A 449,836-nucleotide genomic window follows, 5' to 3' on the forward strand; every position below is an offset into this window, starting at 1 on the left:
ATTTACCGCTTGCATCCGATGGAGCGACCACAGATACTATTCCGCTAACCACCCATCGTGCCCATTCAGCTGGCATCATGTCGCGGCCGTCCCATATCTGGGGTAGTCGTCTCACGGCTCCGAATGTTGTTTGCTCCGCTCCAGGGACGCTGGCCTTCGGCTTAGCCGGCTGGGAAGCCCGCTATTTCTTCGGGAACAGCAGGGTGAAGATCATGCGGATGCCCCATTCGGGGCCGCCGTCGGGCGAGACGGCATAATATTTGCCGCCAAGGCCCACCTGCACCGCCTGATCGCCGACCTTGGTCAGTTGCGTGACGGTGAGATTGACCGGGATCAGCCAGTCCTTGCCCTTCCAGTCATAGGCGGCTTCGGCATTGATGCCATAGGTGGTGGCGTGGGACGTGGTGTGGCTGAAGAAGGGCTGCATGAAGCTGGCGCTGACGTCGGAACGGTCGTCCTTGCCGGCGATCGACCAGATATGATTGCCGAGGAAACCGACCGTGTTCTGGCCCATCTGCTTGAGCAGCACGACGGTCGGGCCGGCGCCCCACTTGTCCCCGCCCAGATAGCGATCGGTTGCCGAGGGATAGAGGATGGCGGGGCCCACGCCCCAGATGATGCCCTTATTCTCCTTGGGCGAGAAGAAGAAGCTCTGGGTGATATCGCCAAGGCCGAAGGCATCCGTGCCCGGTCCCTGATAGCTATTCTGCGCGACGACCGGCACGATGGTGCGCACGATCATGTTCCAGTCCTTGCCGACGCTGATCGGCACCACCGGCTGGATATTCAGCGTCGACTTGATGCCATCATCCCCGGCGCCGAAGTCGAGATTTTCCTGGAACGGCACGCTGATCAGCGAGGCGACCGGGTTGGACAATTGCAGCGCCAGATCCTGGTCGCTGCCGCCCGCCGGCGGTGGGCCGGAGGTGATGGCAGGCGCTGCCGGCGATCCCGCATCCTGCGCGATCGCCGGCAGCGGCGCCATGGCGACCAGGCCTGCGAGCCAGGCGATCTTGCGATGATATCCGGTCTGCATGGCCAAGCGCCTTCCCCTTTCGAACATTCTGCGCGGGGACAGAATGACCCGATCAAGAGCGGGGGCCAATCGCGGGCTTTGCGGAGATCGGCCGGGAATAATCCTTAGGGGCGCTCGTCCCAGCGCAACAGCCGCACCTGGCCCGGCGCATCGACGACCAGTTCGCCAAAGGCCCCGGTGCGCAGCTTGAGCTGGCCATAAGCGAGGCCCAGCGCCAGCACGGCGAAGCGGGCGGCGCCGTTGCTGGTGACCAGCAATTCCGTCCCCTCCCCTTCCGCGGCGAACCAGGTGCGCCAGGCAGCGATGCGTGCGGGGGCGTCGACGGTCCAGCCATCGGGCGCGATCCCGTCCCGGTCCCAGGCGGCGATCGCCGCTTCGCCGAGCCGCGCAACGACGGTCGCCTCGGGCTGCCCCTCGTCCGGGCCATGGTCGATCTCGTCGAGCCAGGGCAGGATGGCGTCGATCGGATGGTCGAGCGCGGCCGCGATCGGCGCCGCAGTCTGGCGCGCGCGCTGCAACGGGCCGCTGTAGAGGCGCACGGCGCCCAACGACCGAGCCGCGAAATAGCTGGCGAGACGCTGGGCCTGGGCCATGCCACTGTCGACCAGCGGAATGTCGGTGCCGGCCCCGACCCGGCGCGCATCGGCGCTGGAGGCGAAGGTGTTGCCGTGGCGGATGACGAAGATGCGCCGGCTCATGACAGGGCCGGCGTCGGGTCTCCATGGGCGGCAATCAGCGCCTCGACCCGCTGGATATCGGCCTCGGTATCGATGCCGCTGCTGTCGAAAACGGGCAGATCGACCGGGACGGTCATGATATCGATGCCCAGTTCCAGCAGCCGCAACTGCTCCAGCCCTTCCAGATTTTCGAGCGCCGTGGGCGGCGATGCCTCGAACCGGGCAAGCGCGTCATAGGCATAGCCATAGAGGCCGACATGACGCCAGACGGGGGATATGGGACCGGCTGCGCGCAGCCTGTTCTCGTCGCGGATGGCGGGAATGATCGTCTTGGAGAACCAGAGCGCCCGGCCATCCGCACCGCGCGCGCAGGTCGTGCCGCTGAAGGGCGAGCGTTGCTTATGCTCGCGCAGCGCATCGAGCGCGGCCCAGTCGAGCCCGATCACCGGGGTCGCGACCTGCGCGCCGGCATCCAGCGCCTCGATCACCGCGCCCAGCGCTCCCTTGGGCTGGAAGGGCGAATCCCCCTGGAGATTGACGACGAAGTCGGGCTGGGTGGCCTGCGCGCGGGCAGCAGCGAGCGCGCGGCCGGAGCCGGTAGCGATCGCGCTGTCGGTCATCACCGCGTCGCAGCCGGCGGCCTGCGCATGGGCTGCAATCTCGTCATCATCGGTGGCGACGACCAGAGCGACGCCGGCGCGCGAACCGATCGCCGCGCGCGCCATGGCGATCGTGCGATGCAGCAGGCTGCGCCCCGCAATGAGGCGCAGCGGCTTGCGCGGCAGGCGGGACGAACCCGCCCGCGCCGGAATGACCACCAATATGGTCAGGCGACCCCGGCGTGCAGCAGATCATGCATGTGAAGCGCGCCGACCAGATCGCCATCCTCGCACACGAACAGCAGGGTGATGTTGCGATCGTGCATGATGCGCAGCGCTTCCGACGCCAGTTCGTCGGGACCGATCGACTGCGGCGTCACGGTCATGAAACGGCCGACCGCATCGGTCAGATTCTGCTTGCCGGTCACGGCCCGGCGCAGATCGCCATCAGTGAAGGCGCCGATCAGTTGGCCACCCTGGTCGACGATGGCCGTGCCGCCAAGGCGCGCACGGGTCATCTCGATCGTGGCGTCGAGCAGCGAGGAATCCTCGCACACCCGCGGCACGTCGCTGCCCGCCGACATCAGTTCGCGCACCTTGACGAGCTGTGCCCCGAGACGGCCATTGGGGTGGAATTTGTAGAAATCGTCGGCCGAAAAGCCGCGCATTTCCATCAGCGACATCGCCAGTGCGTCACCAAAGGCCATCTGCAAGGTGGTCGATGTGGTGGGCGCCAGCATGTTGGGGCAGGCTTCGCGCACCGCCGGCATCAGCATGCAGACATCGGCAGCCTCGGCCACGGTGCTCTGCGCCTGCGCCGTCATCGCCAGCAGCGGGACGCCGAAGCGCTTGCAATAATGGATGATCGGCCCGAGTTCGGTGGATTCACCCGAATGGGACAGCATCAGCACGACATCGTCCGGCGTCACCATGCCCAGATCGCCATGGCCGGCATCGGCCGGATGCAGGAACAGCGCCGGCGTGCCTGTGGAGGTGAGCGTCGCCGTCATCTTGCGCGCGACGATGCCGCTCTTGCCGATGCCGGTGACGATCACCCGTCCCCGGACATTGATGATGATACCGACGAGCCGCAGGAAGGCGGCGGAAAATTCCCGGTCGGAAAATTTGGCTTCGAGTGTATTGAGCCCCCTGGCTGCCAGGGCGAGACTGCTGCACGCCGTCTCCACAATATGCGCACCCGAGCCGAAAGGAACGATCTTCGAAACTGTCGACACGCTTCTTGCCCTTTTTTCCGCGTATCGCCGCCGACATGCTCCGGCTGACGCCCGCGGTGTCGATGCGCCTTGCCAGCGCAGCGTCCATCCCTTGTTCCGCGACCCCAGGCCGATTTCGCAATCAGCACCCTGCAACTGTCTACGCCGTTTCAGGCACTTATGGCAATCCATTTCGCAAGTGCGGCAAGGGGCACTGAAGTCGGAAGGCAGGGGGAATGGGGCAGAAATACAAGATGAAATGAGCCAAATTATCGACAAGCCGAGGAACTTTTCGACAGCTCGACATATGCCGCAACACTCAGAGGCGATGATAGTCGCGATACCAGTTGACGAATCGGGGCACGCCCGACTCGATCCCGGTGGTGGGCGCAAAGCCGATATCCTGGGCAATCGCACTGATGTCGGCGAAGGTCGCCGGCACGTCGCCCGGCTGCATCGGCTGGAAGTCCAGCTGCGCCTTGCGCCCCACAGCCTCCTCCAGCACGGCGATCAGGTGCATCAGTTCCTCGGGCCGATTATTGCCGATATTGTAAAGCCGATGCGGCGCCCGGCTGCCGCCCGCCTTGAGCGCGCCGTCGTCGCCCGGCGGGGAATCAAGGCAGCCGATCACCCCGGCGACGATGTCGTCGATATAGGTGAAGTCGCGCTGCATCCGGCCATGGTTGAAGACCGGTATGGGTTCGCCGGCGAGGATCTTCTGGGTGAAGATCCACATCGCCATGTCGGGCCGGCCCCAGGGACCATAGACGGTGAAGAAGCGCAGTCCCGTCATCGGCACGCGGAACAGATGGGCATAGGTCTCGCTCATCAGCTCGTCCGCCCGCTTGGTCGCGGCATAGAGGGAGACCGGATGATCGGTGCGATCCTCCACCCGGAAGGGCAGCACCTCATTGCCGCCATAGACGGATGAGGAGGAGGCGTAGACCAGATGACGCACCCGCCGTTCCCGCGCCAGTTCGAGCATGTTCACATGGCCGGCAAGGTTGGAGCGGACATAGGCATGGGGGTTGATCAACGAATAGCGCACGCCGGCCTGGGCGCCGAGATGGACGATCGCCTCGATCGGATGATCGGCGAGCAGCGCCTGAAGTGCGGGCATGTCGGCAAAGTCCAGTTCGGCGAAGGTGAACAGCTTGCCATGGCGCTGTTCGAGCGCCGCGATCCGGTCGCGCTTGAGCGAAACCTGATAATAGTCGTTGAGATTGTCGATGCCGATCACGGCACGCCCGTCGGCCAGCAGCCGGTCCGCCACCGCCATGCCGATGAAGCCGGCCGCGCCGGTTACCAGGATCGTCAAAGCGTCATCCTCCTTGATCGGGCCGACAGGCGGGTCGCCGCCAGAGCCATGGCGGTTCACAGACAATCCGACGCGCGATGTAAAGCCCTTTCCCTCATAAGCCGTTCGATACAGGCTTCCATGCGGCGGAATACTTAGGCATTCCCTAATCTTTCCCGGCTAAGGCGAGGCGATGGACATGGCAGCGCACCCATCTCCCCCCTTTGCATCCGACAGCCTGGCGCTGACGGACCCGCGCGCGCGCTGGGCGACCCTCGCCGCAGATGCGGCCGAACCCAATGCCTTCTATGCGCCCGACCTGTTGGCAGCGGCGATCGACCATCTGGCCAGCAATGGTGACGTGCGTCTGATCGAGGCGCAGGCGGATGGCGATCTGATCGGCCTTTTGCCGGTGACGGTGCAGGCGCGCCATGGCCGCTTGCCGATCGGCTGCGTCGCCAACTGGATGCACGACCATTGTTTCTTCGGCGCGCCGCTGATCCGGCGTGGTCAGGAGATGGCGGCGTGGCGCAGCCTGCTGGCGCAACTGGACGAGGCGGAATGGGCGCCCCATTTCCTGCATCTGCGCGCACTGGATGCGGCCGGCGCCAATGCCGCCGCGCTGGAAGCACTGTGCGTCGAACAAGGGCGCGGCCGGCGCGAGGTGCATCGCCATGACCGGGCAATGCTGCGATCCGACCTGTCGGCCGACGCCTATTGGGAAACCCATGTCCGCGCCAAGAAGCGCAAGGAAATCCGCCGCCTGCAGAAGCGACTGGCGGAACTGGGGACGGTCGAGCAGCGATTGTTGGACGATGGCACGGACCTGCCGCGCTGGTGTGGCGACTTTCTGGCGCTGGAGGCGTCCGGATGGAAGGGCCGCGAGGGCAGCGCATTGGCGAGCAGGCCGGATGACATCGCCTTCTTCCGCGCCGCCTGCGCCGCGGCCTTTGCGGCGGGTCGGCTGCATTTCCTGCGCATCGACCTGGATGGCCGGGCGATCGCGATGCTGGTCAATTTCCGCCATGGCGACGGCGCCTTTTCCTTCAAGATCGCCTTTGACGAGGAGATGGGCCGCTTTTCACCCGGCGTGCTGATCGAGATAGCCAATCTGCACGCAGTGCAGGATGATCCGGCGATCGGCTGGATGGACAGTTGCGCCGCCGCCGATCATCCGATGATCGACAGCCTGTGGGCCGAGCGCCGCAGCATCGTCCAATATCGTATCGCCCTGCAGGGCAAGGGCGCGACGCGCCTGCGCCGGGCAGCGGCCTTTGCATTGGCCGGCGGGGTCGAACGGATCGCCAGCCGCATGAAAGGACAGGAATGACCGTGCATAGCCCGATGGCGCCCGCCACCGACGCGCCGCATTTTTCGGACAGCGCGCGCGCCGCCTTTGCCGCCGCCTATCCCGACCAGCCGACCAAGCTGACGCATCAATTGGTCGGGCATGCGCTGCTGACGCTGGATGCGCTGGCGACGCTGGCCGAGCGGATGCCGGCGAGCGCGGTCGAATATAATCTGGGCAAGCTGCCGCTGGGCGTGCGGCCGGAGGATACGCCTTCCAATGGGCTGAGCCTGGCCGAGACGATCCGCACGATCGAGAGCAATGGCAGCTGGGCGGTGCTGAAGAATGTCGAGCGCGACCCGGCCTATGGCGCGTTGCTGGACGCGGCGCTGGCGGAGCTGGAGCCGATCGTCGCGCGCAGCACCGGACCGATGCTCCACCGCGAGGCCTTCATCTTCCTGACCTCCCCCGGCAGCGTCACCCCGTTCCACATGGACCCGGAGCATAATATCCTGCTGCAGATCATGGGGGCCAAGGTGATGACCGTGTTCCCGGCGCGCGACGAGGAACTGGTGCCGGCGCAAAAGAGCGAGGAATTCCACAATGGCGGCCATCGCAACCTGATCTGGCAGGACGGGTTCAAGGCGCGCGGCACCCCCTTTCCGCTCAGCCCCGGCGAGGCCGTGCATGTGCCGGTCAAGGCCCCGCATTTCGTGGAAAATGGCCCGGCCGTATCGATCAGCCTGTCGATCACCTGGCGGTCCGACCGCAGCGTGGCGGAGGGCGAACTGCACAGTTTCAACGCCCTGCTGCGCAAGCGCGGCCTGCCGACCGGCACGGTGAGCGAACGCCCCGAGCAACAGGGCATTCGCCGCTTCGTCTATCGGGTCATGCGGAAGCTGGGCGTTTAAGGATCCTGCGCGCCAGCGCCTCGGCCTCCAGCCGGGGGCTGAAACGCTCGACATGCCACCATTCCAGCGCTTCCTCGCGCGTGGAGAGGCTCTGCTTGTAGCGATCCTTGCCGGCGAGCAGCGAATAGAGCCGGAAATCCTGCGCGGCATAATGGCCGACGGCGGCGGCGTGACAGAGCAGGCCCGGCTTGTCCTTGGCGGTGCGTGGCTGGGCGAAGGCGGACTGATAGTTCATCGCCTGCCCGTCCTGCACGAAATTGACCAGCAGGCCGACCGGGCCGCCGGCATCGGCAAAGCGCAGCAGTTCGACCGCGCCCGATGGCAGGCCGCGGGCCGCGATGGTGGCGACGAACTGGCGAAAGCCCTGATCGTCCCAGGCATTGTCGGCATGGCGCCCCATGTTGAGCGCGGCCATCTCGTCCAGCCAGGGGGCGATGTCATCCAGCGTGCCGACCGTGACGTCGGGCAGCGGCCCGCCATGATCCTTCATCGCGCGGCGAATCTGGCTGCGCGTATTGCTGCTGAGCAGCGAGAGATAGTCGCCATCGGCGGCGCGCACGGCATCGAGATCGACCTGGTAGACGGGCGAGGCATCGACCCGCAATTTGCGGCGAGCAGGCAGGCCCAGCAGCGGCGAATCCGGGGCGATGCCGCTCAGCCGCAATACACGCCAGTCTCGGCGCCGGGCGATGGCGTCGATCGCGGCAGCGACGGCCGCCGCCTCCTGCCCGCGCGCGGCGAGCAGGCCATTATATTCGACATAGGGCCGGTCGATCACCGGATCGCCCGACTGGTTGAGGCTGAGCGTCGCCACCGGGCCGAGCAGGCGCGGGCGCATCGCATGGCCGACCAGCGCCAGCGCGACATCCTGTCCGCTTTCATCGGTGACAGCGAGCAGTTCGGTTCGCACGCCATAGCTGTCGAGCCAGGCCCCCACCCAGGTCCAGCGCAGGAAGAAGGACGCATCGCTGCGCGCCTCCAGCGCCTGCCAGCGGGCGGCCAGCGCCGACCGGTCGGTCGGCAGGGAGAATGTCGCGGTGAGCCCCATCGCGCCCCTCTTGTGACAGAGCGGCGGCGGGAATCAAGCGGGTGTGCTGTGGATCACACTCGAATGCGACGCTGCGGATCGACCGTGCCGTCGGCGCGGATGCCGGCCCGAACCAGATCGCGGCGCATATGGCCGGTCAGGAAGCGCTGGAGCATCACGAAATCGGCGCGCAGCGACCAGAGTGGATAGCGGAAGGTGGCGGGGCGATTGCGCTCGATAAGCATATGGCTGACCCAGGCGAAGCCATAGCCGGCGACCGGCAGCGCAGCGGCCAGCCACCATCGCCCCGTAATGGCCGCAGTGGCCGCGATGCCGACCACCAGGCTGGTCCCGGCATAATGCATGGCGCGCGTCGCGGGCCGGGCATGTTCCTGCAGATAATAGGGCCAGAAGTCCCGGAACCGGGTGATCTGGGTCATAAGGGGCATCCTCTCTGTTATGCCCCATCTTTTATACGTGGACGTTCAACTTGTTAAGCGCCACGCGCCGCTTGGGCGCAAAGAGGAAATAATCATAGGCCGCACGGGCGGCCTGGGCCATGATCTGGTCGCGCGAGACATGGCCCCGGCTGTCCTTCATCACGAACACGGTGATGGCGAAGCGGCGGCCATCGGGTAGGCCGATGATGCCGACATCATTGCCGACGCCGTTGAGCGACCCGGTCTTGTGCGCGACCGGGGTGCCGGGCGGCAACATGCCCGACAGACGCAGCTTGCCGGTCTGGCAATGGCCCATGATGGTGAAGAGCAGTTGCGTGCTGTCCGGCTTCAATGCCTTGCCCGATTCATAGGCGACCAGCAGCTGGTTCATCGCCAGCGGCGTCGCCGTGTCGCGCGGATCGAGCATGAAGTCCATGTTCGGCAGGTCGCGCACGTCGCGCCGCTGGATCATCGGATCGGCGCGGCGGGCGGCGCCGGCATTCTGCTGGAAGGTGCCGGACTGGGGATTGATACCCATGGCGCGGTAGAGAAGATGCGCGGTATCGCTATCGACGCGCAGGCCATGGATGCCGAGGCCGGCGACGAAATCGCTGACCGCCTTCGGCCCGCCGGCGCGGGCGACCAGCACGTCGGTCGCATTATTGTCGCTGCGCGTCAGCATCAGGTCGAGCAACTGGCTGACCGGCAGAGTCGCGCCGGGGCGCGAGAACATCCAGGCGATGCCGCCCTCGCTCGCCAGCGCTGGATCGAGCGCGAGCCGGTCGTCGAGCTTCAGGCTGCCGGCATCGACCAGCGAGAGGATACGGCCCGCGACCGCGACCTTGTAGGCGCTGGCCATGGGGAAGAGGGTGTCGCCATTGCGCGACTGGACCTCGCCGGTCTGCAGATCCTGCACCGCGACACCGACCGTGCCGTCCGACAAAGCGGCAAAGCGATCAAATTCCGCCAGGAGATGCGCCTCCGCCGTCAGCAGCACTTGCGGCCGGGGCGGCGGACCGAAGGCATCGGCGCTCGGCAAGGGCGCAAAGAACAGGCCAAGGGCGGCGCAGCTGGCGCCAATTTGACGGAGAGACGGCATGGCCCGTCTGTCGCCCATCATGGGTCGGGTGGCAAGATATTTGATCGGCTTTTCCCGCGGTTGACGCAGGCATGCCGGGGGTTCATCACGCCGGCCATGAACGACACCATCAAGCTGCACGAAAGCTGGCGCGCGCCGCTGCGCGACCAGTTCGCCAGCCCCCATATGCAGGGCCTGAAACAGTTCATCGAAGCGGAAAAGGCGGCGGGCAAGCGCATCTTCCCCAAGGGGAATGAATATTTCCGGGCGCTGGACCTGACGCCGCTGGACCAAGTGAAGGTGGTGGTGCTGGGGCAAGACCCCTATCATGGCGAGGGCCAGGCGCATGGCCTGTGCTTTTCGGTCCAGCCCGGCGTGCGGACGCCGCCCTCGCTGGTCAATATCTACAAGGAGCTGGAAAGCGACCTCGGCCTGCCGCGCGCGCGGCACGGCTTCCTGGAGCATTGGGCGCGGCAGGGCGTGCTGCTGCTCAACAGCGTGCTGACGGTCGAGATGGGCCGCGCCGCGTCGCACCAGGGCAAGGGCTGGGAGACGTTCACGGACGCGATCGTCCGGCTGGTGGCGCAGAAGGAGGAGCCGGTCGTGTTCCTGCTGTGGGGCGCCTATGCCCAGCGCAAGGCCGGCTTCGTCGATTCCGGGCGCCATCTGGTGCTGAAGGCCGCCCATCCTTCGCCACTGTCGGCGCATAACGGCTTTCTGGGCTGCCGCCATTTCTCGCAGGCCAATGACTTTCTGGAGGCCAAGGGGCGCGGCGCGATCGACTGGCGCCTGCCGGAGGTGGTGGCATGAGCGGGCCGGCGGTCGCCCTGCTCTATCAGGCGCTGCCGCCGCCGGTGATCGACGGGCTGCGCAAGGATGCCAAGCCCGGCGGCTATTCCGACGGTGGGGCCGATATCGGCTTTGCATTGAAGGGGCTGGGCCGCACGGTGGTAACGCCGGTGCCCGCGCCCGATCCGGCGCAGGCGATGCAATGGGTATTCCCCGACACGGCCGACGGGATAGCAGCCGCGATCGCGGCGGGCGCCGACACGATCTGGGCCAATAGCGTGCTGTTCGAGGGGCATCCGATCGAGGCCGTGATGGGCCAGGTCGCGATCGTCGGCCAGACCCCGGCCGCCACGCAGAAATATGACGACAAGTTCGCCACCAACCGGATGCTGGAACAGGCCGGCTTGCCGGTGGCGCGCGGTTTTTTGCTGGCTGATCGGCCGAGCCAAGGCGTGCATGCGCTGGCCGATGTCGGGCAACTCCTGACCGATCTGGCCATTCCCTTCCCGCTGATCGTGAAGCCCGTGCGTGGCCGGGGCAGCCAGGGCGTGACGCTGGTGCGCGATGCCGATGCGCTGAACGCCGCGGCCCGCAGCCTGATCGACGAGGGCAAGTTCGGCACGCTGCTGATGGTCGAGGAATTTCTGGACGGCGAGGAAATGACCATTACTGTCCTGCCGCCGGCCGCGCCGCGCCCGTCAGGCGAAAGGGGCGACCGCCATTTCGCGCTGCGCCCGGTGCTGCGCTTCGACCAGAAGGACGGTGTCGCCCCCTATAATGGCGATGTCGCGGTGACGCAGAACAGCGTCGCGATCGGCCCGGAACGGATGACGGAGGCGCCGGTGCTGGCGATGCTGGATGCCTGTGTGAAGGCGGCCGAGCTGGTGGAATCGCGCGCGGTGATCCGCATCGACTGCCGCGCCGATACCAGCGGCCAGTTTAAGCTGTTCGACCTCAACATGAAGCCGAACATGACCGGTGCGGGCCGGCCGGGGCGCGCAGACCAGGATTGCCTGTCGGCGATCGCCGCGCGGGCCGATGGCTGGTCCTATGCCGACATGCTCGACGCGATGCTGGCGACGGCCTGGAAATAACGCACCAGAATCCGGTGCCCAGAATCATTGAGGCCCGGTCCCGCTTGCGCGGGCCGGACCCCTTCCCTCTCCAAACCGGAAAGTGGAAAAATCAGCCGTCGTAATCGCCGCCGATATTCTGGTTGCGCGGCGGAGCCGCTGCGGTCAGGCGCAGGGCCTCCGCCGACTGGGCGATCGAACCGATTTCATCGGGCGTATCGTCGTCGTCAATCTGGACCTTCTGCAGCGACGCAACGACCGAATCATGCAGGTCGGCGGGCAGAATGGTTTCCTCGGCGATTTCGCGCAGGGCGACGACCGGATTCTTGTCGCGGTCACGCTCAAGCGTCAGCTCGGCGCCACCGGAAATTTCACGCGCGCGCTGGGCGGCGAGCAGGACGAGATCGAAACGGTTGGTAACCTTGTCGACGCAATCTTCGACGGTGACGCGGGCCAATCGGGCCTCCTGAAAAATCAATAGGGAATCTTGAACTTGGCGCCTAGCAGTGGCGGCCTGTCGAGTCAATGAAAAGCCCATAAAGCCATGGCGCGCCGCGGCAAAGCGGCGCATGAAGGGGCCATGGCGTCGCGACAACAGCAAGCCCCGACCAGCCCGATCAGCGTCACGCTGAACGGCAACCGACTGACCGTCATCGAAGAAGGCGCGGCGCTGCGCGATGCGCTGGTCAGACTGATCGACGGCGCGCGCACGAGCCTGAAACTCTATTATTATATCTTCGCCGACGATGGCAGCGGCCGGCTGATCTGCGAGCGGCTGGTGGCGGCGCGGGCACGCGGCGTGGCCGTGACGCTGATGATCGACGGCTTCGGATCGTCCGATACGCCCGACAGCCTGTTCGCCCCGCTGATCGCGGCGGGCGGCCATTTCGGCCGGTTCGGGACGCGCCGGTCGACCCGCTACCTGATCCGCAATCATCAGAAGATCGCCCTGGCCGACGACAAAAGGCTGATGATCGGCGGCTTCAATGTCGAGGATGGCTATTTCGGCATACCCGCCGACGATTGCTGGCGCGACCTGGGGCTGCTGCTGGAAGGGCCGCAGGCCGAGGCGATGGCGCGCTGGTATGGCCAGCTATGGCGCTGGGTCACGAGCAAGGGGCAAAGGTTCCGCACCCTGCGGGCGATGGTGCGGCACTGGCACCCATCGCTGCACCATGATCCGGCCGATCCGTTTCGCTGGCTGATCGGCGGGCCGACCCGGCGGCTGAGCCCCTGGGCGCAGGTGGTGAAGCATGACATGGACCGGGCGCAGCGACTGGACATGGTCGAGGCCTATTTCTCGCCCGGCCGGGGCATGATGAAGCGGATCGCCCGCGCCGCCCGGCGCAAGGGCGCGCGCCTGATCCTGCCGGCCCTGTCGGACAATGGCGCGACGATCGCGGCGGCACGGCTGCTCTATGGTCCGCTGCTGCGACGCGGCGTCGAGATATATGAATATCAGCCCTGCAAGCTGCACATGAAGCTGATCGTGATCGACGATGCGGTCTATATCGGATCGGCCAATTTCGACATGCGCAGCCTGTTCCTCAACCTGGAGCTGATGCTGCGGGTGGAGGATGCCGGCTTTGCCGAGGCGATGCGCAGCTTCATCACCCAGCGGACGGGCGAGAGCCGGCAGATTTCGCTGGAGACCTATCGCACCAGCCGCACCGGCCTGACGCTGATCAAGCAGTGGATCAGCTATCTGCTGGTCGGCGTGCTGGACTATACCGTCACGCGGCGGCTGAATTTTCGCGATCCCGACGCGGACTGAGCGGAATATCGGGCGCGATGTTGCGGCGCAGGCTGGTGAGCGCCAGCAGCGCCAGCCGCCGATCATCGACCGCGCCGTTCCGGCCGATCGTGGCGAGCGCCGTATCGATGGCCCGCACCAGCGCAGGATCGGGATCGGCCTGCCCCCTGGCGCCAAGCCGATCGAAATGCTGGCGCACCCGCCCCAGCACGACATCGAGCAGCCGGTCGTCGCGGGCATGGGCGCGCACCCGGAAGCGGTGGAGATCGTCGAGCGACATGCCCACGCGCGTGTCGCGCAGGATATCGAGCAAGGGCGCGGTGGTGTCGCTGCCCAGTTCGGCAAGGCGCGGGGTCAGCAGGCCGATACGGTCGAGCATGGTGTTGATCCATTTGACTGTATCGGGCTGCTGGCGCGGATCGGTGCGCAGGGCAAGATCGCGCCAGCCCGCCCGGAGCAGGCGCAGCGCGGATTGTTCGGCGCCCACGGTGCGAACCATCTTGAGCGCCCAGACCGCGAGCAACGCGCCCAGCATCTGGGCGATGGCGGCATTGGCGAAACTGTCGAACTGCCCGGTATAATAGCCATCGAGGCCCATCAGGCCGGGCAGCGAGAGGATCATGCCGATCGCCATCGCCGCCAGCCGCCGCCGCACCATCATCGCACCGACCAGCAGGAAGGCCGGCGCCAGCACTGCGACCAGAACCGGAAAGTCGGACACGCGCGGCAGGATGGCAAAGGCATAGGGCGCGGCCACCAGCACCGCGCAGCAGGTGCCCTGCCACACTTTCCAGGCAGCAGGCGCGGGATCGTCCATATTGCTGAACAGGGCACAGATGATGCTGGCGATGACGACCGCCCCTGCCCCGGCCGGCCAGGCCGACAGAATCCAGAGCAGGCAGCCGATCAGCACGGTGAGGCTGGTCGCCAGCGCGCCGCGCAGCGCTAGGCCATAATCGCGATGCAGGACGCGGCGGCGGGCGTTGCGGATCGCTTCCCGCGCGGGCGGTGACAGGGGGATGCGATCGGCGCCCATCGCCGCCTGCAACTCGCGGCAGATGGCATGGACGGCGACCAGTTCGGCCAGCCGGTCGAGCATGCTGAGCTGCAATGCCGCGTGCCAGGCGAAGGGCAAGCGGCAATCGGGTTCGCAGGCACGGGCGCGGGCGCGCAGCGCTTCAGGCGAGGCCCCCTCCCCGTCCGGCGCGCCCAGCCAGGCGACGACATCATCCAGCAGGACATGGACCGCCGGCGGCAAGGCATCGGCCCGCTGCAACTGGCGACAGCGATCCTCGACCGCGCTGGCCAGCGGCAGCAGCAGGCAAAGCTGCGTCTCCAGCGCGCGCAACACCCCGGCCTTCAGCCGCAGCGCGCTGCTTTCGAACGGCAAATGGGTGGCAAGCTGGTGCAGTTCGTGGATATCGGTCGCCAATTGCCGGCGGTCGCGGGTCACGACCGCATCGCCATGGTCGACCCGCAGGGAATCGCGCGACCAGCGTTCCGCGTCGATCATGATCGCATCGATCCGCGCCTGGAGGCGAGCCGACACGGTGCGCGGGAAGACGAGGCTGTGGACCAGCGTGGCCGAGGCGATGCCGATGCCGATTTCCTGGGCGCGCAGGCTAGCGGCGGTGAAGATCGTCGCCTGCGCCTCGACCGCCGGGAAGGCGACGATGCCGGCGGTATAGCCCGCCAGCAGGAAGGTATAGGCGCGCGGGGTCCGGTCGAGCAGCGCGACGAAGGTGCAGAGCCCGAGCCACAGCGCCAGCGCGAGCGAGAGAAGTTCGGGGGCATTGCCGAGCAATGGCACCAGCAGGATCGCCACGCCCGCGCCGATGACGGTGCCGAGCAGGCGGAACATCGCCTTGGACGACACCGCGCCGGCGAGCGGCTGGGCAACGATATAGGCGGTGATGATCGCCCAATAGGGCCGGTCCAGCCCGATCCGCAGCGCGATATAATAGGCCAGCATCGCCGCGATAAAGGCCTTGAGCGTGAACAGCGCGTCATGGCCGCCGTAGCGATCGGCCATCCAGCGCGCTTGTGGCAAGGCAGGCGTCACGCGGCACATCCAGCATCATCGGGCGGGGCCAGGCAGGGCGGCGACGCCGGTCGGGAGAATGAAAGCCGGACGCGTCGGCCCGCCACGCCGGATCGGGCGCGCATTGCTGGAGCTTCAGGCAAACCCTCTATGCGCCTGTCCATGTGGCGAAACAATATGAGCCCAAGGCACAGCCATTGTGCATGATATGCACAACCAAACAGGGCCAGCGGGCATCAATCATCCCCTTGCCGCCGCCCCCGGCTTTCTGCACAGTCGCGCCGCCCAGCCGGGCCAGGGAGACGCATTTCCAAGCGTCGCACAATCAGAACAAGGACATCGCCCCATGCCATCCCGTCGCTTAGTTGCCGCCTTGCCCGCCGCCGCGCTGCTGGCCGCCAGCCTCAGCCCGCTGCACGCCGCTACCGCGGCCGACACGCAGGCCCGCGCCGGCGAAGCCGCCTTCCGCACCCTCTACAAGGAACTGGTGGAGACCGATTCGAGCTGGCCCAATGGCAGCTGCACGCTCGCCGCCGAACAGATTGCGACGCGGCTGAAGGCGGCGGGCTATGCCGATGGCGATATCGCTGTCGTGGTCGATCCGGCCCATCCCAAGGAAGGCAATCTGACCGCCGTGCTGCGCGGTTCGAACGCCAAGCTGCCCGCGCTGCTGCTGCTCGCCCATATCGACGTGGTCGCGGCCAAGCGCGCGGACTGGAGCCGCGATCCCTTCACCCTGATCGAGGAAGGCGGCTATTTCTATGGCCGGGGCACGTCGGACGACAAGGCGATGGCGGCGAGCTTCGCCGACGCCATGATCCGTTTCAAGCAGGAAGGCTACAAGCCCAAGCGCACGATCAAGATGGCGCTGACCTGTGGCGAGGAGACGGAGAAGGCACTGAACGGCGTCGAATATCTGCTGAAGAACAAGCCCGATGCGATGGCGGCCGGATGGGCGCTCAACGAAGGCGGCGGCGGGTCGCTGGACGAAAATGGCAAGCCGGTCAGCCATGGCGTGCAGGCGGGCGAGAAGGTCTATCAGGACTTCACCTTCACCGCGACCGCGCCGGGCGGCCACAGTTCGCGCCAGGAACCGCATTTCAACGCGATCGGCTGGATGGCGCAGGCGCTGGCCAATGTGAACGCCTATGATTTCCCGGTGAACCTGACCCCGGCGGCCAAGGCCTATTTCGGCGCGTCGGCGCCGCTCTATCCCAAGCTGTCGCAGCCGATGGCGGCGGTCGGCGCGGGCAAGGCGACCGAGGCGGACTATGCCGCGATCTCGGCCGCCAATCCGAGCTGGAACGCCACCCTGCGCACCACCTGCATCCCGACGCTGATCAATGGCGGCCATGCCCCCAATGCCCAGCCCCAGTCGGTGACCGCGAACGTCAATTGCCGCATCATTCCGGGCGAGGATGTCGAGGCGGTGCGTGCCAAGCTGGCGCAGGTGGGCGGCGACGAGAAGGTCAAGGTGACGCTGGCCGATCCGCCGCAGCCCAAATCGTCGGCGCCGCAGCTGACGCCGCAGATCATGGCGCCGATCGAGGCGCTGACCAAGGAGATGTGGCCGGGCGTGCCGGTGATCCCGCGGCTTGCGACCGGGGCGACCGACGGGCGCTTCACCAATGCGGCGGGCATCCCCACCTATGGCGTGTCGGGCATGTTCGCCGACCCCGATGGCCAGGGGGTCCATGGCCTCAATGAGCGCATCCGGGTCAAGTCGCTGCTCGACGGCCGCGCCTTCCTCTATCGCCTGACCAAGGCTTACACACAGTAATGCGAAAAGGGCTGGCCCGGATAACCGGACCAGCCCTTTTTACTTGGGCCAGCGCCGCGCGGATCAGCGGCCGCTGCTGCCCAGCACCCGGACTTCGCCGACCGGATAGCCCTTCTCGGCCATTTCCTTGGCATAGTCGCCACGGGCATCGGCCAGTTCGGTGCGATATTCCTCCCAGGCGTCGCGATTATCCTCCGCATCGCTGGAATGGCGCAGATCCTTGGTCAGTTCCTTGCGCGCCTCGGCCAGGTCGGTCTGATAATTGAACCAGTAGTTGTTCTCCACGCCGGCGATCGGCGCTTCATAGACAAGCTGGTCCTCGACCGACGCCAGCTGTTCCTCATAGCTCACCGGGCCTTCACCCGGAGCCGGGCCACGCGCCTGGGGCTGGGCCATGGCGGCGATCGGGGTCATGCCGACCATGGCGATGGCGGTCAGAAGCATCGAACGGTTCATGACGTTTCTCCTCTTTCCTCATCGAACCTGCGGCAATAACGCACCGGGACCGGCATTTTGCGCCTGAACGGATGTGCAGAATGGACGAAGCGAGGCGCGGCGGCGGTGGGCCGCAGCGCCAAAAAGGGCCGAATATCGGGCTTTTCCGCCCTGTTTTCAGGCAATTGGGATCAGATCAGCGGATCACCAGATAGAAGGTCGCCGGCGCGCTGCCGCCATTTTCTATCTCGATCGCATAGCGTTCGGTGAACAGCGGTAGCCAGGCGCAATCGGCCTGCGGCGCGGCGACCGGCTTGGCGCACAGCGTGCCGCCATCGGCATTGCGCACCCGGACCGACAGGGATGCCGCCATGCCGGTGGCGCGCGCCACCGAAATCTGCGCGCGCTGGCCGGCAAGGAACAGCTGGCGCAGCGTCACCCGCCCGCCCGCCGCCAGAGACCCGCGGCGATAGGCGGGGCCGAGCGCGCGACCGCGATAGACTGGCCCTGCATGGACGGCGCCGCCGGCCTGCGCCTGCTGCGACCAGAGGGTGGACAGGTCATCCTGCCCCTCGGCCGGGCGCGCGCCGAGCAGCTTGAGAGTGTCGGCCGCCGCCGCGAGTGCGGCTTGATCGCCGCGCGCCTGCGCCAGATCCCCCTCCGCCAGGGTGCGCATCAGCGCATCGGTCGGCATCGGCTCCTCGACCACCGCGACCGGACCGACGCCCAGCATCAGCAGGGGCAGGAAGAGCCTAATCATCCGCCATCTCCGGCTGCACGACGAAGCGGGCGCCGGGCGCGGCATCCTCGACATGGATGGTCAGGCCATGGCGTTCGGCAATCGCACGGGCCAGCGCCAGCCCCAGACCATGGCCGCTGCCGGGCGACGGATCGAGCCGGACATAGCGGTCGAAGACCAGTTCGCGCGCATCGGCCGGGATGCCCCGGCCATTATCCTGCACGATGATGAGCGGGCCCGGCGCCAGGCTGAGCAGCACGCTGCCGCCGCGCGGCACATATTTGAACGCATTGTCGAGCAGGTTGGACAAGAGCCGGGTGATCTGCATCGGATCGGCGCGGAAAGATATGCCCGGCGCCACCATCGCGTTGAAGGCGATGCCCAGATCCTCCGCGCTGGCGCCATAAAGGTCCGCCAGATTGTCGGCAATCTCGCTGAGGTCGACATCGGCAAGGCCCCGGCGATCGCCGCGCAGCGCCTGGGTGCCGGCAATGTCGAGCAGGGAATCGAGCAAGCGCACGACGCTGCGTATCTCGTCGCGCGACCGCCCCAGGGTGCGCAACAGCCCCTCATCCCCAGTCCGTTCCATCGCTTTCAGGATACGCGTGTCGAGATGCATCAGCGGGGTGCGGATCTCGTGCGCGGTCTGATCCGACACGGAGCGCTGGGCCTCCATCAACCGCTGCACCTGATCCAGCATCGCATTGGTGTTGGCGGCCAGTTCAGCCAGTTCGTCGCTCGCCCCGGTGGCGCGTGCGCGCGCACCGATATCGCCGGCGCGCACCGCGTCGAAGACATGGTTGATCCGTTCGACCCGGCGTCGCAGGCGGCGCGCCGCGAAATGGCCGGCGGCAAGGCTGAGCAGGGCGACGATGGCCCCGGCGATGGCAAAGGCGATGGCGAGCCGGGTCTGCAGCGCCCGCGCCCGAACATTGCTGCGCCCGACGATCAGCCGGGTGTCGGGGCCAAGCAGCGTCGCCCGCGCGAACATGCGGTCGCCGCCCGGCAGGCGAATCAGCCGGGCCTCGGACACTTCGGACGCCAAGGCGGGCCAGTGATCGATATTGCCCGCCACCCGGCGCCCGGCCGCATCGGCGAGCAGATAATAGGCCTTTTCGCTGTCGCCGCGCTCCATCGCCAGCCGATCGGCGATCCGCGCCCTCAATTCCGCCTCGCCGCTGCTGACATAGATGTCGGCCAGGCCCGCCAGATCGGTATCGACCTCTCGCCCCAGCATCACGCGCCCGTCGGTCTCGACGATCCGTTCGACCACCAGGAACAGCACCAGCGTGGACGCCAGGCTGACCAGCAGGGCCGACAGCGTGACCCGGCCGAAGACCGAGCGCAGCAGGCCGAACCTAGCCATGGGCGGCGATCAACCGATAGCCGGTGCCCCAGACCGTCTCCAGCACGACGCTATCGAACCCTTCCTCCAGCTTGCGGCGCAGGCGGCCGACATTGACGTCGACGACGTTGGTCTGGGGATCGAAGCTGAGTTTCCACACATGGCGCAGCAGCATTTCGCGCGTGACCACTTCGCCGGCATGTTCCATGAGGTAGCGGAACAGCGCGAATTCCTTGGGCGACAGCGGCACATGGCGGCCCGCGCGATGGGCGGTGCGCGCCTTAACATGGCATTCCAGGTCGCCGAACAGCAGCACCGAATCCTGCTGCAACCGCCCGGCCCGGCGCCACAAAGCGCGCACGCGGGCGACCAGTTCGTCCGGCTCGAAGGGCTTGGCCATATAGTCATCGACGCCGCTTTCCAGCCCCTCGACCCGATGCTCGCTGCGGCCGAGCGCGGACAGCATCAGCACCGGCGCCTCGATCCCGGCGACGCGCATGCGCGTCACCACGTCGATGCCCGAAAGATGCGGCAGGGTGCGATCGAGGATGATGACATGATAGCGGCCCGATGCGGCGCGCTTGAGCCCTTCGGCGCCATCCTCGGCCAGGTCGACGACCATGCCGGCGCGGGCGAGGATTTCGGCAATATTGGCGCGGGCCGCCGGGTCATCTTCCACCAGCAGCACGGAAATCGGGTCGGTTTGCGCCATCTTCACCGCCTGTCAGATAGCGCGAACGGCCGCCAGTGACAAAGCCTGTTAAGGCGGTCACTGGCGGCCGTTAAGAAATACAGCCGGATTATCAGATCATTATCAGATCTTGAGCCCCGCGCGCAGCATCAGCGCACCGATGATCAGCAGATAGACGCCGAAAATCTTCTTCAGCGGCCCGGCGGGCAGGCTGTGGGCGGCGGCCACGCCCAGCGGCGCGGTCAGCATCGACATCGATGCGATCGCTATCGTCGCGGGGATGTTGATATAGCCCAGCGAACCCCAGGGCAGGCCGCCTTCGCGGAAGCCGATGATGGCAAAGCCGATGGTGGTCGGGATGGCGATCAGCGTGCCGATGCCCGATGCGGTGGCGATGGCGCGGTGGATGGTGCGGCCGCACAGCGTCATCGTCATGATGGCAATGGTGCCGCCGCCGATGCCCAGCAGCGAGGAAAAGGTGCCCAACCCGCCTGCAATGCCGATGCGCGCCAGCCCCGACGGCATCTGGTCGCTGATCACCTTGCCGTTCAGCACCGGGATCAGGAAGTTGAGCGACATCAGGATGACGCCTGCGCCAAAGATCATCTTGAGCGTCCGGCCATCGACATGGCCCGCCAGCACGACGCCCGCGCCGCAGCCCAATATGATCCAGGGCGCCCATGTCTTGAGGACGTCGAACTCCACCGCCCCGCGCTTGGAATGCGCCAGCAGCGATCGGATGGAGGTCAGGATGATCGTCGCAGCCGACGTGCCGATCGCGACATGGGCGATGCCGTCCTTCGTCCCGCCCAGCAGCGGCAGCACGACCAGCAGCGCCGGCACGACGACGAAGCCGCCGCCGATGCCGAAGATGCCGGCGGCAAAGCCGGCGAGCAGGCCGGCGGCCAGCATGGCAACCAGTGGCACGAGCCAGGTCATGATATCACCGGACATCAGCACGCCCCTTTCTGCAGTGCGCGACCGGCGCGCATGATGGAGCGATCGCCTTTTTGGATCAAGGCGGCGAATGTGGGGAAATCGACCATGATGTTAAACCATGCCTCTCTTCGGCGGAACCAGGATGCATGGGGGGCATGTGGTCATGTCCCCCTGCCCGACTAGACGAACGAGGTCTTGGAACCCGCAAGAGAATCCATGGCGTTTATTTGACAATCGGGAAACAAAGCCCGGCGACGCGACGTCGCGCCAGACGAAAAACGGCGCAAAATAAAAGGACGCCAGCCCCGCAAGGGAGGGCTGGCGTCCTTTTGCCCGGCGCCTGTCGGGGACGCCGGGAAACAGGGGCGGCGCGATCAGGCGATCGCGTCTTCCGCCGGGGTGTAGGGCAGGCCCAGATCGTCGGCGACGGCCTTGTAGGTGACCTTGCCGTCCCAGACATTGAGGCCCGCGAGCAGGTGCGGATCGCGGCGCAGCGCGTCCTTCCAGCCCAGTTCGGCGATGCGCAGCGCGTGCGGCAGGGTGACGTTATTGAGCGCATAGGTGCTGGTGCGGGCGACCGCACCGGGCATGTTGGCGACGCAATAATGGACGATGCCGTCGATGATGTAGGTCGGGTCGGCATGGGTCGTGGCATGGCTGGTTTCGAAGCAGCCGCCCTGGTCGATCGCGACGTCGACCAGCACCGCGCCCTTCTTCATGGTCTTGAGCATGTCGGCGCTGACCAGCTTGGGCGCGGCGGCGCCCGGAATCAGCACCGCACCGATCACCAGATCCGCCTCGGCCACGCATTCGGCCAGGTTTGCGCGGTTCGAGAAACGGGTCTTGGCGCGCGCCTCGAAATACATGCCGAGCTTTTCGAGCACTTCGGGATTGCGGTCGAGAATGGTGACGTCGGCGCCAAGGCCGGCCGCCATCTGCGCCGCGTTGAAGCCGACGACGCCGCCGCCGATCACGACGACCTTGGCCGGCAGCACGCCCGGCACGCCGCCCAGCAGCACGCCGCGGCCGCCATGCGCCTTTTCAAGGGCTGTGGCACCGGCCTGGATCGACATGCGGCCAGCGACCTGGCTCATGGGCTTCAGCAGCGGCAGGCCGCCGCTGGCGTCGGTCACGGTTTCATAGGCGATGCAGGTCGCACCTGAGGCGATCAGGTCGCGGGTCTGCTCCGGATCGGGCGCGAGGTGGAGATAGGTGTAGAGGATCTGGCCGGGGCGCAGCATCGCCCGCTCGACAGCCTGGGCCTCCTTCACCTTGACGATCATCTCGGCGCGCGCGAACACTTCGGCGGCCGTCGCGATGATGATGGCGCCGGCCCGCTCATAGAGCGCGTCATGCGCGCCAATGCCCTCACCCGCGCCGGTCTCGACCAGAACCTCATGGCCATGGGCCGTCAGTTCATGGACGCTCTCGGGGGTCAGGCCGACGCGATATTCGTGATTCTTGATTTCCTTGACGGTGCCGACGATCATGAGACGCTCTCCATTTTGCAGCGGGATGGCCCATCCTGAAAGGACAACGCAGCCCCGCCGGTTGTGGCCCCATCATATCGCCAAGCAGGTGGCGATTGTTCCCTGATTTGCGCTTGCGATCGCCCGCATGCAGGACGATATATCGCAAAATCTTATTTCATCGGGATGACATTGCATGGATCGGTTCGACATCGCGTTGCTGGAGGCGCTGCAGAGCGATTCCCGCCGGTCGATGAACGAGCTGGGCGAGCAGATCGGCCTTTCCTCCTCCGCCTGCCATCGCCGCATCCGCGCGCTGGAGGATGCCGGCATGATCGAGGGCTATGCCGCCCGGCTCGATCCGGCGGCGCTCGGCCTGACACTCCAGGCCTTTGTCGAAATTTCGCTGACCAGCCAGAGCCGCGAGGCGATGGAACGGTTCGAAACGGCGGTCGCGGGCTTCCCGGAAATATTGGAATGCCATCTGATGGCGGGCCAGGCCGACTATCTGCTGCGGGTCGCCGCCGCCGACCTCAAGGGCTTCGACGCGGTCCACCGCGATTGCCTCGCCCGCCTGCCCGGCGTGTCGGCGATCCGCACCAGCTTCGCCATCCGCCGCATCCGCGACTGGCGCGGCTATCGGCTGCGCGATCTTCCTATTTAGGGCGCCAATCGCACCGGCACCGGCGCATTGCACAGATCGACGCCACCCGCCGGCCGGTCGTAGAAATCATCCTTGCGGTTGGCGCGCAGCCGCAGATAGTCGGCGAAGCTGGCCGAGCCGGTATCCATCACCTGGACATGTGGCTGCTCCGCCTGCGGCAGATCGCTTGCGAGGCGCACCGAGACGATCGGCAGCTTGCGCTCGGCATCGGTGTAGAAGCCCAGATCACCGCTGCCGCGCGGCAGGCTGGTGAGGGCCGTCATCCCCTCGACGATGCGACCGACGACGGCGATGTTCCGATCGAGCTGGCGCGGCGCCTGGCCGATGACGGTATAGAGTTCCGCGCCCGTGCCGGCGTCGGGCGACATGTTGCGGCCGACGCCGATCATGCCATAGCAGTGCGGCAGCCAGGCCGCGTCCCCGTCGATCGCCACCGGCCAGCCATCGATGAAGCCGGTCGCGCGCGCATAGGGATCAGGATAGGGCAGCGGCGTCAGCTTCGCCTTCATGCCTCCAAGCGACTGGGCATAGTCGGCCGGACTGGTTGGCGCGAGGCCGGCGGGCAGCGGCTTCTTTTCGGTCGCGTCGCCCCATTGGACGACATAATTGTCCTGCACCCGGTTGATGCTCGTGCCGTCCCACCAATGGGCGGTGGCGAGCGCGCGGATATTGGCGACATGGCGCGGACCGAATTGCGGCGCCAGCTGGATCAGCACGCGCTTGCCCCCCTCGATCGTCATCACCAGCAGATCCTGCGCCGGGACGGCACGCCAGGCACTGGCCGGCGCCTGCGCCACGACCGCGCTGGGCGTGGCCGGCGGATCGGCCGCATCGGCAACGGCAAGGGGCAGGATGGCGATGAAGGGCGCGAGCAGCGCGGCACGGCGGGGAAGGGTCATGACCCGATCAAACAATTGCCGCGCAAGAAAGTAAAGCATCCCCTTGCCTAGTGCGTTGTCGCGCGATAGGGAGCCGCCTCCAGTGCGATGGAATATGAACCCGATTCACGCCGCTTACAGCGACGATGGGGTTTCTGCGGAGCGGTGGCCGAGTGGTCGAAGGCGCTCGCCTGGAAAGTGAGTATACGTCAAAAGCGTATCGAGGGTTCGAATCCCTCCCGCTCCGCCAGATACCCCTATTCAACCCATTTCAAATAGCATCAAAGGGGCTGATTTCAGCCACCCTTCCTGTTATGTTCTCTCTCATGTTCTCTCACCTGTCAGCGTCCAAACGCGGGGTATCAGGGGGCATGATCTGGGGTATCAAATTCAGGATCGGGGTATCGATGCTCACCGACGCACAGGCGCGAAAGGCGGCGCCGAAGGAAAAGCCATACAAGATGGCCGATTCTGGCGGCCTCTATCTCTACGTCGCGCCGACAGGCCTGCGGTCGTGGCGCATGAAGTTCCGCTTCCAGGGGCAGGAGAAGCTGCTGACCTTCGGGCCCTACCCTGACGTGTCCCTCTCGGAGGCGCGGCAGAAGCGCGACGACGCACGCCGGCAAATCCGCGAGCATGTCGACCCGTCCGGCGCCAGGGCAAAGGCGAAGGCTGTGAAAGAAGCCGAGCGGCTGGAGCGGGCGGGCAAGCTATCCTTCGAGGAGGTCGCCCGCGCTTGGCATGAACTGCAGGCTCCGCGCTGGGCACCGGTGCATGCCGATGACGTGATCAACAGCCTGGCCCGCGACGTCTTTCCCCACCTTGGCGAACTCGCCCTAGATGAGATCGATGCGCCGACGGTACTAGGGACGCTGCGGAAGGTGGAGGGCCGCGGATCAATCGAGACCGCGCGACGCCTGCGGCAGCGCATATCATCAGTCTTCTGCTACGCCATATCGGAGGGCATCGCCAAGGACGATCCTGCCGCGATCGTGACGAAGGCGCTCAAGCCCCTGCCCAAGAAAGGCAAGCAGCCGGCGCTGACCGAACTCGTGGACCTTCGCGGCGTTCTGGTCGCGGCAGAGGCGTCGGGCGCATCGCCGGTCACGAAACTGGCCTCGCGGCTGCTTGCGCTGACCGCCGTGCGTCCGGCCGTCGTGCGGGGCGTGTCGTGGGATGAGTTCGAGGGGATCGACTGGACCGGCGATGCGGTCGGGCCGGGCTTGCCGATCTGGCGCGTGCCAGCCGCCCGGATGAAGCTGATCCTTGATCGAAAGGATGAGGAAAGCTTCGAGCACATCGTGCCCCTTCCCTGGCAGGCCGTCGACATCCTGCGAGAGGTGCGCCGGCTGACCGGTCGCGGAAGATTGGTATTTCCGGGCCAGCGGCATGCGCATCGCCCATTGAGTGAGAACGCGATCGGCTATCTCTATAACCGGGTCGGGTATCACGGGCGGCATGTGCCGCACGGCTGGCGCGCGGCGTTCTCCACAGTCATGAATGAGCGCGCCGACCGAGTTTGGCGAGCATCCGGGCACCGGGGTGCATCACCTGACCGGGCCATCATCGACCTGATGCTGGCGCACGTCCCCACTAACAAGGTGGAGGCGGCCTATAACCGGGCCGCCTACATGCCGCGACGGCGCGAGCTGGCGCAGGAATGGGCCGACATGCTTATGGAGGGAATGCTACCGGCCGGCAGCCTGCTGGATGGCCCGCGCCGATGATGATATTGTCGTGCCGAAAACTTACGGAGAATCGCCCATGGACACCAACGAGCAGGGCGAGGCTTTCGGAGCTTGGCTACTAAAGCAGGCCGGCCGCGATGACTGGATCGGCACACTGGCGAAGCAGGCCAAGAACGATCCGAAGTTTCAGAAATCTCTCACGCCGGACGATCTAAGGAAGCGCCTTCATGACGCGGGCGCCGAGGGCGACAGCTTTGAAGCGCTTGATGACGCTGAAGCCGAGTGGTTGAATGCATGAACGGGATCGCAAATGCGGTGTGCGTCGATGATACCCCACAGGCCGTGAAACAGCGGTGCCGAGAGGAAGGAATCCATTACACGCTGCTTTCCGAAGGCATGCGATTTGGCACAATAGTGGTTTGTCGGACGGCAGAAGATGCTGCCCGCGTTTTGCAGGTTTATGGCGATCTCGCCCATAAGCGAGTGAAGGGCGACCACTGCTAGACGACTGGGATATCTGTGCCGCCACGAGGCAGGCCATCAAATAGCATCGCGCGAAGGCTCTGGGTTTGTCACGCGGCGCATTGGCAAACTAGCGTCAGAGGGGATTTGCCTGGGTGCGGATGGGGCCACATTCCAACCCCTTCCGCACCTCGACTCCTCGTCAGTGTATCGTCGCCCCCATTTGTTCCAGCCAGATTGAGGATGACTCATCGACTAACGTGTCGAGCAGTGTAAGGCCATCATGCCCGGGAAGATCGTTATCCAGGGATTTCGTGGTGAAGGCATTTGCATACTTTTGCAGCGCCTGATTTCCGAAGCGGCGCCCCTGCTCCTCAATGGCGTTGATCGGCACGTTTCCTTCGATCACCGCCAGCATCAACTCTGCCGCGGCGTCAGCAGCAATGTCAAAAGGCAAGCCGTAACCGACGGCCTTGACAACCCGCTTCTGCAACGAATGGATCTGATCGTGCCTCTGCCTCTCAGTCATCGCCCGTGTGCCGGGGCGAGGTTTCACACTATGGCGCTGACGCCAATCCTTAATCACCGTTGTTGAAACGTTTTGGCTTTTTGCGATCGCTCTCTTACCCCATCCAAGTTCGGTCAGAAGATGGCGCATAGGAGCCAACTGCCTTCCGTTCGAAATTTTAGGCACGTTACTTTTCAATGAGTGACTCTTGCGCCACTGCGCAATTGCGCTCCGAGTAACGTTTTGAATGGCGCTGATTTTGGCATCCGAGAGACCGTTTTTATACAGCTTCCAACGCTCTTCGATCATCGTTTCCATGTTTCAACTCCCGGCCGGCTGAATGCCGGCCCAGCCATCGATGCCGAACCCAACTGACCTGTTCACGAGGTTTGGGACTTTGCGGCTCGTGATGAGGACAAAGCGCGCGCTTCATCTTGAAAAGGTGTTTTTGCGACGACAGGCGGATGCGGCTTGACCGAATCGACCGCTGACGTTGAACATCGATTAAGTGGGCGCGCGAATTTAGCTGTGGATAAGTGGGGGCTAAGCGGTTGACGGCAGAAGAGATTGAGGCGTTCTTTTCCGATCGGGAGAAGCGCTTGCCTGCCGCGCCTGCTTGGCGCGATCATTCGTCTCGCGTGGGTGAGCAGAAGGCTCGCCTCCCAATAGAAGCCAATGGTGCAATCTCTCAAATTGAGTTGGAAATGACCTTGAAGTCATCCGACCGAGAATATTTGGTTGCCGTTCTCATAGCGCCGCCTTGCATCGCAAGAATGTGCATAGGATTGGACGTAGAACACAACAATCGCATCACTGGTGAAGCCATAGAGGGTGCTCATTTTCATGATTGGTCGATGAACAGGCATCTGCCAGCTAGGGTCGCAGCGAGTATGCCGTACTGCGTTCCGCTGCCCGCCGAAATCGAGGGTAGGGACGCGGCATTTACTTGGTTTTTAGATCGGGTTGGCATAGAATCGCCGGGCTGGCTTCCGGTGCGTTGGCCGGACCAAGGAGGACTTTTCTAATGGATTGGCAGGAGATCAGGGAAGCGCTTTGCAAAGCGCGCGCCTTTAAGCCAGTCCATGACGGGTTTAGCGTCAAAGCAGACACCATGATGCCTTCCGGGGCTGTTATACGGGTCCACATCCAGTTGCGCGATGGCAAGCTGTCGATCCACGACAACGGGGCTGCCTTTGATGAATTGGCGCGGCACGGTGGGGAACTGAAATCTAACGGCGGCGTAAAGCGAATGCTGGCTGAAACTGATTTCCAGTTGATGCCGACTGGGGAGATTTTCAGGCATGATATCGACCCATCCCAGGTCGGCGTCGGCGTTGCGCTGGTAGCGGACGCTTCCTTGCGCGCAGCTGCGTTCATGCTCTCACATGCGAAGGTGAAGACTGGCCTGCCGCTAGACGTGAGACTGAAAAACTCGATGCTGACACGCTATCCAACTGGCCGCACCGATTTCAAGGTTGACGGAAAGGCGCGATTGCAAAAGTTTGATTTCGGCCTCCAGACGGAGAACGAAGTCATAGTGTTGGACGCTGTAAGTCCCGACCTGTCGTCTGTGAATGCGGCGATCGTGAAGAGCCTGGACGCGAAGCAGGCGCCTGAAATCCGCGCGCGCCCTATCTTGGTCTACGACGACGACCAAGACCACTGGCCCGCTGACGCAATGAACCTACTTGCTATGGCTGGCGAACGGGTTTCGTTTCGGTCCCTCGATGTAGGTCAATTTCGCTTAGCCGCTTAAGAAATCCCGTGTCCAAACCCCACCCCGCCCGACCACCTCGCGGCGGGGTTTTCATCTCCAATCAATGCCCCTCAAGCATCACGTCGATCATCGCCTGCCAGATCCGATGGACTGAATCACTGGGGTCGGTTCCGCCCTCGAACACTCCCGCCTCGATCATCGCCGGATTCGGGTTCCGGATAGAAGTCAGAACAGCGCGAACCATTGCCGTTGCGCTTAAATGGAAGTCCCCCTCCGGGTCATAAAACGCCTGATGACTGGTGGTCTGCCGTTGCACCTCAGCGACGAGAGCATGGCTGGCTTGTTCGATTTGGGGATGTGTCATTCCGTACTATAGCACGGTCAACCATGCAGGTCGGATTTATCTCTGATTGGACCAGCCTGCGCGACCGCTATGTGCGGCCGGTCGCGCAAGTTTACTCGGGCGATAAGCACCTGGTCTGCGAGCAGCTGCTGCGCGGGTATGCTGTGTATGAGGCCAAATGGGACAACGGCCAGCGGTTGGCGCGTGTGTGCAAGGCGGCCCGATAGGGTTTCCCTTGCCGCCGGGGATCTGGTATAAGCACTTCGCAGGGTGGAGCAGTCCGGTAGCTCGTCAGGCTCATAACCTGAAGGTCGCTGGTTCAAATCCAGCCCCTGCAACCAGATTAGGCCGCCGCCATCGCAAGCGTGGCCGTCATCTAAACCAGCCCTTCATCCACCTTAATCCCTGCCGACCGCAGTTGATGGACGACCCCGTTCAAGCTGGCGGTCGTGCTCGCACTTCGGCCAAGCTCATTCTCGCTTTCGCTGGAGTCGCAGAAGGTGTGCAGCGGCCATTGCTCCCGCATATATGGACGCAGGCAGCGCAAAGCTAAGCGAACGGCATCCGTCTTGATTGCCTGCTGCGAGCCGTCATCGCGAGCACTGGCAAGGATCTGAAGCGACAATTTGATGATGGCGGTGTCGTTCTTGTTTAGCGTCGGCATGCGCGGAACATAATGCGAACAGCGTTGATTCGCATAGACGCCGAATCGTCCGCGCTGGTTGCTATGCCTCGCCGGGGTCGCTATCCCCGCCAGACCCCTGGCGCGGTCCATCGTCATAGCGGCGCGTGTCAGGGGCACGCTTTCCCCGATCCCTGACCACATCTGCGACGATCTGCGGCCCGTACTCGACAGCCGCGGGCCTGATGATCTTCTTCCATCCGAAGCGCGCGATGGAGATCAGGATCTTGCCGACGTTCATACGCCCAGAACCTTCTTCAACTTCGCGAGATAGGCGCGCTGCTCAGCCAGTCCGCCGGTACCGCCCTGGACCAGACGGCACACGGCGACGACATCGTCGCGATCGGCGGTAGCGTTGATCTTGCGAGCATCCCAATAGGCGCAGGCGACCAGCAGGCCGGTGTGAGGCTCGGACACCAGATCCGGCTTCGCGACGACATCGATGCCGGTCAGGTCCTTCGCCTGGCGGTAATTGTCCTCGAACGTCAACTGGGTCGGGCCCCGCCCGCGATGGAGCCAGCCGTCATTGACATTGTCATTGCCATAGCGGCCGCCATAGACCTTGTTCGCCAGCGCCTGCGGCTTTCCGGCATAGGGCTGCGCGTCGGCGATCGTCGGGAAGCGGCTGGGCCAGACCTGGACGATCCGCTTGGCGGAATAGTTCAGATCTTCTTCCATGACGCGGAAGCCGCGCGTCTCGACCGCCCAGCGAGCCAGCGCGTGCGCCAGGCGCAGCGGGGTGACGATAGCATAGCGCGGGAACATCTCAGCCGCCGCCTTGCCCAGATCGCGCGTAAGCGCACTGGCAGCGCCGCCGGTGTAGGAGAAGAGGCCGCCATAGCTCAGCGGCCCGAAGTCGCCATCGATCCGGCCGGAATAATGGCCAGCCGCTTGCAACCGGAGTTGCACCGGTTTCGTGTCCATGAATGCTCCTATTGATTTCAGGATTGATGATCAGCGGGCAGTGCCGGACGGGCCGCCACGGCCTTTGCGCTTTCGACCTTCTGGACTGCCTGCCGCAGTTCGCCGCTGCTCTCGATCACTTCCTTGGCGACGTCGCGCAGCGTGACGGCCTCGACCTGACGCATGAAGCGCTCGGTGTAGAGCTTGATCACCCGGTCGGCGCAAACGGTGACGAAGGCTGTCACCATCGCCGCCGCTTCGCCTTCTGCTCCGGCCTGTCGGCACAGCGAGTAGGAAATGAGCGCCACCAGGGGCAGGATCAGCAGATCGGCGACCACCAGCCGCGCCTGCACTTTAATGCCGCGTTTGATCAGCATCGCATATTTGGCGGCAAAGCCGAACGTCAGGCCTATCCAGATCCAGCTATATTTGGCCACCACGGCCTCAAACACAGGACTCACCGGCACTATACCCCTTTGAAAATTGGAAAGCCCGGCGCAGCATGAAACCCGCCACCTGCGTGGCGTGTTGGCATAGGACGCAAGGAGGATGCTTTGACCCGCGAACGAACACAGGAACTGAGCGACGAGGAATGGAACGCCCTGCTGGAGCGCGATCGCGCCGAGCAGGAGGCCGATCCCAACAATGCGATGAACAGCCCGCTGGGCCTGGACGAAGAAGCGCGCAATAACCTGACATTCGTCATGGTCACCGCGGCCTTCCTCGTCATCAGCCTGCTGGTGGGTGGATGGTATTATCTGTGATGCGAGGCGCGTCGCGCTCAGACGTTGGGCAGGTTGGCCACAACGATGCCCGAACGACGCCCCAGCATCGCCAGCAGCTTGCCGCGATCGGCATCGGACAGGACCGCATTGAAGATCAGCAGATCGCCGATGTCGCCGGTCATCGGCTGGCTGCCGTCACCAAACGCGCCGATGCCAATGCCTGCGGGCGTTGAGTGCCCTGCGCCGAAAAGCACGGTGCCCCCGCTGGTGAAATTGTTGAGGCCAAGGCGCGCGGTCAAGGTGGAGCTATTGAAGTCAGCCCATGCCACGCTTGCCGCCGCCGGTATTACGCCCTGGGCGACGGCCGCGACGGTGCTTCCGGTGTTGAAATTCAACTGAAGATACCCGGATCCCTGAGCCCCGAAGGACATGCGCGGCGAGCTGTTGGCCGGGGCGGCCAGGAGTTGCTGGGAACCCACCGGGTTATCCATCACGAAGGAAGTCGCGACCGTGAAGCTGGCAGGCATGGTCAGCGAGCCGAGCAGTCGCGCAGCCGCACCATTGATCCGGATGGTCGGCCGCGAGCCGAAGGCCATGGACGGCTTGGCGCCGGTTTCAACGGTGCCGGGGGTCCGGTAGCTCAGCGTGTCCTTGGCCAGATCATCCCAGATATTATCCATCTCCCGGATGGCCAGACCGCTGCCGCTGATCCACGCGACAAGGTTCGGGTGATCGACAAAATAGGCTTCATCCGGGTCCGATGGCGTGAACCGCACAAGGCCGTTGGGAAAGGCAGGCGAGCGAAGAGGGCGAGGCATGGGAGATCCTTTCAGCCGAGAACGATGGAGGTGAGCGCCCGGCCGATCATGCCGAGCTCGAATACGCTGTCATGATTGAAGAGGTTGGAGCCGCACATGTCGCGAGGGTCGAGCGGTCCCAGGCGATCGACGCCGAACACCGAAGCTGTATCGATGAAGGGGGCGGCGAGATAATCCGCAGCGGCGGCTATTTGCCGATTTTCTACGACCCATCGATCCAGAATGTCCGCTGAATAGGTCGCATTGGGCCGGGCGGGCGCGATAAACACAGGGTCGATATTTGCTGCCCGGCAGGCTTCCCCGATCGCGATCAGGTTGGCGATCGTGTCGGCCCCGGCAGACCCCAATTCATTCATTCCGAATTCGATCACGGCCAGATGCGCACCGCTGCCGGTCAACCCGGCCAGGCGCGCCGGCACCGTCCCGCCATTGTCGGTGTTGCCGCTGGTGGTCCCGCCGATCCCGAAATTGAGATATTCGACGATATTGGGATAGCGCTGCTCGATCGCCGCCTTCAGCGTCCAGTTCCAGCCTACGCGTGTATGGACCTGTCCAGCGCCGTCACCATGATCGAACAGCGGCAGGGTAGCGATGAACGCGGCATCCTGCGCCGCCATGAAGCCGCTGTCGGCCATGCGATCGCGCTGCTGCCCGTTCGCCGCATAAAGCGATGCCGCCACGCCGCCCAGATTCGTCCGGCTCGTCCCGTAGCCGGCAATCCGAACCGTGCCGCCATCCCGCAATGCGCGATGGAAGTTGCCGAGCACCTTCGCGCGGCCCCGCTGGATGATCGCCGGCGCCTGAACCTGCGACCGTTCCTGATCCTGCCAGCGCCAGATTGTCATGCCGGCGGCGGTGACGCGCACAATCAGCAGCGGATATTTCCCGGCCGATCGCGCCGGCAGATATTCGGCGACATCGCGGTTGCGCGCGGTCCCCTTCTTGACGCTCAGCGCGCCGTTGATGTCCGTCTCGATCAGGTCGTAGCGCACTTCCGAATAATCATAGTCGACTTCGACAGCCAGCGCCGATCCCGCCGCAGCCCGCTGGATCGCACCCTGCTCGGCGTTGAGCAGATAATCGGTGCCCAATACCAGAACGGCATCGGTCGCCGCGTCGCGCACCACGACGGTGGATGCGCGCGCATGGGCGAGGCGCCCCGTTCCGGCAAGCGCGAAGCTAGCCGCCGCCGCGTTCGCCACATAATTGATCGTTACAGCTTCGCCGACAATCGAAGCAGAGGCGATCGGATCAATCGAGACACTGCCGATCGGATAGATTGCCCGGCCGGCGGAGCGCAGCGCAGTGCGCCCGGCCTGCAGCGCGACGACATTGCCGGTGACCGACCAGATCACGTCTTCGATCTCCAGCGCGGTCGCCGGCATGCCTTCACGGCGCACCGAGCGCATGGAGCCGGTCATGTCGATGGACAGGCTCTGCACCGCGCCCGTGCGCTTTCGCATGAGATCCCTTGCCGCGATAGCGCGCAGGTCCGCGCGGCCCTCAAGGCGGCTTTCGGCATTACCAACCATTCGGATAACGAATGCCCGCACAGAGGCGACGATGGCGCCGACATAATCGAACCCGCGATTATCGGCACCCAGGCGCTTTTCACCCTCCGTCGCAAGCTCGGTTTCGGCCTCGTCGATCCTGCCGCCGAGAGCATTATCGCGGGCGACAGACTGCCCATCAACCCCGTTCAGGTTGCTTTGCAGGGTGTTGAGACCGGTGTTCACGTCGCCCGCATTGGCTTTGGTCGCGATCGCGGTTTCGGCGGCGTCGATCCTGCCGCCGAGAGCATTATCGCGGGCGACAGACTGCCCATCAACCCCGTTAAGGTTGCTTTGCAGGGTGTTGAGACCGGTGTTCACGTCGCCCGCATTGGCTTTGGTCGCGATCGCGGTTTCGGCGGCGTCGATCCTGCCGCCGAGAGCATTATCGCGGGCGACAGACTGCCCATCAACCCCGTTAAGGTTGCTTTGCAGGGTGTTGAGACCGGTGTTCACGTCGCCCGCATTGGCCTTGGTCGCAAGCTCGGTTTCGGCGGCATCGATACGCTCGCCATGTTCTTCTACCGTCGGTCCGAGCGCGACGGCGACCGCCACATCCGCAGCCTGTTCGGCGGTCAGCCCGGGACCGCGCAGGCCGCGAACCTGACCGCTGAAATATTGAAAGCTCATGGCAGCGTGACCCCCGGTTCGAGAAGGAAGCGACCGAGCGCGAGCTTGTCCTGCAGCGCGTCGGCATAGGTGATGACGATGTCGTAAGAATAGGCGTCGGCTTCGCCCGGCTCGGGCTCGTTCAAGCCTGTCGGGAAAGCCTCAAGCGCTGCCTGTGCGATCTGAGGCAGAAGGCGCATCGTCACGGCCAGACGCTGGCGATCGGACAGTTCGGTATCGGCTCCAACCATGTCAGCCGGGATTTCCTCGGAGAGCGTATCGGCGGCGTGGAACAGGGCAGCATATCTGCCGTCCGCCCTGATGCGATCCTTCGCCAGATTGGCTGCCAGCCTGAACAGATAGGCCCGCTTGTTCAGGATTGGCGGATCATCCTCGATACGCTGCACCCTGAACCAGAGGCTTTGCGTGACGTCTTCCGCTGCCGGCCGATCGCGCAATATGCTTTCGACAAGTCGCAGGAGCGACGTGCGCTCTTGCAGGAGCAGGCGCGTAAGGGCGGCGGCGTTGTTGAGCATCGCTATCTGCCGACGCATTACGTGCATTGATAATCGTTCGCAACAACTCATGTGCCGCTTGTTCATGACTACTATCGGGGCGGCGCGTTCAATCATATGCCCCGTTGTTCCTTGCTTTTTGGCTGATGGGCAGGGGCAGTGGTTGGTAACGACTCAACGTCCGCGGCGGGATGGATTGCAGCGATCAGGCTCTTCCTCTATGCGCCTTTTTGAGAATCGATCGCAAATGCTCTTCGCCGGACGGGCCTTGCGCATGTTCGCAGGAGCCGCGGGCGTTGAAACAAGCGACTATAGCAGCGCGATTATATGCGGCGCAGCGCCCGGCGCTGGTTGACTATGCCGCCAGCATCCTGGGTGATCGGGCCAGGGCCGAAGATATCGTACAGGATGCCTGGATATCGTTCGCATCGATCGAAGATCAGAATGGGATCCAGAATCCCGATCTCTTCCTGCGGCGGATGATCCGCAACCTGGCGATCGACGCCCTGCGCCGGACAAGGCGCTATGATCGGATCGCAGGCGGCGATATGGAAGAGGCCGAACGCACGGTGCAGGACAATGCGCCAGGAACGGAGCAGGCCCTGATCGCCCGTCAGGAACTGGCTCGGGTGCAGAGGGCTTTGGCGCGCCTCCCCGAACGCCAGCGGCTGGCCATAGAGATGCACCGCATCGGCCGTTACAAGCTGCGGGAGATTGCGGAGCGGCTGGGCGTGTCCATTCCCTTTGTTCATGGCCTGATCGTGAAGGGACTGGCGGCTTGTGACGACTATCGCGATGAGTGAACGGCCCATGCACCTTTTCCTCCGTCCGCTTAAATTCCGCGCAGGCCGATCGTCTGTGGTCCTGTGGAGGAGCGCCATGCCCGGTCGTTCGATTTTTCGGGCGTGCCGGATTGGCGATGGAGGTGGTCTGTGACGGAAGAAAGCTTGCGCCTTGCGGCCGCCGACTGGCTCGTCCGCCTGCAGGAGCGCCCCGACGACGCAGCATTGAAGGATGCCTTCGACGACTGGCTGGATGCCGATGCCGGGCATGTCATCGCCTGGGCCAGGATGGCGGAAACGGCCGATGCCATCGCCGATGGCGAACCGGCGTTTCGGGACAGGTGGGATGCTGCTCCCGGCGTCATTCCGCCATCGCGTCCGGCGCCCGAGGCCCGTCATGCGGGTTGGCGGTTCCATGGCCGGCGCAGATTGACCATCGCGGCTGTGGCGGCAGTCTGCGTGGGCGTCTTGGCTGGGCCATCGTTGCTGCTGCACCTGCGCGCCGATCATCGCACCGGCGCGGGCGAAACCCTGATGGTAGCGATGGACGACGGCAGCCACATCCGCCTGGGTCCGGACAGCGCCATCGCGACATCCTTCGACAAGGGGCATCGCGACATCCGCCTCCTGTCCGGGCAGGCATGGTTTGAGGTCCGACCGGACAAGGCCCGGCCTTTCCGGGTCATGGCGGGCCATGTCACCACTAGCGTGCTGGGCACCGGCTTCGACGTGCGGATGATCGGCACGGCGACGTCGGTGGCGGTGCGTCACGGTCGCGTGCGGGTGGAGGCCCTGGGCACGCCGGCGCGGGAACTGACGGCCGGCCAATGGGCCATGGCCGCCGCCGACACTGCGCTGAAAACCGGGACCGAACAGCCCGACCTTATCGGTGCCTGGCAGAGCGGCGATATTCTGGCGCGCAGACTGACCATAGCCGCCGCGATCGACGAACTGCGCCCATGGTTTGGCGGCCATATCATCGTCACCGACCCCAGTCTTGCAGCCCGCCCGATCAGCGGCATCTATCATGCCAATGATCCGGCGAAGGCGTTGGAAACCATGGTCCATCCCTATGGCGGGCGCGTCACCCGGATCACGCCATGGCTGCTGATCGTTTCCGGCCGCTGACCGCGCGGGAAAGATTTTCGACGGAAAATTACGGTCGCTGGTTAAAAGCTCCATCGCTCAGGCGTCCAGCGAGGGAGAGGAGTTCTTGCGAGGCAATAGCATGTCAGCAACCTCCTCGTGCAGTTGGAGGCAGAATTGACGGACGTTAGCATATTGGGGCAAAATTTCGGGCGCGCGCTGGCCATCGGCCTGCTCGCATCAACGGCGACGGGAACGGCCCTGCTGTCGCCCGCCATGGCGCAAACATCACCCAACAGCGCGCAGCGCCGCATCAATGTGCCCGCGCAGCCATTGACCGATGCCGTCATCCTGTTCGGCCGCCAGTCCGGGGTCGAGGTGACGGCCGGATCCGACCTGTTGAACGGCAAGATCAGCAGCGCAGTTGCCGGCAATTTCGCCCCGGCCGAGGCGCTGAGCCGCCTGCTGAGCGGCACCGGCCTGACCTTTCGCTTCATCGGCCCCAAGTCGGTCGAACTGCACCCCGCTCCGCAGGCTGCCAATGGCACCGTGCAGCTTGGTCCGGTGCGGGTCGAAGGCGCGGATAGCGGCAGCGGTTCGGGCAGCTTCGCCGGCATCACCAGCGATCCGGTCGCGACTGAAGCCAGCGGTTCCTACACCATTCCCGCGATGAGCACGGCCACGAAGCTGTTGCTATCCCCACGTGAAACGCCCCAGTCGCTGACGGTCGTCACCCGCCAGCGGATAGAGGATCAGGGCCTTGCCACGTTGAGCGACGTGGTGCGCGCCACGCCCGGCCTCTATCTCACCAAATGGGGCGGCGAGCGCTATCGCTTCAATGCCCGCATGTTCCAGCTCGAAAACCTGATGATCGATGGCATGCCGGTGCAATATGAGGAGGCGGCGCTCTCCACCGGCATTCTCGACATGTATGACCGGGTGGAGGTCGTGCGCGGCGCGGCGGGACTGATGGAGGGGGCTGGCACACCCGCCGGATCGATCAACCTGGTCCGAAAGCGGCCCACGCGGGAGACGCAGGCGATCTTCACGCTCAGTGCAGGAAGCTGGAACAATTTTCTGGGAACGATGGATGTGGGCGGCGCCGTCAACAGCGCAGGCACGCTGCGCACCCGTGCCGTGGTAACGTATCAGGACAAGGACAGCTTCATCGACGATTACCATAATCAGCGCATGTCGCTTTATGGCATAGTCGAGGCGGATCTGGGTTCTTCTACCCTGCTGACCGTGGGCGCCAGCTACAGCAATGAGGATAATCCCGGCGTCGACTGGAATGGCCTTGGCACGGCCGCAGACGGCAGCTTTCTGGACATAGCCCGCTCCACCCGCATGAGCCCCAGTTGGTCCTATTGGGACAAGAAGAGCGCGACCTATTTCGCCAATCTGGACCATGAATTCGGCAATGGTTGGAAGGCGCGGCTGGCCGCCACCGCAATCCAGAGCGAGATGTCGATGATCGGCACCTTCCTGTCCTATGCCACCTCCACGGCCGGTGAAACGCGCTTCAATCTGGGCGGCGCGGCGCTCGCCTATCATTATGATCGCGACCAGTTGAGCCTCGATGGTTATGCCTCCGGTCCGTTGACCCTGTTCGGCCAGACCCACGAACTGGTCGTCGGCGGCAGCTATCGCAAGGCGACATGGGACGATATCGGCGCACCCACCGATTTTACCGCCGTCAGCTTCGACCCGCTGGACTGGGACCCGCGTTCCGTGCCCACGCCCACCATCACCGGCGACTGGACCATGTATCTGCGTGATCAGAAGCGCGAGCAGATCGGCGTCTACTCCACCGCCCGGTTGAGCGTGGCCGAACCCTTGACGCTGATCCTGGGCGGGCGTTTCGACTGGTTCAAGCAGGAACTGGCCAATGGTTGGGCCGGCGCCATCTACAGCACCGCCGATTACAAGGTGAAGGGCCAGTTCACCCCCTATGTCGGCGTGGTCTATGATTTCCACCGCAACCACTCGCTCTATGCCAGCTGGACGCGGATCTTCAATCCGCAGAACAACCTGACCCGGACTGGCGCGATCATCGCTCCGCAGGAGGGCGCGAATTACGAAGTGGGCGTCAAGGGCAGCTATTGGGACGGCCACCTCAACACCAGCCTGGCGCTGTTCCAGATCGAACTGACCAACCTGCCTATGGCACTGCTCGCCTCGGAATGCGCTGCCGGTCTCACCGCCTGCTACGCCCCCTCCGGCAAGGTCCGCAGCCGCGGCGTGGAGTTTGAAGTGTCGGGCGAACTCGCCAAGGGCTGGCAGCTTTCGGGCGGCTATACCTACAACACTGCAAAACATCTGAGCAGTTCGAGCTATAATCCGACCGGTATCTATACCGATGGTACGCGCTATGGCACGAACCTGCCGCGTGGGCTGTTCAAGCTTTCGACGACCTATAATCTGCCTGGTGCCTTCGACCGCTGGACGCTGGGCGGCACGTTGCAGGCACAGAGCAAGATCTACAGCGCGCCCTATGGGGGCCTCGTCCAACAGGACGGTTACGCGCTGCTCGACCTGTCGATCAAATATGCCGTATCCAGCCGGGCGACGGTGACGGTCAATGTGAACAATGTTTTCGACAAATATTATTACGAGAATGTCGGGGCACCTACCGGCTCCAACTTCATCGGGGCACCACGCAACGTCCTGGCGACGCTGCGCTACAAGATCTGATCGTCGCAGCATGTGGCGCGCTGCTGGCGGCGCGCCACATGCTGCCGGATCATCTGCTTACAATGGCGGCCATCTTTGAAGGAAGGAATATAATGGGGGGAGGCCGGCTACGGTGCGCAGCGATGACGTTATGATGACGATGCCTTCTGCCACTTGCCGAAATCCTAGACCGTCCAGAACATGGGATTGCGCAGCCAGTCGTCGATGGCAGATTCGCGCCCATTGTAGACTTCAGTCCTCATGCCCTTCCTGCGAGGTCCAGACCTCATGCGCGTCGATCTGGATGCGCAGGATGGCGCGCAGCAGGGTGGCGCGGGCATCGATTTCCTGGCGCCGGGTCTCGTTCGCCTGGCGGCGGGCGAGCAGCGTATCGGCGAGGTCGATCTGGCCCAGTTCATAGCCTCTCTTCGTCCGGGTCGCGGCGGCGGCGGCGCTGGCGGCAGCGCTTTCCATACTGCGCCAGACCGCTTCGCGGGCGCGGACATTGCTGAGGTCGGCGGCAGCGGTCGCCTCTATCTCGCGCCGCACGCGGGCGAGTTCCAGTTCGGCAGCACTGGCGTCTGCGGTTGCCTGGTCATGAGCGGCGCGGCGATAGCCACCGCCCAGCGGAATCGAGCCGACCAGACCGACGCCCTTCTCCAGCCCACCCCGTTCGCTGAAGACGCGCACGCCGAATGAAGGATCGGCGATGCGATCGGCCGAGGCGCGGCGGGCGACCATGGCCAGCCGCTGCGCCTCCCGCTCCGACGCGCGAATTTCATGGCTGCGCTCGATCACCAGATTGCGCAGATCCTCCAGCGCCGTGGCGGGCATGGCCGGATCGGCAAGCAAGGGCGCCTCTTCAGGCAGAGCGAGGCCGGGGAAGCCGGCGGCGAGCTTCACCCGCGCCTCATCCCGCGCCGCGCGGGAGGTCGCGGCCTGCGCTTGCGCCTGAGCCAGCGCGGCTTCAGCCTGGTCGACGTCCAGTAGCGACGCGTCACGCAACTGGGCACGGCGGCGCACGGCCGCCATGTCCTGCGTCAGGCTGGCAGCGGAATCGAGGTCGGTGCGATGCTGGGCACTGGCAACCAGCCAGTCATGCCAGAGATCGGAAAAGGCGAGCGCGGTCTGATGCCGCACATCCTCCATCAGGTTATGCGCCACCTCGACGCCGAGTTCGCCGGCCTTGCGATCCAGCGACGCCTTGCCGGGCAGGCGGAACGGGCGGGTGAGGTTGACGTCATATTCGCCATAATCACCCTCCCCCTCGGCCGAGCGGCGGGAGACCGTGCCCTGGAAGGTAAACTCATGGCTGCCCCGGCGGAGCATGGCGGCGCCGGCCTCGGCCGAGCGCACGCGCGCTTGTGCCGCAGCCACGGCGGGATGGCTATCAAGCGCTTCGACCACCAAGGGTTCGGGCGGCAGGTCGGTGCGCTGGGCCCAGGCGGGCGTGGTAATGAGGGCGGTGGCCGACAGGAGAAGCGCACGGATCATGCGATGCGCCCCCGTGCCGCGACCGGGCAGGCGTGCCAGCGGACCGGATGGCCCCGCCGCGCATCGGTGACGGCGGCGACCAGCGGGGCGACATCGTCCGCCGCCACGATCAGGTCGATCGCCGCCCGGCGCAGCGTGCCGCGCACCTGCTCGCCTGCGCCGGCATCGGCGAAATCGCGGCCCAGCACCTGCTCGTCGCGCAGATGGAGCGGCGCCTGGGCGTGGCCGCGCAGCGCGTCGGCCACGCCGTCGCGGTCGATCGCGGCGCAATAGAAGGTCAGCAACATGTCGGTCATGATCGGGCTTCCGTGGCGCCTTCACCGAAGCGCTCGAACAAAATGGGCAGGAGGATGAGGGTCAGCAGGGTCGAACTGACCAGTCCGCCGATCACCACGATGGCGAGCGGCTTCTGGATTTCCGACCCTGGCCCGGTCGCGAACATCAGCGGGACAAGGCCGAAGGCCGTGATGCTGGCGGTCATCAGCACCGGGCGCAGCCGGCGTTCGGCGCCCAGTCGCACGGCCTGGGCCATGCTCTGCCCTTCTTCGCGCAACTGGCGGAAATAGGCGACGAGGACGAGGCCGTTCAGCACCGCGATGCCGAGTAGGGCGATGAAACCGACCGAGGCAGGCACGGAGAGATATTGGCCCGATACCCAGAGCGAGATGATGCCGCCGACCATGGCGAAGGGAATGTTGGCGAGGATCAGCAGCGACGCGCGCATCGAGCGCAGGGTCATGAGCAGCACCAGCAGGATCAGCAGCAGCGCGGCCGGGATGACCAACATCAGCCGGGCGGAGGCGCGCTGCTGATTTTCGAACTGGCCGCCCCAGACCATGCGATAGCCGGCGGGCATCTTGATCTCGCGATCGACGGTGGCGCGCGCCTCATCGACATAGCCGACCAGATCGCGGCCCGAGACGAAGGCCTGGACCAGCGCGTAGCGCGAGCCATTTTCATGGTCGAGCTTGACCGGCCCCTCGGTGCGCTCGACCCGCGCCATGTCGCTGACTCGCGCGACGGTGCCGTCCGGCGTGCGCAGCGGCAGGTCGGCGAAGCGGGTCGCGTCACTGCGGATCGTCTCGTCGCCCTTGACCAGGATCGGTACGCGCTTCTGCCCGTCGGCGACGACGCCGGCATGCACGCCCTCGATCTGGGCACGCAGCGTGTCCTGCATCTGGTCGATCGGCATGCCGAAACGGCCGGCGGCGGCGCGATCGATATCGAGCTGGAGATAGTCGACATGATCGTTGGCGACGGTCATCACCTCCGAAGCGCCGCGCGTCTTCGACAATATCTTCTGCACCTGTCCGGCAAGGTTCGACAGGGTGGCGAGGTCCGGGCCGAAAATCTTGACGGCAAGGTCGCCGCGCGATCCGGTCAGCATTTCCGACACGCGCATCTCGATCGGCTGGGTGAAGGTCGGTTCGATGCCGGGCAGCTTGTCGAGCGACTTGCGGATTTCATCGACGACGAATGCCTTGTCGCCGCGCCATTCTTTCTGCGGCTTCAGCACCACGAAACTGTCGGTCTCGTTCGGGCTCATCGGATCGAGGCCGATCTCGTCCGTGCCGACGCGGGCGATGATTTGCGCTATTTCGGGCACATCCTTCATCAGGGACTGCTGCACCGCCGTGTCGCCCAGCACCGACTGGTCGAGATTGATGGTCGGCAGCTTGGCGGTCTGGACGATCACCGATCCTTCATCCATCGACGGCATGAAGGTCTTGCCCACCGCGCCATAGGCCAGGCCCGCCAGCACCAGGCCGAGCGCAGCCAGGCCATAGACCAGCCGTTTGCGGCCAAAGGCACCGTCGAGCAGCGCCCGATAGCGCGGCGTCAGCTTGCGCATGATCCAGGGTTCGCCATGATGGCCGGGCTTGAGGCCGAGCGAGGCCAGCACCGGGACCAGGGTGAGCGCGATCAGCAGCGATCCCGCCAGCGCGAAGATGATGGTGAGCGCAACCGGGGCGAACAGCTTGCCCTCCAGCCCTTCGAGCGAGAGCAGGGGCAGGAAGACGAGCGCGATGATGACGATGCCGGCCGATACCGGCACCACGACTTCGCTCGTCGCGCGGAATACGGTGTTGAGGCGTGGAGGGCCGTCCTCCTTCGCATGGTTCAGCCGTTCGACGATATTTTCGACCACCACGACCGCGCCGTCGACCAGCATGCCGATGGCGATGGCCAGGCCGCCCAGGCTCATGAGGTTGGCCGACAGGCCCATGCCGCGCATCATCAGGAAGGTGACGAGCGCCGCCATCGGCAGGGTGGCGGCCACGATCGCCGCCGCGCGCCAGTCGCCCAGGAACAGGATCAGCAGGATGATGACCAGGATGGTCGCCTCGATCAGCGCCTTTTCGACCGTGCCGACGGCGCGGCCGATCAGGTCGGATCGGTCATAGAAGACGGCGATCTTGGTGCCCTGTGGCAGGGTCTTTTCCAGTTCGGCGACGCGTGCCTTGACGCCATCGACCACGGCGCGGGCATCGGCACCGCGCAGCGCGATCACCAGCCCCTGCACCGCCTCACCCTTGCCGTTGGCGGTGACCGCGCCATAGCGGGTCAGGCTGCCGGTGCCCACGGTCGCGACATCGCCCATGCGGACGATGCGGCCATTGCGGGTGGCGATCACCATCGACTGGAGGTCCGATTCCGACTGAATCGCGCCGACCGCCCGGACGATCAGCGATTCCTCGCCCTGCGACAGGCGGCCGGCGCCGTCATTGCGATTGCCGCGTTCGATCGCTTCCTGAAGATCGGCGATGCTGAGGCCCGCGCTCGCCAGCGCAATCGGATCGGGCCGCACCTCGAAGGTGCGAACGAAGCCGCCCAGCGCATTGACGTCGGCGACGCCCGGCACGGTGCGCAGCGCCGGCCGGATCGTCCAGTCGAGCAGGGTGCGCTTTTCCTCCAGGCTCATAGGCCCGTCGATCGTGAACATGAAGATGTCGGACAATGGCGTCGAGATCGGTGCCATGCCGCCCGATACCGCCGGCGGCAGATCGCCCATCACGCCCGACAGGCGTTCGGCGACCTGTTGGCGCGCCCAGTAGATGTCGGTGCCATCGACGAAATCGATGGTGATGTCGGCGATCGCATATTTGGCCGAGGAACGCAGGATCGCCTGCCCCGGAATGCCCAGCATCTCCATTTCGATCGGGGTGATGACGCGGCTTTCCACCTCTTCCGGCGTCATGCCGGGGGCCTTGAGGATCACCTTCACCTGGGTCTGGGCGATGTTGGGATAGGCATCGACAGGCAGGTTGACGAAGGCCCAGGCGCCCAGCCCGGCGGTCAGCAAGGCGAGCGCGATGACGATCAGGCGATAGGACAGCGCCCAGGCGGCTAGCGATTTGAGCATCCGGCCTTACTCGCCCATCGCCAGCGGTTTGAGCGCGCTGGTGCCGGCGACGACGACCTGCTCGCCCGGCTTCACGCCGGACAGGATCAGGACATGGTCGCCATCCTTGCCGCCGGTCCTGACCGGACGTGCAACGACGCCGGCGCGGGTGCGCACGAACAATGTGTCGCCGCCGGGCAGCGTCGTGACGGCGGCGGCGGGCACCATGGCGGCACCGGTCGGTGCCGGGCCGAAGATCGACAGGCTGGTGGCGCGGCCGGCCATGGCACCGGGGCCGGCCGGCAGCCTGGCCTTCAATGTTACCGACCGGGTGGCGGGATCGATGGTCGATCCGACGGCGGTCACCGTGCCGCGCAGATCATCGCCCAGCGCCACGGTCATGCCGGGTTTCACCTGCCCCGCCAGCCGCTCGGGCAATTGCGCCTGCGCCTCATATTGGCCGGCCGCATCGATCACATAGGGGGCGGTGGTGCCATCGACGACGCTGCCGGCATGGATCGCGGCGCTGGTCACGCGGCCGGCGATCGGCGCGGTCAGCGTGTAGGTGCCGCTGGCGCCCGATCCGTTCACCATCGTCAGGATGCGGCTCTTTTCCGACACATCGGCGCGGGCCTCGCCCAGCACAGCGCGGGCCTCGTCCGCGCGGGCGCCGGCGATGATGCCTTCGCGCTCCAGTTGCGACAGGCGGCCGGCGCTCGACTGCGCCACGCCCAGCCGTGCGCTCGCGCGATTGAGGTCCGCGCCCATGGACAGGACATCGCGGCTGGAGACGATCGCCAGCGGCTGGCCGCGCCGCACTTCCTCGCCCTCGACCACCAGGATGCGGGTGACGACGCCGGGGAAGGTAGCGGCGACCGCGACACGGGCGTTGGGCGGCGGCGCGATCAGGGCGGGCACGACGGCGATCGGCGCCTCGGTGGCAGCGACGGCCGCGCCGAATTTCAAACCCAGCCGGGCGATATTGTCCGCCGTCAGCGGGATCGATCCGTCCGTCGGTTGCGCCGCAGCGCTGTCATTGGCGGGCGTGGCCTGCTCCCCCGAACAGGCAGCAAGCGACAGGAGAGCGAGGGCGCCGGGCAGGCGCACGAATCGGAATAGCGGGACCATGGCCCTGCCCTATGGGATCAAACTGACGAGACCCTGACGAGGGGTTTTTGGACGATCAACGTGGCGGCGCGAAATCCAGCACCAGTTCCTGTGCATCGGCCACGCTGGAGAGGGTGCCGCCATGCGCGGCCATGATGCGGGCGACGATCGCCAGCCCCAGCCCGGCGCCTTCGCTGCTGGCATGATCCGCGCGGCGATGGCGCTGGACCAGTTCGGCCAGCCGCTCGGGCGTCAACCCAGCGCCGCCGTCCTTCACCCGCAAGCGCGGGCCGGGGCCAGCGATCACCGTGACGGCGCCACCGGGCGGCGTCACCCGCAGCGCATTTTCGACGAGGTTGCGCAGCGCCGCCGCGACCGTCTCGCGCTGTCCCATGATCGGCGCGACATCGCCGACGCGGGTCAGCGACAGGCTCTTGTCGGCCGCAATCGCGCCGGGCGCCATCAGGCTGACGATGTCGGCGCCGACATCCTCCAGCCGGACGCTGTCGCGGATCGACTGGGCCACGCTCTGCGCCTCGACCCGCGCGAGCAGCATCAACTGGTCGATCAGCCGGCGCATCGCGATCACCTCGGCGCGCAGACGGGGCGCGTCGGGATGGTCGAGCCCGTCCAGTTCCAGCGCCAGCACGGCGAGCGGCGTGCGCAGTTCATGTGCGACATCGGCGGCGAACGCTTCATGGTCGCGCGCCGCCTGGTCGAGTTGGCCGAGCAGGCGATTGACCGCCTGGGCGAAGGGCACGGCCTCGGTCGGGAAGGCGGCATGATCGATCAGCACGCCCCGCTGATGACGTTCGGCCACCTGCAACTGAGCGACCGCCTCCCCCAATGGCGCCAGCGCCTTTCGGATCACCATCAGGCTGGCCATGCCCATCGGGATGATCAGCACCAGGATCGGCAGGATCACATGCTCGAACAATTCGCGGAAGGCATGGCGGGCGGCCGCCGGGTCGCCCAGCGCGGTGAAGCTTTGCCGATGTTCGTTGATGATGAAGACCAGCAGCAGCGTGGTGCCGATGAAGCCCACGATCGACAGGCCGATGAAGAGGCGACGGGCGATCGAGCGACGCGGGGTCATGCCGCCGGCTCCCGCAGCATATAGCCGACGCCGCGCACGGTATGGAGCATGCCGCGCGCGCCAGCCTCCTCCAACTTGCGGCGCAGGCGCGATACCGTGGCCTCGACCGCATTGGGGGTGACAGGTTCGGCAAAGGAATAGAGCGCGCTTTCGATGCTTTCCCGGCGGACCACGGCGCCGGCCTGGCGCAGCAGCAGTTCCAGCAAGTCGGTCTCGCGGCGCGACAGATCGATCGCCTGTCCAGCACACAGCGTCATACGCCGCGCCGAATCGACCAGCAGCGGACCGAAGCGCAATTCGGTCTGGGCACGCGGCCCCGGACGGCGCATCAGCGCGCGGATGCGGGCGGCGATCTCGTCCACCTCGGCGGGCTTTACCACATAATCGTCGGCGCCGGCATCGAGGCCGGTGATCCGATCCTCCAGCGCGTCGCGCGCGGTCAGGATCAGCGCCGGCTGCATGAAGCCAGCCCGGCGCATGCCGCGCAGCCAAGTGATGCCATCGCCATCGGGCAGTCCCCGGTCGACAATTAGTACATCATGAACTTCCGCTGCGACGGCCTCTGTCGCAATGATCAGAGTTTCGGCATGGTCGCAATGGAACCCCCGCCGCTCGAGGCCGGCAATCAGCAATCCGGCCAGTCGACTATTGTCCTCAATCAGCAAGAGACGCATGATGAGTCTCATCCCGTTTCATCCATGGTGGATCAACAGATTTCTCTGGAAGTCGCCAAGTTTCTTGGCCCTCGCCGCCTTCTCCTGCTCATCCTTCGGCGTGAAACGGTCGGCATAGCAGACGCTGGTCCCTACCTCGCCCTTGCGGACATTGCCGCCCAGCGCCTGCGCCTGCCGATAGGCGATCCAGCGCTGCGCGCCATAGCCCCGCTCGAACAGACGGTCCAACAGGATCAGGATATTGATGCCTGAATAGCAGCGGCCTGTTGCCGCATTGCGGAGAAGCCCCGTGACAGTGAGGCTCGTGTCCCAAGGCTGCACCCATGGCAGCCGTCCCTCTTCCAGCTGTGCGATGATATGCTGCGTCACATCGTCATAGAGCGATCCATTACCCGTACCCATGTCCTTTCTCCTGCCTCTCCAGCACCGGCCGCCGGAATGGCGGGGATGGGCGGCAAGGAGCCGCACGGCAGGCCCGTGCCCATAGGGCGGGCTGCACCCGCAGGGCCGCAACGCAAGAGAAGGAGCCGGTGCAGCCGCGCTGGCAGCAGCCAGCAGCCCAAAAGGCTGCAATGCGTCAGCGACCGACCTATATGGGACGAGTTAGGCAAAGCCGTCTCGGAGGCGCCAGGGCGCCATAGGGCGTGGTCCGCCAGAGGCGGAGACGCCAAAAATAAAGATCCCATCGACAGAAAAATATGACAGGATTCAAATATTTTCACGAACCTCATGAACATTACAGAAAGATAAATTCAGAGTTTTAAAACATTTTAATTTTATGATTGCCAGAGATGTACGTGTAAATTGTCGTGACCGCAGTTGAATATATTTGAAATAGTATATTTGATTTTAACTGATTTTATCCCGGCTATTAATTCCACCGCCACGCCAATACAATCAGTGAATTGTTGATAAATAAGCAATAATCGCAAAGGACACGGCGACATCAATTGCGCGTGACCAGCCCCAGCGTGAGCATCACCACACTGTGCTCGGGCAATGTCACGGTCAGAGCGCCTTGCGAGAGGGTCGCGCCACTGAACGGGACAGGCCTCACCACATCGGGCGATCCGAAATCATTGTGCGACTGGACACTCGGCGCGGTCAGGATACGCCCCTCGACCATAGAGGCGGTTACCCCCTCCAGTTTCGCGGTCACTGTCATCGGTCGATTGGGGTCGGTGTTGGTAAGGGCGATATGCACAATGCCTGCGCTGTCGCGCACCGCCGCTGCGCTGAGCGCAGGCATCGCCCATTGATCCCTGCTGTACCAGGGGGATGCCAATTCCAAGGGCAGGAAGGTCGCATCCTGGAAGGGCTTGTACATGTCGAACACATGATAGGTGGGCGTCAGCACCATCTTGTCGTCGCGGGTCAGGATCATGGCCTGGAGCACATTCACCATCTGGGCGATGTTGGTCATGCGCACACGGTCGGCATGGCGGGCGAACAGGTTGATGTTGAGCGCGGCGATGATCGCATCGCGCATACTATTCTGCTGATAGAGGAATCCGGGATTGGTGCCGGGTTCAACATCGGTCCAGATGCCCCATTCGTCCACCGCCAGGTTGACGCGCTTTTCGGGATCATATTTGTCCATGATCGCGCCATGCTTTTCCAGCAGTTCCTCCATGACCAGGGTGCTGGCAAGCGTGCGGGCATAGTCCGTTTCGGTGAATTGGGTCGCCGATCCCTTCACCTTGCCGCGCATGGGATGGGTGTAATAATGCAGGCCGATGCCATCGATCGACTTGCCTGCAACGCGCATCATCACATCGGTCCAATCATAGTCGCGGCTGTTTGCCCCGCTGGCGATCTTGAGGATTTTCACGCCATATGGCGCCTTCACGAAAGTTGCGTAACGGCGTGTGATGTCAGCCGCATATTCGGCGCGCATGTTGCCGCCGCACCCCCATAGCTCGTTCCCGATGCCGAACATGGGAAGTTTCCAAGGCTCCTTGCGGCCGTTCTTGGCGCGCTCCTGCGCCAGCGTACCGGCCGGTGCGGTCATATATTCCACCCACTCCGCCATTTCCGCCGGCGATCCATTACCGACATTGCCCGACACATAGGCTTCCGCACCGATCAGTTCGGCGAAATCCATGAACTCGTGCGTGCCAAAGCTGTTGGGTTCAGCAACGCCGCCCCAATGGGTGTTGATCTTGACCGGACGCTTGCCGCGCGGGCCGACCCCCTCGCGCCAATGATATTCGTCGGCAAAGCAGCCTCCCGGCCAGCGGACCAGGGGCACCGACAATGCCTTGAGCGCCGCGACGACATCATTGCGATAGCCGCGCGTGTTCGGGATTTTCGATTCCGGCCCGACCCAGATACCGCCATAAATGCCATAACCCAGATGTTCGGCAAATTGGCTGAAGATCCGACGATCGACCCTCGCTCCAGGCTTGTCTGCATGCAGCGTAACGGTCGCGGCGGGCATCGCGGTTTCCTGCGCCGTCACCTGTCCACCGGACGTCAGGATCGTCGCTGCGAGCAGCGCGATGGACACCAACAAACGCTTCTTCATTACCCCTCTCCCAATCCTGCGCGTCTCACGCCTTTCTGAGCGGCTCCACGATCGCGGCGATGTCGCGGTCACCTTCGCCAACCAGATCCGCGTCGATGAAGCGCTGCCGTGCGGCCTGCGCAATGGCGGAAACAATCCCTACATCAGCCAGCGCCTGCGCCGCATAGCCCAGATCCTTTGCCATCAACGGGACCACGAAATGCGGGGCATAATCGCGATCGAGCATCCGACGGCCCACGCCCTTCACCATCGGACTGGCGGGGGCACCGTCAAAGAGGATGGACATGGCCTGCTCGATGTCCAGTCCATGTTTCTCGAACAGGGCGATGGCTTCGGCCAGGCTGGCCGCCTGCACGCCGCACAGGTAATTATTGGCAAGCTTGACCGTAGCGGCGCTGCCGACAGGTCCGAGATGGACAAGCGCCCCGCCCATGGCATCGAAGGCTGGGCGAGCGAGTTCGATCGCCTCCGCGTCACCGCCGACGAGGAAGCGGAGCGTACCCTGTGCCGCCTGATCCCGGCTGCCGGTCACCGGCGCTTCCAGGAAGCGCACGCCTCGGGCGACCGCTTGGCGGGCAAGGTCGAATACCCAGTCGCCGGTCAGGGTGCTGGATTCGATCGCGATCGCGCCGGCCTTCATGGCGGCAAGTGCGCCATCCTCGCCGGTCCAAACGGTTTTCGACACATCGTCATTGGCCAGCATGGCGATGACGATGTCGGCATGTTGCACCGCATCCGCCGGCGTCGCGGCCACGCGTCCGCCAGCCGCGCGCAACGCCTCGGCCTTGCCTGCGCTGCGGTTCCACATAGTCAGGTCGAAGCCGGCCGCCAGCAACTGGCGCGCCATGCCCCCCCCCATGATGCCCAGCCCCAATATTGCAATCTTCATCATCCGATCACCTTGAAACGCGAGAGTGCAGCTTCGTCGATTTCGAGCCCCAGACCCGGGAGATTATCGTCGAGATCGATATGGCCATCGACCGCCTGGGGCTCGCCCTTGAAGATGTACCAAAAGAGCTCGTTGCCCACCTCCACATCGACCATCGGGAAATATTCGGCGATGGGGCTGTTGAGGCTCGCCATCACCACATGATAATTGTGCATCTGGCCGGCATGGGGCACGACGGGGATGGAATAGGCTTCTGCCAGCGCCTGTATCTTGCGGGCAGCGGTGATGCCGCCGACGCGGTTGGTGTCGAACTGGAAGTAGTCGAGCGATTTCGCCTCGATCATCTGGCGGAAGCCATAGCTGGTAAATTCATGCTCGCCCGCCGCGATCGGCGTCGTGCCGAACCGGCGCAGTTCATGATAGCCGTTGATATCGTCGGGGATGATCGCCTCCTCCAGCCAGCGCAGGTTGAAGGGTTCGATGAGGCGCATCATGCGCTTCGCATAGTCGAGGCTCCAGCCCATATAGGCGTCCGCCATGATGTCGATTTCGTCACCCACCGTTTCGCGCACGGTGCGGATCAGTTCGACATTGCGTGCCATGCCCTCCGCCCCGTCGATCGGCCCCCAGCCGAAACGCAGCTTCATCGCCTTGTAGCCCTGCGCCTTGTAGGCGGCGGCTTCCTGCACCAGTTCGTCGAGCGGGATCGAGTAGAGGCGGCTCGCATAGACAGGAATCTTTGCCTTGGTCCGGCCGCCCAGCAGGCGGAAGACGGGCTGTTTCGCCGCCTTACCCATCAGATCCCAGATCGCGATGTCGAGCGCGGAAATCGCAACCAGCGCCACGCCCTTGCGCCCGAACGCCATGGTCTTGCGATACATATGCTGCCACAGAAACTCGCTGTCCCACGGATCCTGGCCGATCAACAAGGGGGCAAGATACTGGTCGATCAGTTGCTTGGTCACGAACGGCGCGAGCGCGGCATTGCCGATCCCGACCAGCCCCTGGTCGGTGAAGATTTCGACAATCAGCCAGCCATGGAAGGTGAAGGTGCCCATGGTTTCGGGCGACAGCATTGGCGACACCATATCCATGGGATTGGTGCAGAAGTGCGGCGGCAGCGGCACGGTTTCGCCTGCCCACTGGACGACGCGGGTGCGGATTTCGGTGATTTTCAAGGGACGACCTTTCGAGTGAAGCTGAGAGGCGAAATGCGAGGAATCGAGCGGCAGATCAGCGCAAAGGCGATCAGGTGCAGGGTGGCAGCAACGGTCAGCACCGGCGCGTAGCCAAGCCCGGCGTCGAGTGCCCAGCCAGCCGCCTGACCCATGACGATGCCACCAAAGGCGCCACCAAGGCCGACCAGCCCGGCAAGACGTCCCAGGGCGCTGCGCGGCGCAAGGTCGGTCGGCAGGGTCATGACGAGGGTCGACCAGCTTTGCTGCCCGAAGAAGGCGAGGCTGAAGATGCCAATGACCGCTGCGACCGAGGCAGTCGCGGGCGCCAGCATGACCCAGGGCATGCAGGCGGCGCTCAGGCCCAGAGCGATCTTGCGGGCGGCATCGACCGAACGGCCGGCGGAAAGAAGGCGGCTGGAGAGCCAGCCACCGCACAGACTGCCGACACCCGATGCCGCATAGGGAATCCAGCCGATGGTCGCCGCCTGTTTCAGGTCGAAGCCATGCGCCTCGAACAGATATTTGGGCAGCCAAAAGAGGTAGAAATACCAGGCGCCGTCGCTCAGGAACTTGGCGCCGACAAGGCCACGCACTTCACGGCGGGCAAGGAGCATGGCCACGGTCGGCGCCAGTCCGGCGTCCTCGCCTGCGGAGACGACGTCCCCGGCGGGCGTGCGATAGGTCAGGAACCACCAGAGCGCCCAGGCGAGGCCGAACCCGCCGGTGATGAAGAAAACCCACCGCCAGCTCGCCAGATCGAACCAGTGCCCGTAGGCTAGAATGCCCGCGATCAAGGGCGGTGCGACGACGGCGCCCACTGCCGTCCCGGCATTGACGAGGCCCATGGCGGCCGCGCGGCGTTCAGGCGGAAACCATTCGGCAATGGCGCGGGTGGCGGCGGGGAAGCCCCCGCCCTCCCCTATGCCGAGCAGCAGCCGGCTGACCACCAGCGCGGCGATGCCGCCCGCCACGCCATGGCTGGCGCAGGCCAGCGACCAGAAGATCATGATCGCCAGAAAGCCGCGCCGCGTTCCCACTCGATCCAGCAGCCAGCCGCCACCCAGATACATGAGGCCGTAGGTGGCGAGGAAGGCGGAATCGAGAACGGCCTTGGTCTGGTTGCCGATGGGGATGTCGGCTTCGATATATTTGATCGCCCAGGGAAGCGTCTGGCGATCAAGGTAGGAGATGGCGATGGCGACGGTGATCATCGCCGCAATCGCCCAGCGTTCCCGGTACGGCTCCGATGCGGCCACAACGGCCATCCTATTGCGCGTCCAGGATCAGCAGGGCGACACCCTGGCGCGGAAGCGCAAGATCGATGCTGGCCGCGCCACGTGGGCCGGCGACAGCGACCGTCTCCGCCTTCATGACCGACGCGGCCTCCAACTGCGCATATTGATCCTGATCGGGCGACTGGGGCGAGCCCATCTTCTTCCAGGCGGCAAAGGCATTGGCATGATCGCCATCCACTCGCCACAGCGTCGCCGAGGACGGCGCAGCCTTCAGTCCCTTCAAGCCGATCTTCAGCTGCGCATCCGGCCCAGCGACATCATCGTCATGATAATGCCAGAGTAGCAAGGCGACCTTGCCGTCCGCTGTGCGGGTGGCGATCGACCCAATATCGGCATCACCCTGGATGCCCTTCGTCATCGCCTGATCGAGCGGGATCTGCGCGCTGTTGACGGTTGAGAGCTTCGTTTCGCCAAGCTGCGCAAACATGCGGAAGACATTGAGAACCGGCAAGTCGACGCCATTGGTCGAGAGCTGGCGATAACCTGCGAACCAAGGCTGATCCTCGAACTCGAACGACCAGGACAGGACACCTTCCAGATTGACCTTTCTCCGTTCCGCCAATTCCCAGATGCGCGCGAAGCTGGCGGCGGTGTAGCTCGAATACATGGTGCCATTGCGATAGTCGTTTTGCGGTCCCGGACAGGCCGCGCAGCCTTCGGGATCGCTTTCGCCGATCACCACCGGCTTCCCGGCCAGCGACGGGATCGACAGCACTTTGGTAAAGCCGCGATCCGCTTCCCGCAAATGGGTCGCGATCCCCATGCGGACATGGCCATCGACAAATTCCGGCCGGCCCTTGGCATGGAAGGACAGGAAATCGGTGGGCGTCCCGGTCTGGCCGGTCACATAATTCTTGCCGGACGACACATGCCTCAGGAAGCCGTCCATGAAAGCGCCGCCAGCGCCCGCGACGTCCGGACCGCCGACCCGCGCGGTCGGCAGCGCCCGACGCACCGCGCCGATCGCATAGTCATGAAGCTTGTAGAATTCCTCCGGCGAAGCGGTCCAGTAGAAGGGCGAGTTCGGCTCGTTCCAGACCTCGAAATACCATTTCTCGACCTCGGCCTTGCCGTATTTCTCGATATTGTGGAGCGTCCACTGATAGACCAGTTCCGCCCATTTTTCGTAATCCTTGGGGGGATAGGTCCAGCCGGTCGCGATCAGCTTGTAATCGAACCCGGGCCGCCAGCTATGCTGATAGGGTGTGCCGGCCGGCGCAGATGACATGGCTTCGGGCATGAAGCCGATCTGGAGATAAGGTCGGACGCCGCGAGCCAGATAGGTGTCGATGATGCCGTCGACAACTTTCCAGTCATAGACGGGTTTGCCGTCCCTGGTTTCGGTATAGGCGTTGCTGCTGCCCCATTTGAAGGCGGCGGTACCATCGCCGCTGCTCAACAGGTTATGGGCACGGAAATAGACCTCGCCCTTCTTCAGTTCGCCCAGTTCGACCAGCAATTTCCGGCCGTCCTTCATGGTCGCATAATTGGGCTCGTCCGCGCCGAAGAAGCGCCAGACGGGCGGCAGCTTGCCTGCTGGCTTGGCCGCGTCCACGCTGATCGCGACCTGCCGCGCCGGCACTGTCTGGCCATGGGCCAGTTGCGGCAGCGCCAGCAGCACCGACAGGGAGGCGATCACTCGGGAAATGGTCATGGAACATCCTCTCGATATGGGCTTGTTCAAAGCTTTGCCCGGAAACCAAGGGCAAAGGTGCGCGTGTAAAGAACCGTGTCGCGCGGATAGAGACTGGGGTCGTTGAAAGAGGTTTGATAGAGATTTTTCAGAATGTTGGTCGCGTCGAATACGACCGTGAACTGGGGATTGATCTCGTAGGACACAGACAGGTCCAGATTGCTGATCGCACCGTTGGTAATGAAATTGGGATTGACCCCAGTAAAATGCAGGCCAGCATTATATTTGTCGCGCCAGACATAGGAGGCGCGACCGGAAAAGCCGCCCTTCTCATAGATGAGCGTGGCGGTACCGGAATATTTGGACACATTCTGGAAGGGGATGTCCATATAGCCGGTGACGCCGGGCAGCGGCGAGAGCGCCTTGTTGTTGCCATCGATATAGGTGCCGTTGGCGCTGATGCCGATGCCGTCCAGCCACTGGGGCAGTCCCTTGGGGAAGAAGGTGAAGCCGCCCTCAATCCCCTGCAGGCGTCCCGAACCGGAATTTTCCGGGCGGGTGATCTGATAGACGCCATTGTCGGCGCCCAGATAGTCGATATCGAAATTGCTGGTGACCGACTGGATGAAGCCCTTCACGTCGCGACGAAAGATGGTCGCGGTGATCGAGCTGGAGCGGTCGATATACCATTCGAGCGACAGGTCGTAATTGTCGGAACGGATCGGTTTCAGATCAGCGTTGCCGCTCGTTCCCCGGCCGAACGGTTGCTGACCGGGTACCGGTGGCGTCAAAGTGAGCGCCGGATTGAGCTGGGCGAAGCTCGGGCGCGTGATCGTCTTGCTGGCAGCGAAGCGCAAGAAGAGATTGTCCTTCAGCTTGTAGCGCAGCGCCAGGCTGGGCAGCACATCGGTGCTCTTGTTGTGGATCGTGACCGGCGAGGTCGCGCCGCGCAGAACCAAGAAGGCATTGGATGTGATGTCGGTGCGGATCACGCGCACGCCGACCTGCCCGTCCAGTTGTCCGACCTCGATATTGGCCTGGCCATAGCCGGCCTGGTTTTTCTCCTTGATGTCGAAGTGCTGGGTATCCTGGAAAGCCGGATCACCGGGCGCGAGACCGAATAATTGCCGTAGCGATCCGATATTGTTCAGCAGATAGTCGGTGCCCGGCGTTGCCCATTGCTCCACGAACTTGCCGGTTCCCGTATCGAATCCGCCAGGTGTCACCGTCATCAGCCCCGGCAGGCTGGCCGCCTTGACAGCATAGCATTTGACCGCAACCGCCGGACCACAATTCACGGTCTGGGTGAAACTGTCCGACTGCGCATCGCGCTGGCTGAGCCGAAGGCCCGTATCCAGCCCGGAAAAGATCAGGAAAGGCGCGCGGTAGGAGAGATCGCCCCGCCAGGCCCATTCCCTGCCGTCGCCGATCGCGCGCGTGGTGGACAGGCGAGACAGATAATAGCGGTCCGGATCGGCAATGTCGTCATTGGGTAGGGAGAAATAGGGGGTGCCCGATCCATCATTGAAGACGGCATCGGTGCGGGACGCGATGAAGTCGACGTCCAGATTATTGCCGACGTCGGTGGCCTTAGACCTTGTGTAGGACAGTTCCGTCGCGGCCTTCCAGTCGTTGACCTCCCAATCCGCACCGATCGCCCCTTGCCAGCGATCCGCCTTGTTTCGGTAGGCCGTGCCGAAATTGGCGACACGCCCGCCGCTGATGCTGAGCGATTCTACCAGCTTGGTATCGCCCACGAATGCGAGCGGCGAGCGCAATGTGCCATTCATCGACGTGAAATTCTGATTGCCGTTGCCGCGTTCGCGATAGCCGTAGAAAAGGCCGTCGGCATGAATGGTCAGGCGATCATCCGGCGCCCATTGCAGCGTGGCATTGACGGCCGGGCGGGTCCGGGTGCCGATCCGGTCGAAGGCACCGATAACGTCGGTCCGAAACACGGCAGGGTCATTTGCGCCGTTACCGCGCGGGTCGAGCGGGACGCCCGGGGTGTAGGGCGCGCGGCTATTGTCGAGATTATAGCCGAAATATCCGCCGCTATAGACCGTGAAGTCGCGATAGCGGGTCTTGTGGTAGGAGACGCTCACCAATGCGCCAATCTCGCCGATGCCGGTCGACCAGCGATTGCTGATGAGCGCGCTGGCATAGGGATCGATCGTATCGGGCTGCTCGCTATAGACTTCGCGTCCGGCCAGCGCGACTTCCAGCCCCTTGAAGTCGAAGGGCCGGCGGGTGCGCACGTTGATGAGCCCGGCAATGCCGCCTTCCAGTTGATCGGCGGAACGCGATTTGTAGATGTCGACGCCGGCAACCAGGTCTGCCGGCACATCGGCCAGCGACAGGGAACGGCCGGTGGTACTGAAGATGTTGCGGCCGTTGACCAATGTCACGACGTCGGGAAGGCCACGGATCAGCACGGTCGCGGATTCGCCGCGCGCGCGGGGCGAAACCTGGATGCCGGGCACGCGCTGAAGCGCCTCGACCACATTGTTGTCGGGTAGCTTGCCGATATCCTCGGCAACGACAGAATCCACCAACTGCTGCGCATTGCGCTTGATGTTTTGCGCCGACGAAAGGCTGGCTCGCATGCCGGTGACGATGATGTCGACATCGCTCACGCCCGTCCCGCTCGCCTCCGCATCACCCTGTGCCACGGCCTCTTGCGCCGCCAGCAACGCGACCAATGAAATGGACAGCTTCATAGCGCCTTTCATCACAGCAATCCCTCCGAGTCATTTTTATTTCTCATACTAGACTATGCGAATTAAAGGTGGTTTCAAGCGATATTTTGACGGAGTAATAGGGATATGTCGAAAATTCTCCATTTTTCCTCATACCAGTTCTGGCAAATGTCGGATCAGGCTTGACGATCGCAGCCGCAAATCGGACGAGAACCTATGACGCAAGCAGATGAGCACCCACTGTCCCGCCCCGCCAGCCAGCCCCAGCGCGCCGTGCACGACAGGATCGCGCATGACCTGGGCATCGCCATCGTGGGCGGCCGCTATCAGCCGGGAGACATATTGCCAGGCGAGGAGCGTTATAGCGCCGAACAGGGCATCTCGCGGACCGCCTATCGTGAGGCGGTCCGCGTCCTGTCAGCCAAGGGGCTGGTCCATAGCCGGACGAAGAGCGGCACGCGCATCAACGACCGGCTTCGCTGGAACATGCTGGACCTGGACGTTCTTGCATGGATGTTCGAAGCCGGACCCACGCCCGAGTTTCTCCGCGACATCTTCGAATTGCGTATCGTGGTGGAGCCGGCCGCAGCTCAGTTTGCAGCGCTGCGCCGTGATACGCAGGACATTTCACGCATGGGTCATGCGCTCGAGGAAATGCGGCGCTGCGGACTCCAGACGATGGAGGGACGCGCAGCCGACCAGAATTTTCACCGCCAGATCCTGCTCGCAACCCGCAATGAGTCCCTCATCACGCTCGCGACATCGGTCACGGCGGTAGTTGCCTGGACCACGCGCTTTGCGCGCGATGAGCGCCAGGAGTCGCGCGATCCGATGCCCGACCATGACGCCGTTTTCGACGCGATCATGCGAGGAGACGGTGAGGATGCACGTTCGAAAATGCTGCTGCTGATCGGCAATGCATCGAGCGATGCCGGCATGCTGTGAACGAGAAAAACTATTTCTCATACCAGATATTGCAGTATCCGGCAGCAGACCGAACGGAAAAGCCCGCGCCGTTCACCCCACCTGACACAGCGCTTGCGCTTCGAGCGCGCCCAGCCCCTTCTATATCCGGGTGCCCGACATGAGCTGCCCCAGATCGCTTCCCGCGGGCCGCTGGAACAGGCGCAGCCCGAATTCGGGCAGGATCGCGATCAGATGGTCGAAAATATCGGCCTGTATGCCTTCATATTCGGCCCAGACGATGCTGTTGGCGAAGGCGTAGATTTCCAGCGGCAGTCCATGTTCGCTGGGCGCCAGCTGGCGCACCAGCAGGGTCTGGTCGGCGCGAATATTCGGATGCGCGCGCAGATAGGCCAGCACATAGGCGCGAAAGGTGCCGATATTGGTCAGCCGCCGGCCATCCAGCCTGTTGCCCGCTGCATGGTCCCCATTCCAGCGTGACAGGTCATGCTGCTTGTCATGCAGATAGGTTCGGAGCAGGCCGAAGCGTGCGACGGCATCAAACCCTGGCTCATCGAGAAAGCCGACGCTGTTCTGGTCGATCACCAGCGCCCGCATGATCCGGCGGCCGCCCGATTCCTGCATCCCGCGCCAGTTGCGAAAACTCTCGCTGATCAGCCTGTGCGTCGGGATGGTGGTGATGGTGCGATCGAAATTCTGGACCTTCACCGTGTGCAGCGCGATGTCGATCACATCGCCATTGGCGTCGAGCTGCGGCATCTCGATCCAGTCGCCCACCCGGATCATGTCGTTGGAGCCGATCTGGACGGATGCGACCAGCGACAGGATCGTGTCCTTGAACACCAGCATCAGCACGGCCGCCATCGCCCCCAGCCCCGACAATAGCAGCAAGGGCGACTGGTCCATTAGCGCCGCGATCATCAGGATGCTCGCCGCGCCATAGACCAGCAGCTTGGCCACCTGGACATAGCCCTTGATCGGCCGGTTCGCGGCATCGGGGCGGCGCTGATACAGGTCGTTGCCGAGTGTCAGCAGGCCGCTCAAGGAGATGGCCAAGGTCAGGATGATGAAGGCGGCGCACAGGCTGGCGATGAATCCGGCGAGCCTGACCGGCAGATGCGGGACGGCGGCGACGCCCGACTGGATGATGAGCGCCGGCACGATGTTGGACAGGCGCGCGACGACGGCACCAATATGCGCGGCCTCGACCCGGAACGGCAGATGATCGATCAGTCGCAGCAACAGGGTCAGGACGATACGCTTGGCCACCCAGTTGGCCGCCCAGGCGAATGCGCCAAGCAGCAGCAATCCCGTCACGGCCTGCAACCAGACATTCTCGACATAGCCGCGGGTGAGGATCTGGAGGCTGTCCGACGCGATATAGAGCTGGCTGATCATGCGGCGCGCTCCCCTTCGAACGGATCGTCGTGGAGCGACCGGCCTGCCGTTTCCGGCATGAAGCGGAGCGCAATCAGGCCGATGATGCAGGCCGCCATCATGTAGAAGGCCGGCATGAGTTCATTGCCGGTCACGCCGATCAGCGCACTGCCGATCGCCGGCGCGGTGCCGCCGAACAGCGATGTCGACAGATTATAGGCGATCGCGAAGCCCGCGAAGCGCGCGGCGGTGGGAAACAGTGCCGGGAAGGTCGCCGAAATCGTCGCCAGTTGCGGCACGTAGAGCAGGCCGAGCAGGACAAAGCCGATGATCGCGCCGGCCAGGCCCCTCGCCATCAGCATGTAGAGCGGGACCACCGCGACCAACAGGCCAATGAGCGACAGCCGCCACATCGGCCGCCGGCCCACCCGATCGGACATATGGCCGGCGATCGGCAGGAAGAGCATCATGAAGAGCATGCCGATGATTGGCACCACCAGCGCCTCGTCCGGGGACAGGCCGATGCGGCGCTGCAAATAGGTCGGCATGTAGCTGAGCAGCGTATAGTTGACGACGTTGAGCGCCACGACCAGCCCGCCCACGACCAGCATCGGCCGCTTATGGTCGCGCAGCAGCCGGGAAAGGGATGGCGATCCGCGGCCTTCGGCCGCCTGATCGCGGAAGACCGGCGTGTCCTCCATCCTCGACCGCAGATACATGCCGATGAGGCCCATGGGCGCGGCCACCAGGAAGGGAATTCGCCAGCCCCAGGCATGCATGACCGCGTCCCCCAGCAGCAGCGAAAAGCCCAGCATCAGCGCCGCACCGAAGGAGAAGCCGGCAAGCGTGCCGAACTCCAGGAAACTGCCATAGAAGCCGCGTCGGGCGTCGGGCGCATATTCGGCCATGAAGGTCGCGGCCCCGCCATATTCGCCGCCAGTGGAAAAGCCCTGCACCATGCGCAGGATGATGAGCAGCGCGGGCGCAGCCCAGCCAATCTGCGCATAAGCGGGGATGAGGCCGACGGCCAGTGTCGCGCCCGACATCAGCAATATGGTCAGCGCGAGCACCGACTTGCGCCCTAGACGGTCACCCAGCGGTCCCCAGAACAGGCCACCCAATGGCCGGACGAGGAAGGAAATGGCAAAGGTCGCCAGCGCGAACAGAATGGCATCGTCCACCTCGCCGGGAAAGAGCGCGGCGGAAATATAGGTCACGCCATAGGCATAGATGCCATAGTCGAACCATTCGGTGGCATTGCCCAGCGCCGACGCGGCGATGGCCCGGCGCAGGGTGGCCTTGTCGGCCTGCACCGGGACAGCAGGGCTGGCAGGAACGGCGGAAGCGGTCATTCAGTCTGTCCGTCTACGGTATTGGGATCGAGCAGCGAGGCCACCGGCGTGGTGCGCGGCACGATCTGGAAGTCCTGCTGGTCGGGCACCGGCACGGGCGGGGTCGCCGTCTGGCGCCAGAGGCCGAAGGCCAGCGTCGCGCCGGCACACAGGGCAATGAACAGAAAGAGGCCGCTCGTCGGCGCCAGGCTCATCAGCAGCGCAGCGCCGAGCGGACCGATCGCCGCGCCGACCGAATAGAGCAGCACCAGCCGCCCGCTCGCCGCGACCCGCTCGGTCGCCAGCAGCCGGTCGTTGCAGTGGGCGACGCAGAGCGGATAGAGGGCGAAACTGAGGCCGCCGAACAGGGCGCCAAGCGCCAGCAGCAGCGGGCCGCCCGACACCAGCATCGCCAGCGCCGTGCAGACAGCCAGCGTCGCGGCAAAGCAGCCGACGATCACCCGGCGCCGGTCGAGCCGGTCCGACAGGCGCCCCAGCGGCCATTGCAGCGCGACGCCACCCAGGATGACGATCATCATGAAACTGGCGGTCGCGCCAAGATCCAGCCCCAGCCGGCGCACATGCACCGCCGCCATGCCATAGAAGGCGCCCAGCATCAGCCCGGTCGCAACCGAGCCGACCGTGCCGAGCGGCGAGGCGGCATAAAGGGCGCGGATGGTGAAGGCTTGGGCATCGACCGGCGCGGGCGCGCTGCTGCGCGTCAGGCAGAGCGGGATGATGGCCAGGGAAATGAGAATGGAGGCGATCTGGAATGGCACCGCCGGCAACGCACCGCTGGCGCCCAGCAGCAATTGCCCGACCGCCTGCCCTGAATAAAGCGCGACCATATAGGCGGCGAGCACGCTGCCGCGCGTTTCCGCCTCCGCCCGGTCGTTGAGCCAGCTTTCCAGACAGATGAACACGCCCGCCACGCAGATGCCGTCGATCAGGCGCAGGCAGGCCCAGAAGAGCGGATATTGGACGAGTGCATAGGCCAATGTGCTGGCCGACAGCAGCGAGACGAAGGCGGCGAAGGCGCGGATATGCCCCACCTGTCGCACGATCGCCCCGGCGCGCAACGCGCCCACCACAAGTCCGCCGAAATAGGCGGTGGCGACCGCACCGATCGCCATCGTGCCTGCCCCTGCCCGCTCCAGCCGCAGGCCGATCAGCGTGGACAGGAAGCCGCTGCCCGCCATTAGCATGAAGATGGCGAGCAGCAGACTGCGGACGGGGTGGATCGCGGCGAACATGGGGGATGACCGGGGGCGGATCAGGCCGCGCGCCGATCCTCCGCCGGTTCCGCCCCGTCCTCCACCAGGGCCCGGTGCAGCGCGCCCACGGCGGTCTCATAATGATCGACATCGACGATGAACTGCACGTCGACATTGCGGATCTGGTGCTGCATCGCGACGATCGGCACATGGGCATCGGCCAGCGCCCGAAGGGCATCGGGCACCAGCCCCGGCCGCGCGATGTCGCTGCCGATGACCGACACGATCGCCACCGGCTGGGCCGATATGGCGGCGTCGGGATAGCGCGCCTGCAAATCCGCGATCACCCGCTTCACCGTCGCCGCATCGGTGGACAGATAATGGGTGATGGTGTTGGCGTTCGACGCCTTGCTGACGATCCAGGCGCCATGGCGGGCCAGCACGTCCAATATCGCCGCGTCATAGCCCTTCACGCCGACCATATCCTGCTCGAAGAACTGGAGCGCCTGCGCTTGGCGCACGCCAGTGACGATCTCGACGCGCGGCGTGTCGGAGACATAGGCGCCGCAGATCAGCGTGCCGCCATCTTCCCGATCGAACGTGTTGCGCACCCGCAGCGGAATGTCGGTCTGGCGCAGCCCCCTGCCCGCGCCGGGATGGATCGCCTCCATGCCCAGATTGGCAAGCTGGTCCGCCACGTCATAGTTGGTGCGGCCGATCTTGCGCGCCTTGTCCGTGCCGACCAGGCGCGGGTCCGCACTCGACAGGTGGAACTCCTTGTGGATGATCGCCTCGCGCGCCTTCGTCAGCACGGCGATGCGCGAAAAGGTCATTTCTGAATAGCCACGGGCATAAAGGCGCACCATGCCCTCGCTGCATCCGGCATAGCCGGTGACGATCGGCAGGGTGGTCGCCAGATCGATCGGCGCAAAGGCTTGGCCGATCCGGTCGTCCAGTTCGCGCATGTCCTGCTGGTCCCACAGGGTCAGGTCGACAAACTGCGCATTCACGCCCCGGTCGCGCAGCAGCAGCGCGGTCGAATGCGCGCTATGCGCTTCGCCCAGCCCCGCAAGCAGTTCGCGCACCGTCACCAGCTGTTCCTTGACGCAGAAGCGACCATGGCTGCGCAGCCGCGCCAGATCGTCAAGACAGGCGGCGACCGCATCGATCCGCATGTCGACAAAGGCATTGGCCTCCGCCAGCCGGTCGGCGCGGACGAACATCGTCGCATTGCGCTCCTGCATGGCGCGGCGCACCGCCTCCATCGCCTGGCGCCAGCCATCCGCATCCTCGTCCGCCACGAAGCGGGCATAGACACCCGGTTCGCCGCTTTTCTTGTGCTCCAGCAGCAGGTCGGTCATGCCGGCATAGGCCGACACGACGAAGATGCGGTTGTAAAGGTCCGCGCCCTTGCGGCCGGCGATCAGCACATTGTCGAACAATGTCGCGGTCGCGGCCATGGACGTGCCGCCGATCTTCTCGACGCTATGCAGGCTGCTCATGCCAGCGCCTCCTGCATCAGGGGACCGGTGACAGGAGCGATGACCGGCGGCTCGCCGCGCGCGGCGATGAAGGCAGGGCGCGGCCGGTCGACACCAAAGGGCGCCTCCAGCCGGTTGGACACCGCATTATAGACCAGAAAGGCATTGGCGCGCGGGAACGGCGTGATGTTGCCGTTCGACCCGTGCATGATGTTGCAGTCGAAGATCACCACCGATCCGGGCTTGCCGGTCGGCGCGACGATGCCATGATGATGCGCCAGCTCGGCTAGGCTGTCCTCGTCGGGAACGCCATATTCCTGGCGCTTGAGCGACTGGCGATAATGATCTTCCGGCGTCTCGCCGACGCAGGTCAGATACTGGCGATGCGATCCGGGGATCAGCATCAACGGACCGTTATGCGGCGTGTTTTCCGCCAGCAGCACGGACATGGACAGCGCGCGCATGCGCGGCATGCCATCCTCCACATGCCAGGTCTCGAAATCGCTGTGCCAGTAGAATTCCTTGCCCTGGAAACCGGGCTTATAGTTGAGCCGCGACTGGTGGATATAGACATCGTCACCCAGCAGGAAGCGGGCAACGCCGGCCAGGCGGCTGTCCGCCGCCAGCCGCTCGATCACCCGGCTCTGGGCATGGATGCGGAAGATGGAACGGACTTCCTTGCCGCCCGGTTCGGTGATGACCGTTTCGCCTTCCAGCGCATCAGGATCGGCCAGCAGCTTGCGGGCCTCGTGCTGGAGGAAGGCGACTTCCGCGTCTGAGAAAACGTCTTCCAGCACCAGATAGCCGTCGCGCTCGAAGGCATCGGCCTGGTCGCGGCTGATCGGCGCGCCAGCGCTCCAGTCGGCATGGACGACCGGATCGTGGCGCGGCAAGAATTCCGCCATGTCGGCATGGCGGGACGGGTAGAGGTCTTTCATGGGACTCCCCCTTTTTCAAACTAAGGTAATAAGGGCGTGGCCGGCTCGGGCAGCGCCCAAGCCAGAGCTTGATCCGTTCATACTGAATCGGATCAAGCTCCAATTTTCGTTGTTGTCCGCATTTTCCGAGTCAGCAGATGTGGCCATCTGCTTTGAAAATGCCGGAGCGTCACGCATCAGTCGGCCAGCGCAGGCTCGCGCGCGGCGCTGGTATCGGCGGGATAGGCGCCATTCTCGTCATGCACTTCCTTGCCAGTGACCGGCGGATTGAAGGTGCAGGCGCACAATATATCGGTTTCCGGCCGCACGATATGCTGGTCATGGGCGTTGAGCGCATACATGACGCCGGGCGCCAGCTGATGGGTGATGCCGGTGCCCAGATCTTCGATCGTGCCCGTGCCCTTGAGCACCAGCACCGCCTCCAGATGGTTCTGGTAGTGCATGTGCAATTCCTCGCCCGCGTACATGGTGGTGACGTGGAAGGAAAAGCCCATATTGTCGTCCTTCAGCAGAAGGCGGGCACTTTCCCAGCCCTTGGACTTCACATTGCGGTCGGACTTGCGGATGTCCTGAAGCTTGCGAACGATCATGTCTGAAATCTCCTCTTATTCTGCGGCGACGCCATAGATGACGGTCAGCGCGGACCGGATGCTCTCCTCGAGAATGTCGAGGCCGGCCGACAGCACGGCGTCCTCGATCACGAGGGGCGCCAGTATCTTGACGATCTCGTCATGCGCGCCGCTGGTTTCGATGATGAGCCCCTGCGCAAAGCAGGCGGCGGTGATGGCCTGAGCGACTTCGCCCGATCCGACGTCGATGCCGCGCATCATGCCGCGGCCGCGCGCCGACAGGCCATGTTCGGCCGCCATCGCGTCCAGCTGCCGTTCCAGCAGCGCGCCGCGACGGGCGATATCCTGCTCGAACTGCGCATCGCCCCAGAAATGGCGTAGCGCGGCGGTGGCGGTGACGAAGGCATGGTTATTGCCCCGGAAAGTGCCATTATGTTCGCCCGGCGCCCATTGATCCAGTTCCGGACGGAACAGGGTGAGCGCGAAGGGCAGACCCATGCCCGATAGCGACTTCGCCATGGTGACGATGTCGGGCGTGAAGCCCATGCCTTCGAAGCTGAAGAAATGGCCGGTGCGGCCACAACCAGCCTGGATATCGTCGACGATCATCAGCGCGCCATGGCGCCTGGCGATCTCGGCGATCCGACGCAGCCATTGCGGCGAGGCGGCATTGAGGCCGCCTTCCCCCTGCACCGTCTCCACCAAGATGGCGGCCGGCGCGTCGAGGCCGCTCGACGGATCGGACAGGCGCCGTTCCAGCAGGTCGGCAGTATCGACATCGGGACCATGATAGCCGTCATAGGGTTCATGGGCGACATGGCTGAGCGGCACGCCCGCGCCGCCGCGCTTGGCGGCATTTCCGGTGCAGGCGAGCGCGCCCAGCGTCATGCCGTGGAAACCGTTGGTGAAGGCGATCACCAGTTCGCGACCCGTTATCTTGCGCGCCAGCTTGATCGCGGCTTCGACCGCATTGGTGCCGGTCGGCCCGGTGAACATGGCGCGATAATCAAGCCCGCGGGGACGCAGGATCACATCCTCCAGCGTGGCAAGGAAGTCGGCCTTGGCATCGGTGTGCAGGTCGAGGCCATGGGTGATGCCGTCGCCGGCAATATAGTCGACCAGCGCAGCCTTCAGCACCGGGTGGTTGTGGCCATAGTTGAGCGTGGAGCAACCCGACAGGAAGTCGAGATAGCGGCCGCCCTGATTGTCGTGCATCCACACGCCTTCTGCGCGGTTGAACTGGCGCGGCATGGCGCGGGCATAGCTGCGCACGGCGGACTCGCGCCGCTCATAAATGGCCGTGTCGGGCATGGCGCTGGTGGGTTTGGGCTGGGTCGTGACGGTCATGCTTTTCAATCTCTCTCAACTCTGTGCCGGGGTCGGCAACGGGCCGATGCGTGCCTGCCATTCGGTGGCGTGGGCGCCGGCAAAATGGGCCTGTTCTTCAAAGCGGGCGGTCTTTTCGATCCGAACGCCCCACCGCCGCGCCAGCCCCTGGAACAGGGCCCAGGAGGCGCGATTATCGTCGGTGATGGTCGTCGTCAGATGGGCGACGCCGGCCTGTTCGGGCCGAGCCAGCAGCGCCTCGATCATGCGCCCGGCAAGGCGCTGGCCGCGCGCGGCGGAGGAAACCGCGACCTGCCACACGAAGAAATTGTCGGGCGCTGCCGGCGGGCGATAGCCCGATACCCAGCCGACCACCGCACCGCCGCGCTCTGCGACGATGCAACTGTCGGCAAAGTCCGTGCATTGCAGCAGGTTGCAATAGGCCGAATTGGGATCAAGCGGCGGACATGCCGCGATCAATCCGCTGATGGCCGGCCCGTCCGTGGCGACGGGCTTGCGTAAGACGATGTCCTGCCCCTCGCCCGATTGAGAGCGCGCAGAAGCCCGTGGCGGCGAAGCAGCCGCTGTAGCTTGGGAATCGAAGATTGTTCATCTCCCGAATTATATTTTACTCAGAGAAGCAGATTCTCCGGCGAGACGGGCGGTTATATGCCGATCACCGACGCCATCTTCAACCCCAAAGCCGAAATTATATTTCATATGATGAAGTATATGATGAGGAACTTTTGGCCCCGTTGGCGCTTTGCGGGACTTCGCGCTATGCGCCTTCCCATGGATTCCGAAATTGCCTCCCTGACCCTGCGCGCGCTGCGCCGCGTCCTGCGCGCGACCGAAATCGGCAGCCGTCAGCTGGCGACGACGACCGGGCTCACCCCCTCACAATTGCTGGTGCTACGGGAAATCGACACGCGCCTGTCCGTCACCCCCTCCGCCGTGGCGCAGGCGTTGCAATTCAGCCAGGCGACGATCACCGCGATCGTCGACCGGCTGGTCGCGCTCGGCTTCGTCCAGCGCCAGCGCGGCGAGCGCGACAAGCGCCAGATCCACCTGACCCTGCTGCCCGCCGGCCGCGACGCCCTGGCCGACGCCCCCGACCCGCTGCAGAAGCGCTTTACCGATCGCTTCGACGCCCTTCCCACTTGGGAACAGGCCATGATCCTTGCCGCGACGGAAAGGCTGGCGATGCTGATGGACGCAGATTCGATCGACGCCGCACCGCTGCTCGACAGCGGCCGGATCGACCGGTCCGAGCCGCTTTGACGCCCCACTGCGCTCCGCCGTCAGCGTCTCCCCCTTCATGGACTATGCATAGATTCCCTATTCGACGCATCGCCTACCCTTCGGCCGCCAGTCAGGAATCGCTGTCAGTTGCCGCTTCGATCCGTTAGGAGGGCGCGATGAACGGGGTTATTTGCATGTTGCGCCATTCCGGCCGCACCCTCCTGATTGCAGGATCGATGGCCATCGGCACTGCTGCGCCTGCGCAGCAGGCCGCGCATGGCTCGCTGCTGGTCGGCGCGGTGGTCGTGCAGCCCTGCCGCATTTCCAGCGAACAGGCTGCTGGAAATTGCGGACAATATCATTATCGCATGGTGAAATCGTCCAGCGACAACGGAACAGTCGCATCCCTTCGCAGCGGCAATATGGATCACAGCCGACAGGACGACATCCTGTCCTATGAGTTCTGAGGGACCGCCCCCTTTGCCTTGCGACGAAAGCGATTTACGCAAAATATTGGTAAAGCCGCCTTTTGCCCAAAAGCGCGTTATTAACCGACATTGACGATACTCCCTCCATCAAAGCTTGAGGTGTTGGAGGACACATGTTTCGTTTCAAACTGGCCGCATCCCTCGCAGCTACGGCCCTGCTGACGGGTCTTGCAGGCACGGCCCAGGCAGCCACCACCACCACGACCTTCCCGGTTACCGCAACCGTGATCAAGGCCTGCGTCGTGTCGGCCACGGCGCTGGCGTTCGGCAATTATGACCCGACCGCAACCGGGCCGACCGACGCCACCTCCACCCTGTCGGTTCTCTGCACGGTCGGCACCACCTACACGGTCGGCCTGACCGCGGGCACGGCATCGGGGGCAACAGTGACCACGCGCAAGATGTCGAGCGGAAGCAATCTGCTGAGCTATGCGCTGTATCAGGATTCGGCGCTCACGACGAACTGGGGCAACACGCCTGCAACCGACACCGCCGCCGCGACGGCGCCGGTCGGCACCAATGCCCTGACCGTCTATGGCCGGATCACGGCCGGCCAGAATGTCCCGATCGGTTCCTATAGCGACACCATCACCGTCAACGTCGTCTATTGATCGATCCGGAGCGAGGCGGCCATGCCCAAGATGTTCGCACGACGCGCGGCAGCGGCCCTGCTCGCCCTGGCACAGCCAACCACCGCCTGGGCCGCGACGCTGAAAATCTATCCGGTCCTGGTCGCGCTTGACGACAAGACCCCGGTCGAGACGATGACGATCGAAAATAGCGGCGATGCCCCCGCCCGCATGCAGGTGCGGGTCGTGGCATGGCGGCAGGATAATGGGCAGGATCTGTTCGAGGAAACACGCGACATCCTGGCCAATCCGCCGCTGTTCGAAATAGCCGCAGGCGGGCAGCAGATTGCGCGCTTCGGCCTGCGCACGGCCGCCTCACCGACCGAGAAAAGCTATCGCGTCTTCCTGGAGGAGATCCCGACCGATCGCCCGACCGCCGCTGGCGAGATCCGCACATTGCTGCGCGTCAGCATCCCGATCTTCGTGACCGCGCCCGGTGCGCAGGCATCCCTGGCGTGGCAGCTGACCGCCACCAATGACAGGCAGCTCACGCTGACCGCACGCAATGAAGGCAGCGCGCACGTCCACCTCAATCGCCTTGACCTGAAGCGGGCCGACGGCACCGCATTGGCGACAAGGCAGGAATCGATCTACATCCTTCCCGGCGCGACACGCAGCTTCCTGTTCGACATGCAACGACCGGTGGGCGGCGGAGAGAAGCTGACGCTGGAGGCGGCCACCGGCCAGCGCAGCCTGACCGCAGAGCTCGTCCTCTAGTCGGCATCCCATGCCGGTGGGACGCGCTAGCACCCTTCTTGTCCTGCCCTGCGTCGTGGCCAGTTGCGGCATCGCCAGCGCGCAGGACAGCGCGCCGACGACAGGCGCGATTGCGACGACGGCAGACGCGACGGCGACGGCGACAATGATGCTGGCCTCGGTCACGCTCAATGGCCGGCTGTTGCCAGGCGACTATCTGCTTGCGCAGCGCGCCGGCACATTCCTGGTGCGCGTGAAGGATCTGGCCGCCTGGCGGATGCGCCCGCCGACCGGCACTGCAATGATGATCGATGGCGACGCCTTTGTCGCGCTATCCGCGCTCGGCGGCGTCGCGGCCGCCTTCGACGAGCCCAACCAGGCCCTGTTGCTGACGGTGTCGCCCGAAGCCTTCGAAGCGACCAGCGTTGCGCCGGCCAGCGCCGTCGCCGCGCCCAGCGACAATATGCTCGCCGCCTTCCTCAACTATGACATTTCTGCCGAATATGCCGGCAAGGCGCGCCTGGGCGCCTTCGTGGAGGCCGGGCTGTCCGATGACTGGGGCGTGGTGTCGAACAGCATGTTGCTGGGCGACGGCACGGTCTATGGCCGGGCGACCCGGCTGGACAGCTATTATCTGCGTGACGATCCGATCAACCTGACGCGCCTCGTCATCGGCGATGGCGTGACGGACGCGCGCGACTGGACGCGGCAGATCCGCTTTGGCGGCGTGCGCTTCGGCACCGAGTTCGCCCTGCAGCCAAGCCTCCTGACCTTTCCGACCCCGTCCCTTGCCGGCAGCGCTGCCGTGCCGTCGAACGTGGAGCTGCTGGTGAACGGCACCCAACGCTTCCAGACCGACGTCGGCCAGGGGCCCTTCTCCATCAACCAGGTGCCGCTGGTCACGGGCGCCGGCCAGGTGACGCTGGTCATCCGCGATCCGCTGGGCGTGGAGCGGCGCGTCACGTCGAGCTACTATGTGAGTTCCCACCTGCTCCGCGCGGGCCTGGCATCCTGGTCTATGGAGGCAGGAGCCGAACGGCGCGGCTATGGGCTGCGCAGCTTCGGCTATGACAATCCCTTCCTGGCCGGCACCTATCGCCGCGGCCTGACCGACCGGCTGACGATCGAGGGACGGGCCGAAGCCAGCGCCAACGTCACCATGGCCGGCGGCGGCGTCAACATGATCATCGTTCCGATCGGCGAGATCAGCCTAGCGGCAGCGGGATCGACGAGCCAGGTCGGCGAGGGCCTGTTGTATCGAGCGGCCTTCGCCCGCAACGCACCGACCTGGAACGTCGCTCTCAGTTATCAGCGGGCGTCGAACCGCTATCGCGAAATCGGCGTGGAGCGCGACAGCGAGCGGATCGTGGAACAGGTGCAGGGCTCTGCCGGATGGAGCCTGGGCACGATGGGCACGATCGGCGCATCCTATACCAGCCTGACCTATGCCGACAGCCAGTCCGCCCGCGTCCTGTCGGGCAATTACAGCCTGTCCCTGCGCGACAAGGCCTTTGTCAGCGCCTACGCGATCCGCAGCCGCTTTTCGGAAAGCGGCCATGAAAACAGCATCGGCTTCAACCTGACCATCCCCTTCGGCCCGCGCAGCAGCGCCTATCTCCAGGCCGACCGGGGTGGCGTGCGGGCGGAAATGCGCAGCACCCCGCCGCAAAGCGGCGGCTGGGGCTATCGGGCGGCGATTTCGACCGGCAGCAATGCGCAGCAACAGGGCGAGATTCTGTGGCGCGGCAATGCGGCGGAGATGACCGCGCAGGTGGACCGTGCCGGCGGACAAACCGGTTGGCGTGTCACCGGCCAGGGCGGGCTGTTGCTGGCCGATGGCGCGCTGTTCCCGACCCGCCGGGTGGAAAGCGGTTTTGCCGTGGTGCGCGTGCCCGGCCAGGCAGATGTGCGCATCTATCAGGAAAACCGACTGGTCGCGCGGACCGACGCCCGTGGCATGGCCGTCATTCCCGACCTGCGCCCCTATGAAGTCAATCGCCTCAGCATCGCGGCGGCGGACGTGCCGATCGACATCCGGATGCCCAATGACCAGATCAGGGTAGTGCCGCGCTACCGGGGTGCCGTCAGCGCACGTTTCGTCGCGGTCCGGGAGCATCCGGCGACATTGCGCATCGTCCTGCCGGGCGGCGCGCCGGCGGAAATCGGCGCCAGCGTCACCGCGGAAGATGAAAAATCCTTTGTCGGCAATGATGGTGCCGTCTTCATCCGCAGCCTTCATCCCGGCATGATGCTGACCGTCGATACGGGGCACGGCCCCTGCCATGTTCGGGTCGACGCCGTGCCGGACGAAATGCTACCAGTGATCGGGCCGCTGACATGCGTGCCATAAGGAGGATGAGGATGCGCACTGGCCATGCCCTCTACGCCGTTGCGGTCGCGCTGGCGGCCCTGTTCATGGCGACACCCGCGCAGGCAGCGTGTGATCCCCTGGCCCTGTGCACCTGTACCGTATCGGCAAGCGGCCTGAGCTTCGGCAATTACAACCCGGTCGCCAGCGGGGATAATGATTCATCGGGAACGGTGCGCGTGCGCTGCTCGCTGGTGGTCGCACTGGGCGGCAGTTACACGATCCAGCTGAGCAAAGGGACATCGTCCACCTATGCGCCGCGCGTCCTGACCAGTGGCGGCTCGACGCTCGCCTATAATCTCTACACCAGCAATGCGCGCAACCAGGTCTGGGGCGATGGGACCGGCGGATCGCAGACGGTGACCAGCAATTTCATCGCGCTGCTGAACCTGGACCAGACCACGACGGTATATGGCCGTATCCCGGCCGGGCAGAATGTCCCGCCGGGCAGCTATTCGGACACGGTGCTGGTCACGGTCATCTTCTGATCTGGCGTCTCTGAACAGCGCCTATTCATTGGCTGCCAGGGAATAGCCATGGCAGGTCTGCGCGTCGAACTGGCTGGTCGTGATGCAATCGCGGCCGCGCTGCTTGCTGGCGTAAAGCTGGCGATCGGCTTCCGCCATCCACAGCTCGGCGGGCAGGTCGGCATGGCAACGGGCACTGGCGACGCCAATGCTGACGGTGATGAAGGGACTGACCTGCGACTGGGCATGGGGAATGTTGAGCGACTGGATCTGCAGCCGGATTTCCTGCGCAACCAGTTCTGCCCCCTGGGGGTCCGCGCCGGGCAGGATGCAGGCAAATTCCTCGCCGCCATAGCGCGCCGGCAGGTCGGTCGCGCGCTTGACCGCACGGGTCAGCGCGGCGCCGACCATCGCGATGCAGCGATCCCCGGCGGGATGGCCATAGGTGTCGTTGAACTGCTTGAAGAAATCGATGTCGAGCATGATGACCGACATCCATTCCCCGGTCCGGGTCAAGCGCGCGCTTTCCGCCTGCAGCGACCGTTCCATGTGGCGACGATTGCTCAGGCCCGTCAGCGCATCGGTGACGGCCAGCGTCGCGAGCTGATCGCGCAGGCGCTTGAGTTCGACATGGTTGCCGACCCGCGCGCGCAATATCGCCGGCTGGATCGGCTTGGTCACATAGTCGATCGCGCCCAGCGACAGGCCGCGCATCTCATCTTCCGTATCGCCAAGCCCGGTGGTGAAGATGATCGGTATATCGACCAGCATGATGTCCGCCTTGATCTGGCGACAGACTTCGAACCCGTCGATGCCCGGCATCAGCACATCCAGCAGGATCAGGTCGGGCTGCACCGTGCGTGCAATGTCCAGCGCCTGCTGGCCCGACGTGGCGAAGCAGATCTCATAATCATCCTCCAGCACGGCGTTCATGATTTCGATGTTCGAAATCTCGTCATCGACGATCAGGATGGTGGCCTTGCTCATGACGTCGCTCCTGCCCGATCGATCGACCGGCCTGCTGTGCCCGCGCCCGGCGCATCGATCAGCGCGAGGGCGGTTTCATAATCCAGTTGCTCCAGCGCCCGCTGAACCGGATGGCCGGAGCGCTGCTCGGGCGTCAGTCCCATTGCCTGCGCCAGCCGCTCGAACCCGGCGCGGGCGCTGAGGCTCCGACGCGCGAGCAGCCCGCGCAACTCGGTGCGCGCCTGTTCGACCGCGTCATCATCCTGGACGGTGACGATCGCGACGTCCGATGCCTCTGCCCCCGCCGTCAGGCTGCGCGCGGCGGCGATCGCTGGTGCTATCGCCACCTCCAGATCGACGATCGCGGCCAGCGCCGGCCCGGTTTCATCCGCCGCCAACATTCGTTCGATGTCCGACGCGATCTGCTGGACGCCGGGCAGTTCCAGCGATCCGGCCACGCCCTTCAGGCTATGGGCCAGGCGCCGCGCATCGGGCAGCAACCCTGCCGCCAAATGCGCCCGCAAATCCCGGCCGACATGGTCATAGCTGTCACCGAAGGTGACGATCAGCTTGCGCAGCAGCCCGGTCTTGCCATTGACCCTCGCCAGTGCGGCGGGCAGGTCGAAGGGCGGCAGCCGATCGGGCAGCGACGAACCGGCAACCGTCGGCACGACCGGCGACGGCAGCGGCGTGGTCACTCGCCCCGCCTTCAGCCAGCGATCCAGCACCCGGACCAGCACCGGCGGCTCCACCGGCTTGGCGATATGATCGTTCATGCCCGCGGCCTTGCAGCGCTGCTTTTCCTCCTCATAGGCATGGGCCGTCATGGCAATGATCGGCAGATCCTCGGCGCTCCACTGCTCGCGGATGATGCGGGTGGCGCTGATGCCGTCCATTTCGGGCATCTGCACGTCCATCAGCACGGCGGCATAACCCGCCCCCTTATCGCGCACCATGTCGCAGGCGATGCGGCCATTTTCCGCGAAATCCACCTTCAACCCGGCATCGTCCAGCAGTTCGGCCGCAATCTCGCGATTGATCTCATTATCCTCGACCAGCAGCACGCGCAGCCCGCGCAGCGCTTCGGCCACCATCGGCAGGGCGGGCGTGCCCGGCGCGGCGACATGAACGACGGGCGCATGTTCCTCGGCGAAAATCTCGGTGATCGTATCGAGCAATATCTTGGGCACGACCGGCTTGGTCAGGAAGGCGGCAACCTTGTCGGTATCGACACCCTGCAACAGATCGTCGGCGCCATAGGCGGTGATGATGAGCGCCTTGGGCTGGGGATGGCGCAGCGCCCTGCCGCGCAGCGCATCGACCGTCTCCATCCCGTCCAGGCCGGGCATCTTCCAGTCGAGCAGGGCCAGGTCATAGGGCTCGCCCCGTTCGTCGGCATGTTCGATCGCGGCGATCGCCTCGCCACCCGACGCCACCAGATCCACCGCCATGCCCCAGCCGGCAAAGACGTCATGGATGATCTGGCGCGACGCCGGATTGTCGTCGGCGGCCAGTACGCGCAGCCGGCGGACATGCGCCGACATCGGCATTTCCAGTCCCATCGCCCGGTCGTCCGCATCCATCAGCATGTGGCAGATGAAGCTGCTGCCCTGGCCGGGTGCGCTCTCGACCGCAATGTCGCCGCCCATCTGCTCCACGATCTGGCGACAGATGGCGAGGCCAAGGCCGGTGCCACCGAAGCGGCGCGTGGTCGAACTGTCCGCCTGGGTGAAGGAATGGAACAGCGATTTCTGCTGCTCGGGCGTCATGCCGATGCCGGTGTCGCGCACCGCCAGCTTCAGCCGCACCCGGCCATTCTGCTCGGACGCCGAAAGGCCGATGGTGACGGTGCCTTCCTCGGAAAATTTGACGGCGTTGCTCATCAGGTTGAGCACCACCTGGCAGAAACGCATTTCGTCGCCGATCAGCCGCTCGGGCACATCGGCGTCGACCCGCGAGACGACCCTGACCTGCTTCGCCTCGGCATTGGCCGCGACCAGCTGGATCTGGTTCTCGATCGCGCTGCGCAGGGTGAAAGGATGCGCCTCCAACGTCAGCTTGCCCGCTTCATTCTTCGAGAAATCGAGGATGTCGTTGATCAGCCGCAGCAGCGACACGCCAGCCTGATTGATCTTGCCGATATAATCCTGCTGCTTGGGGTCGAGGTCGGTCCGGGCGACCAGATGGCAGAAGCCCAATATGGCATTCATCGGCGTGCGGATTTCATGGCTCATATTGGCCAGGAACAGGCTCTTCGCGCGATTGGCCTCCTCGGCCTCGCGGGTCCGCGCCTCCAACGCCTGATTCTTGGCCAATATCTCCTCGCCCATCTTCTGGTTGCGCTGAAAACTCTCGACCAGCTTGTCGCTCAGCCAGACCAGCACCGCCGTCTGGAAGGCGACGATGCCGGCATGCAGCAGCACCCGTTCCAGATTGCCTTGCCCCGGAAACACCGCATAGGGCAGCAGATAGAGCAGCAGCAGATGATGCAGCGCCGTCGCCGTCGCCGCCGCCAGGATGGCGCGCTTGTCGCACCAGGCGATGGTCAGCGCCAGCATGGCGAAGAAATACATGTGCATGTCCATCTGCCAGGCATGGCCGCGCAGCAGGAACAGCAGGATCGCCGGCTCGCCCATCAGTGCGACGGCGGACAGATAGCGGGTTGCAGGGGCGATCCCCTGCCGCCACCAGGTCAGATGATAGGCCCCCGCCAGCAATGTGCCGCCCAGCGCCGCCGCGATCGGCGAATGGCCTGTGAGCAGGGCCACCGTCGCCAGCAACGGCACATGCGCCCAGAAGAGCGGCACGAGGAAGCGACCGAAATGGAAACGCAGCTTGTCCAGTTCGATAATCATGATGTCTGCCCCCCCGGCAATGGTTCGCCGCATTCGATCCGCGACGGCGTCGCAATCACGCCCCAGGCCCCCGCCCTGCGCAACGCCGCCGCGAAATCCGGCCGGTTCGACCCGGCAATGATGATGTTGGACAGGCGCCCCATGCCGACCAGCCCCCCGTCGGCCGCCCGCACCAGGTTGATCGCCTCGGCCCGCGACGCCCCCCAGGGCGCGATCACCAGATAGCGTCCCGAGCCGCTGCCGCTCATGATCCAGGCGGCCGCCAGCCCGACCAGCCCCGCCAGCAACAGCAAAGCCGCAGGCAAATAGGCGGACATGGCGCAGGACGCGTCCATGCTGCCCGCGCGCGCGGGAGGGTTCAAAACCTTGAGCAACCTTGCCTCATTCATTGCATTATTAGGCCATGGAAGCATTTTACAATGGTTAAGAGGCCTTTGCCTGTTCTGTTCGCAAAATGATCGCCCGCCTTTCTCGACATGGCCAATATTTACATATGAAATTACAGAAAACGGGCTTGGATTGGCGGCATAATTTACAAGTTATACGTCAACCGCGCTCTCTTTTCTGCAATTCCGGCATCGGCTTGCCCGGCTCGCCCGAACATGGCATCTGCGCCGGCCGAACCCATATTTTTGCCGGACGAGCCCCTGTCTATGGTCGAGCGCAACGCTGCGCCCGGCCCTTGGAGGCGCTTCTCCGGCATCGCCGAGGACAATGCGCCAGCCTGCCCGTCATCCGTCTCTGTCCGACCATCAGCGCACCGGCGATGTCTCCATCGCCGCGACCGCACCCGATCGCGCGTCCCGTCCGGCCGCGCATGGTGCGGCCTGATGCTGTTCGGCCAGCTTCATTCCGATATCTTCGCGCTGTTCGCCGGGTCGAACCGCTTTCTCTATGAGCGCGTGCTGATCGGCCTCTATGAAGGCTTCTACCGTTCCGACCTGCATTTCCCGACCCAGGGTGAGGTCGTCCAGCTGATCTACACGCTGCTGGGCGACAATGCGGAGCTGTGGCGCGAGGATGAAAGCCCGGTGGTACTGGACAAGCTGGCCGCGCGACCGGGCCGCCGCGTGCGCCGGCGCAAGCTGGAAGCCGCCGACGCGCAGGCCACCAGCGCGGCGATGATGCGCGCCCGGCATATCTACAACCGGCTTCAGGCTACCGGCTGGATCGAAGAGAGCCGCTATGGCCTGAAGGTCACGGTCGACATGCCCGCTGGCGCCATGCGCCTGGCCGAATTTCTCTGCAGCTTGCGCGAAGGCCTGTCCGACCAGCTTGGCGGCCTTGTCATCCAGGTGAAGAACGAGCTGGAAGCCCTGCAGCGCAATGCGCGGGAAAATGCGCCCGGCCTGCACAAGGCGGCGCGCGACGCCGCCAGCTTCGGCCGCTATCTGCGCAGCGTGCTGAGCGCGCTGCGCGACATCGACAAGCGGGTGGTGGAAAGCGACAGCGTCGGCCGCCGGCTGCGCCATTATTTCGAGGATTTCGTCGAGAAGCTGCTGCTGCAGGATTATGCGGCCATCTCGACCACTTCCCACCCCTATCGCTTCCGCCATCGCATCTTCACCGCGCTGGACGCGATCGAGGATTCGATCGCCGACGTCGCCGCCATCGCCGAAGCCTATAATGAGGCCCGACTGGCGCCCGATCCGTCTGCCGCCCGCGATCTGGTCTATGACGATCTGCACAAGGTGCGGCGCGTGTTCGACCAGATAGAGGAGGCTTTCGAGCGCATCCAGCAGCATCGCAGCCGGCTGGAGACGCGGCTGCGCAACACCGTCCGCTATGCCGGACGGCGCGGCAACAGCTTCCTCCAGCGCAGCGAGCCGATGCTGCTGCAACTCGATCGGCTGCTCGCCCGGACGGATGGACAGGATATGGCGCCGTCCATGTCCGGTCTGCTGGAACCGCGCCGGTCCTACTGGTCCCCCGCCCTGCTTGCTCGGCCGCGCACCTATCGTTCGACGGTTTCGGGCGGCCTGCTGGTCCTGCCGCCGCCCGATCCCCTGCGCGAATGGCGCAAGCGGCTGGACCGGGACTATCTGGCCCGCCTTGCCGTCACGCCCGAACAGGTGAGCCGCTTCCTCGAACGGCGCGTGGCGCCCTTCGGATCGGGCGAGGCCAGCCGCTTCGCGATCGAGACGGTCGATGATTTCCTGACGCTCGAAGCGCTGCGCCTGTCCGTGCTGGCCGCCGATGCCGACGGCCGGGGCAATACCATCGCCAACCATCTGGCGCCCCATTTCCGCTTCTCGGTCGATACCGGATCGACCATCGACAATGACTGGCTGCACTGCGCGGGCTTCACCGTCTCGCGCATCGGCGATGCCGTGACCCCAGAGATACAAGATGCTCAGTGAATTTCAGACCCTGGAGGCGCGCGATCCGCGCCGGATGCACCGCGTGACCCAGGCGATCAGCCAGTTGCTGCGCCATCAGTTCCTGCATGTGCAGGATCGCGGCTCATCGGCGCTGCTCGAAGTCCTGCTCCGCCCCGAGGTCGAGCGGCTGGTGGCGGATTATTTCGAAGTCGCCGGCTACCGGCTGGTGGTGCGCGAAAGCGAGGGCTGGGCCGGCATCCTGCCCGACACCGAACAGATCGGCCATCCGCGCATGCGGATCGACGAGACGCTGGTGCTGCTGCTGTTCCGCCGATTGTGGGAAGAAGGCATCCAGGAAGGCGATGTCGAACGCTATGGCAGCGTGATGGTGACGCTCAACGCCGCCTATGACGCCTATCAGGACATGGTCGCCCGCGCCCGCCGCGCGACGCTGGGCATCAACGAGTTCAAGGCACTGGTCACCGCACTCGACCGCCGGGCGATCGTCCATATGGGCGACATCGACGACGAGATGGAGGACATGCCGATCACCATCCGCGCGCTGATCGCCACCGTCGCGGGCGAGGAGTTCATGGCCCATCTCGAACAATTGCTGGCCGGCGGCGACTATCAGGAAAGCGAGACGGAGGAGCCCGTCATCGATCTGGATGACGCCGACGAGGAGGAGGTCGCATGATGCAGCTTGCCCATATCGCACTGGTGCAATGGCATCTGTTCGGTCGCGAGGACCTGGCCGTCGGCGGCGACACCGCCGTGCTGGGCCAGAACCGCTCCGGCAAGTCGACGCTGATCGACCTCATCCAGGCGGTGATGACCGGCGGTTCGCGGCGCTGGTATCAGTTCAATCGTTCCGCCGGCGAAACCGGCAGCCGCAAGTCGGAACGCACGCTGCGCGGCTATTGCCTCGGCCAGCTCAACGAACATGAATTTTTGCGCCAGGAATCCGTCACCCACATCGTGCTGACGTTCGACGATCCCGATGGCCTGCGTCCGCCGGTGAGTGTGGGCCTGTGCGTCGAGGCATCCGCGATCGAGGATGCGCAGGTGGTCGGCCGCTATATCGCGCCCGGCGTGCGGGTGGATACCGATCTGCTGATCGAGCATCTGGACGGCGGGCAGCAGCGCTCGGCGCCCTGGAGCCTGGTGCGCGAACGGCTGGAGCAGGCCTGCACAGCGGCCGGCACCCAACTCATTCGCCCCGACGGCCCACGCAACCATATCCGCGAATATATGCGCCAGCTGTTCACCGGCCGGCGCCACAGCGATCCGGATCGGTTCATCCGCGCCTTCGTCATGGCCCTGTCGTTCGAGGATATGCGCTCGGTCGAGGGCTTCGTGCATAATTTCCTGCTCGCCCGGAACGACATCGACATCGGCGAGCTGCGCGAGGGCATCCAGCGCTATCGCGACATCCAGAAGGATGTGCATGAGCTGGAACGGCGGCTCGACGCGCTGCGGGCGCTGGCCGAACTTGTGTCCCGCTTCGTCACCTTGCTGGAACGGGAGGATGTCGCCCGTGGCACCGCCCGCCTCGCCGCCATGATCGAGGCGGGCGCCGCGCTGATCGCCAATCTGCGCGAACGGCGCGACACGCTGGCGGAACTGGACGACATCCAGCACGATATCGGCCGCTGCGATGCGGAGATCGCGGCACTGGGCGATCGGCAGGACAGCCTGCTCGCCCAGTCCGTGGCGGAGGGTGCTGCCGGCAAGCGTGCCGTGGTCGCCAGCGAACTCAAGGCCGTGGACCTGGCCCGCACCGGCGTGGTGCAACGGCTCGAAGCCCGCTTCCGTGCGGCCGCGCTCGGCGCCAGCCTGCTCGACCATCGCGAGCGGCTCGCGCCCCTGAAACTCGGCGCCCTGTTCCAGGCGCTGGAGGCGCTGCGGCAGCAGAGCGACGGGCTGGAGCCGCCGACATGGCCACGCGATCCGCTGGCGATGGAGGATCTGATCGCCACCGCCCGCCGCAGCGCCATCGATAGCGTCGCCAAGATCCAGGAACGGCGCGACCAGGCGATCGCCCAGCGGCGTGGCCTGCAGGACGAACTGCCCGATCTGGTCGCGCGCCGCGACAAGGCGCGCGCCGGCCAGGTGAGCCTGGATGATCGCACCATCCGCCTGATGGCCGCGCTGGAGCGGGAGAATATGCGCCCGCGCACGCTCTGCCAGGTGGCCGAAATCGTCGATCCGCAATGGCGCGAAGCGGCCGAGGCACTGCTCGGGCGCGACCGAGAGGCGATCCTGGTCGATCCCGAACATGCGTCCCGCGCGGTCGAGATCGTGCGCGCCAACCGCGACGGCTTCCGCGGATGCCGGGTCATCAACAGCCGGCGCCTCGCCGAACAGCCGCCCGGCTTCGACACCGATTCCCTCGCCACCGTCTTTGCCAGCGACGATCCGCTGGCGATCGCCTTCCTGCGCTTCCGCACGGGTCAGGTGCGCCTCGCCGGCACCCAGGCGGAATTGCTGGCGGGCGGCCGCGCGATCATGCGCGATGGCGCCTATAATAGCGGCATCGTGGTCGAGGTGCTGCGCACCCGCGACCTCAAGATCGGCCGGGCCGCAGCCCCGCTGATGGAGGCCGAACTGCTCGCCCGGATCGAGGATCGGCAGGCGCTGATCGCCGTCCATGCCGAAACCGAGCGGTTCCATGACGATATTCATCGCAAGCTGCTGCCGCTGATGGCCGATGTCGATCCGGCCGACCGGCTCGACCTGCTGGTCGCCGCGATCGACCAGCATGAGGAAAGCCGCACCGAATTGCAGCACCGGCTCGACAAGATCGCGATGACGGTCGATCCGGCGATCCAGCACAATCTGGACAAGGTGAAGCTGCAACTGCGCAGCGCCACCGAGGAAAAGGAAGAACTGATCGGCCGGCGCGGCCAGCTTGGCCAGGCCAGGATCGAAATCCAGCGGCGGCTGGATGCGGGCGATGCCCAGCCCGGCTCCTGGCTCTGCCTGCGCTCGCGGCGCGCCCTGTTCAAGGATCGGGTGCGCTCATCGGCCAGCCTCTCGATCCTGCGCGAGGCCTATCGCCAGCAGCGCGGACGTCCCCTGCCCCGACTGGTGCAGGAGATGATGAAGCGCGCGGACGAGGCCCGCGACGCCTATCAGGCGTTGCAGGGCGAAATTCGCGAGACGCTGGGCCATTACCGCGCCGATTTCGACAATAGCGCGCCCATTGCCCTGCCCGGCGCGATCGCGACCGAGGTGAAGCCCTGGCTCGCCGCCAATATCGCGGCGCTGGAGGAAAATGAGCTGATCCAGTATCGGCGCCAGGCCGACGAAGCCGCCGAGCAGATCGGCCAGCTGTTCCGCACCGCCTTCATCCATGAGCTGAACGCCCGCTTCAACGATCTGCGTTCGGAGTTGGACAACCTCACCCGCGCGCTGCGGATGCGGCCGCTCCACGGCGAGATCTACACGCTCCATGCCCGTCCCAAGGAGGAGTTTGCCGCGCTCCACCGGCTGGCGCGCGAGAGCGAGCATGACGAACTGACCTTCGACGCCCTCTTTGGCCGGGCCGCCCCGCGCGACGCCGAACATGCCCAGGCGCTGGCGGAGGTCGAACGGCTGCTGAGCGACGAGTCCCTCGATTTCTCGGCCTACCAGGATTACCGCAACTATTTCACCTTCGACCTGCGCATGAAGGATGTGAACAAGGGGCGCACCACCAGCTATGACAAGCGCAAGGGCACGGCGAGCGGCGCGGAGCGGCAAGTGCCCTATTATGTGGTGATCGGCGCGGCGCTGGCCAGCATCTATCATGGCGCGCGCCGGCAATATGAGCGGGCGGAGCTGGGTCTGGGCCTTGCCGTGTTCGACGAGGCGTTCAGCAAGATGGACGGCCCCAACCAGCGCACCCTGCTCGAATTTTACGACGATATCGGGCTGCAGGTGGTGATCGCCGCCCCATCGGAAAAGCGCGCGGTCGTCTATGAAAATCTCGACAGCGTGATCGACGTGTTCCGCCATGGCGACAATGCCAGCGCCGAAGCCGTCCGCATCAAGCCCCATGCCCGCACCCAGATGCGCGCCGCCAACCCGCAGCATCTGGACGATGCCGCGCTGGCCGAACGGCTCGACCTCTTCGCGCTCGACAGCGCGGAATAGGACAAGGCGGCTTCAGGGGCGCCGTCCTGCGCCCCTGAAGCCGCCATTCGATCAGGGGCGCGAAGCTGCCACGCGGATCACGCCCACGCCCTTGACCGTTTCGATCTTCGTGCCGAACGGCGTGGACAGGCGCTGCAGCCGTTCCAGGATGCGCGCACCGACCGTGGCATCGGCCAGGTGCGGCACGCCCTTGCCCGCACCCGTCGCGTTGACGCCCAGGTCGACGGGATAGAGGCGGATTTCGCTCAACTGGCCATCCTTGTAATGGCTCACCGCGATTACCGTTTCATAGAGGTTGGGATCGCCAAATTCCTTCGCGCCGCGCGCCTGCAGCAGTTCGGGTGCGGTCACGCTGCCCGGCGTGATGCCGAACTGGTCGTACATGTCGGCCGGCAGGTCATCCAGGCTGTTGTTCATCATCGCGAAGTTGCCGAGCGAATAGAAGATCGGCTTGCCCTTGTAGATTTCGATCCCGCGCAGCTGGTGCGGGCCATGGCCGACATAGGCGTCCGCGCCGGCATCGATCGCCTGATGGGCCAGACCCTGGGCGAAATTGGCGGGCGTCTGGCTGGCATTGCCGGGCTCATGATTATGCAGCGAGAAGACGGCGAAATTGCCATTCTGCTTGGCCTGGCGCACGGCCAGCATGTTGGCGGCGACATCCCTGGCGTTGAGATCATATTCGATCGTCATCGGTGCGGTCGGGGTTGTCGTCGTCCGATATTCGCGGCCCTTCATCTTGACCGGCGCCCCCGCCTTGGTGCCCGCCAGCCGGGCGATCGTCGCCAGGTCGGTATCGGACACCAGGCCGACCTCGACGCTGCGGATGGTGTTGGCGCCGCCACGGCCGGGCACCTGGCCCAGTGGATCGGAGGCCGGCGTCATCGGCGTGAAGCTGGTGGTGGCCGACACCAGCCCGACGCGGCCATGCGGCCCGTCATAATAGGCCGGCGCACGGGCCGCGGTCATCGACCGGCCGGTGCCGGCATGGACGATATGCGCGCCGTCGAGCAGCGCCAGCGTGTCATACAGCCCCTCCACGCCCCAGTCGGTGGCATGGTTGTTGGCATGGCCGACAATGTCGATGCCCATCTTCGCCACATCGGCCGGGACGGCGGGATCGGCCAGCATCCAGGTGCCGCCCGACTCCGCCTGCGGCGAGCCCTTGAAGGTCTTGAGGTCGAGCGCGGTCGTCTCGAAATTGCCGAAGGTCACGTCCGCGCCACGCAGGATGCGCAGCATGTCGGGCGACTGCTGCTCGATCGTCGCCAGCATCGGCCGCAGATAGATGAGGTCGCCGACCGCCGCGAAGCTGAAATCACCGGCGATCGGGCTGGTCGGCACGCGGCGGGTCGACAGCTGGCCGCCGCTTTCCTCTTCCTCGGCATGGGCCGTGATCGGCGCGGTCAGCATCAGCGCGGCGCCGGCCAGCGACAGGCTGCGCACCGCGCGGCGGCGAAGAATCTTGGACAGCATCAACGGACTTCCCCTTTGTAACTTTGTGTCGGGGATAGCCGGTCGGGCTGACATGAACCTGTCGCCGGGACAGGCTTTTCTGTTCGGCGAGCCTATTCGGCGCGAAACGCGATGGTGACGCACAACCCTCGGCCGGTCCGTCCGTCGGCCAGGCTGATCTGCGCGCCCATCCGGTCGGCGAGCGCGCGGGCGATCGGCAGGCCAAGGCCGGTGCCCGGCGTCGCGCTGTTGCCCGGCATGCGGTAGAAACGGTCCCACACCTTCTCGCGCTGAGCCTCGGGAATGCCCGGACCATCATCGTCGATATCGACCATCGCCTGCCCCTCGCGGCGATAGAGATGGACGGTCACCGTGCCGCCCGGCCGATTGTAGCGAATCGCATTGTCGAGCAGATTGCCGATCAGCTCCGCCGCCAGCCCCGGCTGGCCGACTGCCATGGCCGGACCGACCATCGCCTTGTCATAGCCGATCTCGATATCGGCCGGCGCCTGGGCCGCGCGATCGGCGATCACGTCCGCGGCAACTTCGGACAGGTCGAACGGTACCATCCGCATGTCGCCATCCTCCTCGCTGCGGGCGAGCGCGATCAACTGGCGCAGCAATTGTTCGAGGCTGTCGATGGCGTGGGGAATATCCTGCAACGCCGCCTTGCCCTGGGGCGAGGCCGCGCCATAGCGATCAAGCACATCGAGATGGACCCGCGCCACGGCAAGCGGCGTGCGCATCTGGTGCGAGGCGTTGGAGGTGAACTGCCGCAGCGAATTGGTCGCCCGCTCCAGCCGCGCCATCAGCCCGTTGAAGGCCGCGACGAACGGCTTGATCTCGACCGGCGTGGCTTCCGCCATTTCCATGCGGAAAGCCGGCGACGCCTCGCGCCGGGCGGCCTCCACCTGCCCCGTCAGGTCCGACAGCGGTCGCAGTCCCCAGCGGATCGCCCACCAGAAGAGCAGCCCGGTGACCAGCAGCACCGCGACGCCGACCAGCAGCACCTGGCGCAGGAACAGCCGTTCATAGGCGGACCGATCATCCAGATAGTCGGCAATCTGGATCGCGATCAGCTTGTCATCGCCATAGGCACGGCGCATCTCGGTCGCGATCCGCACCGGCTTGCCGTGCAGCGTGCTGCTGCGCAGATAGGCCGCCTGGGTAACATAATGGGCGTCCGCCGGATCGAGATAGCCGCGCACCAGCGGCGTCTTGCGATAGGCATTCTTGAAGGTCGCGGGCGGATGGCGATCGGTCACGCCGTCCCAGTCCGCGCGATAGTCGGCAGGCGGTTTCAGGCTGGGATCGCCGGCGACCAGCGTATCGCCACGATAGACGCTGTAATGGACCACCGGCCGGGCGCGGCGCTGAAGCAGGTGAATGACCAGCGGCACCAGCCGCTTCTGGTCGGCCGGCGGGCTGTTATAGGCAAGGCTGAGCGTCCGGACCGACCCCACCAGCACCCGATCGACCGTGTCCGCCTCCGTATTGTGATTGACCAGTGCGGTGATGACGGAAAAGACCAGCACCAGCGCCGTCAGCGGCATCATCACCGCCCCCGTCAGGCGCAGCCGCAGCGAGGAAGACAATCTGCGCATGTGCGTGGCGGTCGATCAGTCCGGCGCTCAGGCCGCTTCGATCATATAGCCCAGCCCGCGGATCGTGCGGATCGACGGGCCGGACGGCTGCAACTTGCGGCGCAGGCGGCCGACATAGACCTCCAGCGCATTGGGCGTGACGGCATCGTCGAAGTTGAACACTTCGGCCGACAGCCTTTCCTTGGCCACCACCTTGCCCGGCCGGCCCATCAGCGTCTCCAGCACCGCCAGTTCGCGTCGGCGCAGGTCGATCATGCTGCCTTCCAGATAGACAGTGCGGCTGGACCGGTCGAAGGTCAGCGTGCCGATGCGCAGCACCGGATCGAGTGTGCCCTGGCTGCGTCGCACCAGCGCGCGGACCCGCGATTCCAGCTCGCGCGGATCGAACGGCTTGGCCATATAATCGTCGGCCCCGCGATCCAGACCATTGATCCGGTCGTCGATCATGTCACGTGCGGTCAGGATGATGATCGGCGTCCGCGCACCGCGCGCGCGCAGCCGGCTCAGCACTTCCAGGCCGTCCAGATCGGGCAGGCCCAGGTCCAGGATGATCGCGCTATAGGGTTCCTGATCGGCCAGCCGCAGCGCATCCTCGCCGCTGGTCAATATGTCGACGGCAAAGCCCGCGCCTTCCAGCGAGGCCATGATCCCCCGCGCCAGACGCTCATCATCTTCCACCAGCAACAAACGCATTACAGCACTCCTACCGATCCCGGCAGGCACCCTCGATCGACATTAAATTGCGATACGCATCCGCAGCAGGAATGCAAATACCAAATAAAAAGCCCTTATCTTGCCGTTGATTGCAAGATCGGCCGCCCCACCCCTCTCTGTGTCAGGTTCGTGACAGCGACTCCGGTTAGGACTCGCCAGGAAAGACGGACGACGACGGATTTTCCGCCGTACGCGCCGCCAGAAAAAACAGATCGCAGCGCGGCAAGAGCGCTTCGGGCGCACAAGGGGAAAATAGATATGACGACCGTTCGGTCCTCGCTCGCGGGGGCGCTCATCTGCATGGCTGCGGCACTGCCCGCTGCCGCCATGGCGCAATCGGCCAGCCCGGCCCCGGCTGATGCCGCATCGCTCGCCCGTCTCGACGCGCTGTTTGCGCGCTGGAACAGCGAGACCGCCCCCGGCTGCGCCGTCGCCGTCTCGCGCAATGGCCAGGCGATCGCTACCCGCGCCTATGGCATGGCCAGCCTGGAACTGGGCGTCCCCCTCACCCCGGACAGCATCTTCGAGGCCGGATCGGACTCCAAGCAGTTCACCGCCGCCGCGACCCTGATGCTGGCACATGCCGGCAAGCTGTCGCTGGACGATGACATCCGCAAGGTCGTGCCGGAAATGCCCGATTACGGCACCCCGGTCACGATCCGCCACCTGCTGCACCACACCAGCGGCCTGCGCGACTGGGGCTCGGTCGCCGCGATCGAGGGCTGGCCGCGCAACAGCCGCACCGCCGACAATCAGGACATGCTGAACATCGTCGCGCGCCAGAAGGAACTGAACTTCGCGCCCGGCAGCCATTATCTCTACAGCAACAGCAATTATAACCTGCTCGCCATCATCGTCGCGCGGGTCAGCGGCCAGTCGCTCGCCGACTTCACCCAGGACCATATCTTCAAGCCGCTGGGCATGACCCACACACGCTGGCGCGACGATCATGGCGATGTCGTGCCGGGCCGCACCGGTGCCTATGAATTCGACGATGGCGTCTATCGCAACGACCAGGTGATTGAGGACGCCTATGGCAATGGCGGCCTGCTGACCACGGTCGGCGATCTGGTGAAGTGGCAGGCGGCGCTCGACGCCGACACGTTCGGCGCCGGCTTCACCGCGCAGATGCAGACGCCGACCAAGCTCAATGACGGCACGCCGATCGCCTATGCGCTGGCGCTGGTGAACCTCGACCATCATGGCCAGCAGGAAGTCAGCCATAGCGGGTCGACCGGCGGCTACCGCGCCTGGATGGCCCGCTATCCGCAGCACAAGCTGGCCGTGTCGCTGCTCTGCAATACCGGCAATGCCGACACGCCGGTGCTGGGCCGCGATGTCGCCGACATCTTCCTGCCCGCCTACAAGGCCAAGACCTATACCCCCAAGGGGCCGCTGCCCTCGGGCACCTATGCCGACAGCATGACCGGCTTCCCGGTCCGCTTCGACAGCGACGACAAGGGCAATCTGCGCGCAGACGGCCGGGTGCTGACCCCGGTGGGTCCGGGCCGCTGGGCCCAGCGCGAGGATATCTTCGCCTTTGGCAAGACCGGCCTGACGCTGGAACATCGCGAGGGCGAGAAGATCGCCTATCGCAAGGTCGATGCCGTCACCGCCTTCGACGCCAAGCCCTATGTCGGCCGCTTCTGCGGCGTCGACACCTTCGCCTGCCTCAGCTTCAAGCAGCAGGGCGACACGCTGACCTATAGCGGCCCGCGCTGGTACAACACGCCGCTCAGCCCCGCCTATGCCGACGTCTTCACCGGCGAGGCCGCGCCGGGCGCGGGCCGCATCACCGTCAAGTTCGAACGCGACGCATCGGGCGCGGTCACCGCGCTGCGCTTTGGCGAAGGGCGTGCCTACGACGTCGCCTTCCGCCGCGTCGCCGACTGATTTTCAGCCATCACACAAGAGCCGCTCGGGTCGCGGCCACAACAAAGCAAGAGCAAAAGGGGACTATTGGAAATGCGTATTGAAGACACTGGATTTCGCCGCCTGCTGATGGCGGGCAGCGCCGGGGCCGCTCTGGTCCTGTCCCTCGCCTCGGCGCAGCTCGCCATGGCACAGGACAGCACGCCCGCCGCCGACGATGACGCCGGTTCGATCGTCGTCACCGGTTCGCGCATCGACCGCAAGGGCTTCGACGCGCCGACCCCGACCACCGTCGTGGGCGAAAGCGAACTGCGCCAGGGCGCCCGTCCCAGCATCGCGCAGGTGCTGAACGACCTGCCGCAGTTCCGCGCAACCCAGTCGCCGGCCAGCACCGTCGCCAACACCAACTCCTCCTCGTCGGCGATGGACCTTCGCGGCCTGGGCGTCACCCGCACCCTGACCCTGCTCAACAACCGCCGCTTCACCGGCTCGTCGGACCTCAACACCGTGCCGCAGGGCCTGGTGAAGCGGGTCGAGATCGTCACCGGCGGCGCCAGCGCAGCCTGGGGCTCGGGCGCGATCGGCGGCGTCGTCAACATCATGCTCGACGATGATCTGGAAGGCCTGACCATCGGCGCGCAGAACGGCGTGTCGTCGCGCGGCGACGGCTATCGCTACAGCTTCGACGGCACCTTCGGCACCCATTTCGCCGACGGCCGCGGCCACTTCATGATCGGCGCCGAATATCAGAATGACGAGGGCATTCTCGACCGCAACTCGCGCAAGAATGTCGGCAGCGCCAACCTCTTCTCGCCGACCACGGGCGACCATGACTATATCCTGGTGCGCGACGTCAACAGCTCGACCACCAGCCTCGGCGGCCTGATCACCTCGGGCACGCTCAAGGGCCAGACCTTCAATTCGGACGGCACGCTGCGCGCCTTCCAGTACGGCAGCCAGATCAGCGGTTCGACCATGGTCGGCGGCGAAGGCGTGGCCACCAACGACGAATATGCGCTGACCAACCCTTATCAGCGCGTCAACAGCTATGCCCGCGCCAGCTTTGAGGTTGGCGACGCCACCTTCTGGGCGGACGGCAGCTACAGCCGCATCTGGGCCAAATATCCCTTCTATGCGGAAAATGGCACCTACACCCTGTCGGCCAGCAATCCCTATCTGTCGCAGTCGATCCGCGATCAGCTCGCCGCCGCCGGCGAGACCAGCATCAAGGTCGGCCGCTTCTTCGAGGATTATGGCTATCGCACCTTCGGCTATTATCGCCAGAATGTGGAAGGCGCGATCGGCGTCGATGGCAGCTTCGCGGACGGCAAATGGCGCTATTCGGCCTATTACAGCCATGGCGAAAACCGCAACATGCAGAGCTATGACAACCAGATCACCGGCGCGAACCTGACCGCCGCGCTGGATGCCGTGACCGACAGCAGCGGCAATATCGTCTGCCGCACCGCGCTCACCGATCCGACGACCGCCTGCCGCCCGCTCAACATCCTGGGCGAAGGCGCCGCCAGCCAGGACGCGATCGACTATGTGTTCGGCAATGTCGCCCGCGTCGTCTACACCACCAAGCTCGACAGCGCCGGCGCCAGCCTGCGCGGCGATCCCTTCTCCACCTGGGCCGGCCCGGTTTCGGTCGCCTTCGGTGCGGAAGCCCGCTGGGAAGAGCAGGTCACCAACAGCCTCGACGCCACCTCGGCCGCCAAGGGCTTCAGCCGCTTCAACTTCTCGCCGCTCGACGGCGGGTTCAACGTCCAGGAAGCGTTCGGCGAAGTCGCCATCCCGCTGCTCGACCAGCCGTTCAGCAAGCTCGATGTCAACGGTGCGGCCCGCTACAGCCGCTACAGCACCAGCGGTGGCATCTGGTCGTGGAAGCTGGGTGTGACCGATCGCATCTTCGACAATCTGCTGCTGCGCGTGTCGCGTTCGCGTGACATCCGCTCCGGCAGCCTGGCGGAACTCTACACCACCACCACGACCAGCTTCACCACGGTCGCGGAAAATGGCAGCACCTACTCGATCACCCGCTATGGCGGCGGCAATGCGAACCTGAAGCCCGAAATCGGCAGCACGCTGACCGCCGGCGCGGTGTTCACGCCGACCTTCCTGCCGGGCTTCAACCTGTCGGTCGACTATTACAACATCAAGCTCAAGGACGCGATCACCTCGCTGGGTGCGCAGGACGTCATCAGCGGTTGCGCCAACGGCAATACCGACCTGTGCAGCCAGATCGTGCGTGACACTGCCGGTGCCCCGACCACCATCTACACCACCTATATCAACTTGGCCGAATACAAGACCGCCGGCGTGGATATCGAGGCCAGCTACACCCTGCCGCTGAGCAAGGTGAGCGGCGGCCTGGGCGGCACGATGCGCTTCCGCGGCCTTGCCACCTATGTCGACAAGGTGCTGATCAACGACGGCATGACCAGCGTCGACCGCGCCGGTGACGTGGGCGACAATGTCAGCTTCGGCACGCCGCACTGGCGCGCCACCGGGTCGATCAACTACAGCAGCCAGGACGTCTCGGTCGACGCCCGCGTCCGCTATGTCGGCGGCGGCAAGTTCAACCATGCGCTGGATATCGCCAACAACGACATCGCCGCCCGCGTCTATGTCGACCTCGGTGCCCAGGTGAATGTCGACAAGTTTACCCTGTTCGCCAACGTCAACAACCTGTTCGACCGCGATCCGCCGCTGACCACCTATGGCGCGATCCACTATGACACGATCGGCCGTTACATGACGGTCGGCGCCAAGGTTCGCTTCTGATCCCTGGCTGATCGATGTGCGCGGGCAACCCCTTGCCCCCTGCCCGCGCACATTGAAAACCCGCCTTCGAACGACCGGCACGCACGCGGCGGGCTTTCATGCGCCGCCCCGCTGGGCTAGCACGCGCTATCCATCCGGTGCAGGATCATGGACGTTCGATGCTCACGGTTCGACAGATAGAAATTTTCCGCGCCGTCATGATTACCAAGACGGTCAGCGGCGCCGCGCGGATGCTCGGCACGTCCCAGCCCGGCCTCAGCCGGATGCTCGGCCATATGGAGGACAGGCTGCAGTTCCGCCTGTTCGACCGCACCCGCGGCCGGCTGGTGCCGACCCAGGAAGCGGGCGTGCTGTTCGAGGAGATCGAACGCATCTACAAGGGCTTCGACGATCTCGCCCATGTCATCCGCCGGCTGGCCAAGGGGGAGGACAAGACCTTTCGCGTCGGCGCATCGCCCTCGCTCGGCCATTCGATCCTGCCCCAGATGCTGGCCCGCCTCAGCGCCAATTATCCCGGCCTCACCATCCAGTTCGACATTCTCTCGGTCGAACAGGCGATCGATTATCTCGCGCTCCAGCGCGGCGAATATGCGCTGACCGTCTTTCCGATCGATCATCCCAACATCCTGTCCAGCCGGATCGGCGCCGGGCGCATGGTCTGCGCCGTGCCCAGCCATCATCCACTGGCGGATCGCGACCGGATCGGCGTGGCGGACCTTGCCGGCGCGCAACTGCAATCCTTCCGCCCCGACACGCCCCATGGGCGGATCATCACCGACATGTTCGCCCGCGCCGGGCAGGAACCGGACGTTTCCACCTATATCCGCTTCGCCGAAACCGCGGTCGCCTTCGTCGCGAACGGCATGGGCGTGGCGCTGGTCGACAGCTTCACCGCGATGCAGCCCCATGCCGACACCGTCCGCTTCCTGGAATTTGAAGACCCCGGCGTGCTTCCGGTCTATATCAACCGCAATATGGAATCGCCGCGCGCCATCATCGGCGAAACCTTCGAGGAGATTGCCCGCAGTGCGATGCTCGCCCTGCCGCGCCCGCCAAAGCCATAACATAGCGATATAGCGAAGCGCATCTGGAGCGGTGGAAATTACCTATTGAATGGATGAGGCATAGCCATCCGCAGAATAGAAGCCGACAGGCCACCGGACAAGCAAGGCAAGGGCGCAGGGCGCCGCGAGAGGATGAAAGGCATTATTCGAGATGGCCAGCTATTCCGCCACCGGCAGCGTGTCCGTGCGGCCCTATGTGACCGTTGACGGCCAGGCTGCGCCCGTCGCATCGGACAGCCTATGGACCGCGCGCCAGATACTGGTCGTCGCCATCTGCTTCATCCTCAACATGCTTGACGGCATGGACGTGCTGATCCTGTCCTATATCGCCCCCGCCCTGTCGACCGACTGGCAGGTGACGCCCGAACGGCTGGGCGTGGTGTTCAGCGCCGGGCTGGCCGGTATGGCCGCCGGCGGCCTGCTGATCGCGCCGATGGCCGACAGGTTCGGCCGCCGCAAGCTGATCCTCGCCTCGCTGGTGATGATGGCCGGCGCCATGTTCGGCTCGGCCATGGCCGCCAATATCGGCGAACTGATCGTCAGCCGCTTCATCGTCGGCATCGGCATCGGCACGGTGCTGGCCAGCATGGCAGCGCTCACCGCCGAATATGCCCCGCCCCGGCATCGCACCTTCGCGGTCGGTTTCCTCCAGGCCGGCTATCCGGTCGGCGCCACCATCACCGGCTTCATCGTCGCCAACTTGCTGCCCATTTACGGCTGGCAGGCGATGCTGCTGGGCGCGGCGATCCTCTGCACCCTGTCCCTGCCCTTCGTCTGGCTGTTGCTGCCCGAAAGCATCGACTTCCTGCTCAGCCGCCAGCCCAAGGGCGCGCTGGAAAAGGCCAACCGCCTGCTCCGCTCGATGGGCCAGCCGGCGGTCGACACGCTGCCCGCCAGGAAGGTGCATGAAGCCAACAAGGCCGGTGTGCGCGGCCTGCTGACCGATGGCCGCGCGACCGGCACCATCCTGCTGTGGATGGCTACCATCTCCGGCTTCATGACGCTCTATTTCGTCATCAGCTGGATCCCCAAGCTGGCGGTCGAGGCCGGCCTGCCGGCCAAGGACGCCATCTATGCCGGCGCCATCTACAATATCGGTGCCTTTGTCGGCGTGACCCTGATCGGCATAGCCGGCACCCATTTCGACCTGCGCCGTCTGATCCTGGGCTATATGTCGGCCGCCGCCGTCACGCTGGTCCTGTTCGGATCGGTCACCATGCCGCTGATCGCGACGCTCGCCACCGCCTTCCTGATCGGCGTCTTCGTCCAGGGCGGCTTCAACGGCTGCTACCCGCTCGCCGCCAGCCTCTATCCGCCCGAAGCACGCGGCACCGGCATCGGCTGGGCCATGGGCGTCGGCCGGATCGGCGCAGTGATCGGGCCGATGCTGGGCGGCTTCCTGCTCGCGGCGAAAGTCTCACTGCCTGTCATCTTCGGTGTCTTCGCGGTGCCAGCCGTCATCGCGGGCATCTGCGCCGCGATGATCCGCCTGCCCAAGGCCGACTGACCGCCCCTCTTCCAAGGATAATGCCATGTTCCAGTCCCCCGCGCCCGTCGCGGATCGCCCCCGCGCGTCCATTCTCTGCGGCCTGATCGGCCAGGGCATCGCCGGATCGCGCAGCCCGCACATGCACGAGACGGAGGCAAAGGCGCTCGGCCTGACCCTCGTCTACCGCATCCTCGATGCCGATCGGATGGGCTATGACGCGGACGACCTGCCCCGCCTGCTGCCGATGCTGGGCGCGATGGGCTTTGACGGGATCAACGTCACCCATCCCTTCAAGCAGGCGGTCATCCCCTTGCTCGACAGCCTGTCCGACGCGGCGCGGGCATTGGGCGCGGTCAACACCATATTGTTCCGCAACGGCCGGGCGCATGGCGACAATACGGACTGGTCGGGCTATCGCGCCCATTTAGTCGCAGGCCTTGCCGATCGCCCGCGCGGCCGGATCGCGATGATCGGTGCAGGCGGCGCTGCGGCAGCGGTCGGCTATGCCCATCTCGACCTTGGCGCGACGCATCTTGCCATCGTCGATCCGGCACAGGACCGCGCGGCGGCGCTGGCCGATCGGCTTGGCGCGCTCTTCCCGGCGGCGCAGGTGCAGGCCATGGCCCATGCGGCCGATGCCATAGCCGGCGCCGATGGCGTGGTCCAGACCTCCCCGATCGGCATGCTCAGCCATCCCGGCCTGCCCTTCGATCCCGATCTGCTGACGCCCGATCAATGGGTGTCGGACATCATCTATTTCCCGCTGCACACCCCGTTGCTGGTGGCGGCGCAGGCCAAGGGCTGCGCCATACTGACCGGCGGCGGCATGGCGGTGATGCAGGCGGCCCATGCCTTCGCCCTGTTCACAGCGGTCGCACCGGACAGCAACCGCATGCTGGCGGACTTCGCCCGCGCGACCGATGCGGCTGTCGCGCCATGATCGCCGACAGCCCGCCCGCCATCGTCCTGCCCGTCCAGGTCGCCGAAGCGGTGAAGCCCGCGCCGCAATTGCAGGGGCCGCCCGCCGGACCACAGACGCCCCCACCCCCGCCGCCGGCCGCGCCCCAGGCCGGCTGGCGCACACGGCTCAAGGACAGCGGCGTCAACCTCACCTTCTCCTATGTCTCCGAAAGCGCCGCATCGATCAGCGGCGGGCGCGATCAGGGCGCAGCCTATACCCAGCAATTGCTGGCATCGGCGGTCGTCGACACCGGCAAGGCGTTCGGCCTTTCAGGCGGGAAGATCATCGCGACGATCATCCATCGCAAGGGGCAGGATCTGACCGCGACCCGCATCGGCAATCTGTTCGAGGTGCAGGAACTGTTCGGCGGCGGGCAGGATCTGCGCCCGGCGGAACTGAGCTATGAGCAGCAGTTGAACGGCGGCCGGACCGCGCTCAAGATCGGCCTCTATCATACGGGCGACGATTTCGCGACCTTGCCCTCGGGCTGCCAGTTCCAGAATTTCGCCTTCTGCCCGCGCCCGACCACGCTCTTCTACAATAGCGGCTTTTCCGGCTTCCCGATCCCGCGCTGGGGCATCCGCGCCCGGCAGGACATCGGCCATGGGCTGAGCATCAGCGTCGCCGCCTTCGAAGTGAACAGCATCCGCGCCCAGACCGGCAATGGCTGGCAACTGGCGCCGCGTTTCGACAGTGTCGTCCTGCCGGTCGAACTGGGCTGGAAATCGGGCCAGGGCGCGGGGCAATTGCCCGGCCTGGTCCGGGTCGGCGGCCTCATCGACACGACCGACAAGCCCGACGTCTATGCCGACGCCAATGGCGATTCCTACGCCCTGTCCGGCCTCGCCCCGGCCACCCGGCGCGAACGGTGGAGCGCCTGGGCCATGGCGGAAAAGATGATCGTCCGCTTCGGCCCCGGCGAACGCGGCCTGTCGCTGTTCGGCACCATGACCCTGTCCGACCGGGCGACCGCGCGCGTGCCCCTGTTCCTGAGCGGCGGCTTCGTCGCGCGCGGCCTGTGGGACAATCGGCCCAGGGACAATTTCGGCCTCGGCCTCGTCTATGCCAGGGTCAATCCGCGCATCGCCGATCGGCAGCGCGACCAGCAGATGCTGGGACAGGATGTCGATCCGCAGCGCTGGGAAGCAAGCGGCGAAATCTTCTATGGCTGGCAGGCGACCCGCGCATTGCTGCTGCGCCCCAACCTCCAATATATCCACCGCGTCGGGGCGACGAGCCGCTATCCCGATGCGGTGGTGGCCGGCATGACGATCAAGCTGATCCTCTGACCCCGCTCAATCGACCGGGTTCTCGGCGCGGAACCGGTTCTGTGCGGCCAGCCGGACGCCGGCATTGGGTGCGCCATAGCCCGTATAGCCACGATCGCGCTGGACGAACTCGAAGAAGAACAGCTTGTCGAAAGCGCGGCTGTAAAGCTGCCAGAAGCCGTGCCCATCGGCGTCCTCGTCATAGAGGATGCCCAGCGCCTGCATCCGAGCCACCAGCGCATCGTCAAAGCCGAAGCGCGCGGCGATGTCCGCATAATAATTGGCCGGGATGGTCAGCACCGCGGCGCCCTCATCCCGCAATGCCTGCGCCGTCGCGAAGATATCGTCGGTCGCCAGCGCCACATGCTGATAGCCGCCGCCAATCCCCTGGTCGAGGAAGCGGGACGACAGCGTCTCGCGCGCGTCCGACGCATTGAGTGTCACGCGGAAGGCGCCGTCGGGCGCCTGCAAGGCCTGGCTATGCACCAGTCCCGACGGATCGATCACATCCTGCGCCGCCTTGGCCTCCAGCCCGAACAGGGCGCGCCAGTAAAGCTGCCAGGACAGGAATTCGTCATTATGGACGACGGCGGCGAGATGGTCGAAGCCATGGGCATGGACCGGCGCATCGGGCGCTGCCTCGATCGCTTGGAACTCCCGTGCCCACAGCCCTTCGACCTCATTATCGTCGATCAGATAGACCAGGCTGCCGCCGACCCCGCGCAGCGCCGGCATCGCCATCCGGCCGGGGCGGCCTTCCGCGCTATAGGCCTTGATCCCCAGCGCCGCCGCGCGCGCCTGCACCGCCGCCTTGTCCCTCACCCGCACGCCGATCGCGCAGATGGACGATCCATGCGCCGCACGATAGGCGCTGGCAAAGCCCTTGGGTTCGGCATTGATGACCAGGTTGACGCCGTCCTGGCGCCATCTCGTCACCTTCTTCTGGCGATGCTCGCCGGCAAGGCTGAAGCCCAGTGTCGTCAGCGTGCGGCCCAGCCGCGCGGAATCGGCGCTGGCGGTGGTGAATTCCACGAATTCGGCGCCCAGCACCGGCTCCGGCGCGGGCATGGTCGACGGGCGCCCCAACTGCCGCAGCGCCGCATCGCGCACATAGTCGAGCGAACGATGCCCGTCCTCCGCCACCAGCGTCGCCGCATTGGAGCGGAACCGGTCGTTGAAGATTTCCAGCGACAACGGCCCGTCATAGCCAGTGGCCAATATCTCCGCGACGAAGCCGGCGACATCCAGCCCGCCCTGCCCCGGCAGGTTGCGGAAATGGCGGCTCCAATAGAGCAGGTCCATGTCGAGCAGCGGCGCATCGGCGAGCTGAACGAAGACGATCTTGTCGCCACGGATATCGCGGATGCTGTCGCTCGGAATCTTGCGCGACAGCGAATGGAAGCTGTCGAGGATGATGCCGATATGGGGATGGTCGACCTGCTCGACGATCGACCAGACATCGCGATGATCGAACACATGCCGGCCCCAGGCCAGCGCCTCATAGCCCACCAATAGGCCGCGCTTGGCCGCCCGCTCGCCCAGATCCCGGAAATCGTCGACGATCCGCTCCCGTTCGCCCAGAGAGGCAGGCGAGCAGTTGGAGCAGACCAGGATGCGATCGGTGCCCAGTTCGCCCATCAGGTCGAACTTGCGCTCGGCCCGGTCGAAGGCGCGCTGGCGCAGCGCGCCCGGCATCCCCTCGAAATCGCGGAAGGGCTGGTAGAGCATGCAGGCAAGGCCCAGATCGTCCAGCATGCGCCGCACGTCTCGCGGCGCCAATTCCGACCCGATCAGGTCATTCTCGAATATCTCGACCCCGGCAAAGCCGGCCGCGGCAGCGGCACGCAATTTCTCTTCAAGCGTGCCGCGCAGCGAAACGGTGGCGATGGCGTTGGACATGGGGGATCTCCTTGAAGCCCCCTTATCCCACAGCCCGGCACCGCCATTTAACCGCTCAAGACCGACTATCCCATAGCATAGAGTTATAGGATGGCCGCCCGGATCAGGACGGGATCAGTCCCTTGCCCGCCAGACGGCCGCGTTCGGCCGCGACCTGCGCCGCGGTCTGCTTGCCGCCGGCGCGCACCTTGGCGACCTCCGCCGCGGTGAAGGGCGCGGCGGGCTTGGCCGCCTTCTTGAGCGACACCGCATGATTCAGCACATCGGCAATATCCTGATCGGACATGGTGCCCATGCCGGGCATCAGGCCGGTGATCTTCCTGTCGTCCACGGTGATCGGGCCATAGATGCCATAGAGCAGCACCATGGCGAGATAGCGCCGCCCCTCCGGGCTGGTCGCGATCTGCGCGACCCGGCCGTTGAGACGCGGAAACTGGCCCGGCAGGCCCGCGCCCGAGGGCTGATGGCACATGGAGCAGCGGTTGGCGAAGGTCTGCGGACCAGTCGCCTGTGCCGCCCCCGGCAAACCTACCGCCGCAACCGCCAGCAGAGAGAATATGACGCGCTTGATACCCTGAATCATCGCCTGAAATGTCCCCGCACATATGGACGTTTACCCCGGAAGCCGCCCCCGCCAGGGTGCCGCACCGGATTTCACGCCTCTTCCCAAGATTATGTGGATGCGCAAATACTGGACAGTCTTCAAATATTCGTCAAGCCCGCCGTTGCGAGCGATGCGCAAAGGGTGGCGAACCGGGCCGCGCCGTGGTAGGAGGGCCGCCAAGGCAGATGTGATATGATACTCGCTCCCTCACGGCCCGGCATCTATGCCCGCGGGTCCGAAACGGTGGACCAGATCCTCAAGGCAGCACTGGACGTGCTGATCGACGAGGGTGCCGATGCCTTCACCCTGCGCCGCATCGCCGCGCGCTGCGACATGAAGGTCGGCAATGTCAGCTATCATTTCCCGCGCAAGGAAATGCTGATCCAGGTGATGCTGGACGAGATGCTGGAATCCTATGACAAGCTGCTGGAGGAGATGGTGCGCAAGCCCGGCCTCACCGCCGAGGAACGGCTCAAGCTGGTCATCATCCTGTGCCTGGAGGATATCCAGACCAAGCGCACCACCCATTTGTTCACCGAACTCTGGGCGCTCGCCAACCAGAGCGAGTTCGTCGCCGACCGGGTGCGCCTGTTCTACAGCAAGGTGCATGAGGTGATCGGCGAATATGTGGCGCAGATCAATCCGGCCCTGTCCCCGGACGAGGTGCATAGCGTCGCCCTGTTCATCAGCGCGTCGATGGAAGGATCGACGCCTTTCCTGGGGCATCAGAAGCCCTGGGCGGCCAAGATGCCGGTCTTTACCGCGCTGGCGGCAATGTCGTTCGTGCATCTTGCCAAGACGGTGACTTCGCGCGATCTTGCAGGGCTGATGACAGAAGCGGCCTGACGCCGCCCCAAGGGGGAGAGATGGTCTGAACGGCAGGGGCGCCACCGGCGCCTGTTCATGCTGTGGGGGCCATCATGACGCAAAGCCGTATATTGCCCGGATGGGCACCGGACCGGACCATCGCCTGCATCGCCGCCGCCGCGCTCGCGCTGCTGCAACCCGGCATCGATCCCGTCTTCCTCACCCTGCTGACCGCTGCCACCCGGCTTGATCCATCCGACCATGGCTGGATCGTCGGCGCGACCCAGGGTGGCATGGCGATCGGCGCGATCCTCGTCTGGCGCGGCGGCGCGCACCTGCCGGCCGGCGCGCCGGCCTTCGCCGCGCTGATCGCGCTGGCCGCCAGCCTGATAACGCCGGCGCTCGACGAACTGGCAACGCTCATCGCCGCGCGCGGTCTGTTCGGCGTCGGCATGGGCGTCGCCTATACCCACGCGATGAGCGCCGCCGCCTCGCAGCGCCCGACCGGCGCCTATGCCGCCGTCTTCCTGGTCCAGTTGCTGCTGTCCACCCTGGTCGCGCTGGCGCTGCCGGCGATCGGCGACAGCGCCGGGCCGGCCGCTGCGCTGCGCCTGCTGGCGCTCGCACCGATCGGCGTGCTGCTGCTCAGCCTGCTGATGCCGGCCGCCGATCCGGCGCAGACGCCCACCGGCGACGCCAATGAACGCGCGCCCACCCCGGCCCGCGCCTGGGCGCTGGCCGTTGCCCTGTTCTGCTTCATCGCCGCCACCATGATGATCTGGAGCTTTTCCGGCGCGCTGGCGCTGGCCGCCGGCATCGACGACAGCGTGATCGGCGAGGCGGTGGCGATCGGATCGGTGATCGGCGCGCTAACCGCGATCGCGCTGATGCGCGAACAGAGCATCGTGCCGCTGCCGCTGACCGGCCTGCTGTGCGCCTTCTGCCTGCTTGCCCCGCTCGCCCTCACCCGCCCCGGCGCACCGACCCTGTTCATCCTGGCGATCGGCCTGCTCAATATCGGGTCGACCGCCACCATCATCCGCTTTTCCGGCCTTGCCACGGCAGCGGGCGGCGGCAGTCCGCTGTTCCGCCGCTTCGTCGCCTGCGTCCACAGCCTGGGCATGATCGCCGGGCCGGTGGCGGGATCGCTGCTGTCCGACGGGTTGGGGCAACAGGGGCTGGTCGATGGCGCGCTGGTCGCGCTCACCGGCGGCTGTTTCGCGCTGCTGGTCGCTGCTGCCCCCGACAGGCTGCGCCTGCCCCGGATCGAGGGCGTGCACGAGATTATCGCTTAGTTTTGCTGCGGCGCAAAATTATTTTGCGGGGAGCGCCTCCACCCCCTTGACCAATCCTTGACACTTGTCCAGCCTTCATTTCAGCGCCGGAACGCGGACCAGATGAGTCCAGCGCCGCCGCACCGATCAAGGGGGATCACACCAGATGTCGAGCGCCGCCGTCAGGGGATTTTTCGCCACCGCCGCCATGGGTTTCGCCCTGTGCGCAGCCATCACCGTCCATGCCGCGCCCGCCGACACCACGGCCGCGCTGGAGCCGGAAACGTCCGATGTGGTGACGATGGAGCCACCCAAGCCCAACTGGTTCTTCGTCGACGGCGGATGGGACATGCCGGGCACCAGCATCTTCGACGGCGACAGCGGCAAGATGGTGGGCATGGTCGAAACCCGGCGCCTCGCAGACATGGCAATCGATCCGGCCGGCAAATATTATTATGTCGCCGAGACGATCTGGTCGAAGGGCGATCGCGGCACGCGGCAGGACATGGTGTCGGTCTATGACACGCGCGAACTGAAGCTGGTCACCGAAATCACCATTCCCGACCGCATCCTGATCGGATCGCGCAAGAACAATTTCATCATCAGCGATGATGGCAAGACCGGCTTCGTCTATAATCTCAGCCCCGCCTCCTCGGTGAACATCGTCGATCTGGTGAAGCGCAAGTTCGTCGCCAATGTCGAAGTGCCCGGCTGCGCCAGCATGATGCCCAATCCGGGCGTCGGCTTTTCCGCGCTCTGCGCCGACGGATCGCTCGCCACCGTGAAGCTGACTGGCAGCAAGGCCGACATCACCCATAGCGCGCCCTTCTTCTCGGCCACCGACGATCCGATCTTCGACAATTTCACCTATGACCGGAAGAAGAAGGAAACGACGTTCCTCAGCTACACCGGCCAGATCTGGACCGCGAAGCTTGGCCCGGCGCCGACCATCTCCGCGCCCTTCTCGATCCAGGCGGCCGCCGGCATCCGGCCGGGCGAAACCAAGCCGCTGGAACTGAACTGGTATCCCGGCGGGCGCCAGCCGATGGCGCTGCACCGCGCCACCGGCCATCTGTTCGTGCTGATGCACATGGGCGAATATTGGTCGCACAAGGCGTCGGGCACGGAAGTGTGGGAAGTCGATCTCGCCACGCAGAAGGTGGTGAAGCGCCGCCCGCTGGAAGAGCCCATGAACAATATCGAGGTCACCCAGTCGGACAAGCCGCTGCTGATCATGGACGGCGAGAAGGGCACGGCCCTCGTCATCGACCTCGCCACCTGGGAAGAAAAGCACAAGATCGAGAAGGCCGGCGGCAGCACCATCACGGTCGCGGACCCGTCCTGACCATGACACTGGGTCTGGCGATCGCCGCGCTGGCGGCTGCCATCGGGATCGGCCTCATCCTGTTGCAGGCGGGCCTGTCGAAGCTGCGCCACCGTGTCCTGCTGCCCGGCGTGATCGCCAATTACCGGCTGCTGCCGCCGGCGCTGGTCGCGCCCGCCGCGATCCTGCTGCCGCTGGCGGAGATCGCCATCGGCGCCACGCTGATCGCCGGTCTTGCCCCGGTGCCGGTGCTGCTTGCCATGCTGCTGCTTAGCCTCTTTGCCGGCGCGATGGCGATCAACATCGCGCGCGGGCGCAGCCATATCGACTGCGGCTGCGGCCGTTCACAGTTACGCCATCCGATCGGCTGGCCGCTGGTGATCCGCAACCTGCTGCTGGTCGCGCTCGTCGCGCCGCGCCTGCTGCCCGCCCCGCCACTGTCCGTGCTGGACATCGCCACCGCCGCCGCTGGCGGCATCGCTCTGTTCCTCGCCTTCCATCTGCTCGGCGCCATCCTGGCGCTGATCGCCACGCCCGCTGCCGCCTACCGGAGATAGAAGACCTATGCTGACCTCGCTCATCATCGCGCAGATCCTGTCCTGGGTCGCCATTTTCGCGCTCGGCATCGCCCTGCTGGCGGTCGCGCGGCAGGTCGGCGTGCTGCACATCCGCGTCGCGCCCGCCGGCGCGCTCGCCACCAGCGGCGGCCCAGCGGTGGGCGACGCCATCGTCAAGATCGATACCCGCACCATCGACGGCGCGCCCGTCACGATCGGCGGCCATGCCCATGGCACGGCGCTGCGCCTCTTGATGTTCGTCTCCGCCCAATGCCCGCTGTGCAAGAATATCATCCCGATGGCCAAGTCCTTCGCGCGGGACGAGCGGGTCGCGCTGACCTTCGTGGGCGACGATGATGTCGCCGCCCAGCGCGCGATGATCGCCCAGCACGGGCTGGAGGCCTATGCCTTCGTCAACGGGCCGGAAGCGGGCCAGGCCTATGGCGTCGCCAAGCTGCCCTTCGCCGTGCTGCTCGATGCCGAGGGCACCATCCTGTCCAAGGGACTGGTCAACAGCCGCGAGCATCTCGAAAGCCTGGTCGTCGCCCATGAAATGGGGATCGCCACGGTGCAGGATTATATCGGCTCGCTCAAAGCGCAGGCGGCCTGATCGCAAGTTCAAAGGGGGTCCGCGACATGAAGAAGTTCGACGCCGACGCCATGGGGGAAAAGCTGCTGCGACGCCTCGCCGGGGGGACATCCCGCCGCTCGATGCTCTCGCGCCTGGGGGCCGCCCTGGTCGCTGCGCCCGCCTTCCCGCTGCTGCCGGTCAGCCGCGCCGAAGCGGCCAAGCCCGACCGCTCGCCCGAGGCCAAGACCGCCTTCGCCCGCACTGCGCAGAGCAAGGACGAGACCAAGTGCGACTATTGGCGCTATTGCGCGATCGACGGCGCACTCTGCACCTGCTGCGGCGGCGGCATCCATAGCTGCCCGGCGGGTTCGGAGCCCTCGCCCGTCTCCTGGGTCGGCACCTGCATCAACCCGGACGACGGCAAGGCCTATCTGATCGCCTATCGCGACTGTTGCGGCAAGCCCGCCTGCGGCCAGTGCGGCTGCGACAATACCGATCGCGAAACCCAGCTCTACATGCCCCAGCTCAACAATGACGTGATCTGGTGCTTCGGCACCAGCAGCATGGAATATCATTGTTCGACCGCCGTGCTGGTCGGCGCGGCCAGCTGAGGCCGGCAGGACATGCGGCACGCGCTGCTGATCGGATCGCTGGCGCTGCTCGGCGCGGTCGGCATCGGCCGCGCCGCCCTGCCGCCGATGGGCCTGTTGCCCAGCGCGATCACTGACCCGGACCTCGCCCGGTCCGACTATGTCGAAAATTGTGGCGGCTGCCACGGGGTGCAGGGCAGCGCCGCGCCTGCGGCCCTGCCCGAACTGCGCGGCCGGGTCGGCTGGTTCCTCTGCACGCCCCAGACCCGCGCCTATCTCATCCGCCTGCCCAATGTCGCGCTCAGCCGGATCAAGGATAATCAGCAACTGGCCGACATGATGAACTTCGTCGTCTTCGGCCTGGGCGGCGGCAGCGTGCCGCAGGGCAGCCCGCCCTTCACCGCCGAGGAAGTCGCCCATGAACGGCGCTTCGCCCTGTCCGCCGCCTCGCTGACCGCCGAACGCGCCCGCCATGTCGAAACCGCGATCCGCAAATGCCATGCGCCCGCCTCGCTCCGGCAGATGTTTCCGTCTGCAGGGCGATAGCGCTGCCACGGGCATCGATGTCCTACACGCCGCTTTTCTGATCTGTCCCTCGCCATGCGACAGAGGCTGTTCCCCCTCGCCCAACCCGGCCGCCCGGCGCGTGGCAGGCGCCTATGTAGCGCGCGGCTGTCGCGTCATGGGCGCGCGACAGGGGCAAGGGCGACGCGCTTCCATGCCCCTGCCCCCATTACCCCCGGCGCGGCACAGGCGCGTTACCGACGCGTCGCAGGTGCGCGACAGGCGCAAACACCCCCAACAGGCCGTTTACACTGTGAACTTCGGCAGACGCGCGCCCGATCGCGGGCGCCGCCATGCTTCAGAATGTCGCCTTCACCCCGGCATACCAGCGGCGTGGCGCGCCCGCGCCATAGGCCCTCGGGTCGCTCGCCCCCGGCGCCTCGTCCAGTTCGATCTCATCCACCTCGGTAAAGGTGCCGAAGGTCGCATAGTGGCGGTCGAACAGGTTGCGGACCTCGCCGAACAGGGTGACGCCGGGAATGATGTCGATGCCGGCGCGGATATTGGCGATCAGGTAGCCGGGCACTTTGGCATTCCGGTTGGCCTCGTCACCGACCAGATATTGGCCCGACCGGGCGATCAGGTCGCCGCCGACCGACCAATGGCGCTGACCGCCCATGATGCCAACATAATCCAGCGTCAGGGTCGCACTATGGCGAGGGATACCGGTCAGGCGATCGCCCTTGCCGACGTCGATCGTGCCGTCGTCATTGGCCTCGGGATTGGCCGGGCTGCTCAATGTCAGCGCGCTGCGATAGGTGGCATCGGTGAAGGCATAGCTGAGGCCTGCGGTAAATCCGCCCCGCGCCGCCTTGACCGATGCCTCGACACCCTGGCGCCGGGTCTTGCCGATATTCTGGAAATAGGCCCGACCGCGAATGTCCGACGCAATATATTGGATGTCGTCATGATTGCCGGTGCGATAGGCGGAAACCAGCCAGTCGGCGGTCCATCCCCCGACGGCGAAGCGGCCCGAACCGCCCGCCTCCCAGCTTTTCGCCACCACCTGCTTGAGCGGCGGATCGGCGATGAAGAAATTGGTCAGGCTGCACGGCGCATTCTCGTCGGCGCAGGACAGTTCGGCCGGGGTCGGCGCGCGGTTGGTCTCGGCATAGCCGACCCGCAGCGACAGCCCGTCCGAAACCCGATAGTCCAGCTCCGCGCCGGGGTTCAGCCGCTGGAAATTATGCCGCCCGTTCAGTGCCGTGCCGATCTGGTCGACCAGTTCGATCCGCGCATGGTTCCAGCGCAGCCCCAGTTCCGCCGTCAGCCCGGGCGCCAGCGGCAACCGGTCCTGCACGAAGACGCCCCAATAATCGGTGTGCGCGACCAGTCCGACCGGCGCGATCGCACCATCCGGCTGGACGATGATCGACCCCAGCCCCTCGACGCTGCGCTCGTCCGTCATCGCCCCCAATTCGGTCGATGTATCGAACCGGGTGCGGCTCGTGTCGTAACTCATGCCGATCGCAAAATGATTGGTGCCGCCCATCAGCGCGCGATCGTCGATCAACTGCACCAGCGCGCCCATCGCATCGGTCCGCGTCCGCCCCCGATTGAGCACGCCATAGCCCTCGCCGCCCAGGCTGTCGGCAATGGCGTTGCCGTTGGCATCGGTCAGGACCGACTGCACCTCGTCCCCGTCATCATCGCTCCCCACCGTCTCCAGGCAGAGCAGCCCGGCGTCATCCTCATCCTCGCACCCCTCGATATCGGCGGCGTCGCCATTGACCGTGCGCAAGGTCAACCGCTGGGCATAGAGCGTCCCTTCGATCCGGGTCGTGTCGGACAGCGCGCCCCAGGGGTGCAGGCTGATCCGGCCATAGCTGCTGCGGCTATTGTCGGGCCAGGTGAAGACGGCGCGCCGGTCCGCCGCCAGCAGCTCGACCGGCGACACGCCATTGCCGGTCAGGTCGGTCTTGGCCCCGACCAGCTTCATGTGCAGCCCGCCCTTCTCCGTGTCGAAACCCAGGTCGGCATAGCCATTATAGAGATGCGACGGGCTATGATCGCGCCAGCCATCGTCATGGCTATACTGAAACGCGCCGAACGCACTGAAATTGCCGCGCGCAAAGCCGCCGGCGATGCTCGCCTCGGCATAGCCGAAACGGCCGCCGGTCATGCTTGCCTCCAGCCCCGGATCGCTGCGCCCGTCCTTCGTTTCCAGCAGGATCGCCCCGCCCAGCGCATTGAGGCCATAGACCGGGCTGGCGTCGAGCAGGCTCAGCTTACGGATCGCCGCTTCGGGGATCAGGTCGAACTGGACGGTATCGCCGAACGGCTGGTTGAAACGGGCGCCGTCCATATAGACGGCCAGCCCCTGCGCCTGCCCCTGCAGCGGCGAGGCAACGAAGCCGCGATAGAGAAGATTGGGTTGCCAGGGGTTATTCTGCGCGTCCTGCAGCGTGATGCCGGCAATATTGCGGGTGAGAACGCCGAGCAGGTCGGGCGTGCCGCCAATGCCGATATCCCGGCCGGAGATGGACAGCGCATCATCGACGTCGATCGCCCCGCCCGGCGCGGTGACGATGATCGTCTGCGCCGGGCCGGCATCGGGTTCTTCCGCCCATGCCAGCGCCGGTATCAGCGCCACGCCCGCCAGACCCGCGCAAAGCCAGCCCCTGCCCCGCATATTCCTCTCCCATCTCTGTTTATGGAAAGAACGCTAGGGAGGGCTGGCCATCGCCTCCATTATACCTTGGGTCGCGTGCGAAAATCAGGCCGCGACCCCGGCGCGACTGCGCACCAGGTCCGCGACCACGCTGGGATCGGCCAGCGTGCTGACATCGCCCAGCGCCTGTGCCGACACCTCCCCCTCGGCGATCTTGCGCAGGATGCGGCGCATGATCTTGCCCGATCGTGTCTTGGGCAGGCCGGGCGCGAACTGGATCACGTCCGGCGTGGCAATCGGCCCGATCTCGCTGCGCACCCATTGGGTCAGGGTCCGGCGCAAATCCTCGCTCGGTTCCTCACCCACATTCAGCGTGACATAGGCATAGATGCCCTGCCCCTTGATGTCGTGCGGCATGCCGACCACCGCCGCCTCCGCCACGGTCGCATGCAGCACCAGCGCGCTCTCGACCTCGGCCGTGCCCATGCGATGGCCCGATACGTTGATGACATCGTCGACGCGGCCGGTGATCCAATAATAGCCGTCCGCATCCCGCCGTGCGCCGTCGCCGGTGGTATATTTGCCGGGGAAAGTGGTGAAATAGGTCTGGAAGAAGCGCTCATGATCGTTCCAGACGGTGCGCATCTGGCCGGGCCAGGACCGGGCGATCAACAGATTGCCTTCGCTCGCCCCCTCCTGCACCACGCCCTCGCCGTCGACGATCTGCGCCTCGACACCGGGCATGGGGAAGGTCGCACTGCCGGGCTTCAGGTCCGTGGCGCCCGGCATCGGCGCGATCATCGCGCCGCCCGTCTCGGTCTGCCACCAGGTGTCGATGATCGGGCAGCGCCCCTCGCCCGCGACGCCATGATACCAGCGCCAGGCCTCCGGATTGATCGGCTCGCCCACGCTGCCCAGCAATTTGAGCGACGCGCGGCTGGTCTTCGCGACATGATGGTCGCCCTCCTTCATCAGCGCGCGCAGTACGGTCGGCGCGGTGAAGAGGGTGTGGACCTGATGACGGTCGACCACCTCCCAGATGCGGCTGGGCGTCGGCCAGCTCGGTAGCCCTTCATACATCAGCGTCGTCGCGCCATTGGCCAGCGGGCCATAGACGATATAGCTGTGCCCCGTGACCCAGCCGACATCGGCCGCGCACCACCAGACGTCACCGGGCCGATAGTCGAAGCAGAGCGCATGGGTGAGGCTGGCCCAGAGCAGATAACCGCCGCTCGAATGGACCACGCCCTTGGGCTTGCCGGTGGAGCCGGAGGTGTAGAGCAGGAACAGCGGGTCTTCCGCATTCATCACCTCGGCCGGGCAATCGGGCGCGACGCCGGCCATTGCCTCGTCATACCAGCTGTCGCGGCCGGGCTGCATCGCCACCGCCCCGCCGGTCGCGCGCACCACCAATACGCGGCGCACGCTGGTACAATGGTCGAGCGCCAGCGCCGCGTCGACATTCGCCTTGAGCGGCACGCGCTTGCCGCCGCGCCGCCCCTCGTCGGCGGTGACGACGATGCTGGAATCGCAATCGGTGATGCGGCCTGCCAGCGCCTCGGGCGAAAAGCCGCCGAACACGACGCTGTGGATCGCGCCGATCCGGGCGCAGGCGAGCAGCGCCACCGCCGCCTCTGGGATCATCGGCATATAGATGGTGATGCGGTCGCCCCGGCGTGCGCCAGCATCCTTGAGCACATTGGCGAACCGGCAGACCTCGGCATGCAATTCACGATAGGTCAGGCTACGCGGCGCTTCAGACGGATCATCGGGTTCCCAGAGGATCGCGGTAACGTCGCCCCGCTCGGCCAGATGCCGGTCGAGGCAATTGGCCGACACGTTGAGCGTGCCGTCGGCGAACCACTGGATGCCGAAATCCGCTTCGTCGAAGCTGCTTTCCGACGCGCGGGTCGGCGGCGTGATCCAGTCCAGCCGCTGCGCCTGTTCCAGCCAATAGGCGTCGCCCGCGTCGAGCGACCGGCGATAATCGGCGGCGCGCGCCGCCTGGTTCATGCGGGCATGGGCCGCCCAGTCGGCAGGTATCGGAAACAGGTCTTCGGACATGATGGCTCCCTTCATTGGCCGAACCGCACGCCGATCCAGAGCGTCCTGGGGGTGCCCAGGTCGATCGATCCACCGGCATTGCGGGTGACGACATCCTCGTCGAACAGATTTTCTCCGCGCGCGACCAGGCTGATGCCATGGCCGATCGGCAGCCGGGCGAGGGCGTCGAGCGTCAGCGCATCGGGCAGCACATCGCTCTGCAGATCATCCTCATATTGCTTGGCCGTGTAGCGCAGCGTCGCCGAAAGCTCCGGTCCGGCCTTGGGCGCCCAGGCCAGCGTCGCGCTGGCGGAGTGGCGCGGCACCTGCGCCGGCGCGAAGCCGTCGAATGCCATGCCCGGCGCATCGACCTTGCTGTGACTATAGGCATAGGAAGCGAGCAGCGAGAAATTGGCCGGCAGTTGCGCGCTGGCGGTCAGTTCCACGCCCTTGGCCACGATCGCGTTCACATTCTGGCGCTTGCGGGTGACACTATCGATGGTGACATTGGCGATCGCATCGTCGAGCCGGTTGTAGAAAAGCGTGGCGGAGAGCTGCATGCCCGGTGCCGGGGTGAGGTCGATGCCCCCCTCCACGCCCTTGAGCTTCTCTGGCTTGAGTGCCGCATTGGCCTGGGTGGTGATCGGGAAGACGACGAAGGGTCGATACAACTCGTTGAGCGTCGGCAAGCGGAAGCCGCTATAGGCCGCGCCGCGCAGCGCCACCGCATCGCTGATATGGTAGAGCGCGCCGGCCCGACCGGAGAAGGCCCAGTCCGAGCGATTGGCGTAGCTGCTGTCCTGCGTCACCGTCCCAGCCGCACTGACCGCCTTGTAGAAGCCGTTGCGGATCGACCAGCGATCCGCCCGCACCCCGCCGGTCAGGACAAGATTGCCAATCGTCCAGTCATCCTCGGCAAAGATGCCGGATGTGATCTGGTCGCCACCGGCATGGCGGCGCGCTGTCAGCGGGTTGCTGGCGAGGCCCGCATTATAGGCATCCTCATACATGTCGCCGGTGGCAAAGCGGCTATCCACGCCGATACGCAGCACATGATCCGCGCCCACCGGCGGGCGCAGCTCGATCTTGCCGCCGATCCCGGTCGAGGGGGTGTTGCGCTGGTCGAGCGACTTGCGGAAGCTGGTGGAGGAGATGACGATATTGGAGAAGTTGCGCGCCTGGAGATAGGCGAGTGCATCGACCTGCCAGCGGCCGCGGCTGATATAGCGAATGCTGGCATCCTGGCCCTGGCTCATGCTGTCGGCGCCGGCAAAGCGCAGCGTGCGATTATCCTGGAACAGGGTGCCGCGAAACTGGATTTCCGAGGTCGCATTGATCGGCGCGACGGCGCGCAAATTGGTCGACCAGCTGTCATAGGCGGCGGGCACGGTGGCGGCGACGCGCTGGTCCTTCGGCGTGGTCTGGAAACCGTCGCCCCGATCCCAGCGGCCGGACAGCGACACGTAACCGCTGCCCAGATCCGGCGCGATGCTGGCCGACAGCTCGGTCGCATCCCTGCTGCCGTAGAAGGCGCTGGCGCCGAAGTGTGGCATCTGGTCGCGGGTGGCGCTGGCCAGTTCGATCGTGCCGGCAACCGCGCCGGCCCCGAACGCGCCACTGCCCCCGCCGCGCGTCACCCGCACCAGCGCCAGCCGGTCGGGCACCAAAGCCGAGAAGGGGATATAGCCGAAGAAGGGATCAGCCACCGGCACGCCATCAAGCAGCACCAGGGTCCGGCTCGACGCATTGCCACCCAGCGCGCGCAGGGTGGCGCCCTGGTTCGAGGGATTGGACGCTCGGCTGTCAGAGCGGCGGAACTGCTGGAAGCCCGCGACATCGGCCAGCACGCTCTCGATCCGACCCGACGCCGCATCCTCAAGCCGATCCCGGTCGATCACCACAGAGCCATAGGCCGGCGTCCCAGGCGGCAGGGCGAGGCCCGTGCCGGTCACCACGATCGACGCGGCGGCCATCGCCTCGCCAGCGCCATCGGGTGTTTCCGCCTGCGCCGCGAAGGGCGCCATTGCCATGCCGAGCGCGAGCCATTTTGTTCTGCGCATATATCCTCCCCTGCCGCCCCGTCATGCGAAGGGGCGGCATCCCTTCGATAGGATGCCGCCCCTTGCCGGAACATTGGCCTTTGGGCCGATGGCCCTTCCCCCGCTCAGAAGAAGAGGATGGCGCCGGCGGCAATCGTGTCGCCCTGCGCCTCATTGCCATTATGCGCCTTTGAGGTGCTGTGGATATATTCGCCGATCAGCGTCACCCAGCTGGTCAGGCCATAACGGCCCTGCCCCACCCAGCTGCTGTTCTTGCGGATCAACGTCGGGTTGGCGAGCGCGTCCGCGGCATTGGCATAATGGAGATTGCTCTCGCCATAGCTGCCACCGACCGAGAATTTGCCGAAGGTCGCCAGCCCCTGAAGATAGAAGCCGTCGCTGTCGCGCTTGTTGCCGGCGGCATCGGTGTCGAACAGGTTGAGCGCCGTCGTGCCCAGCCCCGAGCCATTATAATAATAGCCGGTCAGGACGATCGGGCCATAGCCGATCTTGGCGCCGGTATCGAAACCGCTGCCGGTATAGGAAATGCCGTCGACGCGATTATGCCGCTGGGCGATGCCCGACAGCCAGGCGCGGGCCGAAAAATCGCCGAACTTGCCGTCATAGACGATCTTGCCTTGGAAGCCGGGCGACTTGTTGCTTTCGCCCGGTCCGGTCAGCGATTCGAGCGGCTGGAAGACGCCGACCGAGACCTGGAAGCCCGACAGGCTGGGCGACGTGTAAGTGATCTGCGGCTGGAAGTCGGTATAGATATAGCCGATGCCGATGCGGCCAAGCGAAGTGTTGGACGGCGCGACATTGCCGCCGCTCGACCCGACCGACAGCAGGGTGATGTCGTTCAATATGCCTTCCGAGCCGAACAGGCCGATGTCGCGACCCAGCTTGAACTCGCCTAGGCCGGAACGGCCGATGGTCATGTAGGTCTGGCGGAAATCGATGCCGGCGGTCTGCAGCGCCACCGGCCGGCCGCCGGCATTGGCGCCGCCGCCGACGGAATAATCCGCGCTGTTGATACCGGGATACATGCCGAAATGAGCGCCGACGTCCCAGCCGCCCTGATTGGTCGTGACGTCGAACTTCAGGTAGCCGGGCAGCAGGCCGTTGCGGATCGCCGAACTATTGCCGCCAACCGGCACCACGCCGCCGACGACATCGGTATTCGGCCCGGCCGCCTGGCCATTTTCATGGGTGTAGAAACCGTTGACCGAGCCGGACATCTTGACCGTGACATCGCCCACCTCAAACCCGACGCCGCTGTCGGCGACGCGCACCACGGGCTTGCCGTCCGATGCGGCGGGCGCAGCGGCAGCGGCCGGCGCCGCAGCGTCTTCCTTTGCCAGCTGGGCATATTCCTCGTCGGTGAGGATCCCCTTTTCATGCAGCCTTTTCAGCAGTTCGCTCGTCGTGCCGGCGCTGGCCGGCGTTGCCCCTGCGACGAACAGCAACGCCATGGCGGCGCTGCCGAGGAATGTTCCCCGTGCCATCTCATCCTCCCTCTTATGCGCCGGTCGTGCCGGCTGTCGGGAAGAGTGGGCGGCGGCGATGGCGGCCGAAATTGGACTTTGGTTCTCGTCCTCCCTCCGCGCACCTCGCTATACTTTTGGTCAGGGCGCGACGGCGATGCCCCACGGCCCGGCGCCGACCGCTACCGTACCGACGACCTTGCCGGCAGCCAGGTCGATCACCGAGACATTGTCCGAAAGGCCATTGACGGCAAAAGCGCGCACGCCGTCCGGGCTGACCGCGACATGCCAGACCCGCTTGCCGACCGGCACATAGGCGCGGACCTTGCGGGTGGCGACATCGACCAGCGCGACATGGTTGGCGCGGCCGAGCGCCACGACCGCCGTCTTGCCGTCCGGCGTGAAGCGTATGCCGCAGGGCAATAGCTGATAATCCTGCACGCCGGAAATGGCGAAATGCAGCGTCTCGACGATCCTGCGCGTGGCCGGATCGGCAATCTGCACCGTGCCGCCCATCTCCGCCGCGATCCACAGCTCCTTGCCATCGGCGGTAAATTCGACATGGCGGGGGCGCTGATCAGTCTCGGTCGCGTCGACCATCGTCTTGTTCGCCAGGTCGATCCAGTTGACGACGCCGTCATCCTCCGATGTCACCACCACCCATTTGCCGTCGGGGCTTTGCGCCACGCCCTCGGGCTCCTTGCCGACATCGACCTGGAAGGCGACCTTGCGGCTGTCGAGGTCGATCGCGGTCAGCGCGGCATTATCCTCATTGGCGACGAACAAGGTCCGGCCATCGCGCGACAGGAAGAATTGCTCGGGATCCTGCCCCGATGGCAGGTCCGCGACGACCTTGCCGGTCGCGCGGTCGATCATCTGCACCGCATGGTCGTTGCTGGCGCAGAGTAGGATATATTTGCCGTCCTTGGTGAGGGTGATGCCGCGCGGCCGTCCGCCCACCGGCCAGGTCGCGACCGTCTGCATTGTGGCGGCATCGATGACGCTGACGCTATTGCCCCGCTCGTTGGAGACATAGAGCGTCTCGGCCCGGACCGACGGGATCGCCACCGTCAGCGCAAGCCCCGCAATCACGCCCTTCATCATGCCCGCATCCTCTCGTTCTTTTGGCCTGATAGCGGATTAGCCCCCGGCCCGTCGCGGCGGGATTGTACCAATGGCCAATGGGGGCCGCCCCCGCCCTCCCCTACAGTCATCAGCGACAGGGACGACATGCGGCCAGCACAGGCACGCGGCACAGACGAGGGTTTGGGATGAGGAATTACGGACGGATCGCATTGTTCGGCGCGGCCTGCCTGGCGGGCGCATCGATCACATCGGCACTGATGGCGCATGGCAATGTCACGCCGCAGGCGGTCGACACATCGGCCCTGCCGGAAATCGGTGCCGACTGGGTTCAGCACAACCCCTATCGCGGCAATGCCACGGCGGCGAAGATCGGCGAATCCGCCTATGGCCAGAATTGCGCACGCTGCCACGGGCTGGACGCGGAAAGCGGCGGCATCGCGCCGGACCTGCGCTATCTGGAAGTCGGCGACAGCGGCGACGAATGGTATATCCAGCGTTTCCAGCATGGCTCCAGCCATGACGGCAAGGTTTATATGCCGCCCTTTGGCGACGTGCTGGGACAGAAGGCCGGATGGGCGATCCGCGCCTGGCTCGAAACCAAGCATCAGGAGTGATCGCGATGGATCGCCGCGCCTTCTTGAGCAGCGCGGCGGCCGCCGCGCTGGTTGGTTATATTTCGGGCGGGCAGGCGGCAAAGGCCGCGCCGCTCGGCAAGGTCAGGGAATTGGGTGTCCTTCGGGTCGCAGTCTATAAGGACAACCGCCCCTGGTCCTGGCGCAAGGACGGCAAGCTGACCGGGATCGACGTCGACCTGGCCCAGGCGCTGGCCAAGGGGCTGGGCGTGCGCGCCGACATTGCCGAACTGGTCGCGGACGAAAGCGCCGACGACGACCTGCGCAACGGCGTGTGGAAGGGCGGCCTTCTGGGCTTCCAGCCGGCCGACATCATGCTGCATGTGCCGTTCGACCGGACTTTCGCCGCACGCAACGATCAGGTCGCGATCATCGCCCCCTATTATCGCGAAAGCTTCCAGTTTGCGGCGGTCAAGGGCGAGATCGACGTCAACGCGCCGCCGACCCAATATCGCGGCAAGCGGCTGGCGGTCGAGATCGACTCCATTCCTGATTTCTACCTGATCGGCACATTCGGCGGCATATTGGCCAGGAATGTCGTCCATTTCCCCGGCGGGACGGAAGCCGTCACCGCGCTGACCGATGGCCGGGCCGATGGCGCGCTCGCCAGCCGGGCGCAGATAGAGGCGGTGCTGCACGACAGCGGCGCCACCAACATCGTCCGCCGCACCAGCCCCCTGCCCGCCTTCACCTCGGCCGGATGGGACATCGGCATGGCGGTGAAGGAGAATAGCCGGAACCTGGGCGATGCGGTCGAGACCATCCTGGCCGACATGACGCAATCGGGCGCGCTCAAGGCGATCTTCGAGCGCCATGGCGTCGCCTATGCGCCGGCCGTCGCGGCCGGCTGAACGGGCGACCCAAGGTCCAATTGGCACGGCCGCCGTGCCCCATAAGGTGCTGCATCGACGGCGTTGATCACGCCGGAAAACAAGGGAGGATGACTATGACGGGACGTTTCACGCGTTCGTTCCTGGGGGCAGCCGCGATCGCGCTGGTGGCCGGGGCCGCGCCACTGCTGGCGGCCGATGCGGCAGGCGGGCCGACCGATGCCGACCTGATGAACGATGCCGCATCGACCGGCGACGTGCTGACCTATGGCATGGGACCGCAGGCGCAGCGTTTCAGCACGCTCAACCAGATCAACACCGACACCGTCAGCAAGCTGGTGCCCGCCTTCGCTTCGTCACTGGGTGGCGAGAAGCAGCGTGGCCAGGAGGCTCAGCCTCTAGTCTATGATGGCACCATCTATGTCACCGGTTCCTATTCGCGGCTCTATGCCTTCGACTCCCGCACCGGCGAGGAGAAATGGGAATATAATGCCCGCCTGCCCGACGACATCATGCCCTGCTGCGACGTCGTCAATCGCGGCGCGGCGATCCATGGCGACAAGATCATCTTCGCCACGCTCGACGCGCGGCTGGTGGCGCTCAATCGCCATACCGGCAAGGTGGTGTGGAACAAGCAGATTGCCGATTACAAGGCCGGCTACAGCGCGACCGCCGCGCCGCTGATCGTCAAGGGCATGGTCATCACCGGCAATTCGGGCGGCGAGTTCGGCATCGTCGGCGCGGTCGAGGCCCGCGACGTGGATACCGGCGAGCTGATCTGGCACCGCCCGGTGATCGAAGGAAACATTGGCACCTTGCGCGGCAAGGATAATGGCATCACCGGCAAGCTCAACGCGACCTGGCAGGGCGATCTCTACAAGACCGGCGGCGGCGCGACCTGGCTGGGTGGCACCTATGATCCGGAAACCAATCTTCTCTATTTCGGCACCGGCAACCCGGCCCCCTGGAACAGCCATTTGCGGCCCGGCGATAATCTCTACACCGCGTCCACGCTGGCGATCGATCCCGAAACCGGCGTGATCAAATGGCATTACCAGACCACCCCGCATGACGGCTGGGATTTCGACGGGGTTAACGAGTTCATCCCGTTCGACGCGACGATCAACGGCAAGCCGATGAAGCTGGGCGCCAAGGCGGACCGCAACGGCTATTTCTTCGTGCTCGACCGGACCAACGGCAAGTTCGTCAGTGCCAACCGCTTCGTCATGCAGACGACCTGGGCCAGCGGCTATGACAAGAATGGCAAGCCGATCGTGATCCCGGCCGGTCGCCCCGGCGCGCCGAGCGCGACCGAGAAGGGCAGCACCGTTTTCTCCTCGCCCAGCTTCTTAGGGGGAAAGAACTGGATGCCGATGGCCTATAGCAAGGACACCGGCCTGTTCTACATCCCGTCCAACGACTGGGGCATGGACATCTGGAACGAGCCGATCGCCTACAAGAAGGGCGCCGCCTATCTGGGCGCGGGCTTCACCATCAAGCCGATCGCCGAGGATCATATCGGTGCGCTGCGGGCGATGGACCCCAGGACCGGCAAGATCGTCTGGGAATATAAGAACAAGGCGCCGCTGTGGGGCGGCGTGCTGTCGACCGCCGGCAACCTGGTCTTCACCGGCACGCCCGAAGGCTATCTGAAGGCCTTCGACGCCAAGACCGGCAAGGAATTGTGGAAGTTCCAGACCGGGTCGGGCGTGGTCGGATCGCCGGTCACCTGGGAACAGGATGGCGAGCAATATGTCGCCGTCATGTCCGGCTGGGGCGGCGCGGTGCCGCTGTGGGGCGGCGAAGTGGCCAAGTCCTTCAAGGATATCAATCAGGGCGGTTCGCTCTGGGTGTTCAAGCTGGCCAAATAAGGAGGCGAGGACGATGATCGTCATGGGGCGCGGACAGCATATGCACGGCGGAAATCGCGGGCAATTTGCCGCGCCCCCGCCTATGATCCATCATCATGGCCAGGGGGCGGACATGCAGGTCGAAGACAGTGATGCGATGATGGAAAGGGTGCTGATCGTCGACGATCACCCGCTGGTGCGCGACGGGCTGCGCAGCGTGATCGCGGTCAGTTTCGACGGCTGCGAGATTTTCGAGGCGGCCAGCCTGGAGGAAGCGCTGGCGACGCTGGAGAAACAGTCCAATTTCGACCTGGTGCTGCTCGATCTCAATATTCCCGACGTGAAGCGGCTCGATGGCCTGAAACTGCTGCGCAGTCGCCATCCGATCCTGCCGGTGGTGATGGTGTCGGGCGCGTTCGACCGGGGAATCGTACGCGAGGCGCTGGGCGCCGGCGCGGCGGGCTTCATCCCCAAGTCGATGAAGCGCAGCGCCATCGTCGATGCACTGCATCGGGTGGTGTCCGGCGAAATCTACATGCCCGACGCGATCGATGAGGCGCCGCAGGAAAGCGCCGAGGAAGCCGATATCCTGACCCGGATCGGCAGCCTGACGCCGCAGCAGCGGATCGTGCTGACTCATCTGGTCCATGGCCGGCTGAACAAGCAGATCGCCCATGACCTGAGCGTGTCGATGACCACGGTGAAGGCGCATGTGTCCGCGATCCTGCAGAAGCTCAACGTCTTCAGCCGGACCCAGGCGGTGATCCTGGCCAACCGGGTCCATTTCGACGGCGACAATTGAGCGCGAAAAATAGGAAATCCCGCGCTTAACTTCGCATATTTCCCGCACATTTCGACATTTTGATGCCGATGTTGGAAATCATGTTGCGCGCCTCATCCCTATCGTCCCCTGTTCCCGACTAGCATGGAACAGGGGCTGTAGGACAGGCAGGGACGGGTCAGAAGCTGGCCTTCAGCCCGTCGATCACGAACTGCGCCGCGAGCGCGGCGAGCAGCACGCCGAGCAGGCGGGTAATCACCGCCTCGATCTTGGTGCCCAGGATCGCCATCAACGGCCCGGCCGCCAGCAAGGCGCCCAGCATCAGCACCAAAGTCACCGCGACGGCGACCAGCACGACCAGCCGGTCGACCATGCCATCGGCGCGCGACATCAACAGCATGACGGTCGCGATCGAGCCCGGTCCGGCGATCATCGGCATCGCCATCGGGAAGACGGAGACATCCTCCACCTCCGGCGTCTCGGCGATCTTCTGCGCCCGGTCCTCGCGCCGCTGGGTGCGCTTTTCGAACACCATGTCCATCGCGATCATGAACAGCATGATGCCGCCGGCAATGCGGAAACTGTCCAGTTCGATGCCGAGCACGCCAAGCAGCTGCTTGCCCCACAGGGCGAAGACCAGCAGGATGGCGGCGGCAATGCCGACCGCGCGGATCGCCATCGACCGACGCTGGGCGATGCTCGCCCCGCTGGTCAGGCTGGCATAGATGGGCGCGCAGCCCGGCGGATCGATCACCACGAACAGGGTGACGAAAGCGGATATGAACAATTCCATCATGACGGCGCCCCCACCTTGTCGTCGATTACCACATCATAGCCGGTCCCGTTCCACATGCGGACGGTGATCCGGCGGCTGCCGTCGGTCGCGACATCGGCGGACCAGATCAGGCTGTCATCCTGCGGCACCGGCGGCGCCTCCCCCTTTGCCGGGGGCGGACCTTCGGGCCGCGCGCCGCGCTTGCAGGTCGCGACCTTGCCGGTCAGAAATTCCGGCACCTCCCGTTCGGTCGCCAGACGATCGCCATGATCGAGGATCCACTGCCAGCGGCCCTTCTTGTCGCGCCTCCACAGGGTGGTGAAATAGCCGACCGATCCGTCCGGCCGTTTCCAGTTGCCGGTGCTGGCGGCAAGCAGGCCGTCGCAGGAGACATAGACGATCGAGGGCGACCAGCTGACCGAGGCCGGCGGGTCCGCCTGCTTCTTCAGCCAGTCCTTCGCCACCACCCGCTGCGGCACGAACATCACGGCGTCATCCGCTGCCGTCTCGCGAAAGGCGGTCCATTGCCCCTTTTGCTGGGCAAGCCGGTTGAAGGCGATTTCGGCCGCGATCACCGAGCTGGGATCGGGCTGGTAACGCATCGGCGGCTTGGCCGCGACCAGCATCACCAGGCTGAGGGCGAGGAGCGCGCCGCGCCCCTTCACAGCCCCTCCGGCTTGGCGAGGCCCGCGCGCGCATGGGCGGCGACCAGCGTGTTGCGCAGCAGCACCGCGATCGTCATCGGGCCGACGCCGCCGGGGACCGGGGTGATGGCGCGGACATGGGACAGCGCTTCGGCCGTGGCGACATCGCCGACGATCCGGCCCTTGCCATCTTCGGTATCGACCACGCGGTTGATGCCGACGTCGATCACCGTCGCGCCCGGCTTGATCCATTCGCCCTTCACCATTTCGGCGCGGCCGACGGCAGCGACCACGATGTCAGCGCGGTGGACGATGCTGGCGATGTCGCGGGTGCGGCTATGGGCAATAGTGACGGTGCAATTTTCCGCGAGCAGCAGCGCCGCCATCGGCTTGCCGACGATGTTGGAACGACCGACCACGACCGCCTCCATGCCCGACAGGTCGCCCAGTTCATCCTTCAGCAGCATGATGCAGCCGAGCGGCGTGCAGGGCACCAGCGCATCCTGTCCGGTGGCCAGACGCCCCGTGTTGACGACATGGAAGCCGTCGACATCCTTGGCCGGGTCGATCGCGGCGATCACCGCCGCTTCATCGATATGCTTGGGCAGCGGCAGCTGGACCAGGATACCATCGACGCGGTCGTCATGGTTCAGTTCCTCGATCAGGTCGAGCAAGTCATCCTCGCCGATGCTGTCGGGGCGCTTGAACTCGAAGCTTTCCATGCCGGCGGCCAGGGTCATCTTGCCCTTGTTGCGGACATAGACGCTGCTCGCGGGATCTTCGCCCACCAGCACCACGGCCAGGCCCGGCTTGCGGCCCGTCTGTTCCACGAAGGCGGCGACGCCATCGGCCACCTTGTCCCGCAGTCCGGCCGCAAAAGCCTTGCCGTCGATAATCTTGCCGATCGTCATGTCGCGTCTATCCATGTCTCGATGATGGCGGTCAGCCGGTCCAACGCCTGCGCCCCGCCCTGTATCCGCAATCGCTTTAGCCGGTTGGTATCACCCGATTCCAGCAAAATCGCGCCCCTGGGCCAATCCAGCCGCTTGGCCAGCAGCGCGATCAGCGCCGCATTGGCCTTTCCCTTTTCCGGCACGGCGCGCACGCGGGCGGACAGCCAGTGCGCATCATGTTCGTCGGTCCAGCGCCCACCGACATCCTCGCGCGTGGCGCCGGGCGTCAGGCGGACCGCCAGAATGAGGTCATCCCCGTCCCGGCGCCACCCGGTCACATCAGGCTGGAGAAGAGCGGCGGCAGGATCGCCTGGCGGATGATGAGAATGCCCAGCAGGACAACCATCGGCGTCAGGTCGAGCGCGCCAAGGTCCGGCATGACCCGGCGGATCGGATTATAGATGGGCGCCGTCATCCGATCGAGCGCGACCATCACGGTGCGCACGAAATCGCTGCCCATGTTGACGACGTTGAAGGCGATCAGCCAGCTCATGACGGCCTGGATGATGATGATCCACCACAGCACGTCGAGCAGGATGACGATGGTCTGATAGAGGGCGTAGGCCATGCGGTCTCCGAAAGAGCGGTTGGCGCTCGCTCTAGCCGAGGCATGGGGCCGGCCACAAGTCGCGACAGTCCCTTATTCCACCAAAGGACGCCATAGTTCTGCAAAAGCCGGTTCGGCAGGAAGGGGTAGCGGGACCAGCCCGTCGCGCTATAGCGGAGCCATGGATTTTCGTGACGCCTCCCCCGCCGATGCCCCGCTGATCGCCGCCATGCATGTGGAAAGCTGGCGCATCGCCTATGCCCATATCATGGACCCGGCCTATCTGGCGGGCGGGATCGAGGCCGAGCGGCTGGCCACATGGACACAGCGGCTCGAACATCCGGCGCCGGGACAGCGCATCATCATCGCCGAACGGGACGGGCAGCCGATGGGCTTCACCTGCATCATCGGCGGGGCCGATGATCGCTGGGGCACGCTGGTCGACAATCTCCACGCCCTGCCCGCCGCGCGCGGCACGGGCCTTGGCACGGCATTGCTGGCGCGCGGGGCGCAATGGGCGATCGAGGGCTGGCCGCAGACCGGCCTGTTCCTGTGGTGCTACAGCGACAATTTGGCCGCGCGCGGCTTCTATGCCTCGCGCGGCGGGGTCGAGGTCGAGGATTGGGACAAGCCCGGCCCGGACGGCCGGACCCTGCCGGAAAAGCGCATATATTGGGCTGATCCGGCAATCCTGCTCCGGTAAATCCGGGCTTATTTGCGGATCAGCGTGCCCGCACCGCGATCGGTGAAGATTTCCAGCAGCATCGCATGCGGCACCCGGCCGTCTAGGATGACGGCGGCATCGACGCCGCTCTCGACCGCCTTGACGCAGGTTTCCAGCTTCGGGATCATGCCGCCGGTGATGGTGCCGTCGACCTGCAACGCATGGATCGCCGCCGGATCGAGATCGGTCAGCAATTCCTTGTCCTTGTTGAGCACGCCCGGCACGTCGGTCAGCAGGAAGAAGCGCGACGCCTGAAGTTCGGCGGCGATCGCGCCGGCCATGGTGTCGGCATTGACATTATAGGTATGGCCATCGGCGCCGATGCCCACGGGCGCGACCACAGGGATGATGCCGTCCTGGGTCAGCGTGTCGAGGATGCGACGATCGACCGAGACCGGATCGCCAACAAAGCCCAGGTCGACATGGCGCTCAATGCCCGAATTGGGATCGGGCGCGCGGCTGTGGCCGACCTTCTCGCACAGGACGAGGCCGCCATCCTTGCCGGAGATGCCTACGGCCCGGCCGCCCGCGCCGCTGATCCAGCCGACGATTTCCTTGTTGATGGAACCGGCCAGCACCATTTCGGCGATCTGGGCGGTTTCCTTGTCGGTGACGCGCAGGCCGTTCACGAACTGCGATTCGACGCCCAGCTTCTTGAGCATCGCGCCGATCTGCGGCCCGCCGCCATGGACGACGACGACATTGATGCCGACCGCCTTCATCAGGACGACGTCCTCGGCGAAGTCGCGTGCAGCCTCCGGATCGCCCATGGCGTGGCCGCCATATTTCACGACGAAGGTCTTGCCCGCATAGCGCTGCATATAGGGCAGCGCCTCGACAAGGGTTTCGGCCTTCGCGAGGAGCGCGGGATCGGGGGCGTAGTTGCTGGTCATGCGCGCGCGCATAAGCCCATATGCGCGCTACGGCAAGTTATCGATCGAGGCGACGGCCCAATGCGACCGCTGCGGAGATGAGCGGCGGCACCAGGATGATCGACAGCAGCACCTTGGTAATCATCTGTCCGACCATCAGGTCCATGATCGGCCGCTCGCCATAGAAGGAGATGGTGATGAACAGCAGGGTGTCGACGATCTGCGACACGACGCTGGCCACCATGCCGCGCAGCCAGACCAGACGGCCCTCGCCCCCGGCCAGGCGCGAGAAGATGAAGACGTTGAGCGTCTGCGACGTGCCATAGGAAATGAGGCCCGCCAGCATCATCCGCGATCCCTGTCCCACGACGATCGGGAAGGCATCGACGGCGGGCGGATACATGCCCGGATCATGCGGCAGGGCGATGACGATATGGATCAGCGCGGCCGACACCAGCAGCGGCACGAAGCCCAGGCGCACCAGCGCGGTCGCCGTCTTCTGGCCGTGCAGTTCCGACACGGCGCTGGAAATGATGACCAGCAGCAGGAAGGCGAAGATGCCGGCCTCCACCGCGAGCGGCCCCAGCGCGACCTGTTTCACCCCCAGCACGCCGGCCATGCAGACCATGCCGCCATAAAGGATGGAAAAGACGAAGAGGGAGCGGGTCAGCGGCGCGGGCGATGAAGTCATCGCCAGCCCTTACCGGGATTCGGCCTGCGGGGGAAGATGGCGCGGCACGCCTTGTCCCGTCCCCTTTCAGGCCAGCATGGTGCGCAGCAGCGCGCGCAACTGGGCGGGCTTTACCGGCTTGTTGAGCAGGGGGATGTTGGCGGCGGCGAGCTGGGTCTTGAGCGGTTCGCCGCGATCGGCCGAGATCATGACGGCGGGGATGCGGACGCCGAAATGATCGTGCAGGCGGGTGATGACCGTGTCGCCGGTCTCCCCGTCCTTGAGATGATAGTCGACCAGGATGATGTCGGGCCGGCGGCCATCGGCGAACAGCGCGGACGCCTGGTCATAGCCGTCGGCGGTGACGACGCTGCACCCCCAGCCGGTGAGCAGGGTGCGCATGCCCGATTGGATCTGCTTTTCATTGTCGACCACCAGCACCGACAGGTCGCGCATCGACCGGTCGCGGGTCGGCTGGCCGGTGTCGCCATCCTCCTCGCGCTGGGGCTGGCCGATGGGGAGGGCGATGGCGAAGGTCGCCCCCTGCCCCGGCTGCGAGCGCAAGGTGATGGGGTGGCCGAGCATGTCGCTGGCCCGCTTGACGATGGCGAGGCCCAGCCCCTTGCCCTGGCTGCGGGTGTCGAGCCGGCGAAACTCCTCGAAGATCAGCGCCTGTTGCTCGGGCGCGATGCCGGGGCCACTGTCGGTCACGCTGATCTCCACCCGGTCGTCATGCTGGATGCAGGCGACCGAAACCGTGCCGCGCGGCGTGTAGCGGATGGCGTTGGAGATGAAATTCTGGAGGATACGGCGCAGCAGGCGCAGGTCGGTCTCGACCCAGAGCGGCTGCGCCTCGATCCGGAAGGCAAGGCCAGCCGATCGGGCCATGGGGGCAAATTCGACATTCAGCGTCTGGAGCAGCCGATCGATGCGGAACGGGCCGATTTCCGGCTGGATCGCACCGGCATCCAGGCGCGAGATTTCCAGCAGCGCCTCCAGCAGATCCTCGACCGAGTCGAGCGCGGTCGAGGTCTGGTTGACCAGCGCGCGGGTCGGCAGCGCCAGCCGCCGGTCGCCCAGCGCCGCGACGAACAGGCGGGCGGCATTGAGCGGCTGGAGCAGATCATGGCTGGCGGCGGCGAGGAAGCGGGTCTTGGACAGGTTCGCCTTTTCCGCGACGATCTTGGCATCGATCAGCGCCGCCTCGATCGCGCGGCGCTCGGCCACTTCGCCTTCCAGCTTGCGGTTGAGGTCGACCAGTTCGCCGGTGCGTTCCGACACGCGCCGTTCCAGCGTTTCAGCCGTTTCCTGAAGGCTGGCCTGGGCGCGCAGCATGTCGGTGACGTCGGTGAAGCCGAACACCTGGCCGCCATCGGCCATGGCGTTGCTGCGCAATTCGAAATGCCGTTCCCCGGCGGTGCAGAGGCAGACCATCGCCTGCTGGTCCGCGCCGCCGCCGCGCCAGTCGAGGCAGCCCTGATCGTCCATCGCCAGCGTCTCGCGGCACCAGCGCTGCAATTCGGCATGACTGCCAAGCGCGCCGGCGAAATTTTCCGGCAAAGCGAGCAGCCGGCGCAGCGCGTCGTTCCAGGCGGCCAGTTGTCCACTGCCGTCGAACACGCAGACCCCCTCCGACAGATTGTCGAGCGTCGACTGCAGCACGACGTTGCGTTCGGCCAGTTCGCGGGCACGGGCGCGGGCATCCTCCGCCTTCGCCTCGGTAATGTCGGTATAGATGCCGACGATGCCGCCTTCGCTGGTGCGCAGTTCGTTGATCTGTATCCAGCGACCATCGGCCAGCCGCTGCACCTGGCCACCATCGGCGATGCCATGCTTTGCCAGGCGATCCGACACCCAGCGATCGGGCGCGACCTGTGCCCCGGCCGGCCCCTGGCTGTGGGCGGCGATGCGGGCGATGTCGTGGAAGGTCAGATTCTGGTCCAGCCGCTCGGCGACCTGCGGCCAGAAGCCGAGATAGGCTTCATTGTACAGGATCAGCCGGTCTTCGGCATCGAACAGCACGAAGCCTTCGTTGATCGATTCGATCGCATCGCGCAGGCGCACCTGCGCGGCGTCCGCATCGGCATGGGCCTCGGCCAGATCGGCATTGGCCTTGGCGAGGCGGCCCAGCGCATCCTCCAGCTGGAGCGTCCGGTCGCGCACCTTGGCTTCAAGCGAGATGGCGGTTTCGAACATGGAAAAGGCGTTGGCCGACATGTCGGTCGAGCGTTCCACCCGGTCCATCAGCGCGCCGTTGATCTTGCGCAGCTTGCGCACCTCCTCGCGCAGGGCATCCAGCTCCGCGTCGGTTTCAAGGGCGGTGCGCAGCTCGCTCATCGGCCGATCGCCAATCCGCTGAAGGTCTGGTTGACGTGCAACGCATGATATTGCTCGCCATAGGTGTTGAAGCCAATGACCCGGTTGCCGGCATAGAGGGCGGAAACATCGCGCGAAATCTGGCGCTGTTCGGCATCGATGCGGTTGAGCACGCAGTCGAAGGCGATGATCCGGTCCACCTCGCCCACGCGGGCGTGCAGGTCGGAGAAGAGCTGGCGCATGCCGGCGATCCGATCCACTGGCTCGCCGATGTTGAGCACGATCCCCTCGTCGATCGCGCAATAGAAGGTCAGGCTGCCGTCCGGGTTGGCGCTCTGGATCGAGCGGACATGATATTCGCCGCCGGCCCGGACCATCGGCGGATGCGCCGCGAAAAATTCCATCCCCAGCTCCTCGCCGGCATGGCCGGCCAGCCGCAGATATTCGGCCGCGGCCGGCTCTGCATTGATCTCGGTCACGATGCGTTCGTGCGGGATCGCGCCGGTAATCACCATCTTGGCGGCGCCAGGCTGATAATGCTGCGCCTTGAAGACGTGCATCGGCCGGGTCGAGGAGAGGATCGCCACCACGGCGGCGCGGGCATGGAAGCGGCCGCCATCGAAGATCGCGGTCTGGCGGAAGGCGAGATCGTCGCCGGATGATCCACCGATCAGCGGAATATCACCCAGCGCATCCTGGATCGTCATGGTCAGCAGTTCCTCCCGGTGCGAGAGGCCGTCGACCAGGAACAGCGCGACATGGTTGACCAGCCCGCCCAGTCGGCGGCTGTCCCGTTCCGCCTGCGCCGCCAGCGTCCGCACGATTTCGCGCGCGGCGACCGGATCGAAATTGTCGATGTCGTCGAAGCAATGGGACGTCATGCAGAAATCGGCAGCGGGAAAGCCGATCACGGTCAGGCTGTCATGATCATAGCCCGCATCGGTCAGTTCGCCCGAGCTGGTGCAGCCGATCACGGTGGTGCATTCGCTATGCAGGTTGATCGCCCGCGCCAGGCTATCCCGGTCATAATGCTGGGAACAGAAGATCACGGCGCCGGCCAGCGGCTCCGTGCCGAGTTGATCCACCAGATCCGCCATCGCCTCGAACGGATCGTCGGCATGGGAGGACGCAAATCCTATCCCTGCCCTTACCCCTGCGCCTGTCGCCATTGTCTCTCCCCATCGCCCATTTTCTTATGCTTTGGGGCATTATCATGTAGCGGGTTCCGCTGGCCTGTCACGCGAAACAAGCCGGCTTCTGGCGCCGTGGATCAGGTGGAAGACCAGCAATGCGACGAATGGCATGGCAAGCCCCAGCAGCAGCGTCGCGGACAGGCGCGGCCAGTGCTTTTCCACGGCCTTGAGCGGATAGGAGAGCAGGCCAAGCGCATAATAGCTGACGGCAGCCGTCGACAGCCCCTCAACCAGTTGCTGAAGCTGGAGCTGCATCCGTGCGCTGCGGTCCATCGAGGCGAGCAGGCGGCCATTCTGGTTCTCGATATGGGTTTCGATCCGGGTGCGCAGCAGGGCGGTGAACTGCGCCGCGCGGCCGTTGAGCAGCGCCAGCCGATCGGTCAGCGCCGCGCAGGTGCGCACGGCAGGCCAGAGCCGCCTTTCGGTGAAGTCGGCGAGCGAGCGATGACCGGCGATCGGCACGACGTCCAGTTCGGCGAGGCGACTGGCGACGATCCGGCCATAGGCGGCGGTCGCGCTCATCCGATAGGCGCAGCCGCTGTCGATCGACAATATGTCGGCGGACAACTGGATCAGTCGGCCCAGCAGCACATCGTCGCGCACCTCGCCGGCGGCCAGCGCCCGGCCGACCTGCTCCAGCGCCTGTTCCAGCCAGTCGAGATCGGCCCAGGCCGTGCGCGCGGGCGGCAGGCCAAGCAGCGCCAGATTGCGATAATTGCCCAGTTCCTGCAGCCGCTGGACGCAGCGGGCAAGATCGCCGGGCAGCAGGCCGTTGGCGGCCACCACCATCCGGCCATAGCCATCATCATGGATGCGGAAATCGGTCCAGATGCGCGCGCCGCCACCGACATGGCAGGTGACGAGCTGGCCCGCCGGGAAACCGGCACTGGCCACCAGCTCAGCGGCGGCGCCTTCATCCGCGACGATCGCCAGCCGCACGGCGCGGATCACCGCACCCGGCAGATATTCGGCCCAGGCGATCGCGGCACGGGCGTCGGCCGCATCGGGAAAATCCCAGCCGACCGGATCGCTGCCGCCGCGCACCAGGGTGACCGTGCTGGCCTCGCTATGCTGCTCCCAGTGAAGATGGATGTCGGCGCCCAGCCGGGTCTCGCGATGGCGGCTGTCATGCCCTGGACGCAGATCGCCCGGCATGGCGGACACGGCCGCCAGTTCGGCCGTGCGCGCGTCCGCATCGAGCAGGCGGACAAGCTGGATCATCCGTGCCGGGACCGTCAGCGCAGGTTCGCGGCGCAATTGCATCTCGCCCACCACCTGCGGGCGCAGCGCATGTTCGGTGAAGCGCCGCTCAGCCACCACGCGCCGGCTCTCCAGCGGCTTCCAGCAGATCCGCCTCCGCATCGGTGAAGACGCGCGAGCGGACGATGAAGCGCTGCCCCTCCGGGCTTTCGAGCGACATGCCGGCGCCACGCCCCGGCACCACGTCGATCGTCACCTGGGTATGGCGCCAATATTCGAACTGGGCCGCGCCGATCCACACCGGCACATCGCCCGCGACATGGCCCAGCAGCACATCCTGCGGGCCGACCCGGAACTCGCCGCGCGGGAAGCACATCGGCGCGGAACCGTCGCAGCAGCCGCCCGACTGGTGGAACATCAGCGGGCCATGCTGGTCGGTCAGGCGCGCGATCAGCGCGTCGGCCGCGGGCGTGGCGAGAATGCGGGCAGGACAATCGGCCATCGATCCGATCCTTCAGAACCAAAACCGCCATTGGCAACATTGGCAGAACCAAAGCTGGCGGGCATCCGGGGGAGGATGCCCGCCAAAGGTGCGGAGCGCCGAGAAAGGAGAGAGAAGGGGCGCTCCGCTGTGGATCCGTCAGAAGAAGCCCAGCGCCTTGGGGCTGTAGCTGACCAGCAGATTCTTGGTCTGCTGATAATGGTCGAGCATCATCTTGTGATTTTCGCGGCCGATGCCCGACTGCTTGTAACCACCGAAGGCCGCATGGGCCGGATAGGCGTGGTAGCAGTTGGTCCAGACGCGACCGGCCTGGATGCCCCGACCCATGCGATAGGCACGGGCGCCGTCGCGGGTCCACACGCCCGCGCCCAGGCCGTAGAGCGTGTCATTGGCGATGGCGAGCGCCTCCGCCTCGTCCTTGAAGGTGGTGACGGCCAGCACCGGGCCGAAAATCTCCTCCTGGAAGATACGCATCCTGTTATGCCCCTTGAGCACGGTGGGCGTCACATAGAAGCCATCGGCCAGTTCGCCGTCATGGGTGGCGCGATCGCCGCCGGTCAGCACTTGTGCGCCCTCTTCCTTGCCGATCGCGATGTAGGAGAGGATCTTTTCGAGCTGGTCGTTCGACGCCTGGGCGCCGATCATCGTCGAAGGATCGAGCGGGCTGCCCTGCTTGATCGCCTTTACCCGCGCGATCGCCCGCTCGATGAACTTTTCGTAGATCGATTCCTGGATCAGCGCGCGGCTGGGACAGGTGCAGACCTCACCCTGGTTGAGCGCGAACATGGCGAAGCCTTCGAGGCATTTGTCGAAATAATCATCGTCCGCATCCATCACATCCTCGAAGAAGATGTTGGGCGACTTGCCGCCCAGTTCCAGCGTGACGGGGATCAGGTTTTCCGAGGCATATTGCATGATCAGGCGGCCGGTCGTGGTCTCGCCGGTGAAGGCGATCTTGGCTATCCGCTTGTTCGACGCCAGCGGCTTGCCCGCTTCCACGCCGAAGCCGTTGACGATGTTGAGCACGCCCGGCGGCAGCAGGTCGCCGATGATCTCGGCCAGGACCAGCACCGACATCGGCGTCTGCTCGGCGGGCTTGAGCACGATGCAGTTGCCGGCGGCCAGCGCCGGCGCCAGCTTCCACACCGCCATCAGGATCGGGAAGTTCCAGGGGATGATCTGGCCGACGACACCCAGCGGCTCGTGGAAATGATAGGCGATGGTGTCATGGTCGATCTCGCTGATCGATCCTTCCTGGGCGCGGGCGCAGCCGGCGAAATAGCGGAAATGATCGATGGCGAGCGGAATGTCGGCATGGGTGGTCTCGCGGATCGGCTTGCCATTGTCGATCGTCTCGGCGAGCGCGATGAGGTCGAGATTGGCCTCCATGCGATCGGCCATCTTGAGCAGGATGTTGGACCGCTGCGTCGACGACATCTTGCCCCAGGCGTCCTTGGCAGCATGGGCGGCGTCGAGCGCGGCCTCGATATCGTCCGCCGTGCCGCGCGCGACCTGGCACACGACCTGGCCGGTGACCGGCGAGATATTGTCGAAATACTGGCCCTTGGCCGGTGCCGTCCACTGCCCGCCGATATAATTGTCGTAGCGGTCGCGGATCAGGGTCTGGCCGGCGAATTTATCCAGCGCCTGTTGCAGCATCATCTTGTCTCCTGGGTCGATTTTGTGATCGTCTTTCAGCCTTCAGAAGATGGCAAAGCAGGCCGCCGGTGCAATTGGACCTTCGGTCGGATCGCCCCGTCTGCGGGACGAGGCGGGCATGAGACGCGACCTGTGCCGCCCCCTCGACAGCGCCCCGACGGGCTGCTCTATCTGGCAGGCCCCTTCCCTGCCCGGAGAGATTTCCCCCATGTTCCAAGTTTCCCACCTGATCATCGTCGGTGGCGGGTTCAGCGGCACGCTGCTGGCGATCAACCTGCTGCGCTACGGGACGATGCGGGTGACATTGGTCGAGCGGCGGCCCGAACGGCTGGGCAAGGGTGTCGCGTTCGGCAGCGCCCTGCCCGATCATATCCTCAACGTCCGCGCCGGCAACATGAGCGCCTTTCCCGACCAGCCGGGCCATTTCGCGCAATGGCTGGCGGAGACGAGTGGCGGATCGGACGCCAGCTTCGCGACGCGGGCGACCTATGGCCGCTATCTTTCCGCGCTGCTGGACAAGACCCGCGCCGAGGCGGGCGACCGGCTGGACGTGATCGATGATGCGGCGGTCGACATCCGCATGACCGGCGATGGCTGTGTCGTCGAACTGGCGTCGGGCAAGGTGCTGACGGCCGACGCGGTGGCGCTGGCACCGGGCAATCTGCCGCCGCATGACCTGCCGCCATTCCGGGACAAGGCGCCCCCGCTCTATGTATCCGAACCCTGGGGCGCGGACATTGCCGAGGGGCTGACGCCGAGCGACAAGATACTGCTGCTGGGCACGGGCCTGACCGCGGTGGATTGCGCGCAGACGCTGGACAGCGCCGGCTTTCGCGGATCGATCCTGGCGCTGTCGCGGCGCGGGCTGGTGCCGCACAGCCATGCGCCGGCCGCGCCCTTCCCTGCCCTGCGCGAACGGCCCGCCGCCCATTGCGCCGGGCTGGTCCGCACCATCCGCCAGCGCGCCGATGCGGTCGGCTGGCGCCGCGCGGTCGATGAACTGCGCCCCTTCACCCAGGATATATGGCGGGCGGCCTCCCCGGTCGAACGGGCGCGCTTCCTGCGTCATGCCCGGCCCTATTGGGACGTGCATCGCCACCGCATCGCGCCGCAGGTGGCTGAACGGATCGCCGCGATGCAGGCGAGCGGGCGGCTGCGGATCGCGGCGGGCCGAATCATCGGCGCGCAGGACGCCGACCAGGGGCTGATCGTGCAATGGCGGCCGCGCGGCGGCGAACAGGTGCAGGATATCCGGGTGGCGCGGGTGGTCAATTGCACCGGGCCGCTGGCCGATCTGGGCCGGACCGACGATGTGCTGCTGCGCCGGCTGGCGGATCGTGGCGCAATCCGGCCCGATGCGCTGGCGATCGGCATCGACACCAACCGGCAGGGCCATGCCATCGCACGCGACGGCAGCGCGCAGGAACGGCTGCTGGTGGTCGGGCCGATGACGCGCGGCGCTCATTGGGAGATCGTCGCCGTGCCCGATATCCGCCGCCATAGCTGGGACATGGCGCGCGCGTTGACCGGCGCGCAATGGGTGGAGGCGGAAGGGCTTTAGAGCAAATTCCGATCCGACTGCGTCAGATCGGTTGCTCTAAGTTTTTGGTTTAACGCGTTTTCCGAGTCATCAGGTGATTCCACCTGATCAGAAAACGCTCTAAACTGGCAGCTCGACCTGCGCGCGCAGCCCACCATCGGGCGTGCGCGCCAGCAGCACCCGCCCCTGATGCGCCTGCGCTGCCGACTGGACGATCGACAGCCCCAGACCCACGCCGCCGGTGCTGCGGTTGCGCGAGGGTTCGCCGCGATAGAAGGGCTCGAAGGCGCGGGCGATATCGGCCTGTTCCATGCCCGGCCCGTCATCCTCGATCGTGACGATCGCCCGCCCCTCGTCGCGCATCACCCGCACCCGCGCGCGATTGCCATATTTGATCGCATTGTCGATCAGGTTGGTGAACAGCCGTTTGAGCAGGATCATGTCACCCGCGATGATGACAGGCTCCGCGCCCAGCAGGGTCACGTCACGGCCCATATCGGAAAAATCGTCGACCAGCCCCTCGACCAGCAGGCCAAGGTCGAGCGGTTCCTTGAGGCGGGGGCGGTTTTCATTGTCGACGAAGTCCAGCGTCGTACCGATCAGCGCCTCCATCTGGCGGATTTCCTCCTCGGCCGCGATCCGCACCGGCGCGGGCGCGGCGGTGAGGTGGAAATGGAGGCGCGACAGCGGCGTGCGCAGATCATGCGCGATCGCGCCGACGACCGAGGTGCGTTCGCGCACATAGCGGGCGATGCGCGCCTGCATCTCGTTGATCGATTGCGCCGCCAGCCGGATCTCGCTCGGCCCGTCGAGCGGGATCGGCTGTTCCTCCTGCCCTGCCCCCATCCGCTCGGCCGAGGCGGCGAAGGCGCGGATCGGGCGGGTCAGCCGCGCGCTGAACCAGAGGCTGAGCGGCACCACCAGCAGGATGCCGACGAGGAAGGCATATTGGCCGAGCAGCCGCCAGAGCGACCGCCCGCCCCGCGCTTCCCGCGTGATCATCCGCCACTGACCGTCGGGCTGGCGGATCGCGGCGGTGAAGGTGCCCAGGATGAAGGGATCGGCGACGCCATCGGGGCCATAAAGCTGCATCTCCGCCACGAACTGGCCGATCCGCTCGCGATCGCCGGGGTCGAGACGGATGCGCACATCGGCCGCCGGCAGGCTGAGGCGCCGGGCCAGCAGCGCGGCGATCAGCCGATCGGCCGGGTCGGTCGATGCCGGCGGCGCGATGGCCTGCCGCACCTCATGCACCACCGGCTCGTCGCGCAGCAGGGGCTGGCCATGGACGATGCGGGCAATCTCATAGACCGACAGCGGCACCCGTTCGGGCGGGATGAAATAGAGCAGCAGGGTCAGGCTGAAGGCGGTCAGCGTCAGGATCACGACCAGGGCCAGCGCCAGCAGATGGGCGTGGATCGAATTGGCCCAGCGCAGGAAGCCCGCCTTCATCCGCGCTGCACCGGCGCCTGGAAGATATAGCCTTCAGACCGGACGGTGTGGATCAATTCGCCGCGCGCGCGGGTGCCGAGCTTGCGGCGCAAGCGGCTGACCTGGGTGTCGATCGCCCGGTCGAACACATCGGCATCCTCGCCGCGCGCCAGTTCGACCAGCGCGTCGCGGTTCAATATCTGCTGGGGATGTTCGATGAAGGCGAGCAGCAGGGCGAACTCCCCCTCCGACAGGCTGATGATGATGCCGGCGGGATCGCGCAGCACCCGGCGCACCGGATCGAGTTGCCACCCTTCGAAATGATAATGGGCTAGCACCGGCTGGCGGGTGTCGGCGACCGGGCGACGGCGGCGCTGCAGCGCACGGATGCGGGCGAGCAACTCGCGCGGCGACAGCGGCTTTGGCAGATAGTCGTCGGCGCCCATTTCCAGGCCGGTGATCCGGTCCCCCTCCGTCCCCAGCGCCGACACCATGATGATGCCGGCATCCTGCTGTCCCGCGAGCGAACGGGCGATCGACAGCCCATCCTCGCCCGGCATCATGACGTCGAGGACGATGATGTCGACCGGCTGATGGGCGAGTATGGCCCGCATCGCCGGGCCATCGGCCGCTTCGCTGACGACATAGCCTTCCTGTATCAGGAAAGCGCGGACCAGCGCGCGCAGCGACGGATCGTCATCGACGATCAGGATATGCGTGTCGCCCGGCGCGCTGTCGCCTGTCAGCTTCGCTGTCACCCTTACCTCTCCTCTTCCCATGCCGCTCCTTCTAGCCGCCGGCCCGCGCCGGATTTTGTCAGGCCCGACACAAAGGGCGGAATAAGCGCCTGCATTCTGCGCCGATTTTGTCGGCGCTGACAAATTAATCCGCCGCCCCCCTGCTAGAAGGATCGCACAAGAGGACCGGAGCAACCGGGCCGGCACGGAAGAGGAGTGGGCCGCATGGCGGCAAGCCATCATCATGTCCGTCACTGGAGCCGCCGATCGGCGCTGGGCCTGATCGCCTGCGTGCCGCTGGGGATTGCGAGCATCGCCAATGCCGCCGAATGCGTCGATCCCGCCAGCCTGTCGGCCGCGCAGAAGAGCATGCGCAAGTCGCTGGGCTTTCGCACGTCGAGCGATGCGACCAAGCGCTGCGGCCTGTGCGCCTTTTTCACCGCCGCCCAGCCCGGTTGCGGCAAATGCGCGCTGCTGAGCGGCGGCATCGTGCCGGCCGAAGGCGTGTGCGACAGCTGGGCGAAGAAGAGCTGATGGCGAACCCAGCCCGCCAATATGTCTGGGACTTGCCCATCCGCCTGTTTCACTGGTCGCTGGTCGGCCTGATCGGCTTTTCCTGGTGGAGCGCGGAAACCTATCACATGGACTGGCATCGCCTGTCGGGTCAGGCCGTGCTGTTCCTGATCGCCTTTCGCCTGATCTGGGGCGTGATCGGATCGGGGCCTGCGCGCTTTGCCCAGTTCCTGCGCGGGCCGCGCGCGATCTTCGCCTATCTGACCGGCCGTGTGCCCGCGGCGCCGGGCCATAATCCGCTGGGCGGCTGGAGCGTGCTGGCGATGCTACTGGCGCTGTCGGTGCAAGTCGGCACCGGCCTGTTCGCGGTCGATATCGACGGCATCGAATCCGGGCCGCTGTCGCATCTGGTCGATTTCGATCAGGGCCGGCTCGCCTCCGAGATTCACGGCATCAGCTTCACCATCCTGCAGATGCTGATCGGCCTGCATGTCCTGGCGGTGCTGTTCTACCTGCTGGTGCGGCGGCGCAACCTGATCGGGCCGATGGTCAGCGGCCGCGCGAAAGTGACCGGCGAGCCGGTGGCGGTGCGGCGCGCGTCGCCTGTCGCCTTCGCCGTCGCCATCCTGCTGGCGGGCAGCCTCGCCTGGTGGGTCTTTGCCGATCCGATGCTGTGACAGACATGAAAGGGACGAGGATGAGGATGCACGATACAGCCCGGATGAAGCGGCCGATCGCGATGCTGGCACTGCTCTGCGCGGCACCGCTGGCGGCCGCGCCCGGCGATATCGTCGCCACCCGGATCGCGGGTTTTCGCGAGGTCGGCGCGGCGTTCAAGAATATCAATGACGAGCTGAAATCGGCCACGCCGCAAACCTATGTGATCCAGATTTCGGCGCGGCAGATCCGCGATTATGCGCGCCAGCAGCAGGGCTGGTTCCCGGCCGGCAGCGGCCTGAAACCCGGCGTCAAGACGGCGGCCAAGCCCGAAATCTGGAGCCAGCCGGCCGCATTCAAGGCGGCGCAGGACGGCTTTACCGCACAGGCCAACAGCTTCGCCACCGTGGCGGCGAGCGGCGACGTGGCGAAGATGCGGGTTGCGGCCAAGACGCTGGGGCAAAGCTGTGGCACCTGCCATCGCAGCTTCCGCGTCGAGGAGAAGCGCTGATGTGGCGCCGGGCGGCCGCGATCCTGTGGCTGGTGCAGCCGGCCGCGCTCTGGGCGCAGGCCGCCGACCTGCCGCCCGAGGCCGCGAGCGGCGAGCCGCTGCCGGCCGGCGTCAGCGTCCGCAAGGTCGGCGAGCAGAGCATCTATGTCGATGCCCATGGCCGCACCCTCTATGGCATGGACATGCGCGCCGTGACCGGGCGGACCGGGCATCAGCCGCTCTGGTGTTCGGGCGATTGCCTGATGCAATGGACGCCGCTGGCCGCGCCGGCCAAGGCGGAGATCGTGCCTGCACCGCCCGAGTTCGGCGGCGATCGCAAGGCGCCCCGGCTGAAGCAGGACGGCGCCGACTGGATCGTGATGCAGGGACCGAGCGGGCCGCAATGGGTCTATAAGCGGGTCAATCTGGTCTTCACCCATGCCGGCGATCGGCCCGGCACGATCGGGCATGAAGGCGAGGACGCTCTGGTCTGGAACAGCCTCAAATATGTGCCGGCCGCGCCCAAGATCGACGCGCCGGCCGATGTGACGGCGCGGCTGGTGGACGGACGCTATCTGCTGGTCGATGGTCAGGGGAATTTGCTGATTACGCATAAGGGCAAGGCCTGTGGCACGGACTGCGCCGACTGGCGCGTCTTCCCGGCGGGCATGGCGCGGCGGGGCATGGGCGCCTGGACCGTGCGGCCCGATGGCGACCGCGCCCAATGGGCCTATCGCGACCGGCCGGTCTTCACCATCGCGGGCGACGACCCGGCGGACATTCCCGCCGAGGCCGAACCGCTGATCCCATGACATTTCGCAAGGAGAGGATGATCGTGCAGTATCATCGCACACTGGTCCTGCTGCTGGGCGCGCTGCCACTCGCGGCGTCGGTGCCGGCATCTGTGTCAGCGCAGGGCGATGCCCCCGCGAAACCCGCAGCGCTGCCCGCGCCGCCGGCCAATGGCGAGATGGGCTTCGTTGTCAGCCATTTCGCGCCCGCCATCTATCAGGGCAAGGAAGATTGCCCGCAGGGCCTGGCCGCCACCCTGCGCGAAAATTATCTCCAGACCCAGCCGGTTGGCGAGCGGGCGCGGCTGCTGGAAAAGGCGAACGAGAAAGAACTGACCGCGCGCTGGACCGGCTATGCCTTTGGTCCCGACAATATCAACATCTGCACCCATCCCGACAAGTTCGATCGGCCGCCCCAGCGCATGGTGCAGGGCAAGGTCGCGCAGGGGCTGAACCTGGACGATGATGCGGACGGCGCGGCGGCGGGCGACACGTGCGGCCATGCCAATTTTACCGGGCCTGCCGGCGAGCCAGGTGTCGACAACCAGATGTGGCGGGCGATGGGCTGCGTGCGCACCTGGCGCGGGGTCGACGGTATGGGCGGCGATATCGTCAAGGGCCTGACCCAGTTTCTGGTCAGCGGCGAACATAGCCAAGTGCTGTTGCTGAGCGGCGTCGACAGTCTGGAGAATGATCCCGACGTGACGGTGATCTACGCCAATACCGAGGATCGGGCGGTGGTGGATTCGCGCCAGAATTTCATCCCCGGCGCCAGCTACAGCGTCACCGCCAATGCCGCCCATCGCAATGTGCTGAAAGGGCGGATCGTCAATGGCGTGCTGACCACCGAGCCGGCCCATATCCGCCTGAAGCAGAATTGGGGCCAGGGATCGGAGCGGGACATTCGCGGCCGGCGCAACGAATATGATTTCACCAAGGCGCGGCTGCGCTTCACCTTCCAGCCGGACGGATCGATCAAGGGCATCGTCGGCGGCTATCAGCCGATCTGGAACGTGATGGCCAGCGCCTCGGTCGGTGGCGAGGGCGCGGCGACCACGGCCGGCTATGACTGCGCCGCCATGTATGCCGCCTTGAAGGCGATGGCCGATGGCGATCGCGATCCGGCGACCGGCCAGTGCCGCCGCATTTCCAGCGGCATGGAGGCCTGGGCCGTGCCCGCCTTCATCACCGACCGCCTGCCCCAGCCCAAGGTGGCGCAGCGATGAGCTGGCCGTTTCGCCGCCGGGCGCGCGGGGCGCTGCTCGCCGGATTGCTGCTGAGCGCCTGCACGGTCGAGAAGGCGCCGCAGACCGCCGCCACGCCCGAGGCCAGCTTCGCGCCCTTGAAGACGCCGCTGGGCCAGGTGGCGGGGATGCGCCGTCTGACCGAAGCGCAATATCGCAACAGCATCGCGGACATTTTCGGTCCCGACATCAAGGTGGCAGGCCGGTTCGAGCCGATCGTGCGGCCGGTGCATGAGTTGATCTCGACCGGCGCCAGCGCATCGACCATCTCACCCGCCGGACTGGAGCAGTTCGACGCGATGGCGCGCAATATCGCCGCGCAGGTCTTCGCGCCGGATCGCCGCGCCCAGTTCATGCCCTGCGCCCCGCGCGATGCAGCCGCACCCGATGCCGATTGCGCTGCGCGGACGCTGATGCCGATCGGCCGCTACCTGTTTCGCCGGCCGATGACGCAGGAAGAGATCGGCGCCTTCGTCATGATGGCCGGCAAGGGCGCTGGCGATGGCCAGGGTTTCTATGACGGGATGCAGCTGGCGCTCGCCGCCATGCTGGTATCGCCACAATTCCTCTACATCATCGAGAGCGCGGAGCCCGACCCGGAAGCGCCCGGCAGCCTGCGGCTCGACAATCATGCCCGCGCCGCGCGGCTGAGCTATCTGCTGTGGAACACGACGCCCAATGAGGCGCTGCTGCGCGCGGCCGACGAGGGCAAGCTGACCGATCCGGCCCAGCTCGCAGCAATCGCGCAGAAGATGGTGCGTTCGCCGCGGCTGGAGGACGGCGTGCGGGCCTTCTTCGCCGACATGCTGCTGTTCGAGAAGTTCGACGAGATGGCCAAGGACCAGATCGTCTATCCCCGCTTCAACCCCGATGTGGCGTCGGCCCTGTCCGAACAGATGCTGCGCATGATCGTCGACCAGCTGGTGACGCGGCAGGGCGATTATCGCGACCTGTTCACCACCCGGCGGACCTTCATCAACCGGGCGCTGGGGCCGCTCTATCAGGCCAAGGTGTCCAGCATGCAGGGCTGGGTGCCCTATGAATTTGCCGATGGCGACGATCGCGCCGGGCTGCTGGGCCAAGCCGGTTTCCTGGCGCTCTATTCCCATTCGGGGCGCAGTTCGCCGACCCTGCGCGGCCGGGCGATCCGCGAACTGCTGCTGTGCCAGCCGGTGCCCAATCCGCCTGGCAACGTCAATTTCACCGCCGTGCAGGATGTCGGCAACAAGGCGATGCCGACCGCGCGCATTCGCCTGAACGCCCATAACAGCGATCCGGTCTGTGCCGCCTGCCACAAGATCACCGACCCGCTGGGCCTGCCGCTGGAACGGTTTGACGGCATCGGCGCCTTCCGCCGGACCGAGAATGACGCGCCGATCGATACCGCCGGCGTGTTCGAGGGGACGGCCTTCCAGGGCAATGTCGGCCTGGGGCAGGCGCTGGCGGCGAGCAAATCGACCACCGAATGCGTTGCGGGGCGCGCTTTCCAATATGCGACCGGGCGCATGCCGGAGGATGAGGAGGCGACCGCCATGGCGCTGGAACAGGGTTTTGCTGCCGATGGCTATCGCATCCAGGCGCTGTTCCTGCGGGTCGCGACCATGGCCGATGCCTATCGCATCAGCACCCCACCGCTGGCCAAGCCGCAGGTCGCGATGATGACCAGCCCGCATATCCGTGAAGGAGACCGTCCATGAGCTTCACCCTCGATCGCCGCACTGCGCTGCGCGGCATGGTCAACGGCATGGCCGTGGCCGTCGGCCTGCCGCTGCTCGACATCTTCCTCGACGGCAACGGCACCGCCATGGCGGCGACCGGCGCGCCGATGCCGATCCGTTTCGGCACCTGGTTCTGGGGGCTGGGCGTCAATCCGCCGCGCTGGTTCCCCAGTGCCGCCGGCAAGGATTATGAGCTGAAGGTCGAGCTGGCCTCGATCGAGGCGCTCAAGCACAAGGTCAATATCCTGGGCGATTTCACCCTGCCGCTCGATGGCAAGCCCAACCTGCCGCACATCAGCGGCGGCATCGGCATCCGCACCGGCATGGCGATCGATTCCGACCGGGGCCTGCCGGGGCCGTCCTTCGACGTGTCGATCGGCGATGTGATCGGCACCCGTACCCGTTTCCGCTCGATCGAACTGTCGGCGACCGGCGATCCGCGCAATTCGCTGTCCGGGCGCGGCAATGGCAATCTCAACCCGGCGGAAGTGTCGCCCGCCGCCCTTTATACAAGGCTGTTCGGCGCGGGCTTCCATGATCCCAACAGCGCGACCTTCACCCCCGATCCGGCGGTCATGGCGCGGCGCAGTGTCCTGTCCGGCGTGTCCGACCAGCGCCAGGCGCTGGAGGCGCGGCTGGGCGCGGCCGACAGGCAGCGGCTCGACCAATATTTCACCTCGCTGCGGCAGCTGGAAAACCAGCTCGACGTGCAGCTGACCAAGCCGGCGCCGATGCAGGCCTGTGTCGTCCCGCCCAAGGTGCCCGACCTGCCGGTCAATGCCGAGATCGAGAATGTGATGCGCAATCACGAGATCATGACCGATCTGCTGGTGATGGCGATGGCCTGCGACAATGTCCGGCTGTTCAACATGAACTTCAACAATGGCGCATCGTCGCTGACGCGGGTGGGCAGCACCATCACCCATCATCAGCTGACCCATGAGGAGGTGCTGGACAACCGGCTGGGCTATCAGCCCGAAGTCACCTTCTATGTCGACAAGTGCATGGAAGCCTGGACCTATTTCATCAAGGCGATGGACGCGGTGAAGGAAGGCGACCGCACCCTGCTGGATAACAGCCTGGTCTTTGCCCATAGCGAGACCGAGTTCGCCAAATTCCACACCATCGACAATATCCCGATGATGACGGCGGGATCGGCCGGCGGGCGCATCCATACCGGCCAATATATCACCGGCGACGGATCGCCGGTCAGCCGGGTCGGCCTGACCCTGCAACAGGCGATGGGCGTGCCGGTCGACCGTTGGGGCACGGGCAGTCTGGAGACGAACAAGATCATCCCCGGACTGATAGTTTGATCCCCTACTCGACCCGCGCTGCGTAAAGGCCGTGGTGCGACAGCATGAACAGGGTCTTGCCGTCCGGGCCGCCGAACAGCAGCTGTAGCGGCCGTTCGGGCACGTCGATCCGGCCGATCGGCTTGCCGTCGGGCGCGTAGACGAAGACCTGGCCATTGGCGACATAGACCCGGCCCTGCGCGTCGCTCACCACGCCCTCGCCACCGCGATCGGCGAAGGGCTTGAGGTCGGTGAGGGTACCGTTGCCGGCGACCAGCGCGCTGTAGGTACGGTTTTCCGATCCGTTGGTGACATAGATGCGCTGGCCCGGCTTGCCCTGGACGAAGCCATAGCTGTCGAGCGTGTGGGAGAAGCGCAGGCCGCGATGGTCGACCGGTCCCTGGGCGAAGACGCGCCAGGCCGGCAGGGCGATGCTGCCATCGGGCGAGACATAGGCCTGCGCATTGGGCTGCGCCGTGTCGCGGGCGAACATCTCGGCAAGCGTGGTGAACGCATAGGTCTTGGGATCGATCTGGTCCCTGAATTCGCCATTCACCCACCAGTTGACCGGGAAGATCGTGGCCGCGCTGCCCTGCCCCGCGGGCGTCACCGGGATAACGCTGACCTGCGTGTCGGGCGCGCCGGGGGTGACGCTGTAGACCGTACCGTTGCGGCCATAGGAGGAGAGCACGAGCAGGTTGCCCGACTTGTCGATGGTCAGGTTCACCGGATCGAGCGCGGCGTCGCGGATCATCTCCAGCCGGCCCGCGTCGGACCAGCGCCAGATGCGCTGGAAGAAACGGTCGATGAAATAGAGCCGGCCCTGTGCGTCCACCGCGCCGCCGCCCAACCCATAGAAGCCGTCAGCGAGCTTCTCCACGCTGGCGCCGCCAAAGGTCGAGGGGGCGACCGGATCGGGTTTCGCCGGCACATCCAACACAGCGAATTCGCGTTCGCGCACTTCCAGGCCGTGGGTGATGTCCTGAATCGCATTCTCGAACGGATATTTGGTGAGGCGCAGGAAGGTGCCGCAGCCATTTTCATCGCAGGTGCCGACCCCGCTTTCCGCGTTCACATGGACGTTGCGGAAGCGGATGTCGTGGGAATTGTAGAGCGACACGGCGGTCGGCGCAGGCTTGCGCGTGCGGGTGACGCGATAGCCGTGGAAATTGGCGACCAGGATGTTACGGGAGTCGCGGATTTCGAGCGCGACGGCATCGCCGCTCTCGCCCGCCTCCCCCTCGGTCTGGGGCGCCAGCAATTCCCAGTTTGCGACGCGGTTGAGGCCGATTTCGGTGCGGACATGATGTTCGACCGAGGCCTGGATCAACCGGCCCGGCGTGTCCGTGTCGGAGATCAATATGCCCGGATGGCCGAAGGTGCTGGGGCTCCAGATATTGGCGAAGGTGCCTCCGCCCCCCTGCGTCACCCAGAGGCTGGCATATTGGCCACCCCAGCGGCGCGATGCGTCGGGATCGGCGGTGGCGTTGTTGTTGTAGGGGGTGCGCCGGCTGCCGTCGAAGGCATCGGTGCCATGGCCGCCCTGGAACTTGACGTCGTTGACCATCGAGTTGGCGCCGGCCTTCCACAACAGGCCGGTCGCGCGCGGATTGGCACCATTGGTGTCGAGTGCCAGGCCGGCGACGATCGCATCGCCGCCCTGCGCGCTTTCAATGAGCGCCTTGGGCGCACCGACCCCCTGGAAGGCAGGCGTGCCGTCGGGCAGGACGATCTGGGTCAGGCTGGGGTGGAGGCCAAGCAGCACCGTGTCGGCGCGCAGCCGCAGCGTGTCGCTGACCTTGTAGAAGCCGGCAGGGAGGTAGACGACACGATGGCTGTCGATCGCCTTCTGCAGCACGGCGGTGTCGTCCGTGCTATTGTCGCCCTTCGCCCCCAAGGTGCGGACATTCACCCATTCGGAGACGGGCGGCAGCGGGCGAATGGCGGGCGCGCCGGGCGCCGGCAGGCTGGCGATCGGCTGCGCCTGCATATCGGTCTTGTAGTCGCCGATCCGGCCAAGCCCCGGCAGGGTCAGGCCATGGGTGAAGGAGGAGACCTTGTAAGCCTTCCCCTGCCCCGCCACCGTCCGGCCGCTTTCGCGGAAGCGGGCGAAGGTGGGCATGTTGGCGGCCAGTACATTCTGGAAGCCGACCTGGGTGTAGACATTCTTCTCGTTGGAGATGATGACGCCGGCCTTCGACACATTTTCGAACCGGACATCCTGACCCCAGAGCCAGTCGCCATAGCCCCGGTCAATCTCGATCCCGACCGGCACATTGCGGAAGGCGACATTGAGCAGGGTCAGGCCCGCTTCATGCTCGCGAATGGCGGCGTCGCGCTGTCCCTCGAAGGTCGCGTCGACCAGGGCGAAAGGCCAGGCCGGCGAGGTCTTTTCCGCGAGGATGCCATAGCGGCCGCCCTTGAAGTGCAGATCCTCCGCCTCGTTGGCGACATGGTAGAGGCCCGCGAGGCCCGAACCGATGTCGAAATCGACATGGCTGACGAAGCTGTGCTGGGCGGAATGGAAGCGGATCGCGGTCGCCGCCGGATTGCCGTCCATGATGCGGAAATCGATATTGCCGAGCGCGGAATAGAAGGTGCCCGGATTGGCGTCGGCAATTGTCTTGTCGAACGGCACGCTGCCGGCCGGCGGGAAGGCGGCGGGCCAGCTGTCCTTGTCGGTCTGACGCTTGCCACCGGTGAAGATCAGCATATGGGCGACGCCGCGCTGGAAACCGGGCGTGTTGGTGCCGAGCAGGATCACCGGACGCTGGGCGCCGATGCCGAAGATGCGCACGCCCGGCCACAGGAACAGGGTGCGGCTGATGCGATAGGTGCCCTGGGGCAGGAAGACGATGCCGCCGCCGGGCGTCGCGGCGGCGGCATCGAGCGCCTGCTGGATCGCGGCGCTGTCATCGGCGCGGCCATCGCCCACGCCCTTCACCGTCACGGCGCGCGCATCGTCGGGCATGGCGGTATAGACGGACGGGGAAGCGGCGGCGGGCTGTGCTGCGGCCAGGCACAGCAGGACGGATGCGCAGGCTCCGCTCAATCCACGATACATCTATCAGGCTCCGTAAAAAGAAGATGTCCCGGCCGTGCAGGACCGGGACAAGTTTGGGGGGAGAGATGTTATGTTTTATCAGAAATTGAAGCGGACACCGGCGCGATAGATGCGGCCCAGCGTGTCGTAGAGCGCCGGGTTGATATCGAGACCGGTGTTGGTCTGGGGCGAGGCGACCGGATCCTTGTCGAACAGATTGTCGACCTTGCCATAAAGGGAGACACGATCGCTGAACTTGAAGGTGGCGCCGATGTCGACATAGAAGGCCCCCTTCATCTTGTTATAGTCGATGGTCGGGTGGTTCGCGGTCGAGGTCGGGCAGGACGACTGGCACACGACATATTGGTTGCCGAAGGTGCCGTCGCTGATCCAGCGTTCCTGCACCGTCAGGCTGAACTTGCCGCTGTCATAGGTCTGCACCGCCAGCCATTTCCAGTCGGGGGTGTTGCCGTTGTTGGCGCCAGCCTGATCGACCGGATCGACACCGGCAATGCCCGCCTCCACAATGAACTTGCGGATATGGGTGCCCAGCGCGCGGACGGTGAAGCTGCCCGGCAGGCCGAGCGGCTGCTGCCACTGATAGCTCGCCTCGATATCGAAGCCGCTGGTCCGCCAGGAGGCAAGGTTGAACGGCTGGACATTGATATAGTTGAGGCTGGGATTGGCATTGTCGAGGCTAAAGCCGCCACAGAAGGCCTGATTGCCGTCATAGCAAAACTGGACGATCTGCTGCGCCGACAGGCTGGAGACGACGCCCTTCAGCTTGATGTCATAATAGTCGAACGACAGGCTGAGGCCCGGCAGCCAGGAGGGACGCGCCAGCACGATGCCGATTTCGGTGTTGCGGGCGATTTCCGGCTTCAGATTGGGATTGCCGATGGTGTTCTGGAATGCCTGAACCGCTGCGCCCTGGAAGGGATCGCTGAAGTTCGGCAGGGTCGTGACGGTCGGCGCGGCGAACAGTTCCGACAGGTTCGGCGCCCGGACGTCGCGCGAGGTGACGGCGCGCAGGCGGATGCCGTCGAGCGGCGTGTCCCAGGTGCCGCCGACCTTCCACGCCCAGACCGTGCCCGACGTGCTGTAATGGGTGCCACGGCCCGCGGCGTTCAAATTGGCGCGGCCGACCGCCTCGCTGTCGAACAGCGGCATGTCGATTTCCACGAAGCCTTCATAGACTTCATATTTGCCGCGACCATTCTTGTAATTGCCGGCTGCCCAGTTGCTGCCCTGCGCACCGTTGAGCAGCGGGTCGGCCGGATAATCGGCGCTGTTGGGGCTGAGGTCGGACACGCCCGCGCCATAGGGGTCGGCGTTCACGCGATAGAATTCGCGGCGATATTCGGCACCGAAGGCGACCGACAGCGGTCCCGCCCACAATTCCACCGGATTGCCCGAGAAGTTGAGGCTGGCGACGTCCTGGGTCAGCTTGGTGTGCTGGAACGGACCATTGTCATGCGGCGCGACATAGGCGAGCGCGGCGGCCGAGGGGGTGAAGCCACCGAAGATGTTGATCGGCTGGCAACCCAGCGCGCGGGCGGCCGGATCGGCGCAGACGATCGCGCCGTTCAGTTCGATCGCATTGGCCGCTGCGGCATAGCGGTTCTGCAGCACGATATCCTTCACCCGGATGTCCGAGATGGTGATGCCATGCTCATAATAGGCGTCATAATTCCAGTCGGTGCCGGCCGCGCCGAACTTGCCCTTGGCGCCGGCGACGAAGCGATATTGCTTGCGATCGGTATAGACCTGCGGATCGGGGAAGGCGGCGTTGGACGAGCCGAAGCCGAAGGAGGTAATGCCGGCCGTGGCGCACTGGTCGCGCACCGACTGAGGCAGATAGGGGTTGGAACATTGGACGGTCAGGTTGGCGCGGCCATAGCCGGGGCTGGGCTGGTTGTTGGTCTTCACCTGCGCGACATTGACCGTGACATAGGCTTCGTTGTTGTCGGCGAAATCATAGCCGATCCGGCCATAGCCGTTGATGCGTTCCAGCGAGGATTTGAGCGAGGCGCCCGAGCCGGGTGCGCCCGACAGGTCGCCGCCCTCGCAGAAGCTGTTGCCGCGATAGCAGTTGGTGACCGCGCCGGTGCCGGTCGGCGTACCGTTCGAGCCATAGTTGAACTGATAGGGATTGCCATTCTGGTCGAAGGCTATGCCCTGCAGCGGGCCATTGTTGATCAGGCCGTAGCGGGCATATTGATAGGGCTGGGCATAGTCGCGGTAATTATATTGCGGCAGGCCATTGTTGGTCTGGCCGGTATTCATCAGCGTGGTGGCGCGATACCAGTTGCGGCTGCCGGCCAGATCGGTGCCGAAGTCGCCGGCGCCCACGCCGCCTTCATGGTCATATTCGCCGCTGACGACGACATGCAGGCGATCATCCATGAAGGATTTGCCGTAGGCGGCCTGGACCAGCGCGGTTTCGTCATCGCCATATTTGGTGATGCTGCCCAGGATATTGCCCTTGAAGCCTTCAAAATGGGTGTCGGTGATGAAGTTGACGACGCCGCCGACCGCATCCGAACCATAGGAGGCCGACGCGCCGCCGGTGACGACATCGACGCGCTTCACCAGCAGCTGCGGAAACATCGAGATGTCGGGCACGCCGGTGACATTGGCGCCGACGACGCGCTGGCCGTCGAGCAGGGTCAGGGTGCGGATCGCGCCCAGGCCACGCAGCGAGAAGGAGCTGAGGCCCTGCTGGCCGCTGGACGTGGAGAAGGTGCCGGTGGCGGCGCCGGTCGAGCCCTGGAGCGAGGGCAGCTGGGCGATGGTGTTGAAGATGTTGGGCTGGGCGTTGTTGGCGATCTGCTCCTCACCGATGACGGTGGTGGGCGTCGGCGCATTGAAGCCGCTGGTGGTGATGCGCGATCCGGTGACGATGATGTCGGCGCTCTGTGCGGCAGGCGCATCGCTCGTCTGGGCCTGCGGCACGGGTTCGGCCGCCGGTTCGGTCTGGGCCTGGGCGGTGCCGGCCAGCGCCATGATGGCGACGGCGGCCAGGCTGACGCCCGCCATATGCCGGTGGATTGCGATCTGCACGTTCATTCCTCTTCCCCTCTTGTCACCAGGCGCCCTCCCGGCGTCGGCGCGCCCATGGCGGGCTATTGTGTGAGTATTAATCCCGAGCGGTCGCCACCGCACTTACGACATAGGTCGTAGGCGGCGGCGAACCGTCGCTTTTTCAGGGCTTTGCGGCGTAGAGCGCGTGATGCGTCAGGATGAAAAGCGTGCGTTTGTCGGGGCCGCCGAACAGGATCTGGAGCGGCCGGTCGGGCACATCGATCCGGCCCGTTTCCTTGCCGTCGGGGCCGTAGACGAATATCTGGCCATTGGCGACGAACACCCTGCCCTGCCCGTCCACCGCGACGCTTTCGCCGCCGCGATTGGCGAAGGGCTTGAGCGCCGTCAGCGTGCCGCCCGGCCCTACCGTGCCGCTATAGGTGATATTCTCCGACCCGTTGGTGACGAACAGGCGATCGCCGATCTTGCCGGAAACGAAGCCATTGGCGTTGAGCCCGTCGGACCAGCGCCAGCCGGTGTGATCGATCGGCCCCTGCTGCCAGACGCGAAAGGCCGGCAAGGACAGGCTGCCGTCGGGTGAGACATATTCCTTGGCCTTGGGCGTGCCGACGTCACGGGCGAACATTTCGGCCAGCGTCGTGAACTCGTAGGTCTTGGGGTCGAGCTGGTCGCGAAACTCGCCATTATTCCACCAGTTGACCGGCAGCAGCGTCTTGCCCGCGCCAGTGCTGCGCACCGGAGTCGGCTGGATCAGCGTCAGCGCGTCCTTGGGGCCAGCCGGGTCGAAAGAATAGGCGCCGCCCTTCGCGCCGAGCGAGGACAGGACCATGACATGACCCGAAGCGTCGATGGCGAGATTGACCGGATCGAGCGCATGGTCGCGGACGATTTCCAGCCCCTTGCCCTCGCTCCAACGGTGGATGCGCTGGAAGCGGCGATCGATGAAATAGAGCGCCCCCTGTGCATCGACTGCCGCGCCGGAGATCGACCAGAAGCCATCCTCCAGCTTCTCGACCTTCGTGCCCGAAGGCGCGACCGCAGGGACCGCGCTGCCGGCCGGGCCGATATCCAGTGCGGCAAACTCACGCTCGCGCACCAGCAGCTTGCGGCTGACATCCTCGATCGCATTGTCGAACGGATATTTGCTGGCGCGCAGGAAGGTGCCGCAGCCTTCATCGTCGCAGGTGGCATAACCGCTCTCGCCATTCACATGGACGTTGCGGAAGCGGATATTGCCGGAGTTGGTGATCTTCACCGCGCTCTTTTCCGGCGCATAGGTGCGGGTCACGCGATAGCCATGATAATTGGCGAACAGCAGGTTGCTGGAGTTGCGGATATCGAGCGAGATGGCGTCGGGGCCATCATCGACCTCCTGCTCGGTCTGGGGTGCCAGAAACTCCCAATTATGGACGTTATCGAGCACGAATTCATTGCGGGCATGATGTTCGACCGACATTTCATAGACATGGCCGGGCGTGTCGGTGTCGGTGATGTAGAAGCCCGCTTGGGCAAAGCTGTTGGGGCTCCAGACATCGGCGAAGGTGCCGCCGCCGCCATCCGTCACCCAGATGCTAGGATATTGGGCGTCGAGCCGGCTGTCGGTGACCGGATCACCGGTGTTGACGCGCAGCGTGCCGAGCATCTTGCCATCGGCGGTGGGCGTGCCGCCGCCACCCATGATCTTGACGTCCTCGACCAGGCTCTGTTCGCCCGATCGCCAGAGCAGAGCGGAGGCGCGCGGGTTCACCCGGCCGGTGAAAAGGCCAAGGCCGGAGAGGATATTGTCGCCGCCCTTGCGGCTTTCGAGGATCGGCAGGACGGCGCCGAGGCCGGCATGTTTGGGGTTATTGTCGGGAATGAAGAGCTGGGTGATGGCCGGGTGCAGGCCGATGAGGATGCTGTCCGGGCGTAGGGTCAGCCTGTCCGTCACCTTGTAGAAGCCGGTCGGGAAATAGAGGATGCGGTTGGCGTCGATCGCCTTTTGCAGGGCGGCGGTGTCGTCCGCCTTGCCGTCGCCGACTGCGCCCAGGGTGCGGACATTGACCCACTGGTCCATCGGCGGCAGGTCGCGGATCGCGGGCGCACGCGGCGCCGGCATGGCGGAGAGCGGCTGAATGTCGGCGGTGGTGGCATAGTCGCCCGTGTGGCCGAGTGCGGGCACGGCGAGGCCATAGGAGAAATTGGCGATCCTATAGGCCTTGCCCTTGCCGTCGATCGTCCTGCCGCTGTCGCGGAAGCGGGCGAAGACCGGGCTGTTGACCGCCAGGGCGTTTTCGAATCCGACCTGGGTGAAGACATTCTTCTCGTTCGAGATGACGACCCCGGCCCTGGACACATTTTCGAACCGGACATCCTTGCCCCAGAGGCTGTCGCTGTAGCCCCGGTCGATCTCGATCCCGACCGGCGTGTTCCTGATCGCGACATTGACGAGGGTAAGGTCGACCTCATGCTCGCGGATCGCCGCGTCGCGCTGGCCGTCGAAGGTCGAATCGAGCAGGGTGAACTGCCAGGCGGGCGAGGTTTTTTCGGTGACGATGCCGTATCGGCCGCCCTGGAAATGGACATTCTCGATCACGTTTCCGGCCTGATAGACGCCGGCAAAGGCGGTGCCGAGGCGGAATTCCATATGGCTCAAGAAAGCATGCTGGGCCATGCGGAAGCGCACGCCGGCGGCGGCCGGATTGCCGGCGCCGATCTCGATATCGACATTGCTCATCGACGAATAGAAGGTGCCCGAATTGGCATCCCGCACGACCTTGTCGCGGGGCACGACGGTCGGCACCGGGACCGGCACCTTGCCGACCTGATATTGATCGCCGCCGGCGAAGATCACCATGGTCGACACGCCCTGCTGGAAGCCCGGCGTGTTGGCGCCGAGCAGGATCACCGGGCGGGTCGGGCCGACGCCATAGACGCGCACGCCCGCCGGCACGATCAGCGAGCGGGTGATACGATAGGTGCCCGATGGCAGGAAGACGATGCCATGGCCGGTCGCGTCGCGGGCCTGGTCGAGCGCCTGCTGGATCGCGGCGCTGTCGTCGGCACGGCCGTCGCCGACGGCCTTCACCGTCACCGCATGGGGCTCGGCCGGCGCGACCGGGAAGACCGAGGTCGTCGCGGCGAAGGCCGGTGCCCCAAGCGTTGTTGCCGCCAGCAAAGCCGCGATCATGCTGCGTCCGATCATGTCCGCCTCCCATCCTCATTTTTATAGATGGTGCATGGCTAGGGGAGCGGTCGCGGCTTGGCACTTGCGACAAAGGTCGTAGTTTTCCTGCGGGGTGGCGCGGCCTTATAGCGGAAAAACCAATCCCCCTGCCCCAGCGACCAAGGACGCCCGCTTGCCGATTTCCGCCGACCCTGCCCCCGTTTCGCCCAAAGCCGTGGGACGCGCCGTCATCGTCATGGGGGTCAGCGGCTGTGGCAAGTCGACGCTGGGCGCGATGCTGGCCCAGGCGCTGGACTGCCCCTTCCTGGAGGGGGACAGCTATCATTCGGCGGCGGCGGTGGAGAAGATGCGCGGCGGGCAGGCGCTGACCGACGATGATCGCTGGCCCTGGCTCGACCGGCTGGGCGCGGCGATCGCCGGGACGGTGGCGGCGCAGGGCGTGGCGGTGGCGGCCTGCTCCGCATTGAAGCGCGCCTATCGCGACCGGCTGCGCGCGGCGATCGGCGTGCCGGTGCATTTCATCCTGCTCGACAATGACCGCGACGAACTGCTGGCGCGGCTGGGCAACCGGCCGGGCCATTATATGCCCGCCAGCCTGCTCGACAGCCAGCTCGCCACGCTGGAACCGCCGCTGCCCGAGGAAGGGGCGATGATCCTGACCACCAATGTCCCGGCGAGCGAACTGCGCGACCGGGCCCTGATCTGGCTGGGATCTGGCCTGGCTGGGATAGGGTCACACCGACGCGACAGTTGAAAGTTCATAGTGTCGATAGCCAGCGCTGGCGGGCCGAAAATGGGCGCAATGCGCCTGTTACGCGCCGACGAAGCGACAGTGGCGCTACACTGACGCTCCTTTGACGCGACAGTCAGGCGACAGTGAAGCGACAGCAAGGCGACAGTCGGACCGGCGCCGGGCGGCGCGCGCGACGCCGAATAGCGAACCGGCAAAAGGCGTGATGTCGGAAGAGCGGCCTGTTTCATCCGGCAGGATAGATCAGAGAAAGACCGAATAGGAAAGCGCCGCCAGACGACCGCAGGCGATCAATGTCGGACATTCCTCCCCGGAACGGGGAGGTGGCAGCGCGAAGCGCTGACGGAGGGGCAGGTGCCTCTTAGTGCTGCGCTATTGGGCCTGTGCCCCTCCACCGCCTGCGGCGGTCTCCCTCCCCAAGCAAGCTTGGGGAGGAATTGGGTCGCGTGCTGCTTAGCGATAGCGGCCCATCGTCACCTTGAGCCAGACCGGCTTGTCGATGATGTTGAGGCCATAATCGGTCTGGTCGCCATTCCAGATGCGATCGAAGACCCAGTTGTCGCCTTCGAAATGGCCTTCCTCGACCTTGACGATCATGCCGTTGGCCGGGGCGCCTTCGCGCGAGCCGAACTGGACGCGGACATGGTCACCGGTGAAGAGAAATTCGTTGGCCGAAAGCTGCGCCACGACCATGCCGCCGACCATCGCCTTGTCCCAGGCCGGGGTGTCGGCATTGGGGAACCATTCGCGCTGGCCGAACTGCCACTGGCCAAAGCTGGCCGTCACCGTCCAGTCGCCCATGGTGGTGCTGAGCGGCGTGCCGTCGTCCGGCCGCGCCGCGCCCCAGGTCGGGTGGGCGAAGGCGATCTTGGCCCAGGGACGCATCGCCGCGCCGAGCACACCGAATTTCGAGGCGAAGGCGTGGATGGTCGCGTCGTCGAAGCTCTTGGCGCCGAGCGGATAGTTGAAATAGTCGGCATCATCCATGCCGAAGGGCGCGAAGCCGATCGCCCCGCGCCCCAGCGCCGACCAGAAATAGCGGGCATATTCGGCGGCATTGCCGATCTCCGGCACCATCAGCGCATTGTCGGGACGGGTGTAGAGATCGAGATGCTTGAAGACGTTGCGGCTGCCCCGGTCATAAATGTCGGGCGCGGCCAAATCGAGCGAGGGTGCCGCCGCCTTCCAGATATCGATCACATCGCCCTGCGGCCCGCCACTCGACACGGTCATCGGGTCGACCGGCTTGTAGGGATCGGTCAGCGAGGCGTTCACATACATGGGCAGCGGCTTGATCGCCTTGCCGGCCTTGGCCAGTTCCTCGATATAGCGGGCGGTGTACCAGGTATTGAAAGTGCGATCGGCGGTGTCGCCGAACACGCTCTTCCAGTTGCCCGCCGGCTTCTTGAGGGCACGGGTCAGTTCGGCCGGGACCGGGCCTTCGAACAGTTTCTGCGCGGCGGCGCTGAAGTCACGGGGATTCTGGTAGCTGCCGACCTCATTTTCGGGCTGCACCATGATGACCGTATTCTGCGCATCATGGTCGCGCACATAGGTTATGAGCTTCAGAAAGGCGCGCTTGTCCGCCGCCAGCGTGGCCGCGCCATGGGGCGAAAGCACGCCATGATCCTTGCCATCGGCGGTCTTCATGCGCGGGAAGCGGCGATTGTCGAGCTTCACCCAGTCGGGGGTATAGGCAAGGCCGGTATTCTTCCAGGCGCCGAACCAGAGGAGGACGATGCGCTTGTCATGGGCGCGCGCCTCGTCAAGCAGGGTCTGGACGAAGCTATAGTCGAACTGGCCTTCCTTGGGCTCAAGCTGCTCCCAGGCGACCGGCACTTCGACCGTATTGGCATGGATGCTGTCGAGCCGGTCCCAGACCTGCTTCAGGGGCGCGGCATAATTGCTGCTGTTATTGACCTGGCCACCCAGCATCAGGAAGGGCGCGCCGTCGACGATCAGGGCATGGCGGCCATTCTTGCTCTCGATATGCGGCACTTGTCCGCCATTCTGGGCGAGCGCGGGGGTTGCGAGCAGCATGGCGCCCGTGAGCAGGGGAAGAAGATTGCGCATCAGATCGGGTCTCTCAGGGCTGTTCGTCTAGGGAAAATATGCGGGTGGCGGCGGTCCATTTGGCGCCGGGGACGGACCAGGGCAACGGCAGCTGGACGCCGTCCATCTGCGCTTCCCAGGCCTGCACCGCCGGATCGGCGGCGTCGGCCGCCGCCTTGGCCGCCGGGTCGAAATCCGGGCCGGTCTCCATCAGCATGACCAGCCGGTTGCCGCTGCGATAGATATCCATCGCCCGGACATCGGCGGCACGGATGCTGGCGCCGATGGCCGGCGGCAGTGCGCCGGACGCATGCCATGCCTCATATTGGGCGATGGCGGCCGCATCGTCGGCCAGGTCGATCAGCAACACATGACGCATCACATCACCCAGCCGCCGTCGATCACATGGACCGCGCCGGTGGTGAAGGCGGCATCGTCGCTGGCGAGATAGAGGACCAGGCCGGCAATCTCCTCCGCCTTGCCGAGGCGTCCCATCGGCTGGCGCGCGACGAAGGCGGTCTGGGCGGCTTCATAATCGCCGGTGTCGTGCAGCCGCTGCTGCAGCGAGGGGGTGTCGACGGTGCCGGGGCAGATGCAGTTGCAGCGAATGCCCTGCCCGACGAAATCGGCGGCGACCGCCTTGGTCAGGCCGATCACGCCCGCCTTGGTCGCGCCATAGGCGAAGCGGTTGGGGATGCCCTTCACCGAGCTGGCGATGGAGGACATGTTGACGATCGCGCCCGCGCCCTTTTCCACCATGCCCGGCAGGAAGGCCGAGATGGTGTGATATTGGGCGGTCATGTTGAGCGCGACGGCAAAGTCCCAGTCGGACTGGCTGCATTCCAGGATATTGCCGGCATGGACCACGCCGGCAATGTTGGCGAGGATGTCGATCGGGCCGATGTCTGCGGCCAGTGCGCGCACGGCAGCGCCGTCGGTGACGTCGAGGGCGAGCCGCTCGCAGCCCTCCAGCCCGTCGAGTGCATCAAGATCGCGGTCGGTGGCGAAGACGCGCGCGCCCTCCGCCACGAAACGCTCGACCGAAGCCCGGCCGATGCCGCGGGCGGCGGCGGTGATGAGCGCGGTCTTGCCGGCGAGGCGGCCGTTCTGCGGGGCGCTCATGCGCGCGCCACCATCGGCAGACATTCGGGACCGATGGGATCGAAAGCCTTGTAGGTCAAAATAAACTCCTGATGGCCCAGTTGTTCGGAAAGGCTGCGCTCGCCCGCCGCGACGGCGAGGATGGCATCATAGATTTCCTGGCCGACCTGATCGAGGGTCGCTTCCCCCTCCAGGATGCGGCCGGCATTGACGTCCATGTCGGCGGCCAGGCGGCGGCCGGTTTCGGGATTGGCGCAGATCTTGATGACCGGCGAGATCGCCGATCCGACCACCGATCCGCGCCCGGTGGTGAACAAGGTGACATGCGCGCCGCAGGCGATCAGCTCGACGATCTCGGCATTGTCGGAGATGTTGGGGAAGCCGAAGCGCGGCTCGCCATCGGGCACGACGTCGAGCAGATAGAGGCCGCCCATCGGGGGGATATCGCCCGGCTTCAAGATGCCGTCGATCCGCGAGCTGCCCGACTTGCTGTAGGCACCCATGGATTTTTCCTCCTGGGTGGTGAGGCCGCCTTCGGCATTGCCCGGCGCGAAGCTGCCAAAGCCCATGACGGTATAATAGGCCTCCGCCTTCTGCACGCAGGCCTCGATCGCCGCGGCGAGTTCGGGCGTGGCGGCGCGGTCGGCCATGATCTTCTCGCAGCCGACCAGTTCGCCGGTCTCCTCGAAGATGCAGGCTGCCCCTTCCGCCACTAGCCGGTCGAAGGCGCGGCCGACCGCCGGATTGGCGGTGATGCCGCTGGTGCCGTCCGACCCGCCACAGATGGTGGCGACGACCAGTTCCTCGACGCCCATCGGCACGCGCTCGACCCCGGCGATCTGCGCCCGCACCCGCTCGACCGCTTCCAGACCGGCGGCGATGGTGGCGGCGGTGCCGCCCTTTTCCTGGATCACCAGCAGCTCGGCCGGACGGCCGCTCGCCTCCACGACGGCGCGGAGCTTTTCGCGGTTGAAGCTTTCGCAGCCGAGCGAGACGATGACGAGGCCGCCGACATTGGGATGGGTGGCGATCGCCTCCATCACCTTGGCCGCATAGGCGTTGGGATAGCAGCCGGGGAAGCCGATCAGCTGGACATCGGGATCATCGGCCTTGTCTACGATGCGGCGCGCGACATGGTGCGCGCATTCGACCAGATAGGCGACGGCGACGACATTGCGGATGCCCTTGCGCCCGTCGGAACGGAGCCAGCCCTGGATCATGCGCCCTGCTCCAGCGCGGTGCGGGTGTGGCTGCTGATATAATCGCTCTTCATATTATGCATATGGACCCATTGGCCGGCGACGACCGGCGCGGTCATCGAGCCGATCGGCGCGCCATATTTGATGACCTTGTCGCCCTGCGCCAGCGCCATACGGGCGATCTTGTGGCCGATCGCGATGCCTTCGCGCGCGGGGATGGTGCCACCGGCGACGGGCAGGATATCGCCCGCCTCGATCGCGCTGACGCAGATCAGCACATTGTCGTTAGGGTGCAGCAGGATGAGGCGGCTGTCATGTTCAAGCATGGCTGTGGGCCTTGGCAAGAGGATGGGCACGGGCGGCGGCGTCGAGCGCCGGCCAGAGCGTGTCTGGAATGGAGGCGCCCAGGCGGGCGATCGTGTCATGGACCTGATCCGCGCCGACCAGGCCGGGGATCACGGCCATGACCTGTGGGTGGCGCAGCGGATATTGCAGCGCGGCGGCGGGCAGCGCAACGCCGGCATCGCGGCAGAGCGCCGCCATGGCATGAGCGCGGGCGAGGATCGCCGGGTCCGGTGCGGCATAATCGAAATGGAGCGGGCCGCTGAGATCACGGGCGAGGATGCCGCTATTATAAGGGCCACCGACGATGACCTGCACATCGGCGCTGGCGCAGCGGTCGAGCAGTTCCTCCGCGCCGCGATCGAGCAAGGTGTAGCGGCCGGCGATCAGGATCGCGTCCAGTTCCACCCGGTCGAGCAATTCGTGGCAGATCGCGACCTCGTTGACGCCGATGCCGATCGCGCCGATCGCGCCGGCGTCCCGCAGGTCACGCATCGCCCGATAGCCGCCGTCGAGGAAGGCGGCGAGATGATCATCATGCGCGTCGCCATGGGTCAGGCGGCCGATATCATGGGCGAGCAGCAGGTCGATCCGGTCGCGGAGCAGGCGCTTCTGGCTGCTTTCGAAGGAGCGCAGCACGGCGTCATGGCCATAGTCGAAATGCGGCTCGAACGGGTCGGCATCGACGAAGCCATGGCGTTCGCCCTGCGCTTCGGTGGGCCGCAGCAGGCGGCCGACCTTGGTCGAGACCCGCGCCTTGTTCTGCGGGTCATGGTCGGCAAGCGCCGCACCCAGCCGCCGTTCGGCGAGGCCAAAGCCATAATGGGGGGCGGTGTCAAAATAGGCGATGCCGGCGGCGAAGGCGGCGTCGAGGGTGGCGCGCGCCTCCGCATCGCTGACGACGCGATAGAGATTGCCGATGGGCGCGGTGCCCATGCCGAGGGTGGGAAAATCGATCATGCGGCGGCTCCCAGCGTGACGCTATAGAGGCGCGCGGCATTGTCGGCGAAGATGGCGCGATGGGCCACGACCGGCAGCGATGTGCGCGCGAGATCGAGCCAGGCGGCATAGTCGGACGCGAGGGTCAGCACCGGCCAGTCGCTGCCCCAGAGCAGGCGATCCGGGCCGAACAGGGCGAGCAGTTCGGCGGTGAAGGGAGCGGCGGCGCCCTCCCCTGCCCCCGGCGCCAGCTCTGTCAGCAGGCCCGACAGCTTGCAGGCGACATTCGGGCAAGCGGCGAGATCGGCCATGGCGGCGCGCCAGTCCGTCGGGATCGCGTCGCCGACCAGCGGCTTGGCGGCGTGATCGACGATTATGCTGAGGTCGGGCTGGCGCCGGGCCAGCCGGGCGAGCGAGGCAAGATGCTGCGGCCGCACCAGCGCGTCGAGCACCAGCCCTTCGCGGGCGAGCGCCGCAAAGCCGGGTACCAGTGCCGGATCGTCGAAACAGTCGGGCGCGCGGCCCTGCATCATCGGACGGATGCCGACCAGCGGCCCGGCGACCTGCATCGCGGCGACGCGAGCGGCGACGTCTCCCGTAAGATCGACCCAGCCGACGACGCCGGCGATGCGATCGGTTTCGGCAGCGAGTGACAGCAGCCAATGGGTGTCGGCATCCGATTCCTGGCTCTGCACCAGGATCGCGGCGTCGACCTTGTTGGCATCTAGCTGCACGAGCAGATCATCCAGCCCATAATCGCGATGGATCGCCGGCAGGTCTTCGCCGGGCCAGCTGCAATCGTTGCAGCCAAGCTGCCAGAGATGGACATGGGCGTCGATCATGCCGCCCCGCCCTTGCCCCGCATGCGATGGGCATAGTCCGCGACCACCAGGAAGCAGAAAGCGGGCACCGCCATCGCGGCGTTGATCGTGCCGGCCAGGTCGGAAATCAGTCCCATCACGGCCGTCAGCACCGCGCCGCCGATGATGGCCATGACGATCATCGATGCGCCCGGCTTGGTCAGCGGGCCGAGGCCGTCGAGCGAGAGGACGAAGATGGTCGGATACATGATCGACATGAAGAAGCTGGCCGCCACCAGCGCGACGACGCCGGGCAGGCCGAGCCAGACCGAACCGACCAGCGCGAGGCCGAGATTGACGAGCGCGAACAGCCGCATCAGCCGCGCGCCATCGAAGCGGGAGAGCAGCGCCGCACCGGCAAAGCGACCGGCCATGAACAGGCCGAGCGACAGGGTCAGCAGCCAGGCGGCATGCTGGGCGGTGATGCCCGGCAGCGCCGCCTGCGCATAGCGGATGAGATAGCTCCAGATGCCGACCTGCGCGCCGACATAGAAGAATTGAGCTGCGACCCCGGCCAGATAGCGCGGACGACGCAGCAACTGGCGATAGCCGGCCAGCGGCGAAGTGGCGCCGGCATGGCCCTCCACCGCCGCCTTCGGGAAGGAGGTGCGCGCGAGCAGAGCCGCCCAGGCCAGCACGACCAGCGCGATCAGCAGATAGGGCAGGCGCACGGCCGCGGCAGCAGCGGCGCCCTGTGCCGGCGCATCGGACAGGATCAGCGTCGCGCCCAGCGCCACGCCGGTGATCGAGCCGAGCGGATTGAACGCCTGGGCGAGATTGAGGCGGCGGGCGGCACCGGCGGCATCGCCCAGCACCGCGACCATCGGATTGGCGGCGGTTTCGAGGAAAGCCAGGCCACTGGCGATCACGAACAGGGCGAACAGGAAGAAGGGATAGCTGACCGCGGCGGAGGCCGGCAGGAACAGCAAGGCGCCAAGCGCGAACAGCAGCAGGCCCAGGATCACCGTCGCCTTGTAGCCGAAACGCTGCGCCGTCAGCGCGGCGGGAATGGCGAAGCAGAAATAGCCCAGATAAAAGGCCGACTGGACCAGGCCCGAGGCGAAGTCCGAAAGGGCGAAGGCGTGCCGGAAATGGGCGATCAGCACGTCGTTGAGATTATTGGCAAGGCCCCAGAGGAAGAAGAGGCCGATCGTCAGCATGACCGCCATCCTTGTGGCGCCGCTATCTTCCTGTCTGTCTACCCTGGCATCTGCCTGCATCACCCATCCTCTCTATTGGCGAACATGGCAGGCCCGTCCCTGTTGGGATCGGGCCTGCGCAGTCGGGGGAGGCTACACGCCTCCCATGCGGATCAGTAGGTGATCCGGGCCGTCAGGCTGATGCGACGGTCATTGACCACCACGTCACGCGGACGGCTGTCGATACCGAAATAGGTCGCACGACGGGTGTTGGTCAGGTTGGTGCCGTCCAGCGCCAGCGCGAACTGCGGCGTCACATTATAGCTGATCGACGCATCGAGCTGACCGAAGGGCTTGTTGAACACCGGCAGGCTGCCGGTGCCGTTGCCCGCCGTGGTCACGACATATTTGCTGCGCCAGTTATAGGCGACGCGGGCCGACAGGCCGCCCTTCTCGTAGATGCCGACGATATTGTAATTATATTTCGACAGCAGTTCGAGCGGAACGTTGGTGACCGGGCCGCTGGTGGCGGGCGACGGTGCCTGCGAGTCCACATAGGTGAAGTTCGCCTGCATGCCGAGGCCGTCGAACGGACCGGGCAGGAAGTCGAAGAACTGCTGATAGGCGAGTTCAAAGCCCTTCACCTTGCCCTTGGCGACATTGTTGTAGGACGTCACTTCATATTCATAGCTGTTGCCATTGTCGAAGGTGACGTCGCGATAGGACACGGCGGTCTGGATGTAGTTCTTGATATTCTTGTAGAAAGCCGCTGCGGTCAGCGAGCCGGTCCGCGAGAAATACCATTCCACCGTCGCGTCCAGATTGTCCGACTTCATCGGCTTCAGATACGGGTTGCCGCCGCTGGCCGTGTGGATCTGATCCTGCTGCGCGGCGCCCGGTTCGCTGATCGTCAGGCTGGGGTTGAGCTGCGTGAAGGTCGGACGCGAGATGTTCTTCGCGGCGGCGAAACGCAGCTGCAGATTGTCGGTCAGGTGGACGCGCAGGTTCAGGCTCGGCAGGACCGAGGTATAATCCTGCGACACGGCGATCGGGTTGAACACGGTCGGGCCGCTGACTTCATTGCCATTTTCGTCCAGCACGATCGGGGTCTGCTGATAATAGCCCGACACGTCGAGATTGGTGCGGACCACGCGGACGCCGATATTGCCGTCGATCGGATCGGCCTTGAAGAAGGCGGTGGCATAGCCGGTGAAGGTCTTCTGCCGCTGCTGGTTGGTGCCGCTCTGGGTATAGGCCGGCGCGCTGGCAATGCCCAGCGTGTCGAGCGTGTTCTGATAGTTGCGGATGATGCCGCGGTTGAAGGCGATGATGTTGCCGAACAGGTCGGCGTCGCCGCGGAAGAAGTCGCCCAGGTCAACCGTTTCCAGTTCGCTGGGGATGCCCGACAGGCCAGTATAGCGATAGCCGGTGTCGATCGTGCGGTTCTTGCGGTCGGCATAGCGGAAGCCGGCCTTGATCGACGACAGGATGCCGGCATCGAAGCGATATTCGGCGTCGAGGCGCGCGGTCTTGTCCGACGCCTTCGATTCATTGAGGTTATCGAGATAGAAGGCGCTGGTGTAGGTCGCCGGGTTGGTGAGGCCGGTTTCCGAACCGATGTTCACGACCGGGATCGAACCCGAAATATCCTGATAGAGCGTGTCGGCAACGCCGTTCAGGCCGAAGATCGAGCGCAGATTCTTGGTCTTGGCATCGACATACTGGCCGTCGGCGGTGATCGTCAGATTGTCGACCGGCTTCCACTTCAGGTTCAGCGAATAGTCCGTCGTCGTCGAATGACGGGTCTGGGCGCTGGTGTTGTTGCCGACCGGCACGTCGATGAAGGTGCCGCTCTCGAAATCGCCATTGTCGGCATAGGTGAAGGCAGCGCCCGGCTGCGGGATGATTGCGCTGCCCGAGCTGTAGGCAAAGAAGCTATAGTCGTCGAAACGGAACTTGTAGTCCGAACGGAAGACTTCGGCAGTCAGCTCCAGCGTGTCGCTGGGGCGCCACTGGAGCGCGACATCGGTGCCGAGGCGACGACGATCGCCATAGACTTCGCCGATACCGGTACCATGCGGCAGGGTCGTGGTCTGGCCGGTGCGGCCCAGGCTCGCCAGCACTTCGGCGTCGGTCGCGTTGGTCGGATCGAGCGTGTAGAAGGGCTCGGTCGAGATCGTGTCCTGACGGAAGGCGGTCTTCTGGAAGGAGACGCTGGCGAGGATACCGATTTCACCGATGCCGGTGTCCCAGCGGTCGCTGACCATCAGCGAGGCCGACGGCTTGAACTTGTCGGTCAGGTCGAAATAGCTCTGGGTCGCGGTGGCGGCGACCTTCAGACCGTCAAAGTCGAACGGCTTGCGGGTGCGGAAGTTGATCGTGCCCGACAGCTGATCCTCGATCAGATCGGCCGACGGATTCTTGTAGACGTCGATGCCCGACAGCAGTTCGGACGGGATGTCTTCCAGGTTCAGCTGGTTGGCGCCCGAGGCGGTGAAGATGTCGCGGCCGTTGAGTTCGGTGCGGACCTGGGTCAGGCCGCGGATCGCGACCGAGCTGCCTTCGCCATATTGACGCTGGACCTGGATGCCGGTGATGCGCTGCAGCGCTTCGGCGACATTCCGGTCGGGCAGCTTGCCAATGTCTTCGGCGACGATCGAGTCGACGATCACGTCGCTGTTGCGCTTGATCGACTGGGCGCTGGAAAGGCTGGCGCGGACACCGGTGACAACGATGCCATCTTCGGACGCAGGAGCATCGCTCGACTGTTCCGCAGCCACATCCTGGGCGTGCGCCTGGACGCTGCACCCCAGCATGACGCTGGCGAGCGAGATACCGGCGAGCAATTCCGCACGCGACGGCACGTTAAAATTCTTGAACATTTGGTCCCTTCCTCTCCCCTGGCCCCTGGTCGGAGCACTGATCGATTCGGCGCCGCGATGCCGCGGCAAAAACATATTCCCCTGCCGTGATATTTCCCTATTGGGAGCGATACCAACGCGGCGCCCTATTACTCTCCGTTTCCAATTTGTGAAATATAAAAATTGATTTCACCTGTAGATGGTGTGTAGGGAAGGACCAACAGATGATGGCGCTACCAAAGGCGAGATAGCGCCCGATTGGTGAGGGGATCGGGATGGAAGGCAAGGCGCGCTACCAAGCGCCGGCCCTGAAGAAAGGGCTGGAAATTCTGGAGCTTCTGGCCGGTTCCAGCGAGCCGCTGATCATGTCCGACATCTCCGCCGCGCTCGGCCGGTCGGTCAGCGAGATTTTCCGCATGCTCCAGGTGCTGGAGGAACATGGCTATATCGCCCGCGCCGAGGATGGCTATCGCCTGACCAACCGGCTGTTCACCCTGGGCATGAGCCAGCCGCCGATTCGCGACCTTGCCTCGACCGCCCTGCCGGTCATGCAGGAACTGGCGCGGCAGGCCGGGCAAAGCTGTCATATGGCGGTGGTGTCGGGCGCGGAAATGGTCGTCATCATCGCGATCGAGGCGCCGGGCCTGTCGGGCTTTGCAGTGCGCGTGGGCTATCGCCGGCCGCTGCACCGCTCCAATTCCGGCCGCATCCTGCTCGCCTTCCAGTCGCCCGAAAATCGCGAGGCGATGCTGAAGGACATCCGGGCGAGTGATCCGCAGTTCGAGGAAGGCGATCTGGTCGCGCGGCTGGACGCCGCCGTCGCGGCGGGCGGCGCGGTGTCTCCCAGCCCGATGCTGACCGGCATCACCGACCTGTCGGCGCCGATCCTGGTCGGCGGGATCGCCCGTGCATCGCTGACCATGCCCTTCGTCGACGGCGCCGCCAACCGGGCGAGCATCGAGCAGTGCAATGACCTGGTGCGCGCCGCCGCGCAGGCGATCGGCGCGGCCATGTCGCCGATCAAGGATGCGCCGTCCCGCGCCAACGCCATGGAGGAAGAGCAATGACCCTGCTGGATCGCCGCACCGCGCTGATCGCCGCCGCCGGCCTTGCCGCCCTGCCCGGCCTTGCCGCCGCGCAGACGACGACGGCCGACGAGGTGATCGAGCTGTGGCCCGGCCCGCCGCCCGGAAACACGGGCGCGCGGATCGTCCGCAAGATCGACGATCAGTCGAAAGACCCGGCCAAGTCCGATCGCTGGGTGACGGGGATCGCCCGCCCAGTGCTGGTGGTGCGCCGTCCTGCCCGCCCCAATGGCGCGGCGATGCTGGTAGTGCCGGGCGGCGGCTATGGCTTCCTGTCCTATGACAATGAAGGCACGAGCCAGGCCGCCTGGCTCAACGAACAGGGCATCACCGCCTTCATCCTGCTCTATCGCCTGCCCGGCGAAGGCTGGGTGCAGCGGCAGGACGTGCCGTTGCAGGATGCCCAGCGCGCGATGCGGCTGATCCGCGCGCGGGCTGTCAATTTCGCTGTCGACAAGGGCCGCGTCGGCGTGCTCGGCTTTTCGGCCGGCGGCCATCTGGCGGGATCGCTGGCGACGCGGCATGGCGAGCGCGTCTATGCCCCGGTCGATGCCGCCGATCGCGAAAGCGCGCGCCCCGATGTCGCTGGCCTCATCTATCCGGTGGTCAGCCTCGACGCACCCTTCACCCATGGCGGGTCGCGCGACATGCTGCTGGGGGAAGGCGCCAGCGCCGATATGCGCCGGGCGCGATCGGTGGAGATGCGGGTGGACGCCGATACGTCGCCCATCTTCCTGGTCCATGCCAGCGACGACGGGCTGGTGCCGCCGGCCAACAGCATCGCCCTGTTCCAGGCGATGGAAGTCGCCAAGCGGCCAGTCGCGCTCCATATCTTCGAGGATGGCGGCCATGGTTTCGGCGTGCGCCTGCCCAGGACGATGCAGGCGTCGGCCTGGCCCGGCCTGTTCATGACATTCGCCGCCAAGCAGGGATTGCTGGCGCAATGAAGACAGCGCTGTCGATAGGCCTGCTCGCGCTTGTCGCCAGCGCTGCGTCCGCGGCACCGGGCTCCTATCAAAGCGCGCCCGAACGCCGCGCCGTCGCGGAAAAGGATTGGGGGCCATGGCTTGGCCCGTTCCGCGCGAAACTGGTGCCCAGCCTGATGCAGGATTTTGGCGAACGCTATCTTTACGCCCCGGCCAATGCCGCGCTGCCCGCGCCGAAACCTGGCGAGCAGCGCGTCGTGTTCCTGGGCGATTCCATCACCGATCGCTGGAACCTGGCGGCAAGCTTCCCCGGCAAGCCCTATGTCAATCGCGGCATCGGCAGCCAGGTGACGGCGCAGATGCTGCTGCGCTTCCATCAGGATGTCGTGGCGCTGCAGCCGAAGGTCGTGGTGATCCTGTCCGGCATCAATGACGTCCAGGGCTTCCTGCAACAGGAAAGGCCCGAGCAGATCGAGGCCAATTGGGAAGCGATGGCCGACATCGCCACCGCCCATCATATCAGGGTCGTGTTCGGATCGATCCTGCCGGTCAACAACTACACGGATGCGGCGAAGGATGTGGTGGCGGAGCGCAAGCCGGCCGAACTGGTCGCGCTCAACCAGTGGCTGCGTGCCTATTGCGCGCAGCATGGCCATGTCTTTGCCGATTATCATGCCGCGATGGTCGACCAGAATGGCCTGATGGCCGCCGCCTTTACCCAGGACGGCGTGCATCCGCTGGACAATGGCTATGCCGTGATGGCGCCGATCGCCGCCAGGGCGATCGCGCAGGCGCTAGGAACAAGGAAATGAGGACGACGATGCTGCGTTTCACCGCCCCCCTTCTCGCCGCTGCCTGCGCGGTGGCGCTGGCCGCGCCCGCCCTCGCCGAAACCAAGGTGCCGGGGGATCCGCATGCCAATGATCCGGTCGGCATCGTCGCCGATCCCTGCCCCCCCCATGAGAAGCCGAGCGACGAGGCCGGCTGGAAGCTGTGGAACCTGCACATGCTGACCCGCGATTTCGGGCAGCTGTGCCGTTATGCCGCCGCCAACAAGGCAATCGAGGGTCAGAAAGTGCGCGTCGTCTTCATGGGCGATTCCATCACCGACAACTGGATCAACCTGGACCCGACCATGTTCCAGAACGGGCTGGTCGATCGCGGCATCAGCGGCCAGACGACGCAGCAGATGCTGGTGCGCTTCCGCAATGACGTGATCGCGCTGAAGCCGAAGGCGGTTCACATCATGGCGATGACCAACGATATCGCCGGCAATACCGGTGCGGCGACGATGGAAACGGTGCTGGGCAATATCCAGACCATGGCCGACCTCGCCCGCGCGCACGGCATCAAGGTCATCATCGCCTCCGTGCCGCCCGCCGCCGCCTTCCCCTGGAGCCCCGGCATGACGCCCGCGCCGCAGGTTGCCGCGATCAACACATGGCTGGCCGACTATGCCCACGCCAACGGCTTCACCTTCGTCGACTATCACAAGGCGATGGCGCAGCCCGATGGCGCGATGAAGCCGGGCCTGTCAAGCGACGGCGTCCATCCGACCAGGGAAGGCTATGCCATCATGCGTCCGCTGGCCGAAGCCGCGATCGCCAAGACATTAGGAGCCAAGTGATGCAGGATTTCGGACGCCGATCCTTCCTGGCGGGCGCGGCTGCGCTGGGCCTGGCCAATGCCGCCCGCGCGGCCAGCCCGATGGGCACCGCCAAGGGTCCGGTGCAGGCGAGTTGGCCCTCGCTGGTCGACAATTACCGCTATCCCGACTGGTTCCGCGACGCGAAGCTGGGCATGTGGTCGCACTGGGGGCCGCAATCGGTGCCGGCGCAGGGCGACTGGTATGGCCGCTTCATGTATATGCAGGGCCACCCGATGTACGAACATCACCTCAAAACCTACGGCCATCCGTCGGTCGCGGGGATGAAGGACATCCAGAATCTCTGGACCGCCGACAAGTGGGATCCCGATGCGCTGATGGCCAAATATCAGAAGGCCGGCGCGAAATATTTCATGGCGCTGGCCTGCCATCACGACAATCTCGATTGCTATGACAGCCGCTATCACGCCTGGAACAGCCTGCGCGTCGGGCCGAAGAAGGACATCGTCGGCATCTGGGAGAAGGCGGCGCGCAAGGCCGGCCTGAAATTCGGCGTGTCGAACCATGCCGCCCATGCCTGGCACTGGTATCAGCCCGCTTATGGCTATGATCCGGTCGGCCCGCAAAAGGGCGTGCGCTATGACGCCTATACGCTGCGAAAGGCCGATGGCGTCGGCCAATGGTGGGATGGCCTCGACCCGCGCGAACTTTATACCGGCGGCCATGCCGTGCTGCCCGACGGCATCGACACGATCGAGGCGATGGACAAGTGGCACGACGTCCATAACGGCCAGTGGATCGAGACCGGGCCGAAGGATGACCCGGCCTATGTCACCCGCTGGCTGCTGCGCCAGACCGACCTGGTCGCGAAATACAAGCCCGACATGGTCTATATGGACGATCATGAACTGCCCTTCGGACCCGTAGGGCTGGAAGCGGCGGCGGACTATTATAACCGGTCGATCGAATGGCACGGCAAGATCGACGTGGTCATGACCGGCAAGCAGCTCAAGCCCTATGCCCGGTTCGGCATCGTCCAGGATGTCGAGCGCGGCTATACTGACCATATCTGGGACGAGCCGTGGCAGACCGACACCTGCATCGGCGACTGGTTCTACAATATCGCTCGCCTGACCGACAAAAGCTACAAGAGCGCCGAGCAGGTGATCCAGCGGCTGGCCGATGTCGTGTCGAAGAACGGCAATCTGATGCTGTCCATCCCACAGCCCGGCGACGGTTCCATCGACAGCGAGGCCGAGAAGATCCTGGACGCGATGGCGGGATGGATGGTGCATGGCAGCGAGGCGATCTTCGGTTCGCGCCCGTGGAAGCGCTATGGCGAAGGGCCGACCCAGGCGATCGTGGGCATGCAGAATGAGGAGAAGGCCAAGCCCTTCACCGCGCAGGACATCCGCTTCACCACCAACAAGGGCGCGCTCTATGCGCTGTTCCTGGGCAAGCCGGCCGGATCTACGACCATCCGCTCACTGGCGCGCAGCCAAGGGACTGGCACAATCGAGCGGGTGACGCTGCTCGGCGGCGGCCAGCTTGCCTTCCATCAGGATGGCGCGGGCCTCCACTTCACCATGCCGCACGGCATCGATTTCGTCCCCGCCGTCCGCATCGACGGCCGGGGTCTGGTTTAATGCAAGTACAGGGAATGACTGGGATGATCGCAAAGGGCTTCAAGGCAAGACTGGCGGGGATCGCATTGGGTGCATCCTGCATCGCCATCGCCGCACCAGCGCTGGCCGCACCGATGGCGCTGCTGGACCGCAATGGCAGCCGGGTCGCGATCGAACCCTATGCCCCCAATATCGTGCGCGTCACCATCGCGATGGACCCGGACCTGGCGCAGGCGGCACCAGGCGAAGGCCCCAATGCCAAGGCCGATGCCAGCGGCTGGACCCATAGCAGCGACGCGACCGGCGACATCTTCACCTCCTCGGCGATCTCGCTGACCATCGATGCCCAGCCCTGGCCCGGCGCGCCGACCCAGATGCAGCGCTATTTCGCCCCGGCCCTGCCGCCGGTCAGCCTGTCGGTGAAGGATGCCAGCGGCACCGTCCTGACCAAGATGACCGGCTGGGAAATGGCGCCGGTGACGGTCAATGGCGAGAAGACCTTCAAGGTCGGCGCCAGCTTCGACGCGCCGCTGGACGAGCATTATTACGGCCTGGGCCAGAACCAGGAAGGCTATATGGATCTGCGCGGCAAGCAGATCGACTGTTCGCACAGCTATGACGCGCCGGCCGGCGAGACCGTCTGCGTTCCCTTCCTGGTCACCAACAAGGGCTATGGCATCGTCTGGGACAATCCGGCGCGCACTTTGGTGTGGCCGGGCCTGCACAATTCGACCCGCTTCCAGAGCCAGGTCGGCGAACGCGTCTCCTTCTTCGTCATCACCGGCAAGACGACCGATGACCTCTATGCCGGCTATGCCAAGCTGACCGGCGCGACGCCGCTGCCGCCCAAGGCCGGTTTCGGCCTGATCCAGAGCAAGGCGCGCTACGAGAGCCAGAAGGAATTGCTCGACGTCGCCAATGGCTATCGCCAGCGCAATCTGCCGCTCGATATCATGGTGCTGGACTGGTTCTACTGGACCCGTATGGGCCAGCTCGACATCGACCGCACCTATTATCCCGACCCCAAGGGGATGAACGACCAGCTCAATGCCATGGGCATGCGGTCGATCATCAGCGTGTGGCCGCGGTTCGAGCGCGAAGGCCGCTATTTCGAGTATCTCAAGTCCAAGGGCTGGTTCCTGAAGGACAAGGACGGCAATCCGGTCGATGGCCTGCCGATGCGGTCCGACCGGGCCGGCGCGCTGATCGACAGCACCAATCCGCAAGCGCGGGAATGGTTCTGGGGCAAGCTGCGCGACAATATTGCGAGCCAGGGCTTCGACTGGTTCTGGCTGGACGAGACCGAGCCCGATCTGGTGCCGGACGGCTATTTCTACTCGATCGGTTCGGGCGACCGCTATCATAATCTGTTCCCGCTGGTGCATACGTCGGGCGTGGCCGAAGGCTCGGAGCGCGACCGTCCCAATTTCCGCAACATGATCCTGGCGCGCGCCGCCTATCTGGGCTCGCAGCGCAATGGCGGCCTGTTCTGGTCGTCGGACATCAAGTCGACCTGGGAAGCGCTCGACCGGCAGGTGCCGGCCGGCCTCAACTTCACCGCGTCGGGCCTGGCTTATTGGGGTAGCGACATTGGCGGCTGGCAGTGGCCGAGCGGCCCCAAGGCGCAGCATCCGGTGCTGCTCGATCCGGCCGGCATGACGGCGGCGGGTGCGGATTATACCGATTATCCCGAACTGTTCGTGCGCTGGTTCCAATATAGCGTGTTCACGCCGACGCTGCGCATCCATGGCCAGCGCCCGGACACGGAATTGTGGACCTATGGCAAGGCGGCCGAGCCGATCCTGGCCGACTGGCTGCGCCTGCGCTACACGTTGATCCCCTATATCTATGCGCTGGGCCGCCACACCTATGACACCGGCGCGCCGTTCATGCGCGGCCTGTTCATGGACTTCCCGAACGATCCCAAGGTGTCGGCCATCGGCGACCAATATATGTTCGGCCCCGCCTTCCTGGTCGCCCCGGTGACCAAGCAGGGCCAGACCAAGCGGTCGGTCTATCTGCCCGCCGGCACCGCCTGGTATGATTATTGGACCAACCAGAAATATGAGGGCGGCCAGACGATCGAGGTGGATGCGCCGATCAACCGCATGCCGCTGTTCGTGAAGGCCGGTTCTATCGTGCCGATGGGCGTGCAGGTGAAGAGCACGGCCGAGAAGCAGGCCTTGGAAAGCATCCGGGTTTATCCGGGTGCCGACGCGCGCTTCACCCTTTATGACGATGACGGCACGACCAATGCCTATCGCAAGGGGGGCATGAAGGCCGAGTTGGTCTGGGACGACAAGGCAAAGACGCTGACGAGCAAGACGAAGCTGCCCACCGGCCAGGCCATCAGCGGCCTGGTGCAGATCGTCGGTCAATAAGGAGACAAAGAAGATGACGGGTATCAATCGCCGCGAACTGGGCCTGGGCCTGGGTGCCGCCGCGCTGGGCGCGGGCCTGGCCGGGTGCAGCTCCGCGAGCACCCAAAATGCGGCCGGGGCCGCGCCGCAAGGCGATCTTGCCTTCCCCGCCGACTTCCTGTGGGGCTGCGCCACCGCCGCCTATCAGATCGAGGGCGCCGTGAACGCCGACGGCCGGGGCCAGACCAACTGGGACGTGTTTTCCCACACGCCCGGCAAGGTCGCCAATGGCGACACCGGCGACATCGCCTGCGACAGCTATAACCGCTATCAGGACGATATCGCCCTGTTGAAGGCGCTGGGCGTCAAGGCCTATCGCTTCTCGATCGCCTGGTCGCGCATCTTTCCCGATGGCCGGGGCCAGCCCAACGCCAAGGGGCTGGACTATTATAATCGTCTGGTCGACGGGCTGCTGGCGGCGGGCATCACCCCGCATGTCACCATGTTCCACTGGGATCTGCCCGCCGCCCTGCCGGGTGGCTGGCAGAATCGCGACACCAGCTACGCCTTTGCCGACTATGCCGGCTATACCGCCGGCAAGCTGGGCGACCGCGTGAAGAATTTCATGACGCTCAACGAACTGCGCTGCTTCACCGATTTGAGCTACATGACCGGCGGCAAGGCGCCGGGCCTGAAGCTGCCGATGAAGGAAGTGAACCAGGTGCGCCATCATGGCGTGCTGGCCCATGGTCTGGGCGTGCAGGCGATCCGCGCCGCGACCAAATCGGGCACGCAGGTCGGCATTGCCGACAATCCCAACATCTATGTCCCCGCGATCGAGACGCCCGAACATATCGAGGCGGTGAAGAAGGCCGTGCGCGAGGAGAACGCCATGTTCCTGACCGCGATCATGGAAGGCCGCTACATCGACAGCTACCTGACCGCGCAGGGCAAGGATGCGCCGGTGGTCAAGGATGGCGACATGAAGCTGATCGGCGCGCCGCTCGATTTCCTGTCGGTCAACGTCTATACCGGCAACACCGTCCGCGCCGACGAGACCGCGCCGTCGGGCTACAAGATCCTGCCCCATCCGGGTCAGGCGCCCCGCATGCCCTCCCCATGGCTCTATGTGACGCCGGAGGTCATCTATTGGGGGATGCGCGCCATAGCCGAGAACTGGAAGCCCAAGGGCCTCTATATCTCCGAAAATGGCTGCTCGGCCGACGACAAGGTGGCCGAAGACGGCAAGGTCTATGACACCGACCGCGTCATGTATCTGCGCAACTATCTGACCCACCTGCAGCGCGCGACCCGCGAAGGCATTCCGGTGAAGGGCTATTTCGTCTGGAGCCTGATGGACAATTTCGAGTGGGAGGATGGCTATACCAAGCTGTTCGGCATCCACCATGTCGACTTCAAGACCCAGAAGCGCACGCCCAAGCTCAGCGCCGACTGGTATCGCGAACTGGTGCGCACCAACAAGCTGGTGTGACCCGAGCGCCGCCGCCGTCCCCTTGCGGATGGCGGCGGCGACCTAAAATTCCACGCCATATCGACATATGGCGTCGCATGGGCATTATCCCCTCGCATTGCCGGCCGCTGACTCGCGCCGCGCAATATTCAAGAGAGATAAGGAGTTACCCATGACGATGTCGCCGCTGTCCCGTGCCTCACGCGCCGCCTGGCGGACGCTGGCCTGTGCCGGGCTGCTGTCCGCTTCCGCCCTGGCCGTGGCGGCCACGACCGCGCCGCAGTTCGACGTCGCGCGCATCGTCAACGACATCAAGATCCTGGCCAGCGACGAGTTTGAAGGCCGTGGCCCGGCGACCCGCGCCGAGACCAAGACGATCGACTATATCGCCAAGCAGATGGCGGCAGCCGGGCTGAAGCCCGCCGGCGACAAGGGCACTTGGTTCCAGGACGTGCCGCTGCGCATGTCGAACATCACCGGCACGCCCAGCCTGTCGATGACCGTGGGCGGCGCGGCCCAGCCGCTGACCCAGGGCACGGAAATCGCCGTGCGCGCGGCCGAGACCGGCCAGTCGGCGGTCAAGTTCGCCAACCTGCCGCTGGTCTTCGTTGGCTATGGCGTGAAGGCGCCGGAACGCGGCTGGGACGATTTCAAGGGCGTGGACCTTAAAGGCAAGATCATGGTCGTGCTGGTCAACGACCCCGATTTCGAGGGCGGCGAAGGCGATTTCGGCGGCAAGCTGATGACCTATTATGGCCGCTGGACCTACAAATATGAAGAAGCCGCGCGCCAGGGCGCGGCCGGCGTGCTGGTGGTGCATGAAAGCGAGCCCGCCTCCTATGGCTGGGCGACGGTCAAGAACAGCAACACCAACACCATGTTCGACATCGTCCGCGCCGATCCCAAGAGCGCGCACACCCAGATGGAAGGCTGGATCCAGAAGGATCTGGCCGCCAAGCTGCTGGCCGCGTCGGGCGTCGATTTCGAGGCGGCCAAGGCGGCCGCGCGCAAGAAGGACTTCAAGCCCATTCCCCTGAAGGCGACGATGAGCGCCGACTATGCGGTGAAGTCGGAAATCATCACCTCGCACAATGTCGCGGGCATCCTGCCGGGCAGCAAATATCCCGACGAGACCATCATCTATTCCGCGCACTGGGACCATCTGGGCATCGGCGCGCCGGACGCGAAGGGCGACACCATCTATAATGGCGCGCGCGACAATGCGTCGGGCACCGCCGCCCTGCTGGAACTGGCCCGCGCCTATGCCAAGGGCCCCAAGCCCGAGCGCAGCGTGCTGTTCCTGGCGGTGACGGCCGAGGAGAAGGGCCTGCTGGGTTCGGAATATTATGCCGACAATCCACTGCGCCCGCTGGCGACCACGGCCGGCGTCATCAACATGGACGGTCCCTTCGCCGCCGAGAAGACAGTGAACTTCTCCATCTCCGGCGCGGCGAAGCTGGACCTCTTGACCCTGCTGACGCAGGAAGGCGAGAAGCTGGGCCGCCATTATACGCCGGACGCACGGCCGGAAGCGGGCAGCTTCTACCGCTCCGACCATTTCCCGATGGCCAAGCGCGGCGTGCCTGCCATCTCGTTCAACCCCGGCCGCGAACTGGTGAATGGCGGCGCGGCGCGCGGCAAGGAACTGGGCGATATCTATACCCGCGATCGCTATCACCAGCCGGCCGACCAGTATGACGACAGCTGGAATACCAGCAGCTGGGAGGGCGACATGACCCTGCTCTACAATGTGGGTCGCCGCGTGGCCGACGGCCATGACTGGCCCAACTGGTCGAACGACAGCGAATTCCGCGCGGCCCGCGACGCCAGCCAGGCGCAGCGCAAGTAAGATGTGAGGCGTGGCGGCCGATGCCTACCGGCCGCCATGTCATATCGGCAGTTCGTGGGTCGACTTGATTTCGGACAGGGCGACGGTCGAATTGATTTCCTGGACGCCGGGCAGCTTGCTCAGCCGTTCGAAGAAGAAGCGTTCATAGGCCTCGATATCCTTGGCCACGATGCGCAGCATGAAATCCATCGTGCCGAGCAGCACGAACGCCTCCAAGACTTCGGGAAAGCCGCCGATCGCGGCGCTGAATTCGTCCAGATTGGCGCGGCCATGGGCGTTGAGCTTTACCTGGGCAAAGACCTGGGCATTGAGGCCGACCTTGCGCCGGTCGAGCAGGGCCACCCGCTTGCGGATCAGCCCTTCCTTTTCCAGCCGGTCGATGCGGCGCCAGCAGGGTGACGGGGTCAGCCCGACCTTGTCCGCGATCTCCGCCGTGGTCTGGCTAGCATCGCGCTGCAATTCGCGGAGAATCTTCCGCTCAAAACGGTCGAGTTCGATCATATTTTCCTACATATCGACGATGACAGGATAATTCATCCTCATATTGGCGATATCGGGCTTCAAATCAGGCAAGATTCTTCTCTGGAGACCGGCGATAAGGCGGCATCATCCCGAGGAGAAGAATATGGTTTCCCGTCCTGCCCGCCTGAACCCGCCGATGCAGTCGGTGCGGCTGCTTGATCCCGCCAGCGGGCTGGACGGCGTGATTGCCATCCACAGCACCGCGATCGGGCCGGGCGCCGGCGGCTGCCGCTTCTGGCATTATGCCGACATCGGCGCGGCGCTGGACGATGCCTGCCGCCTGGCCGAGGGCATGAGCTACAAGAATGCCATGGCCGGCCTGCCCTTCGGCGGCGCCAAGGCGGTGCTGCGCCGGCCCGAAGGCGAGTTCGACCGGGTCGCGCTGTTCCAGGCGTTCGGCCGCGCGGTCGAGGAACTGGGTGGCACCTATGTCACGGCCGAGGATGTCGGCACCAGCGTCGCCGACATGCAGGCGGTGGCCAGCCAGACCCGCCATGTTGCCGGGCTGGACGTAGCCGAGGGCGCTGCCGGCGGCGATCCGTCGCCTTGGACCGCGCTGGGCGTGTTCGAGGCGATGCAGGCGGCCGCCCGCCAGTCGCTGGGTGCCGAACTGTCCGACCTGACGGTCGCGGTGCAGGGCACCGGCAATGTCGGCGCGGCGCTGTGCCGTCGCCTGGCCGATGCCGGCGCCCGCCTGGTGATCGCCGACATCGATCCGCGCCGCCGCAACACCCTGGCCGCCGTGCTGAACGCGAATGTGGTGGACGTGGCCGACATCGCCGCGGTCGAGGCGGACATCTTTGCCCCCTGCGCCCTGGGCGGCGCGCTCGATCCGCAGAGCGTGGCGGCGATGCAGGCGCGCCTGGTCTGCGGCGCGGCCAACAACCAGCTGGCGACGCCCGATGTGGCGGAGCTGCTGCGGGCGCGCGGCATCGTCTATGTGCCCGACTATGTCGCCAATGCCGGTGGCATCATCAGCGTGTCGGCCGAATATCTGGGCGAGGACCGCGCCAGCGTCGCCGCCCGCGTCGACCAGATCGGCGGCCGGGTCGCCCAGATACTTGACCAGGCCAAGCGCGAGGAGCGCTCCCCCGCGCTGGTCGCCGACGAAATGGCCGAAGCCATCATCGGCGAGGCCGAACGCCAGGCGGCGTGATTGCAAGCCGCAATGATGCTGCGCATCAGCGGCTTGCAACGCTCAGACGCCGCGCGGGCTTGATCAAGGCGTGATGTGGAAAACCCATCACGCCTTGATAGTCCCCCTTCCCCTCTGCGCTGTCGGTCAGTCCCGGCAGCGCAGGGTGGCAAGCGCCGCCAGCAGCATGACGGCGCCGGCAAAAGCCATGGTCCAGATCGGTTCGGTCGGGAAGAAATGGCGCATGATCGTGCCCATCACCGTCGCCACCAGCAATTGCGGGATGACAACGAAGGCGTTGAACAGCCCCATATAGATGCCGAGCTTGGTCTGCGGCACGCTGGAGGCGAGCATCGCATAAGGCATGGCAAGGGTCGAGGCCCAGGCGATGCCGATCGCCACTTCCGACAGTAGCAGCGCCTGTGCATCGCGCAGGACCAGGAAGGACAGGAAGCCGAGCGCGCCAAGCGTGAGCGCCAGCGCATGGGTCCGGGCCTGGCCGATGCGGCAGGCGAGCGGCTGGAGCAGGAAGGGCGCGGCGAAGGCGGCCACGCCATTATAGGTGGCGAACAGGATGCCGACCCAATTGCCCCCTTCATTATAGGCGGCGCTGGTCGGGTCGGCCGACCCGAACACATATTGGGCGACCACCGGCGTGGTATAGATCCACATGATGAAGAGCGCCGACCAGGTGAAGAACTGGACCAGCGCCAGCTTCTTCATCATCGCCGGCATGGTCGCGAAATTGCCGACCACATGGCTGAGCAGATTGTCGGTCCGGCCCTGCGCATGGAGGCCCCGCGCGACGATACGGGCGATGCCATAGGCCGCGAGCAGCCCGCCCAGCAGATACAATTCCTTTTCCAGTGCCCAGCCCCAAACGGCGGCGATGATGGCAAGGCCAGCGACGATCCAGAGCGGACCGCCGGCGGGGACCGGCGGCGCCTCCTCTTGCCTTGCCGCTTCGCTGGCCTGGGCAAAGCGGGCCATCTGCTCGGGCGAATATTCGCGGGTGGTGAGCACGGTCCAGAGCACGGCGAGGAACAGCGCGGCGCCGCCGATATAGAAGCTGACGCGCACCGTGTCGGGGATCATGCCGGCGGACGCGACATTGGAGACGCCCATCTGGTCGAGCAGCCAGGGGGTGGAGGAGCCGATCACCGCGCCGGTGCCGATGAAGGCGGTCTGGATCGCATAGCCGGCCATATGCTGTTCCTTCGCCAGCATGTCGCCGACAAAGGCGCGGAACGGCTCCATCGAGACATTGAGCGAGGCGTCGAGAATCCAGAGCATCAGCGCGGCGGCCATCAGGCCGGGCGCATTGGGCATGCCGAACAAGGCGAGCGCCGCGAACAATGCACCGGCGAAGAAATAGGGCCGGCGCCGGCCGAGGCGGCACCAGGTGCGGTCGCTATAATGGCCGATCACCGGCTGCACCAGCAGGCCGGTCAACGGCGCGGCGATCCACAGCAAGGCGAGATTGTCGAGATTTTCGCCCAGCGACTGGAAGATGCGCGACATGTTGGCGTTCTGCAGCGCAAAGCCGATCTGGATGCCGAAGAAGCCGAAGCTGATATTCCACAGCCCCCAGAAGCCCTGGCGCGGCCGGCCATCGGACGTCGTCGCGCCCGGTTCCAGCCCCATCTCATTCATTCCGGCCATCCCCATCCTTCGCCTTAACTTCGCACATTTCCCGCACATTTTGATATTAAGTTGCGAGCACCTGATCCTATCGGAAAGTCTGCGTGCATGCGGTCACGCAGCCTATCAAGCGCTGGCGGAATAGGACAGCCGGGGGCTGTTGATCGCGCCCTTCGATCCTGCGTCATCCTGACGAAAGTCAGGATCCATTCGGCGCGACATCTGCGAGCGAGCGCTGAATGGATCCCGGATCAAGTCCGGGATGACGGTAGGAACAGAAGAGGCGTCAGCCTTCACCGCTTGCGCTTGCCGCCGCTGGCGACGAAGCGGATTGCCTGGCCGCCGCCGGGCGCCAGGTCGAGGCTGAGGACGTCGCCCTTCTTCACCTGCTTCTTTTCGATCACGATCGCGTGGCGTGCCTCGGTGCGATAGTCGGCGCCGGGGCCGTCGCGATAGATTTCGGCGGTATAGCTGCGGCCGGCATCGAGGAAGTCGAGCGTGACCTTGGACGAGCGCGCCTGTTCATCGCCGACCGCGCCCAGATACCAGTCGTCGCTGCCCTTCGCCTTGCGCGCGATGGTGACATAGTCGCCGACCTCGCCATTCAAGGCGCGGGTGTCGGACCAGTCAGTCGGCACATCCTTGATGAACTGGAAGGGGCCGGGATATTTGGCGTAATTTTCCGGCGTGTCGGCCGCCATCACGACCGGGGAATAAAGGACGACATAGAGGGCGAGCTGCTTGGCGATGGTCGAGTGGATCGTGCTGCCTTCCGAACCCGACAGGCTGAGCACGCCCGGCGTGAAGTCCATCGGGCCGCCCAGCAACTGGGTGAAGACCAGGTTCGCCTCATGCTCTGGCGGGTTCTTGCCACCGACCCAGGCATTATATTCCATGCCCCGGCCGCCTTCGCGCGCGACCCAGTTGGGATAGGTGCGGCGCAGGCCGGTATCCTTGACCGGTTCATGGCTGTCGATGCTGACATGATATTTGGCGGCGGCCTGCACGACGCGCAGATAATGGTTCACCATCCACTGGCCTTCATGCCATTCGCGATGCTTCGCGCCATCGGCGTCGACCCGCTCGATCTGGCCGGCATCGGTGACATAGCCGGTCTTCACCACCTGCTCGCCATGGTCGGCCGCCCATTTGAAGGCACTGTCGAGCTGACCGTCATAATGGCTGGCCGATCCGCCCGTTTCATGATGGCCGATCAGGGTGACGCCCTTGGATTTCGCATAGGCGGCAAGGCCATCGGCGTCGAAGTCCTCGGTCGGCTGCGAGAAGTTCATTGCATTGCCGTTGCCGAACCAGTTGCCGTCCCAGCCGACATTCCAGCCCTCGACCAGCACGGCAGGGATGCCGCTGGCGGCGGCGAAATCGATATAGCGGCGGACATTGGCGGTGGTGGCGCCATGTTTGGGACCGCGCGCCCAGCTCCATTCGCCCTTGATCATGTTCCACCAGACGCCGACGAATTTGCCCGGCTTGATCCAGCTTGAAACGTCGCCGAGCTTGTTGGGCTCGTTCAAGTTCAGGATCATGTGATTCATGTAGAGGCCGGCGGCATTGTCGGCGACGGCAATGGTGCGCCAGGGGGTGGAGAAGCCGGCGTCGCGCGACACTTTGGGGGCGCCCGCCCCCGGCGTCAGATCGGCGCGGAAGGTGTTGCCCTCGGCGCGGGCGAGATTCATGCCCGCATAATCGACCAGCGCGGCCTCATGCAGGGCGACATGGGTGCCGTCGGCCAGCTTCACCGTCATCACCGTCTGGGCGGTGCCGACCGCGTCGAGCGGGGTGCGGTTGTAGAGATATTCCTCGCGGTTCCACTCATAGGCGGGCTTCCACCAGGCCGTGCCGCCCTGCGCGAAGGCGAACTGGGTCAGTTCCTCGGCAATGTTGGCGTGATGGAGATTGGCCTGATCGGGCAGGCTGTAGCGGAAGGCGACGCCATCATCGAACAGGCGGAAGGTCACGTCCATCTCGCGCTGGAGATCGCCCTTCTCGCGGAAGACCAGCGTCAACTCATTATGATGGTCGCGGATCCTGGTCCATTCGCCCCAGGGCTGCGTCCAACTGGTGTCGCTGCTCGCCTGCTTGCTATCGGCCAGCGTCAGGTTGCGCTCGATCTTGGGCGCGTCGGTGAACATGAAGCCCAAACGGGAATCGGCGATCAGCGGCTTGCCATTGCGCTGCACGGCATAGCTGGGGCGCCCCTCGCCATCGAGGCTGATGGTGAGGGTGATATGGCCGTCGGGCGAGGCGGCTTTGGCCACCACATCGGCGCGCGCGGCGGTGGGCGCGAGCGCCAGGGCAATGAGCGGGAGAGCGAGCGCGGTCAGTCGCGTCATGGGAACGTCCTTAAACTTGGAAGGCGGCGACGAGGCCGGATGCGGGGGCGAAATTCCAGTCGGCGATGCTGCCGGTCGACAGTTCGACCTGCCAGCGGTCCGCATCGGCCGGGCGCCAGGCGACGGGGCTGGTGCCGAGGTTGAAGACGCAGAGGCGCTGCTGCCCGTCCTGCGTCCGTTCAAAGGCGAGCAGATCGTCCGGCGTATCGAGAAAGGTGATCGTGCCGCTGCGCAGCGCCGGGGTGGCGTTGCGCAGGGCCAGCACCTCGCGCGTCCAGTGGAGCAGCGAGGCGGGGTCGGCTTCCTGCGCGTCGACGGCGAGCGGGCGATGCGCCTCCCCCACCGGCAGCCAGGGCTTGGCATCGGAAAAACCGAGCCACGGGGCCGCGCCGGTCCAGGGCATGGGTGTGCGGGCGCCGTCGCGCGACAGGGTCAGCGGCCAGTTGGCGATCGCTTCGGGATCCTGCAGATCCTCGAACGCGATATCGACCTGCGGCAGGCCCAGTTCCTCGCCATAATAGAGGAAGATATTGCCGCGCAGGCAGGCCAGCAGCAGCATCTTCATCCGGCAATAGGCATGGGCGTCGATGTCGCCGGCCCATCGCGAGACGGCACGCGGCGCGTCATGATTTTCGAACGCCCAGCTCGGCCAGCCAATCCCCTGCTCCGCCGGCCAGCGCGTCAGCGCGTCTTTGAGGAACGGCGCGGTCAATTTGGGCGCGTAGAGGAAGTCGAAGCCATAAGCGGTGTTGAGGCGATGATCGCCCTGGGTGAAGGCCTTCATCTCCGCATCGCTGTCATCCCCGCCGACTTCGGCGACGGTGAAGCGATCGGGATATTCGTCGAACACCGAACGCACCTTTTCCAGGAACAGCGGAATGTCCGGGTGGCTCTGGCTGTAGCGCTTGATCTGGAAATCATAGGGGCGCGTGCGGATGCGACCGTCTTCGGGCGCGGGCGGATTGTCGCGCAGTTGCGGGTCGGGCATCGAATGGTTGATCGCATCGATGCGGAAGCCGTCGACGCCGCGGTCGAGCCAGAAGCGGACAATATCCAGCACCGCCGCCTGCACCTTTCCATTGTGCAGGTTGATCTGTGGCTGCTCCTTCAGGAAATTGTGCATATAATATTGGCCGCGCCGCGCGTCCCAGGTCCAGGCCGGGCCGCCGAACACCGACTGCCAGTTGTTGGGCGGCGTGCCGTCGGGCTTGGCATCGGCCCAGACATACCAGTCGGCGTGGTCGTTCTGGCGGCTGGAGCGGCTTTCGATGAACCAGGGATGTTCGTCGGAGGTATGGGCCCAGACCTGATCGACGATGATGCGCAGGCCGAGGTCATGGGCGCGGGCGATCAGCGCATCGAAATCGGCGAGTGTGCCGAAGATCGGATCGACATCGCAATAATCCGACACGTCATAGCCGAAGTCGCGCATCGGGCTCTTGAAGAAGGGCGAGAGCCAGATGGCGTCGACGCCGAGCGAGGCGACATAGGGAAGATGGGCGGTGATGCCGGCCAGATCGCCGATGCCGTCACCATTGGAGTCGGCGAAGCTGCGCGGGTAGATCTGGTAGATGGTGGCGCCGCGCCACCAGGGGGTCAGTGCGTCGGTCATTGCGGATTAGCGCTCCGTACAGCGCAGACGCTGTAGCCAAGGGGAGGAAGGTCGAGGGAGAGGCTGCCGGGCGCGGACGCGCGCGGGGCACAGGCCGCGCCGGCAAGGGTGTCGAAGGCGGTGGAGGCTATATCCACCTGGACCTGCGCCCTGATCGGCGCGGTCGATGTGTTGAAGGCGATCAGATATTCCGCGCCCGTATCGGGATCGAAGCGGGAGACGGCGAACAGGCCGGGTTCGTCGCCGCGCGCCCGGATCGTTTCGCTGCCCCGGCGCAACGCGGCATGGCCAGTGCGCAGGCGGGCGAGCGCCGCGATCTCGCGATAGAGCGGATGGGCAGGATCGAAGCGCGCGGTGGCGGTGGTGGCAGTGCTGCCGAGCAGGCGATTGTCGTTATAGCTCGCCACCTGGCTGCCGAACATATCCTCGCGCGCGTCCTGATCGCCGCCATCGCCGACGAAACCCTGTTCATCGCCATAATAGATGGTCGGCACGCCGCGCAGCGTCAGCAGCATGGCGTTGGCGAGCATCACCCGGCGCAGCACCTCGTCCTCGCCGGCCTGCGGGAAGGCGCGGCGGACGAAGGTGGCGAAACGGCCGGCATCATGATTGCTGACGAAAGTGGGCAACTGGCGCGCAGTGGCGGCGCCACCCTGATAGAGGGCGTCGCCGGTCAGCATGCGTTCCCAGGTCGCGGTCGCCGCCTTGCCCGCGACGGTTTCCAGCGCGGCCTGGCGGAAGGCGAAGTCGAGCACGGCGGGAAAGCCGCCTTCGCGGGTGTGCCAGGCGAGCGGGCCGGCATCGACCGTCTCGACATAGACTTCGCCGAAGACATGGAAATTGGGGATGCCCCGCGCCTTGGCCCGCGCCTGCATGGCGGGGACGAACTGCTGCCAGAAATGCGGGTCGACATGGCGGGCGGTGTCGATGCGGAAGCCGTCAATGCCGAAGCGGTCGATCCAGCCGCCGAAAATGTCGATCATGCCGGCGATCACGCGCGGATGTTCGGTCATGAGATCGTCGAGCCCGGCAAAGTCGCCCATGGTCGCGCTCTCGCCCGAATAGGTCGTCTCGCCGCGATTATGATAATAGCGCACATCGTTGAGCCAGGCCGGGTTCTTCACCGCCTGCTCGCCCTTCGGCACGAAGGGGGTATAGGCATAGGCCGGGTCGGTGAGCTTGCCGAAATTGGCGGCGCTATGATCGGCGTCGCCGGCAAAGCCCGGATTGATCGCCGGGCCGGCCACGCCGCCGCGGCGCTGATAGGGATAGTCGGCGCGCGAGCGATAGGGACAGGGCCGGTCGGCGCATTCGCGATATTGGATCACGTCGGCCGTATGGTTGGCGATGATGTCCATATAGACTTTCATCCCCCGGCCATGGGCGGCCTTCACCAGCGCAGCGAAATCCGCGTCGGTGCCGAAATGCGGATCGACATGCTCGAAATCGGTGATCCAGTAGCCGTGATAGCCGGCACTTTCCTGGCCCTTGGGGCCCTGCACCGGCTTGTTGCGGAAGATCGGGCCGACCCAGATGGCGGTGGCGCCCAGCTCCTGAATATAGTCGAGCCGGCGGATCAGCCCCTGGATATCGCCGCCATGGTAGAAGCCCTTGGACGCGGGATCATAGCCGGTCTGGAGCCGGTCGCCCTTGAGGCCGCCCTTGTCATTGGCCCGATCGGCATTGTCGAACCGGTCGGGCAGGACGAAATAGATGACTTCATCTTCGGGCAAGCGGGCGCGAAAGCCGTCATCCTGTGCCATCGCCGGAGCGGGAAGCGCGCAGAGCGCAGCCAGCAGCATTGCCGTTCGTCCGCGCATGGCCTTCATCCCTCCCATTGCCGCTTGTGCCCGATTGCCGCGGCTTGGCCCCTTCTTAGTCGGCGGGGACAGGGCGGGCCAAGGGAGCGGCATACGTATTCAGACCGGTTTCAAACCCTTCTATTCCCAATGGAGACTCGCTGGCGTAGGGTCGCGCCATGGCCGCCAACGACAAAGTGACATCCTTCGACATCGCCACGCTGGCCGGCGTGTCCCAGCCGACCGTGTCGCGCGCGCTGCGCGGCGACAAGACGGTGAGCGAGGCGACGCGGCTGCGGGTCGAGGCGATCGCCCGGCAGCTCAATTACACGGTGGACAAGAATGCATCCTCGCTGCGGCGGGGCAAGAGCAATACGCTGGCTCTTTTGTTCTTCGAGGATCTGCTGCCCGACGAAAGCTGGATCAACCCCTTCTTCCTGTCGATGCTGGGGCCGATCCTGCAGACCTGCGCCAAGCGCGGCTATGATCTGCTGACCAGTTTCCAGCAGTTGTCGACCGACTGGCATGTCGATTATGAGGATAGCCGCAAGGCCGACGGCATCATCCTGCTGGGCTATGGCGACTATGAAATCTATCGCACCCGGCTGGAGCAGCTGGTGGCGCAGGGCACGCATTTCGTGCGCTGGGGGTCGGTCGACCAGCATGCGCTGGGGATGACGATCGGCTGCGACAACCGGCGCGGCGGGCGCGATGCGGGCGCGCATCTGATCGCGCGCGGATGCAGCCGGATCGCCTTTCTGGGCGACGCATCGAGCCATTATCCCGAATTTCGCGACCGTTATGCCGGCCTGTCCGACGTGCTGCGCGAGGCCGGCCATGCGGTCGACCCCGGCCTGCATGTCGATGCGCTGTCGACCGAACAGTCGGGTTATGAGGCGGCGAGCCGCCTGATCGCGCGCGGCGTGACGTTCGACGCGATCTTCGCCGGGTCCGACCTGATCGCGATCGGCGCGATGCGGGCGCTGGACGAACATGGGCTGTCAGTGCCGGGCGACGTCGCCCTCATCGGCTTCGACGATATCCCTGCCGCCAGCCTGACGCGGCAGCCGCTGACCACCGTGGCGCAGGATTATCTGCGGGCGGGTGAGGTGCTGGTCGACGCGCTGATCGGCCAGATCGACCGCAAGCCGGTGACGCCGACGCTGCTGGCGCCCCGGCTGATCACGCGGATGACGGCTTAGGGCCTGAGTATCGTGCGATCATCTACCGCATCCTCCATTCGGTCGCTTGCTCTGCTTCCCCTGAGGATGGTCGGTTTCTTCGTCATCGTTCCTGTAGCCTTGGTCCTCAAGCTGGCATTGCTTCCTTTCGAAAAGCCGGCCGAACGATCTCCGCAGGAGGTCGCCACATATCTTCGGGATTTCCTCGAAGGTAAGGGCGGCTCTGGTGATTGGGATTATTTCACATCTACCGAAATAGCTGATCCACGATTGAACGATATCCGCGGGCGTGCCGCAAACCTCAATCTGCCATTTGGCGAGGAAGAGGAGGCCCTTCTGGAAGAACTTATCAGGGAAGTTATGGAAATTGTGGCCGAGGAAGCCGCGTCCTGAAACGGATTCATTCGACTTTTCGTTTTGGGAGTGTCGAATGGACCCCAGATCAATTTTGGGTGACATTGCCTTATAGTAACCACGCGCTTCCCTCCCCTCCCTCTCAGGGAGGGGTTGGGGGTGGGTAGGCGAGCGGAGCGAGCCTTGCTAGCTTGGCCTCATGCGCCGCGTTCCTGAACATATGACGGCCAATGCCCGCGCGCTGCGCAACGGCCAGACCGATGCGGAGCGGTGATCTGGTTGCGCATATCCCGCTATCGCCCGCGCTTCACGAGGCAGTTGGTCATCGGCCCCTATATTGTCGATCTGGCATGCCGTTCGGCGAAACTGGCGATCGAGTTCGATGGGAGCCAGCATCTGGATGCGCAGGCCTATGACGAACGTCGCTCCCTGTTTCTAAGGGGACAGGGCTGGACGATGTTGCGCTTCTGGAATGGCGACGTAATCGAGAATCCGGATGGTGTGGTGGAGGCTATCTTGAACAGGGCCACCGAGTGCCTCGGCGGTACCCACCCCCAACCCCTCCCTGGAAGGGAGGGGAGGAAGAAGAGCGGCTGAGTCCATGCCCTCCTCCCTCCAAAGAAAAACGGACCGCCCTCCCCTCTAAGGGGTGGCGGTCCGGGGAGGGGGATTACCCGCGTGCAGTCGGGCAATCCGGGGAGGAATTTCAGAACTTGCCCGACCGGCGCAAAGGCCGGTCAGAACTTGCCCGATCGGCCGCAGGCCGATCAGAACTTGTAGGTCAGGCCCAGATAATAATCGCGGCCGTAGCGCTGATAGTCGATGACCTGGCGCTTATCGCCATTCTGATACGTGACGAAGGGCTGGTCGGTGAGGTTCTTGCCCTGCAGCAGGATCGACAGGCCGGTGAGCGGCCCCGACTGGAATTCATAGCCGATCTGCGCGTCGAGAATGCCCTCTGCCTTGGCGGTGCGGAAGGTCGGCGCGGCCGAGAGGCCGGCGACTTCGCCCAGGAAGGAGGAGCGATAGCGATAGGAGACGCGCGCCTGGAAACCGCTCTTTTCATAATAAGCGGTGCCGCTGGCGACCCATTTGGACAGGCCCGGCAGGGTGACGACATCGGTCGGGTTGCTGCCATATTTGACTTCGCTGTGGGTGTAGGAACCGCTGGCGAAGATGCCGAAGCCGTCGAGCGTTTCGCTGAATACCTTGAACGGCAGCGAGACGGTGCCTTCCGCCCCCATGATCGTGCCCTTGCCGGTGTTGGCCGGGGCCTTCAGCAGGCCGATATAGCTGCCGTCGGCGATGATCTGGTTGCGGATGTCGGCAGGCAGCGAGGCCAGCACGTCCGAGAAATCATAGGCGATATTGTTGTTGGGATCGACGAAGTCGGTCAGATTCTTGAAATAGCCCGCGAGCGAGACATAGCCGCCGCCCGGAAAATATTTCTCGATCGACAGGTCGATATTGGTCGACTGATAGGGACGCAGCGCGATGTTGCCGCCATTCGAGCTGAACGGGCTATATTGCGGGTCGGAGCCGAGGCCGACATTGGCCAGGTTGAAATTATATTCCTGGTTGATCCGTTCCTGGTCCATACGCGGACGCACCATGGTCTGGGCCGCGCCCATCTTCACGAAGAAGCCGGGTTCCAGCTCGACCGAGAACTGCGCGCTGGGCAGGAAATTGGTGAAGCTTTCCTTGCCCGAGGCCGGGACGACGGTGACGACGCCGTTGGAGAAGTTGGAGATGGTGCCGGTCGATGCCTGGCGGGTGTGGATCACCTGCACGCCGATCGCGCCCTTGAGCGGCTTGCCGCCCAGATCGCCATCCAGCGTCATCTTGGCATAGCCGGTGAAGACATCTTCCTTCACGACATTGTCGCGCACCAGCGACGAGGGGCGATTGTCGAACACGGCGTCGAGCGTGTTGTTGTAGAGATAGAGCGGATCGAGCGTCAGCATCGCCGGCACGCCCAGATAGTCGAGCGAGACATTCTTGCCGAGCAGTGCCTCCTGCGGCACCGGCGCCGAGCCGGGCGTGCCATTGGCGATGGTGCAGTCCGTGCCGCCGGTGGGGCAGAGGAAATAGCTGGTATAGGCGCTGGTCTTCTTGCGCCGGCTGTAATTGCCGCCGACTTCCCAGTTGCTGAAGATGCTGCCCGAAATGTCACCGACCAGGTTGGCGCGGAACGACTTCATGTCGTCGATGAACTTGGGCCGGTTGAGGAAGCCCGCCTGCACGACGGCGGTGGTGCCGTTATAGCCCCAGCCATTGGGGTCGGTCAGGCTGATGACGTTGGTGTCGGTATAGTCGAGCGTCGGCACGATGCTGAACAGGCCGTTAGACTGGCGCTCGACGCGCACCGTGTCGGACACGCCCGACCGCAGATAGCCGGTGCCCGAATAGGTTTCGAGCAGGAAGTCGGTGCGCTTAGCGCGCGACCAGCTGGCGTCGACATTGAGCTTGAGCCGATCGTTCAGGCGGATGTCGTTGTTCCAGCCGAGCGAAATGGTGTCGGCCTTGCGCTTGTTATAGTCGTTGCGCTGAACGCCATAGACGTTGGAGAAGGTGGCGCCGGTGACGAAGCCATTTTCGACCGTCACGTCGCTGACGCCGACGTCCGTGCCCCAGACGAGCGGAAATTCGATGCCGCGCAGCCGCTGTTCTTCCTCGAAATGCGAGGCGAGGACGTCGAAGGTCGAGTGAAAATTATCGCTCGGCTGCCATTCCAGCGTACCGACCATGCCATAGCGCTTGAGCAGGTTCGACTGCACATAGGGCTTGGCGCCGCCGATGATCAGATTGCCGTCGGCATCGGTGGGATAGCCCCAGGCGTTGAAGCGCTCATTCTGCGACGGGGTCTGCGAGGCGGCGAAGCCCAGCGACAGGCCCAGCGTGTCGTCGGCGAACTGATCGACATAGGTGGCCGAGGCGCGATAGCCATAGCGTTCGCCATCGGGATTGAGCTTGTCCATGCCATTCATCTGGCCGCGCAGCGACACGGCGAGGATGCGGTCATTCTTGTCGAGCGGACGCAGCATGCGCAGGTCGACCGTGCCGGAAATGCCGGCGGCGATCAGCGCGGCGTCGGCGCTCTTGTACACATTGACGTTCTGGAAGAATTCCGAGGGATACTGGTCATATTCGACGCCGCGATTGTCGCCGACGGTGACCTGTTCGCGGCCATTGAGCAGGGTGGTCGAGAAGTCCGGGCCAAGGCCGCGGATCGACAGGCGCTGGTCGCGGCCTTCGAGGCGCTGGGCGGTGACGCCGGGCAGACGGGCGAGCGAGTCCGCGATCGACACGTCGGGCAGCTTGCCGACATCTTCGGCCGAGATGGAATCGACGATCAGCACGGAATCGCGCTTCACCTTGGCGGCGGAGGCGAGCGAGGCGCGGATGCCGGTGACGACGATGCCTTCGGATTCGCCGGCGGCGGGTGCGGCGGGCGTCGCGGTTTCGGCGTCGGTCTGCGCATGGGCGACCGCGGCGAACGAGAAGGAAGCCCCTGCCAGCAGCGCAGCGCGCAGGACGGTATGACGGAATTGATGCATGACAGTGATCCTCCCCAGGACGCATCTTGAGCGTTTCTTGCCGACATGTGTCGGTCTGGTTCAAATAGCGCCGCCCCCGACCCTCTGCACAGATTCCAGCATACGTATTCAGCCATATTCACGACATGCCCGGTTACCGTAGGGGAAATGGCCGAAATAGCGGGTTCAGCCGTGCGATAGGGCCGATGGCATGGGCGCGGCCGACGACAAAAATATGCGGCTGATGCTTGAAAGCCACGCGCACTTTCCTAGATTGGTCCTGTCACTCTTCCCCCCTTTGGAGTGACACCTCCCTGAACCTGGCCCCGTCGTCGAGCTTGCTCCGGCGGGGTTTTCTTTTGCCCGCCAGAGCGGGTCAGGACGCGGGCAGGAAGCCGGCGCGTTGCAGCCGGGCGACCGAATCGCGCGCGACGGGGACGCTGAGCCCGCCATCCAGGGTGATGAGCCAGCTGCGCCCGGCGGGATCGCAGCGCAGGATGGCGCGATGGGCGATCCACCAGCTGCGATGCACCTGTGCCCCGGCCACCCCCTCCATCTCCGCAATCGCGTCGCGCAACCGCATCAGCAGCAATTCGCTGCCGCCTGCGCCATGGACGCGGACATAATGATCCTCGCTCTGCAGCGCCAGGATCGGCCCGGCAAATCCGGCCGACAGGCGATGGCGCAGGGCGGGTTCGGCCGGGGATGTGGCGGCGGCGCCTTCGGGGTGCGGGGCATCGGCGGGCGGCGGCAGGATACCTCGCTGGGCCAGCCGCCGGTCGGTCTGTTCGGCCCAGTGGGTGACGACCAGCACGGTGAGCGCGCAGAGGAAGGAAAAGGGCAGCAGGCCGGTAAAGCCGTCCAGGTCGCGAAAGGCGGTGCGGCCGACATTGCGCCAGAGGAAGGCCAGCGGCACGACGCAGAGCGACACGCCGGAAAAGACGGTGATCGACACCGAAAGGTCGATCCGCAGCGCCAGCCGGCGCAGCAGCCAGATCACCGGCCGGACGAGGATATAGGCCCCCATCAGCAGCAGCCACCAATGGCCGATCCGCCCCGGCAGACCGTCGCGCATATAGGTGCCGAACGGCCCCATGAAGCCGATGATGCCGGCCAGCAGCAGCATCGCCCACAGCTCCAGCAAGATGCGTCGGTTGAAAATCGGCTGTTCCCCTCTCCGTCCCGCTTGTCGCCCTGCCCGTTCGCGAAGCGCCGGCTGGAAAATGCCCGGTTTTGCGGGACATTGGCAAGCCCCCTTTCCGCGTAACGGATTGGCGCTTGCCGGCCGGCGGGCTGGTGCCATCAGCAGGGTGGACGGCCGCCCGGTGCCCCTGGGCCAAGGCCGAGACGAGGAGAGAATTTGGTGACCAAGCCCCCTTCCCGCCGGCTGCCCATGTTGGCGATGCTGCCCATCCTGATCGGCGGACTGGCGCTGGATGGCAGGCCGACCCTGGCCCGGCCTGGGGCGCAAGGCGCGCTGTTCGGCCAGCCGGTGATCCGCACCCTGCCATTGCCCGCCGACATGCGGCCGCAAAGCGCCACCTACACGCCGTCGGGCCGGATATTGCTGACCTATGCCCGGCCAGGCGAGAGCGATCCGCGGCAGATCAACCTCGCCATCATGGACGATGATGGCAGCCATATCCGCCCGATCTTCAGCGGGACGATTCCCGCCCGGCCGAAGGATAATGGCATCCGCTACATGGTGTTTGCCGACAATAAGCGCATCTTCCTGGGCGATTTCGTGATCGAATGCCCGACCAGCCTGGACGATTGCACGCAGGCGCAACTGGTGCCCGTCACCTATCCGCCGCAGGTGGCCGATGGCGCGCATATCTGGCATCGCTGGTCGGAAATGGTGGTGGCGCCGGACAATCGCCATATCGCCTGGACGACCCTGCTCGCCAATTATTCCGCCGCCGTGCTGACCGGCGAACTGACGCGCGGCCCGGACGGCTATGTCGTCACCCGGCCGCAGATCATCAGCAGCAGCGATCCCTTTCGCCCCGATCCGGCCCATGCCGATGGCGTCATCCCGGCGCCGATCCGCGGCGGCGAGGTGAAGCAGTTCGTCCATGGCGGCAGCGCCCTGTCGCTGGTCGGCGCGGTGAAGCGCGACCTGCCCGATTCGGTAGTGATGGACCTGATGAGCGGCAAGGTGACGCCGATCACCGACACGCCGGGCTATACCGAAACGACGATCTTCTCGCCGGACGAGCGGTTGGGCATGGTGATGACCACCCGCTTTTCGCAGACCGACCCGGCGATATTGGGGCTGATGCCCCGCCCCTATCCCGACAGCCTGAACATGGGGCTGAGCATGTTCGCCTATACCTATGCCGTCACCGGCGTGCGCACGGCGCGGCCGGGCAATGTCGGGCCGGCGCTGATCGACATCGCCCGGTCGCAGCGCGAGGATGGCTATCTGGGCGCGAACCTCAGCAGCCAGGCCGACTGGGTGTTTCATTCGCCCATGTCCTGGCATCCCGACAGCCGCCGGGCGACCTGGATCGAGGGGCTGCGCGGCAGCGAGACCAAGCGGGTCCAGATCGTCACCCTGCCCGAATACAAGGCCGGGCCGGCGGTCGCCCCGCGCGCCGTGCCCGACAGCCTGCCCTATGGCGATAGCGACCTGTCCACCCTGCCGGCGCTGGCGGGCAAGAGCCAGAATATAGACGTGAAGGTCTATGGCCGGCGGTCGGGCCATATCCTCTATCGGCGCACGAGCGGCGCCATCGAGAAAATCTATGTCAATTTCAGCAACGACGGGAAGCAGGTCTATAGCGGGCGCGAGACGACGCAGATCAACATGCGCGGCCAGTCCAGCTACGAAGCGGATATCCGCCTGACCGGCCCCCGCCCCGGCGTCATGAAGCTGCAGATGACGTTCGGACCGCTGGGCGGCCCCAAGCCCGCCGCGATCGACTTCACGCCCCAAGCCGATGGCCAGCCGCACAGCCGGGGCTTTGCCGAATATGGCGGCCGGCGCCTGAGCGTGGACCGGCTGGCGCCGTGAAGAGCGGCCGGACGATCAGGCCATGGCGCTGATCGTCCGGCGGAAGCGGGTGAGTGCGATCAGGAAGAAGGCGACGCCGATCGCGGCGGTGGCGGCGAATTGCGGCCAGACGACGCCGATGCCGGCGCCCCGGAACAGGATCGCCTGACCCAGTTCGACGAAATGGGTGGTCGGCGCGAACAGCATCACATCCTGCACCAGCTTGGGCATGGATTCGCGCGGGGTGGTGCCGCCCGACAGCATCTGCAGCGGCAGCAGGACAAGGATCATCAGCATGCCGAATTGCGGCATGTTGCGCGCCAGCGTCGCGAGGAAAATGCCCATCGAGGTCGTGGAGAACAGCACCAGCGCAGCGCCCGCGAAGAAGAGCGCCAGCGATCCGGCGACGGGCACGTGCATCAGCCCCTGCACCACCAGGTTGATCGACAGAGACGAGGCGAGCAGCACGACCAGCCCCATCGACCAGACCTTTGACAGCATGATCTCGAACGGGGTGACCGGCATCACCAGCAGATGCTCGATCGTGCCATGTTCCCGCTCGCGGATCAGCGCCGCGCCGGTCAGGATGATCGACAGCATCGCGATCTGGTTGATGATCTGTGCCAGCGCACCGAACCAGGTATGGTTGAGCGTCGGGTTGAAGCGCGCCCGCACCGCCAGGTCGACCTTGGGCACGCTGTTGGCGCGATAGCGGTTGACGAATTCATTCACCTCGGCGGTCGCGATCTGCTGCACATAGCTGCTGCCCGAGAAAGCCTGGCTCATGCGCGTGGCGTCGGTGTTGAGCTGGATTTCCGCCGTCCGGCCGGCCAGCACGTCGCGCTGGAAGCCATGGGGTATGTGGAGGACGAAGGTGAAATCGCCCGCGTCCATGCCCGGATCGATCTGCGCCGGCGCAATCATCCGGGGCAGCGTGAATTGCGGCGGATAAAAAGCGGCGACGATCCGCTGTGACAGCGGCGATTCATCCTCATCGACGATTGCGATGGCTGCATTGTGCAGCGTTTCCGGCTTGGAATTGGCCGAGGTATAGATGGAGACGGTGAAGACGAACAGGATCAGCACCAGCATGATCGGGTCGCGCCACAGGCTCCACAGCTCCTTTACGCCCAGCCGGTAGATGTTGGAAATCGTCGCCAGCATCGACGTCAGGCCTCCTGCTTTTTGAGCAGCATGATCGCGATCCCGACGATCAGCGGCGCGGAAATGGCGAGCGGCAGGAAGGAGCCGGCCAGGTCCGAAAAGCCCAGCGCCTTGGCAAAGACGCCGCGGCTGATGGTGAACATGTGGCTGGCAGGATAGATGTCGCCGATGATCCGCGCGCTGCCCTCCATCGAGGAGACGGGGTCGGTCATGCCGCCATAGGTGGTGGCCGGGATCATCGTGCCGATCATCGCCAGGAACATCGCGGCGATCTGGCTGCGCGTCACGGCCGAGGCGAGCAGGCCCATGCCGGTCGCAGTGACGCAATAGATGGCGGCGGCCAGCAGCAGGGTCGGGAAGCTGCCCTTCACCGGCACGCCGAAGATGAAGATCGCCATCAGCACCATCAGGAGGAAGTTGACAAGCGCCAGCACGACATAGGGAAGCTGCTTGCCGAGCAGGAATTCGCTGCGGCTGACCGGCGTCACATAGAGGTTGATGATCGACCCGATCTCCTTTTCGCGCACCACCGCCAGCGCGGTCAGCATCGCCGGCAGCATGAGCAGCAGCAGCGGGATGACGATCGGCACCATCGCCGGCAGGCTCTGCACATCGGGGTTGTAGCGATAGCGGTTCTCGATCGAGAAGCTGCTGCCGACCGCGCTGCCGCGCGCGGCGGCCTGCTGGCTCAGCCAATGCTGATGCAGCCCCTGGATATAGCCCTGCACGGTTTCGGCGCGCTGCGGATTGGCGCCGTCGAACCAGGCGCCGACCGTGACCTGGCGCCCGGCCGCGATATCCCGGCCAAAGCCCGGCGGAATCTCGATCACCAGCGCCAGTTCGCCATCCTTCATACGCCGGTCGAGATCATCATAATCGCGGATCGGCGCATGTTCGACGAAATAGGAGGAGCCGGAAATGTCGAGCGCATAATTCTGGCTGAGGATGCTGTTGTCGCGATCCAGCACGGCATAGTTCAGCTCGTTGATGTCGGTGGTCATGCCGAAGCCGATCACCAGCATCAGGATCAGCGAACCGATCAGCGCGAGCGTCGCACGGACCGGATCGCGCTGCAGTTCCAGCGTCTCGCGCCAGGCATAGGTGAGCGCGCGTTGCGGGCTGAAGCCGCGCCTTATCGTGCCATGTTCCGCCTGGGCCATGTCCTTGAGCGCGCTTTCCTCGTCGGGCGGGCGGGTGTCGCCGCCGGCATCGACCAGATAGCCGATGAAGGCCTGTTCCAGATCAGGGGCGCCGCGCTTCTCGATCAGGCGCGCGGGCGCATCGCTGTCCAGCACATGGCCGGCATGCATCATCGACATGCGATCGCAGCGCATCGCTTCGTTCATGAAATGGGTGGAGATGAAGATCGTGACCTTGTCGCGGCGCGACAGCTCCGCCAGCAATCGCCAGAAGCCGTCGCGCGCCACCGGATCGACGCCGGAGGTCGGCTCGTCCAGGATCAGCAGTTCCGGCTTGTGGACCATCGCCACCGCAAGGCTGAGGCGCTGGCGGATGCCGAGCGGCAGGCTGTCGGGCAGTTCCTCCATCACCGGGCCAAGATCGAACCGAGCGGCCATTTCCGCGACGCGGGCGGGAATATCCTCGCGCGCGACATGGAAGAGATGAGCGTGAAATTCCAGATTCTGGCGGACGGTGAGTTCGGTGTAGAGCGAGAAGGCCTGGCTCATATAGCCGACCCGCTTGCGCGTGGACATGTCGTCCGGGTCCACTGCATTGCCGAACAGCCAGGCCTTGCCCTCGGTCGCGGGCAAGAGGCCGGTCAGCATCTTCATGGTGGTCGACTTGCCGCAGCCATTGGACCCCAGAAAGCCGAATATCTCGCCCCGGCGAATGCGGAAGCTGACATGATCGACCGCGGTGAAATCGCCAAAGCGCATGGTCAGGCCCTGCGCCTCGATCGCGATGTCATCCTCGCTGGCTTCGAGCGGCGGGATGATGACCGGCTCATGACCGCGCTTCTTCTCCTCGGGCAGCAGCGCGATGAAGGCTTCCTCCAGCGAACTGGTGCGGGTGCGCGCGAAAATCTCGGCCGGGGTGCCGGTGTCGAGGATCTGCCCGTCATCCATCGCCACCAGCCAGTCGAAACGCTGCGCCTCGTCCATGTAAGCGGTGGCTACGATGACGCTCATCTGCGCCTGGGTCTGGCGAATGTCGTTGATGAGATCCCAGAATTGGGCGCGGGCCAGCGGATCGACGCCGGTGGTCGGCTCGTCCAGGATCAACAGGTCGGGATCATGGATCAGCGCACAGCACAGGCCGAGCTTCTGCTTCATGCCGCCCGACAGCTTGCCCGCCGGCCTGGCAAGGAACGGGTCAAGGCCGGTCGCGCGGGTGAGCGCATCGATCCGCCGTCGCCGCTCCGCCCCGTCATGGCCGAACAGGCGGCCGAAAAACTGCAGATTCTCCTCGACCGACAGGGTGGGATAGAGATTCTTGCCCAGCCCCTGCGGCATATAGGCGATGCGCGGGCAGACATCGCTGCGATGGCGCTTGTCGCGCATGTCGCCGCCCAGCACATGGACATCGCCATCCTGGATGACATGGGCACCGGCGACGAGGGAGAGCAGGCTGGACTTGCCCACGCCATCGGGTCCGATCAGGCCGATCATCCGCCCACCCGGTATGTCGAGATCGATGCCGCGCAGCGCCTGCGTCTTGCCATAATGGAGGCGGACGCCGGACAGGCGGACGACCGGATCGACCGTTGGCGCGCCGATGGGGGCGGGCTGGTTCACTGGACCGCCCGCGATCCTTCGGGAAGGGCGCGGACCGCGAGCGAGGCGGGCCAGGCAACGCCCGGATTGATCCGGACATAGGCCATGCCGGGCAGGCCGGTCTTCACCTGGGCGATATGCTTGCGCAGCAGCGCCGGATCGATCCGGGCTTTGACCCGGAACATCATCTTCTCGCGCTCGCTCTGGGTTTCCACCGTCTTGGGTGTGAACTGGGCGACGTCGGCGACGAAGCTGATCCGCGCCGGGATCGGATAGTCGGGGATGGCATCGAGCACGATCCGCGCCTCGCTGCCGATGGCGACACGGCCGGCGGCGGTGGCAGGCAGGAAGAAGCTGATCGTCACGTCGGACAGGTCGACCAGGCTCAGCACCCGGCCACCGGCCGTCACCACCTCGCCGGGCTGGGCGACGCGATACTGGACGCGGCCGTCGCGTGGCGCGCGCAGGCTGCTGTCGTTGATGTCCGCCTCGATCCGCTGGATGGTGGCACGGCCGGCCTCCGCGCGGGATCGCGATCCGATCACCTGGTTGCGGGCATTGGTGATGGCGACCTCTGCCGAGGCAAGCTGGGCACGGGCCGCCTCCACGGCGGCGGCGGCGCCTTCGGTCTGGGCGGCGTCGTCATCGCGTTCCTGCACTGCGGTCGCGCCTTCGCGGGCCAGGGTTTCGGACCGGGCGAGGCGCTTGCGCGAGGCGTTGAGTTCGGCGATGCGCTGGCGCACCACGGCCTGGGCCGCGGCCTTCTCGCTCTCGCGCTGGGCGACCTGGGTCTGAGCGACGAGGACGGCATTCTGCGCCTCTGCCAGTTGCGCAACGGCCTCGGTCCGCTGTGCGTCCAGCACGTCGACATCCATATGGGCAACGATCTCGCCGGCCTTCACCAGCTGCCCCTCATCCGCGACGATATCCTTGATCCGCCCGGCGGATTTGGAGGCGACGTCGATCTCGGTCGCTTCCAGCCGGCCATTGCCGCCGACAATGCCTTCGGGCAGGCCGGCCGGCTTCAGCAACGTCCAGAGCAGGAAGGCGATGCCGGCCACCGCCGCCACGATCAGCCCCCTGACGATCCAGCGCTTGCTCATGCTCATGGTTCCCCCTGGTTCCCGGACGGGGCGGCCGCGATGCCGCGATTGACCACAAAGCCGCCGCCCAGGGCGGCATAAAGGCTGACGATGCTGGAGAGTTCCCCCCGGCGAAGCTGGACCAGCGCCTGTTCCGCATCGAACAGGTCGCGCTGGGCATCCAGTACTTCCAGATAGGTGGAGCGGCCATTGTCGAACCGCAACTGGGCGAGGCGCGCGCGTTCCCGCTGGGCATCGACCAGCTGGCGCGTGGTGCCGATCTGCAGGGCGATCTGGCGCCGCCGGACCAGCGCGTCGGACACGTCGCGAAAGGCCGACTGGATCGTCTTTTCATAAGTAGCGACGGCCTCGTCCCGGCGCGCCTGCGCCACGTCCAAATTGCCCTTCAGCCGGCCGGCGTTGAACAGGGGCAGTCGGATCGTCGGCGAAAAGCTCCACACCTCGCTATTGCCGCCGAACAGGCCGTCGAGGTCCGGGCTGGTCGTGCCATAGGCGCCGGTCAGGCTGATATTGGGGAAGAAGGCGGCGCGGGCAGCGCCGATATTGGCATTGGCGGCGCGCAGCTGATGCTCGGCCGCGACGATGTCGGGCCGGTTGGTGAGCAGTTCGGACGGCAGGCCGGCGGGCACCTGATAATCGCCGCCCGGTCCGGCCAGCCGCAACGATCCGGGCGCGATCTCCACCGGCTGGCCGACCAACAGCGCCAGCGCGTTGCGATTGACCGCGCGGTCGAGGTTCAGCACATGCATGGTGGTATCCGCCTGCGCCAGCAGCACCTGGGACTGGGCCAGGTCCAGCTTCGACCCCGACCCCACCTCATAGCGGCGGCGCATGATCCGCAGCGTTTCCTGCCGGGTGGTGATCGACTGCTGGGTAAGGGCGGCACGCTCCTCATATTCGCGCTCCAGCAGATAGCCGAGCGCCACCTGCGCGATCAGGTCGGTCGCGACCGCCCGGCGCGATTCCTCGGACGCCAGAAACTGTTCGCGGGCGGCCTCCTTCAGATTGCGCAGCCGGCCCCAGAAATCGATTTCCCAGCTGGCGCTGAGTTGGGCGGTGATCGATTTCACGTCGACGATCTGGTCGCCGATCACCGGCAGGCTGTAGAAGGCCTGACCGCGCGTGCCCGTCGCCACCACATCGAGCTGGGGATAGAGCGAGGCACCCTCGATCCGCCAGGCGCCGCGCGCCTGCGCCACGCGGGCGGCGGCGATGCGAATGTCGCGATTATTGGCCAGCGCCTGGGCGACCAAGGCGCGCAATTCGGGATCAGGGAAAACCTGCTCCCAGTCGCGCCCGGCCAGCGAGCCGCCTTCGGGCGTCGCTACGGCATAGCTGTCGGGCACCGGCAGGGATGGCTGGACATAATCGGGTACAAAGGAACAACCGGCCAAGTAAAGAGCCAGAAACATCGCCAAAGCTTCAGGGAAAACCCTCCCCAACGAGCCATGATCTATCGCAAAATCGGAATTGCCAAGCGACACCAAGCACCCCTTTTCGAGCAACATGGACCCGTATTCAATCGATATAGCATCGACCGATTTCATCTATTCTCGATTTTGTGAGACATGATGTTTCAAAACACCACAAAGACTCACGAACAACTTATACCTTTAATATATTTGTGTTTATCGACCACAACCAGTATCGTCAATCGCACCTGACCTGACCGCTCGCGCCGTTGCGAGGGGCGCAACGCGACAAGGGACGCAGGATGATCCACAACCGCCGCGCGCAACCACGACGCTTGCCTGCCCCCTGGTCGAGCCTGGCATGGCTGCTGGTTGGCCTGTCGCCTTCTTTTGCGACAAGCGCCCTGGCCGGGGAACCCGTAGAAACCCTGATAGGGCGGATCGCCCTGCCCGATGACCAGAATATGGCGAGCGTGGAGCTGCGCTTCCTCAACATGGGCGCGGCGCCCGCCACCATGCCGCTGCCCGACCGGGTCGAGGCGCTGGTGGAACAGGATGGCGCCGCGCGCCGGCTGTGGCTGCGCCGGGCGCCGGGCGTGCCGGAGACGGTGGAGATTGCGCCGGGCGGCTTTGCCCAGGCGCGCTATCAACTGGCCGCAAGCGACATGGCCGAGGGGACGTTGCTGTCGATCCCGGCCTGGAATTCGCCGCAGGTTGCGCTGCATGGCGCGGCTGCCTCGCGGATGGCGGCCGCTTCGCCGGTGCCTGTCCCACCGCCGCCGCCGCCGCCCGGAACCCCGGTGCCGCCGCCGGTCGCGCCGCCGGCCGATCGCAGCGCCGGCAATGCCTTCATCGGCAATCTGGCGCCCTATGAGCCGATCTATGCGGTCTATGGCCCCGGCACCAATACCGATGCCCGGTTGCAGTTGAGCTTCGAATATCGACTGTTCGGGTCGCGCGATGCCGCGCACCTGCCCAGTTCCTGGCGGGACGGCCTGCATTTCGCCTATACCCAGCGCATGTTCTGGGATCTGGGCGCCAATTCCATGCCCTTCCGCAACATCGATTATCAGCCAGAGATCATCTATGTGACGCCGACCCGGATGCTGAAGAACGGCATGTCGCTGGCGCTGCAGGGCGGGCTTCGGCACGAATCCAACGGCCGGGACGGCGATGCGTCGCGCAGCATCAACAGCTTCTATGTCGCGCCAATGGCGGCCTTCTCGCTGGGCGAGGAACGGCGGCTGCTGGTGGCACCGCGCCTGACCTTCTATGTCGGCGACAAGTCCGACAATCCCGATATCGTCCGCTATCGCGGCCATGCCGGCCTGTTCCTGCAGGTCGGCGATGATGACGGGCTGCGCCTGTCGACCAACAGCCGATTCAATTTCGGATCGGGCAAGGGCGCGATCAACGCCGACCTGTCCTATCCGCTGCCGCGTCTGCTGGGCGGCGGCCCCGATCTCTATTTGTTCGCTCAGGGATTTGCCGGATATGGCGAGAACCTATTGGACTATAATCGTTCCATAACAAGATTGCGGATCGGCTTCGCGCTGGTGCGCTGACCGCCGGGTGGCTTGCCCCCGGCCGCTCGACGCGACTGAAAGGGAAGCCGATGTCCTCTGCCCCGCCCGTTGCCTGGCATGCGCTGCCGCCCGAAGAGGCGCTGGCAACGCTGTCCGTCGAAGCGACCGGGCTGGACCAGCGCGATGCCGAGGCCCGGCTGCGGCGCTATGGTCCCAATGCCCTGCCCGAAGCGCCGCGCCAGCATCCGCTGCTGCGCTTCCTGGCGCATTTCAACAGCGTGCTGATCTATTTCCTGCTGGGTGCGGCGCTGATCGCGCTGCTGCTGAACCATGGCATCGATGCCGCCGTGATCCTGGCTGTGGTGCTGGTGAATGCGGTCGTCGGTTTCATCCAGGAGGGCAAGGCCGAAGAGGCGCTGGGCGCGATCCAGGACATGATCGCGCCGCATGCCATGGTGCTGCGCAGCGGCGAACGGCGCGTCGTGGCGGTGCCCGATCTGGTGCCGGGTGACATCGTGCTGCTGGAAGCGGGCGACCGGGTGCCGGCCGATATCCGGCTGCTGCGCGCCCGCGGCCTGCTGATCGACGAGGCGGCGCTGACCGGCGAATCGGTCGCGGCGGAAAAGCATCAGACGCTGATTGCCGCCGACGCCGGCATCGCCGACCAGAGCAACATGGCCTTTTCCGGCACGCTGGTCGCCGCCGGCCAGGCGACCGGCCTGGTGGTGGAGACCGGCAGCCACACCCAGATCGGCCGGATCAGCGGCATGCTGAAGGCGGTCGAGGTCGGCAAGACGCCGCTGGTGCGGCAGATCGACGATTTCGCCCGGCTGATGACCTGGTCGGTGCTGGCCGGCGCGGTCGTCCTGTTCCTGTTCGCGGTGCTGGCGCGCGGCTTCCACTGGATCGATGCGTTGATCGCCATCGTCGCGCTGTCGGTCGGCGTCGTGCCGGAAGGACTGCCCGCCGTCATCACCATCACGCTGGCGATCGGCGTGCAGCGCATGGCCGCGCGCCAGGCGGTGATCCGGCGCCTGCCGGCGGTCGAGACGCTGGGCGCCACATCGGTGATCTGCACCGACAAGACCGGCACGCTGACGCGCAACGAGATGACCGTGCGTCACCTGCTGCTGCCCGGCGGCGACCTGCATGTCAGCGGATCGGGCTATGCGCCGACGGGCGCCATCAGTGTCGCTGGCGGCGGCGACGATGCGGAGGGGCTGGCCGATGCCGCGCCAATCCTGCGCTGCGGCCTGTTGTGTAACGATGCCCTGCTGCGCCAAGCGGATGACGGCTGGACCGTGCAGGGCGACCCGATGGAGGGGGCACTGGTCGCGCTGGCGATGAAGGCGGGGCTGAGCGCTGACCATGTGCGCGACGAGTGGCCGCGGATCGACGAAATCCCGTTCGACGCCGCCTATCGCTTCATGGCGACGCTGCATCGCGCGCCCGATGGCAGCAGCGCCATCTTCATCAAGGGTGCGCCCGAAGCAGTGCTGGCGATGGCCGGCGCGGATATCGTCGCCTGGGACGCGCGACTGTCGGCCGCGGCCGACCGGGGCGAACGCCTGCTGGGCTTTGCCGTCAAGCGGATCACAGGGGCGCCCGACCGGATCGGCTTCGACGATCTGAAGAACGGGGTCGAGCTGCTGGGGCTGATGGGCTTCATCGATCCGCCACGCGACGAGGCACGCCAGGCGATCGCCCAGTGCCGGTCGGCCGGCATCGCCGTCAAGATGATCACCGGCGACCATGTCGGCACCGCCATCGCCATCGCCCGCCAACTGGCGCTGGACGATGATCCCCAGGCGATGAGCGGCGCCGAGGTCGAGGCGCTGGACGATGCTGCGCTGGCGGCGCGGGTGCGCGATGTCGATGTGTTCGCCCGCTCCTCCCCCGAGCACAAGCTGCGCATCGTCCGCGCGCTCCAGTCGCACGGGCTGGTCGTCGCCATGACCGGCGACGGCGTCAACGATGCGCCGTCGCTGAAACAGGCCGATGTCGGCACGGCGATGGGGATCAAGGGCACGGAGGCCGCCAAGGAAGCGGCCGAGATGGTGCTGCTGGACGATAATTTCGCGTCGATCGTGGCGGCCGTGCGCGAAGGGCGCACCGTCTATGACAATATCCGCAAGGTCATCAGCTGGACGCTGCCGACCAATGGCGGCGAGACGCTGGCGGTGGTGATCGCGATCATTGCCGGCTTTGCCCTGCCGATGACGGCAACGCAGATATTGTGGATCAACCTGGTGCTGACGGTGACGCTGGGGCTGGTACTGGCGTTCGAGCCGACCGAGCCGGGAACGATGGAGCGGCGGCCGCGTGCCGCCGGCGCGCCGCTGCTTTCCCCCTTCCTGCTGTGGCGCATCATGCTGGTATCGGTGCTGATGGGGGCGATGGCGCTGGGGATATTCTTCTATGCCCAGCATGTCGGCCACGACATCGACACCGCCCGGACCATGGTGGTCAACATGCTGATCGTGGGCGAAATATTCTATCTGTTCAATGTGCGCTTCCTGCACATGCGATCGCTGACGCTGCGCGGCGCGATGGGCACGCCGGTCGTGCTGGCGGCTATCGTGGCGGTGGTGATCGCCCAGTTGCTCTTCACCTATGCGCCGTTCATGCACGATATTTTCGACAGCCGGCCGCTGTCGCTGACCGACGGGCTGATGATCATCGGCCTGGGCGCGGCGATGTTCGCCGTGCTGGAACTCGAAAAGCTGGCCGCCCATCGGCTCGCCTGGTTCGAGGATATCTGACCGCCATTATCCACAGTCCAACAGCCGCAGAAGAAGGAGGAAATGATGCCGACGACCATGCGAGCCGCGATTGCCAGGACGTTCAAGGCGCCGCTGACGATCGAGGAGATAGCGATACCCGAGCCGGGGCCTGGCGAGGTGCTGGTGAAGATCGTCGCCAGTGGCGTATGCCATACCGATCTGCACGCAATCGATGGCGACTGGCCGGTGAAGCCGACCCTGCCGCTGATCCCCGGCCATGAGGGCGTGGGCCATGTCGTGGCACTGGGTGCGGGTGTCACCGACCTGAAGGAAGGCGACGCCGTCGGCATCCCCTGGCTGCACGACGCCTGCCGCGCCTGCGAATATTGCGAGACCGGCTGGGAAACGCTGTGCGAGCGGCAGCATAATACCGGCTACAGCGTCAACGGCACCTATGCCGAATATGCGATTGCCAGCGCGCCCTTTGCCGGCCGCCTGCCCGACAGTGTCGATTTCGTGACGATGGCGCCGATCCTGTGCGCGGGCGTCACCGTCTACAAGGGGCTGAAGGAAACCGAGGCGAAGCCGGGCGAATGGGTGACCATTTCCGGCGTCGGCGGGCTGGGCCATGTCGCCGTGCAATATGCCAAGGCGATGGGCCTGCATGTCGTGGCGCTGGACATTGGCGAGAGCAAGCTGGAGCTGGCCCGGTCGCTGGGCGCCGACCTGGCGCTGGATGCGCGGGCCGACAATGTCGTGGCGGAAGTGCAGAATGCGACCGGCGGTGGCGCCCATGGCGTGCTGGTGACGGCGGTGTCGCCCCCCGCCTTTGCCCAGGCGATCGCCTGCACCCGCCGGCGCGCGACCGTCAGCCTGGTCGGCCTGCCGCCGGGCGATTTCCCGACGCCAATCTTCGACGTGGTGCTCAAGCGCGTGACCGTGCGCGGGTCGATCGTCGGCACGCGGCGCGACCTGGCCGAAGCGATCGCCTTCGCGGTCGAGGGCAAGGTCAAGGCACATGTGACGCCCCGGCCGTTCGACGATGTGAACGCCGTGCTGGACGAATTGCGCGCCGGCAAGGTGGACGGGCGCATCTCGCTCACCCTGTAACGGGCGGGTGACGGCCGGGCGCGGGCGGTGCATGCCGCCCGCGCCGCCGGTCAGCGGCGTGCTTCGAAGATGGAGATGCGGCGCGGCTGGCGCGGCTGCACCGCCTGGCCCAGTTCGCGTTGCAGCATGGCCAGCATCCAGGCGCGGTGCCGGGCCATGAATTCGGGGAAACCCTCTGCCCTGGCCGGGTCGAACACGGGCACCTGCCAGTCGGCCGGCTGATCGAGATAGGGCGGGATCACGTCGCCCGCCGCCTCGGCCGGCAGGTCGACATGGCTGCCCCAGTATCGATTGTCGCGGAAGCGGATAAATTGGGCCGGGGCGAAGCCCGCCTTGATGAGATAATCGGGGCCGGACCGACCGCTTTCGCTGCCATAGCGGGCGGTGCCGGCAACCTTGAAGTCATTTTCGACGATGCGGACATCCTGCGCCCAGCCGTCCCAGTTGGTCGCCACCACCATCTGCACATCCATGCCCTTGCCGACATGGATCACATTCTTCTCCACCAGCACGTCAGAGACATTGCCGGCGAGCTGGAAGATGCGCAGCGCGTCGTTGCGGCTGACATTGTAGCGCGCGACGGTACCGCGATTGCCCAGATTATCCTTGTCGTTGCGGCCGGGCGAGCAGATCAGCAGGAAGCCGCCGGCATTGTCGTGGCTGTAATTGTAGAGCAATGTCGTGCGACGCGAATTGAAGTCGCTGTCAAAGCCCTGCCCGTCATAGCGGGTGCGGGTATAGGCGGCCTCGTTGAGCTGGATCAGACTGTTGTCGGTGCTCCACTGCCAGATGCCGGCATTATAGCCGGGTGCTCGGGCACCGGCATAGCGCACGATATTATGTTCGATCAGGGCGCCGTCGGTGCCGCGCGGGACGATGCCGTCGCCGCCGATATCCTCGACCAGATTGTCGCGGATCACGATCTTTTCGCTGGGGAACCAGTCCTTGGCGCTGATCCGGTCGGCGATGCCGGCAATGCCGGACCGGTCGACCTTCCAGACGATATTGCGTTCGATCACCAGATCCTGAAAGCGGGTCGGCAACTTCTTCCCGGTCGCGCTGAAGACGATGCCGCCATTATCCTTGCGATCATTCACGCCGCGCACGTCGTGAATATACATGTCGCTGATGCGGATACCGCGCGTCACGCCCCGGTCGACCGCGGAGACCAGCACGCCGAAACGCTGGGCCGGGGCGGGATTGTCGTTAGTGACTTCCAGCCCGCTGACGCTGACATATTCGGCGTTGATGACGCCCACGCCATGGGGCGAGACACCGCCGGCGTCGATGCGCGGCCGTGCGCCGGTGCCGAAGGCGGCGACGCTGATCGGCGCGCCGGAGCGGCCCGATCGGGTGATGGTGAGCGGCTCCTGCCAGCGCGATCCGGCCATCAGCAGCACCTGATCGCCCGGCATCAGCGGATAGTCGCGCACCCGCGCCAGGCTGCGCCAGGGTTGGTCGGCGGTGGTGCCGGCGGCGCGATCATTGCCGGTGGCGCTGTTGACATAATAGGTCGTCGCCTGCGCCGCGGATGTCGCACCCGCGGTCAGGACCAGGAAAGGCAGGAAGATTGTCAGCGCCCGGCCATGCCGGCTTTTACCCATGATCATATTGCGCGCCATTCTATCGGTCGCGCGCTGAATGCAAGGTGAAGTCGCCTCAGCCGGGCGTGCGGCAGGCCTGGCGCGGGTCGATTTCCGGTGCCGGGGATGGGGCAGCGGGGAGAGCGATGCCCTGTGCCTGCGCCACCCGTTCGATGATGCCGCCGCCGCCCGGCAGGGCTTCGGCCTGGGCATAGGCCGGGTCGGCCTCCGCCTGTGCCAGCGGAATATAGCGCGCGCCGGCGGCATCGAGCCGGGCCATGACATCGGGCAGGGTGTCCGCGGTCCAGGCGCCGACATGGAGCAGCAGCACATGCGGGATCGGGCGGCCATGGACGCGCTGGGCATTGGCCTTTACCCGCGCGATCGCCTGATCGACCACGGCCAGATAGTGACGCTTCATCGCCGCGATCATGCGATCGTCGCCCTGCGCGCGGCAGCGGGCATAGGCATCGCTATAATCCCAGTCCTCGAAAGCGAGGCTGACGCTGGCGATGCGATAGCCGCGCTGTTTCAGGAAGGCGGCGGCGCCGTCATGGCGGGTCGCATCCTTGCCGCTCGACAGGTTGGGGAAGCGCAGCCAGTGCCAGTCCCCTTTCCCCATATGCTGTTCCAGCGCCGGCTCGCCCGCGATCACATCCGCCTGCCAGGCGTCGAGCGAGGACGCGCCGTCGAGATTCAAATGGCTGTAGCTGTGGTTGGCGAGCGGATAGCCGGCCTGACGCCAGAGCGTCAGCACCGCGTCCGACGCCGGATCCTCCGCCAGCCCACGCGCATTGACGAAGCCATAGGCCTCCGTGACATGATGCGCCTTCAGGGTCGCCAGGAAGCGGCGGGCGATATCGGCGCGGGTGGTGCCGGGCGGCAACTGGCCATGGGCAGGCAGATCATCGACCGTGATCGCGACATCGAACCGGGGCGGATCGCCCGCCTGCGCCGCCGCTGCGCTGCCCAGCAGCAGGCAAAGGGCCATGGCCCGCTTCATCATCTCCGCCTCTCCCGCTGAATGTCCGCAGCGGTCCTAGCCCGGCCGCGCGGATCATTCGAGCAGTTTCAGCACATCCTGTTGCCGGGCATTGGCCTGGGCCAGCATCGCCGTCGCCGCCTGCGACAGGATCTGGCTCTTGGCGAGGGCGGTGGATTCGGTGGAGAAGTCGGCATCCTCGATCCGCGAGCGGGCGTCGGTGAGGTTGACGATATTGGTGTCGAGCTGGCTGGAGATGGATTCCAGCCGGCTCTGCGCCGCGCCCAGATTGACGCGGGCGGTCGATATCTGCGCCAGCGCCGCGTCGATCACCGCCAGCCCCTGCTGCGCGGTCACGCCGATCTGGGCGTAGGATTTATAGTCGGAATCGGTGAAGGCGACATAGCCTTCCGGGTCCATCCAGCCAAATCCGCCAAGATCATTGGTGCGCTCGACGGCGGCCACACCGACATCATAGTCCAAGGTCAAATCGATATTGCTGATTCCCACGAAGCGCATCGTGCCACCAACCCACAGGTCGGTGCCCAGCAGGGTGAAATCGTCGCTGTTGCTGCGCAGGGTCGGCAGGGTGATGGCGACATTGTCCGTCGCATTGGCGCCGGCCTGGACATTGATGACGGTACTGCCGGCGCTGTGCATCAGTTCATCGCGATAATTGTAGGGGCCGTGGATATCGAGCAGATCGCCATCCGCATTATAGTCGCGGGCCGCCGTCCCTTGCGTCGTGTTCGAAAACAGGTTCACGCCGTTGAATTCGCTGTTCTGCAGCAACGCGTTGATCTGGGCGACGGTCTGATCCATTTCGGTCTGGAGCGCGGCGCGATCCTCCGGCCGGTTGACGCCATTGGCCGCCTGGAGCGTCAGTTCGCGCATGCGCTGCAGGCTGTTCTGGACCTCGCCCAATATGCCCTCGGCCGTCTGGGTCAGCGATATGGCGTCGGCCGCGTTGCGCTTGGCCACTTCCATGCCGCGCAGCTGGCTCGTCATGGTCTGGGCGATGGCCATGCCGGCCGCATCATCCTTGGCCGAATTGATCCGCTTGCCGGTCGACAATTTCTCGCTTGCCTGGCCCTGGGCCTTGGTGGCCGCCTCGATCGCCCGCTGCGCGCGCAGCGCCGCGCTGTTGGTTCCGATCACGCTCATGGGATGTCCTCCATCCATGCCAGGCAGGAAGATGCCGGCGTCTGTGGGACCGGGCGACGCGGGTCGCAAAGCGCCGCCCGGCAACCGAAAGGCGTTGCCCCCAAACGGTCGCCCCCGTGATGGCCGCGTCGCAGCGCCCGGCCTATCCGGTTAATTCCCGGATAAGATTGAAACGGCAGGGAATTTCCCGGCTTGGCAGGCGAGTGATCCGGGCTAGGACAGGGCCATGGCCACCCTGTCCCCCATAAGCGCCCGGCCGCGCCCTTTTCGCCTGGAGGCGCACGCCATCGACTGGCGGCTGGTGGCGCTGCTGCTGGCCTATCCCTTCGCGTTCAAGCTGGCGCATATGGCAGCCAGCCCGTGGGGCGGCGCCCATTTCTTCAGCCTCTGGTATCCCGCTGCCGGCGTGCGGCTGGCGCTGCTGTGGCGGATCGGCGCGCGCTTCACGCCGGTCCTGATCGTCGAGGAATGCGTGATCCAGTTGCTGACCGGCACGATCATATGGGGCGGTCCCGAATTTCTCAACCAGCTGGGCGGGGTGGCGCGCGCGCCCGCCGCCTATGGCCTGATGATCGCGCTGGTGCGCTTCATCGAACGGCGCAGCCGGTCGGAACTGGCGATCGCGCCGATGCCCTTCGGCCTGGCCGCAGTGCTGGCGCCGACGCTGGTGTCCTTCACCGCCGGCTTCTGGGAATGGCTGTGGCCCGGCGTGTCCGGCACCCTGCCCAGCCAGCCGGTCGCCACCACCATCGCCGCCTTCCTGGTCGGCGACCTGCTGGGCGTGCTGCTGGTCGCGCCGCCCCTGCTGTGGATCGGCACGCGCAATGAAGAGGCGCGGCGGCTGATGCAGATCGGGCGCGGCCGCGCGGTCGAGGCGGCCGCCGTCTTCGTCTTTGCCTGGCTGCTCGCCTGGGGTCTGGCGCGGGTCGAACCCCAGATCGCGGTCACGCCGGTGCTGATCGGCGCGATCTGGGTGGGGCTGCGCTGTGGCCGGCTGGGCGCCTGGATTGCGATCATCCTGTCGGCCGCGATCATCCTGCCCTGGTCGGCGCCATTGTCGGCCAGCGCCACCCGCTTCGCGCTGCACATGGGTCTCGCTGCGATGGCGATTGCCACCTATCTGGCCGGCAGCTTTGCCGAGGCGCAGATCCGCGCCCGCGAGGATATCGCCCGGCGCGACCGCATCCTGTTCCAGGCCGAGCGGCTGAAGACACTGCGCGCCATGTCGGTGGCAATCATTCACGAGATCAGCCAGCCGCTGTCGACGCTGGCGATCGAGACCCGGCATCTGTCCGCCCTGTCGCGCGATCCGCAGCCCGACCTGGCGGAGATGCGCGAGAGCATCGAGCTGGTCGATCGCAAGGCGGCTTTGCTGGCCGACATGGTGCGACGGCTGCGCAGCTTTGGCGGGCGCGCGGTCGACGAACCATCGCCGATCATCGTCGGCCAGATGCTGCGCGACTGTGCCGGCATGGTCGGCGGCGAGGCGCGCAGCCTGGGCTGCGCCATCAGCCTGCCGCCGATGGATGCGCGCTTGCAGGTCACCGGGCATGAGATCGAACTGACACAGATATTGCTCAACCTGCTGCGCAACGCGATGCTGGCGGCGCCCGGATCGACCATCGAAATCGCCGTGGAAAGCCGGGCCGATCAGGTGACGATCCATGTCGCCAACCCGGTCCCGTCCCCCACCCCCGACTATGGCGGCATGGGCATCGGCCTGCTGGTGGCGCGCGCCATCGCCGACGCCCATGGCGGCACGCTGACCCGCGACATCGCGCAGGGCCGCGCGCGTGCCAGCCTGTCCCTGCCCCGCACGGAGCCCAGCCATGACTGACCCGGCCGATCCCGCCATCATCCATGTGGTCGATGACGACCCTGATCTGGGCCGGGCGGTGGCGCGGCTGCTGGGCCGGCATGGCTATCGCACCCAGGCGTTCGACACGCCCCGCGCGATGCTGCGCGCCCAGGCCGACGAGCCGGCCCATTGCCTGGTCACCGACGTGATGATGGCGGACATGGACGGCTTTGCCTTTGCCGAGCGGATGCGGGCGCAGGATCCGGCGGTGGCGATCATCTTCATGACCGCCTGGCCGACCACCAGCAGCGCGGTGGATTCGGTGCGCCGCTATGGCGGGCTCGACTATCTGGAAAAGCCGATCGACGAGGGCCGGCTGCTGGCGGCCGTGGCTGAGGGCGCGCGCTGGAGCCGGCAGCGACGCGGAGCGCTGGCCCGGCTGGCGCCGCTGACCCCGCGCGAGCGCGAGGTGCTGCACTGCCTGGCCCAGGGGATGAGCAACAAGATGGTCGCCGCCGCCCTGTCGCTGAGCCCCAAGACGATCGAGGATCATCGCGCCGCGATCGTCGCCAAGACCGGCGCCAGCAGCCCCGCCGCCCTGATCGCCCTGGTGCGGGAGGCGAGCGGCACCGAGGGCTAGATTGTCTTGTTGTGCGCGGCGATGGTCGGGCTATCTAGGCCGATGATCGATCCCCGCGCGCTTCGCACCTTCCTCGCCGTCTGCCGTGCCAATTCGATCAGCGGCGGCGCGCGGCTGCTCAACATCTCCCAGCCATCGGTGTCCAATGCGATCGCGCAACTGGAACAGTCGGTCGGCGCGGCCCTGTTCGCCCGGTCGCGCAGCGGCATCAGCCTGACGCCGGAGGGCGAAGTGCTGCTGCGCCGGGCGGAGGCGGTCGACAGCCTGATCAGCGGCGCGGAGGAGGAATTGCGACTGGCGCGCGCGGGCGTGACCGGGCCGCTGCGCGTCGGCGGCACGCCGGGCGCCCTCGTCAGCCTGCTGCCCGACGCGGTGCGCCGGCTGGAGGACAAGATGGGTCATTTCGCGCTGCATGCGGTGGAGCGGCCCGACCATGACCTGGCCGACATGCTGCACCGGGGCGAGATCGAGCTGGCCTTCGTCACCACGGGGCTGGAGGAACCGCCCGAGGGGATCGAGGAAATCACCTTCGCGCAGGATCCGTTCGCGCTGGTCGTGGGGCGCCGCAACGACCATCTGCCGGCCGAGGTGTCGCTGCGCGACATGATGGCCAAGCGCTGGGTGCTGCCGGAGGCGCGGGGCGCCTTTCGCCGGCAGATCGACGCGCTGTTCATGGCGGCGGGCGTGCCGGTGCCGCAGGATGTGATCCGGTGCGATTCGCTGCTGACGACCAAGGCGATGGTGCGGAACAGCAGCCGGCTGACCATATTGCCCATGAAGGTGGCGGCGGCCGAACTGTCGATCGGCGTGCTGCGCGCGATCGCGATCCGCGAAGCGACCTTCCAGCGCAGCATCGGCATCCGCAAGCTGAAGGATGCGCGCCTGTCGCGGCTGGGCGAGGCGCTGCTGGACATCATGATCCATAGCTCCAAGCTATGACGTTCCCAAAAATCATTATTATTCTTGCGTATAAATTCGGCGCATAAGGGCATTCAACAAGAGACCAAGGGAGAGCCCTCGTGCGGCAGCTGATCCGCGATATTGCGATTTTCGACGGGACCGGCAGTGCGCCCTTCCCCGGCGCGGTCATGATCGAGGGCGATCGCATCGCCGCCATCCTGCGCGACGAAGCCGCGATCGACGCGGCGCAGGCCGACATGGTGATCGACGGCCAGGGCGCGACGCTGATGCCCGGCATGATCGACGCCCATACCCATCTGACATGGGGCAGCTCGGTCGAGAAAATCTATCATCAGTTCATCCTGCCGCCCGAGGAGCTGAAGGTCGCCGCCTGGCGCAATGCCCGCGTGCTGCTCGACCATGGCTATACCAGCCTCTATTCGGCCGGCGCGCTGGGCGACCAGATCGAACCGGAACTGGCCCGCGCCATAGCGGCCGGCGAAACCCCCGGCCCGCGCCTGGTGCCCTCCACGCTGGAGCGCAGCCCGGAAGGCGAGGAAGGGGTCGAAACCGGCGATGTCTTCAACGGGCGGGGGCCCGAAGCAATGCGCGCCTTCGTCGCCTATTGCGCGGCGGAGGGCGTCAAGTCGCTCAAGCTGGTGATTTCGGGCGAGGATGCGCTCAAGCCCGGATCGTCGCAGGACATTCTCTATACCGACGAAGAGATGATCGCGGCCGGCGAGGCGGCGAAGGACGCGGGCCTGTGGATCGCCACCCATGCCTATAGCCCGCGCGCCATCAATCTGGCGCTCGAAGCCGGCGCCCGCATCCTCTATCATTGCTCCTTCGCCGACGATGCAGCGGTCGACGCCATGGCGGCGAAGAAGGACGCCATCTTCTACGCCCCCGGCCCCGGCGTATCGGTCGCCGCGCTGGAGGCCAATCCGCCGCCCCATATCAATATGGCGTCGATGAAGGCGAGCGCGGCCGAGCGGCTGGAACTGGAAAAGACATTGGTGCCCAAATTGAAGGCGCGCGGCGTGCGTGTCCTGCCCGGCGGCGACTATGGCTTCCCCTTCAATCCCCATGGCCGCAACGCCCGCGACCTGGAGCATTTCGTCACCTATTATGGCTTCACCCCGGCCGAGGCGCTGCATGCCGCCACCATGCTGGGCGGCGAGCTGATGGACCAGCCCGTGGGCCAGGTGAAGCCGGGCTATCTCGCCGACCTGCTGCTGGTCGAGGGTGATCCGACGACGGACGTCCGCCTGCTGCAGGATGCGGCCAATATCAAGATGATCATGCTGGGCGGGCGGATGCACAAATCCCCCGTGCCCGAGCCCCTGACGGTCTGACCGGAAAGACGCTTTCATGTTCGACGTTGCGATCATCGGCTGCGGGCCGGTGGGGGCCTTTGCGGCCAATTTACTTGGGAAGGCGGGCGTCTCGGTCCTGGTGATCGAGCGCGAGGCCAACCCCTATCCCCTGCCCCGCGCGGTCCATCTGGACCATGAGATGATGCGCCTGTTCCAGTCGGCCGGCGTCATCGACCGGGTCGCCCCGGACATGCGCGATACCGAGGGGCATCTGCATGTCGGCGCCGATCATGGCGTGATCCGCTACATGGGCACGGTCGGCCGCCCCCGCCCCTTTAGCTGGTCCAACGACTATTTCTTCTACCAGCCCGAACTGGAAGACCATCTGCGCGATGCGCTGGACGTCTATCCCAATGTCGAGCTGTCGCTGGGCACCGCGTTCGAGGCGCTGGCGCAGGACGAGGACGGCATCACGCTGACGCTGCGGTCGGACGCTGGCGAGGAACAGGTCCGCGCCCGCTATGTCATCGCCTGCGACGGCGCGCGCAGCGCGGTGCGCAAGGCGCTCGACATCGGCCTGGATGATCTGGATTTCGAGGAACCCTGGCTGGTGGTCGATGCCGAGGTCGATGGCCCGGTCCGCTTCCCCGACCTGTGGGGCGTGCCGCAAGCGGCCGACCTGCAGAAATTGTCGGTGATGATGTGCGATCCCAAACGCCCGGCGACCATAGTGCCGGGGCGCGGCAATCACCGTCGTTGGGAGTTCATGCTGCTGCCCGGCGAAGACGACCAGGCGATGATGCAGCCCGATGCGGTGGCTGCGCTGGTCGCCCCCTATCTTGACGGCGTGCCGCACAGGATCGTGCGCGCGGCTACCTATCGTTTCCATGGACTGATCGCCGAGCGGTGGCGGCAGGGCGGCGTCTTCCTGGCCGGCGATGCCGCGCACCAGACGCCGCCCTTTTTCGGCCAGGGCATGTGCCATGGCCTGCGCGACGCCGCGAACCTGGCGTGGAAGCTGGAACTGGTGCTGGCGGGCAAGGCGCCCGAAAGCCTGCTCGACAGCTATCAGCCCGAGCGCGATCCCCATGTCCGCGCCGTCATCTCCGCCGCCGTGGGCGCGGGCCGCTATATCTGCGTGCTCGATCCCGACGCCGCGGCCGCGCGCGACCATCAGCTGCGCGAAGCCGCCAAGGGCGCCCAGAGCGGCACCGCTGCCGACCTGATCCCCGCCATCGCCACCGGCATCATCGCCACCGGAACGCCGGGTGCGGGCGAACGCTTCATCCAGCCGCGTGTCGGCGACCGGCTGCTGGACGATGTGACCGGCGATGGCTGGCGCCTGTTCACCCGCCAGCCGGTTGTCGGCGGTGACGTGACCGTGATCGATGTCGCGGACCTGGGCGATGACGGCCATATCGCCGACTGGCTCGATGCGCGCGGCGTCGAGGCGGTGCTGGTCCGCCCCGACCATTATGTCTTCGGCACCGGCAAGCCCGCAGAGCTGATCGCCCGGCGCGACGCGCTGATCGCCGGCACCGCCCGGCAGGAGATTGCGGCATGACCCTCTCGCTCGCGCAGGCCCGTGCCATCATCGACGCCGCACTCGCCAAGGCACGCGCCGATGGTGCCCAGCCGCTGGCCGTCATCATACTCGACGCCGGCGCCCATCCGGTCGCCTTTGCCCGCGAAGAGGGCGCCAGCCTGTTCCGTTTCGACATCGCGAAGGCCAAAGCCTCGGGTGCGCTGGGGATGGGCGCGGATACGCGGGTGCTGGCCACCCGCGCCGCGTCCAACCCTGTCTTTTTCCAGAGCATCGCAGCGGCCACCGGCCAGATGGCCTTCTCACCCGGCGGCGTGCTGATCCGCGATGCGGACTGCGCGCTGATCGGCGCGGTCGGCATCAGCGGCGACACCGGCGAGTGCGACGAGGCCTGCGCCATCGCCGGCATTGACGCCGCCGGACTTTTCCACGGAGACAGAAAATGAAGCTGCGCAGCATCGAACTGGCGCTGCCCCATGCGGGTGAGGCCGCTGCCTTCCTGACCGACATCTGGGGCATGGCCCCGGCGGCGATCGAAGGCGAAACCCATTATCTGCGCGGATCGGGCAGCTATCCCTATCTGGTGGCGCTGACGGAATCGGCGGACGCCTATGTGCGCTCGACGACCTTCGTCTGCACCGCCGACCGGCTGGAACAGTTGAAGCGCAGCGTCACCGCCGCCGGCCTGCCCGCGACACCCACCGTGTCGGAAGATTTGGGCGGCGGCCATGGCATCATCGTTGAATTGGCCGAGGGCGAATTGCTGCGCTTCCTGGTCGATGCCGAGGAGGTCGCGCCGATCGCGGGCACCGACCTGCCGGTCAAGCTGACCCATGTCGTCTTCAACAGCGCCGACGCGGAGGCAACCGGCCATCTGGTCGAGCAGGCGCTGGGCTTTCGCGTCTCGGACCGGACCAAGGGCATGGTGTTCGTGCGCTGCAATGACTCGCACCATTCGACCGCCTTTGCCCGCGCCGGCTTTTCCAGCCTCAACCATATCGCCTTCGAAATGGCGGACATGGACGCGGTGATGCGCGGCATCGGCCGGTTGCGCGACCATGGCATGGTGCCCGCCTGGGGGCCGGGCCGCCATGGTCCGGGCGCCAATATCTTTGCTTATTTCATCGCCCCCTTTGGCCCGGTGATCGAATTTTCGACCGCCGTGGAAAAGGTGGCCGAGGATTATCAGCCCGGCGCGCCAGAGGACTGGACCTGGCCCGAGGGCCGGATCGACCAGTGGGGCATGTCCGACAAGGATTTCGCCGGCCTGCGCGCCGCCGAAGAGAAATTCCGCCATCGCCGCGACTGGGATGCCCGGCCGCTGGACCTGATCAACGAGGAACAAGCCTGATGCGCTATGTCAGTTTCCGCCGTCCCGACGGCACCCCCAGCTTCGGCCGGATCGAGGGCGAGACGATCGTCGAGCTGGCGACCGATGTCGCGCCGAGCCTCAAGGCCGCGCTGACCGACGGCAGCCTGTCGGGTCTGGCCGACGGCGCATCCTATGCCGCCGCCGATGTCGTGCTGCTGCCGGTGATCCCCGATCCCGCCAAGATCCTGTGTGTCGGCCTCAACTATGCCGAGCATGTCAAGGAAACCGGCCGCGAGCAGAAGGCGCATCCGGCGATCTTCGTGCGCTATGCCGACAGCCTGATCGCCGATGGCCAGCCGATGGTGAAGCCGGCCGTGACCGAGCGGTTCGACTATGAGGGCGAACTGGCTCTGGTGATCGGCAAGCCCGCGCACAAGGTCGCGGCCGCCGACGCCTGGGACTATGTCGCCGGCTACGCCGCCTTCAACGATGGCAGCGCGCGCGACTGGCAGCGCCACAATATCCAGTTCACGCCGGGCAAGACCTTTCCCGGCACCGGCGGCTTCGGCCCGGCGCTGGTGACGCCCGACGAGATTGACGATCTGGCCGCGCTGCGCGTCCAGACCCGCCTCAATGGCGAACTGGTGCAGGACCAGCCGGTCAGCGACATGATCTGGGATATTCCCACGGTCATCGAATATGTGACCGCCTTCACGCCCTTGAGCCCCGGCGACGTGATCGCCACCGGCACGCCCGGCGGCGTCGGCGATAAGCGCACCCCGCCGCTCTACATGAAGGCCGGCGACAAGGTCGAAGTGACCATCGGCACCATCGGCACGCTCAGCAACCGCATCATCGACGAACAATAACAATCATCAACCCGCATACCGGGGGAGGACAGACCATGCGTAACATCCAAATCACCATTGCGGCCCTCGCCAGCGCGAGCGCCATCGCGATCACCGCGCCGGCCTTCGCACAGGACGCACCCGCGCCCGAACAGGCGGCCCAGCCGGCGGACAATTCCGACATCATCGTCACCGCCCAGCGCAAGGCGGAGAAGGTGACCGAGGTGCCGATCTCCATCACCGTGGCCAATGCCGCCCAGCTGGAACGGCAGCAGGTCAACACGATGAACGACCTCAACCGCATCGCGCCGAGCCTGGAAATCCAGCAGGCGCCCGGCCAGAATACCGGCGGCGGCGGGTCGATCCGCGGCATAGGCACCCAGACCTTCTCGGCCGGTGCCGTCGCCTCGGTCGGCGTGGTTGTCGACCAGGTGAGCCAGGGCAACGCCAATATCTCCGACCTGTTCGACGTCAGCCGGATCGAAGTGCTGAAGGGACCACAGGGCACCTTGTTCGGCCTCACCACATCGGCCGGCGTCATCAACATCACCACCAATGCGCCCGATCCGACCGGCTTTGCCGCTCGCGTCCGTACCGAATTGTCCGACGCCGGCACGCTGGGGTCGAAGTTCGGCAACCAGATCGTGCAGGGCATGGTCAACATCCCGCTGGCGACCAACGCCGCGATCCGCCTGTCGGGCGTCGCCAATTTCCGCCAGGGGCCGAACCGCAATGCCAGCACCGGCGACTATAATGATACCGATCGCTACGGCATTCGCGGCCGCTTCCTGTGGGAGCCGACCGACCGCCTGACCGTCAATGTCATCGGCGACTATACCAAGAGCCGGATCGAGAATGGCGGCGACTTCTTCACCTTCGTCAAGACCAGCGGTCCGGGCACGGCGCTGGGCGGCCTGCTCGCCGACACCACCGGCATCACCGCCCGGCTTGCCAGCTGTGGCGTGACGCCGGGCGAAGGCAATCGCGACTATTGCAGCGATGACAGCTATGTCGGCCATACCGAAAATTATGGCGGATCGCTGCAGGTCGATTATGAGGCCGATCCCTTCACCCTCACCTCCATCACCGCCTATCGCAAGTCGAACGAGACCGGCTATGGCGCGGCGACCAACGTGTTCCGCGGCGATCCGCTGGAATTGCAGGTCGCCAATGGCCCGACCAACCGGCGCCTGAGCCTCTTCACCCAGGAATTGCGCGTCAGCTCGCCTGCCGACCAGTTCCTGGAATATACTGCCGGCGTCTTCTATTCGAACCAGAAGCAGACCCGCGATCCCGAAACGCTGGCGGTGTCGGTCGTGCCCTTCCCCGGCCTCGTCATCCCGATCGTGCGCAACCCCGGCGCCGACATCGACATTCAGGATGAATCGCTCGCCGTGTTCGGCCAGGGCACCTTCCATTTGTCGCCCGCACTGCGGCTGATCGCCGGCGGTCGCTACACCACCGACCGCCTGTCGATGGACCGCTACGACTATTTCACCCCCACCGATCCGTTCAGCCGCACCGTGCTGGACGTCCAGAAATTCTCCTGGCGCCTGGGCGCGCAATATGACCTGGCCAACGACACCATGGTCTATGCGACCGCCTCGCGCGGGTTCAAGGGCGGGCAGATCGCCATCCCCTCGGCGCCGGCCAAGCCCTTCGTCGTGCAGCCGGAAATCCCGACCGCCTATGAACTGGGCCTCAAGAGCACCTTGTTCGGCGGCTGGGTCGCGGACCTCAATGTCTTCTACAGCAAGATCAAGAATTTCCAGGCGCAGCAGTGCACGGTGGACAGCACCGCGGTCATCTCCTGCGTCCAGACCAACATCAATGGCGTGAAGTCGCGCGGCGCGGAAATCAACTTCTTCGGCAAGGTCTTCGATGGCCTGTCGCTCAACACCGGCTTCATCTATGCCAAGGCGACCTATCCGGGCGGCTTCATCGGCACCGATGGCACCAATATCGGCGGCAGCCAGCTTGCCTATGCGCCCAAGTACAAGTTCACTTTGTCGGGCGAATATGAAGCGCCGGTCACGAGCCGCCTGAAGGGCTTCCTGGCGGCGGATACGGTGTGGAAGTCGAAGGTGCGCTACGAAGCCAATTCGAACGACGAAACCACCTTCCGGTCGCACTGGCTGGTCGGCGGCCGCATCGGCCTGCGCACCGATGACGATCGCTACAGCGTCGCGATCTTCGGTCGCAACCTGTTCAACGTGCATGAGCCTTCGCTGATGCAGAGCGACTTCCCCTACACCACCGACCAGGGCGAGCAGAATATCGGCGCCATCTATGGCCCGCAGTCCTTCCGCCAGATCGGCATCAGCCTGGACGCAAAATTCTGATCCTCCTGAGGCGGGGCGCCGCTGGTGGCGTCCCGTCTTTTTTCCTAATCCTTCTGGCCAGAGGGGACATATGAAGCCGATCAGGGACGCCATCACCGCACTGGGCACCGATCTGGGACCGGACATACTCGGCCAGTGCCGGGCGCTGTTCGATGCCGAGCAGATGGCGCTGGCGGCGGCGGTTCCGGTGACGCAGGCCGACATCGCCTATGGCCCGGATGCCCGCCACCGGCTCGACCTCTATGCCCCCAAGGGTGATGCCCCTGCCCCCATTCTGGTCTTCGTCCATGGCGGCGGTTTCCTGAAAGGCGACAAGGGCAGCGCCGACGCCTGGCCCAATGCCAATGTCGGCCGGATGGCGGCGCAGGCCGGGTTCCTGGGCGTCGTCATCAATTATCGCCTTGCCCCCGACCATGGCTGGCCGGCGGGGTCCGAGGATGTCGCGGCGGTCGTCGGCTGGCTCAAGGATCATGCCGCCGAACATGGCGGCGATGCCGATCGCATCGTCCTGATGGGCACATCGGCCGGCGCGGTCCATGTCGCGGGCTATCTGAAACTTGCCGGATCGGACGCCGTGCGCGCCGCCGTGCTGCTGTCGGGTCTTTATGGCTATACCCCGCTCGATCCGCGCGACACGCTCTATTATGGCGATGCTTCATTTTATCCCGACCGCATGCCGCTGGAGGCCGTTGCCGCAACCGATCTGCCGCTGCTGATCGCCTGCGCCGAGTTCGACCCGCCCCGCTTCCAGGCCGAGTTTCTGAGGCTGTTGCAGGACCGGCTCGCCCGCCATGGCGCCATGCCGCGCGCCTTCATCCAGTCGGGCCATAATCATTATAGCATGGCCATGCATCTGGGCACCGCCGACCGGCGGCTGTTGCAAGAAATCTGCGCCTTTGTGCGCGAAACCACTGCCTGACAATTATAATAGGAGAGACGGAACATGCTGGATCGCCGCACCCTTCTGGCTACCGGCGCCGCGCTGATGGCCGCCCCTGCCATCGCCGCGCGCAAGAGCGCCACCCCCAATTTCCCCAAGGGCTTCTACTGGGGCGCGGCCACTGCGCCGCATCAGGTCGAGGGCAATAATATCGCCAGCGACCTGTGGTTCGTGGAGAATCAGCAGCCGACCGTCTTTGCCCAGCCTTCGGGCGACGCCTGCAACAGCTTCGCGCTGTGGGAAACCGACCTCGATCTGGTCAAGGCCATGGGCCTCAACGCCTATCGCTTCGGCATCGAATGGGCACGGATCGAGCCGGAAAAGGGCCTCTTCTCCCAGGCGATGCTCGATCATTACAAGGCGGTGATCGACGGTTGCCATGCCCGCGGCCTGGCCCCCATCGTCACCTTCAGCCATTTCACCGCGCCGCGCTGGTTCAGCGCGCAGGGCGGCTGGACCAACCCGGAAAGCGCGCAGCTTTTCGCCCGCTATTGCGACAAGGCGATGCGCGCGCTGGGCCAGGGCATCGCCAGCGCCATCACCCTCAACGAGCCCAATATCCTGCTGTTGCTCAAGCCCATGCTGCCGCCGCAGGTGTGGGACATCCAGAAACTGACGCTGGAAACCGCCGCCAAGCGGCTGGGCGTGCCCAAATATGTCTGCGCCAATGTCGCCGGCTTCGACGATCTGCCCGCGCTCCAGACCGGGCTGGAAGCCGCGCACAAGGCCGGCAAGGCCGCGATCAAGGCGGTGCGCGGCGACCTGCCGGTCGGCTTCTCGCTGGCGCTGATGGATGATCAGGCGGTCGGCGCCCATTCGGTGCGCGATACCATGCGCAAGCAGCTTTACGGCAACTGGCTGGAGATTGCGAAGGCCGACGATTTCATCGGCGTCCAGAATTACGAGCGCGCCCTGTGGGGCGACAAGGGCCGCCTGCCCGCGCCCAAGGGATCGGCCGTCAACTGGTCCGGCACCGAAGTCTGGGCGCCCTCGCTCGGCGGCGCGGTGCGCTTTGCCCATGAAGCGACCGGCGTGCCGATCCTGGTGTCCGAACATGGCGTGGGCAGCGACGATGATGCGGTCCGCGCGAAGTTCATTCCCGAAGCGCTGGCGGGGCTCAAGGCCGCGATCGACGATGGCGTGCCGGTGCTGGGCTATTGCCACTGGTCGCTGCTCGACAATTTCGAATGGATCTTCGGCTACAAGCCCAAATTCGGCCTGCACAGCGTCGATCCGGTGACCTTCGCCCGCACGGCCAAGCCCAGCGCCGCCGTCTATGGCGCGATCGCCCGCCGCAACGCGCTCTGAAGGGGAGGCCTGCCATGAAGCGCCTTGTCCTCCTGCCGCTGCTGCTGGCCTCGCCCGCCATCGCGCAGATGCCGACGCCCGTGCCGGCGCAGGCTCCGGCCGAGCCCAATGCCATCCCGCTCTATCCTGATCTGAAGGCGCCCAAGGGATCGGCCGAGAATTGGGTGCGTTTCGGCGACGACCTCGCCGTGCGCAACGTCACCGTGCCGACCATTACGCCGGTCCTGCCCGATCCGGCGAAGGCGACCGGCGCGGCGGTGATCGTCGCGCCCGGCGGCGCCTTCATGCTGCTGGCGATGGATCATGAGGGCTGGAATGTCGCGCGCTGGCTGGCCGATCATGGCGTCGCGGCCTTCGTCCTCAAATATCGGCTGAACCAGACCCCGGCCGACACCGCCGAGGCATCCGCCTATATGGGCAAGCGCATGGCGGATTCGCTGCGCGATCCCAACGTCCCGCCAACGATCAGCGAGCCGCGCGCCACACTGGATGCACTAGCCGCACTCAAACTGGTCCGCGCAAACTCGAGCAAATGGGGCGTAGATCCGAACAGGGTCGGCATGATCGGCTTTTCCGCCGGCGCCATGACCGTCATGAACGCCACGCTGGAGGGCAAGGGCGCGGATCGCCCGTCCTTCATCGGCTATGTCTATGGCCCGATGCTGCCGCGCGATGTCCCCGCCGACGCGCCGCCGATGTTCGCGGCGATCGCCAATGACGACAGCCTGTTCCCCAATCCCTCCTATGCGCTGGTGGAAAGCTGGCGCCGGGCGCATGTGCCGGTCGAACTCCACGCCTATGAACGCGGCGATCATGGGTTCGGCATGGGCAAGCCGGGCACGACGACCATGGGCCTGCTGCCGCAATTTCTGAGCTGGATGGACATGCGCGGCCTGCTTACGAAGGCGGGACAATGACCGGCACCGTCTCGATCCGGCGGGAGGCGGCGATCAGCGTCGGCATCAATGGCGCGTTGAGCCTGGCCTTCTTCCTCGCTGTGTTCGGCACTCAGCCGCGCCTGCTGGCCTGGGCGACGCCCGATCGACTGGCGCTGGATTTCGTGCCGCAGAGCATTGCCGTTGCGCTCATGAGCGCGCTCGTCCCGGCGCTGATCGCGCGCAGACGGGTGGGTGGCGCCCTGCGTCCGATCCTGCTGCGCGCCGCCGGCTTTGCGCTGGCCGGCGCCGCGCTGGGCGGGTTGCTTGCACTCGCGACCGGTGGCCTGCCGCCGATCGGCTGGAGCGCCGCGCTGGCCATCAAGATTGCCTATGGCGGCGCGCTCGGTGCGCTGGTCGCCAGTCTGGCGCTGCGGCGGATGCTGTCATCCGCCCCAATCATCTGAATGAGGATCGCCCCGATGACATTCCGTTCCCTGCGTCTCGCCATGCTGCTGGCCGGCACTGTTCTCGCCATGCCGGCTCAGGCCGACGATCTGGCCGACGGCTTCAACAATCCGCCCCAGTCGGCCCGGCCGCGTGTGTGGTGGCACTGGCTGAACGGCAATGTGACCAAGGACGGGATCGACAAGGATCTCGACTGGCTGGCGCGCATCGGCATTGGCGGGGTGCAGAATTTCGACGCCAATCTGCAGACACCGCAGATCGTCAAGGAACGGCTGGTCTATATGACCGACGGCTGGAAGGACGCCTTCCGCCATGCCGTCCAGACCGCCGATGCCAAGGGGCTGGAATTCGCGATCGCGGCGTCGCCGGGCTGGAGCGAGACTGGCGGCCCCTGGGTCAAGCCGCAGGACGCGATGAAGAAGCTGGTCTGGTCTGAAGTCGAGGTCGAGGGCGGCCAGCGGGTCAAGGGCGCCCTGCCCGCCCCGTCCAATGTGACCGGCGCGTTCCAGAGCGCCAAGTTCAGCGATCCGCTGGCGGGCGACGCGGAGATACCGGACCAGCCGCGCGCCTATGGCGAGGCGCGGGTGCTGGCCTATCCGATTGCAGCGGCACCCTTGCCGACGCCCCGCATCCTTGACGCCAATGGCCAGCCGATCGCGGGCGCCGCCGCGCTGGGCGATAGCGATCTGGAAACCGTGGCCCAGATGGCCAAGGGCGATGCGGCGCATCCCGGCACGCTGATCCTCGATTATGGCAAGCCCGTCACGGTGCGATCGGCCAGCCTGTTCGTGCCTCATGCCCGGCCGCCCTTCGGTGATCCCGCCTATCGCCCGACGATCGAGGCGGAAACGGCGCAGGGCTGGCAGCCGCTCGGCCGCTTCTCGCTGACCGAAGTCGCCTCCACCACCAGCTTTGCGCCCGTCACGGCGCAGCGCTTCCGGCTGGTCCTGTCGCCCAATGATGCCGCCAAGTCGCCGGGCCTGGGCGATGGCGCACCCGGCGCGGTGATGATCGACGTGTTCGGCCGCCCGGCCAGCCCGACCCTGGGCATTGGCGACCTGCGCCTGTCGGCCGAGGCGCGGATCGACCAGTTTGAAGCGAAGGCCGGCTATGCCATCGCATCCGATTATAACCGTCTGAGCATGGGTCCGGCCGATGCACCGGCGATCGATCCGGCCAGGGTCATCGACCTGACCGACCGGCTGCGCCCCGACGGCACGCTCGACTGGACCGCGCCCAAGGGCACGCGCTGGCGCATCGTCCGCATGGGCTGGTCGCTGACCGGCAAGACCAACCATCCCGCCACGCCCGAAGCCACCGGGCTGGAGGTCGACAAATATGATGCGGCCGCCGTGCGCCGCTATCTCGAAACCTATCTCGCCATGTATCGCGATGCGGTCGGCGCCGACTGGATCGGCAGGAAGGGCATCAGCGCGCTGCTGACCGACAGTATCGAGGTGGGCGCGTCCAACTGGACACCGCGCATGGTGGAGGAGTTCAAGGCGCGGCGCGGCTATGATCCCGTCCCCTTCCTGCCGACCCTGACCGGCGCAGTCGTGGGATCGCCCGCGTGCAGCGACGCCTTCCTGCATGATTATCGCCAGACCCTGGCCGACCTGCTGGCCGACGCCCATTATGGCACGGTGGCGCGGGTCGCGCATGAAAATGGCCTGACCGTCTATGGCGAAGCGCTGGAAAATGGCCGGCCGGTGCTGGGCGACGACCTTGCCATGCGATCGCATACCGACGTGCCGATGGCGGCGATGTGGACCTTCAATCGCGGCAGCGCGCCGCGCCCGACGCTGATCGGCGACATGAAGGGCGCGGCGTCGGTCGCCCATATCTATGGACAGAATATCGTGTCGGCCGAAAGCATGACCTCGGCCTTCGCGCCCTGGGCCTTTGCCCCGGCGGACCTCAAGCGCGTGATCGACCTGGAATTCGTGTCCGGCGTCAACCGGCCGATCGTCCACACCTCCGTCCACCAGCCGGTGGATGACAAGGTGCCGGGCCTCAGCCTCATGATCTTCGGCCAATATTTCAACCGCCACGAAAGCTGGGCCAATATGGCCAAGCCCTGGGTCGACTATATGGCGCGCACCGGCTTCCTGTTGCAGCAGGGCCGCGACCATGCCGACATCGCCTATTTCTATGGCGAGGATGCGCCGATCACCGCGCTGTTCGAACATGGCGTGCCGGCCGACCTGCCCAGCGATTATGCCTATGACTTCGTCAATGCCGAGATTTTGGCGACCAAAGCGTCGGTGCAGGATGGCGACCTGATCGCCGGCAAGGCGCGCTACAAGGCGCTGTATCTGGGCGGATCGAGCAAGGTGATGACGCTCGCCACGCTGCAGCGCATCGCCGCGCTGGTCGAGGCTGGCGCCACCCTGATCGGCACGGCACCCGAACGCGCGCCCGGCCTGCAGGACGATCCCGCCGCCTTCCGCGCGCTGGTGGCGAAACTGTGGAGCGGCAAGCCGGTCGGCAAGGGCAAGGTAATCGCCAGCGCCGATATCGACGCCGCGCTCGCCGGCACGGGCATCGGCGCCGATTTCCGTGTCACCGGCAGCGGCGATGCCGGTGCCTATCGCTTCCTCCACCGCGCCCTGCCCGATGGTGACCTCTATTATGTGACCAATGGCAAGGCGCAGGCCGAGCATGTCGAAGCGCGTTTCCGCGTCACCGGCCGCCAGCCGGAAATCTGGCGCGCGATCGACGGCAGCGCCGCGCCGCTGTCCTATAGGACCGAGGGCAGCGACACGGTCGTCCCGCTCGATGTCGGGCCGGAGGATGCCTTCTTCATCCTGTTCCGCAAACCGGCGCAGGCCCCCAGCCGGACGATCGCGCCGGTGGCGGTGAAGCCGGTCGCCACCCTGTCGCAGCCCTGGACCGTGCGCTTCCAGCCGGGTCGCGGCGCGCCGGCCGAGATTGCGATGCCCACACTGACGGCGCTCGACAAGAGCAGCGATCCGGGCGTGCGCTATTTCTCGGGCGAGGCGACCTATGCCAGCAGCTTTACGTTGCCCAAGGGCGCCAAAGCCGGCGCACCGCTCTGGCTTGATCTGGGCAGTGTCGGCGATGTCGCGGAGGTGAGGGTCAATGGCCAGGTCGCGGGCACAAGCTGGTTCGCCCCCTATCGCCTCAACGTCGGAAAGCTGGTGAAGCCCGGCCGCAACGCGATCGAAGTGAAGGTCGCGAACCTGTGGGTCAACCGCCTGATCGGCGACCAGCAGCCCGGCGCGGACAAGATCACCTTCACCGCCGCCCCCACCTATCGCCCCAATGCGCCGCTGCGTCCGTCGGGCCTGATCGGGCCGGTCACGCTGTCGGCGGAACAATAAGCAGGGGCCGCGCGGATGCTCGCTTGAACGCGGGAAAGTCGCCGCCTATCAGGCGGTCATCATGACCGACGATCAGCAGAGCATCCGCGCCATCCTCGACCGGCTGCGCGCCCCGGCGGGCAATCCCGTGGCCCGCGCCCGCTGGCTGGTCGAACGGCAGGTGCCCGAAGCGCGGCGCGGCCCCGGCTGGGACCGGCACTGGCGCGAGCTGGAAGCCTATCTGGACAGCCCGGTCAGCTGGTCGGGCAATCGCGACGCGGACGGGATCGAAGGGTGGGACGATGACGTCTGACCGGCTGATCGACATGATGATCGCGCGGCTGGTGATCGCCCATGGCAAGAGCAAGCATCATTGGCGCAAGGCGATCGGCCCGGTCCGAATCTACAGCCGCGCCACCCATCCCCATTGCAACTGGGCCTTCACGCCGAACGGCACGGCGGGCGAGATATCGGTGATCGAGACGCTGCTCGACGACCTGCACCTGCGCCATCCGCTGATCGATCGATAATGCCAAGCCCGCGCGGCGCTTGAGCGTTGCAAGGTGCTGATGCGCCAGCATCACTGCACCTTGTCAAAGACAAAGGGCGCGGACGGCCTGTCGCCATCCACGCCCCCTTGCGACCCCGAAGGGATCGGAATCAGCCGGCGAGCTGCGTTTCCAGTTCGCCCAGCACGCGATAGCAGTCGAACACCTTGGCGACCGAGCTGTTGGGCTCGCGGCCCTCACGGATCGCGCTAATGAACTCGCGGTCCTGCAACTCGATGCCATTGTTCGAGATGGCGACCCCGGCCAGATCGATCGGCTCTTCCTTGCCGTTCACCAGATCGTCGTAGCGGGCGATATAGGTGTCGGTGTCGCCGATATAGCGGAAGAAGGTGCCAAGCGGCCCGTCATTGTTGAAGCTGAGCGACAGGGTGCAGATGGCGCCGGTCTCGCTCTTGAGCTGGATCGACATGTCCATGGCGATGCCCAGTTCCGGATGGATCGGCCCCTGCATCGCATGGGCGGCGACGATCTTGCCGGCCTGATAGGCGAACAGGTCGACCGTATGCGCGGCATGATGCCACAGAAGATGGTCGGTCCACGACCGCGGCTCGCCCTTGGCATTGATGTTCTTGCGGCGGAAGAAATAGGTCTGCACGTCCATCTGCTGGACGTTGAATTCGCCCGCCTGGATGCGGTTGTGGACGAACTGGTGCGACGGGTTGAAGCGGCGGGTATGGCCGACCATGCAGACAAGACCGGTTTCCTGCTGCTTGGCGAGCACCGCCTGCGCATCGGCCCAGCTGTCGGCGAGCGGGATTTCCACCTCGACATGCTTGCCCGCATTCATGCAGGCGATCGCCTGTTCCGCGTGCATCTGGGTCGGCGTACACAGGATCACCGCATCGACATCGTCACGCGCCAGCGTCTCGTTGAGGTCGGTGGTCACATGGCCGATGCCATATTTCTCGGCGACCTTCTTCGTCGCCTCCAGTTCGCGGCCGATGATCGAGGTGACGGTGACGCCGTCGATATTCTTGAGGCCATCAAGATGCTTTTCGCCAAAGGCGCCGGCACCGGCGAGGGCAATACGCATGGAATTTTCTCCATCTAAAGCCCCTCCCTTCCAGGGGGGGGTGAATAGAGACACCTGTCTCTATTCAAGGGTGGGTGCCTCCGAAGGAGGCTCGCTACGCTCGCACCCACCCCCGGCCCCTCCCTGGAAGGGAGGGGAGGCACGAGTGCGAACCGAAATTCAGTCCGTTGGTTCGAGCACCAGGTGCCCGACCGCAGTGTTGGAAGCGGGAACATGATAATGGCGGTGCAGCGGCCGGACCTTGTCGCCCAGCGCGCCGCGCATGATCAGCCACATGACCATCTCGATCCCTTCGGACCCGGTCTCGCGCAGATATTCGATATGCTCGATCGCGCGCAGCGCCTCGCCATCGTCGCTCTGGCTCATCAGGTCGAGGAAACGATTGTCCCACTCGGCATTGATGAGTCCGGCGCGCGGCCCCTGAAGCTGGTGGCTCATGCCGCCCGTGCCCCAGATCTGCACGTTGAGATCCTCGGGGAAGCTCTCAACCGCGCGGGCGATCGCCTCGCCCAGTCGCCAGCAGCGATTGCCCGACGGCGGCGGATAGGTGACGACATTGACCGCGACCGGGATCACCCGGCACGGCCAGGCGTCGGGCTGGCCGAACATCAGGCTCAACGGCACGGTCAGGCCATGGTCGACATCCATCTCGTTGATGATGGTCATATCGAATTCGTCGAGGATCAGGCTCTGGGCGATGTGCCAGGCCAGGTCCGGCTCACCGATCACGTCGGGCACCGGGCGCGGCCCCCAGCCCTCGTCGGCCGGCTTGTAGCGTTCGCCACAGCCGATCGCGAAGGTCGGGATGATCTTCATGTCGAAGGCGGAGGCATGGTCATTATAGACCAGGATCACGACATCGGGCTTTTCCTGCGCGATCCATTGCCGCGACCAGTCATAGCCGGCGAACAAAGGCTGCCAGTAGGGTTCGGCGGTTTTGCCCAGATCCATGGCAGCGCCGATGGCGGGCACATGGCTGGTGGCGACGCCGGCAGTGATGCGGGCCATCAGCGTTTCTCCTTGATGGAGCGGACACCCTGAGGCGAGCGGCCGCCGGCGATCATCATCGCCTGATAGTCTTCCGGGCTCATCCCGGTCATGGTGCCGACCGCCTGCAGGAAGCTGAGGCCGTCGGTCGAGAACACCTTAGCAAGGAAATAGATGTTCCCGCCCAGGTCCAGGCAACGATTATAGTCGCGGTCCAGGATCGCCTGTTTCTGCGCCTCGGTCATCGGCCATTCGTCGATATAGGCGCGCTCGCCGGCCAGCCAGCGCACGCGGTTTTCCGCCTTCATCAGGCTCATCGCGAACTGGTTCATCCAATAGCCCTGACGCGCCCGCGCCGCCGTATAGACGCGGGTGCCGGGGATATCGTCGAACTCGGCGAGATATTCGTGGATATCGATGCTCATCTCATCCTCTCTTGGCATCCATCCCCCGGCCCTTCCTTCCAACAAAGGACCGGGGGATGAACGCGCCCCTCCGCGGGGATAGGGTTACAGGCCGCGCGCCTTCAATTGCGCGTCGAGCCGGGGGAAGACCCGGCGGGCATTGCCCTCGAAGATCGCGGCACGCTCGCCCTCGCTGATGTCCAGCGCATCGACATAGCGCTTGGTATCGTCGAAATAATGGCCGGTGGTGGGATCGATGCCGCGCACCGCGCCGACCATTTCCGACCCGAACAGGATATTCTTGTTGTCGATCACGTCGGCCAGCAGGTCGACGCCGGGCTGATGATAGACGCAGGTGTCGAAGAAGATGTTGTTCATCAGATGGGTCGACAGGTCGGGCTTCTTCAACATGTCGGCCAGGCCGCGATAGCGACCCCAATGATAGGGCACGGCGCCGCCGCCATGCGGGATGATGAACTTGAGGGTCGGGAAGTCCCTGAACAGGTCGCCCTCCAGCAACTGCATGAAGGCGATCGTGTCGGCCGCGATATAATAGCCGCCGGTCGCGTGCATCGCCGGATTGCAGCTGCCCGACACATGGATCATCGCCGGCACGTCCAGCTCGACCATCTTCTCGTAGAAGGGATACCAATATTTGTCGGTCAGCGGCGGATGCTGGAAATGGCCGCCGCCCGGATCGGGATTGAGGTTGCAGCCGATGAAGCCCATGTCGACGCAGCGTTCCAGCTCGGCAATGCTGTTGGCCATGTCCGCCTTGGGCGACTGGGGCAGCATGCACACGCCGACGAAGGTTTCGGGGAACAGGCCGACGACGCGCGCGATCAGGTCGTTGCAGCGCATCGCCCATTCCTTCGCCACCGCCGCGTCGCCGACATGGGGGGCCATGGCCGAAGCGCGCGGCGAGAAGATGGTGAGGTCGGCGCCACGTTCCTTGATCAGGCGCAGCTGGTTCGCCTCGATCGTCTCGCGGATTTCGGCATCGCTGATGTCGGGATAGGCGGGGGCAGGCACGCCCGCCTTGAATGCCGCCTTCTGCTCCTCGCGCCAGGCGTCATGCCCCTTGGGCAGCACGGTATAATGGCCGTGGCAGTCGATAATCATGGTCATGCCGCGTCGGCCTTTCCTGTCTGTTCTGCTTTTGCTTGGATGATGCTGTCGATCTTGGCGCCCAGCCCTTCGGGCGGTGCCTTGAGGCCCAGCGTGCCGATCGCCTGCTGGCGCTCGACCGTGCCGCGCGTCATCGCGGAACCGGTGCCAAGGCCGTCGAGCGTCTTGACCACCTCCTCCATCTCGGCCGCGCGGCGCAGTCCGTGGACCATCATACGGTCGAGATTATAGTCGGCGCGAATGTCCCAGGGACGCGGTTTCTCGCTGGCATCGAGCGATCCGATCACCTCGTCCAGCACGCCCGCCGCATCGGCCGCCAGCATGCACTCGGCGGTCAGCGCCTCCAGCCCCTTGACCATCACCGACCGGATCATCTTGATCGCCGACGCCCGGCCGACGGCCTCGCCGACGACGCGGATATTGGTGAAGCCCAGCCGGGCCAGCCCTGCCCGCGCCGCATCGGCATGGGCACCGCTGACCAGCAGCGGCACGTTCAGCCGGGCCGGATCGACCGGCGCCATGACGGCGACATCGACATAATGGCCACCGGCCGCCTCGATCGCGCGGGCCGCCGCCTGCTTGGTCTGCGGCGCGACGCTGTTGAGATCGCAATAAAGCGCGCCGGGGGCGATATGGGCGGCGGCGGCCTGCGCCACGGCCAGCGCCTGGTCGGCGGTGACGAGCGACAGGATGAAGGTGACGGGCGCAACAGCATCGGCCAGCGTCGGCACGGCCCGGACGCCGGCCCTGGCACAGCGCGCCAACATCGCATCGCGGGTGGCGCCGACATCGGTCTGGATATCATAGACGCGGGCTGCGTCGATCCAGTCCCCCGCCATCGCAAAGGTGGCCCCTGCCTCGCCAAATCCGATCAGACCGATTTCCTGCTCCATGTCGGGTTGGATGACGGATCATGTCAGATGCCGCCAATCGAATCCGCTGGACCAGTATAAGATTTTACGAATTCATATGTGCCGCAGCCTGATCGATCGCGGCCATGAACTGCTGCTGCAACCGGGTCGGGCGCCAGTCGGCCCGCGTCGTGAGGCCGATGGTCCGGCTGATCGCGCCGGGTGCCGGGCCGATATCGATCAGCAGCCCGGCCTCCAGCTCCAGCGCCAGCTGATCGTGCGACAGCAAGGTCAGATACTCGCCGCCGACCAGCAATTGCCGGATCGTCATCACCGATCCGCATTCGATCGGCACCGCCGGCAGATCGCCGCCCAGCGCAGCAAACATCGCCTGCCACAATTGCCGCAGCGGCGTGCCCTCCGGCGGCAATATCCAGGGATAGCGGCGCAGCGCATCGGCGTCCCAGCCCGCCGCCAGCGCATGGCCACGCCGCGCCAGGATGGTCGGCCGATCCTCGAACAGGGGCCGCTGCGCCAGGTCCAGCGCCATGGCGGGATCGCGCAGCGCACCGACCATCATGTCGATCTCGCCATCGCGCAGCGGGCCGACCAGTTCGGCATGCGATCCTTCATGCACGCTGATGTCGACCAGCGGGAAATCGGCGCGGAACCGGGCGATCGCATCCGGGATCAGGCGCGCGCGCGAAAGCGGCATGGCGCCGACCAGGATGCGCCCGCCCTCCTGCCCGCGCAGGTCGGCCAGATCCTCCAGCCCCTGCCGCAATTCCGCCAGCGCCAGCCGCAGCCGCTGCGCCAGCACCGTCCCGGCCCTGGTCAGCATCACGCCACGCCCGCGCCGGTCGACCAGCCTTTGCCCCAGCGCCAGCCCCAGATCGCCGACCGCCCGGTGCAGCGAGGGTTCGGCCACGCCGGTCGCCACCGCCGCCGCGGCATAGCTGCCGCCGCGCGCCAGGGCGACGAAGGCGCGCACCTGCGCCGCCGTCACCCGGTTGCTGCCGATCAGCCGCAGCGCCGCATCGATCCGGGGCTTCAGCCGCTCCGCCGGCTCCAGCGCGACCATGCCGCCGGGCTGGCGCGCGAACAGCGGCAGGCCCAGTTGCGCCTCCAGCTTGGCGATCCCCTGGGTCACCGCCGGCTGGGTCAGGTTCACCGCGCGCGCCGCCAGGCTGACGCTGCCAAGCTCCACCACGGCCGCCATCGCGGCGAGATGACGGATATTGAACTGGTCGGGGTTCATGTCCAACACTTAGCAAAAATTTATGCACTGGTTCCAGTTCGGATTTGAGCATCGCGCTGCACCTGTCCACATCGCTGTCAACTTATGCGCTAGGAGAAGGCTTGATGTCCGGCATTGTCGTCCAGAATATCGAACGGGCGGACCTCGCCGTCATCGACGGCCTCGCCAAGGCGGGCGTCGCCACCGTCCATGAAGCCCAGGGCCGCAAGGGCCTGCTCGCCCCCTATATGCGCCCCATCTATCCGGGCGCCCGCATCGCCGGCAGCGCGGTGACGATCTCCGCCCCGCCGGGCGACAACTGGATGGTCCATGTCGCGATCGAGCAGTTGAAGGAAGGCGACATATTGCTGCTCGCCCCGACCAGCCCCTGCACCGACGGCTATTTCGGCGATCTGCTCGCCACCTCCGCCCAGGCACGCGGCTGCCGTGGCCTCATCATCGACGCGGGCGTGCGCGACGTCCGCGACCTCAAGCAGATGAACTTCCCGGTCTGGTCCAAGGCGGTCCATGCCCAGGGCACGATCAAGGGCACGCTGGGATCGGTCAATATCCCGGTTGTCTGCGCCAATGCGCTGGTCAATCCGGGCGACGTGATCATCGCTGACGATGATGGCGTGTGCATCGTGCCGCGCGCCGACGCCGCCGCCGTGCTGGAAAAGGCGCAGGCCCGCGAGGCCGCCGAGGAAGCCAAGCGCGTCCGCCTGGCCGCCGGGGAACTGGGCCTCGACATATACAATATGCGCCCGCGCCTCCAGGAAATGGGCCTGAAATATGTGTAAGGCTCTCACATATTCCCCGTTCGGTTCGAGCCTGTCGAGAACCCTGCGCCCCGTTCTCGACAGGCTCGAACCGAACGGAGGCAGGGCATGACGTCGGCCAGAGTCATGTGGATGCGCGGCGGCACGTCCAAGGGCGGCTATTTCCTTTCGGAAGACCTGCCCGCCGACAGCGCCGCGCGCGACGCCTTCCTGCTGCGGGCCATGGGATCGCCCGACCCGCGCCAGATCGATGGCATGGGCGGCGCCGATCCGCTGACCAGCAAGGTCGGCGTCGTCAGGAAATCCGATCGGGAGGGCGTCGATGTCGACTATCTCTTCCTCCAGGTCTTCGTCGATCAGGCGATCGTCAGCGACGCGCAGAATTGCGGCAATATCCTCGCTGGCATCGGCCCCTTCGCGATCGAGCGTGCCCTTGTCGCCGGGCAGGACGGCGAGACCCGCGTCGCCATCTTCATGGAGAATACCGGACAGATCGCGATCGCCACGGTGCAGACGCCGGGCGGCACGGTCCGCTATGTTGGCGAGGCCAGGATCGACGGCGTGCCCGGCAGTGCCGCGCCGATCCCGCTGGAGTTTCGCGACACCGCCGGCTCCTCCTGCGGCGCACTGCTGCCGACCGGCAATGCCTTTGACGAGGTCGAGGGCGTGCGCGTCACGCTGATCGACAATGGCATGCCCTGCGTCGTGATGAAGGCGCAGGATGTCGGCATCACCGGCTATGAGGACCGCGACACGCTGGACAAGGACGTGGCGCTCAAAGCCCGGATCGAAGTGATCCGCCTCGCTGTCGGCGAACGCATGAACCTGGGCGACGTCAAGGAAAAGTCAGTGCCCAAGATGATGCTGGTCGCCCCGCCGCGCGATGGCGGCGCGGTCACGGTGCGCAGCTTCATCCCGCATCGCGCCCATGCCTCGATCGGCGTGCTGGGCGCGGTCAGCGTCGCCACCGCCTGCCTGATCGACGGATCGCCGGCGGCCGAAGTTGCCGTTATCCCGGCAGGCAATCGCAAGACGCTGTCGGTCGAGCATCCGACCGGCGAGACGACCTGCGTCATGGAACTGGACGAGAGTGGCGCGGTGATCAGCGCCGCCATGCTGCGCACCGCGCGCAAGTTGATGGATGGAGAGATTTTCGCATGACCGCCCCCGAACCTGGCCGCATCATCAGCTGGCACGGCAAACCGTCCAAACCGCGCTACACCCCGCCGGCCGGCGCGATCGACGCCCATTGCCATGTGTTCGGTCCGATGGCGCAGTTCCCCTTCAGCGCGAAGGCAAAATATCTGCCCGAGGATGCCGGCCCGGACATGCTGTTCGCGCTGCGCGATCATCTGGGGTTCGCCCGCAACGTCATCGTGCAGGCCAGCTGCCATGGCACCGACAATGCCGCAACGCTGGACGCCATCGCCAGGTCGAACGGGAAGGCGCGCGGCGTTGCCGTGGTCGATCCGGCCATTTCCGAAGTCGATCTTGCCGCCCTGCATGAGGGCGGGATGCGCGGTATCCGCTTCAATTTCCTCAAGCGCCTGGTCGATGACGCACCCAAGGACAAGTTCCTGGAAGTGGCCAAGCGCCTGCCCAAGGGCTGGCATGTGGTGATCTATTTCGAGGCCGACATATTGGAGGAACTGCGCCCCTTCATGGACGCGATCCCGGTGCCGCTGGTGATCGACCATATGGGGCGCCCCGACGTGACCCAGGGTCCGGACGGCGCCGACATGAAGGCGTTCCGCGCCTTCCTCGACAGCCGTGACGACATCTGGTTCAAGGCGACCTGCCCGGATCGGCTCGATCCGACAGGTGATCCGTGGAACGCCTTTGCCGAAGCGGTCGCGCCGCTGGTCGCCGACTATCAGGACCGCGTGCTGTGGGGCACCGACTGGCCGCACCCGAACATGCAGGATGCGGTCCCCGATGACGGCCATCTGGTCGACATGATCCCGCGCATCGCCCCGACGGTGGAATTGCAGCGCAAGCTGCTGATCGACAACCCCATGCGGCTCTATTGGCCCGAGGAATTATAAGGGCACAGCCGGTTTCCAATCAGCACGCGGCCGCTCCGTCTGGGGCGGCCGGTTGCATTTGCGCAACATGCCTTTCGCAAATGCAAGTCAACAGAATTGCGAACGAATATCAATATCGCTATGGGCGCCCCATAAACGAGTCACGGGGGATCCCATATGAAGAAGTTCATCGCATTGAGCGGCGCGGCCCTGATCGCGCTGTGCCATGGCACCGCCTGGTCGGCAGAGGCGGCCGCTGCGGACGCCCCCCGCACCGACGAAGACAGCATCGTCGTCACCGCCGCGACCACCGGGTCCAAGACCGACACCGCGCTGGTCGAACTGCCCCAGCCGATCAAGGTCATCACGTCCGAACAATATCTGTCGCAGGGCGCGATCAGCATCAGCGACACGGTGAAATATGCCGCCGGCGTGCTGGCCAACCCCTATGGCCGCGATACCCGCGTCGATGGCTTCAACGTCCGTGGCCTGGACGCGCTGCAGTTCCGCGACGGCATGCGCGACATCTTCAGCTATTATGCGTCGATCACGTCGGACCCCTATAATTTCTCGCGCGTGGAAATCCTGCGCGGCCCGGCATCGGTGCTGTTCGGCCAGGGGTCGATCGGCGGCCTGGTCAACCTGGTCAGCAAGACGCCCGATTTCACCACGCGCGGCGAACTCAACCTTGTCTATGGCAGCTATGACCGCAAGGAGGCGATGGGCGACGTCAATGTCGCGCTGGCCGACAATCTGGCGGTGCGCTTCGTCGGCCGCGTCCGCGACGCCGACACCTATGTCGACCATGTCCCCGACGACCGCGTGATGTTCGCGCCCTCGATCCGCTGGCAGCCGACGCCCGATACCGACATCGTGCTGACCGGCCTCTATCAGGAGGATGATACCGGTTCGACGTCGCAGTTCCTGCCGATCGTCGGCACCTTCATGCCCAACAATGTCGCGGGCGAGCAGCTGGATCGCTACACCTTCGTCGGCAAGGCCGGCTGGGATCGCTATGATGGCCGGTCGCTGCAGGGTGGCGGCTCGATCACCCACCGCTTCTCCGACAATGTGAAGCTCAGCCTCAAGGCGCGCTATATCGACAGCGACCTGGAATATAACACCCATTATGCCGACAGCTATACCAACCCGCAGGATCCCTTCTCGGTCTATGGCACCGACGGGCGCACCATCGCGCTGACGGCCGATGCCAGCGACGCGCGGATGAACGTCTTTTCGACCGACAACAACGTCCAGTTCAATTTCAACACCGGCGCCAATATCGAGCACAAGCTGCTGGTCGGCATCGACTATAGCTGGAACAAGGTGTCCAAGCGTTATGCCGGCGGCTATGAACTGGTCGACCTTTACGACATCGATTATGATGCGCTGGCGACCTATGATCCGACCGGTCCGTTCACCAGCGACAGCCAGAAGCAGCTCGGCGTCTATGTCCAGGACCAGATCCGCTTCTATGACCGGGTATCGGTCGTGCTGGGCGCCCGCCGCGACCGCGTGACCGGTTCTTCGGGCCAGAAGGACAATGCCACCACCTTCCGCGCCGGCATCATCGGCGAAATCGGCGCCGGCATCTCGCCCTTCTTCAGCTACACCGAGAGCTTCCTGCCGGTCGCCGGCCGGATCGACAATGGCGATGGCAGCTATGGCGATGCCTACAAGCCGCAGACCGGCACCCAATATGAAGCCGGCGTGAAGTGGCAGCCCGCCCCCAGCACCCTGGTCACCGCCACCGTGTTCAAGATCAAGGAGCGCAACCGCGTCCTCTATCTCGCGGCCGGCGGCACCGAACAGTCGGGCGTGCTCAACACCAAGGGCTTCGAGATCGAAGCGAGCCATACCCTGCCCGGCAATTTCGAACTGCTGGCCAATTATGGCTATTCGAAGCTGAAGTCGGAAACCAACACCAGCCTCGACTATATGCCGCGCCATACCGCATCGCTCTGGTCCACCAAGACCTTCGGCCTGGCAGACGAGGCGCAGCTGCGCCTGGGCGGCGGCGTCGTCTATAGCGGCAAGAGCGTGTCGACCAGCGCGATCTGGTCAATCGTCACGCCGTCGCGCACCACCGTCGACGCGCTGGCGGAAATCACCTGGCAGGACTGGCGCTTCGCGCTCAATGCGACCAACCTGCTCAACAAGAAATTCTACGCGTCCTGCCTGGCGCGTGGCGACTGCTTCATGGGTGCGCCGCGCAACGTCATGGGCACGGTCGGCTTCCGTTTCTGAGGAGAGAGACTATGCTGAAATGGACTAGTGCGCTGCTGGCGATCGCCTGCCTGCCCGCAATGGCGCAGGCGCATGAAGTGTGGGTCGAGCGTGACGGCGCCGGCCCGGCGCGCATCTATCTGGGCGAGCCGGGCGATCCGCTGCCCGAAGGCGGCGACCCAGAGTTCGAGAAGCTGAAGGCACCCAAGCTGGTGCCCGCATCCTCCGCCGCGCAGGTGCGCAAGGCCGGCTATATCGAGGTCGCTGTGCCCGCCGGCGACGTGCGCGTGATCGACGACAGCGTGTTCGATCCCTGGGGCGAGGAAGGCAAGAAGGAAGGCGTGATCTATTATGCGCGCGCCGGTCGCAGCGAAGCCAAGGCCGGGATGCCGCTGGAAATCGTGCCGACCGCTGCAGGCGCCAACAGCTTCACGCTGGTCCGCGACGGCAAGCCGCTTGCCGGGGTCAAGGTAACCGCGATCTCGCCCGACAAATGGTCGAAGGGCTTCGTCACCGACGCCCAGGGACGCGTGACCCTGCCGATCAGGGAAAAGGGCCGCTATATCCTGACCGCGACGCAGGAGGAAAAGGGCGATCTCAGCCTGCGCGGCGCCAAGGTGGCGACGCTCTACAACATCGCCACGCTGACCTTCGTCAACAACTGAGACCGGGGCGGCGCGGGCCATCGACCCGCGCCGCCGCCTCATGCGGCAAGAGCCGCCAGATCCGCGTCCAGCGCGTCGAGCGCCGCATCGGTGAACTGCGACGGGGCAAAGGGCTGGATCGCGCGGAGCGTCATGCCCCTGGCCATCGCAATGCGCTGGTCATCCGCCACGCCCGGAAAATAGCGATCGAGCAGGCTGCGCGTCTGCGGATCGGCCAGCAGCACGCCGATCTTCGTGCGAGCGGTCGACAGCATTTCATCCTGTGGTTCCACCTGTGCTTGCGGCGCCTGCCCCGCAACGGGGAAGCTGCCCGTCTCACCCCGATCGGCCAATGCGGTGGTCGATGGCGTCAGGGTCAGGTGCAGGTCGGCCAGCCCGCGAATGATGAAACTCGGCTCGAAATGCAGGTCGCGGGCACCGGGCGGGCCATGGCGGGCCGGGTCGAGTTCGATCGCGCTGCTATGCTCCAGAAACTTCTCCAGAATGATCCGCACCTCGACACGGGCGAGCGGCGCGCCGGCGCAGACATGCTTGCCCCGGCCGAAAGCGACATGCTCGCGGATGCGGGGGCGATCCAGTTGCAACTCTGCCGGCCCCTCCCAGCGCGCAGGATCGCGATTGGCCGCCGCCAGCGCCAGCAATATACAGGTGCCCGCCGGCACCGCCCGATCGCCGATCCGGGTATCGCGCCGCGCGACCCGCGCCGTCTGCTTGCTCGATCCCTCGATCCGCAGCACTTCCTCGATCAAGGCCGGAATCAGCGCCGGGTCGGCGCGCAATTGGTCCTGTAGCCCCGGCTGATCGACAATATGGCGCATGGCGTTGCCCAGCAGCTTGGCGCTGGTGTCCTGCCCGGCGCCGAACAGGAAGGTGGCGAGGTTGACGATCTCCGCCACGCTGGGCGTGGTCCCGTCGGCATATTTGGCCAGCGCCAGTTCGGTCAATATATCCTCGCGCGGATGACGCCGCCGATCCTCGACATAGGCGGCGAAATAGGAACCCATGACGATCAGCGGATGCCCCTCCCCCGCATAGTCATTGTCCGCCGTGTCGAGGCTGCCGGGCGGCGGCGCGGCGTCGATCACATCCATGAAGCGCTGGCGATCCTCCGCCGGCACGCCCAGCAGATCGGCGATCACCAGCGTGACGAAGGGGGTGGCGATGTCCCGGATCAGCTCGGTGCGCCCCTGCGCCACCGCCCGGCGCACCAGATGGTCCGAATAGTCGGATATGAAACGCTCATTCGCCTTCAGGCGGGACGGGGTGAACAGCCGGTTGACCAGCCCGCGCAACATTGTGTGGGGCATGTCGTCCAGCCCGACCAGCATCGTGCCGCCGGGAAAATCGGACCGATGCGCTTCAAGCTGCGCGCTGATGTCGCTGCCTTGCGGGGCAAAGGGCAAGGGCGCCGCAGCCCCCTGCAGCGCGTTGACGGCGGAAAAATCCTGGGCATTGGCGAGGACTTCGAGCGTTTCGTCAAAGCCCGTGACGATCAGATAGTCGCGGCCCGGCGGCTGATAGACCGGTCCATGCGCCCGGACCGCCTCGAAAAAGGCATAGGGATCCTGTAATATGCCGCGATCGGTGAAATAGTCGCGCGCCTCCAGTGCCACCATCGTCTCTCTCCCATGCTGCTGTCACGCGCGCAGGAGCGATCGCGCAACCACATATGACACACAGTAGATCATATGTGGTTGCGGTCAAGTCAGGGATGTCAGGCCGCCGCGCCCTTGAGGAAACGGATCATGGACGAGAAATCCTTGGCCCCGGCGCCGGTGTTGACGAGCGCCTGATAGAGCGATTCCGCCGCCGCGCCCATCGGCACGCTGGCGTCGACGCCATGGGCGGCCTCCACCGCGAGCTTCAGATCCTTGAGCATCAGCGCATTGGCAAAGCCGCCCTCATAGTCGCGGTCGGCCGGCGTTTCCGGGCCGACGCCGGGCACCGGGCAATAGCTGGTCATCGACCAGCTCTGCCCCGACGCCTTGGACGAAATGTCGAAGAAGGTCTGGAGATCGAGACCCAGTTTTTCGGCGAGGGCGAAGGCTTCGCAGGTGGCGACCATGGTGGCGCCCAGCAGCATGTTGTTGACGATCTTGGCAGCCTGCCCCGCCCCGGCCGCACCGGCATGGATCACCGCCTTGCCCATCGCCTGCAAGATCGGTTCGGCGCGGGCGAAGGCGGCACCCTCGCCACCGACCATGAAGGTCAGCGTGCCGCCATTGGCCGCGGCGATGCCGCCCGACACCGGCGCATCGACCATGGCAAGACCACGTTCGCTCGCTTGTTCGATGACGGCGCGGGCGGAGGCGACGTCGATGGTCGAGCAGTCGATCAGCAGCGTGTCCGGCGCGACCGCGCCCAGCAATTGCTCGCCATAGACGGCACGGACATGCTTGCCGGCGGGCAGCATGGTGACAACGATGTTGACACCTTTCACCGCTCCCGCGGCAGACGCCGCGCGGGTGCAACCGGCCGCCTCGGCGCGGGCCAGCGCGACTTCGGACAGGTCGAAGGCGGTGACAGCGTGGCCCGCCTTCACCAGATTGGCGGCCATGCCGCCGCCCATATTGCCCAGGCCGATGAAGCCGATGCTGCTCATGTCCATCCTATCCTTTTATTATGTCAGAACTTGTTTGGAAAATGCGCGGTAGAGCGCATTTTCGATGCGGCACCGGCCCGCCCCCCCACCCGACCGCCCAGACATGGTACCCTGATGGGTGGTCGGGTGGGGGTGCGGGCTGGTGCGAATGCGCCAACGGCGCATTTCCAAATACACTCTCAGGCTTCGACCGCTGCTTGCGGCAGCGGGGTCCAGCGCTCGCCGTCCGGCAGAGGCGCGAAGATCGCGTCGACCAGCTGGTCGGTCACCGCCTCCACCGTCGGCGGGTTCCAGCGGGGCTGGTTGTCCTTGTCGACGATCAGCGCGCGCACCCCTTCGACAATGTCGGGCCGGGCGATGACGCGGCAGGCCAGATCATATTCCATCGCCATATTGTCGACGAAGCGGGTCAGGCGGCTGGCCTGCGCCAATTGCCGCAGCGCGACCTTCATCGTCTGGGGCGACTTGGTGTCGAGCGCGGCAAGCTGCGCCTGCGCCCAGTCCGATCTGTCGGCACGCAGCGCGGCATAGATATCCTCCAACCGGTCGCTGGCGAACAGCCGGTCGATATCCGGCAGGCGGGCGGCGAAATCGCTGTCGGGCGGGCTGACGGCAAAGCGCGCCAGTACGGCGCCGATATCGGACGGGTCGGCGATGATCGCGGCCTTCGCCTCCTCCAGCCGATCGCTTGGCAGATAGTCGGTGGCAAGGCCGAGCGCGATCGCGTCCGCGCCGTCGATGCGCGCGCCGGTGACGGCGAGATAGCGGCCCGATCGGCCCGGCAGGCGCGAAAGATACCAGCCGCCGCCGACATCGGGGAACAGGCCGATGCCGGTTTCCGGCATGGCATAGACGGTGCGTTCGGTCGCGACGCGATAGCGCGCCGGCTGGGCGATGCCGACGCCGCCGCCCATGGTGATGCCGTCCATGAAGGCGATCACCGGCTTCCCATAGGTGAAGAGCAGATGATTGAGGCGATATTCGGTCGCGAAGAAATCGCGCGCGGCGAGATTGTCGCCGGCCGCGCTTTCCGCGATCAGGCGAATGTCGCCCCCGGCGCAGAAGCCGCGCCCTTCGGCATGGTCGATCATCACCGCGCGGATCGCCGGATCATCCTGCCAGGCGAGCAGTGCGTCGGTCATGGTCGCACACATGGCGCGGGTCAGGGCATGGATCGCCTTGGGCCGGTTCAGCCGCAGGCGTCCGACGCCGCCCTCCACCGCAATCAGCACATCGTCGGTCATGGTCATCCCTTTCAGGCCTTCAGCAATTCGCGGGCGGTGATCATGCGCATGATCTCGTTCGTGCCCTCCAGGATGCGGTGGACCCGCAGGTCGCGCCAGATGCGCTCGACCGGATAGTCCATCAGATAGCCATAGCCGCCATGCAGCTGCAGCGCGCGGTCTGCCACGGCCGAACCGGTGTCGGTCGCGAAGCGCTTGGCCATGGCGGCGAATTTGGTCTTGTCGGGTGCACCCTCGCTCACCTTGGCGGCGGCGAGATAGAGCAGCGCACGGGCGGCCTGAAGCTCGGTCTCCATGTCGGCCAGGGTGAACTGGGTATTCTGGAAATCGGCGATCGCGCGGTCGAACTGGCGCCGCTCGCGGGTGTAATTGACTGCCTCGTCCAGCGCGCGCTGGGCGCCGCCGAGCGAGCAGGCGCCGATATTGAGCCGGCCACCGTCGAGCCCGGCCATGGCGATGGCGAAGCCCTGCCCCTCCGCGCCCACGCGATTGGCGACCGGCACGCGGACGCCGTCGAAATTGACCTGGGCGGTGGGTTGCGAATGCCAGCCGAGCTTGCGCTCCTGCGCGCCGAAGCTGACGCCTTCCATGTCCTTCTCGATCACCAGGCAACTGATGCCCTTGGGGCCATCTTCGCCGGTACGGACCATGACGACATAAATGTCATTTTCGCCACCGCCCGAAATGAACGCCTTGGAACCGGTGACGACATAATGATCGCCGTCCCGCACCGCGCGGGTGCGCAGCGACGCCGCGTCCGAGCCGGCGGACGGTTCGGTCAGACAGTAGGAGGCGATCGTCTCGCAGGTGACCAGCGAGGGGAGATAGCGCTGCTTAACCGCTTCCTCGCCGAAGCGGTCGATCATCCAGGCGGCCATATTGTGGATCGAGATGAAGGCCGAGGTGGAGGGGCATCCATAGGCCATCGCTTCCATGATGAGGGCGGATTCAAGCCGACCAAGACCGATGCCGCCGCTCTCTTCCGACACATAGATGGCACCGAAACCCAGTTCAGCCGCCTGGCGGATGGTGTCGCGGGGGAAGTGATGCTCCTCGTCCCACTTGGCCGCATGGGGCGTGATCGCATCGGCGGTGAAGCGCTGCGCCAGTTCCTGCACGGCGCGCTGCTCGTCGGTGAGGTCGAACTGGGTCATGGGGCTTGTCTCATTCTTTCAAATTGTCATGCTGACGGATGTCAGCATCCATTTAGCGCGGCGCCGGAATGAACCGTCAACCATGCGTCTATATCCTTGCCAGCGGGCGCCATGGCACAATCTATATCGGCGTCACATCCAACCTGATGGCGCGGCTGCATCAGCATCGCACCGGCGCTGTCCCCGGTTTCACGGCACGTCACGGGGTAAAGCGGCTGGTCCATTATGAAATGGCCGAAACGATGGACGCCGCCATCCTACGGGAAAAGCAATTGGAAGCCTGGCGGCGCGACTGGAAGATCGCGCTGATCGAACAGAATAATCCATTCTGGGAAGATCGTGCCGTCATGCTAGGCTTTCCGCCTCTGGCCTAGAGAGAATGGATGCTGACTTTCGTCAGCATGACGAAGGAGGCATCGCCGCGCCTCCCCGCTCCTCTTCACCCCATGGTCGGGATGACGAAGGCGCTGTCGCCGGTCGCGCCGCCGTCGGGCCAGCGCTGGGTGACGGTCTTCACCTTGGTGAAGAACTTCACCCCTTCCATGCCGTGCTGGTTGGTGTCGCCAAAGGCGCTGCGCTTCCAGCCGCCGAATGTATGATAGGCAACCGGCACCGGGATCGGCACGTTGATGCCGACCATGCCGACATTGACCCGCGCGGCAAATTCGCGGGCAGCATGGCCGTTGCGGGTGAAGATGGCGACGCCGTTGCCATATTGGTGGTCGCTCGGCAGGCGCAGCGCGTCCTCGAAGCTTTCGGCGCGCACCATCTGGAGCACGGGGCCGAAAATCTCCTCCTGATAGCTGCGCATCTGCGGCGTCACCCGGTCGAACAGGGTCGGGCCGACGAAGAAGCCCTGCTCATGGCCCTGCAGCGTGAAGCCGCGGCCGTCGACCACCAGTTCGGCGCCTTCATCGACGCCCATCTGGATATAGGATTCAATCTTCGCCTTGTGCGCGGCGGTGACGACCGGGCCATAATGGGCGTCGGCATCGGTCGAGACGCCGACCCGCAGCGCGTCGATCGCCGGGATCAGCTTCTCGCGCAGGGCGATCGCCGTCGCCTCGCCCACCGGCACCACCACCGGCAGCGCCATGCAGCGCTCGCCGGCCGAGCCGAAGGCCGCGCCGGCGAGGTCATTCACCACCTGGTCGAGATCGGCGTCGGGCATGACGATGCCGTGATTCTTGGCGCCGCCCATCGCCTGGACGCGCTTGCCCGCCTCGACGCCACGGCGATAGACATAATGGGCGATGTCGGACGAGCCGACGAAGCTGACCGCCCGGATCTCCGGATGATCCAGGATCGCATCGACCATTTCCTTGTCGCCATGGACGACCTGAAGCACGCCGTCGGGCAGGCCCGCCTCACGCATCAGTTCGGCGAGGCGCACGGGGACGCTCGGGTCGCGCTCGCTGGGCTTGAGGATGAAGGCATTGCCGCAGGCGATGGCAACGCCGAACATCCACATCGGGATCATCGCCGGGAAATTGAACGGGGTGATGCCGGCGACCACGCCAAGCGGCTGGCGCATCGAGTATACGTCGATGCCGGGGCCGGCGCCCTGGGTATATTCGCCCTTGAGCAGATGGGGGATGCCGCAGGCGAACTCGATCACCTCCAGCCCGCGCTGGATGTCGCCCTTGGAGTCGGCAATCACCTTGCCATGTTCGGAACTGAGCAGATGGGCGAGTTCGTCCATATTCTGTTCGACCAGCGTCTTGAACGCGAACATGACACGGGCGCGGCGTTGCGGGTTGGTCGCGGCCCAGGCCGGCTGGGCGGCCAGTGCGGCGGCCATGGCCGCGTCCAGGTCGGCCTGGGTGCCGAGGCGCAGCTGCGCCTGCACACCGCCATTATTGGGGTCGAAGACGTCGCTGGTGCGGCCGCCGTCACCTGCCGAATGACCGCTGATGACATGATCGATGATACGCATGGCCCATCCTCTCCAATATGCTTTGGAGCGCGCTGCGATCACTCTGACGCAAGTCGCGCGCTCCAACTTCTTTTGTCGCATCGTTTGAAGCGGAAAACCGGTTCCCACTTTTCCGCACGATGCTTTCGCCCCGCCTTGCAGGATATCAGAAATGCAGGCAAGCTGACGGATATGCATATCCATCCTGCAAAAATGCCGCATCCATGAACTGGGACGATCTGCGCCTGTTCCTGGCGGTGGCGCGCACCGAGCGGCTGAGCGCGGCGGCGGCGATGACCAGGATGGACGCCACCACCATCTCGCGGCGGATCAAGCGGCTGGAGCAGGCGCTGGAGCAACGATTGTTCGAGCATACGCCGGCCGGCCATGTGCTGACCGACCATGGCACCCGCCTGCTGGAACAGGCCGAGCGGATGGAGGCGGCGGCGCTCGGCGTGCAGCGGAGCGGCAGCGCGGCGGGCACGCAGATGGCCGGGACGATCCGCCTGAGCGCATCGGAGGGCTTTGGCAGCCGGGTGATCGCGCCGCATCTGCGCAGCTTCACCGCTGACCATCCCCGGATCGAGATCGACCTGGTGGCGTCGAGCGGCTTCCTCAACCCCTCGCGGCGCGAGGCGGATATTGCAGTGATGCTGGCCCGGCCCAAGACCGGCCCGCTGATCACCCGCAAGCTGACCGACTATCATCTGGGGCTTTATGCGACGCCCGCCTATCTGGAGGGTGCGCCGCCGTTGAAGGTCAAGAGCGACCTGCTGCGCCATGTGCTGGTCGGCTATGTCCCCGATCAGATCTATGCGCCCGAACTGCGCTATCTGGCGGAGGTCGACGCCCGGCTGGAACCGGCGATCCGGTCGAGCAGCATCAATGCCCAGGCGGAGATCATCGCCAGCGGTGCGGGCTGCGGCATATTGCCCTGCTTCATCGGCGACGCCACGGCGGGGCTGGTCCGCGTACTGCCCGAGGCGGTCGATATCCAGCGCAGCTTCTGGCTGGTGGTGCCCCGCGACCTGCGCGGCATTGCCCGGATCGACCAGTTTGTCGGCTGGCTGGTGGCGACGAGCGAGCGGTTGCGACCGGTGATGCTGGGCGTGGGTTAGGCCTGCGGGGTCACCGTGCGGCCGATCCGGGACCGCTCGAACCACCAGAGCAGGGCGCTGGCGATCAGCCAGCCGATGAGCCAGGGCCAGGACGGGCCGGGAACGGAGCGCGCGGCAGTGGCAGAATCCGTCTTCTGATCGGCGCCCTGCAACAGGGTCATGGCCTGATGCATCTGCGCGATGCGCAGGGCCGGCAGGGCATTGGCGGGGTAGATGTAGAAGGCTGTGGATGCGCCATCCGTCCGGCGCACCTGATGCCATCCTGCCCGATCGGGCCACCAGGCGGCGCAATCGCCAGTCGTTGGATCGATCGCCAAGGGCGCGCCATCGACTCGGGCACCGGGCTTCAGGCCGCATAGGCTGATCCGCTCGCCGACCCACGCCGGGCCGGTGAAGGCGGCAACAGACCCCGGTGCCGGGCGCACGACCGCGGCCATCATCCGCCCCCACCAGTCGCCATAAAGATCACCCCGGCCGCTCAGCACCAAGCCGAAACTGTCGAGGCCGGTCCAGATCGCGACGCGACCCGCACCCAGCGCGCGCCAGGCGGCGAGTGGCGTGCCCGCCGCGTCCTGCACCAGCGGAACCACGTCGCGGCCGGCCGGGACGTCATCCATGCGGGTCGCTTCGGGCAGGAGATCGTCGCCGATATTGAGATCGGCGGGTATGTCCACGCTGCCGATGCCTGCACGGGTGCGGGCACGATCGGCGGCAAGCGGCGCCGGCAGGGCGATCGGCGCGACACCATTGCCCCCGGACAGATCGAAACCGAGCGCGCGCCATTGGCCGCGCAGCGCGCCGTCGGCCGGGCCGCTGCCGCGTAGCAGCAGGCCCATGCCGCCGCGCACCGCTTCCAGCACCGCGCCGCGTGCGCCGCCAAGGCCGGCCCAGGCGCGGTCATCGGCGACCAGCAGGTCATAGCGGCGCAGGCTGGCGGCGTTGATTGCGACCGGTGCGTCGCCCAGCGCAATGCCGCCGCCCGCGCTCATGTTGACGGTGACGGCATAGCCGGCGTCGGTCGCCCAGCGGCGCAGGTATTTGACTTCCGGCCCCGGCGCCCCGGCCAGGATCAGCAGGCGCGGCATGGCATCGCCCTCGACCAGCAATGGCACCACGGCCTGCTCGACCAACCCGCCATCGGCCCTGCGCAAGCGCAGGGTGAATTCGGCGGTGCCGGCGGCGCGCGCGGTGCCGGTCAGGCTGAAGTGGCCATCGGCATCCACCGGGGCGGTATCGGTGACGCGCGCGGCGGGATCGAGCAGTTCGACCTGCGCCTTGGGCAGGCCGGCAACCTGTCCGCCGACGGCGAAGGTTGCGCCCGGCGCGATCCGGTCAGGCCGGGCTAGCGCGATCAGTCCTGCGGCGGTGGCCGGCGGCGTATAGTCGATCGCAAGCCCCCGTACCGCATCGCGGTCACGGGCAACGAGGCCCTGCCCCAGGATGACGAGACGGCGCGTGTCGGGATAGCGGCGCAGCGCGGTCGCCAGATCGGGCACCGCCTGCGCGCCCGCCACGTCCGGCGCTTCGGGCAGCGCGACCAGATGCGCGCCCTTGCCGGCCGAGGCGAAGCGCGAACTGCCCTGGGTGGCGACGGTCAGCGTGCCGCCTGCCACCGGCAGCGCGGGTGGAAACAGGCCGAAATAGAGGAGCAGCGCGACGACCGGCTGGAGCAGCAACAGTGTCGCGAGGCGCCAGGGCCGGGCGCCCAGATCGCCGGCCGGACGCTGCCACAGCAGCAGCCTTGCCCAGCCGACCAGCACGGCCGCGCCAAGGAGCAGCGCGGTGATGAGTTGTGCGCTCATGGCCGCCCCCCGATCGCGCCGAGATAGCGGGCGCCGGCAGCGTCGGCCGGACGCCGCCGCGCCACGCCGCCCTGCGGCCGCTCCATCGCCATCCACAATTGCGCGCGCAGCTTGTCGCGACAGGAAGCGCAGCCCGGTTCGCGCCGCACGGCGTCGATCGCGCCACTCAATGCCAGCGGATCGGGCAGGCGCGCGGCGTTGGCCCGAGACCAGCCCTCCAGCGCGTCGAGCGGCACCGGTCCCTGCGCCAGCCCGCGCCAGGCGGCGGCGGCCGGGCCATCGTCGCCCTCGACCGCGACCAGCGGCTCGAAATGGCCGGCTATCCCTTCACGCTTGCCGGTCATGCGGCGGGCGGGGTCGATCGGCGGCAGTTCCGGGCCGACGCGCGACAGGAAGATGCGGGTCGCCTGCTGCACTTCCTTGATGAAGCGCAGCGCCTTGTAGGCGAAGGGCAAGGCCAGGTCGGGTCGGCCCTGCTTCAACTGCATTTCCGACTGCCACATCTCGTCCACCGCCTGTTTCAGGATCGCGCGGGTTTCCGGGTCCAGGCTGGAGGCGGGCGATTCATCGTGGGGATGGCCGAACTCGGCGAGCACATCCTCCTTCTCGCCAAAGACATTGGGGGCCGCGACCGGCGGGCCATGATCATGGCCGTCACCCTCGCCATGGCCATCCGCATCGGCGGTCGGCAGGCTGGGTTCGCCTTCGCTCTCGCCCCCCAAGAACTGGCTGTAGCGGCCGCGCAGGATTTTCTGGTCGTTGCCGATGCCGTTGGATTGCGAGAGATATTTGTCGGCCGACAGGCTGCGCTTGCGCTTCAGCAGCGCCTCGGCATCGATGATGATCTGGCGCTGGCTGCGGAAATAGGCCGGCAAGGTGGTGTTGACCATGCCCTGCAGGCCGCCGCTCTCGGGGGCCTTGGCCGCGGGCCAGCGCAAGATGACGCTGGGGCCGCGCACCTCCTGCGGCGATGGCGCGCGATTGTCGCGCACGATGATCTGCACCACCATGTCGCCACCGGCCGAAAAGCCAAGCGCGCCGAAATCGAGGCTCGGGGCAAAGCGCCGGTCGCGCGCCGGGCCGGAGCCGGACACGGCAATCTCGCGTTCGGTGAAGCGGATATTCTCCCCCTCGCCGATCGCCAAAGTGATGCGCAGCCGGGCGGTGGCGGCAACGCCATAATCGTCGGTCGCGGCGAAGACGGGCGTCCAGCTACGCTGGCCCGGCGCCACCATATTGAGGCTGGCGGCGGGCGCGATCAGCTTCACCTGCGGCAGCGCATCGGCGACGCCATCGATCCGGTGCAGCGGCGGCAGCGGGCCGCGCCCGGATGCCGGGTCGACGCGATAGAGGAAGGAGGCATCGAGCGTGCGGCTGGCGATCCAGTGATCGCCATCGCGGCGCAGCGCAATGCCCGCCCCGCCCAGCGGCAGCAGCGCGGGCGCGCTTGCCTGCGGGTCGAAGCGGAAGGTCCATTCGAGCCGTGACCCGAGCGGCGCGCGCGCATCGAGCTTCGCCTCGTCGCGCAGCGGCAGGCCGGTATAAGCGGGCGGGATGATACGCAGATTTTGCGCGACCAGGCGCGGGATGCCGGGCTTTGCGGCTATGCCTTCAGCGGCGGGGGCCAGCACGACCGGACGATCCGCACCGCGTGGCCAGAGCAGGAGGACGGCGCTGCCGAGCAGGGCAATGATCCAGAGGATAGGGATCGCGCGACGCGACCAGTCCGGGGCCAGTTCTTCTGGTATGCCCTGCCCGAGCCGTTGGTCGAGCCGGGCGCGTTGCAGCCGTTGCAACGGCCCCAAGCCCTGCGGATCGGCGAACAGAAGCGCGCTGCTATCCTCCAGATCGGCGCGACTGGCGTCGAGGCGGCGTACCAGCCAGGCCTGATCGAAGCGCCGGGCGCGGCGGACGATGAGGGCGCCAAGCAGGCCAGCGCCGAGCAGCAGCAGGATCGCCGCCGGCACCAGTCCGACGAAGCGCCAGACCAGCGCGCTCGCCAGCAGCAGGACCGGCAGGCCAAGCAGCAGCGTGTCGAGCCGCACGCGCCGACGACTGGGCGTCAGCCAGGTGGAAAGCAGGGCGTCGGCGCTCATGGCGCGATCGCCCGTTTGCGGCTGGTGGCGAACCAGCGCTCGACCAGCAGCAGCGCCGCGATCAGCAGCGCCAGCCAGGGGCGCAAGTCGGCCGGCGGTTGCGGATAGGCGCGTCCACCGGTGAGTGGCGCATAGGCGGCGGCATCGGCGCGCTGCGGCGCGACGCTCGGTGGCTGGATCAGCGCGCGCAGGCGGGCGGGGAAATCCGCCTCCAGCAATTGCGGCATCTGCGCCGGCTGCAATGGGCGGGTGAAGCGGAGCAGGCGGCCCTTGCCGATCGGCACCGCCTCCACCAGCGGCCGGGCAAGATCATCCTGCCACAGGGGCGCGGGCGTCGTGCCTTGGCGCAGCAGCGCATCGGAGGCGACGATCGCCTGCCCGCCCTGCGCGATCCAGCGTTGCAGCGCTTCCGGCAAAGTGCCGGCGCTCATCCAGAACAAAGTCTTGTCCGACGGAGGCAGTGGCGCCGTCAGTGGGCCGCTGTCGACATCCGCCGGCTTGCCTGCCGGCTGCCAACTGCCCGCTGCCGCCAGAATATAGTGCAACCCACCCGTATGGCCGCTATCCGCACGGATCGCGATCGACGGCGGTTGTAGCGCCACCGGCTTGCCCGCCGGCATCGCGCCGGGGACGATGCGCCAGTCGACCTTGCGCGACAGGCGCGGCCGTTCCGCATCGGCGCCCTGGAGGATCTGCGGCACGATAATGGTCAGCGGCGCGCCCTGCGGCAGGTCCGAGTCCAACTGGCGCACTAGGCTGGCGAGCGGGATGGCGTCGGTCGCGAGCGGCTTGCCCGCTTCGACGCGGGGATAGCCGGGCGCCAGCCAGTGCGCCCTGCCCTCGGCCAGCGCCTTGTCATCCACCGCCGCCGGATCGACGCCGGGCGTCAGCGCGACATAGGGCTGCTTGCTCGCCGCGCCGAACAGCACCGGATGGGCGATCCACAGCACGACCAGCGCCAGCAGCGCGAGGCGCAGGGCAAGCAGCAGCCATTCGTCGAACCGTAACCAGGACCGGGGCTTGGGCTTCTGCCGCAGCCAGCGCAGCGCGGCGAAATCGGTCGGCAACTGCTCGCTGCGCCGCGCGATATGGATCGCGAGCGGGATCAGCAGCGCCAGCAGGCCGGCCAGCGCGGCGGAGAGCAGCAAGGCGGGCGTCATGAATATTCGGCCGCGTCATGGGCGCCGAACAGGCGGCGCAGCGGCATATCGATCGGCTCGTCCAGCACATGGGTCGCACGGCGGATGCCGACCGCATCGAGACGCGCATGCAACTCCGCCCGCGCCTCGCCGAAGCGGCGCAGAAATTCGGCGCGCAGCGCGGCGCCATCCCCCAGCAGCTCCTCGCCCGTCTCCGGGTCACGGAAGCGATAGCCGCCGTCGAACGGGAAATCCCGCTCGCCCACGGTCAGCATCTCGATCACCAGAACCTCGCGCCCGGCCGCCGACAGCTTCTCGACCAGATCGATCGCGCCGGGCTCGAAACAGTCGCTGAGCAAAATCACCAGATCATGCGCGCCAATCCGTTCCCAGACCGGCCCCAATTGCGCTTCGGCGGCAAAGCCCCCCTCGGCGCGCAGCGGCAGCATGTCGAGCAGCAGCCGGTCGCGCTGGCGCAGGCCGGTCGCGGGCGGGAGCAACCGCAGCCCGGTATCGGAGAGCGCCATCCAGCCGAAGCGATCGCCCTGCTGCATCGCCAGTTCGGCGATGCTGGCGGCGATCCTCTTGGCCGCGTCGAGCCGGCTATAATCGGGCCGGATCGCATCGGTCTGCGCCATCGAGGCGCTGGCATCCATCAGGATCCAGACTGCGACCGGGCTTTCCAGTTCGGCCTCGCGGACGAAGAATTTGTCCGACCGGGCATAGAGTTTCCAGTCGATCTGGCGCAACTCGTCGCCCGGCTCATAGGCGCGATATTGCGCGAACTCCAGGCCCGCGCCCCGGCTATGGCTGTGATGCAGGCCCAGCCCATGCGATCCCACCGCCCGGCGCGTGAGCAGGCGCAGGCTTTTGAGCCGGCTCCGCACGTCTGGGGGGATGAAATCGGCCATGACGTTGTGTCCGGATCAGCCGAGCGGCACGGCGCGGACGAGCGCGGCGACGACATCATCGGCACTTTTCCCTTCCGCCTCGGCGGCGAAGGACAGCAGCAGGCGATGGCGCATCACCGGGCCGGCCAGCGCGACGATATCCTCGCGCGTGGCCGCCAGACGGCCTTGGAGCAGCGCTCGCGCTTTGGCCGCCAGGATCAGCGACTGACCGGCGCGTGGCCCAGCGCCCCATTTCACATATTTGCGGATATCCTCCGGCGCGCCCTCGCCCGGCCGGCTGGCGCGCACGATCCGCGTCACCCAGCGCAGCAGATCCTCGCCGAAATACACGTCACGCACCAGCTTCTGCAGCGCCAGCACCTCCTCGCCCTGCATCACCGCCGGCACCGCACCCGGCTTGGCGCCGGTGGTCTGGGCCAGAATGTCATGCTCCTCCTGCTCGGTCGGATAATCGACCCGGATATGGAGGAGGAAGCGGTCCAGCTGCGCTTCGGGCAGCGGATAGGTGCCGGCCTGTTCCAGCGGGTTCTGCGTCGCCAGCACGAAGAAGGGCGATGGCAGCTGATAGGTGGTGCCCCCATAGCTGACGGTCCGCTCCTGCATCGCCTCCAGCAGCGCCGCCTGCGTCTTGGGCGGGGTGCGGTTGAGTTCGTCGGCCAGCAGCAGGTTGGTGAAGATCGGTCCCTTCTGGAACCGGAAGCTGCGATGGCCGGTGCCATGATCCTCCTCCAGCAATTCGGTGCCGAGAATATCGCTGGGCATCAGGTCGGGGGTGAACTGTACCCGGCGGAAGTCGAGCTTCAACGCTTCTCCAAGCGAACGGACCAGCAAGGTCTTGCCCAGGCCCGGCACCCCTTCCAGCAGGCAATGGCCGCCGGCGAGCAGGCCAATCAGCAATTGTTCGACCACCGCCCCCTGCCCCACGATCGCCTGGCCGATCGCCGCGCGCAATTCGCCCAGGCGCGCCAGTTTCTGCTGGATTTCCGCTTCGCTGATATCGGTCATGATATTTCCTAGCAAATGCCGTCATCCCCGCGCAGGCGGGGATCCATCTCCGACGCTCTCCACGAGTGCGAGGTTGGGAGGTGGATTCCCGCTTTCGCGGGAATGACGAAAAAAAGACGGCGGACGGCAGGCATTACGACGACAGCGCGTACATCACGATATTGACCGCGAACTTGGTATTATCCTCGGCCAGGAAGCGCTTGTTGCGCCAGTCATAGTCCCACTCGCAGCCATAATCCTTGTTGCTGTAGAGAACGCCCAGGCGGCCATTGACCTCTATGCCCTTGAGATAATCATGGACCAGATCATCGCCCCAGCCATTCAGTTCCAGCCCGGTATTGGGCGGCCCGTCGAACTTGAAGAAGCTGCGATAGACCGGATGGGTCTTTGGCAGCATCTTCAAGCCTTTGGGGCCGAAAATCTTGGCCATCTGCGCCTCGAACGAGCGGGCGAACAGGCCGTCTATGTCATGGTTGCAATCATCCACCAGGACGAAACCCCCATTGCGGACATAGCGCTCGAAATTGCGCCGCTCGGCCTCCGAAAATTCGACCAGCTTGTGCCCCGCCATGTAGCAGAAGGGCGCGGTCAGCATCTTCGGGTCCGAAAGGGCGATGACATGCTCCTTCGGATCGACCCGCAGCGTCGTATAATCGATCAGCGAGGTGATGAGGTTGGACGGCATGCGCTGGTCGACATCCCAGTCGCCCGAGTCATAGCGCAGCCGCGTGAACCAGAAATCATAGCCTCCCGCGGCGGCAAGCGGACGGGCCAGCATTGCGCCAGCCAGACCGCCCGCCATCAACCGAAGAAACTCGCCGCGTGTCATCACATCCAATCACATAGGATTTGCATGATCCTCCCCTGAAAGGGGAGGTGGCTGGCGAAGCCAGACGGAGGGGTGTCCCGCTATCGATGGGGTGACACCCCTCCACCATTGCTTCGCAATGGTCCCCCTCCCCTTCACAGGGGAGGATCATGCACAGCTCAATCCGTCACACCGCGTCCGACAGCGAGGTGAAGGTGAAGTCGCGCAGCTTCATCGGCGGCACGACGATGTTCATCGACACTTCGTCCGGCGGCACGCGGACCGGGCGACCCAGCTCTTCGACATTGTTGAGCATGATCACCGGGCTCTCGTTGAACCGGAAATTCTTGATCGGATATTTGATCTGGCCGTTCTCGACATAGAAGGTGCCGTCGCGGGTCAGGCCGGTCAGCAGCACGGTCTGCGGATCGACCATGCGGATATACCAGGTGCGGGTGACGAGCACGCCGCGCTCGGTCGAGCGAACCAGATCGGCGGTGGTCTTGGTGCCGCCGGTCATCAGGATATTGCCCATCTGGCCGATCGCGGGCTTGCCCTGCTTGCTCGCCCAGTAGCGGCTGTAATTGAGGTTCGTGACCTTGCCGTCCTTGACCATGTCGACGCGTTGGCGGGCAAGGCCATCATCGTCCCAGGGCAGGCAGGGCGCGACCGGATCCCACGGGTCGGTGTAGAAATTGACCTGCGGCCCGAATACCTGTTCGCCCAGCTTGTTGCCGCCGCCCTTCTTCGACAGGAAGCTGCGGCCCTCGTCCGCCTCGCGCGCGCCGAAGAAGTAGAACATGAAGCCGATCAGGCCCGCGGCCGCCATCGGTTCCAGGATCACGGTATATTTGCCCGGCTCCAGCGCCTTGGCCTCGGACGAGGCCGATGCCTTGCGCATGGCGATCTGGATGTCGCTGTCCGCCTTGAAGCGGGTGGCGTCCTGCGTGTCGGTGCCGACCCAGCCGGAACCCCGGCCATCTTCGGTGCGGACGGTGCAGGTATAATCCAGCATGGTCGAGCGCTGATAGCCGAAATTGCCCTTGCTGTTGGCGATCGCGACGAAGCTCTGATTATCCTCCAGATAGCCGGCCGCGATCAGCTTCTGCGACTTGCAGGCAGTGATCGAGGTCGACGCCACCTGGGCGCGATATTCAGGCGTGATGTCGGCGGTCGACTGGGCGAAGGTCGGGCTGGCCTTATAGGCCTGCCTGTCCACCGCCGGCATGAATTCCGGATTGTCCGGGGCCAGATTGGCCAGCGTTTCGGCGCGGCGCACCACCCGTTCGAGCGAGGCGTCGTCAAACTGGTTGATGGTGGCGGTGCCGACCTTCTTGCCATAGGCGACCTGGACCGCCAGCTCGATATCGTCGGTCAGGCCCGCGGTCGACACGTCGTTGCGGGCAAAGCGGATATTGCCCTGGATCTTGCCGGTCAGTTGCGCGGTGCATTCGTCGGCCTTCGACAGGGCGACGACCTTGGTCAGGATGGCCTTGGCCTGCGCTTCGGTAAGGATGCTCATTTTTCTGTCTCCCTAAGCGATCAGCCGAGCGAACGCGCGGTGTTGATGACGTTGATACCGTTGAAGCGCGCGGTCGAAGACCCGTGCGACACGGCGGAGACCTGGGCCGGCTGGCCCTTGCCGTCGAAGAAGGAGCCACCCAGGCGATAATCGCTCTGGTCACAGACGCCGACGCAGGCATTCCAGAATTCCGGGGTGCGGATCTGGTAAGCGACATCCTCGATCTGCTGGGTGATCTTGCCGTTCTTGATCTCGTAGAAGAGCTGGCCGCCAAACTGGGCGTTATAGCGCTGCTGGTCGATCGAGAAGCTGCCATCGCCGATGATGTAGATGCCGTCCTCGACACCTGCGATCATGTCGGCAACGCCCTGCTTGGTCTTGCCCGGCTCCAGGCTGACATTGGCCATGCGCTGGAACTGCACATTGGACCAGCTGTCGGCATAGGCGCAGCCGTCCGATTCCTTCTTGCCTTCGATATGGGCCTGGTCACGGATCGCCTGGTATCCGACCAGCTTGCCGTCGCGGATCAGATCCCACTTCTTGGTCTTCACGCCCTCGTCATCATAGGCGACAGCGCCCAGGCTGCCCGGCTGGACCTTGTCGGCGACGATGTTCACCTTGTCGCTGCCATATTGGAAATGGGCCTGCAGCTTGTCCATCGTGGCAAAGCTGGTGCCGGCATAGTTCGCCTCATAGCCCAGCACGCGGTCCAGTTCGAGCGGGTGGCCGACGGATTCGTGGATGGTCAGCCAGGTGTGCGACGGGTCGAGCACCAGGTCATATTTGCCCGGCTTGACCGACGGCGCCTTGAGCTTCGCGCGCGCCTGCTTGGCGGCGGCGATCGCGTCTTCCTTCATGTCATAGCTGTTGCCATAGACGGTGACGCCATTGGGCAGCACGGTCTTGCCGCTGGCGGCGCCGTCCAGATATTCGAAGCCCAGGCCCATCGGCGAGGACAGGCCCTCACGCGTGCGGAACTTGCCGCTGGTCTTGTCGACCGCGGTAACCGTCATCGGCGCCCAGATGCGGTGGACGTCCTGGTCGATATAGCTGCCATCGGTGCTGGCGAAATATTTCTGCTCATTGACCAGGAACAGGATCGAATTGACAAAGTCGGCGCCCGCCTCCATCGCAGCGGCGTTCACGCCCATCAGCAGCTCGACCTTGTCCTTGATCGGCACGGCCATGCTGTTCTTGACGATCGGCGTCTTCCAGCTGACCTCGCCCGCGCCCTTGACCGGGGCGAGCTGGACCGGGGCGCTCTGCTGCGGCGCATTGGCCTTGGCGATGGCGACCGCCTGCTGCGCCGCCTTGGCGACCGCTTCCTTGCTCAGCTCATTGGTGGCGGCAAAGCCCCAGGCGCCATTGGCCAGAACGCGGATGCCGACACCGGTGGATTCGGTGTTGACGATATTCTCGACATTCTTTTCGCGGGTGATGACGAACTGGCGCAGGTAACGGCCGACGCGCACGTCGCAATAGCTGGCGCCGGCGCTCTTGGCCGCGTTCATCGCGGCGTCGGCCAGCCCCTTCTTGAAGCCGACGTCGAGCGCGCTGTTCAGATCCTCTGCTGCAATGACCTTGCCAAAAAAGGACGGCAGGACGAGCCCGCCGACACCCATGGTGCCAAAGGCCAGGAAGTCGCGTCTATGCAAGATAGCCTCCACTGGAATGCCCGCAGATCGCGGGTCTGTCTTGTCGCGAAGGCCACCCCCTTGGCACCCCCCGCGTGGATGGCGCGGATCATTGCGAGCCGGACAGATGAGGTCAAACGGCTTTTCCGGACGGCAGGGCGTGACATGCGGGCTTTCGACCAAAGGGCAACCAGCGCCGACGAACGACATGTGCGGCGAGCCAGCGTCCGCACGCGCGGCGTGACGGCTATAGATTCGCTATAATTGCCAGTCAGTTAGCTATAGTCAAAACAGGCAGCAGGCTCAGGCGTCGGCCCAGCGGCGCAGCAGATTATGATAGACGCCGGTCAGGCGGATCACCTGCGCATCGTCATGGCCGCGATCGAGCGCCAGTTGCTGGATCGAACTGTCGAGATCGAACAGCATCTGGCGCGCGGCGTCGTCGCGGATCATCGACTGCATCCAGAAGAAGCTGGCGACGCGCCGGCCCTGCGTCACCGGTTCGACCCGATGCAGCGAGGAGGAGGGATAGAGCACCGCCTGCCCCGCCGGCAACTTCACCTGCTGCACGCCGAAATTAGTCTCGATCGTCAGTTCGCCGCCCTCATAGCTTTCCGGCTCCTCCAGGAAGACAGTGATCGACAGGTCGGATCGGACACGAAAGCCGGTGCCGGCCTGGATGCGCACGGCATTGTCGACATGGGTGCCGAACGCCTGCCCGCCGGCATAGCTGTTGAACAAAGGCGGAAAAATCTTGAGCGGCAGCGCAGCGGCGATGAACAGCGGCGATCGCCCAAGCGCATCGAGGATCATCTGCCCCGCCTGGCGGGCTTCCGGCGCGCTTTCGGGCAGTTGCAGGTTGCGCTTGGCCAGCGCCGACTGATGGCCGGAGGTGACATTGCCATCGACCCATTGCGCCGCATCGATCAGCGCGCGGATGTGGGCGACGCCGGCGGCGTCGATCAGGTCGGGAATGACGATCAGCATGAAGGATACTCCGGGGCGGGATGGCCTGGGCCTGCGGTCGAGCGAGGCGCGCCGGTGAGGCGCTGTCTGTCAGGCCCTGTCTGTCAGGCCTTGTCGGTGCGGATGACGAAGGGGATTTCGACCACGCCCTTCACCCGCACGGCCTGACCGTCACGGATGATCGGGCGCCAGCGCCAATGCTTCACCGCATCGCGCGCGGCATCATCCAGTCGTGCAAAACCACTGCTGCGGGCGATGCCGATGCTCTCGACGCCGCCGTCGGTGCCGACCACCAGCGCCAGGACGACCGTGCCCTGCTCGCGCTTACGCCGGCTGTCGATCGGATAGCGGGGCGGCTTGCCCGACACCATCTGCGCGCCGATATCGCCCGCCTGGACGACCGAAGGGGCCGCGGCAGCCATGACCGGCGCGGCCGGTGCCGGCGGCGATGGCGGGGCCGACACCGCGACCGGCGAGGGCGCGGGGACCGGATCGGGCGTGGTGGCGATCTGCACCGGCGGCACCGGTGTCTGGACGATCGGTGGCGGCGCCACGACCTGCGGCTGGGATGGCGGCGGCGGGGGCGCTTCGGCGGCGGGCGGTGGCGGGGGTGGCGACAGGTTCACTACCGTCAGCTTCGCCTCTTCGGCCCGAACGACATGATTGCGCACCTGGATCAGCGCGCCGATCAGCAGCGCATGCACGACCAGAATGGCAGCAATGGCGGGCAGGTTCGGGCCGCGACGCGCGCCATAGCGCTCGGCCGGAACAGCGATGGCATGGCCGCTGGCAACGGGCATCGGACGATCGTCACCGACATCGGCGAAATCGGTCGCATAGACCTCCGCCCTGCCCTGTGCCGCCTGCAGCATTGCCCGTCCTCCGTCCGTCAGCCCCAGTCCGCGATACAGCGGACCATAATGCGAATCAATTTCATTCGCAGCGCCCTAGCCTATTTCGCCCCGGCGCAGAAGTGCGGAAGAAACGCTATAGCAATAAGGGAAAGAGGCGGGAGACGCTCAGCCCTGCGGAAAATCCTGTGTCCGGACGCGGGCGAAGAGCCAGCAGCGGATCGCGCTGGCCAGATTGGGGGGATCGTCGGCCGCCATGCGCGTCACGTCGATCCGGGCGATCAGCGCATTGATCGGCAATTCGGCCTCAGCCGCGGCATCGCGCAGCGCCTGCCAGAAGATCGGCTCCAGGCTGATCGCGGTCTGGTGCCCGGCAATGGTCACGCTGCGCTTGACCGGAGGGGCAAAGGGCGACGCCCCGGACGCGGCTGCGCCATCGGAAGCGTCGCCCTTGGCCATCAATACATGTGCTGGCCGCCGTTGATCGACAGCGTGCTGCCGGTCACGAAGCCGCCCTCGTCGCTGCAGAAGAAGGCAACGCCACGGGCGATCTCATGCGCCTGACCCAGACGGCCGACCGGGATCTTGGCGACGATCTTTTCCAGCACCGGTGCCGGCACGGCGGCGACCATGTCGGTGTCGATATAGCCGGGCGCGATCGCATTGACGGTGACGCCATATTTGGCGCCTTCCTGCGCCAGCGCCTTGGTGAAGCCGTGAATGCCCGACTTGGCGGCGGCATAGTTAACCTGGCCATATTGGCCGGCCTGGCCGTTGATCGAACCGATATTGACGATCCGGCCCCAGCCGCGCTCGCGCATGCCGCCAAAGGTCGCCTTGGCCATGTTGAAGCAACCGCCAAGGTTGATGCGCATGACTTCGTTCCAGTCGTCGAAGCTCATCTTGGCGAGCACGCCGTCACGGGTGATGCCCGCATTGTTGACGACGATGTCGACCGGGCCGAGCGCTTCCGCCACCGCAGCGCAACCGTCCAGGCAGGCCTGATGATCGCCGACATCCCATTTGAAGCTGGCAATGCCGGTGGCGTCGGTGAAGGCCTTGGCCTTTTCCTCGTTGCCGGCATAGTTGGCGGCAACCGTATATCCCATTTCCTTGAGTGCCAGGCTGATGGCTTCCCCGATACCGCGGGTTCCGCCGGTCACGATCGCTACTCTCGACATGCGCCTGTCCTCTCCTGTGCTAGACCCTCTGGTCCACCCATCCTGAAAGCTCGCGGCCGACCAGCCGCTGGTAGAGGGTGATAGCTTCGGGGGATGCGTTTAGACAGGGCAAAAAGGCAAATTTTTCGCCACCTTCCGCTAAAAAAACTTCTTTCGCGCGAAGCCCGATTTCCTCTAGGGTTTCCAGACAATCTGCCGAAAATCCGGGTGTCACGACAGCAATGTTCCGGACACCTTCCTTCACCAATCTGGTGAGCGTCGCTTCGGTCTCCGGCTCCAGCCATTTGGCCCGGCCGAAACGCGACTGGAAGCTCATATGGACGGGCAGGTCCATTGCCGCATCGAGCAGCCGGACCGTCTCCACCGACTGGTGATAATAGGGGTCGCCCAGCTTCAGCGTCCGTTCCGGCATGCCATGGAAACTGGCGAGCAGCGCATCGGGCCTGAAGTCGAGCGGCGCCAGATGGCCGTCGATCGATATTTTCAACGCGGCGATATAGTCGGGATCGGCATAATAAGGCGGCAGGGTGCGGATCGCCGGTTGCAGCCGCATGTCGGCCAGCGCGGCAAAGGCCTTGTCCAGCGCGGTCGCGGTGGTCGCGCCCGAATATTGCGGATAGAGCGGCGCCAGCAGGATGCGCTCGCACCCCTGCGCCATCATCGCCTGGAGCCGGCTGGCGATCGACGGATTGCCATAGCGCATCGCCCAGTCGACGATCAGGTCCGGGCCCATCGCCTGCTGCAACGCCTCCGCCGTCTCGCGGGTATAGACCGCCAGCGGCGATCCGCCGGGCATCCACACCTGCTGATAGGCATGGGCCGACTTTTTCGGCCGCGTCGTCAGCACCGCGCCGCGCAGGATCGGCTGCCAGATGATCTGCGGAATTTCCACCACGCGCGGGTCGGACAGGAATTCCGCCAGATAACGGCGCACCGATGTGGCATCGGGCGCGTCGGGCGTGCCGAGATTGATCAGCAGCACGCCGACGCGCGATGGCGTTCGAGTGTCAACTTCGCTGTCAGGCATCAGCCATTTCCCATGATCGGCAGGCTGCGGAATCGCTGCCCGGTGACGGTGAAGAGCGCATTGGCGATCGCCGGCGCGGCAAGCGGCGCGCCAAGATCGGTGACGCCGGCCGGATCGGCCGTGCTGCGGATCAGTTCCACGCTGATCTCTCCGATGTCGCCCAGCCGCGGCAGGTTCATCCGCCCCAGCATCGCGCGCGTCGGCATGCCGCCGGCATAGGGCACCGACGCCCCCATCGCGAGCGCGAGGCCATGGATCAGCCCGCTTTCTATCTGTTGTCGCGCGATATCGGGATTGACCTGATCGCCGCAATCCACCGCCGCAACCATCCGCCGGACGCTGAGCTTGCTGCCCTCGATCCCCGCCTCGACCATCACGGCGGCATAGGCGCCGTTCATCATATGCGCGGCGATCCCCTGCCCGCTGCCGGCAATGCCCCCCTGCCAGCCGCCCATCGCGGCCGCCGTGGAGAGGCAATGGGCGAGGCGCGGGTTGCTGCCCAGCATCTGGATGCGGAAGGACATCGCCTCGATCCCCGCCAGATGGGCGAGTTCGTCCAGGAAGCATTCGGTGAAGAAGGCGCCATGGAGATGCGCATTGCCGCGCATGAAGCCGAGTGGCAGGCCAACGTCAGCGGGATAATGATCCACCGCCCAGTTCGGAATGGCATAGGGCGGCACCATGCCGGCCACCGCCAGCCGGGTCGCCTTGTCGCCCGCTTCGGCGGCGGCCTCATGCGACAGCTTGCCATGGGCGATGCGCGACCAGGTCTGGGTCATGGCGCAGGGAGCCGCCACCTTGGCCAGCCAGCCTTCGACCATGCCACCACGGCCCAGCTTGGCCGCCATGCGGGCATGGGCCGGCGCGCCGGGCCGATCCTGAATCACATCCTCCAGCCGCGACCAGAGCAGTTGCACCGGGCGGCCAACATCGCGCGCGATCAGCGCGGCCTGCACACCCGCCTCCCAATCCATATGCCGTCCGGTCGCGCCGCCGGCATGGAGCGGGTAGAGCGTCACCGCACTGTCCGACAGGCCGAGCGCATCGGCGATCGCGGCGCGGGCCAGCGCGGGCGCCTGCGTCGCCATCCAGGCCTCGGCGCCCTCCTCCGTCACCCGCGCCGTCGCGCACATCGGCTCCAATGCGAGATGCAGGCCGGGATCGACCTGATATTCGCTGGCCAGGATCGTCGCCTTCTCGAACACCGGCAGCAGGTCGCCCTGCACATAGAGACGCCGGCCGGCATCCTTGGAAAAGGCATCCTCCAGCGCAGCATCGATGCGACCGCTGTCGACCGGCGTGCCGCGCAGGGTGAAGCTGGGATCGATCAGGTCGAGCGCCCGGTTCGCCGCCCACCAGTTGGTGCCGACCGCCGCGATCCAGCGCTCGGTGCGGACCAGTTTCAGGAAGCCGGTGACCTTCTGCGCCTCGGCATCGCGCGCATCCTTCAGCACGGCGTCGCCGATCGGCCCCTGCCGGATCGAGGCGAAGACCATGTCGGGCAGGCGGATGTCGGCGGCGAAATTATGGCTGCCGTCGATCTTGGACGGGGTGTCGAGCCGCGGCAGATCCTGCCCGGTCAGCCGACCGTCATTGCCCTGACGATAGGGCAGGATGTCGGGCAGGGTGAAACCGGCCGCATCCTCCACTACATCGCCCAGCCGCAGCTTGCGCTCCGCCCCGTCGGTGATGATGCCATTCTGGATGTCGCAGCTTTCCCAGGGCACGCCCCAGCGCGCCGCCGCCGCCTTGCACAGCAGCACACGCGCCGCCGCACCAGCCCGGCGATAGGCGTCATGGAACATCGGCACCGACGTGCCCGCCCCGGTCAGCATCAGCGCGCTGCGCGTCGCATATTGGTCGATCGCCCAGGTGCCGGCATCGCCCGCCACGCGGGTCCAGTCGCTCGCCAGCCAGTCACGCGCCAGCAGGCCGTTGGCATAGAGCGGGCTGATCGGCGCGCTCTGCACCGCGACGGTGCGCCAGTCGGCGCCCAGTTCGTCCGCCAAAATCTGCGGCAGGATGGTGGTCACCCCCTGCCCCATTTCGGTTTGCGGCACGATGGCGATCACCTGCCCGGCCCGGTCGATCTTGAGGAAGGCGTCGAAAACCTGTTCGCCCGGCCCGACATTGAGATTGGGCCGATAGCTGCGCGGCCAGGCCGCCCAGGCCAGAACCAGTCCGACTGCCGCACCGCCACCGACCAGCAGCGTGCGACGGCTCACACCTGTGTCGCTCAAACCTCTGTCTTTGCGTCGTTTCAACGGTGCCCGCGCCATGGCCTTGCTGATAGAGGCGCGGGGCCGTGCTGCCTAGGGCTAATCCGCCGCGATCGGCGCAAGGCCAAGCCGCCGGATCTCGATCGCCGGGCAATAGTCCATCACGACCTTGAGCCCCGCCGCTTCGGCCCGCGCCGCGGCATCGGCATCGATCACCCCCAACTGCATCCAGACCGACTTGGCGCCAGCGGCGATCGCCTGGTCCACCACCTCGCCCGCGGCCTCGCTGCGCCGGAAGATATCGACCATGTCGATCCGCACGCCGATGTCCGACAGCCGATCCCAGACGAATTCGCCATGGACATGTTCGCCGGCGATCTGCGGATTGACCGGCAGCACGCGATAGCCATGATACTGCAGCGTCTTCATCACACTATAGCTCGGCCGGTCGGGGCGATCGGAAATACCGACCAGCGCGATCGTCCGGGTTTCGTTGAGCAGATCGGCAATATCCTGCGCGGCGGTGAGCGGCATGGCGGTCCTCCTGTCCTGGTCCCCGATATGGGCAGGGCGAAGGCGCGAACAAGGGGCCTGGCGCGCGCCGGTCCTAACCAATTCCTAAGCAGCGTCCGGCTAGGCCCGGCAATGCGCGATTCGCGCCGGCCGGTGGGGACGGGCCGTATTCAGGGGGTCTGAGATGAAGTCTGTCGTCATTGCCGCGCTTGCCATCATGTCCGCGACTGCCCAGCCGCTGCTGGCACAGGCCGATGCGCCGCTGCCCGTCATGCAGCCGCCCGAGGCCAGTCCGGCCATGGTCCTGCCCGCCAACACCGCCGTCATGCTGCGCATGAACAGTGAATTGTCCAGCAAGACCGCCAAGGAAGGGTCGATGTTCGACCTGTCGGTCGCCGATCCGGTGATGGTCGATGGCTATGTCGTCATCCCGATGAATGCCCGCGCCGTGGGCGAAGTGACCTGGCTGACCGGCAAGGGCGCCTTCGGCAAATCGGGCAAGATGAATATCGAGCTGCGCTATATCGAAGTCGCCGGGCGCCGCATCCCGATCAAGGGCAGCTTCCGCCAGGAGGGCGAAGGCAATACCGCCGCGACCATCGGTGGCGTGATCGCGGCCGGCGTGTTCGCGGGCTTCATCACCGGCAAGACGGCGATCATCCCGGCCGGCCGGGAACTGCAGGCCTTCACCCAGAATGAGATCGCGCTGGCGCCGCCGCGCCGCCCCGCGCCCATGCTGGGCCAGCCGGCACCGATCCCCGCCAGCTACACGCCCGCGCCCCGCGCTGCGCCGCTGCCGGCCGCCCGGCCAGCACCGCGTCGGTCGATGGTCGACCCGTCGCTGGAGATCAACGTCAAATAAGCCGGACTTGGCCGTGGCGCACCGCACGCGCCACGGCTAGACCCTGCCCATGTTCGATATTCGCAAAGACAATCTGAGCGGCGCACCGACCCGCGCGCTATTGGCCATCCATCTGGCCGGCATGCAGGCGGAATCGCCGCCAGAAAGCGTCTTCGCGCTCGACCTGTCAGGATTGCAGCAGCCCGACATTTGCGTCTGGACCGCCTGGGATGGCGACAGCATCGCCGGCGTCGCCGCGCTGCGCGATCTGGGCAGCGGCCAGGGCGAACTCAAATCGATGCGCACCCATCCCGATCATCTGCGCCGGGGCGTGGCTGCAGCGCTGCTGCGCCATATCATCGGGCAGGCACGGCAGCGCGGCATGACCCGGCTCAGCCTGGAAACCGGCAGCGGCCCCGCCTTCGATCCGGCGCTGACGCTCTATCGCCGGAATGGTTTCGGCAATGGCGAGGCGTTCGGCGATTATCGCGCGAGCGCCTTCAACCAGTTCCTGCACCTCGGCCTCTGATCAGGCGGCCTTCGCCAGCCAGGCCGCGACCTTTTCGGCGACGGCGCGGAAGGCATCGGCATGCGGCCCTTCGCCAGCCGCCGGCGGATCGCCCGCGTCGGAGCGCTTGCGAATGTCGATCGCCAGCGGAATGCGGCCGATGAAGGACAGGCCAAGCTCGCCCGCCGCCGCTTCCGCACCACCACAGCCGAACGGATCGGACACTTCGCCACAATGCGGGCAGGCATAGCCGGCCATATTTTCGACCAAGCCGATCATCGGCACCTGCGCCTGTTCGAACAGGCTGATCGCACGGGTCGCATCCATCAGCGCCAGATCCTGCGGCGTCGAGACGATCACGGCGCCGGCCGGCTTGTGCTTCTGGAGCATGGTCAACTGAATGTCGCCGGTGCCCGGCGGCAAGTCGATCACCAACAGGTCGGTGTCGCCCCAGTCGGCGTCGATCAACTGCCCCAGCGCATTGCCGACCATCGGCCCGCGCCAGGCCAGCGCCTTGCCGGGATCGACCAGATGCGCCATCGACAGCATCGGAATGCCGAGCGGGCTTTCGACCGGGAACAGGCGCTTTTCGCGCGCCTGCGGCTTCTGGTCCTCGCTGGCGAGCAGGCGGGCCTGCGACGGGCCATAGATATCGGCATCGACCAGACCGACCTTGTGCCCCAGCCGAGACAAAGCGATGGCGAGATTGGCCGACAGGGTCGACTTGCCCACCCCGCCCTTGCCCGACGCCACGGCGATGATGCGCGGCGCGCGGCGCTCGGCCGTCATGGCGATGCGCACATCGGTGACACCCGGCAGCATCAGGCCGCCCTCGCGGATGGCGGCGGCCACGGCATCGCGCCGTTCGGGCGCCAGACCGCCCACGTCGAGCGCCAAGGTCATGACGCCATCCTTCACCCGCGGCGCGCTGGCACGGCCATCGGTCAACGTCTTCAGGCGGGCGGCAAAATCATCGATATCGGTCATGACTGGGCCCTCTAGGCAATAATCGTCGTTAAGGGCACTGTTTTTCGCGTGCAGCCATTCCTATAGAGATGACATGAGAAGATTATTCGGGTGGATGCCCGGCATCGCGAGCGCCATGGCCCAGGGTCCCTGGGGCGGCAAGGGTGACGGGCCTGAGGGCAATGACGGACCGGGCAAGAACGGGTCCGGCGGGGGCAGTGATGGCCCGCGCAATCCCTGGACCCAGCCCGGCAAGCCGGCCGGCGCAAAATCTCCCTCCGCAATCGAGGAATTGCTGCGCAAGAGCCGCGAAAGCTTTGGCCAGGGCGGCGGCTTCGGTGGTCTGCCGCCGCGCGCGAACGGCCGGGCGCTGTGGCCGATTGCCGTCGGCATTGTCGTCGTCCTGTGGCTGGTGCTGACCAGTTTCCACCGGGTCGGCCCGCAGGAACGCGGCGTCGTCACCCTGCTCGGCAAATATAGCCGCACCCTCTCGCCCGGCATCAGCCTGACCCTGCCCGCCCCGTTCGAGGCGGTGCGCACGGTCGATGTCGAGGAAATCCGCACGATCGACATCGGTTCGGCCAGCGCGGAGAGCGAAAATCTGGTGCTGACCGGCGACCAGAATATCGTCGACCTGGCCTATTCGGTGCGCTGGAACATCCGCAATCCGGAACTCTATCTGTTCCAGCTGGCCGACCCGGATGCATCGATCCGCGAAGTGGCGGAAAGCGCGATGCGCTCGGTGGTCGCCAGCGTCAGCCTGGACGATGCGCTGGGTGCGGGCCGCACCGAGATCGAGCAGCAGGTCGAACAGCGGATGCAGGAGATTCTCGACGGCTACAAGTCGGGCATCCGCGTCCAGGGCGTGGCGATCAAGCAGGCTGATCCGCCGGCCGCCGTCAACGACGCCTTCAAGGAAGTGTCGGCCGCGCAGCAGACCGCCCAGACCTATCTGAACGAGGCCCGTGCCGCCGCACAGCAGGTCACGGCCAAGGCGCAGGGCGAAGCCGCAGCCTTCGACAAGGTCTATGAACAATATCGGCTGGCACCCGACGTGACCCGCCGGCGCATGTATTACGAAACCATGGAGGGCGTCCTGTCCACCGTCGACAAGACGATCGTCGAAAGCGGCAACGTCACCCCCTTCCTGCCCCTTCCCGAACTCAAGCGCCGCGCCCAGGGCACACCCCAGTCGGCTGCCAATGCGACGGAGGAAGGCCAGTGAGCTTGCGCAATCCCATCGCCCTCGCCATCGGCGCGATCATCCTGCTGATCCTGGTCGGCAGCACCGTCACCATCGTGCCGGAAACCCGGCAGGGCGTGATCGTCCGCTTCGGCGAGCCCAAGCAGATCATCAACCGCTATCGCCCGAACGAGGATTTCGGCAAGACCGGCGCCGGCGTCATCCTGCGCGTGCCCTTCTTCGACCAGATCGTCTGGATCGACAAGCGCGTGCTCTCGGTCGAGATGGAGCGCCAGCAGGTGCTTTCGACCGATCAGTTGCGCCTGCAGGTCGATGCCTTTGCCCGCTACCGCATCGTCGATCCGCTGCGGATGTATATTTCGGCCGGCAGCGAGGAGAAGGTGTCGGACGCGCTGCGCCCGATCCTGGGCTCGGCGCTGCGCAACGAACTGGGCAAGCGGCCTTTCGCCGCGCTGCTCAGCCCCGAACGCGGCCAGGTGATGCAGAATATCGAGGCCGGGCTTGACCGGGTCGCGCGCCAATATGGCGCCGAGATCGTCGACGTGCGGATCAAGCGCGCCGACCTGCCCGACGGCACGCCGCTGGAAAGCGCCTTCACCCGCATGCGCACCGCACGCCAGCAGGAAGCGCTGACGATCCGCGCCCAGGGCCTGAAGCAGGCACAGATCATTCGCGCCGAGGCCGACGCCAATGCCGCCCGCATCTATGCGGAAAGCTTTGGCAAGGACGCGAATTTCTATGACTTCTATCGCGCCATGCAGGCCTATCGTTATACCTTCGCCCCGGATCGGGCGGGCGGCACGACGATGGTATTGTCGAAGGACAATGAGTTCCTGAAGCAGTTCCAGGGCCGCTAACAGCAGGTTTCAGGATCATTACGGAACCAGTGTCATTCAATATCGGTTAAGGCAGGGCGGCGCATCGATAAGGCTCCCCGAGAGTCCCGCCCTTCCCGCTCCCGAATTTCTGAAGAGGACCGTCACGAGTGCGTTACGCTTATGCCATCACCGGCGCCCTGCTGCTCGGCGGCACCGCCATCGCCGTCACGACCAGTTCCAATGTCGGCGCGCAGACCGCCCAGAATGAAGGCCTGCAGGCCGCTGCACCCGCCGGCGCGCCGGCGAGCCTGGCCGACATGGTCGAAAAGCTGCAGCCGGCCGTGGTCAACATCTCGACCAAGCAGCGCGTCACCGTGCAGAATCCCTTCGCCGGCACGCCCTTTGGCGACCTGTTCGGCCAGGGTGGCGGCGGCAAGCCGCAGACCCGTCAGGCCCAGTCGCTTGGCTCGGGCTTCCTGATCTCGGCCGATGGCTATATCGTGACCAATAATCACGTCGTGTCGGCCGGTGCCGAAGGCGCTAGCGTCGACAGCATCACGGTCACCATGACCAACAAGGAAGAATATCCCGCCAAGCTGGTCGGCCGCGATCCCGCAACCGACCTTGCCGTGCTGAAGATCGACGCGAAGAAGCCCCTGCCCTTCGTCAAGTTCGGCGACAGCACCAAGGCGCGCGTGGGTGACTGGGTCGTCGCGATCGGTAACCCCTTCGCCCTGTCGGGCACCGTGACCGCCGGCATCATCTCCGCCGTGCATCGCGGCACCGGCGGCACCTATGACAAGTTCATCCAGACCGATGCGTCCATCAATCAGGGCAATAGCGGCGGCCCGATGTTCGACATGCGCGGCAACGTGATCGGCATCAACAGCCAGATCCTGTCGCCTTCTGGTGGCAATGTCGGCATCGGCTTCGCCATCCCCTCGGAACAGGCGGCGCCGATCGTCGACACGCTGCGCCAGGGCCAAAGCATCAAGCGCGGCTATCTGGGCGTGCAGATCAGTCCGCTGGGCGAGGATATGGCGGACTCGCTGGGCCTCGCGAAGAATCGCGGCGAGTTCGTGCAGGGCGTCGAGCCTGGCAAGGGCGCCGAAAAGGCCGGCATCAAGGCAGGCGACGTGATCGTCAGCGTTGCCGGTCAGGAAGTGACGCCGGACCAGAATCTGTCGTCGATCGTCGCCAACAGCAAGATCGGGTCGAGCGTGCCGATCGTGCTGCTGCGCAACGGCCAGCGCATGACCCTGAACGCGGTCGTGGGCGAGCGCCCGAGCGAAGACGAACTCAATAATTTCGCCCAGCAGCAGGATGATGATTTCAGCCAGCAGGGCGACCAGGGCAGCGACACCCAGGCGGCGCAGAAGTCGCTGGGCATCTCTGCCATCCCGCTGACCCCCAGCATCACCCGCCAGTTGGGCGTTGCCGGCGACACGCGCGGCATCGTCATCACCGCCGTTGACGGATCGACCGATGCCGGCGCCAAGGGCCTGCGTCGCGGCGACGTGATCCTGTCGGCCAATAACCGGCCGGTGCTGACCCAGGCAGATCTGGATGCGCAGGTGAAGGCGGTGTCGGCCCAGGGTCGCAACGCCATCCTGCTGCAGGTGCTGCGTCGCGGCCAGGCGCCGTTGTTCCTGCCCATCCGCCTGCGCGACAAGTAAGTCAGCGAAAGCGACAATCGTTACGGGCCGCGCTTGCCGGATTGCCTGCCTCCCTTCTAAGAAGGAGCAGACAGTCCGGCGGGCGCGGCCCGACCCGTTTTTGAGGAGCATAAGCCCATGAGCGACGGCATCTTCCTTGGTCTGGGCGCGCCCGAAAAGGACGGCGGCATCCCCCAATATCTCAACCTGCGCCGGGCCAATCGCCACGGCCTGATCGCCGGCGCAACCGGCACCGGCAAGACGGTGACGTTGCAGGGCATCGCCGAAAGCTTCTCGGCGCTCGGCGTCCCGGTGTTCGTGGCCGATGTGAAGGGCGACCTGTCGGGCATTTCGATGGCCGGTTCGCCGACCGCCAAAAATGCCGACAAGCTGGTGTCGCGCGCCAAGGAAATCGGCATCGCCGATTACAGCTATGCCGACAATCCGGCGATCTTCTGGGATCTCTATGGCGAACAGGGCCATGCGATCCGCACCACGGTCAGCGAGATGGGGCCACTGCTGCTGGCTCGGCTGATGGGCCTCAACGACACGCAGGAAGGCGTGCTCAACATCGCCTTCAAATATGCCGATGAGGAAGGGCTGCTGCTGCTCGACCTGGGCGATCTGCAGGCAATGCTCGCCTATTGCGCGGAAAATGCCGATACGCTCTCGGCCCGCTTCGGCAATGTGACCAAGGCCAGCGTCGGCGCGATCCAGCGCCAGTTGCTCCAGCTCGAAACCCAGGGCGGCGACCATTTCTTCGGCGAGCCCGCGCTCGACATCCACGACTTCCTCAAGGTGGATGACAAGGGGCGCGGTTATGTGAACATCCTCGCCGCCGACAAGCTGATGCAGAGCCCGAAGCTCTACGCCACCTTCCTGCTCTGGCTGCTGAGCGAATTGTTCGAGACGCTGCCCGAAGTGGGCGATCCGGAAAAGCCGGTGCTGGTCTTCTTCTTCGACGAGGCCCATCTGCTGTTCGATGACGCCCCGGCGGCATTGCAGGACAAGATCGAGCAGGTCGTTCGCCTGATCCGTTCCAAAGGTGTCGGCGTCTATTTCGTCACCCAGAACCCGATCGACATTCCCGAAGCCATTGCCGGCCAGCTCGGCAACCGGGTGCAGCATGCGCTGCGCGCCTTCACCCCGCGCGACCAGAAGGCGATCAAGGCCGCAGCGGACACCTTCCGCATCAACCCCGATCTCGACATCGAGACGGCGATCACCGAACTCAAGACCGGTGAGGCGCTGGTGTCGCTGTTGCAGGAGGATGGCGCGCCCGGCGTGGTCCAGCGCACACTGATCGCCCCGCCCCGCTCGCGCCTCGGCCCGGTCGACGCCAAGGAGCGGGCGATCATCCAGTCGATCTCGCCCTGCGAGGGCAAATATGACACCGCCGTCGACCGCGAGTCCGCCGAGGAAATCCTGGCCGCGCGCGGCGAGGCCGCCGCTGCCGCCGCGCAGGCAGCCAAGGCCAAGGCCGAAGCCGACAAGGCCGCCGCCGCCCAGGCCAAGGTCGAGGCCAAGCAGCGCGAACAGGAGTTGAAGGAACAGGCCCGGCGCGATGCCGCCGCGGCGCGCGAGGCGGCCAAGCCCAGCAGCCTCGACAAGGCGGTCCAGTCCGCCACCCGCTCCGCCGCCTCCTCGGTCGGCCGTCAGGTCGCCAATGAACTGGGCCGCGCCGTATTCGGCGGATCGAGCCGCAGATCCTCGGGCGGCGGCATCGCCGGCCAGCTGGTGCGCGGCATATTGGGCAGCCTGTTCAAATAAGGATGGGCCAGTAACATGGACAAGGGGCCGGTCGATTATGTCCGGCCCGTTGCTATCCGCCGCGGGATAAGGCTAGAGCGCGGCCATGTCTTCCTCGGCTGCTGCACCCCACCCGCTCCATTACGGCAATTTCCGCGCCTATCTGGTCGGCCGTTTCTGCGCCACGCTGGCGCAGTACAGCATGATGATCCTGCTCGCCTGGCAGGCCTATAATGTCGCGCGGGAGACGATGAGCACGGGCGAGGCATCGGCGCAGCTTGGCCTCATCGGCCTGGCGCAGTTCCTGCCGCTCTTCTTCCTGACGCCGGTGACCGGCTGGGTGGCCGATCATTTCGACCGGCGGATCATCACCCGGCTGACGCTGGCGCTGTTGATGCTCGCCGCAGCCGTGCTGGCCTTTGCCACCTATGAGGGCTGGGTCAGCCTGCCGCTGATCTTTGGCATCGCAGTCATCGTCGGCATCGCCCGCGCGTTCAACGGGCCGGCCTATGGGGCATTGGCGCCCAATCTGGTGCCGCCCGCCGTGCTGCCGACCGCCATCGCCCTGTCGTCGGTCGCCTGGCAGACCGGCGACATCCTCGGCAAGGCGGTGGGCGGCTATGCCTATGCGATCGAGCCCTGGGCCGCCTATGCGCTGTCGGCGGCCTTGTTCGGCGTCGGCCTGATATCGATGATGATGATCGGGCCGGTGCCCCAGCCGCCGCGCCAGCAGGGCCGCCATCCGATCCGCCAGATGATCGACGGCTTCACCTATCTCAAGAGCAACCGGCTCGTGCTGGCGACGATCACGCTGGACCTGTTCGCGGTATTGCTGGCCGGTGCGACCGCGCTGCTGCCCGTCTATGCCCGCGACATCCTGCATGTCGGGTCGACCGGCTATGGTCATCTGGCGATCGCGCCGGGGATCGGCGCGGCGCTGACAGCGCTCTGGTTCTCCTTCCGGCCGATGAAGACGCAGGTCGGCCTCAAGATGCTGGCGGCGGTCATCCTGTTCGGCCTGGCCACGATCGCCTTCGGCTGCACCGCCTTCCTGCCGCGCGACATCGCGGTGGAGGCCGGCATCGCCGCGCTGATCGTGCTGGGCGGTGCCGACATGGTGTCGGTGTTCGTGCGCCAGTCGCTGGTGCAGTTGCACACGCCCGATGCGATGCGCGGCCGCGTCTCCAGCCTGTCGCAACTGACCATTTCCGCCTCCAATGAACTGGGCGAAGCGGAATCGGGCTTCCTTGCGGCGCTCGTTGGGCCTATCGCTGCGGTCATCGGGGGTGGCGTGGGCGCCATTCTCGTCACGATATTCTGGGCGCGGCTCTTTCCCGAACTGCGCCTTGCACGCACTTTCGACCCACCCGACTTAAGGGAGGCGGACATCAGCCAGGAGACGGCCCAATGAAAGCTGCCACTATTCTCGATACCATCGGCAATACTCCCCATGTCCGGGTCAACCGGCTGTTCGGGGACGCTGAAGTGTGGATCAAGTCGGAACGGTCGAACCCCGGCGGGTCGATCAAGGACCGCATCGCGCTCGCCATGATCGAGGCGGCCGAGGCATCGGGCGACCTGAAGCCGGGCGGCACGATCATCGAGCCGACGTCGGGCAATACCGGCGTAGGCCTCGCCATGGTCGCCGCGGTCAAGGGCTATAAGCTGATCCTGGTCATGCCCGAAAGCATGTCGATCGAACGCCGCCGGCTGATGCTGGCCTACGGCGCCAGTTTCGACCTGACCCCGCGTGAAAAGGGCATGAAGGGCGCGATCGAACGGGCGCTGGAACTGGTGTCGCAGACGCCCGACAGCTGGATGCCGCAGCAGTTCGAGAATCCCGCCAATATCGACGTCCATGTCCGCACCACCGCGCAGGAAATCATCGCCGATTTCGCCGACGCGCCGATCGACGTGCTGATCAGCGGCGTGGGCACGGGCGGCCATATCACCGGCACCGCCGAGGTGCTGAAGAAGCAGTGGCCGAACCTCAAAGTCTATGCGGTCGAGCCGACCTTGTCGCCGGTCATCAGCGGCGGCCAGCCCGGCCCGCACCCGATCCAGGGCATTGGCGCGGGCTTCATCCCGGCGAACCTGCACACCCAGATATTGGACGGCGTGATCCAGGTCGATCCGGCCGATGCGAAGGACTATGCCCGTCGCGCCGCCAGCCAGGAAGGTATGCTGGTCGGCATCTCGTCGGGCGCCACGCTCGCCGCGATCGCGCAGAAGCTGAAGGAACTGCCCGCGGGCAGCCGCGTTCTGGGCTTCAATTATGACACCGGCGAACGCTATCTCTCGGTGCCCGACTTCCTGCCCGAATAAACGGCACAAAGCCTAGGGCATGATCGACGGCACTTTCCCTGACCGGCCACATCGCGCGATGTGGCTGATATGGCTGTTGCTGTTCGTCGGTCTGCCCATGGCGGTCGCCGGCTGGGAAAGCCGGCCGCGCGCTGGCGATGAGGTGGCGCAGGGCCGCCGGCTGGCGGCTGTTGCAGCCGCCCGCCAGCGCCGACCGGCAACGCCGCCGCCCGCCGTCGAACCCGTCGCGATTTTCGCGCTCGGCCCCGAGCAGGCCCGCGACCTCAACGCCCAGATCCCCTTTTCCCGCGATCCCAATCCGCCGGCCCGACCGTTCATGTTCCGCGGATCGGAAACCGATCTGGCCCGAGCCACGGACTGCCTGGCGGCGGCCCAGCTTTACGAAGCGGGCGACGATGCGGTCGGCGAGCAGGCGGTGGCACAGGTCGTGCTCAACCGCGTGCGCCACCCGGCCTTCCCCAAGACTGTCTGCGGCGTGGTGTTCCAGGGGCAGGAACGGACCACCGGTTGCCAGTTCACCTTCACCTGCGACGGCGCACTGGCCCGCACGCCATCCATCGGCGCCTGGGCGCGGGCGCGGGAGATTGCGCGTGGCGCGCTGGCCGGCAAGGTGTTCAAGGCTGTCGGTTATGCCACCCATTATCATACCGACTGGGTTGTGCCCTATTGGAGCGGCAGTCTGGACAAGATCACCGCAGTCGGCACGCATCTGTTCTTTCGCTGGCGCGGCTGGTGGGGCACGCCGCCCGCCTTCCGCCTGGGCGAAGCCGGTGGCGAGCCGCTGATCGCCCGCATCGCCCGCCTGTCCGCCGCGCATCAGGGCCTGCCGGGCAGCGGCCTGCCGGGCATGCCGCTGGTGCTGGCGACCGAAGCGGCCGCCGCGCTGGCCGCCAGGCCGGAACGCGCCATCGGATCGGACTCGCTGGGCAAGACGATCGGTGGCGTCCGACTGATCGCGATCGCACCGGGCGGGCGCAGCTTCCTGGTCGAGCTCAATCGCAGCAGCCCGCCGGAAAGCTGGCCCGCGCTGGCCGAGACCTTCTGTGCCGGACGGCCCGAATGCCGGATCATGGGCTGGCGCGGCGGCGCCGTCCCGACCGGCCTGCCGCTCAACGACGCCCAGCTTGAGGCGATGAGCTTCGCCTATATCCATTATGTCGGCAACGGATTGCAGCGGGCGCTGTGGAACTGCAGCCAGTTCCCCCGCCCGACCAAGGCCGAATGCATGCGGCAGCGCGTGCCAACCGCGACGCCAGCGCCGCCGCCCGCGGCCGCCGTCGCGCCCTCGCTGGATGGCGTGCGGCGCAAGGAGCGGTTCGAGACGGTCAAGATTGCACCGGCCCCACCCGCCACGCCGCCGATCGTGACACCGAAGGTGACACCCGTAACGCCATCCGGCTCCTGATGCGGACGGCGCTGGCGGATTTCGCGCGCGATTACGTTATGGTATAAAATCACGACATTTCGGGGGCAAGATGGTTACGCGGCGGGGCTTTATCGGACGGGCAGGCGGCGCGCTGGGTGTCACTTTCGGTGTCAGCCTGGGGCTGGACGGCGCGGTTGCGGCCACGGCCGGACCGTCGGATGGCTGGCCCGACGAGGCGCCCTTCCGTTTCGCCGGCGACATGACGGATTTCGAGGCGGCACAGCGCGCACTGCTGCCCCTCTATGACGTGGAGCGCGATTTCGCGACTTTCGACGCGGCCTATTATGGGGCGATGACCCGGCCGGTCGCGGCCAGCTATCGCGCCTATTCGCAATGGGTGAACCGCAACAATTCGCTGTTCCTGCGCAATGCCGCACCCGGCCATCCGCGCGACGCCGAGCTGGATCGGTCGCGCACGGCCGTGGCCAAGCTGCTCGGCGCGCAGACCGAGGAGATCGCGCTGTCGGGCGGCGGCACCGAGGCGCTCTATGCGCTGATCGCCAATTATGCGCTGCTCAAGGCCGGCGACGCGGTGATCTATGCCGATGTCGACTATGACGAGATGCAATATGCCTGCGACTATCTGGAGCAGAGCCGGGGCGCCCGCATCGTCCGCTTCAGCCTGCCCGAGCCGCATACGGAAGCGAATATCCTGGCCGCCTATGACAGGATATTGAAGGAAACGCCGCGCGCGAAGCTGCTGCTGCTCACCCATTTGTCCAACCGCAACGGGCTGGTGCCGCCGGTCAAGGCGATCGTCGCCATGGCCAAGGCACGGGGCGTCGACGTGATCCTGGACAGCGCCCAGGCGGTCGGCCACCTGCCCTTTACAGTGGACGACACGGGCGCCGACTTCATCGGCTTCTCGCTGCACAAATGGCTGGCCGCGCCGCTCGGCACCGGCGGCATCTATATTCGCAAGGACCGGCTGCAGGACATCTCCCCCTGGCTCGGCAACCGCATCCATGGGCCGGAGGATATTCGCGCGCGCATCCCGACCGGCACGGTCGACTTCGCCGCCCGCCTGACCATCCCGCGCGCGATCGCGGTGCAGGATGCTATCGGACTGGAGGCGAAATATCGCCATCTCGTCCGGCTGCGCGACTATTGGGTCGAACGGGTTCGCGACATCGCCGGGCTGGAGATATTGGTGCCGCAGGAGGCCGGCCGCTTCGGCGCCGTCACCGGTTTCCGCCTGCCCGGCATGAAGGGCCCGGATGGCGCCAAACAGGCAGCCAAGCTGTTCCTCGACAAATATCGCCTGCTGGTGGTGGCCAAGGCCGGGCTCGCATCCGGGCCAGTGCTTCGCGTGACGCCTGCCCTGTTCAACAGTAGCGCCGAGCTGGACCGGCTGGTCGCCGCGATCAGGGCGGAGCGGAAACTGTTCAGCTAAGACGGTCCGCCGCCTGTGCAAGCAGGCGCCGGGCTTCGTCCGTCACCGCTATTGCGGCGGTGGAGAGCGAGCGACCGGCCCGTCGCACCAGCGCGATCTCGCTCTGTATGGGCGGGCGGTCAACCAGATCGAGCATGACCAGCGCACCGGCCGCGATGTCGGCCTGCGCCGCCGCCGGCGCCCCGACCCAGACCGCGTCCGAGCGCAGCGTCAGATCCCGCAGGATATGGAAATTGTCGCAGATGAAAGCGCCGGTCATGTCCGGCAAGCCGGCGAGAACCAGATCGGACGCGCTGGCAATGGCAAAAGGCCCCAGATCCGCTCGACCAAGCCCGGTGCGCCCGGCCAGCGGATGCCCGCTGCGCACCAGCAATCCGACCTCGATCGCCCCGACCATCTGCACGCTGAGTCCCTGCACATCGGCCAGCGGCCAGCTATTGCCAAAGATCAGTTCGATCTGATCGTCCATCAGTGCCTGGACCAACTGGTCGGGCGTGCGGATCATGGTCCGCAGCAGAAGGCCGGGGCGGGTGCGCTGCACATAGGCGCCAAGATCGGGCAGCAGCAGACTGGCCATCAACGGGCCAAAGCCGATCGCGACCTCTCCCGCCTCACCGCGTGCCAGGAGCCGCAGGTCGCGATCCATACCTGATGCCAGCCCGACGAGATCGCGTGCCTGATCGATGATCTGGCGGCCGATCGCGGTCGGCATCACCCCGCTGCGGCTGCGATCGAACAGCCGCACGCCATAGCGCACCTCGAACGCGGCGATCGAGCGGCTGAGCGCCGGTTGGGTGATGTTGAGCTGCTCGGCGGCTCGCGAAAAGCTGCGGGTCTGCGCGACGGTCAGGATGTGGCGAAGGCGAAGGATATCCATGCATATATGTTATCCTAATCGCATCCAATATGCATTGGACGATATGCATCGCGCACAGCACCCTGAAGCCAACCGTTCCTGAACGGACGACAGGGAGAGACCATGCACGCATTCCTCTATGCCAGCGCCGGCGCCGCTGCGCTGATGATCGCCGCCGCCAGCCCGGCGCAGACGGTGCGCACCACCCTGCCGATTCCCCCCGCGCCCTTCGACGGGGTCATTGCGCCCGATGTCGCCAATTCACGCCCGATGCCGGTGCAGCCGGTTCGCGCGCCAGCCGGCGCGCCCAATGTTTTGCTGTTCATGAGCGACGATGTCGGCTTTGCCATGTCCAGCGCCTTTGGCGGCCCGGTGCCCACACCCAATTTCGAGCGGCTGGCGGCGATGGGCCAGCGGTACAACCGCTTCCATACCACGGGCATCTGCTCGCCCTCCCGCGCGGCGCTGCTGACCGGGCGCAACCATCATGCCGCGGGCAATGGCTATCTGAGCGACCTGCCGACGGGCTTCCCTGGCTATATGGGCCGGATGGGACCGGACACCGCCACGATTGCCCAGATGCTGCGCCTCAACGGCTATAACAGCGCAATGTTCGGCAAGGACCATAATGTGCCCAAGAGCGAGCAGAGCGAGGCGGGGCCATTCGACAACTGGCCCACGGGCCGGGGTTTCGAATATTATTATGGCTTCATCGCCGGGGATAATGATCAATATTCCCCCACCCTGTTCCGGGGGATCAGCCGGGTCGCGCCGGAGGAGAATAAGGCCGACCTGCTCGACAAGCGCCTGGCCGACGAGATCATCCGCTATGTCCATAACCAGAAGGCAGCCGCGCCCGACAAGCCCTTCCTGATCCATTATGCGCCCGGCTCCACCCATGCCCCGCATCAGGCGCCCGCCGACTATATCGCCCGCTTCAAGGGCCGGTTCGACCAGGGGTGGGACCGGATGCGGGAGGAAAGCTATCACCGGCAACTGACCATGGGCATCCTTCCCAAGGGCACGCAATTGACCGCCCGGCCGGCCGAAATTCCCGCCTGGGACAGTCTTGATCCACAACAAAGAGCCTTTGCCGCGCGGACGATGGAGGTCGCTGCGGCGCAATTGGTCTATCAGGACGAACAGTTCGGCCGGGTGCTTGACGAACTGGAGCGCATGGGTCTGCTGGAGACAACGCTGATCAGCGTGATACTGGGCGACAATGGCGCCGCCGCCGAAGCCGGTGTCGAAGGCACCGTCAACGAGATGCAGACGGTCGGGCGCCATAATGAAAGCCCGCAATGGCTGGCATCGAATATCGACCGCATGGGCGGACCGATGACCTATGGCACCTATCCCGCCGGCTGGGCCTGGGCGATGGACACGCCGTTCCGCTGGACCAAGCAGGTGGCGTCGATGCTGGGCGGCATTCGCAACGGCATGATCATGGCCTGGAAGGGGCATGTCGCAAAGCCGGGCAGCATCTGTGCGCAGTTCGGCCATCTCAACGATATCGTGCCCACCGTGCTGGACGCCGCCGGCCTGCCCGCACCGACGAGCGTCAACGGAATCGCGCAGAAGCCTATCGATGGGAAAAGCCTGCTCCCCAGCCTGAGCCAGTGCCAGCCCAAGGCGCCGCGCACCCAATATTTCGAGATCGGGGGCAAGGCTGCCCTCTATCAGGATGGCTGGTTTGCCAGCATGGACGATGGCCGTGCGCCCTGGGTCGCGATGCCACCGGGTGGCGCCAATCCCCCCGTCACCTGGACGCTCTATGACCTGGAGCGCGACTTTTCGCAGTCGACCGACCTGTCGACCTCTCAGCCCGACCGGCTCAAGGCGATGCAGGCCACATGGCAGACTGAGGCCGAACGCAACCAGGTCTTCCCGCTGGACCACCGTTTCGGCGCCGGCCGGGCGGAGGGCATGGCGGCCTTCATCGGCGGCGGCAGGCGCCATTATGAATATTGGGGCAAGGATATCAGCCTGCCAGCCATCGGCCAGCCCTTCCTGGTCGGTCGATCCTTCACCATCACCGCCCAGTTGCACCTCGACAAGCCGGATGCATCGGGCTCCATCATGGCGCTGGGCAGCCATTTCGGCGGCTGGAGCCTCTATCTCGACCATGGTCGCCCCAGCTTCGTCTTCGCCCGGTCGACCAAGCCCGAAGAGGTTGCACGGGTCGCAGCGGCCACCCCTCTTTCCGCCGGCAGCACGTCGATACGGCTGCGCTTTGCCACCAGCGGCTTCGGCAAGCCGGCAGAGGTCACGCTCAGTTCCGGCGAAACACAATTAGCGCAGCTTTCGCTGCCGGTCAGCTTCCTGATGCCGGCCGGCAACGGCGAGACGCTGGACATCGGCCAGGACATTGGCGTGACCGTCACCGACTATGCGACACCCCATGGTCGGCTGGAAGGGGATGTCCGCCATCTGACGATCGACATGGATTGATCCCGCCCCCCTTCACAAAGCCGCCCCCTTTTCCTATATGGGCAGTTCGAAATCGGTCCGTTCCTGTCCTCCCTGGATGGGATGGTCCGTCCCCCTCATCGCTCGGGGTCCGGTTCGCATGGCGCACGAAACCGGCGGAATTGGGCGAGTTTGGCGGGCAACAAGACGCTGACAGTGCGGATCGGACAGTCCCGGCCCGCACTTTTTTGCGTGGAATATGGGGTGCGAATCACCCCGGATTCCAGAGCATCCGGACTGAATTTCCGTTGCAATGCGGAAAAACACGACGAACAGACGACAGGCAGGAACCGCATGGCGACCAAGGCTCTCCCAACGATCAACACCGGCGCTAAGAAGCGCATCCGCAAGGTGTTCGGCGACATCCACGAAGTGGTGCAGATGCCGAACCTGATCGAAGTTCAAAGGGAGAGCTACGAACAGTTCCTCCGTTCCAACCCCGCGATCGGCTATGTGTCGGGCCTGGAAAAGACCCTGCGCAGTGTCTTCCCGATCCGCGACTTCGCCGGCACCGCCGAAATGGACTTCGTCCATTATGAACTGGAAGACCCGAAGTTCGACGTCGAGGAATGCCGCCAGCGTGGCATCACCTATGCCGCGCCGATGCGCGTCACCCTGCGCCTGATCGTGTTCGAGGTCGACGCCGACACCGAAACCCGTTCGGTCCTCGATATCAAGGAGCAGGACGTGTACATGGGCGACATGCCGCTCATGACGCAGAACGGCACCTTCATCGTCAACGGCACCGAGCGCGTCATCGTGTCGCAGATGCACCGTTCGCCGGGCGTCCTGTTCGACCATGACCGTGGCAAGACCCACTCGTCGGGCAAATATCTGTTCGCTGCCCGCGTCATTCCTTATCGTGGCTCGTGGCTCGACTTCGAGTTCGATGCCAAGGACATCGTCAACGTGCGTATCGACCGCAAGCGCAAGCTGCCGGTCACCGCGCTGCTGTACGCGCTCGGCCTCACCGCCGAGGAAATCCTGGGCCAGTTCTACAACAAGGTGACCTTCGTCCGTGGCGAAGGCGGCTGGCAGATCCCCTACACCGCCGAAGCCTGGCGCGGCCTGAAGCCCGCGTTCGACATCGTCGACGCCAAGTCGGGCGAAGTCGTGTTCGCCGCCGGCCACAAGATCAGCCCGCGCGCTGCCAACAAGGCGGAAAAGGATGGCCTGGCCACCCTGCTGATCCCGACCGAGGAAGTCTATGGCCGCTACAGCGCCTATGACCTGATCAACGAGAAGACCGGCGAGATCTACATCGAGGCCGGCGACGAAGTGTCGCCTGAAAACCTCGAAAAGCTCGACAAGGCGGGCATCGACCGCCTGGAACTGCTGGACATCGACCATGTCACCACCGGTCCCTGGATCCGCAATACGCTGAAGGCCGACAAGGCCGAAGAGCGCGACCAGGCCCTGAGCGACATTTATCGCGTCATGCGCCCCGGCGAGCCGCCGACGAAGGAAACCGCCGAAGCGCTGTTCGCCGGCCTGTTCTTCGATCCGGAACGCTATGACCTCTCCGCGGTCGGCCGCGTGAAGATGAACATGCGCCTCGACCTGGATGCCGAGGACACCGTCACCACCCTGCGCGTCGAGGACATCCTGGCGGTCGTCAAGGAACTGGTGAACCTGAAGGACGGCAAGGGCGAGATCGACGATATCGACAATCTCGGTAACCGTCGCGTCCGCTCGGTCGGCGAACTGCTGGAGAACCAGTATCGCGTCGGCCTGCTGCGCATGGAACGTGCGGTCAAGGAACGCATGAGCTCGGTCGACGTGTCGACCGTGATGCCGAACGACCTGATCAACGCGAAGCCCGCCGTGGCCGCGGTGCGTGAATTCTTCGGCAGCTCGCAGCTGTCGCAGTTCATGGACCAGACCAACCCGCTGTCGGAAGTCACCCACAAGCGCCGCGTGTCGGCGCTTGGGCCGGGTGGTCTGACCCGTGAGCGCGCCGGCTTCGAAGTCCGCGACGTTCACCCGACCCATTATGGCCGTATCTGCCCGATTGAAACGCCCGAAGGCCCGAACATCGGTCTGATCAACTCGCTGGCCACCTTCAGCCGCGTCAACAAATATGGCTTCATCGAAACCCCGTACCGCAAGGTGATCGACGGCAAGGTGACCAACGACGTCGTCTATCTGTCGGCGATGGAAGAAGCCAAGCACACGATCGCGCAGGCCAACGCCGAAACCAATGCCGACGGCACGCTGGCGGAAGACCTGATCTCCGCCCGTGAAGCCGGCGAATTCCTGATGGCCCCGCGCGACAACATCACCCTGATGGACGTCAGCCCCAAGCAGCTGGTGTCGGTCGCGGCCTCGCTCATTCCGTTCCTGGAAAATGACGACGCCAACCGCGCGCTCATGGGATCGAACATGCAGCGTCAGGCGGTGCCGCTGGTCCGTGCCGAGGCGCCGTTCGTCGGCACCGGCATGGAAGGCACCGTGGCCCGTGACTCGGGCGCGGCGATCGCCGCCAAGCGCGCCGGCATCATCGACCAGGTCGACGCGACCCGTATCGTGATCCGCGCCACCGGCGATGTCGAACCCGGCCAGTCGGGCGTCGACATCTACACGCTGCAGAAGTTCCAGCGCTCCAACCAGGACACCTGCATCAACCAGCGTCCGCTGGTGAAGGTGGGCGAACTGGTGCAGGCCGGCGACGTCATCGCCGACGGCCCGTCGACCGAGTTCGGCGAGCTGGCGCTGGGCCGCAACGTGCTCGTCGCGTTCATGCCCTGGAACGGCTACAACTACGAAGACTCCATCCTGATCTCCGAGCGGATCGTGAAGGACGACGTCTTCACCTCGATCCATATCGAGGAGTTCGAGGTCATGGCCCGCGACACCAAGCTGGGGCCGGAAGACATCACCCGCGACATTCCGAACGTCGGTGAAGAAGCGCTGCGTAACCTCGACGAGGCTGGCATCGTCTACATCGGCGCCGAAGTGGAGCCGGGCGACATTCTGGTTGGCAAGATCACCCCCAAGGGTGAATCGCCGATGACCCCGGAAGAAAAGCTGCTCCGCGCGATCTTCGGTGAGAAGGCAAGCGACGTGCGCGACACGTCCCTGCGCCTGCCGCCGGGCGTTGCCGGTACCGTCGTCGAAGTCCGCGTGTTCAACCGTCACGGCATCGACAAGGACGAACGCGCCATGGCGATCGAGCGGGAGGAAATCGACCGTCTCGCCAAGGACCGTGAAGACGAACGCGGCATCCTCAACCGTGCGACCTTCAACCGTCTGCAGGAAATGCTGATCGGCCAGACCGCCACTGCCGCGCCCAAGGGCGTCAAGAAGGGCGTTGTGATCGACGAGGCTCTGCTGGGCGAAGTCGAGCGTCACGAATGGTGGAAGTTCGCGGTCGAGGATGATGTCCGTCAGACCGGCATCGAAGCCGTCAAGGCGCAGTATGACGAAGCGGTGAAGCTGATCGTCGAGAAGTTCGAGGATCGCGTCGACAAGCTGCAGCGCGGCGACGAGCTGCCGCCGGGCGTGCTGAAGATGGTCAAGGTGTTCGTCGCGGTGAAGCGCAAGCTGCAGCCGGGCGACAAGATGGCCGGCCGTCACGGTAACAAGGGTATCATCAGCCGCATCCTGCCGGCCGAAGACATGCCCTTCCTGGAAGACGGCACCCCCGTCGACTTCGTGCTGAACCCGCTGGGCGTGCCGTCGCGCATGAACGTCGGTCAGATCTTCGAAACCCATCTGGGCTGGGCCGCACGCGGCCTGGGCGCCCAGATCGGCCAGGCTCTGGACGCATGGCGCGAAGCCAATCCGAACCCCGAGGCGGGCCAGCCCCCCGAGGCGGTGAAGGAACTGCTCAAGACGATCTATGGCGACAATTATGTCGCCGAAATCGAGGCGCGCAGCCCCGAGCAGATCGTCGAGCTGGCGCAGAATGTCCGTGCAGGCGTGCCGATGGCGACGCCGGTGTTCGACGGTGCCGTCGAATCCGACGTGTCGGCGATGCTGAAGCTGGCGGGCCTGGACGAATCCGGCCAGGTTTCGCTGTTCGACGGCCGTACCGGCGACGTGTTCGACCGCAAGGTGACCGTTGGCTACAAATATGTCCTGAAGCTGCATCACCTTGTCGACGACAAGATCCACGCACGTTCCATCGGCCCCTACTCGCTCGTCACCCAGCAGCCGCTGGGCGGTAAGGCGCAGTTCGGTGGCCAGCGCTTCGGTGAAATGGAAGTGTGGGCGCTCCAGGCCTATGGCGCCGCCTACACGCTGCAGGAAATGCTGACGGTGAAGTCAGACGACGTGGTCGGCCGCACCAAGGTCTATGAGGCGATCGTCAAGGGCGACGACACGTTCGAGGCCGGCATTCCCGAAAGCTTCAACGTGCTGGTCAAGGAAATGCGTTCGCTGGGCCTCAACGTCGAACTCGCCGCGATGGACGAGATTGACGACGACGGCATGGCGGCTGCGGCGGAATAAGGGATGCGCGGGCGCTGCTCCGGCAGCGCCCCCTCCCCTGCTTCGCCCGAAAATTACACCCTCTAGAGGGACTTGAGATATGAACGAACTGACGAACTTCGCCAATCCGATCCAGAAGCCGGAAACCTTCGACCAGATCCAGATTGGCCTGGCCTCCCCGGAGCGCATCCGCAGCTGGTCCTTCGGCGAAATCAAGAAGCCGGAAACCATCAACTATCGCACGTTCAAGCCCGAGCGTGACGGCCTGTTCTGCGCCCGCATCTTTGGTCCGATCAAGGACTATGAGTGCCTGTGCGGCAAGTACAAGCGCATGAAGTACAAGGGCATCGTCTGCGAAAAGTGCGGCGTGGAAGTGACCGTGTCGAAGGTCCGCCGCGAGCGCATGGGCCATATCGAACTGGCCGCGCCGGTTGCCCACATCTGGTTCCTGAAGTCGCTGCCCTCGCGCATCGGCCTGCTGCTCGACATGCAGCTCAAGCAGCTTGAGCGCGTCCTCTATTTCGAAAGCTATATCGTCACCGAGCCGGGCCTGACCCCGCTGGAGAAATATCAGCTGCTGACCGAGGACGAACTGCTCGACGCGCAGGACGAATATGGCGAGGACGCCTTCTCGGCCGGCATCGGCGCCGAAGCCGTCAAGCAGATGCTGATGGATCTCGACCTGGAAGGCGAGAAGCAGGCGCTGCTGGACGAACTGGCCGTCACCAAGTCGGAACTGAAGCCCAAGAAGATCATCAAGCGCCTGAAGGTCGTCGAGAGCTTCCTGGAATCGGGCAACCGCCCCGAATGGATGATCCTGGACGTCGTGCCGGTCATCCCGCCGGAACTGCGCCCGCTGGTGCCGCTGGACGGTGGCCGCTTCGCGACCTCGGATCTCAACGATCTGTATCGCCGCGTCATCAACCGCAACAACCGCCTGAAGCGCCTGATGGAGCTGCGTGCGCCGGACATCATCGTCCGCAACGAAAAGCGCATGCTGCAGGAAGCCGTCGACGCCCTGTTCGATAACGGCCGTCGCGGCCGTGTCATCACCGGTGCCAACAAGCGTCCGCTCAAGTCGCTGTCCGACATGCTCAAGGGCAAGCAGGGCCGCTTCCGTCAGAACCTGCTCGGCAAGCGCGTCGACTATTCGGGCCGTTCGGTCATCGTGACCGGTCCGGAACTCAAGCTGCATCAGTGCGGCCTGCCCAAGAAGATGGCGCTCGAACTGTTCAAGCCCTTCATCTACGCCCGCCTCGACGCCAAGGGTCTGTCCATGACCCTGAAGCAGGCCAAGAAGTGGGTCGAAAAGGAGCGCAAGGAAGTCTGGGACATCCTCGACGAAGTCATTCGCGAGCACCCGGTCATGCTGAACCGCGCGCCGACGCTCCACCGCCTCGGCATCCAGGCGTTCGAGCCCGTGCTGATCGAAGGCAAGGCGATCCAGCTGCACCCGCTCGTCTGCTCGGCCTTCAACGCCGACTTCGACGGTGACCAGATGGCCGTCCACGTGCCGCTCTCGCTGGAAGCCCAGCTGGAAGCGCGCGTGCTGATGATGTCGACCAACAACATCCTGTCGCCTGCCAACGGCAAGCCGATCATCGTTCCCTCGCAGGACATGGTCCTGGGTATCTATTACCTGTCGATGGAACGCGAAGGCGAGCCGGGCGAAGGCATGCTGCTGTCCGACATGCAGGAGGTCCATCAGGCCCTCTATGCCAAGGCGGTCACCCTGCACTCGAAGATCATCAGCCGCGTGCCGCAGACCGACGAAAATGGTCAGCAGTATATGAAGCGCTTCGAGACCACGCCGGGTCGCATGCTGCTGGGCGAATGCCTGCCCAAGTCGCACAAGGTGCCCTTCGACGTCGTCAACCGCCTTCTGACCAAGAAGGAAATCGGTGACGTCATCGACCAGGTCTATCGTCACACCGGCCAGAAGGACACGGTGCTGTTCGCCGACGCCATCATGTCGCTGGGCTTCCGCCACGCGTTCCAGGCCGGCATCAGCTTCGGCAAGGACGACATGGTCATCCCCGACAGCAAGGTGACGATGGTCGACGAGACCAAGGCACTGGTGGCGGATTATGAGCAGCAGTATCAGGACGGTCTGATCACGCAGCAGGAAAAGTACAACAAGGTGATCGACGCCTGGAGCCGTTGCGGCGACCAGGTCGCGAACGCCATGATGGACGAGATCCGTGCCCAGCCCAAGGATCCCAAGACCGGCCGTCTGGCGCCGATCAACTCGATCTACATGATGGCGCACTCGGGTGCCCGTGGTTCGCAGGCCCAGATGAAGCAGCTGGCCGGCATGCGCGGCCTGATGGCCAAGCCGTCGGGCGAGATCATCGAAACGCCGATCATCTCGAACTTCAAGGAAGGTCTGACCGTTCTTGAATATTTCAACTCGACCCACGGTGCCCGTAAGGGTCTGGCCGACACCGCGCTCAAGACGGCAAACTCGGGTTACCTGACCCGCCGTCTGGTCGACGTGTCGCAGGACTGCACCATCGTCGAGGATGATTGCGGCACCGAAAAGGCGCTGGAGATGAAGGCCATCGTACAGGGTGGTTCGGTCATCGCCTCGCTGGGCGAGCGCATTCTGGGCCGTACCACGGCGCAGGATATCGTCGACAGCAAGGATGGCACCGTCATCATCCCGATCGGCACCCTGCTGGACGAAGCCATGATCACCCAGATCGAGGCGATCGGCACGCAGGCCGTGAAGATCCGCAGCCCGCTGATCTGCGAAAGCCGGATGGGCGTTTGCGGCAAGTGCTACGGCCGTGACCTCGCCCGTGGTACGCCGGTGAACATCGGTGAGGCGGTCGGCGTCATCGCGGCACAGTCCATCGGTGAACCGGGCACGCAGCTGACCATGCGTACCTTCCACATCGGCGGCGCGGCGAACTTCAACGAAACGTCGAACCTGGAAGCCCTGTCGGACGGCACGATCGAGCTGCGCGACATGCCGACCATCACCGACAAGAATGGCCGTCGCCTGTCGCTGGCCCGTAACGGCGAAGTCGCGATCATCGACAGCGAAGGTCGCGAACGCGAAACGCACCGCCTGCCTTATGGTGCCACCATCCTGTTCGCAGATGGCGATGCCGTGAAGAAGGGCGATCGCTTCGCCGAGTGGGATCCGTTCACCATGCCGGTGATCACGGAAAAGCCGGGTATCGTTAAGTATGTCGACCTGATCGACAACAAGACGCTGACCGAACAGACCGACGAAGCCACCGGCATCGCACAGCGCGTTGTCATCGAGCATCGTGGTGCCGCCCGGACGAAGGAAGATCTGCGTCCGCGTCTGACCCTGATGGACGACAATAGCGGTGAAGCCGCCCGCTACATGCTGGCGGTCGGTGCGACCCTGTCGGTCGACGATGGTGCAGAGGTTCAGGCCGGTGACGTGCTGGCGCGTGTCAGCCGTGAAGCGGCCAAGACCCGCGACATCACCGGTGGTCTGCCGCGCGTTGCCGAGTTGTTCGAAGCCCGCAAGCCCAAGGACAATGCCATCATTGCCAAGGTCTCGGGCCGCGTGCAGTTCCTCAAGGATTACAAGGCGAAGCGCAAGATCGCCATCAATCCCGAGGATGGCGGCGAGCCGGTCGAATATCTGATCCCCAAGAGCAAGGTGATCGACGTTCAGGAAGGCGACTACGTGAAGCGTGGCGACAACCTGATCGGTGGTTCGCCCGATCCGCACGACATTCTGGAAGTGCTCGGCATCGAGCCGCTGGCCGAATATCTGGTCGCCGAAATCCAGGAAGTCTATCGCTTGCAGGGCGTGAAGATCAACGACAAGCACATCGAGACGATCGTTCGTCAGATGCTGCAGAAGGTCGAGATCATCGAGTCCGGCGACACCACCCTGCTGGTGGGCGAGCAGGTCGACCGCGAGGAAATGGACGAGATCAACAGCAAGCTGCAGCCGGGCTTCGCCCCCGCTGCCGGCAAGCCGGTGCTGCTCGGCATCACCAAGGCCTCGCTGCAGACCCGTTCGTTCATCTCGGCGGCGTCCTTCCAGGAAACCACCCGCGTCCTCACGGAAGCGGCGGTCCAGGGCAAGAAGGACACGCTGGTTGGCCTGAAGGAAAACGTCATCGTCGGCCGCCTCATCCCGGCGGGCACCGGTGCCGGCATGAACCGCCTGCGCGTTGCCGCCTCGTCGCGTGACGCGGCGATGCGGGCCGCGCTGCGCGCTTCGGCTCAGGTCGACCTGATCGCGCCGAAGAGCGCGGCCGAGGAACATGCGGCCGAACTGGCCCAGGGTCCGGAAGCCGCGATCGGCGACGATCCGCTGGGTGCCGTGCAGGGTGATGATTTCACCACGCAGGACATGGACTGACTTTGAAAAGGCGGGAGCCGCTTCCTACATGGGGAGCGGCTCCCAGCCCGGTTTTGAGAGAGACCGACATATTGCCCGCCGGATCAGCGATGATCCGGCGGGCTTTTCTTTGTCCGGTAAAGGCAGCCGGTCGGCGATCAGAAGGATCGACAAAAAACTGCGGAAAGGCTGCACAAAGCGCTTGACCGACTCTGAATCCCCGCCTATCTGCGGCCTCCCAAGCGGGGCAAGCCCTGCTGATGATGCCCGATCCTCTAATGGTAAGAGAGCGGACTCTGACTCCGTCAATCAAGGTTCGAATCCTTGTCGGGCATCCAAATATTCCCCCATCAGATAAAAACTGACCAGCGATGATGTTGCACGCCCTATGGACGTAGGCGGCCATCATCCCTATATACCGGTCGGTATGGAAATCACGGCAACACAGAGTGGCAGGGGCCGCCCGCGGGAGTTCGATCCCGAGGAAGCCCTGGCGGCTGCGCTTCAGGTCTTCTGGCGGCGCGGCTATGAAGGCGCATCGCTGGCGGAACTGACCGAGGCGATGGGCATCACCAAGCCCAGCCTCTATGCCTGTTTCGGCAACAAGGAAGCCCTATTCCGCAAGGCCCTCGACCTCTATGAGCGCGACAAGCTCTGCTATGTGAAGTCGTCGCTGGAGGCACCGACCGCCAAGGCCGTGGCCGAGCGCATGCTGCGCGGATCGCTGGCGATCCAGACCGGCAACAAAGATCCCCAGGGGTGCATGGGCGTCATCAGTTCGGTCGGTGGCACCGCCCATTCCGAATGTATCCGCGACGAAGTGCTGGCCCGCCGTGCCTCGTCCGACCGCGCCCTGCTCGACCGGTTCGAACGCGCCCAGGCAGAGGGCGACCTGCCCGCCGGAGTCGAGCCCCAGGCGCTCGCCTGTTATCTCTCGACCGTGATCCAGGGCATGGCCGTTCAGGCCGGTGCCGGTGTTCCGCGCGATCGGCTGGAGCAGCTGATCGACACCACCCTCACCATGTGGCCGAGCAAATAGCGGAATTTATTTCGCTTTTGCAGCGATGCGGGTCTTGAAATTGCCGCACTGCAAATAAAATACCTCCCGGTACAAAAAGACGGTTGACGGGACAGCCCCCGTTAATATATACCATACGGTACACAATGATGCTGGGTGTGTAGCCCAGGGAGGTCATCATGCAGCAATTCCACCATCGGCGCTGTCGACGATAGCGTCACCCAAAGGGGCGGTTTCCCGGTAACGGGTTCCTCCTGATTCATCATCTTTGCGCCCTCTTCGCGACGGTTTGTGCCGTTCGCGCCGCAAGGACGCATGCCCGCATCTTCGGGCGAGTTTTTCGGGACGCGATCCGCGCTTTTCCGCGTGGAGCCGTGCGCCCGCTTCAGATCGCAGGAAGGAACAAGCCTTGGCTTTCCTTGATTTCGCCCAGGCACTTGCCGGTCCGCAGATGGCGGTCGGCGCCACCCGCCCCACTCCCGCCGTACCCGCCATCAGTGTTGAGGCCCAGGCAACCAGCTTTTCCGCCCAGGAATGGCAGATCGTCGACCTTGCCCGCACCGACGGCTTGCGCTCGCTGCGCGGCCCCGGTTCTTTCGCCCGTCTGCGCAAGTGGATCTGGGGCGAGGAACATAGCCCCACCCTGGCCAGCGAACGGCTGGAGGCACTGCGCCGCCTGGCCGTCGAGGCTTGGCACAAGGGCTATGCCGTGTCGCTTTCCGCCCTCGCCGCCTTCCGCGCGGCCGGCTTTTCCACCGCGCAGCTCGAATTGCTGCTCGCCACCATCAGCGCGGGCCGCACCGCCCGCGCCCCCCGGAGCTAATCCATGAACCAGTTCACCAAGATCACAGCCGACGGCAGCGCGTCGGACGTTCACGCGCCACCGGGCAACCGCTGGTCGCGCAAGCATTGCGGCATCGCTGCCATCGCCCTCATCGCCCTGTTCGGCATCGGCTGGAAGCTGGTCGACCGCCCGTCCGCCCAGGCCGCGGCCGCCCCGCTGGCGGCGGTCGGCGTTTCCGCGCCGCTCGCCCGCAGCGTGACGCAGTGGGATGATTATGTCGGCCGCTTCGCCCCCAGCCAGACGGTCGAGATCCGCCCCCGCGTATCGGGCGCGGTGACCGCCATCCACTTCCGCGACGGCGATTTCGTCCGTCAGGGGCAGTTGCTCTTCACCATCGACCAGCGTCCTTTCCAGGCCGCCCTGGCCGAAGCGCGCGCCAGCGTCGCGTCCGCCCGAAGCGAGCTGCTGCTGGCCCAGAATGATTATGGCCGCGTCCAGCGGCTGACCGGCGACGAAGCCGTGTCGGCGAGCGAAGTGGACTCGCTCCGCTCGCGTCTGCAGGCGGCACAGGCCGCCCTGGCCGGCGCGCAGGCCCGCGAACGCAGCCGGGCACTGGATGTAGAATTCACCCAGGTCCGCGCCCCGATCTCCGGCCGCGTGTCGGATCGCCGCGTCGACATCGGCAATCTGGTCTCGGGCGGAGAAGGCAGCACCGCGTCGCTGCTGACCACGGTCAACAAGCTCGATCCGATCTATTTCAACTTCGACGCCTCCGAAGCGCTCTATCTCAAGTCGCAGCGCGACAAGGAGAATGGCGGCGCGGTCGAGGTGCGGTTGCAGGATGAGGCGGACTATAACCACAAGGGCCGCCTGGACTTCACCGACAATGGGCTCGATCCCCGGTCGGGCACGATCCGCATTCGCGCAGTCTTCGACAATCCGGGCAATTTCCTGACCCCCGGCCTGTTCGGCAATATGCGCCTGGCCAATGGCGGCAAGGCCAATGCCCTGCTGGTCCCGGACGAGGCGATCCAGTCCGACCAGGCACGCAAGACCGTGCTGGTGGTGGACAAGGAGGACAGCGTCGCGGTGAAGCCGGTCGAGCTTGGCCCGATCGTCGACGGGCTGCGCATCATCCGCAGCGGCCTCGATCCCAAGGACCGGGTGATCGTGACCAATCTCCAGGCAGCGATGCCCGGTGCCAAGGTTGCGGTGAAGCCGGCCCGGATCACCCCGACCCCGGCGCCCGTCACGCCGGTCGACAGCGCCGCCCCGGTCGCCGCCCAGGCCACCTTCGCCCGGTAATTGCCCTCTCCTCCGTTCGGGCTGAGCGAAGTCGAAGCCTTCCACTGAGCCGCAGGCGAAGTGGCTTCGCTTCGCTCAGCCGGGCCCTTCGACAAGCTCAGGGCGAACGGAATGAGAGGTCGACCTGATATTCCCTGCCCGTGATCCGGCCTAGCCGGATCGCGCGGTATCCCTTTCGCCTTTCGCAAAGGACGATCCGATGCGTTTCTCCCGTTTCTTCATCGACCGGCCGATCTTCGCCGCCGTCATCGCGGTGGTCATCACCGTGGTCGGTGCGCTCGCCTTTATCGGCCTGCCGGTGTCCCAATATCCCGACATCGTGCCGCCCACGGTCACCGTGTCCGCCCAATATCCCGGCGCATCGGCCGAAACGGTCGCGTCGACCGTGGCCGCGCCGATCGAACAGGAAATCAACGGCGTCGACGACATGCTCTATCAGAGCAGCCAGTCGACCGGCGATGGCAAGGTCGTCATCACCGTTACCTTCAAGATCGGCACCGACCTGGATGCCGCGCAGGTTCTGGTGCAGAACCGCGTCGCCGTCGCCATCCCCCGCCTGCCCGAAGAGGTGCAGCGGCTGGGCGTCGTGACCCGCAAGACCACGCCCGAATTCCTGATGGTCGTGAACCTGCAGTCACCCGACGGCACCTATGACCGCGACTATATCTCCAACTATGCCCTGACCCAGGTGCGCGACCGGCTCGCCCGGCTGGACGGCGTGGGCGACGTGCAGCTGTTCGGTTCGCGCGACTATGCGATGCGCATCTGGATCGATCCCGATCGTGCCGCCGCGCTGGACCTGACCGCCGGAGAGATCGTCTCCGCCCTGCGGGCACAGAATGTCCAGGTATCGGCCGGCTCGATCGGCCAGCCGCCCTATGACCGGGGCGAGGCTTTCCAGCTTGGCGTCGAGATGCAGGGCCGCCTGACCACGCCCGATCAGTTTTCCGACATCGTGATCCGTTCGGACGCCGATGGCCACCAGGTGCGCGTGCGCGATGTCGCCCGCGTTGAACTGGGCGCGCAGGATTATGGCACCAACACCTATCTGTCGAACAAGCCGACGGTCGTCATCGCGACGATGCAGCGCCCCGGCTCCAACGCGCTCGACGCGGCGGAGAAGGTCAAGGCGGAGATGGAGCAACTGTCCAAGCGCTTCCCCAAGGGCCTGGAATATAGCATCATCTACAACCCCACCGAATTTATCAGTCAGTCGATCGACGCCGTCTATCACACGCTGTTCGAAGCGGTGATCCTGGTTGTCCTCGTCATCCTCATCTTCCTGCAGAACTGGCGCGCGGCGGTCATCCCGATCATCGCGATCCCGGTCTCGCTGATCGGCACGGCCACGATGCTGGCGGCAGTGGGCTATTCGCTCAATAACCTGTCGCTGTTCGGCCTTGTGCTGGCGATCGGCATCGTCGTCGACGACGCGATCGTCGTGGTGGAGAATGTCGAACGCAATATCGAAAATGGCATGAGCCCGCTGCAGGCGGCGCGCGTGTCGATGGACGAAGTGTCGACCGCGCTGATCGCGATCGTGCTGGTGCTGTGCGCCGTGTTCGTGCCAACCCTGTTCATCACCGGCATTTCCGGTGCCTTCTACCAGCAGTTCGCGGTCACCATCTCGACCGCGACGGTCATCTCGCTGATCCTTTCGCTCACCTTGTCGCCGGCTGCAGCCGCCCTGCTGCTGAAGCCCAAGCATGGCGCCCATGATCTCGACAATGCGCCGCGCTGGCGCCAGGTCGCGGCCAAGGCGGCGGATCGCTTCAACCAGGGCTTTGATCGGATGAGCGCGGGCTATGCGCGCCTCACCCGCTTCCTCGTCGCCCGGCCCAAGAAGATGCTGCTGACCTATGCCGGCCTGATCGCCGCCACCATCGCCCTGTTCTGGGTGACGCCCGGCGGCTTCATCCCGGCGCAGGATCAGGGTTATTTCCTGGCCGTCGTCCAGCTGCCCTCGGGCGCATCGCTGGAGCGCACCGACAAGGTGACGCGCGAGGTCGCGGCGAAGATCCTGCCGATCAAGGGGCTGCGCGGTGCGGTGATGTTCGCCGGCTTCCACGGCCCCTCGCAGACGCAGGCGCCCAACAGCGCGGCGATCTACTTCCCGTTCAAGAGCTTTGCCGAGCGCAAGGCGGAAGGCGCCACCTATACTGGCATCATGGATCAGGCGAACAAGGCGGTTGCGGGCTATGACAAGGCGCGCATCCTGCTGGTGCCGCCGCCGCTGATCCAGGGCATTGGCTCGGCCGGTGGTTATCGCCTGATGCTGGAGGACCGGGAGGATCGCGGCTATGCGGAACTCAACAAGGTCGCCGGCGAACTGATCGGCAAGGCCAATCAGAGCCCAAGCCTGGCACAGGTCTACACCCTGTTCGACGTCGGCACCCCCCGCATCTTCGCGGATGTCGATCGCCGCAAGGCCGACCTGCTGGGTGTGCCGCCCGAGCGCGTGTTCGAAGCGATGCAGGTCTATCTCGGCTCTGCCTTCGTCAACGACTTCAACCTGCTCGGTCGCACCTATCGCGTGACCGCCCAGGCCGATGCCGAACATCGCGGCACCGTGGCCGACATCGCCAACCTGAAGACCCGGTCGAACAGCGGCCAGATGGTGCCGATCGGTTCGGTCTCCACCTTCCGCGACAAGACCGGCCCCTATCGCGTGGTCCGCTACAATCTGCTGCCCGCGGTGGAAATCGATGGCGACACGGCACCGGGCTATTCGTCGGGCCAGTCGCTGAGCACGATGGAGAAGCTCGCCGACGCCGCCCCTGCCGGCTATGCCAGCGAATGGACCGGCGTTGCCTATCAGCAGATCAGTGCCGGCAATACCGCAGGCATCGTCTTCGGCATGGCGGTCTTCTTCGTCTTCCTGGTGCTGGCGGCGCAATATGAAAGCCTGACCTTGCCGCTGTCGATCATCCTGATCGTGCCGATGTGCCTGTTCGCGGCCATGCTGGGCGTGAACCTGCGCGGGATGGACAACAACATCCTGACGCAGATCGGTCTGGTCGTGCTGATCGCGCTCGCGGCGAAGAACGCCATCCTGGTGGTCGAATTCGCCAAGCAGGCGGAAGAGGAACAGGGGCTGAGCCCGGTCGAAGCCGCCGTCCAGGCTGCCCAGACCCGTCTGCGCCCGATCCTGATGACCAGCTTCGCCTTCATCCTGGGGGCGGTGCCGCTGGTGATCGCCAACGGAGCCGGTGCGGAACTGCGCCAGGCGCTGGGCACGGCGGTCTTCTTCGGCATGACCGGCGTGACGGCCTTCGGCCTGCTCTTCACCCCCACCTTCTATGTCGTGTGCCGTGCGCTGGGCGATCGTTTCGCCCGCCGCCGGCGCCCGGAAGCCGATGATGCCGCTGCATTGCAGCCGGCTGAATGAGGACAAAAGCCATGACAAGGAACCTGATTGCCCTGTTGCTCGGCGCCAGTGCCCTGACGGCCTGCGCCGCCGGGCCGGATTACAAGGCCCCCGCCACCCCGACCACGGCGGCCGCCCCCTTCATCGGGGCAGCGAACCCGGCGGTCGCCCAGAGCGCCGCCGACGACCATTGGTGGCGGCTCTATAACGACCCGCTGCTCGACGGGCTGGTCGGCGATGCGCTGAAGGCCAATACCGACATCCGCGTCGCCGTCGCCCGACTGGAACGTGCCCGCGCCCAGTTGCGCGGCGCCCGGTCCGACCGGCTGCCTAGCACCAATATCAGCGGCTCCCCGACCTATGGCCGGGTGTCGCAGGCCCAGACCCTGCCCGGCATGGACCGGGAAAACTGGACCGTCGATATGGGGCTGGACGTCGCCTATGAGGTCGACCTGTTCGGCCGGGTGAAGCGCAGCATAGAGGCCGCGCGCGGCGATGTCGGCGCGGCCCAGGCCGATGCCGATGCGGTCCGGGTTGCCGTCGTCGCCGATACGGTGCGCGCCTATGTCGACGCCACCGCCTCGGCCCAGCGGCTTGCCGTCGCGAAGGAAACGGTCGACCTGCTCGACAAGTCGATCCGCATCACCAGCGCCCGCTTCGACGCCGGCCGGTCCGACCGGCTGGATGTTATCCGAGTGACGACACTGCGCGAACAGCAGCAGGCGTTGATCCCCAATCTGGTCGCCGATCGCAATGCCGCCCTGTTCCGGCTGGCGACGCTGACCGGCCGGACGCCGCAGGAGTTGCCCGCGTCCGTCCAGAACGCGACCGTGACACCGAATGTGACACAGCCGATCCCGGTCGGCGACGGCCAGGCACTGCTGGCGCGGCGGCCGGACGTGCGCGCGGCCGAACGGCGGCTGGCGGCCGACACAGCGCGGGTCGGCGTGGCCACCGCCGACCTCTATCCGCGCATCACGCTGGGCGGATCGATCGGCACCACGGCGGTCGGCGGCGGCAATCTGTTTGGCGCCGGACCGCTCAACTTCCTGCTGGGGCCGCTGATCAGTTGGGCCTTCCCCAATCAGGAAGCCAATCGGGCAAAGATCGCGGCGGCAAAGGCGGATGGCGACGGATCGCTTGCCGCCTTTGACGGCACGGTGCTGCAGGCGCTGGAGGAAACCGAGACGGCGCTGTCCACCTACGCCAATGCGCTGGAGCGGCGGGCGACGCTGCAATCGGCGCGGGACGAGGCGGCTCGGGCTGCACGGATCAGCCTGGCGCGCCAGCGCGAGGGGCAGATCGACTTCCTGACCGTGCTGGATGCGCTACGCACCCAGGCTTCGGCCGACGCGGACCTGGCGACCGCCAACCGCTCGGTCGCCTTTGCCCAGGTGGACCTGTTCCGCGCTTTGGGCGGCGGCTGGACCACGACCTGATACAGAAAGGGCGGCGTTTCAAAAAACGCCGCCCTTTTTTTCAGACGATGAAATTGCCCTGATGGGCGAATGTCTCGATCTCGTGCCGACCGCTCGGCGCCTCGCGCGCCTGCAGCGCTTCGGGCAGGCTCGCCTTGTCGCCCTGCCGCCCGATCGCGATCGCCGCCTCGATCCGGAAACGATCCGGCACCGCCAGTTCGGCGCGGGCCTTGTCGAAATCGACGCCGGTCATCGCATGGGTATGATAGCCAAGCCGCGTCGCCTGCAGCGCCAGCGTCGCCCAGGCGGCGCCCGCATCGAAGCTGTGGCTGTGCGAAGGCTTGTAGTCTTCCGATCCCTGCGCCGCCATCAGCGTGTCGGAAATGACGAAGACCAGCGCCCCGGCATGCTGCACCCAGCCCTGGTTGAACGGAAAGAGCAGGTCGAGGAAGCGCGCCCAGTCGGCGCTGTCGCGATGGGCATAGAGGAAGCGCCAGGGCTGGTAGTTGAAGGCCGAAGGCGCCCAGCGGGCGGCATCGAACAGCGTGTCGATATCTGCCTGGGGGATCGCGGAGCCGTCAAAGGCGCGGGGCGACCAGCGCTCCAGGATCAGCGGATCGACGGGACGGGTAACTTCGCGCGGGCTGGTGGCCATCTGGATCTCCTTCAAGGCGATGACGCGATCGGCGCGCCATGCTGTTGGAAATCTATCTAGCGAATGTTCCGCCGCTGCGAAGAGGCGTTGGACTTTCGCCCTGGAAACACAGGGTTTCCCCGATCAGGCGCAGGCATCCTGCGGCTGGCGTTCGCGATCGCTACGCGACATGGGCGCGCTACGGTCATCGGCATCGCGCTCGAACAGCACGACGGCAGGTTCCCTGAAAAGGGCCTGCGCCAGCCGATCGCGCAGGCGCGTCAACGGTCCGTCCTGATCCTGATAGGCCATATATGCGTCCTCTCTGCCGACTCGGGCGGCTTATCTACCGATGGTATAGAGAATCGTCCCCCAAGCAATGCTGGCCGTCGCGGTAGAAAAGCTATCCGTCTTGGAGTCTGTTTGGAAATGCGCCTCCGGCGCATCCGCACCGGCCCGCACCCCCACCCGACCACCCATCAGGGTACTATGTCTGGGCGGTCGGGTGGGGGTGCGGGCCGGTGCCGTATCGAAAATGCGCTCTTCCGCACATTTCCAGACAGGCTCTCAGGCCTGCTGAAAAATCATACGCAAATACTATGCGGCCGCCCCGCCCCGCGTCTCGCATTCAAACGGAAGAGGGGCCTAATCGGGCGCTCGCTAACGACCCTGTCCGCCTCCCGCGGCGGGCGTGATGCGGGAGTTACCCCCATGCAGGATCTCTTGTGGATCGGCATCATCCTGGCGCTCACGGCGGCTAGCCTCGGCTATGTCCGGCTGTGCGGCGACGCCTGAAGGAGGGATGCCATGACCATCGACCTCTGGCTCGCGGCGATCAACGCCGCCGGGCTTCTCGTCTATCTCGTTGCCGTGCTCGCACGGCCCGAACGCTTTTAAGGGGGGCCGTACATGACCTTCCAGGGATGGCTGCTGATCGCAGCCTTTGTCGGCATCTTGCTGGCGCTGACCAAGCCGATGGGCCTGTGGCTTTTCGCCCTTTATGAGGGCCGCCGCACGCCGCTTCACGCCGTGTTCGGCCCGATCGAACGGGGCTTCTACCGCTTGTCGGGGATCGATCCGGACGCCGAACAGAGCTGGCGCCGCTACGCAGTTCACATGCTGCTCTTCAACGTCGCGCTGCTGTTCTTCACCTATGCGGTGCTGCGCCTGCAGGGGCTGCTGCCGCTCAACCCGCAGGGCTTTGCCGGCACCAGCAGCGACCTCGCCTTCAACACGGCGGTCAGCTTCACCACCAACACCAACTGGCAAAGCTATTCGGGCGAGTCGACCATGTCGAACCTCAGCCAGATGCTGGGCCTCACCATCCACAACTTCCTGTCGGCCGCCACCGGCATTGCCCTCGCCTTCGCCCTGTTCCGCGGCTTTGCCCGGCGCAGCGCATCGACGATCGGCAATTTCTGGGCGGATGTCACCCGCGTGACCCTCTATCTGCTGCTGCCGATCTGCATCGTCTATGCCCTGTTCCTGATCGCGAGCGGCGTACCGCAGACGCTGGCCGGGTCGGTCGACGTGACCACGCTGGAAGGCGTGAAGCAGACCCTGGCGCTCGGCCCCGTCGCCAGCCAGGAAGCGATCAAGATGCTGGGCACCAATGGTGGCGGCTTCTTCAACGCCAACAGCGCCCATCCCTTCGAGAACCCGACCGCGCTGACCAATCTGGTGCAGATGCTGTCGATCTTCGTGATCGGCTTCGGCCTCACCTGGACCTTCGGCAAGGCCGTCGGCAATCCGCGCCAGGGCTGGGCCATCCTCGCCGCCATGCTGGTGATCTTCCTCGCCGGCGTCACCGTCACCTATTGGCAGGAAGCGGCCGGCAATCCGGTGCTCCACAATCTGGGCGTCGCCGGTGGCAATATGGAAGGCAAGGAAGTCCGCTTCGGCATGGCTGCCTCCTCCCTGTTCGCAGTCGTCACCACGGCGGCAAGCTGCGGCGCGGTCAACGCCATGCATGACAGCTTCACCGCACTGGGCGGCATGATCCCGCTGTTCAACATTCAGCTGGGCGAAGTCGTCATCGGCGGCGTCGGCGCAGGCATCTACGGCTTCCTGCTGTTCGCCATCCTGGCCGTGTTCGTCGCGGGCCTGATGGTCGGCCGCACGCCGGAATATGTCGGCAAGAAGATCGAGAGCCGCGAAGTCAAGCTGGCCGTGCTCGCCATTGCCGTGCTGCCTTTGATCATCCTGGGCTTCACCGCCATCGCCAGCGTCACCGACGCGGGCCTGGCCGGGCCGCTCAACAAGGGACCGCATGGCTTCAGCGAAATCCTCTACGCCTTCACCAGCGCCGTCGGCAACAATGGCTCGGCCTTTGCCGGCCTGTCGGCCAACAGTCCCTTCTATAACGGGATGCTGGGCGTCGCGATGTGGATCGGCCGCTTCTTCATCATCATTCCCATGCTGGCCATCGCAGGCAGCTTGGCCGCGAAGAAATATACGCCCGAAACCGCCGGCAGCTTCCCCACCACCGGGGCACTGTGGACCGGTCTGCTGGTCGGCATCGTGCTGATCGTGGGCGGCCTGACCTTCCTGCCCAGCCTCGCCCTTGGCCCCATCGCCGATCATCTCGCGATGATCCGTGGCCAGCTTTTCTAAGGATCCATGCACATGGCTCGGTCCGAACAAAAATCGCTCTTCACGGCGGACCTGATCGTCCCGGCTTGTCGAGACGCCTTCCGCAAACTCAATCCCAAGGAACTGATCCGCAACCCGGTGATGTTCACCACCGCGATCGTCGCGGTCCTGCTGACCGTCCTGCTCCTTGTCGGGCAGGACAGCCTGGCCGTCGGCTTCAAGCTGCAGTTGGTGATCTGGCTCTGGCTCACGGTCCTCTTCGGCACCTTTGCCGAGGCGCTGGCCGAAGGCCGTGGCAAGGCGCAGGCCGCCTCGCTGCGCGCGACCAAGGCGGACCTGACCGCCAAGCGGCTGAAGGGCCATGGCGAAAGCTATGAAAATGTCGCCGCCAGCGCGCTGAAGCTGGGCGACGTGGTGCTGGTCCAGACCGGCGACCTGATCCCGTCCGACGGCGAGGTCGTCTCCGGCGTCGCCTCCGTCAACGAAGCGGCCATCACCGGCGAATCCGCGCCGGTGATCCGCGAGGCGGGCGGCGACCGTTCGGCCGTGACGGCGGGCACCCGCGTCATTTCCGACGAGATCCGCGTCCGCGTCACCGTCAATCCCGGCCAGGGCTTTCTCGATCGCATGATCGCGCTGGTCGAGGGTGCCGAGCGGCAGAAGACGCCGAACGAGATCGCCCTCACCCTGTTGCTGGTGGGCCTGACCATCATCTTCCTGATCGCGGTCGGCACCATCCCCAGCTTCGCCAGCTATGCCGGCGGCGCCATTCCGGTGGCGATCCTGGCGGCCCTGCTGATCACCCTGATCCCGACCACCATCGCCGCCCTTCTGTCGGCGATCGGCATTGCCGGCATGGACCGTCTGGTGCGCTTCAACGTGCTCGCCAAGTCGGGCCGCGCGGTCGAGGCGGCAGGCGACATCGACGTGCTGCTGCTGGACAAGACCGGCACCATCACCGTGGGTGATCGTCAGGCGACCGAATTCCGTCCGGTCGGCGGTGCCACCCCGGCCCAGCTCGCACAAGCCGCGCTGCTCGCCAGCCTGGCCGACGAGACGCCCGAGGGCCGTTCGATCGTGCTGCTGGCCCGCGAAGGCTTCAACCAGTCGGTAGATGCCCTGCCCGCCAATGCGGAGATCATTCCCTTCACCGCACAGACCCGGATTTCCGGCGTCACCATTGATGGATCGACGATCCAGAAGGGGGCAGTGGATTCGGTGCTGAAGGCCAATCCGGGCCTGGGTTCCACCCCGGTCGCCAACGAACTGCGCCGCATCACCGACGAGATCGCCCGTGCCGGCGGCACCCCGCTGGCGGTGGCCAAGGACGGCAAGCTGCTGGGCGCGATCTTCCTCAAGGATATCGTCAAGGCGGGCATCCGGGAACGGTTCGGTGAACTGCGCCAGATGGGCATCCGCACGGTGATGATCACCGGCGACAACCCGCTGACCGCCGCCAGCATCGCGGCCGAGGCCGGGGTCGACGACTTCCTGGCGCAGGCAACGCCGGAGGACAAGCTGGCCCTGATCCGCAAGGAACAGCAGGGCGGCCGCCTGGTCGCGATGTGCGGCGACGGCACCAACGACGCCCCTGCCCTGGCGCAGGCCGATGTCGGCGTCGCCATGAACACCGGCACCCAGGCCGCCCGCGAAGCCGGCAACATGGTCGACCTGGACAGCGATCCGACCAAGCTGATCGAGGTGGTGGGCCTGGGCAAGCAGTTGCTGATGACGCGCGGCGCGCTCACGACCTTCTCGGTCGCCAATGACGTGGCCAAATATTTCGCGATCATCCCGGCCATGTTCGTCGCGCTCTATCCGGGCCTTGGCATCCTCAACGTCATGGGGCTGGCCACGCCGGAAAGCGCGATCCTGTCGGCGATCATTTTCAACGCGCTGATCATTCCCTGTCTGGTGCCGCTGGCGCTCAAGGGCGTGACCTATCGCCCGATCGGCGCCGGTCCGCTGCTGGCCCGCAACCTCGCAATCTATGGCCTGGGTGGCCTGATCGCGCCGTTCGCCGGGATCAAGCTGATCGACCTTGCCGTCAACGGCCTCGGCCTCGCCTGAGGAAGGACAAACCCATGTTTATCGATTTCAAATCCGCCCTGCGTCCGGCCCTGACCATGACTTTGCTCTTCGCCCTGCTGCTGGGCATTGCCTATCCACTGGCGCTGACCGGCATCGGCCAGGCGGTGTTCCCGTCCCAGACCAATGGCAGCCTGGTCGAGGATCAGGGCAAGGTCGTCGGTTCGACCATCATTGGTCAGGCCTTCACCTCGGACATCTATTTCCACAGCCGTCCGTCGGCGGCGGGCAAGGGCTATGACGGCCTTGCCTCCTCCGGCTCCAACTATGGTCCGACCAGCCAGGCGCTGGCCGACCGCGTCAAGACCGACGTCGAGACTCTTCAAGCTGCTACACCTGGTCGTTTTGTTCCGTCCGATCTGGTGACCACCTCTGCCTCGGGGCTTGACCCCCATATCAGCCCCGAGGCAGCTTTTTATCAGGTCGATCGCGTCGCCGCCGCGCGCGGGATCGATGCGGCGCGCGTCCGCAGCCTGGTAGAACAGAGCGTCGAGCAGCCCCTGCTGGGCTTCATCGGCGAACCCCGCGTCAATCTGTTCGATCTCAATCGACGGCTGGATGCAATTGACGCTAAACGGACCAAGTGAACGAACAGCATCGCCCTGATCCAGAAGCCTTCCTGCGCGCAGCCGCGCAGGAAGGCCGTGGCCGCCTGAAGGTCTTTCTCGGCGCCGCACCGGGGGTGGGCAAGACATGGGAGATGCTGACCGAAGGACGGCAGCGGCGCGAGGCAGGCGTCGATGTCGTCGTCGGCGTGGTGGAGACCCATGGCCGGCGCGAGACCGAAGCGCTGGTCCATGGCCATGAGATCATCCCCCGCCGCACCGTCGACCATCAGGGCCACAGCCTGGGCGAGATGGACATCGACGCGATCCTGGCGCGCCATCCGCAGCTGGCGCTGGTCGACGAACTGGCACACAGCAATGCGCCGGGCAGTCGCCACCCCAAACGCTATCAGGATGTCGAGGAATTGCTGGCCGCCGGCATCGACGTCTATTCGACGATCAACATCCAGCATGTCGAGAGCCTCAACGACGTCGTCGCCTCCTTCACCCGCGTCCGCGTGCGTGAGACGGTGCCCGATTCGATCCTGGAACATGCCGAGATCGAAGTGGTGGACATTCCGCCCGACGAGCTGATCGAGCGGCTGAAGGACGGCAAGGTCTATATCCCGCAGGAAGCCAGCCGCGCCCTCAACCATTTCTTTTCCAAGTCGAACCTGACCGCCCTGCGCGAACTGGCGCTGCGCCGCGCCGCCCAGGCGGTCGATGCCCAGATGCTCGACTATGTCCGCGCCCATGCGCTGGCGGGCAGCTTCGCCGCCGGCGAGCGGGTGATCGTGGCGGTGAGCGAACAGCCGAGCGCCGCCGGCCTGGTCCGTTCCGCCAAGCGGCTGGCCGATGCGCTGCGCGCCCCCTGGACCGCCATCCATATCGAAACCCCGCGTGGGCCGCAGTTGTCGGACGAGGACCGGCAGCGTCTGGCCGATACGCTTGCCCTTGCCTCCCGTCTCGGCGCCGAGACCGCCTCCATCCCCGCCCCCAGCGTCGCCGACGGGCTGCGCAGTTTCGCCGCCGACGCGCGCGCCACCCAGATCGTGATCGGCAAGTCGGCACGCAGCTGGTGGTTCGAGCTGCGCCATGGGTCGGTGGTTGACCGGCTGGTGCGCGACATCGGCCCGGTCGCCGTCCATGTCATGCCCGGCGAGGAAAGCGCGCCGCGCCCCCGCACCGCCAGCAGCGGCCATTGGGGCGATCCGATCGGCTATGTCTGGTCGATGCTGGCAGTGATCGGCATGACCCTGCTCGGCCGGCTGATGCTGGAGGTGATCGACCTCGGCAATATCGCCCTTCTCTATCTGGTGCCGGTGATGTTCGCGGCGGCCAGTCATGGCCTGCGCACGGGTCTTGCCACCGGCCTGGCGTCCAGCCTTGCCTATAATTTCTTCTTCCTGCCGCCCACGGGCACGCTGACCGTCAGCAATCCGGAAAATGTCATCTCCATCCTCGTCTTCCTGGGGGTGGCGGTGGTCACCAGTCAGTTTGCCGCGCGGATGCACGCCCAGTCGGTCCTTGCCCAGTCCAGCGCCCGGCAGAATGCGACGCTGGCCGGCTTCTCGCGCCAACTCACCGCCTCGCCCAGCCTGGAGGAAATCCGCCACGCCATCTGCGCCGAGATCGCCCGGCTGTTCGACGTGCGCACCGTGCTGATGATCCCGTCGGATGAAGGGCCGCAATTGCGCGCTGCCTATCCGCCCGAGGACCGGCTGGACGAGATCGAGCGCGCCGCCGCCCGCTGGGCGATGGAGCATGGCGAGCCGGCCGGGCGCGGCTCCTCCACCCTCACCGCGTCGGACTGGCTGTTCCTGCCCGTGACCGCCAAGGACGCAGTGCTGGCCGTGATCGGCCTCGCGCGCGAGGATGCCGGCGAACCGGTCCGATCCGATCAGTTCCCGCTGCTGATGAGCCTGATCGACCAGGCCGCGATCGCGCTCGACCGCATGGCGCTGGAGGAGGCGATGCTCGAAGCCGGGCAGATTCGCGAGCGCGACCGGTTGCGCTCCGCCCTGCTCTCCTCGGTCAGCCATGATCTGCGCACGCCGCTCACCACCATCATTTCGGCCACGCGCGAGCTGCGCACCCATCCCTCGCCCGAGCTGATCGATACGCTGGATGGCGAGGCCCAGCGCCTGTCCCGCTTCGTCGCCAATCTGCTTGACATGGCGCGGGTGGAGGCCGGCGCATTGCCGATGCGGGCGGAGGCGACCGACCTGTTCGATGCGGTCGCCAGCGCCGCCCATGACAGCCGCAGCGCGCTGGCCGATCGCCAGCTCGACGTGCAGATCCCGCCCGACATCCCGCTGGTCCGGGTCGATCCGGTGCTGCTGCACCATATCCTCATCAACCTGCTCGACAATGCCGGCCGCTATGGCGATCCCGGCACGCCGGTGACCGTGCGCAGCCTGCGCGAACCCGACGCCATCAGCCTGTCGGTGATCGACCAGGGGCCGGGCATTCCGGCCGGCATGGAAGCGCGGGTGTTCGACACCTTCACCCGGCTGGAAGGATCTGACCGGTCGAAGACCGGTACCGGCCTGGGCCTCGCCATCGTCAAGGCCTTTGCCGAGGCGATGGGCCTTACCGTATCGGCGCGCACCGTTGCCGACCCGCCCGGCGCCTGTTTCACCCTGCATATTCCCCAATCCCTCATCCTCACCGACATCATGGAAAAGGACATCGCATGAAGCCGCGCCACAGCCTGCTGATCGTCGACGACGAACCGCAGATCCGCCGGCTGATCCAGGCCGCCCTCGCCCGCGCCGATTATGCCACGATCGAGGCGCAGACCGCGCGCGAAGCACTGGACAAGCTGCGCAGCGAGCGGCCCGACATCACCCTGCTGGACCTGGGCCTGCCCGATCGCGACGGGCTGGAGCTGGTGCCGATCATCAAGAAGGAAAGCGACACGACGCTGATCATCGTGTCGGCGCGTGACGCCACCGATGAGAAGGTCGCCGCGCTGGACCTGGGCGCCGACGATTATCTGACCAAGCCGTTCGATACCGACGAACTGCTTGCCCGCGTGCGGGTGGCGCTGCGCAACCGGATGACGCGCGACGGCGGATCGACCAAGGTGACGGCCGGCGACCTGACGATCGACCTAGTCGCCCATATCGTCACGAAGGGCGGGGTCGAGGTGCATCTGACGCCCAAGGAATATGGCGTGCTGGAGCAGCTGGCGCGCTTTCCCGGCCGGGTCATCACCCACAAGCAGATCATGGACCATGTCTGGCCCAACGAACATGCCCATCATGTCGAATATCTGCGCGTGCTGGTGCGCGGCCTGCGTCAGAAGCTGGAGGCTGACCCGCAACGCCCCCAGATCATCAGCAACGAACTGGGGATCGGCTACCGCCTGAAACAGGGCGCAGACTGACTTCTCTCCGAACGTCATCCCGGACTTGATCCGGGATCCATTCAAAGCTTCCTCACAGCCATAGCGCCGAATGGATCCTGACTTTCGTCAGGATGACGGCAACGAGGAAAGCCTTAGATCTCGATCTGCGACCCCAGCTCGACCACGCGGTTGGTCGGCAGGTTGAAGAAGGCCATCGGGCTTTCGGCATTGCGGATCATCCAGGCGAACAGCTTTTCGCGCCACATCGCCATGCCCGGCCGTTCCGACGGAATCAGCGTCTGGCGGCTGAGGAAATAGCTGGTGTCCTTGACGCTGATCGGCCCGCCACAGTCATGGACCGACTTCATCGCCGCCGGAATATCCACATCCTCCATGAAGCCATGGCGCAGGATCAGCCGGTAGAAACCCGATCCATGATCCTCCACCGTCGTGCGCCCCTGCAACGGCAGATGCGGCACGCCCTGGGTGCGCACGGTCAGGATGATGACCCGTTCGTGCAGCACCTTGTTATGCTTCACATTGTGCAGCAGCGCCGGCGGCACGCCGTCGGTGGTGGAGGAGAGGAAGATCGCCGTCCCCGGCACGCGTTTGAGCGAAGCCAGCGTCGATCGCACGAACAGGTCCAGCTCCATCGCCCCTTCGCGCAGATAATGGCGCATGATCCGCCGCCCGGTCGCCCAGGTGGTCAGCACGGTGAAGACCACCGCCGCGACCAGCAGCGGGAACCATCCGCCATCGGGGATCTTGGTCACGTTCGACGCGAAATAGGCGCCGTCGATGATCAGGAACAGGCCGGTGACGCCCGCCGCCGCCGGCAGTGGCCAGCGCCATACGCTGAAGGTCAGCACGCCCAGCATGCAGGCGGTGATGACCATCGTGCCGGTCACTGCGATGCCATAGGCGGCCGCCAAATTGCTGCTGTTGCCAAAGCCCAGCACCAGCAGGATGACGAAGATCAGCAGCAGCCAGTTGATCAGCGGCACATAGATTTGCCCCGCCGCCGAAGCGCTGGTGTGCAGGATGCGCAGGCGCGGCAGGAAGCCCAGCTGCACCGCCTGCTGCGTAACCGAGAATGCGCCCGAGATCACCGCCTGGCTGGCGATGATCGTCGCCATGGTGGCCAGGATCACCAGCGGCAGACGCGCCCAGTCCGGCGCCATCAGGAAGAAGGGATTCTGTGCCGCCGCCGGATTGTCGAGCAGCAGCGCCCCCTGCCCCAGATAGTTGAGCATCAGGCAGGGGAAGGCGGCATAGAGCCAGGCGATGCTGATCGCCTTGCGCCCGAAATGGCCCATATCGGCATAGAGCGCCTCCGCCCCGGTCACCGCCAGCACGACCGAGCCGAGCGCCAGGAAGGCGAGCCTGGGGTCGATCGCGAAGAAGCGGATCGCCCAGAGCGGATTGACGATGCCGATGATTTCGGGGTGCTGCACGATATTGGCGATGCCGAGCGCGGCGAGCGTGATGAAATAGATCGCCATGATCGGGCCAAAGGCCATGCCGACCATCGCCGTGCCGAAGCGCTGGATCAGGAATAGTGCGATCAGGATCAGGATCGCGATCGGCAGCACCATATCTGCCAGGCTCGCCTGCACGATGGTCAGGCCCTCGACCGCCGAGAGCACCGAAATGGCCGGCGTAATGATCGCGTCGCCATAAAAGAGCGCGGTCGCCAGCACCCCCAGCATCGCGATCGCCGGGGTCCAGCGGGTCTCGCCCAGCCGCCGGCCGATCAGTGCCAGCAGCGCCATGCTGCCGCCTTCGCCATCATTATCGGCGCGCATGACGATGAACACATATTTGACGGTGACGATCAGCGTCATCGTCCAGAAGATCAGCGAGAGGACGCCATAGATATGCAGCGGATCGACCGTCAGCGGGTGATGGCCGACGAAGCTTTCCTTGAGCGCATAGAGCGGCGAGGTGCCGATGTCGCCGAACACCACGCCCAGCGCACCGAGCGCAAGCGCAGCCGGTCGGCCATGCGGCGTGCGATCCTGGCCTGCGGCCGGATCCCCCTGTTCAGTCATCTATGCGTGCCCTTCGTCTTTCTATCGGGCCGCCATGCCATGAAAGGCCATTTGAAAACCATAGGGGTCTGCCCTCCCCGGCATAGGATTCGTATATGATTCCGGCCCGGACGGCCCGTATGCGCCTCAAATGCTATGAAATCCCTACGCAATCTGCCGGTTCCCTGTCTCGCATCCCTATGCCCGTCCGCTTAATTGCGATGCCGCCGCAACGGAGGCGGCATGCGATGCAAGATTGGCGTCCCCGCTGGACCCTGAAGATCGGCCTGCGCCTGCTCGGCCTAGCCTTGCTGGCCACGCTCTGGCCCGAAGGGCGCGCCCTGGCTGCGCTCGCCCATGGCCATCCAGCGGTCACCATCGGCCAATTGTCGCTCGCCGCGCTGGCCTTTCTTTGTGCCAGCGGCGGGATGGCGCTGCTGTTGATGGGCCCCGACCTGTGGAAGCCGGTGCGCCTCGCTGATCGCTGGACCGCGCGATAAGGTTCATGACCAAGATTTCATGATGGGATCATCCGGCGGGAAGCCGGGCCGGCCTATTGCCGCGTCATCGTCGCAGAGGAGTAGCGACGCGCGGACCACAGGCCATGACCAGACCCATTTTCTTCGATCCCACCGGCCGGCGCGGCATCTGGGCGCGGCGCGCCCTCGCCGCCCTGCTGTGCGCCATCATCGCCGCCACCATTGCCTTTGCGACGACGCTGATCGCCGTCCCGTCGGAAGGCGATCTGGCGCTGCCTTTGCCCCAGCCACGCGCCGCGCATCTGACCGGCATGTCGCGGCTGCGCCATGACCTGTCCAAATGGCTGCCGCGCTGGCCCGGCCATGTCGCACAGGCCCGTCCGCTCAATGTCGGCTTCTATGTCCCCGATGACGAAAGCAGCATCGCCTCGCTGCGCCGTCATGTCGGCCAGCTCGACTGGGTCGTGCCCGCCCTTGTGACCGTGCCGGGCAGCGATCCCGCGCCCCGATTCCATGCCGACCCGCGCCTGGACCAGATGATCGCCAGCATGGGCCGACCGCCCAAGCTGCTGCCGATGGTCCAAAATCTCGACGCCCATGGCTGGAACGGCGCCGGCACCGCCCGCCTGCTCGCCAATCCGGCCGCCAGCCGCCAGCTCGCCCAGCGGCTCGCCGCCTCGGTCGCGGCGCATCATGATGCCGGGCTGGTGATGGACTTTGAATCGCTGCCGTCCGGCGCGCTGCCCGCCTATCTCCATTTCCTGCGTCAGTTGCGCAGCGACCTGCCCGCCCGCGCCAAGCTGGCGGTGACCGCCCCCGCCGGCGAGGAATGGCCGCTCGCCCGCCTCGGCCAGATCGCCGACCATGTCATCTTCATGGCCTATGACCAGCACTGGCAGGGCGGCACGCCCGGCCCGATCGCGGCGCAGGACTGGTTCGCCCGCGCGGTCGAGGATGCCAGCCGCCGCGTCGGCCGCGATCGCATCATCGTCGCGCTCGGCAGCTATGGCTATGACTGGCATGATGGTGGCGCCGATGCCCTGTCGCTCGACGAAGCCTGGCTCGCCGCCCATGACAGCGACGCCCCGGTCAGCTTCGACCCCGCCAGCGGCAATGCCGGCTTCGCCTATGATGATGACGGCCATCGCCATCAGGTCTGGATGCTCGACGCCGCCGCCAGCTGGAACGAGCTGCAGGCGCTGCGCCGTCTGGGCATCCAGGGCGTAGCGCTGTGGCGGCTGGGCAGCGAGGATCCGGGCATCTGGTCCGATCTCACCGCCTTCCGCAACGGCAGCCGGCCCGACCTGCGCCAGGTCGCGAGCAAGCTCGACACCGATGTCGAGGGATCGGGCGAGATATTGCGCATCACCGCCACGCCGACCGACGGCAGCCGCTCGATCGCCTTTGGCCCGCAGGGGACGATCCTGCGCGAAACCTATCATGTCCTGCCCACCCCCTATCAGGTGCGGCGGACCGGCGGCGCCCAACCCAAGATGCTGGCGCTGACCTTTGACGACGGCCCGGACGCGACCTGGACGCCCAAGATCCTGGCGGTGCTGGAACAGCATCATGTGCCCGGTACCTTCTTCGTCATCGGCGAAAATGCGCTGGAGCATCCCGGCCTGTTGCAGCGGATCGTCGCCGACGGCGACGAGATCGGCAACCATAGCTACAGCCATCCCAATCTCGCCACCTGGTCGGACGAGAGCACGCGCCTCGAACTCAACGCCACCCAGCGGCTGGTCCAGGCCTATACCGGGCGCAGCATGAAGCTGTTCCGCGCCCCCTATTTCGGCGACGCCGAACCGACCACGGCGGACGAACTGGGTCCGGCACTGGCCGCGCAGAAGGCGGGCTATACCGTCGTCGGCCTGCACGTCGATCCCAATGACTGGCAGCGGCCCGGCACCGATACGATCGTCCGCCAGGTGATCGATCAGGTCCATGCCGCCGATGCCGAACGGTCCGGGAATATCATCCTGCTGCACGACGGTGGCGGCGAACGCTCACAGACGGTCGCCGCCCTGCCGCAGATCATCACCACCTTGCAGAAGGAAGGCTATCGCTTCGTACCGGTGTCGCGCCTTGCCGGCCTGTCGCGCGAAGCAGCAATGCCGCCGGTCCGTGCCGGCGACCTGACCGCCGTGCGCGTCGATGTCGGCATGTTCATCACCTTGGCCGTCATCTCGGCCCTGCTCGGCTGGATCTTCTATGTCGCCATCTCGCTCGGCATCGCCCGCGCGCTGCTGATGACCTTCCTCGCCTGGTTCCAGACCCGGCGTGATCGCCCGGCCCCGCTGGTCTATCAGCCGACCGTCTCGGTCATCATCCCTGCCTATAATGAGGCGCGGGTGATCGAGGCATCGGTGCGCCGTGTGCTGGCCAGCGACTATCCCGCATTGCAGCTGATCGTCGCCGACGACGGGTCGAAGGACGAGACCAGCGCCATCGTCACCCGCGCCTTTGCCGACGATCCGCGCGTCACCCTGCTGACCTTGCAGAATGGCGGCAAGGCGGCGGCGCTTAACCGCGCCCTCAAGGATGCCACCGGCGAGATATTGATCGCGCTCGACGCCGACACCCAGTTCGAGCCGCTCACGATCGCGCGGCTGGCGCGCTGGTTCGCCGATCCGGCGATCGGCGCGGTGGCCGGTGACGCCCGTGTCGGCAACCGGGTCAATCTCGTCACCCGCTGGCAGGCGCTGGAATATATCACCGCGCAGAATCTGGAGCGGCGCGCGCTCGCCGGCTTCGACGCCATGACCGTGGTGCCCGGCGCCGTCGGTGCCTGGCGCCGGACGGCGCTGGATGCGGTCGGCGGCTATCCCGAAGACACGCTGGCCGAGGATCAGGATCTGACCATCGCGATCCAGCGCGCCGGCTGGCGCGTCACCTTCGATCCCGAGGCGGTCGCCTGGACCGAGGCGCCTGAAAGCTTCAGGGCATCGTCGAAGCAGCGCTATCGCTGGGCCTTCGGCACGCTGCAATGCCTGTGGAAACATGCCGCCATCCTGCGCAGCCGCAAGCCGACCGGCCTCGCGCTGGTCGGTATGCCGCAGGCCTGGCTGTTCCAGATCGTCTTTGCCGCCATCTCGCCGCTGATCGATCTGGCGCTGCTGCTGTCGATCGCCGGGACGATCCTGCGCGTGCAGCAGCATGGCTGGGCCCAGACCAGCGGCGACGTCGCGACCATGGCGCTCTACTGGCTGGTGTTCACCGGCATCGATATTGCCTGCGGCTGGATGGCCTATCGGCTCGACGGCAACAAGGTGCGCTACCCCGCCCATCTGCTGGTTGCCCAGCGCTTCGTCTATCGTCAGATCATGTATTGGGTGGTGGTGCGCGCGATCGCATCGGCCATTGGCGGCTGGGTCGTGGGATGGGGCAAGCTGGAGCGGTCGGGTCGCGTCTCGGTCACGCCGGCTGCGGCGGCCCCAGGCATGAACAAAGTGTAACATGACACGTAACCCCGCCTCGCCCATTCTACCCGCAAACACAGCTCAGGACATGGCCAGGAACATGGAGGCCCCGCGCATAGACAAGACCGCAACCAGCCGCCTGCTGATCGGCCTGGCGCTGTGTGCGGCGTTGATGAGCGGCGCCTTCTTCCTGCACGTCCGCCGCGATGCGGAGGATCATGGCAGCGTGTCGGGCGCCAGCGCCCAATTGCTGCCGGGGCTGACGCTGGAAAATGCCGAGCCGGCCGGCACCGGCCTTGTCGTCACCAGCATGGAATCGAGCGGCCCGGCAGCCCGCGCCGGCATCGCCGTGGGCGACGACCTCATCCGTATCGACGGCACGCCGATCGCCTCGCTGGACCAGGCCAATGCCTATCTCAGCCAGCATGGCAACGCCCATCTCATATTGGGCTTGCGGCATCAGGATGCCGTCCGCATGGTGGCGCTCGACCGTTCGCCAGATTAGGGGGCCGCGCGCATGAGCCACAAGATTCTGGTGGTGGAGGATGATGCCGCCACCGCCGCCTATATCGTCAAGGGCATGACCGAGGCGGGCTTTACCGTCGATCAGGCGGATAATGGCCGTGACGGCCTGTTCCTCGCCAGCGACGGCAGCTATGGCGCGATCATCCTAGACCGGATGATGCCGGCGATGGACGGCATGGCGATGCTGAAGGCGCTGCGTGCCGCCAGCATCGAAACCCCGGTCATCTTCCTTTCCGCGCTCGGGACGCCCGAGGACCGGGTCGAGGGGCTCACCAGCGGCTCCGACGATTATCTGACCAAGCCCTTCGCCTTTGCCGAACTGCTCGCGCGGGTGCAGTTGCTGCTGCGCAAGGCCGGCGGCAATGCCGCGGTCGTCACCAGCCTGCGCTATGACGATCTCGACATGGACCTGCTCGCCCGCCGGGTGAAGCGCGCCGGCAAGGCGATCGACCTGCAACCGCGCGAATTTCGCCTGCTCGAATTCTTCCTGCGCCACCCCGACCAGGTCGTCACCCGCACCATGTTGCTGGAAGGCGTGTGGGACTATCATTTCGACCCCGGCACCAATGTGATCGACGTGCATATCAGCCGCCTGCGCCGCAAGCTGGACGACGTATCGGACCGGCCGCTGCTGCATACGGTGCGTGGCATGGGCTATCGCCTGGGCCTCGATGGCTGAGGTGGAGGCGCGGGCCGGGGCTGCGACCGGCTGGCGCGGCTTTGCCCGGTCGACCATCGGCCGTTTCGTCGGGCTCGCCTTCCTCTGCCAGTTCCTGGTGACCGGCGGCGTGCTGTTGTTCGTGCAGCAGGCGAGCCAGCGCACCGTCGTCGCCGCCGACCGCGATGCCGTCCATGACCTGCGCGACGAATTGCTGCGGGTCGCGCGGGAGCGCGGCGCGGCCGGGCTGCGGCAGGATATCGAACGGCGCCTGCCCACCGTGCGCAGCGAACGCATCGTGCTGTTGCTGACCGATGCGCAGGGCCGGATCGTCGCCGGCAATCTGGGCGCCTGGCCGACGACAATTCCCGACAATACCCCCTGGCGCACGATCGAGCTGTATCGCATCGGCGGCGAACAGCCCGAGCCGATCGGCGTCAGCACATCCCGCCTGCCCGATGGCGGCCGCCTGCTCGCCGGCATCGTCACGTCCCACAGCCTGCAACTGACCCGCATCTATGAGGAGGCGCTGACCATCGCCTTCCTGATGAGCCTGCTGCTCACCCTCATCATCGCCATCCTGCTCGGCCGGGTGCTGGCACGCCAGATCTCCGCGATCGCCGACACCGCCAATGCGGTCGCCGTCGGCGCCTTCCATCGCCGGGTCGCCACTGACGGCAGCGGCGACGCCTTCGATCGGCTGGGCCTGTCGATCAACGCCATGCTGGAGCGCATCGACGCGCTGGTCAGCCAGTTGCGGATGATGACCGATGGCCTGGCCCATGATCTGAAATCCCCCGTCACCCGCCTGCTCTCGGTGGTCGAGCAGGCCAGCACCCAGACCCGCGACGACCAGGCGCTCGACGCGCTGGAAAAGGTCCATCGCGAGGCGCAGACGCTTCAGGGGATGCTCTCGACCGCCCTGCTCATCAGCCGTACCGAGGCAGGCTTCGGCAGCGACCGGATGCGCGACACGCCCATCGCCGAACTGCTGAAGGATCTGGCCGAAGTCTATGGCCCGCTGATCGAGGATAGCGGCTTCACCCTCCATGTCGCCGCCCCCGCCGGCCTCGCCTTCCCGCTCCACCGCGAACTGGTGAGCCAGGCGATCGCCAATCTGGTCGAGAATGCGCTGAAATATGCCGAGGGCGGCGACAGCATCGCGCTTGAAGCCGCGATGGATAGCGACGCGCTCAGCATCAGTGTCAGCGACAATGGGCCGGGCATTCCCGCCGACCAGCATGAGGCGGCGATGAAACGCTTCGGCCGACTCGACCCGTCGCGCACCAAGCCCGGATCGGGGCTGGGCCTGTCGCTGGTCGAGGCCGTGGCACGGCTGCATCATGGCGCACTGCTGCTGGGCGATGCCGCACCCGGCCTGCGCGCGACATTGCGCCTGCGCCGCCCCGCCTGAGCAGCGCCCGATTTTCCAGCGATTTCAGGGGAAAGGCACATCCCGGCCGACAGCGTAGCGCGTGCAGTCGCCGGCCATCGACCGGGATGAAGCATTGCCACCCTTTTGGAGAGGGGAGTGACAACGTTGTCCTGCGCATTAGCGCGTAGCCGCAGGGGTTGCAACAGCGATTTGCCACGGCTCGTCGCAGGACATGAAAAAAGCCGCCAAGCCCTTGCAGGCCGGCGGCTTATTTTCTGTCGGTCGGCTTGTATCAGCCGCCGTAGAGATTGGTCGGCAGGCCCTTCACACCGCATTCCACCTCGAAAAAGGCGCCGTCATAGTCGGATTCGGGCAGGCCGATCGCGGCCGAGCTGACGAACATGCGGTCGAGGTCGGGACCGGCGAAGGTGATGTTGGTCACTTGCTTGGCTGGCAGTTCGATCGCCCGATCGAGCTTACCCTCGGGCGAAAAGCGGCTGATCCGCGAACCGCCCCAATGGGCCACCCACAAATAGCCTTCGGCATCCACCGTCATGCCATCGGGATGGCCATCGGCTTCGGTGAAGGTGATGAAGGGCTGGCGATCGTGAATCGTTCCGTCCGGGCCGCGGCAGAAGCGATACATGATCCGGCGGCCGGTATCGCTATGATAGAGATACTCGCCGCAGGCCGAGAAGGCCGGGCCGTTGGGCACGCGATAGCCATCGTCCATCACTGTGACCGAACCATCGGGATCGAGGCGATAGAGCGCGCCGACATCCTGCCCTTCGGCCATGTCCATCGTGCCGCACCAGATGCGGCCATCCTTGTCCGCCTTGCCATCGTTCATGCGATTGCCGGGCAGATGCGGTTCGGGATCATGGATCGGGGTGATCGCCAGCGGGTCCAGCGTGAAGCTGGCAAAGCCGCTCTGGAAACCACCGATGAAGCCGCCCTGCGCCCGCTCGGCCACCCAGCCAAGCGGTTCGGGCATGGCCCAGCGCGACACCTGGCCATCGTCGAGCGACAGGCGGTTGAGCGCCGGGGCGAGGATATCGACCCAATAGACGGCATTTTCACGGGCGGACCAGAGCGTCCCCTCCCCCAGCGTGTCGCGGATATCGCCGCGTTCGATCTTGCGCCAGGCGGTCATGTCAGCGCTTCACCGACAGGCGATAGACCATCTGGTGATGATAGGGCTTGCCCGGATCGACCCGCGCCGAAACGAAGCTCGGCTGATTGGGCGAGTCGGGGAATTTCTGCGGTTCCAGCGCGATGCCGTCACCCATGCGATACACATGGCTGTTCTTGCCGATGAAGGTGCCGTCCAGGAAATTGCCGGTATAGAATTGTACGCCCGGCTCGGTGGTCAGCACTTCGAGGACGCGGCCCGATGCCGGATCTTCCAGACGCGCGGCCAGGCCCGGCATCTTGGTCAGCCCCTTGTCGAGCGCGAAATTATGGTCATAGCCGCGGCCCGCGATGATCTGCGCATCATGGCCATCGCGAATGCCGTCGGCAACGCGGCGACCATTGCGGAAGTCGAACACGCCGCCTTCCACCGGCTTCAGTTCGCCGGTCGGGATCAGGTTGGCATCGACCGGGGTATAGGCCTTGGCCGGAATCGTCAGCACATGGCCCAGCGCGCCGTCGGTCGAGCCTTCGCCGCCCAGGTCGAAGATCGCATGGTTGGTCATGTTGACGATGGTCGGCTTGTCGGTCTTCGCGTCGAACGCAATGCCCAGATTGCCACTCTCATCCAGCGTGTAGGTGACGGTGACGTCCAGCTTGCCGGGATAGCCCGAATCGCCATCGGGGCTGACCAGCGACAGTATCAGCGTCGCGACCGGGCCGCTCTTGACCGACACGACCTTCCACACCTGCTTGTCGAAGCCCTTGCCGCCGCCATGCAGCGAATTGACCTTGTCGTTGAGCGGCAGCTGATAGGCCTTGCCATCAAGGCTGAACTTGCCGCCGGCGATGCGGTTGGCATAGCGGCCTACGGTCACGCCGAAAAAGTTGGGATGGTCGACATAGCCGGCCAGATCGTCATAGCCGAGCAGCACATCGGCGCTCTTGCCGTCCTTATCCGGGCCGGACAGCGACTGGAGCGTCGCGCCATAGCTCAGGATCTTGGCCGACACGCCATGGCTGTTGCTCAGCGTGATCGTCTCGATCGCGGTGCCGTCCGCCAGCTTGCCGGCCGGGGCACGGCTGGCATCCGCCGCCATCGCCGTGCCGCTTGCGAGCGACAGGGCCAGTGCGTATGACAGCGCTGTTTTCAAATCGACGACCTTTCGCATGGACTTCCTCTCGTGAAACCTACGCCCATTGACGGGCGGTTACGGGGGATATACTCCGACAAAATAAGCGGACGCAACCCTAGATCGGTCTCGTCAGCTAGTGGAACTGCACTGGAGAAGGATGAATGGCAGGACCGATTTCCTCAGGCGCTGCGCCGGTCGCAACGCATAACCCCGGCACGCGTTATGGGCCCGCGCTCGCGCTGCTGGCCAGCCTCTTCTTCATGTGGGGCTTCATCACCGTCATCAACAACACGCTGCTGCCGCATCTGCGCAGCGTGTTCGAGCTGAGCTATACCCAGACGACCTTGATCGAATCGGTCTGGTTCATCGCCTATTTCGTCGCCTCGATTCCCTCGGCCAAGCTGATCGAGCGGGTCGGCTATCAGAAGTCGCTGGTGATCGGCCTGCTGATCATGGCTGCCGGCGCGCTGGGCATGACGGTCGCCGCGTCGATCCCCTCCTATGGCGTGACCCTGGTCATGCTGTTCGTGATCGCTAGCGGCATCACCCTGCTGCAGGTCGCCGCCAACCCCTATGTCGCGGTCGTCGGCAAACCGGAAACCGCCTCGTCGCGCCTCAACCTGGTGCAGGCGATGAACTCGGCCGGCACGATGCTGGCCCCGATGTTCGGCGCCTATCTGATCCTCGGCCGGTCGAAGGCCGGCACGGCGCAGGGCGAAGTCGTCCTGACCCAGGCCGAACGCCTGGCCGACGCCCAGTCGGTGATCCTGCCTTATGTGCTGGTCGCGATCGTGCTGGTGGTGCTAGCCTTCGTCATCGCCCGCTTCCCCCTGCCCGCCATGGGCAGCGCGACCTCGCGCCTGGCCAAGGAAGAGCGCAAGAAGCATTCGCTCTGGTCGCACCGCAACCTGGTGTTCGGCATCCCGGCGATCTTCATCTATCTGATCGCGGAAATCGGCGTCGCCAACCTGTTCGTCAATTTCGTCAGCCAGCCGACCATCGCCAACCTGACCCATGAGCAGGCCGGCAATTATCTGTCGCTGCTGTGGGGCGGCATGATGGTCGGCCGCTTCGCCGGTTCGGCGATCATGCAAAAGTTCGACGCGGGCCATGTCCTCGCCGCCTTCTCGGTCGGTGCCTTCATCGTGATGATGGTCACCGTCTTCACCACCGGCCCGGTCGCCATGTGGTCGCTGATCCTGGTCGGCCTGTTCCACTCGATCATGTTCCCGACCATCTTCACCCTCGGCATCAAGGGCCTCGGCCCGCTGACCGAAGAAGGTTCGGGCCTGCTGGTGATGGCAATCGCCGGTGGCGCACTGGTCGTGGTGCAGGGCTGGATGGCCGACCATTATGGCCTGCAGACCAGCTTCCTGCTGACCGCCGCCTGCGAACTCTATGTCCTCTTCTACGCCCTGTGGGGATCGAAGACGACGCAGGCGCTGCCGGAGCCGGAACTGCACTAAACGTCAGGCTTGGACCCAAACAGAAAAGGCCGGGGTGGATCGCCACCCCGGCCTTTTCTGTTTGGGTTGTTTTGCTAGGCGCCTACGGCGCCTCCCCTCAGCGCCCCATCGTGCTCGCCGTATCCTCCAGCGCCAGGTCGACCAGCACACCCATCGCCTCGGCCGCCGCGACCGGATCGCCCGCCGCGATCGCGTCATAGACGCGGACATGGTCGGGAATCGGGTTGCGCGGCAGGGCGCGGGCGCGCTGCTTGAACTGGGTGGTCCAGTTGACCGCCGCGCCGATGCTGGCAGTCAGCGTCAGCAAGGCATCATTGCGCGTCGCGTTCAGGATCGCATTGTGGAAATCGCGGTCGGCCGCGCGCCCTGCCTCGGTCGCCAGCGTATGGCGGCGCATCGCGGTCAGCGCATCCTTCATGATGCGCAGATCCTCCTTGTCGCGCCGCATCGCCGCCAGCCGCGCTGCTGCCGGCTCGACGATGGCGCGCAGCTCGAACAGGTCGCGCACGAACTGGATGTCGGGTTCGCCGGCAAAGGCCCAGGCCAGCACTTCAGGGTCCAGCAGGTTCCAGCGATTGCGCGGCAGCACGCGGGTGCCCGCCTTGGGCCGGCTTTCGACCAGCCCCTTGGCGGTCAGCACCTGGATCGCCTCGCGATAGGCGCTGCGCGATACTTCCAGTTCCTCGGCAAAGGCGACTTCGCCCGACAGCGTGTCGCCGGGCTGATATTGGCCGGACAAGATCGCCATGCCCAGCTTGTGCGCGATCGCGCCATGCAGCCGGCGACCGGGGCCGCGCGTCGGCTTGGCCGCCCCTCCGCCATTGTCCGCCCCTGCCCCATTTCCGGGCGGCTTCCCCTGTTCCATTCACGCTCCTCTCGGCCTGCCCCTCATCAGGCATGGCTCTTCTTAAAAGACAATCATTGCCATTACCATCTTCCTGTAATATGTCGGAGTAATTAAGGGATGGAAAGGGAAAAGGCGGCCGCCATTCGGCTGATTGCCCGACCTTTCCAGGCAGCGCGCCAGCTTGGCGCAAAGCGGGATTGTCTAGCCAATACCAGCGCCATGGATCGGCGCGCGGGAGGAGAGTTTTTCATGACATTGCGTCTGTTGCAGCACCGCGCCGAAAACGGCGTCCGGTCCGTGATCGCGGCCGAAGGTGAAACCGCCCATTTCGTTCCCGGTTTCGACAGCATCCGCGCGCTCGCGCTGCATGCCATCGACCGCAAGATCAGCCTGGCCGAAGCGGTCGCCGCCGCGGGCAAGGGTGATGCTGTCAACATCGGTGTCGCTTTCGAGGCCGGCGAACTGCTCGCCCCGATCGACCATGAGGATGGCGCCCATATCCAGCTGACCGGCACCGGCCTCACCCATCTCGGCTCGGCCGAGGGTCGCGACAAGATGCACCGCGAAGCGGCCGCCGTCGAAAAGCAGACCGATTCGATGCGCATGTTCCTGGAAGGGCTGGAGGGCGGCAAGCCCGCCGCTGGCCAGACCGGCCAGCAGCCCGAATGGTTCTACAAGGGTGACGGCTCGCAGCTCGTCGGCCCGACCGACCCGCTCACCATGCCAGCCTTTGCCAAGGATGGCGGCGAGGAACCGGAAATCGCCGGCATCTACATCATCGGCCCCGACGGCATGCCCTATCGCCTCGGCCTCGCGCTCGCCAACGAGTTCAGCGACCATGTGACCGAGCGCCACAATTATCTGTGGCTCGCCCACTCCAAGCTGCGCCAGGCTTCGCTTGGCCCGGAACTGCTGGTCGGCACCCCGCCCGAACATATCGAGGGTACCAGCCGCATCCTGCGCGACGGCCAGACCATCTGGGAAAAGCCGTTCCTGTCGGGCGAAGGCAATATGTCGCACAGCTTCGCCAACCTGGAACATCATCATTTCAAATATGACCTGTTCCGCCGCCCCGGCGACGTCCATGTCCATTTCTTCGGCACCGCCACCCTGTCCTTCAGCGACGGCGTGCAGACGCAGGAAGGTGATGTGTTCGAAATCATCGCCGCGCCGTTCACCCTGCCGGTGCGCAATGCGCTCAAGCGTGCCGAACCTGTCGAAGTGACCGTACAGGCGCTCTGAAGCGATGGACCCGATCCGCATCGCGATCATCGGCATCGGCAAGATTGCACGCGACCAGCATGTCCCCGCCATCCGTGGGAACAGCGCGTTCAGTCTTGCCGCGACGGTCAGCCCGCATGACGCCGGGCTGGACGACGTGCCGCACCATGCCAGCCTGGACGAATTGCTGGAACAGGGTCCGGCCGTCGATGCGGTCGCGCTCTGCACCCCGCCCCAGGTCCGTTACGACCTGGCGGCGCAGGCCCTGGCCAAGGGCATCCATGTCTTCCTGGAAAAGCCGCCCGGCGCGACCCTGGCTGAAGTGGCCGCGCTCAGCGCCCGTGCCGACAAGGTCGGGGCCAGCCTGTTCGCGGCCTGGCATTCGCGCTTTGCCGCCGGCGTCGCCCCGGCCCGCGCCTGGCTTGCCGAACGGCGGATCGACAAGGTGTCGATCATATGGCGTGAAGATGTCCGCGTCTGGCATCCGGGCCAGGCCTGGATCTGGCAGCCCGGCGGCCTGGGCGTGTTCGACCCCGGCATCAACGCCCTGTCGATCGCGACCCATATCCTGCCGCGCCCCTTCTTCCTGAAGGACGCGACCCTGGTGCTGCCGGAAAACCGCGCAGCGCCGATCGCCGCCGACATCCTGTTCCGCGACACCGCCGGCGCCGAAATCCACATGGATCTCGACTGGCGCCAGACCGGCCCGCAAAGCTGGGACATCATCGTCGAAACCGATGCCGGCCCCTTGAAGCTCAGCCATGGCGGCGCCGTGCTGTCGCTGCCCAGCGGCACCGAACATGGCGAGGATATCGAATATGCCGGCCTCTACAGCCGCTTCGCCACATTGATCCGCGGTGGCCGCAGCGATGTCGACACCGACCCGCTGCGCCTGGTCGCCGACGCCTTCCTGCGCGGCAAGCGGGAAACCACCGACGCATTTCACGACTGACATTCGAGAGGAGAGAGGAATGTTGAAAGCCCTGCGCCGTACCACGGCCGCGCTGCTGCTGTGCGCCACCGCGCTCGCCCCGGCCGCGCACGCCCAGACCGGCGGCAAGCCGACCACGGCGACGATCCATGCCGACCAGCCCGGCGCCGTCTATGACAAGCGCGTCTTCACCCAGTTTGCCGAGCATCTGGGCAATGGCATCTATGGCGGCCTGTGGGTCGGCAACGACAAGTCCATCCCCAACACCAACGGCTTCCGCAACGACGTCGTCGCCGCACTGCGCAACCTGTCGGTGCCGGTGATCCGCTGGCCCGGCGGCTGCTTCGCCGACGAATATCACTGGCGTGAGGGCATCGGCCCCAAGAAGGACCGCCCGGTCAAGGTCAACACCCATTGGGGCGGCGTGACCGAACCCAACACCGTCGGCACGCACGAATTTTTCGAGCTGCTGCGCCAGGTCGGCGCCGAAGCCTATATCGCCGGCAATGTCGGCAATGGCACGCCGCAGGAAATGGCCGAATGGGTCGAATATATGACCGCGCCCGCCGGCAGCCTTGCCGAACTGCGCGCCAAGAACGGCCATAAGGAACCCTGGGCCGTTCCCTATTTCGGCATCGGCAACGAGCTGTGGGGTTGCGGTGGCAACATGCGCCCCGAATTCGCCGCCGACGAAACCCGTCGTTACGCCACGTTCGTCAAGGCGCCCGCCGGCACCAAGATCATGAAGGTCGCCGCCGGCGCCAATGTCGACGACTATAACTGGACCGAAACCATGATGCGCGTCGCGGGCGACAAGCTCGATGGCGTCTCGCTCCATTATTATGTCCACCCCGCCGGTGGCTGGCCGCCGCGCGCACCCGCCGTCGATTTCGACGAAAATGGCTGGGCCGACGCACTCAACGGCGCGATGCACATGGACGAGCTGATCACCAAGCACAGCGCGATCATGGACAAGTACGATCCCAAGAAGCGCGTCTTCCTGGCGGTCGACGAATGGGGCAGCTGGTATGCCCAGGATCCGGGCACGCATCCCGGCTTCCTGCGCCAGCAGAATACGCTGCGCGACGCGCTGATCGCCTCGATCCATCTCGACATCTTCGCCAAGCATGCCGACCGCGTCCGCATGACCGCGATCGCGCAGATGGTGAACGTGCTGCAGGCGATGATCCTGACCGACGGCAAGAAGATGGTGCTGACGCCCACCTATCATGTCTTCGAGATGTACAAGCCCTGGCAGGACGCCACCGTGCTGCCGATCGACATCCAGTCGCCCTGGTATGCGAAGGATCAGTACACGATGCCGGCGGTCAGCGGCTCGGCGGTCAAGGGCAAGGACGGCAAGGTCCATGTCGGCCTGTCGAACCTCGACCCGAACCAGACCAACACCGTCACCGTGAAGCTCGATGGCCTGAGCGCCAGCGGCGTCACCGGTCGTATCCTGACGGCGTCGGCGATCAATTCGCACAACACGTTCGACGCGCCCGAAACCGTCAAGCCCGTCGCCTTCACCGGCGCACAGGTCAGCGGCGGCACGCTGACCGTCGCGCTGCCGCCCAAGTCGGTGGTCGTGCTCGAACTGCAATAAGGCTTTTCGCCAACTGGGTGGGCGGCTCTTCGGGGCTGCCCGCCCATTTTTCGTTTTCGATAATTTGGGGAGAGGCCGGCAGATGCGGCAGACCATCATCACCTTGGCAAGCCTTGCCCTGCTGGCCGGCAGCGCGATCGCGCAGGCACCGACTGCGCCGACCGCCACCACGCTCAACGACCGGCTGACCGGCGACCTCGTCCCCACCCATGATCCGGTCATCATCCGCGAAGGCGGCACCTATCATGTCTTCAGCACCGGCCATGGCGACCGGCTGATCGAGACGCGGACCTCGCCCGACCTTGTCCACTGGACCGCCGGCAAGCCCGTCTTCACCGCCCTGCCCGACTGGGCCAAGCAGGCGATCCCCGGCAGCAACGGCATGTGGGCGCCCGACATTTCCTATGTGAACGGCCGCTATCGCCTCTATTATTCGGTTTCGACCTTCGGTTCGAACCGCTCGGCCATCGGCCTTGCCACCAGCCCGACACTCGACCCCAAGGCGAAGAATTTCGGCTGGCGCGACGAGGGGCTGGTCGTCATGTCGACCAGGGAGGATGATTATAACGCGATCGATCCCAATTTCATCATCGACCGCGATGGCCGCCACTGGCTGAGCCTCGGCAGCTTCTGGACCGGTATCAAGCTGTTCGAGCTGGATCCCAGGACCGGCAAGCCCAAGGATCCCAAGGCCAAGCCCTATTCGATCGCGCGTCGCCCGGCCCCCGCCGGCGGCCCGGCGCCGGTGGAAGCGCCCTTCATCGTCGATCATGGCGGCTATTATTGGCTGATGGTCAGCTATGACTATTGCTGCAAGGGCGTGAACAGCACCTATTACACCGTGATGGGCCGCTCCAAGGACATCACCGGTCCCTATCTAGGCAAGGACGGCAGCCCGCTGATGGAAGGCGGCGGCAGCATCTTCCTGCGCGCCGACCTGCAGGAACAGCAGCGCTTCCGCGGCCCCGGCCATGCCGGCTGGCTGCATGATCGCGATGGCAAGGACTATGTCGTCTACCATGCCTATGACAAACAGGCGAACGGCGCCCCGACCCTGCGCATTGCGCCGGTGCGCTGGGGGGCTGACGGCTGGCCCGTTGCCGATTATTGATCCAATTGTCTGACTATCGCCGCGTCCCGCCGCGGCATCAGGAGAGAGAAGAATGAATTTCGCCCTGTCCCGCCGTGGCTTCCTTGCCAGCACTGCCGCCTTGTCGGCCGCGCCGATCGCCGCGCGCGCCGGTGCCGCCGCTCCGGCCGTTGCCGCCCCGGTTCCGGTCAATCCGCTGGTCAAGCAGCGCGCCGACGCGCAGGTCTTCCTGCATGATGACGGCTATTATTACATGACCGGATCGGTGCCCGAATATGACCGTCTGGTGCTGCGCCGCTCCAAGACGCTGGCCGGCCTTGCCACCGCCGAGGAGGCGGTGCTGTGGCGCCGTGAGGCAAGCGGCCCGCGCTCCGGCTTCATCTGGGCGCCCGAACTCCACCAGATCGACGGCAAATGGTACATGTATTTCGCCGCCGGCCCGAGCGGCGGCGGCGACGACGTGTTCCGCATCCGCACCTATGCCGTGGTATGCGACGGCGCCGATCCGATGACCGGCAAATGGAGCGTACTGGGCGAATTCCAGGCCCCCTGGGACAGTTTCAACCTCGATTCCACCAGCTTCGTCCACAAGGGCGTGCGCTATTTCGCCTGGGCCCAGAAGGAACCGGGCATCAACACCAACAGCAACCTTTACATCGCCAAGCTGGAATCGCCACTGAATCTGGCCGGCAAGGCGACCCGCCTGACCGTGCCCACGCTCGACTGGGAAGTGCGCGGCTACAAGGTGGCCGAAGCCCCCGCCGTCCTGCATCGCAATGGTCGCCTGTTCATGACCTATTCGGCCAGCGCCACCGACGCGCGCTATTGCCTGGGCATGCTGACCGCCGACGAGAATGCCGACCTGCTCGATCCTAAGAGCTGGACCAAGTCGCCCCAGCCGGTGTTCAAGACCTGCACCGAAACCAGCGTCTATGGCCCCGGCCACAACAGCTTCACCGTGGACGAGAAGGGCCGCGACATCCTCGTCTATCATGGCCGCGACTATGAGGCGATCCAGGGCGACCCGCTGTTCAACCCGGACCGCCACACCCGCGTCCAGCGCCTCTATTTCCAGGCCGACGGCACCCCGGACTTCGGCGTGCCCGTGGGCAATGGCGCGATGCCGGAACGGTTCGTCTCGGCTGCCGATCCCAAGGCGCTGCTGGCCCATCAGGGCACGGAGCTGATCGCGGGCAATCCCGCGCTCGCCCAGACCCAGTTCCGCCAGTCGCCCGGCCGCGCCGGCGTGAAGAGCGTGATGCTCTCCCCCATCCTGCTGCCCGATCATTATCTGGTCGCGGCCAAGGACGGCACGGTCAGCCTGATGAAGGATGATCGCAGCGCCGATTTCGCGCTGCGCAGCCAGTTCGTCCGGTTCGAGGATGCGGCCCAGGGTACGGTCCGCTTCGCGACCATCGCCGTCGCCGGCAAGCATCTCGCCGCAATCGACGGGCGCATCGGCCTCGCGCGCAGCAAGGACCCGCGCACGCAATGGTACGCCGACTGAACGCGACTCGCCGAGTCTGACAAATAGGGCCATGGGCTCGCGCCGCCAAAAGCCGCGCAAGCCCATGGCCTTTCGGCCTTTTATGGCCTGAAACGCCCGAAAAACCGGGCCAGAATCGCTGCGGCAAATTTGCAACATGGGTGCCACGTAGCGCAACCCCGACCCAATATTTCACTTGCGCTTCTCAGCATGTGGAAATAATTAGTCCGAGTAATTCGTGGGCATGGCAACGGGCCAGCCCCTTGGGGAGGACTTGAAAATGGCTATCCGGCCGATCGCACTCTGTTCTGCGTCGCTTGTCGCGCTGACCCTGTCGGGCGCCGCCTTCGCGCAGACCGACGCCGCTCCGCAGACCGTTACTCAGGAAGCACCGACCGAAGATATCGTCGTCACCGGCGTGCGCGCGTCGATCGTCGGCGCCCTGAACGTCCGCAAGGAATCGACCCAGATCGTCGATTCGATCGTGTCCGAAGACGTCGGCAAATTGCCTGACAATAATGTCGTCGAAGCGCTTCAGCGCGTAACCGGCATCCAGGTTACCGACCGCGCCGGCGGCGAAGCGGCGACCATCACCATTCGCGGCCTGACCGACCCGTTGACCACCCTTAACGGCCGCAACATCTTCACTGCCGCCGGCACGTCCTTCGCCCTGCAAGACATCTCGGCCAACCTCGTGAAGCAGGTCGATGTCTACAAGACGCGTTCGGCCGACCAGCTCGAAACCGGCCTTGCCGGCCAGATCGACGTCCAGACCCGTCGCCCGCTCGACTTCGATGGCTTCACCATTTCCGGCCTGGCGCGCGGCGTCTATTCGGAGCTGGCGGACAAGTTCAATCCGAACGTCGCTCTGCTGGTCAGCGATCGCTGGGAAACCGGCATCGGCGACATCGGCTTCCTGATCAACGGCAGCTACACCCGTGCCCATTATCGTAACCAGAATCTCCAGGCCGGCGCCATGGTGCCCTTCGCCACCGAGAATCCGCCCGAAGGTTCGGGCCTGACCCCGCTGCAGCGTATCTTCCCTGGCGCGACCAACGAGAACTGGACGCCGGGCCTCGACGCCGGCCTGCCGACCGCACCGGGTTCGACACTCAACATCAACGGCGTCGAAACGCCCTATTATCTCTCGCGTGACGCCGTCATCGCCTCCGACCTCTACGGCAAGCGCGAGCGTCCGTCGGTCAACGCTGCGCTCCAGTGGGCGCCCAATGACAGTTCGGTTTACACCGCCGAGGTGTTCTACACCGGCTTCCGTGGGGAAACCTTCAACAGCCTGCACTTCAGCTTTGCCGACTGGTGGGGCAACCTGCCCGCCGACGTGGCCAACAGCTTTGAACTCTATGATGGCACCAACATCATCAAGTCGCGCCAGATGGGCGCGGTCGCCGGCTTCAACAGCGGCGACATGGCGACCAACAAGACAGACAGCTATGTCTATGCGCTGAACGCCAAGTGGGACGTGGGTGAGCGCGGCAAGATCGTCGCCGACATCGCCTATCAGGACAGCAAGAACGAAACCTCCTTCTTCGCTATCCGTACCGATCGCGGCCCGCTCGACATCGACGTCGATTTCAACGCCGGTGGCGGCCTGCCTGCCTACAGCTTCGCCAATCAGGGCGTGCTGACCGATGCAAGCCAGTGGACCGTCGGCAACCTGTTCGACAGCGGCACCAAGAACACCGGCAGCGCCCTGACCATGATGCTGGACGGCGAATATAAGTGGGATGAAGGCTTCCTGCGTCGCATCAAGGCCGGCTTCCGCTTCGATGATCGCAATGCCGATTCCTACGTCCGCGATCAGGGCGCCGGCGGCCTGCCGGGCATGACACTGGCGGCCTTCAGCCAGGGCACTCCCTTCACCAACAGCGGCTTCTTCGACGGACGCGCCGACATCCCGACCAGCTGGGTGCTGGCTGACCCGCGCAGCATGGACAAGGATGCTGTCCGCAGCCTCTATCGTTCCGTAGCCCCCGGCCTGTTGCTGTCGGACGAAATGACTTTCGGCCATGTGTTCGGCATCAACGAAACCAATCTGGCCGCCTATGTCATGGCTGATGGTGAAGTCGAAATCTTCGGTCGCCCGCTGCAGCTTCAGGCTGGCGTGCGCTTCGTTGCGATCGACACGCTGTACGACTATTTCGACCGCGGCAATAATTTCGCGCGCACCACCGTGTCGACCGGTTCGGAAAAGTTCCTGCCGTCCTTCACCGCGCGCTATAATCTGACCGACAATCTGCGCATCCGCTTCAACTATGGCGAAACGCTGCGCCGTCCGGCCTTTGGCGATCTCAACCCCAATCTGGCGCTGACGGGCGATCTCTCCCGCATCGGCTTTGGCTCGGGTTCGTCGGGCAACGCCAATCTGCGTGCGACCCATTCGAAGAATATGGACCTTGCGATCGAATGGTATTTCGAACGCAACAGCGCCATCTATGCGACCGCTTTCCGTCGCAAGATCGACGGTCTGGTTGTGCCGCTGACCGTGCGTGAGTTCATCCCGAACAACTATCTGCCGCGCAACGAAACCTATACCGAATATTTCAACATCACCCGGCCTGAAAACGCCTCGAACGGCACGCTCAAGGGTGTGGAACTGGGTCTCACCTACTTCCCGTCCTATCTGCCGTCGATCCTCGATGGCCTGGGCTTCACCGGCAGCGCGACGATCCTGGATTCCGAACAGACGATCCCGGTCGTCAACAATGAAGGTGAGATCACCGGCACCGCCAAGTCGGCCTTCTTCGGCGTGTCGAAGCTGTCCTATAACGCCACGCTGGCCTATGACAGCGGCCCGGTCGGTGCCCGCCTGTCCTACATCTGGCGCAAGGGCTTCCTGAACAACAATGAAGGCCGCTCCTTCGCCAACCCGATCGGCATGTGGCGCGCGCCCGAAAAGAGCCTGGACTTCCAGCTGACCTGGAACGTCAATGACGATATCGGCGTCACTTTCGACGCGGTGAACATCACCAAGGCGAAGCAGCAGAACTATTACAAGTTCGGCGATGTCGGCAATCCGACGGAGTTCAACTCCAGCACGCTGCTGATTGATCGGACCTTCGCTCTGGGTGTTCGCTTCAAGTTTGACTGAGTGCCCGATGGGGCGTGGCGTCTCCTCGCTGCGCCCCATTTTCATGGCGGTCGTTCCGGGAACCCTCTCCAACTCCCCGGAACGGCCGCCATATTTGTTTCAGGATACAGGGAGACGGACGATGCGCGCGATGAGGATGCTTCTGCTGGCAGGGGCTGCCATGATCGGCATGGGCGCCGCCTCTCCCCCTCCCCGCTCCGCCGGCCTCGATACCCATGCGATCGCGGTGCAGCGCTTCGGCAATGACGCGCCCTGGTATCAGGATCGCATCCCCTTCTTCGAATCCGCCGACCCCAAGATCGACGCCGTCTATTATTATCGCTGGCAGCTCTATCGCGGGCATCAGCGCGACCTGGGCGAAGAAGGGTATATCACCACCGAATTTTTCGACGATGTCGACTGGCAGCGCCATCCCTATGCCAGCCTCAACGACGCGACCGGCTTTCATCTGGCCGAAGGGCGCTGGCTGAACGACCGGCGCTTTGCCGACGACTATATCCGCTTCATGTATCGCGGCGGCAATGACCGCCACTTCACCGACTATATGGCGGACTCGGTCTGGGGCCGTTACCTGATCGATGGCGACAAGGCGGGCGTGCTCGAACATCTGCCGGTGATGCGCCATATCTACCGCCTGTGGGACGAGAAGTTCGACTTCGACAAGGGGCTCTATTTCGTCGAGCCGCTGCTCGACGCGACCGAATATACCGTCTCCTCGATCGACGCTTCGGGCGGCAAGGACGGCTTCCGCGGTGGCGACGCCTTCCGCCCCTCGGTCAACAGCTACATGTATGCCAATGCCCGCGCGCTGGCGAAGATGGCGACCATGGCCGGCGACACCGCCATGGCGCAGGAATATGAGGCGCGGGCACAGGCGCTGAAGGACCATGTCCTTGCCGACCTGTGGAGCGAGAAGCTCGACCATTTCATCGACCGGCACGAGAGCCGCAAGAATCCGCACGTCAAATATTGGGATCCGATCCGCAATCGCGAACTGGTCGGCTACCTCCCCTGGATGTTCGACCTGGTCCCGGACGACGCCAAATATGCCGGCGCCTGGGCGCATCTGCTCGACCCCGCCTCGCTCGCCGGCAAGGCGGGCATGCGCACGGTCGAAGCGAATTACGAATATTATATGCGGCAATATCGCTATCTGGGCGATGCACCGGAATGCCAGTGGAACGGCCCGATCTGGCCCTATCAGACGACCCAGGTGCTGATCGCCATGGCCAATCTGCTCGATCATCATGCCCAGCAGGGCCCGGTGACCCGCAGCGACTATATGCGCCTGCTGCGCCAATATACCGCGCTCCATTATCAGGGGAACCGGCTCGATCTGGAGGAGGATTATCATCCCGAAACCGGCAAGCCGATCGTCGGCCTCGATCGCAGCCATCATTATTTCCATTCGGGCTATAATGACCTGATCCTGGGCGGTCTGGTCGGCATCCGCCCCCGCGTCGACGACGTGCTGGAGGTGAACCCGCTGCTGCCCGACGCCGGCGATCCGCAGGCGCTGGCCTGGTTCCGGGCGCAGGACGTGCCCTATCATGGCCATCGCATCGCCGTGACCTGGGACGCGGACGGCAGCCATTATGGCCGGGGCAAGGGCCTGTCGGTCGAGGTCGACGGCAAGGAAGTCGCCCGGCGCGAGACATTGGGCCGGATCGAGCTGCCGGTGGCGCGCGTCGCCAATGCGCCGGTCGCCCGGCCGATCAACCGCGCCGTGCAACTGGTGCGCGGCCAGTTCCCGATCGGCAGCGCATCCAGCAACACCGACCCCGAAAATGTCCATGACGCGATCGACGGCCGCACCTGGTTCTTCCCCGAACTGCCCAATGGCTGGTCCTCCGCGCCCGGAGAGGCCAACCAATGGTATGCCATCGACCTGGGCAAACCGGTGTCCATCGGCCGCGCCGAACTCGCCTTCTTCGCCGACGGCAAGCAGTTTGCCGTGCCGCAATCCTATCGCCTGCAGGCCATGGTCGATGGCCAATGGCGCGATGTCGCGACGCCCAAGGGCGCGCCGCTCGCCAATGGCGTGACCGACCTGCGCTTTGCCGGCCGCGCCGCGCGCCAGTGGCGGGTGCTGATGCGCCAGCCCCAGGGCAAGGCGATCCGGCTGGCGGAGATCAAGCTGTTCGACCGCTGAATTGGCTATGGCCCTCGATCGTGACGCAGCCTAAACGGACCGTCGCCCTGTTCAGCAAGCTGTGTTAGGGCGGATCGATCGGCGGCCCGGCACTGCAGGCCGCCAGCAATAAAGGGCATGATGGTGACAGCGGCTGGCGAGCTTCGGTTTCGCTTTCGATTGCTCGGCGATTTCCGCCTGATCGACGAGGCGGACGGACGCGACCATAGCCCGCGCAGCCGCAAGGCCTGTGCCCTGCTTGCCCATCTTGCGCTGGAGCCCGATCGCCGCGCCAGCCGCGACCGGCTGGTCGGCCTGTTGTGGAGCGACCGGGGCGAGGTGCAGGCCCGCGCCAGCCTGCGCCAGGCACTGACCGACCTGCGTGCGCATCCGGCCGCCCCGCTCATCCAAATCGAACGGCGTGACCTGCATCTGGCAGAGGGTGGCTTTTCCAGCGACCTGGGCGAGATACTGGCCTGCGCCGCCGCCAACGACCTGAACGGACTGGCCCGTATCCTGGATGGCGCGGGTAGCGCGATACTGGACGGGCTGGAGGGACTGGATCGCAGCTTCGACGACTGGCTGATGATCGAACGGCAACGCTGGCGCGAGCGCATCGTCCAGGATGTGCTGCACGCTGTCGAGCGCAATGGCCAGGACGATCTGCTCGACCTGCGCCGGGCGATCCTGACCCAGTTGCAGCGGCTCGACACCGGCGATGAACGGATCGCCCGGCTCGGCATGGCGCTCGACCAGAAGGCCGGCGACCATGTCGCGCTCCACCGCCGCTACCGCCAGTTGGAGACCGGGCTGCAACGCGATCTGGATGCCCGCGTGTCGCCCGACACCGAAAGACTGCTGCGCGAACTGACGACGGTCGGATCGGTCATCGCTCCCGCCCCGCGCGCGACCGCCGCGCCCGCTGTCGCCACAATCCCGCAGGCCAATGTCGAGCCGCCGATCCTGGTGATCGCCCCTTTCAGGCTGATCGGCGATAGCGGCCCGGACGGCGCCCTGCTCACCAGCATTTGCCATGACGATCTGCAGACCGCCCTGGGTGGCATGCGCGACCTGCGCATCCTGTCAGTCGACGCGCCATCGGCCGAGCGGATGAAGGCGGCCGCCCCCGCCTCGATCGCCAGCTATGCGCTGGACGGGTCGGTCCGCGCTGATGGCGACGGCTGGCGCATCAATCTGCGCATGACGCGGATCGACAGCGGCTTCCTGGTCTGGACGCGCCAGTTGACCGTGCGCCAGGGCGAATTGCTCGCCGCGATCGACGATCTGGTCGCCCGGATCGCTGGCGCCATCCTGCCGGTGGTCGAACGCGATGTCGGCAAGCTGATGGAAGGACGTGTGCCCAGCGGGTCGGACGCCTATCCGCTCTATTTCACCGCCCGCGCCAAGATATTGGCCGCCGCCAACCTGGCCGAGGTGCAGGAAGGCGCCGACCTGCTGGAACGCGCGATCCTGCTGGAGCCGCGCCTGACCAACGCCTATCTGCAACTGGCGCGCCTCTACAACACCGATTTCATGCAGTTGATGGCGGGCCATGATGCCGCGCCGCTGCGCGCCCGCGCCTTCGACCTCTGCACCCGCGCGGTCGCGCTGGAACCCACCCATGGCGGCGTGCAGTCGCGCCTCGCCTGGTGCTATTTGCGGCGCGGCGACATGAAGCAGGCGATGCAGGGCTTCATGACCGCGCTCGACCTGACGCCCTTTCACGCCGACGGCATCAACGAGATCGGCTTCGGCCTCGTCCATCTGGGCGAGATGAAGGAAGCGCAGCGCCTGATCGCCCGCGCCTTCGAACTGAACCCCTTTCCGTCGGACGAATATTTTTCCGATCTGGCCGTGCTCTACGCCCTGTCGGGCGAGCATGAGGCAGCGGAAACCCAGTTCGAGATCGGCCGCAATCGATCGATCCATTATCTGGCGGTGCGGGGCGCCAATCTGGGCATGCTGGGCGGCGCGAAGCAGGCCGCCCCGGTGATCGACGAACTGCGCCAGCGTTTCGCCAGCCTGTGGCAAGGCGATGCTCCAGCCCGCGACGCCGATCTGGTCGACACCATGATCCAGTTCCTGCCGCTGCAGGGGCCGGCCGAACGCAGCCTGTTCCTAACCGGGCTGGAACAGGCCGGATTGCGCATCACGCCGCGCTGATCTCCGCGCGCAGGCTGCGCAGGAAGAAGCTTTGCGGCGGCGGCGCGACATGCGGCACGGCCACCGGGCCAGCAATCGTCCACAGCAACAGCTCCGCATCCTTGCGCTTGAGGCTAAGCCCCTGATCGATCGGTGGCAGGTCGCGCCCGGTCGCCTGGCGGAAGGCGTCGCCGATCAGCGCCCAGCTGCGATCGCGGAAATTCATCCGCCGCGCCAGCCGCAGCAGCAGTGCGCGGTCGCCTGCCGCCATCTCCGCCTGCGCGATCGCATGCTCGGCATCGACCAGCGCCAGCGTCATCGCGCGATGTCCCAATTCCGCCGGCGCATGGCTGACCATCACCGCATCGTCCCGCTCGATCTGCCCCGTCCTGTAAGCCTGCGCGATCGCGCCGATGCCCACCATGCCGAACGGCGCCAGTTCCGCCGCGCGCAATGCGCCCAGGCTGGCCGCGCCATAGACGGCGATCCCCTCGGCCATCACCTGGATGATTTCCTTGTGCCAGACCGATGGCGTGGTTTCGAACAGTCCGTCGATCAGGCCGATCGCGGCCGGTCGTTCGATCGCGGCGCGCAGCATGTCGCCGCGCCGCGCCGGCCCGCGCAACTCGACACCATCGGGCAAGGCCATCACGGAACCGCCCAGGCTCGGCCCGGCAAAGACAATCGCATGCAGACTCATGCCGGCTCCATCGCCGCTTGCATCGTGCCTGTGCGCGATGGCCGATCATGATCGCCAAAGGCCGGCACCAGCAGCTTCACCACATCGATGCCGAGGTCGGGCCGGGTCAGGTCATGACAGGCGACCGGCCCTGCCCCCACCATCGCACAGCGATCGAGCAGCCAGGCCAGATCATCCTCCGCCCCGTCATGCGCCACGGAGGGCACCGCCGACCAGGGTCGGGTTGCCGGCGCGAAATCGAGCATCGCCAACAGGAAGCCCTGCCGCTGCTGCCCGGCATCGCGATAGCGCGCCGGATCGATATCGTCGCGCGCACCGGCGATCAGCGCGGCACGGGTCTGCGCCGCCTCGCAAATGGCGCGAGCGAGTGCGACGCCGGCATCGGGATGGCATCCCGCCCCCATTGCCGGCGGCAATTGCACGCTGCGGACGGCACCGCGTTCCGTGATCGCGCAGCCGATCACCGCCGCGCCGATCGGACCGGTCATGTCCCACAAGGATAGCGACAGGCCCGCGCGCCGCACTCGCGCGATCAGGCTGCGGCCCAGCCGGTCGGTCACGCTGTCCAGATCGATCGCGCTCGCCCGGCGCGCGCGCAGTCCCCGTTCCAGCCAGCGGGCATGATCCTCGCGCTCGATCAGTTCGCACAGCGCCGAACAGCGCGCCTCGGCCGGGGTGTTGCCGGATGCCAGCCCATTGCTGTTGGGCCACAGATCGGGTTCGGCCGGCACGGTGAAATCCATCGTCACCAGCCCATGGGGTATCCGCATGGGCCGGCCGCTCAGCAGGTCGATCGCCTCGACCCAGCCGCGTGGTCGTACCGGATCGAAGGAAGCGCCCTGCTTGTCGGCCCGTGCCATCTGGCTCCAGAGCCGGGCTTCGCCGGCATCGGCACAACTGTGGCTGCTGGCGGGACAGGTTTCGGCGTGATGCAGTTCGATCGCTTCCATCAGCGCGGAGACACGCGCGGCATCAGGCGTGGCGCCCTTGCCCTGCGACACCGACAGCGACAGTGACAGGGGACGGACCGCCTGGAATACAGGGATGCCGATGCGGTCGAGGCCGGTCACATCGGCCAGCCGCGTGACGCCCAGCGCACGAGCCGCAGGCGCGATCCGTGCGAGGGTGTCGGCAGGACGGCGGGAGCGATGCGCCCCGCGCCGGAACATCTTCATGGGCGCGATCGGCCTCAGGCGAAGTCGGCCTTGCCCGACCCGATCTCGGCAAAATAGGCGCGGGTGGCGCGCTGCTGCCCCGGCAGGGCGACCGCGTCCAGAACCGGACCATCGGTGAACAGTCCGGCCACGCCAGCGATCGCCGCCTTGGCATCATCGCCGTCATCATCGGCGGCCAGATAATGGACCTGCTCGACAAAGGCATAGCCAACGACCTTGGCCGGATCGGCCGGGTCGGTCAGCTTGATGACATAATTGGCGTCGGAGTCGTAGGATTCAGCCATATATACCCCCATAGTTCGTGACGGATCAAAAGTAGGTTGCGGGACCGTAATGACAAGCAGGGCGAGGACAATAAGGGAAACCCCTATCAACGCCGCACGGAGCATATCAGACATAAGCGAAGGGTTCGACTGAGCGCTTCACATACATGGCCTTGCCGTTCGGGCTGACCGACACGCCCCAATAGCATGCCTCGCCCATCCCCGGTTCGATCGAGATGCGCACATCCGTGCTCGGCAATTCCACCTGCACCGGATCATTGCCGGCCGGCAGGCTGAGTTCCAGCGTGTGGGCGACGCCGATCTTGGCGCGGGTCTTCACATGGTCGAGCCAATGCACCAGCCTATCGCCGATCGAGATACGGACGCTGTCATCCTTGAATCCCTGTTCGAGTGCGATGGTGATTTTGCGAAATTCCGACATTGTTGGTCCCCTTTCGGAATAATGGGGCGCACCGCCATGACAGGCGATGCGCCTGCATGGATCAGATACTGAGGCCGTTCGCCTTGAGGGCCAGCATGCGCTGCATGTCCTGGCCCAGGTTGAAGCCGCCGATGACATCGCCCGCCCGAACCGCGTCGAAGCCCAGCCCCGTCTGACGCAGCGCCGGGGCAACCCCGCCATCCAGCGCGCGAGCCAGCTTGCCTGCCTCGCGCAGGAACCGGGTATGGCCAACGGCATTGACGGCGGCATCGGCGCTGCCCTCGGTCGCGATCGCCAGCAGGTGGCGTGCTTCCTTGAGATCGGCGTCATAAACCTCGATGCGGCGGGCGGCCGCAGCAGGGGTCTCACCGGGCCGTGCCCGCTCATCCACCTGCAGCAGCTTATATTCGTCGGCCAACGGGCCGGCGAGCGCGACCGCCGCCTGGCGCGCGAGCGGATGCTGGCGCATCCGCGTGGCCGCCCTCAGCGCATCGACCGCCGATTGGACGCCGCGCGTGCCGTTGACGGCCAGCACCTGGCCGACTTCCGGGGTGAAGATATCCTGCGCCAGCCGCTCTTCCTCGCGGCTTTCGGGCGGCTCCACCTTCACCTCCAGCGCGTTGGAGATGACGGCCCGGCCATCGACGACCAGCATCGCCTGGATGGTGTAACGGCCCGGTTCGGCCATGTCCCAGCCATTGCGGCCAGCGCCGACCAGCACGCTGTCATAGAGCGCCTCACCCTGACCCAGAATGATTTCCAGGCTCTCGCCGCAATGGCGCGAATAGGGCGACCATTGGCGCGCGGGCCGGCCATCCTTGCTGATGATCAGGGTCAGGCCTGCCCGTTCCGACAGGCGCGCCGCCGATGCCAGCTTGGGCCGGCCGCTGCGGTTGACCAGTGCCATCTCGACCACCGGCGGCAACAGATAGGGTAGGCGATTGTCGCGGGCATTGACAGACAGAGTCAGGCCGAACTCCTCATTGGGGTCCAACGCCACCTGCGAGAAGCCATGCTGGTCGAACCAGTCGGCATTGCCCATCTGCACGAAGCGTTCGGGGCCATGGCGCATGAACAGCAGTTCGGGATCGGAAAAGCGGAAGTCGAAATCGGCAAAGAAGGCCGCCTGGCCGCCCGCCACCGCATAGGGATAGTTCATGAAGCTGCGCGCTTCGGGATCGTCGGCCAGCGGAATCCAGGGCGTGCCCAGCGACTTCTGCCAGCTATGCGCCAGGTTGAAGGCGTGGCCGACCTCATGCGCGGCCGTCCAGAAGCGCATCCGCCGCACCCAGGCGTCGGGATCGGCATCGCCCGCCGGCGGATGGGCGATGAAAGCGTCGGTGAAGATGGCCGTCCCCTGGCGATGGTTCGACCCGATATCGTCGAACATGATGCCGCCCAGGCTGCTGCCCTGCACATGGAGCGAGGCGAACAGCACCCACAACGACCATTGCGGCTTGTCGGCAAAGCGCGACCAGTAGATCTGCATCGCGTCATGCATTTCCTGGTCGGTCCAGCGCTGATCGGCGCCGGCCGCACCGAGCGGGATGGCGCCATTGCCGGGCGCGTCGCTGACGTTGAATCCCGCCCGCCGATAGACGGTGTCAAGGCTCAGCGTCTCGCTGGCCATGGTCGCGGGATGATTGGGATGATCGTGCGTGCCGATCTCCGTCACGCGGGTCGCGCCGGCCACCGTGTCATATTCGAACTCGGCCGGACGGAAGCTTGCAGAGCTGAACTGATAGGTGCGCACGAAGCTCGCCGCGCCACCGCCGCTGAAGGTCGCCTCGACCTTGCGCTGGGCGGCGAGCAGGCTCTTCGTCACCTTGAGGCTGATCTGGGTATGGGGGATGGCGCCGACCTGACCATCCTTGAACCAGATCTGGCCGCTATAATGATTGGCACCGGTCCGGGTCAGCGCCGCAACCCAGCTGACCACCGGCCCCAGCGGGCCGGCGCGCGTGCCGCTGACCGTCATCTGCGGATAGCGGCCATCGACGTCCAGCCGCAGTTCCTCGCGCGTATAGAGCGTCAGCGCATTGATATCATCGTCGAAGCGATCGACCGCACCGGGCAGCGCGCGCGGCATCGGGAAGCGCGGCGAGCGCACGAAATTGTAGCGGCCGCTGGCCTGCACCAACAGCGGCAGGTGCCGCACCGGCCGCAGCTTGGGGTCGATGTCGAAACCGGCCATGTCGGTATCGAGCGCGCTGTCGCCGTCAAAATCGGCGGGATCGAAATCGGCAGTCATCATTCCCTCCTGTCGGCGCGCGTCGGATGCCCGCGCTCGCAGGATCGGGAATGACATGGTCAGTGTGAGGCCAGGTGTTGGTCGAACGTGAAAAAAGCGTCAATCCGACCGAAAAATCGCTTTCCGTAGCGTCAATATCAGGAAAATCGCGCCACATCCCGCAGCGATCCCGGCATGCAGCAGCCAGAAGGCAGTGGCCGGCATGCGGGCGTAGAAGCCCCCCACCCAGCCGACCAGGATATTGCCCAGGAAGAAGACGAGATAATAGAGGCCGATCGCCAGCCCGGCCTGACGCGGCGGCGCGGCGCGGGTGAACAGCGCCAGGCTGACCGGCAATATATGGGCAAAACCGATGCCGTTGAGCAGATGGAAGGTGATCGCCCAGCCAAGCCCCGTTCTGCCGTCCGCACCCGCCAGCGCCGATCCCAGTGCCAGGCAGAGCATGCCCCCCGTCGCAAAGAGCGACCCGATCGTCAGCTTGGCAAGATCGCCGGGTTCGGGCCGGTGGCGCGCATAACGGCGATAGACGAAAGGCAGGCCGGCAAGGATCGCCAGGCCCAGCCCCGCATCGAGGGTGATGAGCCAGCTCGTCGGCACGCGCAGCCCGCCCAACGTCAGCTCCAGATGCGCGTCGCCCCAGATCAGATAGGCGTTGAATATCTGATTGTTGGGCAACAGCGCCACCGCCAGCAGCGGGATCAGCAGGACGATGCCCAGCAGGCCACGCAGATCCTGCCCGGTCATGCGCCCGCGCCCGTTCGATCTGGGGCGATAATCGTCAACCGGCAGATGCCTGCGTCCGGCGAGATAGATGATCGTGGCGATCACCATGCCAACCCCGGCGACGGCAAAGCCGACATGCCAGCCGCGCGTTTCCGCCAGCGTGCCGATCACCAGCGGCGCGGCGATCAGGCCGATATTGATCCCCAGATAATAAAGCTGGAACGCGCCATCGCGACGCGGGTCATCATGGCGATAGAGCGCGCCGATCTGGCTGGCTAGATTGCCCTTGAACAGGCCGCTGCCCAGCACCAGCAAGCCGAGCGCGGGCAGGAAGGCGGCCTGGACCGCCATCAGGAAATGGCCCGCCATCATCGTCAATGCACCCAGCAGCACCGTGCGATGCCGGCCCAGCAGCCGGTCCGCGACCAGCCCGCCCAGGATCGGCGTCACATAGACGCTGGCGAAATAGGTGCCGACAATGGCGGAGGCGAGCGGCTGGCCGTCCAGCCCGCCATAAAGCTGGCGAAAGGCATCGAAGAAGAGCAGGCCGTCGGCCTGCCCCGGCTGCAGCAGATGCTTGACCAGATAGAGGGCCAGCAGCGACTGCATGCCATAATAGGAGAAACGCTCCCACGCTTCGGTGAACAGCAGATAGGCGAGGCCCCGCGGATGACCCAGGAACGCGTGATCGCCCTGGCTCATGGCTGCGCGCCCGGCCCCTTGTAGATGACGCCGTCCTTCATCACGAAGCCGACCTGGCGCAATGCGTCGATGCTACGGGTCGGATCGCCCTCGACCGCGACCAGATCGGCGAGCAGGCCCGGCTTCACCGCGCCCAGCCGGTCGGCAATGCCGAACAGTGCCGCATTGCCGCTGGTCGCCGCGACCAGCACGTCGCGGGGCGCCATGCCGGCGGCCGCCATCAGCTCCGCCTCGCGGGCATTGTCGCCATGGGCGAACACGCCGACATCGCCGCCCAGGCAGAGGGTGACGCCCTCCACCCGCGCGCGGGCAAAGGCCTGGCGCGCCTGGACGACCGCTGCCGGCGCCGGTTCCGTGCCGGTCCAGCCGCGATAGCGCGCTGTGGCATCGGACGCCGCCAGGGTCGGGCAATAGCCGACGCCATGCGCCTTCATCAGCGCGAAGGTCGCGGCGCTCCCCTCATAGCCATGCTCGATCGTGTCGACCCCGGCCAGGATCGCCCGGCGCATCCCCTCGTCGGTGGCGGCATGGGCCGCGACCTTGCGCCCGGCGCTGTGCGCAGCCTCCACTGCCGCTGCCATTTCCGCCTGGGTGAAGGTCGGCCGGCTCGGCTCGCCCTTGCCCCAGCGATAGTCGGCATAGAGTTTCACGACATCGGCGCCGGCCGCGATCTGTCGCCGCACCGCCGTCACCAGATCGGGACCGCCGGCTTCCTCCGCGCCCAACGGCACGACGACGCCCGGCTCGAAGCCACGCGGGCCATAAGCGCCCGGTGCCACCAGCGCGCGGGTCGCGACCAGCATGCGCGGCCCGGCGACGATATCCTGCTCGATCGCCTGCTTGAGGCCGACATCGGCATAGCCAGCCCCTTCGGTGCCCAGATCGCGCACGGTGGTGAAGCCCGCCATCAGCGTCGCCCGCGCCGACACCGTGGCCCGCACGGTGCGCAGCGCCAGCGGCTCGTGCAGCACCTGATCGTCCCAGCTTGTCTCGTTATAGGGGTGCAGGAAGAGGTGCGAATGGCCCTCGATCAAGCCGGGGAGCAGGGTCTTGCCGGGCAGGCCGATCACCCTTGCCCCAGCCGGCACCGCGATCCCCGGTCCGGCCGCCTCGATCCGGTTGCCGCGCACCAGCACCGCCCATCCGCGATGCGACGTCGCGCCGTCGAACACGGCATCGGGGCGCAGCAGATAGAGCGCCGGCGCGGCCTGCTCCGCCCCCGCCGGCATCGGCGCGACGAACAGAAAGGCCAGCAGGATCAAAAGCCTGTGCATCGATATCATCCCCCTTGACGGGAGGCTGCTTGCGCCGCCCCGCCCCCTTCATTACTCCCCCTCTCTATGACGAAATTCCTGCCGCGCGCCACCTCCCTTGCGGGGGCATTGGTCGCTCTTGCCGCCTGCCCTGCCCTTGCCCAATCGCCGACCGCGCTCTCGCCGGCCAAGGTCACCATCACCCGCGACCAGTGGGGCATCGCCCATGTCCATGGCGCAACCGATGCCGACGCCGTGTTCGGCATGGTCTATGCCCAGGCCGAAGACGACTTCAACCGGATCGAGACCAATTATCTGGTCAACTTGGGCCGCCTCGCCGAAGCCGAGGGCGAAAAGGCGATCTGGCAGGATCTGCGCCAGCGCCTGTTCATCGATCCTGCCCGGCTGCAGGCCGACTATGCCCGCAGCCCGGCCTGGCTCAAGAAGCTGATGCAGGCCTGGGCCGATGGCCTGAATTATTATCTCTCGACCCATCCGATGGTGAAGCCGCGCGTCATCACCCGGTTCGAGCCGTGGATGGCACTGAGCTTCACCGAAGGCAGCATCGGCGGCGATATCGAGCGGGTGCCGCTGACCCAGCTACAGGCCTTTTACGAGAAGAAGCCGGTGGCGCTGACCATGCTGGAACAGGGCCTGGCCTATCGCGAGCCGCAGGGGTCGAACGGCTTTGCCATCGCGCCGTCCCGGACGGAAGGCGGCCATGCGCTGTTGATGATCAACCCGCACACCAGCTTCTTCTTCCGGTCCGAACTGCAGATGAGCAGCGACGAAGGGCTGGACGCCTATGGCGCGGTCACCTGGGGCCAGTTCTTCATCTATCAGGGCTTCAACCGCCATATCGGCTGGATGCACACGTCGAGCGGCATCGACAATGTCGACGAATTTGCCGAGACGATCGTGCCGCAGGGCGATCGCCTCTTCTACCGCTATGGCAAGGAATTGCGGCCGGTCACCGAAAAGACCATCGCCATTTCCTACCGCACGCCGGACGGCAAGCTCGCCCAGCGCGCCTTCACCGGCTACTCCACCCATCATGGCCCGATCGTGCGGACCGAAGGCGACAAGTGGATCGCCTTCGCGCTGATGAACAAGCCGGTGCCGGCGCTGGAACAAAGCTATCTGCGCACCAAGACCAGCGATTATGCGAGCTTCCTCAAGGTCGCGGAGAATAAGGCGAACAGCAGCAACAACACGCTGCTGGCCGACGACAGGGGCGAGATCGCCTATCTCCACCCGCAATTCGTGCCGATCCGCGACGATCGCTTCGATTATACGAAGCCCGTGGACGGCAGCGATCCGGCGACCGACTGGCGCGGCCTGCATGACCTGTCCAGCCTGCCCCAGGCGGTGAACCCGAAGGGCGGCTGGGCGATGAACACCAATAACTGGCCCTGGACGGCCGCCGGCGCGGATAGCCCACAGCGCGCGGCCTTTCCCCGCTACATGGACCAGGCCGGCGAAAATCCGCGCGGCCCCCATGCGCAGATCGTGCTGTCGGCCAATGAGCATTTCACCCTCGATAGCCTGATCGGCGCGGCCTATGATCCCTATCTGACCGGCTTCGCGCGGCTGGTTCCGGGCCTGATCGCGGCCCAGGACAGGGCGCCCGATCCGGCGCTGGCCGATGCGGTGCAGAGCCTGCGCGGCTGGGATTATAAATGGAGCCTGACTTCGACGGAGACTTCGCTCGCGGTCTTCTGGGGCGAGGCACTGTGGAAGGCGGTGGCCCCGGCCGCCAAGGAGGCGGGCCTGTCCACCATCGACTATATGGCGACCCGCGCGACCGACGCGCAGAAGCTCGCGGCACTGCGCGAGGCGGTCGAGCGGCTGACCACCGATTTCGGCAGCATCGCCGTGCCCTGGGGCGAGATCAACCGCTACCAGCGCAATGACGGCGCGATCGTCCAGACGTTCGACGATGCCAAGCCCAGCACGCCCATTCCCTTCGCCTCGTCGCAATGGGGATCGCTCGCCGCCTTCGGCGCGGCGCGCTATCCGGGGACGAAGCGCTATTATGGCACCAAGGGCAACAGCTTCGTCGCGGCGGTCGAATTCGGGCCGAAGGTCGTCGCCCGCGCGGTCAGCGCCGGGGGCGAGAGCGGCGATCCCCACTCGCCCCATTTCGCCGATCAGGTCGACCTCTATGCCAAGGGCGATCTGCGCCCGGTCTATTTCTACCCCGAAGATATCAAGGCCCATGCCGTCCGCACCTACCGGCCCGGCGAATAAGGACAGATGATGAAAACTGCCCGCCTTGCCGCCCTGATCGCCTGCGCCCTGCCCTTCGCCGCTTTTGCCCAGCCGCCCAAACCGGCCGAGGAAGTGATACTCTATAGCGGCGCCACCATCATCGACGGCACCGGCGCGGCGCCGCGCGGCAATCAGGACATGCTGGTGCGCGGCGACCGGATCGTCGCGCTGGCGCCGCATGGCGGCCTGCCCGCCGCCGATGTCGCCGGCGCGAAGCAGGTCGATCTGGCCGGCCGCTATGTCATCCCCGGCCTGATCGACAGCCATGTCCATATGGCAACCCCGCCCAATGCCGTGCAGGCCAAGGCGATGCTGCGCCGCAATCTCTATGGCGGGGTGACGGCGGTGCGCGACATGGCCGACGATCTGCGCTCGGTCGGCGAACTGGCGCGCGAGGCGCGCATGGCCGAGATCCCTGCGCCCGACATCTATTATGCCGCGATCATGGCCGGCCGCCCCTTCTTCGCCGATCCGCGTGTCGCCGCCGCCAGCCAAGGGGTGACGCCGGGCACCGCGCCCTGGATGCAGGCGATCGACGACAGGACCGACCTCAAGGAAGCCATCACCCTGGCGCGTGGCACATCGGCCAGCGCGATCAAGGTCTATGCCGACCTCACTCCGCGGCAGGTCAAAGCCGTGACCGCCGCCGCCCATCGCCAGCATATGCTGGTCTGGGCGCATAGTTCGGTCTTCCCCACCCGCCCGGCCGACGTGATCGCCGCCGGGCCGGACGCGATCAGCCATGTCTGCTATCTCGCCTATCAGCGCGAGCCGGTGATGCTGGCGGCGTATGAAGACCGGACGCCGGTGCATGAAAATCTGCTGGCGCCGGGCGATGATGACCCGGTGATGGCCGACCTGTTCCGCGCGATGCTGAAACAGGGCACGATCCTCGACGCGACCGGCGCGCTGTTCGTGAAATATGAGGCCAAGCGCAAGGCCGATCCCAAGGCGAAGCCGCTGCGCTGCACCGGCGACCTCACCACCCGCCTCACCCGTCAGGCGTGGAAGATGGGCGTCCCCATCTCCACCGGCACCGATTTCGTCGGCGAGGTCGAGGATCAGTGGCCCGCCGTTCATGAGGAACTGCTCTTCCTTGCCCGCAATGTCGGCATGCCGCCGGTCGAGGTGATCCGGTCCGCCACGCTGGTCGGCGCGCAGGCGGCCGGGCAGGGCAATGAAATGGGCTCGATCGAACCGGGCAAGCTCGCCAATTTCGTGGTGCTCAAAGGCGATCCGGTCGCCGACATCGCCAATATCCAGACGATCGAGACGGTGGTGAAGCGCGGCAAGGCCTATGCCCGCAACGCCTATGTGCCGGTGACCAAGGACGAGATGGGGGACGACGAATGAAGCTGGATCGGCGGAATTTCATGGGCGTGTCGGCCGCGATGCTGGCGGCCAGCGGCGCGCGCGCGGCAGGCGTGGAGGCCGATCCGATCAAGGACATGATCGTCATCAATGCGCTCGGTGGCCTGGGCGATCCCAACCAGCCCGCCGATTCACTGGTCCCGCAGTTCAGCCCGCGCGTGCTGGCGGAAGCCCATGCGTCCGGCTTGACTGCCGTCAACATCACCATTGGCTATGTCTCCGGATCGGATGACCCGTTCGTCCAGAGCGTGCGCGAGGTAGCGGAGACTGATGCGCAGATACGTGCCAACAGCCGCGACCTGATGAAGATCCTGACCGCCGCCGACATAAGCCGCGCCAAGGCGGAAGGGAAAGTGGGCCTGATCTACGGATTCCAGAATGGCGCGATGATGGGCCAGGATGCCAGCCGGGTCGATATTTTCGCCAATCTGGGCGTGCGCATCTTCCAGCTGACCTACAACCCCGCCAACCAACTGGGCGACGGGTCGATGGCGCCGGGCAATCGCGGCCTCACCCCGTTCGGGCGCGAGGTTGTCGCGCGCTGCAATGCGCAGCGGGTGATGGTCGACCTGTCCCACAGCGGCGAGCAGACCTGCCTGGAGGCGGCACGCATTTCCAAACAGCCGATCTCGATCAACCATACCGGCTGCCGCGCCGTCACCAACCTGCCGCGCAACAAGACCGATGCGGAACTCAAGCTGGTCGCCGATCGCGGCGGCTTCATCGGCATCTATTTCATGCCCTTCCTCGACCTGTCTGGCCATGCCCGCGCCGAGCATGTCGTCGCCCATATCGACCATGCGGTGAAGCTGTGCGGCGAGGATCATGTCGGCATTGGCACCGACGGCACGGTGACGCAGATCGACGACCTGAAGGCCTATGAGGCGGTGCTGGCCAAGGAAATCGCCGCGCGCCAGGCCGCCGGGATCAGCGCCAAGGGCGAACGATCCGACACCTATCCCTTCGTCGTCGACCTGCGCGGCCCGGACCAGTTCCGCAAGCTCGTTGGGCTGCTGCGCGCCAAAGGCTATTCGACGGCCCGCATCGAGAAGATATTGGGCGGCAATTTCCTTGCCTATGCCGAGATGATCTGGGGAGCATGAACCAATGCTGGCAGGCGTAGAACTGGGCGGCACCAAGTGCATCTGCATCCTGGGCACCGGGCCGGACGATATCCAGGCGCAGGTGGAAATTCCGACCACCACGCCTGCCGAGACCCTGTCAGCGGTGGCCGCGACATTGGCCGGATGGGATTTCGCAGCGCTGGGCCTCGGCAGCTTCGGACCGCTTGATCTTGATCCGGCGTCGGCCAGCTTCGGCTCGATCGTCAGCACGCCCAAGCCTGGCTGGAGCGGAACGGACATCACCCACCTCGCGGCCGGACGCCCCTTCATGGTCGATACCGACGTCAATGGTGCAGCGCTGGCCGAGGGTCGCTGGGGCGCGGCGCAGGGGTTGACCAGTTGGGCCTATGTCACGGTCGGCACCGGCATCGGCGTGGGCAGCATCGTGTCCGGCATGCCCGTGCGCGGACTGGGCCATAGCGAGGCCGGGCATATGCGCGTGCCGCGCGCCGCCGGCGACGATTTTGCAGGCAATTGCCCCTTCCATCGCGATTGCCTGGAGGGACTGGCCAATGGTCCCGCGATCGAGGCGCGGACCGGCCAACGCGGACGCGACGTGTCCGCTGATGATCCGCAATGGTCGTTCGTCGCCCATGCACTGGCGGCAATGTGCCATAATCTGGCGCTGACCAGCCTGCCCCAGCGTATCCTGATCGGCGGTGGGGTCGCCATGGGCCAGCCCCAGTTGATGCCATTGATCCGCGATGGACTGACCGCCAGCCTGGCGGCCTATGGCGCGGCTGCGACGATCGCATCGATGGACGACTATGTCGCCCACCCGGCACTGGGCGACCGCGCCGGGCCGCTCGGAACGATCGCCCTTGCCGACATGGCCCTGGCGGCATCGCGGCGCTGATCGCCACGCGGATGTTGCGCCCCTGGACCCTGCCGCTCAAGGAACGGGTGCGGATCGCGCCGGACAGCCCGCGCTACATGCAGATCGCCCATGGGCTGATTCACGAGATCGAGCGCGGCCGGCTGTTGCCCGGCGAGTTCCTGCCAAGCAGCCGGGAACTCGCCGCCGCGCTGGAGGTCAATCGCAAGACCATCGTCACCGCCTATGAGGAACTGATCGCGCAGGGCTGGCTGGTGAGCGCAGGCACGCGCGGCACGATCGTGTCGACCTCCCTGCCCAGCAGCGACGATGCCCCTGCCCCGCCGATCGCCCCCGACACCCGCCAGCCGGACGAAACCGAATATCCCTTCCTGGCCGCACCCGACCGGCTGATCGCCATCCCGGCGGGCAAATGGCGCAAGCTGGACGAGGGCGTCGCCGACGGACGCCTGTTTCCCGCCGACCTCCTCGCCCGCGCCTATCGCAAGGCGGCGGAGGGGGCCTCGCGCGCCAATGCGCTTCACTATCGCGACCCGCGCGGGTCGCCACGGCTGCGACAGGAGATCGCCAGCATGTTGCGGCGCCAGCGCGGGCTGATGGTCAGCGCTGAGAATATCTGCATCACCCGCGGCAGCCAGATGGGCGTGTTCCTGACCGCGCGCATCCTGATCCGGCCGGGCGACGCGGTGCTGGTCGAACGGCTGACCTATGAGCCGGCCGTCGCCGCCTTCCGTGCCTGCGGCGCCAAGATCGTCACGGTCGGGCTGGACGAGGACGGGGTCGACGTCGCCGATGTCGAACGCGCCTGCCGCAAGCATCGCGTCCGCGCCATCTTCGTGACGCCGCATCACCAGTTTCCGACCACCGTGTCGATGCGGCCCGAGCGGCGGCTGCGCCTGCTGGAGCTGGCGCGGCAATTCGCCTTCGCGATCATCGAGGATGATTATGACCATGAGTTCCACTTCGGCGCGCAGCCGCTGCTGCCGATGGCGAGCTACGCCCCGGCGCGGGTGATCTATGCCGGGTCGATGTCCAAGCTGCTCGTGCCGGCTTTGCGCATCGGTTACATCGCCGCCGCGCCCAAGGTCGTCGACGCGCTGGCCTATCAGATCTCGCTGATCGACGGCATGGGCAATACCGTGACGGAGGAGGCCGCCGCCGAACTGCTGGAGAGCGGCGAGGTGCGGCGCCATGTGCGCAAGACCGCGCAGATCTACGCCCGGCGGCGCGATGCCTTCGCGCGCAATCTTGACAGCGAAATGGACAGGTTGATCGACTATCGCCTGCCCGATGGCGGCCTCGCCTTCTGGTTGCAGTTCAAGGACATGGCGGCGCTCGACCGGCTGGAAGCGCGAGCACCCGAGATCGGCCTCAGCTTCGCCTCCTCGCACAGCTATGCGGCCGAGGAAGGGACCGAGCGGGGGCTGCGCATCGGCTTTGCCAGCCTGACCGAGGAGGAGGCGAAAGAGGTGTTGCAGGCGCTGCGCCGCTGCGCCGAACCCTGATCTTACTTGGACCCCTTCACTTTCCCGAATTGGATGTTTCGGGCGGGTCCAATGCCGGCGCAGTGTCATGCATATGAAATATGCGCCCCGCTCCCCGGACGACATCGTCACCCTGATCGGCGACCATCCGCTCTGCTGGATCGTCTCCCATAGCGAGGCCGGCTTCGGCGCGACGCCGCTGCCGCTGCTGGCCGAATGCGACGCGGACGGTGCGCTGGTGTCGTTGCTGGGCCATTTTGCCCTGTCCAACCCGCAGGTCGCGCAACTGCGCGCGGCGCCCCGCGCCACCGTGCTGGTGAACGGGCCGCAGGGCTATATCTCACCCGAAATGCAGTCGAACCCGACATGGGTGCCGACCTGGAACTATGCGATGGCGGTGCTGACCGTCGATGTCGAGCTGTTGCCGGAAGCGACGCGCGAGTCGATCGAGACGCTGACCGACCGGATGGAGGCGGGCCGCGTCGCCCCCTGGCATATCGATGACGCCGGCGCGCGGCTGGAACCGATGATGAAGCATATTATCGGCTTTCGTGCCCATGTCCGCGCGATCGATGGCCGGTTCAAGCTGGGCCGCGACGAAAGCCGCCAGGGCATCAACGAGATTGTCGGCAGCCTGGCCCCCGGCGGCCTGCGCGACTGGATGCAGATCTACAATGAGGACCGGCTGGACGAAACCAGCCACGAGGGAGCAGAGCAATGATGTTCAGCCGACGCGAGATGCTGGCCGGGGGTGCGACCGGCCTGGCCGGACTGGCATTGAGCAGCAGCCTGTGGGCGAAGGGACAGGTGCTCGACACCGCCTATGTCAATGCGACGGTCTGGACCGGCGAGGGCATGCCGACGGCGCGATCGGCGATCGGCATCGCCCACGGACGCATCGCCGCGATCGGCGCGGCGGCGGTCAAGGCGCAGTCGAGCAAGACCACCCGTATCATCGATCTGGGCGGCGCCTTCGTCATGCCCGGCTTCACCGACGCGCACACCCATTTCCTCACCGGTTCCTATCTGCTGAGCCAGCCCAATCTGCGCGAGGCGAAGAGCCCGCAGGAATTTGCCCGCATCGTCGGCGAGGCGGCCAAGAGCCTGAAGCCCGGCCAATGGTTGCAGGGCGGCAGCTGGGACGCGGAGCTATGGGGCGGCGAATTGCCCGACCGCAGCTGGATGGACCCGGTGACGCCCCATACCCCGGTCGCGGTGCAGCGACTGGACCTGCACATGCTGGCGCTCAATTCGCTGGCGCTGAAACTGGCCGGGATCGACCGCGACACCCCCGATGTAGCCGGCGGCATGATCGTGCGCGACAAGGATGGGAACCCGACCGGCATCCTGAAGGATGCGGCGATGGACCTGGTCAAGCGCGCCATCCCCGCGCCGACCGACGCCGACAAGGAGGATGCCGCGCGCCAGGGCATCGCCCATGGCCTGTCCAAGGGCGTGGTGCAGGTCCACACCACCGAACTGGACTGGATCACCCATGACACGCTGCGCCGCCTGCGTGCCAAGGGCGAGACCGACATGCGCTTCTATTCCTTCGTGCCCCTGCAGGACTGGGCGAAGCTCAAGGCGCTGATCGAGGCTGAAGGGCGCGGCGACGACTGGGTCCGCTGGGGCGGACTGAAGCTGCAATATGATGGATCGCTGGGGTCGCGCACGGCGATGTTCTATCGCCCCTATGACGACGCGCCCGACAATAAAGGCTTCCCGATCCACAAGCGCGCCGATGTCCAGCAATGGACCAACGATGCGGATGCGGCTGGCCTGCAGATCACCATCCACGGCATCGGCGACAAGGCGAATGACGAGGCGCTGGACATCTTTGCCGCCGCCGCCGCGAAGAATGGCAAGCGCGACCGCCGTTTCCGCATCGAACATGCCCAGCATCTGGCGCCGGCCGCGATCCCGCGCTTCGCGCAGCAGCAGGTCATTGCATCGGTCCAGCCCTATCATGCGATCGACGATGGACGATGGGCGATCCAGCGTGTCGGCGCCGAGCGGCTGAAGGGCACCTATGCGTTCAAGTCGCTGCTCGACGCCGGGGCGAAGGTCGCCTTCGGATCGGACTGGCCGGTGGCGCCGCTCGATCCGCTGACCGGGGTCGCCGCCGCCGTGCTGCGCCAGACGATCGACGGCGCAAACCCTGGCGGCTGGCTGCCCGAGCAGAAGATCAGCATGCTCCAGGCGCTGCATGCCTATACCGCGACCAACGCCTTTGCCGGTTTCAGCGACGACCGGATGGGCCTGCTGAAGCCCGGCATGCTGGCCGATTTCGCGGTGCTGGACGCCGATCTGTTCGCGATCGATCCGGCGAAGATTGGCGCGACCAAGGTGCTGCGCACGATCGTCGGCGGTCGCCAGCGCTTTGGCGAAGGGAGCGACATCTAACAACAGAGCAAGGGAGAAAGCCGGCCGGAACAAGGCCGGTTCTCACATCATAAGGGGAATGACAATGAACAGACTGACGCATCTCAAGACTGTGAGTTTCACCGCCATGGCGGCCGCGACCATCTTGTCCGGCACCGCCCTTGCCCAGGCCCCGGCCGCCAGCGACAGCGAGACGATCATCGTCACCGCCGGCAAGCGCGACGAGGATATCCGCCAGGTCGCCCTGCCGATCAGCGCCGTCACCGGCGAGCAGCTCAAGAAGATGAACGCCAACAGCCTGTCGGACTATATCGTCCGCCTGCCCGGCGTGGTGTTCAACGATTACCAGCCCGGCATTTCCGAAGTCGTGATCCGCGGCGTCGCCGCCACCACCTATCATGAGCAGGGCCAGACCACGGTCGGCTATTATCTCAACGAAGTGCCGGTGGTGGAGCCGGGCTTCCCGATCGGCATCCCCGACGTCGACACGTTCGACCTGCAGCGCGTGGAAGTGCTGCGCGGGCCGCAGGGCACGCTGTTCGGCTCCTCGACGCTGGGCGGCTTGGTCAACTATGTCGCCAATGTCGCCGATCCGTCCAAGGTCGACGCCGCCGCATCGGGCCTGGTCGGCACCACCAAGAATGCCTCGGGCGAACTCAATTATGCCGCCAAGGCGATGATCAACATCCCGCTGGTCGCCGATCAGCTGGCGCTGCGCCTAGTCGCGCTGCAGCGGTCGGACGCGGGCTATCTCGACAATCCCGGCATCGGCGTGAACGGCTCGAACGATTATCGCACCCGCGGCCTGCGCGGATCGATCGTCGCCAATCTGGGCGAGACGACCAAGGTCACCTATCTGTCGAGCTGGCAGGACAGCAAGCTGGACGACCAGACCTATCTCGACCTGCCAAACCCCTATGTCCGCAACCTGCCGCGCGCCGAAACCCAGAAGACGAAATTCTGGATGAACAGCCTGCGGCTGGACCAAGAAGTGAGCGACATCGCCAATCTGACGGTGCTGGGGTCGATCACCAAGAAGACCAACACCACCATCTTCTCCTACCCCTATGCCTATGTGACCGGCGTCACCACCGGCAATGGTGCGGCCTATTCGCTGGGCGAGGCCGATGCGCTCATCAAGACGGTTGAGGCCCGCCTCGCCTCGGCCGGCGACGGTCCGTTCAAATGGCTGGTCGGCGTCAGCTATTTGCAGGCCAAGAAGAACAGCTATGACCAGATTTTCCAGGCCGGTGCCGCCGACTATATCGACGCCAATCCCGATCTGTTCGGGGGCTATTCCGGCGCGCAGCTGACGCCCGGCGACCGCCTCTATGGCTATTTCACCAAGAGCACGAACGAGGATTTCGGCGTGTTCGGCGAACTGTCCTACAAGCCGGTGGAGCAGATCGAGATCACGCTGGGCGGTCGCTATTATGACACCACCGCCAAGGCCGACGTGCTGAACCAGGCCGGTGCGCTGGGCGGCTATGAAGGCGGCTACACGCCGACCGACAGCAGCGGCAGCGTCAACCAGAAGGAAGACGGCTTCTTGCCCAAGGCGACGATCGCCTGGCGCCCGTCGAAGGATGTCATGGTCTATGCCACCTATTCGCAGGGCTATCGCGTCGGCGGCATCAACCCCAATGCCGGCCTGCTGCCCAGCATTCCGGAGGCCTATGAGAGCGACAAGGTCAAGAATTACGAAATCGGCGTGAAGGCGCAGACGCCCGACGGCCGCTTCGCCATCGACCTGACCGGCTTCCATCTCGACTGGAACAATATCCAGGCGCGCCTCTTCGGCCCCGGCCCGTCCTATTATTCCTATGTCGTCAATGCCGGCGGCGCGCGCGTCAACGGCGTGGAATTTTCCGGCACGGTGAATGTCAACAAGATCGTCCACTTCACCACCAACGTCACCTGGCAGGATGCGGAACTGACCGAATTCCTGCCCTATCCGTTCGACGTCGCGGGGCTGGGCGGCTATGCCAAGGGCACGACGCTGCCGGGCTCGTCCAAATGGTCGATCGCCAATAATCTGACGCTCAGCTTCGCCGATGTGACCGGCGCCCCCAGCTTCGACATCGCGCACCGCTACCTCTCGTCGGCGCCGACCAGCTTCGACGATGTCTCGCGCCGTGGCGACTTCAACGTGTTCGACCTGCGCGCCTCGGTCAGCCTGGGCGAGAAGGTCCGGCTGATGGCCTTCGCCAACAATGTGTTCGACAAATATGGCGTGCTGAACGCCCCGTTCGCGAACGATGCGGCGACGCCGCAGGGCTCGATCATCCGGCCGCGCACCATCGGCCTGCGTGCCGACTGGAGCCTCTAACCGCCTTGAAGAACGGGGCCGCATCCGCAAGGTTGCGGCCCCGTTCCCTATCTGCCTTCCTAGCTTCTGACCGAAAGGCCGCAATGCGTTCTCTTGCCTCCCTGCTGCTGGGTGCGTCCCTGCTTTGTGCCCATCCCGCGCTGGCGCAGGACAGCAAGGGGCTGAGCCTGACGCCCACCCGGACGCTGCGCTATGACGCGCATGAGGCAACCTGGATGCAGCCGGACATGTCGCCGGACGGCAAGACGATCCTGTTCGACCTGCTGGGCGACATCTATGCGCTGGACGCAGGCGGGGGCGCGGCGCGGCCGCTGCTGACCGGCATGGCGTTCGAGCGCAATCCGGTCTTCTCGCCCGACGGAAAGCAGTTTGCCTTCCTTTCCGACCGGTCGGGCGTCACCAATCTCTGGATCGCCAATGCCGATGGCACCGGCCTAAAACAGCTGTCGCAGGACCAGTCGCTCGCCATCTATTCCTCGCCGGCCTGGTCGCCCGATGGCCGCTATGTCTATGTCTCGCGCACGGTCCATTCGATCCTGGCGTTCGAGCTGTTCATGTATGATCGCGATGGCGGCAGCGGCATCCAGATCACCAAGGCGGGATCGCCCGACAATTGGGACGCGAAGATGAACGCCATGGGCGCGGTCGCGGCGCCCGATGGCCGCTATCTCTATTATGCGACCAAGCGCGGCCATACCTGGACCGAGAATGACCTGCCCAACTGGTCGATCGCGCGCCGCGACCTCAAGAGCGGACAGGACGAGACGATCATCCAGTCGGCCGGGGGCGCGATGCGCCCGGCGCTGTCGCATGATGGCAAGCTGCTCGCCTATGCCAGCCGGCAGGGCCAGAAGGACGGTCTCAGGCTCCGCAATCTGGAGACCGGCGAGGACAAATGGATCGCCTTCCCGATCGACCGGGACGGCCAGGATGGCGGCTATTATGCCGACCTGCTACCGCGCTTCAGCTTCCTGCCGGGTGACAAGGCGATGCTAATGAGCGTCGGCGGCGGGATCAGGCGGCTCGACATTGCATCGGGCAAGATCAGCGACATCCCCTTCACCGCGCCGGTGCAACTGGGCCTCGGCCCGCTGACCCGCGTGCGGCAGACGGAAGAGACCGGGCCGGTGCGCGTCCGCGTGGTGCAGGCGCCGCGCCAGTCGCCCGACGGCGGCAGCGTCGCCTTCACCGCTCTGGGCGGGCTGTATGTCCAGAAGCTGACAGCGAACATGACACCCAAACGCCTTGTCGCGGCCGATGCCTTCCAGCCGAGCTGGTCGCCCGATGGCAAGAGCATCGCCTATGTCAGCTGGACCGCCAAGGAAGGCGGCCATGTCTGGACGATCCCGGCGACGGGCGGCACGGCGCGTCGGCTGACCCAGGTCCCGGCCTTTTACAGCCAGCCCGTCTTTACCCCCGATGGCAAGGGCTTGGTGGCGTTGCGCGCGAACCAGTATGACCGGCTGCGCACCGCGTCGGAGATCGATCCCGCGCGCCCGACCGACATCATCCGCATGCCCGTCGGCGGCGGCGCAGCGCGGCTGGTCGCCCATGCCATGGGTGCGCGCCAGCCGCAGTTCGGCGGCGAAAGTGACACCCTCTATTTCTACGGCGCCGGCGGCTTGTCATCGGTGCCGCTGGCGGGGGGCGATCCGCAGCCGCTGTTGCGCGTGCTGGCCCATGGGCTGGGCCAATATTTCCCCGGCCCGGCGCCGGTCGAGGATGTGCGGATCAGCCCGGACGGCAGACGCGCACTCATCAAGTCGTTCAGCCAGGCCTATCTGGTCGATATCCCGCCGGCCAATGGCGGCGAGCCGGCGACCGTCAATCTCGACACGCCGGCGGTGGCGCGACGCAAGCTGACACGGGTCGGCGCCGATTTCATCGACTGGGCCGACAGGGGCGCGACCGTCACCTGGTCGGTCGGATCGACCTTCCGCCGGTTGCCGACCGTTCAGGCGCTGTCTGCTGCGCCGGGCACGGCCGAGGCGGTGGCGCAGAGCTTCGCATTGCCGGTCGAACTGCCGCGCGATGTGCCCCGCGGCAGCGTCGTGCTGCGCGGCGCGACCGTCATGCCGATGGCGGGCGGGCAGGATGTGATCCGCAATGCCGACATCGTCATCACCGACAATCGCATCGTCGCGGTCGGCGCCAGCGGATCGGTCGCCGTGCCACAGGGCGCGACGATCCGCGATGTGAGCGGCAAATATATCGTCCCCGGCTTCGTCGACACCCATGCCCATTGGTTCGAGATACGGCGCGGCATCCAGGAACGCGGCCATTGGGACTTTGCCGCAAACCTCGCCTTCGGTGTCACGTCGGCGCTCGACCCGCAGCCCTTCACCACCGACATCTTCGCCTATCAGGACATGATCGATGCCGGCATGATGCGGGGGCCGCGCGCCTGGTCGACCGGGCCGGGCGTGTTCGTGAACGCGGAAATCCACAGCAAGCAGGATGCGGTCGACGTCCTCACCCGCTATCGCGACCATTATCGCACCCGCAATATCAAGAGCTACATGATCGGCGACCGCGCCCAACGCCAGTTCATGGTCGAGGCAGCGGCGGAACTGGGCATGATGCCCACGACCGAAGGCGCGAGCGACATGGTGCTGAACCTGACCCACGCGATCGACGGCTTTTCCGGCAATGAGCACAGCATCCCGGTATCGCCGCTGCGCGAGGATATCGTCCGCCTGTTCGCGCAGAGCCGCACCAGCTACACGCCGACCATCCTCGTCGCCTATGGCACCACCCCGGCGCTGTTCGACTTCATCATCAACAAGCGGCCACAGGATGATGCGAAATGGACCCATTTCGTGCCGGCCGGCATCGTCAGCGACAAGCTGCGCAACCGCCACTGGATGCCGCCCGAAGCGCAGAGCTGGCAGCAGATCGCGGCCGACGCGGTGAAGATCCAGCGCGCCGGCGGCCTCGTCGGCCTTGGCAGCCATGGCGAGATCCAGGGGCTGGGCTATCAGTGGGAATTGCAGGCCTTTGCCGCTGGCGGCGCGACGCCGATGGAGGCGCTGAAGGCTGCGACGATCGGGTCGGCCGAGGTGATCGGCCATAGCGACGATGTCGGCAGCCTGGAGCCGGGCAAGTTTGCCGACCTGCTGATCCTGGACGCCGACCCGCTGGCCGACATCGCCAATGCGCAGAAGATCGGCGCCGTCATGAAGAATGGCCGGCTCTATGATCCCGCGACGTTGGACGAAATCTGGCCGACGCCAGCCAGACTGGCCGAACCCTGGTTCGCGCAGGATGGTGCCACCCCGACGCCCTGAGCCATGTCAGCGCGTCGGGCTGTCCTCCAGCACGGTCGCACGGAACGCCTCGGCCGGGGGCGACAGGGTGCGATGGTGGATCATCCATAGCGAACTGGTGACGGGCGAGGTGAAGCGGCGGTTGACGACATTGTCGACATGCAGCCGGGCCATCGACCGCGCGATCACGGTCGGGCCGAACCCGGCGGAGACGAGGCCCAGCAAGGTCGCCAGGCTGCGCGCCTCATGCGCGATCCGCGGCACGAACCCCGCCGCCTCGCACTGGGCGAAGAAATGCTCGGTAAAGCCCGCACCATTGGGCGCGCCATAGAGGACCAGCGGCTCGCCGGCGAGATCGGTGATGCTGGGATCTTCTTTGCGCAATGCCAGCGGATGATCGTCGCGCAGCGCCAGCAGCATATCCTCGGTCAACAGGCAGTGCGACACCATGTCCTCGGGCAGGACCGGCGGCAGGAAGTCGCGCACCAGGCCGATGTCGAGCTGATGGTTGCGCACATTCTCGATCTGCTCGTCGCGCCCCTGTTCGCGCAGGATCAGTTCGACCTGCGGATAGGTCTGGCGAAAGCGATAGAGGGCGCTGGCGATCTGCGGCACGAACGGGCCGGACGCGGTGAAGCCCAGACCCAGATGGCCGATCTCGCCACGCTGCGCCCGGCGCGCGGTCTGGCTGGCGCGATCCGCCTGCACCAATGTCGCCCGCGCCTCCGGCTCGAACAGCCGCCCCGCTTCGGTCAGGCGGACACGGCGGCTAGTGCGGTCGAACAGGCGCACGCCCAGTTCCTCCTCCAGCGCCCTGATCTGCTGGCTGAGCGGCGGTTGCGATATGCCCAGGCGCAGCGCGGCCCGGCCGAAATGCATTTCCTCGGCAACAGTCAGGAAATAGCGGAGATGGCGGAGATCCATTGATCCATTCGTCAGAAATATCGATTATGCCATATTATATATTAGACGCAGAATGTCCAAGGGCGCATGGCCCATCGCGGATGTGGCGGTGGTCCTCATCGTCCCATGGCATTGTGCGCGGATTCGCCCCCGATCCCGCTGCGCGTGTCATATTGCGGCCGACCAGCGGATTGCCGTCACATTCATGAATGCCGTTCATAGGCTCATGCCGCCATGCCGCTCTGGCAACCCGGCTGCAGAACCCGTAAAATAAGGGCATTCCTTCTGGAGAGGCGCCAAATTTTCGCACCCCGGCATCGTTCCGCCGGGAGATGCGCCGGGAGTCGTGAATGATCGGTATCGTCAAGGTTGCCCTGCATCGCCCGCTGACCTTCATTGTCATGGCGATCCTGATCGCGATCGTGGGCATCCTGTCCGCCGCGCGCACCCCGGTCGACATGTTCCCCAATATCCGCATCCCGGTGATCGCGGTCGCCTTCCAATATGCCGGCCTGTCGCCCGAGGACATGTCGGGCCGCATCGTCGGCCCCTATGAGCGCGTGCTGACCACCACGGTCAACGACATCGAACATATTGAAAGCCAGTCGCTGCAGGGCATTGGCGTCATCAAGATCTATTTCCAGCCCGGCGCCGACATCCGCACCGCCACCGCGCAGGTGACGTCGATCTCGCAAACCGTGCTGCGCCAGATGCCGCCGGGCGTCACCCCGCCGCTGATCCTGAACTACAGCGCATCGACCGTGCCGATCCTGCAGCTCGCGCTGTCGGGCAAGGGCCTGTCGGAACAGCAATTGTTCGACCTTGGCCAGAACCAGATCCGGCCGCAGCTGGTGACCATCCCCGGCCTCGCCATGCCCTTCCCCTCGGGCGGCAAGCAGCGCCAGGTGCAGATCGACCTCAACCCGCTGGCGCTCCAGTCCAAGGGGCTGTCGGCGCAGGATGTCGGCAACGCCATCGCCGCGCAGAACCAGATCAACCCGGCCGGCTTCGTCAAGATCGGCGCGACCCAATATAGCGTCCGCCTGAACAATGCGCCGGAATCGATCGCCGCGCTCAACGACCTGCCGGTCAAGGTGGTGAACGGCGCGACCATCTACATGCGCGACGTCGCCTATGTCCGCGACGGCGCCGGTCCGCAGCAGAATATCGTCCATGTGGAAGGCAGCCGTTCCGCGCTGCTGACCGTGCTGAAAAACGGCAGCACCTCCACCCTCGCCATCGTCGACGGGGTGAAGCAGGCGCTGCCGAAGATTTCGGCTACCCTGCCCGACACGCTCAAGATCCTGCCGATCGGCGACCAGTCGCTGTTCGTGAAGGCCGCGGTCGAGGGCGTCATCCATGAAGGCGCGATCGCCGCAGCGCTCACCTCGCTGATGATCCTGCTGTTCCTGGGCAGCTGGCGCTCGACCGTCATCATCGCGCTGTCGATCCCGCTCGCCATTCTGGCGGCGATCGCGGCGCTGGCAATGTTCGGCCAGACCCTCAACGTCATGACGCTGGGCGGCCTCGCGCTGGCGGTCGGCATCCTGGTCGACGACGCGACCGTGACGATCGAGAATATCAACTGGCACCTGGAACAGGGCAAGGGCGTGATCGAGGCGATCCTGGACGGCGCGGCACAGATCGTGACGCCGGCCTTCGTCTCGCTGCTCTGCATCTGCATCGTGTTCGTGCCGATGTTCTTCCTGCCCGGCGTCGCCGGCTTCCTGTTCGTGCCGATGGCGCTGTCGGTGGTGTTCGCGATGATCGCGTCGTTCATCCTGTCGCGCACGCTGGTGCCGACCATGGCGATGTATCTGCTGAAACCGCACCATGTCGGTGACGAGGACGAGCATCTGGCCGGCACCGCGACGTCCAGGAACCCGTTCGTCCGCTTCCAGCGCGGCTTCGAATATCGGTTCGAGAAGGTCCGCACCTCCTATGTCGGGATGCTGCACCGCGCGCTGGGCGCCCGCAAGCCCTTCCTGATCGGCTTCATGGCCGTCGTGGTGCTGTCCTTCGGCCTGCTGCCGTTCCTGGGCAGCAACTTCTTCCCCTCGGTCGATTCCGGCCAGATCGCCATGCATATCCGCGTGCCGGTCGGCGCCCGGATCGAGGATACGGCCGCCCGCTTCGACCAGATCGGACGCGAAGTGCGCAAGATCATCCCGGCCGACCAGCTGGGATCGATCACCGACAATATCGGCCTGCCGGTCAGCTCCATCAACACCGTCTACAACAACAGCGGCACCATCGGTCCGCAGGACGGCGACATGCTGATCGCGCTCAACAAGGGCCATCGCCCGACCGACGAGTTCGTCTCGCAGCTGCGCCGTGAACTGCCGCGCCGCTTCCCCGGCACGACCTTCGCCTTCCTGCCCGCCGACATCACCAGCCAGATCCTGAACTTTGGCGCGCCCGCGCCGATCGACATCCAGATCGCGGGCAAGGATGCGGAGGCGAACCGCGCCTATGCGCAGAAGCTGCTGGCGAAGATCACCACCATTCCGGGCCTGGCCGACGCCCGCATCCAGCAGCCCGGACGTGCGCCGCAGCTGGATGTCGATGTCGATCGCTCCCGCGTCGGCCAATATGGCCTGACCGAACGGGACGTGACCACCAGCCTTGCCAGCTCGCTGGCCGGCACCTCGCAGACCGCACCGGTCTTCTTCGTGAACCCGCAGAATGGCGTCCAATATCCGGTCGTCGCGCAGGCGCCCGAATATCTGGTCGGGTCGATGAGCGACCTGTCCAACGTCCCGGTGTCGGGTGCGGGCGCCAGCGCGGTTCAGCCGCTGGGCGGCCTGGCGACCATCGTCCGCTCCAACACCGTGCCGGTCGTGTCGCACTATAATATCGCACCGGTGCTCGACATCTTCGCCACCACGCAGGGCCGTGACCTGGGCGCGGTGGCGGGCGACATCGACCGGGCGATCAAGTCGCTGAAGGCGGAGGAGCCCAAGGGCGCCACCATCACCATTCGCGGCCAATATGCGACGATGAACACCGCCTTCTCGGGCCTTGGCTTCGGCCTCGCCGGTGCGATCGTGCTCATCTACCTGCTGATCGTCGTCAACTTCCAGAGCTGGGTCGACCCGTTCGTCATCATCACCGCCCTGCCCGCGGCGCTGGCCGGCATCATCTGGATGCTGTTCATGACCGGCACCACCCTGTCGGTGCCGGCACTGACCGGCGCGATCATGTGCATGGGCGTGGCGACCGCCAACTCCATCCTGGTCGTCAGCTTCGCCCGCGAACGGCTCGCTGAACTGGGCGACGCGACCAAGGCTGCGCTGGAGGCCGGCATGGTCCGCTTCCGCCCGGTGCTGATGACCGCGCTCGCCATGATCATCGGCATGGGTCCGATGGCCCTGGGCCTGGGCGAAGGCGGCGAACAAAATGCCCCGCTGGGCCGCGCCGTCGTCGGCGGCCTGATCTGCGCCACCATCGCCACCCTCTTCTTCGTCCCCACCGTCTTCGCCTTCGTCCACGGCCGCAAGGCTGCGAAGGCCAACAACATGGAAATGCAGCCGAGCCATGTCTGACCATAACAGCATCGAAAATCCCGAGCAGGCCGGCCCCGACAGCGGCACGCTGAAGAAGATCGGCATCGGCGCGGCCGTTGTCGCGCTCGTCGTGGTCGGCGTGGGCGTCGCCTCGCGCATCAGCGCCACCAACGAACTGCGCGAAACCGCCGCCGACGCATCGGTGCCGACCGTCGCGGTGGTCAAGCCGACGGTGAATGGCGAGGGCAATGACCTGGTCCTGCCCGGCAATGTGCAGGCCTATAACAGCGCCGCCATCTATGCCCGCACCAATGGCTATGTCCGCCGCTGGCTGGCCGATATCGGCGACCGGGTGCGCGCGGGCCAGCCGCTCGCCGTGCTCGACGCGCCAGACCTCGACCAGCAGGTCGCCGCCGCGCAGGCCGATTATCAGACCGCGCTCGCCAACCAGCGCCTCGCCGAAACCACCTCGAAGCGCTGGAGCGCGATGCTGGCGCAGGACGCCGTCTCGCGCCAGGAAGCCGACGAGAAGGCCGGCGATCTTGCCGCCCGCACCGCCGTCTCCAACGCGGCGCTCGCCAACGTCAAGCGACTGAAGGCCCAGCAGGGCTTCACCCGCCTCGCCGCGCCATTCGACGGCGTCGTCACCAGCCGTTCGGCCCAGATCGGCGCACTGGTGGTGTCCGGCAATGCCGCCGCCCAGCCTTTGTTCACCGTGTCCGACGTCCATCGCATGCGCATCTATGTCCGCGTGCCACAGGGCTATTCCGCCTCGGTCCGGCCGGGCATGGGCGCGACCCTGACCCTGCCCGAATATCCCGGCCGCAGCTTCAACGCGACCCTGACCAGCAGTTCAGGCGCGGTCGATGCGCAGTCGGGCGCCGTGCTGGTCCAGCTGCAGGCGGAAAATCCCGACGGCGCATTGAAGCCGGGTGCCTTCGCCCAGGTCAGCTTCAAGGTCGGCGCCGGCCAAGGCAATGGCATGACCCTGCCGGGCAGCGCGATCCTCTACAGCAACAACGGCCCCAGCGTCGCCGTGGTGGGTGCGGACAATCGCATCACCATGAAGCCGGTCGCCATCGCCCGTGACGAGGGCGCCACGGTGCAGATCGCCAGCGGCCTCAGCCCCAATGACCGGATCGTCGACACCCCTCCCGATGCGATCCGCACCGGCGACATGGTGAAGGTGCAGGCGTCGGCGCCCGCCGGCGGAAAGGGTGCGACGCATGCGCGCTGACCGCCGGATCGGCGGCGCAGGCGTGACATTGGCGGCGGTCTTGCTGGCCGGCTGTTCGATGGCGCCGGCCTATCAGCCGCCCCAGACGAGCGCCCCCGCCGAATATAAGGAAGTGGCGGGCTGGACCGCCGCCCAGCCGGCCGATGCCACACCGCGCGGCAATTGGTGGGAGGCGTTCAACGATCCCGTCCTCAATGATCTGGAAACCCGCGCCGAGCAGGCCAGCCCGACTTTGGCCGCCGCGCTGGCCCGCTACGACCAGGCGCGCGCCGCCGCACGGGTGGAAAATGCCGACCTGTTCCCGCAAATCAGTGCCGGCGCCGATGCCAGCCGCCGCCGCGTGTCGGGCAACCGATTCCAGGGCAATGGCAGCGCCGTTACCTATAATGACTATGTGGTAGGCGGCAGCCTCGACTATGAGCTCGACCTGTGGGGCCGCATCCGCAACAGCGTGAAGGCGGCGCGGGCCGATGCCGACGCCAGCAATGCCGATCTCGCCTCCGCCAGGCTCAGCCTGCAGGCGGCGGTCGCCGACGCCTATGCGCGGCTGCGCGGGCTGGATGCACAGGCGGAACTGCTGCACCAGACGGTCGAAGCCTTCGGCAAGGCCTATGACCTGACCGACCGGCGCCACAAGGGCGGCGTGTCGTCGGGCATCGACGTCAATCGCGCCAAGACGGTGCTGGACAATGCGAAGGCGGACATCTCCGCCATCGCCAATGAACGCGCCGCGACCGAGCATGAGATCGCCGCGCTGGTCGGCGCGATCGCGTCGGACTTCAGCATCGCCGCCCGCACCCAGCCGCTCGCCGCGCCGGACGTGCCGACCGGCGCGCCCTCGCAACTGCTGGAACGCCGGCCCGACATCGCGGCGGCCGAACGGCGCATGTTCGCCGCCAATGCGCGCATCGGCGTCGCCAAGGCGGCCTTCTTCCCGACGCTGACGCTGGGCCTGACCGGCGGCTGGGAAACCACCCATGGCGACCTGTTCTCCACCCCCAACAGCTTCTGGGGCCTTGGTCCAGCATCGGCGCTGCTCAACCTGTTCGACGGCGGCAAGCGCCGCGCGCAGGTGAAGATGTCGCGCGCGGAGTATGAGGAACTGGCTGCCGGCTATCGCGACACGGTGCTGACCGCCTTCCGCCAGGTCGAGGATGCGGTTGCCGCCAATCATCACCTGTCCGACCAGATCGGCCATCAGCGCAGCGCCGCCGACGCCGCGCAGCGCACCAGCGATCTGGCACTGACCCGCTATCGCGATGGCGCCTCGGACTATCTGGAGGTGGTGACGGCCCAGACCGACGCGCTTGACGCCCAGCGCGCGGTGCTGATCGCTCAGACCCAGCGGATGCGCGCCAGCGTCGCGCTGGTGAAGGCGCTGGGCGGGGCCGCCTGATCTCGCTATTGGGCTGACGACAAAAGACAGGAGCGCCCCATGACCAAGACCGTCCTCATCACCGGCGCGACCGCCGGCATCGGCGAAGCCGCCGTCCGCGCCTTTGCCGCCGATGGCTGGCAGGTGATCGGCACCGGCCGTCGCGCCGATCGGCTGGAAAAGCTGGCCGCCGAAATCGGTGACGCCTTCTGCCCGCTGGTGTTCGACATGCGCGATGAAGCCGCGATCGATGCGGCGCTGGCCAGCCTGCCCGAAGCCTTCCGCGCGATCGACATGCTGGTCAACAATGCCGGCCTGGCGCTCGGCACTGCGCCGGCCCAGTCGGCCGACCTCGCCCAGTGGCAGCAGATGATCGAGACCAACATCACCGGCCTCGTCACCGTCACCCACAAGCTGTTGCCGGGCCTCGTCGCGCGCAAGGGCGGGATCATCAATCTGAGTTCGGTCGCGGCGACCTATCCCTACACCGGCGGCAATGTCTATGGCGGCACCAAGGCGTTCGTGCGCCAATTCTCGCTCGGCCTGCGGTCGGACCTGCACGGCACCGGCGTGCGCGTCACCTCGATCGAGCCGGGCATGGTCGAGACCGAATTCACGCTGATCCGCACCGGCAGCCAGCAGGCGTCCGACACCCTCTATGGCAATGCCAATCCGATGACGGCGGAGGATATCGCCGCCACCCTGCTCTGGGTCGCGAACCAGCCGGCGCATCTCAACATCAACACGCTGGAACTGATGCCGGTCAGCCAGTCCTTCGCCGGCTTCCAGGTCGCGCGCGAGGGGTAAAAACTGCCGTTCGGGCTGGGCGAAACCGAAGCTCAGCCCGAACGGAATAGGCTAAGCCCGCACCTCGCCCGCCGGGGTCAGTTCGATCGCGTCATAGCCCTTCCAGCGATAGAAGAGCGCGCTGGCGATCCAGCAGGCGATGAACAGGCCGATGATCGCGAAGCCCAGATCATTGAAATGCTCGCCCAGCGTGGCGGCAACGTCCCAGATGCCGCCGGGGAGGCCCAGCTTGTCGCCCAGCAGCGCCAGCGTCTCGATCGTGCCGATGCCGATCGCCACGGCCGCCGACAGGGCGGTGATGACGATGTTGTAGTAGAGCTTGCGCAGCGGCTTCACGAACGCCCATTGATAGGCGCCCATCATCAGCATGCCGTCGACCGTATCGACCAGCGCCATGCCCGCCGCGAACAGCAGGGGCAGAACCAGCACCGGGCCGAGCGCAAAGCCGTCACTCGCCTGCGCGGCGGAGAGGCCCAATATCGCCACTTCGGTCGCGGTGTCGAAGCCGAGGCCAAAGAGGAAGCCGAGCGGCGCCATCTGCCAGGGGCGCGAGATCAGGCGGAAGACCGGACGAAACAGGCGCGACAGCGGCCCGCGCCCGCCGGTCAGCATGTCGAGATCCGCCTCGACATATGTGCCGCCCGCCTGCACCCGACGGAAGGTGACCCAGACCTGGCGCAGGATCACCAGATTCATGATCGCGATAGCGAACAGGAAGGTGGCGGAAATCAGCGTCGCCACCACGCCGCCGGCAGCGCGGAACCGCTCCAGCCCGGCCAGCGCACTGACCGCATAGGCAAGGCCCAGCGCGGCGATCAGCACGATCGCGCTATGGCCGATCGCGAACCACAGGCCCACGGTCAGCGGCCGCTGACCATCCTGCATCAGCTTGCGCGTCACATTATCGATCGCGGCGATATGATCGGCATCGACCGCATGGCGCAGGCCAAGGCCCCAGGCGAGCAGGGCCGTGCCCATCATCACCGGCCGGTCGCCGAACAGGGCGAAGGCCCAGCCCCAGACGGCCAGATTGGCAAGGACGAGCGCCGCGATCAGCGGCACGCTGCGTCGCCGAAGCGACGCCTGCAAAGGGGTGGCGGTCATGCGGTTTCTCCGATCAGGGGCCGTAGGGCGCGGGCGCGCCGCCGGCGATTGCGGACGCGGCGCAGATCGCGCCGCAGCTTGGAAAGGCCCATCCACGTCCCCGTCCCGCAAACGAGCGTGACCATGGCGAGCAGCGGCAGGACGATCAGATCCCACCAGGGACGGGTGCGCAGCAGCGGGAAGTCGAGCCGGTGCAGCCCGTCCTGCATCCAGCGGAAGGCCCGGCCATTGCGGTCGAAGGCGCGGATCAGACGGCCGGACGCGGGATCGACATAGAGGCGTGTCGCCTGGTCATCGGCCAGGATGACGCGCCATACCGGCAGGGCGACGCTAGCCTTGTGACCGTAATAATAGGCATCCTCCTGGCGCAGCAGGACGATCGAGCCGATCGGCGAGCCATCCTGGAGCGCCGCGCGCAACCCCGCTTCGGACAAAGCGGCAAGCCGGCCAGCAGCGTCGAAACGCTGCGCCTTGCCAGCGCGATCGATCGCCACCAGATGGATGGCACCGGCAACAGGCACTACCTCCAGCCGGACGATACCCGTCGGCAAGGCGGGCAGCGCCGCGATCGCCCGGCGCGCATCGCCCCAGGCGAAGTCGCCGTTCAACCGCTGGCGCTCCGTCATCATCGCCTCGCTGTCGAGCAGCCCCCAGGGGTTCATCGACAGCAGCCCGCTCGCCACCCAGGTCAGCGTCAGGATGCCGAAGAACAGCCCGGCCATATGATGCCACCACCACAGGCCGCGATAGGGCGATCCGATGCTGCCGTCGCGGCGACGGCGCAGCCGGGCGATGCCGACCCACAGGCCCGTGATCGTGAGGAAGCAGCCGATCAGCGAGGTCCAGATGACGACCTGGCTCCACAGCGCGCCATCCTGCCGCAGGATCGTGGGATAGAGCCAGTGCGGCACCGCGCCGAGCCAGCCCCAGAAGCGCTGGAAACGGGTGGTGAGCTGCACCACTTCCCCGCTCTTGCCCGAGACATAGGCCTGCGTCCCGGCCGCATCGGCGTAATCGACACGGTAGAGCGGCGCATTGCGGCGGAAGGTCTGGACCGTCCACTGGTCCATCTCCGTCTGGGCGACCTGCCCGACCGGGCCGGCAATGGCGCTGTTGCGTCCGAATTCGCGCGCGATCCTGTGGATATTTTGCGGATCGACCTGCTCGACCGCTTTCCCCGACGCCCAGTCATGGGTGCCAGCGGATACTCGCATCTGGGGAATGGTGCGCGTCGGATCGAGCGCGGGCGTCACCCGCAATACGGGCCACCCCGCCATCATCTCGATCCGGGCGGCGGACAGCATCATGGCGTCGGGCAACATCCCCGCCCTTTCAGCCGACAGCTTGAGGGGCGTAAGCCCCCCAAGCTGCGCGGCCGGTGTCAGGCGCGGATAGTCGACATAGAGCATCACGAAGCCGGACAGGCACCACAGCGTCATGACGGCGCCGATGAGGATGCCCAGCCAGCGATGCAGCAGCAGGACCGGCCGCATCATGGTCAGAAGCTCAGGCCATAGCTGACCCGCAGCGTGCGCGGCACGCCCCGGTAGAAGTAGAGGAAGCGGCTGTTGCTGCCGTCCAATACTCCTGCATCGCTGACCGCCGAGCGATAGCCGGTGGAGGCGTAATCGCGGTGGAACAGATTTTCGACATTGATGCCGAACCGGTTGCGCCGCGCCTGATCCAGCCACAGATGCGCGCCCGCATCGACCACGGCATAATTGCCATAGTTCATCCGGCCAAAGCCCGATGCGGTCGACCAGACATCGCCCACCCAATTGGCCGACAGATTGGCGCCGAAGTGGCCGGTCTGCGGCGCATAGACGATCGCGGCGCGGCCATATTGTTCCGGATTGCGATCGCGCTGCACCGAACTGCCCTGATTGCGGACGCGCGACCAGGTGTAGCTGGCCGACAGGCCCCAGCCACCGGTCAAATTCGCGTTCAGCTCCAGTTCGGCGCCCCTGGCCCGCACCTTGTCGCTGACGTTGATATAGGTGCCTTCCGGAAAGGCCGGATCATCATAGGTGGTGTCGATCAGGTCGGTGATGCGCCGGTTGAACCAGGTCGCTTTCCACCGGATCGCCCCGCCCGCCAGCGCGCCACCCAGCGCGGCGTTGAGGTTCAGGCTTTCCTCGGGCTTCAAATTCGGGTTGCCGACCTCGCAACAGGGATCATTGCCATAGAGCTGCGAGGCGTCGGGCAGCACGAAGGAGGTGCCGCCATTGGCCTCCACGAACAGCGCCTCGCTCACATCATAACGGCCCGAGACGTTCCAGATCGTCTTTTCCGATCCCTTCGCCTTGTTGTAGCGCAGGCCCGCGGCGATCCGTCCCTTGCTCGACAATTCGTCATTGGTGCGCAGCTGGAAGACGCCGGCATGGACCTGTTCATCGGTCGGCGCGATCAGCAGGACGTCGTCGCGGCCGTTGAAGCTCTGGAAATCATAGCCGATCAGCGTGTCGATGCCGCGCAGCATGTTGAGCTGCACCACCGCGCTGCCGCCATAATCCTGATAGCCCCAGAAGGTGCCGGCCGGGTAGATGACCTGCGGCGGCCCCGCCGGAATGGGGTTGCGGATCTGGACATAGGCGGTCTTCCAGTCGTGGAAATAGCCCTTGAGGAAGAATTGCACCCCATCCTCGCCGGTATAATCGAGGCGCAGGCTGGCCACTTCCTCATTGCGGTCGTTGCGGCTCTCCTTCGTCCGGGTCGCGCTGATATTGTCGAGATCGGCCTTGGTGTGCTGGTAGAGCGCGTTGAGGCGCAGGTCCGGCGCGATATCATATTGATATTTGATGCCCGCCGACCAGAGATCATAGCCGCGCGCGCGATCGGTGGCGCTGGGCTGCATCACGTCATAGGGACGATAGCCGTCCGACTGGCTGCGATTGGCCCAGACCACGAAGCGATGCTGGCCGATCGCGCCGCGAACATAGCCATCCAGGCTAGTGCCGGCAAAGCTGTCGAGGCTGGCATTGACTTGGCCGCCCAGATCATCGCTGAAGTCGCGGGTGACGACATTGATGACACCGGCCGCCGCCTGGGTGCCGTAGAACAGGCTTTCGCCGCCTTTCAGCACCTCGATCCGCTCGATCATGCTGGCGGCCATGGTGTCGTTGGGCGAGGTGCCGCCATAGAGGCGGTTGTTGAGGCGGATGCCGTCCATCGTCCACAGCACATCCTTGGTGCGCGATCCCTGCAACGCAATGTCGACATAGCTGAACGGCCCGGACTGCGACCGGATGAACAGGCCCGGCACCCCTTCGAGCGCGCGGGCGGTATCGATCGCGGCGGCATCGCGGATCTGCGTGTCGGTGACGATCTCGATCGCATGGCCATAGCGCGACAGCTGCTGCGGCAGCGTCTCTTCCAGGCTGGTGCCGGTGACGACGATGCTGTCGCCTTCTCCTTCGTCGGCCAGAGCCGGCGATGCAAAGGCGAGCGAAAGGGCCAAGGCGGCCCGCGAAACGATAATGGACTTCATATATTCCCCCATCCGGCGCCGCGTTCGACGGGCGGGGGCAACCTTCACGAGCGGCACGCGCGCGAACGTCCGACACACGCGCCGGCCGGGCGCCCATGGGCAACCGACGCGCGTTTGTCGCAGCGGCCCCAGCCGCTCGTTCGTCGCTCAGACGGAAGTTACCGTGCCGCGGCCATCCCCTGGACCAAGGCAAGAGCGACCAGACGCCGGCAGGTCTCCTGGCTCACGGGTCATCGCTTGATGCACGGCCTTCCCAGGCCTCGCAGGATTTAGCGTCCGGCCCAGTGGCTGGCGGATCGGTCATTCTGCCGTCCGCACATGTACATCGCGCTCACCGCTTACAGTTGCAGGGACAGCTGCGGATTTGGACAGTCACCCGTCCGCACCGCATTCCCTATTAAGCCCCTTTCGGGACACCGGCGCGATCATGATCCCATGCCGTGCGGCGCAGGATCGGCGGGATCGATAATCGAATATCAGGCGGGCTGCAAGCGCCTCTCAGAACCAGGCGCGCAGGCCGATCACTAGGCTGGTGGCCGACGGCCTATCGCCGGCAGCACGGGCATGGTCGGCCGTGTCGCCCAGCTTGCGTTCCCAATTGACGCCGACATAGGGCGCGAATTCGCGGGCAATCTCGTAGCGCAGCCGCAGCCCCAGCTCGATATCGGACGGGCCGGCGCCGATCCCCAGTTCGGGCACGGCCTGCGCCGCCAGATTGAACTCGGCGGCGGGCTGCAGGATCAGCCGCTGGGTGATGCGCTGGTCATAGCTCGCCTCCAGCCGCAGATGGGCGTCGCCCCTGGTCGACAGGAAGGCTTCGGCCCCGACCTCGAACCAGTAAGGCGCCAGGCCGTCGATGCCGATCACCGCATAGCTGCGGTCCGGCCCTTCGCCGAAATCCTGCCGCACGCCCGCCTGCAGGTTGAACCAGGGGTCGATCGCCCGGCTGTAGAGCGCCTGCACCTCGGCCCGTTCGAGCGATCCGCCGACCGTCCCCTCACCCTCGCTCTTGACCGCGAAGCGGTTGATGTCGCCGCCGATCCAGCCTTCGCCTTCCCAGGCATAGCCATCCGCGCCCTTGCCGGCGCGATATTCCAGCCGATCGAGCATCCATTGCGAATAGGTCATGCCGCCCCCTTCCGCGATCATCGCCGCGCGGGCGCTGGCCATGGCGGCGGGGTCATAGAGCGCGTCGGCGGCATGGTCGGTCGGCACCGGCGGGGCCGTGCCTTGCGGGATGGCGGCGTCGGTGGTGGGCATGCTGTGGCCCATCGCTCCATGGTCCATCTGGCTATGATCCATCGTCTGGGCCTGCACCGGCGCAGCGGCGGCGAGCAGCAGGAGCGCGATCAGCTTCATGCCGCGTCCTCCTCGTGGCGGACCGTCACGACCCGCATCATCCCGGCATGCATGTGCATCAGCATATGGCAGTGGAACGCCCAGTCGCCCAGCGCATCGGCGGTAAGGTCGAAACTCACCTTGCCGCCGGGTAGCACATTCACCGTATGCTTGCGCGGATTATGCGCAGCCTCGCCGGTCACCAGTTCGAAGAAATGGCCGTGCAGATGGATGGGATGGGGCATCATCGTGTCGTTGATCAGGGTCACGCGCACCCGTTCCATATGGCGGAAGGCGATCGGCTCCGCCCCTTCGGACAGCTTCACCCCATCGAACGACCACATATAGCGTTCCATGTTCGCGGTCAGGTGGATGTCGAGCGATCGGGTCGGCGTGCGCAGGTCGCTGTTCGGCGTCAGCGACCGCAGATCGGCATAGGTCAGCACGCGATGATCGACATCCTCCAGCCCCGTCGGCCGGTCGGCGGTGCGATCGGCCGGCATCGGCGACAGGGTGGCGACGCCCGGCCCCATTTTCACGCCGGGCGCGACCGACTTGTCGCGCATCTTCATGCTGTGGCCGGACATGCTTTCATTGGCCGGCTGGCTGAGGTCGATCACGCCGCCATGGCCCATATCCATGCCGCCCATGTCCATGCCCATATCCTTCATGCCCAGCAGCGGCCGGGCGCGCCGGGCCGGCACGGGCGCGACCATGCCGACCTGCGGCGCCAAGGTGGCGCGGACCAGGCCCGACCGGTCGATCGCCTCGGCAATCAGGGCATAGGGTTTCGCTTCGCCGGGCTGGACGATCACGTCATAGGTTTCGGCAATGCCGATCTGGAACTCGTCGGTCTCGACCGGCTGCACATCCTGCCCGTCGCATTGGATCACGGTCATCGGCAGGCCGGGCAGGCGAACATTGAAATTGGTCATCGCCGACGCGTTGATAATGCGCAGCCGCACCCGCTCGCCCGGCGCGAACAGGCCGGTCCAGTTTTCGGCCGTGCCCATGCCGTTCACCAGATAGCTGTAGGTCGCGCCGGTGACGTCGGAAATATCGGTCGGGTCCATGCGCATCGCGCCCCAGTCGATCCGGTCCTTGAGGGCCTGATCCTTCCCCGCCAGCAACCCGGCCAGCGTCTGGCGCTGCATGTTGTAATAGCCGCCCATCTGCTTGAGCCGTTGCAGCAACCTGTGCGGATGGACCGGGCTCCAGTCGGCGAGCAGGATCACATGCTCCCGGTCATAGGCCACCGGATCGGCGCCGGCGGGATCGATGATGATCGGGCCATAAAGGCCCATCGCCTCCTGCATGCCGGAATGGCTGTGATACCAGTAGGTGCCGGCCTGCCGCACCGGGAAGCGATAAGTGAAGGTTTCGCCCGGCGCGATACCGGGGAAGCTGATGCCGGGCACGCCATCCATCTGGAAGGGCAGGATCAGCCCGTGCCAGTGGATCGAGCTATCCTCCTTCAGCCGGTTGGTGACGGCGATGTTGACATGCTGCCCCTCGCGCAGGCGGATGAGCGGCGCCGGTGTGCCGCCATTGACACTGATCGCATGGGCCGATCGGCCGCCGGTCGCAAAATGCCCGTCGCCGATGCTGAGCGCGATCGCCTCGCCCGACAGCGCGCCCTGCGCCGCGTCCTGCGTGCCGGTGGCGGCCCAGCCGGGCAAGGCCTGCGCCAGTGCAAGCGCGGCGCCCCCCCGGATCAGGCTGCGGCGGTCGACAGGGAGGGAAGGCAGGTCGGTCATGCTGCTCTATACGCGGTTCGCGTCGCTTTCCCTCAACATCTCCTGCAATTGCCGGCGGGCACGGTAAAGGCGGGTTTCCACCGCCTTTTCGCTGACGGCCAATATCGCCGCGACCTCGGCCTGGCTCATGCCCTCGATCCCGCGCAGCAAAACCACCTCGCGCAGCGCCACCGGCAGCGCCGCTACCGCCGCCTCGATCCGGGCGACGCCAGCGCGGGACTGGGCCGCCTGCTCGGGATCGGGCGCCGCGTCGGCGACATGGGCGGCGTCCTCGATCGGCCGGGCGAAGCTGAAAAAGCGACGCACCGCGCGGCGGCGGGCCCAGTCATGGCATTTGTTGATCGTGATCCGCGCGATCCAGCCGCGAAAGGGCCGGCGTCCATCATAGCGGGCCAGCGACGCAAAGGCGGCGACGAAGCTTTCCTGCACGATGTCCATTGCCGCGTCCGCATCGCCGACATGGCCGCGGGCCAGCCGATAGACGGCATCGCGGTGCCGCCGCATCAGCGCGCCATAGGCCGCCTGCCGCCCGGCCAGCGCCTGCGCCGCCAGCGTGGCATCATCGGGATCGTCGGCTATCACCCGGCAGGCTGGGTCAGCGCCTTGACGACGGCGGCGTCGAACAGCGCGGCCTGATCGGGCCGCAGCACGCCGCGCATCGCGAAGATGTGCTTCAATGTTTCCTTCTGCAATTCGCCCATTGCCTGGTGCGACCGGTCGACCGCCTGGGCGACGCGCGGGCCATAGCCATGTTCGGCGGCGATCGCCGCGGCCAGCCGCTGATTGTCGGCGCGCATTTCCGCGTCGAGCGCCGCCTTGCGCTGGGCGAAGGCGGCTTCCAGATCGGCGATGCGCTGCTTCTGGCCGGCGTCCAGCGTCAGCCGATCATGGAGCAGGGCATGAACTTCATTCTCCACCGGCGGCGCGGGCGCGAGCCAGGTGCGCGCAACCAGCACGGCGGCCAGCGCCGCGGCAAAGGCGACCAGCGCCACCAGCCAATAGCGTTTGCCCATGCCTATCGCTCCAGCAGGCGCGAGGGCGCATAGTCGGACATGCCGATCAGCAGCGGGCCGGGCGCCGCCTGCGCCGGCTGCGCGGGCACGCTACTGCCGATCCAGCCGATGCCGATCGCCATCACGCCGGCCAGCATCAGGCTGCGCCGCGCGACGCTGCGTTCGCGGCGGCGGTCCAGCCCCTGCATCACCGCAGCCTCCAGCCCGTCGAAGCGCGCCGCCGCCGGCGCGTCGCGCAGCCCGGCCAGCATGTCATCCAGATCGTCCATCGTCCCGTCCTTCATGTCCTGCCTGACGATACGCATCCGGCCGGCCCATCCCTCGAACAAAATAGCGCGGCGCGTGAGGGATGCGACAGGACAATGCGTATTCCCCTGCAAGACGCGCATTTTTTCGGAGTTTGCCATGCCCCGCCTGCCCCTGATCGCTGCTGCCCTTGTGCTGACCGCCCTGCCCGGCGCCGCCTTCGCCAAGCCGCAGCTCGTTGCGGCCAACCCCGCCGCCAATGCCAGCGTTGCCAAGCCGACCCGGCTGACCCTGGGCTTTTCCGAAGCGCTGCAGGCCGACCATAGCAGCATCACGCTCACCATGACCGGCATGCCGGGCATGGCCGATCATCCGCCAATGCCGATCAAGGGCTTCACCACCGCCGCGGCCGCCGATGGCAAGGGCCTGGTCATCACCCTGCCCCGCGCCCTGCCGACCGGCAGCTATGATCTTCAATGGACGGTGATGGGCAATGACCATCAGCCGGTCAGCGGCACATATAGTTTCAAGGTGCGCTGAAGGGGCACATCCTCGCTTTCCACCAGCGGGTCAGGTCTGACACTGAAAGCGGCCTCGATCGAGGGCGGGCATTATGTCCAATGTTCGCCACCGTTCCAGCGACGTAAAAAAATCATTAGCTTCAAGAATTACACCGGAATAATTTGGGTGATGGATTCATTCCCTGTCATATTCATAATATTCAAGATTGCGGTCCTCGGCACCGGCATGTTCTTTGCCGTCAAATGGCATTATGATCAGGACAGGAAGGCACGGAAAGGCGATGTCCTGACCGCCGTTGGCAAGATAAGCGCGATCCTGGCGCTATTGCTCGTCGGCCTGCTGTTCGCCACCTTCAAACTTGCCAGCTTGCTTGGCCTGGACATGCAATTGTCCCAATAATTTTGTAGCTTGCCTGCAAGCATGGCCCTCAGTCCGCACCGACACCGATGACGCGCGGGACGCTTCCGGACACCCGCTTTCCTACTCGGCCTTTCTCTGATCTATCCTGTCGGATGGCCCGCCCCCTCCATGCCTCCCTCCGTTCACGCGCATCAGCAGCGCTGATCTGTCGCCTGGATGTCGCGTCGGCGACGCGTCGGGATGACCCGCATCATGACCCGACCGACGCGTCGCCGTCGCGTGGCAGGCGCGTCATGGGGGCGTTTGCGGCGCATTTCGCTCGAATCCGCGCACGACACTGTGAACTTCGTAGGAGATTTGCCTGTCGCGTCACCGCCCGTTCCGCAGGGCCAGCAAAGCCGCTTGGCATCGGCCCGCCACTCCTGTAGCCATATACCCACATAGGGCGCCACAGCGCCACATAGTGGACATATTCTGGAGAGGGGGCCGATATGGCGACGGGACGGACCGCACGGATGCGCAGGATGATCGGGCGGAGTGCCGCCGGTCTGGCGCTGGCGCTATTGATCGCTCTGCCCGCCCCCACCTTTGCCCAGCCGACCGGCGCGCAGAATTTCGATGCCGGCTGGCGCTTCCATCAGGGCGATGTCGCGACCGCGGAACAGCCCGGCTTTGCCGATGCAAGCTGGCAGTCGGTCGACCTGCCGCATGACTGGGCGATCGCCGGGCCGTTCGACGAACATGCGCCCGCGACCGGATCGGGCGGCTTCCTGCCCACCGGCGTCGCCTGGTATCGCAAGCATTTCACCCTGCCGCCTGCCAGCGCCGGCCAGCGCGTCTTCGTCGAGTTCGACGGGGTGATGGAACGGTCGGGCGTGTGGATCAACGGCCAGCATGTCGGCCATCGGCCGAGCGGCTATGCCAGCTTCCGCTACGAGATCACCCAGCATTTGAAACCCGCCGGGCAGGAGAATGTACTGGCGGTGCGTGCCGACACGTCCGCCCAGCCAGCCTCGCGCTGGTATGCGGGCGGCGGCATCTACCGCCATGTCCGCATCATCACCCTGGGTGATGTCCATGCCGAAACCTGGGGCAGCACGGTGCGCGTGGCCAGGCTCGACGCGAAGAGCGCGGACCTTGCCATCGGCAGCAGCGTGATGAACCAGGGCAGTGCCCCGGTCGAGGCGCGGCTGGAGGCGGTGATCGAGGGGCCGGACGGCCGCAGCATCGCGACCTTCACCGGCCAGAGCATCAGCCTGCCCGCCGGGCGCGCGACCCAGATGGATGTCACCGGCACCCTGGCCGATCCGCGCCGCTGGGACATTGGCGATCCGGCGATGCACCAGGCGCTGCTGCGTGTGCGCGCGACCGACGGGCGGCTGCTCTATGAGGAACGCGTCCCCTTCGGCATGCGCGATGCCCGGTTCGAGGCGGCGAGCGGTTTCTGGCTCAATGGCCGCAACATCAAGCTGAAGGGCGTGGCGATCCATGCCGATGGCGGACCGTTCGGCATGGCGGTGCCGCTGGCCGTCTATGAACGGCGGCTCAAGGGACTGATGGCGCTGGGCATCAATGCGGTGCGCACCGCCCATCACCCCTTCTCGCCCGAATTTCTCGACCTGTGCGACCGGCTCGGCCTGATCGTCATGAACGAGGGCTTCGACATGTGGACGGTGGCGAAGAATCCGCAGGATTATCACCTCTATTTCACCGACTGGTCGTCGATCGATGCACGCGATTTCGTGCGGCGCGATCGCAATCATCCCAGCATCGTCATCTGGTCGATCGGCAACGAGATTCACGATACGCCCTATCCGCTGGTGGCGCAGTCGATCATCACCCGCCTGCAGGACATCTTCCATGCCGAGGATCCGACCCGGCCGGTGACGATGGCGCTGTTCCGCCCTAACACCACCCATGATTATGACAATGGCACCGCCGACCTGCTGGACGTGGTGGGCCAGAATTATCGCGAGAATGAACTGGCCAAGGCGCATGCCGACAAGCCCAGCCGCAAGATCATCGGCACGGAGAACAGCAAGAACCGGTCAAGCTGGCTCGTGGTGCGCGACGACCCGGCCTATGCCGGCATGTTCCTGTGGACCGGCGTCGATTATCTGGGCGAGGCGGACCGGGCCGGCTGGCCGGCGATCAGCAACCCGTCCGGTCTGGTCGACCGGGTCGATGGCGTGAAGCCGATCGGCTGGGAACGGGCGAGCTGGTGGTCGGAAAAGCCGGTGGTGAAGCTGGCCCGGCGCGTGACCGAGGTGATCGACATCAGCGAAATGCCGACCATGGTCGGCATCGCCCTGCCCCAACCCAAGGGGCCGGGCGCGCTAGCCGACTGGTCGCCCGACAATCGCGCCGCGCACAAGGAAAAGGTCGAGGTCTACAGCAACAGCGACGAGGTCGAGCTGTTCCTCAACGGCCAGTCGCTGGGGCGCAAGCCGCGCAACGCGGACGACAGCGCGATCACATGGGACGTCGACTATGCGCCGGGCGAGTTGCGCGCGGTCGGCTATCGCGGCGGCGCAAAGGTGGCGGAAGATATTCTGCGCAGCGCCGGCGCGCCCGCTGCAATTCGGCTGGTGCCGGAGGCCAAGGCAGTCGGCGGCGGCTTCGACGATGTCGTCGCGGTGCGGGCCGAAGTGGTGGACGCGAAGGGCGTGCTGGTGCCCGGCGCCACGCCGCTGCTCAGCGCGACGGTATCGGGGCCGGGCCGCGTCGTCGCCTTCGACAATGGCAGCGTCACCGACCATACCGCCTTTGCCTCGCCGCAGCGCGCGGCGGTGGGCGGCAAGGCGGTCGCCTTCCTGCGCGGCACCGGCAAGCCGGGCGCAATCACGCTACAGGTCAGCGCGCCGGGGCTGAAAACCGGCCGTATCAGCCTGCAGGGCGAGAAGGATTAGGGTCAATCGACATTCAGCCCTGACGGCCTGCAAATGGCGGTTCTCCGCGCTTCCGGTGCTCACGTACTTTAAGTACGCTGCGCTCCGGGTCACGGAAAACCACCATTTTCGTCACGTCATCATCTGAATGTCGATCGCCCCTAGGCCGATCGTCGCCCGGTCGCGTCGATGCAGGGGACCGCGCCGCTGGACAGCGACAGGGCGCGAACCTTGTAGCGCAGCGCCAGTTCATTGTGCGCAGCAATCACGCACACCGCATCGCCGCGCGCACGGGCTTCGTCGGCTTTGCGCGTCTCGTCGCGCGACCGGCGAAACAGATAGGCAGCATCCGTGATCACGTCCATCGAACCGACTCCGCTTGATTGCCATGCAACCTATCAGCCGCCGGAAGCGCCGTCCTAGACATGGATCAATTTTCGCAGTCGTCGGCGCCCGTTCATCCGCCGAAGCGGAAGCGCAGGCGCGCGCCATACATTTGCGGCTCGCCCAGCGTCGCCGTCTCGAAATTGACGCTGGGCGAACCCAGCCCGGCGATGAAGCTGTAATATTTTTCTTTGGTCACATTGGTCATGAACAGGCTGAGGTCGATGGGGGCGCCGGCGATACTGTTCCAGCTGGCGTTGAGGTTCAGCAGATCGAGCGGCGCCAGTGTGCTGAGCGCGGCGATCGACGGATCGGGATTGGTGCGGTCGGTATAGTTGACCAGCATCGAGGAACGATGGGTGAAGGTCGCGCCGAAGGAGATGCGGCCGATCTTCTCCTCGTCCAGCGGCAGGGTGTAGGTGCCGCTGACCGTGACCTTGTGACGCGGCGACAGCACTTCGGGATCGCCGGGCTGGAACGGCGCGGCAAGGATATAATTGGGATCGTTGAAGCTGGAGAAATCGGGCACCGACTTGATCTTGGTGCGCAAATAGCTGTAGCCGCCGGTCAGCACCAGTCCCTGGAACGGGGTGAGCGAGGCATCGGCCTCCAGCCCCCATATCTCCGACTTGCCGGCATTGACCGGCGCGGCGGTGGACGCCTGCCCCGACAGCGGCCGCGCATTGAAGCCGACCTGCAATTGCTGGTTGGAAAAATCATTATAGAAGCCGGCCAGGTTGAAGGTGCCGCGCAGCGCCCCGCCGAAGCTGGTCTTGAGGCCCAGCTCATAGCTGTCCACCTTCTCCGGCTCGACGATGTTGAGCGGCGCGGTGATGTTCGGCACGATCGTGCCGGCGCGATAGCCGCGCGCATATTTGGCGTAGAGCAATATGTCCTGGGTCGGGTTGTAATCCAGGTCGACCAGCCAGGTCGGCTTTTCCGACGACTGATAATAGTGCGACACGCAATTGGTCGCCGCCGCCTGCGGATTGGTGCAGCGATAGGGTGCGACCGGATTGAAGGCGCCATATTGCGGCGGATAGGCGACGATATAGGTGCGCTGGTCGCTGACATTGCGCGAATGATCCCAAGTGTAGCGGAAACCACCGGTCAGCTTCAATTGCTCGGTCAGTGCATAGGTCGCCTGCGCATAGAGGCCGACATTGTGGAAATTGGTGCGCCCCGCCGTGTAATTGACGGTGCCGGCATGGATCGGCTTGGCGAACGCCGGGATGGTCGGATCGAGATTGGACAGGAAGCCCATCGGATCGGTGCATTGCAGCGTGGCGGAATCGGTGCAGGACGCCAGGAAGGGCGACTGGCTGCCGCTCATGCCCAGCGGTTCGCTGACCTCCAGATAGGCCCCCGCCTGCCAGTTGAGCCGGCCATCGCCCGAGCGCCCCTGCACTTGCAGTTCCTCGGTAAAGGTCGACTGGTTGGCGGTATAGCCGCCCGGAATCGACGTCACCGTGGTGAAGGGCAGATGATAGCTGCCCAGCGCGGCGAGGAAAGGATTGATCGCGGCGAAATCCACGACGAAATCGGTGCCGAACAGCGGCGCGTTCATGCGCTGCTTCAACTGCGCATAGCTGACGATATTCTTGACCGTCAGCGTATCGCTCGCCTGCCAGCTGGTGGTGTTAATCGACTGCCATTGCTCGGTCCTGGAATAGGGATCCTCCAGTGACTGCATGACATGATAGAAACCGTTGCCCTGGCGCAGCAACTGGCCATAGGCGAGCTGGCCCAGCCCCTCCGGCGCGGCCGCGACCAGCTTCTGGATCGGGCCGTTATTGCTGGAATCGCTGTAAGAGAGGATGGTGTAGTTTTCGAGATCGGGGGTCAGATCGACGACCAGGCTGGCGCGCAGCGCGATATAATCGACATCGCCGAACCGGTCGGGGCCGATGCCGCTGCCGTTGCGCATATAGCCGTCGCGCTTCTGCCGGTCGACCCCGATGCGCATCCGCGCCCGGTCGCCGAGCGGCGCGTTGACCACCGCCTGACCGCGCCACATGTCAAAATTGCCGACCGATCCTTCGACATAGCCGGAAAATTCGTCGGTCGGCTTCTGCGGCACCAGCAGGATCGCGCCGCCAGTCGTGTTGCGGCCGAACAGGGTGCCCTGTGGCCCCTTCAATATCTGGACATTCTGCAGGTCGAAAAAGGCACCCGGCCCAGCGCCATCGCCCGAGGGCAGGCCGTTGGAGGCGCCGCGCGGCGCGACCACATCGGCGAAATAGACCCCGACCGAGGGCGCGGTGCCGATGTCCTGGGCAAAGCCGCGGATGGCGAAACTGCTATTTTCGCTGCCGAAATTGCCGTTGGCGGACAATGAGGGGGTATAGGCGGCCAGATCCTGCGCATTGACGACATTGCGGTTGGCCAGTTCTTCCTGATTGAACACGGTGATCGAGATCGGCACGTCCTGTAGCCGTTCCTCGGTCCGGCGGGCGGTGACGATGATGTCCTGGGTCACGCTGGCCCTGTCCTGCGCCTTATCCTGCGCCTGGGCCTCGATCGGCAGGGTGGGCAGAGTCGCGCAGGCGCAGAGAAGCAACGTCCGGAAACGGCGTGTCATGGCATCCTCCCATCCAGACCGCGCGGCCCTTATATGCTGGATCGACCGTCACGGCGTCGAGCGCCGCACAGACGGCGCCCATCCCTTTCATCATCGTCGCACCTGTTGCCCCGGACACAATGATTGCAGGCGCACAGCCTCTTGATCGACGAAGATGTGATACAGGTTATTTCATAAATCCGGATTAAGGGGCCTGTCAATCGGCACCGATCGCGCCGCGCAACAGTCCGGAAATGCAACGGGACTGGACCCTGACCACCCCTGAAGTTAAGAATGGTCCGCATTATCCTTAAGGAACGGACCGGTCTCTCTTGCTTGGCGGCGTGCATTTCGATCTCAACAGCCTGGTGATACTGGGCCTGTTGCTGCGCACGAAAAGCGTCACCCGCACGGCGCAGCAACTGGGCGTCAGCCAGCCGTCGGTCAGCCGGTCGCTGGCGCAGTTGCGCAGCCTGCTGGGCGATCCGCTGCTGGTGCGGACCGCCGGCGGCATGGAACTGACCCGGCGGGCGGAGGAACTGGCGCCCTCGCTCCAGGACTGGCTGGCGACGACCGCCGGCCTGCTGGAACCGCCCTGTTTCGATCCGGCGACGCTTGATCGCCGATTCCGCGTCGCATCGACCGATTTCGGCGTCGCCGCCGTGGTGGCGCCGACCCTGCCGCATATCGGCCGCGCGGCGCCGCTGGCGGCGATCGACATCGTGCCTTTGACCGGCGACATGGTGGCGCGGCTGACCGCAGGCGAGATCGACCTCATCATCAGCGGGCTCGATCCCGATCCGGCCCAGACCTATGAGCGCTTCCTGTTCACCGAAACGTTCAGCTGCGTCGTCGATCGCCATCACAAGCTGGCGGCGCATCCGACCGACCGATCCCTGTCGGTCGAGGATTTCCTGTCCTGCCCGCATATCAGCTTCGTCGTCAGCGACAGCGGCTTCGACCGGATCGAACTGCGCCTGGGCGATCTGGCGCCGCGCCGGCGGGTGATCGCCCGCCTGCCCTATTTCCAGGCGGCACCGCACATGATCCGGGGATCGGACGCGCTGATGACGCTGCCGACGCGCGCGGCCGAGGCAATCGCCCGGACCCATGACCTGGCCTGCCTGCCCGCGCCGGACCTGGTCGGCACCTTCGGCTATCGGCTGCTGTGGAACGAGCGGTCGCATCGCGACCCGGCCATCGCCTGGCTGTGCGACATGTTCGCCGACCATTGCGGCAGCGACGCAGCCCTGCCCCATAGCAAGGCCGCATAAGCCTTATCCGATATCGATATTTGGCGCCGCCCCGCGCTTCTGGCAACGGCCACTTGCAATTGACAATCGATCGCAAATGAACCCGCCATGATATTCGTTCCACCGATCGGGCCCGGCCCGCACCACTGATTTCCGGCACCCGTCCGGCCGGGTGGCTGGCGGGTGCCCGTCTATCCAGAACAGGGGATTTCCATGCCATCCATCCATTTGCTGCGGGCGACCGCGGCCCTTGTCGCGCTGACCAGCGCACAGCAGGCGCTGGCGGCCGAGGCCGACCAGGATTCCAACCAGATCGTCGTCACCGCCGCCGGCCGCGAACAGGAGGTCCGCGACGCGCCAGCCTCGATCAGCGTCATCACCCGCGAGACGCTGGACGCCATGCCCTATCGCGAAGTGACCGATGCGCTGATGGAAATCCCCGGCGTCACCGTCACGCCGGGCGAAGGCAATAGCCGCGACATCTCGATCCGCGGCATGGCGCCGCAATATACGCTGATCCTGGTCGACGGTAAGCGGCTGTCGTCGCGCGAATCCCGCACCAATGGCGGCAATGTCAGCGAAGGTGGCCTGCTGCCGCCGCTCGAAGCGATCGAGCGCATCGAGGTGGTGCGTGGCCCCATGTCCTCGCTCTACGGATCGGACGCGATGGGCGGCGTCGTCAACATCATCACCCGCCGGATCAGCGATCATTGGCGCGGCAGCGCACGCGTCAACGGCACGATGCAGCTGGCGGACAATTTCGGCAATTATACCGACGGCAATTTCTATCTGTCCGGCCCCGTCACCAACGGCATCGGCCTGCAATTGCAGGGATCGATGAACCGGCGCGAGGGCGACACGGAAATCGGCGGCACGCCCGAGCGGCATGATGACAGCCTGGCCGGCAAGCTGGGCTTCAACCTCAGCGCCAACCACCAGATCCTGCTGGAGGGCGGCTATTATCGGCAGAAGGTGATCGAGGTTGCCGGCGAGACGACCGAGACATCGGCGACCGCGCCGCTCGGCACCGAAACCACCCAGACCCAGAAGCGCAAGGTCGCATCGATCAGCCATAGCGGCCAGTGGGGCTTCGCCAGTTCCGAATCCTATCTGCAATATGAGGATGCCGAAGATGTCGAGGCGCAGAAGCGGATCAAGAACACGGTCGGCCAAAGCCTGTGGGTGATCCCGCTGCCGTCCAACACGCTGACCGTCGGCGGCTTTTATCGCTATGAGGATCTGTCGGACCTGACCGGCAACCTTTTGTCGGGATCGACCACCACCGGCACCACCCGCACCAGCTGGGCGCTGTTTGCCGAAAATGAGCTGAAGCTGCTCGACGGACTGGCGCTGACCGGCGGCATCCGCATGGACCATGACGAACAATATGGCGTCCACTGGACCCCGCGCGTCTATGCGGTGTGGAACATCACCCCGTCCCTGACGCTGAAGGGCGGTTATTCGCAGGGCTTCCGCGCGCCGAGCCTGCGCCAGACGATTCCCGACTGGGGCCAGACCAGCCGTGGCGGCACCATCTATGGCAATCCCGACCTAGAAGCCGAAACCTCCCGCACGATCGAGGCTGCCCTGCTCTTCTCGCGGAATGGCTTCAACGCCAGCGTCACTGCCTATGACACCCGCTTCAACGACAAGATCACGCGCGTGACCTGCGAAGTGGCGGGGGCCTGGTGCGTCGATGAACCGCTCAGCTCGATCGGCCGTCCTCCCACGACCTATGTCAATGTCGACAAAGCGCGGGTACGCGGCGTCGAAGTCTCGGTCGACGTGCCGCTGACCCACACGCTGCGGCTCAACGCCACCGGCACGCTGACGGATTCGGAACAGCTGAGCGGCGCCAATATCGGCGCGGCACTTAACGACACGCCCAAGCAGCAGGCCAGCGCCTCGCTCAACTGGCGCCCGGATAAGCGCTTCTCCGCCTTCGTGCGCGCCGTCTATCGCGGCGAGGAAGCCGTCACCGAGGCGCAGATCAGCGGCAATAATATCGTGTCGCCCGACTATACGGTGGTGGACATGGGCGCATCCTACAAGATCACGCCCGCCTTCACCGTCCATGCCGGGGTGCAGAACCTGCTCGACAAGCGGCTCAACTATGACACGGCGGGCTATCTGATCGACCCGGCCCGTGTCTGGATGGGCGTGGGCGTGCGCTTCTGATCCGACGTGCGATCGCCGGCCCGGCAGTGGCCGGGCCGGCGATCAGACCGCGACGCTGAAGCGCGTTTCGGCCGGACGCAGATAGGCATCGAAACAGGCGGCGATGGACCGGGCATAGGGCGCCGCGCCGGGTTGCAGCAGCAACTCGTCCCCCTCCCGCCGGAGCAGGCCGATCCGCTCGAACCGGTCGAGCAGCGCCGGTTCGGCAAGGTCGCCACAGGCCGCCCGACCGTCGCACAGCAGCCGTTCGATCAACGCGCCCCGCCGCTGGTCGTCGGCACTGCGCCGCACTCCACGGGCCGCGGGCAGCCGATGGTCCGACAGCGCTTCACGATAGGCGCCCGCATTCTTCTCATTCTGGACGATCAGGTCGGGAAACTGGCTGATCGCGCTCGCGCCCATGCCGATCAGCGCATCGCTGTCATCCTCGGTAAAGCCCTGAAAATTGCGGCGCAGCCTTCCGGCAGCGGCGGCCACCGCGAGCGGATCGTCGGGCAGCGCGAAATGATCGAAGCCGATCGCCTGATAGCCGGCCGCCGTCAGCATCGCATGGCCAAGCTTCGCCATCGCAAAGCGCTGTTCGACGCCCGGCAATTCGGTCGCGTCGATCCGCCGCTGGCGCGGCAGCAGGCGCGGCATGTGGGCATAGCCGAACAGCGCGATGCGCGAGGGAGACAGGCGAATGCTGTCCTCCAGCGTCTGCGCCAGATCCGCCTCGCTCTGCCCCGGCAGGCCATACATCAGGTCGAACCCCACCTGGATGCGCGCACGGGCCAACGCACCGACGGCCATCGCCACCGTCTCGGCCGGCTGCACCCGGCCGATCCGCTGCTGCACATGGGTGGCAAAGGTCTGCACCCCCAGATTGACGCGCGTCACCCCGACCTTGGCCATGGCGTCGATCCAGGCCCGGTCGATCCGGCGCGGGTCCAGTTCCACCGCCATCGCCGCCGCGCTGGCGTCGAAGCAGAGCAGCAACTGATGATTGAGCCGGACCCAGTCGATCAGCGGCAGAGAATTGGGACTGCCGCCGCCAAAGGCGACATGGGTGACGCGGCCACGCCCGCCCAGCCGCGCCGAAACCAGCGCCATTTCCCGCTCCAGCGCATCGACGTAGGCGGACAGGCGGCGGGGCCGGGTCGCCGCCCCGGTGTTGCACCCGCAATACCAGCAAATGTCATGGCAATAGGGGATATGGACATAGAGCGACAGGCGCGCGTCCGCCGACATCGCGTCCAGCCGCTGCGCCATGTCGGTCGCGCCGACATCCTCGCCGAACTGGGCAGCAGTGGGATAGCTGGTGTAGCGCGGCACCGGCGCGGCGAGCAGGTCGGGATGATAGCGGAACATGGCGCCCCGCCTGCCATGGCGCCCGATGCCGAACATTGCGCAGGATCAAATCGCCGATTGCGCCGCATCAAGGAAGGCCGCCCCGATCGGGAGCAGAGCGCCATCACTGACCCACGATCAGGGATGGAGAAAAGACATGCACTTGAAAAAGATGATGATTGTCGCCGCGATGGGCGCCATGGGCACGGCGCTGGCCGCCGCCCCGGCCCAAGCCAAGCAGGGCGACGTGCTGGTGCGCGTGCGCGGCATCATGGTCGCCCCCACCGAAAAGAGCGGCAGCATCCTGCCCGGCTTCCCCGGCGAGAAGGTGTCGGTGAACAACGGCATCGCGCCCGAAGTCGACGTCACCTACATGGCCACCGACCATATCGGCTTCGAACTGATCGCCGCGACCACCAAGCATAGCGCCAGCGGCCGCAGCGGCACCACCGGCGGGATCGGCAAGCTGGCCTCCACCTGGGTGCTGCCGCCGACGCTGACGATGCAATATCACCCGATCGTCGAAGGCCATGTCCGCCCCTATATCGGCGCCGGCGTCAACTATACGCTGTTCTACAACGAGGATGCGTCGAGCGGGCTGGAGGATGCGGTCGGCAAGACCAAGGTCCATATGTCCGATAGCTTCGGCTGGGCCGGCCAGGTCGGGGTCGACATCGACCTCAACGACAAGATCTTCCTCAACCTCGACGTCAAATATATCGACATCGACACCAAGGTGCGGCTGACCACCGCGGCGGCCGGCACCCAGAACGTCAAGGTATCGCTCGATCCCTTCGTGTTCGGCGTGGGCGTCGGCATGCGCTTCTGATCCTCCGGGGGGTGGACCAGAAGGAAGGGGCCGGAGCGGATCGCCGCTCCGGCCCCTTCATCATTTTACCAGCCATGCGATCAGAAACGCTTTTCCAGGATCAGCAGCGACGGCTCGTCATCGACGCTGCGGGCGACAAAGCCCTGTTCGCGCTCCAGTTCGATCGCGGCATGATTGGCGCGGCTCTCGATCGCCTGCAGCAGGCCGACACCCATTTCCTGCGCGCGGTCGGTGGCGTGGCGCAGCATGCTCCAGCCCACGCCCTTGCCGCGATGGTCGGCGCGCACCGAAATAGCGACTTCGGCGCGTGTCCGGTCGGGATCGGCGGCCAGGGTCGCGGCCGCCAGTATGGCGCCCTTCTCGTCGGTCGCCAGGAAGGTCTCGCAATTATCGGGGTCGCCATGGATCAGATCATGAATCTGCCCGGCGCTGACGCCCGGCGCGCTGCTGAGGAAGCGGAAGCGGCGATCATCATCGGATACGGCCGAAAAGAAATGGGCCAGCGCCTTGGCATCGCCATCCTGCGCCGGGCGCACCTGGACGCGAATGCCGGTGCGGGTTTCCAGAATATCCTTGTCGGTCATGAAGAAGGCATCCCTTGCTATGATCGTTGCCCCCCGAATGTGCCATTGGATCGGCGATCGAAATAGGGAAATTTGCGGATAGAGACGAGCCGAGCGGGCTACTAGTCAGGATGACGATCATGCGGCGCTGCATCGGCGCCCTCTTGTCGGGACATGTTCGATGAAGACCATCTTGCTGCACATCCGCGCGGACAACGGCATGGAAAGCCGCCTGCAGGCCGCGTTCGACCTGTCGCGCGCGACCGGCGCCCATATCAGTTGCCTGCAGATCGCGCCGCTGCCCGAACTGGTCGCCGCAGATCTTTATGGCAGCGGCTATCTGGTGCCCGAGGCGATCGATGCGGTGCGCCGCCGGGACGAGGAAATGCGGCTCGGATTGGAAGAGCGCCTGCGGCGCGAGGGCATGGCGTGGGACTGGCATTATCGCAGCGGCGACCTGGTCCAGGGCCTGCTGGAAACCGGTCGCCTGGCCGACGCGATGCTCGTTTCCCTGCCGCCGCCGGGCCGCCGGCAGGCCGATGATCCAGCGCCGATCGTCGCCGACCTGGCGGTCAACAGCCGCGCCCCGGTGCTGGCGATCCCGAGCATGGCCAAGGGCTTTCGCTGCACCGGCCGCGCGATGGTTGCCTGGGACGGATCGCATGAGGCGGCGTCGGCGCTGACCGCGAGCCGCACCCTGTTGCGGGTGGCGAGCGAAGTCCATGTCGTCACCGTGGACGAGCGGTCGAAGCGCGACTTCCCGCCGACCGACGCGGCCGAATATCTCTCGCGCCACGGCATTGCGGTCGAGATTCACGAATGGCCGCGCAAGGATCGCAGCGTGGAAGAAGCGCTGTCCCATGCCTGCCAGGAACTGTCGATCGACTGGATGGTGATGGGTGCCTTTGGCCACAGCCGGCTGCGGGAAACCATTTTTGGCGGCGTAACCCGCTATATTCTGGCCGAAACACGGGTTCCGCTCTTGCTGGCGCACTGATTTACGGTCAGTGATCGGACATGGCGTTCAACGATGGCGATCCGCAGGATAATGCGACCAGCCGGGAACAGGCTCTGCTGGGATCGATCCTGGCAACGGTGCCCGATGCGCTGATCGTGATCGACGCGACCGGGCATATCGTCTCGTTCAGCCCGGCCGCCCAGCGCATGTTCCAATATGCCGAGGCCGATGTGCTCGGCCGCAATGTCGCGATGCTGATGCCCTCGCCCGATCGCGAGCGCCATGATTCCTACCTGCAACATTATCATGACACCGGCGAAAAGCGGATCATCGGCATCGGCCGACTGACCACCGCGCGCCGGCGCGATGGCTCCACCTTTCCGATCGAGCTGGCGGTCGGCGAAGTGCAGGACCATGGCGAAAAGCTGTTCACCGGCTTCGTGCGGGACCTGACCGATCGGCAGAAGGCCGAGCGCCGCCTGCAGGATCTGCAGGCGGAACTCAGCCATGCCGCCCGCGTCACGGCGATGGGCACGCTGGCTGCGGCGCTGGCGCATGAACTGAACCAGCCGCTGACTGCGATCGCCAATTATATGGAGGCAGGCCGCGACCTGCTGCGCACCGATGCACCGGTCGACCGCGACTTGCTGGGCGAGGCGATGGACGAAGCCGCGCGCCAGGCGATGCGCGCGGGCCAGATCATCCGGTCGCTGCGGGAGTTCATCCGCCGAGGCGAAGCCGATCGCCAGGCCGAACCGGCCGCCACGCTGCTGGCCGAGGGGGTCGCGCTGGCCTTCATCGGCATCGACAGCCGGGGCATCGACATGGACATCGTCGTCGACCCGCGCGTCGGCCGGGTGATCGCCAACCGGGTGCAGGTGCAGCAGGTCATCATCAACCTGGTGCGCAACGCGGTCGAGGCGATGGACGGCCGCAATCGCCGCATCCTGCGCCTGTCGGCGGTGCCGGCCGAGGACGGACAGGTCGAACTCATCATCGCCGACAGTGGCCCCGGCCTCGATCCGGCGGTCGCGCGATCGCTCTTCACCCCGTTCAGCACGACGAAACCCGCCGGCATGGGCGTAGGCCTGTCGATCAGCCGCACCATCGTCGAGGGGCATGGCGGACGGATCTGGGCCGACGCCTCGCACTGGGGCGGCGTCGCCTTCCACTTCACTCTCGATTCTGCGGACCGCCTGCCATGAGCCTGCCCACCGACCAGCCCATCCATGTCGTCGATGATGACGAGGCGATCCGCCGGTCTCTCTCTTTCATGCTCAAGACCAGCGGCTTTTCGGTGCGGCTTTTCTCGGGCGGCACCGAATTCCTGAAGGAGGTCGGGACGCTGGAGGGCGGCTGCGTGCTGCTGGACGTGCGCATGCCCGACATTGACGGGCTGGAAGTGCAGCGCGAGTTGCGCGCGCGCGGCATGATGCTGCCGGTCATCATCATGACCGGCCATGGCGATGTCGGCATGGCGGTCGCCGCGATGAAGGCCGGGGCCACCGATTTCATCGAAAAGCCGTTCGAGAAGGCGGCATTGCTCGCCGCGATCGAAGCCGCCTGCGCGCAGGCAAGCGCCGACCAGGGCCGCAACAGCCAGCGCGAGACCGCCCGCGCCCGGCTCAACATCCTGACCGATCGGGAACGCGAAGTGCTCAAGGGCCTGGTCGACGGCCTGCCCAACAAGACGATCGCCTATGACCTGGGCATCAGCCCGCGCACAGTGGAGATTCATCGCGCCAACCTGATGCAGAAGCTGCAGGTCCACAGCCTGTCGGAAACGCTGCGCATCGCCTTCCAGGCGGGGGTCGAATAGGACAGAAAGTCCCATAGGGGATTTACGGATAGTGCCCGCCCCGCCGCCGCGCCAAGCAGCGGTCATGAACATGCATTTTGATCTCGCGCAAACCCTGCCCGGCGGCATGCCCGTTCCTGCCCCCTGCTCCGACGCCAGCTTCTGCCAGCGCTGCGAGGTGCGCGACCGCGCCATCTGCGCCACGCTGGAAGAGGATGAGCGCGGCGCGCTCAATCGCCTGGGCCGGCGCGTCACGATCGCGGCGGGGCAGACGGTGATGTGGGAAGGCGACGACGCCACCATCGTCGCCAATGTGATCGACGGCACGCTCAAATTGTCGGCCTCGACCGGTGACGGGCGCGAGCAGATTGTCGGCGTGGTCTATCCATCCGACTTCATCGGCCGCCCCTTCGGCCGCAGCACGCCGCACAGCGTCACGGCGCTCACCGACGCGCGCCTGTGCCTTTTCACCCGCGGCGCCTTTGACGGCTTTGCCCGCGAGCATCCCGAGCTGGAGCATCGGCTGCTGCAACGCACGCTCGACGATCTCGACCGGGCGCGCAGCTGGATGCTGCTGCTCGGCCGCAAGAATGCGCGCGAGAAGATCGCCACCTTCCTGCTCGACATGTCGCGCCGGCTGGCCCGCGAAGGCCAGCCCCCGCTCGACCGGTTCGACCTGCCGCTGTCGCGCCAGCAGATCGCCGACGTGCTGGGCCTGACGATCGAGACGGTGAGCCGGCAGCTGACCGACCTCAAGCGGATCGGCATCATCGCCCTGCCCGGCCGCCGCATGGTGGAAATCCGGGATCGCGCGGCGCTGCTGGACTGTAGCGAAGCGGCCTGACGTCGCCGCGCCGGGCATGTCCGGCCTATTTGCCCCGATCATCCTGCAATCGGGATCGCCCCTCTTCATCTTGCCGGCCGCTTGTTCTATGGCCGCAGGCCTGATTGCCGAGGGAATGCCATTTTGATCCTGGACCTTGTCGCCGCCGCTTCGAGCGCCATCCGCTTCGACCAGCTGGGGCTCAGCCCCGTCGCCCTGGACCTGGGCTTCTTCACGCTCAAATGGTATAGCCTGGCCTATCTGGCCGGCATCCTGATCGGCTACTGGTATCTGTTGAAGCTCATTGCCCAGCCCGGTTCGCCGATGGCCCGGCGCCATGCCGACGACATGATCTTCTATGCGACGCTGGGCATCATCATCGGCGGCCGGCTCGCCTATGTCTTCTTCTACCAGCCCGAAATCCTCCAGCATCCGCTGGACATCTTCAAGCTGTGGAATGGCGGCATGTCCTTCCATGGCGGCGCGGCGGGCGTGTCGCTCGGCATCCTCTACATGGCGCGCAAGGAGAAGCTGAGCTGGCTGCGCATCCATGACTATGTCGCCTGCGTCGTGCCTTTCGGCCTGTTCTTCGGCCGCCTCGCCAATTTCGTGAATGGCGAACTGTGGGGCAAGGAAACCGACGTGCCCTGGGCGATGATCTTCCCGACCGGCGGCCCCTTCGCCCGCCATCCGAGCCAGCTTTACGAAGCCTTTTTCGAAGGCATCATCCTGTTCTGCATCCTTGCCTTCGCCTTCTGGAAGACCAAGGCGCGCTACAAGCCGGGCATGCTGGTCGGCCTGTTCGTCTTCTTCTATGGCGTGTTCCGCTTCGGCGTCGAATATTTCCGCGAGGCTGATGCCCAGCTGATGGAATTTGCCGCTCGCACCGGCCTGCACATGGGCCAGTGGCTGTGCGTGCCGATGATCCTGGGCGGCCTCTACCTGATCGTCACCGCCAAGGGCCGGCGTGTGCGCGTCGAACCGATCGCGGGCAGCGCCAGTGTCAGCTGACGCCCTGCCCGGCGCGATGGGCCTGCCCGAGCGCCTGGCCCGCCAGATCGACGCCGGCGGGCCGATCTCCATCGCCCATTATATGGGCGAGGCGAACCAGCATTATTATGGCACGCGCGATCCGCTGGGGCTGGAGGGGGACTTCACCACCGCCCCGGAAATCAGCCAGATGTTCGGCGAACTGATCGGCCTGTGCCTGGCCGATGTCTGGCTGCGATCGGGCCGGCGCGCCGATCCGCTCTATGTCGAGCTGGGGCCGGGGCGCGGCACGCTGGCAGGCGATGCGCTGCGCGCGCTGGAGGGCGCCGACGTCACCTCGCGCATCCATTTCGTCGAGACCAGCCCGACCCTGCGCGAGCGGCAGCGCGCCCAGATTCCCCATGTCGTCCATCATGACAGCGTCGAAAGCCTGCCCGACCAGTCGCCGCTGCTGGTGGTCGCCAATGAATTTTTCGATGCCCTGCCCGTGCGGCAGATGATCCGCGTCGGCGACGAATGGCGTGAACGGGTGGTGATCCGGCGCGAGGAAGAAGGCCGCTTCATGGCGGTGCCGGGCTATCGCCGGATCGAATCGGGCCTGCCGCCGATCGCCGCGCAGGCGCCCGAGGGCGCGATCATCGAAGTGGCGCAGGCCGGTGCCACCGCGGGCTATGCCCTTGCCAGCCGGATCGCGCGCCAGGGCGGCGTCGCGATCATCATCGACTATGGTTATGAAGGCCCGGCCCTGGGCGACACGCTGCAGGCGGTGAAGAACCACCAGTTCACCGATCCCTTCACCGATCCGGGCGAGAGCGACCTTACCACCCATGTCGATTTCATGATGCTGGCCAATGTCGCGCGCCAGGCCGGGCTGCGCGTCCATGGCGCGGTGACGCAGGGCCATTTCCTGCAGCATCTGGGCATCGACGTGCGCGCTTCCGTGCTGGCCAAGGGCAGCCCGCAGCGCGCCGCCGAACTGGAGGCGCAGCGCCACCGCCTCACCGACGAAGCGGAGATGGGGACATTGTTCAAGGTGATGGCCTGGGTCCACCCCGACTGGGCCGACCCGGCAGGATTCGAGAAATAGCGGCCCCGTTGGCCGCTAGTGGTCCGATTCTGACATTCGATACCGCTTGAGGCGATGTCGCACACGAATGTCAGAATCTGTTCGGACCACTAGAAATATTTGTTTCTAGTGGATTTTACGATTTTGACATTTGCAAATCCAGCCCATCGACAAGGGATGCAAATGTCAAAATCAATCCACTAGATTTCAATCTTCCTGATGATAGCGGCTGAGGCGACGGATGAAGCCAATGAGGCCGGTCTGGCGGCTGCGCTTCATCCGTTCGGCGTGCAGGATGGTGCGCACGCGCTCGAAACATTCCTCGACGTCGACATTGCACAGCACATAGTCATAGCCGTCCCAGTGGGCGATCTCGCCCGCGGCGCGCGCCATGCGGCCCTCGATCACTTCATTGCTGTCGGTCGCGCGACCACGCAGACGCTTTTCCAGCTCCTCCATCGAGGGCGGCAGGATGAAGATGCGGACCACGTCGCCGCCGGCAATCTGATGCAGCTGCTGCGCGCCCTGCCAGTCGATGTCGAACAGCACATCCTTGCCGCTCTTGAGCATCGCCTCGACCGGCGCGCGCGGCGTGCCATAGCGCTGGCCGAAGACATGCGCCCATTCCAGGAACTCATGGTCGTTCGCCATGCGGCGAAACTCTTCCAGGTCGACGAAATGATAATCCTTGCCATCGACTTCGCCCGGCCGGATCGTCCGCGTCGTCGCCGACACCGACATCGACAGGTCCGGTTCGCAGGCCAGCAATTTGCGTGCAATCGTCGACTTGCCGGCGCCCGAGGGCGAGGACAGGACAAAGAGAACGCCGCGGCGCTTGAAATCGGGGGTGTCGGTGGGAATGTTGTCGGCCATGGCCGCTAGTGGCGTCGTGGACGGCATTTTGCAAGAGGTTGGGGGAGAAGAGGCTTGGCGCGATCGCGTAAAGGAATGAAACAGCGGGGCTTTATCCTCGCCCTGCTGATCGCGCTGGCGGCTGCCGCGATCCTCTATCTGATGGGCCGCCCGCCGATCTGCACCTGCGGCACGATCGCGCTATGGCATGGGCCGATCGACAGCGGTAACAGCCAGCATCTGTCCGACTGGTACAGCCTCAGCCACGTCATCCACGGCTTCCTCTTCTATGGCGCGACCCATTTTCTGATGCGACGCAGGCCGCTCGGCGTCCGCCTGTCGGTGGCGGTGGCGATCGAGGCGGTGTGGGAAATCCTCGAAAATTCACCGATCATCATCGACCGTTACCGCACGGCGACGATCGCACTCGGCTATTCAGGCGATTCCATCCTCAATTCGATGAGCGATATCGGCATGATGGCCCTGGGCTTCCTGTTCGCGTCGCGCGCGCCCGTCTGGCTGACAATCATCGTCGCGATCGGCTTTGAATTGCTGGCACTGGCGGTGATCCGCGACAATCTGACACTCAATGTCCTGATGCTCGCCTGGCCGATCGACGCGATCAAGGCCTGGCAGGGCGCGCTTTAGCCCGCCTTCTTGCGGGCGGCACGCGCCTCGTCGATCAGGATCGGCTTGGCGCTGGCGTCGGTCAGCAGCTTGGTCGCCATCTTGCGGTCCGCCTCGCGCTTGGCCTCATAGAGCTTGCCCGCCAGATAGGCGCCGGTAAGGACCATGGCGCCGACCGGATAGCGCATGATGAGGCGCTTGGCGCCGGCCCCGGCGATCAGGCCGATCACGCCCTTCTTGCCCGTGTCGGCGGCGACCCGTGCGGCCACCACCGTCGCGCCGAGCCGTGCCGCCTTGCGAAACAGGCTCGACTTGCGAACGCGCGTCGCGGTGGACGGAAGCTTTGCGGCGGTCGGGGCGGGCGTTTTCTTCATAGGGGATTAATGTATCGCACCCGCCCCGGTTCCGCCAGTTGATCTGGATCAGACCATATTTTCCGGCCGCACCAGCCGGTCGAAGGTCGGCTCATCGACCAGCCCCAGTTCGAGGCCCGCCTGCTTGAGCGTCAGCCCCTTCTTGTGCGCATGCTTGGCGATGGTCGCGGCATTGTCATAGCCGATCTCGGGCGCCAGCGCGGTCACCAGCATCAGCGAGCGTTCGACCAGTTCGGCGATCCGGCCCTCATTGGCCTGCATCCCTTCGACGCAGCGGTCGGCGAAGCTTTCCATGCCGACGCTGAGCAGATGGATCGAGCGCAGCACATTGGCGCCGATCAGCGGCATGAAGACATTGAGTTCGAAATGGCCCTGCATGCCGCCGACGGTCACCGCCTGATGATTGCCGATCACCTGCGCCGCCACCATGGTCAGCGATTCGCACTGGGTCGGGTTGACCTTGCCCGGCATGATCGAGCTGCCCGGCTCATTGGCGGGCAGGTCCAGCTCACCCAGGCCCGAGCGCGGGCCGGAGCCCAGGAAGCGGATGTCATTGGCGATCTTGGTCAGCGCCACCGCCAGCGTGTTGAGCGTGCCGGAGAAGAAGACGAGGCCATCCTTGGCGGCCAGCTGCTCGAACTTGTTGGGTGCGCTTTCAAACGGGGTGCCGGCAATGTCGCTGATCGCCGCCGTCATGTCGTCCGCCCAGCCATCGGGTGCGTTGAGACCGGTGCCGACCGCCGTGCCGCCGATCGCCAGCTTGCGGATATTGCCGTTCAATGCCCCCTCGATCCGCGCCTTGCTGCTGACCAGCTGCGCGGCATAGCCGGAAAATTCCTGGCCCAGCGTCAGCGGCGTCGCATCCTGCGTATGGGTGCGGCCGATCTTGACGATATGACCCCAGCCTTCTGCCTTGGCGGTCAGTACGCCGGTCAGCTTCTCCAGCGCCGGGATCAGCTTGTCGCGGGTCGCCAGCACGGTCGCGACATGGAGCGCGGTCGGGAAGCTGTCGTTCGACGATTGGCTCATGTTCACATGGTCGTTGGGATGGACCGGGCTCTTGCCGCCGCGCGTGCCGGCCAGCTGCTCATTGGCATAGCCGGCAATCACCTCATTGACGTTCATGTTGGTCTGGGTGCCGCTGCCCGTCTGCCAGATGACGAGCGGGAACTGGTCGTCGAGCGCGCCGGAGACGATCTGCTGCGCGGCATTCTCGATGCCCGCGACGATCGTCGCGTCTAGGCCATGTTTCGCATTCACCCGCGCCGCCGCCTGCTTCACGATCGCCTGCGCATGGACGATGCCGATCGGCATCCGCTCGGTCGCGCCGAAGGGGAAATTCTCGATGCTGCGCTGGGTCTGGGCGCCCCAATAGGCGTCGGCCGGCACCTCGATGGCGCCAATGCTGTCGGTTTCGGTGCGGGTAGCGGACATTCAGAACTCCCAGTTAAGAATCAATCGCAAAACTGGTTCCGATGTAGGGCCGGGGCGGGAAATTCCAAGGCGAAACTTGCGAATATCGCATATCCCTATGGCCCATCCGCACGGCGGGCCACAGGCCGTCATGCAGAGGCAGGATCTGCGCCTTTACCGGGGTTTACCGCAATTGATCGGCGCACGCGGCCCGATATCCTGCCCGGCATCCAGGAGGAAAACCGCATGTCCGATCGCCCCGTCCTTGCCCTCCTCCTCTGCCTTGCCGCCACGACGGCTCCGGTCCACGCAGCAGAAGAAGAAAAATCGTCCGACGACCCCACCAAGATCGCGACCAAGGTCGGCATCACCCGCGCCTCCGACGAATTTTCGCTGTCCGGATCGGTCGCGGTCGGCCCCAAGTTGAAATTCAATGCCCGCGTGTCGGAATCGGGCCTCTGGTCGGTCGGCGCATCCTATCTGCTCCCGGTCGCGATCCTGACCTTCTCGGCCGGCAAGAGTCATTTCGATTCGGGCGTGGAACAGACGCGCTATTCGCTCGGCGGCTTCGTGCCCCTGTCGCAAATCGGGCTGAAGACCGGCAAATTGCAGATATTCGTGCCCTTCGGCTATACCTATACCAATGGGCATGGCCCGGTCAGCGATATCGACCAGAGCGATGGCCTGCCGATCGCGCTCAGCAGCAACAGCGGCTATGTCGGGCTGTTCCTGTTGCGGCCGCTGGGACCGAAGCTGACCGCGATGGCGGGCGGCAATGTGACCAAGGGCACCCATGATTTTTCGGGCGTGGCGCTGGGTGGTGGCCTGTCCTACCATCTTACGCGTCGCGACACGGTCGGCGCCAATATCAGCTATGTCGACAATAGTTTCGGGACGAGCCAGAAGCTGCGCTTCTCCTATCGCCACGAATTTTGAGCCTGCGGCCGATGCCGGCCGCCGGGCTCACTTCTTCTTGCCGAAATCCACCGTGACGACGTTGGAGCCATCCTCGGTCGTGACCAGCGGCGCGTCATTTTCGGCCACGTCATGGGGTTCGGGCTCTTCGTCGGCCTGAACCTGGAACTGCAGCGCGAAATTGACGGCGGGATCGACGAAGGCGGTGATCGCGCTGAAGGGAATGACCAGATGCGCCGCGACCTGGTTGAAGGTCAGGCTGACCTCGAAATGGCGGTCGCTGACCTTGAGATCCCAGAACTTGTTCTGGAGGACGATGGTCATCTCGTCCGGGAAACGTTCCGATAGATGCTTGGGGATATCCACCCCGGCGGCATGCGTCTTGAACGTGATGTAGAAATGATGCGCGCCCGGCAGGCCGCCGGTCTGCTGCACTTCGCCCAGCACGCGGCCGACGACCGCGCGCAGGGCCTCCTGCACGATTTCGTCATAGGGAATCAGGCTGTCGGGCAGGTCTTCACTCATGGGGCATATGTCCTAACGACGCGAAAGCGGCGGTCAACCCCCGCCCGAGAGGTACATCATCAGATTGCATGGCGCGCGCGACGCGCTATAGGGCGCGCATGCGCACGGCCGAGATTCACCGCAACACTGCGGAAACGCAGATCGACGTGACCGTCAACCTCGACGGCACCGGTCTTTACACCGTCTCCACCGGGATCGGTTTCCTCGACCATATGATCGAGCAGCTGTCGCGTCACTCGCTGATCGACATGACCGTCAAGACCGTCGGCGACCTGCATGTCGACCAGCATCATACCACCGAGGATACGGCGATCGCAATCGGCGAGGCGCTGGCCAAGGCGCTGGGCGACAAGCGCGGCATCAGCCGGTACGGCAGCGTCTATTCGCCAATGGACGAAACGCTGAGCCGCGTCGCGCTCGACATTTCCGGTCGCCCCTGGCTGGTGTGCAAGCTGCCCTTCACCGTCACCAAGGTCGGCGAATGGGACACGGAGATGGTGGAGCATTTCTTCCACAGCCTGGCCCAGGCCGCCGGCATCACGCTGCACATCGAGCTGCTCTATGGCAGCAACAATCATCATATCGTCGAAAGCGCGTTCAAGGGCCTGGCCCGCGCGCTGCGCCAGGCGGTGGAGATCGACCCGCGCAAGGCCGACGCCATCCCCTCGACCAAGGGCATGCTCTAAGCATCATTTCCATAGAAAGGCCGACCCCATGTTCATCATTTCGCTGACCTATACGGCGCCGATCGATGTGCTGGACGGCCATCTGGCCGATCATCGGGCCTGGCTGGACCAGGGCATTGCCGATGGCTGGCTGCTGCTCGCCGGCCGGCGCGAACCGCGCACCGGCGGCATTTTGCTGGCGCGCGGCGAACGTGACGAGATCGCGGCGAAGGCCGCGACCGATCCCTTCGTCGTCAACGGCGCGGCATCGTTCGACCTGATCGAGTTCCTCCCGGCGCGTGCCGCCAGCGTCAATCTGGACACGCTGCTGCCATGATCATTGCCTTGATCGACTATGGCGCGGGCAATCTCCATTCGGTCCACAATGCCCTGCGCAAGGCGGGCGCCGATGATGTGACCATCACCGCCGATGCCGATGTCGTGGCGAAGGCCGACCGCATCGTCCTGCCCGGCGTCGGCGCCTTCCGCGCCTGCCGCGATGCCTTGGTCGCGATCCCCGGCATGGTCGACGCGATGAACGAGGCGGTGAACCAGCGCGGCATCCCCTTTCTGGGCGTCTGCGTCGGCATGCAGTTGCTCGCCGACGCCGGCGAGGAGTTCGGCCGGCATGAGGGGCTGGGCTGGATTCCCGGCACGGTGCGCCTGATCGAACCGACCGATGCCTCGATCAAGGTGCCGCATATGGGCTGGAACGATGTGGTGCTGAACGGCGAGCCGCCGCTGATCGAGGCCGGCGAGGCCTATTTTCTGCACAGCTATCATTTTGAGGCCGTAAATCCGGCCCATGTCGCCGCCGTCACCGACCATGGCGGGCCGCTGGTCGCCGCCGTCGCGCGCGACACCATCATCGGCTGCCAGTTCCACCCGGAAAAGAGCCAGCGCTACGGCCTGTCCTTCCTCGCGCGCTTTCTGGACTGGAAGCCGTGATACCGCCCCTACCCCCGTTCGGTTCGAGCCTGTCGAGAACCGTTGCGCGTGGGTTCTCGACAAGCTCGAACCGAACGGAAATCGGATAATGTCCCTGATCGTCTTCCCCGCCATCGACCTCAAAGGCGGCCAGGTCGTCCGCCTGGCCGAGGGCGACATGGACCGTGCCACCGTCTATGGCGACGATCCCGCCGCGCAGGCGCTGATCTTTGCCGCGGCCGGCGCCCAGCATATCCATGTCGTCGATCTGGATGGCAGCTTTGCCGGTCATGCGGTCAATGCCGAAGCGGTCGAACGCATCGTCGAGGCCTTTCCCGGCCATGTCCAGCTCGGCGGCGGCATCCGCAACCGGGAATCGGTCGAACGCTGGTTTGACCTGGGCGTATCGCGCATCGTGATCGGCACCGCTGCGCTGAAAGACCCCGCCTTCGTCAAGGCGGCCGCGCGCGACTTCCCCGGCGGCATCGTCGTCGCGGTCGATGCGCGCGACGGCTTCGTCGCCACCGACGGCTGGGCGGAAAAGAGCGACATGCCGGTGATCGACCTCGCCCGCCGGTTCGAGGATGCGGGCGTCGCCAGCCTGCTCTTCACCGATGTCGGCCGCGACGGCCTGCTCAAGGGCGTGAATATCGATGCGACCGTCGATCTCGCGCGCGCCACCGACATGCCGGTGATCGCCAGCGGCGGCGTGGCGGGGATCGCGGATATCCGCGTCCTCAGCCTCCATGCCGATGACGGGATCGAAGGCGTCATCACCGGCCGCGCCATCTATGACGGCCGCCTCGACCTCAAGACCGCGCTAGCGGTCGCGCAGGCGGCGGCCTGACCCCCTCCCCACCGGATCTGGGAGCCTGTTTCAATGACCGTCCGCACCCGCGTCATTCCCTGCCTCGACGTTGCCAATGGCCGCGTGGTGAAGGGCGTCAATTTCGTCGACCTCAAGGATGCCGGCGATCCGGTGGAGCAGGCCAAGCTCTACGACGCGGCCGGCGCCGACGAACTCTGCTTCCTCGACATCACCGCGACTCATGAGGCACGCGGCACCATATTGGACGTGGTGCGCCGCACCGCGGAAGTCTGCTTCATGCCCGTCACCGTCGGCGGCGGCGTGCGCAGCGCGGAGGACGCCCGCGCCCTGCTGCTGGCGGGCGCGGACAAGGTGGCGGTCAACAGCGCCGCCGTCGCCCGCCCCGAACTGGTGGCCGACATCGCCGATCGCTTCGGCGCGCAGTGCATCGTCGGCTCGGTCGATGCCCGCAAGGTGGGCGAGGGGCGCTGGGAAATCTTCACCCATGGCGGCCGCAAGCCGACCGGCATCGACGCGCTGGAACATGCACTGCGCCTGGCGGAGCTTGGCGCAGGCGAACTGCTCGTCACCTCGATGGATGGCGATGGCACCAAGCAGGGCTATGACCTGGCGCTGACCCGCATGATCGCCGATGCCGTGTCGATCCCGGTGATCGCCAGCGGCGGCGTCGGCACGCTCGACCATCTGGTCGCGGGCGTGGTCGAAGGCCATGCCAGCGCGGTGCTGGCCGCTTCGATATTTCACTTCGGTCAACATACTATTGCTGAAGCGCATCAGGCGCTGGCCCGCGCCGGCATCCCCGTTCGGGGCCATTAAAGCGCAGAAAAGCGCCAAAATGTCGGGTTAATTGACATTAACCATATGGGGCTTTTGGCGGCCATCGGTCGCCAACCGCAGAAAAACGTCACTTGGCAAAATTGGCACGGTTACTGCGTAGACAGGGCGCAGGGTCGTTTCGAAGCGATTTGTCCATTTTGAAACAGGGTGACTTTTATGCAGATCAGCAAACTTCTTCTCGTAGCGGGTTCGGCCAGCCTGATGGGCCTCGCCATCCCCGCCCCGGCCAACGCCACCTTCTGCTGGTTCAAGTGCGGCGGCTCCAGCGGCGGCGGCACCTCGTCGGGCGGCAGCAGCGGTGGCACGCCGACCCCGGTGCCTGAACCCGAACAGATGGCGCTGTTCGGCATGGGCGCCGCCGTTCTGGCCGGCCGCGTCTTCTTCGCGCGCCGCAAGCAGAAGTAAAATTCATTTGACGGGTCGCGCGCGGGACGCTTGATGCAGCCCATGCGCGCGACCCTTCAAACCCTCGAACAGACCATCGCCGAGCGACGGAAGGCCGATCCATCGGCATCCTATGTGGCGAAGCTGACCGCCCGCGGCCGGGGCAAGATCGCCCAGAAGGTCGGCGAGGAAGCGGTCGAGGCGGTGATCGCCGCCATGGCCGATAATCGGGCCGAATTGGTCGGCGAAAGCGCGGACCTCCTCTTCCACCTGCTGGTGCTGCTGGCCGATTGCGGCATTCCCTTCGACGATGTGCTCGACGAACTGGACCGGCGCGAAGGCCTGTCGGGCCTGGTCGAAAAGGCCGCCCGTCCAAAGGATTGATCCGCTCCACGGAAAGACATTGCCTTCCCGGCGTTTGTAGATCAGCCTCCACTGTCGGAGCGCGTTGGAACGGGGAGTGAGGCTATGATGCTGCGGACCATCCTGGGCGGACTGCTTGGCGGTTTCGCCATGTTCATCATCGGCTTCCTCTTCTGGGGCACGCCCCTGAGCGCGCTGGCGCTCAGTCGTGCCGATCCGCAGGCGAGCGCCAATCTCCAGGCCGCGATGGCGCAGGCGCTGGCCCGCAGCGGCACCGGCGTTTATGTCATCCCCGATCCCGCCACGGCGCAGGGCACGATCCTCTATGGCAAGGGGCCGGTGGCGATGCTTTTCTACAATAATGGCGGCTTCCCGGTGATGGACGGCTCCAGCCTGATCGGCGGGCTGCTGCTGGCGCTGGCGACCGGTGTGCTGATTGCGCTCGCGCTGCGCTTCGTCACCGGCGACTTCAACAGCCGGGCGCGGGTGTCGATCCTGTTCGCGCTCGCCACGGTGCTGTGGCTGCATATCGGCCAGGCCGTGTTCAACCATGCGCCCTGGGGCTACAGCCTCTATCTGGCGCTGAGCGATCTGGTCGCGCTGAGCGTGGCCGGGCTGATCGCCGCGAAGCTGATGGAAGGGCGCGCCGCGAAGCCCAGCGCGTCAGACAGCACGCTCCACTGACGCCATCCGCAGCATGCAGGCGGCATGGCGCCGCGCGACCGCCATCCGGTCCGCGCCATAGCCGCCACCCATGCAACTGGCGACCGGAATGGCGCGCGCCAGCGCCTGACCCATCACCAGTCCGTCGCGCGCGGCCAGCCCCTCGTCGCTGAGCGCCAGCCGGCCCAGCCGATCATCCACATGACCGTCCACTCCGGCCTGATAGAGGATCAGGTCCGGCACGAAATCATTCAGCACGCGCGGCAGCATCTCGCCCAGCGCCGCCAGATAGTCTGCGTCGCCGGTATCGTCGGCCAGGCCCAGATCCAGCGTCGAGCGCGCCTTGCGCACCGGGAAATTCTTCTTCGCATGGATCGACAGGGTGAAGACATCGCCCCGCCCCGCCATCAGCGACGCCGTACCATCGCCCTGATGCACGTCGAGGTCGAGGATCAGGATGCGGTTCACATCCCCCTCCGCGATCAGCCGGTTGGCCGCGATCGCCAGATCGTTGAACACGCAATAGCCCGCGCCGCTGTCGGCCAGGGCATGGTGGCTGCCCCCGGCGGCATTGGCGGCATAGCCATGGACCAGCGCCAGCTTCGCCGCCAGCCAGGTGCCGCCGGGCGACAGCAGCGCCCGGCGCATCACCCGCTCGGTTACCGGAAAGCCGATCCGCCGTTCCTTTTCGGGCGGCACAGCGAGCGCCAGCACCTCTTCGACATAGGCGGGATCATGCACCGCCGCGATCCAGGACGCGGGCATCGGATCGGGCGCATGAACGGTCATCGGCGCGCCGCTTTCGGCCAGCACGTCCATCACCAGGCCATATTTGTCGAAGCGCGCCTGCTGGCCGTCTGTGGCCGGGGAGACATAGGCGGGATGGTGAACGACGTGCAGCATGATCTTTTCCCGCTATCGCGATTTGATAGATGGCCGCTTTGCGCTATCTGGTCCAGCATGAACCGTCCCGATTTGATCCGTTTCCTCGCCCTGCCCCTGCTGGCCGCCGCCGCCATCCCGGCCGTCGCGCAGCCACCGGCGGTGACACCGACCCAGAGCGCGCCGCCGGCCGGCCAGGTCGTGCTGCCTCCGCCGATGGCGGTGATGCCCCCGCCCGTGCCGCTGCCTGCCCTGTCCCAGGCGCAGGATGACTGGGCGAATGAATGGCTCAAGAGCGGCATGGCCGAAGGGCTGATGGCGCGCAGCAAGCCGACCGCGCCGATGCACGGGCAGCAATTGCTGAACGCACTGCTGGATCGCGGCCGCGCGCTCAGCACCGGCCGGGTCGATACCGCCGATTTTCTGGAGGTCTGGGCGCTGCGCCCTGCCGCCTTCGATCCGCGCCCCTCGCTCGCCAAGGCGATTGCCGAGGATCGGCTGCCGCAATGGGCCGCCAGCCTGACCCCGCCCTATTCGGGCTATGACGGGCTGCGCAAGGGCCTCGCCACCTATGAGAAGATCCGCGACACCGGCGGCTGGCCCAGCCTGTCGGCCGGCGCCTCGGCCGATGTCGTGCGCGCCCGCCTGGCGCTGGAGGACAAGAGCGTCACCGGCACCGAGCCGCTGACCGCCGCGCTGCAACGCGCGCAGCGCCGCTATGGCCTCAACCCCACCGGCCTGCTCGACGCACGCACCCTGACCGCGCTCAACGTGTCGGTGGATGATCGCATCGCCGCGATCATGGCCAATATGGAACGCTGGCGCTGGATGCCGCGCGAATTGCCGGTAAACCGCGTCCAGGTGAACATCGCCGCCGCCGTGCTGACCGTGTTCCAGGGCGACGAACCCGTCACATCGATGCGCGCCGTCACCGGCAGCCCGACTAACCAGACGCCGATGCTGTCGTCGAACATCCATTCCATCGTGGTCAATCCGCCCTGGAACGTGCCGATGTCGATCGCCAGGAAGGAATTGTTCCCCAAGGGCCGCGCAACCCTGGCCAAGCAGGGCTACAAGATCGTGAAGACGCCCGAGGGCGGCGAGCGCATCGTCCAGCCCGCCGGTCCCAACAGCGCGCTCGGCCGGCTGAAGTTCGATTTCAACAATCCCTTCGCCGTCTATCTGCACGACACGCCTTCGCGCGGGAAATTCTCCAGCTATGACCGGCTTGCCAGCCATGGCTGCATCCGCCTGGAAAAGCCGGTATCGCTGGCCGAACTCATGGTGGCGAGCGATCCCAGCCTGTCGGGCCAGATCCAGAGCCTGATCGACACCAACAAGACCCAGCGCGTGTCGCTGCCCTCGCAGGTCGCGGTCTATCTGCTCTACTGGACCGCCTTTGCCAGCAGCAACGGCACCATGAACTTCCGCGCCGATCCCTATGACTGGGACAAGCTGCTGGCCCAGAAGATCGAGGCCTCCAGCCGCCGCGTCGACCCCACTGCGGTCAATTCGACCGCCCCCGCAGCCAAGGACTGATCCCCATGCGCCATTTTGCCCGCCCCCTGACCTTCGCCGCCCTGTCGGGCGCGCTGCTGCTTGCCGCCTGCGGCCAGAAGGAAGAGGAAGCCCCGGCGACCAATAATCTGGTCGAACCGCCGGTCGAGAATGTCATCGTGAACGAGCCGGAAGCGCTGCCGCCCGAGCCGGAAAATGTCGTCACCCCGACTCCGGCACCGCCGCCGTCCGTGTCGGAACAGCAGCAGATTCTGGATGATGCCGAAGCCAGCGGCATGACCTCACGCCTGCGCGAAAACGGCGAGGGGAGCCAGGGAGCGGACGAAGCGGGCAATAGCAGCCTGTGACGAAGGGCGCCCCCGTCTTGGAGCGGGGGCGTTGATTTGTTATAGACGGCACATGGATCGCCGCAAATTCACGAAGTTCGCTTTAAGCGGACTCGCCTTCTCGTTTTTGACCGATAGTGTTGGCAAGGCCGCACTACCGGTAGCGCCTGAACCCGCGAACCGCCCTCCGGTTCCCGCGACTCCATCGGCCGCACCGATTTTTTCGCGCAAGCCCTATGCGCTGCTGCTGGAAGAGGCGAAGGCCGCGCTCGACCAGCATGCGCGCGACTTCACCCTGCGCGACCGCATCGCCATCGCCGACTTCAACGCGCCGTCGAAGGAATTTCGGTTCCATATCGTCGACCTGATCGGTGGCCAGGCCAACAGCTATCTGGTGTCGCACGGCCGCGGGTCCGATCCGGGCCATTCGGGCTGGCTGCAGAGCTTTTCCAACGAGCCCAATTCGCTTGCCAGTTCGTCGGGCGCCTACAAGACGCTGACCGTCTATGATGGCCAGCATGGCCGGTCAATGCGGCTGGCGGGGCTCGATCCGCAGAACAACAATGCCGAAATGCGCGCCATCGTCATCCATGGCGCCGACTATGTCAGCGAGGACCATGTCGCTGCCTGGGGCAAGTGCGGCCGCAGCGAGGGCTGTTTCGCGCTCGCCCGCCACATGGTGCCGCAGGTATTGGGTATGCTGGGGCCGGGCCGCATGGTCTATGCCAACAAGATTACCGGCATGGTCGAAGCCTGACCGGCAAAGGCCCCGCCCGGATCACCGGGCGAGGCCTCTTCATGCTCAGCCGGCCTTGACGCCGCTCAGCGCCTGGGCGGCAGGCTTGTTCGACGCATCGACCGAACCGTCGGCCAGCATCGCCTTGCTCATCGTCGCCGCTTCGGTCTTGAGCGCGGCATCGTCGGTCGCCTGGCTGGCGCCGATCAGCGCCGACAGCAGGATATTCTTCGTCACCGGATCGGCCGCATTGGCCGCCGCCGACTTGCGGGCCAGGCCCAGCGCTTCCTGATAGAGCGGCGCGGAGCCGGCCTTGTCCTGCGCGCCCAGCTTCTGGTTGCCCAACTGGATCAGGATACCGGCCAGGATATTGCGGCTGGTGGCATCGGCGGGCTTGGCCTCCACCACCTTGCGCCAGTGCGGCAGGGATTCGCCATAAAGCGCGATCACCTTGTCCATCTTGCCGAGCGCGCCCTGGGCAGCGGCATCGGCATAAAGCGCGTTGGCGAGGAAATTGACATTGTCGATCTTGGTCGGGTCGACCTCCACCGCGGTGCGGATGGCGGGCATCGCCGCCTCATATCTGGTTGCGGCGGTGGCATTGTCGCCCGCCTGCAGCGCGGTCTGGCCGGCGGTGAAATCGGTCACCGCCTGGTTGAAGGCGTTGATCTGTTCGGGGGTCATCTGGCCGGCGGCGGGGGCAGCGCTGGCTGCCGGGGCATCCTGTGCCAGGGCCGGTGCGGCGAGGGTGGAAAGGGCAAGAAAGGCAGGAACCAAAAGGCGGGACTGCAAGGTCAGGGTCTCCCTGGTCGTTGATCCAATGTGGCGGATGCAGTCAGGGCATCCGCCAACACAAGAATGAACGAACGAGCGGTCCCGTTCCCAGCCCCCTAGGCTCGTGCCATCCCGCAAAAGGCTCGACCCACGGCAAACTCGCCCGCGCGGCGCGCCGAACGGGCCAGCGCTTCGGCATCCTCGCCCCATTGTTCGGCCTGCCAGCGCTCGTCGATCTCGGCCGCTTCCCATACGGAATCTGCGTCGAACGCCTCTTCCAGCACCGCCAGGCCGCAGACCAGCGAGCCGCTCAAGGTCACCAGCCGCGACAGGCCGGCCAGGGTGAAGGGATCCAGTCCGTCCACCGCCGCCGCCAGCCGTTCCAGCGTCGCGTCGGGCTGGGCGACATGGATGATGCCCTGGGTGGTGACGAAGGCAACGTCGTACCGGGCACTCGCCCAGTCGAGCAGCGGATCCCAGGCGGCGGCCTGACGCGCGACGAACGCCTCCGGCCCCTCGGCCCGGTAGCAGAGCATGTCGGTGCCGCCATATTCGGCAATGTCGGCCGCGAATTTCGCGCGGTTGCCGGCGATATGGTCGATCGCGGCATTGGCAAGGCCGGTGAACGCCATCGTCGCCGGATCGACCGTCTCGCCCTGGTCGCGCCATTCCTGCGCCACCGCCTCCGCCAGCACTGCATTGGGCAGCGCCAGTTCAGCGCGGGCCGGCGTGCGCACCGGGCGGCCATCCAGCCGGATCGCGAAACCGCCCTCGACCGGCTCGACCGTCACATCCTTGTAGAAACGCTTCACGGGCGGCTCCGCTTGAACAGGGCCAGCATCAGGCGCGGCACGATGATGAACTGGAACAGGCCGGCGACGACCATGATCAGGCCGAACGCCTTGGCCTTGTCGCCCTGTACCCAGGAAAAGCGCTGCATGATCGCCAGGAAACCGAACATGACGAGGAAGGCACCCGACAGGCGGAACAGGCCAAGCGCGAAATGGCGCTGGCGCGCGATCTTTTCCGGGTCGACCGGCGGGATGGGAGGCATGTCGTTCATGGCGCGTCGATATGGCGGCGCAATTCGTCGCTGTCCATCGCCACCGCATGGGCGCCGGCCTGCACCAGTTCGGCCGGCGCATGATAGCCCCAGCCGACGCCGATCGCGCGGGTACCGGCGGCCAGCCCCATGTCGATGTCGAAATGGGTATCGCCGATCATCACCGTGGTTTCGGCCACCGCGCCCGCCTCCGCCATCGCCTGCAGCAGCATCGAAGGGTGCGGCTTGGACGGGTGGCGATCGGCGGTCTGCAGGGTCACGAAATGATGCGCCAGATCATGATGGGCAAGACACAGGTTGAGGCCGCGATCGGACTTGCCGGTGGCGACGCCCAGCAGCCAGCCATCGCCGTCCAGCGCCCGCACCAGGTCGGCCATGCCGGGATAGAGCGGTTCGGACACGGCATTGGCGCTGCGCAGGGCGTGGAAGGCCGCCTTGTAACGATCGGTCAGCAACTGGTGATAGTCCGGCTCCGCATCGGGCAGCAGCCGGGCCATCGCATGGGGCAGCGACAGGCCGACGATCGACAGGATCGCCAGCCGGTCGGGCGGTGTCAGCTTCTCGCCCTCGAAGGCATGGGCCATCGCGGTGCAGATGCTGTGCTGGCTATCGACCAGCGTGCCGTCGCAATCGAAGACGGCAAGGCGGTTGCTCATGCCCCGCCCCTTATTTCTCGCCGCGACCGCGCCGTTCGCCGCGCCGGCCCTTGCGGATCTGCTTGGCATGGGCGCGGGCCGCTTTCTTCTCGTCCTCGCGGGTCGGCGTCCGGTCGATCTCGTCATCCAGCGGCATATCGCCCAGCGACAGGTCGAAGCCGAGCGCGACCAGGCTGTTGAGGAAATGTTCGGGCAGTTCCGCCTTCATGTCGATGCGGCCGCCATCGGGATGGTCGACGCGGATGCGGCGGGCATGGAGGTGCATCTTGCGGCTGATCGATCCGGACAGGAAACTGTCCTTGCCGCCATATTTGCCGTCGCCAACCAGCGGGTGGCCGATCGCCGCCATATGGACGCGCAACTGGTGGGTGCGGCCGGTATAGGGCTGCAACTCGACCCAGGCGGCGCGATTGCCGGCGCGCTCGATCACGCGATAGCGGGTGCGGGCGGGCAGGCCCTCTTCCTCGTCCACATGCATCTTCTCGCCGCCGGTGCCCGGCTGCTTGGTGATCGGCAGTTCGATCATGCCATCGTCGATGCTGGGCACGCCGATGACGATCGCCCAATAGACTTTCCGCGCGGTGCGGCTGGAAAAGGCCTTGGCGAAATGCGCGGCCGAGCGGCTGGAGCGGGCGAGCAGTAGTGCGCCCGACGTGTCCTTGTCGAGGCGATGGACCAGCTTGGGCCGGGATTCCGCGTCGAAGATCAGCCCGTCGAGCAGCCGGTCGACATGCTCGTCGGTCTTGGTCCCGCCCTGGGTGGCGAGGCCGGGCGGCTTGTTGATGACGATCGCCTGCTTGTCGCGGTGGATCACCATGTCCTGGACATAGGCGATCTCGTCCTCGGTCAGGTCGATGACGCGGACGCGCTTGGGCTTGTCGGCCGCCGCCACCTTGGGCTCGGCCGGCGGCACGCGGATCATCTGGCCTTCGGCGATGCGGTCGCCGGGCGCGGCGCGGGCGCCATCGACACGCAACTGGCCGGTACGCGACCAGCGCGACACGATGTTGAAGCCGACATCGGGCAGATGCCGCTGGAACCAGCGGTCGAGGCGGATGCCATCGTCATCGGCCTGCACCCGATATTGCCGCACGTCCAGGCTGACGCCCTTGGCCGGATTGGACTTGGCCGCGACCGCCGGGGTCGGTGTCGCCGCCTTGGCGACGGGGGCCTTGGTGCGAGGCTTGCCCACTGACTTGGTGCCGGGCTTGCCGCCTGACTTGAACGGCCGGTCGCCATCCTGCTTGCGCGCGCTCGCCGCCTTGGCGCCGCCGCGGGCGCGACCGGGCGCGCCGCTGCGGCCGCCGGGTTTCGCGCTGCTACCGCCGGGCTTGCCGCCCCGTGCCGGACCGCCGGATTTGCCGGGAGGACGCCCCTTCATGCCGCAACACTCCGCATAACCGTAAGACCCAGCGCCAGCGCGGCCACCGCGCCGACCAGCGAGAAGAGTGCATAGCCCAGCGCCAGGCCGATCTGGCCGCGCTCGATCATCAGCATCGTCTCCAGGCTGAAGGAGGAAAAGGTGGTGAAACCGCCGAGCACGCCGACACCGAGCAGCAACCGCATCGGTTCGCCCGACGCCGTGCTGCCACGCGCCAGCCATCCGGCGAGCAGGCCCATGGCGAAACCGCCGATCAGATTGGCGGCAAAAGTGCCCCAGGGCCAGGCCGCGCCGGGCGCCATCTGCCCGGCGAACCGCCCCAGCAGATAACGCAGCGCCGCGCCAACCGCGCCGCCGCCCATAACAAGGAAGATATTGGTCATGATTGTCGCCCTATCGCGATTCCGCCAAAGGGGAAAGGACGCATTCAGGCGGCGATGCTGGCCTCCGCCGGGACGGGACGGCGATGGGCGGCGATGCAACTCAGCACCGAGAGGATCACCAACACGAATGCCGTGCCCTCCAAGGGCGTCGGCAGCCGCGCTTCCCAGATGAAACCATAGAGCAGGGCAAAGCCGGTTTCGAACAGGATCATCTGTCCCACCATGGTCAGCGGCAGCAGCCGGGTCATGCGATTCCACAGCGCATTGCCGACGATCGAGGCAAACAGAGCGACAGCGATCACGACAGCCGCAAAGCGGGTCCAGTCGGCCGCATCATGCGTGCCACTGCCCAGCCACGGCACCAACGGCAGGAACAGCAGCGCCTGCGCGCCGGTGGCAAGGCCGATCAGGAAATTCCAGTCCTGCGACGTGATACCGTCCATCCGCCGCAGCCAATGGGCATTGCCGATCGCAAAGGCGGTCCAGGAAATCAGCGCCCCGACCGCGCAGGCAAAGCCGATGATCCGCGTCGCCACCGCGCCCCCGCCCGGCATGACGATCGCCTGCCAGCCGATGCACAGCGCACCCGCGACACAAAGCAGCAGCGACGGCGCCAGATGCCGCAGCGACACCGCGCCGGCCTGCCGGCTGCCGACGATGGTCACCGCCACCGGCAGGAAGCCGACCACCAGTGAGGTCATGGCAATGCCCCCCATCTGCACCGCGCTCACCAGCAGCACATAATAAAAGAGGTTCCCTGCCAGTGCGAGCCAGGCCAGCGCCCACAGGATGCGCGGCGTCAGCAGCGGCCGGATCGCCCGCCAGCGCGGCGCAACCAGCAGCACGGACATCAGCCCATAGGCCAGATAACGGCCGATCGCCTGTTCAAGCGGGCTGAAGCCCGGCACGATCTCAGGCGCCAGGAAGACGAGGCCCCAGAGCGCCCCTGCTCCCATACCGCAAAAGATGCCGGCCAGGATCGCGCCGGATGCTCGTGACTGGTTCATGCTCGCCTTCCGCCTGTCGAAAATTCAGGTGACGGGAAATATCATCATCGACATGAGAAAGGCGCTCTTGATTGGCCGGTCAAATGCAACAATTACTCATTTCATGAGCCAGACCACCAAGATCGACCATTTCGACCGGGCGATTCTGCGCCTGATCCAGCGCGACACCCGCATGCCCCAGCGCGCAATTGCGGAGGCGGTCAACCTGTCGACCGCCGCCGTGCAGCGCCGCATCGCCGCGATGGAGCGCAGCGGCGTGATCGTGCGCAATGTCGCGATCGTCGATCCCGATCAGGTGGGCCTGGGCGTCACATCGATCGTCGAGGTCAATCTGGTCGATGAAAAGGCGGCGCGCGTCGACAAGGCCAAGCAATTGTTCCGCGACGCGCCCGAAGTGCAACAATGCTATTATGTCACCGGCGGCCGCAGCTTCATCATGCTGATCGTCGCACCCGACATGCGCAGTTATGAAGCGATCACCCGCCGCCTGTTCGCGGAAAATGAATCGGTCGCCAGCTATCACAGCTATCTGGCGCTCAACCGGGTGAAGGCGGGGATGGAACTGGTCATTCCCTGATCCGTGCGCCCCTTCGAATTACGGATTCGTCTCGACCGGAACCTGCTGCCGATCGGGACCACTGACCGCAGGCGGCGGCATCAATTCCCGGATCACCCCCCAATAGCCCTGCGTAACGTGCGCATCGCGCGCATAGAGCGGATCGGATGCCATCAGATGCCGGTGCAAGCGGCGCAGATTATGCCAGGGCACCGACGGGAACAGATGATGTTCCAGATGATAGCTGACATTGAGCGGCCCGATCAGGATCCGGTCGATCAGGGTCGGGATGACGGTGCGGGTACCGCGGATTTCCGTCTCGTCGGTGACGCCATTATGTTCCGCCATCGCCCGCAACCGGTTGAACACATTGGCCCAGATGAACTGGGGAATCATGAACAGCCCCAATATCTGCCAGCGCCAGGGCGACCACAGGATCGCGCCATAGACCAGCACCGCCCAGACGATGTAGCGGACGCGCAGCGCCAGCCGGAAATCGAAGCCGAAGCGCATCGGATTGTGGAAATTGGACAAGGGCGACCAGATTCGTGCCGCCCGCGCCGCCCGATAATAGTTGAGGCCGGACAGGCTGCGCAGCAGCAGCACGACCATGGCGCGCCCGCTTTTCGGGAAATGCTGGTCGGCATCCTTGCGCTGCACCCGATAATCATAGTCGCGCATCGTGTTGGTATGGCGATGATGCACCATATGGGCGACACGGTAGAGATCGATGCTCAGCGCGAGCGGATAGGCAACGAACAGGTCGCCGATCAGGTCGTTGACGCGCCGGTTGCTGAACAGCATCCCGTGACAGGCCTCATGCATCATCACCGCCAGAACCTGAATCCGCGTGCCGATGACGATGCCGGCGATCAGATAGGCCGGCCAGCGATCGGCCCGGATCGCGATCACGCAGGCGGCGATCATCACCGCCCATTGCAGCGCCAGCAGCAGCGCGTTGCGCCAGTTGGGCACGACCGACAATTGCCGGATCAACGGCAGGGTCGCACGCCGCGAATAGCGGTATCCGGCGCCACGTTCCTGGACATTTTCTTCCATGGAACCCAGTCTCCGAACGCTCCACCAAATTTGGCCCCAATGCTATGATCGGGACAAACAAGCGTCAAGCATCGTGCCGGGCGCCCCTCTTTCCCATCAGCATTAACGGCTTGTTAGGCGCATGGCCGCAGAAGGATCGCTTCCAATCGGTGGGGATCGATGATGGTTGATATTGTTTTCGAATTTTCGGCGCACATGCTGGCGCTCGGGCTGATCGTCGGCGGGCTGTACAGCCTGACCAAGGAAGCCGGCTTGCGCTGACGGCCATTCAGGCCAGCGGGCCGCTCGTCAGCGACGGAAAACTTTCCGCGACATAGTCGATGAACGCGCGCAGGGTCGGCGACATGCCGGTGCGCGCGGTGAAGAGGACGTGGACGATGCCCTCGCTGGTCCGCCAGTCGGGCAGGACATGCACCAGCCGTCCCTGTTGCAGCTCGACCGAACAGGCCGCTGACGACAGCAGCGCCACGCCCAGCCCGGCCACCGCCGCATCGCGCACCGTCGCTGAATCATTGCTGCAGAATCGGGGATGATGGGCGACGACATGCTGTCGCCCCTGCCCGTTCATCAACAGCCACTCATCATGTTCGACATGCTCGCCCACGCTCAGCGTCGGCAGGTCGGCAAGGCTGGCGATGGTCGTTGCCGCGACCTGCGCCGCCACCGCCGGCGCGGCAACCAATATGCGGTCCAGCCGTCCCAATTGATGCATCGTCAGCGCCTGATCATGCACGGTGTCGATATCCACGCGAAAGGCGGCATCGAACCGTTCCTGGATCAGGTCGATCCGCTGGCTGCTGATATGCATTTCCAGATGCACGTCGGGATAGAGCAGCAGGAACCGGGCAAAGACATCGGTGCGCAGATAACGGGCCAGCCCCGGCGGGCAGGCGATGCGCAGATTGCCGCTGATCTGCGACCGGGCACGCGCGGCGATCGCCTGGGTGGCGTCGATCCCCTCGGCGATCGTCTCGCACTGGCGATAGATTTCGCGGCCGACATCGGTCACGCGCAGATTGCGGGTCGATCGCTCGATCAGGCGGACGCCCAGCACCTGTTCCAGCCGCTCAACCCGGCGACTGAGCTTCGCCTTGCGTTCGCCGGTGGCGCGCTCCGCCGCGCTGAAGCCGCCATGGCGCACGACCTGGGCAAAGCTGCGCAAATCATCCAGATCCATGGCGCCGTCCCGTCCGCTCTCCTTCCGCGTCGGACCGGTGCTACACGCTCCGCCCGGCTGGCGCCAGCCGGGCGCGGCATCCACGATCACCGCGCCTGGCCGCTGACCATCATCGGCAGGAACAGCAGCGACGCCGCGACCGTCGCCACGAAGGAGACCAGCAGATCATCGACCATGCCGTTGATGCCACTGAACAAGACGATTTCCACGAACAGGATCAGGAAGAACAGCGCCAGCCGCGTGACGACACGCGGATGCGCCAGATGGAATGCGCGCAGCATCTCCAGCGCCTGCATCGGCGGCTGGCGCAACGCGCCGCCTGAAGGATCAGGCCGCACGGACCACCGCCCGCCGGGCATCCCCGGTCATGTAGAGCACGCGCAGCAGGTCGAGCTGCTCGCGCGAGAAACCCGCCGCATCGAACGCCTCCAGCTCCTCGCCGGTCAGCGACCGGCCAGTGCGCAGGATGATCGCGCTCTGGCGCAGCGTTTCCAGCCGCGGATTGGCCAGGGTGTAGGTCGGTTCCGGGCCGCGCAGGAAGCTGCGCAAGCGGCCGAGCGGCGCGCGGACCGAAGGCACGGAACTGGCCGGATCGCTATCGGCCAGCCAGAGCACTTGGCGCTCCTGCGCGTCAAAGGGTTCGCCGACATTGTCATTGGCCGTATCGGCCCGGTTGAAGACGGAGTGTTGCATCGCCTTGATCCCACCTGTTGTTGCAGGGGATGTAGCGATGCACGGGTCGGGCTTGTAGCCGGCAAAAGGACGACAGATCGTTTCCGTTTTGGAAACAAAGCGACCCTGTGCAGCAAAAGAGGGCGAAGCCCCCCTTACGCTTATCGGCCGTGGTCGGCGATGATGTCGACGCCCGTCTTGCCGCCCGGCGCATTGGTGAAGACGATGAAATAGGCGCTGCCATCGGCCTTGCGCGTGCCGCCCAACACATTGTCGCCCTCGACGATGCGATGTTCCGCATCGAAGCCGGCGCGGCGGGCCTGGGTATAATAATAATCGATCACGCCCTGCTTGGGCACCGGCGTCACGAAGCTCGCCGCGCGCAGGGTGCAGCCATCCTTCTCCGCACCCGCCGCCTCGGTCAGCTGCGCGCCGGGATAGAGGGTGAAGGGATCGGGCATGCGGCTGGCCCATTGCATGCCATAGACCAGCTTCTTGGCGCAGCCGGCATTGCCCCCGCCGCCCAGTTGCGCCTGTTCGCGCGCCAGCCCGCCCAGCGTCATCGGACTGTTCTTGATCGGACCGCTGACCGGCGCCGGGGCGGACAGCAGCTTGCCGCCGACCAGCTTGGCCGCTTCCGCCTGCGCCTTGCCGGCGTCGCCGCTCAGCACCGGCAATGCGCCATTGGCGGCACGATCGGCGCTGCGCACGGCATTGCGGTTCGACTGGCCGACCAGATTGGGATCGACGACGATATCATCGGCCAGCGCGCCCTTGACCGCCGGGTCCGCGGCATTGTTGGTCAACTGGTCGTCCAGCGCGGCAAGATTGCCGTCCTTGCCGCCCTTGCCACAGGCCGCGAGCGCCAGCAGCAACGCCATCACACCAACTTGTCTGGAAATCGCCATCCGCCTCGCTCCTTCATAACCCGGCACATAGAACGGATAGCGGGACTTTCCGTTCGCATTCAGGGTGCATAGACGCCCCTACCCCATCGCAGGGCCAGTTTCTGCAGGGTGGCATGGTCGCTTGTCTTGTTCCGGGACAGCAAAGCCGCCATCAGTCGGACTATGCTCAACCTTCTGTCAGCCCTGATCGGTCTTGTCACCCTTGTCCTGATGATCCCGGCGGTGTTTCCGCTGCTCGGCGCGCTCAACTGGCTGCTGGTGCCGATGGCGCTGTTCGGCGCCTTCATCGGCCTGATGTCGTCGAAAAAGGGCGGGCAGAATTTCTGCCTGATCGTCGCCGCCTTCGGCGCGCTGCGCCTGTTCCTGGGCGGCGGAATCCTGTGACCATAGCGGAAAGCGAAGCCCGCAAGGGCGTCATCGCCGCGATCGGCACCTACAGCATCTGGGGGATGCTGCCGCTCTTCTTCCGCCTGCTACATCATGTCGACCCGATCGAGATCGTGACCCAGCGGGTGATCTGGTCGGTCATCCTGATCCTGGTGCTGCTGGCCGCGCGCAAGGGACTGGCGGCCTTCATAACCGCCTTGCGGACGCCCCGGCTGGTCCTGCCGCTGATGGCATCGGCGGTGATGATCGCGATCAACTGGCTGGTCTATGTCTGGGCGGTCAATGACGGCCATGTCGTCGCCTGCAGCCTGGGCTATTTCCTCAACCCGCTGGTCAGCGTGGGCCTCGGCGTCGTCATACTCAAGGAAAGGCTGCGGCGCGGACAGATGCTGGCGATCGCGATCGCCGCGATCGGCGTCGCCATCCTGGCTGCGGCCGCGCTCACCACCTTGTGGATCAGCCTGGCGCTGGCGATCAGCTTCGCCCTTTATGGCCTGATCCGCAAGCTCACCCCGATTGCGCCGATGACGGGCCTCGGCGTCGAGACGCTGCTGCTGGTCGCACCCGCGATCGGCTACCTGATCTGGCTGTCGGGCCATGGCGGCATCAGCTTTGGCCAGGACGTGCCGACCACCGGCCTGCTGATCCTGGCCGGCGGCGTCACCACCGTGCCGCTGGTGCTGTTCGCCACCGCCGCCCAGCGCCTGCCGCTGGCGACGCTGGGGCTGCTGCAATACCTGGCGCCGACGCTGCAATTTCTGTGCGGCGTGGTGCTGCTGGGCGAGACGCTGAGCCAGGGGCAGATGCTGAGCTTCGGCCTGATCTGGCTGGGCCTCATCCTCTTCGCCAGCGACAGCTATGCCGCCGCCCGCCGCAACCGGCTGGCCACGGCCTGACCCCGGTCTGGACAGACCCGTTCAGGGTAGCGGATGGGCGTGCATGGTGGGCGAAAAGGCCCAAACAGCGGGATTACTTGGTCGCAAGAGGCGAAACTATGCCGATCAGGCGGCGATAGCGGCTGCCCGATGACGTTTTGCCCCGATCATAACAACATCTTTTCAATGCCTTAGCTGCAAGCGCGTGGAAGTTTACGCGTGTGCGCCATGAGGGATATTGGGCCGATCGGAAAAAACGACCGGAATAGAATGGGTTGACGATAGGAAGGAGCCGGCCGGAAGTTTATACCGGGCACATGGCTGTAGGACAGGGCTTTTATCGGGGCGGCCGGAATGGGTGGGAAGCGGACTGACGGGTTTTGGAAGAGAATGTTTGATACTGGACATAATCGTTGGCACGCCGCCTCGCGCTTGTCCCATGGCTATCCATATCACTGATGCAATCTCGAACAGGCCCGCTGGCAGGCCCCCCACTTCAAAGCCGGAAACCCTCTGACCGCCGCGCGGCAGCACGGCTCCCATCAAAGCGAGTCGCGCCAATGGGGCACCGGATCGGCACCGCCCTCGAATGCAAACCGATCCTTTACTCTCGATCGACAATATGCCCCACATGCGTAACAATTTCGCCTTGAAGTCGTTTGCGGTCGCCGGGCTGGTCGGCGTCGCCGTGGGCGGTGGTAGCAGATACATGTCCTCCTCAACGACGGTCCCCGAAGCCAGCGCCGCCGACGAAGTCACATCAGAGTGGCGACCGACCCGCGACACGATCCGGGATCGCCCGATGTCGGCGGACGAACTGGACGCCCAGCAGCCTTCAGGTTCTAGCGCCACTCCTCAGCGCAGCCCACGCGCCCAAACTCCAACGGGGTCGGGAACATGGTCGTATCGGAATTGCGCCGACGCCCGTGCAGCCGGCGCTGCGCCAATCCACCGGGGGCAGCCGGGCTATGGGGCACATATGGATGGCGACGGGGATGGCATCGCATGTGAGCCATATCGGGGACGATAACCCCAATCATCGTCAATCCATCCCGACAAATCGCAACGCGACATAATTGTCACAATCCATCCTCGAAACGGTTTGGAAACGAAACCAAGGTTGCCCTAACGGCTTCACCCCCTATTTGAGCCAGCAAGGGTCGCACGATAACTTTGTGCATCAATATCAGGGGTTTGTAATTTGAAGAACGTTCTTTTCGCGGCGGCCGCTCTGGCTGCTGTGTCGGCTCCCGCATACGCGCAGGAAGCCTCGAATTTCGGCGGTTTTAAGGTCGGTGCGACCGTTGGCTATGACAGTGTCAATCTGTCCTACGACGATCTCGACGATAGCAAGGGCGGCTTCCTCTATGGCCTGACCGCTGGCTATGACTATGACATCGGCACTCTGGTAATCGGCGTTGAAGGTGAAGTCAGCGACTCCACCGTCAAGGAAACCGCAACCGACGTTCTTGTCGATGGCGATCGCTGGAAGCTGTCGGCTGGCCGCGACCTCTATGTCGGCGCGCGCCTTGGTTTCCCGGTGTCGCAGAACCTGATGCTGTATGCCAAGGGCGGCTACACCAACGCCCGCGCGAAGCTCTCGGTCAGCTATGATGGCGACAGCGCCAGCGAAGGCGACAACCTTGACGGTTACCGCGTCGGCGGCGGCATCGAATTCGCGAACGCAGGAAACTTTGCCCGTCTCGAATATCGCTACAGCGACTATGGCAATTACAGCTATGACGGTTTCAACACCGGCATCGCCGCGTCGCGCCATCAGATCGCGGTAACGGGCGGTTTCCGCTTCTAATCTGATCTTGCTCGGCGAACGCGGCTGAGCGACCGGCCCGGAATTCTTTTCCGTACGACTTGCGGCCCTGATCGTCTTCGGATGGTCAGGGCCATTTTCATGTCTGAGATGGGTGGTTTCCCGCCATTCCCCTCCCGTTTACGGGAGGGGGCTGCAGGCCGTCGGTGGCGACGGCCTGATCCCGATCAGTTGAATTCGGTCGCCTCGAACCGGACCGGCTCGCCGACCGCCTGATTGGCCAGGCTGTCTTCCCACATCACGCGGTTGCCGCGGATGATGGTGCCGATCGCCTTGCCGGTCAGGTCCATGCCGTCGAACGGCGACCAGTCGCAGCGCGAGGCGAGCCAATCCTTGCCGACGGTCCATTTCTTCTTGAGGTCGACCACGGTGAAGTCGGCATCATAGCCGAGCGCGATCCGGCCCTTGCAGGTGAGGCCGAACACGCGCTGCGGCCCCGACGAGGTCAGTTCGATGAAGCGGCGCAGCGTCAGCCGCCCTTCGGCGACATGATTGAGCAGCAGCGGCACCAGCGTCTGCACGCCCGGCATGCCGCTGGGCGAGGCGGGATAGACCTTCGCCTTTTCCTCGATCGTGTGCGGCGCATGGTCGCTGCCCAGCACGTCGGGCACGCCCTGGTTGAGCCAGAACCACAGGCCGTCGCGATGCGCCGCGCTGCGGATCGGCGGGTTCATCTGGGCATAGGTGCCCAGGCGCGGATAGGCATCCTCGCCGGCCAGGGTCAGATGCTGCGGTGTGACTTCGCAGGTCGCGACATCCTTGTTCTGGCCGATATATTCCAGCTCCGCCGGGGTGGTGACGTGCAGGATGTGGATGCGGCGGCGCGCCTTGCGGGCGAGCGCGATGATCCGCTTCGTCGCGATCATCGCGCTTTCATCGTCGCGCCACACGGGATGCGAGGACGGATCGCCCTCGACCCGATAATCCTTGCGCGCGTTCATCCGCGTCTCGTCCTCGGCATGGATGGCGACGCGGCGGGTACCCGACGCCAGCACGCGGGCCAGCGCATTGTCATCATCCACCAGCAGGCTGCCGGTCGATGCGCCCATGAAGATCTTGACGCCGGACGTGCCGGGAATGCGCTCCAGTTCCTTCAACTGCTCGGCATTTTCTGCCGTCGCGCCGACATAGAAGGCATGGTCGCACCACATGCGGTGATGGGCGCGCTTCAGCTTGTCATGCACCCGCTCGGCAGTGTCGGTATTGGGATTGGTGTTGGGCATTTCGAACACGGCGGTGACGCCGCCCAGCACCGCGGCGCGGCTGCCCGATTCCAGATCCTCCTTATATTCCAGCCCCGGCTCGCGGAAATGCACCTGGCTGTCGATGCAGCCCGGCAGCACGTCAAGGCCGGTACAGTCGATCACTTCGCCCGCATCGCCAAGGCTGGTGCCGATGGCGACGATCTTGCCGCCGCGCACGCCCACATCCACCTGCTCCGCGCCGCCCGGCGTATGGACGGTGCCGTTCTTGAGGATCATGTCGAAGGTCTGGGTCATGGCGATATTCCTGTCTGCTGTTCGCGCGAACCGCTTGGCGAAGTCGTGCCGCCGTCCTACCTAAAGCCGATGACCGATACCACCCTTACCGACCGCGCGGTGCTGCGCATTTCCGGCGAAGAGGCGCGTCCCTTCCTGCAGGGGCTGCTGACCCGCGACGTGCTGACGCTGAAAGACGGCGAAGCGCGCTGGACCGCGCTGCTGACGCCGCAGGGCAAGGCGCTGTTCGACTTCATCCTGTGGGGCGATGACGGCGATATATTGATCGACTGCGAGGCGGCGCAGGCAGATGCGCTGGCCAAGCGGCTGACCATATACCGGCTGCGCCGCAAGGTGGTGATTGCCCGCGACGAGTCGCTGGCGGTGCATTGGGCGCTCGATGCCGCCGACAGACCCCGCGACCCGCGCCTGCCTGAACTGGGCGCGCGCTGGCTGGCGCCGGCGAGCGATGGCGACGCCGCCGCCGCGTTCCGCGCCCATCGGCTGTCGCTTGGGGTGTTCGAAGGCGCGGCGGAACTGGGGCAGGACCAGATTCTGTGGCTCGAAACCAATGCCGAGGAGCTGCACGGCGTCGATTATGACAAGGGCTGCTATGTCGGTCAGGAAAACACCGCCCGCATGCATTATCGCAACAAGGTGAACCGGCGGCTGGTCGCGGTGCCGCTGGAACAGGCCGACGAAAAGCGCCAGCGCGCCGCCCTGCCCGACCTTGGCCTCTCGATCGAACTGCAACGGGTGGAGGCGATCGCCCCCGCCACCCTGCCCGCCTGGCTCGCCACCGCGATCGCCGCGCAGGCCGCCGAATGAGGCAAGGGCTGCTGGCGCTCGCCTGCGCCCTTACCCTGACCGCGCCGGCCGGGGCGGAAACCCCCTGGACTTTGGTCAAGGCCTATCCGCATGATCCGGCGGCCTTCACCGAGGGTCTCTTCTACCTCGACGGCGCGCTTTATGAGAGCACCGGCCTTGAAGGCCAGTCGGAGATCCGCAAGGTCGCGCTCAAGACCGGCAAAGTCGAACAGCGCCGCGTGGTCGAGCAGCCCTATTTCGGCGAGGGCATCGTCAACTGGGGCGGTAAGCTGGTCAGCCTGACCTGGCGCCACCGCCAGGGCTTTGTCTGGAAGCTGGACGATTTCTCGCCCCTCTCCACCTTCCGCTATGAAGGCGAAGGCTGGGGCCTGACCCAGGATGGCCGGTCGATCATCATGAGCGACGGCAGCGCGCAGTTGCGCTTCCTCGATCCCGAGACGCTGAACGAACAGCGCCGCATCACCGTCACCTGGAACGGCCGCGCGGTCGATCGGCTGAACGAGCTGGAATGGGTCAAGGGCGAGATCTGGGCCAATGTCTGGTATGACACGAAGATCGCCCGGATCGACCCGCGCAGCGGCGGCGTGATCGACTGGATCGATGTCGCCCCGCTGCGCAAGCAGGCCGGCGTCACCGACAGCGAAGCCGTCGCCAACGGCATCGCCTATGACGCGAAGACCGACCGCGTCTTCATCACCGGCAAGAACTGGCCGAAACTGTTCGAAATCAAGGTCGGGAAGTAAGGCAACGCGCGTAATAGCCCTCTCCCGCAGGCGGGAGAGGGTTGGGTGAGGGTCTTCTTGCTTACGTCTCTCGAACGGCAAGCAATTCCAGCCTGATCCGCTCCACCACGCCGTCGAAATTCTCGACCACATCATGATTCCAGAACCGGTGGATCACATAGCCCGCCGATTGCAGCTGCGTCGTGCGCGACGCATCCGTCCGTTCATCATGCTGCCCGCCATCGATCTCGACGATGAAGCGATATTCGGCGCAGAGAAAATCGACCACGAATGGCCCGACCGTCGCCTGGCGCCGGAACTTGAAACCTTCAAGCTGGCGATTGCGCAAGACGGCCCATAGCCGTTGCTCACATTCAGTTGCGTTGCGCCGCAGACGTGAAGCGTTGGGACTGGTCGGGCCGATGCTGGGCATTGGCAGAGTCTATCATGAGGGCAGTCGTAGAAAAGCCCTCACCCAACCCTCTCCCGTAAACGGGAGAGGGCTTATAGGCGGTTTAGCGCTTCCAGCGCGCCCAGATGGCGGTGGGGAGCAGCAGGCCGCGGGCTTCCTCGCGCACGGTCAGTTCGCCCGCTTCCACCTCGCCGGGCAGGTCGGCAAAGGCTTGGCGTAGCAATTCGCCGATCGCCAGCGCGGACATGCGCACCGCATAGACGGTGAGGAACAGGAAGCGACTGTCCGCGTCCAGCAACTGGCGGCAATTGGCGATGAGGCCCGGCAGATCCTCCTCCAGCCGCCACACTTCGCCGTCGGGGCCGCGGCCATATTTGGGCGGGTCGAGCAATATGCCGTCATAGCGGCGGCCGCGCCGCACTTCGCGCGCGACGAACTTGGCCGCATCCTCGACGATCCAACGGATCGGCCGGCCGCCCATGCCCGACAGGTCGGCGTTCGCCCGCGCCTGCGCCACCGATTTCTTCGACGCATCGACATGGACCATGCGCGCGCCGGCCGCCGACATGCCAAGCGTCCCGACGCCGGTATAACCGAACAGGTTCATGACCTCGGCCTCGGGCTTGTCGGCGGTGCTGGCGCGCATGAAATCCCACACCGGCGCCATGTCGGGGAAGAAGCCGAGATGGCGGAAGGGGGTACAGCTCGACTGGAAGGTCACTTCCTTCCAGTGCAGCGGCCAGCCCTCGGCCGGGACCGGCTTGTCATAATACCAGCGGCCGCCGCCATCCTCGTCAGAGCCGGGGATGAATTCGCCGTCGGCGCGCCAGTCTTCGGTCGCCGGCGCCCACATCGCCTGCGGTTCGGGGCGGATGAAGCGGAAACGGCCATAGCGTTCGAGCTTGCGACCGTTGCCCGAGTCGATCAGGCCATAGTCGGACCAGGGTTCGCCGATGAGAGTCTTGAGTTCCATTTCGGCCTCATCGTCTCTTGCGCCGCTCCTGTCGAGAGGGGATCAACCCGCGATCAGCCGCGCGGCGTCGCCCGCTCCGCGACATAGGCGGTCACCGCCTCGAACGTGCCGGGCAGCTTGGCATAGCTTTCCTCGCGCGCGAACAGGTCGCCGACCCGTGCAGGCAGCGGTGGCCGCGTGCCGGTCGCCCGCTCCACCGCGTCGCGGAACTTGGCGGCATGGGCGGTCGCCAGCGTCACCACCGGGATCGACGGGTCGATGTCCGCCTCGCGCGCGGCGGCGAGGCCGATGGCGCTGTGCGGGTCGATCACCTGGCCGGCGGCGTCGAACGCCCAGCGCATCGCCATGGTCATGCCGTCGGCATCGATCCGGGCGGAGGTGAACAGGTTCGCCGCGCCCTCGCGCTGAGCATTGGTGAGGCGCATCGCCTTGCTCGCCTCGAAACCCTGCATCTGCTGGGCGAGCGCAACGCCGTCACGGCCGCCGGCATCGAACAGCAGCCGCTCGAAATTGGAGCTGACCTGAATGTCCATGCTGGGCGTCGCGGTCGGCACGACCTGGCCCTGGCTATAGTCGCCCTCCGACAAAGCGCGGTGCAATATGTCGTTGACGTTGGTGGCGACCACCAGCTTGGCGATCGGCAGGCCCATTTTCGACGCGACATAGCCGGCGAAGACATCGCCGAAATTGCCGGTCGGCACCGAGAAGGCAATCGGGCGATCGGGCGCGCCCAGCCGCACGGCGGCGTAGAAATAATAGACGACCTGCGCCATCAGCCGCGCCCAGTTGATGCTGTTCACCGCCGACAGGTTGAAGCGCGCCTTGAAGTCAGCGTCGTTGAACATGCGCTTCACCAGCGCCTGCGCATCGTCGAAGCTGCCGTCGATCGCGATGTTGTAGACATTGGGCGCCAGCACCGTGGTCATCTGGCGGCGCTGCACGTCGGACACCCGGCCCTCGGGATGCAGCATGAAGATGTCGACCTTCTCGCGGCCGGCGACCGCGTCGATCGCGGCCGAACCGGTGTCGCCCGATGTGGCGCCGACGATGGTCAGATGGTCGTCGCGGCGCGACAGGAAGCGCTCGAACAGCTGGCCGAGCAGCTGGAGCGCGACATCCTTGAACGCCAGGGTCGGACCATGGAACAGCTCCAGCATCCAGTGGCGATTGTCGAGCTGGACCAGCGGCGTCACCGCGTCATGGCTGAACCGGCCATAGGCAGCGGTGCACAGCTCACGCAGTTCCTCTTCGCTCAGCGATCCGGCGACGAACGGCGCCATGACGCGCACGGCGGTTTCGACATAGGAAAGGCCAGCGAGGGCGCGAATGTCGGCAGCGGAAAATTGCGGCCAGCTCTCCGGCACATAAAGCCCACCGTCGGACGCCAGGCCCGCCAGCGTGACATCTTCAAAACCGAGCGCCGGTGCGCTTCCCCTGGTGCTGACATATTGCATAATGGGAAAGCGCGGTAGCGACGCGCGCGCGCCGGGGCAAGCCTTTACGACGGCCTTGGCGGCTCCGCATTGCGTCGGCGCAGGACAAGCAGATAGATTATTGCCGCCAGCGCGGCAAAAATGAACCATTGCACCGCATAGGCGAGATGATTGTTGGGCACGTCGGCGGTGCTGGGCGGTGCCATGGGTTTCAGGCCCGGCGGTGCGGCGCGCGCGACCAGCATCGGCCGCAGCGGCATGGTCCTGCCCCCTGCCCGCGCGATCAGCGAGCGATGATCGGGCTCCTGCGAAATCCAGCCTTCGACCTGCCCGCCGGTCCAGGCCGGTTTGTCATCCGGCTTCTGGCCGACGCCGACAGCGACCAGCGCGCCCGGCCCTTCGGCGCCGGTCGTGCATTGGGCGATATGGCGATAGCCGGTCGATCCGTCGGCGGCGCGCCCGGCCTCCACCTGCCAGCCGACGACGCGCAGGCAATGGACCGACGACGGGCGGAACAGAAGTTCATCGGGCACCGGCGGCATTTTGGGGAAGGCGACGGCCGGGCGCGACACATTGCTGGCCGCCAACGCCAGCATGGTTTCCTTCTCGCCCCGGCGCTGCAACTGCCAGATGCCGAGCGCGATCATGACAGCGATCGCGACACAGACCAGCACGGTCGGAACAATCGGGATGCGCCGTCCGCTCATGCGTCCTTCTTCTCCACCACCCGTCCCTCGCGGGCATTTTTGCGATATTCGACCGTCAGCAGCGCGCCCTTGGCGACGCGCAGGCTGCCGACCACGGCGCCGGCGGTCAGCGGCGCCCAGAGCAGCAGGTGCAGCCACAGCGGCGGATGGACCGTCAGTTCCAGCGTGAGCGCCAGCGCGACCATGACCGCGCCGATGATCAGCGTCAGGAAAGCCGCCGGCCCGTCGCCGACATTATATTGGCCATAGTCCAGCCCGCACTGGCGACAGCGCGACGCAAAACGCACCGGCCCTTCGAACAGGGTCGGTGCGCTGCAACGGGGGCAAAGGCCGCGGGCGGAGGCCGCAAGCAGGTCCATGCCTGTCGCCTTCGCCGTCATGCTTGAATCATCAGCCGCCGTGGATCGGCGCGCCCCAGCCGCCCCAGACATAGATGGCGGCGAACAGGAACAGCCACACCACGTCGACGAAATGCCAGTACCAGGCGGCCGCTTCAAAGCCGAAATGCTGGCGCGGGGTGAAGTCGCCCTTATAGGCGCGGATCAGGTTCACCACCAGGAAGATGGTGCCGACCAGCACATGGAAGCCATGGAAGCCGGTCGCCATATAGAAGGCCGAGCTATAGGGCGAACCGCCGAACGGGAACGGCGCGTGCATATATTCATAGGCCTGGATGCAGCTGAACAGCGCGCCCAGGATCACCGTACACCACAGGCCCTTTTTCAGCCCTTCGCGATCGCCGTGGATCAGCGCATGATGCGCCCAGGTGACGGTGGTGCCCGAGCAGAGCAGGATCAGCGTGTTGAGCAAGGGCAGCTCGAACGCGTTCATCACCTCGATGCCCTTGGACGGGAACATGCCCTCGATCGGCGCCAGTTCGCTGGGGAAGAGGGAGAAGTCGAAAAAGGCCCAGAACCAGCCGACGAAGAACATGACTTCGGACGCGATGAACAGGATCATGCCATAGCGCAGATGCAGCTGAACCACCGGCGTATGATCGCCGGCATGCGCCTCGGCGATCACATTGCTCCACCAGCTGAACATGGTGAAGAGGACACCGGCCACACCGATCAGGAAGATCCAGCCACCGCCGGCGGGCATCGCGTCGGGATGCATCCACATGATCGCGCCCATCGCCATCACCAGCGCCGACATCGAGCCGAACAGCGGCCAGATGCTGGGCGGAAGGATATGATAATCGTGGTTCTTGGCGCCTGCCATGACGGTTTCTACCTCTTCCCTGTTTTTCGGTTATTCTCGTCAGCTTAGCTTGGCTGCTTCCCCTGCTCAACAGGATAGAAGGTGTAGCTGAGCGTTATCTGCTGCGTGTCCTTGTTGTCGGGATCCTGCAATATCTTGGGATCGACATAATAGATCACCGGCATGCGCACTTCTTCACCGGGCTGCAGCGTCTGCTGGGTGAAGCAGAAGCATTGGATCTTGGTGAAATAGGCGCCAGCCTGGGTCGGCGTGACGTTGAAACTGGCGGTGCCGGTCACCGGCTTGTCGGACAGGTTCTTCGCAATGAAAATCGCCATGTCGCGGGCGCCGACGGTCACCGTGTCGGTGCGATGTTCGGGGCGAAATTCCCAGGGCATGCCGGGCTGGACATTGGAATCGAAGCGGATCGACATGGTCCGCCCGGCCACCGGGGTCAGCTTCACATCGGCCGCCGCGCGCTGGGTCGTGCCGCCGAAACCGGTCGTCTGACAGAAGATGCGGTAGAGCGGGACCGAGGCGAAGCCGAGGCCAAGCATCGCCAGGCCGATGCCCGCCATCGCCACCAGCGTCCGCCGGTTGCGGCGGTCGCGGTCAAAGGGCGAGGGCGGGAGCGAGGCCATCAGATATTATGGCTCGCGCCGATCTTCGCCAAAGTGATGGCGAAGAAGAGGATGGCGAGGAAGCCGAGCAGCAGCCCGGTCACCAGCGCACGGGACTTTTGCCGTGCGCGCACCTGATCCTGATCTTCCGGACTCATGCCAGCAGCCAGCGGTCGACGACCACTGCCCCGAACAGCAGGAAGAGATACAGGATCGAATATTTGAACAGCCGCTTTTCCGGCGCCATGCGCGCGGGATCGGTTTCGCGGCGCAGATAGACCTGGAAGGCCATGGCCGCGAAGATCGCGGTGCCCACCAGCGCCGCCGTGCCATAGATCGCGCCGGTCAGTTGCAGCGCGACCGGAGCCAGCGCGGCAACCGCCATGATGAAGGTGTAGAAGAGGATCTGGCGCCGGGTCACGACCTCGCCCGACACGACCGGCAGCATCGGGATGCCGGCGGCGGCATAATCGGTCTTCACGAATAGCGCGAGCGCCCAGAAATGGGGCGGCGTCCAGAAGAAGATCAGCATGAACAGCGCAATCGGCAGCGCGGTGATGTCGCCCGTCACCGCCGCCCAGCCGATCACCGGCGGGAAGGCGCCGGCCGCGCCGCCGATGACGATATTCTGCGCCGTCCGGGGCTTCAGCCAGATGGTATAGATGAAGACATAGAAGAGGATCGAGACGGTCAGCACCGCAGCGGCCAGCCAGTTGGTCGCCATCCCCATCAGGATCACCGAGAAGAAGGACAGGCCGACGCCGAAATGCAGCGCCGTCTGCCGCTCCATCCGGCCGGCGGGCAGCGGCCGGCTGGCGGTGCGCTTCATCTTGGCGTCGATGTCGGCTTCCCACCACTGGTTGAGCGCGGCGGCCGCGCCGGCGCCCAGCGCGATGCACAATATCGCGGTAAAGCCCAGCACCGGATGGATATGGCCGGGCGCGGCGAGCAGCCCGCACAGGCCCGTGAACACCACAAGCGTCATCACGCGCGGCTTGGTCAGCGCGACGAAATCGCGCCAATGAGCGGGCAGGACGGGGGCATTAGCCCCGGACGAAAGCGGCGAACTGGCCATAAACTCCTCTTCGATCAGCCGGCGCCCCATACAGGCCCTGACCGATTCCGGCAAATGGACAGACGGTCCTACCCATCTGCCCCGCCGCAGGGGGATGGAGTGCCCGGTCTAGGCCGGGCACCCGCATGGCAATCAGTCGATGACCGGCAGGGTCTCGAACTGGTGATAGGGCGGCGGGCTGGTCAGCGTCCATTCCAGCGTCGTCGCGCCTTCGCCCCAGGGATTGCCCTCGGCGCGTCTGCCGGCGAACAGCGACCAGAAGACATTGACCAGGAAGATCAGCACGCCGACCGCCATGATCTCATAGCCGTGGGTCGCGATCTTGTTCCAATAGGCGAACGCCTCGGGATAGTCGGGATAACGGCGCGGCATGCCGCTCAGGCCCAGGAAGTGCATCGGGAAGAACAGCAGGTTCACGCCGATGAAGAAGACCCAGAAATGGAGCTGGCCCAGCACTTCATTATACATGCGCCCCGTCATTTTCGGGAACCAGTAATAGAAGCCCGCGAACAGCGAGAAGACCGCGCCCAGCGAGAGCACATAGTGGAAGTGCGCGACCACATAATAGGTGTCGTGCAGCACGTCATCGACGCCGCCATTGGCCAGCACCACGCCGGTCACGCCGCCCACGGTGAACAGGAAGATGAAGCCCAGCGCCCATACCATCGGCGTCTTGAAGCTGATCGACCCGCCCCAGATGGTGGCGATCCACGAGAAAATCTTGATGCCGGTCGGCACCGCGATGACCATGGTGGCGGCGGTGAAATACATCTTCACATTCACCGACATGCCGGTGGTGAACATGTGGTGCGCCCAGACGACGAAGCCGACCACGCCGATCGCGACCATGGCATAGGCCATGCCGAGATAGCCGAACACCGGCTTGCGGCTGAAGGTCGAGACGATCTGGCTGACGATGCCGAAGCCCGGCAGGATCATGATATAGACTTCGGGGTGGCCGAAGAACCAGAAAAGATGCTGGTAGAGTTCGGGATCGCCGCCACCGGCCGCATCATAGAAGGTGGTGCCGAAATTGCGGTCGGTCAGCAGCATGGTGATCGCCGCGGCCAGAACCGGCAGCGCGAGCAGCAGCAGGAAGGCGGTAACCAGCACCGACCAGACGAACAGCGGCATCTTGTGCAGGGTCATGCCCGGCGCACGCATGTTGAGGATGGTGGTGATGAAGTTGATCGCGCCCAGGATCGAGCTGGCGCCGGCGATGTGCAGCGACAGGATCGCCATGTCGACGGCCGGGCCGGCCGACCCGCTGGTCGACAGTGGCGCATAGACGGTCCAGCCGGTGCCCGCGCCATTGCCGGTGCCGCCGGGCACGAAGGTGGAGCCGAGCAGCAGCAGGAAGGCGGGGATGAGCAGCCAGAAGCTGATATTGTTCATCCGCGGGAAGGCCATGTCCGGCGCGCCGATCATGATCGGCACGAACCAGTTGCCAAAGCCGCCGATGATCGCGGGCATCACCATGAAGAAGACCATGATCAGGCCATGGGCGGTGATCAGCACGTTCCAGAGGTGATAGGCCTGGTCCAGCGTCGCGGCGGGACCGTCGCTCCACTGCGCCCAGATATGCAGGAACTGGATGCCCGGCTCGCGCAATTCCATGCGCATCAGGCCGGAAATGGCGCCGCCGATCAGGCCGGCCATGATCGCGAAGATCAGATAGAGGGTGCCGATGTCCTTGTGGTTGGTGGACATGAACCAGCGCTGGAAGAAGGCCGGCTTGTGGTCGGCATCATGATGATCATGGGCATGGTCGCCATGATGATCGCCATGATGGTCGGCGGTGATGGTGGTCATGACGTTCCTACCCCTCAGATCTTCTTTTCAGCAGTAGCGGCAGCGGCTTCAGCCGTCTTCTCCGCCGCTGCGCCCTTCAGCGTGCCGCCCTGCGACTGGACCCACTGGTCGAACTGAGCCGGGGGCAGCGCCTCGATCGCGATCGGCATGAAGCCGTGGCGTGCGCCGCACAGTTCCGAACATTGGCCATAATAGACGCCCGGCTTCTCGATGGTGAAGCTCTTCTCGTTCAGGCGTCCGGGCACGGCGTCCATCTTCACCCAGAGCGAAGGCACGGCAAAGCTGTGGATCACGTCGGCGCCGGTGATGATCAGCTTGACCGGACGACCGACCGGCAGGACCAGGCGATTGTCGGGCGCGAGCAGATAGGGCTCGCCATTTTCCTTCGCCTTGTCCTCGGGCAGCATGTTCGACACGAATTCGGGGATACCGTTGTCGGGATATTCATAGCCCCAATACCATTGATAGCCGGTGACCTTCACGGTCAGCGCATCCTTGGGCGCGGGCTTATACTGGTCGGCCAGCAGGCCGATCGAGGGAATCGCGATCACCAGCAGGATGAGGACCGGGACCAGCGTCCACACCACTTCGATGACAGTGTTGTGGGAGGTCTTGGACGGCACCGGGTTGGCGGAGCGGCGATAGCGCACCATCACATAGAGCATCAGCAGCAGCACGAAGACCGAGATGATGGTGATGAGCGGCAGCAGCATCTTGTCGTGCAGCCAGCGCGCGGTGTGGCCGGTGGAGGTGAACTGCTCCTGCAGCGTGATCTCGCCGGGCTTGGGCATGCCGATGCCTTCGGTCGGCTTCATCCGCGGCGGCGCGGCGACCTTGGCGGCGGGCGCGGCTTCGGCCGCAGGGGCCGTCGCATTGTCGGGTGATTCGGTCGATATAGCTGCATTGTCAGCAGCGGGGGCGGCAGCGGCGGCATTCTCCTGCGCCAATGCCATCGGGCTCATCACCGTTGCCGGCGCCATTGCCAGCAAGCCGGCCAGAATGAGCGATCTCACCTTTTTCATAGCCTCATCTACCCCTAACCCCTTGTTGCCGCTGCAACGGGAACGTCCACTTTCGCGTCGTGCCCGCCCGTTCGGTCTATGTGGCGGCTTATAGGCAACGAATTTTTCTGCCTCAAGTCAGTGTGGACCAGATTTTCTTCGCTGTTGCAACGCCTCCCGCTCCCGCCTATCTCGCACCTCGCGCACAGGTGCGCGATCATGGGCATGTCATGCCCGTGCGATATGGGCGGGCCGGGCGCCGTTTTTGCGCGACCTCCCGCAACGGAATAGTGGAACAGGGCGGAATGACCGACGAAGAAGTATTGGCAGAATTCCGGGCAGCAGGTGCGCTGCTCGAAGGACATTTCATCCTGTCGTCGGGCCGCCGCAGCGCCAATTACCTGCAGTGCGCCCGCGTGCTGATGAATGCCGAGCGCGCCGGCAAGCTGGCCCGCGCCACCGTGCAGCAGCTGCCGCGCGAGCTGCGCCAGGAGATCGACCTGGTCGTGTCGCCCGCCATGGGCGGCCTGATCATCGGCCATGAAGTCGGCCGCGCGCTCGACAAGGATGCGGTGTTCCTCGAACGGCCCGAGGGCGTGTTCGAACTGCGCCGCGGCTTTGCCATATCGCCGGGGCAGAAAGTGCTGATGGTGGAAGACGTCGTCACCACCGGCCTGTCCTCGCGCCAGGCGATCGAGGCGGTCGAGCGCGAAGGCGGCATCGTCGTCGCCGAAGTGGCGCTGGTCGATCGTTCGGCCGGCGAAGTGGACCTGGGCGTCCCCTTCTACCCGCTCGTGAGCATCAATTTCCCGGTCTATGACGCCGATCAGCTGCCGCCCGAACTGGAAGCGGTGCCAGCGATCAAGCCCGGCAGCCGGAAGCAATAAGATGGCCGCCGTTCCGCTGCGCCTGGGGGTCAATATCGACCATGTGGCGACGATCCGCAACGCGCGGGGCGGCGAACATCCCGATCCGGTCAAGGCCGCGCTGCTGGCGGTGAAGGCCGGCGCCAACGGCATCACCGCGCATCTGCGCGAGGATCGCCGCCATATCCGCGACGAGGATATCGCGATGCTGATGGCGGCGCTCGACGTGCCGCTGAACCTGGAAATGGCGGCGACGCAGGAAATGCTGGGCATCGCCCTCAAGCACAAGCCGCATGCCGCCTGCATCGTGCCGGAAAAGCGCGAGGAGCGCACGACCGAGGGCGGCCTGGACGCCGCCGGCCAGATCGAAGTGCTGCGCCCGATCGTCGCCGCACTCACCGAGGCCGGCATCCGCGTCAGCCTGTTCATCGAGGCCGACGCCGCCCAGATCGAGGCCGCGATCCAGCTTGGCGCGCCCGTGGTCGAATTTCATACCGGCGCCTATGCCCATCTGACCGGCGAGGCCCGCGCGGTCGAGCTGCGCCGCATTGCCGACGCCGCCGCGCTCGCCGCCAAGAACGGCATCGAGCCGCATGCCGGCCATGGCCTCACCTTCGACAATGTCGCGCCGATCGCCGCCATCCCGCAGATCGCCGAACTCAATATCGGCCATTTCCTGATCGGCGAGGCGATCTTCGGCGGGCTGGAAGCCAGCATCCGCGAAATGCGGCGCCAGATGGACCTGGCCCGATGAAGGCCGCCAAAGCGTGATCATCGGCCTCGGCTCCGATCTCTGCAATATCGAGCGGATCCAGAATTCGCTCGACCGCTTCGGCGACCGGTTCGTCCAGCGCGTCTTCACCGATGTCGAACAGGCCAAGGCGGAACGCCGGCCGTTTACCAAAGCCGGCACGCTGGCCAAGCGCTTCGCCGCCAAGGAGGCCTTTTCCAAGGCGGTCGGCACCGGTTTCAAGGCCGGCGTCTTCATGAAGGATATCGGCGTCGTCAACGCGCCCAGCGGCGCCCCCACGCTGGCGCTGTCCGGCGGTGCCGCACAGCGGCTGGCATCGATGGTGCCGGCGGGCTACAAGCCGGTCATTCACCTGACGCTCACGGACGATCATCCATGGGCGCAGGCCTTCGTCATCATCGAGGCGCTGCCGCTTTGAGCGGGCCGCCCTCCCCATCCGAGCATAGCCCTTCCATGACGGCAGTCGACATGACCCAAACCGACCCCCTGCCCCCCGCCGCGCCCGAAACGGCAGCCGACGACAAGGAGGCAGGCAATAGCGGGGCCGGCAACAGCGGGGTGAACTGGTGGCATGAGGTGAAGAGCATCGTGCTGCTCATCCTCGCCGTGCTGGCCTTTCACAGCTTCGTCGCCAAGCCCTTCTACATCCCGTCGGAATCGATGATGCCGGTGCTGCTGAAGGGCGACCGGCTGGTGGTGAGCAAATTCCCCTATGGCTGGTCCTATGTCAGCCCCAGCTTCCATCCGCTGCCCTTCCTGAAGGGGCGCATCCTGGGCCATCTGCCCGAGCGTGGCGACATCGTCATCGTCTCGCCCCAGAACCGGCGCGAGGATTATATCAAGCGGGTCATCGGCCTGCCCGGCGACATTGTCGAGGTGCGCGGCGGTCAGGTGATCCTGAACGGCGTGCCGGTGCCGCAGAAGGTGCTCAAGCCCCTGCGCATAGCGGTCGACGGCAACGCCCCCTGCCCGCCGATGCAGTTCCCTGGCGCGCTGGTGACCGACAAGGCGGGCAAGAGCTGGTGCGAACTGCCGGTGCGGCAGGAAGTGCTGCCCAACGGCAAGACCTATGTCACGATCGACATGGGGCCGAGCGCGCTCGACTGGTATGGCCCGGTCCGCGTGCCCGCCGACCATGTCTTTCTGATGGGCGACAATCGCGACAACAGCGCCGACAGCCGCGCGCCGCTGGAGGAAAATGGCCTGGGCGGCCCGGTGCCGTGGGAAGCGATCGGCGGTCGCGCCGAATTCATCACCTTCAGCCTGGACGGCGATTCGAGCTGGAATCCGATCAGCTGGCTCCATGCCTTCCGTGGCGGCCGTGCCGGGAACAGCCTGCGCCCCCAGAGCGTTACCGAGGCGAAATAGTTCACAGCATCTGACAGGGGGTTCCGGGTTTGAGCGACGCGCAGCAGCATATCGAGCAACCCGGCCCCAGCGAATTGCGCAGCCCGCTGGTCCAGCATGAGATCAAGCGGGCGGGCGTCTGGTTCGCGATGGCGATCGGCATCGCGCTGATCGTGCTGCTGGCCCAGCCGATCATGCTGATCCTGGGCGCGCTGGTCTTCACCACCATGATGGATGGCGGCACCCGCCTCTTGGGCCGCGTGCTGCCGATCGGCCGGGGCTGGCGCCTGACGATCGTGTTGCTCGCCGTCGTCGCCTTCCTCGCCTACACCTTCTACCTCACCGGCTCCAGCCTGGCCGCCCAGGCGCAGGCGATGCGCACCATCGTCGAGGCGCAGGTGGAGCGGGTCGGCGGCTGGATGCAGCAGCTTGGCATCACCACCACGCCCGAAGACCTCAAGGGCCTGGCCCAGCAGGCAATGAGTTCCATGGGCCGGGTCACCGCCGCCGTCGGCACCGCCGTCGGCGCGATCACCAGCGGCGTCATGATGCTGGTGCTGGCCATCTTCATCGCGGTCGAACCCAAGCTGTACGAGCGCGGCGTCGCCTGGATGCTGCCGATGGACAAGCGCGCCCATTTCTACACCGTCGCCGACAAGATGGCCTTCACCTTGCGCCGGCTGATGTTCGGCCGGCTGATCGGCATGACGGTGGAGGGCGTGGGCGTATGGCTGCTGCTGTGGGCGGGCGGCGTGCCGATGGCGGGCCTGCTCGGCATCCTCACCGGCCTGCTCGCCTTCCTGCCCAATATCGGCGCGATCATCTCGGGCGTGCTGATCGTCCTTGTCGGCTTTTCCGGCGGCACCCATACCGGCCTCTATGCCTTTGGCGTCTACATGGCGGTGCAGATCATCGACGGCTATCTGATCGTGCCGATGGTGGCCAAGCGCGCAACCGACCTGGCCCCGGCACTGGTGCTGGCGGCGCAGATATTGCTCGGTGCGCTGTTCGGCATCCTCGGCCTGTTCCTGGCCGATCCGATCGTCGCCATGATCAAGGTCTATCTGGAGGAACGGTCCAAGGCTCTGGCAGGGCAGACCATCCTGAAAAGCGACGATAAAAACGGCGATTGACGAATGCGTCCCGGAACGTAACGATTGCTCCTGCGCTTCTATCCTAAAGCGAAAGGAGAGAATGGCATGACCGTGGCAATGGAGCAGCAGAAGAAGCTGCATTTCGAACTGACCAATGTCGGCATGCGGGCCCAGGCGACCGCCGCCGGAATGGTCCAGCTCTGCCGGGAACTGCATCGGGCCGGCATCCTCGACAATGACGCACTGGAACGGATCAAGTCGGCGATCGCCGACGATATCGACATTGGCGCACCGCGTTCGGTGTCCTGCGTCGAATATCGGCGCGACGTGAAGGCGCGACTCGACCGCCTGTTCACCGGCGAGGAAAAGATTGGCAGCGCCGAAGGCCTCGCCTTCCCGCCATCGGCGCCCGGCGATCAGGCCAGCCTCTGAGCATTTGTCCGGACTGCGCCTCTGGCGCAGCCGCACCGCATCAAAAATGCGCCCTTTCGCGCATTTTTCAGACAACCTCTAACCACCAAAGAAAAAGGGCCCGGAAACCGGGCCCTTCTCTACTCTCGGATCGATCGGATCAGTTGCCCGGCACGCCCTGCGGAACGGCGCCCTGCGGCATGCCACCCTGCATCTGCTGCATCCGCTGCTGCATCTGCATGATTTCCGCGCGCGACTTGAAGTCGTGCAGCTGGACATCGAACACCAGCACCGAATTGGCCGGGATCGGGCCGGCGGCCTGTTCGCCATAGCCAAGCTGCGGCGGGATCCACAGGCGATATTTGCCGCCCTTCTTCATCTTCTGCAGGCCTTCGGAGAAGCCCGGCACCACGCCATCGACCGGCATCGGCGTCTGCGGATTCTCGTCGAACACGGTGCCGTCGAGCAGCGTGCCCTTATAGCCCACCAGCGCAACGTCGGCGGTCGTCGGGCTCGGCCCGCTGCCTTCCTCCAGCACCTGGTACTGCAGGCCCGACTCGGTCGTCACCACGCCCTTGGCATGGGCGTTCTGCGTCAGGAAGGCGGCCGGCGATGCTTCCACGCCCTGCTGCCCTGCCCAGGCCAGACCACCGGCCGCCAGCGCGATCGCGGCGACACCGATCCAGAGTCGCGTCAGCGACCCCTTGGCGATAGGACGAAGGGGGACAGCCGTCGTGGACATGGGCGAACGCCTCGCAATGAAGAACGGGAAATCAGCAAAGAGTCAGGACGACCGCGAACCGGCCGTCCTGATATCGGCAGTCCTTAACGGACGCCGTCGCGCTCGGCGCGCTTGCGCTCCAGCTTGCGGGCGCGGCGGACAGCAGCCGCCTTTTCGCGCGCACGCTTTTCCGAGGGCTTCTCGTAGTGACGACGCAGCTTCATTTCGCGATACACGCCTTCACGCTGCAGCTTCTTCTTGAGCGCGCGGAGGGCCTGGTCGACATTGTTGTCGCGAACGATGATCTGCATAAGTCCGTCAATCTCCAATCGAAAACGGGCGGATCGCCAGGAATGAAACCCTCCCGACGGGCCGACCGAATATAAAAATCCGTGAGTCGCCACAGGTCACCCTGAGGCATGTGGGGCGCGCCCTACCAGCAGAGTCGGGCAAATTCAACCCCTGCAGGGCTTTCACGCCCTTTCCCTCGACAGAATGCGTCGAGCGGAGGATAGTGGCGTCCATAATATAAAGGAGGATGGCCATGGCAAGTGCCGCCAGACAGCCCGACATGTCGCCTGCCGAATGGGAGGCGCGCCAGCAGCTCGCCGCCTGCTATCGCATCTTCGACCATTTCGGCTGGTCGGAACTGATCTACAATCATATCACCCTGCGCGTGCCCGATGAGGAAAACGCCTTCCTCATCAACCCGTTCGGCCTGCTCTACAGCGAGGTGACGGCGTCCAACCTGGTCAAGATCGATATCGACGGCCATGTGCTGGACGGCAGCCCCTATCCGGTCAATCGCGCCGGCTTCACCCAGCATAGCGTGTTCCACCGCCACCTGGCCGACGCTCATTGCATCATCCACACCCATACGACCGCAGGCATGGCGGTGAGCGCCACGCAGGAAGGATTGCGGCCGATCAATTTCTACGCCGCCGCCTTTGCCGGGCGGATCGCCTATCATGACTTCGAAGGCGTCACGATCCGGCCGGACGAAGGGGAAAGGCTGATCGCCAATCTGGGCGCGCGGCGAATCATGATGCTGCGCAACCATGGCACGCTGGTGATGGCCAAGAGCCTGCCCGAAGCCTTCCTGATGCAATGGATGCTCCAGCGTGCCTGCGAGATCCAGGTCGCGGCCTGCGCCGCCGGCACGCCGGTGGAGATCCCCGCCGATGTCATCGCCGTGCATCAGCGCGACCTCGCCGGGGTGCAATTGCCGGTCGGCGTCGGCGTGCCGGATTTCCAGGCGATGGTCCGCCTGATCGACCGCACCGACAGGAGCTGGCGGGACTAGAGCACCCTGCCTCCCGACCTCCGTTCGCTCCGCGCGGACGGAGGCGGATCAGCCCTTGCCGAATCCGCCGCCGCCCGGCGTCTCGATCACGAAGACGTCGCCCGGTGCCATCTGCGCCGATCCGGTCGCGCCCAGCATCTCGACCCGGCCATCGCCACGCTCGACCCAGTTGCGCCCCAGCCCGCCGGGCGCGCCGCCGTCGAGGCCAAAGGGCGGCACGCTGCGCCGGTTGGCCAGGATGCCGGCGGTCATATCCTCCAGGAAGCGGATGCGGCGCAGCCCGCCATTGCCGCCATGATGCGCGCCCGCGCCGCCCGATCCGGCCCGGATGGAAAATTCCTCCAGCAGCACCGGGAATCGGCTTTCCAATATTTCGGGGTCCGTGAGGCGGCTGTTGGTCATGTGGGTCTGCACCACATCGGCGCCGTCGAAATCCGGCCCGGCGCCCGATCCGCCCGAGATCGTCTCATAATATTGGTGGCGCGCATTGCCGAAGGTGAAATTGTTCATCGTCCCCTGCGCGCCCGCCATCACGCCCAGCGCGCCGAACAGAGCGTCGGTAACGACCTGGCTGGTCTCGACATTGCCGGCGACGACCGCCGCGGGATAAAGCGGCCGCAGCAGCGATCCCTCTGGCACCACCAAAGTCATGGGCTTGAGGCAGCCGTCATTCATCGGCACGGCCTCGTCCACCAGGGTCCGCACGACATAGAGCAGGGCCGCGCGCGCGACCGACAAAGGCGCGTTGAAATTGCCCGGCAGCTGGTCCGACGTGCCGGTGAAATCCACCGTCGCGCCGCGCGCCGCCCGGTCGATCGTCACGTTGACGACCACCTCCGCCCCATTGTCCATCGCATAGCGATAGTGCCCGTCGGACAGGCGATCGATCAGCCGGCGCACCGCTGCCTCGGCCTGATCCTGCACATGGCCCATATAGGCGGCCACGACATCGGCGCCATAATCGCCGCTGATCCGCTGCAGCTCGGCCGCGCCCTTGGCGCAGGCGGCGATCTGGGCGGACAGGTCGGCGATATTCTGGTCGATATTGCGCGAGGGCCAGCGGCCGGAGCCCAGCAAGGCGCGCAGATCGCCCTCCAGGAAGCGGCCCTGATCCACCACCAGCACATTATCGAGGACGATGCCCTCTTCCTCGATGCTGCGGCTGTCGGGCGGCATGGAGCCGGGCGAGATACCGCCAATATCGGCATGATGGCCGCGCGCCGCGACATAGAAGGCGGGCGCGTGCGCCGTCTCATCCACGAACACCGGCATCACCACCGTCACGTCGGGCAAGTGCGTGCCGCCATCATAAGGAGCATTGAGCGCATAGACGTCGCCCGGCAGCATGCCGCGCCCGTCGATCGCCCGGCCATCGGCACCGATCCCGCGCCGGCGCATGACCGCGCGGATGCTTTCGCCCATGCTGCCCAAGTGAACCGGCATGTGCGGCGCATTGGCGACCAGATTGCCGGTGGCATCGAACAGGGCGCAGGAGAAATCCAGCCGCTCGCGGATATTGACGGAGGACGCGCTGTGCTGAAGCGCAGCGCCCATTTCCTCGGCGATCGCCATGAACAGGCCGCCCATAACCTCCAGCCGGACCGGATCGACGGCGGTGCCGTCATCGGCGGCGGGTGCCGGGCGCGGCGCATGACGGGTCAGCAGCAGATTGCCGATCAAATCGAGCCGCGCGCGCCAGCCCGGCTCGACCACCGTGGTCGACACCGGGTCGCTGATCAGCGCCGGGCCATCGATCGCGCTGTCCAGCGTCAGCCCGGCCCGGTCGAACACCGGCGCCGGTGTGCCCGCCAGCATCACCTGCGCCAGCGGCGCGGCCTTCTGGGTCGCGATGGTCGCCACCTTGCCCATATCCTCGGCGGTCGGCGCGATCGCCTCGACCCGCACCATGTCGACCAACACGGTGCCGGTGCCGCCATAGCCGAAGCGGGCCTGATATTGCGCCTCGAACTCGGCCAGCATCGCCGCCCGATCGCCCAGCATCACGTCGAACAGGCTGTCGGTGCCATCATAGCGCAGCCGCAGCACCGTCTCGCTCCGCTCCGCCTCGGGCAGGTCGGCGCGCGCCTGCTCCCCCAGGTCTGCGATCGCCGCTGTCAGCGCGTCGGCGCCCGCATCGTCCAGCGGCAGCGCCAGCGTCCGCTCGCGCACCGCGCGCCGGTCGGCCAGGCCCATGCCATAGGCGGACAGGACGCCGCCCAGCGGATGGATCATCACCCGGTCCATGCCCAATGCGTCGGCGACCAGACAGGCATGCTGCCCGCCCGCCCCGCCAAAGCTCGCCAGCGTATAGCGCGCCACATCATGACCGCGCGCGACCGAGATGCGCTTGATCGCATTGGCCATGCTGGCGACGGCGACGGCGATGAAGCCCTGCGCCGCGTCCCGCGCGCTCATCACCCGGCCGGTCTGCGCCTCCACCTGCGCACAAATGTCGGCAAAGCGCGCCTCGACCGCGTCCCGGTCGAGCGGCTGGTCGCCATTGGGGCCGAACAGGCTGGGGAAGAAATCGGGCTGCACCTTGCCCAGCATGACATTGCAGTCGGTGATGGTCAGCGGTCCGCCGCGCCGGTAGCAGGCCGGCCCCGGCACCGCGCCGGCCGATTCCGGGCCGACGCGAAAACGCCCGTCGACCACCGAACAGATGGAGCCGCCGCCCGCCGCGATGGTGTGGATGCGCATCATCGGCGCGCGCAGCCGCACGCCCGCCACCCGCGCCTCATTGTCGCGTTCATAGCTGCCGGCATAATGGGACACGTCGGTCGACGTGCCGCCCATGTCGAAACCGATCACCTCGCCGAACCCGGCTTGCTCGGCGGTGCGAGCCAGGCCGACGATGCCGCCGGCCGGGCCGGACAATACTGCGTCCTTGCCACGGAACAGGTCGCCCCGCGTCAGCCCGCCATTGGACTGCATGAACAGCATGTCGGCGTCCTCGCCCAGTGCCGCGCCCAGCCCGTCGACATAGGCGCGCAGCACCGGCGAGAGATAGGCGTCGGCCAGCACCGTGTCGCCCCGCCCGACCAGCTTGATGAGCGGCGCGACCTCATGGCTGACCGATATCTGGGTGAAGCCGATCTGCCGGGCGATCCGCGCCAGCGCCTGCTCATGGGCGGGATAGCGATAGCCATGCATCAGCACGATCGCGACCGCGCGCAGCCCGGCATCATAGCCGCGCTGCAACGCCGCCTGCGCCGCGACCTCGTCCAGCGGCGTCAGGATGGTGCCATCCTGCATCAGCCGCTCGTCCATCTCCACGACATCGGCATGGAGCGGCGGCGGCAGGTCGATCCGCCGCGCGAACAGGTCCGGCCGGTCCTGATAGCCGATGCGGATCGCGTCGCGAAATCCCTTCGTGATCGCCAGCAGCACCGGCTCGCCCTTGCGCTCCAGCAGCGCATTGGTGGCGATGGTCGTGCCGATCCGCAGCGTACAGGGCGGGATCGGCCCGTCGCCCGCGCCGGTCAGCCGCCGGATCGCCTCGACCGCCGCGTCGGCATAGCGCTCGGGGTCGCTCGACAGCAGCTTGGCGGTGTGAAGAACCCCTTGCGGGTCGCGTGCCACCACGTCGGTAAAGGTGCCGCCGCGGTCGATCCAGAATTGCCATTGCATGCCCCGCCTGATGGCCGCGCCACAGGCGGTTGGCAAGCCGCTTGGCTCAATGGCCGGTCAGCGGCTCGATCGCCCCGGTCGCCAGCAGCGCGGCATAGCGCTGGTCGAAGTCCGCCGCGATCTGCGCCAGCGTCACCTGTCCCAGCCGGGCGATCAGCATCGCCTCCGCCTCCTGCATCGCGGCCGCCATGGAGGCGTTGACCGCCTGTTCGACCAGGCATTGCGGATTGGGGTCGGCCGGGCCGATCGAGAAGATGCGCGGCTCGCCCACCGCGCGATAAATGTCGAGGATGCGGATCGCGTCGAGCGGACGGGCCAGGGTCCAGCCGCCGCCATGCCCCTTTTCCGATCGCACATAGCCCGCGTCGCGCAGGCCCGCCATGGTCCGCCGCACCACCACCGGATTGGTGCGCAGCATCTGCGCCGCCAGCTCCGACGTCATCGGGCCGTCCAGCCGATCCATGTGGATCAGGATATGCAGCATTCTCGACAGGCGCGCATCCAGCTGCATCGCAGGCGTCTCCTTTCCCGCTCGCCTATCACGCAACATCAATTGTTGCAAATGTGCGAGGCACGATTATGTAACTTATCAAGTATCGTGATTCGGTGCAGCCATTGAAAGGAAGACCCATGCATGACGTGATCGTGATCGGCGGCAGCTTTGCCGGCCAGTCGGCGGCAATGCAGCTCGCCCGCGCGCGGCAGGATGTGCTGCTGATCGATGCCGGCCTGCCGCGGAACCGCTTTGCCGACGCCGCCCATGGCTTCCTGGGGCAGGATGGCCGCACGCCCCGCGCCATCATCCGCGATGCCGCGCGCCAGCTGCTCGCCTATCCCACCGCCCGGATGCTGGCCGGCGAAGTGCGTCATGCCATCAAGAGCAGCGACAGCTTCGCACTGACCCTGGCCAGCGGCGAAACCCGGTTGGCCCGGCGGCTGATATTGGCGACCGGCGTGAGCGACGAGCTGCCGTCGATCCCCGGCATGGCGGAACGCTGGGGCGAGACGGTGCTGCACTGTCCCTATTGCCATGGCTATGAAGTGCGCGACCATCCCCTGGGCATCATCGCCAACCACCCAATGTGCGCGCATCAGGCCGCGCTGATCCCCGACTGGGGACCATCCACCTATTTCACCCAGGGCCAATATGAGCCGGACGATGCCGAACGCGCCCGGCTGGAGGCGCGCGGCGTCACGATCGAGCGCGTGCCCGTGGTCGCACTGATTGGTGACGCGCCCGCGCTGAGCGCCGTGCAACTGGCCGACGGCCGGACGATAGAAATCGCCGCTGTCTTCACCGCTCCCAGAACGCGGCTCAGCAGCGATGTCGCGGTCCAGCTCGGCTGCGCGCTGGAGGATGGCCCGACCGGCCCCTTCATCAGCATCGACGCCTGGGGCCTGACCTCGGTGCCCGGCGTCTATGCCGCCGGCGACGCCACCTCCCCCATGCACAATGCGACCTTTGCCTCCGCATCCGGGGTCAAGGCCGGGGTCGGCGCGCACCAGTCGCTGGTCTTCGCCTGACAGGCGGGGGCGGGGCTGGACGGCGCCGCGCTATTTCCAGAAGCCCGCCAGCTTGCGCACCGATGCCTCGGCGGCGGCGCGGTCGGGGGCTTCGTTGGCGTCGCCATAGCCGAACCAGTCGTCCTCCCCGACCTCCTGCACCACGATGCCGTCGCGCCGCGCCAGCATCGCCAGCTTGTCATGATAGACGCCATAGGTGGCGCCGGCCTGCGGGATCAGCCAGGCGATCTGGCCGCGCACCGGCACGATGCTCTCGTCCCGCCACAAAGCCCGCGCGCCATAGCCGGTGCAGTTGATGACCGTCTTCTGCTTCATCCGCGTCACATCCTGGGGTTCGTGCAATTCCATCGGCACGATGCGGCCGCCGCCGATCAGGAAATCATTGGTCAATTGATGGGCAAGGTCGGCGACATTGAAGGTCAGCGAACTGCTGCGCCGGGCGCGTTCGGTGCGGAAGGGATGGGTGCCCGGCGCCAGCTCGACCGATCGCGGCATGATGTCGTGCAGCCGCTCCTCCAGCCGGATGAAGCGATCGGGCCGCTGCGGCGTCGGCATCTCGACGGCGGGCGCCACGGCCGGGCCGTCCGACAGCATGTAACGGTCGGTCCATTCCACCGGATCGCCCGGCAGGCCGAGCAGCCCCTGATAGAAAGCGAAGGATCGCCGCGCCATCGCCTCCCAGCGATCGCCAAAGCCGGCATCGACGCCACCCTCCATCGCGATCCGGGAATCGGGCGACCAGGTGCCGGTCGCCCGCGCCGATCGCACGTCGGGAAATTGCTCCTTGGCATAGATGGTCACCTGCGCCCCGGCACGCTGGGCGGTGAGCGCAGTGGTGAGGCCGATCGCGCCGGCGCCGATCACCGCAATATCCGTCATCCCATCCGCCAGCGCCATGCCGACCGCAACCTCGGCCGATCCCCAGGACAGTGACCAGCCGCTGCCGCCATGGCCATAATGATGGACGACCCGCTTGCGTCCCACCTCTTCCACCGCGATGCGCGGCCCGGCGGCGCGGAAGGGCCGCAGGCAGACGGTGATGCGAAAGATGCGATCGGGCGTCGCGCGGATCGGCTCCAGCCCGGCCAGCGGATCGAACAGGCTGGCCGCATCGCCCCCCGCCGCCAGCGACAGGGCACCCAGCCCGCCCAGGCCCCGCGCCAGAAAATCGCGTCTGTCCATCATCCCGCCCCCTATCTGCCGACCGGTTCAACGAAGTGCCCGGACATAACCGCAACGACCCGTCGCATGACAGACACAATCGGGTTGCCCCACCGTTGTTAATTGCCCATTAAGACCAGATGAATGCGCTCCGCCCCGAACGATCCATCGTCGTTCTGCTGCTCGCGCTTGCCACCGTCATCGTTGCGGTAGGCGGCACCATCTGGCTCTATCGCAGCCAGCAAGCCGAGATCGGCTGGGTCAACCACACGCTGCGCGTCGAAAACCGCCTGTCGGTGATCCTGTCGCGGGTGCAGGCCGCCGAAAGCGCCCAGCGCGGCTATATGTTGACCCGCCAGGATCCTTTCCTGGGGCCGTTCGACACGTTCAAGGCGGACTGGCCGCGCGAGATCGCGCAATTGCGCGAGGATGTGCGCGACAATCCGGAACAGGTGCAGGCGACCGATCGGCTGGGCCAGATGCTGGCGCAGCGCCTGACCCTGTTGGACGGCGGGATCGAGCTGCGACGGCGCAACCGCCCGGTCGATCCCAACGCCTTCGCGCCGGGCCTGATGTCGATGGCCGGCATCCATGCCCATATCACCGCCATGAAGGCGCGCGAGACCGATCTGCTGCGCCTGCGCAGCATGGAGGCCAACCGGCTGACCTTCTGGGTCACCGCCAGCCTGTCGGTCAGCGCCGCATTGGTCATCATCCTGGGCCTGCTGGCGCTGCGCAACGCCCGCCGCCGCATGATCGAGGCGGTCGCGAGCGAACGGGCGCTCGCCGAGGCCAATGCCCGGCTGGTCAGCGAAGCGGAACAGCGCACGGCGATGGAGGCGCAGGTCCGCCAGTTGCAGAAGATGGAATCGATCGGCCAGCTGACCGGCGGCATCGCCCATGACTTCAACAATATGCTCGCGGTCGTCATCGGCTCGCTCGACATGGCGCGGCGCCGCCTGCCCGCCGATATCGATCGGCGCATCAGCAACGGCCTCGACAATGCGACCGAGGGCGCGCAGCGCGCCGCGCAACTGACCGCGCGGCTGCTCGCCTTCTCGCGCCAGCAGCCGCTGGCGCCGCAATCGACCGACGTGAACAAGCTGGTCGGCGGCATGTCGGACATGCTGCGCCGGACGATCGGCGAGCGGGTGCGGGTGGAAAGCGTGCTGTCCGGCGGCCTGTGGCGGGCCAGCATCGATCCCGGCCAGCTGGAAGCGGCGATCCTGAACCTGTGCGTCAATGGCCGCGACGCCATGCCCGATGGTGGCCGGCTGACGGTCGAAACCGGCAATGCCTATCTCGACGATGCCTATGCCGCGACCCATGCGGAGGTGATCCCCGGCCAATATGTGCTGGTGTCGGTCACCGACAGCGGCACCGGCATGACGCCCGACGTGGTCGAGCGCGCCTTCGACCCCTTCTTCACCACCAAGGGCGTGGGCAAGGGCACGGGCCTGGGCCTCAGCCAGGTGTTCGGCTTCGTCCGCCAGTCGCACGGCCATGTGAAAATCTATTCCGAACCCGGTCAGGGCAGCACGATCAAAATCTATCTGCCCCGCCATTATGGCGTGCCGGTCGCCGATCCGGTGGCGCCCGCCATCGCCCTCGATCTGCCCCGTGCCCAGGGGGACGAGATCATCCTGGTGGTCGAGGATGAGGACCGGGTGCGGCACATGTCGGTCGATTCCCTGCGCGAACTGGGCTACACCATCGTCCAGGCCGCCGATGGCGAACAGGCGCTGGCGATGCTGGCGATCGAACCGCGGGTCGACCTGCTCTTCACCGACATCGTCATGCCCGGCATCAACGGCCGCATCCTCGCCGACCGCGCCCGTGCCGACCGGCCGGAACTGCGCGTCCTCTACACCACCGGCTATACCCGCAACGCCATCGTCCATAACGGCATGCTCGATCCCGGCGTCGCCTTCCTGGCCAAGCCCTTCACCATGGACCAGCTCGCCGGCAAGGTGCGCCAGGTGCTGGACGAGGAGCCGGCCTGATCTGGATTATGGACAAGCCGGAATCAGGAACGTAACATGAACACATGTCCGCCCTGTCCACCCGTAAAAAGCTCGAAATCCTTGCCGATGCCGCCAAATATGACGCGTCCTGCGCCTCGTCCGGCACGACCAAGCGGGATTCGCGCGACGGCAAGGGGATAGGCTCGACCGAAGGCATGGGCATTTGCCATGCCTATGCGCCCGACGGCCGCTGCATCTCGTTGCTGAAAATCCTGCTGACCAACAGCTGCATCTTCGACTGCCATTATTGCATCAACCGCCGGTCGAGCGATGTCCGCCGCGCCCGCTTCACCGCGCGCGAAGTGGTCGACCTCACGCTCAGCTTCTATCGCCGCAACTATATCGAGGGACTGTTCCTCTCCTCCGGCATCATCCGCTCGTCCGACTATACGATGGAGCAGATGGTCGAGGTCGCCCGCAGCCTGCGCGAGGATCATGATTTTCGCGGCTATATCCATCTGAAGACCATTCCTGATGCCGATCCGGACCTGCTGCGTCAGGCCGGCCTCCATGCCGATCGGCTGTCGATCAATGTCGAGCTGCCGACCGAACCCGGCCTCAAGCGGCTGGCGCCGGAAAAGGACGGCCGTCGGATCGAGGGGGCGATGGCGCAGATGCGCAGCCAGATGGACGATATGGGCGACGCCCGCCGCAAATATCGCCATGCCCCCCGCTTTGCCCCGGCGGGCCAGTCGACCCAGATGATCGTCGGTGCCGATGCCGCTGACGATCGCGCCATCATCCAGCGGGCGAGCAGCCTTTATGACCGGCACCGGCTGCGCCGCGTCTATTACAGCGCCTTCTCCCCCATCCCCTCGCCCAGCAGCGTGCTGCCGCTCAAGCGCCCGCCGCTGATGCGCGAACATCGGCTCTACCAGTCGGACTGGATGATGCGCTTCTATGGCTATTCCGCCACCGAAATCGCCGCCGCGACCGACCGGGACAGTGGCTGCCTGCCGCTCGACATCGATCCCAAGCTCGCCTGGGCCTTGCAGCATCGCGCCAGCTTCCCGGTCGACGTCAACCATGCGCCGCGCGAAATGCTGCTGCGGGTGCCGGGCCTGGGGGTGAAGGCGGTCGAGCGCATCCTGGCCAGTCGCCGCCATCGCCAGCTGCGGCTGGAAGATGTCGCGCGCCTGACCACGTCGATCGTCAAGCTGCGCCCCTTCCTGATCGCCGCCGACTGGCGCCCGGTGCAACTGGCCGACCGAGTCGATCTGTCCGCGCAGTTGCGGCGTCCCGCCGCCCAGCTCGAACTTTTTTAAGGGGAGCCGAGGCAATTTTGCGGTTGATCGCAAGCACGGTTCATGAAACTCTTGTAACACGATCAGCAAGGGGATCGGGACTTTGGCGACACTTTTCGACAATCAGGCCATGGAGCGGCAGGGCGCAGGCTTTGCCAAGCGCATCAGCACGCATCTTGCGGCCGCCCTTGTCGTCTTCTGCCTGCTTCAGATCTTCATCGTCGCCAAGATGGGCGGCTCGCTGGTCCTGCACCTCGGCGTCATCATCGCGATCGGCGGTTTCGCCATCGCCGCCCGCGCGCTCGAACATCGCTGGCAGATGCTTGACCACAGCGGCCTGTCCCATGCCGGTCTGCGCCTGCGCTTCCGCCGCGACCTGCTCCAGCTCTGGGGCACCAGCCTGCTGGGCGCGCTGCTCTGGGTTCCGGTCGCGATCATCTTCCACGCGCTGTTCGGCTAAGCGCCGGACCCTTTTTACTGGGCCATCGTTTCCTCCTTCATCGCATGAAGGAGGATTGCCCATGGCCAAGGCCAGCATTTTCGATCGCCTGAAACAGGATCATGACGCCCATCGCCAGCTGTTCGACAAGATGGCGGAGGCGACGCGCGAAAAGGATGACGACCGGCTGGAGAAGCTGTTCGACCAGTTCAAGATCGAGGTGACGGCCCATGCCGCCGCCGAGGAAGAGACGCTCTACGCCACTATGCTCGCCCAGCCCGACCTGCGCGAAGATGCCCAGCACAGCGTGTCCGAACATAAGGAAATCGACGATTTCCTGGAGGAGCTGGATGGCCTGAAATTCAATGGCGATGCCTGGCGCCGCACCTTCGACCAGCTCAAGAAGCGCTACCTCCACCATATCGAGGAGGAAGAGGAAGAGATGTTCCCCGACGCCGCCAAGGAACTGAGCGCCGCCGAGGAGGAAAAGCTGGCGAAGCTGTTCGCGCGCCGCAAGCCCGCCGAACTGGCCCGCGCCGAGGCGGAGGACTGACCGGACGGCCATGCATCGGGTGACGCTGGCGGGGCCGGACGATTTTGAGGGCTGGCGCGATGCGGCCCGCGCGCTGGCCCTGGCCGCCATTCCCGCCGACGCCATCCTCTGGGATGTCGCGGGCAGCGCCACGCCAGACCTGTTCGGCAGCGACGCAACACCCCTGCCCCCGGCTCCGGCGGATGCGGCCTTTTCCGTGCCGCGCGCCTTTGTCGACCTGGCGCAAAGCGCGATCCTCCATCGCGATCCCGCCCGCTTCTCCCTGCTCTACAGCCTGTTGCTGGCGGTGCGCGCGGTGCCCGGCCGGATGGAGGATCGCGCCGATCCGCTGCTGCGCCGGGTCGAGGATCTGGCCAAGGCGGTGCGGCGCGATATCCACAAGATGCGCGCCTTCGTCCGCTTCCGCGAACTGGATGAAGGCGACGGCCCGCGCTTCATCGCCTGGTTCGAGCCCGACCATCATATCGTCCGCGCCAATGCCGGCTTCTTCACCCGCCGCTTCGCATCGATGCGCTGGTCGATCCTGACGCCGGAGGTCAGCATCCATTGGGATGGCGACATATTGACCGAAGGCCCCGGCGCGCAGCGCGGCGACGCCCCGGCCGAGGATCCGGTCGAAGATGTGTGGAAGGGCTATTATGCCGCCATCTTCAACCCGGCCCGATTGAAGACCGGGGCGATGCTGTCGGAAATGCCGCGCAAATATTGGCGCAACCTGCCCGAAGCCGCCCTGATCCCCGATCTGGTCGCCGGCGCCCAGGCACGCGAGGCGGCGATGATCGCCACTGCGCCACGCCCGGCCGCTCGCTCCGGCAATAGCCGCGCCGCCTGGCAGGCGTTGCGAAACGAAGCGATGGCCTGCACCCGCTGTCCGCTGCACGGGCCAGCCACGCAGACCGTGTTCGGCGAAGGGCCGCTCGACGCATCTTTGCTCTTCATCGGCGAACAACCGGGCGATCAGGAGGATCTGGCCGGTCGCCCCTTTGTCGGTCCCGCCGGCCATTTGTTCGACGCTGCACTGGCCGAAGCCGGCGTGGATCGGGCACGCGCCTATGTCACCAACGCCGTCAAGCATTTCAAATATGAACAGCGCGGCAAGCGCCGCCTGCACCAGACACCCGACGTGCCGGAGATCAGGGCCTGCCGCTGGTGGCTGGAACAGGAACTGGACCTGATCCGCCCGCGCATCATCGTCGCTTTGGGCGCCACCGCGGCCCGCGCCCTGCTGGGCAAGCCGGTGACGATCAGCCAGATGCGCGGCCGGCCGATCCCGCTCGATGACGGCACCGAAGCCTGGATCACCGTCCATCCCAGCTATCTGCTGCGCCTGCCCGACCCCGATCGTCAGGCGCAGGAACAGGCCCGCTTCGTCGCCGACCTGCGGATGGTCGGCGATCGGCTCCACGCCCTCGCCTGATATAAATCCGTTGACGGCCGGCTCGCTGCGCGCGACGCTGCCGCCATCAAATTAAACAGGGGGTTACATGATCTGGGGGAAGGCAGCGGCACTCGCCGCATGCAGCATGGCAGCACTGGTCGCGGTGTCGGCGCCGGCCGTAATGGCCAAGGATGTCGTGGTCCATGCCGGACGGATGATCGACGGCACCGGCGCTGCCGCGCGCGAGAAAGTGTCGATCCTGATCCATGATGATCGCATCACCGCGATCCAGTCCGGTTTCGTCACCCCCGCCGGCGCAGAGGTGATCGACCTGTCGGCCAAGACCGTGCTGCCCGGCCTGATCGACACCCATGACCATATCACCGCCGGCTGGCACAGCGGCGACCCGATCCGCAACGCCGTGACGCGCAGCGCCTATGAGGACGCGATCGAGGCGACCGGTTTCGTGCGCAACACGCTGCTCGCCGGCTTCACCTCGGTCCGCGACTGCGGCGCCGATACCCAGGTGATCGTCGCGCTCAAGAAATCGATCGACGGCGCCGTCATCCCCGGCCCGCGCCTGTGGGTGGCGGGCACGCCGCTCGGCCCGACCGGCGGCCATGGCGACGCGGTCAACGGCCTGCGCGTCGAATTTGCCGACATTCCGCACATCAGCGACAATGTGATCGACAGCCCGGAAGCCGCCCGCATCGCCGTGCGCAGGCTCAAGCGCGAGGGCGCCGACCTCATCAAGATCATGCCCTCGGGCGGGGTCATGTCGATCGGCGACGATCCCAAGCATCAGTTGATGACCGACGAGGAGATCAAGGCGGTGATCGATACCGCCCACAGCCTGGGCATGAAGGTCGCGGCCCATGCCCATGGCAAGGAGGCGATCGACCATACGATCGCGCTGGGCGTCGATTCGATCGAGCATGGTTCCTATGCCGACGCCGGCAGCTACAAGATCTTCAAGCAATATGGCGCCTATCTGGTGCCGACCATGCTGGTGGGCGAGCGCGTCTATCAGCGCGCCAAGGAACATCCCGAACAGCTCAATCCCTCGACCGCCGAAAAGGCGCTGGTGATCGGCCCGCTGCTGCAGAAGAATCTGCGCGAGGCCTATGCCGCCGGGGTCAAGATCGCTTTCGGTACCGACACGTTCGGCCTGTCCGACCATGGCGAAAATGCCCAGGAATTCGCGCTGATGGTGCGGGCGGGCATGCCGGCGATGGAAGCGATCAAGGCCGCCACCGCCAATGCCGCCGACCTGCTGGGCAGCGCCGATGTCGGTACGTTGCAGGCCGGCCGCTATGCCGACCTGATCGCGGTCGACGGCGACCCGCTGGCCGATGTCCGCCAGCTCGAAAAGGTCGGATTCGTCATGAAGGGCGGCGCCGTGGTGAAGGCCGATGGCAAGCCGATGATCTGAACCTCGCCTGGGGCTGGCGTCAGACCAGCCCCAGCCGCGCCAGTTCGTTCAGCATGGCGGGCGGCATCGCTTCCAGATCGTCCGCCTCGCCCCCGCCCAGATCGGGCGGCGCATCCTTGTCCTCCAGATAGCGCCAGCCCTGATGCGCACGCTTGGGCGCCGTCCGCACCGGGATCAGCCGCGGCGCCAGCCGGATCCAGTAGCGCCCCTGCCCGGTCTCCTGAAATCCCAGGATCGGACTGCGGCCGACCAGCGCATGGCCGTGAATCCAGTAGAGCGACCCGCCCTCCATCTCCTCCAGCCGCTTGGGCAGGTAACGGGTGGTCAGGCGCGCCTCGTCCGCATGGCTTTCCAGCCAGGCCTTGAGGGTTGCGGGGCTTTCGCTCTGGAAGGCGATCTTGGTCAGGTGCAGCGGCATTGGCGTCTAGATGGGGCGGCGGTTCAGCCGGTCAATCCCGCCGCCGTCGCCAACCCCAGAAAAGCGAAGAAGCCCATCGAATCCGTGATCATGGTGACGAAGATGGAGGATGCCACCGCCGGGTCGAGGTTCATCCGGTCGAACGCCAGCGGCACCGCCGCACCCGCCAGCCCGGCCGTCACAATATTGGTCATCATCGCCGCGGCTATCACGCCGCCCAGCGCGACATTGTGGAACACCAGCCCCACGCCCAGCCCCAGCACCAGCGCCACGGTGCAGCCATTGAGCAAAGCCACGCGAATTTCGCGCAATATGGTGCGGCGGGCGTTGGACCCGGTAATCTGGTTGGTGGCCAGCGCGCGCACCGTCACCGCCATGGTCTGGCTGCCGGCATTGCCGCCCACGCCCGCGACGATCGGCATCAGCGTGGCGAGCGCCACCATCTTCTCGATCGTATTCTCGAAAATGCCGATGATGGTGGACGCCACCAGCGCGGTCAGCAAATTGGTCAGCAGCCAGCGCACGCGCGCGCGATAACTGTCCATCACCGGCTCGTTGATGTCGCCTTCGCCCGCACCCGACAGGCGGAGAATATCCTCGCCCGCTTCCTCGGAAATGATGTGGACGATGTCGTCGACCGTGATCATGCCGACCAGCCGGCCGCTGCCATCGACCACCGCGGCGGAAATCAGCGCATATTTCTGGAAGCGCAGCGCCACTTCTTCCTGGTCCATGTCGACCGGGATCAGCGTCTGCTCGCGCTTCATCAGGTCGGCCATGGCTATGCCGCGCGGACAGGTCAGCACCCAGCTGAGCTGACAGGTGCCGATCGGCTTATGCCCCTCATCGACGACGAAGATTTCCCAGAAATCACGGGTCAGGTCGCCATTGTCGCGCAGATAGTCGATCACCTGGCCGACCGTCATATGCTCGGGCACCGCGACCAGGTCGCGCTGCATCATGCGGCCGGCGGATTCTTCGGGATAGGAAAGCGCGGACTCGATCGCGGCGCGATCCTCCGGCTCCATCGCCTCCAGCACCGCCTGCTGGTCGGCCTCCTCCATGTCCTCGATGATCGCGACGGCGTCGTCGGTATCGAGTTCGGAGGCGAATTCGGCGACCTGTTCGGGCGCCAGCGCGCCGATCAGGTCGTCGCGCACATAATCATTGAGTTCGGACAGAACCTCCGCGCCAACCAGGTCGCCCAGCGCGGCGGCCACTTCGCCACGCTGCTCGGCGGGCGTCAGTTCCAGAAGGTCGGCGATGTCGGCGGGGTGCAGCGGCGAAACCAACTCGCGCGCATGGTCGATATCGCCTTCATCCACCGCATCCAGCACGGCGGACAGGAATTCGGGCTTCAGCCGGTCATCCTCGTCCAGGCTCGACTCGGCCTGCTCCATACCGGCCGAGATCAGACTCTCGTCAGCAAGTTCCTCGTGCGGCCGCGGCTCGGCCAAATCGCCACGTTCGGTCATGGCGCGCGCAACTGTCCGGTTCCTGTAACATTTCGATGCTTTCGCCGATGCACAATATAATTGCAATGGGGTTGGACGCGCTTTGGCAACAGATGGGACAGGCTTTGCCAAACAGCCGCTTCCATCCCCATCCCAAGCCTCTATATGAGGCGATCAACGCCTTCCCCAATGAGAGGATCTTTCATGGCCGACGAAACCCTTACCCTTTCCCTCGACAGCGGCGGCGACGTCGTGATCAAGCTGCGCCCCGATCTGGCGCCCGGCCATGTCGAACGCATCACCACCCTTGCCAAGGACGGCTTCTATGACGGCGTGGTCTTCCACCGCGTCATCCCCGGCTTCATGGCGCAGGGCGGCGATCCGACCGGCACCGGCATGGGCGGCTCCAAGCTGCCCGACATCAAGGCCGAATTCAGCCGCGAACCGCATGTCCGCGGCGTGTGCTCGATGGCCCGCGCAATGAACCCGAACAGCGCCAACAGCCAGTTCTTCATCTGCTTCGACGACGCCACCTTCCTCGACGGTCAGTATACCGTCTGGGGCGAAGTCACCTCGGGCATGGAACATGTCGACGCGCTGCCCAAGGGCGAGCCGCCCAAGACTCCGGGCAAGATCGTCAAGGCGACCGTCGCCTAAGCGATACGCCGTCAAGGCCACCGCCAGCCCTCATGGGCATGGCGGCAGGCCAAGCCCCGACACCGGTGCGGCCGCGCCGCGCCGGTGTCAGTGTTTCCGGGCCAGGCCGTCGGTCGCGGAAATCAGCTGCGCGGTCTGGGTCGCATTGTCCGACTCGTCCGCCGGCGGCGCGACATAGGCGCCGATCGATTCGATATGCCAGCGCCGATCCGCCTCGCTCGCGCCCGGCACCGCATCGACCCGGCGCAACACCACCTGGCGCAGCCGATACCAGGGCTTGCCGTTCGCCTTCAGCCGGCCATAGACCTGCACCGGCACCGTCACGAAGCTTGATCCGGCCGCGCCCTCGATCTCGGCCGGGCTGCCGATATTGGCATGGATCTCGCTGAAGCCACGGAAGCGCGCGGCGAAATGCGCATCATCCTGCGCGCCGATCGCGCTCTTGTCGTTCCACAGATCCTGCGCGTCGCTGAAGCGCTTTTCCTCCAGCAAGCCATAATAGCCCTGCACCACCTGGGCCGCGCCCTGGGCGCTGTCGGGGTCGATCGCCCCTTCCTCGGCCGGCGCCGGTTCGACCGGCAGGCCACCGGGCGTGCCGGGCGCAGGCGGCGCCAGCGGCTCCATCAGCGCCTGCGCCTCGGCCCGGACATTATTCTCGACCTGGCTGGCATTGGCGCCATTGGCAAGATTGTCGATCGCGCTTTCCTCCCGCCCGTCACAGGCGGCCAGACTCACCAGGCCCAGCAACAACGCGGCGCCGGTCATTCCCCTCATGAACGTCTCCCGCATTATTGAGGACGGGTCCGAACCGGTTCGCGGCCGCCGCCCCTTGTCCCGGCGTCCGACCGCATGCGCGGCGCCGGACGGGCGCTGCCGCCCATGTCGCGCGGCGGGCGGCTCGCCTGGGGCGGGCGCTGGCCGGGCTGTGGCACATAGCGCTGGTCGCCGCCGCTGGCGCCAGGACGCCCGCGACCGGGCGTGTCATTGCCGCGCGGCGGGCGCGGACGGCTCCAATTGCCGTCATTAGGCCGACCGTCACCGCCATTCCAGCCGGGGCGACCGCCAGGGCGTCCGTCGCCCGGTCGATTGCCATCGGGGCGCCCGTCACCCGGACGATCCCAGCCCGGCCGACCATCGCCCGGACGTCCGTCACCGGGTCGCCCATAACCGGGCCTGCCGTCACCGGGCCGACCATTGCCCGGCCGGTCCTTGCGACGCGCTTCCCAGTAGCGGCGCTGGCTGTCATTCCAGCGATGCCGCGCACCGGCGCGGTCATAGACATAATAGCCGCGTCCCGGATAATAATAGTCATTGTACCAGCCGCCATAGCCGCCCGGCGCATAGCCATAAGGTCCATAATAGCCGTCGCCATAATAGCCGCCACCGCCATAATAGCCGGTGCCGACGCTCACGCCGCCATAACCATAGCCGTCATCATAGGCGCAGCCCCCCAGGGCCATCGCGCTCGCGAGACCAAGCGCAGCCAGGAATCGTGATCCGGTCCGCGTCATTGCCTGTCTCCTCATATGCTTCATGACCCCGGTTAACGCCCTGCGGTTGAATTGGTGGTGAATGAAAAGCGGTTCAAGATCGGGCATTTATCTGTGGTTCAGAAAAAGCGACTTTCGTTCATCCCCCTGACAGAAACCGTGTCGTTTCCAACACATAATCATGGCCTGGGCAATATTTCGCATTTCGTTCAGGAAACCTTCCACCGGCCCCGACCATTGATGCCCCATGTCCTCGCAGACGCTTGCAGCGCACGGGACATGCCGGCGGGTCCACACCCCGGCCCAATTTCAGAAACAGATAAAGGGTCACCCCCATGAAGACACTGCTTTTCACGGCAGTTGCTGCCGCCACCCTGTTGCCTGCCGCCGCCATGGCGCAGGAAGACAGCAGCTCCACCCGCCGCATCGAACCCTATGTCGGCGTGATGGCGGGCGTGCATAATTATGACAGCGAGACCAGCAAGGAGGGCATTCCCCCCGTCGGCTACAAGGGCCGCATGGTCGAAGGCGTCGCGGGCGTGAACTATAATGTCGCCGGCCCGCTCGTGCTCGGCGTCGAAGGTACCGTGTCCAAGGGCGTCAGCGGCGACATCGACTGGGAATATGGCGCGGCCGGCCGCGTCGGCGTGAAGGCCGGCAAGGACAGCATGTTCTTCGGCAAGGTCGGCTATCAGTGGACCAATTTCGACGCGCTGGGCAAGGATAGCCGCGACTATCATGGCATGACCTATGGCGCGGGCCTTGAACTGTCGCCCGCCGACCTTGGCAGCTCGGCCGAGCGCAGCAATGTCCGCCTGCGTGTCCAGGCCGACACCACCGGCAATTTCCATTCGATCCGCCCGATGGCCGGCGTCGTCGTCAAATATTGATCGCATGAACGGGTGGGCCGGTCATTGATCGGCCCGCCCGCCCAGCCTTCATCCCTTTCCATAAAGGGATCTGGGGTGCGGGACGGCCATGGACTGCGGCCGTCCCGCATTCGCCTGCCCCAATATAGTTGCCAATATAGTTGACTCCGTCAACATTCCATGCTGAAGCGTCGGCATGGAACAGGCCATTGCAACCATCCGCACCTTCAACCGCTTCTTCACCCGCCATGTGGGGGCGATCGACGCGCGCTTCCTCGACAGCGACGCCAACCTGCCCGAGGCGCGGCTGCTGTTCGAAATCGCCCGGCTGGAACCGGTGCTGGCCAGCACGCTCCAGGCCGAACTGGACCTGGATCGCGGCTATTTGAGCCGCATGATCGCCCGCTTCGAGAAGAAGGACTGGATCGTCCGTGATCAGGAAACGGCCGACGCCCGCGCCCGTCCGATCCGCCTCACCACCGTCGGCCGCGCCGCCTTCGACCAGATCGACAGCCGCCAGCGCGCCGTTGTTGCCCAGGATCTGGACCGGCTCGACAGCGTCGAGCAGCAGGATCTGCTCCAGGCGCTCACCCGCGCGCGGCTGTTGCTCGATCCCGCCAGCGGCGGCCCCTTCACCATCCGCCCCTTCCGCACCGGCGAGGTCAGCCAGGTCGTCACCCGCCAGTCGATCTTCTACGCCGCCAGCCATGGCTGGGGCCGGCCGCTCGAAACGCTGGAGGCCGAAACCGTCGCCGCCTTCCTGCGCGACTTCAAGCCGGACCGCGAACAATGCTGGATCGCGGAGATCGACGGCGTCATGGCCGGCGCGATATTCCTGACCGACGAGGGCAACGGCCTCGCCCGGCTGCGCCTGCTCCATGTCGAACCCTTTGCCCGGCGGCGCGGAATCGGCGACGCGCTGGTCGCCACCTGCCTGCAATTCGCCCGCGACAAACATTATCGCGCCGTCACCCTCTGGACGCACAAGATATTGGAACCCGCCCGCCGCATCTATGCCCGGCATGGCTTCGTCTGCGTGTCGAGCGACGTCCACACCGTCTTCGGCGACCCGATCGAGGGCGAGACCTGGCGCGTCGCCCTCCTCCCCTGACCGCGCCTGTCCTACCCAGCAGGGCGATGCTATAAGGGGGATGGACCGGCTGGCCGCTCGCAACATGATTTCCCACAATTGATCGATACGATCAAAATGTGCGGGAAATATGCGAAGTTAAGCGCGACAAATCCTACAGAGCGGGTCGGCCATCCCCAACCCGCTCCGTAGCATTCCAGTTCAGCCGCTGTTGCGCAGCGCGGTCGCGATCGCGTTGATCGACAGTTCGATGCCTTCCTTGATCCGGGCATCATCCTCGCCGGCGCGATAGCGCTTGAGCAGTTCGACCTGCAGCAGATTGAGCGGCTCGATATAGGGAAGCCGCAGCCGGATAGACGTCTCGGTCGTCGGGCTCCGTTCCAGCAGGCGCGACTGGCCGGTGGCCGCCAGCAGCCCGTCATGGGTCAGCGACCAGCCTTCACGGATACGCCCGAACAGT

At 65.6% G+C, this 449,836-nt stretch carries 383 protein-coding genes, 3 tRNA genes and 1 riboswitch; of the genes, 194 read left to right on the forward strand and 192 right to left on the reverse strand.

Annotated elements, in window-relative coordinates:
* Positions 1-181: 181 nt before the first annotated feature.
* From ACUCV3_RS02690 to ACUCV3_RS02710, 5 genes are all read right to left on the reverse strand, one after another.
* Positions 182-1,036 carry a hypothetical protein gene (locus ACUCV3_RS02690; RefSeq protein ID WP_017498995.1) on the reverse strand — a complete coding sequence of 285 codons (855 nt, stop codon included), beginning with the start codon at positions 1,034-1,036 and terminating at the stop codon, positions 182-184.
* Between the two features lie 104 nt (positions 1,037-1,140).
* Positions 1,141-1,734, reverse strand: coding sequence for a histidine phosphatase family protein (locus ACUCV3_RS02695; RefSeq protein WP_048939347.1), 594 nt, complete (start codon positions 1,732-1,734; stop codon positions 1,141-1,143).
* On the reverse strand, positions 1,731-2,531 hold the full coding sequence (gene kdsB / locus ACUCV3_RS02700) for a 3-deoxy-manno-octulosonate cytidylyltransferase (RefSeq protein WP_048939348.1): 801 nt from the start codon (positions 2,529-2,531) through the stop codon (positions 1,731-1,733). Before kdsB ends, ACUCV3_RS02695 begins: the two co-directional genes overlap by 4 nt.
* An 8-nt stretch (positions 2,532-2,539) precedes the next feature.
* Positions 2,540-3,547, reverse strand: a complete 1,008-nt coding sequence (locus ACUCV3_RS02705; RefSeq protein WP_004208270.1) for a KpsF/GutQ family sugar-phosphate isomerase — start codon at positions 3,545-3,547, stop codon at positions 2,540-2,542.
* Positions 3,548-3,845: 298 nt separating this feature from the next.
* Positions 3,846-4,844, reverse strand: a complete 999-nt coding sequence (locus ACUCV3_RS02710) for an NAD-dependent epimerase/dehydratase family protein (protein WP_048939362.1) — start codon at positions 4,842-4,844, stop codon at positions 3,846-3,848.
* Positions 4,845-5,016: 172 nt separating this feature from the next.
* On the opposite strand from ACUCV3_RS02710, the gene ACUCV3_RS02715 reads away from it, so the two are divergent.
* Both ACUCV3_RS02715 and ACUCV3_RS02720 read left to right on the forward strand, forming a co-directional pair.
* Positions 5,017-6,153 (forward strand): GNAT family N-acetyltransferase, encoded by a 1,137-nt coding sequence (locus ACUCV3_RS02715; protein ID WP_048939349.1) that lies wholly within the window; start codon positions 5,017-5,019, stop codon positions 6,151-6,153.
* Positions 6,150-7,022 (forward strand): cupin domain-containing protein, encoded by an 873-nt coding sequence (locus ACUCV3_RS02720; RefSeq protein WP_048939350.1) that lies wholly within the window; start codon positions 6,150-6,152, stop codon positions 7,020-7,022. The genes ACUCV3_RS02715 and ACUCV3_RS02720 overlap by 4 nt, the downstream gene beginning before the upstream one ends.
* Here ACUCV3_RS02720 and ACUCV3_RS02725 read toward each other — a convergent pair.
* The 3 genes from ACUCV3_RS02725 to bla are packed head-to-tail and all read right to left on the reverse strand — an operon-like array spanning position 7,000 to position 9,588.
* The gene (locus ACUCV3_RS02725; protein ID WP_048939351.1) at positions 7,000-8,070 is read right to left on the reverse strand and encodes a GNAT family N-acetyltransferase; all 1,071 of its coding nucleotides are present in this window, start codon (positions 8,068-8,070) and stop codon (positions 7,000-7,002) included. The genes ACUCV3_RS02720 and ACUCV3_RS02725 overlap by 23 nt on opposite strands.
* A gap of 53 nt (positions 8,071-8,123) precedes the next feature.
* A complete protein-coding gene (locus tag ACUCV3_RS02730) occupies positions 8,124-8,489 on the reverse strand; it encodes an Mpo1-like protein (protein WP_048939352.1) in 366 nt (121 codons plus the stop codon).
* Between the two features lie 31 nt (positions 8,490-8,520).
* Positions 8,521-9,588 carry a class A beta-lactamase gene (gene bla, locus ACUCV3_RS02735; RefSeq protein ID WP_048939363.1) on the reverse strand — a complete coding sequence of 356 codons (1,068 nt, stop codon included), beginning with the start codon at positions 9,586-9,588 and terminating at the stop codon, positions 8,521-8,523.
* Positions 9,589-9,684: 96 nt separating this feature from the next.
* Between bla and ung the strand changes: the two genes are divergently transcribed.
* Complete coding sequence (ung, locus tag ACUCV3_RS02740; RefSeq protein ID WP_004208277.1) at positions 9,685-10,377, forward strand: uracil-DNA glycosylase; 693 nt, start codon at positions 9,685-9,687, stop codon at positions 10,375-10,377.
* On the forward strand, positions 10,374-11,450 hold the full coding sequence (locus tag ACUCV3_RS02745) for a D-alanine--D-alanine ligase family protein (RefSeq protein ID WP_048939353.1): 1,077 nt from the start codon (positions 10,374-10,376) through the stop codon (positions 11,448-11,450). The genes ung and ACUCV3_RS02745 overlap by 4 nt, the downstream gene beginning before the upstream one ends.
* 91 nt (positions 11,451-11,541) lie before the next feature.
* On the opposite strand, the gene rpoZ is transcribed toward ACUCV3_RS02745, so the two are convergent.
* A complete protein-coding gene (gene rpoZ, locus ACUCV3_RS02750; RefSeq protein ID WP_004208279.1) occupies positions 11,542-11,886 on the reverse strand; it encodes a DNA-directed RNA polymerase subunit omega in 345 nt (114 codons plus the stop codon).
* Positions 11,887-11,973: 87 nt separating this feature from the next.
* Here rpoZ and ACUCV3_RS02755 point away from each other — a divergent pair, with 87 nt between their 5' ends.
* Positions 11,974-13,203, forward strand: a complete 1,230-nt coding sequence (locus ACUCV3_RS02755) for a phospholipase D-like domain-containing protein (protein WP_048939354.1) — start codon at positions 11,974-11,976, stop codon at positions 13,201-13,203.
* Here the strand turns inward: ACUCV3_RS02755 and ACUCV3_RS02760 are convergent.
* Positions 13,163-15,214 carry an FUSC family protein gene (locus tag ACUCV3_RS02760; protein WP_048939355.1) on the reverse strand — a complete coding sequence of 684 codons (2,052 nt, stop codon included), beginning with the start codon at positions 15,212-15,214 and terminating at the stop codon, positions 13,163-13,165. The genes ACUCV3_RS02755 and ACUCV3_RS02760 overlap by 41 nt on opposite strands.
* Positions 15,215-15,569: 355 nt before the next feature.
* Here ACUCV3_RS02760 and ACUCV3_RS02765 point away from each other — a divergent pair, with 355 nt between their 5' ends.
* Positions 15,570-17,003, forward strand: coding sequence for a M20/M25/M40 family metallo-hydrolase (locus tag ACUCV3_RS02765; RefSeq protein ID WP_048939356.1), 1,434 nt, complete (start codon positions 15,570-15,572; stop codon positions 17,001-17,003).
* A gap of 63 nt (positions 17,004-17,066) precedes the next feature.
* On the opposite strand, the gene ACUCV3_RS02770 is transcribed toward ACUCV3_RS02765, so the two are convergent.
* The 6 genes from ACUCV3_RS02770 to ald all read right to left on the reverse strand — a co-directional run bounded on the left by ACUCV3_RS02770 (position 17,067) and on the right by ald (position 22,642).
* The gene (locus ACUCV3_RS02770; protein WP_004208283.1) at positions 17,067-17,459 is read right to left on the reverse strand and encodes a hypothetical protein; all 393 of its coding nucleotides are present in this window, start codon (positions 17,457-17,459) and stop codon (positions 17,067-17,069) included.
* 175 nt (positions 17,460-17,634) lie between these two features.
* Positions 17,635-18,198, reverse strand: a complete 564-nt coding sequence (locus tag ACUCV3_RS02775; protein ID WP_026108717.1) for a hypothetical protein — start codon at positions 18,196-18,198, stop codon at positions 17,635-17,637.
* Entirely contained in the window at positions 18,191-19,543 is a 1,353-nt protein-coding gene (locus ACUCV3_RS02780) for a sensor histidine kinase (RefSeq protein ID WP_048939357.1), read from the reverse strand. Before ACUCV3_RS02780 ends, ACUCV3_RS02775 begins: the two co-directional genes overlap by 8 nt.
* Entirely contained in the window at positions 19,536-20,234 is a 699-nt protein-coding gene (locus ACUCV3_RS02785) for a response regulator transcription factor (RefSeq protein WP_048939358.1), read from the reverse strand. Before ACUCV3_RS02785 ends, ACUCV3_RS02780 begins: the two co-directional genes overlap by 8 nt.
* 102 nt (positions 20,235-20,336) lie before the next feature.
* A complete protein-coding gene (locus ACUCV3_RS02790) occupies positions 20,337-21,167 on the reverse strand; it encodes a sulfite exporter TauE/SafE family protein (protein ID WP_004208288.1) in 831 nt (276 codons plus the stop codon).
* Between the two features lie 359 nt (positions 21,168-21,526).
* Positions 21,527-22,642 (reverse strand): alanine dehydrogenase, encoded by a 1,116-nt coding sequence (ald, locus tag ACUCV3_RS02795; RefSeq protein WP_482240379.1) that lies wholly within the window; start codon positions 22,640-22,642, stop codon positions 21,527-21,529.
* Positions 22,643-22,817: 175 nt separating this feature from the next.
* On the opposite strand from ald, the gene ACUCV3_RS02800 reads away from it, so the two are divergent.
* Positions 22,818-23,285: an Lrp/AsnC family transcriptional regulator gene (locus ACUCV3_RS02800; RefSeq protein WP_017498975.1), complete on the forward strand. Its 468-nt coding sequence runs from the start codon at positions 22,818-22,820 to the stop codon at positions 23,283-23,285.
* On the opposite strand, the gene ACUCV3_RS02805 is transcribed toward ACUCV3_RS02800, so the two are convergent.
* On the reverse strand, positions 23,282-24,184 hold the full coding sequence (locus ACUCV3_RS02805) for a peptidylprolyl isomerase (protein ID WP_048939360.1): 903 nt from the start codon (positions 24,182-24,184) through the stop codon (positions 23,282-23,284). The two genes, ACUCV3_RS02800 and ACUCV3_RS02805, sit on opposite strands and share 4 nt — an antisense overlap.
* Before the next feature lie 138 nt (positions 24,185-24,322).
* On the opposite strand from ACUCV3_RS02805, the gene ACUCV3_RS02810 reads away from it, so the two are divergent.
* The 3 genes from ACUCV3_RS02810 (at position 24,323) to ACUCV3_RS02820 (ending at position 26,149) form a co-directional block, all read left to right on the forward strand.
* Positions 24,323-24,413, forward strand: a tRNA-Ser gene (locus ACUCV3_RS02810).
* A 121-nt stretch (positions 24,414-24,534) separates the two neighbouring features.
* Complete coding sequence (locus ACUCV3_RS02815; RefSeq protein WP_313039313.1) at positions 24,535-25,890, forward strand: tyrosine-type recombinase/integrase; 1,356 nt, start codon at positions 24,535-24,537, stop codon at positions 25,888-25,890.
* A complete protein-coding gene (locus tag ACUCV3_RS02820; RefSeq protein WP_278376794.1) occupies positions 25,874-26,149 on the forward strand; it encodes a hypothetical protein in 276 nt (91 codons plus the stop codon). Before ACUCV3_RS02815 ends, ACUCV3_RS02820 begins: the two co-directional genes overlap by 17 nt.
* Before the next feature lie 366 nt (positions 26,150-26,515).
* On the opposite strand, the gene ACUCV3_RS02825 is transcribed toward ACUCV3_RS02820, so the two are convergent.
* On the reverse strand, positions 26,516-27,139 hold the full coding sequence (locus tag ACUCV3_RS02825; RefSeq protein ID WP_137405263.1) for a hypothetical protein: 624 nt from the start codon (positions 27,137-27,139) through the stop codon (positions 26,516-26,518).
* A gap of 233 nt (positions 27,140-27,372) precedes the next feature.
* Between ACUCV3_RS02825 and ACUCV3_RS02830 the strand changes: the two genes are divergently transcribed.
* Entirely contained in the window at positions 27,373-27,846 is a 474-nt protein-coding gene (locus ACUCV3_RS02830; protein ID WP_137405264.1) for a hypothetical protein, read from the forward strand.
* A complete protein-coding gene (locus ACUCV3_RS02835) occupies positions 27,846-28,577 on the forward strand; it encodes a hypothetical protein (protein WP_122928232.1) in 732 nt (243 codons plus the stop codon). Before ACUCV3_RS02830 ends, ACUCV3_RS02835 begins: the two co-directional genes overlap by 1 nt.
* 61 nt (positions 28,578-28,638) lie before the next feature.
* Here the strand turns inward: ACUCV3_RS02835 and ACUCV3_RS02840 are convergent, their stop codons facing one another.
* A complete protein-coding gene (locus ACUCV3_RS02840) occupies positions 28,639-28,902 on the reverse strand; it encodes a hypothetical protein (RefSeq protein WP_122928233.1) in 264 nt (87 codons plus the stop codon).
* Positions 28,903-29,145: 243 nt separating this feature from the next.
* Here ACUCV3_RS02840 and ACUCV3_RS02845 point away from each other — a divergent pair.
* Positions 29,146-29,222, forward strand: a tRNA-Met gene (locus ACUCV3_RS02845).
* A 35-nt stretch (positions 29,223-29,257) separates the two neighbouring features.
* Here ACUCV3_RS02845 and ACUCV3_RS02850 read toward each other — a convergent pair.
* From ACUCV3_RS02850 to ACUCV3_RS02860, 3 genes are all read right to left on the reverse strand, one after another.
* A complete protein-coding gene (locus ACUCV3_RS02850) occupies positions 29,258-29,662 on the reverse strand; it encodes a hypothetical protein (protein ID WP_137405265.1) in 405 nt (134 codons plus the stop codon).
* A gap of 138 nt (positions 29,663-29,800) precedes the next feature.
* A complete protein-coding gene (locus tag ACUCV3_RS02855; RefSeq protein ID WP_122928237.1) occupies positions 29,801-30,487 on the reverse strand; it encodes a glycoside hydrolase family 19 protein in 687 nt (228 codons plus the stop codon).
* A gap of 17 nt (positions 30,488-30,504) precedes the next feature.
* The gene (locus tag ACUCV3_RS02860; RefSeq protein ID WP_137405267.1) at positions 30,505-30,927 is read right to left on the reverse strand and encodes a hypothetical protein; all 423 of its coding nucleotides are present in this window, start codon (positions 30,925-30,927) and stop codon (positions 30,505-30,507) included.
* 93 nt (positions 30,928-31,020) lie between these two features.
* On the opposite strand from ACUCV3_RS02860, the gene ACUCV3_RS02865 reads away from it, so the two are divergent.
* Entirely contained in the window at positions 31,021-31,230 is a 210-nt protein-coding gene (locus ACUCV3_RS02865; protein WP_048938495.1) for a hypothetical protein, read from the forward strand.
* Between the two features lie 17 nt (positions 31,231-31,247).
* Here ACUCV3_RS02865 and ACUCV3_RS02870 read toward each other — a convergent pair whose 3' ends face one another.
* From ACUCV3_RS02870 to ACUCV3_RS02880, 3 genes are read right to left on the reverse strand one after another with little or no spacing between them, the layout of a single operon-like run.
* Complete coding sequence (locus ACUCV3_RS02870; protein ID WP_122928238.1) at positions 31,248-32,009, reverse strand: LamG domain-containing protein; 762 nt, start codon at positions 32,007-32,009, stop codon at positions 31,248-31,250.
* A gap of 11 nt (positions 32,010-32,020) precedes the next feature.
* The gene (locus ACUCV3_RS02875; RefSeq protein WP_122928239.1) at positions 32,021-34,189 is read right to left on the reverse strand and encodes an SGNH/GDSL hydrolase family protein; all 2,169 of its coding nucleotides are present in this window, start codon (positions 34,187-34,189) and stop codon (positions 32,021-32,023) included.
* Positions 34,186-34,731, reverse strand: coding sequence for an RNA polymerase sigma factor (locus ACUCV3_RS02880; protein WP_482240380.1), 546 nt, complete (start codon positions 34,729-34,731; stop codon positions 34,186-34,188). The genes ACUCV3_RS02875 and ACUCV3_RS02880 overlap by 4 nt, the downstream gene beginning before the upstream one ends.
* 248 nt (positions 34,732-34,979) lie before the next feature.
* Between ACUCV3_RS02880 and ACUCV3_RS02885 the strand changes: the two genes are divergently transcribed.
* The 3 genes from ACUCV3_RS02885 (at position 34,980) to ACUCV3_RS02895 (ending at position 39,245) form a co-directional block, all read left to right on the forward strand.
* Entirely contained in the window at positions 34,980-35,486 is a 507-nt protein-coding gene (locus tag ACUCV3_RS02885) for an RNA polymerase sigma factor (protein ID WP_048938492.1), read from the forward strand.
* 129 nt (positions 35,487-35,615) lie between these two features.
* Positions 35,616-36,593, forward strand: coding sequence for a FecR family protein (locus ACUCV3_RS02890; protein ID WP_048938491.1), 978 nt, complete (start codon positions 35,616-35,618; stop codon positions 36,591-36,593).
* Positions 36,594-36,728: 135 nt separating this feature from the next.
* A complete protein-coding gene (locus tag ACUCV3_RS02895; protein ID WP_048938490.1) occupies positions 36,729-39,245 on the forward strand; it encodes a TonB-dependent siderophore receptor in 2,517 nt (838 codons plus the stop codon).
* Positions 39,246-39,476: 231 nt separating this feature from the next.
* On the opposite strand, the gene ACUCV3_RS02900 is transcribed toward ACUCV3_RS02895, so the two are convergent.
* The 13 genes from ACUCV3_RS02900 to ACUCV3_RS02960 form a co-directional block, all read right to left on the reverse strand.
* Complete coding sequence (locus ACUCV3_RS02900) at positions 39,477-40,718, reverse strand: TolC family protein (protein WP_122928240.1); 1,242 nt, start codon at positions 40,716-40,718, stop codon at positions 39,477-39,479.
* Positions 40,715-41,014, reverse strand: coding sequence for a DUF3240 family protein (locus ACUCV3_RS02905; RefSeq protein ID WP_122928241.1), 300 nt, complete (start codon positions 41,012-41,014; stop codon positions 40,715-40,717). The genes ACUCV3_RS02900 and ACUCV3_RS02905 overlap by 4 nt, the downstream gene beginning before the upstream one ends.
* Positions 41,011-44,082 carry an efflux RND transporter permease subunit gene (locus ACUCV3_RS02910; protein ID WP_278377113.1) on the reverse strand — a complete coding sequence of 1,024 codons (3,072 nt, stop codon included), beginning with the start codon at positions 44,080-44,082 and terminating at the stop codon, positions 41,011-41,013. Before ACUCV3_RS02910 ends, ACUCV3_RS02905 begins: the two co-directional genes overlap by 4 nt.
* A gap of 6 nt (positions 44,083-44,088) precedes the next feature.
* On the reverse strand, positions 44,089-45,189 hold the full coding sequence (locus ACUCV3_RS02915) for an efflux RND transporter periplasmic adaptor subunit (RefSeq protein ID WP_122928243.1): 1,101 nt from the start codon (positions 45,187-45,189) through the stop codon (positions 44,089-44,091).
* 55 nt (positions 45,190-45,244) lie between these two features.
* Positions 45,245-46,264 carry a sensor histidine kinase gene (locus ACUCV3_RS02920; protein ID WP_048938485.1) on the reverse strand — a complete coding sequence of 340 codons (1,020 nt, stop codon included), beginning with the start codon at positions 46,262-46,264 and terminating at the stop codon, positions 45,245-45,247.
* A complete protein-coding gene (locus ACUCV3_RS02925) occupies positions 46,261-46,938 on the reverse strand; it encodes a winged helix-turn-helix domain-containing protein (protein WP_048938504.1) in 678 nt (225 codons plus the stop codon). Before ACUCV3_RS02925 ends, ACUCV3_RS02920 begins: the two co-directional genes overlap by 4 nt.
* Before the next feature lie 18 nt (positions 46,939-46,956).
* Positions 46,957-47,340, reverse strand: a complete 384-nt coding sequence (locus ACUCV3_RS02930; RefSeq protein ID WP_053094344.1) for an ArdC-like ssDNA-binding domain-containing protein — start codon at positions 47,338-47,340, stop codon at positions 46,957-46,959.
* Positions 47,341-47,884: 544 nt separating this feature from the next.
* A complete protein-coding gene (locus ACUCV3_RS02935) occupies positions 47,885-49,465 on the reverse strand; it encodes an alpha-N-arabinofuranosidase (RefSeq protein WP_482240381.1) in 1,581 nt (526 codons plus the stop codon).
* Positions 49,466-49,490: 25 nt separating this feature from the next.
* Positions 49,491-50,357: an NAD(P)-dependent oxidoreductase gene (locus ACUCV3_RS02940; RefSeq protein ID WP_234415729.1), complete on the reverse strand. Its 867-nt coding sequence runs from the start codon at positions 50,355-50,357 to the stop codon at positions 49,491-49,493.
* Entirely contained in the window at positions 50,354-51,532 is a 1,179-nt protein-coding gene (locus ACUCV3_RS02945; protein WP_278377111.1) for an L-rhamnonate dehydratase, read from the reverse strand. The genes ACUCV3_RS02940 and ACUCV3_RS02945 overlap by 4 nt, the downstream gene beginning before the upstream one ends.
* Positions 51,529-52,788 (reverse strand): MFS transporter, encoded by a 1,260-nt coding sequence (locus tag ACUCV3_RS02950; RefSeq protein WP_278377110.1) that lies wholly within the window; start codon positions 52,786-52,788, stop codon positions 51,529-51,531. The genes ACUCV3_RS02945 and ACUCV3_RS02950 overlap by 4 nt, the downstream gene beginning before the upstream one ends.
* Positions 52,789-52,798: 10 nt before the next feature.
* Positions 52,799-54,481 carry a GH39 family glycosyl hydrolase gene (locus tag ACUCV3_RS02955; RefSeq protein ID WP_278377109.1) on the reverse strand — a complete coding sequence of 561 codons (1,683 nt, stop codon included), beginning with the start codon at positions 54,479-54,481 and terminating at the stop codon, positions 52,799-52,801.
* 26 nt (positions 54,482-54,507) lie between these two features.
* The gene (locus ACUCV3_RS02960) at positions 54,508-57,192 is read right to left on the reverse strand and encodes a TonB-dependent receptor (RefSeq protein ID WP_482240382.1); all 2,685 of its coding nucleotides are present in this window, start codon (positions 57,190-57,192) and stop codon (positions 54,508-54,510) included.
* Between the two features lie 183 nt (positions 57,193-57,375).
* Between ACUCV3_RS02960 and ACUCV3_RS02965 the strand changes: the two genes are divergently transcribed.
* Entirely contained in the window at positions 57,376-58,104 is a 729-nt protein-coding gene (locus ACUCV3_RS02965; protein ID WP_017498927.1) for a FadR/GntR family transcriptional regulator, read from the forward strand.
* A 120-nt stretch (positions 58,105-58,224) separates the two neighbouring features.
* On the opposite strand, the gene ACUCV3_RS02970 is transcribed toward ACUCV3_RS02965, so the two are convergent.
* The 8 genes from ACUCV3_RS02970 to ectA form a co-directional block, all read right to left on the reverse strand.
* Complete coding sequence (locus ACUCV3_RS02970) at positions 58,225-59,481, reverse strand: mechanosensitive ion channel family protein (RefSeq protein WP_278377107.1); 1,257 nt, start codon at positions 59,479-59,481, stop codon at positions 58,225-58,227.
* Positions 59,478-60,812 (reverse strand): MFS transporter, encoded by a 1,335-nt coding sequence (locus tag ACUCV3_RS02975; protein ID WP_278377106.1) that lies wholly within the window; start codon positions 60,810-60,812, stop codon positions 59,478-59,480. Before ACUCV3_RS02975 ends, ACUCV3_RS02970 begins: the two co-directional genes overlap by 4 nt.
* Positions 60,809-62,044: an MFS transporter gene (locus ACUCV3_RS02980; protein ID WP_097384403.1), complete on the reverse strand. Its 1,236-nt coding sequence runs from the start codon at positions 62,042-62,044 to the stop codon at positions 60,809-60,811. Before ACUCV3_RS02980 ends, ACUCV3_RS02975 begins: the two co-directional genes overlap by 4 nt.
* Before the next feature lie 20 nt (positions 62,045-62,064).
* On the reverse strand, positions 62,065-63,507 hold the full coding sequence (locus tag ACUCV3_RS02985) for an aspartate kinase (RefSeq protein WP_278377104.1): 1,443 nt from the start codon (positions 63,505-63,507) through the stop codon (positions 62,065-62,067).
* Positions 63,504-64,424, reverse strand: coding sequence for an ectoine hydroxylase (gene thpD / locus ACUCV3_RS02990; protein WP_278377103.1), 921 nt, complete (start codon positions 64,422-64,424; stop codon positions 63,504-63,506). The genes ACUCV3_RS02985 and thpD overlap by 4 nt, the downstream gene beginning before the upstream one ends.
* A gap of 176 nt (positions 64,425-64,600) precedes the next feature.
* The gene (locus ACUCV3_RS02995; RefSeq protein WP_007712251.1) at positions 64,601-65,014 is read right to left on the reverse strand and encodes an ectoine synthase; all 414 of its coding nucleotides are present in this window, start codon (positions 65,012-65,014) and stop codon (positions 64,601-64,603) included.
* A gap of 15 nt (positions 65,015-65,029) precedes the next feature.
* Positions 65,030-66,340, reverse strand: a complete 1,311-nt coding sequence (ectB, locus tag ACUCV3_RS03000; RefSeq protein ID WP_278377075.1) for a diaminobutyrate--2-oxoglutarate transaminase — start codon at positions 66,338-66,340, stop codon at positions 65,030-65,032.
* A gap of 15 nt (positions 66,341-66,355) precedes the next feature.
* Positions 66,356-66,847 carry a diaminobutyrate acetyltransferase gene (ectA, locus tag ACUCV3_RS03005; protein ID WP_278377117.1) on the reverse strand — a complete coding sequence of 164 codons (492 nt, stop codon included), beginning with the start codon at positions 66,845-66,847 and terminating at the stop codon, positions 66,356-66,358.
* 264 nt (positions 66,848-67,111) lie between these two features.
* Between ectA and ACUCV3_RS03010 the strand changes: the two genes are divergently transcribed.
* The 6 genes from ACUCV3_RS03010 to ACUCV3_RS03035 all read left to right on the forward strand — a co-directional run bounded on the left by ACUCV3_RS03010 (position 67,112) and on the right by ACUCV3_RS03035 (position 72,230).
* Positions 67,112-67,600, forward strand: coding sequence for a MarR family winged helix-turn-helix transcriptional regulator (locus tag ACUCV3_RS03010; protein ID WP_169861750.1), 489 nt, complete (start codon positions 67,112-67,114; stop codon positions 67,598-67,600).
* 137 nt (positions 67,601-67,737) lie between these two features.
* Positions 67,738-68,028, forward strand: a complete 291-nt coding sequence (locus ACUCV3_RS03015; RefSeq protein ID WP_278377071.1) for a hypothetical protein — start codon at positions 67,738-67,740, stop codon at positions 68,026-68,028.
* A gap of 134 nt (positions 68,029-68,162) precedes the next feature.
* Positions 68,163-68,660 (forward strand): Csu type fimbrial protein, encoded by a 498-nt coding sequence (locus ACUCV3_RS03020; RefSeq protein ID WP_278377069.1) that lies wholly within the window; start codon positions 68,163-68,165, stop codon positions 68,658-68,660.
* A gap of 21 nt (positions 68,661-68,681) precedes the next feature.
* Positions 68,682-69,395, forward strand: a complete 714-nt coding sequence (locus ACUCV3_RS03025; RefSeq protein ID WP_278377067.1) for a fimbrial biogenesis chaperone — start codon at positions 68,682-68,684, stop codon at positions 69,393-69,395.
* A 10-nt stretch (positions 69,396-69,405) separates the two neighbouring features.
* A complete protein-coding gene (locus ACUCV3_RS03030) occupies positions 69,406-71,724 on the forward strand; it encodes a fimbria/pilus outer membrane usher protein (protein ID WP_278377065.1) in 2,319 nt (772 codons plus the stop codon).
* Between the two features lie 11 nt (positions 71,725-71,735).
* Positions 71,736-72,230 carry a Csu type fimbrial protein gene (locus ACUCV3_RS03035; protein WP_279606448.1) on the forward strand — a complete coding sequence of 165 codons (495 nt, stop codon included), beginning with the start codon at positions 71,736-71,738 and terminating at the stop codon, positions 72,228-72,230.
* A 21-nt stretch (positions 72,231-72,251) separates the two neighbouring features.
* On the opposite strand, the gene ACUCV3_RS03040 is transcribed toward ACUCV3_RS03035, so the two are convergent.
* Genes ACUCV3_RS03040 through ACUCV3_RS03050 form a run of 3 tightly spaced genes read right to left on the reverse strand, consistent with a single transcriptional unit; the run spans position 72,252 to position 76,347 of the window.
* Positions 72,252-73,196 carry a diguanylate cyclase gene (locus ACUCV3_RS03040; protein WP_278377063.1) on the reverse strand — a complete coding sequence of 315 codons (945 nt, stop codon included), beginning with the start codon at positions 73,194-73,196 and terminating at the stop codon, positions 72,252-72,254.
* Entirely contained in the window at positions 73,193-76,030 is a 2,838-nt protein-coding gene (locus tag ACUCV3_RS03045) for a response regulator (protein ID WP_278377062.1), read from the reverse strand. Before ACUCV3_RS03045 ends, ACUCV3_RS03040 begins: the two co-directional genes overlap by 4 nt.
* Positions 76,027-76,347 carry a hypothetical protein gene (locus tag ACUCV3_RS03050; RefSeq protein ID WP_010338507.1) on the reverse strand — a complete coding sequence of 107 codons (321 nt, stop codon included), beginning with the start codon at positions 76,345-76,347 and terminating at the stop codon, positions 76,027-76,029. The genes ACUCV3_RS03045 and ACUCV3_RS03050 overlap by 4 nt, the downstream gene beginning before the upstream one ends.
* A gap of 513 nt (positions 76,348-76,860) precedes the next feature.
* Between ACUCV3_RS03050 and ACUCV3_RS03055 the strand changes: the two genes are divergently transcribed.
* From ACUCV3_RS03055 to ACUCV3_RS03065, 3 genes are read left to right on the forward strand one after another with little or no spacing between them, the layout of a single operon-like run.
* Positions 76,861-78,390: a Wadjet anti-phage system protein JetA family protein gene (locus ACUCV3_RS03055; protein WP_122928252.1), complete on the forward strand. Its 1,530-nt coding sequence runs from the start codon at positions 76,861-76,863 to the stop codon at positions 78,388-78,390.
* Positions 78,380-79,048, forward strand: coding sequence for a DUF4194 domain-containing protein (locus tag ACUCV3_RS03060; protein ID WP_048938469.1), 669 nt, complete (start codon positions 78,380-78,382; stop codon positions 79,046-79,048). Before ACUCV3_RS03055 ends, ACUCV3_RS03060 begins: the two co-directional genes overlap by 11 nt.
* Positions 79,045-82,488, forward strand: coding sequence for an SbcC/MukB-like Walker B domain-containing protein (locus tag ACUCV3_RS03065; protein ID WP_122928253.1), 3,444 nt, complete (start codon positions 79,045-79,047; stop codon positions 82,486-82,488). The genes ACUCV3_RS03060 and ACUCV3_RS03065 overlap by 4 nt, the downstream gene beginning before the upstream one ends.
* Positions 82,489-82,539: 51 nt before the next feature.
* Here ACUCV3_RS03065 and ACUCV3_RS03070 read toward each other — a convergent pair whose 3' ends face one another.
* The 3 genes from ACUCV3_RS03070 to ACUCV3_RS03080 all read right to left on the reverse strand — a co-directional run bounded on the left by ACUCV3_RS03070 (position 82,540) and on the right by ACUCV3_RS03080 (position 86,240).
* Positions 82,540-83,964, reverse strand: coding sequence for a CapA family protein (locus ACUCV3_RS03070; protein WP_313039303.1), 1,425 nt, complete (start codon positions 83,962-83,964; stop codon positions 82,540-82,542).
* A gap of 92 nt (positions 83,965-84,056) precedes the next feature.
* Positions 84,057-85,547 (reverse strand): sensor histidine kinase, encoded by a 1,491-nt coding sequence (locus tag ACUCV3_RS03075; RefSeq protein ID WP_122928255.1) that lies wholly within the window; start codon positions 85,545-85,547, stop codon positions 84,057-84,059.
* A gap of 27 nt (positions 85,548-85,574) precedes the next feature.
* Positions 85,575-86,240 (reverse strand): response regulator, encoded by a 666-nt coding sequence (locus tag ACUCV3_RS03080; protein WP_010338501.1) that lies wholly within the window; start codon positions 86,238-86,240, stop codon positions 85,575-85,577.
* A 279-nt stretch (positions 86,241-86,519) separates the two neighbouring features.
* Here ACUCV3_RS03080 and ACUCV3_RS03085 point away from each other — a divergent pair, with 279 nt between their 5' ends.
* From ACUCV3_RS03085 to ACUCV3_RS03110, 6 genes are all read left to right on the forward strand, one after another.
* The gene (locus tag ACUCV3_RS03085) at positions 86,520-88,154 is read left to right on the forward strand and encodes a serine hydrolase domain-containing protein (protein ID WP_122928256.1); all 1,635 of its coding nucleotides are present in this window, start codon (positions 86,520-86,522) and stop codon (positions 88,152-88,154) included.
* A 72-nt stretch (positions 88,155-88,226) separates the two neighbouring features.
* A complete protein-coding gene (locus ACUCV3_RS03090) occupies positions 88,227-90,920 on the forward strand; it encodes a TonB-dependent receptor domain-containing protein (protein ID WP_122928257.1) in 2,694 nt (897 codons plus the stop codon).
* 158 nt (positions 90,921-91,078) lie between these two features.
* Positions 91,079-91,984, forward strand: a complete 906-nt coding sequence (locus tag ACUCV3_RS03095; RefSeq protein ID WP_122928258.1) for a LysR family transcriptional regulator — start codon at positions 91,079-91,081, stop codon at positions 91,982-91,984.
* A gap of 151 nt (positions 91,985-92,135) precedes the next feature.
* Positions 92,136-93,491, forward strand: a complete 1,356-nt coding sequence (locus ACUCV3_RS03100; RefSeq protein WP_122928259.1) for an MFS transporter — start codon at positions 92,136-92,138, stop codon at positions 93,489-93,491.
* A gap of 25 nt (positions 93,492-93,516) precedes the next feature.
* Complete coding sequence (locus ACUCV3_RS03105) at positions 93,517-94,413, forward strand: shikimate dehydrogenase (protein ID WP_048938461.1); 897 nt, start codon at positions 93,517-93,519, stop codon at positions 94,411-94,413.
* Positions 94,410-95,723 (forward strand): carbohydrate porin, encoded by a 1,314-nt coding sequence (locus ACUCV3_RS03110; RefSeq protein WP_122928260.1) that lies wholly within the window; start codon positions 94,410-94,412, stop codon positions 95,721-95,723. The genes ACUCV3_RS03105 and ACUCV3_RS03110 overlap by 4 nt, the downstream gene beginning before the upstream one ends.
* Positions 95,724-95,729: 6 nt before the next feature.
* On the opposite strand, the gene ACUCV3_RS03115 is transcribed toward ACUCV3_RS03110, so the two are convergent.
* Positions 95,730-97,601: a bifunctional sugar phosphate isomerase/epimerase/4-hydroxyphenylpyruvate dioxygenase family protein gene (locus ACUCV3_RS03115; protein ID WP_122928261.1), complete on the reverse strand. Its 1,872-nt coding sequence runs from the start codon at positions 97,599-97,601 to the stop codon at positions 95,730-95,732.
* A 103-nt stretch (positions 97,602-97,704) separates the two neighbouring features.
* Positions 97,705-98,184 carry a c-type cytochrome gene (locus tag ACUCV3_RS03120; RefSeq protein WP_048938458.1) on the reverse strand — a complete coding sequence of 160 codons (480 nt, stop codon included), beginning with the start codon at positions 98,182-98,184 and terminating at the stop codon, positions 97,705-97,707.
* Positions 98,185-98,397: 213 nt separating this feature from the next.
* Between ACUCV3_RS03120 and ACUCV3_RS03125 the strand changes: the two genes are divergently transcribed.
* From ACUCV3_RS03125 to ACUCV3_RS03155, 7 genes are all read left to right on the forward strand, one after another.
* Positions 98,398-99,051 (forward strand): TetR/AcrR family transcriptional regulator, encoded by a 654-nt coding sequence (locus ACUCV3_RS03125; RefSeq protein ID WP_004208329.1) that lies wholly within the window; start codon positions 98,398-98,400, stop codon positions 99,049-99,051.
* A 74-nt stretch (positions 99,052-99,125) separates the two neighbouring features.
* Complete coding sequence (locus tag ACUCV3_RS03130) at positions 99,126-100,307, forward strand: hypothetical protein (RefSeq protein WP_048938457.1); 1,182 nt, start codon at positions 99,126-99,128, stop codon at positions 100,305-100,307.
* Between the two features lie 145 nt (positions 100,308-100,452).
* Positions 100,453-101,631: an amine dehydrogenase large subunit gene (locus ACUCV3_RS03135; RefSeq protein WP_048938456.1), complete on the forward strand. Its 1,179-nt coding sequence runs from the start codon at positions 100,453-100,455 to the stop codon at positions 101,629-101,631.
* 2 nt (positions 101,632-101,633) lie between these two features.
* Positions 101,634-102,167 (forward strand): MauE/DoxX family redox-associated membrane protein, encoded by a 534-nt coding sequence (locus tag ACUCV3_RS03140; RefSeq protein ID WP_048938455.1) that lies wholly within the window; start codon positions 101,634-101,636, stop codon positions 102,165-102,167.
* A 7-nt stretch (positions 102,168-102,174) separates the two neighbouring features.
* Complete coding sequence (locus ACUCV3_RS03145; protein ID WP_010338488.1) at positions 102,175-102,777, forward strand: thioredoxin domain-containing protein; 603 nt, start codon at positions 102,175-102,177, stop codon at positions 102,775-102,777.
* Between the two features lie 26 nt (positions 102,778-102,803).
* Complete coding sequence (locus ACUCV3_RS03150; protein WP_004208334.1) at positions 102,804-103,349, forward strand: methylamine dehydrogenase light chain; 546 nt, start codon at positions 102,804-102,806, stop codon at positions 103,347-103,349.
* A 12-nt stretch (positions 103,350-103,361) separates the two neighbouring features.
* The gene (locus tag ACUCV3_RS03155) at positions 103,362-103,874 is read left to right on the forward strand and encodes a c-type cytochrome (RefSeq protein ID WP_122928262.1); all 513 of its coding nucleotides are present in this window, start codon (positions 103,362-103,364) and stop codon (positions 103,872-103,874) included.
* A gap of 316 nt (positions 103,875-104,190) precedes the next feature.
* Here ACUCV3_RS03155 and ACUCV3_RS03160 read toward each other — a convergent pair whose 3' ends face one another.
* From ACUCV3_RS03160 to ACUCV3_RS03180, 5 genes are all read right to left on the reverse strand, one after another.
* Complete coding sequence (locus ACUCV3_RS03160; protein WP_122928263.1) at positions 104,191-106,524, reverse strand: TonB-dependent receptor; 2,334 nt, start codon at positions 106,522-106,524, stop codon at positions 104,191-104,193.
* Positions 106,525-106,608: 84 nt separating this feature from the next.
* The gene (gene acs, locus ACUCV3_RS03165; RefSeq protein ID WP_122928816.1) at positions 106,609-108,567 is read right to left on the reverse strand and encodes an acetate--CoA ligase; all 1,959 of its coding nucleotides are present in this window, start codon (positions 108,565-108,567) and stop codon (positions 106,609-106,611) included.
* 11 nt (positions 108,568-108,578) lie between these two features.
* The gene (locus ACUCV3_RS03170) at positions 108,579-110,606 is read right to left on the reverse strand and encodes a TonB-dependent receptor (RefSeq protein ID WP_122928264.1); all 2,028 of its coding nucleotides are present in this window, start codon (positions 110,604-110,606) and stop codon (positions 108,579-108,581) included.
* A 104-nt stretch (positions 110,607-110,710) separates the two neighbouring features.
* Entirely contained in the window at positions 110,711-112,090 is a 1,380-nt protein-coding gene (locus tag ACUCV3_RS03175; protein ID WP_122928265.1) for a porin, read from the reverse strand.
* 120 nt (positions 112,091-112,210) lie between these two features.
* Positions 112,211-113,173, reverse strand: a complete 963-nt coding sequence (locus ACUCV3_RS03180) for a PQQ-dependent catabolism-associated beta-propeller protein (protein ID WP_122928266.1) — start codon at positions 113,171-113,173, stop codon at positions 112,211-112,213.
* Between the two features lie 167 nt (positions 113,174-113,340).
* On the opposite strand from ACUCV3_RS03180, the gene pedF reads away from it, so the two are divergent.
* The 4 genes from pedF to ACUCV3_RS03200 all read left to right on the forward strand — a co-directional run bounded on the left by pedF (position 113,341) and on the right by ACUCV3_RS03200 (position 117,269).
* Positions 113,341-113,769 (forward strand): cytochrome c-550 PedF, encoded by a 429-nt coding sequence (gene pedF / locus ACUCV3_RS03185; protein ID WP_122928267.1) that lies wholly within the window; start codon positions 113,341-113,343, stop codon positions 113,767-113,769.
* A gap of 5 nt (positions 113,770-113,774) precedes the next feature.
* Positions 113,775-114,638, forward strand: coding sequence for a substrate-binding periplasmic protein (locus tag ACUCV3_RS03190; RefSeq protein ID WP_122928268.1), 864 nt, complete (start codon positions 113,775-113,777; stop codon positions 114,636-114,638).
* A 95-nt stretch (positions 114,639-114,733) separates the two neighbouring features.
* Positions 114,734-116,488 carry a methanol/ethanol family PQQ-dependent dehydrogenase gene (locus tag ACUCV3_RS03195; RefSeq protein WP_122928269.1) on the forward strand — a complete coding sequence of 585 codons (1,755 nt, stop codon included), beginning with the start codon at positions 114,734-114,736 and terminating at the stop codon, positions 116,486-116,488.
* 13 nt (positions 116,489-116,501) lie between these two features.
* Entirely contained in the window at positions 116,502-117,269 is a 768-nt protein-coding gene (locus ACUCV3_RS03200; protein WP_037509058.1) for a response regulator, read from the forward strand.
* A gap of 157 nt (positions 117,270-117,426) precedes the next feature.
* On the opposite strand, the gene ACUCV3_RS03205 is transcribed toward ACUCV3_RS03200, so the two are convergent.
* From ACUCV3_RS03205 to ACUCV3_RS03225, 5 genes are read right to left on the reverse strand one after another with little or no spacing between them, the layout of a single operon-like run.
* Positions 117,427-118,044, reverse strand: coding sequence for a MarC family protein (locus ACUCV3_RS03205; protein ID WP_004208345.1), 618 nt, complete (start codon positions 118,042-118,044; stop codon positions 117,427-117,429).
* Positions 118,041-118,688 (reverse strand): YybH family protein, encoded by a 648-nt coding sequence (locus ACUCV3_RS03210; RefSeq protein ID WP_122928270.1) that lies wholly within the window; start codon positions 118,686-118,688, stop codon positions 118,041-118,043. The genes ACUCV3_RS03205 and ACUCV3_RS03210 overlap by 4 nt, the downstream gene beginning before the upstream one ends.
* A complete protein-coding gene (gene folD / locus ACUCV3_RS03215) occupies positions 118,685-119,578 on the reverse strand; it encodes a bifunctional methylenetetrahydrofolate dehydrogenase/methenyltetrahydrofolate cyclohydrolase FolD (protein ID WP_010338455.1) in 894 nt (297 codons plus the stop codon). Before folD ends, ACUCV3_RS03210 begins: the two co-directional genes overlap by 4 nt.
* A complete protein-coding gene (locus ACUCV3_RS03220) occupies positions 119,575-119,898 on the reverse strand; it encodes a DUF167 family protein (protein ID WP_122928271.1) in 324 nt (107 codons plus the stop codon). The genes folD and ACUCV3_RS03220 overlap by 4 nt, the downstream gene beginning before the upstream one ends.
* Positions 119,895-120,188, reverse strand: a complete 294-nt coding sequence (locus ACUCV3_RS03225; RefSeq protein WP_004208349.1) for a YggT family protein — start codon at positions 120,186-120,188, stop codon at positions 119,895-119,897. Before ACUCV3_RS03225 ends, ACUCV3_RS03220 begins: the two co-directional genes overlap by 4 nt.
* Positions 120,189-120,348: 160 nt before the next feature.
* On the opposite strand from ACUCV3_RS03225, the gene ACUCV3_RS03230 reads away from it, so the two are divergent.
* Positions 120,349-120,870: a GNAT family N-acetyltransferase gene (locus tag ACUCV3_RS03230; RefSeq protein WP_037520209.1), complete on the forward strand. Its 522-nt coding sequence runs from the start codon at positions 120,349-120,351 to the stop codon at positions 120,868-120,870.
* A gap of 8 nt (positions 120,871-120,878) precedes the next feature.
* On the opposite strand, the gene argB is transcribed toward ACUCV3_RS03230, so the two are convergent.
* The 7 genes from argB to adh form a co-directional block, all read right to left on the reverse strand.
* Positions 120,879-121,796 carry an acetylglutamate kinase gene (gene argB, locus ACUCV3_RS03235; RefSeq protein WP_004208351.1) on the reverse strand — a complete coding sequence of 306 codons (918 nt, stop codon included), beginning with the start codon at positions 121,794-121,796 and terminating at the stop codon, positions 120,879-120,881.
* A gap of 25 nt (positions 121,797-121,821) precedes the next feature.
* Entirely contained in the window at positions 121,822-122,454 is a 633-nt protein-coding gene (locus tag ACUCV3_RS03240; protein WP_010338459.1) for a queuosine precursor transporter, read from the reverse strand.
* A 66-nt stretch (positions 122,455-122,520) separates the two neighbouring features.
* The gene (locus ACUCV3_RS03245; RefSeq protein ID WP_122928272.1) at positions 122,521-124,770 is read right to left on the reverse strand and encodes a hybrid sensor histidine kinase/response regulator; all 2,250 of its coding nucleotides are present in this window, start codon (positions 124,768-124,770) and stop codon (positions 122,521-122,523) included.
* A complete protein-coding gene (locus ACUCV3_RS03250; RefSeq protein WP_206364605.1) occupies positions 124,767-125,918 on the reverse strand; it encodes an FIST N-terminal domain-containing protein in 1,152 nt (383 codons plus the stop codon). Before ACUCV3_RS03250 ends, ACUCV3_RS03245 begins: the two co-directional genes overlap by 4 nt.
* A gap of 42 nt (positions 125,919-125,960) precedes the next feature.
* Positions 125,961-127,262: a DUF3422 domain-containing protein gene (locus ACUCV3_RS03255; RefSeq protein WP_122928274.1), complete on the reverse strand. Its 1,302-nt coding sequence runs from the start codon at positions 127,260-127,262 to the stop codon at positions 125,961-125,963.
* Complete coding sequence (locus ACUCV3_RS03260) at positions 127,252-127,644, reverse strand: DUF779 domain-containing protein (protein WP_004208356.1); 393 nt, start codon at positions 127,642-127,644, stop codon at positions 127,252-127,254. The genes ACUCV3_RS03255 and ACUCV3_RS03260 overlap by 11 nt, the downstream gene beginning before the upstream one ends.
* Positions 127,645-127,782: 138 nt before the next feature.
* Positions 127,783-129,303, reverse strand: a complete 1,521-nt coding sequence (gene adh / locus ACUCV3_RS03265) for an aldehyde dehydrogenase (RefSeq protein ID WP_122928818.1) — start codon at positions 129,301-129,303, stop codon at positions 127,783-127,785.
* Positions 129,304-129,511: 208 nt separating this feature from the next.
* On the opposite strand from adh, the gene ACUCV3_RS03270 reads away from it, so the two are divergent.
* Positions 129,512-130,864, forward strand: a complete 1,353-nt coding sequence (locus ACUCV3_RS03270; RefSeq protein ID WP_122928275.1) for an FAD/NAD(P)-binding protein — start codon at positions 129,512-129,514, stop codon at positions 130,862-130,864.
* A gap of 99 nt (positions 130,865-130,963) precedes the next feature.
* Here the strand turns inward: ACUCV3_RS03270 and ACUCV3_RS03275 are convergent, their stop codons facing one another.
* Both ACUCV3_RS03275 and ACUCV3_RS03280 read right to left on the reverse strand, forming a co-directional pair.
* The gene (locus ACUCV3_RS03275) at positions 130,964-132,295 is read right to left on the reverse strand and encodes a sensor histidine kinase (RefSeq protein ID WP_122928276.1); all 1,332 of its coding nucleotides are present in this window, start codon (positions 132,293-132,295) and stop codon (positions 130,964-130,966) included.
* Positions 132,292-133,032 (reverse strand): response regulator, encoded by a 741-nt coding sequence (locus ACUCV3_RS03280; protein WP_010338467.1) that lies wholly within the window; start codon positions 133,030-133,032, stop codon positions 132,292-132,294. The genes ACUCV3_RS03275 and ACUCV3_RS03280 overlap by 4 nt, the downstream gene beginning before the upstream one ends.
* Positions 133,033-133,236: 204 nt before the next feature.
* On the opposite strand from ACUCV3_RS03280, the gene ACUCV3_RS03285 reads away from it, so the two are divergent.
* The 7 genes from ACUCV3_RS03285 to ACUCV3_RS03315 are packed head-to-tail and all read left to right on the forward strand — an operon-like array spanning position 133,237 to position 139,740.
* Entirely contained in the window at positions 133,237-133,545 is a 309-nt protein-coding gene (locus ACUCV3_RS03285; protein ID WP_122928277.1) for a high-potential iron-sulfur protein, read from the forward strand.
* Positions 133,545-134,201, forward strand: a complete 657-nt coding sequence (locus ACUCV3_RS03290) for a cytochrome b/b6 domain-containing protein (RefSeq protein WP_122928278.1) — start codon at positions 133,545-133,547, stop codon at positions 134,199-134,201. Before ACUCV3_RS03285 ends, ACUCV3_RS03290 begins: the two co-directional genes overlap by 1 nt.
* 26 nt (positions 134,202-134,227) lie before the next feature.
* Positions 134,228-134,692: a c-type cytochrome gene (locus ACUCV3_RS03295; RefSeq protein ID WP_122928279.1), complete on the forward strand. Its 465-nt coding sequence runs from the start codon at positions 134,228-134,230 to the stop codon at positions 134,690-134,692.
* Complete coding sequence (locus ACUCV3_RS03300) at positions 134,692-135,483, forward strand: COG4315 family predicted lipoprotein (RefSeq protein ID WP_482240383.1); 792 nt, start codon at positions 134,692-134,694, stop codon at positions 135,481-135,483. Before ACUCV3_RS03295 ends, ACUCV3_RS03300 begins: the two co-directional genes overlap by 1 nt.
* Before the next feature lie 17 nt (positions 135,484-135,500).
* Positions 135,501-136,688 (forward strand): hypothetical protein, encoded by a 1,188-nt coding sequence (locus tag ACUCV3_RS03305; protein WP_122928281.1) that lies wholly within the window; start codon positions 135,501-135,503, stop codon positions 136,686-136,688.
* Entirely contained in the window at positions 136,685-138,403 is a 1,719-nt protein-coding gene (locus tag ACUCV3_RS03310; RefSeq protein ID WP_122928282.1) for a DUF1592 domain-containing protein, read from the forward strand. The genes ACUCV3_RS03305 and ACUCV3_RS03310 overlap by 4 nt, the downstream gene beginning before the upstream one ends.
* Complete coding sequence (locus ACUCV3_RS03315; RefSeq protein WP_010338474.1) at positions 138,400-139,740, forward strand: DUF1552 domain-containing protein; 1,341 nt, start codon at positions 138,400-138,402, stop codon at positions 139,738-139,740. The genes ACUCV3_RS03310 and ACUCV3_RS03315 overlap by 4 nt, the downstream gene beginning before the upstream one ends.
* Positions 139,741-139,744: 4 nt before the next feature.
* Here the strand turns inward: ACUCV3_RS03315 and ACUCV3_RS03320 are convergent, their stop codons facing one another.
* The 3 genes from ACUCV3_RS03320 to ACUCV3_RS03330 all read right to left on the reverse strand — a co-directional run bounded on the left by ACUCV3_RS03320 (position 139,745) and on the right by ACUCV3_RS03330 (position 148,991).
* The gene (locus tag ACUCV3_RS03320) at positions 139,745-142,783 is read right to left on the reverse strand and encodes a glycosyl hydrolase family 28-related protein (protein ID WP_122928284.1); all 3,039 of its coding nucleotides are present in this window, start codon (positions 142,781-142,783) and stop codon (positions 139,745-139,747) included.
* A gap of 78 nt (positions 142,784-142,861) precedes the next feature.
* On the reverse strand, positions 142,862-145,831 hold the full coding sequence (locus tag ACUCV3_RS03325) for a TonB-dependent receptor plug domain-containing protein (RefSeq protein ID WP_122928285.1): 2,970 nt from the start codon (positions 145,829-145,831) through the stop codon (positions 142,862-142,864).
* A gap of 136 nt (positions 145,832-145,967) precedes the next feature.
* On the reverse strand, positions 145,968-148,991 hold the full coding sequence (locus tag ACUCV3_RS03330; protein WP_122928286.1) for a glycosyl hydrolase family 28-related protein: 3,024 nt from the start codon (positions 148,989-148,991) through the stop codon (positions 145,968-145,970).
* 154 nt (positions 148,992-149,145) lie between these two features.
* Between ACUCV3_RS03330 and ACUCV3_RS03335 the strand changes: the two genes are divergently transcribed.
* Positions 149,146-149,727, forward strand: a complete 582-nt coding sequence (locus ACUCV3_RS03335; protein WP_122928287.1) for a gluconokinase — start codon at positions 149,146-149,148, stop codon at positions 149,725-149,727.
* 450 nt (positions 149,728-150,177) lie between these two features.
* On the opposite strand, the gene ACUCV3_RS03340 is transcribed toward ACUCV3_RS03335, so the two are convergent.
* The 9 genes from ACUCV3_RS03340 to ACUCV3_RS03380 all read right to left on the reverse strand — a co-directional run bounded on the left by ACUCV3_RS03340 (position 150,178) and on the right by ACUCV3_RS03380 (position 160,238).
* Positions 150,178-151,797 carry a DUF5597 domain-containing protein gene (locus tag ACUCV3_RS03340; RefSeq protein WP_122928288.1) on the reverse strand — a complete coding sequence of 540 codons (1,620 nt, stop codon included), beginning with the start codon at positions 151,795-151,797 and terminating at the stop codon, positions 150,178-150,180.
* Between the two features lie 13 nt (positions 151,798-151,810).
* The gene (locus ACUCV3_RS03345; protein ID WP_482240384.1) at positions 151,811-152,155 is read right to left on the reverse strand and encodes an L-rhamnose mutarotase; all 345 of its coding nucleotides are present in this window, start codon (positions 152,153-152,155) and stop codon (positions 151,811-151,813) included.
* A complete protein-coding gene (locus tag ACUCV3_RS03350) occupies positions 152,155-152,922 on the reverse strand; it encodes an SDR family oxidoreductase (protein ID WP_048937599.1) in 768 nt (255 codons plus the stop codon). The genes ACUCV3_RS03345 and ACUCV3_RS03350 overlap by 1 nt, the downstream gene beginning before the upstream one ends.
* Positions 152,895-154,097, reverse strand: a complete 1,203-nt coding sequence (locus ACUCV3_RS03355; protein ID WP_048937600.1) for a UxaA family hydrolase — start codon at positions 154,095-154,097, stop codon at positions 152,895-152,897. Before ACUCV3_RS03355 ends, ACUCV3_RS03350 begins: the two co-directional genes overlap by 28 nt.
* Positions 154,094-154,402 carry a UxaA family hydrolase gene (locus tag ACUCV3_RS03360; protein WP_122928290.1) on the reverse strand — a complete coding sequence of 103 codons (309 nt, stop codon included), beginning with the start codon at positions 154,400-154,402 and terminating at the stop codon, positions 154,094-154,096. The genes ACUCV3_RS03355 and ACUCV3_RS03360 overlap by 4 nt, the downstream gene beginning before the upstream one ends.
* A complete protein-coding gene (locus ACUCV3_RS03365) occupies positions 154,395-155,378 on the reverse strand; it encodes an aldo/keto reductase (RefSeq protein WP_122928291.1) in 984 nt (327 codons plus the stop codon). The genes ACUCV3_RS03360 and ACUCV3_RS03365 overlap by 8 nt, the downstream gene beginning before the upstream one ends.
* Positions 155,375-156,199 carry an amidohydrolase family protein gene (locus tag ACUCV3_RS03370; protein ID WP_122928292.1) on the reverse strand — a complete coding sequence of 275 codons (825 nt, stop codon included), beginning with the start codon at positions 156,197-156,199 and terminating at the stop codon, positions 155,375-155,377. Before ACUCV3_RS03370 ends, ACUCV3_RS03365 begins: the two co-directional genes overlap by 4 nt.
* Entirely contained in the window at positions 156,196-157,377 is a 1,182-nt protein-coding gene (gene fucP, locus ACUCV3_RS03375; RefSeq protein WP_240626728.1) for an L-fucose:H+ symporter permease, read from the reverse strand. Before fucP ends, ACUCV3_RS03370 begins: the two co-directional genes overlap by 4 nt.
* Before the next feature lie 152 nt (positions 157,378-157,529).
* A complete protein-coding gene (locus tag ACUCV3_RS03380) occupies positions 157,530-160,238 on the reverse strand; it encodes a TonB-dependent receptor (protein WP_122928294.1) in 2,709 nt (902 codons plus the stop codon).
* A gap of 254 nt (positions 160,239-160,492) precedes the next feature.
* Between ACUCV3_RS03380 and ACUCV3_RS03385 the strand changes: the two genes are divergently transcribed.
* The 8 genes from ACUCV3_RS03385 (at position 160,493) to ACUCV3_RS03420 (ending at position 171,139) form a co-directional block, all read left to right on the forward strand.
* Positions 160,493-161,284 carry an IclR family transcriptional regulator gene (locus ACUCV3_RS03385; protein ID WP_122928295.1) on the forward strand — a complete coding sequence of 264 codons (792 nt, stop codon included), beginning with the start codon at positions 160,493-160,495 and terminating at the stop codon, positions 161,282-161,284.
* On the forward strand, positions 161,281-162,249 hold the full coding sequence (locus ACUCV3_RS03390) for an alpha/beta hydrolase (protein ID WP_122928296.1): 969 nt from the start codon (positions 161,281-161,283) through the stop codon (positions 162,247-162,249). The genes ACUCV3_RS03385 and ACUCV3_RS03390 overlap by 4 nt, the downstream gene beginning before the upstream one ends.
* On the forward strand, positions 162,246-163,040 hold the full coding sequence (locus ACUCV3_RS03395; RefSeq protein ID WP_122928297.1) for a GDSL-type esterase/lipase family protein: 795 nt from the start codon (positions 162,246-162,248) through the stop codon (positions 163,038-163,040). The genes ACUCV3_RS03390 and ACUCV3_RS03395 overlap by 4 nt, the downstream gene beginning before the upstream one ends.
* Before the next feature lie 8 nt (positions 163,041-163,048).
* Positions 163,049-163,855 carry an SGNH/GDSL hydrolase family protein gene (locus tag ACUCV3_RS03400; RefSeq protein WP_122928298.1) on the forward strand — a complete coding sequence of 269 codons (807 nt, stop codon included), beginning with the start codon at positions 163,049-163,051 and terminating at the stop codon, positions 163,853-163,855.
* Positions 163,855-165,480, forward strand: coding sequence for an alpha-L-fucosidase (locus ACUCV3_RS03405; RefSeq protein ID WP_122928299.1), 1,626 nt, complete (start codon positions 163,855-163,857; stop codon positions 165,478-165,480). The genes ACUCV3_RS03400 and ACUCV3_RS03405 overlap by 1 nt, the downstream gene beginning before the upstream one ends.
* Positions 165,481-165,503: 23 nt before the next feature.
* Positions 165,504-167,840, forward strand: coding sequence for a glycoside hydrolase family 31 protein (locus ACUCV3_RS03410; protein ID WP_122928300.1), 2,337 nt, complete (start codon positions 165,504-165,506; stop codon positions 167,838-167,840).
* Positions 167,841-167,853: 13 nt separating this feature from the next.
* A complete protein-coding gene (locus ACUCV3_RS03415) occupies positions 167,854-169,311 on the forward strand; it encodes a GH1 family beta-glucosidase (RefSeq protein ID WP_122928301.1) in 1,458 nt (485 codons plus the stop codon).
* Between the two features lie 151 nt (positions 169,312-169,462).
* Positions 169,463-171,139 carry a M28 family metallopeptidase gene (locus ACUCV3_RS03420; RefSeq protein ID WP_122928302.1) on the forward strand — a complete coding sequence of 559 codons (1,677 nt, stop codon included), beginning with the start codon at positions 169,463-169,465 and terminating at the stop codon, positions 171,137-171,139.
* A 39-nt stretch (positions 171,140-171,178) separates the two neighbouring features.
* Here ACUCV3_RS03420 and ACUCV3_RS03425 read toward each other — a convergent pair whose 3' ends face one another.
* Complete coding sequence (locus ACUCV3_RS03425; protein ID WP_122928303.1) at positions 171,179-171,640, reverse strand: Lrp/AsnC family transcriptional regulator; 462 nt, start codon at positions 171,638-171,640, stop codon at positions 171,179-171,181.
* Between the two features lie 124 nt (positions 171,641-171,764).
* Here ACUCV3_RS03425 and ACUCV3_RS03430 point away from each other — a divergent pair, with 124 nt between their 5' ends.
* Complete coding sequence (locus ACUCV3_RS03430; protein WP_004208391.1) at positions 171,765-172,817, forward strand: Leu/Phe/Val dehydrogenase; 1,053 nt, start codon at positions 171,765-171,767, stop codon at positions 172,815-172,817.
* A gap of 126 nt (positions 172,818-172,943) precedes the next feature.
* On the opposite strand, the gene ACUCV3_RS03435 is transcribed toward ACUCV3_RS03430, so the two are convergent.
* From ACUCV3_RS03435 to ACUCV3_RS03450, 4 genes are all read right to left on the reverse strand, one after another.
* A complete protein-coding gene (locus ACUCV3_RS03435; RefSeq protein WP_122928304.1) occupies positions 172,944-174,449 on the reverse strand; it encodes an MFS transporter in 1,506 nt (501 codons plus the stop codon).
* A 281-nt stretch (positions 174,450-174,730) separates the two neighbouring features.
* Entirely contained in the window at positions 174,731-176,788 is a 2,058-nt protein-coding gene (locus ACUCV3_RS03440) for a glycoside hydrolase family 97 protein (RefSeq protein ID WP_122928305.1), read from the reverse strand.
* 10 nt (positions 176,789-176,798) lie between these two features.
* A complete protein-coding gene (locus ACUCV3_RS03445; protein ID WP_122928306.1) occupies positions 176,799-178,400 on the reverse strand; it encodes an alpha-glucosidase in 1,602 nt (533 codons plus the stop codon).
* Complete coding sequence (locus tag ACUCV3_RS03450; RefSeq protein ID WP_482240385.1) at positions 178,397-180,220, reverse strand: alpha-amylase family glycosyl hydrolase; 1,824 nt, start codon at positions 180,218-180,220, stop codon at positions 178,397-178,399. The genes ACUCV3_RS03445 and ACUCV3_RS03450 overlap by 4 nt, the downstream gene beginning before the upstream one ends.
* Positions 180,221-180,378: 158 nt before the next feature.
* Between ACUCV3_RS03450 and ACUCV3_RS03455 the strand changes: the two genes are divergently transcribed.
* From ACUCV3_RS03455 to ACUCV3_RS03465, 3 genes are all read left to right on the forward strand, one after another.
* Positions 180,379-181,401, forward strand: coding sequence for a LacI family DNA-binding transcriptional regulator (locus tag ACUCV3_RS03455; protein ID WP_010338930.1), 1,023 nt, complete (start codon positions 180,379-180,381; stop codon positions 181,399-181,401).
* Between the two features lie 66 nt (positions 181,402-181,467).
* Positions 181,468-181,773 carry a hypothetical protein gene (locus ACUCV3_RS03460; protein ID WP_164488895.1) on the forward strand — a complete coding sequence of 102 codons (306 nt, stop codon included), beginning with the start codon at positions 181,468-181,470 and terminating at the stop codon, positions 181,771-181,773.
* A 231-nt stretch (positions 181,774-182,004) separates the two neighbouring features.
* Positions 182,005-182,331, forward strand: coding sequence for an endonuclease domain-containing protein (locus tag ACUCV3_RS03465; protein WP_240626729.1), 327 nt, complete (start codon positions 182,005-182,007; stop codon positions 182,329-182,331).
* A 170-nt stretch (positions 182,332-182,501) separates the two neighbouring features.
* Here ACUCV3_RS03465 and ACUCV3_RS03470 read toward each other — a convergent pair whose 3' ends face one another.
* Both ACUCV3_RS03470 and ACUCV3_RS03475 read right to left on the reverse strand, forming a co-directional pair.
* The gene (locus ACUCV3_RS03470; RefSeq protein WP_010338929.1) at positions 182,502-185,291 is read right to left on the reverse strand and encodes a TonB-dependent receptor; all 2,790 of its coding nucleotides are present in this window, start codon (positions 185,289-185,291) and stop codon (positions 182,502-182,504) included.
* 355 nt (positions 185,292-185,646) lie between these two features.
* On the reverse strand, positions 185,647-186,396 hold the full coding sequence (locus ACUCV3_RS03475) for a LytTR family DNA-binding domain-containing protein (protein ID WP_048937669.1): 750 nt from the start codon (positions 186,394-186,396) through the stop codon (positions 185,647-185,649).
* Between the two features lie 237 nt (positions 186,397-186,633).
* Between ACUCV3_RS03475 and ACUCV3_RS03480 the strand changes: the two genes are divergently transcribed.
* On the forward strand, positions 186,634-188,286 hold the full coding sequence (locus ACUCV3_RS03480) for a hypothetical protein (RefSeq protein WP_482240386.1): 1,653 nt from the start codon (positions 186,634-186,636) through the stop codon (positions 188,284-188,286).
* A 15-nt stretch (positions 188,287-188,301) separates the two neighbouring features.
* Here the strand turns inward: ACUCV3_RS03480 and ACUCV3_RS03485 are convergent, their stop codons facing one another.
* Genes ACUCV3_RS03485 through ACUCV3_RS03500 form a run of 4 tightly spaced genes read right to left on the reverse strand, consistent with a single transcriptional unit; the run spans position 188,302 to position 194,679 of the window.
* Positions 188,302-189,429 (reverse strand): ABC transporter permease, encoded by a 1,128-nt coding sequence (locus tag ACUCV3_RS03485; RefSeq protein ID WP_037509166.1) that lies wholly within the window; start codon positions 189,427-189,429, stop codon positions 188,302-188,304.
* 5 nt (positions 189,430-189,434) lie between these two features.
* A complete protein-coding gene (gene rbbA / locus ACUCV3_RS03490; protein ID WP_482240387.1) occupies positions 189,435-192,185 on the reverse strand; it encodes a ribosome-associated ATPase/putative transporter RbbA in 2,751 nt (916 codons plus the stop codon).
* Entirely contained in the window at positions 192,182-193,273 is a 1,092-nt protein-coding gene (locus ACUCV3_RS03495; protein WP_278377033.1) for an HlyD family secretion protein, read from the reverse strand. Before ACUCV3_RS03495 ends, rbbA begins: the two co-directional genes overlap by 4 nt.
* On the reverse strand, positions 193,270-194,679 hold the full coding sequence (locus ACUCV3_RS03500) for an efflux transporter outer membrane subunit (protein WP_122928309.1): 1,410 nt from the start codon (positions 194,677-194,679) through the stop codon (positions 193,270-193,272). Before ACUCV3_RS03500 ends, ACUCV3_RS03495 begins: the two co-directional genes overlap by 4 nt.
* 302 nt (positions 194,680-194,981) lie before the next feature.
* On the opposite strand from ACUCV3_RS03500, the gene ACUCV3_RS03505 reads away from it, so the two are divergent.
* Genes ACUCV3_RS03505 through ACUCV3_RS03515 form a run of 3 tightly spaced genes read left to right on the forward strand, consistent with a single transcriptional unit; the run spans position 194,982 to position 200,038 of the window.
* Complete coding sequence (locus ACUCV3_RS03505; RefSeq protein WP_122928310.1) at positions 194,982-196,244, forward strand: phospholipase A; 1,263 nt, start codon at positions 194,982-194,984, stop codon at positions 196,242-196,244.
* 50 nt (positions 196,245-196,294) lie between these two features.
* Positions 196,295-198,967, forward strand: a complete 2,673-nt coding sequence (locus ACUCV3_RS03510) for an HAD-IC family P-type ATPase (RefSeq protein ID WP_278377030.1) — start codon at positions 196,295-196,297, stop codon at positions 198,965-198,967.
* 45 nt (positions 198,968-199,012) lie between these two features.
* Entirely contained in the window at positions 199,013-200,038 is a 1,026-nt protein-coding gene (locus tag ACUCV3_RS03515) for a zinc-dependent alcohol dehydrogenase (protein ID WP_004208408.1), read from the forward strand.
* Between the two features lie 50 nt (positions 200,039-200,088).
* Here the strand turns inward: ACUCV3_RS03515 and ACUCV3_RS03520 are convergent, their stop codons facing one another.
* The 3 genes from ACUCV3_RS03520 to ACUCV3_RS03530 are packed head-to-tail and all read right to left on the reverse strand — an operon-like array spanning position 200,089 to position 203,767.
* On the reverse strand, positions 200,089-201,648 hold the full coding sequence (locus tag ACUCV3_RS03520) for a right-handed parallel beta-helix repeat-containing protein (protein WP_230588548.1): 1,560 nt from the start codon (positions 201,646-201,648) through the stop codon (positions 200,089-200,091).
* 49 nt (positions 201,649-201,697) lie between these two features.
* Entirely contained in the window at positions 201,698-202,627 is a 930-nt protein-coding gene (locus ACUCV3_RS03525; RefSeq protein WP_122928312.1) for a polysaccharide deacetylase family protein, read from the reverse strand.
* Between the two features lie 51 nt (positions 202,628-202,678).
* Positions 202,679-203,767: a flagellin N-terminal helical domain-containing protein gene (locus tag ACUCV3_RS03530; RefSeq protein ID WP_122928313.1), complete on the reverse strand. Its 1,089-nt coding sequence runs from the start codon at positions 203,765-203,767 to the stop codon at positions 202,679-202,681.
* Between the two features lie 226 nt (positions 203,768-203,993).
* On the opposite strand from ACUCV3_RS03530, the gene ACUCV3_RS03535 reads away from it, so the two are divergent.
* The 16 genes from ACUCV3_RS03535 to ACUCV3_RS03610 all read left to right on the forward strand — a co-directional run bounded on the left by ACUCV3_RS03535 (position 203,994) and on the right by ACUCV3_RS03610 (position 221,910).
* On the forward strand, positions 203,994-205,604 hold the full coding sequence (locus ACUCV3_RS03535; protein ID WP_122928314.1) for a sensor histidine kinase: 1,611 nt from the start codon (positions 203,994-203,996) through the stop codon (positions 205,602-205,604).
* Positions 205,597-206,205 carry a response regulator transcription factor gene (locus tag ACUCV3_RS03540; RefSeq protein WP_122928315.1) on the forward strand — a complete coding sequence of 203 codons (609 nt, stop codon included), beginning with the start codon at positions 205,597-205,599 and terminating at the stop codon, positions 206,203-206,205. Before ACUCV3_RS03535 ends, ACUCV3_RS03540 begins: the two co-directional genes overlap by 8 nt.
* A 42-nt stretch (positions 206,206-206,247) precedes the next feature.
* Complete coding sequence (locus tag ACUCV3_RS03545; RefSeq protein WP_010338918.1) at positions 206,248-207,144, forward strand: LysR family transcriptional regulator; 897 nt, start codon at positions 206,248-206,250, stop codon at positions 207,142-207,144.
* Between the two features lie 80 nt (positions 207,145-207,224).
* Complete coding sequence (locus ACUCV3_RS03550) at positions 207,225-208,460, forward strand: amidohydrolase family protein (RefSeq protein WP_122928316.1); 1,236 nt, start codon at positions 207,225-207,227, stop codon at positions 208,458-208,460.
* 16 nt (positions 208,461-208,476) lie between these two features.
* Entirely contained in the window at positions 208,477-209,985 is a 1,509-nt protein-coding gene (locus tag ACUCV3_RS03555; RefSeq protein WP_122928317.1) for a bifunctional 3-(3-hydroxy-phenyl)propionate/3-hydroxycinnamic acid hydroxylase, read from the forward strand.
* A complete protein-coding gene (locus ACUCV3_RS03560) occupies positions 209,982-210,410 on the forward strand; it encodes a GlcG/HbpS family heme-binding protein (protein ID WP_122928318.1) in 429 nt (142 codons plus the stop codon). Before ACUCV3_RS03555 ends, ACUCV3_RS03560 begins: the two co-directional genes overlap by 4 nt.
* Positions 210,407-211,315 carry a VOC family protein gene (locus ACUCV3_RS03565; RefSeq protein WP_122928319.1) on the forward strand — a complete coding sequence of 303 codons (909 nt, stop codon included), beginning with the start codon at positions 210,407-210,409 and terminating at the stop codon, positions 211,313-211,315. Before ACUCV3_RS03560 ends, ACUCV3_RS03565 begins: the two co-directional genes overlap by 4 nt.
* On the forward strand, positions 211,315-212,145 hold the full coding sequence (locus ACUCV3_RS03570; protein WP_122928320.1) for a fumarylacetoacetate hydrolase family protein: 831 nt from the start codon (positions 211,315-211,317) through the stop codon (positions 212,143-212,145). The genes ACUCV3_RS03565 and ACUCV3_RS03570 overlap by 1 nt, the downstream gene beginning before the upstream one ends.
* Positions 212,146-212,180: 35 nt before the next feature.
* Complete coding sequence (locus tag ACUCV3_RS03575) at positions 212,181-214,466, forward strand: TonB-dependent receptor (RefSeq protein WP_122928321.1); 2,286 nt, start codon at positions 212,181-212,183, stop codon at positions 214,464-214,466.
* A 70-nt stretch (positions 214,467-214,536) separates the two neighbouring features.
* The gene (locus ACUCV3_RS03580) at positions 214,537-215,385 is read left to right on the forward strand and encodes an alpha/beta hydrolase (protein ID WP_122928322.1); all 849 of its coding nucleotides are present in this window, start codon (positions 214,537-214,539) and stop codon (positions 215,383-215,385) included.
* 24 nt (positions 215,386-215,409) lie between these two features.
* Positions 215,410-216,714 (forward strand): family 1 glycosylhydrolase, encoded by a 1,305-nt coding sequence (locus tag ACUCV3_RS03585; RefSeq protein WP_122928323.1) that lies wholly within the window; start codon positions 215,410-215,412, stop codon positions 216,712-216,714.
* 14 nt (positions 216,715-216,728) lie between these two features.
* Positions 216,729-217,631: an alpha/beta hydrolase gene (locus tag ACUCV3_RS03590; RefSeq protein WP_122928324.1), complete on the forward strand. Its 903-nt coding sequence runs from the start codon at positions 216,729-216,731 to the stop codon at positions 217,629-217,631.
* Entirely contained in the window at positions 217,628-218,056 is a 429-nt protein-coding gene (locus ACUCV3_RS03595; RefSeq protein ID WP_122928325.1) for a hypothetical protein, read from the forward strand. Before ACUCV3_RS03590 ends, ACUCV3_RS03595 begins: the two co-directional genes overlap by 4 nt.
* A gap of 15 nt (positions 218,057-218,071) precedes the next feature.
* Positions 218,072-221,401, forward strand: coding sequence for a glycosyl hydrolase (locus ACUCV3_RS03600; RefSeq protein WP_278377026.1), 3,330 nt, complete (start codon positions 218,072-218,074; stop codon positions 221,399-221,401).
* 61 nt (positions 221,402-221,462) lie between these two features.
* Positions 221,463-221,693 carry a hypothetical protein gene (locus ACUCV3_RS03605; protein ID WP_004208426.1) on the forward strand — a complete coding sequence of 77 codons (231 nt, stop codon included), beginning with the start codon at positions 221,463-221,465 and terminating at the stop codon, positions 221,691-221,693.
* Complete coding sequence (locus ACUCV3_RS03610) at positions 221,683-221,910, forward strand: hypothetical protein (protein WP_122928327.1); 228 nt, start codon at positions 221,683-221,685, stop codon at positions 221,908-221,910. The genes ACUCV3_RS03605 and ACUCV3_RS03610 overlap by 11 nt, the downstream gene beginning before the upstream one ends.
* A 130-nt stretch (positions 221,911-222,040) precedes the next feature.
* On the opposite strand, the gene ACUCV3_RS03615 is transcribed toward ACUCV3_RS03610, so the two are convergent.
* From ACUCV3_RS03615 to ACUCV3_RS03640, 6 genes are all read right to left on the reverse strand, one after another.
* A complete protein-coding gene (locus ACUCV3_RS03615) occupies positions 222,041-222,982 on the reverse strand; it encodes a Gfo/Idh/MocA family oxidoreductase (protein ID WP_097384488.1) in 942 nt (313 codons plus the stop codon).
* Between the two features lie 159 nt (positions 222,983-223,141).
* Positions 223,142-223,990: a class III extradiol dioxygenase subunit beta gene (locus ACUCV3_RS03620; protein WP_122928328.1), complete on the reverse strand. Its 849-nt coding sequence runs from the start codon at positions 223,988-223,990 to the stop codon at positions 223,142-223,144.
* Entirely contained in the window at positions 223,990-224,394 is a 405-nt protein-coding gene (gene ligA, locus ACUCV3_RS03625; RefSeq protein WP_004208430.1) for a protocatechuate 4,5-dioxygenase subunit alpha, read from the reverse strand. Before ligA ends, ACUCV3_RS03620 begins: the two co-directional genes overlap by 1 nt.
* Positions 224,395-224,478: 84 nt before the next feature.
* Positions 224,479-225,501: an amidohydrolase family protein gene (locus tag ACUCV3_RS03630; protein ID WP_026109430.1), complete on the reverse strand. Its 1,023-nt coding sequence runs from the start codon at positions 225,499-225,501 to the stop codon at positions 224,479-224,481.
* A complete protein-coding gene (locus ACUCV3_RS03635; protein WP_122928329.1) occupies positions 225,498-226,394 on the reverse strand; it encodes an NAD(P)-dependent oxidoreductase in 897 nt (298 codons plus the stop codon). The genes ACUCV3_RS03630 and ACUCV3_RS03635 overlap by 4 nt, the downstream gene beginning before the upstream one ends.
* Before the next feature lie 64 nt (positions 226,395-226,458).
* Positions 226,459-227,610, reverse strand: a complete 1,152-nt coding sequence (locus tag ACUCV3_RS03640; protein WP_069337804.1) for a LysR substrate-binding domain-containing protein — start codon at positions 227,608-227,610, stop codon at positions 226,459-226,461.
* A gap of 104 nt (positions 227,611-227,714) precedes the next feature.
* Here ACUCV3_RS03640 and ligK point away from each other — a divergent pair, with 104 nt between their 5' ends.
* From ligK to ACUCV3_RS03665, 5 genes are all read left to right on the forward strand, one after another.
* Entirely contained in the window at positions 227,715-228,389 is a 675-nt protein-coding gene (ligK, locus tag ACUCV3_RS03645; RefSeq protein WP_037520103.1) for a 4-carboxy-4-hydroxy-2-oxoadipate aldolase/oxaloacetate decarboxylase, read from the forward strand.
* A gap of 87 nt (positions 228,390-228,476) precedes the next feature.
* Positions 228,477-229,529 (forward strand): 4-oxalomesaconate tautomerase, encoded by a 1,053-nt coding sequence (locus ACUCV3_RS03650; protein WP_122928330.1) that lies wholly within the window; start codon positions 228,477-228,479, stop codon positions 229,527-229,529.
* Positions 229,526-230,413, forward strand: coding sequence for an amidohydrolase family protein (locus ACUCV3_RS03655; RefSeq protein WP_122928331.1), 888 nt, complete (start codon positions 229,526-229,528; stop codon positions 230,411-230,413). The genes ACUCV3_RS03650 and ACUCV3_RS03655 overlap by 4 nt, the downstream gene beginning before the upstream one ends.
* A 156-nt stretch (positions 230,414-230,569) precedes the next feature.
* Positions 230,570-232,639, forward strand: a complete 2,070-nt coding sequence (locus ACUCV3_RS03660) for a TonB-dependent siderophore receptor (protein WP_004208437.1) — start codon at positions 230,570-230,572, stop codon at positions 232,637-232,639.
* 11 nt (positions 232,640-232,650) lie between these two features.
* Complete coding sequence (locus ACUCV3_RS03665) at positions 232,651-233,283, forward strand: DUF4198 domain-containing protein (protein WP_072893776.1); 633 nt, start codon at positions 232,651-232,653, stop codon at positions 233,281-233,283.
* 38 nt (positions 233,284-233,321) lie between these two features.
* Here ACUCV3_RS03665 and ACUCV3_RS03670 read toward each other — a convergent pair whose 3' ends face one another.
* The 4 genes from ACUCV3_RS03670 to ACUCV3_RS03685 form a co-directional block, all read right to left on the reverse strand.
* Complete coding sequence (locus ACUCV3_RS03670; RefSeq protein ID WP_122928332.1) at positions 233,322-234,899, reverse strand: cytochrome P450; 1,578 nt, start codon at positions 234,897-234,899, stop codon at positions 233,322-233,324.
* Between the two features lie 98 nt (positions 234,900-234,997).
* Positions 234,998-235,885: a 3-hydroxyisobutyrate dehydrogenase gene (gene mmsB / locus ACUCV3_RS03675; RefSeq protein ID WP_122928827.1), complete on the reverse strand. Its 888-nt coding sequence runs from the start codon at positions 235,883-235,885 to the stop codon at positions 234,998-235,000.
* A 179-nt stretch (positions 235,886-236,064) separates the two neighbouring features.
* Positions 236,065-237,129 (reverse strand): enoyl-CoA hydratase/isomerase family protein, encoded by a 1,065-nt coding sequence (locus ACUCV3_RS03680; protein WP_206364632.1) that lies wholly within the window; start codon positions 237,127-237,129, stop codon positions 236,065-236,067.
* Positions 237,130-237,140: 11 nt separating this feature from the next.
* Entirely contained in the window at positions 237,141-238,283 is a 1,143-nt protein-coding gene (locus ACUCV3_RS03685) for an acyl-CoA dehydrogenase family protein (RefSeq protein WP_122928334.1), read from the reverse strand.
* Positions 238,284-238,351: 68 nt separating this feature from the next.
* On the opposite strand from ACUCV3_RS03685, the gene ACUCV3_RS03690 reads away from it, so the two are divergent.
* Complete coding sequence (locus ACUCV3_RS03690; RefSeq protein ID WP_122928335.1) at positions 238,352-238,657, forward strand: GIY-YIG nuclease family protein; 306 nt, start codon at positions 238,352-238,354, stop codon at positions 238,655-238,657.
* 65 nt (positions 238,658-238,722) lie between these two features.
* Here ACUCV3_RS03690 and ACUCV3_RS03695 read toward each other — a convergent pair whose 3' ends face one another.
* The gene (locus ACUCV3_RS03695) at positions 238,723-240,219 is read right to left on the reverse strand and encodes a CoA-acylating methylmalonate-semialdehyde dehydrogenase (protein WP_122928336.1); all 1,497 of its coding nucleotides are present in this window, start codon (positions 240,217-240,219) and stop codon (positions 238,723-238,725) included.
* 203 nt (positions 240,220-240,422) lie between these two features.
* On the opposite strand from ACUCV3_RS03695, the gene ACUCV3_RS03700 reads away from it, so the two are divergent.
* Positions 240,423-241,316 carry a LysR family transcriptional regulator gene (locus ACUCV3_RS03700; protein ID WP_122928337.1) on the forward strand — a complete coding sequence of 298 codons (894 nt, stop codon included), beginning with the start codon at positions 240,423-240,425 and terminating at the stop codon, positions 241,314-241,316.
* Here ACUCV3_RS03700 and ACUCV3_RS03705 read toward each other — a convergent pair.
* The 15 genes from ACUCV3_RS03705 to ACUCV3_RS03775 all read right to left on the reverse strand — a co-directional run bounded on the left by ACUCV3_RS03705 (position 241,313) and on the right by ACUCV3_RS03775 (position 259,011).
* Entirely contained in the window at positions 241,313-243,118 is a 1,806-nt protein-coding gene (locus ACUCV3_RS03705) for a carboxypeptidase regulatory-like domain-containing protein (RefSeq protein WP_122928338.1), read from the reverse strand. The two genes, ACUCV3_RS03700 and ACUCV3_RS03705, sit on opposite strands and share 4 nt — an antisense overlap.
* A complete protein-coding gene (locus ACUCV3_RS03710; RefSeq protein ID WP_122928339.1) occupies positions 243,115-245,214 on the reverse strand; it encodes a DUF4175 family protein in 2,100 nt (699 codons plus the stop codon). The genes ACUCV3_RS03705 and ACUCV3_RS03710 overlap by 4 nt, the downstream gene beginning before the upstream one ends.
* Positions 245,211-246,374 carry a BatA domain-containing protein gene (locus ACUCV3_RS03715; protein WP_122928340.1) on the reverse strand — a complete coding sequence of 388 codons (1,164 nt, stop codon included), beginning with the start codon at positions 246,372-246,374 and terminating at the stop codon, positions 245,211-245,213. The genes ACUCV3_RS03710 and ACUCV3_RS03715 overlap by 4 nt, the downstream gene beginning before the upstream one ends.
* Positions 246,371-247,264 (reverse strand): DUF58 domain-containing protein, encoded by an 894-nt coding sequence (locus ACUCV3_RS03720; protein ID WP_122928341.1) that lies wholly within the window; start codon positions 247,262-247,264, stop codon positions 246,371-246,373. The genes ACUCV3_RS03715 and ACUCV3_RS03720 overlap by 4 nt, the downstream gene beginning before the upstream one ends.
* A gap of 15 nt (positions 247,265-247,279) precedes the next feature.
* Positions 247,280-248,269, reverse strand: a complete 990-nt coding sequence (locus tag ACUCV3_RS03725; RefSeq protein WP_122928342.1) for an AAA family ATPase — start codon at positions 248,267-248,269, stop codon at positions 247,280-247,282.
* A gap of 133 nt (positions 248,270-248,402) precedes the next feature.
* Positions 248,403-249,098: a DUF4159 domain-containing protein gene (locus tag ACUCV3_RS03730; RefSeq protein WP_122928828.1), complete on the reverse strand. Its 696-nt coding sequence runs from the start codon at positions 249,096-249,098 to the stop codon at positions 248,403-248,405.
* A 166-nt stretch (positions 249,099-249,264) separates the two neighbouring features.
* Complete coding sequence (locus ACUCV3_RS03735) at positions 249,265-250,599, reverse strand: TldD/PmbA family protein (protein WP_010335921.1); 1,335 nt, start codon at positions 250,597-250,599, stop codon at positions 249,265-249,267.
* A 20-nt stretch (positions 250,600-250,619) separates the two neighbouring features.
* The gene (locus ACUCV3_RS03740; protein WP_122928830.1) at positions 250,620-252,254 is read right to left on the reverse strand and encodes a TldD/PmbA family protein; all 1,635 of its coding nucleotides are present in this window, start codon (positions 252,252-252,254) and stop codon (positions 250,620-250,622) included.
* Between the two features lie 282 nt (positions 252,255-252,536).
* Positions 252,537-253,220: a Fe2+-dependent dioxygenase gene (locus tag ACUCV3_RS03745; protein ID WP_010335919.1), complete on the reverse strand. Its 684-nt coding sequence runs from the start codon at positions 253,218-253,220 to the stop codon at positions 252,537-252,539.
* An 83-nt stretch (positions 253,221-253,303) separates the two neighbouring features.
* Entirely contained in the window at positions 253,304-254,071 is a 768-nt protein-coding gene (locus ACUCV3_RS03750) for an energy transducer TonB (protein ID WP_004208454.1), read from the reverse strand.
* Between the two features lie 147 nt (positions 254,072-254,218).
* Positions 254,219-254,509 (reverse strand): ribbon-helix-helix domain-containing protein, encoded by a 291-nt coding sequence (locus ACUCV3_RS03755; RefSeq protein ID WP_122928344.1) that lies wholly within the window; start codon positions 254,507-254,509, stop codon positions 254,219-254,221.
* The gene (phbB, locus tag ACUCV3_RS03760) at positions 254,509-255,231 is read right to left on the reverse strand and encodes an acetoacetyl-CoA reductase (RefSeq protein ID WP_004208456.1); all 723 of its coding nucleotides are present in this window, start codon (positions 255,229-255,231) and stop codon (positions 254,509-254,511) included. The genes ACUCV3_RS03755 and phbB overlap by 1 nt, the downstream gene beginning before the upstream one ends.
* A gap of 19 nt (positions 255,232-255,250) precedes the next feature.
* Positions 255,251-256,258, reverse strand: a complete 1,008-nt coding sequence (gene hemH / locus ACUCV3_RS03765; protein WP_122928345.1) for a ferrochelatase — start codon at positions 256,256-256,258, stop codon at positions 255,251-255,253.
* Positions 256,258-258,537, reverse strand: a complete 2,280-nt coding sequence (locus tag ACUCV3_RS03770) for a molybdopterin cofactor-binding domain-containing protein (RefSeq protein WP_122928346.1) — start codon at positions 258,535-258,537, stop codon at positions 256,258-256,260. Before ACUCV3_RS03770 ends, hemH begins: the two co-directional genes overlap by 1 nt.
* A 39-nt stretch (positions 258,538-258,576) precedes the next feature.
* Positions 258,577-259,011, reverse strand: a complete 435-nt coding sequence (locus ACUCV3_RS03775) for a CoA-binding protein (RefSeq protein WP_122928347.1) — start codon at positions 259,009-259,011, stop codon at positions 258,577-258,579.
* Between the two features lie 163 nt (positions 259,012-259,174).
* Here ACUCV3_RS03775 and ACUCV3_RS03780 point away from each other — a divergent pair, with 163 nt between their 5' ends.
* The gene (locus ACUCV3_RS03780) at positions 259,175-259,852 is read left to right on the forward strand and encodes a hypothetical protein (RefSeq protein WP_037522060.1); all 678 of its coding nucleotides are present in this window, start codon (positions 259,175-259,177) and stop codon (positions 259,850-259,852) included.
* A 49-nt stretch (positions 259,853-259,901) separates the two neighbouring features.
* Positions 259,902-260,360, forward strand: a complete 459-nt coding sequence (locus tag ACUCV3_RS03785) for a GNAT family N-acetyltransferase (RefSeq protein WP_122928348.1) — start codon at positions 259,902-259,904, stop codon at positions 260,358-260,360.
* Here ACUCV3_RS03785 and ACUCV3_RS03790 read toward each other — a convergent pair whose 3' ends face one another.
* Complete coding sequence (locus ACUCV3_RS03790; RefSeq protein WP_037508243.1) at positions 260,361-261,326, reverse strand: Mrp/NBP35 family ATP-binding protein; 966 nt, start codon at positions 261,324-261,326, stop codon at positions 260,361-260,363.
* A gap of 73 nt (positions 261,327-261,399) precedes the next feature.
* Here ACUCV3_RS03790 and hflK point away from each other — a divergent pair, with 73 nt between their 5' ends.
* The 8 genes from hflK to ACUCV3_RS03830 all read left to right on the forward strand — a co-directional run bounded on the left by hflK (position 261,400) and on the right by ACUCV3_RS03830 (position 271,875).
* Positions 261,400-262,530 (forward strand): FtsH protease activity modulator HflK, encoded by a 1,131-nt coding sequence (gene hflK / locus ACUCV3_RS03795; RefSeq protein ID WP_169861861.1) that lies wholly within the window; start codon positions 261,400-261,402, stop codon positions 262,528-262,530.
* Complete coding sequence (gene hflC, locus ACUCV3_RS03800; RefSeq protein WP_004208464.1) at positions 262,527-263,366, forward strand: protease modulator HflC; 840 nt, start codon at positions 262,527-262,529, stop codon at positions 263,364-263,366. Before hflK ends, hflC begins: the two co-directional genes overlap by 4 nt.
* Before the next feature lie 128 nt (positions 263,367-263,494).
* Complete coding sequence (locus ACUCV3_RS03805) at positions 263,495-265,003, forward strand: Do family serine endopeptidase (protein ID WP_017500403.1); 1,509 nt, start codon at positions 263,495-263,497, stop codon at positions 265,001-265,003.
* Positions 265,004-265,120: 117 nt separating this feature from the next.
* Entirely contained in the window at positions 265,121-266,752 is a 1,632-nt protein-coding gene (locus ACUCV3_RS03810; protein WP_278377005.1) for a helicase HerA-like domain-containing protein, read from the forward strand.
* 85 nt (positions 266,753-266,837) lie between these two features.
* Positions 266,838-268,142 (forward strand): MFS transporter, encoded by a 1,305-nt coding sequence (locus tag ACUCV3_RS03815; protein ID WP_122928349.1) that lies wholly within the window; start codon positions 266,838-266,840, stop codon positions 268,140-268,142.
* Positions 268,139-269,056: a cysteine synthase A gene (cysK, locus tag ACUCV3_RS03820; protein WP_010338110.1), complete on the forward strand. Its 918-nt coding sequence runs from the start codon at positions 268,139-268,141 to the stop codon at positions 269,054-269,056. Before ACUCV3_RS03815 ends, cysK begins: the two co-directional genes overlap by 4 nt.
* A 19-nt stretch (positions 269,057-269,075) precedes the next feature.
* Positions 269,076-270,461, forward strand: a complete 1,386-nt coding sequence (locus tag ACUCV3_RS03825; protein ID WP_122928350.1) for a cell wall hydrolase — start codon at positions 269,076-269,078, stop codon at positions 270,459-270,461.
* Between the two features lie 70 nt (positions 270,462-270,531).
* Positions 270,532-271,875: an aminotransferase class V-fold PLP-dependent enzyme gene (locus ACUCV3_RS03830; protein WP_122928351.1), complete on the forward strand. Its 1,344-nt coding sequence runs from the start codon at positions 270,532-270,534 to the stop codon at positions 271,873-271,875.
* Here the strand turns inward: ACUCV3_RS03830 and ACUCV3_RS03835 are convergent.
* Entirely contained in the window at positions 271,868-272,752 is an 885-nt protein-coding gene (locus ACUCV3_RS03835; protein WP_122928352.1) for a LysR family transcriptional regulator, read from the reverse strand. The two genes, ACUCV3_RS03830 and ACUCV3_RS03835, sit on opposite strands and share 8 nt — an antisense overlap.
* Positions 272,753-272,854: 102 nt before the next feature.
* Between ACUCV3_RS03835 and ACUCV3_RS03840 the strand changes: the two genes are divergently transcribed.
* The 9 genes from ACUCV3_RS03840 (at position 272,855) to ACUCV3_RS03880 (ending at position 291,880) form a co-directional block, all read left to right on the forward strand.
* The gene (locus tag ACUCV3_RS03840) at positions 272,855-275,182 is read left to right on the forward strand and encodes an arylsulfatase (RefSeq protein ID WP_240626738.1); all 2,328 of its coding nucleotides are present in this window, start codon (positions 272,855-272,857) and stop codon (positions 275,180-275,182) included.
* A gap of 312 nt (positions 275,183-275,494) precedes the next feature.
* Positions 275,495-279,652 (forward strand): DNA-directed RNA polymerase subunit beta, encoded by a 4,158-nt coding sequence (gene rpoB / locus ACUCV3_RS03845; protein ID WP_004208471.1) that lies wholly within the window; start codon positions 275,495-275,497, stop codon positions 279,650-279,652.
* Between the two features lie 79 nt (positions 279,653-279,731).
* Entirely contained in the window at positions 279,732-283,988 is a 4,257-nt protein-coding gene (gene rpoC, locus ACUCV3_RS03850) for a DNA-directed RNA polymerase subunit beta' (RefSeq protein ID WP_004208472.1), read from the forward strand.
* Between the two features lie 243 nt (positions 283,989-284,231).
* A tRNA-Gln gene (locus ACUCV3_RS03855) sits at positions 284,232-284,305 on the forward strand.
* 50 nt (positions 284,306-284,355) lie between these two features.
* Positions 284,356-285,006, forward strand: coding sequence for a TetR/AcrR family transcriptional regulator (locus tag ACUCV3_RS03860; protein ID WP_010338107.1), 651 nt, complete (start codon positions 284,356-284,358; stop codon positions 285,004-285,006).
* A gap of 388 nt (positions 285,007-285,394) precedes the next feature.
* Positions 285,395-285,808 carry a hypothetical protein gene (locus ACUCV3_RS03865; RefSeq protein ID WP_048937388.1) on the forward strand — a complete coding sequence of 138 codons (414 nt, stop codon included), beginning with the start codon at positions 285,395-285,397 and terminating at the stop codon, positions 285,806-285,808.
* A gap of 3 nt (positions 285,809-285,811) precedes the next feature.
* Positions 285,812-287,074: an efflux RND transporter periplasmic adaptor subunit gene (locus ACUCV3_RS03870; RefSeq protein ID WP_048937389.1), complete on the forward strand. Its 1,263-nt coding sequence runs from the start codon at positions 285,812-285,814 to the stop codon at positions 287,072-287,074.
* A gap of 199 nt (positions 287,075-287,273) precedes the next feature.
* The gene (locus ACUCV3_RS03875; RefSeq protein ID WP_048937390.1) at positions 287,274-290,462 is read left to right on the forward strand and encodes an efflux RND transporter permease subunit; all 3,189 of its coding nucleotides are present in this window, start codon (positions 287,274-287,276) and stop codon (positions 290,460-290,462) included.
* Between the two features lie 11 nt (positions 290,463-290,473).
* On the forward strand, positions 290,474-291,880 hold the full coding sequence (locus ACUCV3_RS03880) for an efflux transporter outer membrane subunit (RefSeq protein ID WP_048937391.1): 1,407 nt from the start codon (positions 290,474-290,476) through the stop codon (positions 291,878-291,880).
* A 40-nt stretch (positions 291,881-291,920) separates the two neighbouring features.
* On the opposite strand, the gene ACUCV3_RS03885 is transcribed toward ACUCV3_RS03880, so the two are convergent.
* A complete protein-coding gene (locus tag ACUCV3_RS03885) occupies positions 291,921-292,514 on the reverse strand; it encodes a nitroreductase family protein (RefSeq protein WP_048937454.1) in 594 nt (197 codons plus the stop codon).
* Between the two features lie 123 nt (positions 292,515-292,637).
* On the reverse strand, positions 292,638-292,805 hold the full coding sequence (locus ACUCV3_RS03890) for a hypothetical protein (protein ID WP_164488896.1): 168 nt from the start codon (positions 292,803-292,805) through the stop codon (positions 292,638-292,640).
* A gap of 495 nt (positions 292,806-293,300) precedes the next feature.
* On the opposite strand from ACUCV3_RS03890, the gene kdpF reads away from it, so the two are divergent.
* The 6 genes from kdpF to ACUCV3_RS03920 are packed head-to-tail and all read left to right on the forward strand — an operon-like array spanning position 293,301 to position 301,109.
* Complete coding sequence (kdpF, locus tag ACUCV3_RS03895) at positions 293,301-293,390, forward strand: K(+)-transporting ATPase subunit F (RefSeq protein ID WP_048937393.1); 90 nt, start codon at positions 293,301-293,303, stop codon at positions 293,388-293,390.
* A 12-nt stretch (positions 293,391-293,402) separates the two neighbouring features.
* Positions 293,403-295,106, forward strand: a complete 1,704-nt coding sequence (kdpA, locus tag ACUCV3_RS03900) for a potassium-transporting ATPase subunit KdpA (RefSeq protein WP_048937394.1) — start codon at positions 293,403-293,405, stop codon at positions 295,104-295,106.
* Positions 295,107-295,118: 12 nt separating this feature from the next.
* Positions 295,119-297,155: a potassium-transporting ATPase subunit KdpB gene (gene kdpB / locus ACUCV3_RS03905; protein ID WP_048937395.1), complete on the forward strand. Its 2,037-nt coding sequence runs from the start codon at positions 295,119-295,121 to the stop codon at positions 297,153-297,155.
* Between the two features lie 14 nt (positions 297,156-297,169).
* Entirely contained in the window at positions 297,170-297,760 is a 591-nt protein-coding gene (gene kdpC, locus ACUCV3_RS03910; protein WP_048937396.1) for a potassium-transporting ATPase subunit KdpC, read from the forward strand.
* Positions 297,757-300,417: a sensor histidine kinase gene (locus tag ACUCV3_RS03915; RefSeq protein WP_048937397.1), complete on the forward strand. Its 2,661-nt coding sequence runs from the start codon at positions 297,757-297,759 to the stop codon at positions 300,415-300,417. Before kdpC ends, ACUCV3_RS03915 begins: the two co-directional genes overlap by 4 nt.
* A complete protein-coding gene (locus ACUCV3_RS03920) occupies positions 300,414-301,109 on the forward strand; it encodes a response regulator (protein WP_004208485.1) in 696 nt (231 codons plus the stop codon). Before ACUCV3_RS03915 ends, ACUCV3_RS03920 begins: the two co-directional genes overlap by 4 nt.
* A gap of 113 nt (positions 301,110-301,222) precedes the next feature.
* On the opposite strand, the gene ACUCV3_RS03925 is transcribed toward ACUCV3_RS03920, so the two are convergent.
* Positions 301,223-303,121 (reverse strand): potassium transporter Kup, encoded by a 1,899-nt coding sequence (locus ACUCV3_RS03925; RefSeq protein WP_048937398.1) that lies wholly within the window; start codon positions 303,119-303,121, stop codon positions 301,223-301,225.
* 227 nt (positions 303,122-303,348) lie between these two features.
* Here ACUCV3_RS03925 and ACUCV3_RS03930 point away from each other — a divergent pair, with 227 nt between their 5' ends.
* The 5 genes from ACUCV3_RS03930 to ACUCV3_RS03950 all read left to right on the forward strand — a co-directional run bounded on the left by ACUCV3_RS03930 (position 303,349) and on the right by ACUCV3_RS03950 (position 309,595).
* Positions 303,349-303,600: a hypothetical protein gene (locus ACUCV3_RS03930; protein ID WP_048937399.1), complete on the forward strand. Its 252-nt coding sequence runs from the start codon at positions 303,349-303,351 to the stop codon at positions 303,598-303,600.
* 104 nt (positions 303,601-303,704) lie between these two features.
* Positions 303,705-307,034: a trifunctional glycoside hydrolase family 18/polysaccharide deacetylase/glycosyltransferase family 2 protein gene (locus ACUCV3_RS03935; protein WP_482240388.1), complete on the forward strand. Its 3,330-nt coding sequence runs from the start codon at positions 303,705-303,707 to the stop codon at positions 307,032-307,034.
* Between the two features lie 64 nt (positions 307,035-307,098).
* A complete protein-coding gene (locus tag ACUCV3_RS03940; protein WP_010338093.1) occupies positions 307,099-307,503 on the forward strand; it encodes a PDZ domain-containing protein in 405 nt (134 codons plus the stop codon).
* Between the two features lie 12 nt (positions 307,504-307,515).
* A complete protein-coding gene (locus ACUCV3_RS03945) occupies positions 307,516-308,202 on the forward strand; it encodes a winged helix-turn-helix domain-containing protein (protein ID WP_004208490.1) in 687 nt (228 codons plus the stop codon).
* Positions 308,195-309,595 carry a sensor histidine kinase gene (locus ACUCV3_RS03950; RefSeq protein ID WP_048937401.1) on the forward strand — a complete coding sequence of 467 codons (1,401 nt, stop codon included), beginning with the start codon at positions 308,195-308,197 and terminating at the stop codon, positions 309,593-309,595. Before ACUCV3_RS03945 ends, ACUCV3_RS03950 begins: the two co-directional genes overlap by 8 nt.
* Before the next feature lie 253 nt (positions 309,596-309,848).
* Here the strand turns inward: ACUCV3_RS03950 and ACUCV3_RS03955 are convergent, their stop codons facing one another.
* Both ACUCV3_RS03955 and ACUCV3_RS03960 read right to left on the reverse strand, forming a co-directional pair.
* Positions 309,849-310,709: an SMP-30/gluconolactonase/LRE family protein gene (locus ACUCV3_RS03955; RefSeq protein ID WP_048937402.1), complete on the reverse strand. Its 861-nt coding sequence runs from the start codon at positions 310,707-310,709 to the stop codon at positions 309,849-309,851.
* A 1-nt stretch (position 310,710) separates the two neighbouring features.
* A complete protein-coding gene (locus ACUCV3_RS03960) occupies positions 310,711-311,859 on the reverse strand; it encodes an aldose epimerase family protein (RefSeq protein WP_048937403.1) in 1,149 nt (382 codons plus the stop codon).
* 125 nt (positions 311,860-311,984) lie between these two features.
* Here ACUCV3_RS03960 and ACUCV3_RS03965 point away from each other — a divergent pair, with 125 nt between their 5' ends.
* Complete coding sequence (locus ACUCV3_RS03965; RefSeq protein WP_004208494.1) at positions 311,985-313,289, forward strand: sugar MFS transporter; 1,305 nt, start codon at positions 311,985-311,987, stop codon at positions 313,287-313,289.
* 97 nt (positions 313,290-313,386) lie between these two features.
* Here ACUCV3_RS03965 and ACUCV3_RS03970 read toward each other — a convergent pair whose 3' ends face one another.
* Positions 313,387-314,154, reverse strand: coding sequence for a FadR/GntR family transcriptional regulator (locus tag ACUCV3_RS03970; protein ID WP_010338088.1), 768 nt, complete (start codon positions 314,152-314,154; stop codon positions 313,387-313,389).
* Positions 314,155-314,385: 231 nt separating this feature from the next.
* On the opposite strand from ACUCV3_RS03970, the gene araD1 reads away from it, so the two are divergent.
* The 8 genes from araD1 (at position 314,386) to ACUCV3_RS04010 (ending at position 327,873) form a co-directional block, all read left to right on the forward strand.
* Positions 314,386-315,378, forward strand: coding sequence for an AraD1 family protein (araD1, locus tag ACUCV3_RS03975; RefSeq protein WP_048937455.1), 993 nt, complete (start codon positions 314,386-314,388; stop codon positions 315,376-315,378).
* A gap of 4 nt (positions 315,379-315,382) precedes the next feature.
* Positions 315,383-316,309, forward strand: a complete 927-nt coding sequence (locus ACUCV3_RS03980; protein WP_048937404.1) for a Gfo/Idh/MocA family protein — start codon at positions 315,383-315,385, stop codon at positions 316,307-316,309.
* A 19-nt stretch (positions 316,310-316,328) separates the two neighbouring features.
* Positions 316,329-317,894, forward strand: coding sequence for an alpha-N-arabinofuranosidase (locus ACUCV3_RS03985; protein ID WP_048937405.1), 1,566 nt, complete (start codon positions 316,329-316,331; stop codon positions 317,892-317,894).
* 82 nt (positions 317,895-317,976) lie between these two features.
* Positions 317,977-319,005 (forward strand): arabinan endo-1,5-alpha-L-arabinosidase, encoded by a 1,029-nt coding sequence (locus ACUCV3_RS03990; RefSeq protein WP_048937406.1) that lies wholly within the window; start codon positions 317,977-317,979, stop codon positions 319,003-319,005.
* A 52-nt stretch (positions 319,006-319,057) separates the two neighbouring features.
* Positions 319,058-320,491, forward strand: coding sequence for a family 43 glycosylhydrolase (locus ACUCV3_RS03995; RefSeq protein ID WP_482240389.1), 1,434 nt, complete (start codon positions 319,058-319,060; stop codon positions 320,489-320,491).
* 259 nt (positions 320,492-320,750) lie between these two features.
* A complete protein-coding gene (locus tag ACUCV3_RS04000) occupies positions 320,751-323,579 on the forward strand; it encodes a TonB-dependent receptor (RefSeq protein WP_010338082.1) in 2,829 nt (942 codons plus the stop codon).
* Positions 323,580-323,700: 121 nt separating this feature from the next.
* Positions 323,701-325,731: an MGH1-like glycoside hydrolase domain-containing protein gene (locus tag ACUCV3_RS04005; protein WP_048937408.1), complete on the forward strand. Its 2,031-nt coding sequence runs from the start codon at positions 323,701-323,703 to the stop codon at positions 325,729-325,731.
* Positions 325,732-325,848: 117 nt separating this feature from the next.
* Entirely contained in the window at positions 325,849-327,873 is a 2,025-nt protein-coding gene (locus tag ACUCV3_RS04010; RefSeq protein ID WP_122928353.1) for a trifolitoxin synthesis, TfuA, read from the forward strand.
* Here the strand turns inward: ACUCV3_RS04010 and ACUCV3_RS04015 are convergent.
* The 7 genes from ACUCV3_RS04015 to ACUCV3_RS04045 all read right to left on the reverse strand — a co-directional run bounded on the left by ACUCV3_RS04015 (position 327,860) and on the right by ACUCV3_RS04045 (position 335,382).
* Positions 327,860-328,552 carry a TfuA-like protein gene (locus tag ACUCV3_RS04015; protein WP_048937409.1) on the reverse strand — a complete coding sequence of 231 codons (693 nt, stop codon included), beginning with the start codon at positions 328,550-328,552 and terminating at the stop codon, positions 327,860-327,862. The genes ACUCV3_RS04010 and ACUCV3_RS04015 overlap by 14 nt on opposite strands.
* Complete coding sequence (locus ACUCV3_RS04020) at positions 328,549-329,727, reverse strand: YcaO-like family protein (RefSeq protein WP_048937410.1); 1,179 nt, start codon at positions 329,725-329,727, stop codon at positions 328,549-328,551. Before ACUCV3_RS04020 ends, ACUCV3_RS04015 begins: the two co-directional genes overlap by 4 nt.
* A gap of 14 nt (positions 329,728-329,741) precedes the next feature.
* Complete coding sequence (locus ACUCV3_RS04025; RefSeq protein ID WP_048937411.1) at positions 329,742-330,011, reverse strand: hypothetical protein; 270 nt, start codon at positions 330,009-330,011, stop codon at positions 329,742-329,744.
* A 106-nt stretch (positions 330,012-330,117) separates the two neighbouring features.
* Positions 330,118-330,432 (reverse strand): hypothetical protein, encoded by a 315-nt coding sequence (locus tag ACUCV3_RS04030; protein ID WP_482240390.1) that lies wholly within the window; start codon positions 330,430-330,432, stop codon positions 330,118-330,120.
* A gap of 61 nt (positions 330,433-330,493) precedes the next feature.
* Positions 330,494-332,686 carry a zinc metalloprotease gene (locus tag ACUCV3_RS04035; RefSeq protein ID WP_234415719.1) on the reverse strand — a complete coding sequence of 731 codons (2,193 nt, stop codon included), beginning with the start codon at positions 332,684-332,686 and terminating at the stop codon, positions 330,494-330,496.
* A 96-nt stretch (positions 332,687-332,782) separates the two neighbouring features.
* Positions 332,783-334,108, reverse strand: coding sequence for a peptide MFS transporter (locus tag ACUCV3_RS04040; protein WP_048937412.1), 1,326 nt, complete (start codon positions 334,106-334,108; stop codon positions 332,783-332,785).
* Positions 334,105-335,382, reverse strand: a complete 1,278-nt coding sequence (locus ACUCV3_RS04045; protein ID WP_122928834.1) for a metal-dependent hydrolase family protein — start codon at positions 335,380-335,382, stop codon at positions 334,105-334,107. The genes ACUCV3_RS04040 and ACUCV3_RS04045 overlap by 4 nt, the downstream gene beginning before the upstream one ends.
* Before the next feature lie 66 nt (positions 335,383-335,448).
* Between ACUCV3_RS04045 and ACUCV3_RS04050 the strand changes: the two genes are divergently transcribed.
* The 9 genes from ACUCV3_RS04050 to ACUCV3_RS04090 all read left to right on the forward strand — a co-directional run bounded on the left by ACUCV3_RS04050 (position 335,449) and on the right by ACUCV3_RS04090 (position 350,444).
* The gene (locus ACUCV3_RS04050; RefSeq protein WP_048937414.1) at positions 335,449-337,611 is read left to right on the forward strand and encodes a penicillin acylase family protein; all 2,163 of its coding nucleotides are present in this window, start codon (positions 335,449-335,451) and stop codon (positions 337,609-337,611) included.
* Between the two features lie 9 nt (positions 337,612-337,620).
* The gene (locus ACUCV3_RS04055) at positions 337,621-338,985 is read left to right on the forward strand and encodes an amidohydrolase family protein (protein WP_048937415.1); all 1,365 of its coding nucleotides are present in this window, start codon (positions 337,621-337,623) and stop codon (positions 338,983-338,985) included.
* Positions 338,982-340,106, forward strand: a complete 1,125-nt coding sequence (locus ACUCV3_RS04060) for a dipeptidase (RefSeq protein WP_048937416.1) — start codon at positions 338,982-338,984, stop codon at positions 340,104-340,106. Before ACUCV3_RS04055 ends, ACUCV3_RS04060 begins: the two co-directional genes overlap by 4 nt.
* A 4-nt stretch (positions 340,107-340,110) precedes the next feature.
* Entirely contained in the window at positions 340,111-340,983 is an 873-nt protein-coding gene (locus tag ACUCV3_RS04065) for an ROK family protein (protein ID WP_048937417.1), read from the forward strand.
* An 11-nt stretch (positions 340,984-340,994) separates the two neighbouring features.
* Positions 340,995-342,467, forward strand: coding sequence for a MocR-like pyridoxine biosynthesis transcription factor PdxR (gene pdxR, locus ACUCV3_RS04070; protein ID WP_048937418.1), 1,473 nt, complete (start codon positions 340,995-340,997; stop codon positions 342,465-342,467).
* 67 nt (positions 342,468-342,534) lie between these two features.
* Positions 342,535-343,167, forward strand: a complete 633-nt coding sequence (locus ACUCV3_RS04075) for an FMN-binding negative transcriptional regulator (protein ID WP_048937419.1) — start codon at positions 342,535-342,537, stop codon at positions 343,165-343,167.
* Positions 343,164-344,849: an amidohydrolase gene (locus ACUCV3_RS04080; protein ID WP_122928354.1), complete on the forward strand. Its 1,686-nt coding sequence runs from the start codon at positions 343,164-343,166 to the stop codon at positions 344,847-344,849. Before ACUCV3_RS04075 ends, ACUCV3_RS04080 begins: the two co-directional genes overlap by 4 nt.
* Positions 344,850-344,913: 64 nt before the next feature.
* Positions 344,914-347,157, forward strand: coding sequence for a TonB-dependent receptor (locus tag ACUCV3_RS04085; RefSeq protein WP_048937421.1), 2,244 nt, complete (start codon positions 344,914-344,916; stop codon positions 347,155-347,157).
* Positions 347,158-347,240: 83 nt separating this feature from the next.
* On the forward strand, positions 347,241-350,444 hold the full coding sequence (locus ACUCV3_RS04090) for an amidohydrolase family protein (protein ID WP_048937422.1): 3,204 nt from the start codon (positions 347,241-347,243) through the stop codon (positions 350,442-350,444).
* Between the two features lie 6 nt (positions 350,445-350,450).
* Here ACUCV3_RS04090 and ACUCV3_RS04095 read toward each other — a convergent pair whose 3' ends face one another.
* Positions 350,451-351,347, reverse strand: coding sequence for a LysR substrate-binding domain-containing protein (locus ACUCV3_RS04095; protein WP_048937423.1), 897 nt, complete (start codon positions 351,345-351,347; stop codon positions 350,451-350,453).
* 329 nt (positions 351,348-351,676) lie between these two features.
* On the opposite strand from ACUCV3_RS04095, the gene ACUCV3_RS04100 reads away from it, so the two are divergent.
* The 4 genes from ACUCV3_RS04100 to ACUCV3_RS04115 are packed head-to-tail and all read left to right on the forward strand — an operon-like array spanning position 351,677 to position 358,251.
* Positions 351,677-354,871, forward strand: a complete 3,195-nt coding sequence (locus ACUCV3_RS04100) for an efflux RND transporter permease subunit (RefSeq protein ID WP_048937424.1) — start codon at positions 351,677-351,679, stop codon at positions 354,869-354,871.
* The gene (locus tag ACUCV3_RS04105; protein ID WP_048937425.1) at positions 354,864-356,069 is read left to right on the forward strand and encodes an efflux RND transporter periplasmic adaptor subunit; all 1,206 of its coding nucleotides are present in this window, start codon (positions 354,864-354,866) and stop codon (positions 356,067-356,069) included. The genes ACUCV3_RS04100 and ACUCV3_RS04105 overlap by 8 nt, the downstream gene beginning before the upstream one ends.
* Complete coding sequence (locus ACUCV3_RS04110; protein ID WP_122928356.1) at positions 356,059-357,465, forward strand: efflux transporter outer membrane subunit; 1,407 nt, start codon at positions 356,059-356,061, stop codon at positions 357,463-357,465. Before ACUCV3_RS04105 ends, ACUCV3_RS04110 begins: the two co-directional genes overlap by 11 nt.
* A gap of 39 nt (positions 357,466-357,504) precedes the next feature.
* Positions 357,505-358,251 carry an SDR family NAD(P)-dependent oxidoreductase gene (locus tag ACUCV3_RS04115; protein WP_010339677.1) on the forward strand — a complete coding sequence of 249 codons (747 nt, stop codon included), beginning with the start codon at positions 357,505-357,507 and terminating at the stop codon, positions 358,249-358,251.
* 51 nt (positions 358,252-358,302) lie between these two features.
* Here ACUCV3_RS04115 and ACUCV3_RS04120 read toward each other — a convergent pair whose 3' ends face one another.
* From ACUCV3_RS04120 to ACUCV3_RS04155, 8 genes are all read right to left on the reverse strand, one after another.
* On the reverse strand, positions 358,303-359,355 hold the full coding sequence (locus tag ACUCV3_RS04120; RefSeq protein ID WP_482240391.1) for a HoxN/HupN/NixA family nickel/cobalt transporter: 1,053 nt from the start codon (positions 359,353-359,355) through the stop codon (positions 358,303-358,305).
* Positions 359,352-360,851: a peptidase gene (locus tag ACUCV3_RS04125; protein ID WP_048937427.1), complete on the reverse strand. Its 1,500-nt coding sequence runs from the start codon at positions 360,849-360,851 to the stop codon at positions 359,352-359,354. Before ACUCV3_RS04125 ends, ACUCV3_RS04120 begins: the two co-directional genes overlap by 4 nt.
* A 2-nt stretch (positions 360,852-360,853) precedes the next feature.
* Positions 360,854-362,842, reverse strand: coding sequence for a TonB-dependent receptor plug domain-containing protein (locus tag ACUCV3_RS04130; protein WP_048937457.1), 1,989 nt, complete (start codon positions 362,840-362,842; stop codon positions 360,854-360,856).
* Between the two features lie 191 nt (positions 362,843-363,033).
* Positions 363,034-363,278, reverse strand: a riboswitch (cobalamin riboswitch).
* A 62-nt stretch (positions 363,279-363,340) separates the two neighbouring features.
* On the reverse strand, positions 363,341-364,201 hold the full coding sequence (locus ACUCV3_RS04135; RefSeq protein ID WP_048937428.1) for a copper resistance protein B: 861 nt from the start codon (positions 364,199-364,201) through the stop codon (positions 363,341-363,343).
* Complete coding sequence (locus tag ACUCV3_RS04140) at positions 364,198-365,937, reverse strand: copper resistance system multicopper oxidase (RefSeq protein WP_048937429.1); 1,740 nt, start codon at positions 365,935-365,937, stop codon at positions 364,198-364,200. The genes ACUCV3_RS04135 and ACUCV3_RS04140 overlap by 4 nt, the downstream gene beginning before the upstream one ends.
* Before the next feature lie 6 nt (positions 365,938-365,943).
* Positions 365,944-366,519, reverse strand: a complete 576-nt coding sequence (locus ACUCV3_RS04145) for an RNA polymerase sigma factor (protein WP_048937430.1) — start codon at positions 366,517-366,519, stop codon at positions 365,944-365,946.
* Positions 366,516-366,950, reverse strand: coding sequence for a periplasmic heavy metal sensor (locus tag ACUCV3_RS04150; protein WP_048937431.1), 435 nt, complete (start codon positions 366,948-366,950; stop codon positions 366,516-366,518). The genes ACUCV3_RS04145 and ACUCV3_RS04150 overlap by 4 nt, the downstream gene beginning before the upstream one ends.
* Positions 366,951-366,952: 2 nt before the next feature.
* Positions 366,953-367,255 carry a hypothetical protein gene (locus tag ACUCV3_RS04155; RefSeq protein WP_017500954.1) on the reverse strand — a complete coding sequence of 101 codons (303 nt, stop codon included), beginning with the start codon at positions 367,253-367,255 and terminating at the stop codon, positions 366,953-366,955.
* A gap of 100 nt (positions 367,256-367,355) precedes the next feature.
* On the opposite strand from ACUCV3_RS04155, the gene ACUCV3_RS04160 reads away from it, so the two are divergent.
* The 3 genes from ACUCV3_RS04160 to ACUCV3_RS04170 all read left to right on the forward strand — a co-directional run bounded on the left by ACUCV3_RS04160 (position 367,356) and on the right by ACUCV3_RS04170 (position 370,987).
* A complete protein-coding gene (locus ACUCV3_RS04160) occupies positions 367,356-367,736 on the forward strand; it encodes a copper resistance protein CopC (RefSeq protein ID WP_048937432.1) in 381 nt (126 codons plus the stop codon).
* A gap of 150 nt (positions 367,737-367,886) precedes the next feature.
* The gene (locus tag ACUCV3_RS04165) at positions 367,887-368,117 is read left to right on the forward strand and encodes a hypothetical protein (RefSeq protein WP_037521144.1); all 231 of its coding nucleotides are present in this window, start codon (positions 367,887-367,889) and stop codon (positions 368,115-368,117) included.
* A gap of 485 nt (positions 368,118-368,602) precedes the next feature.
* Positions 368,603-370,987 (forward strand): glycoside hydrolase family 2 TIM barrel-domain containing protein, encoded by a 2,385-nt coding sequence (locus tag ACUCV3_RS04170; RefSeq protein WP_234415718.1) that lies wholly within the window; start codon positions 368,603-368,605, stop codon positions 370,985-370,987.
* Positions 370,988-371,127: 140 nt separating this feature from the next.
* Here the strand turns inward: ACUCV3_RS04170 and ACUCV3_RS04175 are convergent, their stop codons facing one another.
* Positions 371,128-371,331 carry a hypothetical protein gene (locus ACUCV3_RS04175; protein WP_010339662.1) on the reverse strand — a complete coding sequence of 68 codons (204 nt, stop codon included), beginning with the start codon at positions 371,329-371,331 and terminating at the stop codon, positions 371,128-371,130.
* A gap of 92 nt (positions 371,332-371,423) precedes the next feature.
* Entirely contained in the window at positions 371,424-373,931 is a 2,508-nt protein-coding gene (locus tag ACUCV3_RS04180; RefSeq protein WP_482240392.1) for a TonB-dependent receptor, read from the reverse strand.
* Between the two features lie 311 nt (positions 373,932-374,242).
* On the opposite strand from ACUCV3_RS04180, the gene ACUCV3_RS04185 reads away from it, so the two are divergent.
* Together ACUCV3_RS04185 and ACUCV3_RS04190 are read left to right on the forward strand one after the other, a co-directional pair.
* The gene (locus tag ACUCV3_RS04185) at positions 374,243-375,184 is read left to right on the forward strand and encodes a LysR family transcriptional regulator (protein ID WP_048937435.1); all 942 of its coding nucleotides are present in this window, start codon (positions 374,243-374,245) and stop codon (positions 375,182-375,184) included.
* 192 nt (positions 375,185-375,376) lie between these two features.
* Positions 375,377-377,341: a TonB-dependent receptor domain-containing protein gene (locus tag ACUCV3_RS04190; RefSeq protein ID WP_122928358.1), complete on the forward strand. Its 1,965-nt coding sequence runs from the start codon at positions 375,377-375,379 to the stop codon at positions 377,339-377,341.
* 42 nt (positions 377,342-377,383) lie between these two features.
* Here ACUCV3_RS04190 and hemN read toward each other — a convergent pair whose 3' ends face one another.
* Positions 377,384-378,691 (reverse strand): oxygen-independent coproporphyrinogen III oxidase, encoded by a 1,308-nt coding sequence (gene hemN / locus ACUCV3_RS04195; protein ID WP_048937458.1) that lies wholly within the window; start codon positions 378,689-378,691, stop codon positions 377,384-377,386.
* Positions 378,692-378,827: 136 nt separating this feature from the next.
* Here hemN and ACUCV3_RS04200 point away from each other — a divergent pair, with 136 nt between their 5' ends.
* Positions 378,828-379,499 carry an OmpW/AlkL family protein gene (locus ACUCV3_RS04200; RefSeq protein WP_004208552.1) on the forward strand — a complete coding sequence of 224 codons (672 nt, stop codon included), beginning with the start codon at positions 378,828-378,830 and terminating at the stop codon, positions 379,497-379,499.
* Between the two features lie 80 nt (positions 379,500-379,579).
* Here the strand turns inward: ACUCV3_RS04200 and ACUCV3_RS04205 are convergent, their stop codons facing one another.
* Positions 379,580-380,083, reverse strand: a complete 504-nt coding sequence (locus tag ACUCV3_RS04205) for a GNAT family N-acetyltransferase (protein ID WP_010339656.1) — start codon at positions 380,081-380,083, stop codon at positions 379,580-379,582.
* A gap of 160 nt (positions 380,084-380,243) precedes the next feature.
* Here ACUCV3_RS04205 and ACUCV3_RS04210 point away from each other — a divergent pair, with 160 nt between their 5' ends.
* The 6 genes from ACUCV3_RS04210 to ACUCV3_RS04235 all read left to right on the forward strand — a co-directional run bounded on the left by ACUCV3_RS04210 (position 380,244) and on the right by ACUCV3_RS04235 (position 385,718).
* Positions 380,244-381,059, forward strand: coding sequence for a universal stress protein (locus tag ACUCV3_RS04210; protein WP_048937437.1), 816 nt, complete (start codon positions 380,244-380,246; stop codon positions 381,057-381,059).
* Between the two features lie 20 nt (positions 381,060-381,079).
* Entirely contained in the window at positions 381,080-382,225 is a 1,146-nt protein-coding gene (locus ACUCV3_RS04215; protein ID WP_004208555.1) for a sensor histidine kinase, read from the forward strand.
* Positions 382,222-382,839: a response regulator FixJ gene (gene fixJ, locus ACUCV3_RS04220; protein ID WP_048937438.1), complete on the forward strand. Its 618-nt coding sequence runs from the start codon at positions 382,222-382,224 to the stop codon at positions 382,837-382,839. Before ACUCV3_RS04215 ends, fixJ begins: the two co-directional genes overlap by 4 nt.
* Positions 382,840-382,903: 64 nt before the next feature.
* Positions 382,904-383,662, forward strand: coding sequence for a Crp/Fnr family transcriptional regulator (locus tag ACUCV3_RS04225; protein WP_010339652.1), 759 nt, complete (start codon positions 382,904-382,906; stop codon positions 383,660-383,662).
* Positions 383,663-383,785: 123 nt separating this feature from the next.
* The gene (gene lgt / locus ACUCV3_RS04230) at positions 383,786-384,652 is read left to right on the forward strand and encodes a prolipoprotein diacylglyceryl transferase (protein WP_004208558.1); all 867 of its coding nucleotides are present in this window, start codon (positions 383,786-383,788) and stop codon (positions 384,650-384,652) included.
* Entirely contained in the window at positions 384,642-385,718 is a 1,077-nt protein-coding gene (locus ACUCV3_RS04235) for a class I SAM-dependent methyltransferase (protein ID WP_048937439.1), read from the forward strand. Before lgt ends, ACUCV3_RS04235 begins: the two co-directional genes overlap by 11 nt.
* 186 nt (positions 385,719-385,904) lie before the next feature.
* Here the strand turns inward: ACUCV3_RS04235 and gmk are convergent, their stop codons facing one another.
* On the reverse strand, positions 385,905-386,570 hold the full coding sequence (gene gmk, locus ACUCV3_RS04240) for a guanylate kinase (RefSeq protein WP_004208560.1): 666 nt from the start codon (positions 386,568-386,570) through the stop codon (positions 385,905-385,907).
* Positions 386,571-386,645: 75 nt separating this feature from the next.
* Here gmk and ACUCV3_RS04245 point away from each other — a divergent pair, with 75 nt between their 5' ends.
* A complete protein-coding gene (locus ACUCV3_RS04245; protein WP_048937440.1) occupies positions 386,646-387,197 on the forward strand; it encodes a DUF2585 domain-containing protein in 552 nt (183 codons plus the stop codon).
* Here the strand turns inward: ACUCV3_RS04245 and ACUCV3_RS04250 are convergent.
* Both ACUCV3_RS04250 and fumC read right to left on the reverse strand, forming a co-directional pair.
* Complete coding sequence (locus ACUCV3_RS04250) at positions 387,194-387,550, reverse strand: hypothetical protein (RefSeq protein ID WP_004208562.1); 357 nt, start codon at positions 387,548-387,550, stop codon at positions 387,194-387,196. The genes ACUCV3_RS04245 and ACUCV3_RS04250 overlap by 4 nt on opposite strands.
* A gap of 48 nt (positions 387,551-387,598) precedes the next feature.
* The gene (fumC, locus tag ACUCV3_RS04255; protein ID WP_482240393.1) at positions 387,599-388,984 is read right to left on the reverse strand and encodes a class II fumarate hydratase; all 1,386 of its coding nucleotides are present in this window, start codon (positions 388,982-388,984) and stop codon (positions 387,599-387,601) included.
* Positions 388,985-389,209: 225 nt separating this feature from the next.
* On the opposite strand from fumC, the gene ACUCV3_RS04260 reads away from it, so the two are divergent.
* Positions 389,210-389,899: a hypothetical protein gene (locus ACUCV3_RS04260; RefSeq protein WP_010339648.1), complete on the forward strand. Its 690-nt coding sequence runs from the start codon at positions 389,210-389,212 to the stop codon at positions 389,897-389,899.
* Positions 389,900-389,926: 27 nt separating this feature from the next.
* Here ACUCV3_RS04260 and ACUCV3_RS04265 read toward each other — a convergent pair whose 3' ends face one another.
* Positions 389,927-390,403: an SspB family protein gene (locus ACUCV3_RS04265; RefSeq protein WP_004208566.1), complete on the reverse strand. Its 477-nt coding sequence runs from the start codon at positions 390,401-390,403 to the stop codon at positions 389,927-389,929.
* A 98-nt stretch (positions 390,404-390,501) separates the two neighbouring features.
* On the opposite strand from ACUCV3_RS04265, the gene hisB reads away from it, so the two are divergent.
* The 8 genes from hisB (at position 390,502) to ACUCV3_RS04305 (ending at position 395,092) form a co-directional block, all read left to right on the forward strand.
* On the forward strand, positions 390,502-391,089 hold the full coding sequence (gene hisB / locus ACUCV3_RS04270; protein ID WP_007710360.1) for an imidazoleglycerol-phosphate dehydratase HisB: 588 nt from the start codon (positions 390,502-390,504) through the stop codon (positions 391,087-391,089).
* 28 nt (positions 391,090-391,117) lie between these two features.
* Positions 391,118-391,405, forward strand: coding sequence for a YciI family protein (locus ACUCV3_RS04275; RefSeq protein ID WP_004208568.1), 288 nt, complete (start codon positions 391,118-391,120; stop codon positions 391,403-391,405).
* Positions 391,402-392,016 (forward strand): imidazole glycerol phosphate synthase subunit HisH, encoded by a 615-nt coding sequence (hisH, locus tag ACUCV3_RS04280; protein WP_010339647.1) that lies wholly within the window; start codon positions 391,402-391,404, stop codon positions 392,014-392,016. Before ACUCV3_RS04275 ends, hisH begins: the two co-directional genes overlap by 4 nt.
* An 88-nt stretch (positions 392,017-392,104) precedes the next feature.
* Entirely contained in the window at positions 392,105-392,842 is a 738-nt protein-coding gene (hisA, locus tag ACUCV3_RS04285) for a 1-(5-phosphoribosyl)-5-[(5-phosphoribosylamino)methylideneamino]imidazole-4-carboxamide isomerase (protein WP_004208570.1), read from the forward strand.
* Between the two features lie 33 nt (positions 392,843-392,875).
* The gene (gene hisF, locus ACUCV3_RS04290) at positions 392,876-393,640 is read left to right on the forward strand and encodes an imidazole glycerol phosphate synthase subunit HisF (protein ID WP_010339646.1); all 765 of its coding nucleotides are present in this window, start codon (positions 392,876-392,878) and stop codon (positions 393,638-393,640) included.
* Positions 393,641-393,817: 177 nt separating this feature from the next.
* The gene (locus ACUCV3_RS04295) at positions 393,818-394,066 is read left to right on the forward strand and encodes a PEP-CTERM sorting domain-containing protein (RefSeq protein WP_004208572.1); all 249 of its coding nucleotides are present in this window, start codon (positions 393,818-393,820) and stop codon (positions 394,064-394,066) included.
* A 42-nt stretch (positions 394,067-394,108) separates the two neighbouring features.
* On the forward strand, positions 394,109-394,429 hold the full coding sequence (locus ACUCV3_RS04300) for a phosphoribosyl-ATP diphosphatase (protein WP_029548007.1): 321 nt from the start codon (positions 394,109-394,111) through the stop codon (positions 394,427-394,429).
* Positions 394,430-394,513: 84 nt separating this feature from the next.
* Positions 394,514-395,092: a hypothetical protein gene (locus ACUCV3_RS04305; RefSeq protein WP_004208574.1), complete on the forward strand. Its 579-nt coding sequence runs from the start codon at positions 394,514-394,516 to the stop codon at positions 395,090-395,092.
* Here the strand turns inward: ACUCV3_RS04305 and ACUCV3_RS04310 are convergent.
* The gene (locus ACUCV3_RS04310) at positions 395,072-395,974 is read right to left on the reverse strand and encodes a histone deacetylase family protein (protein WP_048937442.1); all 903 of its coding nucleotides are present in this window, start codon (positions 395,972-395,974) and stop codon (positions 395,072-395,074) included. The genes ACUCV3_RS04305 and ACUCV3_RS04310 overlap by 21 nt on opposite strands.
* Positions 395,975-396,031: 57 nt before the next feature.
* On the opposite strand from ACUCV3_RS04310, the gene ACUCV3_RS04315 reads away from it, so the two are divergent.
* The 3 genes from ACUCV3_RS04315 to ACUCV3_RS04325 are packed head-to-tail and all read left to right on the forward strand — an operon-like array spanning position 396,032 to position 398,554.
* Positions 396,032-397,492 (forward strand): L,D-transpeptidase family protein, encoded by a 1,461-nt coding sequence (locus tag ACUCV3_RS04315; protein WP_017500103.1) that lies wholly within the window; start codon positions 396,032-396,034, stop codon positions 397,490-397,492.
* 5 nt (positions 397,493-397,497) lie between these two features.
* Positions 397,498-397,818: a hypothetical protein gene (locus ACUCV3_RS04320; protein ID WP_010339642.1), complete on the forward strand. Its 321-nt coding sequence runs from the start codon at positions 397,498-397,500 to the stop codon at positions 397,816-397,818.
* A gap of 52 nt (positions 397,819-397,870) precedes the next feature.
* Entirely contained in the window at positions 397,871-398,554 is a 684-nt protein-coding gene (locus ACUCV3_RS04325; protein WP_010339641.1) for a murein L,D-transpeptidase catalytic domain family protein, read from the forward strand.
* A gap of 45 nt (positions 398,555-398,599) precedes the next feature.
* Here ACUCV3_RS04325 and ACUCV3_RS04330 read toward each other — a convergent pair whose 3' ends face one another.
* The 7 genes from ACUCV3_RS04330 to ACUCV3_RS04360 all read right to left on the reverse strand — a co-directional run bounded on the left by ACUCV3_RS04330 (position 398,600) and on the right by ACUCV3_RS04360 (position 403,797).
* On the reverse strand, positions 398,600-399,325 hold the full coding sequence (locus tag ACUCV3_RS04330; protein ID WP_048937444.1) for a tetratricopeptide repeat protein: 726 nt from the start codon (positions 399,323-399,325) through the stop codon (positions 398,600-398,602).
* 98 nt (positions 399,326-399,423) lie between these two features.
* Positions 399,424-400,119 carry an ATP12 family chaperone protein gene (locus ACUCV3_RS04335; protein WP_010339639.1) on the reverse strand — a complete coding sequence of 232 codons (696 nt, stop codon included), beginning with the start codon at positions 400,117-400,119 and terminating at the stop codon, positions 399,424-399,426.
* Positions 400,116-400,370, reverse strand: a complete 255-nt coding sequence (locus tag ACUCV3_RS04340; protein ID WP_004208582.1) for a hypothetical protein — start codon at positions 400,368-400,370, stop codon at positions 400,116-400,118. Before ACUCV3_RS04340 ends, ACUCV3_RS04335 begins: the two co-directional genes overlap by 4 nt.
* Positions 400,367-401,026 carry an HAD-IA family hydrolase gene (locus ACUCV3_RS04345; protein WP_010339638.1) on the reverse strand — a complete coding sequence of 220 codons (660 nt, stop codon included), beginning with the start codon at positions 401,024-401,026 and terminating at the stop codon, positions 400,367-400,369. The genes ACUCV3_RS04340 and ACUCV3_RS04345 overlap by 4 nt, the downstream gene beginning before the upstream one ends.
* A 10-nt stretch (positions 401,027-401,036) precedes the next feature.
* On the reverse strand, positions 401,037-402,407 hold the full coding sequence (locus tag ACUCV3_RS04350; RefSeq protein WP_010339637.1) for an RluA family pseudouridine synthase: 1,371 nt from the start codon (positions 402,405-402,407) through the stop codon (positions 401,037-401,039).
* Positions 402,404-402,790, reverse strand: coding sequence for a fluoride efflux transporter CrcB (gene crcB, locus ACUCV3_RS04355; RefSeq protein WP_010339636.1), 387 nt, complete (start codon positions 402,788-402,790; stop codon positions 402,404-402,406). Before crcB ends, ACUCV3_RS04350 begins: the two co-directional genes overlap by 4 nt.
* A gap of 44 nt (positions 402,791-402,834) precedes the next feature.
* Positions 402,835-403,797, reverse strand: a complete 963-nt coding sequence (locus ACUCV3_RS04360; RefSeq protein ID WP_010339635.1) for a DMT family transporter — start codon at positions 403,795-403,797, stop codon at positions 402,835-402,837.
* On the opposite strand from ACUCV3_RS04360, the gene ACUCV3_RS04365 reads away from it, so the two are divergent.
* Positions 403,796-404,374: an Lrp/AsnC family transcriptional regulator gene (locus ACUCV3_RS04365; RefSeq protein ID WP_010339634.1), complete on the forward strand. Its 579-nt coding sequence runs from the start codon at positions 403,796-403,798 to the stop codon at positions 404,372-404,374. The genes ACUCV3_RS04360 and ACUCV3_RS04365 overlap by 2 nt on opposite strands.
* Before the next feature lie 18 nt (positions 404,375-404,392).
* On the opposite strand, the gene ACUCV3_RS04370 is transcribed toward ACUCV3_RS04365, so the two are convergent.
* The 5 genes from ACUCV3_RS04370 to ACUCV3_RS04390 form a co-directional block, all read right to left on the reverse strand.
* A complete protein-coding gene (locus ACUCV3_RS04370; protein ID WP_010339633.1) occupies positions 404,393-405,412 on the reverse strand; it encodes a fatty acid desaturase family protein in 1,020 nt (339 codons plus the stop codon).
* A gap of 268 nt (positions 405,413-405,680) precedes the next feature.
* Positions 405,681-406,589, reverse strand: coding sequence for a LysR substrate-binding domain-containing protein (locus ACUCV3_RS04375; protein WP_482240394.1), 909 nt, complete (start codon positions 406,587-406,589; stop codon positions 405,681-405,683).
* An 86-nt stretch (positions 406,590-406,675) separates the two neighbouring features.
* Positions 406,676-406,927 (reverse strand): hypothetical protein, encoded by a 252-nt coding sequence (locus tag ACUCV3_RS04380; RefSeq protein ID WP_234415716.1) that lies wholly within the window; start codon positions 406,925-406,927, stop codon positions 406,676-406,678.
* Complete coding sequence (locus ACUCV3_RS04385) at positions 406,917-407,282, reverse strand: hypothetical protein (RefSeq protein WP_010339630.1); 366 nt, start codon at positions 407,280-407,282, stop codon at positions 406,917-406,919. Before ACUCV3_RS04385 ends, ACUCV3_RS04380 begins: the two co-directional genes overlap by 11 nt.
* 140 nt (positions 407,283-407,422) lie before the next feature.
* Positions 407,423-408,169, reverse strand: coding sequence for a hypothetical protein (locus tag ACUCV3_RS04390; RefSeq protein ID WP_029548006.1), 747 nt, complete (start codon positions 408,167-408,169; stop codon positions 407,423-407,425).
* A gap of 162 nt (positions 408,170-408,331) precedes the next feature.
* Between ACUCV3_RS04390 and ACUCV3_RS04395 the strand changes: the two genes are divergently transcribed.
* From ACUCV3_RS04395 to ACUCV3_RS04410, 4 genes are all read left to right on the forward strand, one after another.
* Complete coding sequence (locus ACUCV3_RS04395) at positions 408,332-408,553, forward strand: hypothetical protein (RefSeq protein ID WP_004208594.1); 222 nt, start codon at positions 408,332-408,334, stop codon at positions 408,551-408,553.
* On the forward strand, positions 408,550-409,452 hold the full coding sequence (rarD, locus tag ACUCV3_RS04400) for an EamA family transporter RarD (RefSeq protein WP_010339628.1): 903 nt from the start codon (positions 408,550-408,552) through the stop codon (positions 409,450-409,452). Before ACUCV3_RS04395 ends, rarD begins: the two co-directional genes overlap by 4 nt.
* A 781-nt stretch (positions 409,453-410,233) precedes the next feature.
* Positions 410,234-410,461: an excalibur calcium-binding domain-containing protein gene (locus ACUCV3_RS04405; RefSeq protein ID WP_010339627.1), complete on the forward strand. Its 228-nt coding sequence runs from the start codon at positions 410,234-410,236 to the stop codon at positions 410,459-410,461.
* 171 nt (positions 410,462-410,632) lie between these two features.
* Complete coding sequence (locus ACUCV3_RS04410; protein ID WP_010339626.1) at positions 410,633-411,241, forward strand: outer membrane protein; 609 nt, start codon at positions 410,633-410,635, stop codon at positions 411,239-411,241.
* 185 nt (positions 411,242-411,426) lie between these two features.
* On the opposite strand, the gene ACUCV3_RS04415 is transcribed toward ACUCV3_RS04410, so the two are convergent.
* On the reverse strand, positions 411,427-412,758 hold the full coding sequence (locus tag ACUCV3_RS04415; protein WP_010339625.1) for a dihydroorotase: 1,332 nt from the start codon (positions 412,756-412,758) through the stop codon (positions 411,427-411,429).
* A gap of 69 nt (positions 412,759-412,827) precedes the next feature.
* Here ACUCV3_RS04415 and ygfZ point away from each other — a divergent pair, with 69 nt between their 5' ends.
* Both ygfZ and ACUCV3_RS04425 read left to right on the forward strand, forming a co-directional pair.
* On the forward strand, positions 412,828-413,565 hold the full coding sequence (gene ygfZ / locus ACUCV3_RS04420; protein WP_010339624.1) for a CAF17-like 4Fe-4S cluster assembly/insertion protein YgfZ: 738 nt from the start codon (positions 412,828-412,830) through the stop codon (positions 413,563-413,565).
* Positions 413,562-414,308, forward strand: coding sequence for a glutaminyl-peptide cyclotransferase (locus tag ACUCV3_RS04425; protein ID WP_010339623.1), 747 nt, complete (start codon positions 413,562-413,564; stop codon positions 414,306-414,308). The genes ygfZ and ACUCV3_RS04425 overlap by 4 nt, the downstream gene beginning before the upstream one ends.
* A gap of 61 nt (positions 414,309-414,369) precedes the next feature.
* Here ACUCV3_RS04425 and ACUCV3_RS04430 read toward each other — a convergent pair whose 3' ends face one another.
* The 11 genes from ACUCV3_RS04430 to coxB all read right to left on the reverse strand — a co-directional run bounded on the left by ACUCV3_RS04430 (position 414,370) and on the right by coxB (position 423,541).
* On the reverse strand, positions 414,370-414,636 hold the full coding sequence (locus ACUCV3_RS04430; RefSeq protein WP_010339622.1) for an endonuclease domain-containing protein: 267 nt from the start codon (positions 414,634-414,636) through the stop codon (positions 414,370-414,372).
* Between the two features lie 166 nt (positions 414,637-414,802).
* Positions 414,803-415,672, reverse strand: coding sequence for an RsmD family RNA methyltransferase (locus tag ACUCV3_RS04435; protein WP_010339621.1), 870 nt, complete (start codon positions 415,670-415,672; stop codon positions 414,803-414,805).
* 53 nt (positions 415,673-415,725) lie between these two features.
* Positions 415,726-417,126 (reverse strand): threonine synthase, encoded by a 1,401-nt coding sequence (gene thrC, locus ACUCV3_RS04440; protein ID WP_010339620.1) that lies wholly within the window; start codon positions 417,124-417,126, stop codon positions 415,726-415,728.
* Positions 417,127-417,170: 44 nt separating this feature from the next.
* Complete coding sequence (locus tag ACUCV3_RS04445) at positions 417,171-417,812, reverse strand: SURF1 family protein (protein ID WP_010339619.1); 642 nt, start codon at positions 417,810-417,812, stop codon at positions 417,171-417,173.
* Entirely contained in the window at positions 417,809-418,192 is a 384-nt protein-coding gene (locus tag ACUCV3_RS04450; RefSeq protein ID WP_010339618.1) for a DUF983 domain-containing protein, read from the reverse strand. Before ACUCV3_RS04450 ends, ACUCV3_RS04445 begins: the two co-directional genes overlap by 4 nt.
* A 10-nt stretch (positions 418,193-418,202) precedes the next feature.
* The gene (locus ACUCV3_RS04455; protein ID WP_004208605.1) at positions 418,203-419,033 is read right to left on the reverse strand and encodes a cytochrome c oxidase subunit 3; all 831 of its coding nucleotides are present in this window, start codon (positions 419,031-419,033) and stop codon (positions 418,203-418,205) included.
* Positions 419,034-419,077: 44 nt separating this feature from the next.
* Positions 419,078-419,653, reverse strand: a complete 576-nt coding sequence (locus ACUCV3_RS04460; RefSeq protein ID WP_010339617.1) for a cytochrome c oxidase assembly protein — start codon at positions 419,651-419,653, stop codon at positions 419,078-419,080.
* Positions 419,653-419,790: a hypothetical protein gene (locus ACUCV3_RS04465; protein WP_010339616.1), complete on the reverse strand. Its 138-nt coding sequence runs from the start codon at positions 419,788-419,790 to the stop codon at positions 419,653-419,655. The genes ACUCV3_RS04460 and ACUCV3_RS04465 overlap by 1 nt, the downstream gene beginning before the upstream one ends.
* Positions 419,787-420,707 (reverse strand): heme o synthase, encoded by a 921-nt coding sequence (locus tag ACUCV3_RS04470; protein WP_048937459.1) that lies wholly within the window; start codon positions 420,705-420,707, stop codon positions 419,787-419,789. The genes ACUCV3_RS04465 and ACUCV3_RS04470 overlap by 4 nt, the downstream gene beginning before the upstream one ends.
* 132 nt (positions 420,708-420,839) lie before the next feature.
* Positions 420,840-422,519: a cytochrome c oxidase subunit I gene (gene ctaD, locus ACUCV3_RS04475; protein WP_004208609.1), complete on the reverse strand. Its 1,680-nt coding sequence runs from the start codon at positions 422,517-422,519 to the stop codon at positions 420,840-420,842.
* A gap of 14 nt (positions 422,520-422,533) precedes the next feature.
* Positions 422,534-423,541 (reverse strand): cytochrome c oxidase subunit II, encoded by a 1,008-nt coding sequence (gene coxB / locus ACUCV3_RS04480; protein ID WP_004208610.1) that lies wholly within the window; start codon positions 423,539-423,541, stop codon positions 422,534-422,536.
* A 284-nt stretch (positions 423,542-423,825) separates the two neighbouring features.
* On the opposite strand from coxB, the gene pyrE reads away from it, so the two are divergent.
* The 6 genes from pyrE to ACUCV3_RS04510 all read left to right on the forward strand — a co-directional run bounded on the left by pyrE (position 423,826) and on the right by ACUCV3_RS04510 (position 428,010).
* Complete coding sequence (pyrE, locus tag ACUCV3_RS04485; RefSeq protein WP_004208611.1) at positions 423,826-424,407, forward strand: orotate phosphoribosyltransferase; 582 nt, start codon at positions 423,826-423,828, stop codon at positions 424,405-424,407.
* A gap of 1 nt (position 424,408) precedes the next feature.
* Positions 424,409-425,140, forward strand: a complete 732-nt coding sequence (locus tag ACUCV3_RS04490) for a pyridoxine 5'-phosphate synthase (protein ID WP_010339614.1) — start codon at positions 424,409-424,411, stop codon at positions 425,138-425,140.
* 13 nt (positions 425,141-425,153) lie between these two features.
* A complete protein-coding gene (acpS, locus tag ACUCV3_RS04495; protein ID WP_010339613.1) occupies positions 425,154-425,555 on the forward strand; it encodes a holo-ACP synthase in 402 nt (133 codons plus the stop codon).
* Positions 425,556-425,590: 35 nt separating this feature from the next.
* Positions 425,591-426,505: a signal peptidase I gene (gene lepB / locus ACUCV3_RS04500; protein ID WP_010339612.1), complete on the forward strand. Its 915-nt coding sequence runs from the start codon at positions 425,591-425,593 to the stop codon at positions 426,503-426,505.
* A 29-nt stretch (positions 426,506-426,534) separates the two neighbouring features.
* On the forward strand, positions 426,535-427,617 hold the full coding sequence (locus tag ACUCV3_RS04505; protein WP_010339611.1) for an AI-2E family transporter: 1,083 nt from the start codon (positions 426,535-426,537) through the stop codon (positions 427,615-427,617).
* A 66-nt stretch (positions 427,618-427,683) separates the two neighbouring features.
* Positions 427,684-428,010, forward strand: a complete 327-nt coding sequence (locus tag ACUCV3_RS04510; protein ID WP_004208616.1) for a hypothetical protein — start codon at positions 427,684-427,686, stop codon at positions 428,008-428,010.
* A gap of 139 nt (positions 428,011-428,149) precedes the next feature.
* Here ACUCV3_RS04510 and ACUCV3_RS04515 read toward each other — a convergent pair whose 3' ends face one another.
* A complete protein-coding gene (locus ACUCV3_RS04515; protein ID WP_004208617.1) occupies positions 428,150-428,731 on the reverse strand; it encodes an FKBP-type peptidyl-prolyl cis-trans isomerase in 582 nt (193 codons plus the stop codon).
* Positions 428,732-428,814: 83 nt separating this feature from the next.
* Positions 428,815-429,021, reverse strand: a complete 207-nt coding sequence (gene rpsU / locus ACUCV3_RS04520; RefSeq protein ID WP_004208618.1) for a 30S ribosomal protein S21 — start codon at positions 429,019-429,021, stop codon at positions 428,815-428,817.
* 233 nt (positions 429,022-429,254) lie between these two features.
* Here rpsU and ACUCV3_RS04525 point away from each other — a divergent pair, with 233 nt between their 5' ends.
* Positions 429,255-430,013 (forward strand): class II aldolase/adducin family protein, encoded by a 759-nt coding sequence (locus ACUCV3_RS04525; protein WP_029548003.1) that lies wholly within the window; start codon positions 429,255-429,257, stop codon positions 430,011-430,013.
* 48 nt (positions 430,014-430,061) lie between these two features.
* Here ACUCV3_RS04525 and ACUCV3_RS04530 read toward each other — a convergent pair whose 3' ends face one another.
* Together ACUCV3_RS04530 and ACUCV3_RS04535 are read right to left on the reverse strand one after the other, a co-directional pair.
* Positions 430,062-433,643, reverse strand: a complete 3,582-nt coding sequence (locus ACUCV3_RS04530) for a hydantoinase B/oxoprolinase family protein (RefSeq protein ID WP_010339609.1) — start codon at positions 433,641-433,643, stop codon at positions 430,062-430,064.
* A gap of 46 nt (positions 433,644-433,689) precedes the next feature.
* Entirely contained in the window at positions 433,690-434,154 is a 465-nt protein-coding gene (locus ACUCV3_RS04535; protein WP_004208622.1) for an Rrf2 family transcriptional regulator, read from the reverse strand.
* Positions 434,155-434,273: 119 nt separating this feature from the next.
* On the opposite strand from ACUCV3_RS04535, the gene ACUCV3_RS04540 reads away from it, so the two are divergent.
* On the forward strand, positions 434,274-435,167 hold the full coding sequence (locus ACUCV3_RS04540; RefSeq protein ID WP_010339608.1) for an NAD(P)/FAD-dependent oxidoreductase: 894 nt from the start codon (positions 434,274-434,276) through the stop codon (positions 435,165-435,167).
* A 30-nt stretch (positions 435,168-435,197) separates the two neighbouring features.
* On the opposite strand, the gene ACUCV3_RS04545 is transcribed toward ACUCV3_RS04540, so the two are convergent.
* The gene (locus ACUCV3_RS04545) at positions 435,198-436,352 is read right to left on the reverse strand and encodes an FAD-dependent oxidoreductase (RefSeq protein WP_010339607.1); all 1,155 of its coding nucleotides are present in this window, start codon (positions 436,350-436,352) and stop codon (positions 435,198-435,200) included.
* Between the two features lie 116 nt (positions 436,353-436,468).
* Between ACUCV3_RS04545 and ACUCV3_RS04550 the strand changes: the two genes are divergently transcribed.
* The 6 genes from ACUCV3_RS04550 (at position 436,469) to ACUCV3_RS04575 (ending at position 443,398) form a co-directional block, all read left to right on the forward strand.
* Positions 436,469-438,331, forward strand: coding sequence for a CHASE3 domain-containing protein (locus ACUCV3_RS04550; RefSeq protein WP_010339606.1), 1,863 nt, complete (start codon positions 436,469-436,471; stop codon positions 438,329-438,331).
* A gap of 44 nt (positions 438,332-438,375) precedes the next feature.
* On the forward strand, positions 438,376-439,617 hold the full coding sequence (locus ACUCV3_RS04555; protein ID WP_048937449.1) for a putative DNA modification/repair radical SAM protein: 1,242 nt from the start codon (positions 438,376-438,378) through the stop codon (positions 439,615-439,617).
* 82 nt (positions 439,618-439,699) lie between these two features.
* Positions 439,700-440,056, forward strand: a complete 357-nt coding sequence (locus ACUCV3_RS04560; RefSeq protein WP_010339604.1) for a hypothetical protein — start codon at positions 439,700-439,702, stop codon at positions 440,054-440,056.
* Between the two features lie 61 nt (positions 440,057-440,117).
* The gene (locus ACUCV3_RS04565) at positions 440,118-440,588 is read left to right on the forward strand and encodes a hemerythrin domain-containing protein (RefSeq protein ID WP_010339603.1); all 471 of its coding nucleotides are present in this window, start codon (positions 440,118-440,120) and stop codon (positions 440,586-440,588) included.
* 10 nt (positions 440,589-440,598) lie between these two features.
* A complete protein-coding gene (locus tag ACUCV3_RS04570) occupies positions 440,599-442,005 on the forward strand; it encodes a UdgX family uracil-DNA binding protein (protein WP_010339602.1) in 1,407 nt (468 codons plus the stop codon).
* A 67-nt stretch (positions 442,006-442,072) separates the two neighbouring features.
* Positions 442,073-443,398 (forward strand): metal-dependent hydrolase family protein, encoded by a 1,326-nt coding sequence (locus tag ACUCV3_RS04575; protein ID WP_010339601.1) that lies wholly within the window; start codon positions 442,073-442,075, stop codon positions 443,396-443,398.
* Positions 443,399-443,417: 19 nt separating this feature from the next.
* Here the strand turns inward: ACUCV3_RS04575 and ACUCV3_RS04580 are convergent, their stop codons facing one another.
* Positions 443,418-443,816 (reverse strand): DUF1489 family protein, encoded by a 399-nt coding sequence (locus ACUCV3_RS04580; RefSeq protein ID WP_010339600.1) that lies wholly within the window; start codon positions 443,814-443,816, stop codon positions 443,418-443,420.
* Between the two features lie 23 nt (positions 443,817-443,839).
* Complete coding sequence (gene mgtE / locus ACUCV3_RS04585) at positions 443,840-445,291, reverse strand: magnesium transporter (RefSeq protein ID WP_010339599.1); 1,452 nt, start codon at positions 445,289-445,291, stop codon at positions 443,840-443,842.
* A gap of 183 nt (positions 445,292-445,474) precedes the next feature.
* Between mgtE and ACUCV3_RS04590 the strand changes: the two genes are divergently transcribed.
* A complete protein-coding gene (locus ACUCV3_RS04590; protein WP_004208636.1) occupies positions 445,475-445,927 on the forward strand; it encodes a peptidylprolyl isomerase in 453 nt (150 codons plus the stop codon).
* 87 nt (positions 445,928-446,014) lie between these two features.
* Here ACUCV3_RS04590 and ACUCV3_RS04595 read toward each other — a convergent pair whose 3' ends face one another.
* Both ACUCV3_RS04595 and ACUCV3_RS04600 read right to left on the reverse strand, forming a co-directional pair.
* Complete coding sequence (locus tag ACUCV3_RS04595; RefSeq protein WP_029548002.1) at positions 446,015-446,701, reverse strand: hypothetical protein; 687 nt, start codon at positions 446,699-446,701, stop codon at positions 446,015-446,017.
* A gap of 14 nt (positions 446,702-446,715) precedes the next feature.
* Positions 446,716-447,438, reverse strand: a complete 723-nt coding sequence (locus tag ACUCV3_RS04600) for a hypothetical protein (protein ID WP_010339597.1) — start codon at positions 447,436-447,438, stop codon at positions 446,716-446,718.
* 314 nt (positions 447,439-447,752) lie between these two features.
* Here ACUCV3_RS04600 and ACUCV3_RS04605 point away from each other — a divergent pair, with 314 nt between their 5' ends.
* Positions 447,753-448,307 (forward strand): outer membrane protein, encoded by a 555-nt coding sequence (locus ACUCV3_RS04605; protein ID WP_004208639.1) that lies wholly within the window; start codon positions 447,753-447,755, stop codon positions 448,305-448,307.
* A 175-nt stretch (positions 448,308-448,482) separates the two neighbouring features.
* A complete protein-coding gene (locus ACUCV3_RS04610; protein ID WP_107917552.1) occupies positions 448,483-449,397 on the forward strand; it encodes a bifunctional helix-turn-helix transcriptional regulator/GNAT family N-acetyltransferase in 915 nt (304 codons plus the stop codon).
* 180 nt (positions 449,398-449,577) lie between these two features.
* Here ACUCV3_RS04610 and ACUCV3_RS04615 read toward each other — a convergent pair.
* A partial coding sequence (locus tag ACUCV3_RS04615; protein ID WP_482240395.1) for a phosphoenolpyruvate carboxylase occupies positions 449,578-449,836 on the reverse strand: 259 nt, incomplete at its 5' end.

The organism is Sphingobium sp. VMM (assembly GCF_056790315.1).

Coding starts and splice junctions, on each gene's coding strand:
- ACUCV3_RS03575 (WP_122928321.1), top strand. CDS start 212,181: ATGCGTAACATCCAAATCACCATTGCGGCCCTCGCCAGCGCGAGCGCC.
- ACUCV3_RS03790 (WP_037508243.1), bottom strand. CDS start 261,326: ATGACCGATATCGATGATTTTGCCGCCCGCCTGAAGACGTTGACCGAT.
- ACUCV3_RS03940 (WP_010338093.1), top strand. CDS start 307,099: ATGGAGGCCCCGCGCATAGACAAGACCGCAACCAGCCGCCTGCTGATC.
- ACUCV3_RS04525 (WP_029548003.1), top strand. CDS start 429,255: ATGGCAAGTGCCGCCAGACAGCCCGACATGTCGCCTGCCGAATGGGAG.
- ACUCV3_RS02880 (WP_482240380.1), bottom strand. CDS start 34,731: ATGCACGTAATGCGTCGGCAGATAGCGATGCTCAACAACGCCGCCGCC.
- ACUCV3_RS03435 (WP_122928304.1), bottom strand. CDS start 174,449: ATGAATGAGATGGGGCTGGAACCGGGCGCGACGACGTCCGATGGCCGG.
- araD1 (WP_048937455.1), top strand. CDS start 314,386: ATGACATTGCGTCTGTTGCAGCACCGCGCCGAAAACGGCGTCCGGTCC.
- fumC (WP_482240393.1), bottom strand. CDS start 388,984: ATGTCCGCTACCCGCACCGAAACCGACAGCATTGGCGCCATCGAGGTG.
- ACUCV3_RS03590 (WP_122928324.1), top strand. CDS start 216,729: ATGAAGCGCCTTGTCCTCCTGCCGCTGCTGCTGGCCTCGCCCGCCATC.
- ACUCV3_RS03195 (WP_122928269.1), top strand. CDS start 114,734: ATGACGGGACGTTTCACGCGTTCGTTCCTGGGGGCAGCCGCGATCGCG.
- ACUCV3_RS03890 (WP_164488896.1), bottom strand. CDS start 292,805: ATGGCCTATCAGGATCAGGACGGACCGTTGACGCGCCTGCGCGATCGG.
- ACUCV3_RS03410 (WP_122928300.1), top strand. CDS start 165,504: ATGATCGCAAAGGGCTTCAAGGCAAGACTGGCGGGGATCGCATTGGGT.
- ACUCV3_RS03120 (WP_048938458.1), bottom strand. CDS start 98,184: ATGATTCAGGGTATCAAGCGCGTCATATTCTCTCTGCTGGCGGTTGCG.
- ACUCV3_RS04060 (WP_048937416.1), top strand. CDS start 338,982: ATGAAGCTGGATCGGCGGAATTTCATGGGCGTGTCGGCCGCGATGCTG.
- ACUCV3_RS02805 (WP_048939360.1), bottom strand. CDS start 24,184: ATGACCCTTCCCCGCCGTGCCGCGCTGCTCGCGCCCTTCATCGCCATC.
- ACUCV3_RS04320 (WP_010339642.1), top strand. CDS start 397,498: ATGCGCCATTTTGCCCGCCCCCTGACCTTCGCCGCCCTGTCGGGCGCG.
- ACUCV3_RS02910 (WP_278377113.1), bottom strand. CDS start 44,082: ATGCTCAAATCGCTAGCCGCCTGGGCGCTGTCCTATCGCCTGATCGTC.
- ACUCV3_RS02850 (WP_137405265.1), bottom strand. CDS start 29,662: ATGACGATGGACCGCGCCAGGGGTCTGGCGGGGATAGCGACCCCGGCG.
- ACUCV3_RS02970 (WP_278377107.1), bottom strand. CDS start 59,481: ATGATCAGCCAGCTCTATATCGCGTCGGACAGCCTCCAGATCCTCACC.
- ACUCV3_RS03735 (WP_010335921.1), bottom strand. CDS start 250,599: ATGAGCATCCTTACCGAAGCGCAGGCCAAGGCCATCCTGACCAAGGTC.
- ACUCV3_RS04000 (WP_010338082.1), top strand. CDS start 320,751: ATGGCTATCCGGCCGATCGCACTCTGTTCTGCGTCGCTTGTCGCGCTG.
- ACUCV3_RS03730 (WP_122928828.1), bottom strand. CDS start 249,098: ATGACACGCGGCGAGTTTCTTCGGTTGATGGCGGGCGGTCTGGCTGGC.
- ACUCV3_RS03400 (WP_122928298.1), top strand. CDS start 163,049: ATGCTGCGTTTCACCGCCCCCCTTCTCGCCGCTGCCTGCGCGGTGGCG.
- ACUCV3_RS03515 (WP_004208408.1), top strand. CDS start 199,013: ATGCCGACGACCATGCGAGCCGCGATTGCCAGGACGTTCAAGGCGCCG.
- ACUCV3_RS03450 (WP_482240385.1), bottom strand. CDS start 180,220: ATGCGCGGACGAACGGCAATGCTGCTGGCTGCGCTCTGCGCGCTTCCC.
- ACUCV3_RS03885 (WP_048937454.1), bottom strand. CDS start 292,514: ATGGCCACCAGCCCGCGCGAAGTTACCCGTCCCGTCGATCCGCTGATC.
- ACUCV3_RS03345 (WP_482240384.1), bottom strand. CDS start 152,155: ATGCGTCATGTGTTGCTGATCGACCTGGCCGACGATGCGGCCGCCATC.
- ACUCV3_RS02765 (WP_048939356.1), top strand. CDS start 15,570: ATGCCATCCCGTCGCTTAGTTGCCGCCTTGCCCGCCGCCGCGCTGCTG.
- ACUCV3_RS02720 (WP_048939350.1), top strand. CDS start 6,150: ATGACCGTGCATAGCCCGATGGCGCCCGCCACCGACGCGCCGCATTTT.
- ACUCV3_RS04390 (WP_029548006.1), bottom strand. CDS start 408,169: ATGGCGATTTCCAGACAAGTTGGTGTGATGGCGTTGCTGCTGGCGCTC.
- ACUCV3_RS03295 (WP_122928279.1), top strand. CDS start 134,228: ATGCACGATACAGCCCGGATGAAGCGGCCGATCGCGATGCTGGCACTG.
- ACUCV3_RS03510 (WP_278377030.1), top strand. CDS start 196,295: ATGTCCTCTGCCCCGCCCGTTGCCTGGCATGCGCTGCCGCCCGAAGAG.
- ACUCV3_RS02690 (WP_017498995.1), bottom strand. CDS start 1,036: ATGCAGACCGGATATCATCGCAAGATCGCCTGGCTCGCAGGCCTGGTC.
- ACUCV3_RS04490 (WP_010339614.1), top strand. CDS start 424,409: ATGGCCGCCGTTCCGCTGCGCCTGGGGGTCAATATCGACCATGTGGCG.
- hisF (WP_010339646.1), top strand. CDS start 392,876: ATGACCGTCCGCACCCGCGTCATTCCCTGCCTCGACGTTGCCAATGGC.
- ACUCV3_RS03540 (WP_122928315.1), top strand. CDS start 205,597: ATGACTGACCCGGCCGATCCCGCCATCATCCATGTGGTCGATGACGAC.
- ACUCV3_RS03340 (WP_122928288.1), bottom strand. CDS start 151,797: ATGCGCAATCTTCTTCCCCTGCTCACGGGCGCCATGCTGCTCGCAACC.
- ACUCV3_RS04435 (WP_010339621.1), bottom strand. CDS start 415,672: ATGGAACTCAAGACTCTCATCGGCGAACCCTGGTCCGACTATGGCCTG.
- ACUCV3_RS03875 (WP_048937390.1), top strand. CDS start 287,274: ATGCGTTTCTCCCGTTTCTTCATCGACCGGCCGATCTTCGCCGCCGTC.
- ACUCV3_RS04405 (WP_010339627.1), top strand. CDS start 410,234: ATGTCGGCGGACGAACTGGACGCCCAGCAGCCTTCAGGTTCTAGCGCC.
- ACUCV3_RS03065 (WP_122928253.1), top strand. CDS start 79,045: ATGATGCAGCTTGCCCATATCGCACTGGTGCAATGGCATCTGTTCGGT.
- hisB (WP_007710360.1), top strand. CDS start 390,502: ATGCGCACGGCCGAGATTCACCGCAACACTGCGGAAACGCAGATCGAC.
- ACUCV3_RS03125 (WP_004208329.1), top strand. CDS start 98,398: ATGATACTCGCTCCCTCACGGCCCGGCATCTATGCCCGCGGGTCCGAA.
- ACUCV3_RS04080 (WP_122928354.1), top strand. CDS start 343,164: ATGATGTTCAGCCGACGCGAGATGCTGGCCGGGGGTGCGACCGGCCTG.
- ligA (WP_004208430.1), bottom strand. CDS start 224,394: ATGAGCATCGATATCCACGAATATCTCGCCGAGTTCGACGATATCCCC.
- ACUCV3_RS02980 (WP_097384403.1), bottom strand. CDS start 62,044: ATGTTCGCCGCGATCCACCCCGTCCGCAGTCTGCTGCTCGCCATCTTC.
- lepB (WP_010339612.1), top strand. CDS start 425,591: ATGACGGCAGTCGACATGACCCAAACCGACCCCCTGCCCCCCGCCGCG.
- ACUCV3_RS04580 (WP_010339600.1), bottom strand. CDS start 443,816: ATGCCGCTGCACCTGACCAAGATCGCCTTCCAGAGCGAAAGCCCCGCA.
- ACUCV3_RS03155 (WP_122928262.1), top strand. CDS start 103,362: ATGCGGCACGCGCTGCTGATCGGATCGCTGGCGCTGCTCGGCGCGGTC.
- fixJ (WP_048937438.1), top strand. CDS start 382,222: ATGAGCCTGCCCACCGACCAGCCCATCCATGTCGTCGATGATGACGAG.
- kdpF (WP_048937393.1), top strand. CDS start 293,301: ATGACCATCGACCTCTGGCTCGCGGCGATCAACGCCGCCGGGCTTCTC.
- ACUCV3_RS02870 (WP_122928238.1), bottom strand. CDS start 32,009: ATGCCTCGCCCTCTTCGCTCGCCTGCCTTTCCCAACGGCCTTGTGCGG.
- ACUCV3_RS04385 (WP_010339630.1), bottom strand. CDS start 407,282: ATGCAACACTCCGTCTTCAACCGGGCCGATACGGCCAATGACAATGTC.
- ACUCV3_RS04005 (WP_048937408.1), top strand. CDS start 323,701: ATGCGCGCGATGAGGATGCTTCTGCTGGCAGGGGCTGCCATGATCGGC.
- rpoC (WP_004208472.1), top strand. CDS start 279,732: ATGAACGAACTGACGAACTTCGCCAATCCGATCCAGAAGCCGGAAACC.
- ACUCV3_RS03200 (WP_037509058.1), top strand. CDS start 116,502: ATGATCGTCATGGGGCGCGGACAGCATATGCACGGCGGAAATCGCGGG.
- ACUCV3_RS03455 (WP_010338930.1), top strand. CDS start 180,379: ATGGCCGCCAACGACAAAGTGACATCCTTCGACATCGCCACGCTGGCC.
- ACUCV3_RS03010 (WP_169861750.1), top strand. CDS start 67,112: ATGGATTCCGAAATTGCCTCCCTGACCCTGCGCGCGCTGCGCCGCGTC.
- ACUCV3_RS03315 (WP_010338474.1), top strand. CDS start 138,400: ATGAGCTTCACCCTCGATCGCCGCACTGCGCTGCGCGGCATGGTCAAC.
- ACUCV3_RS03695 (WP_122928336.1), bottom strand. CDS start 240,219: ATGCGTATCATCGATCATGTCATCAGCGGTCATTCGGCAGGTGACGGC.
- ACUCV3_RS03710 (WP_122928339.1), bottom strand. CDS start 245,214: ATGAGCGCCGACGCCCTGCTTTCCACCTGGCTGACGCCCAGTCGTCGG.
- ACUCV3_RS03415 (WP_122928301.1), top strand. CDS start 167,854: ATGACGGGTATCAATCGCCGCGAACTGGGCCTGGGCCTGGGTGCCGCC.
- ACUCV3_RS04075 (WP_048937419.1), top strand. CDS start 342,535: ATGCATATGAAATATGCGCCCCGCTCCCCGGACGACATCGTCACCCTG.
- ACUCV3_RS03425 (WP_122928303.1), bottom strand. CDS start 171,640: ATGATCGAACTCGACCGTTTTGAGCGGAAGATTCTCCGCGAATTGCAG.
- ACUCV3_RS04210 (WP_048937437.1), top strand. CDS start 380,244: ATGAAGACCATCTTGCTGCACATCCGCGCGGACAACGGCATGGAAAGC.
- ACUCV3_RS04055 (WP_048937415.1), top strand. CDS start 337,621: ATGAAAACTGCCCGCCTTGCCGCCCTGATCGCCTGCGCCCTGCCCTTC.
- ACUCV3_RS04535 (WP_004208622.1), bottom strand. CDS start 434,154: ATGCAGCTGGATGCGCGCCTGTCGAGAATGCTGCATATCCTGATCCAC.
- ACUCV3_RS03075 (WP_122928255.1), bottom strand. CDS start 85,547: ATGCGCAGATTGTCTTCCTCGCTGCGGCTGCGCCTGACGGGGGCGGTG.
- ACUCV3_RS03205 (WP_004208345.1), bottom strand. CDS start 118,044: ATGATGGAATTGTTCATATCCGCTTTCGTCACCCTGTTCGTGGTGATC.
- ald (WP_482240379.1), bottom strand. CDS start 22,642: ATGATCGTCGGCACCGTCAAGGAAATCAAGAATCACGAATATCGCGTC.
- ACUCV3_RS03060 (WP_048938469.1), top strand. CDS start 78,380: ATGCTCAGTGAATTTCAGACCCTGGAGGCGCGCGATCCGCGCCGGATG.
- ACUCV3_RS03880 (WP_048937391.1), top strand. CDS start 290,474: ATGACAAGGAACCTGATTGCCCTGTTGCTCGGCGCCAGTGCCCTGACG.
- ACUCV3_RS04030 (WP_482240390.1), bottom strand. CDS start 330,432: ATGTCGGAATTTCGCAAAATCACCATCGCACTCGAACAGGGATTCAAG.
- ACUCV3_RS04365 (WP_010339634.1), top strand. CDS start 403,796: ATGCTCGCCTTCCGCCTGTCGAAAATTCAGGTGACGGGAAATATCATC.
- ACUCV3_RS03310 (WP_122928282.1), top strand. CDS start 136,685: ATGAGCTGGCCGTTTCGCCGCCGGGCGCGCGGGGCGCTGCTCGCCGGA.
- ACUCV3_RS04370 (WP_010339633.1), bottom strand. CDS start 405,412: ATGGAAGAAAATGTCCAGGAACGTGGCGCCGGATACCGCTATTCGCGG.
- ACUCV3_RS04050 (WP_048937414.1), top strand. CDS start 335,449: ATGACGAAATTCCTGCCGCGCGCCACCTCCCTTGCGGGGGCATTGGTC.
- ACUCV3_RS04300 (WP_029548007.1), top strand. CDS start 394,109: ATGCGCGCGACCCTTCAAACCCTCGAACAGACCATCGCCGAGCGACGG.
- ACUCV3_RS03285 (WP_122928277.1), top strand. CDS start 133,237: ATGGCGGCAAGCCATCATCATGTCCGTCACTGGAGCCGCCGATCGGCG.
- ACUCV3_RS02955 (WP_278377109.1), bottom strand. CDS start 54,481: ATGACCATTTCCCGAGTGATCGCCTCCCTGTCGGTGCTGCTGGCGCTG.
- ACUCV3_RS03370 (WP_122928292.1), bottom strand. CDS start 156,199: ATGATCGACGCCCATGTCCATCTCTGGCAGCTTGGCTGCAACGATTGC.
- ACUCV3_RS03505 (WP_122928310.1), top strand. CDS start 194,982: ATGATCCACAACCGCCGCGCGCAACCACGACGCTTGCCTGCCCCCTGG.
- ACUCV3_RS03270 (WP_122928275.1), top strand. CDS start 129,512: ATGTTCCAAGTTTCCCACCTGATCATCGTCGGTGGCGGGTTCAGCGGC.
- ACUCV3_RS03725 (WP_122928342.1), bottom strand. CDS start 248,269: ATGACCGATATCAGCGAAGCGGAAATCCAGCAGAAACTGGCGCGCCTG.
- ACUCV3_RS02840 (WP_122928233.1), bottom strand. CDS start 28,902: ATGACACATCCCCAAATCGAACAAGCCAGCCATGCTCTCGTCGCTGAG.
- ACUCV3_RS02760 (WP_048939355.1), bottom strand. CDS start 15,214: ATGGCCGATCGCTACGGCGGCCATGACGCGCTGTTCACGCTCAAGGCC.
- ACUCV3_RS03160 (WP_122928263.1), bottom strand. CDS start 106,524: ATGCGGGGCAGGGGCTGGCTTTGCGCGGGTCTGGCGGGCGTGGCGCTG.
- ACUCV3_RS03090 (WP_122928257.1), top strand. CDS start 88,227: ATGCGTATTGAAGACACTGGATTTCGCCGCCTGCTGATGGCGGGCAGC.
- hemN (WP_048937458.1), bottom strand. CDS start 378,691: ATGTTCCGCTATCATCCCGACCTGCTCGCCGCGCCGGTGCCGCGCTAC.
- ACUCV3_RS03780 (WP_037522060.1), top strand. CDS start 259,175: ATGAAGTCTGTCGTCATTGCCGCGCTTGCCATCATGTCCGCGACTGCC.
- phbB (WP_004208456.1), bottom strand. CDS start 255,231: ATGTCGAGAGTAGCGATCGTGACCGGCGGAACCCGCGGTATCGGGGAA.
- coxB (WP_004208610.1), bottom strand. CDS start 423,541: ATGAAAAAGGTGAGATCGCTCATTCTGGCCGGCTTGCTGGCAATGGCG.
- ACUCV3_RS03305 (WP_122928281.1), top strand. CDS start 135,501: ATGATCGTGCAGTATCATCGCACACTGGTCCTGCTGCTGGGCGCGCTG.
- ACUCV3_RS04040 (WP_048937412.1), bottom strand. CDS start 334,108: ATGAGCCAGGGCGATCACGCGTTCCTGGGTCATCCGCGGGGCCTCGCC.
- ACUCV3_RS04260 (WP_010339648.1), top strand. CDS start 389,210: ATGTCCGATCGCCCCGTCCTTGCCCTCCTCCTCTGCCTTGCCGCCACG.
- ACUCV3_RS03250 (WP_206364605.1), bottom strand. CDS start 125,918: ATGGCGACAGGCGCAGGGGTAAGGGCAGGGATAGGATTTGCGTCCTCC.
- ACUCV3_RS04415 (WP_010339625.1), bottom strand. CDS start 412,758: ATGACCCAGACCTTCGACATGATCCTCAAGAACGGCACCGTCCATACG.
- ACUCV3_RS02995 (WP_007712251.1), bottom strand. CDS start 65,014: ATGATCGTTCGCAAGCTTCAGGACATCCGCAAGTCCGACCGCAATGTG.
- ACUCV3_RS03300 (WP_482240383.1), top strand. CDS start 134,692: ATGTGGCGCCGGGCGGCCGCGATCCTGTGGCTGGTGCAGCCGGCCGCG.
- ACUCV3_RS04455 (WP_004208605.1), bottom strand. CDS start 419,033: ATGGCAGGCGCCAAGAACCACGATTATCATATCCTTCCGCCCAGCATC.
- ACUCV3_RS03720 (WP_122928341.1), bottom strand. CDS start 247,264: ATGGCCGATTTCATCCCCCCAGACGTGCGGAGCCGGCTCAAAAGCCTG.
- pedF (WP_122928267.1), top strand. CDS start 113,341: ATGAGGAATTACGGACGGATCGCATTGTTCGGCGCGGCCTGCCTGGCG.
- ACUCV3_RS03690 (WP_122928335.1), top strand. CDS start 238,352: ATGAACCGTCAACCATGCGTCTATATCCTTGCCAGCGGGCGCCATGGC.
- ACUCV3_RS04025 (WP_048937411.1), bottom strand. CDS start 330,011: ATGGCTGAATCCTACGACTCCGACGCCAATTATGTCATCAAGCTGACC.
- pdxR (WP_048937418.1), top strand. CDS start 340,995: ATGTTGCGCCCCTGGACCCTGCCGCTCAAGGAACGGGTGCGGATCGCG.
- argB (WP_004208351.1), bottom strand. CDS start 121,796: ATGCGCGCGCGCATGACCAGCAACTACGCCCCCGATCCCGCGCTCCTC.
- ACUCV3_RS03095 (WP_122928258.1), top strand. CDS start 91,079: ATGCTCACGGTTCGACAGATAGAAATTTTCCGCGCCGTCATGATTACC.
- ACUCV3_RS03840 (WP_240626738.1), top strand. CDS start 272,855: ATGCACGCATTCCTCTATGCCAGCGCCGGCGCCGCTGCGCTGATGATC.
- ACUCV3_RS03745 (WP_010335919.1), bottom strand. CDS start 253,220: ATGCTGATCGTCATTCCCGACCTGATCGACGCCGCCGGCGTCGCCCAC.
- ACUCV3_RS03920 (WP_004208485.1), top strand. CDS start 300,414: ATGAAGCCGCGCCACAGCCTGCTGATCGTCGACGACGAACCGCAGATC.
- ACUCV3_RS03380 (WP_122928294.1), bottom strand. CDS start 160,238: ATGTTCAAGAATTTTAACGTGCCGTCGCGTGCGGAATTGCTCGCCGGT.
- ACUCV3_RS02695 (WP_048939347.1), bottom strand. CDS start 1,734: ATGAGCCGGCGCATCTTCGTCATCCGCCACGGCAACACCTTCGCCTCC.
- ACUCV3_RS04065 (WP_048937417.1), top strand. CDS start 340,111: ATGCTGGCAGGCGTAGAACTGGGCGGCACCAAGTGCATCTGCATCCTG.
- ACUCV3_RS04245 (WP_048937440.1), top strand. CDS start 386,646: ATGAAACAGCGGGGCTTTATCCTCGCCCTGCTGATCGCGCTGGCGGCT.
- ACUCV3_RS03150 (WP_004208334.1), top strand. CDS start 102,804: ATGAAGAAGTTCGACGCCGACGCCATGGGGGAAAAGCTGCTGCGACGC.
- folD (WP_010338455.1), bottom strand. CDS start 119,578: ATGACGATCGGCAAGATTATCGACGGCAAGGCTTTTGCGGCCGGACTG.
- ACUCV3_RS04465 (WP_010339616.1), bottom strand. CDS start 419,790: ATGAGTCCGGAAGATCAGGATCAGGTGCGCGCACGGCAAAAGTCCCGT.
- ligK (WP_037520103.1), top strand. CDS start 227,715: ATGTCCGGCATTGTCGTCCAGAATATCGAACGGGCGGACCTCGCCGTC.
- ACUCV3_RS04295 (WP_004208572.1), top strand. CDS start 393,818: ATGCAGATCAGCAAACTTCTTCTCGTAGCGGGTTCGGCCAGCCTGATG.
- ACUCV3_RS03135 (WP_048938456.1), top strand. CDS start 100,453: ATGTCGAGCGCCGCCGTCAGGGGATTTTTCGCCACCGCCGCCATGGGT.
- ACUCV3_RS03100 (WP_122928259.1), top strand. CDS start 92,136: ATGGCCAGCTATTCCGCCACCGGCAGCGTGTCCGTGCGGCCCTATGTG.
- ACUCV3_RS04395 (WP_004208594.1), top strand. CDS start 408,332: ATGCTCAACCTTCTGTCAGCCCTGATCGGTCTTGTCACCCTTGTCCTG.
- ACUCV3_RS02965 (WP_017498927.1), top strand. CDS start 57,376: ATGACGCAAGCAGATGAGCACCCACTGTCCCGCCCCGCCAGCCAGCCC.
- ACUCV3_RS03565 (WP_122928319.1), top strand. CDS start 210,407: ATGAAGCTGCGCAGCATCGAACTGGCGCTGCCCCATGCGGGTGAGGCC.
- ACUCV3_RS04590 (WP_004208636.1), top strand. CDS start 445,475: ATGGCCGACGAAACCCTTACCCTTTCCCTCGACAGCGGCGGCGACGTC.
- ACUCV3_RS03495 (WP_278377033.1), bottom strand. CDS start 193,273: ATGAGCATGAGCAAGCGCTGGATCGTCAGGGGGCTGATCGTGGCGGCG.
- ACUCV3_RS03175 (WP_122928265.1), bottom strand. CDS start 112,090: ATGGCACGGGGAACATTCCTCGGCAGCGCCGCCATGGCGTTGCTGTTC.
- ACUCV3_RS04100 (WP_048937424.1), top strand. CDS start 351,677: ATGATCGGTATCGTCAAGGTTGCCCTGCATCGCCCGCTGACCTTCATT.
- ACUCV3_RS03705 (WP_122928338.1), bottom strand. CDS start 243,118: ATGAGCGCACAACTCATCACCGCGCTGCTCCTTGGCGCGGCCGTGCTG.
- ACUCV3_RS03350 (WP_048937599.1), bottom strand. CDS start 152,922: ATGTCTGCCGATGGTGGCGCGCGCATGAGCGCCCCGCAGAACGGCCGC.
- ACUCV3_RS04175 (WP_010339662.1), bottom strand. CDS start 371,331: ATGGACGTGATCACGGATGCTGCCTATCTGTTTCGCCGGTCGCGCGAC.
- ACUCV3_RS04275 (WP_004208568.1), top strand. CDS start 391,118: ATGTTCATCATTTCGCTGACCTATACGGCGCCGATCGATGTGCTGGAC.
- ACUCV3_RS04470 (WP_048937459.1), bottom strand. CDS start 420,707: ATGGCCAGTTCGCCGCTTTCGTCCGGGGCTAATGCCCCCGTCCTGCCC.
- ACUCV3_RS03290 (WP_122928278.1), top strand. CDS start 133,545: ATGGCGAACCCAGCCCGCCAATATGTCTGGGACTTGCCCATCCGCCTG.
- ACUCV3_RS03145 (WP_010338488.1), top strand. CDS start 102,175: ATGCTGACCTCGCTCATCATCGCGCAGATCCTGTCCTGGGTCGCCATT.
- hflK (WP_169861861.1), top strand. CDS start 261,400: ATGAGAAGATTATTCGGGTGGATGCCCGGCATCGCGAGCGCCATGGCC.
- ygfZ (WP_010339624.1), top strand. CDS start 412,828: ATGACCGATACCACCCTTACCGACCGCGCGGTGCTGCGCATTTCCGGC.
- ACUCV3_RS03240 (WP_010338459.1), bottom strand. CDS start 122,454: ATGACTTCATCGCCCGCGCCGCTGACCCGCTCCCTCTTCGTCTTTTCC.
- ACUCV3_RS02985 (WP_278377104.1), bottom strand. CDS start 63,507: ATGAGCAGCCTGCATAGCGTCGAGAAGATCGGCGGCACGTCCATGGCC.
- ACUCV3_RS03085 (WP_122928256.1), top strand. CDS start 86,520: ATGACGACCGTTCGGTCCTCGCTCGCGGGGGCGCTCATCTGCATGGCT.
- ACUCV3_RS03830 (WP_122928351.1), top strand. CDS start 270,532: ATGGTTACGCGGCGGGGCTTTATCGGACGGGCAGGCGGCGCGCTGGGT.
- ACUCV3_RS04160 (WP_048937432.1), top strand. CDS start 367,356: ATGCCCCGCCTGCCCCTGATCGCTGCTGCCCTTGTGCTGACCGCCCTG.
- ACUCV3_RS03670 (WP_122928332.1), bottom strand. CDS start 234,899: ATGGTGGCACTGGAGGCGCGCGACTATTTCACCGATCGCGGCATATTA.
- ACUCV3_RS03655 (WP_122928331.1), top strand. CDS start 229,526: ATGACCGCCCCCGAACCTGGCCGCATCATCAGCTGGCACGGCAAACCG.
- ACUCV3_RS03750 (WP_004208454.1), bottom strand. CDS start 254,071: ATGCTGCAGGCGGCACAGGGCAGGGCGGAGGTCTATGCGACCGATTTC.
- ACUCV3_RS04605 (WP_004208639.1), top strand. CDS start 447,753: ATGAAGACACTGCTTTTCACGGCAGTTGCTGCCGCCACCCTGTTGCCT.
- thrC (WP_010339620.1), bottom strand. CDS start 417,126: ATGCAATATGTCAGCACCAGGGGAAGCGCACCGGCGCTCGGTTTTGAA.
- ACUCV3_RS03485 (WP_037509166.1), bottom strand. CDS start 189,429: ATGCTGGCGACGATTTCCAACATCTACCGGCTGGGCGTAAAGGAGCTG.
- ACUCV3_RS04375 (WP_482240394.1), bottom strand. CDS start 406,589: ATGGATCTGGATGATTTGCGCAGCTTTGCCCAGGTCGTGCGCCATGGC.
- ACUCV3_RS02900 (WP_122928240.1), bottom strand. CDS start 40,718: ATGATCCGTGCGCTTCTCCTGTCGGCCACCGCCCTCATTACCACGCCC.
- ACUCV3_RS02825 (WP_137405263.1), bottom strand. CDS start 27,139: ATGGAAACGATGATCGAAGAGCGTTGGAAGCTGTATAAAAACGGTCTC.
- ACUCV3_RS03925 (WP_048937398.1), bottom strand. CDS start 303,121: ATGACTGAACAGGGGGATCCGGCCGCAGGCCAGGATCGCACGCCGCAT.
- ACUCV3_RS04120 (WP_482240391.1), bottom strand. CDS start 359,355: ATGACCGCCACCCCTTTGCAGGCGTCGCTTCGGCGACGCAGCGTGCCG.
- ACUCV3_RS03230 (WP_037520209.1), top strand. CDS start 120,349: ATGGATTTTCGTGACGCCTCCCCCGCCGATGCCCCGCTGATCGCCGCC.
- ACUCV3_RS03385 (WP_122928295.1), top strand. CDS start 160,493: ATGGAAGGCAAGGCGCGCTACCAAGCGCCGGCCCTGAAGAAAGGGCTG.
- ACUCV3_RS04450 (WP_010339618.1), bottom strand. CDS start 418,192: ATGACGGCGAAGGCGACAGGCATGGACCTGCTTGCGGCCTCCGCCCGC.
- ACUCV3_RS04310 (WP_048937442.1), bottom strand. CDS start 395,974: ATGCTGCACGTCGTTCACCATCCCGCCTATGTCTCCCCGGCCACAGAC.
- ACUCV3_RS03360 (WP_122928290.1), bottom strand. CDS start 154,402: ATGCTTGAACATGACAGCCGCCTCATCCTGCTGCACCCTAACGACAAT.
- ACUCV3_RS03965 (WP_004208494.1), top strand. CDS start 311,985: ATGGCAGGACCGATTTCCTCAGGCGCTGCGCCGGTCGCAACGCATAAC.
- ACUCV3_RS02815 (WP_313039313.1), top strand. CDS start 24,535: ATGATCTGGGGTATCAAATTCAGGATCGGGGTATCGATGCTCACCGAC.
- ACUCV3_RS03260 (WP_004208356.1), bottom strand. CDS start 127,644: ATGGCCGATTGTCCTGCCCGCATTCTCGCCACGCCCGCGGCCGACGCG.
- ACUCV3_RS03470 (WP_010338929.1), bottom strand. CDS start 185,291: ATGCATCAATTCCGTCATACCGTCCTGCGCGCTGCGCTGCTGGCAGGG.
- ACUCV3_RS03115 (WP_122928261.1), bottom strand. CDS start 97,601: ATGTCCAACGCCATCGCCACCGTTTCGCTGCGCGGCACGCTTGAAGAG.
- ACUCV3_RS04095 (WP_048937423.1), bottom strand. CDS start 351,347: ATGGATCTCCGCCATCTCCGCTATTTCCTGACTGTTGCCGAGGAAATG.
- ACUCV3_RS04115 (WP_010339677.1), top strand. CDS start 357,505: ATGACCAAGACCGTCCTCATCACCGGCGCGACCGCCGGCATCGGCGAA.
- ACUCV3_RS02725 (WP_048939351.1), bottom strand. CDS start 8,070: ATGGGGCTCACCGCGACATTCTCCCTGCCGACCGACCGGTCGGCGCTG.
- ACUCV3_RS03990 (WP_048937406.1), top strand. CDS start 317,977: ATGCGGCAGACCATCATCACCTTGGCAAGCCTTGCCCTGCTGGCCGGC.
- ACUCV3_RS04555 (WP_048937449.1), top strand. CDS start 438,376: ATGTCCGCCCTGTCCACCCGTAAAAAGCTCGAAATCCTTGCCGATGCC.
- ACUCV3_RS03665 (WP_072893776.1), top strand. CDS start 232,651: ATGCTGAAATGGACTAGTGCGCTGCTGGCGATCGCCTGCCTGCCCGCA.
- ACUCV3_RS03555 (WP_122928317.1), top strand. CDS start 208,477: ATGTTCGACGTTGCGATCATCGGCTGCGGGCCGGTGGGGGCCTTTGCG.
- ACUCV3_RS03070 (WP_313039303.1), bottom strand. CDS start 83,964: ATGCTGTCCAAGATTCTTCGCCGCCGCGCGGTGCGCAGCCTGTCGCTG.
- ACUCV3_RS03595 (WP_122928325.1), top strand. CDS start 217,628: ATGACCGGCACCGTCTCGATCCGGCGGGAGGCGGCGATCAGCGTCGGC.
- ACUCV3_RS02785 (WP_048939358.1), bottom strand. CDS start 20,234: ATGGCGCAAACCGACCCGATTTCCGTGCTGCTGGTGGAAGATGACCCG.
- ACUCV3_RS03775 (WP_122928347.1), bottom strand. CDS start 259,011: ATGCCGCTCACCGCCGCGCAGGATATTGCCGATCTGCTCAACGAAACC.
- ACUCV3_RS03545 (WP_010338918.1), top strand. CDS start 206,248: ATGATCGATCCCCGCGCGCTTCGCACCTTCCTCGCCGTCTGCCGTGCC.
- kdpC (WP_048937396.1), top strand. CDS start 297,170: ATGTTTATCGATTTCAAATCCGCCCTGCGTCCGGCCCTGACCATGACT.
- ACUCV3_RS03560 (WP_122928318.1), top strand. CDS start 209,982: ATGACCCTCTCGCTCGCGCAGGCCCGTGCCATCATCGACGCCGCACTC.
- ACUCV3_RS02745 (WP_048939353.1), top strand. CDS start 10,374: ATGAGCGGGCCGGCGGTCGCCCTGCTCTATCAGGCGCTGCCGCCGCCG.
- ACUCV3_RS03325 (WP_122928285.1), bottom strand. CDS start 145,831: ATGAACGTGCAGATCGCAATCCACCGGCATATGGCGGGCGTCAGCCTG.
- ACUCV3_RS02800 (WP_017498975.1), top strand. CDS start 22,818: ATGGATCGGTTCGACATCGCGTTGCTGGAGGCGCTGCAGAGCGATTCC.
- ACUCV3_RS03355 (WP_048937600.1), bottom strand. CDS start 154,097: ATGATCCAGGGCTGGCTCCGTTCCGACGGGCGCAAGGGCATCCGCAAT.
- ACUCV3_RS02915 (WP_122928243.1), bottom strand. CDS start 45,189: ATGGTCCCGCTATTCCGATTCGTGCGCCTGCCCGGCGCCCTCGCTCTC.
- ACUCV3_RS02975 (WP_278377106.1), bottom strand. CDS start 60,812: ATGACCGCTTCCGCCGTTCCTGCCAGCCCTGCTGTCCCGGTGCAGGCC.
- thpD (WP_278377103.1), bottom strand. CDS start 64,424: ATGAAAGACCTCTACCCGTCCCGCCATGCCGACATGGCGGAATTCTTG.
- ACUCV3_RS03870 (WP_048937389.1), top strand. CDS start 285,812: ATGAACCAGTTCACCAAGATCACAGCCGACGGCAGCGCGTCGGACGTT.
- ACUCV3_RS03050 (WP_010338507.1), bottom strand. CDS start 76,347: ATGTCCGCCTATTTGCCTGCGGCTTTGCTGTTGCTGGCGGGGCTGGTC.
- ACUCV3_RS03520 (WP_230588548.1), bottom strand. CDS start 201,648: ATGATCATGGGTAAAAGCCGGCATGGCCGGGCGCTGACAATCTTCCTG.
- ACUCV3_RS04110 (WP_122928356.1), top strand. CDS start 356,059: ATGCGCGCTGACCGCCGGATCGGCGGCGCAGGCGTGACATTGGCGGCG.
- ACUCV3_RS02820 (WP_278376794.1), top strand. CDS start 25,874: ATGGCCCGCGCCGATGATGATATTGTCGTGCCGAAAACTTACGGAGAA.
- ACUCV3_RS04105 (WP_048937425.1), top strand. CDS start 354,864: ATGTCTGACCATAACAGCATCGAAAATCCCGAGCAGGCCGGCCCCGAC.
- ACUCV3_RS03445 (WP_122928306.1), bottom strand. CDS start 178,400: ATGACCGACGCACTGACCCCCTGGTGGCGCGGCGCCACCATCTACCAG.
- ACUCV3_RS04045 (WP_122928834.1), bottom strand. CDS start 335,382: ATGCACAGGCTTTTGATCCTGCTGGCCTTTCTGTTCGTCGCGCCGATG.
- ACUCV3_RS03955 (WP_048937402.1), bottom strand. CDS start 310,709: ATGACCGCCTGGCGCAAGATCGAACGCGGCGATATCCGCGACACGCTG.
- ACUCV3_RS02770 (WP_004208283.1), bottom strand. CDS start 17,459: ATGAACCGTTCGATGCTTCTGACCGCCATCGCCATGGTCGGCATGACC.
- ACUCV3_RS04315 (WP_017500103.1), top strand. CDS start 396,032: ATGAACCGTCCCGATTTGATCCGTTTCCTCGCCCTGCCCCTGCTGGCC.
- ACUCV3_RS03035 (WP_279606448.1), top strand. CDS start 71,736: ATGCGCACTGGCCATGCCCTCTACGCCGTTGCGGTCGCGCTGGCGGCC.
- ACUCV3_RS03420 (WP_122928302.1), top strand. CDS start 169,463: ATGACGATGTCGCCGCTGTCCCGTGCCTCACGCGCCGCCTGGCGGACG.
- ACUCV3_RS03045 (WP_278377062.1), bottom strand. CDS start 76,030: ATGATTATCGAACTGGACAAGCTGCGTTTCCATTTCGGTCGCTTCCTC.
- ACUCV3_RS03105 (WP_048938461.1), top strand. CDS start 93,517: ATGTTCCAGTCCCCCGCGCCCGTCGCGGATCGCCCCCGCGCGTCCATT.
- ACUCV3_RS03610 (WP_122928327.1), top strand. CDS start 221,683: ATGACGTCTGACCGGCTGATCGACATGATGATCGCGCGGCTGGTGATC.
- ACUCV3_RS03110 (WP_122928260.1), top strand. CDS start 94,410: ATGATCGCCGACAGCCCGCCCGCCATCGTCCTGCCCGTCCAGGTCGCC.
- ACUCV3_RS03620 (WP_122928328.1), bottom strand. CDS start 223,990: ATGGCCCGCATCACTGCCGGCGTCGCCACCAGCCATGTGCCCGCCATC.
- ACUCV3_RS03770 (WP_122928346.1), bottom strand. CDS start 258,537: ATGGCGCGGGCACCGTTGAAACGACGCAAAGACAGAGGTTTGAGCGAC.
- ACUCV3_RS04540 (WP_010339608.1), top strand. CDS start 434,274: ATGCATGACGTGATCGTGATCGGCGGCAGCTTTGCCGGCCAGTCGGCG.
- ACUCV3_RS02780 (WP_048939357.1), bottom strand. CDS start 19,543: ATGGCTAGGTTCGGCCTGCTGCGCTCGGTCTTCGGCCGGGTCACGCTG.
- acs (WP_122928816.1), bottom strand. CDS start 108,567: ATGTCCGAAGACCTGTTTCCGATACCTGCCGACTGGGCGGCCCATGCC.
- ACUCV3_RS04575 (WP_010339601.1), top strand. CDS start 442,073: ATGATCTGGGGGAAGGCAGCGGCACTCGCCGCATGCAGCATGGCAGCA.
- ACUCV3_RS03660 (WP_004208437.1), top strand. CDS start 230,570: ATGAAGAAGTTCATCGCATTGAGCGGCGCGGCCCTGATCGCGCTGTGC.
- ACUCV3_RS03585 (WP_122928323.1), top strand. CDS start 215,410: ATGCTGGATCGCCGCACCCTTCTGGCTACCGGCGCCGCGCTGATGGCC.
- ACUCV3_RS03245 (WP_122928272.1), bottom strand. CDS start 124,770: ATGAGCGAGCTGCGCACCGCCCTTGAAACCGACGCGGAGCTGGATGCC.
- ACUCV3_RS03500 (WP_122928309.1), bottom strand. CDS start 194,679: ATGTTTCTGGCTCTTTACTTGGCCGGTTGTTCCTTTGTACCCGATTAT.
- ACUCV3_RS02875 (WP_122928239.1), bottom strand. CDS start 34,189: ATGAGCTTTCAATATTTCAGCGGTCAGGTTCGCGGCCTGCGCGGTCCC.
- ACUCV3_RS02730 (WP_048939352.1), bottom strand. CDS start 8,489: ATGACCCAGATCACCCGGTTCCGGGACTTCTGGCCCTATTATCTGCAG.
- ACUCV3_RS03140 (WP_048938455.1), top strand. CDS start 101,634: ATGACACTGGGTCTGGCGATCGCCGCGCTGGCGGCTGCCATCGGGATC.
- ACUCV3_RS03825 (WP_122928350.1), top strand. CDS start 269,076: ATGATCGACGGCACTTTCCCTGACCGGCCACATCGCGCGATGTGGCTG.
- ACUCV3_RS04165 (WP_037521144.1), top strand. CDS start 367,887: ATGGATTCATTCCCTGTCATATTCATAATATTCAAGATTGCGGTCCTC.
- cysK (WP_010338110.1), top strand. CDS start 268,139: ATGAAAGCTGCCACTATTCTCGATACCATCGGCAATACTCCCCATGTC.
- ACUCV3_RS03835 (WP_122928352.1), bottom strand. CDS start 272,752: ATGGATATCCTTCGCCTTCGCCACATCCTGACCGTCGCGCAGACCCGC.
- ACUCV3_RS03530 (WP_122928313.1), bottom strand. CDS start 203,767: ATGAGCGTGATCGGAACCAACAGCGCGGCGCTGCGCGCGCAGCGGGCG.
- ACUCV3_RS03570 (WP_122928320.1), top strand. CDS start 211,315: ATGCGCTATGTCAGTTTCCGCCGTCCCGACGGCACCCCCAGCTTCGGC.
- ACUCV3_RS03475 (WP_048937669.1), bottom strand. CDS start 186,396: ATGCTGCTGCTGGCCGGCATCATCGGCTTCATGGGGCCGTTCGGCACC.
- ACUCV3_RS04010 (WP_122928353.1), top strand. CDS start 325,849: ATGATGGTGACAGCGGCTGGCGAGCTTCGGTTTCGCTTTCGATTGCTC.
- ACUCV3_RS02935 (WP_482240381.1), bottom strand. CDS start 49,465: ATGAAGAAGCGTTTGTTGGTGTCCATCGCGCTGCTCGCAGCGACGATC.
- ACUCV3_RS04205 (WP_010339656.1), bottom strand. CDS start 380,083: ATGACCGACAAGGATATTCTGGAAACCCGCACCGGCATTCGCGTCCAG.
- ACUCV3_RS03365 (WP_122928291.1), bottom strand. CDS start 155,378: ATGATCGATTTTCCCACCCTCGGCATGGGCACCGCGCCCATCGGCAAT.
- ACUCV3_RS04085 (WP_048937421.1), top strand. CDS start 344,914: ATGAACAGACTGACGCATCTCAAGACTGTGAGTTTCACCGCCATGGCG.
- ACUCV3_RS03020 (WP_278377069.1), top strand. CDS start 68,163: ATGTTTCGTTTCAAACTGGCCGCATCCCTCGCAGCTACGGCCCTGCTG.
- ACUCV3_RS04305 (WP_004208574.1), top strand. CDS start 394,514: ATGATGCTGCGGACCATCCTGGGCGGACTGCTTGGCGGTTTCGCCATG.
- ACUCV3_RS04265 (WP_004208566.1), bottom strand. CDS start 390,403: ATGAGTGAAGACCTGCCCGACAGCCTGATTCCCTATGACGAAATCGTG.
- ACUCV3_RS03950 (WP_048937401.1), top strand. CDS start 308,195: ATGGCTGAGGTGGAGGCGCGGGCCGGGGCTGCGACCGGCTGGCGCGGC.
- ACUCV3_RS04360 (WP_010339635.1), bottom strand. CDS start 403,797: ATGAACCAGTCACGAGCATCCGGCGCGATCCTGGCCGGCATCTTTTGC.
- ACUCV3_RS03390 (WP_122928296.1), top strand. CDS start 161,281: ATGACCCTGCTGGATCGCCGCACCGCGCTGATCGCCGCCGCCGGCCTT.
- ACUCV3_RS03680 (WP_206364632.1), bottom strand. CDS start 237,129: ATGACCGACGATGTGCTGATTGCGGTGGAGGGCGGCGTCGGACGCCTG.
- ACUCV3_RS03430 (WP_004208391.1), top strand. CDS start 171,765: ATGGTTTCCCGTCCTGCCCGCCTGAACCCGCCGATGCAGTCGGTGCGG.
- hisH (WP_010339647.1), top strand. CDS start 391,402: ATGATCATTGCCTTGATCGACTATGGCGCGGGCAATCTCCATTCGGTC.
- ACUCV3_RS02855 (WP_122928237.1), bottom strand. CDS start 30,487: ATGGACACGAAACCGGTGCAACTCCGGTTGCAAGCGGCTGGCCATTAT.
- ACUCV3_RS04020 (WP_048937410.1), bottom strand. CDS start 329,727: ATGAAGATGTTCCGGCGCGGGGCGCATCGCTCCCGCCGTCCTGCCGAC.
- ACUCV3_RS04340 (WP_004208582.1), bottom strand. CDS start 400,370: ATGAACGACATGCCTCCCATCCCGCCGGTCGACCCGGAAAAGATCGCG.
- mmsB (WP_122928827.1), bottom strand. CDS start 235,885: ATGAGCAGCATCGGCTTCATCGGCCTGGGCAATATGGGCGGCGGCATG.
- ACUCV3_RS03970 (WP_010338088.1), bottom strand. CDS start 314,154: ATGGAACAGGGGAAGCCGCCCGGAAATGGGGCAGGGGCGGACAATGGC.
- ACUCV3_RS03700 (WP_122928337.1), top strand. CDS start 240,423: ATGAACTGGGACGATCTGCGCCTGTTCCTGGCGGTGGCGCGCACCGAG.
- ACUCV3_RS03650 (WP_122928330.1), top strand. CDS start 228,477: ATGACGTCGGCCAGAGTCATGTGGATGCGCGGCGGCACGTCCAAGGGC.
- ACUCV3_RS02940 (WP_234415729.1), bottom strand. CDS start 50,357: ATGATGAAGATTGCAATATTGGGGCTGGGCATCATGGGGGGGGGCATG.
- ACUCV3_RS03405 (WP_122928299.1), top strand. CDS start 163,855: ATGCAGGATTTCGGACGCCGATCCTTCCTGGCGGGCGCGGCTGCGCTG.
- ACUCV3_RS04565 (WP_010339603.1), top strand. CDS start 440,118: ATGGCCAAGGCCAGCATTTTCGATCGCCTGAAACAGGATCATGACGCC.
- ACUCV3_RS03525 (WP_122928312.1), bottom strand. CDS start 202,627: ATGATGAAGCGGGCCATGGCCCTTTGCCTGCTGCTGGGCAGCGCAGCG.
- ACUCV3_RS03605 (WP_004208426.1), top strand. CDS start 221,463: ATGACCGACGATCAGCAGAGCATCCGCGCCATCCTCGACCGGCTGCGC.
- ACUCV3_RS02715 (WP_048939349.1), top strand. CDS start 5,017: ATGGACATGGCAGCGCACCCATCTCCCCCCTTTGCATCCGACAGCCTG.
- fucP (WP_240626728.1), bottom strand. CDS start 157,377: ATGCTGACGATCGGCCTCTTCTTCCTCTGGGGCCTTGCCAATAATCTC.
- ACUCV3_RS03025 (WP_278377067.1), top strand. CDS start 68,682: ATGCCCAAGATGTTCGCACGACGCGCGGCAGCGGCCCTGCTCGCCCTG.
- ACUCV3_RS04170 (WP_234415718.1), top strand. CDS start 368,603: ATGATCGGGCGGAGTGCCGCCGGTCTGGCGCTGGCGCTATTGATCGCT.
- ACUCV3_RS03055 (WP_122928252.1), top strand. CDS start 76,861: ATGCTGTTCGGCCAGCTTCATTCCGATATCTTCGCGCTGTTCGCCGGG.
- ACUCV3_RS03985 (WP_048937405.1), top strand. CDS start 316,329: ATGTTGAAAGCCCTGCGCCGTACCACGGCCGCGCTGCTGCTGTGCGCC.
- adh (WP_122928818.1), bottom strand. CDS start 129,303: ATGCTGCAACAGGCGCTGGATAAATTCGCCGGCCAGACCCTGATCCGC.
- ACUCV3_RS04155 (WP_017500954.1), bottom strand. CDS start 367,255: ATGCGTATCGTCAGGCAGGACATGAAGGACGGGACGATGGACGATCTG.
- ACUCV3_RS03015 (WP_278377071.1), top strand. CDS start 67,738: ATGAACGGGGTTATTTGCATGTTGCGCCATTCCGGCCGCACCCTCCTG.
- ACUCV3_RS04140 (WP_048937429.1), bottom strand. CDS start 365,937: ATGACCGACCTGCCTTCCCTCCCTGTCGACCGCCGCAGCCTGATCCGG.
- ACUCV3_RS04190 (WP_122928358.1), top strand. CDS start 375,377: ATGCCATCCATCCATTTGCTGCGGGCGACCGCGGCCCTTGTCGCGCTG.
- ACUCV3_RS03170 (WP_122928264.1), bottom strand. CDS start 110,606: ATGCGCAGAACAAAATGGCTCGCGCTCGGCATGGCAATGGCGCCCTTC.
- ACUCV3_RS02925 (WP_048938504.1), bottom strand. CDS start 46,938: ATGCGTCTCTTGCTGATTGAGGACAATAGTCGACTGGCCGGATTGCTG.
- ung (WP_004208277.1), top strand. CDS start 9,685: ATGAACGACACCATCAAGCTGCACGAAAGCTGGCGCGCGCCGCTGCGC.
- ACUCV3_RS04510 (WP_004208616.1), top strand. CDS start 427,684: ATGACCGTGGCAATGGAGCAGCAGAAGAAGCTGCATTTCGAACTGACC.
- ACUCV3_RS04350 (WP_010339637.1), bottom strand. CDS start 402,407: ATGAAGGGGCGTCCTCCCGGCAAATCCGGCGGTCCGGCACGGGGCGGC.
- ACUCV3_RS03225 (WP_004208349.1), bottom strand. CDS start 120,188: ATGGCCTACGCCCTCTATCAGACCATCGTCATCCTGCTCGACGTGCTG.
- ACUCV3_RS04215 (WP_004208555.1), top strand. CDS start 381,080: ATGGCGTTCAACGATGGCGATCCGCAGGATAATGCGACCAGCCGGGAA.
- ACUCV3_RS03815 (WP_122928349.1), top strand. CDS start 266,838: ATGTCTTCCTCGGCTGCTGCACCCCACCCGCTCCATTACGGCAATTTC.
- ACUCV3_RS04445 (WP_010339619.1), bottom strand. CDS start 417,812: ATGAGCGGACGGCGCATCCCGATTGTTCCGACCGTGCTGGTCTGTGTC.
- crcB (WP_010339636.1), bottom strand. CDS start 402,790: ATGACCAATATCTTCCTTGTTATGGGCGGCGGCGCGGTTGGCGCGGCG.
- ACUCV3_RS04035 (WP_234415719.1), bottom strand. CDS start 332,686: ATGATGACTGCCGATTTCGATCCCGCCGATTTTGACGGCGACAGCGCG.
- ACUCV3_RS03395 (WP_122928297.1), top strand. CDS start 162,246: ATGAAGACAGCGCTGTCGATAGGCCTGCTCGCGCTTGTCGCCAGCGCT.
- ectB (WP_278377075.1), bottom strand. CDS start 66,340: ATGACCGTCACGACCCAGCCCAAACCCACCAGCGCCATGCCCGACACG.
- ACUCV3_RS03130 (WP_048938457.1), top strand. CDS start 99,126: ATGACGCAAAGCCGTATATTGCCCGGATGGGCACCGGACCGGACCATC.
- ACUCV3_RS02755 (WP_048939354.1), top strand. CDS start 11,974: ATGGCGCGCCGCGGCAAAGCGGCGCATGAAGGGGCCATGGCGTCGCGA.
- ACUCV3_RS03685 (WP_122928334.1), bottom strand. CDS start 238,283: ATGACCCAGTTCGACCTCACCGACGAGCAGCGCGCCGTGCAGGAACTG.
- pyrE (WP_004208611.1), top strand. CDS start 423,826: ATGACCGACGAAGAAGTATTGGCAGAATTCCGGGCAGCAGGTGCGCTG.
- ACUCV3_RS03190 (WP_122928268.1), top strand. CDS start 113,775: ATGGATCGCCGCGCCTTCTTGAGCAGCGCGGCGGCCGCCGCGCTGGTT.
- kdpB (WP_048937395.1), top strand. CDS start 295,119: ATGGCTCGGTCCGAACAAAAATCGCTCTTCACGGCGGACCTGATCGTC.
- ACUCV3_RS03960 (WP_048937403.1), bottom strand. CDS start 311,859: ATGCGAAAGGTCGTCGATTTGAAAACAGCGCTGTCATACGCACTGGCC.
- ACUCV3_RS03040 (WP_278377063.1), bottom strand. CDS start 73,196: ATGAGCAAGGCCACCATCCTGATCGTCGATGACGAGATTTCGAACATC.
- mgtE (WP_010339599.1), bottom strand. CDS start 445,291: ATGACCGAACGTGGCGATTTGGCCGAGCCGCGGCCGCACGAGGAACTT.
- bla (WP_048939363.1), bottom strand. CDS start 9,588: ATGCCGTCTCTCCGTCAAATTGGCGCCAGCTGCGCCGCCCTTGGCCTG.
- ACUCV3_RS03930 (WP_048937399.1), top strand. CDS start 303,349: ATGCAAGATTGGCGTCCCCGCTGGACCCTGAAGATCGGCCTGCGCCTG.
- ACUCV3_RS03630 (WP_026109430.1), bottom strand. CDS start 225,501: ATGACCATGATTATCGACTGCCACGGCCATTATACCGTGCTGCCCAAG.
- ACUCV3_RS03635 (WP_122928329.1), bottom strand. CDS start 226,394: ATGGAGCAGGAAATCGGTCTGATCGGATTTGGCGAGGCAGGGGCCACC.
- ACUCV3_RS04425 (WP_010339623.1), top strand. CDS start 413,562: ATGAGGCAAGGGCTGCTGGCGCTCGCCTGCGCCCTTACCCTGACCGCG.
- ACUCV3_RS04130 (WP_048937457.1), bottom strand. CDS start 362,842: ATGAAGTCCATTATCGTTTCGCGGGCCGCCTTGGCCCTTTCGCTCGCC.
- ACUCV3_RS04150 (WP_048937431.1), bottom strand. CDS start 366,950: ATGGGCAAACGCTATTGGCTGGTGGCGCTGGTCGCCTTTGCCGCGGCG.
- ACUCV3_RS02790 (WP_004208288.1), bottom strand. CDS start 21,167: ATGTCCGGTGATATCATGACCTGGCTCGTGCCACTGGTTGCCATGCTG.
- ACUCV3_RS04325 (WP_010339641.1), top strand. CDS start 397,871: ATGGATCGCCGCAAATTCACGAAGTTCGCTTTAAGCGGACTCGCCTTC.
- ACUCV3_RS03810 (WP_278377005.1), top strand. CDS start 265,121: ATGAGCGACGGCATCTTCCTTGGTCTGGGCGCGCCCGAAAAGGACGGC.
- ACUCV3_RS04460 (WP_010339617.1), bottom strand. CDS start 419,653: ATGGCCTCGCTCCCGCCCTCGCCCTTTGACCGCGACCGCCGCAACCGG.
- ACUCV3_RS03180 (WP_122928266.1), bottom strand. CDS start 113,173: ATGATGAAGGGCGTGATTGCGGGGCTTGCGCTGACGGTGGCGATCCCG.
- ACUCV3_RS03330 (WP_122928286.1), bottom strand. CDS start 148,991: ATGATCGGACGCAGCATGATCGCGGCTTTGCTGGCGGCAACAACGCTT.
- ACUCV3_RS03715 (WP_122928340.1), bottom strand. CDS start 246,374: ATGACGCCCGCCTTGCTGCTCTCCGCCGCGCTGGCCGGCCTGCTGGCG.
- ACUCV3_RS03030 (WP_278377065.1), top strand. CDS start 69,406: ATGCCGGTGGGACGCGCTAGCACCCTTCTTGTCCTGCCCTGCGTCGTG.
- ACUCV3_RS04515 (WP_004208617.1), bottom strand. CDS start 428,731: ATGTCCACGACGGCTGTCCCCCTTCGTCCTATCGCCAAGGGGTCGCTG.
- ACUCV3_RS03320 (WP_122928284.1), bottom strand. CDS start 142,783: ATGTATCGTGGATTGAGCGGAGCCTGCGCATCCGTCCTGCTGTGCCTG.
- ACUCV3_RS02775 (WP_026108717.1), bottom strand. CDS start 18,198: ATGATTAGGCTCTTCCTGCCCCTGCTGATGCTGGGCGTCGGTCCGGTC.
- ACUCV3_RS04125 (WP_048937427.1), bottom strand. CDS start 360,851: ATGATGCGGCCGGTCCTGCTGCTGCATCGCTGGCTGGGCATCCTCATC.
- ACUCV3_RS04600 (WP_010339597.1), bottom strand. CDS start 447,438: ATGACGCGGACCGGATCACGATTCCTGGCTGCGCTTGGTCTCGCGAGC.
- ACUCV3_RS04545 (WP_010339607.1), bottom strand. CDS start 436,352: ATGATGGACAGACGCGATTTTCTGGCGCGGGGCCTGGGCGGGCTGGGT.
- ACUCV3_RS04090 (WP_048937422.1), top strand. CDS start 347,241: ATGCGTTCTCTTGCCTCCCTGCTGCTGGGTGCGTCCCTGCTTTGTGCC.
- ACUCV3_RS04200 (WP_004208552.1), top strand. CDS start 378,828: ATGCACTTGAAAAAGATGATGATTGTCGCCGCGATGGGCGCCATGGGC.
- rpsU (WP_004208618.1), bottom strand. CDS start 429,021: ATGCAGATCATCGTTCGCGACAACAATGTCGACCAGGCCCTCCGCGCG.
- ACUCV3_RS03860 (WP_010338107.1), top strand. CDS start 284,356: ATGGACGTAGGCGGCCATCATCCCTATATACCGGTCGGTATGGAAATC.
- rpoB (WP_004208471.1), top strand. CDS start 275,495: ATGGCGACCAAGGCTCTCCCAACGATCAACACCGGCGCTAAGAAGCGC.
- ACUCV3_RS03980 (WP_048937404.1), top strand. CDS start 315,383: ATGGACCCGATCCGCATCGCGATCATCGGCATCGGCAAGATTGCACGC.
- ACUCV3_RS03995 (WP_482240389.1), top strand. CDS start 319,058: ATGAATTTCGCCCTGTCCCGCCGTGGCTTCCTTGCCAGCACTGCCGCC.
- ACUCV3_RS02835 (WP_122928232.1), top strand. CDS start 27,846: ATGGATTGGCAGGAGATCAGGGAAGCGCTTTGCAAAGCGCGCGCCTTT.
- ACUCV3_RS02905 (WP_122928241.1), bottom strand. CDS start 41,014: ATGACCGACATGTTGCTGACCTTCTATTGCGCCGCGATCGACCGCGAC.
- ACUCV3_RS03935 (WP_482240388.1), top strand. CDS start 303,705: ATGACCAGACCCATTTTCTTCGATCCCACCGGCCGGCGCGGCATCTGG.
- ACUCV3_RS03600 (WP_278377026.1), top strand. CDS start 218,072: ATGACATTCCGTTCCCTGCGTCTCGCCATGCTGCTGGCCGGCACTGTT.
- ACUCV3_RS04345 (WP_010339638.1), bottom strand. CDS start 401,026: ATGAGCAACCGCCTTGCCGTCTTCGATTGCGACGGCACGCTGGTCGAT.
- ACUCV3_RS04250 (WP_004208562.1), bottom strand. CDS start 387,550: ATGAAGAAAACGCCCGCCCCGACCGCCGCAAAGCTTCCGTCCACCGCG.
- ACUCV3_RS03580 (WP_122928322.1), top strand. CDS start 214,537: ATGAAGCCGATCAGGGACGCCATCACCGCACTGGGCACCGATCTGGGA.
- ACUCV3_RS03785 (WP_122928348.1), top strand. CDS start 259,902: ATGTTCGATATTCGCAAAGACAATCTGAGCGGCGCACCGACCCGCGCG.
- ACUCV3_RS02920 (WP_048938485.1), bottom strand. CDS start 46,264: ATGACCCCGCGTCGCTCGATCGCCCGTCGCCTCTTCATCGGCCTGTCG.
- ACUCV3_RS03535 (WP_122928314.1), top strand. CDS start 203,994: ATGGCCACCCTGTCCCCCATAAGCGCCCGGCCGCGCCCTTTTCGCCTG.
- ACUCV3_RS03440 (WP_122928305.1), bottom strand. CDS start 176,788: ATGACGCGACTGACCGCGCTCGCTCTCCCGCTCATTGCCCTGGCGCTC.
- ACUCV3_RS04570 (WP_010339602.1), top strand. CDS start 440,599: ATGCATCGGGTGACGCTGGCGGGGCCGGACGATTTTGAGGGCTGGCGC.
- ACUCV3_RS03945 (WP_004208490.1), top strand. CDS start 307,516: ATGAGCCACAAGATTCTGGTGGTGGAGGATGATGCCGCCACCGCCGCC.
- ACUCV3_RS03080 (WP_010338501.1), bottom strand. CDS start 86,240: ATGCGTTTGTTGCTGGTGGAAGATGATGAGCGTCTGGCGCGGGGGATC.
- hemH (WP_122928345.1), bottom strand. CDS start 256,258: ATGCCTGACAGCGAAGTTGACACTCGAACGCCATCGCGCGTCGGCGTG.
- ACUCV3_RS03640 (WP_069337804.1), bottom strand. CDS start 227,610: ATGAACCCCGACCAGTTCAATATCCGTCATCTCGCCGCGATGGCGGCC.
- hisA (WP_004208570.1), top strand. CDS start 392,105: ATGTCCCTGATCGTCTTCCCCGCCATCGACCTCAAAGGCGGCCAGGTC.
- ACUCV3_RS03275 (WP_122928276.1), bottom strand. CDS start 132,295: ATGAAGGCGGGCTTCCTGCGCTGGGCCAATTCGATCCACGCCCATCTG.
- gmk (WP_004208560.1), bottom strand. CDS start 386,570: ATGGCCGACAACATTCCCACCGACACCCCCGATTTCAAGCGCCGCGGC.
- ACUCV3_RS02960 (WP_482240382.1), bottom strand. CDS start 57,192: ATGAAAGGCGCTATGAAGCTGTCCATTTCATTGGTCGCGTTGCTGGCG.
- ACUCV3_RS04015 (WP_048937409.1), bottom strand. CDS start 328,552: ATGAGTCTGCATGCGATTGTCTTTGCCGGGCCGAGCCTGGGCGGTTCC.
- ACUCV3_RS04610 (WP_107917552.1), top strand. CDS start 448,483: ATGGAACAGGCCATTGCAACCATCCGCACCTTCAACCGCTTCTTCACC.
- ACUCV3_RS04135 (WP_048937428.1), bottom strand. CDS start 364,201: ATGAAGCTGATCGCGCTCCTGCTGCTCGCCGCCGCTGCGCCGGTGCAG.
- ACUCV3_RS03755 (WP_122928344.1), bottom strand. CDS start 254,509: ATGGCCAAGGGCGACGCTTCCGATGGCGCAGCCGCGTCCGGGGCGTCG.
- ACUCV3_RS04225 (WP_010339652.1), top strand. CDS start 382,904: ATGAACATGCATTTTGATCTCGCGCAAACCCTGCCCGGCGGCATGCCC.
- ACUCV3_RS04180 (WP_482240392.1), bottom strand. CDS start 373,931: ATGACACGCCGTTTCCGGACGTTGCTTCTCTGCGCCTGCGCGACTCTG.
- ACUCV3_RS04595 (WP_029548002.1), bottom strand. CDS start 446,701: ATGAGGGGAATGACCGGCGCCGCGTTGTTGCTGGGCCTGGTGAGTCTG.
- ACUCV3_RS03615 (WP_097384488.1), bottom strand. CDS start 222,982: ATGCGTATTGCCCTCGCCGGTGCCGGCGCCTTTGGCGAAAAGCATCTT.
- kdpA (WP_048937394.1), top strand. CDS start 293,403: ATGACCTTCCAGGGATGGCTGCTGATCGCAGCCTTTGTCGGCATCTTG.
- ACUCV3_RS04550 (WP_010339606.1), top strand. CDS start 436,469: ATGAATGCGCTCCGCCCCGAACGATCCATCGTCGTTCTGCTGCTCGCG.
- ACUCV3_RS04530 (WP_010339609.1), bottom strand. CDS start 433,643: ATGCAATGGCAATTCTGGATCGACCGCGGCGGCACCTTTACCGACGTG.
- ACUCV3_RS02930 (WP_053094344.1), bottom strand. CDS start 47,340: ATGGGTACGGGTAATGGATCGCTCTATGACGATGTGACGCAGCATATC.
- ctaD (WP_004208609.1), bottom strand. CDS start 422,519: ATGACCACCATCACCGCCGACCATCATGGCGATCATCATGGCGACCAT.
- ACUCV3_RS03460 (WP_164488895.1), top strand. CDS start 181,468: ATGGTCGGTTTCTTCGTCATCGTTCCTGTAGCCTTGGTCCTCAAGCTG.